Consider the following 461373-nt stretch of genomic DNA (forward strand, 5'->3'; position numbering starts at 1 on the left):
GCCGGTAACCTGCCGGGCGTGATTGCCGACGTCATCAATGGCGTGTCAGTGGGGACTCGCTTCCACGCCATGCAAACCCCGCTGGAGAACCGCAAACGCTGGATCTTCGGCGCGCCGCCTGCGGGTGAAATTACTATTGATGATGGCGCGGTTGCCGCCATGCTGGAGCGCGGCAGCTCGCTCCTGCCGAAGGGCATCCGTGAAGTGAAAGGCGATTTCTCGCGAGGGGAGGTGATCCGCATTCGCAATCTGACTGGTCGCGATTTGGCCCACGGGGTCACACGCTATAACAGCGACGCGATGCGCATGATTGCCGGTCACCACTCCCAGCAGATTAGCGAAATCCTCGGTTACGAGTATGGCCCGGTCGCCGTGCACCGTGACGATATGATTGTCAGTTAAGACTGATTTTTAAGGATATACCCATGTTAAACGCAATGGGCCAGGCCGCCAAACAGGCCTCTTATACGCTTTCTACACTGAGCACCGCGCAGAAGAACCACGCGCTGCAAGTCATTGCCGATATGCTGGAGGCCAATAGCCAGAGCATTATTCAGGCCAACGAATTAGACATGTCCGCCGCCCGTGCCAGCGGCATGAGCGAAGCCTTGCTCGACCGCCTGCTGCTGACCCCTGCGCGCCTGGCCGCCATCGCCAGCGATGTGCGCGACGTGTGCCGCCTGAGCGACCCGGTCGGCCAGATTATTGACGGCTCGACCCAAGACAGCGGCCTAAAGCTGGAGCGCCGCCGCGTGCCTTTGGGCGTGGTCGGAGTGATTTACGAAGCGCGTCCCAACGTCACCATTGACGTCGCCAGCCTGTGCCTGAAAACCGGCAACGCGGCGATTCTGCGCGGTGGCAAAGAGACGCATCACACCAATCAGGCGACGGTAAAAGTGATTCAGCAGGCGCTGGAGCAGTGTGGTCTGCCTCGCGCGGCGGTGCAGGCGATTGAAAGCCCGGATCGCCAGCTGGTCGCCGAGATGCTGCGTCTGGACAAATATATCGACATGCTGATCCCGCGCGGCGGCGCGGCGCTGCACAAGCTGTGCCGCGAGCAGTCGACCATTCCGGTGATCACCGGCGGTATCGGCGTGTGTCACACCTTTGTTGATGAGAGTGTGGATTTCGCCAAAGCGCTGACCCTGATTGAAAGCGCCAAAGTTCAGCGCCCAAGTGCCTGTAACAGCCTCGAGACCCTGCTGGTTCATCAGGCTATCGCCGCCCGTTTCCTGCCAGAGCTGAGTGCCAAAATGCATGCCGCTGGCGTCACGCTGCACGCCAGCGAATCGGCGCTGCCTTATCTGCAAAATGGCGCGGCGAAGGTAGTGGCAGTGACGGAAGAAGATTATCAGGATGAGTGGCTATCGCTGGATTTGAACGTCACGCTGGTGGCGGATATCGACGAGGCTATCGCCCATATCCGTAAATACGGCACCGAGCACTCCGACGCTATTCTGACGCGCTCTATCAGTCAGGCCGACCGTTTCGTCAATGAAGTGGACTCCTCGGCGGTTTACGTCAACGCCAGCACCCGCTTCACCGACGGCGGACAGTTTGGTTTAGGCGCCGAAGTGGCGGTCAGCACGCAAAAACTTCACGCCCGTGGCCCAATGGGCTTAGAAGCGCTGACCACCTACAAGTGGATTGGCTACGGCGACGATTTAGTGCGTCCATAAAAGCCAAAAAATAGCCCCGAATCACCGGGGCTATTAACAAAAACTATACAGAAATCATCATTTCCAAGCCTTCCATCACCCGCTCTGACGAGAAAAGCAGCAGTCGATTCTTTGCCTCTTGACTTGCGACTCGGATTTCAATAATTTGTCACCCCGAAGTAACCCGCAGTAAAAATGCCGACTTAGCTCAGTAGGTAGAGCAACTGACTTGTAATCAGTAGGTCACCAGTTCGATTCCGGTAGTCGGCACCATTTCAAAGCAAGCCCCCTCTAGATTTATCCTTATTTATTAATCACCACCGATTTGCGATGAGTAAACGCCAGATAGCTGTAATGCCCGTGATATTCACCCACGCCTGAGTTACCGATGCCGCCGAATGGCAGATACGGTGAGCTTGCCTGCTGCATGACGCCATTCACGATGGCATCGCCCGAAGGGATTTTGGACGTGATTTTACGGCCTTTCTCAATGTCATTGGTAAAGACATAAGCCGCCAGAGGTTTAGGGTGGTGCTGGTTCACGCCATCAATCGCCTGGTTAATATCCGTAAAGGTCATAACGGGCAAAACCGGGCCAAACAGCTCTTCACGCATTAATGCGTCATCCCAATCCACATTATCCACCACGGTCGCCTGCATATGGCGGGTTGCGACATTGGCCTCGCCGCCATAGATGACTTCCCCTTGGGTCTGCTCAAGCATGCCGGTCAATCTTTCAACCTGTTTGCTCGAAACCAGCTTACCGATTGAATCGACGTTAGGTATGGCGGTTTTGATACGCTCAACCAGTTTGGCGAGCAGGGCGTCTTTTACGCTTTCGTGGGCCAACACGTAGTCCGGTGCAACACAGGTTTGGCCGCTGTTGGAGAATCGGCCGAAGGTCAGCATATCCACTGCGCGATCTAAATTGGCATCTTCCAACACGATAAATGGCGATTTCCCGCCCAGTTCGAGGATCACCGGCGTCAGGTTTTTGGCTGCGGCGGTCATGACAATCTTCCCAACCGCAGGGCTGCCGGTGAAGAAGATGAAGTCAAACGGCAGGCTCAGTAGAAATTCATTCTCGTCACGGCCCCCTTGGATAACCCCAATGTACTCTTCATCAAATACAGACTGAATGATCTTCTGGATAACCCGCGCAGTTTCTGGAACGGATTCGGAAGGTTTGATGACGGCGGTATTGCCACCCGCAATCGCCCCCAGCAGTGGGCAAAACACCAGATTGATCGGGTAGTTGAACGGGCCAATGATGTAGCTGACCCCAAAGGCTTCGTGCTCAATAAAGGCTTCAGAGAAGGTGGTGCCAGGATAAGAAGGCACGGTTTCTGGCACTGCCCATTCGTCGAGATGCGCTAGGGTGAAATCCAGTTCTGAGATGACCCGGCCTATCTCGGTGCGATCAACCAGATCCTTGGATTTACCGAGGTCGCTATCCAACGCGGCATACAGGTCTGGGGTATGATCGACAATAGACTGCTTGAGCTTTTGCAGGCTTTCCTTTCTGAAGGCAACGCTTTTGGTTGCTTCAGTTTTGAAGAAATTCTTCTGCTTGGTGAAAACGGCTTGAATGGTCGAGTTATCAGTTTTTAACATGTCAGTTCTCCGGCACCTGGTTCAATGTTTACAATCAATCATAGACAGCGATGACTCTGGCGGCTCTAAAGCTAAGTGCACATCCATTTAGTCTACTTGGTGGTCGTGGCACTCTCCTAGGTTCCAATTGTTACCATCCGGCACGGCCGCCCATCCTCAGTGCACCCCCTGCCTTTTTTCCGTGCAGTGCTAGCAATCACCGCGATCCCTACGCTCAATTCCCTCTGTTCACCTCTCTGCTTCACGCCGCGAAAAGCTTGTATTCAAGTCAGTATCCATAAGCCCGCTAGCTATTTCTTACTCTCATTTTGTGAAGTCGATCAAATAGTGGCCTGCTTTATGCATTTCTCACCACATTGGATAGTCATGTGGGTTTGATAAGGCAGCGCGGCGATGAACGAGATCCTGAATTTTGATGCACACAAGCTGGCGCGGCTGATTCGCCAACGCGAACTGTCTGCGGTGGAAGTCACCACGGCGTCGCTTGAGCAGATGCAGCAGCTCGAGCCCACTCTGCACGCCTTCTGCACCCCAACGCCTGAGCTGGCGATGGCGCAGGCGAAAGCGATCGATCTCAAACTGGCGAAAGGTGAAACCGTCGGGCCACTGGCCGGGGTTCCTCTTGCAGTAAAAGACCTGATTAACACCGCCGGGGTGAAAACCACCTCCGGCTCTTTCGTCTATGAACACTTTATTCCCGACGAAGATGACATCGTGGTCGAACGCGTGCGTAACGCCGGGGCGGTTATCCTCGGCAAAACCACTGCGCCAGAATTTGGATACAGCGGCGTGGGCCACAACCCGTTGTTCGAATCGCCGCGCAACCCGTGGGATATCAGCAAAACCCCCGGTGGCTCCAGCGCGGGTTCCGGCGTGGCGTTGGCGGCACGCATGTGCCCGCTGGCGCTGGGCAGCGACGGCGGCGGCTCGGTGCGCATTCCGGCGGCCCACTGTGGCGTCTATGGCTTGAAAGCCTCAATGGGGCGAGTACCGCTCTATCCGGGGTGCCGCGACGAACGCTATCCGGGCGTCTCTAGCTGGGAATCCCTCGAGCACATTGGCCCGATGACCCGCAGCGTGGCCGACGCCGCGTTAATGATGTCAGTAATTGCTGGCCCTGACGCCCGCGACCGACACTCGATTCCAGCAGGCGATGTCGACTGGCTGGGCGCAACCCAACGCGACATCAAAGGCCTGCGCGTCGCCGTCAGCGCCGACTGGGGATATGCCGCCGTCGACCCTGAAGTGCGCGACGTCTTTGCTCAGGCGGTCAGCGTGTTTGAACGCGAGCTGGGCTGCGTGGTGGAGTACGCCCATCCCGGCTTTAGCGACCCGCGCCGGGCCTTTATGGCCCTGGTGGCGATGGACACCGACTTAGTCGGCATGCGCCGCCTGCTGCCGGAGTTCGGCGACAGGATGTCTCCGCACCTGGTGGATATGCTGACCCGCAACTGGACGGCGGAGGACTTCACCAACGCCATCACCGAGCGCAAAGCCGTGACCAACCAGATGTGGCGCTTTATGCAGCGTTACGACCTGCTGCTGACGCCAACGCTGGCCGTCGCGCCATTTCCTCTACACATGCAGGGGCCGGAAGTGATTGAAGGCCGCATGGTCGCCAATAACGAATGGCTGAGCCTCTGCTTCCCAATGAATTTAACCGGCCAGCCAGCGGCCTCTGTTCCTGCTGGTTTTACCCCGTCTGGATTGCCCGTCGGCTTACAGCTGGTGGGGCGGCATTTGGATGATGCCACTGTTCTTGCCGCCAGTGCGGCGTTTGAGCAAGCGCAGCCGTGGAACCACCTGCAACCCGGTGTTCTGTCGCGCTGATTTTTCATCTTATTGACCAGGAATCGCCACTATGAAAACTAACAACAAAAACGACGCAGCGGGAAAAGGGCTTGAGCAGGAGTTTGAGCACAGCCCGGTTCCGCTCACCCATCGCCACTCAACTCGCTCGGTGTCCGCCGTGTGGTTTGGCTTCCCGATGATCCTCACCAACGCGCTGTTCGGCGGCATCATCACCTGGCACCTCGGTTTTTGGCCCGCGATAGCCGCCATCCTGCTGGGTAACCTGGTGCTGTTTGGCTATGTCGGCGCGCTGAGCCACTTCGCCGGTTCAACCGGGCTGAACTTTGCTCTGCAAGCCAAAAAGACCTTTGGTACCAAGGGTTACGGCTGGGTGTCCGGTTTTCTCTCCACCGTGGTGATTGGCTGGTACGCCTTCCAGACGGGCTTAACCGGCACGGTTATTCATGAAACTTTTGGCTGGAATGAGCTGGGCGTCAGCGCCTTCGCCGCCGTGCTCTACATTGGCATCACCTTTCTCGGCGTGCGCGCGCTCTCCCTGCTGGGCATGATTGCCGCGCCGATGTACGTGATCCTCGGGCTGGTGGCGCTGTGGCTTATCTCCGGCACCCATGACTTAACGCAGATTGTGAACTGGCACGGTTCGGCGGCAGTGGCCGGTGGCATGACCATGGGCACGGCAGTGACGATGGTGGTGGCAGGCTTTGCTGACTCCGGCACCATGACCGCTGACTTCACCCGTTGGTCGAAGGACGGCAAGTCGGCGGTGATCGCCGCATTCTCGGCTTTCCCTGTGGCTAACGTGATTTCCTATCTGTTTGGCGTGGTGATTGTCGCGGCGGGCGCGGCTATCGATCCGCTGCAAAACGGCGGCAACTTCCTCTCTCTGTTAATGGGCCACGGCGCGCTGCTGGAAGTGCTGGCCTTCGTCTTCGTGTTCATCAACCTCGGCTCGGTCTGTACTCACTGCCTGTATAACGGCGCAATGGGCTTCAGCCACCTGTTCGGCAGCAAGATGCGTTTATGGACGGTGATTCTGGGCGCGATTGGCGGCGTGCTGGCGCTGATTGGCGTTTGGCACTACTTCCTGAACTGGCTGAGCCTGCTCGGCGTGGCCGTCCCGCCGTTTGGTGCGGTGATGATTGTTGACCTGATCCTGATGGGTGAAATCAGCCGCCTGCGCACCGAGCAGCGCGTCCGCGCCAGCGCCTTTGTGGCATGGGCCATCGGCACCTGCTGCGCCACCGTCGCACATATTTGGTTCCCGTCAGTGGGCGAGGCCATTGTTGGGCTGGTGGCCGGTGCTGTCTCTTATTACGCAATCACCATGCTGGCAATTAAATCGCCGTTCGTCGCGCTGGAGAAGAAATAAATGGCCGAATTTACTGTTAACGCTGACCCGTACCGCTGGCCGTTCGACGGCTCGCTGTCTGCCGCGAACACGGCGCTTATCGTCATCGATATGCAAACCGATTTTTGCGGCAAGGGCGGTTATGTCGACACCATGGGCTATGACATTGCCTTGACGCGCGCGCCGATTGCGCCGATTGCCTCGGTGCTGGCCGCGATGCGTGCGCAGGGCTTCACCATTATTCACACCCGCGAAGGGCATCGCCCGGATCTCAGCGATTTGCCCGCCAATAAACGCTGGCGCTCGAAGCAGATTGGCGCGGAGATTGGCTTTGCCGGGCCTTGCGGGCGCATCTTGGTGCGCGGCGAGCCGGGTTGGGAAATCATCCCCGAGCTGGCGCCTTTGGCTAATGAAATCATCATCGACAAGCCGGGCAAAGGCTCGTTTTACGCCACCGATCTAGAGCTGGTGCTGCACACGCGTGGCATCAAAAACCTGATCATTACCGGCATCACCACCGATGTTTGCGTGCACACCACGCTGCGCGAAGCCAACGATCGCGGTTTCGAATGCATGGTGCTGTCTGACTGCTGCGCGGCGACGGAGCAAAAGCATCACGAAGCGGCACTCAGCATGATCAAAATGCAGGGCGGGATCTTCGGCGCGGTGGCGGATTCCGCCACGCTGCTGGATGCCCTCGCCACGGCGTAACCTTTTCCTGACAGCTTCGGCCAAGAATTTTAAACCTCAAAGCGTGAGCGCTTCGTTTGAATATTTTTACAATATCGAACAGAGTTGATTGAAGCGCTCACGTGAGTGAGAAAGGCCAATGTTGTCATGGAGAAGAGTCGAATGAACGCAGTAGGCTATGTCAGTAGCGATGCCATTCGCGCCAATTTTTCGCGCGCGATGTCCGACATGTATAAGACGGAAGTTCCGCTCTATGGCACCTTGATGGGGCTGGTGGCCGACACCAATCAACAGGTAATGACGCAGTCGCCGGAGATAGCCAGCAGTCTGGCGCAGACCGGCGAGTTGCAGCGTCTGGATATGGAGCGGCATGGCGCGATCCGCGTCGGCACCGCCGAGGAGCTGGCGACCCTGCGGCGGTTGTTCGCCGTGATGGGCATGGAGCCGGTGGGCTATTACGATTTGAGTTCTGCCGGAGTGCCGGTTCATTCCACCGCCTTTCGCGCGGTCCACGAAGCCTCGCTGCAAGTCAGCCCGTTCCGCGTTTTTACTTCTCTACTCCGACTTGAACTTATCGAAGACCCGGCGCTGCGCGACTTTGCCAGCAAAGTGTTGGCGAAACGCAATATTTTCACCCCACGCGCCCTTGAGCTGATTGAGCAGCACGAGCGCGACGGCGGCCTCGGGCCGCAGCATGCCGACGAGTTTGTGCAGCAGGCGCTGGAAACTTTCCGCTGGCACCCTACTGCGACCGTCACGCTGGAGGAGTATCAGCAGCTTAATGGGCAGCATCGCCTGATTGCCGACGTGGTGGCTTTTCGCGGGCCGCACATTAACCACCTGACGCCGCGCACGCTGGATATCGATCACGTTCAGGCCGATATGCCCAAACGCGGCATTCCGCCGAAAGCGGTGATTGAAGGGCCGCCGCGCCGTCAATGCCCCATCTTGCTACGCCAGACCAGCTTCAAAGCGCTGGATGAAAAGATCACTTTTAAAGGTCAGGCGGCAGGGGAGTCCGGTAGCCACTCGGCGCGCTTTGGCGAGATAGAACAGCGCGGGGTGGCGCTGACCGCCAAGGGGCGGGCGCTTTACGACGAGCTGCTCAACCAAGCGCGAGAAGAGCTTGGGGCGTTTCCCAATGAGGCCAATGCGGCGCAGTACGTGGCGATTCTGGAGAAGGTGTTTGCCGCCTTCCCCGACAACTACGCCGAGCTGCGCCAGCAGGAGTTGGCTTATTTCCGTTACTTCGTCGGAGAAAAGTCCGAGCAAAGTTTTGACTCGCTGGAGCAGGCGATTCAGGCCGGGGCAGTCTCTTTCGAACCGCTGGTGTATGAAGATTTTCTTCCCGTCAGTGCGGCAGGGATTTTCCAATCAAATCTGGGAGATAGCGCCCGTTCTCACTACGTAGCCCACTCCAACAAGCATGAGTTCCATAAGGCGTTAGGGCGCGAAACCATAGATGAGCTGGCGCTTTATGCCGACACTCAGGGGCGCTCATTACAGGAGTGCGCGCGGGTGTTGAGGCTTTCGCTGTAACCTTCTCCCCACTCCGCGAGTGGGGAGAGTTCCACTGTTACTCGCGCACTTCATCCCACGTCAGGCCAAAACGAGCCAAATATTTACGCAGCCGGTCGGCGTCGTTCGGCTGCTTCTTCTGTTCACGCGACACGGCAAACAGCCGACGGCCCTGTTAGCAGCATCGGTACGTAAAGGTGTTATTGCGAGTCTCAAAGCCTGACTTCAGTAAAGAGATCGAACGCTGCTGCTCGTGCAGCCCCACCTCGGTGCGTGAATGATTTTTCATCGATGTTTTTCAATTGGTTGACGATAAATAATTAAGACAGAATGAATTTGCATGCTATTCGCGCCAGAGATAGCAACAAAACTAACAAAAAGAGCAGAAAAAATAGCGAACAAACTTGTTAGGGTTCACCAACTTATGATACGCACCACGGCACACGAAAGACAGCGATGTCATTGACGCCGAGTTTCGCAGGCTCTAGATGCTCTGTTATACCGCACAGTAATGGGTAGTGACGTCCGGCAGAATGTCGATTAAAAGGATCAATAAAATGATGGCATGGTTAGAGAAGATATTGGGTAATAGAAAGCAAACCAATCGGGAGTTGGTGATAGCCAAAATGAAAAAAATCCGACAAACATCATCCCCTGTAGGATGGGAAAAAATGGCTGGCCTAGCCGTCGGTGGCTTAACTGAGGTTGGGTTTTCTAAACAGACAAATTTACTGTTGGTGATCTCTTCATCTGGCAGAAGCGTGGTGGATTGTAATACCGGAGATAAAATTGCCAGAGATTATGAAGAATATGGCGATTGGTATGACTCAATCAATATGACATGTTTGGGTATTGGCCCGCTTTCTGACGAAGAAGTGACAATATCAGGCTTGTGTGGCGGTGGCCTACCCTTAGTCAACTATAGGGGAGAAACGATAGAGCGGATTGCCCCCGAATGGCCGGTAGAAGAATTGGTTTTTTGTCCGCCTGGAAAGTCTGCTTTTTGGGAGGAGCACCAGCAAGATTGCTGTCGATTTTATTCTAGCTTTTTGATTACCTGTGGTTTTTCGTGGGACGGGCAGTTCATGATTTGTGCGACTTCCAGCGATATTGATATTTGGAAGCGAACCAATGCGATTGCTTAGAAGCACATTAACGACTGGTTTACTGCCGGAGCCATTACATGTCTTATGACTTAAGCGTTTATTTAAAACGCAGCAATATGCCTTCTCCTGAGCAGTGGCGTCAGGCGATTCATGATGCGGGCTTTGCCGTCGATTTGGACGCGGATTTTGATATAAAGACGTTTGGTGGTTTTTTACCTTGCCCGGTAGACGGCAAGGTCTCGGGCTTTGAACTTACTTTTGCAGAGTGTGATCGTGAGGAAATCGAAGAGTCCGGTCTTCCCTCAGACCTCGATTTTACCGTGGTATTTTCCATTGGAAGTAACCCGCTCGAGATGATCTCTGCGTTAATTGCTTCAGGCGTGTTGGCACAACTTAGCGAAGGTTGGTTGGTCGACCCGCAGGCCGGTCAGTCGATTCCGGCTAACGAAGCCCTTGAGCAGGGGAGACTATTACTGGCAGAGTCTTGCTCTGCAAATGAAGAACAGCCAGCGAAGACTTCATCAAATAAGAAAGTCTGGTGGAAGTTCTGGTAAACCCTCCATCAACGCGCTCAAACCCAACCCAAAAAAAAGCCCGCACTGCTAGCGGGCCAAGTGTCCTTGCTTGAGATACGGCTCTTGGGTCGATGGGCTGCATTCTAAAGCGTCTGGGGAAAAACCAGCTATAACAGTGGATTAAAAAAACTAACGAACAGTGGCGGCAAATATTTGTTCACACTCGGCGGCTTCTTTTCGGCGCAATTAACGTTATCTTGATAAGAATTAGCACGCTTCGCCTTAGCAATATCAACCCCAGATGTAGCAACTAAAAGGATCATTATGTCTAAAATTTATCAGGCATTAGAAGACGCTGGCTGGGTTTTGCCGCCAGAGCTGGTTCCGCCTCCGGGCGTGGTTTTCCCGTTCAAAGCCGTGCGGATAGTGAATAACCGCGCCTACGTGTCGGGGCATGGGCCGCAAAATGCCGATGGCTCGCTGTATACCACGCTTGGCAAAGTCGGGCGGGAAGTGAGCGAGGAGCAGGCCTACAGGGCGGCGCAGCTCACCGCGCTATCGATTCTCGGTAGCCTGCACCGCGAACTTGGCTCACTGGACAGAATTGTGGCGTGGAATCGCCTGTTCGGCATGGTCAATGCCGCGCCGGGCTTCAACCGTCTGCCGCCGGTGATAAACGGCTGCTCCGACGTTATCCTGCGCGTCTTCGGCCCAGAGATTGGCGCTCACAGCCGCAGCGCCGTGGGGCTGGCGGAACTGCCGTTTGATATCCCGGTAGAAATCGAGGCGGAAGTCGAAATCCGTTAACCCTCAACTGGCCCGCGAGTTCTCCATTTTTACTACTCGATCCGCCCGGCGAAGGGTTGCCGGGCGATGGGCGATAAGAAGGACAGTACGCTGGTGGCGCAGGCCTTCAAGCGCCTGGTGGAAGGCCAGTTCATTAGGGTTGTCGAGGCTGGAAGAGGCTTCGTCGAGAATCAAAATCGGCGCTTCGGTCAGCAGCGCGCGGGCAATGGCAATGCGCTGCCGCTGGCCGCCGGAAAGCTGCTTGCCGCCTTCGCCGCACTGGCTTTTATAGCCCTGCGGCAAGGTGCGAATAAAGGCATCTGCCTGCGCTAATCTCGCGGCTTCCACTACCTGCGCCTGACTGGCCTGCGGGCAACCAAGGCGGATGTTTTCCTCAATCGTTCCGGCGAAAAGATAGACATCCTGCGGCACCCAGCAGACGAGTTGGCGCAGCGTCGCCAGTGGCAGAGTGCGAATGTCGCGATCGCCAATGAAAATCGCGCCGCTGTCCGGGTCCCAAAAACGCAACAGCAGGTGGGTTAAGGTGCTTTTGCCCGCGCCCGACGCGCCGCTCAGCGCGACGATTTCTCCGCTTTTCACTTCAAAACTTAGCTTATCCAGAACGGCCTTTTGATGGCGGTCATAGGCAAAGCTCACCTGCTCGACGCGCAGGGATTTCTCAACCGGGGCCGATGCCTTGCCTTCATCACGGACCTGCGCCGACTGCTGCATAATGGTTAAAATCCGGGCTGCGCCAGCGCGCAACTCCCCCCACTGGCTGGCGGTCTGGGTGACGTCGACGATAGGCAGCAAAGCGCCGACGCTGAGCACCAGCACCACCGGCAGCATCAGCGTTTCAAGCTGGCCCTGCGCCAATAAATGGCCGGCTGATAACACCGTCGCCACCAACGTCGAGGCACTCAGCAGGTCAATTGCCGCCTGCTCCAGACCACTGCGCGAGCCGTATCGGCGCTGGGCTTTGCTGAGATTCTGAGTGTCCCGCACCAGCCGCTGAACCACATTTTCACTTTGGCCGAAGACGGCCAATTCGCGCTGCCCGGCAATAAATTCGACCGTGTCGGCATTAAGCTGCCCGAGCTGGGACATCACTTGCTTTCCCTGATGCGCCGCGAGCCGAGATAGCCATAGTGGCACGCTCGCGATCAGCAGCAGGAAAGGGGAAACGACTAACGCCAGTTGCGGATGAATGCCATACAGCACAGCCAGCGCGGCGAGCGGGACGATGACCGCGCCGACATAATCTGCCAGCGTATGGGCATAAAAACGCTCCATTAGCTCGGCATCGTGAGTCGCAATCGAGGCCAGATCGCCAACGCGCTGCCCCAGCAGCCTGCCCGGCGCGGCGCGTTCTAGCCCGTCAAAAATCCCTATCTGTAGCTTCTCAATCAGGGCGAAAGCCAAATCATGGGACGACCAACTCTGCAGCCAGCGCGCCGCGGCGGTCAACAGCACCAGACCTAACATCCAGCCAATAATGGGGATTAAGCCGCTGACGGAGGGAGTAATGATGGCGCAGCCGGTGAGCCACGCCGCCAGCGCGATGCTCGCCAGCGTGCCGCTTTGTGCCACTATTCCCGCCAACAGGGTGAGCGCCAATAGGCCCTGTTGGCCTTTCATCAGGCGGACAAGTCCCCACATTTCGGTCTGCTTCGTGCTCATAACATCTCCTCCTGTGCGGCGAGCAGGCGGCCATAGCAGCCGCCGTTGGCGCTGAGTTGCGGATGCTGACCCTGTTCGACCAGTCGCCCCTTGTCGAACACCAGAATCAGATCCGCGTGTTGAATGCTTTCGAGCCGATGGGCAATAGCAATCACCGTGCGCCGCCCGCGAAACTGCGACAAGGCTTGGCGCAGCGCCCGTTCGCTGTCGCTATCAATGCTGGCGGTGGCTTCATCGAGCAGTAAAATCGGCGCATCTTTAAGCAATGCGCGGGCAATGGCTAACCGCTGGCGCTGGCCGCCGGAGAGCTGCGCCCCGCGCTCGCCAACCTGCGTCTGATAACCCTGCGGCAATTGTTCGATGAAATCGGCAATTTGCGCCGCTCGCGCCGCGGTGGCTAACTCCTCGTCGCTGGCATCGGGTTTGGCAATGCGCAGGTTGTCGGCAATCGAGCCGTGAAACAAAAACACCTCTTGCGATACTAAACTGATGCTTTGCCGCAGGGCCTGAAGCTCGAGTTGGCGGATATCCACGCCGCCGAGGCTAATAGCCCCCAGCTGCGGGTCGAAGCTGCGCAGCAGCAGAGCCATCAGGGTGGATTTACCGGCACCCGACGGCCCGACTATCGCCACGAACTGCTGTTCCTCAATGCGAAAAGAGACATCAGTCAGCGCGGGCTGGCCCTGCGGATAAGTAAATGACAGCTTATCGACGCTAAGTGAATAACTGTCGGCGCGCGCCTTAGGCTGGAGAGGATCAGCAACCGGCGGGCGGAGGGACAATAGCTCGGCAATAGGCCCCTGCGCGCCGCTGGCAGCCCATGCGGTATGAAAGGCGTTTTCCAGCTTACCCAGCGGGCGAAACGCCTCGCGGGCGAGAAACAGGGTGAGCAGTAACACCATCGGCGAGAGCTGCTGCCCGGCGACGCGCCAGGCATTGAATGCCAGCACCAGCGCAATGCCGCTAAGGGTGATTAAGCGCGTGATGCCGCCGCGCATTAGCGTGACGTTTAGCGTCGCCATCGACGCGCATCGCAGCTCGGCGGCGTCCTGCGCCAGCTTTGCCCGCCAGCGCGGCGATGCGCCAAAGGCTTTCAGCGTGGCTAGCCCTTGCAGGGCATCCAGCAGCCGGTTGCTAAAGACGCCCATTGCGGCAAAAACGCCGGTTGCCTGAGGCCTCTGCCAGCGCATCCATCCCCAGTCGAGCAGCGGGAAAGCCAGCACAAACAGCGCCAGCAGTAAGCCCGAGGGCCAATCAATCCAGACCATCACGCCAAGCGCCAGCCCGCAGCCGAGCAGGGCGGTCCAGGCGGCAGGCAGGTAGCGGCTGTAGTAGCTTTCTATGGCTTCAACGCCGCCAATCACCGTAGCCTGTAAGTCACCGACCTTATGTACTAAGCCAATTCCCGGCCCGAAGCGCGTTAATTGTTGCAGTAAGCGTCGGCGCAATACCGTTTTGCAGGTTGCCGCCACCCGCTGGGCCGCGATTTCACTTAGCCACAACAGCCCGGCGCGAAGGGCTATCACGCCCACCAACAGCATGAGGGGAGTGGCTATCCTGGCCGAACTTCCTGCCATCATTAACCTGTGTAGCAGCAGAGCCGTCAGCCCGGCCTGAGCGAGATAACAGGCGATCACCGCCACATTGATGGTGATCGCCTGCGCCAGTGGCGGCAGGAGTGAAGCTGTTAATCCCTTAACCGGTGCTCTCATTGGGCCGGGCCGCTCCAGAAAGTGCCTCGCAGCGGGAAGGCCAGAAAGCGCTGATTTATTTCATCCAGCGTCTGAGCAGGATCCAGCTCGGCAAAGGCGCTTGGGTGGAACATTTTTGCCATCTCTTCAACGCCCACAAAGAACAGCGGGTTGTCGAAGAAGAACAGCCAGATCCCCGCCGCGCGCTGATTGCGAATTGCCGACAGGCTGGCGAGGGTCGGCTGCTCAATGATGGCTTGCAGCGAGCGCGCACTCTGCTCCGGCGTGACGTCAGGGCCAACCAGCAGCCCTTTGCGGGTGACGGTGGATCCACCGCCGGCCAGATAAAAGTCCGGCTTTTTCGCCAGCACGTATTCCAGATTCAACTTACCAATGCCGCTGGTCAGCGCTTCTGCACCTAAATTACGCCCGCCCGCCGCCGCGATAAAATCGCTCATATTGCCAGTGCCGGAGGTAAAGCAGCAGTCATCGCCGCCGGGATTCAGATGGAAAAACACCAGCGGGCGCGGCAGGTTGGCCAGCCGTTGGGCGAGGTTATCCATGTGCTGCTGGTAGAGCTGGGCAAAGGCCTCGGCCTCCGGCTGGTGGTCAAGAAGCTTGCCAAGCATCAACATGCTCGGGACGGTGTTGACCAGCGGACGGCGGAAGAAGTCGACGAAAACATAGGGAATATGCGCCGCGTCGAGCTTATTCAGCCCCTCGGGGATGCGGCCATACAGGGTGAAAATCACCAGATCCGGCTTGGCGGCGATGGCCGCTTCCATCGAAAAGGTCCCACTGTTCAGATCACCGATTTCCGGCACCGTTGCTGCCTGTGGAAAACGCTGCTTCAGGGCGTCGAAGGTGGAAGGGGAGTAGCGTTGCAGGTCGGTACCCCACGCGACGATATTCTCCAGCGGGTCCTTTTCCAGCAAGGCCAAGGTGATGATATGGCGGCTTTCCGCCAGCACAATGCGCTTGGCGGGAGCAGGCAGCGTCACGCTGCGATTAAGCATATCCGTCACGGTGATGGGCGCGGCGGCGGCGGTAAAGCTGGCGATAAACAGCAGCGAGGCCGCCAGCGCCATGAGTGATTTCAATCGGGTCATTCTTCTGTTCCTTACCAGCGATAGCTGACGGTTGCGGTGAGCGTGCGGTCAAAGCCTTGACTACAGCTGGTGGTGCCGCAACCTGAGTAATAATCTTTGTTAAACAGGTTGTTAGCGTTAACCGCCAGTTTTACCCCGTGCAGCGAGCGGTCCAGTTCGCCAAGGTCATAGTGCAAGGCGGCATCAAACAGGGTGTAGTCCGGCACGCGAATGCTGTTGTTGGTATCTGCCCAGGTTTTGCCGACGTAGCGCACGCCCGCGCCGAAGCCGAGGCTGGTGAGCGGCCCCTGCTGAATGCTGTAATCAGCCCAAAGAGAAGCCATCTGCTCCGGCATGCCGGTCGGCGTCTTGCCCTGTGCGCCCGCCACCGTGCTTTTGGTGGTTTCCAAATCATTCCAGGTATAGCTGGCGATAACCTTCATGGCCGGAGTGAGATTGGCGGCGGCCGAGGCTTCAATCCCCTTCGACGTCACTTGCCCGGTCTGCACCGTATTCAGGTTGTTGTTAGGGTCAGTGGTGGAAACGTTATTTTGCTCGAGGTTGAACCACGCCAGCGTAAACAGCCCGTCAAAGCTGTCTGGCTGGTATTTCACGCCGGTTTCAATCTGCTTGCCGGTAGTAGGTTTGAAGGTTTCACCATAGAAATTGGTGCCAAGAACCGGCGCAAAAGAGGTGGTGTAACTGACATAGGGCGCGACGCCGCTGTCGGTGAGCCACGTCAGCCCGGCTCGCCACGTGAAGTGGTGGTCATCCTGACTGGTTGAGGTACTTTTCAGCCGATTATCGGTGCTGACCGAGGCCCAATCCTCGCGTGCCGACAGGTCGAGCATCAGGCGCTCGGCCAGCGCCAGCGTGTTGCCCAAATAGACGCCGGTTTCATCGGCTTTTTGATAGGTCGAGGTGAAAGGCGTCGCGGCGGAGAAATTACCCCCGTAGGTCGGGTGGTAAATGTCCACCGACGGCGCTGCGCCGTAATTCAGATAGTAATCCTCCCCGGTGCGGCGATAACCCACGCCGAGTACCGTGGTTCCGGTCACCGAACCCGCGTCCCAGTGCGCTTTCACATTATTGTCCGTGGCCCACACTTTGCCTTTAATACCAAACTCATAGGCTGCGCGGTTCAGGGTGCGCATGTCCGCCGCCAGTCGGGTACCCGACCAGGTTTGGGTCAGCAGGTCGTTAGAGGTGTAGCGGCTGGCGGAGTGGAATGACCAAACGTCGTCGAAGCGGTGATCAAACTCATAGCCGATGTTGGTTTGGTTCATATGATTGTCTAGCCCGCTGTTGTCGAGATAAACATCGCGCGGCAGCTTGCCGTTCGGGTTACTCAGCAGGGTGCCGTATATCGGCGTGAAGTTGCGCGGCGGGCCAAACTTGTCGCGGCTAAAGGAGGTCAGCAGCGTCAGCGTGGTATCGCGGTCGGGCTGCCAGGTCAGGGAAGGGGCTATGTATCCGGTGTCATCCGGCACGTTTTTAAACTGGGTGTTGCTGTCGCGACCTACGCCGACCAGCCGGTAGAGCAGGGTTTTGTCATCATTAACCGGCCCGGAGAAATCAAACTGCCCCTGATATCTGTCGTGGTTGCCCAGCTGTACGCCCACTTCGTGCAGCGGCTGCTCGGTCGGGTGCTTGCTGATGCCATTCACCACGCCGCCCGGCGAACCGACGCCGTAGAGAAAACCGGTCGGGCCGCGCAGCACGTCGATACTTTCTAGTCCATAGGGCTGATAGCGCACATAGGATTGCGCGGTGGTGGAGCGCAGGCCGTCGAGCAGCGCGCCGTTCAGCGTGGCGTCGAATCCGCGCAGGCTGAAGTAGTCAAACCTTGAGCTGACGGCGGAGGTCGAGGCGAACACGCCCGGCGTATAGCGCAGCGCCTCGGTGGTGGTTTGAACGTTGCGATCGGTCAGCTCATCGCGGCCAATCACGCTCAGCGACTGTGGGGTTGCCAGCACCGACGCGTTGGTTCGGCTGCCGGTTTTACTCTGTTTCGCCACATAGCCTTCGCCGTGCGCCGAACTGCCGTCGGCGGTGACGGTCAGCGTCTCTTCTTCCCCGCTATTTTGTGCCCATCCTGGTATAGAAACGGCCAGCGAGCTTGCGCCAACGCACGCGGCCAAAAGAGTCATTTTATGTTTTTTATGCTTTAACACCGGTTATCTCCAAGGCGAATGAGAATTATTTCAGCGCTGGCTATTCTCACCCTGAGGATTTTTCTGGCAATGGCGAAGGCTTTCGCTGGCGGAACTCTTTCTTTCGATAAATAGCCTTGGGAACCTTGCGTGTAGTGCCTTGACGCGCGATATCTGGAAGTGCAAGGCAAAGGCTGATAATGTGAGAATAAGAATTATTAGCAACAACTTGCGGCGGCGTCTCCCGCCCTTTTCAACAGGTCGTCAGATGAAAAACAGCAGCGGCGAAGTGGGGCAGTCGGCCAATGAGGCCATTTTTGAGGGTTCGATTGCCTTTAGCAGTGGTTCAATTTGCCCGCAGAACGGGGAATGGGAAACCGAACGTCTCCAGCAGGGGCTGAAAATCATTATTGTCGATCGCGGCGAATTGCTCTGTAAGTTGCCGGGCGCATCAGGCAGCCAGCGCATTAGCGGCCCCTGTCTTTGTGCGGTGTGGAACCAAGGTGAGAGTGAAGGGATGCAGCGCTTTGAGCCGGGGCGGGTGCTGGAGCATACCGCGATTTCGCTCTCGCCGTCGGCTATCGACAGCCGGCTGGCGGTTGAGGTGCAGCAGCAACTTCAGCACGCTTTCCAGCTGGAAACATTCACCGGCCCAAGGCTGATGGTGATGGAGTCCTCGCCGGCCATTAAGGCGCTGCGCGCTCAGGTCGCCAGCTGCCCGCTGCAGGGGATTTCGCGGGCGCTCTATCTGTCTGGCAAAGCGCTGGAGATCATCGCCTATACGCTGGACGCCTTTGCAGCCCCTCCCGCGCTGACGGAAAACGACCTGCTGCGCCTCTCTTCGGCGGATATCGACAAGCTAAATTGCGCCAAACAGCTGTTGAGTGAGCGGATGCTCAATCCGCCGACGCTCGCCGAGTTGGCACTCACCGTGGGGATGAACACCCGCAAGCTGACGGTCGGTTTTCGCCGCCTGTTTGGGGAAAGCGTGTTTGAATATCTGCAATCGCTGCGCCTGCAAACGGCATGGCAAATGTTAACGGCGGGGGACGTGAGCGTCTCCACCGCCGCTTATCAAGTGGGTTATAGCCCCGCGCATTTCTCCGTCGCGTTCCGCAAGAAGTTTGGCGTGTCGCCAAAATCGCTGAGGGGCTGAGTTAACCTCTAACTCACTTCTTATCCAGCGACCAGGTGGCGCTAGAGACATTCACTTTGACCGGCAGCAGGCCGATTTCACTGAATTTGTCGGCCAGAGCTTGCTGCTCTTTGAACACCTCCGGGGTCATGCGCTCGGCGCCAAACGGCATGCGGGCCACGGCTTTCGCCCAGATAGCTTTATCCAAACCGGTGGAAGTCGACAAAATATCCGCCGCGCCGTCCGGGTTTTTGTTGGCCCAGTCGCTCAGCTGTTTCAGCTCATCCACCACTTTCTCGGCGGTTTGCGGGTAGGTGTCGGCAAACTTACGGCTGGCGAGATAGAAGGTGTAGTGCGGCACCAACCCTTCGGCGTTTTTCACCAAACGCGCTTTCTCATGCGTTTCCACTTCGGCCAGATACGGATCCCAAATCACCCATGCATCCACCGCGCCGCGCTGAAATGCTGCGCGAGCATCGCTTGGCGGCAGGTAAACCGGGGTCACGTCTTTATATTTCAAACCGGCATTTTCCAGTGCGCTGACCAGCAGATAGTTGACGTCAGAACCCTTGTTCAGCGCCACGCGCTTGCCTTTCAAATCCGCCACGGTTTTGATCGGCGAATTCTCCGGCACCACGATAGCCTCGGTTTGCGGGTTGGCCGGTGAGTGCGCCAGATAGACTAAATCCGCTTTGGCGGCCTGAGCGAAGGTCGGCGGCGCGTCGCCCGTAGCGGCTAAGTCGATGCTGCCGACGTTCAGCCCTTCGAGCATCTGCGGGCCCGCCGGGAATTCCACCCAGCGCACGGTGATCCCCTGTTTGCTGAAGTCGCTGTCGAGGGTGCCGCGATACTTGAGTAAGGCGAAAATATTGGCTTTCTGATAGCCAATGTTGACGGTTTTCGGGGCATCTTCAGCCCATGCTGCATTGAAAGAGCCGAGCAGAATGGCGGCACTAAGGCCGCTGAGCAGTAATTTTTTCATGAGGTTTCTCTGGTAACCGGATTATGTCAGCGAACATAGCAAAGGCTGAAAAAAGTGCTTAATGAGAATAAAACCTAAGCTTTGCGAATTTTTTGCTTACCGCCGCGCTACTGGTTCCACACCGCGTCGCGCACTTTAATGGCGCGAGGCAGCAGCCCCAGCGCGTAGAAACGATCGGCGATGGCCTGCTGGTCGCGAATGATCCCCAAGTCCATGCGCTGGGTCTGGTGGCTGCGCCGCGCCAGCGCGTGCAGCAGCGAGCTGGTTTCCAGCCCCAGCTCGTCGGAGAGCAGGGCGGCGGCCTCTTCGCGGTTGGCGTCGATATAGCGCCCGGTCTGCTCCAGCGAGCGCATCAGGGTGTGCAGCAGGTCCGCCGAGCGAGCCGCAAACTCGCGGTGTGCCAGATAAAACTGGTGATTGTTGACCCGCCCACTGCCGTTGGCGATCACCCGCAGCTTGCCGCCGTGCTCGGCGTCGCTCAGCAGCGGGTCCCACATCATCCACGCGTCCACGGCGTGATGGTCGCTCGGCGTCAGCGGATATTTCGGCGGCGCGTAGACCACCCGCACGTCGTCAAGCGTCAGCCCGGCCTCATCCAAAATCTGCACTAACAGATAGTGCACATTGGAGCCTTTATTCACCGCGATGCGCTTACCGCGTAAATCTTCAATAGAAACAATCGGGCTGTCCTGCGCGACGAGCAGCGCCACGCTCTGCGGCGCGGCGGGTTCCCACGCCACGTAGGTCAGCATGCTGCCGTTGGCTTGGGCGAATACCGGCGGCACTTCGCCGGTGGTGCCGAAATCGATCTCGCGATTGTTCAGCGCGTGCAGCAGCTGCGGGCCAGCGGGGAACTCACTCCACAACACGCTGATATCGCGGTCGGCGAACTGCGCCTCCAGCGACTGGCGGGCTTTTAAAATGCCGAGATTGCCAAACTTCTGATAACCAATGCGCACTTCGCGCTCGTGCTGCGGGCGCTCGGTCACGCCGCGCGGGCCGAGGCCGGTGACGCTTCGCCGGGCCTTAATCAACCCGAGATGCCCGAGGTGGGTGCGCAGGGTATTGCGGCTGACGCCAAGCAGGGCGGCGGTTTGCAGCTGATTGCTGTTACTCAGCTCAAAGGCGTTGCGCACCAGCGCGTCAATCACGCGTTGGTACAGCGGGTTGTCGCTGTTCTGCTCCTGCTGGCGGGTAAGCTGCTGGCGCATAAACTCATCCAGCCCGTCTTGCCCCGTCGGCAAGTGGTCGCTGCCTACCGGCCCAAGCCTCAGCTGACGCGGGGTGATCAGCGGATCTTTACTCAGCAGGACGGCGTTGTGCAGGGTGTTTTCCAACTCGCGGACATTGCCGGGCCACGGGTATTCCATCAACTGGTCGAGGGTGTCGTCGGCCAGCCGCAGCTGTGGTCGCCCCAGACGGCGGGCGTAGAGGGTCAGAAAGTGCTCTGCCAGCAGCGGAATATCTTCTCGGCGCTGGCGCAGCGGCGGCAGGGTGACGGCCGCCACGTTGAGGCGGTAATAGAGATCTTCGCGAAAGCGCCGCTCGCGAATGGCGTGGGTTAAGTCGACGTGGGTGGCGGCAATCACCCGCACATTCACTTTGACCGGGCTGCGCGAGCCGACCCGCGTTACCTCGCGCTCCTGCAACACGCGCAGCAGTTTGACCTGCAGCGGCAGGCTCAGCTCGCCAATTTCATCCAGCAGCAGCGTGCCGCCCTCGGCCGCCTCGAACCAGCCCTGATGGCGCTCCGTCGCGCCGGTAAACGCCCCTTTCTCATGCCCGAACAGTTCTGACTCCGCCAGACTTTCGGTCAATGCCCCGCAGTTAACCGCCAAAAAAGGCTCACTACGCCGCAGGCTGTGATGATGCAGATAGCGCGCCACCACCTCTTTCCCGGTCCCCGTTTCACCGACGATCAGCACCGTGGCGTCAGTGGGCGCAAGGCGGTCAAGCACGCTTTGAAAGGCTATCGATGCGGGATCGACAAGGGTTGGGCCGTGGCTTTGCATCTGAATCACTCCTGCGGGGTAGGGGAAGAAAACCATACCGCTGTCCAAGGGCGTCGGCGAGGGGGTAAAACCGCCAGTTGTTGCAAATGCACCAGTTTGCGTTCAACGCCTGCTGCATTTGCAGCAAAGCTTCAAATAGTGAAAATATTTAACTTACTGATAATAAATAGGAAATTAAATTGTCACGATTGGCACACTTCCTGCTCATGGGGTTATAACCAAACAGTAACTTTCTATCAAATAAATTTAGATATCGTTATATAGGAAAGAGATAATGAGCGACGCAACGCAGGACAACATCAACGTATTCTGGTTTTTGCCCACTCACGGTGACGGCCGCTACCTTGGCACCACCGAAGGCGGGCGCGCAGTCGACTTGCCGTATTTACAGCAGGTTGCCATTGCTGCCGACAATCTGGGCTACTACGGCGTGTTGATCCCAACCGGCAAAAGCTGCGAAGACTCATGGCTGGTGGCCTCGGCGCTGGCCCCTATCACCAAGCGTTTACGCTATCTGGTGGCGGTTCGCCCCGGCCTCCAGCCGCCAAGCCTCGCCGCGCGCATGGCCGCCACGCTGGATCGCCTCTCCGAAGGCCGTCTGCTGATTAACGTCGTCACCGGCGGCGACCCGGTAGAAAACAAAGGCGACGGCATTTTCCTCAGCCACGCCGAGCGTTATCAGGTCACTCGCGAATTTCTTGACGTCTATTCCCGCCTGCTGAAAGGCGAAAAAGTTGATTTCAACGGCGAGCATATTCGCGTCGAAGGGGCCGAAGTGCTGTTCCCGCCGGTGCAGGAAAATGGCCCGCCGCTCTACTTTGGTGGCTCTTCCGAAGAGGCTATCGACGTGGCGGCCAACCAGATTGACACTTACCTGACGTGGGGCGAGCCGGTGGAGCAGGTGGCGGAAAAACTGGCCGTGGTGCGCCAGCGCGCTGAAGCGCAGGGCCGCAAACTGACCTTCGGCATTCGCCTGCACGTGATTGTGCGTGAAACCGAAGAAGAGGCGTGGGCCGCGGCTGACCGCCTGATCTCCCATCTTGATGACGACACCATTGCCGCCGCGCAGAAGATTTTCGCCCGTATGGACTCCACCGGGCAGGCTCGCATGAGCGCGCTGCACGGCGGTTCGCGTGAGGGCTTAGTGATTGGCCCGAACCTGTGGGCCGGCGTTGGCTTGGTGCGCGGCGGCGCAGGCACCGCGCTGGTCGGCAACCCGCAACAGGTGGCCGAGCGTATCCGCGAATATCAGGCGCTGGGCATCGAAAACTTCATCCTTTCAGGCTATCCGCATCTGGAAGAAGCCCACCAGTTCGCCGATTTAGTCATGCCTTTACTGCCGCTGGCCTCCAACGCGGAGAAGCGCCAGCGCACGGTAAACACTGGCCCGTTTGGCGAAACCATCGGCGGCGACCGTCGCCCGGTTAAGCATTCCAGCGCCAGTTAAGAGGAGCAAGATCATGGCTGAACGTCACATTGTGATTGTGGGCGGCGGGTTTACCGGCACCGCGTTAGCCATTCATCTGGCCCGCAAGGGCGCGGCCGGTTTGCAGGTGACGGTGATTGAGCCGCGCCCCGCGCTGGCTCGCGGCGTGGCCTATGGCACCCAAGACCCGGCGCATCGCATCAACGTTCCCGCCTCGCGAATGCAGCTTTCTGCCGCCGAAGAGGGCGAGTTTGACCGCTGGTATCGCGCCTCGCAGGCCTTTCCGACTGACCCCGACGCCCAGTGGCAGGATGGCAAAGTCTATCCGCAGCGCGGCCAGTTCGGGGCTTATATCGCCGAGCAGTTCGCCAAAGCCGCCGAGCATTCGGCTGTGAAGCTCAGCCACGTGCGCGACTATGCGGTGGCCCTGCGCCACGGCGGCGTGGTGACGGCGTCGGGGGAGGTTTATCAGGCTGATGAGGTGGTGCTGGCTATCAGCCATCCGCCACCGGCAGTGCCTAAGGCGATTGCCCGCGCACTGGGCGAACACCCGGCGCTGATTGCCAACCCGTGGCGCGCCGACGCGCTGGCGGCGGTGAAACCGCAGGACAGCGTGGCGATCATCGGCACCGGTTTGACCATGTCTGACGTGGTGGCCTCGCTTTACCGGCAGGGGCATCGCGGCAAGGTGCTGGCGTTCTCCCGCCGTGGGCAGCTGCCTCGGCCCAATCTGAGTGGCGATTTCCCGCTATGGACGCTGGACTATCAGCGCCCGCAGGCCGACACCGCCCGCGGCTGGCTGCACCGCGTTCGTCAGGAAGTGGCGCAGGCGGCGGCCTCCAACCTGCCGTGGCAACTGGTGTTGGACGATATTCGCGGCAACGGCCAGCACATCTGGCAGCGGCTGTCGCTGAAAGAGCAAAAACGTTTTCTGCGCCACCTGCGCCCGTGGTGGGACGTGCATCGCTATCGCATCGCGCCGCAGGTCAGCGCGGTGCTGGCCCAATCGCAGGCCGACGGGCGCTTACAGGTCTTGGCGGCAAGGCTGCAACAGGTCAGCGCCGAAGGGGAGCAGGTGCGGCTGACCCTGCAACCGCGCGGCGCGGCGGCGCAAAGCCTGCTGGTCGATAAAATCATCGTCACCACCGGCCCGGCCCACGGCGCGCTGCTGGAAAGCGACGCGCTGCTGCAACAGCTGGCGGCCGACGGCCTGATTCAGCCTGACCCGCTGGCGCTGGGCATTCTGGTCAACCGGCGCTCGCAAACGGTGAATCTGCATGGCGAGGCCAATCCGCATCTGCACGTGGTCGGCCCGGCGGCGCGCGGTCGCTTTGGCGAACTGATGGGGCTGCCGCAGGTGGCCGAACACGCCGAGTCGCTGGCGCACCAACTGCTTGAACCGCAATCACTTTCCGCCGACGGGCGATGTCCGGCTTCGCTTAAAACCTGCTGATTTATCGAATTTTCGAACTATCCCTTTAAACATATAAATGAGGACGCGGGCGGCTCGGCCGGACCACGTCTCCAATGGAGTAACGCTATGTCATCGCAACGTGAAATTCGCCTTAACGCATTTGATATGAACTGTGTCGGCCACCAGTCGCCGGGGCTTTGGGCCCATCCGCGCGACCGTTCATGGCAATACAAGGATCTGGAATATTGGACAGATCTGGCGCGTTTGCTGGAGCGCGGCAAGTTCGACGGCCTGTTTATCGCCGACGTGCTCGGGGTGTATGACGTCTACAACGGCAGCAATGACGCGGCGATTCGCCATGCGACACAGGTACCGGTCAATGACCCGCTGGCCTTGGTGACGCCGATGGCGCTGGTGACTGAGCACCTCGGTTTTGGCCTGACCGCCTCGCTATCGTTTGAGCACCCGTATCCTTTTGCACGCCGCCTTTCGACGCTGGATCACCTGACCAAAGGCCGCGTGGGCTGGAATATCGTCACTTCTTATCTGGAGAGCGGCGCGCGCAACATTGGCTACAAGGCGCAAACCGATCACGACGCGCGTTATGACTACGCCGACGAATACCTACAGGTGGTGTACAAACTGCTGGAAGGCAGCTGGGAAGAGGGCGCGATTCTGCGCGACCGCGAGCGCCGTATTTTCAGCGACCCGAGCAAAATCCACCCAATTAACCACGAAGGCACCTTCTTCCAGGTGCCCGGCATTCACCTGTGCGAACCTTCGCCGCAGCGCACGCCGGTGCTGTATCAGGCCGGGGCGTCGAGCCGGGGTAAGGACTTTGCCGCTGGTCACGCCGAGTGCGTATTTGTCGCTGCGCCGTCCAAAGTGCTGCTGAAAAAGCTGGTGGCAGATATCCGCCAGCGCGCCGCCGCGCTGGGCCGCGACCCTTACAGCATCAAGATCTTCAACCTGCAAACGGTGATCGTCGGCGAAACCGACAAAGCCGCGCAGGCCAAATGGAATGAGTACAAAAGCTGGGTGAGCTATGAAGGCGCGCTGACGCTGATCTCCGGCTGGACCGGCATCGACTTCAGCCAGTACCAGCCGGATCAGGTGCTCAAGCACATCCACACCAACGCCATTCAATCGGCGGTGGAAACCTTCTCCACCGCCGATCCCGATCGCCAGTGGACGGTGCAGGCACTGGCCGACTGGGTTGGCATTGGCGGCTTCGGCCCGCTACTGGTCGGCAGCCCGGAAACCGTGGCCGATGAGCTGCAAAGCTGGGTGGAAGAGACCGACGTCGATGGCTTCAATCTGGCCTACGCCGTGACTCACGAAAGCTTTACTGACGTGGTTGAACTGCTGATCCCCGAGCTGCAAAAGCGCGGCGTCTACAAGAAGGATTACCAGCCAGGCACCCTGCGCGAAAAACTGTTCGGCGCAGGCCCGCGCCTGGCGGCTCCGCATCCGGGCGCCAGCTACCGTCGCACCTCTAACAGCGAAATCCCGGTCGGGGGCGAGGTGGCGTCATGATTGAAATCGACAATCTGCATAAACAGTACGGCGCGCCGGGCGGCAAGGTGGTTGAGGTGCTGAAAGGCATTTCGCTCACCGTGCCCGACGCCTCAATCACGGCCGTGGTTGGCCCGAGCGGCGCGGGAAAGTCCACGCTGGCGAAGTGCATCAGCCTGCTGGAAAAGCCGACCTCCGGCAGCATTCGCGTCAATGGCGAAGATCTGTCGCGGCTGTCAGGGGAAACCCTGCGCCGCGAGCGTCGCGCCATCGGCACGGTGTTTCAGTCGTCGGCGCTGCTGCAACGCAAAACCGCGTGGGAAAACATCGCGCTGCCGCTGGAGTGGCTGGGCGTGGTGCCGGGCGACATCAAGCGCCACGTCGGCCAACTGCTGGACAGCGTCGGCCTGAGCGAAAAGGCGCACTACTACCCGTCGCAGCTCTCCGGCGGCCAGCGCCAGCGCGTCGGCATTGCCCGCGCCTTGGCGCTGAAACCCTCGGTGCTGCTGGCGGATGAGGCCACTTCGGGGCTGGATCCTGACGCCACTACCTCGATTCTGACCCTGCTCAAGCAACTGCGCGATCAGTTTGGTTTGTCGATCATTTTAATCACTCACGAGATGGACGTGGTGCGCCGCGCCGCCGACGCCGTGGCGGAAATTCGCGACGGCCAGCTGCTTCAACAAGGTTCACTGCGTGAACTGCTGGCGACGCCGGGTTCACGTATCGGCCAGCAGCTGTTTCCGTTGCAGCCGCTGGCGGCCAATGGCGACCTGCAATTGCAGCTGACCTACGGCGACCGGGCGATTGCCACCGACTGGATCAGTCAGGTCAGCCAGCAGCATCAGATTCAGGTGGACGTGCTGGCGGCGCACGTCGAGCAAGTGGGGGAGAGACTGGCGGGAAGAATGCGGGTTGGCGTGCGCTTCAACCAGCGTCCGGTTGGCTTGCAGGTGCTGATTCAGCAGCTTTACCAGCTGGGAATTAATGCCGAACTGATTGAAAGCCAAAGCGAATTCAAGGAGGCGGTATGAAGCCCGCGGTGGATGTAATGAGTCAGGACACGCCGTGGAGCCAGCTGCATACGCTGATGCTTCCGGCCTATTTGGAAACCTGGCTGATGGTCGGCATCGTGATGCTGTTTGTGGTCACCCTCGGCGGGCTGTTAGGTATTGTGCTGTTTAACACTTCGCGTCGCGGGCTGTTTCCGCGTCCGGGGATCAACCGCACCCTGAGCTGGATAGTCAATATGGGGCGATCGCTGCCGTTTCTGGTGCTGATGGCGGCGATCATTCCGTTCACCTTCTGGCTGACCGGCACCACCATCGGCATCCCGGCGGCGGTGATCCCCATGGTCGTGGCCGGGACGCCGTTTTTCGCCCGCCTGCTGGAAAACTCCCTGCGCGAACTGCCGTCTGAAGTCACGGCGGTCGGGCTGGTGTCCGGCGGCTCAACCTGGCAGATCATCGTCCACGCCCAGTTGAGTGAAGCCTTGCCCGCCATCGTGGCGGCCATCGTGCTCAATGTGATTTCAATGATCGAGTATTCGGCCATCGCCGGCACCATCGGCGCGGGCGGTATTGGCTATCTGGCGGTGGTGTACGGCTATCAGCGTTTCGACAACCACATCATGATCGCCACCATCGTGGTGCTGATCGCTACCATTCAACTGGTTCAATTTATTGGTGATCGTTTGGTCACCGCGTTGCAACACTCCAAGGGATCATACGCATCATGACACAGCACGATTTTGAAATTAAAAAGAAGAAAAGCTGGCCGTGGCCAGTGGCCGCTATCGCAGTGGTGGTGATTGCCGGATTGGGTTGGCACTTCGCGTCGCAGAAGAGCGGGGCCGTAACCTTCGGTACCACGCTGAAAGTGCATTTTGAACCGGCGATGGCCGGGGAAGAGCACATTATTCAGTACGTGGGTGAGCACATCGCGCCGGATTACGGCATCAAGCTGGAGGCCGTCGGCTTGCAGGACCCGGTGCAGTCTGACCGCGCGGTGGCGGAAGGGCAGTACGCCGCGACGGTGTATCAGCACCAGTGGTGGCTCAAGCAGGTGGTGGATGCTAACAAGTTCCAGCTGACCTCGGCTCTGCCGATTTTCCAGTGGGCCTTTGGCATCTACTCCGATCGCTACCGCTCGGTGTCTGACCTGCCAAACGGCGCGCTGATCGTGGTGCCGGACGACGGCGCCAACCAGGGGCAGGCGCTGTGGTTGCTGCAACGCATTGGCCTGATTGGGCTGGATCCGGCGGTCGAGCCGCGCACCGCCAAGCTGAAAGACATCAAGCAGAACCCGCACAACTTCAAGTTCAAAGAGCTGGACCTGCTGACCATGCCGCGCGTGCTGAACTCGGTGGACGCCGCCATTGGCTATGTCTCGGAATTCGACGCCGGTAAGGTGCCGCGCGACAAAGGCATTCTGTTCCCGCCCGCGCCGAAAACCTTCGCCTCACAGTTGGTTATCGGCACGCCTTATTTGAATGACGAGAATATCGTGAAGCTGAAAAAAGCCTTTGCCGACCCAAGGTTGCAACAGTGGTTGAAAGAGACCACTGACCCACTGGTGAAGGATGTGTTAGTGCCCGTTTCAGCCGAATAAATTCTGGATTTTACCTTTGCTCTCACCGGATTAGCCCTAGGTTAATCCGGCTTTTGTGTTTGTTGAAATTAACATTTAACTTATTGAATTTGTTAATTTTAATAGCCATTTTTGTTGTTTGTTTTCCGCCTTTATTCCCTCTATAAATCCTCGTATCACCTGCCAATAAAAAACAAGAGGGTATGATGAGCACGATAAATCTTGACGGCGACGTAACGTCTCCGCTGTCGCATTCAACACCCGTTCGTTCCGTCAGCGACGTGGCGAATTTGATCAATAGCAGTACCAGTAAAAACAGCTACGCGCGCTGGATTGTGTTTTTGGCGCTCGGCGGCGTGTTCCTTGATGCTTATGACCTGACCACCTTGTCCTATGGCATTGACGACGTGGTGAAAGACTTCGGCCTGACGCCCACGCTCACCGGCCTGGTGACCTCTTCCATCATGATTGGCACCATCGTTGGCAACCTGCTGGGCGGCTGGCTGACCGACAAATATGGCCGCTACTCGGTGTTTATGGCCGACATGCTGTTCTTCGTGGTGTCGGCGATTGCCGCCGGATTGGCGCCCAACGTCTGGGTGCTGATTGGCGCGCGCTTCCTGATGGGCGTTGGAGTTGGGATAGACCTGCCGGTGGCGATGGCCTATCTGGCGGAGTTTTCCAAATTCACTGGCAAGGGCAACAAAGCCGCGCGCTTAGCCGCCTGGTGCCCGATGTGGTACGCCGCCTCATCGGCCTGTTTCTTCATTATCTTCGCGCTCTATTTCCTGCTGCCAAAAGAGCATATCGACTGGCTGTGGCGCGCCTCGCTGCTATTTGGCGCGGTTCCGGCGCTGCTGATCATCGCCGTGCGCAGCAAGTTTATGAATGAGTCTCCGCTGTGGGCCGCCAACCAAGGCGACCTGACCGGCGCGGTGCGCATTCTGCGTGACTCTTACGGCATTCTGGCCCATGAGGCCAAACCGGAGCAACCGGAAGTCGAGAAGAAAGCGCCGCCAAAAGTCAGCTTCCGCGTGCTGTTCCAGAAGCCGTACCGCGAACGCACTATCGTCACCGGCGTGATGAACGTCTGCATCTCCTTTGAATACACCGCCATCGCCTTCTTCCTGCCGTCGATTCTGGCGCAGTTCCTCGGCGCGGGCGTGTTCGAAACCATTTCGGCCTCCCTCGGCCTGAACGCGCTGTTTGCCTTTACCGGCGGCCTGCTGGGTATGCGTCTGGCGTGGAAATACCCGTCGCGCCACGTGGCCATCGCCGGTTTTGCTTTGCAGTTTGTCGCGCTGGTGGCGCTGGCCTTGATTGGTCACCCGCAGGCGGCGCTCGGCGTGGTCTTCGCCATCGCCATGCTCGGCCTGTGGCTGTTTGCCGAAGGCTTTGGGCCGGGCGCGCAGTTGATGATCTACCCAGCACTCTCTTACCCAACCCACATTCGCGCCACCGGCGTCGGCTTTGGCCGCTCGCTGTCTGGCATTGGCAGCGCGGCGGCGCTGTTTATCCTGCCGATCCTGCAAGCCCGTTTCGGCACCAACATGTTCTGGATAGTTTCCCTGAGCGCCATCATTCCTATCGTCTTCCTGTTGGTTATTCGCTTTGAGCCAACCCGTCAGGATATTGATTCACAACCAGAAATTGGAGAACACCATGTCTGAATCCACCACCCCTGAATACCTCGCACTGGCGGAGCGTTTCCGCCCGGTTTTCGCCCGCATCGCCGAAGGGGTTGTTGAGCGCGAAAACAGCCGCACGCTGCCGCTGGAGCCGCTGCGCTGGCTGAAAGAGGCCGGTTTCGGCACCGTGCGCATTCCGGTGGCGGATGGCGGTTTAGGTGCCACCTTGCCCCAGCTGTTCCTGCTGCTCACCGAACTGGCCGAGGCGGATTCCAACCTGCCGCAGGCCCTGCGTGCCCACTTCGCGTTTATCGAAGACCGGCTGAATCAGCCCGACAGCGAGGAGCGTCGCGGCTGGTTCCGTCGCTTTGTCGACGGCGAACTGGTGGGTAGCGGCTGGACTGAAATCGGCAACCTGAAACTGGGCGAAGTACTGACCAAAGTCACGCCAGAGGAGAACGGCTGGACGCTCAACGGCGAGAAGTTCTACAGCACCGGCACGCTGTACGCCGACTGGATTGACGTCTACGCCCAGCGTTCCGACAACGGCCGCGACGTGATTGCACTGGTCAACACCCACCAGGACGGCGTCGAGCGCGACGACGACTGGGACGGTTTCGGCCAACGCCTGACCGGCAGCGGCAGCACCCGCTTCAAGCAGGCCAGGGTGGAAGCGCCGCACGTCTACGACTTCAGCGAGCGCTTCACCTACCAGACGGCCTACTACCAGCAAATCTTGCTGGTGACGTTGGCGGGTATTGCCCGAGCCATTACCCGCGACGCGGCGCAGGCCGTCGCCAGCCGCAAGCGCATTTATAGCCACGGCAACGCCAAGCAGGTGCGCCACGACGCGCAGGTGTTGCAGGTGGTGGGGCAGCTTTCTAGCTGGGCTTGGGCGGTCGACGCAGCGGTACAGCAGGCCAGCTATTCGCTGCAAAAAGCCTTTGAACTGCACACCAGCGGCGACCAAGCCTTGATCAAACAGGCCAATATCATTGCCGAGGTGGAGTCCGCCAAGGCGCAGGTGATCGCCACTGAATTGGTGCCGCGCGCGGCGACCGAGCTGTTTAACGCGCTGGGGGCTTCCGACACGCGCATCAGCAAGTCGCTGGACCGCCACTGGCGCAACGCGCGCACCATTTCGTCGCACAACCCGGTGATCTACAAAACGCGCAACGTCGGCGATTGGGAAGTTAACCGCGCCGAACCGACGTTTATCTGGCAGATCGGCAACGGCGAGTGATCAGCACTTTTCCTAGCAATGTCGGCGGGCCAATACCTGCCGACTTTTAAAACAACAACACCAATCAAGGTTAATCAAGATGATGGCAAAACAAAAAACCAATAAAAAATCATGGCTGCAACACGGGTTGAAAACCTCTGCGGCGCTGGTCGCCAGCGCCATGCTGCTGCTGACGCTCCCGGCCCATGCCGATGATCAAGACGTGCCGTCGCTGAAAGGCAAGCGCATCGGCATTACCGTGGCGGGCACCGACCACTACTGGGATTTAAAGGCTTATCAAGGGCAGGTGGATGAAGTCAAACGCCTCGGCGGTATTCCGATTGCGCTGGACGGCGGCCGCAAAGAAGCCCAGCAAATCTCACAAATTCAGACGCTGATCGCCCAAAAGCCGGACGCCATTATCGAAACGCTGGGCACGGCTTCCGTGCTTGAGCCGTGGCTGAAGAAGATCCGAGCCGCCGGGATCCCGCTGTTTACCGTGGACACCGCCAGTCCGTCGAGCATCAACGTCACCACCTCGGATAACTTCTACATCGGCGAACAGCTGGCGCTGAAGCTGGTGAACGACCTGCGCGGCGAAGGCAACATTTTGGTGTTCAACGGCTTCTACGGCGTGCCGGTGGTGGCGATGCGCTATGACCAGCTGAAAGCCGTGCTGAAATGGTATCCGAAAATCAAAATCATCGAGCCTGAGCTGCGCGACGTGATCCCGAACACCGTGCAGGATGCCTATGCGCAAATCAGCCAGCTGCTGAACAAATACCCGAAAGGCTCGGTGCAGGCGATTTGGGCCGCGTGGGACGTGCCGCAGATTGGCGCGACGCAGGCGGTAGACGCCGCAGGGCGCTCTGAAATCAAAACTTACGCCGTGGACGGCAGCCCGGACGTGGTTTCGCTGGTGAAAGATCCGAAATCCAGTGCCGCCGCCGTGGTGGCGCAGCAGCCTTACCTGATTGGTAAAACGGCGGTGCAGAACGCCGCGCGCTATCTGGCGGGTGACACCTCATTGCCGCCAGCCACCTACGTGCCTGCGCTGGTGGTGACCAAAGAAAACGCCGCCGAGGCGCAGAAAACCTTGGGCCAGACCGATGCAAAATGAGTCGCCACTGCTGGCGCTGACTAACATCAGCAAGGCGTTTGACGGCGTACCGGCACTGCGTGACGTCTCCCTCGAGCTGCGCTCGGGGGAGATCCACGGCCTGATTGGTCACAACGGTGCGGGCAAGTCGACGCTGATTAAAATTTTGGGTGGCCTACACCGCGCCGACCACGGGCAGATCTCGCTCGCCGGGCAGGCGGTGGGGATAGATTCCCCCCGCGTGGCGCAGGCGCACGGCATTGAAATCGTCCATCAGGAGCGGCTGCTCGCGCCAACCTTAACCGTCGCCGAAGCCCTGCTGCTGGGGGAAGAGACGGCGTTGCGCGGCTTGCCGCTGGTCAACCGTCGTCGCCTGCGGCGCATCGCCCGCGACGCCATCGAGCAGCACTTCGGCCTGCACATTAACCCCGACAGCCTGATTAGCGACCTCAGCGTGGCGGAGCAGCAGGTGGTGCAGATCACTCGTGCGCTGCGCCACTCGCCGCGCATTCTGGTGTTTGACGAGCCAACCGCCGCGCTGGCCCGCCATGAGGTGGCGTCGCTATTTCGCGCCATTAAAACCCTGCGCCAGCGCGGGTTGGCCATTCTCTACGTCTCCCATTATCTCGACGAAATCAGCGAGCTGTGCCAGCGCGTAACCGTGCTGCGCGACGGGCAGGACGTGGCGCGTCACGATGTCAGCCAAGTGACCACCCAGCGGCTGATCACCGACATGCTGGGCGACGAGCAAAAATCGCTGGTCGAGCGGCAGGCGCATCGCCGCGACGAGGTGCTGCTCAAGGTGACGAATTTGGCGGCGGCGGGGCGTTTTTCGGCGGTGAGCTTTGCGGCGCATCGCGGGGAGATCCTCGGCGTCACCGGCCTGCTAGGCTCCGGCGGCAAGGCGCTGGTGCGCTCGCTGTTTGGGCTGGAGAGCGGAATTAGCGGCAGGCTTGAGCTGGCGGGAGAGGACTTTTTGCCCCGTTCGCCACGTGACGCAGTTAAACGCGGCATTGCCTTTGTACCGGAGGATCGCCGCGCCAACGGCATCGCCCCGGAACTCAGCGTGCGGGAGAACATCGCCCTGACCAGCCTGAGTTCGCTGGTCAAAGGGCTGTTTGTCGACCGCGCCCGCGAGCAAAAACTGGTGGCGACCAATATTGCCGATTTAGGCATTCGCACGCCGGGGTCAGAAGCGCCGCTGCGTTCTCTGTCGGGCGGCAATCAGCAAAAGGTGGTGCTGGCCAAGTGGCTGAATACCGACGCGCAGGTCTACTTGCTGGATGAGCCGACGGTGGGGGTGGATATCGGCGCAAAAGCCGAAATCTATCAGGCGCTGCAACGGCTGGCGGCCAAAGGGGCGCTGGTGGTGATTTTCTCCACCGACCTGCTGGAGCTGCAATCGCTGTGCGACCGGGTGCTGGTGATGGCGCGCGGCAGGCTGGTGAAATCCTTGCAAGGGGCCGACACCGACCACCATGAAATTCTCGCCTGGGCCTCTGGCGCGGTGCAGGAAGACGCAGTTTTAGCCTCTGAAGGAGAGGTGATATGAGTGAATTAACGTCGCGCGAGACAGTGGCCGATGCCACGCCGCCTGCGCCGAAATTCGAGCGCAGCGCCCACTGGCTACAGGGCGGCGCGCTGCTGATTATCATCGCCGTGCTGGCGGTGTTTGTGTTTTTGTCGCCGATCTTCCTCACGGCGGGCAATTTGGGCAACGTGCTGCAACAGACGGTGGTCACCGGCACGCTGGCCTTCGGGCTGACGCTGGTACTGAGCGGTGGCGGTAGCCACTCGCTGACCGGCGGCATTGACCTGTCGGTGGCGGCGAACATGGGGCTGAGCGGCGCGGTGTTCGCTACCCAGCTGAGTCATGGCGCGCCCATCGGTTCCGCCATTCTGCTGGCCCTGCTTAGCGGCGGCGCGCTGGGGCTGCTTAACGCGCTGGCGGTGGTCTGGCTGCGCATCCTGCCGCTGCTGGCCACGCTGACCACCATGAATATCGCCATCGGGCTGGAAATGGTGCTCACCGAGAACGCCACGGTGCCGGTCAGCGGCCCGCTGTTTGACACTTTGATTGGCGCGGGCCCGCTAACGCTGCCGTGGCTGGCGTGGATTTTCGCCGGAGTGGCGCTGGTATTTATCGTGCTGGCGCACTTCACCTCATTTGGCCTGCGGCTACAGGCGGTGGGCAGCCACCCGATTGCCGCGCGGGCGCAGGGGCTGTCGGTGTCGCGCTACGTGGCGGCGAGTTACGTGCTTTGCGGGCTGGCGGCGGGGATTGCTTCTCTGGCTTCCGTAACTTTACTCAGCGGCAGTTCGCCGGGGGCCAATGACAGTTTATTGATGGTGATCGCCTCGGCGCTGCTCGGCGTGGTGTTCTCGCGGCGCTTGGTGCCAACCGTCGGCGGGACGCTGGTGAGCGCGCTGTTTCTTAGCCTGATTGCCAACGGTTTTCAGTTAATCAACATTTCAAGCTACTGGATAAACGGGGTCGAGGGTTTGCTGATCCTGCTGGTAGTGTCGCTGACCGCCGTGCTGCGCCAGCGCCAGCAAAGGAGAAAAGTCCGTGTCTGAGCTATCTGCAAACGTCGCCCATTCCGGCAACACCAAAGGGCGCGGCAACCTGCTGCGCACCTTATTGATTCTGACGTTTACCGCGCTGCTGCTGTTTTTCAGCCTGTTCGCGCCGGGCTTTTTCACTCTGAGCAATATCGAAAGCGTGCTGCTCAATAATGTCGCGCCGCTGGCGATTGCCGCGCTGGCGATGACGCTGGTCACCTCGATGGGCGCGGTGGATTTGTCGATTGGTACTTCTATCGACTTCGCCTGTCTGGTGCTGGTGACGCTGGTGCTGCATCAGGTGGCGCTGCCAATTGCGCTGTTCGCCGCGCTGCTGGCGGCCCTCGGCGTCGGGCTGTTTAACGCCTTTTTGGTGGCTATTCTCGGCGTCGAGCCTTTCCTCGCCACCCTCGGCACGCTGTTTATCGGTCAGAGCGTACAGCAGTTATCTTCCAACGGCGGCCAGCCTATCTATTTGTTGAGTCAGGTGTTGCCGGAGGGCTTCTCGGCTATCAGCCACGGCGCGCTGCTCGGCGTTCCACTGCCGCTGTGGTACGTGCTGGTGCTGGCGCTGGGGCTGCATTTATTGCTGCATCGCACCCGACACGGTCGGGCGTTGACCTTTATCGGCACGCAGGCCAGCGTCGCGCGCTACTCGGGGATTGGCGTCGGCCGCCTGACCGCCGTGGCCTTTGTGCTTGGCGCGGTGATTGCCGGGGTGGTCGGGCTGATGCTGGCTTCTAACGTTAAAGCTTGGGTGCCGCTGTCGGGGAATGCCTATCTGCTGAATGCCATCGGCGCGGCGTTTATCGGCACCACTTTCTCCAGCTCGCGCCGCGCCAACGTGCCGGGCACGCTGCTCGGGGTGATCCTGCTGAGCTTTGTCGCCAACGGGCTGCTGCTGATCGGCTGGAATTTCTACTGGCAGCAGGTGGCTTCCGGCGTGCTGATTTTCGTGGTGCTGGCGGCGGGCGCGCTCAGTGCTCGCCAGAAACATTGAGGAACAAGCCATGAGCAATCAAAGCGGCCAGCGGCCCTTTATTTTGTTTGGTTTTATGATGAATGTGGTGGGACATATTTCCGCCGGGCTGTGGCGGCACCCTGAGGATCAGGCGCATCGTTATACCGATATTCATTACTGGGTGGAAATCGCCAAACTGCTGGACGACGCGGGCTTTGACGCGTTGTTTATCGCCGACGCCCTCGGGCAGCTCGACGTCTACCAGCAGCAGCCGAACGCTGCTCTGCGCCATGCCGCGCAGATGCCAGTTAATGACCCGATGCTGCTGGTGTCAGCCATGGGGGCGGCTACTCGCCACTTGGGTTTCGGCATCACGGTCTCCACCACCTATGAGCAGCCTTACCTGCTGGCGCGCAAATTCACCACCCTCGACCATCTGACCAATGGCCGGGTGGCGTGGAATGTGGTGACGTCTATGCTGGATTCCGCCGCGCGCAATTTGGGGCTGACCCAGCAGCTTCCTCATGACGAAAGATATGACCGCGCTCAGGAGTTTCTCGACGTGGCGCGCAAGCTGTGGGAGTCGTCGTGGGAGGAGGGCGCGGTGCTGCGCGATAAAGCCGCCGGAGTCTATACCGACCCCGCCAAGGTGCACCCGATTCACCATCACGGGCGCTATTATCAGGTGCCGGACGCCCATCTGAGCGAGCCCAGCCCGCAGCGCACGCCGGTGCTGTTTCAGGCCGGGACCTCTTCGCGCGGCAGCCAATTTGCCGCCGCCAATGCCGAAGTGGTATTTATGGCCGGGCTGACGCCCGAGGCCATTCGCAAAGATATCGCCACCATTCGCACGCTGGCGACAGAGATGGGCCGCGACCCTAACTCGCTGCGGTTTATCGCCGCCGTAACCGTGGTGACGGGCGCGACGGATGAGCAGGCCGAGGCGCGGTATGAGGATTTTCAGCAGTACATCAGCGAAGAGGCGGCGTTGGCGCTGTTTTCCGCCTGGACCGGCGTTGACTGGTCGCAGTACGACCTCGACCGCCCACTGGAATATATTGAAACCGACGCCTGCCGCTCGGCGCTCGCTAGCTTGACGCGCATTGATGCCGGTCGCCAATGGACCCTACGCCAAGCCGCGCGCTACATCGGTATTGGCGGATTACATCCCACTTTGGTCGGCGGCTCAAGCTCCATTGCCGACCAGCTAGAGAGCTTCGCAAGCCAGTCCGGCGTCGACGGTTTCAACCTCGGTTACGCTATCAGTCCCGGCAGTTTCGAAGATTTCGTCCACTTCGTCATGCCAGAATTAACCGCCCGAGGCCGGGTGAAACCCCGACCCGCAGCGGCGGAGACATTGCGGAGGAGGTTGTTTGGGGGATTGGTTTAATCATTCCGCGTATCCTGCCCGCCAAAGATATTTTCCTGGCTGCTAGAGGAGCGGCCGTCGCTGTAGCGAATGTCTTGGCCGCCAAAGATATTGGCTTGACTGGTGGAGCTGCTGCCGTCGCTATTGCGGGTGTCTTGTCCGCCAAAAATATTCGACTGGCTGCTGGACGTGGTGCCATCGCTAAAGCGCGTATCTTGGCCACCGAAGATGTTGGCTTGGCTGCTAGAACTGCGCCCGTCGCTGTAACGGGTGTCTAATCCGCCAAAGATATTTTTCTGGCTGGTGGAGGTGGTGCCGTTGTCATAGGTGCAGTCGTAGCCGTCGAAAATGTTCTTCTGGCAGCTGTCGGCGAAGGCGGCATTGGCCACGCCCATGGTAAATAGGGTGGTTAGAAATATTGATTTGAAACGCATAGCTTCCCTCTGCTCAATGAGCCTCAACACACTGATTCAGATGCTATCTCTTTCTTTAAAATCTACGATGTCATGGAATCATCAAAGTATGTAAATCTCGGTATTGAAACACCAAGATGTTTAGAACTATGGAATTTCCGTCGAAAATAATCTGAGAGATTCGTCTTATTCCGAGTGCGCTGGTGAAGGATCTGGCGGAAGGCTTACAGCTGTATGACGTGCGCAGCCTGTCCGCTGACCCGAGCCTGAAGTATACCGATGGTTATCATCAGCCGACCTCTTTCGATGCCATGAGCAGCAGCCAGCTGGCGGGGAAAATGTCGGTAGTGCGCGAGTACAACCAAAAAGTCAGCAGCAATCCGGGGCTGTATGGCCGTTTTAAAGATGTCTAAACGCCGTTGATCGCAGCAAATGTGCCGCCACGCCCGTGGCGGCATTGTGCAAACTGCTTAGGCGCGCGGTTGGCGCGGGTAGTGGATCAGGATATGGCTATTGTCATCTTTGTTATTGAGTGAACAACCCACGGGGCCTTGGCTGCTGGCGAATGCCACGACAGGGCCGGGGCGCATATCTTTTGGGCCGTTTTCGACGCTATTCATGAAGTGCCCGGTGCCCCCCCAAATCAAGGTTTTTGACGCACCAATCGCGCGCTCCTCTCTCTCTGCTGCGGCGTTCCACGCAATATTCAAGGCTAAGCGCTTGTTCATATAGCTGATGGCTTCCATTGGGTTTTTCGGCGCGCCGCCCGCCATATGACGATCAATCCCAGCCACGGCAATCCCGGCGTTGTGCACTTCAGCGAGTGCGCTGGCGATGCTGTCGACCCAAGCCCCGCCCTGTGTTGGTGCCCAGGCATTGTAGATGAAGTTTTTGATGGCGTTTTTACCGCCAGCCAGTGCTTCGCGGAACGCCGCGTTGTCGCTATATTTAACGAATTCTATGGCCAGTAAATCGACCCCGGCCTGTTTCAGCTCTTTAGCCGATCTACCCACTAACTCAGGAATAAAACACTGGCCGTGGACATCACCCAAGTAGGTGACTTTGTTGTCTTTACACAGCGTCGCCAGCATTTTGACTGGGTCATTCACCGGTGGCCTGATTTTGATGAAGGGATGAATGCCACCGCGAACGATCTGCGGCGTGTACTGAATTCGGTTCGATTGACCGATGGAGGAAAACATAGTTCTTGCACCTGTAGGGGAGTGTCTTTGTTAGTGGCGGGTGAGGGATTTAGTTCCTTTTTTCGGCGCGAAGAAAGTGTAACCTGGGGCGAAATTGTTTCATTTTCTGAGTAAACCTGCCGATTTTCATTTATCGCATTCCTGACCCACGGCTTATGGCCGCAGTGTCATTATCTGCAACAAGGCTGTGGGAGTTTTTTGCCAGCCAAATGTTCAAATAATAATGTTTTATCAGCAGCTTACTTTGAACACTTTTGTCACAAATAGGCAGTAAGCTGGGGAGTGGCGCTGAAGCAGTCGATTGATATACTGCGGCGCAGGCATCCGCGATGCCTACCCTACCCATAATCAAAATTTCTAAGACCTATCACCTGAATCTGGAGAGTACCGTGTCAGACATCCTTGCCAAAATCATCGCCGTGAAGCGTGAAGAAGTCGCCGCAGCGAAAAAAGCGGTTTCCGTGGCGCAGCTTACGGAGCAGGCTGCCCAGCAAAATCACCGTGACTTTGTGGCGGCTCTGCGCAGTAAGCGCGACGCGGGCGTGGCGGGGGTGATTGCCGAGGTGAAAAAGGCCAGTCCCTCGAAAGGCTTGATTCGTCCGAATTTCATTCCAAAAGAGATCGCGACTTCTTACGAGAAGGGCGGCGCAGCCTGCCTGTCCGTGCTGACCGATGAGCAGTTCTTCCAAGGCAGCGCGGCTTATCTGGCCGAAGCCCGTGCCGCCTGTGGCCTGCCGGTGCTGCGCAAAGACTTTATGGTTGACCTTTATCAGGTGCTGGAAGCCCGTGCAATGGGCGCTGACTGTATCCTGCTGATTGTCTCCGCGCTGGAAGATGCTCAGATGCAGGAGCTGGAAGCGCAGGCCCACGAGCTGGGGATGTCGGTGCTGGTGGAAGTTCACGACGCCGAAGAGCTGGAGCGTTCGCTGAAGCTGACCACGCCGCTGATTGGCGTGAACAACCGCAATCTGCGCACTTTCGAAACCACCATTGAAACCACCATTAACCTGCTGACTCAGTTGCCGTCAGACCGCATGGTGGTCACCGAGTCAGGCATTGCGACCCGCGAACACGTGATCCGCCTGCGCGAAGCCAAGGTCAACAGCTTCCTGGTGGGCGAAGCCTTTATGCGTGCCGAAGATCCGGGCGCAGAACTGGCGAGAATGTTCTTCTGATGAAATAAATCATTGGGGAAATTGATTTTACAAGTCTATGGCTCCGCACTGCGCGGAGCCATTTTTTTATGCGGTTTTTAGGCCGCAGTAAATAATCGGTTTGGGTCTTAGCGTATGTCAGCCGGTGAACAGCCAAAACGCTGTTTAAAGCGCAGGGAAAAGCGTGAACTGGCGCGATAGCCACAGGCATCGGCGATTTGCGACAGGCTCCAGCGGGTGGTTTGCAGCAGGGTCATGGCGTGGTGCATGCGGATGTCCTGCAACAGGGTGCGGAAGCTGGTTTGCTCCTCCACCAAGCGCCGACGCAGCGTGGCTTCGCTCATCGCCAGCTGCTGACTGGCACTGGCCGCCGTCCAGGCAAATTCGGGAGCGGCGGACATCAGCGCGGTCAGTTTACTGCTCAGCGGTTCTGAGGATCGCGGCATAAACAGCACGCCGCGCTCGGCCAGCGCAATCAGAATCCCGGTCAGGCGATGCTGCTGCACGGTGGGGCTGGGCAGAGGCTGTTCGCCATGGCCGATGCCGCGCAGGCAGTGCTCTAAGGTGTCGCGCAGTTCATCATCCATTGGCACAGTTTTGAAGCCCGCCAGTGGCGCAAGGCTTGCGACCAGCTCCGAGTGATCGCGGTAAAACGCGGCGATCACGGTGGGAGAAAATCCCAGATAGAGGGAAGAGAAAAAGCCTTTTTCGGCATCGGGGCGCTTACTGACGTGGGTCAGCGTGTGCTGGGCAACCACTACAAGATGCTCAGCGTTATCCAGCTGGAGAAAAGCGTTTTGCTGATGGCGCAGGGTCAATTGCCCTGAACGCACCAGCAGGATCGACGGCTCGAAAAAGCGAAAATCGGCGATTTGGTGTGGGTGCTGCAAGTAGGGCTGAGCCATGGAAAATAGCCGGCTGTGGTCAGCCGGCCACTGAACGGGCAGGGGAGCGCTGCTATTTTCTTGATTTGAAGGCTGCATTCTCTCTCCTGCCTGAAGGCTTAGCGCACGTTCGGGTTCAGGCTGTAAGTGCCGGTCAGGCTGGCGGAGGCCAGAACGTGGCCTTCCAGCGCGGTCAGTGCGTCCGGGCCGTAGAACTTGGTTGGCAGTTCCAAATGTGGAATGTCCAGTGCGTAAAGGGTGAAAACGTAATCATGAACGATTTCATCATTCCACGGCGGGCAAGGGCCATCGTAGCCGTGGTAGTCGCCACCCATGTTTTCGTCATCGCCAAACCACGCGGTGTAGCCATTGATGCCGTGGCGCATTGCCGACTCAGCAGGCAGGGCCGGTTTGCCTTTTGGCGTGACGGCGTCGCTGTGACTGCCTGCGGCAATTTCACGTACGTCAGCAGGAATATTGACTAACACCCAGTGGAACAGGTCGGCGCGCGGCAGGGAGGCGGGCACCACTTTGCCTTCCTGATTCACATTGTCGAGGCTGGTCGGCACGTGCGGATCAACGCACACCAGCGCGAATGACTGGGTGTTGGCCGGTACGTCGCTCCAGGCCAGATGCGGGTTCTTATTGCTGGAAAGCGTCAGATGAGTAGCGGCATCCGGTACGGCAAAAGCAAATTGGCCGGGAATAGCGGCACCATTCTCAAAACTTTGGCTGGTCAATTTCATGGGTAAATCCTTTATAAGCCGGGGGCGAGACTTCCCCGACAGAGCGTGACTGTGAGCCATGAGTATAAAGAGAATGCCGCCGACGTGAGTCACTTAACCCGTCAGATTACTCACCGTTTCACTCAATATGACGGGAAAGGTGATTTTTCCCGGCTTATTCCAGAGATCTACGCCAAAGATAGAACGCCAGCGCCGCCGGTGGCAGGAAGATCAGCAGCATAATGGGTAACTCTTCGCCCACGCCGTAGCCCGCTTGCAGCACGCCGCCCAGCATGTTCGCCAGCGCCACGCCCAGCCACACCACAATAAATGTCCACAGCCCCCAGCCATTCAGGGCGGGAGTGCGGCGCGAAAATAATTTAACCACCAGATAAAACAGTGCCAGCAGCAGGTAGCCACTCAGCAAAAACAGCAGGGTGCGCATCGATAGTTTGACTCATTGTGAATTTGAATAATTCCGTTTGTAACTATATTGCCACTGAATGAAAAATACGGGAATGGGGCGCAACATCTTTCTTCGCTATCAGCGTGATAGAAGGGACGAATTCAAGTTAATCTGATTGCTGCCGTTATCTACTCTTTAGAGAGTGCTCACTTTATTTGGAATGATTATGAAATCTCACAGCCTTTTGGTGATTGCCGCCTGCCTGCTGGCGGGCTGTTCCAGCATTGATAAGCCAGTGGGCGCGTCGGTTTACCGGCCACTGAACGCCAGCGGCATCACCGGCGAAGCCAGTTACACCACGTCAATCCTGCCGCCGCTAGAGCGTAGCCGCCGACAGGACACCTTTAAGAAAATCCACGACTTCTGCGGCGGTAAGTACGACATCACCGGCGAAAGCAATGACGGCCACGACGTGCATCTGGCGTTCTTGTGTACCAATAAGGTCAGTTATCAGTAGGCCTCGGCAGCCTCTTTTTATGCAGTGCGTGATCGTCCTCATACGATTAATCTTAGGTCCATGCTTTTGTTTAAAAGTTTGTAATACTAAGAGCATCTTGAGGTTGAATATGCATTGCAGTGAAAAGGAAAAACCATGTCCGAACAAAACGTTAGCCACAGAGGCCACTGCCGCTGTGGCAAGGTGGAGCTGACCATCACCCACCCGCCAATCATGACCGCCGCCTGCCACTGCAACGGCTGCCAGCGTATGACCTCTAGCGCGTTTTCCATGGGAGCTTTAGTCCCCGCCGACGCCTTTGCCGTCACGCGCGGTGAGCCTGAGATTGGCGGCCTACACGGAGAGTCCAATCACTATCACTGCGGCCATTGCAAAAGTTGGCTGTTCAGCCGACCAACCGGCTTTGAAACCATTGTGATTGTCAAAACGGTGATGTTCGACGACCTGCGAGATTTGCCACCCTTTATGGAAACCTGGACCAGCGAGAAGCTGCCTTGGGCCAGCACGCCTGCCGCCCACAGCTACCAGCAATTCCCGCCGCCAGCCGACTTACCTAAGCTTATCCAGCAGTTTGCCAGCCGTTAATCGGCTGCGCTAAACGCGCCAAACAAAAAGGGCGCAGCCGGAATTGCCGACTGCGCCCTTGTTATTGCTGCTAAACACTTACATTACAGCACCGGATCATCCTGATAGCGCGAGGCGAACAGTTTCTTCAACTGAGCCAGCTTCGGCATATCGTTGATGGCGATATAAGGGTTGTCCGGGTTGAGCGTCATGTAGTTCTGGTGGTAATCCTCTGCCGGATAAAAGTGATTTTGGCTTTCGATTTTCGTCACCAGCGGCTTAGAAAACGCATGGCTGGCGTCTAACTGGGCGATGTACGCCTTGGCGACTTTCTCCTGCGATGCACTCAGTGGGAACAGCGCCGAGCGATACTGCGGTCCGCTGTCCGGCCCCTGACGGTTCAACTCGGTAGGGTTGTGCGCCACGGAGAAAAAAACCTGTAGCAGGTCGCCGTAGGAAACCTGCGTCGGGTCGAAGGTCACCTGCACCGACTCGGCATGCTCGGTTTTGCCACTGCTGACAGTTTCATAATCTGCCGTTAACGCCGTGCCGCCGGTGTAACCCGCCACCACGTTGGTCACGCCTTTCACATGCTGGAATACTCCTTCGACACCCCAGAAACAGCCACCGGCGAACAGCGCGGTTTCACTGTGCGAGGTGGTAGCAGGCGCTTCGTTTTGCACCGGCGGGGCAATGGCGACGGCTTCTTCCGCGCCGCCAAAGGACCAGGCAATGCTGCACCACATCAGCGCGGTGATGGCGATAAAGACGCCCCAGACACCGGATCGGCGCAGAGAAGAAAATTGTTTATGAGTCGTTTGCATTCGGGTTGCCTCGCAGGTTTTTAACCAAAGGTGAAGGCGTAAGCCGTCACGCCGCTGTCTAAGAATTCGATGGTGAAGCTGTGGTCGCCCTGATTATCCGACTGGCGGATCAGCTGATATAAACGCTGGTCAGTCACCACGCCGTCACCTTTAGGAGAGATATCCGTGCCGTGCATCGCGCCCGGCGCTTTGCCGTCGAGCAGCACTTTGAAATGCACCGGCTTGCCGTTTTTTCCCGGACCCAGCACCAAGTGCAGATCACGCGCATGGAACTGGTAGGAGATGCGCCCGGCCGGGCCATTCAGCTGAATGTTCTCGCCGCCGATGGTCCAGCGACCTGCCAGCCCCCACGAGTTCAAATCCAGATGCGTTGGCAGGGTGTAATCCGCCGGGGCGTCGCTCACCGCGCTCTCTGAGACAAAGTTCTCGGCGCGCATATAACCCAAATAGGTCTCTGGAGAGAGCGGGGCGCTGTTCTGGTCCGCCGCCTGTTCGACGCCTTGACCCTGCACCTGACTGAGGGTGGTGGTGACGTTTTTGGCTCCCGCTTCGCGCAATAGCTGTTGGATCACCTGCTCGGACTGGGCGTAATCCCCTTCACCGAAGTGGCTGTGGCGAATCTGCCCCTTGGCGTCGATAAAGTAGTGCGCAGGCCAATATTGGTTGTTGAAGGCGCGCCAGATGCTGTAGTTGTTGTCGATAGCAATCGGGTAGTCGATACCCAGCTTCTGCGCCTCTTTGGTGACATTATTGATGTCGCGCTCGAAGGCGAACTCCGGCGCGTGGACGCCAATCACCACCAGACCCTGATCGCGATATTTGTCTGCCCAAGCTTTAACGTAGGGCAGGGCGCGCAGGCAGTTGATGCAGGAATAGGTCCAAAAATCGACCAACACCACCTTGCCGCGCAGAGACTCCGCCGTCAGCGGCGGCGAGTTCAGCCACTGCACCGCGCCGTCGAGGGAAGGCATCGGGCCTTGGTTATCCAGCAGCGGTGCGCCGTTTTCAGTGCTGACCGAGGCGGTTTTCACCGGGCCATTGGCGCTGAATTTGTTGATTAAGCTCTGCTCGAAGCCCCCCGTAGAGGCGGTGGAAATACGCGCCAGCACGCCGGTATCCAGCCCGAGGGAGATTGCCACCACGCCGAGCAGCATTGCGGCACCCAAGCCCCGGCGGATCCACTCGCCTGCGCCCAAAGAGCGTTTCATGGCGCTAAACACTTTGCCGCCAATCAGCAGGGCCAGCGTCAATGACGTCACGGCCCCCGCCGCGTAGGCCAGCAGCAGCAAGGTTGAGCCAACGTTAGCCCCTTGCAGCGCCGCGCCGGTCAACACCAAGCCTAAAATCGGTCCCGCGCAGGGTGCCCACAGCAGGCCGGTGGCGATGCCGAGTAAAAATGATGTACCGACCTGCGGCTTCTTGCCGACGGTCAGAGCATTGGTCATGCGATTTCCTGCCGACACCAGCGGGTGCATCATGCGTTCGCCAATGCTTGGGAACAGCAGCGTGACGCCAAACACCGCCATCAGCACCAGCGCCAGCCAGCGGCCATATTGGTTAGCCTGCACCACCCAGCCGCCGCCCACTGCCGCCAGCGTCGCCACCAGCGTGAATGTCAGCGCCATCCCCGCCAATAAAGGCAGGCCGGTGCGGGCGAAAGATTGGTCTGAACGCGCAAACACGAAAGGCAGCACGGGTAAAATACAGGGGCTGGCGATGGTCAGCACGCCACCGAGGTAGGCAAGGATAAGGATCAGCATGGTGTTTCCTCACAGCAGGATTAGGGCACAAATTTTTATTGTTTTGGACGGTGACAACTTCGCACGCTGTTATCCTGCCAAACCAACAAGGGCCAATGAATGACGGCTGAATGACAAAAATGTCATAAACACCGCTCTGATTTTATTCTGCCTGCAATTGAGGTGCTAAAGGGGGGTGTCACGAAAAGTTTAAGGTTGTCACTGATGTATAAACGGTTGTTTTTGGAGTTGTTTGTGGCGCGAGGAGTGGGGCAGAGAGTGATCGAAGGAGAGGGAGGATTAAACAAAAAACGCATCCCAACATTGTCCAAAAATGGCTAATGTTGGGATGCGTTTACAATAACGCTGGGCTGCGCCCGCGATTAAAACACCGCGTCGTCAGGCGTAATGCCGACCACCAGTTCCAGCGCGTTGCGCAGGATGTCGAGCTGAACAACATCGTTGGTAGTTTCAAGCTGCATGATCAGATGCAGAATAATGTCTTTATTCGTCACTTTGCCGCGTTGGGCCAAGATGGCGCGGATGGCGCCGCCCAGCGCTTCAGTTTCGGAGGAGTACATATCTCCTGACTTGGCAAAATGTTGGTAAACATGGTGCTGTGTGACTTCATCGGAAATTGACCCCATGCCGCGCGTGGCGTTGGTGTCTTGGTGCTCAAGCATATCCAAATCGGTGGTGTTAGTGCTTTTTACGTTCATCGGATGGCCCTTCAGCATTAAAAAAGTGTCGCACGTTGTCCGTGCTGTAGATTTCGTAAGTGAACCGCCCCTGCTGGTCTTTCGCACCGTGGCGGATCTCGTTTATGACCTGTTCGCACATCCGTTTCCGTTGAGGGTCATTCTCGCGGCCAGCCATAAATTGCAGCTGGGTGAGAAGACGCTCAATGGAAATGGCGCTCTTAGACTTGAGCAGGGCGACGACGGCTTCGCCCAGAAGCAGGTCCGTCAGTTTTTCATCTTCACTTCTAAACATAGTAATGACCTCTAATGCCTTACCTGGACAAACGCATATCGGTGTCAGGCTCAGAGTTGCTCTCTAGCCCCTCTCCCTAAACGCACGTGCGTTAATGGGGAATGACGGTGCATCAAGAGGAAATACGGTCGTGCCAACATCTCAAAGTGGTTTGTTTCTAGGCGTCGCGCTCAAGTACCAGCTGCAGGCAGGCTAAATAGTGTTTTTCCTGCGCGCCAGACTTTGCGGTTTCAATTCGGTTTAACAGCTTATCGCACAGTGCTTTACGGTTAAGATTTCTGCCAGCCGTTAAAATCTCAACGACGATCTGTCCCATGGTTTCTTCTTCTGAAAACAGCACCTCGGTGGAGAAGTGTGCCGCATCCATTACAGACAGATTTTGCTTCGAATTTGATTGCTGCATATGTTCCCTCACCCTTCAAATATATGGCTAATAGTCACCTGCGTGACGACAAAGCTATACAAGAATCTAAAACCTGTACAGGCTTAGTCGCACTAAATGATCAAGAATCGCGCGAGGGCGGGAAGATTTGTAAGCAAAGTAACTATTGTATCTTTATGAAATTATTCATTTATTTTTGAAGGGTACAGAATAGTCTTAAAGCGGGGAACCGACGTGAGGGGCCTTCTCCTTTTTAGGGAGAAGGCTGAGATACGCTGAAATAGGGAAAGAGAATTACTCTGCCAACCAAACCTCCACCTGATGGTTTACGCCATCATCCCGCACGGGGATCATACCGTCAGATACAGGTTGCCCGTCCATCACCACCTGATAGCCATTTTCGCCGCGTTTCACCGTGATGTGGTACTGGCTGCTGCCCTGTTGATAGGTCAGGCTGACCTGCGGCCAGTCGGCGGGCAGGCGGGTATGGATGGAGATAAACTCGCCGTGGCGCTTAATGCCCAGCAGCGACTCGGTGATCAGGCGATAGGTCCAGCCCGCTGAGCCGGTGTACCAGCTCCAGCCGCCGCGCCCGTTGTGCGGATCGACGGTGTAGATGTCGGCGGTGATGACGTAAGGCTCGACCTTGTAACGGTCTACCCCTTCGGCATTCAGGCTGTGGTTGATCGGGTTGATGAGCGACATCAGCTGCCACGCCCGTTCAATATCGCCCATTTCGGCGAAGGCCATTACGGCCCAGATCGCGCCGTGGGTATACTGCCCGCCGTTCTCCCGCACGCCCGGCAAGTAGCCGCGAATGTAGCCGGGGTTTGGCCCGTCGCCGTTAAACGGCGGGGTGAGCAGGCGAATCAGCCCGGCCTGATCATCCACCAAACGGTTATCCAACTGTTTCATCGCCAGCTGGCTGCGTTCGGGGTCGCCCGCGCCGGAAAGTACCGACCAACTCTGGGCGATGGCGTCAATCTGGCACTCATTGTTGAGATGAGAACCCAAGGTTTCGCCGCTGTCGAAGTAGCCGCGCAGGTACCATTCGCCGTCCCACGCGTTATCGTGCAGGTTCTGTTTCAGCGTTGCCGCCTGCTGTTGGCACAGGGTGGCGATTTCGGCTTTGCCCAAGCGTTCGGCCAGCGCCGCAAAGCGCTGCAACACGTTGTAGAGGAAGAAGCCCAGCCAGACGCTCTCTCCCTGACCTTTGATGCCGACGTTGTTCATGCCGTCATTCCAGTCCCCCGCGCCCATCAGCGGCAGGCCGTTTTTGCCGAAGTTCAGGCCATGTTTGATGGCGCGCACCCCGTGTTCGAACAGTGATTCATTGAGGTTGCTGAGGGTCGGCTGCTCGTAGAAAGACTCCTCTTCCGGTGCCAGCAGCCGCGCTTCGATATAGCCCACCGGCTGGTCGGCAATCGCCACGTCCCCCGTCACTTCAATGTAGTGGCACATCGCCAGCGGCAGCCACAGATAGTCGTCAGAGCAGCGCGTGCGCACGCCGTTGCCTGACGGCGGATGCCACCAGTGCTGGACGTCACCCTCGGCGAACTGGCGGGACGCACAGAGCAGGATCTGTTCGCGCATCCGCTCCGGCGCGGCGTGGGTCAGAGAGAGGGTGTCCTGCAACTGGTCGCGGAAACCAAAAGCGCCGCCGGACTGGTAGTAGCCGCTGCGCGCCATAATGCGGCAGGCCAGCGTCTGGTAAATCAGCCAGCCGTTGGTCAGTAGGTTGACGGACGGCTCCGGCGTGTGGATCTGAATTTTATCCAGCACCTGATGCCAGTGGTGGTGAATGTTGTCCAGCTCGCGGCGGGCCGCATTTTCATCAAGGAACTGTCGGATCAGCTGTTCAGCGTCCTGCGCGTTTTGCCCAAGGCCGAGGGTGAAGACGAAGGTGCGCTGGTCGCCGTCAATCAGCGTGGTGGCCGACTGCACTGCGCCACAAGGGTCAAGCCCCGCGCCGGTTTTGCCGGACAGACGCTGAAACTGCATCGCCGCCGGGGCGCGCGGAGAGCCGTTGCGCCCCAAGAATTCGCGCCGGTCGCCACTCACCGAGCAGTGAACGCCGGTGACGGCGAAGAAGGCGGTACGCTCCGAGCCATTGCTGCCGTAGTAGTTGGTCGCTAACACGCCGCAGCCTTTGTCCACCGAGGCGCTGCGCGTCATCACGTGCATGGCGGATTTCGCCCGCAGATCGGCCATGATCCATTCGACATAGCCCGTAGCCGACAGCTTACGCGGACGGCCCGAGCTGTTGCTCAGAGTTAGAATAAACAGTTTCACCGGCGCGTGTTCCGCCACCAGCACGGTTAACTCGCTGTCGATGCCACTCTGGCGATGCTCAAAGCGGCAGTAACCAAAGCCGTGGCGGGTTAAATAGTCGCCGTCGCCGCGAACTGGCAGCGGCATGGGCGACCAAACTTCGCCACTCTCTTCGTCACGCAGGTAGAAAGCCTCGCCGGAGCCGTCGGTCACCGGGTCGTTTTCCCACGGCGTCAGGCGATATTCGTGGGCGTTTTCAAACCAGGTGTAAGCCTGCCCGCTTTCGGAGATCACCGTGCCGAAGTTGGCGTTGGCTATCACGTTGGACCAAGGGGCAGGGGTGTTTTTGCCCTCTGGCAGCAGGATTTGGTACTCGCGGCCATCCGGCGAGAAACCGCCCAGGCCGTTGAAGAAGCTCAGCGAGTGAGTGTCAAACTCGCGCGGCGCGTGCAGGTTCTTCGGCAGAATCGACATCGGTACCAGCAGCGGCTGAATGTTCTGCGGCTGCTGCATTTTTTGGTTGAACTGGTCAAGCAACCCGCCGTGGCGGTCGTCGAACCAAATGCTGGCGACGCTCATCAGCAGGGTGCGGTCTTCCGAGGTCATGTGCTCGCCTTTGCGCACGAAGATGCCGCCCGGCTTGTCCATCAGGCTCGACTCGGCACCGGCCGCCACGCGGCTCATGATCTCATTGTGCAACTCTTGCTGATAGCCGCCCTGATCGTTACTCAGGATCACCAAATCCACGCTCAGCCCTTTTAGACGCCAGTAGTTATGGGCACGAATCAAATGCGTGACCATCAGGATGTTCTCCGCACTGGTGATCGACAGCAGCACGATCGGCAAGTCGCCGGAGAGCGCGTGGCCCCACAGGCCGGACTGCCCGCGACGGTTCCGACCCAGGGTTTGGGCATCGGCGCGCAGTTCGGCGCTTGGGAACAGCACCGCGCTGGCCAGCCGATTGTAGAAGTTGGCGTCATCCTCATTGGCGTTTATCTGGCGCAATGTCACCTGACTGTGCGACCAGGCCAGCTCGAACACGCGGTCGGCGATGTTGTGGTCACGGTATTTCTCCATCATCGCCAGACTAAGGTGGCGCTCAGGGGTGATGCCGTAAACCATATCGATCACCAGCGGCACGCCGGGCTTGAGCACCACCCGCTGGCGGATAGCGACGATAGGATCCAGCACCGGCCCCGCGCTGTTGCCGAGCGGGCCGGGGTTGGCCAGCGCCTGTGGGTCAGCGGAAGTATGCCCACGGCCAATAAAGGCGGCGCGGTCAGTTTCAAACGAGGTTTCGCGGTCGGTCGGGCCATGAATAGCCAGCATGTGGAACAGCCACGGGCAGGCCTCGTTCTCCTCACGCGGGCGGCGGTGGCACAGAATGCCTTCGCGATCGGCCACCAGCTCGGTCTGGATAAACAGGTTGCTAAAGGCCGGGTGGGTGAGGTCATTGGCGGCCGGGGCCAGCACCACTTCCGCGTAAGTCGTTATCTCAATGACGCGCGGCTGGCGGCCTCGGTGAGTCAAGGTCATGCGGCGAAGTTCGACGTCATCTTCCGGCGATACCACGATTTTGGTGTGCATGATCAGCTGGCCTTCGGTGCGCTTAAACTCCACGCTGGCGTCGGTAAACACTGCCTGATAAAGACTGGCCTTTTGCCCCATCGGCTGCCACGCGTTGCTCCACACCTCGCCGGTCTGTGGGTCACTGATATAGCAGAAGGTGCCGCGCTGGTCGCGGGTGGCATCTTCGCGCCAGCGGGTCAGCGCGAGATTGTGCCAGGTGCTGTAGCCGCCGCCCGCCTGCGTCAGCATCAGGTGGTAATGGGTGTTTGATAGCAACTGCACTTCGGGAATAGGGCTGTCCACATTGTTGAATTCGCGAATATCCACATTCACCGCCTGTAGCGAACCCTCCACCGATTCAAACTGGCGGCGCGGGCTGTAGAGATCCACGGCGTCAGGCACGCGCTCTTGCAGCAGCAGGCGCGCCGACTGGAATGAGGTATTGGCGGCGAAGCGATCGACCATCGGCGCGTCGAGCAGCAAATGCGACAGCGCGAGGAAGCCCATACCCTGATGGTGCGCCATATAAGAGCGCACAATCACGTAGCTTTGCCCACGGTTGAGGCGCGACGGGGTGTGGTCCAGCGCCTCGTAGAAGCCATACTGGCCGCGCGCGCCCAGCGCCTCCAGTTCCAGCAGGTTGCCGCAGGCTTTTTGCGGCTCGACCACCAGCGCCATCAGCGTGGCATACGGGGCGATCACCATGTCTTCGCCCAAGCCGCGCTTCAGGCCCAGGCCCGGCACGCCGAACGCGTGATACTGGTAGTTATGGTTGGGGTCGAAGGAGGCGTAGGCCGATTCAGAAATCCCCCACGGCACGCCGTGCTCGTTACCCCAGTCAATCTGGCGTTTCACGGCGGCGCGGCACATCTGCACCAGCAGGGTGTCGGGATAGCCCGGCATCACCAGCTGCGGCATCAGATATTCAAACATCGAGCCGCTCCACGACATCAGCGACGGCTTTTTGTCTATCTGGGTAAACAGCCTGCCGAGGGCAAACCAGCTTTTCAGCGGCAGTTGGTTGGTGGCAATGGTGAAGTAGTTGGTGAGGCGAATCTCCGAAGGAAGCAGGTCGTAATGGCCGCTATCCAGCTTATTAATGTCGCAGTTATAGCCGACACTCAGCAGGCTAGTGGTGGTGTTGTAGAGGAATTTGAAGTCCATCCGCGCATGGTCGGCGAGGCGTTTTTCCAGTTCGCTAATCAGCACCAGCCGCTTGCGCGCCAGGGTGACGGTCAGCGCGATTTTGGCCCGGTTCAGCCCCGGCACTTTGCCTTCCAACTGAGACAACCAGACCAGCGAAGGCAGCACTTTGCCCCCCGGCTCTTGCTGCATCCAGCCATAAAGCAGCGCCCACTCTTGGCAAAATTCGCTTAGTTGTACCTTGAGCGCACTCAGCCAGCGCACGTCGCCATTGGGTTCTAGCAGCAGCGTCGAGGTCAGAGTCAGCATGGCATTTAGCTCATTGAACACCTGATGCTGCGGCAGTCCGCTGGCGTTAAGCCAGTGCTGACGCAGCGGCTTGAGGGTTTCCCGTTTGCCGGTCCCCGCGCCGCTTTCCACCAGATAGAGGGTGTCTTCGATCCCCGCCAGTACCTGTTTGATGTCAATCGCGGGCAGATGGCGCAAGGCCGCCAGCCCGGTGCTCAGAGTGAGCAAGTGCCCGGCCAGATTGCCGCTATCGACGCTGGAGATATAGCGCGGATTGAGCGGCGCGAGGGTGCGGGTGTCATACCAGTTATAGAGGTGGCCGCGATAGTGCTCGAGCTTGTCCAGCGTATCCAGCGTATTGGTGGTGCGCAGCAGCAGATCGCCCTGCGTGATATAGCCGAAGTCCATCGCCGTCATGTTGGCCAGCAGCGACAGGCCGATATTGGTCGGCGAGGTGCGGTGAGCAATCACCGGCTCCGGCACCTCCTGATAGTTATCCGGCGGCAGCCAGTTCTCGTCTTTATTCACGAAGGTGGCGAAGAAGGCCCAGGTTTCGCGGGCGGTCTGGCGCAGGAAGCGGCGCTGTTTCAGGTTGATATCCGCCTGAGGCTTGCCCGGCGTTTTGCTCATCCAGCTCAGCAGGCGCGGCGCGAAGAACCACAGTACGCCCAGCGGCACGGCGAGCGTCATATACAGCGGGTTGAAGTGCAGGGTCAGCAGCACAAACAGCACCCCGGCCAGCGGGTTAACCCACATGGCGCGGTAGAAGTTCTCCGGTGACAGCGAATAGCGGGTTTTACTGGCGTCGAAGCTGGCCCACTCATTGAGATGCTTATGGCTGATGGCCAGCCGCCACAGGGTGACGAGGATAGCCTTCAGGTTGTAATAGCTCTCGTGCGGCAGGGTACTGAGGGTCAGTAACAGGTGCGACAGGCGGGTCAGCGTCGAGGCCAACACGGTTTTGACATGCTGCAACAGCGGGCGTCGCGGACCTTTATTCAGCAGGTCTAACAGCAGCGCCACCGCCGTCGGGAATAGCAGCAGCGTGGCGATAAAGCCCAGCCAGTAGGCCGGATTGGGCACTATCGTGATAGTGCAAAACAGCATCACCAGCAGGCTTGGCGCCACCAGGCTGCGGCGCAGGTTGTCGAGCAGTTTCCAGCGCGACAGGGTACTTAGCGGGTTGGCGTGGCGCGTGCCATCGGCCCGCCGCACCCGCAGGCGCAGCCAGTTGAGCAACTGCCAGTCGCCGCGGATCCAGCGCGAACGGCGCGCCGCGTCCACCAGATAGTTGGCCGGATATTGCTCATACAGCACCACGTCGCTCAGCATGCCGGAACGGGCGTAGCAGCCTTCCAACAGGTCGTGGCTGAGCACCAGATTTTCCGGGCAGGTGTTGTGGGTGGCCTGAGTGAACATATCGACATCGTAGATGCCCTTGCCGACAAAAGATCCCTCGCCAAACAGGTCCTGATAGATGTCTGACGACATGGAGGAGTAAGGATCATTGCCCGGCTTACTGCTGCTCAGGGCGGCGTAGCGCCCCTGACCGTAGCGCGGGATCTCCTCAGCCAGTCGCGGTTGCAGGATGGCGTAGCCCTCGACCACTCGACCAAGTTCAGCGTCAAAAATCGGATGGTTGAGCGGGTGGGCCATGGCGGCAACCAGCTGATGGGCCGTGGCGCGGGGCAGCACGGTATCGCTGTCGAGGGTAATGACGTACTTCACCTTGGAGAGCTGTTGCTGAGTGGCACCAATCACGGTGGAGAAAGCGTTGCTCTGGCCACGCAGCCAGTGGTTAAGGGCGCTCAGCTTGCCGCGTTTGCGCTCATAGCCCATCCATACGCCTTGCGACGGGTTGAACTCACTTTCGCGATGCAGCAGGCTGAACAGTCCGTCGGGTGCCTGCGGATAGCGGCGATTGAGCAGCTCGATTTGCGCCGTGGCGTATTCCAGCAGGCGATCGTCGGCGTCGCGATAACGGGTGTTACTGTCGTGAAAATCGGCGATCAGGGCGAAATAGAGGTGAGCGCGGGTGTTGCCGAGATAACAGACTTCGAGGCTGTTGACCAAGGCGTCAATCCCCGCGCGGCTGCCGAGCAGGCAGGGAATGGCCACCAGCGTGCTGAAGCGTTCGGGGATCTCTTTGGAGAAATCCAGCCGTGGCAAAGGGTGCGGCGTGCGGCTGCGGGTGGTGGCTTCGCTCAGTAAACTCATCACAAACTGGCTACAGACAATCACAATCGGAATAGCCAGCAGCCACAGCGGCCAGGTCATGCCTCGATCGTGGGTGTGCAGCAGCAGATCGGCGGTGAGGGCGGTGATTAGCAGGCTCAGGCTGCCCAGCCATGAAAGCAAAGGGGTTTTGTTGAGCTGCTGGCGAAAACGGCTGAGGGCTGAATAGCGGATATCCAGATGCTTCTCGAGCGCGTCGCGGCCTTTATCCACCAGAAAATAGCCGACGTGGCGCATGCGGCTGTCCGGCGGCGCGGCTTGGGTCAGGGCAATCACCTGCCGGGCAACGCCGGCTTCATCATAAATACAGTGGCGCGCCAGCATCTCAATCACGTGGCGATAATTATCGCGGGTGTCGAAGTGCATGGTCGGATAAATGCCCGCCGGGTCCTGGTGCAAGATGCTCTCCACCAGACTCATGCTTTCGGCGAAGTCCGCCCAGTCCATCTCATTCAACTGGCGCAGGCCAATAATGCTGTTACTGACGGAGAGCTGGCTGACGGCTAACTGCTGGTTGAAACGGGCAATCAGCTCAGAGGTGGTCAGGCCGACCTCGGTCAGACGCTGCTCAATCCAGGTCAACGGCAGGGCCAGCATCGAGCCGTGGCCTTGCAGTCGGCGCACTAACTCGGCGACAAAGGCACTGGTGCGCGGCGGGTTGGTGCGCGCCATGTCGGCGATCACGATGATCAAACGCGCCGGGTCGTTTTCGGCGGTGTCCTGCATTTTGTTCACCCAGCGGTCGGCCAGATTGCGCTCTTGCTGGGCCTTCGCCACGTCGATACTCACTCGCCGCAGATTCTCAATCAGCGCCAGACGCAGCATGCCGGGCAGCGCCCACAGCTCGCCCAGTTTCAGCGGCGTGACTTTCTGGTAGGCGGTCATAAAACGCGTAAGGGTGGTGGCATCCCAGTGGCCGTCGCTGTGGGCGATAACCTCGGTAGCGATGTCATAGATGCGCGGGCAGTTGTGCGGCGCAGCCAGCGCGGGCAGGCCTTTACCGAAGTTTTTCGGCAACAGCTGACGCACCAGGCGAATCTGTTCTTCAATCAGATAAAAGTTATCGAGCAGCCACTCGCCAGCCGGGGCGATGCTTTTTTTGTCGCCCGTGCTGAGGATCTGACAGTTACGCGTCAGCATGGTTTCATTGGCATCCAGCCGTTTGAGCAGGTAATAAGGCGCTTTTTTGCTCGACAGCTTATGGGATTGCGCCAGTTTTCGGCCGTAGCGCTCCATCTGATCTACTGAGAATAACTCCGCTTGAATGGCGGACGTTTCCTGATTTTCTTTCGTACTACCGGCTGAAACCGGCTGATCTTTATGACTTTTAAACCAATCACTGAACGGGATTTTCACGCAAACATTCCTTATGCGTACGCAAAAGGACAGGCTTAGACACGACGATGTGGGTACGCAAATTGAGTGAAGAAATAGCGAGGAAGCTTCACGGATGAACGGTGTAGAAAATAACCGGTTGGTTTAAGCTTAGCAGTGTTCTTCGTGGTGCTGAGTTTATATTACAGAGTTGCGAATGGGCTTGGCTTTGCCTTTGACGATTTTCAGCGCTTTATCCGGGTCGCCCGCCACAAATTCAAAGGTCGGTGAATAGTAAAAAGGCAGCCAGCCGCCGTAGCCGCTTTCCCATTCCCAACGGACCGGGCAAGGCCACAGAATATCTTCATACATAATGTAGTAAGTCCATCGTCCGTGAGGGCGACGTGGTTTGGGTGTTTTCATAAATTGGCCGGGCGGAGTTCCTACAGGACACAGGTTATATTTTGAACCCCTGAGCCCTAGGTTTCAAGCCTTGTCCCGCGCGCGGCGTCAGACGATCGGACGCGTCCCTCGGGCTTAGCCCACCGCATCAGTGCCTGTGAGCTTCAGGGTAAGTCGAACAACGAGATCAGCCAAATCCTCAATCGCAGCCCGAAAACCACCAGTGCGCAGAAGAAAAGCGTGCTGCAAAAACTCAACGTAGGCAGCATTGCCGAACTGATTTCCGTCAGCGCTATTAATCAGCGGGTGAATCCGCTCTGAAGTTAAAAATGCTATCCTTATTGGACTCACTTAACCGCCAGTCTGATAGAGGAGGGCAAAACGATGCAGGGCGTACCGGAGCTTTTCCCCTACGACAAGGACTGCGCGCAGTTTAAGGCCTTGCCACAGCTGCCCGGCGTAGAGCTGTATCACGCGCACATTGATCGCTATGCTTTTGAGCCTCACTCCCACGAGGCTTTTGGCATTGGCGCCATTGAACAGGGCGCCGAGCGTTTTCGCTATCGCGGCGCTGACCATCTGGCGTCGGCGGGTTCGCTGGTGATGATGAACCCGGATGAGATTCACACCGGCCAGTCGGAAACCGAAGGCGGCTGGCTCTATCGCATGATTTACATCGAGCCGCAGGTGTTTGAAGAGTTGTCCGGCGAACGCGCTCGCTGGTTCACCGACGCCGTACGCCACGACCCGCGCGCTGCGCGCCAACTGTCGCAACTGCTCTCCGGGTTGTGGGAAACTAACGACGCGCTGACCCGCGACGGCCTGATGCTGGCGGTGACTGACCTGCTGCGCCCGCACACTCACGTCGGGCATCGGCTGCGTTCCGAGCCTGCGCACCGTTTTGACCGGGTGACTGATTACCTGCGGGAAAACTTCGCCAACAACATCACTTTGGATGAGCTGGCGTCGCTGGTCAGCCTCAGCCCGTACCACTTCCTGCGGAAATTCAAACAGCAGATGCACGTCACGCCGCACCAGATGCTGATGGCGATTCGCCTCAACGAAGCCAAGCGCATGCTGAGTTTTGGCATCCCTGCCGCGCAGGTGGCCTTCAGCGTTGGCTTGACCGATCAAGCGCACCTGACACGCGCCTTCTCCAACCGCTATGGCTCGACCCCGGTGCGTTATCAAAAGCAGGTCGCGTCCGGTAAATAACCCTCCAATGCGTTAACTCCTCGCTTTACCCTTCTTCGCCAAGTGCGCAATTTCCTACAATACAGCCCGGACGCCTCTCTTTACCCTGACGGCATGTAAATGTTTTCTAGAGGTTAAAAATGTTAAAAGGCGTCCTGTTCGCCCTGGCTTCGGGTTTAATGTGGGGACTGATTTTTGTTGGGCCGATGATTGTGCCGGACTATCCGGCGTCGATGCAGTCCACCGGCCGTTACGTGGCTTTTGGCGCGATTGCGCTGGTGGTGGCGTGGATCAAACGCGACGCGCTGCGCGAGCTGTCGCGCGCCGACTGGATTGAAGCGCTGAAGCAGACGGTGATCGGCAACCTGATCTATTACTTCTTCCTCGCCAGCGCCATTCAGCGCACCGGATCGCCGATTTCCACCATGATTATCGGCACGCTGCCGGTGGTTATCTCGGTTTCGGCCAACCTGTTTTATGGTCAGAAGGAGGGCAAGCTGTCGTGGCGTAAGCTCACGCCGGCTCTGCTGGTGATTGCGCTGGGTCTGGGGTTGGTCAACGTCGCCGAGCTGAAGGGCAATACCGAGCCGTTTGACCCATGGCGCTACGGCACGGGTATCGCCATGGCCTTAGCCGCGCTGGCCTGCTGGACTTGGTTCCCGTTGCGCAATGCCCGCTGGCTGCGCGAAAACCCGGACAAGTCGCCAATCACCTGGTCGGCGGCGCAGGGCCTCGTGACCCTGCCTCTGGCGACGGTCGCTTTCCTGCTGGTTTGCGCCCAGCTGTCGATCAGCCACTCCGGCATCGCGCTGCCGTTCGGCCCGCGCCCGTGGGTGTTTATCGGCCTGATGATCGCTATTGGCGTGTTCTGCTCATGGGTAGGTGCACTGTGCTGGAACGAAGCTAGCCAGCGCCTGCCGACCGTGCTGCTCGGGCCGCTGATAGTGTTCGAAATTCTGGCCGGTCTGGGCTACGCCTTCCTGCTGCGCCACCAGTGGCCGCCGCTGATGACCTTAGCCGGTATCGCCTGTCTGGTGATTGGGGTGATTGTTGCAATGCGCATCAAACCTGAGCCGGTGCAGCCACTGGCGCAAAAGAATCTGCATACACCATAATTAGGCGTCGGGGCTTCTAAGGCTATAAAGGACGAGATGTAGAATCCCTACCGGATTTGAAATTTTGCGAAAATAGCCACTTTTTCCACATTTCCTCCCTGCTTTTTTCCTCATTCTGCATAAACTGCTGACAGGGCAGTGAATTCAATGACGGGGGAGAGATGGCAGCAGAGAGCAAAGTCAAGATAGCGCGGTTCGCACGGGGGGACACCCCGGCGGTCGTCGCGCTTATTTTACCGATTCAGAATCAAGAGTTCGGCGTGGCGATCACTGCCGAGCAACAGCCCGATTTAAGCGACGTTCCCGGCTTTTACCAACAAGGTCACGGAGATTTCTGGGTAGCGAAAGTTGAAGATGAAGTGGTTGGCTGTATCAGTCTGAAGGATATTGGCGAGCAGCAGGCCGCGCTGAGAAAAATGTTTGTAGCCAAGCCGTGGCGCGGCAGCGAGTATGGGGTAGCAGGTCGCTTACTTGAGACTCTGCTGGACCACGCGCGAGCGCAGAAGCTGCAGGATATTTATCTCGGGACTACCGAAAAATTCCTCGCCGCACATCGTTTCTATGAGAAGAAAGGTTTTGTTGAAGTGGATGCGTCAGCACTTCCGGCGACTTTTCCCCGCATGTCCGTGGACGTGAAGTTTTATCATTTTTCAATTTGAGAATTGAGTGATGTTAAGTTGGCGAAGGATTCAGGTTAAAAAGGCCTTTGTGCTGTTGCTCGGGGCCATGATGTTGACGGGGTGCGTGGCCGATAGTCGCTTGTGGGGATTGATCCCTAACTCGTCGGATGTTTGCGCGCACGGCAAAGACAGTATTACCGGAAATTGTCGCGATTAATCGCGTAAAACGTCAGGCTAGCAGTAAAGCGGCCTGACGTTTTTTATGCGTCGCAATAGCTTAGGCTTTGGTGCCCGGCAGCAGGGATTGCGCACATTTGAACACGTCGTCGCGGAATTTCTTCGAGGCGTCGTCGAGATCTGGCGTGTTGGCCAGCTCGGCTTTGCCCGCGTCGATAGTCTCATTAACGGCGATGGTGAAGGCATTTTCACTCTCTTGGTTAATGACGCTGCCTGCGACGCCGAACAGAATGCGCATGGCAGAAATCTGAACCAGCAATTCGCGGTTTACGCGCTCAAGTTGGTCAATACGTTTTGACTGAATATCGTCGCTCATGGTGCTCTCCTTCAAAGTAGTGGCGCACACCTTAACAAAATTGCGCGGCCAAAAAAAACCGCCATGGGCTGCCAGACGCCGGTTGCGCGATTAATGCACCATTTTCTGCATTTCGCCGCTGAGCTGAATCAGGTCGGCATTCAGCGGGACAAGTTGCTGCTGAATGTCATTGTATTTGTCGAGCGTGGCCTGTTTATCGAATTGCAGCCGATTGCCAGAAATAGTGACATTTTTGCCCTGCGCCTTGATGAAATCTGCCTTGGCGACCACCAGAGTCAGCACTTTTGGCAATAAGGTGAAGGCCTGCTCGGCCACGGCGCTAGGCTGGACCACCACTTTTTCATAAGCCTGGTCATAGACCTTTTTCAAATCATCCGGCTGCTTCAACGCGGCGTGACGGGTGTCCGCCTGTTTGCGCAGCACCACCAATTTTTCCCGCCAGTTGCTGCTGCTCTCCGCCATTTTTTGCAGCTCATCGCGTTTTTCCAGCAGCTTGTTCACCGTCACGGTTTCATTCAGGCTGGCAAACACCGGCCCCAGCGACGCATTCATCTCTTCACTCATCTGGCGATGAAAATCAGTGATCAGCCCATAGTCATCACTGTATTTGCCGAAATCTTTACGCTCTTCTTCGGTCAATTGCGGCACGGCGACGGTTTGCACCGCCATAATCCGAGTCTGTAAGAAGTCGATAAAGGCTTTGCGCTGGGCGGGCTCTTTATCGCCACAGCCGATGAGGGCAAGCAGCAGGGCCAGCATAATGAAAGGCAGCAGCAGATAACGCAGGGCGATGCCCCGACTTGATGAAAAGGGCAAAGATGACGTGTGCATTGAAATTTTCTTCCTTATTTGAAACATTTCAACCTACAAACATAGACTATAACCTCTGCAACGCGTATTGCGTTGCGCATTCCTGCCAGTGGGCAAGGCTCTTCACCTGCTCTCGGCAGGATAACGTAATGATCAACAGGGAAACTATGATCCGACGTAAAAGTAAGTACTGGCTTTCACTCACGGCCTTGCTGGTTCTGGCAGGGTGTAGCACCAAGAAGCAGTCGGAGACGGCAGTCACTCGCCCGGCAGACACCAAAGCGCAGATAGTTCGATTGATGCCGGCTAGCGTGCCTGACCGTCAGGGCTGGGCGACGGATATCACGGCGGCTTTTAGCGCGCAGAACATTGCGCCGACTACCGAGAACATCTGCTCGGTGCTGGCGGTGGCGCAGCAAGAGTCAAACTTTAGCGTCGATGCGCCGGTGCCGGGGCTGGGGAAAATTGCCTGGAAAGAGATCGATAGGCGCGCCGACGCGGTGCATGTGCCTAATTTTCTGGTCCACACCGCGCTATTAATAAAGTCACCAAATGGCAAATCCTACAGCGAGCGACTGGACAAAGTGCGCAGCGAAAAAGAGCTGAGCGCGATTTTCGATGATTTCATCAGCATGGTGCCTATGGGGCAGAAGCTGTTTGGCAATCTCAACCCGGTACACACGGGTGGGCCAATGCAGGTGAGCATTGCCTTTGCCGAAGCCCACGCCAAGGGCTATCCGTATCCTATCGACGGGACCATTCGCCACGAAGTGTTTAGCCGCCGTGGGGGGATCTATTTCGGCACGCTGCACCTATTGGGCTATCCAGCCAATTACAGCCAGACGCTTTATCGCTTCGCGGACTTCAATGCCGGTTGGTACGCCAGCCGCAACGCCGCATTCCAAAGCGCGGTGAGCCGCACGTCCGGCATCCCACTGGCGCTCGATGGTGATGTCATCAATTACGGCACGGATAAGGCTGGCTCTACCGAGCTTGCCGTGCGGGTACTTGGCAAACGGCTGGGAATGAGTAATTCTGCTATTCGCCGCGCATTGGAAAAGGGTGACTTGCCGGAGTTTGAGCAAACCTCCCTCTATAAGCAGGTTTTCGCCTTAGCGGATAAAACGGCTGGTAAGCGCTTACCTCGCGAAATACTGCCGGGTATTCAGCTAGAAAGCCCGAAAATTACCCGTAAACTCACCACGGCGTGGTTTGCCAAACGGGTCGACGAGCGTCGTCAGAAATGCGTCGCCAGCGCAGGCTAAGGCGTAAATTTTATTCGGCTGGTTTTGTGACAGCGCAGAGCGATAGGTCCATGGGCGCCTGCATAATGATCGTGTTGGTTTGAACCTCAATCCTTAATCGAGAATTTTACATGAAGAATGTCGCCGCCCTGACGATATCCACGCTGTTCTTTTATGGATGTGATACGCAAGCCAGCCTCGAGCCGGTAAACCCAATTTTTGCCAGCTACTCCAATATCTTTGGCTTCGAGCCGATTCGCGGCAAAGTAAAAAGCTTCCTGCAACAGCAGCATGATGAGCAGGGCAAAGTCAGTTCCTTGTTTCAAGGCGCGCTATCGGCAACCGGCTGTTTTAATGAGTTAAAAGTGGTAGCACCCCTGATGGGGCTAGATGTCGATCTGCTCAAAGAGGGTAACTTCCTGGTGAATCGGGGAGATAAGCAGAAGCGTTATGCTTTGAAAGATAACTGCTTACCCGAACGGGATCTCACCGACGACACACGCTATGAAAGCAATGATAAAGGCTATGTCACGGCTGCTATCAACGAAAAAGATACGAGTAAAAACAGTTATTTTGAGTATGACGCCTCGGGATTCCCTTCGAAAATATCTCAACCGACGCCGACCGGGCCTTTTGTCGCCATCATTAAAGCGACAGAATCCGAAGAGAAAAAACGGAATAACACCATCGAAACCCGAGTTAAAGATGTCCTGCTTGGGGAAGTGATCACCCGCTGTGACTATGATGACCACTTCAACGCAACTCACTGTAAGATAACCAGTAAGTCAGCAGAAAAAGACAAACCTTTGCCGAAGAGACTCGATGATCCCGAGACAACTACGATAGAGTATTACTAAAAAGACGAGGGAGCAGAGGGGCATAAAAAGGCTTTCAACCTGCTTAATTTATTCTCTGTGATTAGCCGTCTGGCAGTATATATCGCTGTAGAATAAAAACCGGCTAACTAAAGTTAATCTGAAATAAAGCTTGCGTCTAAAAGTTATCTATGTGTAAATAGCGTCAACGGTTTGTCGTTAAGACCTATTTATGAAAGACATTTTAGTAAAGCAGTTCCTAGTTCAAGTGATATAGCAAATCTCTTCTCCGACGAATTTTCTTCTCTAGTGCCCCCATAAGTAACTCATAATAAAAACAGACCCTCATTGCCCTATGGCATCTAAAAAATAAAATTCAAGAAGGTATTTCTTATGTCTAATAAAATGACTGGTTTAGTAAAATGGTTTGATGCTGGTAAAGGTTTTGGTTTTATCAGCCCTGCAGACGGTAGCAAAGACGTGTTCGTTCACTTCTCTGCAATCCAGAGCAATGATTTCAAAACCCTGGATGAAGGCCAAAACGTTGAATTTACCATTGAAAATGGTATGAAAGGCCCTTCAGCTGGCAACGTAGTCGTACTGTAACAATCGTCTGTCATAATGGTTTTAACCTGCAATAGCGATGATGGGCCAGACCCGGAGCAGACAGGAAAATAATTAAGACAGCGTTACAACGATTCAAATAAACCTCGATGAAAATCGAGGTTTATTGCTCTCTGGAGCATGTAAAAATTTCCGAATATATTATTCACTGCTCGTTTAATAAAATTATCGTTTACCAACAGAAAAGACGATTTGCGAATTTTCCTAACGATTATCCATTTTTAAAAAATAGGGTTTTGGGAGATTGCCTGAAATAGGCGAAGTCGATTTTTCTGTTGTGAAACAGTTTTGCTCAGACTGCGCAATGTTGGAGTGTTCGATGGACGCTTGCGCCACAATATGACGGCCGGGAAAGTAACCGGCACTCATTTTTAACCTGAATACTTCATATTGCAGATGCGTTGGCTGGACGAACTTGTCGCCTTCCGTGCAACTCGATTTTTGGGTGAAATCAAAACCGCACTCTGTTGCGGTTTTTTTGTGCCCGAAAATCACCACCGGCTCTGAGATTGGCAAAAAAAAGATAAAAAAAAGCCCGCACGAAGCGGGCAAAATAACAGGGTTCTACAGGGGTTTTCTACACAGGGACATCACACAACATCTTGATGGCTCTAAGGTATCAAACGCTCTGTATGGTTTTGTCATCGCTCGGTAAGGTTAGGGCAGGAGTTGTAAAATCCAGCGTTACTCGAACGATTAACGCGATGCGTGATATGAACTAGAGCAATTCCATGAGCATGGCCATCACATAACCTATTGCCATCGAACCGCCAGCCATCGTCAGCCAGAATACTGTTGCTTTCATAACTCCCTCCATGAGACGGGGAAAGTGGCCCCGGTGTCTATCGAGCTTTGGCGCACGGCTCGTGCCAAAGTCCTACTGAACTCGCGAATTTATATTCATTTCGCAAATTCATGATAGCAAACCCATACTAAAAGCGGATGAATAGACGGCGTTTCTTTGACCTGTCCCGTGCTTTTAGCTTTAGGGGGCCGTTTTCGCCTTATTCACAGGAGGCTCAGTTCAGGTAATCAGTATGTGCTGACAACTTGTTGTAAGCGCTTGCTTCAACCGTTGTGCAGTGCGGGCGGCCGCCTTCTTTAGCCTTGCGGCTAAGCTCGGAGGCAACATCTTTAGCGTTGGTCGGCTGTGCTGCCGCGAGATTGAAGCTCAGGGTGCCAAGAAACAGGGAGAAGATAATCAGGGTGATGCGGTTCATGTAAAGCTGTCCGGTTAATGCGAGATCCTTAAAGGTGCAGCCAGCTTCTAGTCATAACAGTTGTAGTAATAAGAAACGGGAGCGATTTATGCTCCCGTTCATCATTTTAACTGCATGTAAGAACTGCGCTACACGTGCTGGAGCGCATTATGCCCTTGTTCGGCTTTGTTCGGAAGGCGAATTGTGGCAGAAAGCACCAAAGAGAGCACTAAAAGTACAGCGATGAAGGTGAAGGTCACGATGAAGCCGCCGAACAGGGAGGCGATAAGTGAACCCATGACGCTGCCGATGCCGAAGCCGAGATACAGCAAACCGTAGTTTTTGGTCAGGTTATTCAGCCCGAAGAAGTCACTCACCAGCGATGGATAGACGGTGATGGTACCGCCGAAGCTGAAGGCCACACAGGCTACGGAGATGAAGAACAGCGTCTCATTCATATTGGAAAACAGCAGAATGCTCATGCCGACCAGTGAGATGACCTGCGCCATGGAAATTACCCGGATGCGCGCCATTTTGTCTGACAGCACTCCTAGGATCAGTCGGCCGCTGAGGTTAGCAATGGCAATCACGGTGACGGCGTTGGCGGCGGTGACCGCGTTGAGATGCACCAGACCTTCGCCGATGTCCTTCGCCACGCCGATAACATACAGGCCGCTCATGCAAGAGGTGAGGAACATCATCGCCAGCATCCAGTACTGTGGCATGCGCACGGCTTCTGACAGCGTGAAGTCACGGCTGCTGGTCAGGTTGTCTTCATTACAGTTGATGGTCTGAGGAGCCTGCTTAGGCGCGTCTGTCATCATTAGGCCGCCGATGATAATCATGGTCATCGCCAGCAGACCCCAGATAATAAAGGTGCTTTCCAGAGAATAAATGCTGAGTAAGTGGCCGCAAATAAATTTAAAACCTAAGCTGCCGAGGCCGTAAGCGCCGATGGCACAGGCTGAAATTACCCCTTTACGCTCCGGGAACCACTTCACGCAGTTGGACAGTGTCATCAGATAGCCCGCGCCGTCTGCCAGCCCGACCAATACTCCCGCGCTGAGATACAGCATGATTAAATTGTTGGATTGGGAGGTGAGCGCAAAACCTATCGCCATCACCACGCCCGCCGCCATCGTGACTTTCTTAACCCCGAATCGGTCTTGCAGCTTGCCCGCGACAGAAGAAGCAATCGCCAGGCCCAGGCTCAGTAAGCCGAAGGAGAAGGCCACGCGGCTGATCGGTTCATCCAGCTTTTGGGACAGCTGTCCGTTAAACAAACTCCACGTATACACAGAGCCAAGAGCAAATTGGGTAATGATGGTGCCAAACAGCGTTAGCCAGCGTGTGCGGTTGTCGTTTTGCATTCCAGATTTGTCACTCATAGTGGGTTCTCCCGAGCGAAATAAAGTCAATTAAACTGTTTGTATGATAAATCTTTCGCCGCACAGCGATCGGTTTCGGGCATGAGATGCCTTGGTACAGGAATGAAATGCACAGGAGAGGGTATGAAACACATTTTTTGCTGAAAAATAGCCCATAAATTGCGCTTAAAACGCCTTTCCAGCCCAGTCTGGGCGCGGGTTTTGTTTGATCTGAGTCATGCTTTTAGCTTTTATTTTTTCGCCAGCCTAAGGATGCCCATAACAGAGGGTAGCCGCCGCCGACTCCCGCTACGCCATCAACTCTCCTGACATGGGGGGGAAATTGTATAGGGCGCATGCCTTTTACACCCCCTCATGAAGTTTTGATTAAACATAGATTAAGTAGTTGGGTTTTTCTTATTAGTCGTCTTCTTATTAAGATGGCGGAAATTATGTGACGTTTAAAAGAATACAGAGAATATATAATTATTTTTAAATCATTAGTCGATTCGAATAGGGAACATAATGCAATGAGAAGAAATATGGCACGTTTGTTAATACTTTTTCCGCTTCTTACCTTAATTGGGTGTACAACGCCGAAAGCAGGAATAAAAGGGAAAGTGGCAAATGCCAGTGAACAATCCTGCATTAACGAATTTAAAGCGCTAAAAAATATTGATCCTGCTTCCTACGAAATCTATCAGCAACAATTCTCCAAGGTAAACCAAGCCTATGAGGTTTACCGAACTAACAGTCTGAATATTAACAAGGATTCTAAAGATATCCTCGGTATGGAGTTGAGTAACAAGATTAAATTGATCTGCGCGCGGGTCAAAGATGCGTCATTTAAGAACATGGAAAAAAGATCACAGGAAATTAACAATCTATGATGAAGCGTACTCTTTGTATCTGCGTTTTTCTTGCTCTTGCTAGTATGAGAGGGGCAGTGGCGGAAGATAATACTAATAACCTCAATCTTCTAAATAAATTACGAGAGGAAAAATTAGTAAAACCGGCTCTTCAGCCAGTATTTAGTTCATCTGGCGTTAGCGAACAGGATTCGTCTGGGGAATTATCCAAGGATATTCCGAAAAAAAAAGATAACTCGCAGAATACTCCGCTAACTGCTCAATGGTATAAGCAGCAGCTTTCTGAACTCAATAATAAAAATAAGAAGCTTCAGTCTGAAATTATTACCATTAGAAAAAAGCTTGCGGCGATCAGCGGTGAGCCAGTACCTGAAACGCTCGAGGTGCAAGCCAAAGAGACCGCGCGGCAGCTGAGTGATGCACAGCAGGCATTGCTGAAGGCCAATGAAGATAACGCCCGACTGTCAGCATCGGCCAGACAGGCCGAGCAGGAGAAAGCCAAGCTGGATGCGCAGATTGCCAAACTGACTGCGCAGCGACAGCAGGATTCTTCCCAGTCGGCTAAGCAATTGGCAGATGCTCAGGCAGCAGGGAAAAAGGCCAGCGATGAAAACAGTCGTCTGCAGGCAGCCGTCAACCAGGCCGAGCAGGATAAAGCCAGGCTGGATAAGCAGATTTCCGAACTGACAGCACAGCAAAAGCAGGGGTCGTCGCAGTCGGCTAAGCAATTGGCAGATGTACAGGCGGCGGGGAAGAAGGCCAGCGATGAAAACGCTCGTCTACAGGCAGCAGTGAAACAAGCCGAGCAAGACAAAGCCAAGCTGGATAAACAGATTGCCGAACTGACTGCGCAGCAAACCCAAACAGCTGCGCATGCTGCTAAACATTTGGCAGAGGCACAGGCTGCGGCGAAAAAATCTGCAGATGAAAATCTTCGTCTACAGGCTGAAGCCAAACAGTCTGCGCAGGGCAAGGTTAAGCAGGATAATCAGATCGCCGCTCTTACCGCCCAGCAGTCTCAGATAACCAAACAGCTGGTGGAATCTCAGGCCGCAGAGAAGAAAGCCAGTAATGAAAATCTGCGCTTACAGGCGGTAGAGAAACAAGCCGCGCAGGATAAAACCAAGGTTGATGCGCAGATTGCTTCGCTCAACACAGAGAAAACTCAGCTTGCTGCCCAAGTTGCCAAACAACAGGCAGATGCACAGGCTGGCAGTAAAAAATGGGCCGATGAGCAAGCCGCGCTGGCGACTGAGTTGGCCAATGTGAAGAAACAACTGGCAGAGAAATCAGCGGCTAATGTGACCTCTGGCATACCAAGCAGTGAGCAGGTCAAAGCATCAATTACTGCCGATAGCAAAGCTGGAAGATTGGCGAAACGCGCCTATTCCTTGGGGTATTTCATCGGGCTGGAGTCTGAGCAGGAGTTGAGAAAGATCACCGCTTACACTGCCCCGGTGGATCAAAACATCGTCCTCAAAGGCTTGTTGGATCGTTTTAATCACACCCCGTTGCTGACTGATAAAGAGATCGAAGCTTCTCTGGCGGTAGTCGATAAGGAAATTAATGAGAATACGGCTGATAAAGGGAACAAAAACAGAGCTATAAATGAGCAGGTTATGGCCAAGGCTGCGAAAATGAAGAACGCCGTGAAAGCGAAAAGTAACTTCATTTATGTCATCACCAAGCCGGGTTCTGCGCTAAAAGTGAAACCGACTGACAGCGTCCGTATCAAAATTATCGAGAAATTAGGTGACGGTACGATCATTGCCAGCGAAAAAGACAACAATGTCATTGCTGCTGCCGTTAAAGATATTCCACTTACCTTGCAGGAGGTGATTGTGAAGATGGGGATTAATGGAGAAGCGACGCTCTATATCCCACCTAATTTAGCGTATGGAGAAAAGGGCATTGCGGGGAAAATCCCACCTAACTCATTGTCCATTATGACAATTAAGGTTCTTGGCATTAAAGAAGATTAATAACCATCCGCAGCAAAATGCTTAAGCAGGCTAAATTACCGGCCTGCTTAAGCTTGGGTGGTTTAATTACCGCCTTAATCCAAATAAGGCTGAGACTTAGGCTTTTTTTCTCAGACCTCTTCCTATAAAAAGCGCAAGTGATAGGATGTGCCGCAACTTTACAGGGTAGGACTATTCTCATGTTCAGGTTGGGTGCTTTCGTTGCAATTTTGCTGGCGTTGACTTCCTTTTCAGCGTCCGCCGTAACGGCCTATAAATGTGTGTTAACGCATAACGTACAAGCCGCGGATGGTACTGAAACCGCCGATGTGATTAATAAAGACGCGCACGTGTTTGACGCTGGCAATACTTTCACCTTCTCCCCAGACGGTACCAAAATGATCACCAGCCCGGAGCTGACGGATATCATTGGTCAGAATAACCAGCCTATGAAGGCCGGGGCGCAAGATAACCTGATGTATATTCACGTTAAAAACAACTTTGTGGTCGCGACAGAAACCGACGGTTATGTGTATGGCGACTGTGTAGAAATCGCAACGAAATAAGCCCTGCTGACTCATCCCTTCTTCTGCGAATCTGGCTTTTGATAGCGGGATTCGCATCTCAATTTGTTTTAACTGTTACTTTTTCCTCTTACATTTTCATAAATAGAAACATTACTGCCAGTTCATTAGCACACTTCTTATAGTCGGGGTATGCCTGAGCCGATAGACTTGCGGCCTTTTCACCATTCCGTTTCCGCCACTGCTTTATAAGCCGATTAGAAAGGGTTTTGCGCGCCTATGGCTCTACTTAATGACGAAATTCGCGACCATACCGCTGAGTCCGTCCTTTTTGTCCGCCGTGCCGTCATCGCCTTTGTGGTCGTGGTGCTGCTCTCTTCCGTACTGGTTTATAACCTGTATCGTTTACAGATTGGGATGCATGATTTTTACCAAACGCGTTCCAACCAAAATGACATCAAAATGTTGCCGATCGCCCCGAGCCGCGGGCTTATCATGGATCGCAATGGTGTGGTTCTGGCGCAGAATATCACCCTGTATCAGATAGAAATTATTCCCGGCAAGGTGGATGATCTTCAGGCCACGCTAAAAGCCTTGACCCCCATCGTGGATCTTACGCAGGACGATCTGGATAACTTCCACGATGCCATGATCCACGGCCGTAAGTTCGCTGAGATCCCGCTGAAGCTGGCGTTGACCGACGTCGAGGTGGCGCGCTTCTCAGTCAATCAATTCAATTTTCCCGGCGTGTCCATCAGCACCTACCAGCAGCGGCAGTACCCTTACGGGGCGGAGCTGGCGCACGTCGTCGGTTATGTGTCGAAAATCAATGACAAAGACGAAAAACGTCTCGAAAAAGAAGGAATTGCCGAAAACTATGCCGCTGACCATGACATAGGTAAGCAGGGCGTGGAGAAGTATTATGAAAATATTCTCCATGGGCATACCGGCTATCAGGAAGTCGAAGTGGATAACCACGGTCACGTGGTGCGCCTGCTGAGGGAAGTGCCTCCCCAGGCTGGGCAAAATATCTATCTGACGCTGGATTTAGGTCTACAGCAATATATTGAGAAAGTGCTGAAAGGCCAGCGCGCCGCGGTCGTCGTGATGGACCCGCGAGACGGCGGCATTAAGGCGATGGTTTCCAGCCCGAGCTACGATCCCAACCCCTTCGTCAACGGCATCTCCAGCAAACAGTACAGCGCGCTGCTGAAGAACCCTGACCTTCCGCTGATTAACCGCGTGACTCAGGGCCTTTACCCGCCGGCGTCCACGGTTAAGCCATTTATGGCCACATCGGCGCTGTTTGCCGGGGTTATCACGCCGCAAACAACTTTCTTCGGCGCGCCGACCTGGACACTGCCGGGCACGGAACGCCGCTACCGCGACTGGCTGAAAACCGGCCACGGTATGCTGAATGTGACTAAAGCTATCGAGGAGTCAGCGGATACCTTCTTCTATCAGGTGGCCTATGAGATGGGTATCGACCGTATTCACGAGTGGCTGAGTAAATTCGGCTATGGGCAATCGACCGGGATTGACCTCGACGAGCAGTACAACGGCGTGCTGCCAAGTCGCGAGTGGAAGCAGAAAGTCCATAAGAAGGGTTGGTATCAGGGGGATACTGTTTCCGTAGGTATCGGCCAGGGTTACTGGGTCGCGACGCCAATCCAGATGGTGCGAGCTCTAAGTGCCTTGGTGAATAACGGTAAATTGCAAACGCCGCACCTGCTTTACTCAAGCCAGAGTGGCAAAGTGATCACGCCATACGTGCAGCCGCCGACCACACAGATCGCTGATCCTAAATCACCTATCTGGGGAATTGTGCGCAACGGCATGTTCGGCATGGCGAACTTCCCTAACGGGACGGGCTACAAACTGTTCCATACCGCGCCTTATCAAATCGCTGCGAAATCAGGGACATCGCAGGTGTTCAGCCTGCGTGAAAACCAAATCTACAATGCCAAAATGACGCCAATCAGACTGCGTGACCACATCTTCTACACGGCCTTCGCGCCATATAAAAATCCCAAAGTCGTGATGGCGCTGATCCTCGAGAACGGCGGGGGAGACGGCGTGGTGGCCGGGCCGACGGCGCGCGCTATTCTCGACCATATCTTCTTGCCGCCGGAAGTGGTGGCGAAATGTGACCCGGCCAAGGTCGATAATCCGGCCAACTGTGAGCAAGATGTGCCTGCGCCCAATGCGCTGGGTTTTAGCGAACATTAATAATGCGCTGAGTGTCGGAAAACAGAGACAAATCCCTAAGAGTGGTGTCTCTAAAAAGAGACATTTAACTAATTGATATTGAATATCTTTATTCTTATGATTGTGAAGTGTTGTTTTTTAGCGACACTTTGTTGAATAAATGCACTTTCTTTTAAGGCAGCAGACAACGATTAAAAATAAAAGGAATTATTTTCCCTCTACTAATCAATCATTTATTTTTGAAGTTTAATTTGTGGCACGAAGCATGCATAATAAGCGCAGTTGCTCATTCAATTGATTATGATAGCCTGCGCTAATCCGCAAAATGTGCCCATAATGCCCGAATGACGCCAAAGCAAGGTGCCTATCGTTCACCAGACCGATAATCGTTGCGCAAGCACGTTATCAAACATCGAACGACACGTTGAGTGAGGCACCACCTATTCTGGATGACTGAACACCTTCGCCTTGAAGGGTGTTCAGTCCCCCTCCTAAAAGTGCTCTAACACTCCTTTTAATTTGACTCTTTTCTGGCTGTAAATCAGTTACTCAGTTAGCATTTAGACATCGGTTTACCAATGAGATAAATGCGTTGAAAAGAGGAAGAATATTTCCCGGCTCCCTGCGCCAACTCGTGTTGATGGCCTTCCTGTTCGTGCTTCTACCCCTGCTGGTATTGGCTTATCAGGCATATCAAAGTCTGGATCACCTCAGTTCTCAAGCCGCTGAAATCAATCGCACCACGCTAACCGATGCGCGTCGCAGTGAAGCGATGTCGAGCGTTGCCTTAGAAATGGAGCGCAGCTATCGGCAATATTGCGTGTTGGATGATCCTGCCTTGTCTCGTTTATACGACAGCCAGCGCAAGCGCTACGCGCAGATGCTCGACGCCCACGCCTCCGTGCTCCCCGACGTTCGCTATTACCAATCGCTGCGAGGCTTACTGACCCAACTCGCCCAATTAAAATGCCAAAATAACAGCCCGAACGCCGCCACCTCAGCGCAACTGGAAGACTTCGCCCGTTCGAATGCCGAAATGGTTCAGGCCACGCGTGAAGTGATTTTTACCCGCGGCCAGCAGTTGCAGCGCGCCATCGCCGAGCGCGGCCAGTTCTTTGGCTGGCAGGCGTTGGTGCTGTTCTTGCTTAGCGGGGCGCTGGTCTTGCTGTTTACACGGATGATTATCGGCCCGGTTAAGCGCGTAGAGCGGATGATTAACCGGCTGGGTGAGCGAGGCACGCTGGGCAATGCCGACAAGTTTAAAGGGCCACGAGAAATTCGCTCCCTGGCTCAGCGTATCGTCTGGCTCAGTGAGCGTCTGGCGTGGCTCGAGTCACAGCGCCACGAGTTTTTGCGCCATATTTCTCATGAGTTAAAAACTCCCTTGGCCAGTATGCGCGAAGGCACCGAGCTGTTGCAGGATGAAGTCGCAGGCCCTTTAACGGCCGATCAAAAAGAGGTGGTGGCGATCCTCGATGACAGCAGCCGCCACTTACAAACGCTGATCGAACAGCTGTTGGACTACAACCGCAAACTCGCCGATGCGCCAATGGAGAAGGAGCGCGTGGATTTAGCGGCCATGGTCGACAGTATCGTGGCATCCAACAGCCTTCCCGCCAGAGCCAAGCAAATTAGCACCGAGGTCAATATGGCGGCCCAATTCTGCTGGGCGGAACCGACTTTATTGATGCGCGTGCTGGATAATCTCTATTCCAATGCGGTGCACTATGGCGCTGAATCCGGTAACATTTGGGTCCGCAGTCGGCAGTCACAAAACCAAGTGATCATTGACGTTGCCAACACGGGAAATACCATCCCTGAGGCCGAAAAAACGATGATTTTCGAACCTTTTTATCAGGGAAGTCAGCAGCGCAAGGGTGCCGTAAAAGGCAGTGGTTTGGGGCTGAGCATTGCACAGGATTGCATCCGCAGAATGCGCGGAGAATTACGGTTGGTCACTATTGACCATGCCGACGTGTGTTTTCGTATCGAATTGCCATTAACTGCTGAGAAAAATGATTAAAAAACGCCAAATTAAGCATGACGGCCTGTTAAAAAGCGCCGCATCTTTTTTATTCCGTATTCAGCACGGGTTGAAAACCGCAGTATGCCGCGCCACTTTGGCGGTCATTGTTGCTCCAACCCTCCTCGCAGGCTGTACTTTGCACTCTTCCAGTGACAGCTATTATCGCCCGGTCGAGGATGTGATCCCGACCACCAAAGTGGTGGATTTCCGCCTCGCGCCTTGTGAAACCCTGTGGGCGCTGGATGATAGCGACGCCATAAATAACTCGCTTTTCTGGCTGCGGGCGATGGATTGCGCGGACCGAATGAATGACGCTCAGGCGCGCTATCAGGCTGAGCAAATCAAAGCTAACTCGTGGGATACCGTGTTCAAGCAGAGCATCCTGCGCGCCGGGGCCGATCCGGACCAGCAGCAGCGTCGCGCGCTGTTAGCTCGCGTTAATGAATACCGCGTCCAGATGCCCGGCTCCATTCGAACCTTGGTGCAACTGTGGCGCGAGCGGCAAACCCTGCAAGTGACGCTGGGGGATGAGAAAGCGCGTAATGCGCGGCAGGCCGCCGTGTCCGAAAGCAAAATAGAGCAGCTCACCGAGCAGCAAGTGGCATTGCAACAGAGCTTGACGGATACTCAGCGTAAGTTAAAAAACCTGACGGATATCGAGCGTCAGCTCTCTTCGCGCAAGCAGATGCAGAGTGATTTGCCGGACAACGATTCGGCCTCTGCAACGGTTAAGCCGGAAGAGACTTACCAGCCACCGATTAAAGGGCAGAAGAAACCATGACGTTACGCAAAGCCGCCAGCCTGTTGCTGGTCGATGACGACCCGAGCCTGCTGAAGCTGTTGGGTATGCGCCTGACCAGCGAGGGTTTCCGCGTCACTACCGCCGAAAGCGGAGCCGAGGCGCTACGTCTGCTTAATCGTGAACGTTTTGACTTAGTGATCAGCGACTTGCGCATGGATGAAATGGACGGCATGGCGCTGTTCGCCGAGATCCAACAGCATCAGCCGGGCATGCCGGTGATTATCCTCACCGCCCATGGTTCCATCCCCGACGCGGTTGCCGCCACCCAGCAGGGGGTGTTTAGCTTCCTTACCAAGCCCGTTGATCGCGACGCGCTGTATAAAGCGATTGACGCCGCGCTGTCTCTCTCCTCGCCGAGTGGTGATGAGAGCTGGCGTGAGGCGATTGTCACGCGCAATCCGGTGATGCTGCGGCTGCTGGAGCAGGCCAATATGGTGGCGCAGTCTGACGTCAGCGTGCTGATTAACGGCCAAAGCGGCACGGGGAAAGAGGTGTTGGCACAGGCGATCCACGCCGCCAGCCCGCGAGCCAAGAAGGCTTTCACGGCGATTAACTGTGGCGCGCTGCCCGAGCAGCTTCTGGAGTCTGAACTCTTTGGTCACGCCAAAGGGGCCTTTACCGGCGCGGTGAGTAGCCGGGAAGGACTATTTCAGGCGGCGACGGGGGGGACGCTGTTTTTAGATGAAATCGGTGACATGCCGCTTTCGCTTCAGGTCAAACTGCTGCGCGTGCTGCAAGAGCGCAAAGTGCGCCCGGTGGGCAGTAATCACGACATCGATGTGGATGTGCGAATTATCTCCGCGACCCACCGCAATTTGCCGAAAGCCATGGAGAAGGGCGAGTTTCGCGAAGATTTGTTCTATCGCCTGAATGTCGTTAGCTTAAAATTACCGGCATTAAATGAGCGTGCAGAAGATATTCCCTTGCTGGCGAACCACCTGCTGCGGGTCGCCGCGCAGCGACATAAACCTTTTGTACGCAGCTTCTCAACCGACGCCATGCGACGCCTGATGGCTGCCAGCTGGCCGGGCAATGTTCGCCAGCTGGTTAACGTGATTGAGCAGTGCGTGGCGCTGACCTCCGCGCCAGTGATTGGCGAAGCCTTGGTACAGCAGGCTTTGGAAGGGGAGAACACTGCGCTGCCGACCTTCGTCGAGGCGCGTAATCAGTTTGAACTCAATTACCTGCGCAAGCTGTTGCAGATAACCAAAGGCAACGTGACCAACGCGGCGCGTATCGCCGGGCGCAACCGAACCGAATTCTACAAGCTGCTTTCTCGTCACGAGTTGGAAGCGACCGACTTTAAAGAGTGAGCACGACGCTCTTTGACTATGTTACCTTTACCGTCTGCCTGTGCATTGCCGCTGGCAATCAGAATGTGAACCACGCTGCCGCTCAGGAAGGCGGAGAGCAAATGAATGATTATAAGGGTCCGCCATGAAGAAAATTGATGCGATTATTAAGCCGTTTAAACTCGATGATGTCCGTGAAGCCTTGGCCGAAGTGGGTATTACCGGCATGACCGTGACAGAGGTGAAGGGTTTTGGGCGTCAGAAAGGCCATACCGAACTCTACCGCGGCGCTGAGTATATGGTGGACTTCCTGCCTAAAGTGAAGATTGAGATCGTAGTGGCTGACGATATCGTTGATACCTGTGTCGAAACCATTATGACCACTGCCCAGACCGGCAAAATCGGCGATGGCAAAATCTTCGTGTTCGACGTGGCGCGCGTAGTACGTATTCGTACTGGCGAGCAGGATGAAGAAGCGATCTAATTGCCGTTTTCAGTCTTATGACCAGAAAACGCCAATAAAAAAGGCTGACGCGATGTCAGCCTTTTTTTATGCATCTGTTTTAATTACAGCACTTTATGCGGGCCGAAGCATTCGTAATGAATGTGGTCGACGGCAACCCCGAGCGCCACAAGCTGCTGGGCCGCGAACTGCATAAAGCCCACCGGGCCGCAGAGATAGAATTCGGTCGTCGGGTCGGCGAGCTGGCTTTTCAGCAGGCTAAGGTCCATCAGTCCCTGAGACTGATACTGCTCGCCCGGCAAATCTTCCGCCTGCGGCTGGTTATACCACACGTGGCTTTGCAGCTGCGGCAGGCAATTTCCCAAAGATTTCACTTCATCCGCGAAGGCGTGAACCCGGCCATTTTCAGCGGCGTGCAGCCAGTGAATAGGGGCCTGATGTTGATTGGCGGCCAGCACGTTGAGCATGCCGAGCATGGGCGTTTGGCCGACACCGGCGGAAATCAGCGCGACGGGCGTCTGAGGCGTCACCTCGAGGAAGAAATCACCGTGCGGCGCGGCCAGATGCACCACGTCCCCTTCCTGAGCCTGGTTATGCAGGAAATTCGATACCTGACCTTGCTCTTCGCGCTTCACCGCAATGCGATAGGTTTTGCCGTTTGGTGCCTGAGTCAGTGAATACTGGCGAATTTCCTGATTTTCTAACTGCTGGCTGCGAATATAGACCGCCAGATATTGCCCGGCGTTAAAATCTGCCACCGGCTGGCCGTCTACCGGCTCCAGCACAAAACTGGTGATTAAATCACTCTGCGGACGCTTCTCCTTGATGCGGAATTCGCGGGTGCCAGACCAGCCGCCTTTCTTCTCGGCGCTCTCTTTATAAATATCGGCCTCACGCTGAATAAACACCCCGGCCAACACGCCGTAAGCTTTGCCCCAGGCATCCAGCACTTCCTGACCCGGACTGAACATCTCATCCAGCGTCGCCAGCAGGTGAGTGCCGACAATGTTGTACTGCTCGGGTTGGATGGTGAAACTGGTGTGCTTTTGCGCGATGCGCTCAACGGCAGGCAGCAGCGCGGCGAGATTTTCGATGTTAGCGGCATAGGCACAGATGGCGTCAAACAGTGCCTGCCGCTGATCGCCGTTGCGCTGGTTGCTCATATTAAAAACGTCTTTCAGCTCAGGGTTATGCGCGAACATGCGATCATAAAAGTGGGCGGTTAATTTCGGTCCGGTGGCGGCGAGCAGGGGGATGGTGGACTTCACGGTGGCGATAGTTTGGCTGTCTAGCATGGTGTTAGCTCCCTGGGCTTAGGCCCGTATCTCAGCGATAAATTCTTAAACATGTATTTTTAATGCATCTTATAGCGAGGATTTATTGTTGTAAATAGCCATGCCGGAATCATGGGTTTCATAAAGCGTGCGGGCGGGGTCACAAAGCTGAAAAATATGCATGTTATGGTGAAGAAAACTCCCTTGATTACGCTAAGTCCCTAACGGATAGAAGCCTTGCCGTGTCTGAAGCCAATCGATTGCCTAAAAACATTAAACCGACTCTATCCGCAGGCGTCTTAAACATTTACACTGTTGCGCAGAACCCGGAAGGGGCATTTATTTTTTAGTTTGTTGAGTCAGGAGATGCGGATGTTAAAGCGTGAAATGAACATTGCCGATTATGATGCTGAGCTGTGGGCAGCAATGGAGAAGGAAGTTGTTCGTCAGGAAGAACATATCGAGCTGATTGCGTCAGAAAACTACACCAGCCCGCGCGTCATGCAGGCTCAGGGTTCGCAACTGACTAACAAATATGCCGAAGGTTATCCGGGCAAACGTTATTACGGCGGCTGCGAATACGTGGATATCGTTGAGCAACTGGCTATCGACCGCGCAAAAGAGCTGTTTGGCGCAGACTTCGCTAACGTGCAGCCACACTCTGGCTCACAGGCTAACTTCGCGGTTTACACCGCGCTGTTGCAGCCGGGCGACACCATTCTGGGGATGAACCTGGGCCACGGTGGTCACCTGACTCACGGCTCTCCGGTAAACCTGTCTGGTAAGCTTTATAACGTGGTGCCTTACGGCATCAACGAAGGCGGCGATATCGACTATGAAGACGTTAAGCGTCAGGCCGAAATCCACAAGCCAAAAATGATCATCGGCGGCTTCTCTGCATTCTCTGGCGTGGTTGACTGGGCCAAGATGCGTGAAATTGCTGACAGCGTTGGCGCCTACTTCTTCGTCGACATGGCACACGTTGCCGGTCTGATTGCAGCTGGCGTTTACCCGAACCCAGTGCCACACGCACACATCGTCACCACCACTACCCACAAAACGCTGGCGGGTCCTCGCGGTGGTTTGATTCTGGCGAAAGGCGGCAGCGAAGAGTTCTATAAAAAACTCAACTCAGCCGTATTCCCTGGTGGTCAGGGCGGCCCGCTGATGCACGTGATTGCCGGTAAAGCGGTAGCCCTGAAAGAAGCGATGGAGCCTGAGTTCAAAACTTACCAACAGCAAGTGGCTAAAAACGCACAGGCTATGGTGGCCGTGGTGATGGAACGTGGTTACAACGTGGTTTCTGGCGGTACACACAACCACCTGTTCCTGATGGACTTGGTTGATAAGAACCTGACCGGTAAAGAAGCCGACGCCGCGCTGGGCCGTGCTAACATCACCGTCAACAAAAACTCCGTGCCAAACGATCCGAAGTCTCCTTTCGTGACCTCTGGCGTGCGTATCGGTACTCCGGCTGTTACCCGTCGTGGTTTCAAAGAAGCCGAAGTTCGCGAACTGGCTGGCTGGATCTGTGACGTTCTGGACAACATCAACGACGAAGCCACTATCGAACGCGTTAAGAAAAACGTGTTGGATATCTGCGCACGCTTCCCGGTTTACGCGTAATGTCTGACCGAGTCTGAGTGTGATCACTCAGGACTTGCAGCGTTTTGATCTGAATAAATAAACCCGCCTCGGCGGGTTTTTTGTTAATAGCCAGCCATAACTGTGAGCCGCCTTACATTCCTCTCTTAACACCTTCACTGCTGATTGCTAGCTAGTGTGACCTCTGTCAAAGTATCGGCCATAAAAACCGGAGGAACTATGGTATTGCGTTCAACGTATTGGCTAGGGCTTAGCTATTTCACCTACTTTTTCAGCTACGGTATTTTTCTGCCTTTCTTTGGGGTTTGGCTAAAAGGCGAGGGTATCTCTTCTGAAAATATCGGGTTATTGCTGGGGGCCGGCTTAGTTTCACGTTTCCTCGGTACCTTAATCATTTCTCCTGCCATTAAAGATCCCGCCCATTTAATTACCGGCCTGCGCATTTTGGCACTGCTGACACTGGCCTTCGCGGTGGGCTACTGGTTTGGCAACGGCTGGGCGTGGTTGATGATCAACATCGCCGGGTTTAGCATCTTCTTCGGCCCGTTAGTGCCCCTGACCGATGCCCTTTCTGGCACGCTACAGCGCCAAATCACCATGGATTACGGCAAAGTCCGCGTCTGGGGATCAATAGCCTTTGTGATAGGTTCGGCGCTGACCGGCAAGCTGGTGTCGGTATATGGCCATAATGCGATTCTTTACACGCTGACGGTCGGCATCGCCGCCATGCTGCTGGGGATGCTGTTCCGCCCGAGCGTTAAGCCGGTGGGAGCCAAGCGCGAAAACAACGAGCCGGCCATTTCCTGGAAAGCCTTGCTGAGTGAAACGCCGGTCTGGCGCTTCTTACTCTGCGTCTCCTTGCTGCAAGGTGCCCACGCGGCCTATTACGGTTTTAGCGCGATTTACTGGCAGGACCAAGGCTATTCCGCCTCGGTGGTGGGGTATCTATGGTCGCTGGGCGTGGTGGCGGAAGTGCTGGTGTTCACCTTCAGCAATAAGCTGTTCCGCCGCTGGAGCGCGCGCGATTTGCTGCTGCTCTCCGCCTGCTGTGGCGTGGTGCGCTGGGCATTGATGGGGGCATTCATCGAGCTGCCTTGGCTTATCCTGATTCAAATCCTACACTGCGGCACTTTCACGGTTTGCCATCTGGCGGGGATGCGCTTTATTGCCTCGCGCCCTCGGGATCAGGTTATCCGCCTGCAATCGGTTTATTCGGCGTTAGCCATGGGCGGCGGCGTAGCGGTGATGACCATGATTTCCGGCTTCTTGTTTGAGCATCTGCACGCTGGGCTGTTCTTCGTGATGGCGCTGGTGGCGGCACCGGCCATTTTCCTGCGGCCGAAAGTGACGCCAGTCGCGATCGATTAATGAGCTTCGAGCAGCGAGCGAATGCGTTTTCGCTGCTCTTTTGCCAATGGCAGTTGGGTGTGAATGACCAGCGGGTCGGCGTCGGTGATCCGTGTTGCGTAAGGCGTGACAATCATGGCGACGCCGGCCGGTGCGCCGAGCTGCTGGAAATCCGCCAGCGTCTGATATTGAATATTAAGTGGCAGCAGGGTCGCCTCGCGGATCTGCTGTTCAACCGCCTCTTCCAACTGCGGGTTATTGTCGGTCAGCAGTAAAATCTGCTTTTCGTGCAGGGCGTTACCTTGCATCAGCCACGCGCCGAAGGTCACGGCGACTAAGCCCACTTCCTCCTCCGAAAGCCGAATCTGGTACTCCAGTTGGAAATCCTCCAGCGCCTCGCGAGTGGTACGCACCAGCCTTGGATACATACGCGTGACTTCATCTTGCAGCAGATTGTCGATACCAATCGCAAAATGGCAGCGTTCAATCGCCGGGCCAAGATGAGCAAAAAGCTGGCGAGCTAGCCCCTCATCGCTGCTGAACTTCATTCCGGCAACTTCTTGGAAATTGGCAATTAATCGCGCCACTTGCTGAGTGAGTTGCTCATCTTCCAACGAGCCGCTACTGCTGTACTGGTGGTTTTTCAGCAATCTCAGCAGCAGGGTGAAGAAGTCGCGTTCACCCTCGGCTAGCTGCCCGCCGCTGATGTGCTGAAGCTGAGTGAACAGGCGACTGGCGGCAGTAAACTCCGGTTTTTCGCGCAGCCACTGGCACTGTAAATCAGTCAGTTTGGCGGGCTCGAAGCTGTTATCCCCTTGAGACAGGTTTTGCCACAGGCAGTACTGTAGATAGACGCGCAGAAAAGTCTGGTCGCGCTCGCTAAACTCCCGGCTCAGCTGGGCGGCGCACTGGCTTATCAGCCGATTCAGCTCGTGCTCATAAAAATGGCTGTCGGCGAAGCGATAGGGGGCCAGCGCCTGATGTAGCCACGGTGAAAAATGCTGATTGATAAAGGCCGGAGAGGTGCGCAGGGCGCGGCGCAGGCCGTGAAACAGGCACAGCCGCAGGTCAAGCTGTTCGCCCTGTAACTGGCATGCAGACTCGCCAAACTCCAGAATATTCAATCGATGCAGGCGGTTTATATCTCGGTGGACATCGGCAAGATCCTGCCGAGTGGTGGGGAGGTCAGTGCCATTTATTTGGCTGATCGTCTCCAGTTGCATTGCCGGTAACGGCGCATACAGCATCAACAAAACATGGCAGCGCCGTTGTTGACCGGAGAGCTCAGGCACGGGGGCGGTGTCCAGGCTCATAAGACCTTCTATATACTTACGCGTGAAATTATATGCAAAGCATAGCAAACCACGGGTTGAGCGACGCGGCGAAGCTCACGGTTTTACACCGGCTTACAACTCTGATCACAGTTATTTTTCTCATCCGCTTAATTGCACCAGTAAAAACTGTTACTTTGTAACAATTAGCAGCAGGTATTCACTGACTTTACGGGCCTTAACCATGGAAAAGACCTTTATTCGCGCCAGGAACCGGCGTTCTTCCTGCCTGAAAATGAGCTTATTGGCGTGCAGTCTGTCACTGCCGTTGGCAGCTCAGGCGCATCCGCACAGTTTTATTGATATGCAAACCACGCTGGTGACCAAGGACCAGCAGCTTACCGGCCTGAAAATGGTCTGGACGATGGATGAAATCACCTCGGCGGATCTGCTTTATGACGCGCAGAAGGCCAAGTCAGATTCTACCGTGTGGAAAAAGCTGGCCGCCGAAGTGATGGCGCGGGTGCTGAGCCAGCACTACTTCACTGACTTTTACCGCGACGGCAAACCGATTAAATATCTCGATTTGCCGAGCGAATATCAGCTGTCGCGCAAAGGCGATCAGGCGGTGCTGGAGTTCGTCATGCCTTTGGCGGCCCCGCAGCCGCTGTCCGGCGCGCCGATGATCTTCTCCACTTTCGACCCAAGCTACTTTGTCGATATGACCTATAAAGATAAAACCGCACTGCACATGCCGCCGGAGCTGGCGCAGAGCTGTAGTTTGGCGCTCTTCACCCCGAAGCCGGACGCGTCGCTGCAAAGCTACGCGCTGTCGCTGGATAAGGCCGACGCGCCGCCGGAAGACATGGATTTGGGCCAGCAGTTTGCGCAGAAGGTAACTTTGCAATGTCATTGAATTTGATGGAAAACCGGAAGCGCCACTGGGCGTGGGATCTCTGGCCGCTGGCAGTATTCCTGCTGCTATTGGTCGTCGGCGCGGCCGCCCTGTGGCAATACTGGCCGCGCATTCTGCTCAACAGCATTATCTGGCAGCGAGCGTTGCATCAGGAGCTGGCCGGGCTTTTGCAGCAGGTGAAGGCCAATCCGCAAAAAGCCGGGCTGACATTAATGGGCTTCAGCCTGATTTACGGCATTGTTCACGCTATCGGGCCGGGCCACGGCAAAATCGTCATTACCACCTATTTGGCGACTCACCCCTCGCGGCTAAAAAACAGTTTAAAGCTGACCTTCGCCTCCGCCGTGGTGCAGGGCTTAGTGGCGGTTTTACTGGTGACGCTGATGCTCGGCGTGTTGCAGCTCTCCTCGCGGCAGCTGCATCAAAGCAGCTTCTGGCTGGAGCGGGGGAGTTTCATTCTGGTGATGCTGCTTGGGGTTTTACTCTGCTGGCGGGCAATTAAGCGTTGCTACTTCACCTTGAAAAGCTTGAAACCGCGACGAGGGTTGACCATTAACAGCCTGCGCCCGCTGGCTGATAACCACGTCCACGATGAGCACTGCGGCTGCGGGCATCAGCATCTGCCGACTGACCAGCAGCTTCAAGCCGGGAGCGACTGGCGCACTCAGGCGACAATTGTGCTGGCTATGGGACTGCGGCCTTGCTCCGGGGCTATCATGGTGCTGCTTTTTTCCAAGGTGATTGGTGTCTATCTGTGGGGCGTGCTGTCCGCGCTGGTGATGGCGCTCGGCACGTCGATTACCGTTTCGCTGATTGGCTTGCTGGTGTTTTACAGCAGGGCGATGGCGGTGAAGCTGAGTGCCAAACGCACACCTGCCGCGTGGCAGACCGTGGCGTGGTCGGCACTGGCCTTGGCGGGAGGATTAATTTTGCTGTTGGCTGGCGTCCTGCTCTACACCGCGGGCGGTGCTGCGCCAGATGGCGGTATCGGGCCATTTGGCCGTGGCTAACGGCGGAAAATAGGCATAAAAAAACGGACGCGTAGGGCGTCCGTTTTTCATGGCGAGGCGGAAGGAATTAACGCTTCAGGGCTTCGCTCAGTTCTTCACGCATGGTATTCAAAATACCTTTAACAACGCGCGGGTTGCCAGCAACTACGTTGCCTGACAGGTAGTGGTTGTGGCCGCCAACGAAGTCAGTCACCACGCCGCCAGCTTCACGAACCAGCAGTTCGCCACCGGCGAAATCCCAAGGTTTCAGGCCGATTTCGAAGAAACCGTCAACGCGGCCAGCTGCCACGTAAGCCAGGTCCAGCGCAGCAGAACCGGTGCGGCGGAAGTCAGCGCACTCGTTGAACAGCTTGCCCAGCACGTTGATGTAGCTGTTAGCGTGTTGCTTGGATTTGAACGGGAAACCGGTGGCCAGAATGGTGCCATCGAGATCTTTTGCATTGGTGCCGCGCAGGCGATAACCGTTGAGCTGTGCGCCCTGACCGCGAGTGGCGGTGAACAGTTCGTTACGCATTGGGTCGTAAACTACCGCAACTTCAGTGCGGCCTTTGATGCGCACGGCGATAGAAACAGCGAAGTGAGGGAGACGTTTAACGAAGTTGGTAGTGCCATCCAGTGGGTCGATAATCCATTGTACGTCTTTGTCTTCGCCAGCCAGTTCGCCACATTCTTCACCAATAATGGTGTGTTTTGGGTAGGATTTGCGAATAACGTCAATAATCAGATGCTCAGCATCGCGATCAACGTTGGTAACGAAATCGTTAGTGCCTTTCTGAGTGGTTTCGACAGAATCAGGCGTTTCATAATGTTTGGCAATTAAGTTACCGGCCTTGCGCGCAGCGCGCACGGCGATGGTTAGCATCGGATGCATGGATATCTTCCAACTAGGATGTTAAAGAACGGGAATACGGGAAACGGCGCGCAGTATAGCAGGGGTTCTGAAAATTGACTACCGTTGTGTTAAGCTGCTGTGATTTTCCGCTACGCTTAGAGTCTGTATGCTGCACAATATCCGCATCGTTTTAGTAGAAACGTCCCACACGGGCAATATGGGTTCCACTGCTCGTGCCATGAAAACCATGGGCTTATCGAATTTATATCTGGTAAATCCGTTAGTTAAGCCGGATTCCCAAGCCATTTCTTTAGCTGCAGGTGCCAGTGATGTCATTGGTAACGCCACCATCGTCGACACCCTCGACGAAGCACTGGCGGGTTGTAGTCTGGTGGTGGGAACCAGCGCCCGATCGCGAACCCTGCCTTGGCCGATGCTCGAACCGCGCGAGTGCGGCGAGAAAAGTGCCAAAACCGCAGAAACCGCGCCGGTAGCCTTGGTATTTGGCCGCGAGCGCGTCGGGTTGACCAACGAAGAGCTGCAAAAATGTAACTACCACGTCTGCATTCCCGCTAATCCTGAATACAGCTCGCTGAATTTGGCGATGGCGGTTCAAATTATCGCTTATGAAGTGCGCGTCGCTTATCTCGCTCTGCAAGAAGCTGGCAAACCTCAGGTCGAATATGAAGAGCCCCCTTATCCTTTGGTGGATGACCTCGAGCGTTTTTACCAACATTTGGAGCAAACCTTGCTGCAAACCGGGTTTATTCGCCAGTCGCATCCTGGTCAGGTTATGAGCAAATTGCGCCGATTATTTACCCGTGCGCGTCCTGAATCTCAGGAGCTAAACATCCTTCGTGGCATTTTGACCTCGATCGACAAGCAGCATAAAGACGCGGAATAAGCCTGAAATTAGCAAGGATTACTCATTTTAACCTATATAAATCAATGTATTGATTTTTCCTTACGGGCGGAAAAAAAGACGCGCTACCCGTAAGGAATAATACTTGAGTAAATTACTAGGTTAAATAGTTGACTGAAATACTCGGGAATGGCAGACTCGTTTGCATGTTCTACCCCCAACGTATTTTTTCAACAGGTAACCATGCTATGAGACTGACATCCAAAGGCCGTTATGCCGTAACCGCTATGCTTGATGTAGCACTGCATTCACAGGAAGGTCCGGTTCCTTTAGCCGACATTTCCGAACGCCAGGGCATCTCTCTTTCTTATCTGGAACAGCTGTTTTCGCGTTTGCGTAAAAACGGTCTGGTTGCCAGTGTGCGTGGTCCGGGCGGTGGTTATCTGCTGGGTAAAGACGCCAGTGAAATCGCAGTAGGCGCGGTGATCACGGCTGTTGACGAGTCAGTCGACGCCACCCGTTGTCAGGGTAAAGAAGGCTGCCAGAACGGCGAACGTTGCCTGACCCACACCCTGTGGCGCGACCTGAGCGAACGCATTAGCGGCTTCCTCAACAACATCACGCTGGGTGAATTGGTGAACAACCAAGAGATTCTGGAAGTGGCGGATCGCCAAAATGGTGAAACGCGTCGCCATCCTTCAGGCCGCATCCTGGAAACGATCAATGTGAATTTAAGAGCTTAAGCCCTGCACCAAATGGCTTGAGGTCGAAAATCGCTAAAGGGCTGCCATGGGCAGCCTTTTTTATTCCTGTAGAGAATGTCAGTAGGGCACTATTTTCCTTTTAAGATTCAGTGCAGCCGTTTTAAACTAGCCCTCGTTTTTAACTCTCTCGTTCGCTCTTGAACGTGCAGTACGGAGCATGCCCGCCATGAAATTACCTATTTATCTGGATTATTCAGCCACCACGCCTGTTGACCCGCGGGTAGCCGAGGCCATGATGAAGTGTCTGACTTTTGACGGTACTTTTGGTAATCCAGCATCCCGTTCCCACCGTTTTGGCTGGCAGGCGGAAGAGATTGTCGATGTCGCTCGCAACCAGATTGCCGAACTGATTAATGCCGATCCGCGCGAAGTGGTGTTCACTTCCGGCGCAACCGAGTCCGATAACCTCGCCATTAAAGGCGCGGCGCATGCCTATCGCGACAAGGGTAACCACATTATTACCAGCCAAACCGAACACAAAGCGGTGCTCGATACCTGCTTGCAGCTGGAAAAAGAGGGTTTCGACGTCACTTATCTGGCCCCGAATGCTCAAGGTGTGATCACCCCAGCGGCTATTGAATCCGCACTGCGCGAAGATACAATTTTGGTGTCAATCATGCATGTAAACAATGAGATAGGTGTGATTCAGGATATCGCGGCTATTGGCGAACTCTGCCGCAGTCGTGACATTATTTTCCACGTCGATGCCACCCAAAGCGTCGGCAAGCTGCCGGTAGACCTCAATGAGCTGGCGGTGGATCTTATGTCCTTCTCCGCCCATAAAATCTATGGCCCGAAAGGCATCGGCGGCCTGTATGTTCGCCGCAAACCCAAGGTGCGGATTGAAGCGCAGATCCACGGCGGCGGGCACGAGCGCGGTATGCGTTCCGGGACTCTACCTGTGCATCAAATTGTTGGCATGGGTGAAGCTTTCCGCATTGCTAAAGAGGAGCTGGCCGATGAGGCGCAGCGCCTGCATGCATTGCGTGACCGTCTGTGGCAAGGTATCCAGCAATTAGAGGGCGTGCAGATTAATGGCTCGCCTGAGCATAGCGCGCCAAACATTCTTAACGTCAGTTTCAGCGGCGTTGAGGGCGAGTCGCTGATTATGGCGTTGAAAGATTTGGCCGTTTCTTCTGGCTCTGCCTGTACTTCGGCAAGCCTCGAACCATCTTATGTTTTACGTGCACTGGGGTTAGGCGAGGATCTGGCTCACAGTTCTCTGCGTTTCTCCCTCGGACGTTACACCACGGCGGAAGAGATAGATTACGCTAGCAACCTGATTGTGAAATCAGTCCGTCGTTTACGCGAGCTACCGCCGGTATTCTCGTCTTAAGTGACACGATCACAGCAACAATGTATTAGAGAACATCAGGGCTAAACGCCTGTTATTGAAGATAATACTTTTCATTGAAAAATAAAAAAGCAGGAGTGCAGTTATGAGTTCCGAAGTCACCACCAATGAATCCATGCCGATTTTCTTGTCTTCTCAGCCTGCCGACGCACGCTGGGGCGAAAAAGCGACATTAAGCACGAATGCCGAAGGCATGACTATTCATCTGACCTCCGACAACCCGCTGGTGACCATTGCCCGCGCAGCTCGCCGTATCGACGGTCAGGGTGTGAAAAATGTAGCGCTGGCCGGTGAAGGCTGGGATCTGGAAAACAGCTGGGCGTTCTGGCAGGGCTTCCGCGGGCCAAAAGGCAGCCGCAACGTTGAGTGGGCTGAACTGTCAGCTGAAGACACTCAAACCCTGAATCAACGTCTGAAAATTATCGACTGGGTTCGCGACACCATCAACCTGCCAGCAGAAGAGTTGGGGCCAGAGCAGTTGGCGACTCGCGCGGTGGATTTGATGTGCGAATTCGGCAATGGCCATGTTAACTATCGCATTACGAAAGGCGACGACCTGCGCCAGCAAAACTACGCGGGTATCCACACCGTGGGCCGTGCTTCAGACCGCGCTCCGGCATTCCTGGCGCTGGATTACAACCCAAGTGGCAACGCCGATGAGCCGGTGTATGCGTGTCTGGTCGGCAAAGGTATCACCTTTGATACCGGCGGCTACAGCCTGAAACCAAGTGCAGGCATGGACTCGATGAAGTCCGACATGGGCGGCGCAGCGACGCTGACGGGTGCTCTGGCACTGGCTGCGGCTAATGGCCTGAACAAGCGCGTTAAGCTGTACCTGTGCTGCGCGGACAACATGGTCAGCGGCAACGCGATGAAGCTGGGCGATATCATTCGTTATCGCAATGGCAAAACTGTTGAAGTGATGAACACCGACGCCGAAGGCCGTTTGGTGCTGGCTGATGGCCTGATCGACGCTTCTGAACAGAATCCAGAGTTGTTGATTGATGCGGCAACTCTGACCGGTGCCGCCAAAATGGCGCTGGGCAACGATTACCACGCGCTGTTTAGCTTCGACGATGAGCTGGCCGCTGAGCTGCAAAACAGCGCGAAAGAAGAGTTTGAACCCTTCTGGCGTCTGCCTTTGGCTGAGTTCCACCGTTCATACCTGCCATCTAACTTCGCTGAATTGAACAACATGGGCAGCCCGTCACACACAGCCGGTGCCAGCAACGCAGCGGGCTTCCTGTCCCATTTCGTCAAGAACTACAAAAAAGGCTGGTTGCACATCGACTGTTCAGCCACTTACCGTAAAGGCGCCGTAGACGAATGGGCCGCTGGCGCTACCGGCATCGGGGTGCGTACCGTAGCTAACCTGCTGTTGGCTAAAGCAAAATAAATCAATCGGTAAGATAGAAAGACCCTAGCGGGGCACTGAGAAGTGCCCCGTTTTATCGGAGTGAAACAACATGAGTGTCCCGCACGATCACCTGCCAGCGGCAGCCGCGGCCAATAATGGCGAAAATGAACTTGAGCGTCTGCTGCGCCTTTCCGTGACAGAAGCGGCTTATCGCCCGGCGTTTTACCAGACTCTATTAGAAGCTACTGTCTACGTGCTGGGTGACGCGGGTCAGGAAGAAGAGGGCGCGGGAGAAGTCGCGATCCACGCGGGTAGCGAGTTGAACCTGCTGCATTGGGAAAAGCAGGATGGCACCTCCATCATTCCTCTGTTTTCCTCGCTGGAAGTGCTCGAGCGCGCCAGTGCGGGTGAAAGCCCCGACGAGCAGGCTTTTGTTGCCCTTCCTGCGCGGGTGTTGTTTGAAATGACCCAGGGCGAAGAGCTGTTCCTCAATCCGAAGTCAGAATACGGCAAAGAATTCACCCCAAGTGAAGTGACGCTGCTGCTGAATACCGGCGGTTTGACCGCACCGGCCGAGCTGGTGTTGGACAAAGAGAGCCAGCTGATGATTGGTCAGCCAGAAGAGTATCCCTCAGCGATGATTGATGCGCTGACCACCCTGTTCAGCCAGAAAAAACCGGTGCGCCGCGCCTTCTTGGCGCTAATTCACGATAAAGCGGTCGATGAGCTGCCAAACCTGTTGGTGGGCGTGGAAGCTGATGGTACTGACGCCGAAGTCGACGCGTTAATCCGCGAAGCGGGCAACGTGGCGAGCGAAACCTCGCCAGACGACCAACCGGTTGATTTCTGTATTGTTTCTGAGAAAGAACGCGGCATTAGCCACTATCTGATCAGCCACACTCAGCCTTTCTATCAGCGTAAGTGGGGCAGTTGGCTGCGTAACATTATTCCGTCTTCCGGCAAGGCGTAATGATCATGAAAGTGGGCTTTAGGTTACAGATGTAGTCTCAGCTCACTTTTTTTTAACGAAATGTTGTGATTCGGGTAGGCAAGCGTAACTTCGCCCCCTATAATCGGCGCCATTTTACGGCAGGTATAACATTAAATTAACCGGCCCTACCTATAAGAGTCAGCCAGAGGTTTTTCATGACTATCGAACGTACTTTTTCCATCATCAAGCCAAACTCAGTAGCTAACAACGACATCGGCGCAATCTACGCGCGTTTCGAACGTGCTGGTTTCACCATCATTGCTTCTAAAATGCTGAAACTGACCAAAGAGCAGGCTGAAGGCTTCTACGCAGAACACAAAGGTCGTCCTTTCTTCGACGGTCTGGTTGAGTTCATGACTTCTGGTCCAATCATGGTTCAGGTTCTGGAAGGTGAAAACGCCGTTCAGCGTAACCGTGACATCATGGGCGCAACTAACCCAGACAACGCACTGGCTGGCACTCTGCGTGCTGACTTCGCTGACAGCTTCACTGCTAACGCCGTTCACGGTTCTGATGCAGTTGAATCTGCACAGCGCGAAATCGCTTACTTCTTCACCGAAAGCGAAATCTGCCCGCGTTAAGATTTTCTGGCCGGGCTTTTTTGCCTCTGTTCACTCATATGTACAATAAATATGTGAGTGAGACGCAGCAAACATAGCAACCTCGCCTTAAAATTTGTACAATGTTGCGCCCCGAATGAGTCAGTCTCTTCGGGGCGCAAGTATTTTAAATACCAAATATTGAAATACACTACATTGCAGGTCGCCACTCAATGACTCTGCACTTCCCTGACGCCATAACGTGTAACAACGAGGCTAATTCGAATTATGTTTGAAACAAACACGCCTGAGCAAAACTTGTCTGATATGACTGCACAACCGACTCCACAGCCAGCCGATGCAGTGAATACTGTCAAGCCTGACGCTGCCAAAATTAACCTTCTTGACCTTAACCGTAAGCAAATGCGCGAGTTCTTCATCAACATGGGCGAAAAACCGTTCCGTGCTGATCAGGTCATGAAGTGGATGTACCACTATTGCAGCGATGATTTCGAGCAAATGACCGATATCAACAAAGCGCTGCGTGAGAAGTTGGCCCGCGTTGCTGAAATTCGCGCACCGGAAGTGGCTTCCGAACAACGCTCCACCGATGGCACCATCAAATGGGCCATTCAGGTTGGCGGGCAGTTGGTCGAAACCGTTTATATCCCTGATGGCGATCGCGCCACGCTCTGCGTTTCTTCCCAAGTAGGTTGTGCCCTTGAGTGTACTTTCTGCTCCACGGCTCAGCAGGGCTTCAACCGTAACCTGCGCGTGTCTGAAATCATCGGGCAAGTCTGGCGTGCGGCGAAAATCATTGGTGCCGCTAAGGTTGCCGGGACCCGCCCAATCACCAACGTGGTGATGATGGGGATGGGGGAGCCGCTGCTTAACCTGAACAACGTGGTTCCGGCAATGGAGATCATGCTGGACGATTTCGGTTTCGGTCTGTCAAAACGTCGCGTTACGCTGTCAACCTCAGGCGTCGTGCCTGCGCTGGACAAGCTGGGCGACATGATTGACGTCGCGCTGGCTATCTCTCTTCACGCGCCGAATGACACCATTCGCGATGAAATCGTACCGATTAACCGCAAATACAACATTGATACTTTCCTCGCCGCCGTTGAGCGTTACATTGGTAAATCCAATGCTAACCAAGGCCGCGTGACTATTGAGTACGTGATGCTTGACCATATTAACGATGGCACCGAGCACGCGCACGAATTGGCTGAACGCCTGAAGAACACCCCGTGCAAGATCAACCTGATCCCATGGAACCCGTTCCCGGGCGCGCCATATGGCCGCAGCTCTAACAGCCGTATCGATCGCTTCTCTAAAGTATTGATGGATTATGGATTTACCGTCATTGTGCGTAAGACCCGTGGTGATGATATCGATGCCGCTTGTGGTCAGTTGGCGGGCGATGTTATCGACCGTACTAAACGCACGCTGAAGAAGAAAATGGCCGGTGACGCTATCGCTATTAAAGCCGTCTAAATTCAGCAGTTTGTGGGTAAAGGCGAGTCATTTGTTGTGTTTTCTGGAGCCCGGTCAGCCAGTTCGCCGGGCTTAATCTGAACAGCATCTGCTGGAGCCAATAGGCTTCACCAAGATGAAACGTGGTCGGTGGCAGAATAAAGGGATTTAGCATGACGATTAAAACCAGATGGACCAAGGCAATTGCGCTAAGCTTTACAGTCTGCCTGTTGGCGAGCTGTTCCAGCTCTCCCAAGGAGTCTGAACTCGCCGCGCCGGGCAGTGCTTCACAGACCCGTTTGCAGTTGGGCATGGCCTATTTGTCTCAGGGCAATATGGCCAGTGCGAAGCAGAATCTACAGAAAGCAGTGGATAGTGCACCAAACGATTATCGCACCCAGTTAGGCATGGCGCTTTACGAGCAAAAAAACGGCGATAATGGCGCAGCAGAAAGCCGTTATCAGCAGGCATTGAAGCTGGCTCCGCAAAATGGAACTGTGCTTAATAATTACGGTGCGTTTTTGTGTGGTTTAGGGCAGTATGTACCGGCACAACAGCAGTTTAGCGCCGCTGCCAATGTCCCTGATTACGGTCAGGTGGCTGACAGTCTGGAAAACGCAGGCTACTGTTTTCTGAAGGCCAATCAGAATGAGGAAGCACGTGTGTTACTGAGTCGGGCATTGAAAATTGATCCTGATAAAGGTGCGCCTTTGCTCACTGAGGCAACCAAACAGTTTGGTGAAGGGAACCGCGCTCAGGCGCAAGTGTTGCTCGATGTCTACCAACATGTTCTGCCAGCCAGTGCTGAAAGCCTCATGTTACAAATTCGTTTCGCTGCGTTAGCAAGCAACCCGGTTAGCGTTCAACGCTACGGCAAGCAGCTGGCGCGAAGTTTTCCACAATCCCAACAGTACCAGCAGTTCTTAGCTAATGAATACTGAAGCCTCTCAAGAAAATAAAGCCACAATGACGACGGGCGAACGCCTGCGTCAAGCTCGTGAACAGCTGGGACTTAGTCATCAGGCCGTTGCAGAACGCCTATGCCTGAAAGTCTCGACTATTCGCCAAATTGAAGAAGAAACCACGCCGGCCGACCTCGCGCCGACTTTCCTGCGTGGCTATATTCGCTCGTACGCTAAATTAGTTCACGTTCCTGAAGAAGAGCTTTCAAGCATGATTGGCAAACAAGCGCCAATCAAAGTGCCGAAAGTTGCCTCGATGCAAGGGTTCGCACTCGGCAAATCTCGCAAGAAGCGCGATGGCTGGTTGATGGGCTTTACCTGGCTCGTGGTGTTCGTGGTGATTGGTTTGACTGGTGCGTGGTGGTGGCAAAATCATCAAGCCCAGCAGCAAGAAATCGCCACGATGGCTGACCAGTCAACGGCTCAGCTGAATCAGGACAACGGCCAGGGGCAGTCTATTGCTCTGAATACGGGTGATAACCCAAATTCAGCCCCGGTTGAAACCACGCCAACGCAGGGTACAGCACCTGCTGACGCCACGGCGGGCGCGGCTTCTTCACAGCCAGCTAATTCAGTTCCTTTAGATACGTCTACTGCAGCCAATGCACCGTCCAGCAATACTGAGCAAGCGCCTGCTGCCGTATCGCCAAGCCAGCCAGTGGCTCAAAACGGCCTGCCGACGGGAAATGCAGACTCTGCTACCCCAGCGGCCGACGCCGATGCTGTTGCGATGACCTTTAAGTCAGACTGCTGGTTGCAGATTGACGATGCCTCTGGCAAGACTTTGTTCAGCGGCATGAAGAAGGGCGGTGAAACCTTGAGCGTTAAAGGTACTGCGCCTTACAAATTAAAAATCGGGGCACCTGCTGCTGTTGAAATTCAGTATCAAGGTAAGCCGGTTGATTTAAGTCGTTTTATCAAGTCCAGCCGTGTTGCTCGTCTGACTTTGGCTGCCGAATAATCGGCAGCTGTTCAGATTCTTTGCAACTGTGGAGAGTAAGTAATGCATAACCAAGCACCCATCACCCGTCGGAAATCAACCCGGATTTACGTCGGCAAGGTGCCTATCGGTGATGGTGCGCCGATTGCTGTGCAATCAATGACCAACACCCGTACCACCGATGTCGCCGCAACCGTGGCACAGATCAAAGCTCTTGAACGTGTTGGCGTTGATATCGTCCGTGTTTCTGTTCCTACCATGGACGCCGCCGAAGCTTTCAAACTCATCAAGCAGCAGGTTAATGTCCCGCTGGTCGCTGATATCCATTTTGACTACCGTATCGCGCTGCAAGTTGCCGAGTACGGCGTTGACTGCTTGCGCATCAACCCGGGTAATATTGGTAATGAATCTCGCATTCGCTCGGTAGTCGATTGCGCGCGCGACAAAAATATCCCGATTCGTATCGGTGTTAACGGCGGCTCGCTCGAGAAAGACATTCAGGAAAAGTACGGCGAACCTACGCCGGAAGCCCTGCTTGAGTCAGCGATGCGCCACGTTGATATCCTTGATCGCCTGAATTTCGACCAGTTTAAAGTCAGCGTGAAAGCCTCGGACGTGTTCCTCGCCGTGCAGTCTTATCGCTTACTCGCCGCGCGCATTGATCAACCTCTGCACCTTGGGATCACCGAGGCGGGTGGCATGCGTAGTGGATCGGTTAAGTCAGCGATCGGCTTAGGTATGCTGCTTTCTGAAGGGATCGGCGACACGCTGCGTATCTCTCTGGCGGCGGATCCGGTGGAAGAAGTTAAAGTTGGCTTCGATATCTTGAAGTCACTGCGCATTCGTTCGCGCGGTATTAACTTTATTGCCTGCCCGACTTGCTCACGTCAGGAGTTTGACGTCATTGGTACCGTGAACGCCTTGGAACAGCGCCTTGAAGATCTGATCACGCCGATGGACGTGTCGATCATTGGCTGCGTGGTTAACGGCCCTGGCGAAGCGCTGGTGTCGACCATTGGTGTGACCGGCGGCCACAACAAGAGCGGTTTCTATGAAGATGGCGTGCGCCAGAAGGATCGTTTCGACAACGAGCAAATGATCGACCAGCTCGAAGCCAAGATCCGCGCCAAAGCAGCCATTATGGATGAGAGTAAACGTATCGTTATCAATCATCTTGAAAAGTAACATCGGTTGCAGGCGCCCATCCGCGCCTGCATTATATTGAACCCGACTATCGGGTTCATTTTTTATAAAAACGATAGAGAATTGACGTGGCAAAGAATATCCAGGCCATCCGTGGCATGAACGACTACCTGCCGGAAGATACCGCGCTGTGGCAACGTGTAGAAGGCATCCTTAAGCAGGTGCTGGGTAGTTACGGTTACAGCGAAATCCGTATGCCGATTGTAGAGCAGACCCCGTTATTCAAACGCGCCATCGGTGAAGTTACCGACGTGGTTGAAAAAGAGATGTATACCTTCGAAGACCGCAATGGTGAAAGCCTGACTTTGCGCCCGGAAGGGACTGCTGGCTGCGTGCGCGCCGGTATTGAACATGGTCTGCTGTACAATCAAGAACAACGCCTGTGGTACATCGGCCCGATGTTCCGCTACGAGCGTCCGCAAAAAGGCCGCTATCGTCAATTCTTCCAAATGGGTGTTGAAGTTTTTGGCCTGCAAGGCCCGGACGTTGACGCTGAACTGATCATGATGACCGCCCGCTGGTGGCGTGCGCTGGGTATCGCCGATCACGTTGCGCTGGAACTGAACTCTATTGGCTCTTTGGAAGCGCGTGCGAACTACCGTGAAGCACTGGTGGCTTTCCTGGAGCAGCATAAAGAGAAGCTGGACGAAGACTGCAAACGTCGTATGTACACCAACCCAATGCGCGTTTTGGACTCAAAAAATCCAGACGTTCAACTGTTGTTGAATGACGCGCCGGCGCTGGCGGATTATCTTGATGCGGAATCTAAAGAACACTTTGCTGGCTTGTGTGAACTTTTAGAGCAAGCAGGTATCCCATATACGGTTAACCAGCGTCTGGTTCGCGGCTTGGATTACTACAACCGCACCGTGTTCGAATGGGTAACGACTAGCCTCGGCTCACAGGGTACTGTGTGTGGCGGCGGCCGTTATGATGGTTTGGTCGAGCAACTGGGTGGTCGCGCAACGCCAGCCGTTGGTTTTGCGATGGGGCTTGAGCGTCTGATCTTGTTGATTCAGGCTGTTAACCCAGATTTTAAAGCACCTGCGACAGTAGATGCTTATGTGATTTCTGTCGGCGCTGGAACTCAGGGCGCGGCAATGCAATTAGCAGAGTCACTGCGTGACGAGCTTCCTGCATTAAGAGTGATGACTAACTACGGCGGCGGTAATTTCAAAAAGCAATTTGCCCGCGCTGATAAATGGGGAGCGCGCGTCGCTCTGGTATTAGGTGAAAACGAAGTCGCGGCCCGTCAGGTAGTGGTTAAAGACCTGCAAAGCGGTGAGCAAGAAACGCTGGCGCAAAGCGAACTCGCTGCGCGCTTGGCCTCGATGATAGGTTAAGGAGAAGGACCACGTGGAAGTCTATACCACTGAAAACGAACAAGTTGACGCTGTACGTCGTTTCTTTGCAGAAAACGGTAAAGCGCTGGCGATTGGCGTAGTACTCGGGATCGCCGCTTTAGGTGGTTGGCGTTATTGGCAGTCCCATGAGAGCTCGGCCATGGCTGACTCTTCTGTTGCTTTCCAGCAGGCCAATCAGGCCGTAACTGATAAGAAAGCGCAGGGCGTTGAAGATTTAGAGAAATTCGCGCAGAGCAATAAAAACAACTACGGCGTGTTCGCTTCGCTCCAGCTTGCTGATCATTTCGTGGAAGCGAAAGATTTCGCTAACGCGGAAAAGCAGCTGGTTGCTGCACAATCTCAGGCGAAAGAAGAGAATTTACTCTCTCTGGTCAGCCTGCGTTTGGCTCGCGTTCAATCGCAGCAAAAGAAATTTGATGACGCACTCAAAACGCTCGACGGCGTTAAGGGTGAGGGCTGGATTGCACTGCAACAAGATGTTCGCGGTGACGTTTTGCTGGCGAAAGGCGATGCCAAGGGCGCGCGTGAAGCCTTCAGCAAAGGCCTTGATTCTAAACCTTCTCAGACGCTACAGAACGTGTTGCGTATGAAATTGAACAACTTATCCAGCTAAGGGGAACCCCGATGCAATTGCGTAAAACACTCTTGGTAGGATGGGTTTCCGTTGCCCTGTTGAGTGGCTGTTCTTTGTTTAACAGCGAAGAAGACGTCGTTAAGATGTCCCCGTTGCCGAAAGTTGAAAATCAGTTCACACCAACCAAAGTGTGGAGCACGTCGGTGGGTGATGGCGTAGGCGATTTCTACTCTCATCTGCGTCCGGCCTGGCAGGACAATACTATCTTCGCCGCCGATCGTTTCGGTATTGTGAAATCTCTGGATGCTGACAGCGGCAAAGAAAACTGGAAAGTGGATCTGTCGGAAAAAACCGGCTTCTTCTCCAAAAATCGTCCTGCTCTGCTGTCTGGCGGCGTGACTGCTGCTGGCTCACACATCTACGTGGGCAGCGAAAAAGCGATCGTTTATGCACTGAACAGCGCTGACGGTACTGTGGCATGGCAGACCAAAGTGGCGGGTGAAGCACTCTCTCGCCCAGTGGTCAGCGACGGTCTGGTGATCATCCACACCGGCAACGGTATGCTGCAAGGCTTAAGCGAGACTGACGGGACTATCCAATGGACCGCCAACCTCGATATGCCAACGCTGTCACTGCGCGGTGAGTCAGCCCCTGCAACTGCCTTCGGTGCAGCCATTGTCGGTGGCGACAACGGACGCGTGAGCGCGGTGCTGATGAAAGAAGGCCAGCTGATCTGGCAGCAACGTATTTCTCAGCCAAGCGGCGCGACTGAAATCGATCGTCTGAGCGACGTGGACACCACGCCAGTTATCGTTGACGGCGTAGTTTACGCGCTGGCTTACAACGGCAATCTGGTGGCAATGGATCTGCGTTCTGGCCAAATCATGTGGAAACGTGACGTTGGCTCTATCAATGACTTCATCGTCGACGCCGGTCACATCTATATGGTTGACCAAGATGACCGCGTGATGGCGCTCGACACCCAAGGCGGCGTTAGCCTGTGGCGTCAAAGTGATTTGCTGCACCGTAACCTGACCGCGCCAGTGTTGTATAATGGTTATATTGTGGTTGGTGACTCGGAAGGCTACCTGCACTGGATCAACACCACTGATGGCCGTTTCGTGGCTCAGCAGAAAGTTGACAGCTCCGGCTTCTTGGCTGCGCCAATCGTGGCAAGCGACAAGCTGGTCGTGCAGGCGAAGGGCGGTGAGGTTTACTCCTTCACCCGCTGATCGTCGCAAATAGTCGCTCGTCGCGTCTGGCCCAGTCGGGCTTAAAAACGGCTCCTGAAAAAATCAGGGGCCGTTTCGTATTCTGAAATATGCGCAGGTGAATTTCACAGCTTGCGATGTAATGATTTGATTTATAGCGTTTTATGGCTTTATGCCGTGCTGTAACTCTTTGCGTTTTGCACTTAGTTTATAAAAACAGAGGCTTTAAAATGATACCTGTCGTCGCGCTTGTTGGGCGCCCGAATGTGGGTAAATCCACCTTATTTAACCGTTTAACCAAGACGCGTGACGCGCTGGTTGCGGATTTCCCGGGGCTAACGCGTGACCGCAAGTACGGTCGTGCTGAAATTGAGGGTAATGAGTTCATCATTGTTGATACCGGCGGTATCGACGGCACTGAAGATGGTGTCGAAACTCGCATGGCAGGCCAGTCTCTGTTAGCCATTGAAGAAGCCGACATCGTGTTGTTCATGGTGGATGCGCGCGCGGGCCTGATGCCTGCCGATCAGGGCATCGCCCAGCATCTGCGTAGCCGTGAAAAAGCCACCTTCCTGGTCGCTAACAAAACTGACGGTCTGGACCCAGACACCGCCACCGGCGATTTCTACTCGCTGGGCCTTGGTGATGTGTACGCCATTGCTGCCTCACATGGCCGTGGTGTAACTCAGCTTATCGAACACGTATTAGTGCCGTTCGTCGGCGAGAAGCCTGAAGAAGTTGAGTTGACTGAAGAAGAAGCCAACGCCGCGTACTGGGCTGAGTTGGAAGGCGGTCAGGACGACGATGAGATCCCAGCCGACGTTGAAGATGACTTCGACCCGCAATCTCTGCCAATCAAACTGGCTATTGTCGGCCGTCCGAACGTAGGTAAGTCCACACTGACTAACCGTATTCTCGGCGAAGAGCGGGTGGTGGTGTACGACATGCCGGGCACCACTCGCGACAGTATCTACATCCCGATGACCCGTGATGAGCGTGAATACGTTCTGATCGACACCGCAGGTGTGCGTAAGCGCGGAAAAGTCACTGAAATCGTTGAGAAGTTCTCAGTGATCAAGACCCTGCAAGCGATTGAAGATGCCAACGTGGTGATGCTGGTTATCGACGCCCGCGAAGGCATCTCTGACCAAGACCTCTCGCTGTTAGGCTTCATCCTCAATAGTGGGCGCTCACTGGTTATCGTGGTGAACAAATGGGATGGCATGAGCGAAGATGCCCGCGCTCAGGTGAAGGATCAGTTAGACCTGCGCCTCGGCTTTGTCGATTTCGCCCGTATCCACTTCATTTCTGCTCTGCACGGCAGCGGCGTAGGCAATCTGTTCGAATCCGTCATTGAAGCCTATACCTGTGCTACCACCCGTGTAAGCACTTCCTTACTGACGCGCATCATGCAGATGGCGGCTGACGACCATCAGCCACCGTTGGTGAATGGTCGCCGCGTGAAGCTGAAATATGCGCATGCCGGGGGTTATAACCCGCCTATCGTGGTTATCCACGGTAATCAGGTGAAAGATCTGGCCGATTCGTACAAACGTTATCTGATGAACTACTTCCGTCGTTCACTGAAAGTGATGGGTACGCCAATTCGTATTCAATTCAAAGAAGGCGAAAACCCGTACGAAGGCAAGAAGAACACGCTCTCTCCGCACCAGCAGCGTAAGCGTAAGCGCCTGTTGCAGCACCTGAAAAATAAATCTTAATCTGATGAGGTACATGAAAATGTACCTCGTTTTTTTTGGCCTCGACGGCAGGGAAGGAACGGATGTTTTGGGAAACCTGGAGTTTTGCGTTTGGCGTTACGGTTCCTAATTTATTGATATTAATTCTCGGCATGTGGTTGCGTCGTACCGGACTGATGGACGACAACTTCAATGAGAAAGCCAGTCGTCTGGTATTCAATATCGCGCTGCCCTGCCTGCTGTTTTTCAGCGTAGCGCAAGGGCACGACACCTCGGGTTCTAACCTGCCGCTGGCGGTCTATGGCGCAGTCGGTACTATCATTTCATTTCTGCTTCTAGAACTGGTCGCCATCAAGCTGGTGAAAGATCCGCGCGAGCGGGGCATCTTTGTGCAAGGCGGATTTCGCGCCAACACGGGGATTGCTGGGCTGGCCTATGCCTCGCTGGCTTTCGGCAATGACGGCATCGCGCTGGGGTCGATGTATCTGGCGGTCACGGTGATTTTGTTCAACGTGCTTTCGGTCATAACCTTAACCCGCAGTTTGCAGGGCGGCTCCGGCAAGCGCGTCGGGCTACGCCCGATTCTGCGCGGCATTGTCACTAACCCACTGATTATTGGATTGCTGCTCGGGCTGGCCTTCCAGTACAGCCACCTGCCGATGCCTGACACCATTGGCAAAACCGGCGAATTTATTTCAGGCATGGCGCTGCCGTTGGCGATGCTCTGTGCCGGAGCCAGTCTGGATTGGCGAACCATGTTCCGCAGCTCAAACGTGGCGGCCTGGTCCTCGGCGTCGCGGGTGATTTTTGTCCCGGCGTTGATGACTTTAGGCGGCTGGCTGCTCGGCTTTCGCGGCGCGGCGCTCGGGGTGATTTTCCTCTTCTCCTGTACGCCAACGGCGGCGGGCAGCTATGTTATGACGCGCGCGTTGGGCGGAAATGCTACGCTGGCTGCCAACATTATTGCTGTAACCACGCTAGGTTCATTTTTCACCACCGCGCTGGGGCTTTATCTGTTACGAGCCTTGGGCGTGATTTAACGGGAGCGAGAGAAGATGGAAGCACTTTGCCCGGTTTGCACTCAACCTATGAGTTGGGTGAGCAATCACTTTCACTGTGACAGCTGTAACGCCGACTATCAGCAGACGGCGCTCTGCCCGGATTGCCAGCAGCCGCTGCAAACCCTAAAAGCCTGCGGCGCGGTGGATTATTTCTGCCAAAACGGCCACGGCATGATCTCCAAAAAGCGGGTGCTGTTCAGCTACCAGCCCTACAGCGACTAGCCCTCGGGCAGGGCCGATTTCCACAATTCGATTAGCTCAGCGGGTGTCTGGGTCTCCGGAATAATCAGTACCAGACTGCCCGACTGCTGGGCAGTGGCATAAGAGATCTCCAGCCGGTAATAGCGCTGGTCGCCGCGCCCGGCCTGCTCCGGCGGCTCGGCGTAGGGCAGCGACTGATTGATTAATTGGCAGATCTGCTGGCGTTTGTCCTCACTCATCCCCGCCATAGCGACCCGGCGAGGCCCGTTGAGTTTAGGGATAAACGCCACGCCGCCTTCGCGATACATTTCGATGACGGCGCTGCTTTCCAGCGATTCCAGTGGTTTCATTAGATAACCCCAACTTGCCCCCACGCCTCTTTTACCGCCTGTGCTACGGCGGCGTCGAAGCGCTTCTCAGCATGTTCGATTGTTTTCTTGGCGAAAGTTGCAAAATCGGCATCCTGCGGCAGCGATTTATCACACACCGTGTCGTACCAGACGTAGCCCGCGCGCTCCCACGCAAAGCCGCCCAGCGCGGTGGCAGCCAGATAGAAGGCACGGTTAGGGATGCCGGAGTTGATGTGGACGCCGCCGTTGTCGTCGCGGGTGTTCACATAGCCTTTCATGTCGGCGGGCTGTGGGTCTTTGCCAAGCAGCGGGTCGTTGTAAGCTGTCCCCGGATGCGCCATCGAGCGCAGCCCCTTGCCTTTAATTCCCTTAGCTAACAGGCCTTCGCCGATGATCCAGTCGGCTTTATCCGCCGTCTGTTTTTTGCTGAACTGCTTGACCAGAGAGCCGAACACGTCGGACAGCGATTCATTCAACGCGCCAGACTGGCCGCTATAAACCAGCCCGGCCTCGCTCTCGGTCACGCCGTGCGACAGTTCGTGGCCAATGACGTCGATGGCGATGGTGAAACGGTTAAAAATCTCACCGTCCCCATCGCCAAATACCATCTGCTGGCCGTTCCAAAAGGCGTTTTGATACTCCTTGTCGTAATGCACCGAGCCAAGCAGCGCCAGCCCTTTATTGTCCAAAGAGTTGCGTTGGTACGCCTGCCAGAAGAAATCATAAGTCACGCCAAGATAGTCATAGGCTTCATCAACCGCCACGTCGTCATTGCTCGGCTGACCCTCTTTTCTTACTGACTTGCCGGGCAGGCGAGTGCCGTTTTGCGCATCATAAATATCCCGCTCGACCTGACCCGCCTTGGCGGTTTTCACCCCTTTAGGTTTGGCGTAAGCCTCGGCCATCAGGGTATTGACGTGAACCAGCGTCTGGCGCGCGCACTTCTTCTGCGGCTCTGAGCCGTGCTCAATAATGCGATTGAGGATATAGGGAGGAATAACGCCGAGGGGGGATCTCTGTTTGGTACCGTGACTCATAACAACTCTCCTTATCGATAAGTGAAGCTTAAAAGTGACAAGTATTCATTGATATTGAGTATAGTCCGGCTGCGCTCCCCGCCAGCGAAAGATGGGATTTATCTGTTCTCTACCGACTCTTGGTTATCATCATAAAGCTGATGATTGTGCGAGGTGACGGCAGGATGAAGCGCGCTGCCTCTGACCTTGCGCACGGAGTTGCGTGTCACCAGCTTGCCCTGTAGCAGCACGCTAGAACAGGGGGCTTCGGGGCGGAACAGGCGGCGCTGGAGCAGGGCGATTGCTTCCACACCCAGCTCGTCGCGCGGCACGTGCACGGCGGTGAGCGCCACATCGTGAATTTCTGCCAGATTAAAGCCGTCGGTGCTCATCACGCTGATGTCCGTCGGCACCGCAAACCCGCGTTTTACCAAGGCCGCCACGGCACCGGATGCCATAAAATCGCCTCCCGCCAGAATCGCCGTCGGCATGGGCTGGCCGCCGGGCAGGGTATCCAGATAATTCAGCATGGCCTGTTCAGCTTCCTGCGCGCCAAACCCCGAGGTCGTGACCAGATGCTGGCCGTCGTCAAAGGCCAGATTATGCCGCGAGAAGGCCTCTTTGATGCCCGCCAGGCGCAGCTCCATGGTGTGGCGGCGCAGACATTGCAGGGTCAGAATTCGGTGATGCCCCTGACTGAACAGATAATCGGTGGCGAAGTCGCCCATAGTTTGATGATCCGGCGACACGCTGTCGTGGCGCATCAGCCGATCGCGGCAGTTGATCAACACGCAGGGTTTAGCCAAGTCGGTCGCAAGCTGGTGGATATGCGGATCGTCAATGCCAACCAGCAGCGCGGCGTCGGTTTGGGCATCGGTCATTTTGGCGATAAACAGCGCCACGTCGGCGTCGCTCTCTTCCAACGCGCAGTAGCGAACCCGCACGTCGTGCTGGCTGACGGCGGCAACAATCCCCTGAATCACCTTGTAGTAGAAGATATCACTGCGAGCGTCGAAGGCGCGGGCCGGGGCGAAGACCACAATGTTATTCAGCATCAGCCGCCCGGTGGACAGGCCGCTGAGCACGCCCTGCGATTTTGCGTAGCTCAACACCTGCTCTCTGGCCCGCGCGCTGGTATTGCTTTTTCCAGCCAATACGCGGGAAACCGTGCTGATCGACAGCCCCGTATGGTCAGCAATTTGCTGGATTTTTAGCTTTCCGTTCAAATTGTGATCTCCTTCAAATTCGAAAATGAAAAAATTTTCATGAAGGATTTTGTGCGTAATCTTAGGCATTTTCAGGGCGAGGCTCGCAAATTTGTCTAGTCCATGAAAATTCTTGCAAAGAATCACGTTCCGCTCACAAATCAGCCTGCATACAGTCGTCTAGGGTACTCAAACAATAACCATCGCTGGCAGCTAGCCTGCTGACCAGGGAGGAGAAATAACAATGACGATTGAGATCAATACCGACGCCGTGACGTCAGGAAGACGCAAAATCAGAGCCTTACGCTGGTGGATGCTGGCCCTATTTCTACTTGGGGTGACGGTCAACTACATCACCCGCAACTCACTGGGTCTGCTGGCGGCTGAACTGAAAACCAGCCTGAATATGACCACCGAACAATACTCTTACATCGTGGCGGCATTTCAGGCGGCCTACACCATTTTCCAACCTCTGTGCGGCTGGCTGATTGACGTCATTGGCCTGAAACTCGGCTTTCTGATCTGTGCGTCCGTTTGGGCCGTGGTCTGTATGCTGCACGCCGGAGCCGGGGGCTGGATCCAACTGGCCATTCTACGTTTCTTCATGGGCAGCGCCGAGGCGGCCGCCACGCCCGCCAACGCCAAAGCCATCTCCGACTGGTTCCCGCGCAAAGAGCGGCCGGTGGCCGCAGGCTGGGCCGGGGTGGGCTTCTCCATTGGCGCCATGCTGGCACCGCCGATTATTCTGGTGGCTCACCTCTCTTTCGGCTGGCGCGGCGCTTTCCTGTTTTGCGGGATTTTGTCGATGCTGTGGGTGCTGCTGTGGTGGAAGTTCTACCACGCGCCGGAAAACCACCCGAACCTGAGCAAAGAAGAGCTGGCGCTGATTCGCCAGGACAATGAGCCTCAGCAGACCCGTTTACCTTTTATCAAATCGCTGAAAATCGTCTGCAAAAACAAGAAATTCTACGGCATTGCCATCCCGGCATTTCTGGCGGAACCCGCGTGGGCGGTGTTTAGCTTCTGGGTGCCGCTGTATCTGGCAAACGAGCGCGGCATGGACCTCAAGCACATTGTGATGTTCGCGTGGCTGCCGTTCTTGGCGGCGGATTTGGGCAGCGTCGCCAGTGGCTATCTCACCACGCTGTATCGCAAATTCTTCGGCTGCACCCGCATTAACTCGATTGTTGCCAGCTCGGTGACCGGGGCTTTCTTGATGCTGTCACTGGCGCTGGTGGCGCTCACCGAAAGCCCGTACGCCGCCATCGCGCTGATCTCCATCGGCGGATTCGGACATCAGGTGATCTCCTGCATGCTGAGCGCGGTGGTGGTGGAGTCATTCGATAAAAGTCAGGTGGCGACGGTTAACGGCATGCGCGGCTCCTCCGCGTGGATCGCCAGCTTCTTGTTTTCATTACTGATAGGTGCGGTAGCCGACAATATCGGCTTCAACCCGCTGTTTATCGCGATGGGATTTTTTGACCTGATTGGGGCGGTTTTCCTGATTGCCCTGATAGCAGAACGCCGCACACCGGCAGATAAAAGGAAAAGTGCATGAAGACGTTAAAGCATTGGGTGCTGGCAGCACAGGACGCCGCGGGCGTGGAGCTGCGGGTGGACGATCAACATCTGTTTTGCCTGCGGATACTGGAGCAGGGCCTATTCCGCGTGCTGATCAAACGCCGTGGCGAGCTGGCGCTGGACCGAACCTGGAGCATTGCGCCAACGGACGATGTGCCTTGGGAGGGGCGCGATCGTCTGAGCAATCAGGGATTTAGTCTGCCGGGCTACACGCTGGAGCAGTTTGAGGATCGGCTGGTGATCAGCAGCGAAAAGCTGCGGGTAACGGTTCACCAGCCTTTGTGGCTCGAATGGGAATATCGCCACACCGATGGCAGCTGGCTGCCGCTGGCCAGTGACCGTAAAACCGGGGCCTATATGCTGTCGGTGAAGGGGGACGGTTCGGCCCACTATCAGCGCCGTTATCCCGAAGAGCGCTATTACGGTCTGGGGGAAAAAGCCGGGGATCTCAATCGCGCCGGTCGCCGTTTTGAAATGCGCAATCTGGACGCCATGGGCTATAACGCCGCCAGCACCGATCCGCTCTACAAGCATATTCCTTTTACGTTAACGCGCCGGGGTGATGTCAGTTTTGGCCTGTTCTACGATAATCTCAGCAATGTCTGGCTTGATCTCGGCCAAGAGTTGGATAATTACCATTTGCCTTATCGCCGCTTTAACGCCGAAGCGGGGGATCTCGATTACTATATGTTCCTCGGCCCGACGGCCCTTGACGTGACAAAAGCCTTGGTGCGGCTGACCGGCAAAACTACCTTTGGCCCGAAATGGAGCCTCGGCTACAGCGGCTCGACCATGTACTACACCGACGCGTCAGACGCCCAGCAGCAGCTGATGAAGTTCATCAACCTGTGCCGCGAACAGGATATTGCCTGCGACTCGTTCCAGCTCTCTTCCGGCTACACCTCGATTGGCAATAAGCGTTACGTGTTCAACTGGAATTACGACAAAATCCCTGAGCCGAAAGCCATGTCGCAGGCCTTTCTCGACGCGGGGATCCGCCTGGCCGCCAACATCAAACCCTGTCTATTGCAGGACCACCCGCAATACGCTCTCGTCGCCCAGCAGGGGCTGTTTATTCGCGATTCGCAAGAGGATGTCCCTGAGCGCTCGGTATTTTGGGACGACGAAGGCTCCCATCTGGACTTCACCAATCTAGCGACCATTCGCTGGTGGCAGCACGGCGTTACCACGCAACTGCTGAAAAACCGCATTGGCTCAACGTGGAATGATAATAATGAATATGAAGTGTGGGACAGCAACGCGCGCTGCTTTGGCTTCGGAAAATCCATTGCTATCAAGCACATTCGTCCGGTGATGCCGCTGTTAATGATGCGCGCCTCCTTCGAGGCTCAGCAGGTATTTGCGCCCAACCTGCGGCCTTATCTCATCTCCCGCTCCGGCTGCGCCGGGATGCAGCGCTACGTGCAAACCTGGAGTGGCGATAACCGCACCTGCTGGCAAACGCTGCGCTACAACACGCGCATGGGGCTGGGCATGAGCCTCTCCGGCTTGTACAACGTGGGTCATGACGTCGGCGGCTTTGCCGGGGATCGCCCGGATGAAGAGCTGTTTGTGCGTTGGGTGCAGAATGGCGTGATGCACCCGCGCTTTACTATTCACTCGTGGAATGATGACGGCACGGTGAATGAGCCATGGATGTTTAGCCAGAGCACGGCGCTGATCCGCGACGCCATCAACCTGCGCTATCGCCTGCTGCCCTACTTCTACACCTTGCTGTGGCAGGCCCATGAGGATGACGAGCCGATGCTGCGCCCGACTTTCCTCGACCACGAGCACGACGCCAATACCTTCGCCGAAACCGACGATTTTATGCTGGGGAAAGACCTGCTGGTGGCAAGCGTAGTGGAGCAGGGCCAGCGCGAGCGCGAGGTGTATCTGCCCGCTAACGAGAGCGGCTGGTGCGATTTCTACAGCGGAAAATGGTTTGCCGGTGGTCAGTTTATCAAGCTGGACGCGCCGCTGGAGCGCCTGCCACTGCTGGTGCGAGCCGGTGCAGCACTGCCTATGTCTCAGCGCACGGCTTATGTTGATCAGCAGCAGGACAAGGTGCGCGAGCTGCACATTTTCCCAAGCCCGGCGGCGGCCACCTCTTGCGGTATGCTGTTTGAAGATGACGGCGAGAGCCACGGCTGGAAAGAGGGCAATGCGCTGTGGCTAAGCTGGGAGATTAAAACGGACGGCGAGAAAATCAGTATCGACTTTACTCAACGTGGCGATTTCAGACCGGCGTGGGACAGTTTGGGCATCGTGCTGCCAGCCGGAGAGACGCGCCCGCTGTGGATTAATGGCGTGAAGTCAGAGAGTTATAGGTTGTAAGCTTTTAGCGCCTCCCCCTAAAAAAGGGGGAGGCTGGGAAGGGGTATACAGCGACCGTTATTGCTTCGCAGCGGGCTTGCGCGTTTTCTTCGCAAGCGTCACGACTTTCACTTCGCTCTCAATCCAACCATCCGCCAGGCGGGTTTTCAGCGTGTCGCCCGGCGCGGTCTGCGTGGTTTTCTTCAGCAATTCACCCTTCGGCGTGGTGGTCACGCTATAACCGCGCGCCAGCGTGGCCAAAGGACTGACGGCTTCCAGCTGGGTACAGGCCGTGCCAAAACGCTGCCGGCTGTTGGACAGTTGCAGGACCAGCGCCTGTTGCAGACGGTACTGCAATTGCTGGACTCGCTGCTGGGCGCGATGAATGCGCGACTGCGGCTGCTGCTGGTTGAGGCGCTGCTGCAGGCGATCGATGCGACGCAGCATCTGGCGCAGCTGGTTTTGCATGGCCTCATCAAGCCGACGGCGCAGTTTGAACAGCGCGGTTTGCTGGCGAGCCAGGCGCAGGTGCGGGTGCTGTTGCTGCAAACGATGGTTCAGGCGGGTAAAACGCTGAGCCAGCTGGGCGAGGTAATAGTCCATCGCCATTTCCAAACGCTGCTGCTGAGATTGAATCTGGCGCAGCAGTTCCAGCTGATTGCGGCTAATTAACTCGGCGGCGGCAGACGGCGTCGGCGCGCGCAGGTCGGCCACAAAGTCGGCGATGGTGACGTCGGTTTCATGGCCGACGGCGCTGACAATCGGAATGGCGCTTTTGAAAATGGCCCGCGCCACGCGCTCATCGTTAAAGCTCCACAAATCTTCCAAAGAGCCACCGCCGCGCCCGACAATCAACACATCCACTTCCTGACGCGAGTTTGCCAGCTCAATGGCACGGACAATTTGCATCGGCGCGTCGACACCCTGCACGGCAGTCGGGTAGATGATGACCGGCAGTGACGGGTCACGGCGTTTCAGCACGTTTAATACGTCATGCAGCGCCGCGCCGCTCGACGAGGTGATCACCCCGACGCACTTGGCAGGCGAGGGCAGGGGCTGCTTGAATTGGGCATCAAAAAGCCCTTCGGCGGCCAGCTGCTGCTTCAACAGGTCAAATTTCTGCTGCAACAGCCCGTCACCGGCTTCCTGCATGCTTTCGGCAATCAGCTGATAGTCGCCGCGCGGTTCATACAACGTGATAGTGGCGCGAACCAACACCTGCTGGCCGTTTTGCGGGCGGAAGGTGGTGCGGCGATTGGTGTTGCGGAACATGGCACAGCGAACCTGCGCCCGGTCGTCTTTCAGGGTGAAATACCAGTGACCGGACGAAGGTTGAGAGAAGTTGGAGATCTCGCCTGAAAGCCAGACCTGGCCCATTTCGTTCTCCAGCAGCTGTCGAACCGTCTGATTCAGGCGGCTTACGGTAAAAATTGGCGGGGAAGAAGGTAGTGGCATGTGATCCAGATCAAATTCAAAAACAGAGACTTAATCGGTCGATACTACATGCCCAAACAAGGTAATCAAGAAGTTTCGTAAATAGTACTAGTCGCAATGGGCCCTCACCTGTATAATCCCGCTGCAATATTTTATCCTTTCCGCATCCACCTTGGTGAGATATTGCCCATGCTACGTATCGCAAAAGAAGCTCTAACGTTCGACGACGTCCTCCTTGTACCAGCTCACTCCACAGTTCTGCCTAATACTGCCGACCTAAGCACTCAACTGACCGCTAAAATCCGTCTCAATATTCCAATGCTGTCTGCAGCAATGGATACCGTGACTGAAGCGAATCTGGCGATTGCTCTGGCGCAAGAGGGCGGTCTGGGATTCATTCACAAGAACATGTCCATTGAACGTCAGGCCGAAGAAGTTCGCCGCGTTAAGAAGCATGAAAGCGGCGTGGTCGCCGACCCGAAAACGGTCACCCCTTCTACCACCCTGCGTCAAGTTAAAGAACTCACCGAAATCAACGGCTTTGCCGGTTATCCTGTCGTGACCGAAGGCAACGAACTGGTGGGTATTATTACCGGCCGTGACGTGCGCTTTGTGACCGACCTGGAACAGCCTGTCACCGCAGTGATGACCCCGAAAGAGCGTCTGGTGACGGTCAAAGAGGGCGAAGCACGCGAAGTTGTGTTGCAGAAAATGCACGAAAAACGCGTTGAGAAAGCGCTGGTTGTTGACGCGCAATTTCACCTGCTGGGTATGATCACTGTTAAAGACTTCCAAAAAGCGGAACGTAAACCTAACGCCTGTAAAGATGAGCAAGGCAGTCTGCGCGTTGGCGCGGCAGTTGGCGCTGGCGAAGGCAACGAAGAGCGTATCGACGCACTGGTTGCGGCGGGCGTTGACGTCCTGCTGATCGACTCCTCACACGGCCACTCCGAAGGCGTTCTGTCCCGCATTCGCGCCACTCGCGCTAAATATCCAGACTTAGAAATCATCGGTGGCAACGTGGCGACCGGCGCTGGCGCACTGGCGCTGGTGGAAGCTGGCGTGAGCGCGGTGAAAGTGGGTATCGGCCCTGGCTCAATCTGTACGACGCGTATCGTGACCGGCGTAGGTGTTCCACAAATCACCGCCGTGTCTGACGCGGTGGCTGCGCTGGAAGGCACCGGTATTCCGGTTATCGCTGACGGCGGGATCCGTTTCTCAGGTGACATCGCTAAAGCTATCGCCGCTGGCGCAAGCTGCGTGATGGTTGGCGGCATGCTGGCAGGTACTGAAGAGTCTCCGGGCGAAATCGAACTGTACCAAGGCCGCTCATTCAAATCTTACCGCGGTATGGGTTCTCTGGGCGCGATGTCCAAAGGCTCTTCTGACCGTTACTTCCAGACTGGCAACGCCGCTGACAAACTGGTGCCGGAAGGTATCGAAGGTCGCGTGGCGTATAAAGGCCGTCTGAAAGAGATCGTTCACCAGCAAATGGGTGGTTTGCGCTCATGTATGGGCCTGACCGGTTGTGCTACTATCCACGACCTGCGTACCAAGGCTGAATTTGTTCGCATCAGCGGTGCGGGGATTCAGGAGAGTCATGTTCACGATGTGACTATCACAAAAGAGTCCCCTAATTATAGAATGGGTTCTTAACCCTTAAGACAGCGAGCTACGTGCTCGCTGTCTGCTTTATTGAAGTAAGCTTTTATTGTTGTTGAAAGTTTAACTCGTTGTTTTAACGCTTTTTATTGCTTTCTGGAAAACGCCCCCTCATGAGCGAAAATATTCACAAGCACCGTATCCTGATCCTCGATTTCGGCTCCCAGTACACCCAACTTGTTGCACGCCGCGTGCGTGAACTGGGCGTGTACTGCGAACTCTGGGCTTGGGACGTAACCGAAGCCCAAATCCGCGAATTCAACCCGAACGGTATTATCCTGTCCGGTGGCCCGGAAAGTACCACCGCCACCGACAGCCCGCGCGCACCGGACTATGTGTTCGAAGCTGGCGTACCGGTTCTCGGCGTATGCTACGGCATGCAGACCATGGCAATGCAACTTGGCGGCCATGTTGAAGGTTCCAACGAGCGTGAGTTCGGCTATGCGCAGGTTGAAGTTCAGACCGAAAGCGCGCTGATCCGCGACATTCAGGACGCCCTGAGCGACAGCGCCAAGCCGCTGCTCGACGTATGGATGAGCCACGGCGACAAAGTCACCGCCATCCCATCTGACTTCGTGACCGTTGCCAGCACCGATACCTGCCCGTTTGCCATTATGGCTAACGAGGAAAAACGCTTCTACGGCGTACAGTTCCACCCAGAAGTAACGCACACCCGTCAGGGCCTGCGCATTCTGGAGCGTTTCGTGATGGACATTTGCCAGTGCGAAGCCCTGTGGACCCCGGCTAAAATCATCGAAGACGCCGTTGAACGCCTGCGCGAACAAGTCGGCAACGACCATGTGATCCTCGGCCTGTCCGGCGGCGTGGACTCTTCTGTTACTGCTATGCTGCTGCATCGCGCCATCGGCGACCGTCTGACCTGTGTGTTTGTCGACAACGGCCTGCTGCGTCTGAACGAAGCCGATCAGGTGCTGGAAATGTTCGGCGACCGTTTCGGTCTGAACATCGTTCACGTGGCTGCGGAAGATCGCTTCCTGTCTGCTCTGGCCGGCGTTGATGAGCCAGAGGCTAAGCGTAAAATCATTGGTCGCGTGTTCGTTGAAGTGTTCGACGAAGAAGCCTGCAAACAAGAAGAAGTGAAATGGCTGGCACAGGGCACCATCTACCCTGACGTGATTGAGTCTGCGGCTTCTGCCACCGGCAAAGCGCACGTCATCAAGTCACACCACAACGTGGGTGGCCTGCCGAAAGAGATGAAACTGGGTCTGGTTGAGCCGCTGAAAGAGCTGTTCAAAGACGAAGTGCGCAAAATCGGTCTGGAACTCGGCCTGCCGTACGACATGCTTTTCCGTCACCCGTTCCCGGGTCCAGGTTTAGGCGTTCGCGTATTGGGCGAAGTGAAGAAAGAGTACTGCGACCTGCTGCGTCGCGCCGATGCTATCTTCATCGAAGAGCTGCATAAAGCCGACCTGTACAACAAAGTCAGCCAGGCCTTCACCGTCTTCCTGCCGGTTCGCTCCGTCGGCGTGATGGGCGATGGCCGTAAATATGACTGGGTGGTTTCTCTGCGCGCAGTAGAAACCATCGACTTCATGACTGCTCACTGGGCGCACCTGCCGTACGATTTCCTCGGCCGCTGCTCCAACCGCATCATCAACGAAGTCGACGGCATCTCCCGCGTGGTTTACGACATCTCCGGTAAACCGCCAGCTACGATTGAGTGGGAATAACCCCCCAACCGCAGCCAGCCTGACGGCGTTCAAATAAAACTAAAGCCCGCAATCGCGGGCTTTTTTTTGTACTGAATTCAGCAAGCAGCCATCAACCATCAACAATCAGAGCTTTTCGCCGTTGGTGGCAATCACCTCTTTATACCAGTTAAAGGACTTCTTACGGCTGCGGTTCAGAGTGCCGTTGCCGTCATTGTCTTTATCGACGTAGATCAGGCCGTAGCGTTTTTTCATCTCGCCGGTACCGGCGGAGACCAAATCGATACATCCCCACGGCGTATAACCCATCAGCTCGACGCCGTCCTCGACCACGGCTTTCTTCATTTCGGCAATATGAGCGGACATATAGTCGATGCGGTACTGGTCATTGACCGTGCCGTCGCTCTCTTGCACGTCAATCGCGCCGAAGCCGTTTTCCACGATAAACAGCGGCAGTTGATAGTGATCCCAGAACCAGTTCAGCGAATAGCGCAGGCCGACGGGGTCAATCTGCCAGCCCCAGTCGGACTTCTGGACATAAGGGTTAGAGACCAGACTCTTGGTTTCGTCGTAATCCAGCTGCGGGTTGTCGTCAGTGGCTTTGGTAGCAAACGACATGTAGTAGCTAAAGCCGATATAGTCGACGCAGCCCTGTTTGAGTGCCGCCAGATCGTTCTCGGTGATATCTAGCTCGAAGCCCCGGCGTTCGAAATATTTCAGCAGGTGCTGAGGATATTCGCCGCGCACGTGAACATCGGTGAACCAGTAGCGGCGGTGCATCGCGGTCATCGCCATCATCATATCGCGCGGCGCACAGGTCAGCGGGTAGATAGGGCACATGGCTATCATGCAGCCAACCTGCAAATCAGGGTTAATGGCCTTGGCGGCGCTGACTGCCAGCGCACTGGCGACCAGCTCGTAATGGGCGGCCTGATACATCACCGGCTCGCGATCTTCCCCCGCGACATACTTCAACCCGGAGTTGGTGAAGGGGGCGAAATCTTCGTGATAGTTGGCCTGATTATTGATCTCGTTGAAGGTCATCCAGTACTTCACTTTGTGCTGGTAGCGCGTAAACACTACTTTGGAAAAGCGCACGAAGAAGTCGATCAGCTTGCGATTGCGCCAGCCGCCGTACTCGGCCACCAAGTGATAAGGCATCTCGAAGTGCGACAGGGTGATCACTGGCTCAATGCCGTGTTTCAGGCACTCGTCGAACAGGTCATCGTAAAATTGCAGGCCCGCCTCGTTTGGCTCTAACTCATCCCCCTGTGGGAAGATGCGCGTCCAGGCAATGGAGGTGCGGAAGCATTTAAACCCCAGCTCGGCGAACAGCCCGATATCTTCTTTATAGCGATGATAAAAATCGATGGCTTGGTGGTTAGGGTAATTTTTGCCCGGCAACACGCCATCGGTGATCACGCGCGGGACGCCGTGCGCGCCAGCGGTCATGACGTCAGCAACGCTGACCCCTTTGCCACCTTCTTTCCAACCTCCTTCCAGCTGGTGCGCGGCCACCGCGCCTCCCCACAGAAATCCTTCTTTGAATCCGGACATATTCTTCCTCTCAATTAGAGATCGCTTATCGGCGACCGATACTGTTGATTGAAATGGTAGACCGCGCCGATGAGTCCGGCGTCATTGCCGTGGCTGACAATATCGACATAATCATCAATCCCGAACCAGGCCAGATGTTGACGAAGTAACGCAAGAAATCCGGGGCGCTCAACAATGCCGCCGCCCACCAGAATGATTTGCGGATCAAACAAATTCACCAGGTTGTAGAGCCCGCTGCCGATATCATTCAAAAACTCGGACACTAAACGCTGGCAGACGACGTCCCCGGCCTCGTAGCAGTCGAAGATCTCCTCTCCGCTCACCTCATTGAGCGGCTTACCAACGTGTCCTGCGTAGTTCTGGCGCAGAGTGCGCAGGGTGCAATTGTCATTCATGGTGTACTGGCGAACATCGCGCGGGCCGGGGCGCTCGGTCAGCATGTAACCGAATTCTCCGGCGCGGAAACGGGCGCCGTGAACCAGCTGGTTATTGCAAAAAATAGCCCCGCCGATGCCCGTGCCGATGGTCAGCACCAAAAAGTTAGCCATCTCGGTGGCCTTGCCTTGCCAACGCTCGGCAAGTAGCGCGCAGTTGGCGTCATTTTCGATGGCGACGGGAAGCTGCGTTTGCTGCTCGAGCCACTCTTTCATGGCGAAATTATCAAAGCGGCGAATGGCTCCGCCCATTTCGATAAAGCCGGTATGAGGATTCACATAACCCGGCGCGCTGATGGCGATCCCTTCACAGTCAGGATGCGCCGCGACCCATTGCACCATCGCCTGTAAAATCTGTTCTCCGTCGCTGTCGTTAATGGGCTGGTTGGCCTTTTCTTGTACTTTTCCATCAGAGGTAAGGACGCCCATTTTTAACGCCGTGCCACCAATATCAAATGCGGCAATCTTCATGTGGTTAATTCCTTCTGAGTTTTTATTTCTGCACAGTGAAAGAATTCAATCTTATTTATTTTTAATTATTCGTTCTGAAAGCGAATAAAAGCTTAATCAATTGAAAGGAGGGTAGGCAATGTTGTGCCTCATCTTGAATTGCACCTCTTTTGCACTTCTTTAACATTAGGTTATACAAAGAGTTATGTCTTCTTTCAGAGGCTTAAAGATGGGAGGTGCATTTATTATCTGATTTGTGAACCACTTTTTTGAGCGGAACTGTGATCAATATGACGCTAGGGGACCAAACCCAAGCGTCGGATTTGGTCGATTAAATTAAATAACTTTTATTGAGCCATTAAGCTGGCTGGCGGGCCATCTTGCGCGGAAGGAAATACTTCACTTGGAATTCAAACACATTGGTATAGAGGATGGAAAAATCGATGGGCGCATGGTTGGCATCAACAGATTGGGTTTCCATTCTGATAATTGGATCCCGGACGCTGATATTGAGCATTTTGGCCACTTCGAGGGGAGGAAGCACGGGGTGGAGTGATTCATAGCAGCCGTGTATTTTGACGCCACACTCATGCTCGATATAGAAAAACTTGGATTTTTTCATATGGTTAATCGTCAAATCTGGGAAGCGATTAACCGAAAGCCACGTCTCCTCCAGTTGCATCGGAACATTGTCGATGTAACGCAGCCGCTTGGCATAATAAACCGGTTCGCCGATAGCTAAATGCAGACGGCTGGCAATGTCCTCTGAGGCCTGCTGCAATTCAAATCGCAATACCTGGCTAGTCGGTTTTTTCCCTTCGCTTTTGGCAATCTCGGTAAAACTGTCCAGGTGGGTGACCGAGGCTTGAAAATGTTTATTGCGCAGATAGGTGCCCGAGCCGTGCCTACGCTCAATAAGTTCCTCATCTTCAAGAACTTTCAGCGCCTTTCTCATGGTATTTCGCGACACATTATAAAGTTTAGCCAGCTCTATTTCCGCCGGAAAGATATCGCCAATATTGTATGTCGGACTACTAATTCTTTTTTTTAGTAAGTTCACAATATCTTTGTATACCACTTTTGAACCTCCTTAATTCTTTATAAAACAGTAAACTACAAGTTTCCGAGACAAAAAATTAATCACACGTTCATTTTTATCTATTTTTTTAAACAACTCCGCTCTTACTAACTGTGATCGCAATGGCAATTTCTTTCATTGAAATTCATTAAGTTACCCGACGGGTAGACCATCAACATATATTAATTGGGTGACAAATGAAGAATATTTTATTGGTATGCGCTGCTGGCATGTCCACCAGTATGCTGGTCAAGCGAATGAGAGAACACGCCGAGGCGGGAAACGTTGCTGTAAATATCGACGCTTTTTCCGTTCCTGAGGCCAAGGAAAAAATAAAAAGAAATGAGGCTGACGTTGTCCTATTAGGACCGCAGGTTCGCTTCCAAAAAAGTGAAATAGAAACTGCTGCTCAAGGGAAAATCCCCGTTGCGGTGATCGATATGAAACATTATGGGCAGATGGATGGTAAAGCCGTTTTAGAGAGTGCTTTAGCGCTTTTGTCAGGCAACTAAACTATTACGCTGTAGATAATTAAAAAATAAATTAAATTTCACCGAGGTGTATTTCGGTGATTGCTTATGGACACAATATAGTCAGGCGGCTTTTAAAAATATAATGCCTGATTTTATCAACTGATCAAAGTGCACGTTTAATAATTCATTCTACTATAAAAGGACTCATCATGAGTTTAATGAATGCCTTTGAACGCGGTATGGAGAAGATCCTTGTTCCAATCGCGATTAAATTAAATTCTCAGATACACGTCTCTGCTATTCGCGATGCGTTTATTTTGTCATTCCCCATCGTAATGGCAAGCTCCCTTATCGTGTTAATTAACTTTGCGATTCTCTCGCCGGAAGGCTTTATTGCTTCTATTCTGCATTTGGGGACGATATTCCCGAATTTAGCCGAAGCACAAAATATCTTTGCGCCGGTGATGAATGGCTCGGTGAATATCATGTCCATTATGATCACCTTTCTGGTAGCAAGAAATATCGCGATTAGCTATCAGCAGGATGACCTATTATGTGGTCTGACGGCCATCGGCGCTTTCTTTGTGGTTTATACCCCTTATCATATGGAAGGGGAGCAAGCCTATTTAACCACGCAATATCTGGGTCCACAGGGGCTATTTGTTGCCATTATAGTGGCGATGCTGACCAGCGAGATTTTCTGCCGTCTGGCGCGCAACCCTAAAATTACCATCACCATGCCGGACACGGTTCCGCCAGCCGTGGCGCGCTCCTTTAAAGTCCTTATCCCCATTTTCTTCGTGATGGTGTTTTTCTCGGTGGTTAACTACTGCCTGACGAAAATATCACCCAATGGCCTGAACGAGCTAATTTACAACTTCATTCAAGCCCCGCTGAAAAATATGGGCACCAATATCGTAACGGTTCTAATACTTGGCGTGGTGGCTAACTTCCTCTGGGTGCTGGGAATTCATGGCCCGAACACCGTAGCGGCGGTCCGTGAAACGATTTTCTCCGAAGCCAATCTAGAAAATCTCTCTTTCGCCGCCAACAACGGCACCACTTGGGGCGCACCATATCCCATCACCTGGGGCGGCATTAACGATGCCTTCGCCAACTATGGTGGTTCGGGCATGACGCTGGGTCTGGTGCTGGCGATTTTTATTGCCTCGCGCCGCGCTGATTATCGCGATATGGCAAAAATGGCCTTTGTGCCAGGGTTGTTTAATATCAATGAGCCGATTATTTTTGGCCTGCCCATCGTGCTTAACCCCATTCTTATTATTCCCTTTATTATGGCGCCGTTTGTTAACTCCATTGTTGGCTATTTCTTTGTGAGCTTGGAAATTATCCCGCCAATTGCTTATGCCGTCCCTTGGACAACGCCCGGACCGCTAATTGCATTCTTTGGGACAGGAGGGAACTGGATGGCGCTATTTGTCGGCATGCTCTGCCTGGCGATATCGACGTTAATTTATTTACCGTTCGTCATCGCTGCAAATAAGGTTAACGCCGCGCAGGCAGCACAATAATAGATCAAGGAGAAGCAAGATGTTTGCTGATGAAAGTACCGTTATGGAGTTACTTATCTACGCCGGTCAGGCGCGTTCCGATGCCATGGAGGCGATACGTGCCTCACGCCAAAAATTATGGGACGAGGCTGAACAGCTAATGGCCTCGTCGGAAGCGGCCTGTCGCGAGGCACACAAAATCCAAACAGCGCTTATTGGGCAGGATGAAGGTTGCGGAAAAATAAACGTCAACCTGATTCTGGTTCATGCTCAAGACCATTTAATGACCGCCATGCTGTGTCAGGATTTAGCAAAAGAGATTATTAGTTTACGAAAAGAAGTCTTTGCTTAATTTCACCCGCCTTTAGTCGTAAAGGCTAAAGGCAAAATAATAACTATATTTCTGGGATACTATAATGCATTCAAGTTCATTGAAAGTTAGATTATTGTATTTATCAATCCTTCTTGCTTTATCCTCTACTGATGCCACGGCTGCTAAATTAACCGTTGAACAGCGTCTTGAACTTCTAGAGAATCAATTATCAGAGAATAAATCAGAGCTTAAAAAAACGCAGGCAGAGCTGGCGGTTTATAAAGATAGAGTGGCGCTTTTACAAGGTGGCGCTCAAGGGAATAAACCAACAGTAGAATCTCCGACCACACAAACAGCACTTTCACCGGTGGCGGACAATATCAAAAATGAAAATAATGAGATTGGTACCGCGCCAGCGCGAACGCCGGTGAAAGGATCGCAGAGCGTCGCGGTAGTGAATAACGATGGCGGGAAAACCAGCGTTGAAAACGTCACCCTGACTGACATCAGTAAATTCGTTAAAGAGGATATCGGATTCAGCTACGAGGGTTATTTCCGCTCCGGCTGGGCGGCCTCTAATCGCGGATCGGCACAAACTTATGCCGCAGGCTCGCTGGGCCGTTTCGGCAACGAAATGAGCGGCTGGTTCGATTTAACCCTCAACCAGCGCGTCTATAATCAGGACGGAAAAACCGCCAACGCCATCGTCACCTATGATGGCAACGTCGGCGAGCAGTATAACGATGCCTGGTTTGGCGATACCAATAATGAAAATATCCTGCAATTCAGCGATATATTCCTGACCACCCGAGGATTCCTGCCATTTGCCCAAGAGGCTGATTTTTGGGTAGGCAAACATAAATTGCCGGAATACGAAATCCAAATGCTTGACTGGAAATCGTTAACTACCGACGTCGCCGCCGCCGTGGGGATTCAAAACTGGGACTTGGGGCCGGGCCAGTTAGACGCGTCACTGAGCCGTAATGACGTGGATGTTTATTCGCGGGATTTCAACCGCACCACGCAGATGAACACCAACTCAGTGGACTTACGCTATCGCAATATTCCGCTGTGGCAGGATGGCTCGCTGTCACTGATGGCGAAATATGCTTTCGCCAATAAAACTGACGAACAGAAGGACAACGAAGACAGTGGCGACTTCTTTAAGCTGAAAGACACCTGGATGACCACCGCCATCGTGCGCCAAGAGCTGCCTCGCGACGCATTCAACGAGTTCACGCTACAGGTGGCCAATAACTCCTATGCTAGCAGTTTCGCCAACTTCTCTGGGGCCAGCAACTCCATGGCGCAGGGGCGTTACTACTATGGCGACCAAACCAACGGCATTGCATGGCGCCTGATCTCGCAGGGGGAAATGTATCTCGCCGACAGAATCATCATGGCTAACGCGCTGGTCTGGTCGCACGGCAGTGATGTCTATAGCTATGAGAGCGGGGCGCACAGCGACTTCAACAGCTTCCGCGCTGCCGTTCGCCCGGCATGGATTTGGGATACCTGGAACCAAACCGGCGTCGAGTTAAGCTGGTTTACCCAGAAAAACAAAACCGAACAGGGTGAAGACCTGAAAGAGTCTGGCTATAAAACCACGCTCTACCACGCGCTGAAAGTCGGCCCAAGTCTGCTCGGCTCCCGCCCAGAAATCCGTTTCTACGGCACTTATCTCAGCATTTTGGACAACGAACTGTCGCAGTTCAGATTCAATGACAACAGCAAAAACGAGTTCATGGCCGGGGTGCAAGCCGAGGTGTGGTGGTGATGGTTTGGTAAACTGTTTAGCCCGCAAACGCGGGCTTTTTTATGCCTTCCCTCAAGCCAACTTCAATTAAAAAACGCCAGCTTAATCGCGAAGATAGCGAGGAACAGCCCGGCGGTTTTTTCCAGCAGGAAGATCATGCCGGGGCGGGCTTTGACCTTTTCGGCCAGTGATGAAGTCAGGGCAATCATAATGGTGCCGTAGATTAGCGTCAGTATGGCGGCGGTGCCCGCCAGCGTGGCGAAAGTTAGCAGGCCCTGGCTGTGAGCCGGGTCGATAAACAGTGGCAAGAACATTACGTAAAAAAGAATCGGTTTGGGATTGGTCAGGGTGATGACCACGCCTTGCAGGAAAGGCGTTCTCTTGCGCGTCACCGGCGGGGGAGGGGCGCTGATGCGCGACTTCATCAGCAGTTGTGCGCCGAGCCACAGCAGATAGGCCGCCCCCAGCCATTTGATAGCCTGAAACACATGGGGAGAGGATTCCAGCAGGGCTGCCACGCCTGCAATCGCCAGCCACAGCAGCACCTGATCGCCGAAAATGATTCCAAACAGGCTGAGCAATCCGTTGCGCGGCCCGCCTTTGCTGGTGCTGGTGATCAGTACTAGATTGCCCGGCCCTGGGATAATTAACATAAAAATGAATGACAGGACGAAGGTCCCGTAGTTGATGATGCCCGGCATGCTCAGATGTCCTTTAAAAACTTATTGCTTAAGGTGATTTCTTATTGGTTTGGTCTATCGGAGAGGGGAGTGACGTTCCCGCTCTGCCTACATCATGAAAATCCCTCCCATGACCGGCAACCGAAAATCGTGATATGTTTGGTTCTTCTATGAAGAAATTCGATTTGTCATGGCAACATGGCTCAGATAACTGACTGATAATATGTCTAAGATAAAGCTCAATCAGCTGGAAATGCTGATTGCGGTAGTGGAAAACAACGGTTTTAGCGCCGCCGCTGCGGTATTAGGCTGTACGCAGTCGCGCATCAGTCACGCCATTGCCGAGCTGGAGCAGCACCTCAAGACTCGACTATTACACCGTTCTCGCACAGGTTGTGTACCGACTCCGGCTTGTACTCGCATCCTGCAAGATGCGCAAAAAGTGATGCAACTGCTGGCGAGCATTGAGCAAGTCGCCGCAGAGATGCCGCAAATCGCTGGCCGACTGCGCGTCGCCTGCTTTCGCAGCGCGACGGCTTATATCCTGCCACCCTGTCTGGAAGCGTTGGCGAAGTCGTGGCCGGACATTCATCTGGACATTGATGATAGCGCCACCGAGTACCACCACATCGACGAAGCCGTGGCGTCGGGCCGCGCCGATATTGGTGTGACGATAAACGGTCAGTTGCCCGATATGCACAGCGTGCCCTATGTCAGCGACCCTTATGTGTTGATGATCCCGCGCTCGTTCCGGCTAAAACATCCGTTAAGCTGGCAGCAGCTGGAAACTCTGCCTTTCATCCAGCCCAGCGTGAATACATTGACCACGGTGATTGAACGATGTCGTGAAATGGGCCTGCGCAATGAGGCCACGCACAAACTTGCCAGCGATAGCGGCATTGTTGGGCTGGTAAATCAGGGGATTGGTTTTTCGGTTATGCCGTGGCTGTCGGTGCTGCCGGTGCCTGAAAATATCCGTATTCTGGAGTTGCCTCAGCCCTTGCGCCGCCACTCTTACATCATAACTCGCGCCGAAAATCGCCACGACCGGCTTATCTCAACCCTGATTAATTTCCTACGAGATAAATCCCTGATCCGCACCACCAGCGTCTGGCGCTCCGGGATGATGGCCTTGGATTATTGATAATGCCCTCGAGCAATGAGGGCCTTTCTCCTCAGGTCGAAGTTCATTACCCGCTAAAACTGTGTTCTCCCGACTAGTCATTTTATGCCTTTGGTGTCTTTTTAGCCGCTCCCCTCATTGTGTAACGCGTTACACCTAATCTAAGATGCCACGACAATGAAAGGTGAGCGCCGTTAAGTTTTGCGACTAAAACGCCATCGTGCCGCCTGCTGAGCATCCTCAACATTTGATGAATCCTATGAACTCAACTTCAACATCAACTGATTCACAGACTGCGATTTACCCTGCGTGGGGCGCGGTATTCGCTATGGCGATGGGCGTTTTCAGTCTGGTCACGGCGGAGTTTTTGCCTGCCAGTTTATTAACCCCGATGGCAATCGGATTGCATATGTCAGAAGGGTTGGCCGGGCAGGCCGTGACCACCACGGCGGCCGTGGCGTTGGTCACCAGCCTGCTGATTTCAGCCGCGACCAAGGGGATTGATCGTAAATACGTGCTGCTGGCTTTCTCATTACTGCTGGTGGTCGCTAACCTGTTCGTGGCGCTGGCGAATGGCTTTACTGCCGTGTTGATTGGCCGAGTGCTGTTGGGTGTCGCGCTGGGCGGTTTTTGGACCATGGCCGCGGCCACGACAATGCGACTGGTGCCTGAAGATAAAGTGCCAAGGGCGCTGTCGATTATCTTTAGCGGCGTGTCCGTTGCCACTATCGCGGCGGCGCCAATGGGTAGCTACTTTGGCAATCTGTTCGGCTGGCGCAGCGTGTTTTTTGCCGCCAGTGCGCTGGGCGCGGTGACTTTTGTCGCCCAGTTGCTGACCCTGCCATCACTGCCTGCTAAAGGCAGCGCCGGGTTGAAAACCATTATCGACGTGCTGCGCCGTCCCGCGGTCGGCATTGCTATGGTGGCGACCATTCTGGTCTTCACCGGCCACTTTATTTTCTTCACCTATATGCGAGCTGCTTTGGAGCAGGCGGCAGGCGTCGGCGTGAATACGCTGTCGGCGATTCTGTTGGGCTTTGGGGTAGCGAACTTTATCGGCACGGCGCTGGCTGGCCGAGTGCTTGAGCATCGGCTGCGTTTAATGCTGATTGCCATGCCCGCGCTGATGGCCGTTCTTGCGGCTCTGTTAGCGCTCTTCGGCTCATCTTCGGTGCTGGACTTCGTGCTGGTGGCGCTGTGGGGCATGGCCTTTGGTGGCGTTCCCGTTGCCTGGTCAACCTGGGTAACGCGCGCAGTGCCCGACGAAGCAGAAAGCGCCGGTGGTCTGATTGTGGCGGCGATTCAGTTGGCCATCAGCCTCGGTGCGGCCTTTGGTGGAGTGATGTTTGACCTCAACGGGGCCAACGGCATCTTCTCCTCTTCGGCGGTGATCTTACTGCTCGCCATGCTGCTGATTATGTACAGCGTACCCTCAAAAGCACCGGCACAGGGCGCCAAAGCCCAGAGTTTTCATTGAGTAAACTGCGAGAGGCGTGATCGTTTTTGCACCTGGAGACATGTTATCCTGCGACTGTTTCAAGACCTTTATCTCAAGAGAAGGCAACATGAGCAGGATAAACATACGGCAAGTGGCGAAGGCTGCGGGTGTTTCGACCGCGACTGTATCGCGGGTGATTAATGGCACCGGGCCGGTAAAGCCAGAAACTCGTGAAAAAGTCATGCGCGTCGTTGAGCAGGAAGGCTTTTATCCTAATCGTCTCGGTCAAAAGTTGAGGAATTCCCACAGCGGCATGCTGTTGGTAATGGTTTCAAGTATTGGCAATCCGTTCTGTGCGCTGGTGGTCTGCGGAATCGAGTCCGAGGCCGAGCGGCGCGGATATCACATCATTCTGTGCAATTCAGAATCCAGCCCGCAGCGGGAAGCCGCCTACCTGAAGTTGCTGCACGAGCGCACCGTGGACGGCGTGATCACCATGGATGCCACCACCCAAATTGATGCGCTGAAAGAGCATATTGGCCACCACCCTTGGGTGCAGTGTGGTGAGTACAAGCAGGGCGCTACGCCTTTTGTTTCTATCGATAGTTATTCCGCTGCCCGTGCCGCCGTCGACCATTTAGTTCAATCCGGCAAAAAGCGTATCGCGATGATCAGCGCCCGCGAAGGCTATAAGTACGCGCAAGAGCGTGAGCAGGGCTATCTCGACAGTCTCGCCGAGGCTGGGCTGTCATGGCATAAAATCGTGCATGCCCGCAATGTGATGAGCTTCGCCGAGGGGGCAACCGCCTATGAGGTACTCATGTCCGGCGAAGAGCCATGCGACGCGATTTTTGGTATTTCAGATATGCTGGCCTGTGGCGCACTTAACGCCGCGGTGAAAGCCGGAATAGCTATCCCCGATCAGCTGGCGCTGGTGGGTTTTGACGGCGTGCCCTGTTCTGAAATCACATTGCCAATGCTAACCACTATTCAGCAGCCGATGTTGGAGATGGGGTGTAGAAGCGCGGGATTGTTAATCGATCAGATTGAAGGGAAGGCGTTGACCAGCCACGAAAGCGAGCTTCTTCTCCCTTGGAATCTGGTTCCGAGGGATTCCACCTGATAAAGCCAGTGGTGTTTATGCCGCCATTCGTGACTGTTTATTCAGGCATTGATGTCAGATCAATGCCTCTTCAGGGAACCAATTTCTAGTTTTCGAGCTGATAGTCGAGGGTGATTTCGGCTTTCAGCAGCTTAGAAACCGGGCAACCGGCTTTGGCTTTCTGAATGATCTCGTCGAACTTCGCCTTATCAATCCCCGGCAGCTTCACTTTGCTTTGCAGCGCGACTTTGCTAATCGCGAATCCGCCGTCCACTTTATCTAACGAGACGTTAGCCTCGGTATCAATGCTCTTGGCAACATGCCCAGCTTCTGTGAGCATCAAAGAGAGCGCCATAGAGAAGCAAGCCGCGTGCGCCGCGCCAATCAGCTCTTCCGGGTTAGTGCCGGGTTTACCTTCAAAGCGAGTGTTGAAGCCATAGGGTTGTTTATCCAGAGCGCCACTCTCCGTGGAGATAGTCCCTTTACCTTCCTTAATGTTACCTTCCCAGTGAGCCTGTCCTTTCTTGTGAATGGTCATGTTAATCCTCCGGTTTGTGAACATTGAGGATAAGTATAGTCATGAACTCGGAGGTTGAAGGGCTGAAGGGGATTAAACAGATTTATCTGTGTGCATTGGGTCATACACCATGCGTGAGAGCATATCGTTAATCCATTGATTAACACTTTTGCCTGAAATCTCCGCGGCAACATTAATGGCTGAATGGACTTCAGGTGGGATGCGTAAACTGATTTTTCCGCTGGCTGGGCGCTGTGGTGACCTGCCTTGTTCAGCGCAATAGCTGAGATAGTCATCGACAGCTTCCTCAAAAGCATTTCGCAAATCAGTCACATTATCGGCATGAAAGCCTATGACGTCCCTAATGCCAGCGATATGCCCGATCAGGCATTGGTCTTCTTCGCTGTATTCAATTTTTGCCGCATAACCCTGATAAATCATGGTACTCATGGAATGACTCCTATTGTTTCAAGAAAGATTCTGGCACTTCTGACTTGATAAACTTTTGCCTCTTTCTCTGGATGGGGACGATGAAATGAGGCAACCACTCGCTGAATTTCAAACCTCACTCGCGATCCTTTCCCTTCTGTAACGAGTGCGCCAAGCGCAACAAATAAATTCTCGATCTTACGCCATTCCAGCGTGCGAGATGTTGGTGTGGAAAAGATGATATTCAATGTCTTTAGATGGTTAGCGTTCAACATGCTGGTGCCCTAAATCCTTTTAGTTGCAATGCGCCATGTTGGCTTAATGATATCATTTTTTGATATCGCCTGCGGCATTTGAGTTGAATTATTAATCAATAACAATATTCAAGGATTAGAGACCAATCTCGGCGCTACATAAAGTCATTGGCTTAATTTTCAAAAAATTACATGCTTATTTGCGAGACATTTTCCAACCATTTTCTGATTTTTTTCCAACACCCGTCCTAAAAACAAAAAAGCAGCCCGCAGGCTGCTTTTTCACTTCCACTCGAACACTTACTTTTGCGGGGCTGGGTTGAACTGCACGGCGTCGGTCGCCAGGCTGTCTACCACGCCTTTCAGGTCGTTCAGGGTCACTTTTTGGCTGTCGTTAGAGACTTGTTTACCCAGGCCTTTACGCACCACTTTCATCACGACTTTACCGGTGCTGGCGTCGATCAGCTCAGCTTCGAAATAGAGTTCGGTATCGCGGGTGCGGTGGCCACTGGCGGTTTCTGCGCCAGCAACAACTAACGCCACTGGGATCACTTCATAGAACTGCAAACCCTCTGCCGCAGTGCTCACCCCGGTGATGGCACCTTTAAAGATTAAGGTGCGAGGACCAGCGTGGTCGGTCAGCGGAAGACGCTGCGCGATAGACGATTTCAGACGGTTATTGGTGTAATCCAGCACGCCATCCAAGGTCTGTTTGTCGATTTGCGCATTTGGCTGAGGCTGCGGGTAGAAGGTGATTGGCTGGTAGAGAACATGTGAATAGTTAGAAGCGTTGAAGGACGGATCAACCCAGCGTAATACCGTTTTTCCGGACGGTGTTTTGGTCTCTTTTAAACCAGAATAATCGCCGAGGAAGCCAGAATATTTATCCGATTTAGTGATCTGACTTGTACACCCTGCAAGCAATACTGCACCGGCAATGAGCGCAGCTTGCAAAATCTTCGTTTTTTTCATTGGAGGAGCCTTAAGTGTGTAAGTGGCGTGTCAAATTATGTATAGCACTAAAAGCAAATTTCACCGTGCGATAATCATCAAAAACGGCGTGAAAGCAGAATAGCAAAATAAAAGTCTATGCTATCAACAACAACAAGATTTTTTGACGTAGAGGGGTAAAAAATTACGGTTGCCCTGAGACAGCTAAAAAATGCGCATCAAACAAGAAAAATTTGCTGATTTATTTCACGCTATAAAATAAATAAAAACAAATAACTACTTGTATTTATTGATTTAATTTTTTGTGTAAATCAATATTTAGCACGAAATGAACCACATCAACATATTATCCCTGCATATCGTGTTGTATCATGCCGACGTTTCTTTACATATCGGCTACTTTTATAACAATGATGCGCATAAAAAATAATCCTCTCCGCATCATACAAGCCGGTAGATAACACCGCGTACAACCATTGAATTGTGCACTTTACTCACCCGTTAGGGTGACAGCGCGTTGATGAAGGGCGCAGCCCACGGATGTCCGTTCATCCGCCATCCCGCTGTTTTTTAGGAGAAAATGCAATGTCTGATACCCCTTCGAAGACGCTTCGCGTCAGCGGCGTTTCACGTCGTCGCTTATTGGGTTATATCGGCGTCGGACTGGCCAGCAGCCTGATGATGCCCGTTCCGCTTAAAGCTTTTGCCGCTGACGGCGAACTTTCGCCAGTTGATGTCGACAAGTTCTTACGTATTTCCCGCGCGCTGACCGGCAAAAAGCACCTCAACCCGGTAATTGGCCAACGTCTGTATGCGGCGATTTTACAGCGCAAACCTGACATCGCCGCGCAGTTGGACTCACTGCAAACACTGCCTGCCGGGGCGCCGTCGAGCTGGGCTCAGCCACAGCAAGACGCCGCGCGCATTATCCTGCAAGGCTGGTATTTGGGGCAGGTGGGCGAAGGGCAAGACATTGCAGTCGTGACTTATGAAAAAGCGCTGATGTTTGAGGCGGTCTCCGATGTGCTGGTGATCCGCTCTTACTGTACCAATCGTCCTGGCTACTGGGCTGCCAAGCCCGATGTCGCGCTTTAATTAAGGAAAAAAGAACATGGCTGACACATTAAAAGCTGACGTCGTTGTCATTGGCTCAGGCGTTGCCGGTGGTCTGGTGGCAAACGAACTGGCGAAAGCCGGGAAAAACGTCTTAATTTTGGAAGCAGGCCCGCGCCTGTCTCGCTGGGAAATTGTCGAGAATTTCCGCAATCAGGCCGACAAGTCGGACAACATGAAGCCGTATCCGTCTACCGACTACGCGCCACATCCTGAAGCGAATCCAAGCAATAACTATCTGATTCAGAAGGGTGAGCACCCTTACGACGCGCAGTTTATCCGCGTGGTGGGTGGCACAACCTGGCACTGGGCGGCCTCCGCGTGGCGCTTCCTGCCGAACGACTTCAAGATTAAATCTCTCTACGGCGTTGGCCGCGACTGGCCGATGGAGTACGGCGAGTTGGAGAAATGGTACTTCCGCGCCGAGCAAGAGCTGGGCGTGTGGGGGCCGAACAATGAAGAGCTGGGTTCGCCGCGCAGTGCGCCATACCCAATGGAACCTCTGCCGCTCTCTTATAACGAACAGCGCCTGAAAACCGTGCTCAACAACAACGGTTACTACGTAGTGACCGAGCCTGTGGCGCGTAACAGCCGCCCTTACGATGGCCGCCCGACCTGCTGTGGTAACAACAACTGCATGCCGATTTGCCCGATTGGCGCGATGTACAACGGCATCACCCACGTTGAGAAAGCCGAGAAAAACGGCGCAGTTCTGCGTCCTGAATCCGTGGTGTACAAGCTGGAAGTCAATGACAAGCAGGAGATCACCGCCGCGCTGTTCAAAGACCCGCAGGGCAATGAGCATCGTGCTGAAGCGAAATACTTCGTGTTGGCGGCGAACGGCATCGAAATCCCTAAACTGATGCTGATGTCCACCAATGACAAGAACCCGAACGGCGTGGGTAACAGTTCTGACCAAGTGGGCCGCAACCTTATGGACCACCCGGGCGTCGGCGTTGAGTTTTACGCCAACGAGCCGCTGTGGCCGGGGCGCGGGCCGCAGGAGATGACCTCCATGGTGGGCTTCCGCGACGGTGACTTCCGCAAAGAGTACGCCGCGAAGAAAATCCACCTGTCGAACGTCTCCCGCACCGATCAGGAAGCAGGGCGTCTGCTGAGCCAAAAGGGCGAGCTGATCCTTGGGCCAGACCTCGACAAGCGTATTCGCGATCGTTCTTCGCGCTACGTGCGTTTCGACAGCTTCCACGAGATCCTGCCGCACGCGGAAAACCGCATCATTCCGAGTGCCACTGAGAAAGACAAACTGGGCATTCCGAAGCCGGAGTTCTACTACGCGATGGACGACTATGTGCGTAAAAGTGCTGAGCACACCTACAAAGTCTATGCCGATGCTGCGCGCCTGATGGGCGGCACCGACATCACTTACTTCAAGGACTTCGCCAACAATAACCACATTACCGGCACCACTATCATGGGCCACGACCCGAAAGACTCGGTGGTGGATACCGACTGTCGCACCCATGACCATAAGAACCTGTTTATCGCCAGCAGCGCGGTCATGCCGACCGTCGGCTCGGTAAACTGTACCTTGACCATTGCGGCGCTCTCGCTGCGGATTGCAGAAACATTAAAGGCGGAGGTGTAATGATGAAAAAGTTAACCCTTAGCCTGATGGCAGCTGTAGGTTTGTTCAGTCTGACAGCGCAGGCCGAAGAGTCTGGCGTGGACCTGATTAAACGCGGTGAATACCTGACGCAGGCCGCGGACTGTGTGGCCTGTCACACCACCAAAGACGGTAAACCTTTTGCCGGTGGCTTAGCCTTTAAAACCCCTATGGGTACCCTATATTCGCCAAATATCACGGCGGATAAAGAGACGGGCATCGGCACATGGAGCGACGAAGACTTCCTGCGCGCGGTCCACGAAGGTAAGAACAAAGAGGGGCAGCACCTGTATCCGGCCTTCCCGTACACCTCTTACACGCTGTTGAAAGATGACGACGTGAAAGCCATTAAGGCCTACTTGTTCAGCCTGCCGCCGGTGCATCAGCAAAATCGTGAAAACGAGATGCCGTTCCCGTTCAACCAGCGCTGGGGCATGTGGTTCTGGAATCTGGTGAACTTCGACAGCAAGCGTTTTGAGCCAGACACCGCGCAGTCTGCCGAGTGGAATCAGGGTAAATATCTGGTCGAAGGCTTAGGTCACTGCGGCGAGTGCCACACCCCGCGTAACATCACCATGGGGATGAAAGACGGCAAGCCTTACGCCGGAACCGAGGTTGACGGCTGGACCGCGTTCAACATCTCTTCCGACAAAAACGCCGGGATTGGTAGCTGGAGCAAAGGCGACATCGTGCAGTATCTACGTTCTGGTCACGTCAGTGGCAAAGCGCAGGCCGCAGGCCCGATGGCGGAAGTTATCGAGAACAGTACTCGTCATCTGACCGATGCCGACCTGAACGCGATGGCGACTTACATCCAGACGCTGAAGCCGCAGGCGGATTCATCCGTCACCAAGAGCCGTTCTGATTGGGGCCATGAGAGCACCAGCGTAGACAACCTGCGCGGCGTGCCATTCAAAGCCAGTCAGGAAACCGACGGCGCGCGCCTGTTCCTCGGCAACTGCGCAAGCTGCCACAGCTTCGGCGGTCAGGGCAGCCAAGACGGCTATTACCCATCGCTGATGAAAAACAGCGTAGTAGGTGCCCAGACGCCAAACAACTTGGTCAACGTTATCCTGCACGGCGTATCGCGCAAAACTAACGACGGCGACGTGTTTATGCCGGGCTTTGCTGACACCCTGAGTGACAAGCAGATCGCCACGCTGAGCACTTATATGTTTAAAGAGTTTGGTGCTCAGCCAGCGTTAAATGTGAAAGATAAAGATGTGAAGGATTTGCGCGGGGAGTGATCCCCGGCTGATCATCACTGCCCAGTGAAGGGGGGAGTGGGGTAAACGTTGCGGCGTTTAATCCCGCTTTCCCCTTTTTCTATTGCATCTTTAAATTCAAATTCAAATTCAAATTCAAGGTCGTGGGCGTCGGCCCACACCGACCAAGGGAGGCGTAAACGCGCCTCCCTTGGAACCCTGCGTTTTTTCTGTTGTGAGATCGAGGCTGCGCAGGGTTGGAATGAACGTGTTTCAGCAGCCATTGTGATCGTCGCGAAGTGCCGCCGCTTAGGCGGTTCCCGAATTTCAGGCTTCGAGCCTTTGGTCTCGAACCATTCATTCGGCGTCACTTCTGAACGCGACCTACTGGCATTTACACCGAACCTTCCCATCCCCCTTCACAAACTCGAATTTGCCTGAAACGGCACGGTAGAGAAGCCCCAAAACCGCAGTCAAAAATGGCGCTGAGCAAGAGGTTCAAGACCTGAGGCTTGAATCCCGCAGCGAAGGTACCGCCTAAGCGGCGACATTTTGCGGTGTATAACGGAAGTAGCTGAAACATGTTCGTTTCACGAGCGGAGCGCGCAGTAAAGAGCCGGGGATTCTCAAGGGGCGCGGCGATAGGCGCCCCTTGAGGCCGGTGTGGCGGCAGCGCACGGTTTTGAATTTGAATTTGAATTTAAAGATTTAGCCCGCCCGCCAAGGGCATTATTTCTTCAAGAAATGAAAAAGATAATAATCCCCTTTTGGACTCTCGCCCTCGGCGACAATCTCCCATCCCTTGGCGAGATAAAATCCGACGGAGTTTTTACTCTTGAGCAAACACTTCAGTGAACCAGTGCCGGTGAACATGGCTTCGCTGGCGTGGAGCAGGGCGCTGCCGACGCCGGTGCCTTTGTGGGCGGGGTCTACGAACAGGTTATGCAGGAAATTCTCTTGGGTGAAGATGGACGCAAAACCTAGCAACTTTCCTTGATGTTCGGCGACGATCACCGTTTCTCCAAGAATGGCGCGGTCGAAATCTTCGAGTTGAAAATCATCAGTGTCCATCCAAGTCCACGTATCCTTGCGTGACGCGAGGTACAGGGTGCGTAAAAAAGGGCGATCGGCTTCTTCATAAGGGCGTATCTGCAAGACATCTTCTCCATTGTTACCCGCTTCGACGATTCTAGGTTGATCTTCCAGACGTGCCAACCAATAATGGCTTTCGTTGACTCGGGGTGTCCTTCTTGTGAAAGAAAGGGCTGAGACCTTACCCGTATTACCTGATCTGGATTATGCCAGCGTAGGGAAGTCAGGTATCTCTCCCGATACCGCCTTCTTTAGCGCCGGTTGGGAGAAATATGAACACTCGACCTTCCGTTTTTTCCGGCAACTCTGCTGCCGCTGCCCTCGAAAACCTGCGTCACGCTAAGCCGCTGGTTCACTGTCTGACTAATGATGTTGTGCAATCCTTTACGGCCAATGTGCTGCTGGCGTTGAATGCCTCCCCCGCGATGGTGGTGGACCCAACCGAAGCCGCGCAGTTCAGCGCCATTGCTGATGCGGTGCTGATTAACGTCGGGACGCTGACTCAGCCTCATGCCGACGCCATGCTGGCGGCGGTTAACTCGGCTAATCAAGCTGGGAAGCCTTGGGTGCTGGACCCGGTGGCCGTCGGCGGGCTGGGTCTGCGCACTGAGTTTTGCCGCCAGTTAATCAAACTTCATCCTGCCGCGATTCGTGGAAACGCCTCTGAGATCCGTGCGTTAAGTGGCTTAACCTCTACCGGGCGCGGCGTGGATAGCGGCGACGACTCGCTCTCCGCGCTGCCCGCCGCCGAAGCCTTGGCTCGCGAAACCGGGGCTATCGTGGCGGTGACGGGGGAAGTTGATTATGTCACTGACGGCGCGCGTAGCCTTGCTGTGACAGGCGGCGACGCCCTGATGACCCGCATTGTCGGCACCGGCTGCGCGCTGTCGGCGGTGGTGGCGGCTTTTGTTTCCCTGCCCGGCGATCTGCTGGATAACGTCGCGGCGGCTTGCCGGGTGATGTCGTGCGCGGGCGAAAGAGCTTGCCACGAGGCGCGCGGGCCGGGCAGCTTTACCCCGGCCTTCCTCGACAACCTGTGGCTGCTGAATGGCGAGATGCTGACGTCGGGGGAAGCAGTATGAAGCGTATCAATGCTTTAACCATTGCCGGGACGGACCCGAGCGGCGGTGCGGGGATTCAGGCTGACCTGAAAACCTTCTCGGCGCTGGCGGCTTACGGCACCAGCGTTATCACCGCGCTGGTGGCGCAAAACACCCGTGGCGTGCAGTCGGTTTACAACATCGACCCGGCTTTTGTGGCGGCGCAGCTGGACTCGGTGCTCAGCGACGTGCGTATTGATACCGCCAAAATCGGCATGCTGGCTAACAGCGATATTGTCGACGCCGTGGCCGAGCGCCTTCGGCACTACCAGCCGCCGTTTGTGGTGCTGGACACCGTTATGCTGGCTAAAAGCGGCGATCCGCTGCTGTCGGCGGATTCGGTTGAGGCGTTGCGACGGCTGCTGTTGCCACAGGTGGCGATAATCACGCCGAACCTGCCGGAGGCGGCGGCGCTGCTGGAGTGCGACATGGCGCAGAATGAGCAAGAGATGCGTGAACAGGGCGAGGCGCTGTTGGCGATGGGCTGTGACGCGGTGCTGATGAAGGGCGGGCATTTAACGGATAGCGAAAGCCCGGACTGGCTGTTTATGCGCGGATCCCGCGAGCGCTTTACCGCGCCGCGGGTTGAGACTCGACACACCCATGGCACGGGCTGCACGCTGTCGGCGGCGTTGGCGGCTCTGCGCCCGCGCCACGATAACTGGCCGGACACGGTTCGCGGCGCAAAGGCTTATCTGCAACAGGCGCTGGTGCAGGCGGATTCGCTGGAGGTGGGGCAAGGTATCGGCCCGGTTCACCATTTTCACCAGTGGTGGTAACCGCGCGAACTCTGCCGTCAGGCTCGGATTTTGTTATGGCATAACTCAGGTTCTACCTGTTTGAACATCGACAGCGCCTGCTGCAAATGCTCGGCGTCGAACGGGTTCAACGGGTAGAACTTATCCTCTTTGCGCGGGCGCAGCGACAGCCGAATCTGGTTGGCGGTCACCCGTTCATAGAGGTAGCTGGCGATGTCATCATTCTCCTCGTCGCGCCAGGAAATCAGCAGCGCCGCGTGCTCGCCAGTGCGGCGGCCGAGGAAACGATTCTTGGTCCACATCCCTTCAAAATCGCCATCCTTTTGCAGTTTCTTACCGCTGAACAGATCGCTGTCAGCCAGATACCACAGGGCCTGCGGCGAGATCTCCCGCTGCACGCTGCGCCACATTGGCTGATTGTTTTCCATCTGCCAGCACGCCATGCCGAGGTAGTCATTAAGCTCGCGCCAGTCGTTTTCCAACTGTTGTTTCAAACTTTTGTCGGCCAGCGTGTGGAACTGCTGCAAGCCGGTAGCCTGTGCGCCAAGGCGGGTATAACCGACCACCGACATGGTGCGCGGCCTGCGGCGCAGCGTCATCCACAGCAGGAATTTCGGAATGCGGAACTTGATGGCCTGCACGCTGAGCTTGTAACGCTGGCCGCGTGACATCACCAAGCCGTTAGACGCGCCGCGTTTGTCTTGATAATTGCGTACCAGCACCACGCTGTTTTGCCCCATCCAGCCGGTGACGTAATGCTCTTTGTCGCTGGCTGAAATATCCAAATCACGGGCGATCTGCTCGATTTTCTCCACGTCCAATTGGCCGAGGGAGAGGCTTTGATCCGCGCTGTAATAGCTCTTCTTTAAAACGGAGGAGGTCGGGTGAGTGGCTAACGACATAACCGGGCTTCCAGCAAAATGACATTATTTATAGCGTAGCCTAAGTTGTCGGACATATTTATGTCAGTGCTAGCAAAAACCACAATTTTAATATCCCGCGCCCAAAATAAGGCGCGGGGGAAGGGCGTTACGTCAGACTGCCTTCAATACGCAGTTCGTGTTCATCGGGGATTTCATTGAAGGAGAGCACGTGCAGCCCCGGCGCGAATAAACGGGCATAGCGCGACAGCAGCGGGCGCAGTTGCGGCGGCACCAGCAGCACCGGCTCTTTACCAATGGCTTTCATCTGCTCTTTGACTTTTGGCAGCGTATTTTGGAACTGTGTCAGCAGGTTAGGGTCCAGCGGAATGCTGTCGAGCGGCGTTTTACCCGCCGTTTGCGTCTGATTAAAGGCGGTCATCAGCAGCGTTTCCAGCTCGTGATGCAGGGTGTAAACCGACAGCGCGCTGCCCTGAACCATGCCCGCCGTGATGCTGCGGCGTAGGGCATAACGCACGTCGGCCGCCAGCAGGAAGGCGTCTTTGGTGGTGGCTGCGCTTTCCAGCAGCGTAGTGCCGATCACCACGATATCGCGCAGCGACACCCCTTCTTGCAGCAGCATGCGATAGATGCGCAGCAGCTGGCTGTAATTGAGGGCGCCGTTGAGATCTTCCGCCAGTTTGGGGGACATCGACGCCAGCCGGTTGTGCAGCAGGGTGATGTCGTCATAGTTAAACAGGTCAGGAATATGCTGGCGCAGCACCTTGTTGACGTGAGTTGCCACTACGCTGGCGCAGTCCACCACCTGATAGCCCAGATTAAGCGCGTGCGGCTTCTGGTCCGGCGTTATCCAGGTCACCGGCATGCCGTAGGCCGGGTCATTATCCAGCTGGCCGTCCACCTCGCCATAGGTTTCGCTGGAGGGCAGCGCCATCAGTTTATCGGCGGGCAGCGTGCCGCTGGCCTGCTTGATGCCGTTGACCGTGATGATGTACTGGGTCGGCTTAAGGCGGAAGTTCTCGCGAATTCGCACCTCGGGCAGCAGCACGCCGTAGGTTTCCGACACCACCTGCCGCACCCCGCGTATTCGCTGAGTGAGGGGGCTGCCTTTAGATTTATCAACCAGCGTCACCAGCTTGTAGCCAAGGCTAATTGCCACCGGCTCAATCAGCGGAATGCTTTCCCAGCTAACGGTTTGCTCAATATCTTCGCTGATATTTTTCGAGATTTCCGCCAGTTGCTCGGCTTCATTGACTGCCGCCTTAGGCTGGCGGCTGATGCGCCACGCGGTGTAAGCCAGCATCGCGGTGAAAGAGAGGAAGGGCAGATGCGGCATGCCTGGCACCACCGCCAGCACAAACATCACGCCCGCCGCCGTGTAGAGCGTCATTGGCGAGGCCAGCAACTGACGCTTCATCTCCGTGGCCATATCGCCGCTGTCGTTGACGCGGGTAACAATAATTGCCGCCGCGGTAGAGAGCAGCAGGGACGGGATTTGCGCCACCAGACCATCACCAATGGTCAGTAACACGTACTGCTGGAAGGCGGCGCTGGCGCTCAGGTCATATTTAAAGATACCGATACAGATACCGCCGATCAGGTTGATCATTAAGATCATCATCCCGGCGATGGCGTCCCCACGGACAAACTTCGACGCCCCGTCCATTGCGCCGTAGAAATCCGCCTCGCTGGCGATCTCTTTGCGGCGGGTTCGCGCCTGCTCTTGGTTGATAAGCCCGGCATTCAGGTCGGCGTCGATCGCCATCTGTTTGCCCGGCATGGCGTCGAGGGTGAATCGCGCCGATACCTCGGAAATACGCTCGGCCCCCTTGGTCACCACCACGAAGTTGATGATCATCAAGATCACGAACACTACGAAGCCAACCACGAAGTTACCGCCGATCACCACCTGACCGAAGGATTCAATCACCTTACCGGCGGCGCCAACCCCTTCATGACCAAACAGCAGCACCACGCGGGTAGACGCCACGTTGAGCGACAGGCGCAACAGGGTGGTTATCAGCAAGACGGTGGGGAACAGCGCGAAATCGAGCGGGCGCTTGGTCGATACGCTGACCAGCAGCACCAGCACCGCCAGCACGATGTTGAAGGTGAACAGGACGTCGAGCACCATCGGTGGCAATGGCAAGATGATCATTGCCAAAATACTCAGCAGTACTAAAGGTACGCCAACGCTGCCTCCCCGGAAGACTTTAAAGAACCTGCTAGTGAATTTCTGCATCCTGTTTTAACACCTCTTTCGGGATCGTCATGAATCGGTTTAATTGCGGGCGCGAGCTGCTATTGCCCACGCGCCAGGATTTGAGCTGCAATACATAGGTCAGCACGTGCGCAATGGCGCGGTAGAGCTGAGAAGGGATCTGCTGATTAACCTGCGTGGTGTAATAAACCGCGCGGGCCAACTTAGGAAACTCGACGATTTCAATCTGGTTTTCCTTCGCGACCTGACGGATATAAAGCGCGGTTTCATCACTGCCTTTCGCCACCACGTAAGGGGCAGCGGCGCGGGAGTGGTCATACTTCAGCGCCACGGCAAAGTGCGTCGGGTTGGTGATAATCACGTCGGCTCCCGGCACGGTGCGGCGGATCTGCCCCATGGCGACCTGCCGCTGGAGCTGGCGAATGCGGGATTTCACCTCCGGCTTACCTTCGCTGTTCTTGTATTCGTCCTTCTGCTCTTGCTTGGTCATGCGCAGTTTTTTGTTGAACATGTACTTGGTGATCGGCAGATCCACGGCGGCAAAGAAGCCAACCAGCAACACGAAGTTGAACATCACATCGCCATACAGCGAGAGGCTGTGGAACACCGCCTCTTTGAAAAACAGTGACTGCATGGCGAGGTAATCCGGCAGGTAGCTGCTCACCATGTGGTAGAGCAGGGCCAGCATGATGATGCTTTTGAACATCATTTTGAGCGTTTCAACCAGATGCTGGGCGCTAAACAGGCGGCCAATTCCGGTGATAGGGTTCAGTTTGCCGAAGTTCGGCAGCAGCTTTTTCGGCGTGAATATCCAGCCGCCGGGGATCAGCGATACTGCCGACGCAGCCAACGGAATGGGGATCAGCGTGACAACAAATTTCAAAAATATCAGCATATTGTATTTAAGGAACTGAGCGATAATGCCCGGTTCGACAATGTGCTGGGAGTACTGATTGAGTGACACAAAGGCTTCACGCACGAAATCCCGGTAGTGGGGCATGCTGCTGCTCACCACAAAGAACGCCGCAAACAGGCTGCCCGCCAGCGAGATATCTTTTGAGCGAGCAATTTCGCCCTCTTCGCGCGCCTTGCGCTTTTTCTGCGCCGAGGCCTTCTCACTCTTTTCTCCTGCTGAATCATCCGCCATTGGAGACCCTCATGCTGTCGAGCATCGCCAATATTTGGTTGGTGAAATGCAGATAATGGTCCGGCAGGTTGTAGAACAGCGCGGCCAGACAGCCCAGGCCGAACAGCATATTAATAGGGAAGCCGAGCGAGAACAGGTTGAGGGTGGGCGCAATGCGGTTAAGCAGGCCAAACACGCCCTGAACCGTCAGCATAATAAAAGTTGTCGGCAGCGCCAGCAGCATGGCGGAGGAGAAAACCCAGCCCAGCGCCAGCGCCATCCCTTTAAAACTTTGCGGGTGCAGCGCGTTGCCAATCGGCCAATAGGTGAAGCCTTTGAACAAGATAGTCACCAGCAGCAGGTGGCCGTCCATCACGAAGAACAGCAGTCCGGCAAAGATATACACGGTTTGTGAAATCACGGTGGTGGACGCGCCGCTGTTGGGGTCATTCATGACGGCCATGCTCATGCCCATATTAAACGACAGGATTTGGCCGGCGGTCTGTAACGCCAGAAACACCAGTTGAAGCGTCATGCCAAACACCAACCCCCAGATAATCTGCTCGAAGGTCAGCAATATGCCGCGCATGGAGAGCAGGCTGACTTCGGCAACATTGGGAACCAGCGGGGCCATGATGATAGCCAGCGCCAAAGAAATAATAATGCGAATGCGGACGTTCAGCGCCTTGTTGTCCAGAATGGGGCAAAAATGGACAAACGACATGATGCGTACAAAGGGAAACCAGAGTGAGAACACCAGGGCGGTTAGCGCGTCAATCGGCATCATGATTCCTTAATGCACCAGCACGCTGGCTTGGGTAAAGATGGCGATGCAGAAGTCACTGAGCTGCACCATCATCCATTTCCCACAGATGATCAGTATCAACAGGGTGACAATCAGGCGCGGCAGAAAGCTCAGTGTCTGTTCATTAATTTGGGTGGCGGCCTGGAAAATACTGACGCATAGCCCAACTAGCAGGCTAGGAACGACCAGCACGCAGACCAGCGTGATCACCGTTTTGATGCCACCTGCGACGACATCCGCCGCGGTATCTATGGTTAACATGTTATTTCCTCGTAAGAGGCGGGAGCCTTAGCTCAGGCCAAGCCCTTGAATGCTGTGGGTGAGGGTGCCGACGGTCAGCGACCAGCCGTCTATCAGTACAAAGAGCATCAGTTTGAAGGGCAGCGAAACGATCAGCGGCGACAGCATCATCATCCCCATCGCCATCAGGACGCTGGCGACGATCAGGTCAATCACTAAGAACGGGATGTAAATCATGAAGCCAATCTGGAAGGCGGTTTTCAGCTCGCTCAGCACATAAGCGGGCACCACAATCGATAAGTCTTGCGCCTGCGGATCACCTTTCTCTCCGGCGATATCCATGATTTGCGCCATGGCCTTTTTGTCGGTCTGCGCCAGCATGAATCTCTTGAGTGGCACGGAGGCGGTGCTCAGCGTTTCTTGCAAGGTAATTTGGTCATTCTGATAAGGCACGATGGCGTGGTCATAGATATTCATCCACACCGGGCGCATCACCAATAGGGTCAAGGACAGGGCAATACCAATCAGGATCTTGTTCGGCGGGGTCTGCTGTAGCCCCATGGCCTGGCGCAAAATTGACAGCACGATGATGAACCGGGTGAAGCAGGTCATCATCAACACCATAGTCGGCAACAGGCCGAGCAGGGTCATCAGGATCAGCACCTGAATCTTGACGCTGTACTCTTGGCCGCCACCGGCCTGATTGATAACGTTCAAAAAGGCGATATCTCCACCCTTGGCGAGGACCAGGGGTGAAAACAGGCCGAGTGCGAGGCCGAGGAGGATCAGCCGTGATCTCTTCATAACGCTAATTCATCTATTTCTTTACTGTTAAATTCCAGCACGCGGATGCCGTATTTCTCGTTCAGCACCACCACTTCGGCTTTACCAAACAGAATACCGTTGACCTTAATGTCCAGTGGTTCACCGGCGAGCTTGTCCAGCTCGATCACCGAGTCGTCATCTATGCGCAGCAGCTCAGACAGGGCGATTTCTACCGACGCCACTTCCAGCGTCAGGGTGACGGGAATACGGCTGAGCAGTGAGGTGTGGCGACGGGCCAGCGCGTTCTGGGCGTCGGGCTGTGAGGCCGGCACCGACGGTGCGGCGTTGTCGGTTGAGTCATCGTCCAGGGAGAAGTTGAAATCGTCCATATCCGACGTTTCGATGGCGTCTTTTTTACTCATAAGGCTTTATCCTCGGTGATATTTTCTACGATCTCAGTTAAATACAAACGAGTTCGGTCTTCGACAATCAGCGCGTTGAAGAGCTGCTGTTTACCGACAAACACCGGAAATTTCTGCGCTAAAGAAACGGGCAAAATATCGCCGGGCTTAATGGCGGCGAGCTGCGCCACCATCATCTGTAATTGAGCGACGCGAGCGTTTAGCTCAAGCGGAAGGGTGTCGACCAGCAGCTTTATCGAGCGGGCGGCCTTGTTTTCTTCATGGGCAGTAGGCTGGCTGCGCGACATTTTGCGGCGAATTTCCGCCAGCAGCAGGTCAGCATGATGATGGTCGAGGTAAATATGAAACTGGCCTGACGGATAGCCGTTGAGGCTGAAACTCACTTTATATGACCACTGGCTGTTTACCGCCGACAGGTCGGGTTTCAACTCCAACTGGGTGCCCATCATGCCGGGATGAATAATGAGTCGCACGATATCCAGCGCCAGTTTCGATTTCAGGCGCTCTTCAGTGCGGCTGAGCGGGAAAAGGGCGGACTTTTCGCCATCTTGTGGTTCTTCGCCAATGTCTTCCGGGCGAGCCAAACCGTAATAATCATTTAATATGCAGGATAATAAGTCACGGTCAACATCAAAGCCGATCATGCCAAATTGCGAAATAATAATTTCCGCATGTTTTTCTTCTTTATCCATAGCAAAGTTAAAGGCACCGAGCGTGGCATTAACGCGGAACTTTCTGAGGAAATAAGTGTTCAGCTTGGCATCGGTAACATCAAAATGAAGCAGGAAAGCTTTTGGCAAACGATGATAAGGTCTGCCGAGCTTATTCCCTTCCAGTTTAAATATGTTTGGTGTCTGGCTGTATTTAACAACCTTTACCTTGCTACGTGGATTTCTCGCACTCATGGACTGGTCACTTACCCTGTTAGCGATGATGGATAATCAGTGGCGTCATTTATATTGAAAGTAATTTTCAATGCCTATTAAAGAAGCTTGCCGTTGAGGTCGCTTTGTTTCTGTATGCACCCAGACGTTGCTCTTTATTTTTGAATGGCTTCATTAAACATTGAGTGGGTGAATAAAACAATGCGAGTTGCCTTATTAAAAAGTTATTAAAAAATTATTAAATAAGGCGTTAAACCCGGAGTTGCTGCTGGGTTTAATGATATGTTGTTGTTTTAATTGGTTTAAGATCTAAATAATGTCTTATTAATAAATTTCTCATTAAATGTGTGTAATCATTTGCGCAGATTGATTGACGGGCACAATGTTTAACGTCAATAAGTGTTTCCTAAGTCAATCTGATTTCCTGATTTCCACATCGCAAAAGTGAGAAAATCCGATGACAAATAATGACGCCAATTTCGTAATAAACACGCCAGCCAGTGCTAATGTATTTTCTCTAGCCGAGCGCGTTGCCAGTTTTAATGTCCCGGTACTTATCTGCGGGGAAACAGGAACAGGTAAAGAGTGCGTGGCGAAATATATTCATCAGAATGCCTTTAATGAAGACCAGCATCCTTATATTGGGGTTAACTGTGCGGCTATTCCCGAAGCTATGCTGGAATCTACATTGTTTGGTTATGAGAAAGGCGCATTTACCGGCGCAATAAATAGCGTCGCAGGTAAGTTTGAAATGGCTAACGGCGGCACGCTGTTACTCGATGAAATCGGTGATATGCCGCTTTTATTACAAGCCAAGCTATTGCGTGTTTTACAAGAGCACGAGGTGGAACGCCTTGGCAGTAATAAACGCATCAAACTTAATTTCCGCCTGATTGCCTGCACCAATAAGAATTTACAGGAAGAAGTGGCCGCTGGTCGCTTTCGTGAAGACCTCTATTACCGCCTTTCCGTTGTGCCTATTAACATCCCACCGCTGCGTGAGCGCCGCGAAGACATCATGCCGTTGGCCTGGTCATTCATTACGAAATACTCCCGCGCTATCCGCGCCAACCTGACACTTTCCGAAGCGGCGAAAACGGCGCTACTTAACTACCTCTGGCCGGGCAACGTGCGCGAGCTGGAGAACGTAATTCAGCGCGGCATGATCATGAGCACCAGCGAGGTGATCACCACGCAGAATCTCGGTTTTGACGAGATGGAATTCGCCCGCCAGCGCGCTAACAGCATGCTGATTGAGCACCCCGGCGTGGACTGCGACGCCGAAGCTACGCTGCTGCGCACCGGCAAGCGTGCTCAGCATCTGCATATTGCTGACCTGATGAAGAAGTATCAGGGCAATAAATCGCAAATCGCCGCCTCGCTCGGCATTACCACTCGCGCACTGCGCTACCGTCTGGCCGCCATGCGTGAGTCCGGTATCGATACTGACGTCTATTTCTAATTTTCCGCCGGGCAGACCGGCCAAAGGTTTTCCGATGGAACAGATTAAATGGGCGGGTTTTGCACCTGTCCAACGGCAAATGATGCAAGAGATGCAGCGCATGAGCGGCGCGGCGAACACCTCCGCTGCGGATAGCATGGCGATAGCCCATAACGGCGAATCGTCGGATTTATCATTCAAACGGGTAATGTCGCAGGCATTGGGCACGGTTAACAACATTCAGCAAGAGGCTTCCGATAAGCAGACTGCGATGAACATGGGCACCAGTGATGATCTGGTGGGGACCATGCTCGCCAGCCAAAAAGCCAGCATCTCCTTCTCCGCACTGGTTCAGGTACGCAACAAAGTGGCCTCGGGCGTTGAAGAAATCATGGGCCTTTCCATCTAATCCGCCATAAGAGAGTTCAGCGTGTTTGAACGTTTAAAAGGCCGGATCCCGGCATTGAAGGGCACTCCCGGTGATAAAAAAAGTTTGCTGGTTCTGGCGCTGGTCGCGGTGCTTGCCACTGGCGGTATCGTCGCCTGGATGTGGATCGGTGGGCAAGATTACACCGCGCTGTTTGGCTCTCAGGAGAAGATCCCGGTAGCTAAAGCGCTGGAAGTGCTCGACGCAGAAAAAATCAGCTATCGCATTAGCCCCTCCGATGGCCGCATTTTGGTGCCCTCTTCCGATGTCTCCCGCGCGCGAATGACACTGTCGGCCAAAGGCGTGCAGTCGATTCAACCCGCCGGCTATGAGCTGATGGACAAAGACGAGCTGCTTGGTAGCAGCCAATTTGTGCAAAACGTTCGCTACAAACGCAGTCTGGAAGGGGAGTTGGAGCAAACCATCATGTCCCTCGACGGCGTGGAAGAAGCGCGGGTGCAGCTGGCTATCAACGAATCCAGCTCTTTTGTGGTCAATGCCGGGCCAGAAAATAGTGCCTCGATTATGGTCAAACTGCGCGCCGGAACCCAGCTTGCTGACGACCAAATTAACGCCATTGTGCATTTGGTGGCGACCAGCGTGCCGTCGCTAAAACCGGAGCATGTCAGTCTGGTCGATCAGGCGGGGAATCTGCTTTCCGACAGCGTGAGCGGCGTGGCAGCCACGGGCGGCAAGAAGCGTAACTCGATGCTCTCGACCTTGCAGGATCAGACGCATCAGGCCTTAGCCAACGTGCTGACGCCGCTGGTGGGCGAGAAAAATTACCGCATCAGCATCATGCCTGAGCTGGATATGAGTGACATCGAAGAGACGCGTGAGAATTACCAAGGCGATCCTAAGGTCACTAATGAGCATGTGCAGAGTGATGACACGCTGGACAGCGTGGCGATGGGTATTCCCGGCTCACTGAGCAACCGCCCACCGGCAGCCGCCGCGGCAAATACGCCAGCCGCGCCAGTCGACAAAAAAGACCAAAGCGCACGCAATAGCCACATGGATACTACCAAGGTCTATCACTACAACACGGTGATCAGCCACGTTAAGCATCCAGGTTTTGAAATCAAACGTCTCAGCGTCGCGGTGGTGCTTAACCAGAGCGCGGTGAAAGAGTGGAAAGATGACCAAAAAGCCCAATTGCAGGAGGTGTTGAAAAACGCCGCCGGAATTGATGCGCAGCGCGGCGACGTGCTCTCCCTCAGCATGATGCAGTTTATTGCTCCCGCCAAAGTCACGCCGCCGGCTCCGCTGAAATGGTGGCAAAACCCCGACTTGATGTCATGGGTGGAGCTGATTGGCAGCGGCCTGTTGGTGCTGTTAGCTCTGTTGCTGGTGGGTAAACCTCTCGCCAAGCGTCTGGCGACGGTCAACAGCAAACCTGTGGCGGTGGCGGTGCCAGACGATAGCCTCGACCAGCAGGTGCTTCAGGTGGATGCCAGCGGCGCCAGCGAAGAGCGCAAAGGTCTCGACCTGCCTTCCTTCCCCGGAGAGGACAACCTTCCGGCCATGAGTTCGGGCCTGGAAACCAAGATTGAATTCCTGCAAAAACTGGCCATCAGCGATACCGATCGCGTGGTGGATGTCTTCAAACAATGGATAGGCAGCAATGAGCGAAACCAGCCCAAATAACAAAAACAGCACGCCGAAAAACTACCTCGAGCAGGCCGCGATTCTGCTGCTGTGCATTGGTGAAGAAGCCGCCGCCACCGTGATGCAGAAACTGAGCCGCGAAGAGGTAGTGCGCCTGAGCGAAAACATGGCGCGACTCTCGGGGGTGCGTCTGGTGCAGGCCCGGCAGGTGATCAACAACTTCTTTAATGATTACCGCGAGCAGAGCGGGATCAACGGCGGGTCGCGCATGCTGCTGCAAAATATCCTCAACAAAGCCTTGGGCGGTGAGATAGCCAGCAGCGTGATCAACGGTATCTACGGCGATGAGATCCGCTATCGCATGGCGCGATTGCAATGGGTCGACCCTCGGCAGATTGCGGTGCTTATCTCCGAAGAGCATCTGCAGTTGCAGTCGGTGTTTCTGGCCTTCCTGCCCCCGGACATTGCTTCCACCGTGATGTCCTTTATGTCAGACGGCCAGCAGGACGAAATTCTCTATCGCATCGCCAAGCTCGATGACGTCAATCGCGATGTGGTTGACGAGCTGGAAAGGCTGATTGAACGCGGCCTTTCGGTGCTCTCCGAGCACGGCTCGAAGGTCAAAGGTATCAAGCAGGCGGCGGATATCGTCAACCGCTATCAGGGCAATCAGCAGCAGATTTTGGATCAGCTTCGCGCCCGCGATGAGACGGTACTCGAAGCCTTGCAGGACGAAATGTATGACTTCTTTATCATCAGCCGCCAGAGCGAAGAGGTTCGCGTCAAATTGCTGGATGCCGTGCCGCTTGACGACTGGGCGGTGGCGCTGAAAGGCACCGAGCCAGCGTTGCGCAAAGCTATCTTTGGCGTGATGCCGAAACGTCAGGCGCAGCAGCTTGAAGCCGCATCGGGTCGTCTGGGACCCGTTCCGATGAGCCGCATCGAACAGGTGCGTAAAGAGATCATGGGCGTGGCGCGTGAATTGGCTGATGCCGGTGAAATTCAGCTACAGCTGTTCTCTGAGCAGATGGCGGATTGATGATGAATAAAAATCAGGAGCCGCTGACGACACTAAAAGGCCGCTATCGGCTGCACCAGTTCCCGCCGCTGCGCAGCCGGGGTTTGCGCGGCGCCCAGTCGCCAAACAAAGACTATCAGCAACAGTTGATGGACGGTTTTAAAGAGGGCTTGGATAAAGGCTTCGCGCAGGGCATGGAGCAGGGCCGGGTGGAAGGTCTGGAAGAGGGGCGCGCTCAGGGCCATGACCAGGGTTATCGCGACGGTTTTGCCGAAGGTTCACTGACCGGGCAAGCCGAGGGGCGCCGCCAGTTTAGTCAAGCTAGCTCTCCTCTGGATGCCATTGCCCACGAGGCCAATGACTATCTGGCGCACTACCAAATTCGCCAGCGCGAAGAGTTATTGCAACTGGTGGAGAAAGTCACCCGTCAGGTGATTCGCTGCGAACTGGCGCTGCAACCCAGCCAGCTGCTGGCGTTAGTCGAAGAGGCGCTGGGGGGCATGGCGACACCGCCCACGTCCCTCAGCGTGTTCCTTAATCCTACGGAGTTCCAGCGAATTAAAGACGTCTCGCCCGAGAAAGTGGAGGAGTGGGGCTTGCAACCTATGGCCGAGCTGGAGATGGGCGAATGCCGCGTCGTGACAGAATTATCGGAAGTCGATGTTGGCTGTGAACATCGTCTCGATCAGTGCATTTCGGTACTTAAAGAGAGTTTATTACCGGCGGCGAAAGATGAGTGAACTGACTTCGCTGGATGAAGCGCTGCGCTCAATTGAGTCCATTAGTCTGGCTCGCGTTGCCGGGCGGCTGATCCGCGCCAACGGCATTTTGCTCGAGTGCGTCGGCTGCCAGCTGGCGACGGGCCAGCTGTGCCGAATCGAAGCCGGCGATCACCAGCTAATTGATGCACAAGTTGTGGGTTTCAATAGGGAAGTGACCTACCTAATGCCCTTTAAACCTTTAATCGGCCTAACAGCCGGTGCCCGTGTGTTCCCGGAGAATAAGCCGCGCGAAATCGTGATCGGCGAAGGTTGGCTTGGGCGGGTGGTAAATGGGCTGGGAGAGCCCATCGACGGGTTGGGGAAACTGAGCGGCACTCAGGTGCTCGATACCCAACCGCGCTCTATTAATCCCCTGACTCGCCAGTCGGTGAGCCAGCCGTTGGACGTCGGCGTCAAAGCCATCAATGGCCTGCTGACCATCGGCAAGGGCCAGCGCGTAGGGCTGATGGCGGGGAGCGGAGTCGGCAAAAGCGTGCTGCTCGGCATGATCACCCGCGAAACCGCCGCCGAAGTGGTAGTCGTGGGGCTGATTGGCGAACGCGGGCGCGAAGTGAAAGAGTTTATCGAACACTCCCTTGGCCCGGCCGGGCTGAAGAAATCCATTGTGGTGGCGGCCCCGGCAGACGAATCCCCCTTAATGCGTTTAAAGGCCACCGAGTTGTGCCACGCCATCGCGGCGTGGTATCGCGATCAGGGCAAAGACGTGCTGCTACTGGTGGATTCACTGACCCGTTACGCCATGGCTCAGCGCGAAATTGCGCTGTCACTGGGCGAACCTCCGGCCACCAAAGGCTATCCGCCTTCGGCCTTCGGCATCATTCCTAAATTAGTCGAAAGCGCGGGCAATAGCAGTAGCTCTGGCTCGATGACGGCGATTTATACCGTGCTGGCCGAAGGGGATGACCAGCAGGACCCGATAGTGGACTGCGCCCGTGCGGTGCTCGACGGCCACATTGTGCTGACCCGCAAGCTGGCGGAAGCCGGGCACTATCCGGCGATCGATATTTGCGCCTCCATCAGCCGCTGTATGACGCAGGTGACTCAGCCCGAGCATCAGCGGGCCGCGCGTTTTTTAAAGCAAAACTACGCCAGCTATATGGAAATCAAGCCCTTGATTCCGTTAGGGGGTTACGTGCTGGGTGCCGATCCCAACGCCGATCGCGCGGTGAAAATGTTCCCCTACATTGAAGGTTTTTTACGTCAGGAAGTGACCGAGCCCGCGCCTCTGGCTTTAACCATCAGCCGCCTGACTGAGATGAACCCGCCGGCTTAAAGCTGGCATTAAGGATGACATCGGATGAAAGAGATCATTGATACCCTCCAGCGTCTACGCCAGATCCGTCAACAGGGCGTGGACCAGCTGACCAGCCGTCTGGCGAGTCAGAAACAGCTCTGCCAACGCTACGAAACCAATATCAAAACCTTGAATCTTCTGACGCAGAAAATCAGCCTCAATCCCCAGCTCACCAGCCCCGAGGCGCTGAAAAACAAGGTGAGTTATAAGAAAAATATTCGCCGCGTTATCGACTGGCAAACCCAAGAGCAGGCTATGGCGGCGATCAAAGCCAAAAGCCTGCAACGGGAGCTGGTCGCTGAGGCATGTAAAGAGAAAACCCTGTCGCTGGTGATGGAGGAAAAGCAGAACCTCTGGCAGCAGGAACAGGATACCCGCCAGCAGAAAGAATTAGATGGCATCGCGACCCAGTGCTGGCTTCGCCAGCGACAGTCCAAATAGGAAGGACCATGAAAACCATTATTACCTTCGGCACTTTTGATGTGTTTCACGTCGGCCATTTAAGCATTATCACTCGCGCACGCGAGTTGGGTGACAAGCTGATCGTCGGAGTGTCTTCCGACATTATGAACATCAGTAAAAAAGGGCGGATGCCGGTTTACTCGCAACAGGAACGCATGGCGATCATCGGCGGTCTCAAGGCGGTAGACGGCGTGTTCCTCGAACAATCGCTGGCGCTTAAAGCCGAATACATCAGCAAATATGGCGCGAATGTTCTAGTGATGGGTGATGACTGGAAGGGGCATTTTGACTCTTTTTCCACGCTGTGTGAGGTGGTTTACCTGCCACGCACACCTTCAATTTCAACCACATCGATTATTGAGGTGGTTAAGTCGATGTGAATCTTCCTCGAGGGCGATCCGCCCCTCGTTATCATAAGAGTCTGAGTATGCAAAATTTTATTTCCCCTGAGCAGATTTCTGAAGCCGTTCATTCTCTTGAGTCGCTGTCGTGCCAAGTGCCAAAAAAACGCCGGGTGCTGTTTTTTGGTCGCGAAAGTTTTAGTGATAATAGTAAATATCTCTATTTGTATATGTTGGAGAACTGTCCGCATATTGAGGTGATCTGGTGCTCGGCGGAGAGGGGGGTGATTGATCTTTTGCAGCAAAACAAGTTGCCTTGCCATTATTTGGGAGAGGATTTTACCCAGAGTGCTGACCTGCTGCTGCACGCCGCGGTGGCGGTGTTTTGCGTCAATCCTTCACAGAGTTTACTGCGCAACTTGCCGCTGTTTGCCTGTCTGCACGGCGCGAAGCAGATCCAGCTTTGGCACGGCATTTCAGTTAAGCGGTTGCTAATGCAGTTGATTCCTCATTTGGGCGTGGCCGACGTCTCGCTGCGTATTCCCTTTTACTGTGCCACCCGCGCTAACGCGGTACTCAGCACTTCGCCAAAACTCGATGGTTTCTGGCAGCAGGTATTTGGCAATAAACAGATGCTGCGTGCCGGCTTCCCGCGCAATGAAGTCTTGCTGCGTAAAGCCCGCAGCCACGAGTTGATCGGCGCGGAGCTTAAAGGCGTGCTGGCCCAGGCGATTAATCGCAAGCGCCCGAAAGTGCTGATTGTCCCGACCTGGCAGCGTGGCAAAGCCACTCTGCTTTCGTCCCCTGAATTCTTGATAAAAATACTCAATTGGGCCGTGGCGAAGGACGTTGATTTATGGCTGAAACCGCACCCGCTGTATGTCTATCAAAATATCAATGATCAGCGGAAAATCCCCCATTTACATACGCTTCCGGCCGGGGTGGATATCTATCCGCATATGAAGAGATTTGATCTGTTGATCACGGATTACTCTTCGATCATGTTCGATTTCATGCTGACGGGAAAACCGGTAATGACGTTGGATCTTCAGCCTGGTGAGCATCAAAACTTCGAGCCAGATTACTCGTTATTGCCCGGCCAGCATGATTTCAGTTATCCCTTCACGCTGGAAACATTAGAAACCACCCTCAACACCGCGCTGCAAAAGGATCATAAACAAGCCGCCCGGCAGGCATTGCTGGAGGATATTTTCCCAACGCCTGTTCATGAAGCCTGTGCCACGTTGGCGGCGGGGATTGAAAGGGAGATGGCGTCAGTGAAGTGAAATAGGCCCGCCCTGAGGGCGGGTTTTGTCATTACGCGGCGAGGATGTGCTGGATAGCGAGAAACATCGGTACTGCGCCGAATGTGTTAGCCGGTTCATTGAGCGCAACGAAGCCGAGGCGGATATAAAAATTAACCGCTTCGGGTGCGGCATCTAGATACACCCCCTTTATCGGTAAAGCTTGATGGATGACCTTCACCTGCTCAAAGAAGGCCAGCAACAGATCTTGCCCATAGCCTTTGTTTTGCTCTTTGGCGGCGACACCCAACATAATCAGGCGAACTACGCCAATATCATTGGGGAGTGAACCGGCAATAACTCCCGTCACTTTACTTTTTTGCAGCGAGTAGGCGGAAAAAGTGCAAACGCCCAACAGCTCGCCGGTTTCAGCGTCAATCAGCGCCTTGGCCGCGCAGTTCCCTTCCTTGACGCTCTTCTTTAGCGAATTACGCACATAGGCGTTAATGACTGCGTTGCCGCAATCAAAAAGCTGATTGCCCGGATAGATAATATCCGCCTGATACCCACAAACTATGGCACTACTGGTTTCATTTTGCGCTTTGGCCATTGCTATTTTTTCTCCGCATCAAGGCTTGTAAGGCCAATGTTGGTGCTGCTGGTTCAGAAAGAAGCTGATTCACTTCTTGCCAACTTTGTGCGGAAAGTTGTCGACTTCTTTGGTTGTCGAGTACGGTTTCTGCGCGTTCCATGGCGGCATTTAAGATAAATGCGCTCAAATCCAAACCCGCCGCTGCTGCGGCTTCCCTGAGAAGATCTTTAATATCCGCGCTCGTTTTCAACTCAACCCGAGCATTTTTAACGCTACGAACTTCATTGGAGAGAGTAGCTGCTTTAGGCATAACGACCTCATTATCCCGCCCTTAACGGCGGGCAAATTAACATTCAATACGGCTAATGGCCGTATGCTTATAATTTAAGCGCGGCTGAACCTGATGTCAACGTGTACGGCTGACAGCCGTATGATTAAATCAACCAAACATCTTCTCCCGCAGGCTGCGCAGGAAATGGTTTTCTGCCAGCGCGGCGCCGACGGGTTCACTCATCAGGGTTTGCAGGCTGTGGGCGATGCGCTCTCCGGCCTGGCCGTCTTGAAAACTATCGCAGTAGTGGTGGCGAATGCGTTCAAGCCCCGTGTCGTGTTGGTGCCAATCAAAGTGGGGATCAAGGGCACGGCGCAGATCGCTGATGTCATCAGCGACCGGCAGCAACTGTTGGATCTGCTGCTCGGCGCTTTGCGAGTTTGACAGGGAATGCGGCTCTTGCAGCTTTTGAACCTGTGCCGGAGATCGCAGCAGCACAGTTTTTTTCCCAGCCTGAACGGCGTCGAAAATAAAACCGCTATTGTCGCTCAGCACATAATCCGCCCGATGAAGCAGGGGGAGGTTTAAATTGGCGTCACTGACGCATTTGCGGAACAGGGATTTTGCCTGCTTCAGCGCGGCGGCTTCCTCCTGTTTGCTACAGGTGCCGTGATGCAACTTCACTACCAGATTGAATTCTCTCTGTAAGCGGCTTAACGCTTCCGACCAGTGGGGAAGGGAACTCAGCGGACCAAAGGTTGGCGCATAGAGCAGGGTAGGTTTTTTGCCGTCGAGTTTAAGGAAGTTGAGGACCGAGGTGTCCACCCTGCCTTGATACCAGTCGTCGAAGCGCGGATTGCCGACGGTTTCACAGGTATTCAACAGGTTCAGGCGGCTGCGGGTGTGTTCGCCGTAACAGTAAATCCGGTCATAAAACACGTTCCACCAGGCATGTCCCCAGTTGTCTTTTGCCAGTCCGTAAATCATTCGCGCGTTGCGCAGGCCAAGTCCGGCAATCAGCGGCGTATGGTAAGGGCTGACCACGCAGCCATACTGTAGGCCGGATTTTCGCACCACAGAAACTAGACTGACGTTGACATCGGGCCGGGCCAGATTATCCAGAAACTGGGTCATCTCTTTGACGAAGGCGGGCTGGATGCTGTCGGCAATCATCAAATGACAGGGCTGGCCGCGAGCGACCAGTGCGTCGATCACCTTCTCATAAACCGAATAGTGGAAGGCCGTTTCCATATAGAAAGCGACAGTGTTCGCCAGCGGATCCTCACCCTGTGGCACATTGACGTGAAAATCGGGCTGGCTGGCGGGACGCATAATTTTGCTGAAATAGTGCGACACGCTGTCGGTTTCCTGACGGGCAATATCGCTATAGCCCGGCGCCTGCCAGGCAAAGCCCGGTGACAGCGCCAGCCATTTGCACTGCGCCATTTCGCCGTTCCAATAGTGGTCGAAAGTAAATCGTTCCACGTCGCCGGTGCGCGTCAGCCCCTCAAGGCTTTCGCTCAACAGGCGTTGAAAATCAGCAAAATAGGGCTGATTGACGGCGTACATGCAGGCTTCTTGCGCCTGATTGACCTTCCATACGCCTGGCAGACTGCCGAGCGGCGCGGCGGTGCGAATATGGCTGCCAAACAGCACCACTTCCCACGGCAGGCGCTGCATAGCGCCCATCAGACGATTAACGGCGTCCACGGTCAGCGCCTGTTTCACGCAGCGCACGTCGTCTTCCATCAGGACATAATTCTTCCAGCCATGCTGCTGGGCTAAAGTCAGCGCGGCGAGGTGCGACAGGCTCCGACCGCGCTGCCCGCAGGCATCGGGCGTGGCGTTGATACGGCGAATCTTCTCTGGGGGCACCTGCAGCGCGGCCAGCTCTTGCTGCATCGCCTGCCAGCGATCCGGGCGGCTATCAAGATTGATCACTAAAACCTGATCGATAGCTTGCCACTGCACCGGTTTACTGGCCGTGGCGTTGTGCAGGCTGAGAAAATGGTTGCGCAGCATTGGGTCGCTGACGATATCTTCCAGCTTGGCCGACACGGCTTCACTGCTCGGCAGAATAAAGTTTTTATCGAAGGTGTTATTACTGTGCGACACGCAGAGGATGGTTTTCTCTTCACTAAGTTGCAGCACCGGCACGCTGAAATTATTGAGGAAAGATGTCTCTTCTCCCATTTCGACTTCATCGTCATAACGATGGTTTTTCAGGTAGTTACGGTGATAACAGAAGGTGCCGTTCAGCAGATGCTTCTTGCCAAAGCTGTGAGATTTAAAAATGCGATTGAGATGGCTGTACCAGATATTAATGCGGTCCGAGCCGGAAATTAGCGCGCCGCACTGCTGCATGGCGGCGACGGTCCAAGAGATTTTATCCGGCGGATAATAGTCATCATCATCCATACACAGAATGTACTCACCCTGAGCTAATTCATTGAGCATATTACGTTTCTTGCCCAGCTTCAGGCGCTCTGGATGATGGATATAACGCACATTCGCCGAAGGATCGCGCGCCAGCAGGCTGTCGATCAGCGGCTGCTGGCTGATGGCGGAATCATCGAGAATAATCAGTTCGCGGCGATCGGCCGGGTGATCCTGATATTGAAACATATACAGCAAGTAAGGCAGAAACGCGCTGCGCTCCCACGTCGGGCAAATCACGCTAACAAAAGGAATCGGGCGCTTTACCCGCAGACCGGCAGTGGACTTCTCCATAATAACAACCTGCATCTATCAAATGTCGAACAGCTTTGGGGATCAATAAACCAGAAGGGCGAATGCGGCTAAGTCAGCTTCGACCGACGGACTGCGCAATGCCTGAATTTGTTGGCTGGTGATCGGGTTGCTCTGTCGCCACTGGTGATACAGGCTGAAAATGTCTACCACCAGTTGGTCATCTAACTCACTGCCGTCCAACATCCACAGACACAGCAGGCTACGCAGCAGGAAGTAATCGGCGACGAGATCAAAGTAAACCTCGGCCAGCGGCAGGGTTTCATGCTGCGGGAAGGTGTCGTGATACAGACGGTAAAGCAGGTAGTTGTTGAGCATCCAGCGGCGCTGATTGAAGAAAGGACGACCACGCTGGCGCCAGATGTCATGAATTTGTTCCAACAGGCGGCTTTCGCCAGCTTCACCCAGGTTTCCCATCAGCGCCAGTTGCAGCATAAAGGTCGCTTTGCGCGGCGACTCCGGCAACTTCTCCCACGGGATCTCCAGGCTGTTCAGTTCACGTAGAAAGTCGAGCTGCACGCTGGGGATGATCGGCAACTCTTCATATTGCTCTTGCAGGCGACGATCGCTGGCCAACTGAGCCAGCTCCTCCGGCAGACGGGAGATTTCCGCGCAATCTTTAGCCTCTTTGCCACTGCGTTTGCTGGCATAAGAGATCATCACGCCAATGCTGTAGAGCTTCTGCGCGCTGTCGAGCTCCGGCAGTGTGCCAAGGTTCAGTGCGGCTTGGTTTAGCGTCTGGATCCACGGGGAGAGGGCGGTGTGTTCATCATTGGCGGGATGCTGAGACTCTTCCAGCCATAGGGCGTCCGGCTGGCAGAGAATTGACTCGCAACAGGCGCGTTCGCCTAATAGCAGTGTTTGGCGGATCTCATGCTGCCAGTGAATCGACATCACATCACACAGCCCTTGCGGATGCTGCTCGATAAAATGGCGGACATAGTTGGGGCGGTAGCGACTTAACTGGGTCATACAAAATCCTTTAATCAGGCATAGATGCAGCGATGCGCGCATCGTTGAGGTTGCGCAGAGATTGCAATCGCTGTGCCAGAGTGGTTTAAGATTTATATTTCAATGGGTTGCGAGCGGATGTGGGGAGGAGAGCGGAAGTGTGATTTCCGCTATTTCCGCTTTAATTCTTCCGGGCTAAGCCGAAACTAGCGCGCCGTTTGGGCATCGTGATACAAAAAGTCGTCGGGAGTGCCGAGCAGTTTTTGCAGGATATTTTGCTGCATATTGAGCAGCACGCCGTTGCGCGCATTACGTTTTTTGCACACCCGAACTTGGCTTTCAAGGCGTTGCCACCACTGCGTTACTCGCGATTTCTCAGTAGCCGGCAGTTTGCTAATCAGATAGAGAATGGCTTTGTTGTTGGCCGGCAAGCCCAGCTCTTCGAGCAGGGTGCGGCGCTCACTGGCGTTGAAACTGATCAACCGGTGCAGTGACAGAATTTGACCATTGATGTCGTTTAGCTCTTGGCTGTTACGACGGATCATGCTGCTTGATTGCAATTCAAGCAGCGTACACAGCAGCTCGTAGTGGCGATTATCCTCGCGGATACCCAACAGGATGCGTTTGATTTGTGTCGCTTTGCTCATGACTTATCCTCGGAAGAAAGAGAGCATAGACCCGGCGATAGCGTCGCTGTCGAGGTTAAATTCGCCGGATTGCACGCTCGCCTGTAAGGCCGAAATTTGCTCGGCATCCGGCGCGCCGTCGGGTGTGACGGCCAGTTGGCTACGGGCGGCATCCATTTCGTCCTGCTGATCATCATGGCTCAGTGGCGCAACGGCGCTTTTATTCGGCGTCGTCGTTGGGCGTCGGCTGGTTAACGTGGCGGCCTGTGGCGCGGCAACATTAGGGTTAATTTTCATATCTGCCTCGTAAATGCTGGGACAAAAGTGCTGTTACCTGAGTAAAGCGGCACGAGGGCAGGGGATCTTTAAGTCTATTTCACCCTTGCTTTACAAATTAGCCACCGGCGCATTGATCGCGACTGAGCCGTCGGCCTGAATTTTGCCTTTTACCACCTGATTGCTGCTCTCATTGCGCACGCTAATCACCTCGTCCTGATGGCCATTTTTCATCGCTAATCCCTTAGTCCGCGCATCAATCCCCTCAATGCTAATGTCGATGATCACTTCGTCTCCGCGCTTCACCAGCAGAGGCATCTCAAGCTGTTGCGGCGTGACAGGCTTGGAGGCGCGCAGCTGCGAGCGAGTCTGTTTGCCAATCACCTGTGACAGATCGGTCATGAATTTCCCATTGCCGCTGCTGACGTTGTAGCGGCGCAAGGTCAGATTCGACTCGGTTAAGGTTTCGCCACGAGGAATATCCCCCTTGGTCATCACCACTGGCAGGGTGATGTCGGGGCGAACATTGACCGTCACCGACCAGCTGTCGCCACAGGCTACCTGATAGCGCTGATGATTGAGCTGGAACCCGGCATTATCCGGCGCGCTGACTTTCAAAGGCTGTGTGCAGAGGGGATAGGCGCTGACGGTTGGCGGAACGAACAGCGACAGTTTTATTTTCTCATCCTTCCAGCCCTGCTTATCCGCGTAGTCATGCAGCACTTTAATGGCGTGTTGAGTGACATCGCGGGTGATTTGCTGCTGCGCGCTGGTGGCAACAGGCGGTGCGGCAAGGCTGGCTTGAGCCGACGCTGCGAGTCCCAAAGCCGCGATGGCAGCACAGTGAATCGGGAAGGAAATTTGCCGACGTAAACGGAAAGAAAAGCGGAAACGCGGGTTCCGGTTTGGCTGAGGATTTTTCATAAATTCACCTTGAATCAATAAGTTAAAAAACTGGCACGCGACTTGCTCTACAAGCGCTACACGAGATTTTTTAATACCGTTTCAAGGTGAGGAAGATGGGAATTAATTTTCAGCAAGCACTGGGTCAAAGTCCACTGGCTGCAGAGTTACGTCTTGAGAGGACGGAGATACTTTCTGCAAATATGGCGAATGTCGATACGCCAAATTTCAAGGCCAAAGATATGGATTTTGCGCAGGAGATGCAACGTGCAAATGATAATTCTATGCCTCCTTGTGCTCCTCATCTGGAATTTCGTGTGCCTTATCAACCTTCTGAAGATGGAAATACCGTCGAACTGAATATTGAGCAGGCGGCGTTCTCCCAGAACACCATGAGTTTTCAGACCAGCCTGTCGTTTCTCAACATGAGTTTTCGCGGGCTTGAATCCGCCATTGAAGGGAAATAACTGATGTCATTTGCCGATATTTATAAGGTTTCAGGTTCGGGCATGACTGCCCAGACCCTGCGTCTCAATACCGTCGCCAGCAATTTGGCTAACGCTGAATCCCCGGCGGCCAGCGCCGACAGTGTCTATCAGGCACGCAGCCCGGTGTTTGCCGCTATCTACAATAACAGCGAGCACGAAGAGGGCGATCACCTCGCCAGTGCCAGCGTGCAGGTCGCGGATATCGTCAAGTCCGGCGGTTTTGTTCGCCGCTACGAGCCGAACCATCCGCTGGCCGATGCCGACGGGAATGTCTATTACCCCGACGTGAACGTGGTGGAGCAGATGGCCGACATGATGTCCGCGTCGCGCAACTTCGAAACCAACGTTGACGTGATGAACAATGTGAAAAGTATGCAGCAAAGCGTGCTCAAGCTGGGAGACGCCTGATGATCCAGGACACGTCAGCCAGCATGCAAAATGCTGCCATGTTGCTGGCTGCCAGCCAGCAAAGCGCGGTTAAAAAGCCAGTGGCGAAAGCCAAAACGGTCGGCGCGCAAGCCCCAGCGGCCAGCAATAATGTCGGAGCCAGTAGCAATGTCGGGGCCAGTAATAACGTCGGCAGCTCCGGCGGCGTGGGCGATGACAGTAGCGATGTGCCGCAGACCGATGAGCCGTCTATGGCAGACACCTTCCTGACCCTGTTTGTGGCAGAAATTGAGAATCAGGACCCGACCGAGCCGACCGATCCTACCGAATACATCACCCAGCTGGCCTCCATGGCGCAGGTAGTGATGGCGGAAGATCTCTCCAGCCAGATGTCCAACAACTCGATTTTGATGAGCAATCTACAAGTCATGATGCTGGGCAAAATGATTGGTGATGATGTGATGGTGCAGGCGTCAACCGTCACCGTCGCCGACGGCCAGAGCATCACCGGGCGCGTCACCATTACCGACGCCAGCACCACGGTCGATCTCAATTTCAAAGACTCTGCCGGCAACGAGTACACCGTGCCGCTGGGCGAGCAGTCTCCCGGCCCGGTTGATTTCAGCATCGATCCCGCCGACTACGGCATTCCGCCGGGAGATTACGACATCTCCGTGGTGACCAATACCGGCGAATCCAACATCCCTATTGAGGTCGAAGGCCGCGTCACTGACGTGCGCATTCCGCTGGATGGTAGCACGCCGGTCCTTAACGTTTCCGGCGTGGGTGAAGTGCCTTTCATCATGTTGACCGAATTTTTAACCCCTGTAACAGACGGTGACATCCCCGTTTCTTTCTCTTAATTTTGGAATCTCACTATGAGCGCAAGCATTGCAGCCTCCGGGCTTAACGCGGTCAATGACCAGCTAGACAGCATCAGTAACAACATTGCGAATGCGGGTACTGTTGGCTACAAATCCAGCACCACCCAGTTTTCTGCCGTCTACGCCGGGTCACAGGCGATGGGCGTGACCACTGCCGGTACTGCGCAAAGCATCACCCGCAGCGGCAGCATGATGAGCACTGGCAACGCGATGGATTTAGCCATCAGCGGCAACGGCTTCTTTATTACCCGCAGCCCGTCAGGGGACGTCAGCTATACCCGCGCGGGATATTTCGAGACAGATCTCAACGGCAAAATCGTCGATAACCAAGGCAATTTCGTGCAGGGCTATCCGGTCGATGCGAACGGCAATCTGCAAACCGGTACCGTGACTGACCTGAGCGTCTCGACCGGCAATATTCCGGCCAAGGCATCCAGCAAAGTGGATTTCACCGCCAACTTCGATGCTTCTTCTACCGTGCCGACGGTCACGCCTTTCGACTCAGCAAACAGCGCCAGTTACAACAATACCTATACCTCACAGGTGTATGACTCTCTCGGTCAGCAGCACACTCTTACCCAATACATGGTGAAAACCGGCGATAACACCTGGGAAATGCACTACGGCATGGATGGCAAGAATCTTGACCAAACCACCACGCTGACCTTCGACACCAACGGTGCCTTGGTGGCAACGCCGCCGACCGTTCTGACCGTGCCGGTGCCGGGCGCGGCTGACCTGAGTATCTCTCTGGATTACTCCTCCTGTACCCAATACGGCTCTGAATTCTCGGTGACGGCGAACAACGCGGACGGCTATGCCTCGGCGGAACGCACTGGCGTGGCGATTGATGATGACGGCGGCGTTTACGCCACCTACAGCAATGGCGAGCGGATGTTGCAGGGCCAAATCGTGTTGGCGAATTTTGCCAATCCGAATGGGCTGGTTGCGCAGGACGGCACCTCATGGACCGCAAGTTCAGAGTCCGGCGCGGCGGTGATTGGCACGCCAGGCACCGGCATGTACGGCTCGCTCGATTCCGGCATGTTGGAAAGTTCAAACGTGGATATCACCAGTGAGCTGGTGGAGCTGATGGGTGCCCAGCGCAACTATCAGGCCGATACCAAAGTGATCGCCACGGATGACGAGCTGATGCAGTCGCTGTTCCAGTCTATCTAACGGTATTTCATCGCTCTTTGACTGAAGGAGTTATAGGTCTATGGACCATCTTATTTTCACCGCCGTCAGTGGGGCATCTCACACCCTGATGGAGCAGCAGATCCGCGCTAATAATCTGGCGAATGCCAATACCGACGGCTTTCGTGCTGATTTGGATCAGGCGCGAAGCGAGGCGGTACCGGGCGAGGGTTACAGCAGCCGTTTTCTGGTGAAGCAGGAGGACGGCGGCGTCGATATGACACCCGGCGTCATCGTGCAAACCGGCCGACCGCTTGACGTCGCCATAAAAGGTCAGGGGCTGATTGCTCTGCAATCGCCGCAGGGTGAGGTTTATACCCGCAGCGGCAATATGCAGCAGGATGCCGACGGCGCACTGACCATCGGCGGACTGCCGGTGTTGGGTGACGGCGGGCCTATCGTGCTGCCGCCCAACGCGTTGGCCTCAGTGGGCACCGACGGCACCATCTCCGTGTTGCCAGATGACGGCGATGTGGCCGCGACGATGGAAGTCGACCGTATCAAGCTGGTCAACGTGCCGACCAACCAACTGAGCAAAAACGCCAGTGGGCAGATAGTTACCCGTACCGGCCTGCCCGCGGCGGTGGATGAGAACGTCGCGCTGGTGGACAACAGCCTCGAGAGCAGTAACGTCTCGGCGGTCACCGAAATGGTGTCGACTATCTCGCTGAACCGGCAGTTCGAAGCGCAGATCAAGATGATGAAAGCCGCCGAAGATCTCAGTGATGCAGGCAACCGCCTGCTGCGAGATTCGTGATCTCCTCTTTATTAAGGAAAACCCGCCATGAACCCGGCGTTATTTATCAGTAAAACCGGCCTGTCGGCTGAAGACGCGAAAATGAGCGCCATCGCCAACAACATTGCCAACGTTAACACCAACGGTTTTAAACGCGACCGCGTGGTATTCGAAGATTTGTTCTATCAGACCCACCGGGCGCCCGGCACCCAGATGGACCAGAACAATATGGCGCCCAACGGCATTCAGTTCGGCAGCGGTGTAAAGATTATCGGCACCCAGAAGCAGTTCAGCGAAGGTAATGTGCAAACCACGGAAGCCAAGATGGACGTTGCCATCATGGGGCAGGGCTTCTTTCAGGTACAAAACGCCAACGGCGACACCGCCTATACCCGCGACGGCCAGTTGAGCGTCAATGCTGACGGTCAGCTCACCAACGCGCAGGGCCTGCCGTTGCAGCCTGAAATCAGCGTGCCAGACGGCACGGCGGATTTGACCATTGGCGACGACGGTACGGTGACGGCCACCGACGGCAGCGGAAATCCGTCCGAACTGGGGCAGATCACGCTGGTGAACTTCGTCAATCCGGCCGGTCTTCAAGCCGAAGGCGGCAACCTCTATTTGGAAACCGCCGCCAGCGGGCAGGCCGTTGAGGGCACGCCCGGCGAGGATGCTTTTGGCACCTTAAAGCAGGGAGCATTGGAAGGCTCAAACGTCGATGTCGTGAACGAAATGGTCGATATGATCACCGTTCAACGCGCCTATGAAATGAACGCCAAGATGGTCTCGGCGGCGGATGACATGTTGCAGTACATCAGCCAGAACTTGTGATCATCGACTAACTAGCAGGTAACGTTTTGAATAAATTACTCCCGCTTTGCGCCGTGCTGCTGCTCTGCCTGACCGGCTGCGAATCGCAAACCATGACCGTCCATAAAGACGACGCGGAATATGCCCCGCCGCCGGTGGATACCCAAACGACGTCACAGGGCAAAGACGGGGGGCTTTATCAGAATGACTACAGCTGGTCACTGGTGGCAGACCGGCACCCGTACCGCGTCGGCGATATTCTGACCATTGTGCTTGATGAGTCCACGCAGTCGAGCAAGCAGGCAAAAACGGATTTCGATAAGAACTCCGACGCCACTATTGCGCCCGCCACCTTCGGCACTCATACCTACAACGGCGTGGTGGGCTCGACTTCCGCCAAACGTAACTTCAGCGGCGAGGGCACCACCGAGCAGCAAAATAGCCTGCACGGCTACATCACCGTTTCGGTTCATCACGTGATGCCTAACGGGGTGCTGGAAATTAAAGGCGAGAAGTGGCTGACGCTCAATCAGGGCGATGAGTACATCCGCCTCACCGGGCTGGTGCGCGTGGATGATATCAGCAATGACAACAGCATCTCTTCGCAGCGCATCGCCAACGCCCGCATCTCCTACGCGGGGCGCGGGGCGCTGAGCGATGCCAACTCCGCAGGCTGGTTAACTCGTCTGTTTAACCATCCGCTGTTCCCGGTTTAACACATGAGGTTAATCATGCAATACCACACATTTCGGCGGTTAGTGCTGTGCGCCGCCATGCTATTCGGCACTCTGCCTTTACAGGCTCTTTGCGACCAGCCGCTGGAGAACCTGGTGGACATTCAGGGCATTCGTGGCAACCAACTGGTGGGATATAGCCTGGTGGTCGGCCTTGATGGCACCGGCGATAAAAATCAGGTCAAGTTCACCAACCAGTCATTGGTCAACATGCTGCGCCAGTTTGGCGTACAGCTTCCGGCCAAGATTGACCCGAAAGTGAAAAATGTCGCGGCGGTGGCGGTCAACGCCACGCTGCCGCCGATGTACGCACGCGGGCAGAATATCGACGTCACGGTTTCTTCTATCGGTGATGCGAAAAGCCTGCGCGGCGGCACGCTGCTGCTGACCCAACTGCGCGGAGCCGACGGCGAAGTCTACGCGCTGGCGCAGGGCAATATCGTGATTGGCGGCGTCAGCGCCAGCGGCGCGAGTGGGTCGAGCGTCACGGTTAACACCCCGACCGCCGGACGCATCCCGGGCGGCGCCAGCGTCGAGCGCGAAATCCCTACCGACTTCGTGCAGAACCCGCTGGTGACGCTGAATCTCAAAACGCCCAGTTTCAAAGATGCTGGCAACATCGCCAGCGCCATCAACCGCTCCTTTGGAGGCGGTATTGCCACCGCGCAAAGCGCCACCAGCGTCAGCGTGCGGGCACCTGCCGACGCTGGTTCGAGGGTGGCTTTTATGTCGCAACTGGAAGATTTAACCATCAGTCCTGAAAAGGCCCGGCCGCGCGTGGTGTTCAACTCACGCACCGGTACGGTGGTGATCGGCGAGGGCGTGGTGGTGCACGCGGCGGCGGTGGCTCACGGCAATTTGACCGTGACGATCAAAGAGAGCAAAGGGGTTAGCCAGCCAAACGCCTTAGCTGGCGGGCGGACGGTAACGACGCCGGAAAGTGATATCCAGATAAGCCAGGGGCACGGCCATCTGGTGCGCCTGCCGGGCAGCACCAAGCTGCAAACGATAGTCGATACGCTGAACGGATTAGGCGCGTCACCGGACGACATCATGTCGATTCTGCAAGCCTTGCATGAAGCCGGCGCGCTTGATGCCGAATTTGTTGTGATTTAACGGAGCCAAAGCATGCCACTGCATTCCAGCGCGGGGATCTCCGCACCGACCATCGCCGGGGATTTGTCCGGCGATATGAAACCAGATTCGATCAAAAAAGCCGCCGAACAGTTTGAGGGCGTGTTTCTGCGCGACATGTTGAAAGAGATGCGTAAAGCCACCGACGTGCTGGACGACAAGAACGATCCGTTCAACAGCAAAGAGCAAAAAATGATGCGCGATTACTACGACGACATTCTCAGCAGCACGCTTTCCAAACAGCATGCTATCGGTATCGCCGACATGCTGGTGAAACAGCTGAGTCCGAAGGGCAAGGCCTGAGCGGATAAAGTTCCCGGCACGGCGTGCCGCTTTATATCTTTTAATCAGGCTGTTTTGCATCGCTAGCATAACCAACCGAGTGTGGAAATTTTATGGACATGATGTATATCGGCGCCTCGGGTGCCAGTGCCGCGCAGACCCAATTAAACGTCACCGCGCAAAATACGGCTAACGCCTACACCGAGGGTTATACCCGCCAGCGGGCTGAAACCAGCGCGGTTGGCCCAAGCTGGGGCAACAGCAGTAGCGCTGGCAATGGGGTGCAAGTTGACAGCATCGTGCGCGTATCGGACCAGTGTCTGGTCAGCCAAATCTGGAGCGCCTCCTCAGACAATGGCTATTACAGCACCACCCAGCAATATCTCGGGGCGCTGGAAAGCGTACTGAGTTCGCCTGACAGCAGCCTGAGCGCGGGTTTCGATAACTTCTTCGCGGCGCTGAATGAGGCCACTACCGAACCGGACTCTGACTCGCTGCGCGCGCAGGTGATCAGCGAATCCAACGCCTTCTGCCTGCGTCTGGATAACACCGACAAATATATCGACTCGCAGCGCTCTCAGGCTCAGGACCAGTGCCAGGCGGCGGTGGAGCAGGTCAATACCCTGACCGACGGCATTGCTGATTATAACCAGCAAATTGCCGAAACCGAGGCCAATGGCGGTAATGCGTCAGCGCTGTACGATGCCCGCGATCAGCTGACTAATGAGCTGAGTTCGCTAGTGGACGTACAGGTCACGGTGGACGACAAAGGGGCGTATAACGTGGCGCTGCCTGACGGACAGCCGTTGGTCAGCGGTGATACCTCCTCAACGCTGGGCCTGAAAACCAATGAAGACGGCAGCCAGAGTTTGGAAATGAACTTTGCCGGCACCACTTACGATTTGGACACCAGCACTGGCGGTACTTTGGGTGCGCTGTTTGACTATCAAGATCAGATACTTGACCCCTTGGATGACGCGGTGAACGGCATCGCCAGCGCCTTTGCCACGGCGGTGAATGACCAACTTGCTCAGGGCTACGATCTCAACGGCAATCCCGGCAAGCCGCTGTTTGTGTATGACGAAACGGACCCAGACGGCCCGCTGACGGTAAACCCGGATATTGACCCTGACGAGCTGGCCTTCTCCAGTGACCCCGATGCACCAGCCAACGGCGATAACCTGACGGCGCTGATTGGCTTAGCTAACGAACCTATTGATATTCCCGACATGGGGGAAATGAGCGTAAATGACGCCTGTTCCACCATCATCAGCCAAATCGGTATCGCCAGCCGCCAAAATCAAACCGAAGAGACTGCCGCCAGCAACGTGCTGTACGAAGCACAAAGCCAGCAGGCCAGCGTCAGCGGCGTAAATATGGATGAAGAGGCGGTCAATTTGATCACCTATACCCAGTCGTATCAGGCGAATTTGAAGGTGATTTCAACTAGCGCCGAGATATTCGATGACGTTCTCCAAATGTTCTAACCCGCTTCGCCTTTCGCGCCGTGGGGGTGTTAGCTGCGTTCGCTCACCCGAATCACATACTTTTGTATGCTCATCGGGATTCGTTCGCTTGCCGCCTACCCACGGCGCGAAAGGCTTTGCGGGAGGTGCGGGGTGTTGGCTGCGTTCGTTCACCCGAATCACATACTTTATGTATGCTCATCGGGATTCACTTACTTGCCGCCTTCCTGCCTCAAGAATGGCTTTGCGGGGAGCTTGGATGGCCTCAAACACAAGGCAAAAGGCTTTTAGGGCTGAGCAGTGCTAACTAATTTAATGATTTAAGGAATTTATATGCGTGTCAGTAGTTCACAGACGTCGAGCATTATGTTGCAGAGCATCGATCATTCGTCGCAGCAGATGGGTAAGTTGATGACTGAGATGGCGAGCGGCAAGCGCGTGTTGGTGCCGTCGGATGATCCGATTGCCAGTACGCGAGTGACTCAGCTGAATCAGGAAGAGTCGGCTATTGACCAGTATCAGGAGAATATCACTACTGCCTCGGGCAGTATGGCGCAGCAGGAAACGGTGCTAGGGACGGTAAGTGACTCCTTGCTGGCCGTACGTGATGATCTGGTGCAGGCGGGAAATGGTACGAACGATGCCGAAGCCTTGAACAGTTTCGGCAGTGAAATTGAATCACTGACGGAGTCGATGGTGGCCGCCCTGAATTACGCTGACGGCGACGGTCATTACATGTTCTCCGGCACCGCCAGCGATCAGCAAGCCATCACGCAGGATGCTGACGGTAACTATGTTTACAACGGCAATGAAGAGCATCGCACCGCCACGGTGTCGAACGGTGTGGAAATCGATACCAATGTTAGCGCCGGAGAGATGTTTTTCAGCGGCAGCGAGGGCTCGGATATTTTCAACACCCTCAATGACTTAGCGACCATGCTGCAAGACCCGGATATCGACCCGACGGATCCCGACGTGCAGGCCAGCATTTCCAGCGCGATTGATAGCGTTGATCAGGCTATCGACCAGGTTTCCGGTGGCATTTCCCAGCTGGGTGAAAACCAGAACACGCTAGAGATGATATCTAATGCGCAGACCGGCATTTCGACCACTAACCAGACCGTTATTGGCTCGATGACCAATTTGGATTACGCCACCGCCGCGACAGAGCTTGATGGCCTGATGGTGTCGGTTCAGGCCACTCAGGCCACTTACGCCAAAATCAGTCAGCTGAGTCTGTTCAGCGTAATTTAACGTTTCCCCAGAGGCTTTTATGCAGGTCGGCTTACGTACTTCCACATCCACCGCACTGGCATCGCCGCTTAATCGCGGCGTGATTGGCGCCACCAGCGTCACTCACGCGCCTAAAATGAATAACGGAGATTTTCCTGCGTCGCCGGTGATTGCCACCCGTCCGCAGCGTTATAGCGTCCAGCTGAACGATCAGCTCACCCGTTTACAGCAGGCCGATGCTTATTTGGCGAATGTCGAAAACGCCACGCTGAACTACCGCCACAGTTTAAACGGCGGCCATACTAAGCAGCCTGACGCCCTGGCGCACGATAGCCAACAGTTGCAAAGTCTGCTTAACAAGCGCAGTCAGCTTTCCGGCGGCACGGTGGATAGCCAGCTCAACAGCGTGGTGCAGGGGAACGCGCAGGTCGATTTTGGCCTGCCGGAAGTGGATAGCTGGCTGACTTCGCCCCCTGAGGCGACGTTGCTGTTTAGCCGCGACGGCAGCCAGAAGAAGGTGATGACGGCGATAAACCTGCCGCAAGAGGCGAGTTCGGCCCAGCGTTTGCAAGCCCTGAACCACAGCCTGCGCCGTATCGGCGTACGGGCGCAGACCGGCGAACAGCCGGGGCAGTATCGCTACAGCTGTAATGAAAGTCAGTGGGCATCGGTGAAAAGCAGTTTGAGCGTGTCGATTAACGGCGATGGAAAGTTGGCGCGGGCCGATAAGAAACTCCAAATGATCGAACCGCAAAGTATCAGCAGCCAATTGAGCGATTTGCCGCAAATGGACAATCGCAGCGCGCAGTCGGTGCTGCAAAGTACGCTGGATAAAATCAGCAGTCAGCGGCAATCGCTGGCCCGTCAGCAGGAACAGGCCCGTTCGGCAATCAGTAATATGGCTGACTATGGTAATGATGACTCCGCCAGCCGCGCGGCTGAAGGGCTTTCCAGCCTGTTATCTGGCGTAAATCAGCACTATCAAACGCTGGCTGAGGCCGTCAATGGTCAGGCAAATCTGCCTGCTGCGACAGTAAGAACCTTACTGGGCGAGCAAGAGTATTAAATTTTTATCTACTTATCGCCGTTGCAGTTTTGTGACGGCAGCGGGGATAAGTCCTCGCCAAGCATCATGATCAATTTTAAACCACTACCTACCAGCACCTGTTGGCTGCCCTCCGCCGTATAGAGCCACATTGGCAATGGGCGGTTACTGAGGTAGCTATTTTGAATATCGCCTATACGCGGCTTTGAATCAGGCTGAAAGAACATTGGCTTAAGCATATAGACACGTTGGTTTTCGGATGGGGTACCCGGGTAGGCGCAGCGAATGATCGCCGCGCGGTAGCGAAAGTCGTTATCCCCAGACATGTTGATTTCTAACTGCTTTTTATCCTGCGAAGCGACCAACGAAATCTGATAAATCTCTTTTGAATCATCACGAAGATTGTAATAACCATATTCGGTGCGCTGAAAGGTGCTGGCATGAACGGCAAAGCCAAGGCACACCAGCAGGCCGACGCATAACTTATGGGCAATTCGGCAGGTCATTGAGCGTTCTCACTGATTCGTTGTAAATAAGCATGGGCAGTTTTTCGGAATATTGAGCCCAGTTGTGAATATCCATCAGCAGCTGCGAATGGATATTACAGCGGTTGGTAAGGCTTAGGTTGAGTGACATGACATTGACCCCGAGGTGATACCGCATCTGCATCTTGGCCTGCCGTTTTTCCAGCTCGGTATCCAGTCGAGTGAGCTGATTTTGCAGGTCGCTGGAGATAGGTTTGGTGCCGATATCCTGTGAGACGTCGCCCGGCATCTGCAAAGCAAAGATCTGAGTATGCTTGGCGTTAAATCGCATGTCGGGCAGCTCTTTGACTTGCAGCTCGCTGGAGGAGACGTCGATTTTCTTCGCGTACCATCCCCAGGCCGCCGCAACCACCACAACCGCAACCAGTGCGCCAAGCGTGATGGCCCATCGCCGATGTTTATTCCGCGCTTGGACAGGGAGGGAGGGGGCAACCGGCGCGGGAATATAAGCTGACGGCGGTTTCTCTGGCTCGCTGTTGAGCACCTGCTCTTTATTCTCACTTCCATTCTCAATCTCAACCTCGCTCTGACCCCTATCCTCTGCCAGCAGGGGGGCAGGGGGAGCGGGCGGTTGATTTTGCGTATCGGGAGACAGGAAGCTGCCGTCTAACAGATAGCCTTTTTTAGGAACGGTTTTGATGATCTGCTGCTGCTTACCGTCATCCCCCAGCGCGTTACGCAGGGCGTGAATAGCATTCGGCAGGCTGTTATGACCTACCACTCGCGTTTTCCACGCATGCTGGGTTAACACTTCACGAGTGAGCACCTGATTGGGATGCTCAAGCAGCAGAGACAACAGCGCAAATTGATATTCGCCCAGACGTTTGGTTTCAGCAGTATCGGCATGGGTTATGCCATTTAAAGAACTATCTAAACGCCAGCCGTTGATAAGAAAAGACATAATAGGGTTCGCATCACTCTGAATTAATTAATTCTATTATAGGAAGATGAGTATTGTGGGGCGTTTTTGCCGACTCTCGCAGAAATCTATCGTGAATATGATTTATCTCAATTATCCCTGTAGAGCTGCCGTACTCCTCGCCGATTTTAGTGATTTTGGCACTTAATCCTAGAAAGGACAGTTTTTGAATTGGTAAAAAATGCCAATCTTTCAGATGGTTGCAGATAAATCATATGTTAATAGGATGATCTTTATAAAAAGCCAATAATATTCAAAGGCTTGAGGCTGCTTTTTGCTGGGAAAATTTTTTTCGATCTATTTTTAGTTTGCGACTTCATTTTTGTCTCCGCTGTACCGTTTTATCTCAGTGTAACGTTCATTAGGACGCTTTTAATTTAATACGCTAAGGAGATTTAAAATGGGCTTATCAATTTATACCAATGCTGCTTCAATGGCCGCTAATAACGCACTGCAGAAAAGTAACAATAGCCTGGCTACTTCAATGGAACGTCTGGGTACCGGTAAGCGCATTAACTCCGCGTCTGACGATGCGGCCGGTTTGCAAATCGCTACCCGTCTGCAATCTCAGTCAAACGGTATGGATGTTGCGATGCGTAACGTCTCTGACGCGACTTCCATGTTGCAGACTGCCGAAGGCAGCTTCGACGAAATGACCAACGTGCTTTACCGCATGAAAGACCTGGCAACGCAAGCAGCTAACGGCACGAACTCACAGGATGACCTGGATGCGATGCAGGCTGAATATGACCAGTTAGGTCAAGAAATGAACAGCATGATGAACAACACCACTTACGGCGGCCAAAGCCTGCTGGGTGTTTCCGGTACTCTGGGTAAATCTGGCGGCGTAACCTTCCAGATTGGCGCACAAAGCTCAGATACCATGACCGTTAACCTGAGCAGCCAAATGGGTAAACTCGATACCCAGTTGAAATCCGTCAGCGCGGCTTACACTAACCCATCTAAAGCAGCTAATGCTTCTGGTGTACAGGGTAATGAGTTGACCAACGCCAGCAGCGCTAACGCCATGATTGACCAGCTCGACAGCGCGCTGTCAGCCGTCGGTTCCGTGCAGTCAGCGCTGGGTGCGTCTATCAACCGTATGGGCCACACTTCCGCTAACCTGCAAAATATGAAGGACAACACTGACGTGGCTATCGGTAACATTATGGATACCGACTACGCGGCAGAAGCCTCCAACATGACGCGAGACCAAGTGCTAGAACAGACCAGTATGACCATGTTGAAACAGTCCAACTCCATGTCCAGCATGGTGATGTCACTGCTGCAATAAGTGATGCTAAAACCCTCGAGCAAAAAAGAACACTGCCCTCGGGCGGTGTTTTTTTTCGCCGAATATTTCCTTTCTGCCCGCCAAAAGGACCGGAAAATTTCCGCCAAAGCGGAAGTGATTTTTCCGTGTGAATTTTAAAATTCCTTATAAATCAGTTAATTAATAATTGGCACGCCGATTGCTATTACAAGCTATATCCGCAGGCGATAGCAACTCAATGGCGAAGGAGCCCAAAGTCATGATTAACCCGCAACAGTTGGCGACTCAGTTCGCCACGCTCGACGTACAGACTCAGGTCGACCAGCTGAATCGCCAGCAAAGTACCCTTAACAGCGAATCTACGGCGCTAACCACATTACAGACCGCACTGACTGACTTTCAGACCGCGATTGATGTCTTGAACGATACCGAGTCCGGTGCCTTAGTTAACGCGGCCACGGTAAGCAATGACGCCGCGGCGACGGTCAGCGCCGACTCTACCGCGCAGCCGGGCAACTACTCGTTTTATGTCGAATCACTGGCCAGCGCCCAGCAGTTTGCCTATCAGGGCATCGCTGAAAATGACGTCCCAACCAAGGGGGTGGTGTCGATTTCTCTCGGTGATTCCGAGGACGTTATCTCCATCGACCTCTCCACTATTGATGAAGACGGGGATGGGTTGAACTCCGTGAATGAATTTGCCGACGCCATTAATGACAGCCCGGACAATCCCGGCGTCACCGCCTCGCTGGTGAAATCTAATGGGCAGACTTCCTTGTTGCTGACCAGCGACGACACCGGTGCGGCTAACACCCTGCATGTCGAAATGACCGGCGTGCCGGACAGCACCTTCTCAAAATCGCTTTTGGCCCCGCAGCAGCTCTCCCCGGCGAGTGATGCGGTGGTGTATCTCGGCGGTGACTCGACTTCGGGCCTGAAGATGACCAACAGCAGCAATACTTTTGACGACCTGATTGAAGGGGTGTCGATCACTTTCAACGAGGTCAATGCGCCAAACAGCGCGCCGGTGAAAGTCAGTATCAGCACCGATGAGAGCGCCTCACAGGCTCAGGTGCAAACCTTCGTCGATGCTTATAACGCCCTGGTTGACTCACTTGACTCCCTAACCGCCTCCGGCGGCGGGGACGATAACGCCACGCGCGGCGCGATGGCGGGGGATGCTGGCATCACTTCACTGGAAAGCCAGATGCGCAATTACATCCGTCAGGACTACGACGGCGTATCGCTGATGGACTACGGCGTTTCAGCCGATACCGACGGCCATTTGGAAATTGATGGCACCGAGTTCGACGACATGATGAAAACCAATCCTGAAGGATTGAACAGCATTTTTGTCGGCGACGACAGTCTGGTCGGCAAGCTCGATGCTTCCCTCGATACCTTCCTCGACGACGATAACGGAGTGATCAAAATGCGCCAGGACGCCATTGATGACTCGCAAGAGAGGCTCGATACCAGCGCCGACTCCTTACAGCAGCGCTATGACAGTGCTTATAACCGTTACCTGACCGAGTACACCAATCTGATGGTTACGATGACAGAAATGGAAAACACCATGGCCGCGTTTCAAGCGTAGTGCACCACATTAAAGAGAACCCAAGTATGAACCCCTCATTGGAAGGTTATTCGCAGTATCAGGAACTTGATTTGGCTTCAAAAACGGCCAGCGCTTCCCCCCATCAACTAGTGCTGGTGCTGTATGCCGGATTAATGGATGAGCTGGTGCGAGCTAAAAGCCACATCGAAGCCAAACGTTATGAACGCAAAGCGAAAAGCATCAATAAATGCATCGATATTCTCAATGCATTAACCAGCGCGCTGGAGTTCGATACCGGCGGCGACGTGGTGCTCAATCTGGCCCGTCTGTATGACTACTGCGTTTATCGCCTGTACGAAGCCAGTGAAGCCATGTCGGTGAGCAAAATCGATGAAGTGCTGCATATTCTCGGCAATTTGCGAGAAGGCTGGGAAGGTCTGGCACAGAAATTAGGATAAGCCATGAAAGAAGAAAAGCTAAAAATCCAACAGCTTGCTGCCCTGATGACACGCGCGGTGCGCGAACATCGTTGGTTAAAACTGCGCGCGCTGAATGTTGAAATGACGCTGCTCTTACAGCATTGCAACGACAGCGGCGCGGCGGACGACGAGTTCCGCGCGCTGGAGGCCAGAGTCCATCGCCATTATCAACAGATGATGGCGCAGTGCCAGCAGGATAGCGCCGCGCTTCAGGTCAAAATGACTCGCCATCGCGAAAACAGCGAAGGCATGAATGCCTACGGTCAGCTGGCTCTGGTTACGGGGGCGAAATGAAAGCTGCCACTGCATTGATCGGTAAATTGATGTCCAACCCCACCATGCAGGGGAAAGGTGAAAAAGCCATTGCCAATATCAAACAAAATCCCCAGCCGACGGCGAAATCTGACGGGCAGGGGTTTGATTTCAGCAATCTGATGCAAAACAAACCGGCGCTGAAAGCATTGGCCGAGCGTTTTGCGACTCAGGCTAAACCGAGTCAACAAGACGCCGACAGCAGCACGGTTGTAGCGGGTGATGATACCCAGCAGGCCCAGCAGTGGTTGGCGCAGCTATTGGCCGCTACCCAAAGCCAGCCGTTGCCTACTCAGGCACTGTTTGGCGGGCAGTCGCCTGACGCGCAGAGTGGGGCCGTTGCGCTGCCCGCTAGCTTATTACCCGGCTTGATGAAGCAGGCCCAGCAGGCGGGCGGAGCCGATTCGCAAAAATTATTGCAGCAGATGATGCAAGTGCAGGGCGGCAACCAGCCGACGCAGAACCCGCTTTCCGGCGCGGATAAAAACGCGCTGGTGGCGATGATGCAGACGTTAATGCAGCAGCAGTCGCCAACCGCCACCGCACTGCCGGATACCGCCACGCCTCTTCAGCAGGTACAAGCCACGCTGGCGAGCGCGCTCAATATCAACGGCCTGCAGGGCAGTGCGCCGAAAGGTGTACGCCAGCCAGAGTTGCGTCAGAGCGATCGGCCGGTATTAGAGGCGATAACGCGCGGCAAAGTGCTGAATGCCACCCCCGTCAACGACGGCCCGTCGCTGCCGGTTACCCAGTTGATGAGTGGGGCACAGGTCGACGATCGCGCGGCGAACGCCACTTTGCCGACTCTCACCGCCACGCTGGATCCGCAGCGTGAAGACTGGGACCAGCAGCTGTTCTCTCTGCTGAAAGATCGCATTCAGGTGCAGATGGACGGCCTACATCAGACCGCCACCATCCGTCTTGATCCGCCTTCGCAGGGGAAAATTGATATTTCGATTCAGTTCGAAGCGGGCAAGTTGCTGGTCAATATCAATGCCGGTCAGGCCGATGTCTATCGAGCACTACAACAGCTCAGTGAGTCACTCCGCCACCAACTGACGGCACAGAATTTTGTGCAAGTTCAGGTGCAGGTGTCGACCGGCGATTCGTCCCAGCAGCAACAGCATCAGCGAAATACTGCCCGAGAGCAGGAAAATGGCGTCAGCCAGGCACAAGAGATCACTTCGAAGGATAGCGAAGGGCCGGTTGACAGTACCCTTATAACCAAAGTGTGAGATGAGGATTATGGTTAAGAAAATACTCGGTGGCCTACTGTGTTTGATTTTATTAGTGGTCACCGTGGCCGGTGTCAATATTGGTACGCATTTCTATTTTAAAAAGGCTGATGAAAAAGCCGCGACGGTGAAACATGGTGCGGATGACGTAATTGTCGAAGATCCGAAAGCGCCTGAGCCAATATTTGTTTCGCTTCCTGAAGTGGTTATTACCCTGCAAGGGCCTAATGAGCACTACATGCTGACTGAAATTGTTCTTGAGGCAAAAGATATTAAAGCGCAAGAGCGTTTGAACTCCATGCTGCCTTTATTACAGAGCATTACGGTGAATAGTCTCTCCAATGAGGATTATGAGCATTTGCGTCAGAAAAAAATAAGTGATTTACGCATTGAGTTGGATAACGCCTTTAAGCAGGAGTTTAAAAGCCGAAAAATGAACGTGCCTTATAAAACCTTGCTGCTGAAGCGTGTGATATTCCAATAAAACAGCCATTTATTAGGGCCCTATTATGCAAGCTGACTATTCAACGGCTGAGTCACCCCTATCCGGATTTCAGGATGTGCCGCTATTAACGCCGCAGCAGGAGAGCCTCTACCTGCAAAATTATCTGCCGCTGGTGAAGCGCGTCGTTAGGCAGCTCAGCCCTCAGTGTAGTGCGGTACTCGACAAGCAGGATATGGAGCAAATCGCGCTGATGGGGCTACTGGACGCGCTGCGCCGCTACGGTCAGCCAGACCACGGCTTCGGCGGCTATGCGGTGTTTCGCATTCGCGGATCGATTCTTGATGCCCTGCGTGAAATGGACTGGCGGCCGCGCCGTCTGCGCCAGCAGGTGCATCAAACCCATGATGACATTAAGGCGCTGGAGAAGAGTCTGGGACGTGAACCAACCTTCAGTGATATCTCGAGCGCGCTGCATCTAAGCGCAGAGGAATATCATGAATATCTGCAATTGGAGAGCGCGCGAACGCTAGCGAGTCTGGATGAGTTACTGGACAACGGACAGGAAGACATTGGCTCCAGAAGCAGAAAACTGGAAGAGGAATTTGTCACTCAGGAAACGCTACGCGAGGCGATAAATAAGCTTGAGCCTCGCGAGCAAACTATTCTGGCGCTCTATTACCAGAAAGAGTTAAGTCTTAAAGAGATCTCCGTCGTGCTGAATATTTCAGAAGGCCGAGTTTGTCAGATTAATAAAATTATCGCCGAAAAAATAAAACAGCATTTTTGCGGCGACTCATGCGTTTAAATGCATCTCATTCTTAATGGTTAAAGCAGGAAAAAAATAATGCAAAAGCTCATCGGTGGACTCATCGTTTTACTCTGTGTTTTTGGTGGATATATGTCCGCAGGTGGCGAAATTATTGCAATATGGCAGCCTGCCGAAATCGTCATTATTCTCGGAGCCGGTTTAGGGGCCATGGTTATCGCTAACCCGGTCCATGTATTAAAAGATATTTGGCATCAATTAAAAGCCGTATTTGGTAAACGCGATACCGGAGAAGAGTTTCAGCGTCAGTTATTAATTACACTGTATGAGCTGCTGGAAATGGTGCAAAACGGCGGTCTTCGCGTGCTGGATCAGCATATTGAAAACCCAGCTGAGAGTGAGCTATTTCTTAAATACCCAATGATCCTCAAACAGTCTCGCTTGGTGGGCTTTATCTCGGATAACTTCCGCCTAATGGCCATGGGTAAAATCAACGAGCACGAGCTGGAAGGGATTCTGGAGCAGGAGCTGGCGGCCATTGAAGAAGAGATGCTGGCCCCGTCGAAAGCCCTTCAGCGTATCGGCGAAGCGATGCCGGGCTTTGGTATTTGCGCGGCGGTGCTGGGTATCATCATCACCATGTCCTCTATTGACGGCTCTATCGCCATGATTGGTCTACACGTGGCGGCGGCGCTGGTGGGGACCTTCCTCGGCGTCTTCTTCAGCTACTGCTTTATGGATCCCCTCGCCAGCGCGATGGATTCACAGGCCAAGTCTGAACTCTCAATGCTGGAGTGCGTGCGTACCGTGCTGGTAGCGCATGCAGCAGGCAAACCCACCCTGCTGGCAGTGGATGCCGGGCGTAAGTTGCTGCATCTGGCCTCTAAACCGACGTTCGCCAATCTGGATGCTTGGGTGAATGCGATGGTGGAGCAGGAAGAATAATGAAAAAGTCCGGACGCCCTACGGTCCACACCACCATCATCAAACGCTCCGGTAAGAAGCACCACGGCGGGCATCACGGCGGCGCGTGGAAAGTGGCTTTTGCCGACTTTACCCTGGCGATGATGGCCCTGTTTATGGTGTTGTGGATTGTCAGCTCAGTTAACCAAAAAGAGCGCGAAGAGATTGTCGCCGCGCTGCATGACCAGTCGATTTTCAAAGGCAATGTGTTTGCCCCCCTTAGCTCGATTGGCAAGAACAATTCTGTTATCGCCAAGCCGCTGCCGGTGACCTATAAAGAGCCGCAAAAAACGCCGCCGGTCATTGAGAAACCTAAGCCGACGCCGCCAAAACCGGAAGAAAAGCCGCCGGTGAATGTGCGCCAGCAAGAGGTGAACGCCGCCGACAAGATGGACGCGCTAAGCAGCAAAAAATCGGCCCGCGAGCTGAGTGAACTGGCGGCCAATATCAACACCATCGCCAAGAAAAACCATATGGAAGCCAATTTGGAGATTGAAGTGATCCCGCAGGGCTTGCGAGTACTGATTCAGGACGGCCATGATCGCGATATGTTCCAGCGCGGCAGCGCCAGCCTGACGCCGTTCTTCCGCACCTTGCTGACCGAATTGGCGCCGACCTTCAACAACATTGATAACAAAATCATTATCAGCGGCCACACGGACGCGGTGATGTACAAAAACCAGGCGATGTACAACAACTGGAATCTGTCCGGTGACCGCGCACTGGTGGCACGTCGCGTGCTAGAGCAGGCCGGCCTTGCCAAAGGCAAAGTGCTACAGGTTAACGCTATGTCCGATCAGATGCTGCTGGACCCGAAAAATCCAGAAAGCGCTCGCAATCGCCGGATAGAAATCATGGTGCTAACCAAAACCGCGTCAGATTCGCTGTATGAATTCTTTGGCGATCGCGGCGATAAAGTGGTCGAGCCGCTGACGCAAAAAATAGAGAAGCGGGAGGGGCTGTCGACATCGACTCCGACGTCCGCAGAGTAATTGTGATGAATATCTTCAGCCTGATATGTGAACCTTCGGTGCTCTTGCCGACGCTGCATGAGCCGGGGGCCTCAACGGCGCGTCGCCTGCTGGCTGCTTTTGTGATGAGCGGCTGTCTGCTGCTGGCGATGACGCCGCTGCGCGCCATCGCCGCGCCGACCCAGCGTAGTCAGGTGGTGAAGAAGAAGGTGCACAAAGTCAGCAGTAAACCCAAGATAACCAGTAACAAGAAAACCCCTGCGCCGACGGTGAAGCTAAGCTTCGCCGCCCAGCAGCGGGCCAAAAATCGTGAGCTGCTGATGCACCATCCGGTCAAGGTGGTAGCGACCAGCTACGGCGATAAGCCGCTGAAAACGGCCAGCACCTCAAACCTGCACAGCTCGGCGGCGCAGCGGCAGGCTAATCGCCAACTTATCGCCCAACATCCCGACTGGTTTAGCCATCAGAAACGGGAAAGCGTAGCTCCCGAGGCGCTAGGCAGCGACAGCATTGCGCTGGCTTATCGCGACCATCTGCAACAGACCACGCAAAAAGCCATGTCGACCCTGATGAAACAGTTGGGGAAACCCTATGTCTGGGGAGGAACCTCGCCGAGAATTGGCTTTGATTGCAGCGGATTGGTCTACTTCGCCTACCATGGCCTGCTGACGGAAGGGATGCCGCGCACCGCCAACGGCATGTATCGCCGAGCCAGAGGCAAGACCATTACTCAGAGCCAGTTAAGGCGCGGAGATCTGATCTTCTTCCACATCCATACCCAGCAAAACGCCGACCATGTGGGCGTTTATCTCGGCGACGGCAAATTTATTGAATCGCCGAGAACCGGCGAGGATATTCGCATTAGCACTCTGAATGAGCCTTTCTGGCAGGATCACTATCTCGGTGCCAAACGGGTGCTGACACCGGAAACCATTATCTAAACCGCCGTTTACTCCGCATCAAACCAATCGTGGTTCTGCTCGGCAATCGGCGTGATGGTGGAAATCATCTCTTGCAGGTGAATACGCATCGCGCGCTCGGCAGCGTCAGGATTGCGGGCTTTCAGCGCGCTAAGAATGTTGTCGTGCTGCTCAATCAGGCTCTCCGGCGGCGAGACTTTGCTCAGCGTCAGGAAGCGTACGCGGTCCATAGTCGCCTTAATATGCTCCACCGTTTCCCATGCCAGGCGGCAATCAATGATCTGCGCGATTGAGCGATGAAACTCATCATCTAACAGCAAGAACTCCTGCGTTTGTTGGCTCTTCGCCGCCAGCCGCTGGCGCTGCAAATTGTGCTCCAGTATCAACAGGTCATTGTCAGTGGCGACACTCGCCGCGCGGCGCACCACGGCGGTTTCCACGGCTTCGCGAATAAAACGGCCATCGGCGACGCGCTTGGCTGAAATCTTCATCACAAAGGTGCCGCGCTGCGGCAACACCTGCACCAAGCCTGCTTCCGCCAGCTTAATAAAGGCTTCGCGCACCGGCTGGCGCGACACGTTGAACCGCGACGAAATCTCTTTCTCCGATAACAGGGCGCCGGGGGGGATCGCGCAAGTGACAATATCCTGACGCAGGGTGCGGTAGATCTGCTGGTTAACCGGCACATTATTGAGAAATTCGTAAGTTTCAGTCATGGGCACATTGATGTTGTAGCGGCTGGAATAGGCCGAATAGTACCATGACTTTTCACAGGATTTTGCGAATGCATTAGAAGGGCGTGAACCAAGGGGCAAAAACAACAGATAAAAAAATCCCGCTCAAGGTGGGCGGGATGTCGTAATGCTTTACGAGGGGATAGTCCAATGAGATGCAACGTCTTATAGGGGAATAAGTGCTTGCAGACTCATAATAACGTTCGGTATTAGCGCTTCAAGATGAAACTGGTAAATTTCACTTAAGTTTGGTCATTCAGGATTTATCCTAGCGCCCGGCGTGGATCCCGTATGCCTGTCGCGGGCAGGGTCAAAACCAAAGCCGCTGGTTATGTGCGCCATTAAAGCCTACTCTCTAAAGGTAAGAAATGGGTACTTTGAAGTTAAGCGATTGTAAGTATTAAGGATTAATATGAGCGAAGTCGAAAGTTCGATCAGTGTAGGCGATATTATTACTGTTAAGAACGGCTCTACCCACGAGGTAACAGGCTTTGTTAAAAAAGGGGAAAGGATTTACCCGACGATCAAAACCGATCATGGCAATACTAATTACAGCCAGATCAAAGAAATTGTCTCAGTGAGTAAAAGCTGATTTTAATTAGCTGAGCGCGACCACGGCCTGCTGCATCTGTGATGCTGGCGGGCTGTGTAAAACAGCCACCTTTGCCTTATCTCTACTCCTCCCGCCATGGCGATATATTCTCTTCCGACCTTTATCTCATTATAAATTAAAACTATTTATCCTCCGTGGCGAATCTCTTTATAGTAAGAATGCTGCACTGCGGCTTGAGATTCCTTCTATTTATGATGGGTCGTTCCTCATCGATTAATTGATTTCAGGGTAGGGAAGAATGAATAAAATTTTGCACGGAGTAATAGGGCTGACGCTGGCCTGTGGCGTTTTCACCACCTTGCCGGTGGCGGCGGCGGTCAAGAGCTGTATTGAGAATCGTGCCGGGATAGATATGGGGTCCGGCAGCACCAAGATTCAGGTGACGCAGGTGGATGTGTGCCAGCATCGGCTGGGTAAGGTGCTGTATGAAGATCAGCGCCCGGTGGGTTTTAACGCCGATTTGGCGAAATCGACCAATAACCAGCTGAGCGAGGCGATCCAGCAGCAGGGCGTCGCCGCGCTGTCTGAGATGGTGAAGAAGGCCGAAAGCTTCAGGCCAACCCGCGTGACCGGCGTAGCGACGGCGGTATTCCGCACGGCGTCTAACGGCCAGCAGGTGATTGATCGCTTCAACCAGCAGGCACATGTGAATTTGAAGATTATCACTCAGCAGCGGGAAGCCGAGCTGGGATTCCAGTCTGCCAAGGCCGCGCTGAATGAGCCAAATGTCAAAGATGAGGATCTGCTGGTGTGGGATATTGGCGGGGGATCGATGCAGATGACCTCCTACCACGAGCAGGCGGGCAAACCCTCAGTGGAGGTTTATCAGGGCAAGCTGGCCTCGGTCACGCTGAAAGACTTCATCACTAATGTGCTACAGAACAAAGATTTAGCGGCTGATAGCACGCCAAACCCCATTGGCTCGCTGCGCAATACCGTGCTGCGTTATGTCAATTTCTATGCTCGCACCCATGTCAGCGCGCAGATGAAAAAGGATGCCCAGACCAAACGGGTGATTGGCATTGGCGGCGTGCACGGCTTCTCTATCAAGAGTCAGGTGCATTTGCACAACAACAGCTATGGCCTTGCTGACCTCGAGCAGGCGTCGAAAAATAACGTCTGGAAAGGGGATTCTGAGTTAAAAGGTGACTACCGCGCGACCGACGTCAGCAACCTGTTGCTGGTAGAAGGTTACATGCAGGCGCTGAATATCCCTCAGGTTACCGTGGTGAAAGCCAGTCTAATTCAGGGTATTTTGTTGCAGTAAGCCATTAAACCTAAGGCAGCAGGCTGAACGCTTAACTTTCAATTTTGCAGGAGCAAAGATTATGACAGTAGGAAAAAAAGAGTTAGTCGCAGTTCAAGATCAGGATGATTTTATCTGGCTGGAGGGCATTCGCGACCAGCCTGCGCTGGAGTGGGCAGAGCAGCAAAACCCGAAAACCACCGCGCAGTTCGCCACTGGCGAAGATTTCGAGCGCATTCGCCAGCAGGTGCTGACCGGCCTGAACTCCCCGGCGCAGATCCCCGGGATCACTAAGCATGGCGAGCACTGGTACAACTTCTGGCAGGATGAGAAAAACCCGCGCGGTCTGCTGCGCCGCACCACCCTTGAGGAGTACCGCAAGGCCGAGCCTACGTGGGAAACCGTGCTGGACATCGACGCGCTGGGCGCAGCCGAAGGGCAGGACTGGGTGTACCACGGCATGTTGCACCTCAAACCCGACTATCGCCGGGCGCTGTTAGTGCTTTCCCCAGACGGCGGCGATGCTTCGGCAGTGCGCGAGTTTGATCTGCAAACCCTCAGTTTTGTCGAGGACGGCTTTAATCTGCCGGTGGCGAAAAGCCTTATCTCGTGGATTGATCACGACCACCTGTTTGTCGCCACCGATTTTGGCGAAGACTCGATGACCACCTCGGGCTACCCGCGCACGGTGAAAATCTGGCAGCGCGGCACGCCGCTCAGTGCCGCTGTCACCCAGTTTAGCGCACAGAAAAGTGACATGATGGCGTTGGGGTATCACGCCGATAGCACGGGCTTTGAGCAGGACTTTATCATTCGGGTGATCGACTTCTATCGTCGTGAAGCCTTTTTGATTGATGCCGAGCAGGGGCTGGTGGCCGTCGATTTACCCGCCGACGCCAAATTCAGCCTGTGGCGCGAGTGGATGATTGTCGAGCCGTCGAGTGAGTGGCAGGTTGGGGGCGAAACCTATCCGTCTGGCTCGCTGTTGGCGATTGATTTCGCAGACTTTATGGCCGGAAAGCGCCAGATGACCAGACTGTTTGTGCCGGGGGAAACCACGGCGCTTAGCGGCTACTCCTCGACCCGCGACCACTTTATTATTAGCGTGACCCAAGACGTGGTGAACCAGCTGGAAGTGTTGACCCCGCGCGAAGGGGAGTGGCTGCGCGAAAGCATTGGCGACGCGCCTGATCTGAGCGAAATCCAGATTTATGGCATCGACGAAGAGACGAACGACTACTTCATGACGGTCAGCGGCTTCTTGCAGCCGACCACGCTGTACATCGGTAGTCTGGACGATAGCCAGTCGCCACCGGAGGTTCTCAAGCAGGACCCGGCGCACTTCGACGCCTCGGGGTATCAGGTGAGCCAGCACTTCGCCCAGTCTGACGATGGCACCCGCGTGCCGTACTTCGTGGTGTCGAGCAAAGAGGTGGTGTACGACGGTAAAAATCCGACGCTGCTGTATGGCTACGGCGGTTTTGAAATCTCGCTCACGCCTTATTATCTCGGCACCAGCGGCCTGTCGTGGCTCAATCGCGGCGGCGTGTATGTGTTAGCGAATATTCGCGGCGGCGGCGAATACGGCCCGCGCTGGCACCAGGCCGCGCTCAAAGAGAATCGCCTGCGCGCCTATGAAGATTTTTCCTCAGTGGCCAAGGCGCTAATCGCCAGTAACATCACGTCGGCCAAGCATCTGGCGGCGGAGGGCGGCAGCAACGGCGGCCTGCTGGTGGGCAATATGCTGACACTTTACCCTGAACTCTTTGGCGCGATTGTTTGTGAAGTGGCCCTGCTCGATATGCAGCGCTACACGCAGATCTCCGCCGGGGCATCGTGGATTGCCGAGTACGGCGACCCTGCAATCCCGGAAGAGTGGGCGTTTATTCGGCAATTCTCGCCTTACCACAATCTGGATGCCGGCAAAAAGTACCCGCCAATCCTGATAACCACCGCCACCAGCGACGACCGCGTTGGCCCCGGCCACGCGCGTAAAATGGCCGCAAAAATGCAGCAGTTAGGCATTCCTGACGTCTGGTTCTTTGAAAACACCGAAGGCGGCCACAGCGCGGCGGCAGACAAAGCCCAGTCCGCCTTCAAGGGCGCTATGGTCAGTGAGTTCTTACTGCACTATATCGGCCGCGACGCGCACTAACCCGCGTGTTATGACGAGCAACCCGCCCGGCTATCCTTGCCGGGCGGGGTATCTCTGCATTCCCTCTTTTCTCCCCCGCAATTTACATTTCGACATGTTTTATCAACCTGTTAGCAACAAAAAAAGTTTCCCTGCTAATTAGTGTTTGTTTATGATTTGGGCATTATTTGATAATGGTTATCAAAATCAATTTTATTCCATTCTCATCTCAGGTTTTTTTCAAGCTCATTTCAAAGGAACAAACATGCTCAAGAATACTGTCCGCACGCTTTCTGTTGCCGGCCTGCTCGCTACCTCCTTTGCCAGTTTCGCTACTACTTATCCGTTGAATGTGACTGACCTTGATGGTCAAAAGCTCACTTTTGAAAAAGCGCCGCAGCGTATTATTTTGCAGGATGGTCGCGATATTCTCTCTCTGGCGGTGTTGGATAAATCCAATCCGTTCCAGCACGTGGTGGCGTGGAATAACCTGCTGAAGAAAACCGATATCGGCACCTGGGACATGCTGAAAAGCAAATGGCCGAGCGCGGACAAGATCCTCGACATGGGCTTTAGCGACAAAGGTCAGGTGGATCTCGAGACGGTGATTGCTCAGAAGCCTGACCTGATGATTGCCCAGCTGCGTGCCAAAGCGTCTCTGCAACAGGCGGGCGTGCTGGATAAACTCAAGTCCCTGAATATCCCGGTGCTGTTTGTTGATTATGAGCTGGACCCGGCCAAGGACACCGCGCCAAGCATCGACCTGCTGGGTAAAGTGCTGAACCAAGAGAAAAACGCCAAAGCCTATTCTGATTTCTACACCCAGCACTACCAGCATCTCCAACAGGTGGTGGCGGCGGTGAATCCAAAACCTAAAGTCTTTGTGGAAGCCATTGCGGGCCGCTCCGACTCTTGCTGCTTTACCCACGGCGACGCGGGCTGGGGCAAGTTGGTGAAAGCCGTGGGGGCGACCAATATCGGCACCGAACTGCTGCCGGGCGCGTCTGGCGATGTGTCGCTGGAGAAGGTGATCAGCATGAAGCCTGATGCCTACATCATGACCGGCTCATCACGCCCAAGTAACGGCAGCGTGTCGCACATCCTGCCGCTGGGCTACGGCGCAGAGCAGGCCAGCGTGGATAAAGAAGCCAAGGCGCTGCTGGCGCGCAACGGCATTTCGCAGATTTCTGCCGTGACCGACAATCGCGCCTATGGCATCTATCACCAGTTCTACAACCATCCGTACAACATCGTCGGCATGGAATATCTGGCGAAATTTATCTATCCGCAGCAGTTTAAAGATCTCGACCCAGCGAAGACTTACCGCGATCTGGTGCGCAACTACACCGACCTGCCGGACACCGGCTTTATCTTCGGTTGGTCGCAAGCCAAGTAATCCCCTCTATCCCTTCCAAGCCGGCAAGCTTGCCGGCTTTTGTATGCCGCCAGACCAGGCATACGGCCTATCTTTACGTGGATCACATTTGTTGACACTCGGTTAATTCATCCCTGAAACTAATTGTATTAGTGTGACTGATAGACTCCTGCTATTGGTGAACGCTTTGCCATCGCAAAGCTCAAGGGCGGAGTAATACCTAAAGAGAAGGTGAATTTATGCAATCTGAAGAACAGCGTTTAATCGAAGGGCTTTTTAGTCGTCTGCAACAGGCTGAGTCCGCAACGGCACCGCGTGATGCCGAGGCAGAGCGCGTGATTCAGGCCTGCGTCAGCAAGCAGCCCGCTGCGCCTTACTACATGGCGCAGGCGATGATTATTCAAGAAGCGGCGTTGACTAAGCTGAATCAGCAGATTCAGGCGCAACAGCAGCAGATAGCGCAACTGCAAGAGCAGGCGAAGAACGCCCGCCCACAGAGCACCGGTTTCTTGGCCGGGCTGTTTGGCGGCGGCGCGGCGTCACAGGCGCAGCCTCAGGCCGCACCGCAGAGCAACTCAGGCAGCCAGCCGATCCCAGGCACCAGCGGTTGGGACAACCGTGGGCAGCAGCAGGGCTACCAGCAGCAACAGCCCTACCAGCAGGCGACTCCACAGCAGGCCGCGCCTCAACAGCCGGGCTTTTTGGGCAGCGCGCTGCGTACCGCCGCGGGCGTGGCGGGTGGGGTGGTGTTAGCTGAGATGCTGACCGGCATGTTCCATCAGAGCCAGCCACAGGAGATTGTGAATATTATCGAAGAGCCGCCGGTGCAGAATCTGAACGACACTGACAACGGTTTCCTCGGCAATAATGACGTCCAGCAGTCTGATTTCCAGCAGCAGGATTTCAACAGCGGGCAGCCTTCATGGCAGGACGCCTCCCTGCGTGATGATAATTCAGACTTAGGATTTGGCTCGGACAGCTTTGACTCTTCCGATTACAGTAATGATGACGACGACTCCTTCTTTTGAATGTTTTGCATTTAAGAGTGCGGTTTGCCAGTAGGAATTGTCGTACAAAGTCTAAGAGTGAGAGGTTTATCGCTTATTGCTTTGCACATTCTGGACAAAACCTGAATCTGCTGCTGTACTCTACTTGACACACATTTTGTGTCTTACATTCACGTAAAGGTAAGTTTGATGTCAAAGATTAAAGGTAGCGTTAAGTGGTTCAATGAATCTAAAGGTTTTGGTTTCATTACCCCTGAAGATGGCAGCAAAGATGTTTTCGTGCACTTCTCTGCTATTTCCAGCAACGGTTTCAAAACCCTCGCTGAAGGCCAACGTGTAGAGTTCGAAATCACACAGGGCGCCAAAGGCCCATCGGCTGCTGACGTTAAACCTATCTAACTCTAGCCAAATTTTGAAAAACCCGCTGATGCGGGTTTTTTTTGGTCTTTTGTTAGCTGACGCTCTTGTTACGCCGTCCGTGGTTTACGCACCAGCGTGGTAAACAGCAGGATGGCAATGGCGAAGCAGCCCATAATAGTGAAGCCCATCGACAGCGCCGAGGTGCCACCCAGGCCACTGATCGGCACGCTAATTGAACCCAGCGCGAACATACACACCCCAATCAGCGCTGACGCGCTACCGGCGTTTTTCCCCTGAGTTTGCATCGCCAGCGATGAGGCGTTCGGGCCGACAATCCCGATGGTGATCACCGAGAAGAATAGCGGCACCAGCAGCGTCACTAGCGGCGCGTGCAGGCTGGCGGCGATAACCAGTGAAATCGAGCCGAGCGCCGCAATGGTCAGCCCAGCCTTGACCAGCGCCAGTTCGCCAAACTTGCCACTCAGGCGGGTAGAAATTTGCGCCGCCAGCACCAGACCCACGCCATTAATCGCAAAGCACAGGCTAAACATTTGCGGGCTGAGGCCATAAATCTGCTGTAAGACGAAAGGCGACGCGCCGATATAGGCAAACATCCCCGCCATGGTGAAGCCCTGCGCCAGACACAGCCCCATAAACTGGCGATCTTTAAGCAGCCCGCCGATGGCGCGCACCATCGCCATCACGCCGCCCTGAGAGCGCCTTTCGGCAGGCAGGGTTTCATGCAGCTTGAGCAGCGACGAGGCGAACAGCAGCACGGAAATCACCCCCAGCGCGCCAAAAATCCCGCGCCAGTTCATGAAATTCAGCAGCCCGCCGCCGAGTACCGGCGCAATAATCGGCGCCAGCCCGTTAACTAGCATCAGCAGTGCAAAGAACTTGGTCAGCTCGTGGCCGTTATACATATCGCGGGCCACCGCGCGTGAAAGTACCGCGCCGCCGGCTCCGGCGATGCCCTGAAGCAGACGCGCGGCGATCAGCTGTTCAATGCTAGGCGCCACGGCGCACCAAACGGACGCGGCAAACAGCAGGGCCAGCGACCAGAGCAGCGGGCGCATGCGGCCATATTTATCGCTCAGCGGGCCAAAGATAAGCTGGCCCAGGCCTAGCCCAAGCAGGCCGGTGGTCAGGCTGAGCTGGCTGGTGGCGGTGTTGGTGTTGAGTTCATGGGCCATTTGCGGCAAGGCCGGGAGATATAAGTCAGTGCATAGCGGGCCAAGTGCGGCAAGTGACCCTAAGACCAAGATATAGCCCAAGCGTTTTTCTGTCAGGTGAGCGCTCATTAATTTTCCGTTTCCCGGTTATTTTATGGTGGTTAAAACGATGTGTGTGACATTAGGATTGGCCCGGCGATGGCGGGTTAAACAGTTGACCAAACAATTGGTTGTAGAGCTTTTCTAGCGCCTGAGCGTTGGCATGTTGGGTGGTGAGATGGCGGAAGGCGGTGCCTTCGCAGATAACCGCCACCACTTCGACGCGGTTATTTAGCTCTTCGTCGCTCCAGTGCGGGTAGGCTTTGCACATGGTGGCTTTGGCCTGATTGAACAAATCGCACTCGGAGTCGCGCCAGATCTTCTCCACCAGCGGATTGCGCGTCGCTTCGGCGGCCACTTCCAGCATCAGTGCGTGGTCGATTTCCGTCTGCTCGTCCGGGGTTTCTTGCTCGCCCGCGCGCGGCTCGGTGAGGTGGAACTCGCCGATGCGGCGATTGGCGAGATTCTCCGCCATTTGCAGCAGGTTGTGGGCATTGCCGGTGATCAGCGCAATCTTCTTCGCCACCATGCGGCGCACTATCTCTTCGATAATGGCCTCTTTATTGGCGAAATAGCGATAAATCTGCCCCACGCTAAGCTGCGATAATTTGGCGATCTCGGCCATTCCCGCGCCGTGAAAACCGTGCTTACGAAAGCAGATCCGCGCGGCGGCAATGATCTGATCGCGTCGGGCGCAGATGCGTTTTTCCTTGGTGTCCTGTGGAGGCAACATAGAAGTCCTGATGGCAAGAGCTGGCAAAATAAAAATGAGTATGAACGTTCATTCTCAATTATAAGCAGACATGGCTAGCAGGTAAATATCAAAACAAACGGCGCAGCGTGTTAAGCGCTGCGCCGTTGGCGAAATGAGGTAAACGAGGGGACTTAGGCGGCGAAATAGGCCTGCAAAAAGGCGGCGACGATCAGCACGCACAGTGAAGTCACCATAATTTCAGATAACGTTTTAGGGGTAGTAAACATAATCACTCCAGATGGCATCATTAAAATGAATCAATGGAGACGATTGTGCAGATTTAAGATGAAGGAAACATTAAGACGCGCTTAAAAGGTGAAAAAATGTTCGGCGCCAGCGAGAAGGAAATCATTGAAGATTCACGATGCCTTTGTCATAAAAAAGGCATCGTTGAGGGATAGAATCAGTGCGCGTTGTACCAGCTGACCACCATAAAGCCCAGCAGGGTAAGGGCGAGGGAGCCAAACAGGTTCAGGGAGATGTTCAGCACTGCATCACCGAAACGCCCGGCTTGCAGCATGTAAACCACTTCCAGAGAGAAGGTGGAGAAAGTGGTGAAGCCGCCGCAAAAGCCGGTGGTGATCACGGCTTTGAGTACTGGGTCGACATTGCTCATGCGGCCAAAAATCGCGATGGCGAAGCCAATGACAAAGGCACCAATCAGGTTAACGGCCAGCGTGCCAAGAGGAATGGTCGGCGAAATGCTGTTCATCTTCAAACCGAGATACCAGCGCGCTGCGCTGCCGACACCGCCTGCAATGAGGACTGCAAGAAAAGTAGTAAACATGGAAAACCTTTATAAACAGGTGGAATTCAGAAAGGTCCGGGCACGACGCTACGAACCTCTCGCGAGATTGCGTAGACATCATTAGCCCGTAAAGGCGGTTTCGGAGGAATGTCATCTCCATCATTTTGCCGCGCAATTTTACACCGCAGACCAAAATTTTGTAGTGCTTTGTGAAAAGCCGCTGAGAATAAAAAGGAAACACAATGTTAATACGCGACGCGCTTGCCGCCGATGCTCCTATTATCACCCAGCTATTGGCCGATCTGGATTACCCCAATGATCCACAGGACGTGGCGGCGAGAATCGTCAACATGGCGAGCAACCCGGACAGCCGCCTGCTGCTAGCGGAAGAGCAGGGCGCAGTGGTCGGCTTTATCTCATTGCACTTTATCCCGCAAATTGCGCTGGCCGGGGAGTTTTGCCGCATCAGCTATCTGTGCGTCAGTGGTGAAAGCCGCGGTGGCGGTATCGGGCAGAAGCTGGTGGACGAGGCCGAACGCCTGTCCATCGAGCGCGGCTGTGATCGGATGGAAGTACATAGCCACAGCCGCCGCGTGCGGGCACATCAGTTTTATGCCCGCGCCGAATATGAAGAATCGCCGAAGTATTTAATCAAAAAGTTTTAATTCCGCTGTTAACCCAGCGCCAGCACAATGGCGTCGGCAATGACATCCACCTGCTCCGCTTTTAGCTGAGAGGTGCTGATGCGGATAAACTGCCCCGGCCCGATGCGGCTGCGCTCGCCGGGCAGTACCGCAATTCCCCGCGCTGCCAGCGTTACTAAAGCAAACTGCTCTGAAGGGACGGGGATCCACATCGCCAGCCCGTCGCGGTGTGGAATATGCACGCCGCGCAGTTGCAGCGCGTCGGACATCGCTCTTCGCCGCTGGGCGTAAACCGCTTTGGCGTAGGCAATCCCCTGCTGGGTTTTCTCATCCTTAATCAGATAGGCCAGAGCCTGCTGCAAAATGCGGCTTGACCAGCCTGCGCCGAAATTACGGAATGAAATCACTTGTTTGATCAGCTCCCGCGAGCCGGAGAGCACCGCCAGGCGCAGATCCGGCCCGTAGGCTTTGGAGTAAGAGCGCACGTGCACCGTGCGTTTGGGTAGCACGCTGCCCATGCTCAGAGGCGCGGTGTGGGAGAGCTGGCCGATGCCATCATCTTCAACAATCAGCGCATTGCTCTCGGCCAATAGCGCCGCCAGTTCGGCGAAACGCTCGGCGTTCATCACGTGGCCGCAGTGCGAATGGGTGCTTGGCTGATAGATAAAGGCTGACGGATTTTTGGCGAGCGCCGCCTGAAGCGACTCGGGGATCGGCCCGAACTCATCGCATTTTACCGGCAGAACCTGCGCATTAAGGTTATCGAGCATATCCAGCAGGCGGCTGGCGGTCGGGTCTTCAATGGCCACCACCGAGCCTTGCATCAGCAGGGTTTGCAGCGTCAGGTTCATGGCGTCAAAGCCGCCGTCGGTCGCCATAAAAGCTTCGGCGGCATAAGGCCAGTCGGATTGAACCGCCGCCAGCAGGGCCGGGGAGATGGCTTCGCGGTGATAACTATTGAGATTTTCCGCCGCCATGCCCGACAGCAGGGCGTCGCGCAGGTCGGGCAGTAATTGCGGGTCTGGCGCTGACAGCGTCAGGTCGGCGCTGATGTGCTCGCCAAAGTTGCCGATTTTTTCAAAACGCGCCGGGCGAGGGGAGAGAGTATCACCACAGACCCAGACGCCGTTGCGTCCGCGCCCGGCAATCACTTTCTGCCGACGCAGCTGGCCCCATGCGGCGGAAACCGTCGCCGGGCTGACGCCTAATGACTGCGCCAGTTCACGGACTGCGGGCAAATGGGTGCCGATTTCAATCACGCCGGAACGAATCATCGCCGCCGTCTCCAGCGCAATGCCGCGCATCGACCTGTCCTGCAAATGCCCTGCGAACCACTCTGCATCCAGCGCTTTTACCAACGGATTATCAGCCATTTTTTGCCTTTTGTTCAGTAACAAAGATTCTATTGTACATATTTATTTATGCTATTAGTATCAAACTTAGCCAGTTGAGGCGATAAAAACAGCACTTTGTTGGCAATGTGTTCGCCATTGGTCAAAAGAACTTAGCAAACCGAATTTTGCACACCTATAAGGGGAATCTCGTGGCGTTGACCATCAGACTGGCTGTTCGTGACTGGGATTATTTTACGCCGCTGGCTTTGGGCGATATCAAACCAGAAGGTTTTAACCTAGAAATTGACCGCGTGGGCACGCTGGTGGATGACTTAGCCACCAGCGCCGACTACCAGGCCGGAGAAGTCTCCTTTAGCCGTTACGCCCAAGGGCGCGCGCGCGGCGAGCAGGATCTGCTGGGCATTCCACACTTCCTGATGCGCGGATTCCGCCAGCGCTGCATTATTACGCGTCAGGACAGCCCGCTGACTGAACTCTCCCAGTTAAAGGGTAAGCGCATCGGCCTGACGGGTTGGCAAGATTCCGGGAATACTTGGACGCGCACGGTTTTGGCGCTGGAAGGGGTGCAGATTGAAGATGCGCGCTGGTACGTGGGCCGCCTGACCGAGCAGCACCCGATTGTTGACCGTCTGGCGGGCTTTGGTCAGCCGGGGCGGATTGAAGCTGTCCCCGAAGAGCGCCCGATGATGGAGTTGCTGCAAGAGGGCTGGCTCGACGCGGTGTTTACGCCATTTATGCCTGAAGGCTTCTTCAAACCGGATTCCGGCTTCCGCCAGTTCCAGCCTGACTTTCGTCAGGCCGAGTTGGATTATTTTAATCGAGTGGGTTACGTGCCGGGCATTCACCTGCTGGCGATTAAACCGGCGCTGGCCGCCGAACACCCTTGGCTGCCGCAGGCGCTGAGCGACATTATTGAGCGTTCTTACCAAGTGTGGATGGAGAAGCGCGCCAAATATGCCGATACCACACCGTGGCTGCTGGATGACCTGCGCCGCACTGTGGTGGACTTGCCCGCTGACTGGAACGCCAACGGTTACGCCGCCAATGAGCAGATGATTAATGATTTTGGCGCAGAGCTGCATCGGCAGAATTTGACCGCGCAGCGCCTGACCGCCGCCGATCTTTTCCCGCATTTTGCCGGTTAATCAAGATTAAGGAGTGATGATGAAAGTTGCATTAGGCCAGTTCGCCGTCGCCAAAGAGTGGCAGGCTAACGTTGAAACCTGTCTGTCACTGATGAAGAAGTCAGAGCAGGCCGGTGTGGATCTGCTGGTGCTGCCAGAGGGCATTCTCGCCCGCGACATCACTGACCCCGATTTAGTGCTGAAAGCCGCGCAGCCGCTGGACGGGCCATTTGTCAGCCAACTGCTGGCCGCCAGCGTCGGTAGCCAAATGACCACCATGATGAGCGTGCACACCCCGACGCCAGATGGCCGGGCGTGGAACGTGCTCATCTCTCTTCGCGACGGCAAGATCATTTCTGAATACCGCAAGCTGCACCTGTATGACGCCTTTTCAACCCAAGAGTCGAAGAACGTCACGCCGGGCAAAGATATTCCGCCATTAGTTGACGTCGCGGGCTTTAAAGTTGGCCTGATGACCTGCTACGACGTGCGTTTCCCTGAGCTGGCCCGCCGTTTGGTACTCGACGGCGCGGACGCGCTGGTTCTGCCCGCCGCGTGGGTAAAAGGGCCACTGAAAGAGATGCATTGGGAAGTGTTGGTCACCGCCCGCGCGCTGGAGAACACCACTTACGTGGTGGCGGTGGGCGAGTGCGGCGAGCGAAATATCGGCAACAGCATGGTGGTTGACCCCCTTGGCGTGGCGATTGCCCGCGCCGCCGAAGCTCCGGCCCTGGTCTTTGCCGAGCTGGATAAAGCCCGTTTAGCGCACGCCCGTAAAGTGCTGCCGGTGCTGGATAACCGCCGTTTTGATGTTCCACAGCTACGTACTGACAAGTTCTAAAACCCGTTATTTAAGAGTCAGGCAGTACCCCTCGCGGCAGCCACGGTCCTCAACGTGCGCCGCAGGGCCAACAAGCGCGAACCACACCAGGGAGCGCCGCATTACCCTTGCTCGGTCAGCGCCTGACCCAGTGAGAAATAAAAAATATCCTTACGGCGTTATCAACACCAGGGAAGGTGTTAACAATAAATCACTGATTTTGAAATTAATTGCACAACATTCACCACAACTTTTCGACAGAGGGCATTGCAATGATGGCAAGAAAATTACGTCCGGCTACCGCACTGACGGCTGCATTACTTTCAATACTTTCGACCACCGCGTTTGCTGCTGAAAGCGTCGCTATCCCTGCGCAAACGGTAGATGCCGCGCTGCATGCCAAATTGCCAGCGGACATCCAAAAATCCGGGGTGATGACGTCGGTCAACAACGGCTCCTTCCCTCCTTATGAAATTGTGACTGGCAATAATACCCTCGACGGCGCGAGTTCAGACTTGGCTGACGCGCTGGCTGGCGTGCTAGGGGTGAAAATCGAACACGCCTCGGTCAGCGGCATGTCTGGCATTCTAAGCGGCATGGCCGCCGGGCGCTACCAGTTGGCGATGGGGCCGATTGGTGATTACCCGGACCGTCAGGCCAAAAATGATTTCATCGATTTCGTCAAAGAGTACGTGGTGTTTGCGGTGCATAAAGGCAACCCGCAGAATATTAATTCGCTGGACGACACCTGCGGCAAACGCATTGCCGTGATGGCGGGCGGCTCGGCGGAGCAGGTGATCCGCAAGCAGTCCGACGTCTGCGTGAAAGCCGGTAAACCGGCGGTGACTATCCAGTCGTTTAGCGACCAGCCAACCTCGATTCTGGCCGTGCGCTCTAACCGTTCTGACGCCTTCTTCTCCTCGCAGGCGCCGTTGACCTATTTCGTCGACAAAGCCAGTGGCCAGTTGGAATTGGCGGGCAAAGGCAAATCTAACGGCTTTGGCGACATCTATCAGGGCACCTTAGTGCCAAAAGATTCGGCCATTCGTGACGTGATTTTGGCGGGCTACCAGAAGCTGTTCGACAACGGCACTTACGCCATCATCATGAAAAAATGGGGTCTGGAAGACAACATGGTTGCAGCGCCAGGGATCAACTTGGCTAAGGCGCAACCTTAATGACGGAAAATACCTTTCGAGTTAAACCGCCGGATAGCCATGAAGCCGACAACCCGCGCCGCAACGTGGAGCTTGCTCATGCGCCGCGCAACTATGGCCGCTGGATCTCATGGATTATTGTCACGCTGATCGCCATTGACGTGGTGTGGAACGTGGCGCGCAATCCTAATTTCGAATGGCACGTGGTGGGTCAGTGGTTTACTGAAGGTACGGTGGTGAAGGGGCTGGGCGTGACGCTTGGCCTTACCGTGGTTTCAATGCTGCTTGGCGTGTTTCTGGGCCTGATGTTGGCGATTGCTCGCCTGTCGCAAAGCCAGTTGCTGCGCCGCCTCTCCGGGCTGTATATCTGGTTTTTCCGTGGTACGCCGCTGCTGGTGCAACTGCTGTTCTGGTACAACATGTCGACGCTGTTCCCACGGGTGGTGCTCGGTATTCCCTTTGGCCCGGAGTACATGAGTTGGAACACCAATGACCTGATCACCCCGCTGACGGCGGCGATTGCCGGTTTGGCGCTAAACGAAGCGGCCTATATGGCGGAAATTATTCGTGCTGGGCTGCTGTCGGTGGACAACGGGCAGGGGGAAACGGCACAGGCTTTTGGCATGAGCCGTGGCCGCGCCCTGCGCCGCATTATTATCCCGCAGGCGATGCGCTCGATTATCCCTCCCACCGGCAACCAGCTGATTAGCATGATTAAAGCTACCTCGCTGGTCAGCGTTATTGCCATGGGCGATCTGCTGTACTCGGTTCAAACCATTTATAATCGCACCTTTGAAGTGGTGCCGATGCTGATGGTGGCGGTGATTTGGTACTTGCTGATCACCTCGATACTCAACGTCGGTCAGTCGGCCATTGAGCGCTATTACGCCCGCGGTACCAGCCGCTCCGGCTCGGCCACCAAGCGGCGTCAGGTGTCTGGCGAAGAGAAAACCATTCCTATCGTCAATGCACCAAGCCAGACCCACGAGGAGGAGCGATGAGTCAGCCCACTTTAGAGAGCCAATCGCCGCTGGTTGTGGCGCGCAACGTGCATAAAAGCTATGGCGATAATGAAGTGCTGAAAGGCATTGATCTGGAAGTGAAACCGAGCGAAGTGGTGGTGATCCTTGGCCCGTCAGGCTCGGGGAAATCCACTTTCCTGCGTTGTATCAACCATTTGGAAGATATCGATCGCGGCGCGATTATGGTCGGCGGCGAGCAGATTGGCTATGAGCTGCGTGGCGACAAGCTGCACAAGTTGCCGGAAAAGGCCATTGCGCGCCAGCGTCGTGATATCGGCATGGTGTTCCAGCAGTTCAACCTCTATCCGCACATGACGGTGTTGCAGAATATCGTTGAAGCGCCCATCGGCGTGCATAAGGAGAGCCGACAGGACGCCGAGAAGTACGCCCGCGAGCTGCTGCAAAAGGTGGGGCTGAGTGACAAAGCCGATGCCTACCCGCGCCATCTCTCCGGCGGCCAGCAGCAGCGGGTGGCGATTGCTCGCGCTTTGGCGGTGAAACCCAAGCTGATGCTGTTCGACGAGCCGACCTCGGCGCTGGACCCGGAGCTGGTGGGCGAAGTGCTTTCCACCATGCGCGATCTTGCCCAGCAGGGGTTAACCATGATTGTGGTGACGCACGAAATTGGCTTTGCTAAAGAGGCGGCGGATCGGGTGGTGTTTATGGATCGCGGCTACGTGGTGGAGCAGGGGTCTGCGCAGGAGGTGCTGGTCAATCCTCAGCATCCGCGCACTCAGGCGTTTCTCAGCCGATTTATTTAGTCCGCCCGTTGGCTCATCGACCACAGAGAGTCGATTTCTGTCTGAGCATTTCTGTTACATTTTTAGGTTGTATTTACACCCAGATTATTCGTAAATAACCTTAAATTGTTTGGGCTGTTCTGTCAGTTAAAAGCGCAACTAAACAGTTCAGATAAACAGTTTCGCAAACCGTGAAAAGAAGGTGTGTATGGAAGGTTTAAGCATTACTAAATTGTTAGTTGTGGGTGTTCTGATCGTTCTGCTGTTCGGTACCAGCAAACTGCGCTCTTTGGGCGGAGATCTGGGCGCTGCGCTGCGTGGCTTCAAGAAAGCCATGAATGATGATCCAGCTCCTGCTGCCAAAACTGACGCACAGCCTGCTGAGCGCGTAGAACACAAAGACTGATTTGTGTGCGGGTTAACGCCCGCCGTTCTGCTGTTGTAGCCAGACACTTCGCGGCGGTTTTGGTCGCCGCAAATAAAAAACGGCTGCTCGTGTGAGCAACCGTTTTTTGTCGTTTCTATTGGCTGAAAAGTAACAAAGTGTGACAGCCTCTACCTTCAAGACTTAAGCTTGCGGCGCGTTAACTCAGGTCGCGGCGCCGCGATAAGGCTTATTTTACTTCGATGCCTTTGGCCTGCAGATCAGCATGGTAAGAAGAACGCACGAAAGGACCACAAGCCGCGTGGGTGAAGCCCATTTTCAGCGCTTCTTCTTTCATGTAATCGAACTCTTCCGGGCTGACATAACGCTGTACCGGCAAGTGGTGACGGCTTGGCTGCAAGTACTGGCCGAGGGTCAACATAGTCACGCCGTGACGACGCAGGTCGCGCATCACTTCTATGATCTCTTCATTGGTTTCGCCCAGACCGACCATCAAACCAGACTTGGTTGGGATATCAGGATGAGCTTCTTTGAAGCGTTGCAGCAGGGTCAGTGACCACTCGTAGTTAGCACCAGGGCGCACTTGACGGTAAACGCGCGGCACGTTTTCCAGGTTGTGGTTGAACACGTCTGGTGGCGTGGCGTTGAGGATATCCAACGCGCGATCCATACGGCCACGGAAGTCCGGCACCAGTGTTTCAATCTTAATGGTTGGATTCTTCTCGCGAATAGCGGCGATACAGTCGGCAAAGTGCTGAGCACCGCCATCGCGCAGGTCATCGCGGTCAACCGAGGTGATAACCACGTAGCGCAGGCCCATATCGGCGATAGTCTGTGCCAGCTTCTGCGGCTCATTGGTATCTGGCGCGGTTGGGCGGCCGTGGGCAACATCACAGAATGGGCAACGGCGGGTACAAATCGCGCCGAGGATCATAAAGGTAGCCGTACCGTGGTTGAAGCATTCGGAGAGGTTAGGACAAGCGGCCTCTTCACAAACGGAGTGTAATCCGTTTTTACGCAAGGCGGCTTTGATGCCCTGAATGCGGCTCGAATCAGCCGGCAATTTGATTTTCATCCAAGCCGGCTTACGTAACATTTCCTGCCGGTCAGTGGCCACGGTTTTCACCGGGATTAACGCCATCTTATCTGCATCGCGGTATTTAACGCCGCGTTCCATCTGAATCGGTTTACTCATAAGCTTGCAGGTTCCAGGTTTGTCACTCGTTACTCGAGTTTTGTCAGGACATTCAATGAACTGGATGATTCATTAAAAAAAATCTGAATAATTGCAGAAATTATAACACTTATGCCGCTCACTATTCAGCCCCAGAAGTGCTCATAAGCAACAAAGTCTACATTTCTTTAACATTAATAGTCTTCGGCCTGCCATGGCAGATAATCCACTTGCTGGTAATTCAGTAAGTTATTGAAAGATTTCACCAGCACCGGCATGACGTCATCGACCGTCAGCCCCGGTTTTTCACGACTGACCTGCGTCATTTCCAACCCGGCATAGCCACAGGGATTGATGCGCAGGAAAGGCTCGAGATCCATATTAATATTCAGCGACAGGCCGTGCAGCGAGCAGCCTTTGCGGATACGCAGACCCAGCGAACAGATTTTTTTGCGATCCACATAGACGCCGGGGGCATCGGCACGCGGGTAAGCATCAATTGAGAAGTGGGCGAGGGTATCCACCACGGTTTGCTCAATGGCGGTCACCAGCTGGCGTACGCCCAACTTTTTGCGCTTCAAATCCACCATCACGTACATCACTTGTTGGCCGGGGCCGTGATAGGTGACCTGCCCGCCGCGATCGCTCTGAATGACGGGAATATCGCCCGGCAGCAGCACGTGCTCTGCCTTACCCGCCTGACCCTGAGTGAAGACCTTGTGGTGCTCGACCAGCCAAATTTCATCTTGGGTTTCAGGGGTACGGTTGTCAGTGAACAGATGCATCGCGCGGGACACTGGTTCGTAAGGCTGTAGACCCAGCTGACGTAACACAATGCGTTGTTGCAGTTTATCTTGTTGCACAGCAGCTATCGCCATTTAAAAAGAGGGGCACAGAAAAAGCAATGCAGCACCGATTAGGGCGCTGCATTAGGCAATTCACAAGAAGGGATCACAATACCATGCGGACAATTTCGAGATTACCCAGCTCGTCGTACAGGGTTTCGACCTGATCGATATGCTGCGCGTTGATCGTAATTGATACGGAGTGGTAATTCCCTTTACTGCTCGGTTTTACCTGAGGATTGTAGTCGCCAGGCGCATGGCGTTGCACGACTTCCACAACCTGATCAACCAACTCGGGCTGTGCCAGACCCATTACTTTATAAGTAAAGGGACATGGGAATTCGAGCAGTTCGTTAAGTTTGGTTTTCATGTGCACTCCAGCGTGTTTACAGCAGACGGATTATTGTTATTAAAATTACACTCCCGCCGAAGCGGGAGTGTGATCAATATCACAATAGTAATAGTAACTATGTGGGGGGTAAAGGCGGCTTTTCAAGCCCGCGCTTAGCCGAACCAGTGGTGGAACATCAGTTTGATATAATCCACGATGCGGCCGAAGAAGCCCCCTTCTTTGACTTCATTCAGCACCACCAGAGGGCGCTCGTCAATGGTTTTACCATCAAGCTGGAAGTTGATAGAGCCAACTACCTGATTTTTCTGCAATGGTGCGTGCAGCTCAGGGTTGGTCAACACGTAGCTGGCTTTCAAATCTTTCATGCGGCCGCGTGGAATGGTCAGGTAAGCGTCTTTATCAACGCCCAGCGCGACGCGGTCGGTGTCGCCAAACCAGACTGGCTCAGAGGCAAATTCTTTACCGGCTTTCAGTGGAGAGACGGTTTCGAAGAAACGGAAGCCCCAGGTCAGCAGTTTTTTACTTTCAACTTCACGGCCTTTATAGGTGTGACCCCCCATCACGGCGGAGATCAGGCGCATCTGGCCTTCAGTTGCCGAAGCCACCAGGTTGTAGCCCGCGGACTCAGTGTGACCGGTTTTGATGCCGTCAACGTTCAGGCTGGTGTCCCACAACAGGCCATTACGGTTGGTCTGGCGGATGTTGTTGAAGGTGAACTCTTTCTCTTTGTAGGTCGCGTACTCTTCCGGCACGTCACGGATAAGCGCCTGACCGATCAGCGCCATGTCGCGCGCCGAGCTGAACTGCCCTGCGGCGTCCAGACCGTGAACCGTGCCAAAGTGGGTGTTTTTCAGACCCAGCGCGTTCACGTAGTTATTCATCAAGCCAACAAATGCGTCTTGGCTGCCCGCGACGTAGTCGGCCATCGCCACACAGGCATCGTTGCCGGATTGCAAAATGATGCCACGGTTCAGCTCAGAAACCGCGACGCGATCGCCCGGCTTGAGGAACATCAGGGAGGAGCCTTTGAATACCGGGTTGCCGGTCGCCCACGCGTCCTGACCCACGGTAACCATATCGTTTGGCGTGATTTTGCCCGCTTTGATGGATTGACCGATAACATAACTGGTCATCATTTTGGTCAAACTGGCAGGGTCACGGCGTGCGTCAGCATTCATTTCAGCCAGCACTTTGCCTGAGTTGTAATCGATCAGGATATAGGCTTCAGCATCAATTTGCGGGACGCCGGGGATCATCGTCTTTAAATTAACATCGTCGGCATAGGCGGACGCTGCACAAAGGCTCAGAGCTGTGCCAAAAGCCAAGCTTTTGACGAGAAGTGGGGTAGTTACAAGTTTCATGATAGGGACAGCAACATCCGTAGAAGTAAGTTAAAAACGTGCCACACTATAGCAGAAGCGACATATTCAGACATCTGCGATTACAGCGGCTTGAAAGTGTTTACCCTTTTTTACCAATTTCACATTGGTGGAAAAAACGGGGCCGTAGCCCCGTTAAGGAAATGCATCTCGTCTCGCGATGATTTAGCGCATCACAGGGCTGAGACAACAAACGACTGCTGCTGGGCTTCGCTAGCCAGACGTTGTTTAAGCTGTTCTGCCTGCTGGCGGCTCATCGGACCCAGCTGAACACGGTACATACTGCCATTAGGTTGAACTTTGCCCGGCACGGAGAACTTCTGGCTCAGGCTTTTTTGCCATAGCGCGGCGTTTTGCGGATTGCTCAGCGCGCCGACCTGCACCATGTAGTTGCCGCCCGCCGCGTGGTTTGATGATGTCGCACGAGGAGCCGATGCGGCTGCCACGGCGGCAGGCGCAGCTACTGCGGCCATTGCCGGAGCAGGGCTTGGAGAAGCGACGGGGACTGGATCATCATGTTCCAAAATACCCTGTGGCACAGGTTTTGGTGATTGCAGGAAGCCACCACCGCCGTTGCCGCCATTCCCCGCCACGCCGGTAGTAGCGACGGTATCGGTATCTTCGGCGTTGGTCAGGGTGCTGTTATCAATGGGGCGAACTGCCGCACCTGTGTCAGTCGGCGCACTTTGCACCGGCGTACCGATACCGCTAGCACCCAATTCCGGGCGCGCTGGCAGAGCATAAGACTGTTTGGCGACGGTAGTACCAATGGTGCCTGGGCCAGACAGCGTGCCGTCTGGAGCAACATTGATGAAGTCGATTCTGACTTTGGTGCTGTTAGTCAGGTTCAGACGCTCGGCGGCGGCCTGGGATAAATCAATAATGCGGCCCGGCGTATAAGGGCCACGGTCGTTAACGCGAACCACCAACATGCGGCCGTTGGCGACGTTGGTCACGCGAACATAGCTTGGGATCGGCAAAGTAGGGTGCGCGGCGGTCAGGGCGTTCGGGTCAAACTCTTCGCCAATAGCCGTGGTGTTGCTGCCGTTTTCTTGCCCATACCAAGAGGCTAAGCCGACCTGAGAGAAGTTAGACGGGTCTTTGACAATTTTGTAGGTTTTGCCATTGACTGAATAATCCTGACTGGTGCCCGGATTATAAGGTTCGTAACGCGGATCAGCGCCGCCGATTTCAACCACGGGACCGTTATAGGTCTGCGGTGGGGCCGGTTGTTGTTGCTGTGTGTCTTCGGTACTACAGGCGCTCAATAACAACCCGATAATGACGGCTCCAAGCCACTGCTTACGCATCGCCCACCTCTTATAAGTTTTTTGATAACATTTTTCGATGAGTATGTATCGACATGACGATACCAAACCCTGCCATCAGCACGATGAGCGCTGAGCCACCATAGCTGACCAGTGGCAAAGGTACCCCAACCACTGGGACAATACCACTGACCATGCCGATGTTAACGAACACATAAACGAATAAAATTAACATCAGCCCACCGGACATCACTCGTCCAAATGTGGTTTGCGCGCGAGCCGCAATCACCAGCCCGCGCATAATCAAGCATAGATAGAGCGCGAGCAGCACCAAAACCCCCACCAGTCCTAGCTCTTCGGCCAATACGGCAAAGATAAAGTCGGTATGGCGTTCGGGCAGGAATTCGAGCTGTGACTGGGTGCCGTGCAGCCAGCCTTTGCCGGAAAGGCCGCCAGAACCAATGGCGATTTTCGACTGAATAATGTGGTAGCCCGCGCCCAGTGGGTCGCTCTCAGGGTCCAGCAGCATCATCACGCGGTCACGCTGGTAATCATGCATCAGGAAGAACCACAGGATAGGGATGAAGGCGGCAACCAGCAGGGCGGCGACGGCGATAAGCTTCCAACTCATGCCCGATAAGAACAGGACAAACAGGCCAGAGGCGGCGATAAGAATAGACGTCCCGAGGTCGGGCTGCGCGGCAACCAGTAGGGTGGGAATGAAAATCAGCGCCAGCGCGATGGCGGTATTCTTCAATGATGGCGGGCAGACGTCGCGGTTGATAAAGCGCGCCACCATCAGCGGCACGGCGATTTTCGCCAATTCCGACGGCTGGAAGCGTACCACCCCGAGATCAAGCCAGCGCTGCGCCCCTTTACTGATGGTGCCGAAGGCATCCACCAGCACCAGCAACAGCACGCAGACAATATAGAGATAGGGTGCCCAGCTTTCATAGACGCGTGGCGGGATCTGCGCCATGACCAGCATGATGATAAGCCCCATCACAATCTGACCAATTTTGCGCTCCATCATGCCGATATCCTGGCCGCTGGCGCTCCACATCACGAAGGCGCTATAGGCCAGCAGGGCAAGCACAATCAGCAGCAGGGTGAGGTCGATATGCATTTTCGACCACAGCGACCCTTTTTGTTGGTTTTCAGTCATGTTCGGTTAATCACCTTCGATTCCCGGCGGAGCTGGCGCTTCAGCCGGTAGTTGTGTCGTATTGTCGCCCAACAAAATATGGTCGAGTATCTGGCGGGTAATGGTACCCACGGCCGGACCGGCGCCACCGTTTTCAAGGATCACCGCGACGGCTACCGTCGGGTTATTGAATGGCGCAAAGGCGGTCATTAATTTATGGTCGCGAAGATGTTCGGATATCTTATTCGCATTATAGATTTCATTGGCTTTCAAACCGTAAACTTGTGCTGTACCGGATTTGGCGGCGGCTTTATAAGGCGCGTCGGCGAAGCTCTTACGCGCGGTGCCGTTCGGGCGGTTAGCCACGCCGTACATCCCGTCTTTGGCGATTTCCCAATAGCCTGAATGCACATCACCGATCTGCGTGGTTTCCTGCTGCTGGTAGGGAACCAGCTTGCCGTCGACTTTGGTGCTTAGCAGCAAGTGCGGGGTTTTCACCGTCCCGTCATTGATGAGCGTGGTCATGGCTTTCATTATCTGGATTGGCGTTGCCGTCCAGTAGCCTTGGCCGATGCCGACCGGAATGGTGTCACCCTGATACCAAGGTTTTTTGAAGCGTTTGAATTTCCAGTCCCGGCTCGGCATGTTGCCGTTGCGCTCTTCGGACAAGTCGATACCGGAATACTGGCCATAGCCGAATTTGCCCATCCACTCCGACAGGCGGTCTATGCCCATGTCGTAAGCCACTTGGTAGAAGAAGGTATCCGCCGACTCTTCCAGCGATTTAGTGACGTTTAGGCGGCCGTGGCCCCAGTGTTTCCAGTCGCGATAGCGTTTGTCAGAGCCTGGAAGCTGCCACCAGCCTGGGTCAAACAGCGAGGTCGCCTTGGTGATCACTCCGGCGGTCAGCGCCGAGACGGCAATATAAGGTTTCACCGTCGACGCCGGAGGGTAAACCCCCTGCGTCGCGCGGTTTATCAGCGGCTTGTTCGGGTCATTCAACAGGCCGCTGTAGTCCTTGCTCGAGATACCGTCGACGAACAGGTTGGGGTCATAGCTCGGGTTGGAAACCAGTGCGCGGATGCTGCCGTCGCGCGGGTCGGACACCACCACGGCGGAACGGCTGCCGGTCAGCAACTCTTCAATATAGGTTTGCAGGGCGAGATCTATGGTCAGGTAGATGTCTTTACCAGCCTGCGGCGGCTCTTCGTGCAGCTGGCGAATAACCCGCCCGCGGTTGTTTACTTCGACTTCTTCATAGCCCGTTTTGCCATGCAGCGTGTCTTCGTAATAACGCTCGATGCCCAGCTTGCCAATGTCGTGCGTCGCGGCGTAGTTAGCCAAAATGCCGTCTTTATCCAGACGCTCTACGTCACGGTCGTTGATCTTCGAGACATAGCCAATCACGTGGGTGAGGGCTGAGCCGTAAGGGTAATAGCGGCGCTGATAGCCTTTGACTTCAACGCCGGGGAAATTGAATTGGTTAACAGCAAAGCGCGCCACCTGGACTTCGGTCAGGGCGGTTTTTACGGGAATAGAAGTGAAGCGGCGCGAACGTTTGCGCTCTTTTTGAAAGTTTTCAATATCTTCGGGAGTCAAATCGACAATAGGCTTCAAACCTTCGAGGATGGCCGCGAGGTTGTCGACTTTTTCTGGTACCAGTTCGAGCTGGTAAATCGTGCGGTTTAGCGCCAGAGGCGTGCCGTTGCGGTCATAAATGATGCCACGGCTCGGCGCTATTGGGACCAGTTTGATGCGGTTATCGTTGGAGCGGGTTTGGTAATCCTGAAAGCGAACAATCTGTAAGTTGTACAGATTGAATGCCAGCACACCGCTGAGTAGCAGAATACCTGTGAACGCCACCAGTGCACGGCGCACAAAGAGGGCTGATTCAGCCGTATAGTCGCGAAAAGGGTTACGATCTATTTTCATCCCACTACTTAATTCATGTTGCTGACATTCACCAACCGATTATTCCCGGTGGTATGGATGATTTGTGGTGATACTCCATGCACGATAAAGGCTTTCCGCCACCAACACCCGAACTAACGGATGGGGCAGGGTCAGCGGAGAGAGCGACCAGCTCTGCTCGGCTGCGGCTTTACACGCAGGTGCTAGCCCTTCAGGGCCGCCAATCAACAGGCTGACGTTGCGGCCATCCTGCTTCCAGCGCTCCAGTTGTTGGGCAAGCGTTGGGGTTTCCCAGGGCGTACCTGGAATATCCAGCGTCACAATCCTGTTGCCTTTCCCGACCGCAGCCAGCATCTGCTCGCCTTCTTTTTCAAGAATGCGTTTGATATCGGCATTTTTGCCCCGTTTCCCAGCCGGGACTTCGACCAGTTCAAAAGGCATATCTTTTGGGAAACGGTTGAGATAATCGTTAAAACCGGTCTGAACCCAGTCGGGCATTTTGGTTCCGACAGCGACGAGTTGCAGTTTCACGAATTAAGCCCAGAGTTTCTCAAGCTCATACAGCTGGCGGCTCTCTTCCTGCATGACGTGAACAATCACTTCACCCAGGTCGACAACAACCCAATCCGCCTCATTGATGCCTTTAACGCCCATGGCGTCTAAGCCAGCGGCTTTCACTTCTTCTACCAGATGCCCTGCAATAGACATCACGTGACGGCTGGAAGTGCCGGTACAGATGATCATGCAGTCAGTAATGCTGGATTTACCGATAACATCAATGGCAATGATGTCTTGTGCTTTCAGGTCATCGACTTTATCGATAACAAAATCTTGGAGCGCTTTACCTTGCAAAGGTTCCCCCTGGGGATGTTGAAACGGGTTAGCTTGATGAAAACCTTCTGCTGCATGAGCGCAAACGCTGCGTGCAGGAGAGGGCTTTCAAAAAAGAGTGTACGTCGAAATACGGAGTTAATGCCGAAAAAACACGATGAATCAAATGATTACGTTCGTTATCGCCACAGCTATACCGCAAGCCGAAATTAAGCGGCGCAGTATACCACGCGTTACCCACGGGTGATATAAACCCACCTTACTGTGACTCAAATCATTTAGTGTAAAGACTATTTGACTCAATATAGCGCTCAACGGCGTCCGGCACTAAATCGGCGAAACTTTTCCCCTCGTGCCGACGCTGGCGAATTTCAGTCGCCGAAATATCCAGCAGTGGGGTATTCGCCTGATAAATGTATCCGTGCGGGCGTTGCTTGAGTTTTGCCGCATCCTCGACGTGGTGTTGGTCATACCAACGTTGCAGCTCAGGCGTATCCAGACGTTCCGCGTAACCCGGTCTTGCCATCACCAGCAGATGACACACTCCCAGTAAATCTTCCCAGCGATGCCATTTATGCAGGGTTAGCAGCGAATCCTGGCCGATGATAAACGCCAGCGGGCGGTCAGCGCCATACTCTTTACGTAACGTTTCAAGTGTCACGATGCTGTAGGAGGGCGTATCCACTTTCAGTTCACGATCGTCGACCGAAAACAGCGAATTTCCCTGCACCGCCAGCCCAACCATTTTTAGCCGCTGCTGGGGCGAAGCCTCTGGCTGCGGGCGATGTGGCGGAACATTGTTGGGAAGTAACACCACGCGATCCAGATGGGCTTCTTTCGCCAATTGCTCAACCGGCTTGAGATGGCCGTAATGAATAGGATCAAAGGTGCCGCCAAACAGCGCCAACAGGGAGTCGCGAGATGAGGTGTCGTGGGTCATCAAAATACCTTCCTGGTTGATCACTGGCCGAGGTCGATAAAGCTCTCTGGTAATGGCTTGCCGCAGATCAGCATCGATAGGCTTTCAAGTTCAGGCCAGATGGATTGACCGTAGTCCTGTTTTAACGTGATTTCCATTTTTGTCAGCAAGTGAACCGCCTGTTGCAGCTGGCGCAAAGAGAGTCTTTGCAGGGCCTGCGTCACCAAGGTGCGGCGGTTTTGCCACACTTTATATTGGTCGAACAGGGCGCGCAGCGGCGTGGTGTCCATCTTTCTTTTCAGCGTCAGCAGCATCAGCAGTTCACGCTGCAAGGTGCGTAGCAGGATAACCGGCTCGCTATCTTCTTGCTGAAGCTGGCGCAGGATGTGCCACGCGCGTTTGCTTTTACCGGCCAACAGCGCATCCAGCCAATGGAAAGGGGTGAAGTGCGCGGCGTCGTAAACCGCTTCTTCTACTCGCAGCAGGGTCAGTTTGCCGTCGGGGTAGAGCAGGGAGAGGCGCTCAAGAGACTGGGCCAGCGCCAGCAGATTCCCTTCGTAGCAATAGCAGAGCAGCTGGTTGGCTGGCTCATCAAGCTCGAGGGATAACTCTTTGGCGCGCTTTGCCACCCAGCGCGGCAGCTGTGCCTGTTCTGGCGTCTGGCAACTGACAAATACGCCGCGATCGCTCAGGGCTTTAAACCATGCGCTGTTTTCTTGGGCTTTGGTGAGTTTTGTCCCGCGCAGCACCAGCAGAATATCGTCGTGCAGCAGCTGGGTGAGTTTCACCAGTTGCTCACCCATCGGCGCGGGTGGGCCATTTTCTGGCAAGATAAGCAGCAGGGTTTGGCGTGAAGCGAACAGACTTAATGCCTGACAGATGCTGAAGATAGCATCCCACTCGGTATGGGCATCAAGGGTAAAGGTGTAGTGTTCTTCGAAAGCCGCCGCTTGGGCCGCTTTGCGGATGCTGTCCTGACTTTCCTGGAGCAGCAGCGGATCGTTTCCACATAATAAATAACAAGCGCGCAGCCCCTCTCGGAGCTGCGCGGCAAGTTGTTCAGGATAGAGTCGAATCATGGAGCCGTAGAACTGACCGGCTTAGGCGCGAACATGTCTCGGCCTGCTGCATTTTCCGCATCCTGCTTTTTCATCTCTTCTGCCGCAGATTGGGTTGTGATAACCACCGGCTCTGCATCCTTAACGGTTTCTGCCTGCTTCTCTTTTTCAGAAGCGTGGACGGTCAACAGTTTACGGATCAGCTGCTGGGAAGCCTGCGTACGCATTTCGCTGATAATGATGTCTTGCTCGTTATCCTTCGCCAGCGCCGTCAACGGGTTGTCGAAGAACGAACGGAATACGGTCACATGGATAGGATAGAGATCCTTTCCTGGCAACAGCACCTGTGCATTAACCGTCATCTGCATTTGGTACTCAGCGGTACGGCCATCCTGGAAGATGGAGGCAGTGGCCTGATTGACAAGCTCACCCTGTAGGCGCAGAGAGGGAATATCTTTACGCTTTGAATCTTCCACAATGGTGACATTATTCAAACGCAGCTGTGTACGCACCTCACGCGCCAGTGGTCCATATGGGTCCCCACTGTCGAGTGTGATAGTTTTCATCTCATCCGGCACGTCGGTAGTACCGCGCAGGTGGAAACCACAACCCGACGTCACCAGAACTACAGCACCCAATAACAGCATCAGTATACGATGTCGCACAACCCCTCCTTGACTCAACCTACAACCAGGTTAAGCAGTTTGCCTGGAACGTAGATGACTTTACGCACAGTCACGCCATCCAGATATTTAGCGACCAGATGTTCTTGTGCAGCACGCTCGCGTACTTGCTCTTCGGTAGCATCCGCAGCAACGGTAATCTTGCCACGTACTTTGCCGTTAACTTGCACAACCACCAGTTTAGAGTCTTCAACCATAGCTTGCTCATCAGCTTGTGGCCAAGGTGCAGTATCAACGTCGCCCTCACCGCCCAGTGTCTGCCAAAGGCTGAAGCACACGTGTGGAGTGAATGGATACAGCATACGCACCACGGCCAGCAGCGCTTCTTGCAACAGCGCACGGTCTTGTTCGCTGTCTTGCGGCGCACGACCCAGCTTGTTCATCAGCTCCATCACAGCAGCAATCGCAGTGTTGAAGGTCTGACGGCGGCCGATATCATCGGTCACTTTGGCGATGGTTTTGTGCAGGTCGCGGCGTAAATCTTTCTGCGCTTCAGTCAGTGAAGCAGCGTCCAGAGCCACGGTTGCGCCTTTCTGCGTGTGTTCGAAGGCCAGCTTCCAGACACGTTTCAGGAAGCGGTTTGCCCCTTCAACGCCGGATTCTTGCCATTCCAGCGTCATTTCTGCCGGAGAAGCAAACATCATGAACAGACGAACGGTGTCCGCACCGTATTTCTCAACCATAACCTGAGGGTCGATGCCGTTGTTCTTAGACTTGGACATCTTGCTCATGCCAGCATAAACCAGCTCGCGACCTTCTGGGTCAGTGGCTTTAACAATGCGGCCTTTCTCGTCACGTTCAACAGTAGCATCTACCGGAGAAACCCAAACGCGCTCGCCGCTGTTGCCGGTGTAGTAGAAGGCGTCAGCCAGCACCATGCCTTGGCACAGCAGGCGTTTAGCCGGTTCGTCAGAGTTGACCAGACCCGCGTCGCGCATCAGTTTGTGGAAGAAGCGGAAGTACATCAGGTGCATGATGGCGTGTTCGATACCACCTACATATTGGTCCACTGGCAGCCAATAGTTAGCTGCCGCCGGGTCCAACATGCCTTGGTCGTACTGCGGGCAAGTGTAGCGCGCGTAGTACCAGGAAGACTCCATAAAGGTGTCGAAGGTGTCGGTTTCACGCAGGCCAGGCACGCCGTTGACCGTGGTTTTTGCCCACTCTGGATCAGCTTTGATTGGGCTGGTGATGCCGTCCATGACCACGTCCTCCGGCAGGATAACCGGCAGTTGGTCTTCTGGCGTTGGGATCACTGTGCCATCTTCCAGCGTGATCATTGGGATTGGTGCACCCCAGTAGCGCTGGCGTGAAACACCCCAGTCACGCAGGCGGTAGTTCACTTTGCGCTCGCCCACGCCTAAAGCAACCAGCTTATCGGCGATGGCATTGAAGCCCGCTTCGTGGCTCAGACCGTCAAATTCACCAGAATTATACAGGGTGCCTTTTTCGGTCAGCGCTGCGGCAGACACGTCTGGCTCAGTGCCGTCAGCGTTCAGAATGACCGGAACGATTGGCAGGTTATATTTAGTGGCGAACTCCCAGTCACGCTGGTCGTGGCCTGGAACCGCCATTACTGCGCCGGTGCCGTATTCCATCAAGACGAAGTTAGCGACCCAGATTGCCACTTTCTTGCCCGTCAGCGGGTGAATAGCAAACAGGCCGGTATCCATGCCGCGTTTTTCCATGGTCGCCATTTCTGCTTCGGCAACTTTGGTGTTACGGCATTCGTCGATGAAATCAGCCAGGGCCGGTTGAGTTGCCGCAGCTTGTAAAGAGAGGGGGTGACCTGCTGCAACGGCAACGTAGGTGGCGCCCAGGAAGGTGTCAGGGCGCGTGGTGTACACGGTGACTTTCTCTTCACTGTTTTCGACGTCGAAGGTGATTTCTACGCCTTCAGAGCGGCCAATCCAGTTACGCTGCATGGTTTTGACCTGCTCAGGCCAGCTTTCCAGCGTATCCAAATCGTTAAGCAGTTGATCGGCATAGGCAGTGATTTTAATGAACCACTGTGGAATTTCTTTGCGTTCCACCTTGGTATCACAGCGCCAGCAGCAGCCGTCGATAACCTGTTCGTTAGCTAAAACGGTCAGGTCATGCGGGCACCAGTTAACGGCAGAAGTCTTCTTATAAACCAAACCTTTTTCATACAGCTTGGTGAAGAACCACTGTTCCCAACGGTAGTAGTCAGGCTGGCAGGTCGCCAGTTCGCGATCCCAATCATAGCCGAAGCCCAGCAGTTTAAGCTGGTTCTTCATGTATTCGATGTTTTCGTAGGTCCACGGAGCCGGTGCAGTATTGTTTTTTACCGCAGCGCCTTCCGCCGGTAGCCCAAATGCGTCCCAGCCGATTGGCTGTAGAACGTTTTTACCCAGCATACGCTGGTAGCGGGAGATCACGTCACCGATGGTGTAGTTACGCACGTGGCCCATATGTAGGCGGCCGGACGGGTATGGCAACATGGAGAGACAGTAGTACTTCTCTTTACCAGGCTGCTCGGTAACTTTAAAGGTCTGCTTCTCTTGCCAGTGAAGCTGAACGTGTGACTCTATTTCTTCTGGGCGGTATTGCTCTTGCATGGCGGCCGGTGGTCCTGTGAGTGAAAACAGCTACGCCTGTAGCTCAAATAGTTTTAATCAAAAGATCCGCATAGCATAGCTGATAAGCGCCTGAGGCAACAACACCAAGCGCGTCGTCAGTGGGGATTTCTGCATGTTGCAGAGGGAATATTCTCAAAGTGCGAGGCATCTCGGGATATTGTCCGTACCGGATCAGTGATTTACGACTAAAATAAGTCCCATGGCTCATGACTGAATGTTCGTTCACGTCGCTTTGACTTAGGGGAAATTATGAACAATGTCGCACAGTATTATCGCCAGTTGGTCAGCTCGTTAACCGAGCGTTTGCAAAACGGCGAAAGGGATGTGGATGCCTTGGTTCAGGATGCTCGCGAAACGTTGCAAAGAGAAGGCAAGCTAACGGATTTGCAAATTGAGCAATTAACTTACTCCGTTCGTCGCGATTTGCGCGAATTTGCCCGCAGCTATACGGAAAATAGGCAGGCCGCCACTGTCGAAGATACGGAAGAAGACAGCGTCTTTATGCGCATCATTAAAGAGAGCCTGTGGAAAGAGCTGGCGGATATGACCGACAAAACCCAGCTTGAATGGAAAGAGGTGTTTAAGGACGTCAACCACCACGGGGTGTATCACAGTGGGGAAGTGGTCGGATTGGGCAATCTGGTGTGCGAAAACTGTCACTTTACGCTGGCGGTTTACACCCCGGAAGTGTTAAGCAAATGCCCTAAATGCAACGGCACCGAGTTTACCCGCAAGGCCTTTGAGCCTTAATCCCCGGCCTGTAAAACAAAAACCGCCAGCACGGGCTGGCGGTTTATTAATAGCTAAAAGCCGAGCGGATTAGTGCAGGATCTTCGCTAAGAAGTCACGAGCGCGGTCAGATTCTGGATTGTTGAAGAAATCGTCTTTATTGCGGTCTTCAACGATTTTGCCTTCATCCATGAAAATCACGCGGTTTGCCACTTTGCGGGCAAAGCCCATTTCGTGAGTCACCACCATCATGGTCATGCCTTCGTTCGCCAGTTCAACCATGACGTCCAGCACTTCGTTGATCATTTCCGGATCAAGGGCCGAGGTTGGCTCATCAAACAGCATGGCAATCGGGTCCATACACAGCGCACGGGCGATAGCCACGCGCTGCTGCTGGCCGCCAGAAAGCTGGCCGGGGAATTTATTGGCGTGAGCCGATAACCCGACGCGATCCAGCAATTTCAGGCCTTTATCTTTTGCTGCGGCTTTATCACGCTTCAAGACTTTGACCTGCGCCAGAGTCAGGTTGTCGATAATAGACAGGTGAGGGAACAGCTCAAAATGCTGGAACACCATGCCAACTTTGGCACGCAGCTGCGCCAGATTGGTTTTCTTGTCATTAACCGGCGTGCCGTTAACCAGAATGTCACCTTTCTGCACTGGCTCAAGCCCATTCACGGTTTTGATAAGCGTTGACTTACCTGACCCCGAAGGACCGCAAACCACCACAACTTCACCTTTTTTAACCTCGGTGCTGCAGTCGGTCAGCACCTGGAAGTGACCATACCATTTAGAAACATTCTTCAGTGAAATCATGAAACTGTCCTTTTCTTCAAATAACGCACCAGCAAGGAAGCGGAAAGGCTGATAACAAAATAGATAGCTCCGGCGAACAGAACCATTTCGACGAGTGTGCCGTCACGGTCGCCGATGTTAGAGGCGCTGCGGAAGAAGTCCGCCAGACCAAGCACGTACACCAGCGAGGTGTCCTGGAACAAAACAATCGCCTGAGTCAGTAGCAGGGGCACCATCGCACGGAACGCCTGCGGCAGAATAACCAGTTTCATGGCTTGCCATTGAGTCATCCCCAGCGCCAGCGCGGCTGAGGATTGGCCGCGAGCAATACTGATTATCCCGGCACGAATAATTTCAGAATAATAGGCCGCTTCGAACAGGGCGAAAGCCACCATCGCTGAAATTAAACGAATGTCGGTTTTTGGTGACAGGCCAAGTACTTTTTGCAGGAAACTTGGCACGATCAGATAGAACCACAGCAGCACCATAACCAATGGAATGGCACGGAAAATATTCACATAGGCCGTGGCGAACCAGCTGATGGGCTTGAATGATGATAGGCGCATTACCGCCAACAGCGTGCCCCAGAGGATACCCACGACGATAGCAATCGCGGTGATTTCCAGCGTGATCAGCATGCCTTGCCATAAATAGGGCAGGCCAGGGCCAATAGAACTCCAGTCGAAATCATGCATGATTATTTACCTCCCATGTTGCCCGGCAGGCGGACTTTGCGTTCTACAAAATGCATCAGCAACATGATCACTGCATTGATGAGCACGTAGGCAACAGTAATGGCAGTAAATGATTCATAGGCGTGAGCAGAGTAATCCAGCAGTTTTCCGGCCTGTGCTGCCATGTCGACCAGGCCAATGGTGGAGGCGATCGCGGAGTTCTTCACCAGGTTGACCATTTCAGAGGTCATTGGCGGAACAATCACGCGATAAGCATTCGGCAACAGCACGTAGCGATAGGTTTGCGGCAGAGTCAGGCCCATCGCTAAACCGGCGTTACGCTGGCCGCGAGGCAGTGACTGGATTGCGGCACGAACCTGCTCACAGACACGCGCTGCGGTGAACAACCCGAGGCAGATAACCGATGAGGAGAAGAACTGCACGTTTGGCGGAAGTTCTGATTTAAACCACATGCCAATGCTTTCCGGCAGCAGTTCAGGAACCACCAGATACCAGGTAAAGAATTGGACGATCAGGGGTACGTTACGAAACAGCTCAACGTAGCAAGTGCCGATACCCGAGAGGAAACGGTTGGGGACGGTACGCAAGATACCGAACAGAGAGCCGACAAAGAAAGCGATAACCCAGGCACACAGTGACAGTGCGACGGTGACCTGAAATCCATTCCAAATCCACCCAAGATAAGTGGTATTCCCGAAGGGGGCTTGTTGCAGAAAAATGCCCCAGTTCCAATCTATAGACATAAAAACTCCATAATGCGCGCGAACGCAACCCTACTGAGTGATGACGAACCAATCCCATGCTGAGTGACGCAAAAAATGCGAGGTGGGGAACGACCACCCCGCATTCCGGTCTTGCTGCCTTTTCAGGCTGTCATCACAAGGCTGGTGGGCCAGCCCTTTATTTCCCCGCGGCAATTGGTAAATCACGTTGGGGCCTTCCCGTCTGTCTTATTATCTGACTACGAAACTTACAGCGCTTTGTCGTTAGGCGCTTTGAACAGAGCTTGCATGTCGTCTGACAGTTCGAAGTTCATGTTCAGGTTCTTTGGAGGAATAGGCTGCTTGAACCATTTATCAAACCACTTGGCGGCTTCGCCCGAGGTCTGGGTTTTAGCGATGGTGTCATCGACCAGCGTTTTAAAGCCGGCGTCATCTTTACGCAGCATACAGCCGTAAGCTTCTTTGGATTGAGGCGTGCCGACGATGGTCCAGTCATCAGGCTTTTTAGCTTTAGCACGTTCGCCAGCCAGCAGAGCATCGTCCATCATGAACGCCACTGCGCGGCCGGTTTCCAGCGTACGGAAGGAGTCCCCGTGGTCTTTTGCGCTGATGATGCGCATGCCCAGTTTCTTCTCTTCGTTCAGCTTGTTGAGCAGGATTTCAGAGGTAGTCCCTGAAGTCACCACCACGGTTTTGCCTTTCAGGTCATCGAAATCTTTAATGTCAGACCCTTTTTTCACCAGCAGGCGGGTGCCGATGATGAAGATAGTGTCAGAGAAAGCCGCTTGTTGCTGGCGTTCTACGTTGTTAGTGGTTGAGCCACACTCAAAATCGTAGGTGCCGTTTTGCAGCAAAGGAATACGGTTTTGCGAGGTGATTGGCATCAATTTGACTTGCAGATTAGGCAAGTTCAGCTTTTTCTTCACCGCCTCAACGATAGCGTTGGAGTAGTCCTGAGAGTAACCCACCACTTTTTGATTATTGTCGTAATAAGAAAATGGCACAGAAGACTCACGGTGACCGACGACAATAACGCCGTTATCTTTGATTTTCTTCAGGGTACCGTTCAGGTCTTCTGCATGGGCTACGCTACTTGCTGCCAGGCCTGCCAGCAGTACCGATAACGCCAATTTGCGCATTTGCATTGTCCAACTCCTTTGCTGTCGTTAAAGATCCACACCGAGGGATCAGGAAGCACTTATGAATCGTAAAGCTCATAGCCAATTCGAACTTACTCAGCATCGAAAATAGCTGAATGTGAAGATAATGAAACCACAATGTTTCTTTTTTGAGACGAGACACGCACCAAATCAATGCAAGAAAACATTCATGCACCGCGTATGAGTATGTTTTTTAAACGTTTGGTTCCACTATGGTGCACCGTCTTAGTAAAAATAAGTAAAAGCATAGCTTTCATAGAGATAAAGCAATAAACGTGCCAGTGGGGTATTGATTAGGAGAATTTATGGCAAAAAAAACGGGCGCCGTTTGGCACCCGTAGAGGAGGTATTGCGAAGCTTATTGGCGTTTATGTCGCTGATTCAAGAACAGCGAGATGCCCGCCAGCAGCAGCGTGAGGATCCACGTCGGCCACCAGCCAAAGCGTGCATAAGGCGTGATGCCGGTGGTTGGCGTCACTTCCACATTCAGCACCTGACGAGTAAATTGCGGTAATTCAGCAATCATATCGCCATTGGCGTCTACCGCCGCCGTCACGCCATTGTTGGTGCTACGCAGCAGAGGGCGGCCCAATTCCAAGGCGCGCATGCGGGCCATTTGGAAGTGCTGCCACGGACCGATTGAGTGACCGAACCAGGCATCATTAGAGATCGTCAGCAGGAAATCAGTATCAGGCTGGAAGTTATCCCGCACTTGCTCGCCGAAGACGATTTCATAACAGATGGCGGTGGTCAGATTCATCCCGCTAACCATCAGCGGCTTCTGCACATAGGCGCCGCTGCTCAGACCGGACATTGGCAGGTCAAAGAACGGGGCTAACGGGCGCAGAATGGCCTCCAGCGGAACAAATTCGCCGAAAGGCACCAGATGGTGTTTATCAAAACGGTTGCTGTCCGGGTAGCGATAAGGCTTATCGCCGCCAAGTACAATGGCGCTGTTATACACGTGCATATCCTGACTGGTGCGACGCGCGTCAATGATGCCGGTCACCAGCTGGGAGCCATGCGAACGGTACAGGTCATCCATCATGGTCAGGAACTGCTGCTGGTCAGATTCAATGTCCGAAATCGCTGATTCCGGCCAGATAATCATCTTCGCTTTACCCAAATAAGGCCGGCTAAGGTCCATATAGGTTTGCAGCGCGCTGACTAAGGCTTTCGGGTCCCATTTCATGGACTGCGGGATGTTGCCCTGCACCAGCGCCACGTCGACTTTCTTCTGCTCTTGCGGTTGATACCAATGCACGCCGCGCAACGACAGAGGCAATAGCAGCAAGGCGAAAGCCACCACTGCCGCAATAATCTTGCGCTGATAGACCGCGTAAACCAGCAGGCCACTGATGGAGGTGAGCAGCAGGGTAATGCTGTCGACCCCGGCAATAGGGGCCAGGCCTTTCAGCGGGCCATCAATTTGGCTGTAGCCAAACTGCAGCCATGGGAAGCCAGTGAGCACCCAACCGCGCAGAAACTCGGTGATTTGCCACAGGGCAGGGGCGGCCAGAGCCAGCTTCCACCAGGTGGTTTTCGGCCACAGTCGCGCCAGCAAGCCGGCGAACAGCATAGTATAGAGCGACAGGTAGCACGCCAGCAGCACCACTAAAAAGAGGTTGATGGCTTCCGGCATGCCGCCAAAGGTGGCGATGCTGACGTACACCCAGTTTACTCCGCTGCCGAACAGACCCATCCCCCAGAAGAAGCCTATCCACGCAGCCTGAGCCGGACGGCGATCCAGCGTTAGCGCGAATAAACCAAACAGGGAGACCAGTGCCGCGGGCCAGTGATCGTAAGGGGAGAAGGCCAGGGTGCCACAGGCACCGAATAAGAGCGCCAGCAGGATGCGAACCCGCTGGCGTTGGTATAAAGAGGCAATTGCCATGGAGTAATTATTCTTCCAATATCGGTTGCGGCGCGTCGTCCGGTATTTTTACGTGAACCTGAATAATACGTCGGCTGTCGGCCATGGCAACTTTGAACAGGTAACCGTCAATTTCAATGGTTTCGCCACGTGCTGGCAAATGACCAAACGACTGCATCACCAGGCCACCAATGGTATCGACTTCATCGTCGCTGTAGTTGGTCTGGAAGACTTCATTGAAGTCCTCGATAGGCGCCAGCGCACGGACGGTATAGGTGTGGCGGCTGAGCTGGCGGATATCTAAGTCTTCCGCTTCGTCATACTCGTCATCGATTTCACCCACGATAAGTTCGAGGATGTCTTCGATAGTGACCAGACCAGATACGCCGCCGAACTCATCGACCACGATAGCCATATGGTAACGCTGTGAGCGGAACTCCTTCAGCATGCGGTCAACGCGCTTGCTTTCCGGCACCACCACGGCGGTTCTCAAAACTTTATCAATGCTGAAGGGTTCGGATTCTGTGCGCATGAACGGCAACAGGTCCTTGGCCATCAGGATGCCTTCAATGTGGTCCTTATCTTCGCTGATCACCGGGAAGCGTGAATGCGCTGACTCAATGATGACGTCAAGACACTCTTCCAGCGGCTGGTTGCGTTTAAGCGTGATCATTTGCGAACGCGGGATCATGATGTCACGTACACGCTGCTCGGCGATATCCATCACGCCTTCCAGCATGTCACGGGTATCGGGATCGATCAGGTCGTTTTGTTCGGAATCACGGATCAGCTCGACCAGATCGCCACGGTTTTTTGGTTCACCGTGAAATAACTGGCTGAGAATAAGGGAAAAGAAGCCCTTCTTGGGACTGGGGCTATCACTATTTTGTGAATGGTCATCGCTCATGGCGTTTGGTTAAATTTACTCATATAAAGGGAAATAATAACTAACAGAAACGGAAGTCCCCCAAGGCTTGTGGCGATGGGGGAGGCGTTAACGCTAGTCTCGAATGTCGTCTTTCTCGTCATCTTCAATGAAAATATACGGGTCCGGATAACCCAGACTCTGCATAATTTCTATCTCGATGGACTCCATTTCTTCGGCTTCTTCATCGACGATGTGGTCATACCCTAGCAGATGCAGACTGCCGTGAACAACCATATGCGCCCAATGCGCCAGCAGTTCTTTTTGCTGCTCCTGAGCTTCTTTTTCAACTACCTGACGGCAGATGACCAGATCACCCAGCAGCGGCAATTCCATACCCGGCGGAGCCTCGAACGGGAAGGATAACACGTTGGTCGATTTGTCTTTACCACGATAAGTCATATTCAGCTCGTGACTTTCCGCTTCATCAACCAGACGGATGGTCACTTCTGACTCTTTCTGAAACTGTGGCAGGACGACGTCCAGCCATTTTTGGAAATCACTTTCCGTGGGTAAACCCTCGCTGTTTTCACATGCGATTTGCAAATCGAGAATAACCTGAGTCATTGATTAACCTGTTGTGACGGCGGCTGATGAGATTCCTGACGACGTTGTTCAGCAATAGCATCGCGACGTTTTTGATCTTCTTCTTCCCAAGCCTCATAGGCTACCACGATACGGGCTACCACGGGATGACGAACCACGTCTTCGCTATGGAAGAAGTTGAAACTAAGTTCATCAACCGACGAAAGCACCTCGATAGCATGGCGCAGGCCAGACTTCTGGTGGCGCGGCAGGTCAATCTGGGTAACGTCGCCGGTGATCACGGCTTTGGAGTTGAAACCAATGCGCGTCAGGAACATTTTCATCTGTTCAATCGAGGTGTTCTGACTTTCATCCAAAATGATAAAGGCGTCGTTGAGCGTACGGCCGCGCATGTAGGCCAGCGGGGCGACTTCAATCACGTTGCGCTCAATCAGCTTTTCCACTTTCTCAAAGCCGAGCATTTCGAACAGCGCGTCATACAGCGGGCGCAAATAAGGGTCAACTTTCTGGCTGAGGTCGCCCGGCAGGAAGCCCAGTTTCTCACCGGCTTCAACCGCTGGTCGAGTCAGCAGGATACGTCGCACGTCCTGACGCTCAAGGGCATCGACGGCCGCCGCCACGGCGAGATAGGTCTTACCCGTACCCGCAGGCCCGATACCAAAGGTGATATCGTGGTCGAGGATGTTGGCGATGTACTGCGCCTGATTTGGCGTGCGTGGCTTCACCATGCCGCGCTTGGTTTTGATGATCACCGCTTTGCCATAGTCAGGCACGCTCTCGGCGGTCTGTTCCAGCACGCGGCTCTCTTTAATGGCCAGATGGATTTGCTCAGGATCGATATCCTGAGTTTCTCCCCGCAGCGGCGCGGTATCCACGTATAAATCACGCAGAATATTGACCGCGGCGGTCACAGGCAGACTTTTTCCTACCAGTTTAAAGGCGTTATCACGACGGTTGATTTCGACGCCCAACCGACGTTCCAGTTGTTTGATGTTGTCATCAAACGGCCCGCACAGGCTCAGCAAACGCTGATTGTCTTCGGGCTCTAGCAAAATCTCTTGTGTTACAACGTTCAAACTTTTCCTCTGGGCCACGAAGGACCTGTTGATGTGTCTGACTTTTGTCGTCTTAGCTGGCGTTGCTCACACCAATAAAACTCACAATACCTTGGTTAATAATACATGCCCTTGGCAAAATATGCCTTGTTAGCCACGGGATGGCGTACACCTTAGTGACAATATGCGGCCTGTCTCGAAAAATTAAACCTTATCACTGTTCTGATAGGGGAGTTTTCGACTAAAAACTGTAAAAACAAACAGGACGCCGAAGCGTCCTGTTGCGGGATCTAAGCCTTTATGGGCTGCCAGATTATGGCTGGTAGAGACTCACGCCAATCTCATTCTCTTTGCGAGTACGGGCAATGACCGACTGTGGCGATTCGTGCAGACGCAGCGCCATCTGGTCTTCCGTACGCACCACGACGCCGCGCAGCGAGTTGGCATAAACATCAACGATTTCAACGTCGACGAACTTGCCAATCATGTCCGGCGTGCCTTCGAAGTTCACCACGCGGTTGCATTCGGTACGCCCGGTCAGCTCCATAATGCTCTTGCGCGACGTGCCTTCCACCAAGATGCGTTGCACCGTACCCAGCGTTGCGCGGCTAAAGCGCACCACCTGCTGAGTGATACGGTCTTGCAGGATTTGCAGACGCTGTTTCTTCTCTTCGAGGCTGACGTCATCCACCATGTCCGCCGCAGGCGTACCGGGGCGAGGGGAGTAGATGAAGCTGAAACTGACGTCGTAATTTACTTCGGCAATCAGCTTCATGGTCTTCTCGAAATCGTCGTTGGTTTCACCGGGGAAGCCAATGATGAAGTCGGAACTCATATGAATATCAGGGCGCACCGCGCGCAGTTTGCGGATAATAGCCTTGTACTCCAGCACGGTGTGCGGGCGCTTCATCATGGTCAGAATGCGGTCGGAGCCACTCTGGATAGGCAAATGCAGGAAGCTCACCAGCTCCGGGGTGTCTTTGTACACCTCGATGATATCGTCGGTGAACTCGACCGGATGGCTGGTGGTGAAGCGGATGCGGTCGATGCCGTCGATTGCCGCCACCAGGCGCAGTAACTCTGCGAAGCTGCAAACGCCGCCGTCATAGGTCGCGCCGCGATAGGCGTTGACGTTCTGGCCGAGCAGGTTGACTTCGCGCACGCCCTGAGCGGCTAATTGGGCGATTTCGAACAGCACGTCGTCGCTTGGGCGGCTGACCTCTTCACCACGGGTGTAGGGCACCACGCAGAAGCTACAGTACTTGTTGCAGCCTTCCATAATGGAGACGAACGCCGTTGGGCCTTCGGCACGCGGCTCTGGCAGGCGGTCGAATTTTTCGATTTCAGGGAAGCTGATATCGACGATGGGGCTTTTGGTGCCGCGCACGTGGTTAATCATTTCCGGCAGGCGGTGCAGGGTCTGCGGGCCGAAGACCACGTCGACGCAAGGCGCACGCTGGCGCAGCATTTCGCCCTCTTGTGACGCCACGCAGCCACCCACGCCAATAATGAGGTCAGGGTTCTTCTTCTTGAGTAATTTCCAGTGGCCCAGCAGGCTGAACACTTTTTCCTGAGCCTTTTCCCGAATAGAACAGGTGTTCAGCAACAGAATATCTGCTTCTTCAGCGACGTCGGTCAGCTGATAACCGTGTGTACTTTCGAGCAGGTCGGCCATTTTAGATGAATCATATTCATTCATCTGGCAGCCCCAGGTCTTTATGTGCAGTTTTTTAATCATCGACTTGTCATTACTCAATGCGGGTAGAAAAGCGTTATATCTGTGTCCGTGCTGAAGAGCAGAACCACGGGCTCGGGCGACGGTGACGTCCAGGGGCGTATTGTAAACCCTCGCTCCAGTGGTGACCAGTGCAGTTAAACAGCTTAGGTTCTGATACCAACATAAAAATCCGGTATCATTCAGGGAATGAATTCCATTATCAAGCTGGATGAAAATGAACCCTTCTGAAAAATCCTTTGATGCGGTCGTCGTCGGTGGTGGCATGGTGGGAGCCGCGGCGGCGCTAGGGCTGGCCCAACAGGGCCTTCGCGTGGCCCTGATTGAAAACCAGCGCCCGGCTGAGTTCGACGCTCTCGCGGCAATTGATCTGCGTATTTCGGCCATTGGCTGCGCCTCGGTGCGTTTCCTGCAAAGCCTTGGCGCGTGGACTGCTATCGAAAGCATGAGATTGACGCCTTATCGTCGTCTGGAAACTTGGGAAAACGAGGGTTCTGAAGTGCGTTTCGACGCCTCCTCGCTCGGTTTGTCAGAGCTGGGCTTTATGGTTGAGAACCGCGTCTTGCAGCTCGGCCTGTGGCAGCAGTTTGATGCGTTGCTGAACCTGACTCTGTTTTGCCCGTCCAAGCTTCGCCACCTGTTGCAGCACGATGATAAAAGCTGGTCGTTGCAGCTCACCACGGGAGAAGTCCTGAAAACCCAACTGGTGGTTGCTGCCGATGGTGCGAACTCGCTGGTGCGTCAGTTGGCGGGGATTGGCGTCGATGGCTGGCAGTATCGCCAAAACTGCATGCTCATTAATGTGGAAACGGCGTCAGCAGATCAAGACACCACTTGGCAGCAGTTTTACCCTTCAGGCCCGAGAGCCTTCTTGCCGCTGTCTGGCAATAACGCCTCGTTAGTGTGGTATGACAGCCCGCAGCGTATTCGCTATCTGCAGACGCTGAACATGAAGCAGCTAACGGATGAGGTCAGCCGTGCCTTCCCGAGTCGCTTAGGGCCTGTTAAGGCGCTCTCCTCGGGTTCATTCCCGCTGGTTCGCCGCCACGCGCAGCGCTACGTGTTGCCAGGTCTGGTATTGGTCGGAGATGCCGCGCATACCATCAATCCGCTGGCCGGGCAGGGCGTTAATCTGGGCTATCGCGACGTAGAGGCTTTGCTCGACGTGGTGAAGAAAGCGCGCGAAAGCGAAGAGAAGTGGTTTGAAGAGCGCGTGTTGTTGAGGTATCAGCGCCAGCGCCGTCTGGATAATTTACTGATGCAGAGCGGCATGGACCTGTTCTACACCGCCTTCAGCAATGACTTACCGCCGGTGAAGATCTTGCGCAATCTGGCCCTGATGACCGCCCAACGCGCAGGCGCACTCAAAACCAAAGCGCTGAAATATGCGTTAGGGATTTAACAGCAAGAAGCAACAGCCCGATGAGCTTACATCAGTAAGTGATTCGGGTACCCGAGCGCAGCCAACGCATCTGCAGCTCGAAGTATGAAGGGGATGCAATACAAAGCAAAAAGCCCGCCTAAGCGAGCTTTTCTAAATATGGCTGGGGTGCCAGGATTCGAACCTGGGTATGCTGGTATCAGAAACCAGAGCCTTACCGCTTGGCGACACCCCAAAAGAACTGCTTTACTAAAACACTCATGCAGACAATAAAATGGTGGCTACGACGGGATTTGAACCTGTGACCCCATCATTATGAGTGATGTGCTCTAACCAGCTGAGCTACGTAGCCAAATTTTACTGACTTAACTCTAAAACTCAAGCGCTGATTTGATTAACTTAATAATAAATTTCAATCGCTTGCCAATAAGAAGTATGGCTGGGGTACCTGGATTCGAACCAGGGTATGCTGGTATCAAAAACCAGTGCCTTACCGCTTGGCGATACCCCAATAAAACTACTTCAAATTGTATTTTTTCATGCAATATCAAAGATAAAACAAGAAAAAATGGCTGGGGTACCAGGATTCGAACCTGGGAATGCTGGTATCAAAAACCAGTGCCTTACCGCTTGGCGATACCCCAACTGTGCTTACCGATATCAGGAAATGGTGCGGGAGGCGAGACTTGAACTCGCACACCTTGCGGCGCTAGAACCTAAATCTAGTGCGTCTACCAATTTCGCCACTCCCGCATGAAAAAAGTTTGGTGGCTACGACGGGATTCGAACCTGTGACCCCATCATTATGAGTGATGTGCTCTAACCAACTGAGCTACGTAGCCATCTTTTTTCTTGCAACCTTCATCGGCGTTGCGGGGCGCATTATGCGTAGTTGGCCGTTTTGCGTCAACCACTTTTTTGACGAAAAATGTCTTAGAGCAATCATTTGTCTGGCTTATAACCAGTGTGGCGATAAATTCAGCAAAACACGTTATTTTTATTGGCTTTTGTGACGAAAAAACGGGCCATAGCAGGCCCGTTAATCGAAAATAAAACCCGGTTATTTCTGCAAATTAGTAGGCGGACTGGTGAACGCCTACAGCACGACCGGACGGATCGTTCATGTTTTTGAAGGATTCATCCCACTCAATCGCCTTAGCAGAAGAACAGGCTACCGACGGGCCACCCGGAACGCACTCTGCTGCACTTGGTACTGGGAACAGCTCTTCAAAAATGGTGCGGTACAGATACGCTTCTTTGGAGCCCGGCGTGTTATACGGGAAGCGGAAATGTGCAGTTTCGAGCTGTTGGTCAGTAATTTGCTGCCCAGCGACCTCTTTTAAGGTATCAATCCAGCTATAACCTACGCCGTCAGAGAACTGTTCTTTCTGGCGCCATGCCACGCTGTGTGGCAGGTAAGACTCAAAACACTCGCGCAGGATATGTTTTTCCATCTTGCCGTTGCCGCACATCTTGTCTTTCGGGTTGATGCGCATCGCCACGTCGAGGAATTTCTTGTCGAGGAATGGCACACGAGCCTCGACGCCCCATGCGGACATCGCTTTGTTGGCGCGAGCACAGTCATACATGTGCAGGGCCAGCAGCTTACGCACGGTTTCTTCGTGGAACTCTTTGGCGTTTGGCGCTTTATGGAAGTAAAGGTAGCCGCCCAACACTTCATCTGCGCCTTCACCGGACAGCACCATCTTGATGCCCATCGCTTTGATTTTACGCGACATCAGGTACATCGGGGTCGACGCGCGGATAGTAGTCACGTCATAGGTTTCGATGTGATAAATCACGTCACGAATGGCGTCCAGACCTTCCTGCACGGTGAAGTGAATTTCATGGTGCACGGTGCCCAAATGGTTAGCCACGGCCTGTGCGGCGCGCAGGTCAGGAGAACCTTCAAGGCCGACGGCGAAGGAGTGCAGCTGTGGCCACCAGGCTTCGCTTTGGTCTTTATCTTCGATACGGCGACCGGCGAATTTCTTAGTAATGGCGGAAATCACCGAGGAATCCAAACCGCCGGATAGCAACACGCCGTAAGGCACATCGGACATCAGATGGCTTTTCACTGACTCTTCCAGCGCGTCGCGCAGCGCGGCCGCGTCCGTTGGGTTGTCTTTAACGTTGTCGTAATCGAACCAGTCGCGGCGGTAGTATTCGCGAATTTGGCCCTCTTTGCTCCACAGGAAGCTGCCCGCAGGGAATTCCTGAATGGTGCGGCACACCGGCACCAGCGACTTCATTTCAGAAGCAACGAACAGGTTGCCGTGCTCATCGTGACCATAATAAAGAGGGATGATGCCCAAATGGTCGCGACCAATCAGGTAGGCGTCTTTTTCTGTGTCATACAGAATGAAGGCGAACATGCCTTGCAGCTCGTCGAGAAACTCTGGCCCTTTCTCCTGATAAAGCGCGAGGATCACTTCACAGTCAGATTCGGTCTGGAACTCGTAACGGTGGCCTAACTCAGCGCGCAGTGCCTGATGGTTGTAGATCTCACCGTTAACGGCCAATACGTGGGTGTGCGCGGCGTTGTACAGCGGCTGTGCGCCGTTGTTCACGTCGACAATCGACAGACGCTCGTGGCAAAGAATGGCTTTATCGCTAGCGAAAACGCCAGACCAATCCGGGCCGCGATGGCGCATCAGACGGGATAACTCCAACGCTTTCTTACGCAACTCAGCGGAGTCGGTCTTGATATCGAGCACACCGAAAATTGAACACATATCTGTTTCTCCTGACCACTTATAAACGATTATTTTGTTGTGTTTGCTTTACGCTTTGCCGATTTCTCATTAAAGGTTCGGCTTTACTGCGCGGTTGATTAAGAAAATGCGACAAAACCCCTCATCTGTGCAAGTGGTTTAGCATTCTTCTGAAAAATAGTTGTTGAGGTAGGTCAGATCTTTGATGGATTTTCAGTTTAGGGCTATTTAAATTGCGGAATATGCAATTTTTCTCGCTGATTTGAGCTGTGGGCAAAAATGGGGAATGAAAAGAAAATAGCGACAAGTGGTAGAAGTCCGTCTGGTCGAATGACCAGACGTGAGAAAGCAGGGGAAGCGGGTGAAACTAGATAATGTCGATATCAGCGACAGAAGGGTAGATCCAGGTTGGGCGGAATGGCATCTCTTCCACATCATTCAAGGTCGACACGCCTGACAGCACCAGAATGGTATCCAGACCTGCTTGGAAGCCCGCCAGAATGTCGGTGCGCAGGTTATCGCCGACAATCACCGTTTCTTCCGAGTGTGCTTGCATTTTGTTCAGTGCAGAGCGAATGATCCACGGGCTTGGCTTACCGACATAGAAAGGTTTGCGGCCGGTGATTTTTTCAATCGGGGCGCACAGCGCGCCGCAGGCTGGCGAGAAGCCGTGACCATGACTATCCGGGTTGGTGGCAATAAATCTCGCACCGTTGGCGACGAAGAAGGCGGCTTTATGGATCATATCCCAGTTATACGAGCGGGTTTCGCCGACGATAACAAAGTCAGGATTGATATCAGTGATGGTAAAGCCTGCTTTATAAAGCTCGTGAATTAATGCGCCTTCGCCCACGACATAGGCTTTCTTGCCTTCCTGCCGTTTGAGAAAGTCAGCCGTTGCCATGGCGGAGGTGTAAAAAGCACTTTCAGGGACGTCCAGACCTGCGGCGGTAAAGCGATTCGCTAAATCCTGCGCGGTCTGGGAAGGGTAGTTGGTCAGCACAACCAGCGGCATGCCCTGTTCCTGGATGCGTGCGAGGAAAAGATCTGCACCCGGGACCGGCGTATTGTCGTGGAGCAGTACGCCGTCGATATCACAAATTACGTTTTTTAAAGTCATAGGTCCCTAATCCAATCCATTCTGGCAATCCCGAACTATAGCACAGCTTAATTTTCCATCAGACGCTGCAACAGCACGCCATTGAGCATAGCCCGCTTGACCAGCGCGAAGGCGCCGATAGCAGACTGATGGTTTAACTCTGATTTCACCACCGGCAGGTTACGGCGGAAATCCTTCAACACCTGCGTGTTAATGCAGCTTTGAATCGCTGGCAATAGGACTTTTTCTGCCTCGGTAATTTCCCCGGCTATCACCACTTTCTGTGGGTTGAACAGGTTTATCGCGATGGCAACGCCTTTGCCTAACTGGCGTCCGACGTGCTCGATCACTTCACAGGCCAGGCCGTCGCTGCGATTCGCTGCTTTGCAAATCGCGGTTATAGAACAGTCTTCGAGACTTAATTTGCTCGGATAACCTTGAGTGAGCAGGGCACGCACCCGATTTTCAATGGCTGAGTTGGCGGCGACGGTTTCTAAGCAGCCGAAGTTGCCACAGTGGCAGCGTTCGCCCAGCGGGTCTATCTGGATATGGCCGATTTCGCCGACGTTGCCGTTGCTGCCGAGGAAAATTTGCCCATTGACGATGATCCCTGCACCGGTACCGCGGTGTAAACGAACCAAAATGGAGTCCTGACAGTCGCGGGTTGCCCCAAAATAGTGCTCCGCTAAAGCCAAACTGCGAATATCGTGGCCGACAAAGCTGGTGACTTTGAACATTTCTTCCAGCGCATCGACCAATTTCCAGTTGCCCACGCTGATGTGCGGCATGTAGCGCACTATACCTTTATTAGGGTCGACCAGGCCGGGCAGGATGACGGAGATAGCAATCAGCTCGCGGATTTTACGTTGATTAAGCTCCATAAATTCCTTAATGGCTTTAATCAACGTGTTCTCGAGCGTCTCTTGGGTGCGTTCCGGCAGGGCGTAGTGGTGTTCGGCGATAGATTTCGCGCTGAGATCGTACAGCGTGATGGTGGCATCGTTGCGTCCAAGGCGGACGGCAATAGTATGAAAAGGGCGGGTTTCGGTGATAATCGAAATAGCGCGGCGGCCCCCGGTGGAAGCCTGTTGATCCACTTCTTTGATCAACCCGCGCTCTAACAGCTGGCGAGTAATTTTGGTGACGCTGGCGGGAGCCAACTGGCTGTGATCTGCAATCTGAATGCGAGATATTGGCCCTTGCTGATCAATCAGGCGGTAAACCGCCGCGCCGTTTAACTGCTTTACCAGATCAACGTTGCCGATTTGTGCCTGTCCGTCAGTCGTCATCAATACTTTTATCCGCTCAATTAAACTTCGTCACCATTAACGATAGTTTTCGTGATTTTGAAATCATGGGTGAAGGCGGTGAGGTTGGCGACTTTACCGGCTTCAATACTGCCCAGTTGCGCATCCACGCCAATCGCACGTGCGGCATACAGAGTTGCCATGCGCAGTGCTTCGTCCAGAGCTATACCAACATGCTCAACGCTGTTTTGTACAGCTTCGATCATGGTTAGCGCTGAACCACTCAGTACACCGTTTTCATCAACACAGAGTCCATCACGATAGTATATTGTTTTACCTGCGAAAATGAACTCTTGAATGTCGGCACCGGCTGGCGCAGTGGCGTCAGTCACCAGAACCAGTTTGTCACCTTTGAGTTTTTTCGCGTTACGCACGTTCGCCCAGGCGACGTGGTGGCCGTCAACGATAATGCCGGTATAGACTTCTGGCGTATCAAAAATCGCGCTGACTAAGCCCGGCTGGCGGCCAGTAATGGCTGGCATGGCGTTGAACAGGTGAGTGGTGAAGGTGATACCCGCCGCAAAGCCTTTGCGCGCTTCTTCATAAGTGGCATTGGAGTGTCCACCAGAAACGATGATGCCCGCGTCGCGCAGTTGGCGAATATACTTATCTTCGGCCATTTCTGGTGCCAGCGTCACCTTAGTGATGACATCCGCATTGGCGCACAGATAATCAATCATCGCGCTGTCAGGTTTGCGAATAAACGCCGGATTATGGGTGCCTTTCTTAAGCGGGCTGAGGTACGGCCCTTCAAGATGCAGGCCCAGCGCCTGATGCGGATACTTTTTCAAGTAGTCGCGCATCACGTTGATCCCGTGCTTCATGTAGTCATCGCTACAGGTGATCAGCGTCGGTAAATAGCTAGTACAGCCGGACTTCTCGTTGGCTTTCTGCATGATTTCTAACGTCTTAACTGAAATTGCTTCCAGAGAATCGTTAAATTGCACGCCGCCACAGCCGTTCAGCTGTAAATCGATAAATCCGGGGGCAAGGCTGGCGCCATCCAGATCGCGAGTTTCCATATTCGCCGGCAGTTTAGCTGCCAGACAGACACGTTCGATCTTGCCGTCGGCAATGACGACCGCGTGGTTATCCAGAACGTCGTGGCCAGTATAAATGCGGCCATTAATCAAAGCGTACATCATGCCCCCTAGTACGTTTGCCCTTCTCCAGTCACGCTGCTGCTGCGTTGGCTGCCTCACTCCCTCCAGTCACTTACTTCAGTAAGCTCCCGGAGAGTCGATTCGTTGCCGCCTTGCTTCAGCGCGACTGGCTTTGGGCATAATTTTAAAGATCAGAGATTCTTCATATTTTCCGCTTCTAACTCGCGGAAATATTTAACAGTTTTAACTTTAAGTTCCATGGTGGACGGTTCGTCACAAACTACCACGGATTTCGCGTGAAGCTGTAAGCAGCTGATGGTCCACATGTGGTTGATGTTGCCTTCAACCGCGGCAGCCAGCGCCTGTGCTTTAGCATGGCCGGTAACCAGAATCATCACTTCCTCGGCATCCAGCAGGGTGCCCACGCCAACGGTCAGTGCGAATTTAGGCACTAAAGAGACGTCGTTGTTGAAGAAGCGTGAGTTGGCGATGCGAGTATCGTGAGTCAGGGTCTTGATACGCGTGCGTGAAGCCAGAGAAGAAGCCGGTTCGTTGAACGCGATGTGACCATCGTTGCCCACGCCGCCCATGAACAGGTTAATTTTGCCGTAGGACTTAATTTTCTCTTCGTACTGACGGCACTCTTCGTTGACGTCTGGTGCGTTGCCGTTAAGCAGGTTGATGTTTTCACGTGGAATATCAACATGGTCGAAGAAATTACGGTACATGAATGTGTGATAGCTTTCTGGATGTTCCTGCGGCAGACCAACATATTCATCCATATTGAAGGTAACCACATTCTTAAAGCTTACTTGGCCCGCTTTATGCATAGCGATAAGATGTTTATAAGCTTCGAGAGGGGTACCACCAGTAGGTAAGCCAAGTACGAAAGGACGGTCAGCGGTAGGTTTGAAAGCGTTGATACGTTCGACGATATGACGAGCTGCCCACTTACCGACTTCAGTAGTGTCATTTAAAGGAATTAATCTCATTACACACCTCTTAGTTTTCAGAACTTGAATATACTTGAATTGGATTTGAAAGCTGTGTTTAAAAGTCCGTCATTGTAAGCGTAACCCAACGATGACATGCGGGAGAGGCACAATGCCGTCTAGATTTTTTTAATGATAAAATAAGTTTTGCAAATTGCCTAGGGTTGTGGCCTGTTAATAGTGTTTTTTGGTGATAATTATCACAAAAATCGAGGTTTTAATTTGCGATACGAAATATTTTTTTTACACTCCGCAGTGCAGTTGGTTGAATGAGATTTTAAAGGTAGTAACCATACTTATTAAACTACTTAGGTGATTCGCTCACAGGGCGAATTAGGGGGAAATGTGAATATTCTTGGATTCTTTCAACGGTTAGGCAGAGCGCTTCAGCTGCCAATCGCTGTGTTGCCAGTCGCGGCACTTTTGCTGCGCTTTGGACAACCAGATCTGCTCAATATGCCGTTTATTGCGCAAGCTGGTGGGGGTATCTTCGATAACCTCGCTCTTATCTTTGCCATTGGTGTGGCGTCTAGCTGGTCAAAAGACAACGCGGGTGCGGCTGCTTTAGCAGGCGGTATCGGCTATTTCATTTTGACCAAAGCAATGATCACCATTAACCCAGCAGTCAATATGGGTGTCTTGGCGGGTATCATCACTGGCCTGGTCGGCGGTATGGTTTACAACCGCTGGTCTGATATCAAACTTCCAGACTTCCTGAGCTTCTTCGGTGGGAAACGTTTCGTTCCTATCGCAACGGGCTTCTTCTGTCTGATCCTTGCTGCTCTGTTCGGTTACGTTTGGCCTCCTGTTCAGGATGCTATCCGCGCCGGCGGTGAGTGGATCGTGGGCGCTGGCGCATTCGGTGCGGGCATCTTCGGTTTCGTAAACCGTTTGCTGATCCCAACGGGTCTGCATCAGGTTCTGAACACCATCGCATGGTTCCAGATTGGTGACTTTACCAACGCAGCAGGTACCGTGTTCCACGGTGACATCAACCGCTTCTACGCGGGCGATACCACTGCGGGTATGTTCATGTCCGGCTTCTTCCCAATCATGATGTTCGGCCTGCCAGGTGCAGCCTTCGCCATGTATTTCGCCGCGCCGAAAGAACGTCGTGCATTAGTTGGCGGTATGTTGGTGTCTGTAGCAGTAACAGCATTCCTGACCGGTGTTACCGAGCCGCTGGAATTCCTGTTCATGTTCTTGGCTCCGCTGCTGTACTTAGTCCACGCGATTTTGACCGGTATCAGCCTGTACATCGCCACCGCGCTGGGTATCCACGCTGGCTTCTCCTTCTCTGCGGGCGCCATCGACTATGCGTTGATGTACAACCTGCCAGCGGCCAGTAAGAACGTCTGGATGCTGTTGGTGATGGGCGTTATCTTCTTCATCATCTACTTCGTGCTGTTCAGCGTGATCATTCGTATGTTCAACCTGAAAACCCCAGGTCGCGAAGATCCAAGCGAAGCCGTGACGGAACCAGAAGCTAATAGCAATACTGAAGAAGGCTTGAACCAGCTGGCGCTGAGCTACATCGGTGCACTGGGCGGTTCAGACAACTTCAAAGGTATTGATGCTTGTATCACTCGTCTGCGTCTGACTGTTAAAGATGCCGGTGTGGTGAATGATGCAGCCTGTAAACGTTTGGGCGCGTCAGGTATCGTCCGTCTGAACAAACAAAGTATTCAGGTTATCGTTGGTGCTAAAGCCGAATCACTGGCTGATGCGATGAAAAAACAGATTGCTCGCGGTCCAATCCCGGCATCAGCGGCCACTGTAGCTCCGGCTGCGGCAGCGGTAGCGCCCGTGGCTCAGGCTGTACCTAATGTTGCGAAGAAAACCGTAGAAACGCTGGTTTCTCCAGTTACGGGTGACATCGTGGCGCTGGAACAGGTTCCTGACGAAGCGTTCGCCAGCAAAGCGGTAGGTGACGGTGTGGCAATTCGCCCAACCGACAAAACCGTGGTTTCTCCGGCGAGTGGTACCGTGGTGAAAATCTTCAACACTAACCACGCATTCTGCTTAGAAACGGATACCGGCGCTGAGATCGTGGTGCACATGGGTATTGATACCGTGGCCCTCGAAGGCAAAGGCTTTACTCGTCTGGTTGAAGAGGGCGCGACAGTCACTGCTGGTCAGCCTGTGCTTGAACTGGATCTGGAATTCCTGAACGCCAACGCACGCTCAATGATTAGCCCGGTTGTTGTCAGCAACATCGACGATTACTCAGGCGTTGTTGCAGTAGCCAGCGGCTCAGTCGTTGCGGGTCAAACTAAACTGTTCGAGATTCAGTCCAAGTAATCCCCCACTGAACTCGCAGTGATGCAGTAAATAAGACGGGAAGAGAGCAATCTCTTCCCGTTTTTTTGTTTCAAACCCAGATAACCTCTATTTTATGTAACTAACGGTTGTTTCCCGACGTGGCTTGTTGGAACATATGCGGTTAGTCATTCGAGCCAATGTCGCGTAGAGGAATTGCACAATGAGTGAGGCTGAAGCCCGCCCAACAAATTTTATCCGTCAGATTATTGATGAAGATCTGGCGTCCGGGAAACACAACACGGTTCACACCCGTTTCCCGCCTGAGCCTAATGGCTATTTGCATATCGGTCATGCCAAATCAATTTGCCTGAACTTCGGTATTGCTCAAGATTACCAGGGCCAATGCAACCTGCGCTTTGACGATACCAACCCAGCGAAAGAAGATATCGAGTTCGTTGAGTCCATTAAGCACGACGTTAAGTGGCTGGGCTTCGAGTGGAGCGGGGAGATTCAATACTCTTCTAACTACTTCGACCAATTGCACGACTACGCCGTTGAGCTTATCAACAAAGGCTTGGCCTACGTTGACGAACTCTCTCCAGAGCAGATCCGCGAATACCGTGGAACCCTGACTGCGCCGGGTAAAAACAGCCCATACCGCGATCGTACGCCGGAAGAGAACCTCGCGCTGTTCGCGAAAATGCGCAACGGTGAGTTCGCTGAAGGTAAGGCGTGTCTGCGTGCCAAAATCGATATGGCTTCGCCATTTATCGTGATGCGTGACCCGGTGATTTACCGTATCAAGTTCGCGCATCATCACCAGACTGCTGACAAATGGTGCATCTACCCGATGTACGATTTCACCCACTGCATCTCCGATGCGCTGGAAGGGATCACGCATTCGCTGTGTACGCTGGAGTTCCAGGACAACCGCCGTCTGTACGACTGGGTGCTGGATAACATCACCATTCCTTGCCATCCGCGTCAGTATGAGTTCTCTCGCCTGAATCTCGAATACGCCATCATGTCTAAGCGTAAGCTGCAGCTGTTGGTGTCTGAGAAGATTGTAGAAGGCTGGGATGACCCTCGCATGCCAACGGTGTCAGGCCTGCGTCGCCGTGGCTACACTGCGGCTTCTATCCGTGAATTCTGCCGCCGCATCGGCGTCACCAAGCAAGATAACAACGTTGAAATGATGGCGCTGGAATCCTGTATCCGTGATGACCTGAATGAAAACGCGCCGCGCGCGATGGCGGTGATCAATCCGGTTAAAGTGGTGATTGAAAACTTCACCGGTGAAGATGTGCAGTTGGTGACCATGCCAAACCATCCGAACAAGCCAGAAATGGGCAGCCGCGAAGTGCCGTTTACTCGCGAGATCTACATCGATCAGGCTGACTTCCGCGAAGAAGCGAACAAGCAGTACAAGCGTCTGGTGCTGGGCAAAGAAGTGCGCTTGCGCAATGCTTACGTGATCAAAGCTGAGCGTATTGAGAAAGATGCAGAAGGTAATATCACCACCATCTTCTGTAGCTATGATGTTGATACACTGAGCAAAGATCCTGCCGATGGCCGCAAAGTGAAAGGCGTCATTCACTGGGTTTCTGCAACAGAAGGCAAACCGGCCGAGTTCCGCCTGTATGACCGCCTGTTCAACGTGCCAAACCCGGCGCAAGCTGAAGACTTCCTGACCACCATTAACCCTGAGTCACTGGTGATTGCACAAGGTTTTGTCGAGCCAAGCCTCGGTGCCGCGCAGCCAGAAGTGAGCCTGCAGTTTGAACGTGAAGGTTACTTCTGTGCCGACAGCCGCTACTCCAGTGCAGAACATTTAGTGTTCAACCGTACTGTTGGCCTGCGTGATACGTGGGAAAGCAAACCGGCTGTTTAATCGCGCGAGTGATTAACCCTGTTAAAAACGCAGCCTTGGCTGCGTTTTTTTATGTCCAAAATTTCCCTTCAGTCACATTCATTCCCTTCTTTATTTTATTTATCCAAAACGCTAAGCATAAAAACGATCAAAATTTTATTTCTTAACACGAATTAATGCTTGCCGATAAATATGTGATCGCTGATGCATTTTCATGAATTATCACTGAAACATTACACTGCCAGAGCTTTGTTTTTATTTAATTTGTTGATTTAAATGGTTTATTTTTAATAATGAAATTAAATTCAACCTTTTCATCCTTTTGTAACATAAATACATATTTATGTGCACTTTGTCATGTTTCTGATATTTGTATTTAATTACTGATTGATAATTCGCGCCGCGAAAAATAGTCTAAACCTTGTTTACAGTGCTGGTTTGCTATTAGCGACTGGCCTATTACCCGTTTGGGTTTGCGTTAACTTTCAAGTCAAAAAGAGGATTTCCCATGTTGAGTCAATTTAACAGGGGCAGGGCCGCGGCTGGCCTTAACCCAAGAGCAAGAATGAAACCGATTTCTCTGGCGCTCGCTGGAACCTTGTTAGGCGGTGGCTTGATGAGTATGCCGGACGCCCAAGCGGCAGGCTTTATTGATGATTCATCGCTCACCGGCGGCATCTATTACTGGCAGCGTGAACGTGACCGTAAAGATCTGAATAAAACCAAAGAAGAAACCCGTCCTGACGGCAGCAAAGTGACGGTAAACAACCCCGATTATAATAAATACGCCACCAACCTTTCTCACTCCACGGCCAACTTAAACCTCGATTTCTCCTCCGGTTATGCCTGGGACATGTTCGGTATTGATCTGGCAGCCTTCACCGCCGTTGAGCTTGCCGAAGCCAGTGACAGCGGCCACCCGAACGAAATCGCGTTCTCCTCCAGCAACCATGCTTATGACGAAGATTACTCTGGCGATAAAGGCGGGGTCAGCCTGTATAAAGCAGCGGGTAAATTTAAATATGGCGGCTTCTGGGGCCATGCAGGTTATATCCAACCCACCGGCCAGACGCTGATTGCACCGCACTGGAGCTTTATGCCGGGCACTTATCGCGGCGCCGAAGCGGGCTATAAACATGACTTTGGCGACCCGGGCGAACTGAGCTTCTCCTACATGTGGGCCGACGAGTACAAATCCCCGTGGCACCTTGAGATGGATGATTTCCGCCGTGCTGACCGCACTACTGGCGTCTCTTACATTCATTCACTGGGCGCCAAATACGACTTCAAAAATGACTTCGTGCTGGAAGCGGCTTTTGGCCAAGCCGAGAACTACGTTGACCAATACTTTGGAAAGGCCTCTTATAAACTTGAGCTGGCGGGTAACCCACTGACCACCAGCTATCAGTTCTACGGCTCGAAAGACAAAATTGGTGACAGCAGCGATCCAAACAGTCTGTACGACGGCATGGCTTGGTTGCAGGCGCTGACCTTCGGCTACACCACCGGGCAATTTAACTGGCGCCTCGAAGGCACCATGGTTAAGGCGGATGGCAACCAAGGTTATTTCCTGCAACGCATGACCCCTACGTATTCTTCTTCTAACGGCCGTCTTGACGTGTGGTGGGACAACCGTTCCGACTTCAACGCCAACGGCGAGAAAGCTGTGTATGCGGGCGTGCTGTATGACTTAGCGAAATGGGATCTTCCGGGCTTCGCGGTGGGCGGTTCTTATGTCTACGCATGGGATGCAAAACCAAGCTCCAACCCGATTTATGACCAGAGCCAGCGTTTGAAAGAGAGTGCGTGGAGCCTCGACGCGCTGTACACCGTGCAGGGCGGCCGTGCCAAAGGCACCTTGTTCAAGCTTCACTATACCCAGTATGACAACCATTCCGACATCCCAAGCTGGGGCGGTGGCTACGGCAACATCTTCCAGGATGAGAAAGACGTGAAGTTCATTGTTATTGCGCCATTCACTATTTTCTAATATCGGACTCTGGGTAAAAAATAATGAAAATGAAATCGATTAAAAATGTGTTGTTGGTGGTGGCTTCTGTCGCTTTGCTGGGCGCCTGTTCTGACCCGAGTGCCAGTAAGGCCGACCAGCTTCGTCACTCTTACACCAACTGTATCAATACCTCGAATGGCGAAGCCGATAAGCTAGCGACCTGCCAGACCATTCTGGAATCGCTGCAGAAAGAGAAAGCCCATGAGGCGTTTGCAAAGAAAGAAACCGTGCGGGTTATTGACTACCAGAAATGCCTGACGGCGCGTAAAACCGGCGATGGTCAAAGCTATGCCGAGGATTGCGGTAAAATCTGGCAGGAGATCAAAGCCAACAACTCGCCGAGCGCCATGAAGTAAGGTGAGTTGACGGGCGCAAGCGGCAGGGCAGTCAGCCTCGCCGCCAGCCACAATGAAGAACCCCGATTTCTGATGCAGAGATCGGGGTTTTTTAATGTCTGAAGCGAGCGGGGAGGAAATTAGGCATAAAAAAAACCGCTTTTCAGCGGCTAATTTTAGTTCTGCTCCATCTCAGGCAGAACATAACGCATGACTACAGAACTGCAATTACAGTGCTGGTTTATCGTTATGCAGGCTGTCATCTTCACGGCAGTCACCCAGTTCGCAGTGGCCGTACAGATAGAGGCTGTGGTTAGTCAGTTTAATGCCATGTTTCTTCGCAATCTCACGCTGACGCGCTTCGATTGACTCATCGCGGAATTCAATAACGCGGCCGCAATCAAGGCAAATCAGGTGGTCGTGGTGATGCTGTTGGGTCAGTTCGAAAACAGATTTGCCGCCTTCGAAATTATGACGGGTAACGATACCTGCGTCATCAAATTGGTTCAGAACGCGGTAAACCGTCGCCAGACCAATCTCTTCACCCATATCAATTAATTGTTTGTACAAATCTTCCGCGCTGACGTGATGACCTTCCGGCGCTTGCAGCACTTCCAGGATCTTAAGTCGCGGAAGCGTGACTTTTAAGCCAGCTTTCTTCAGTGCGGTATTATTGTCAGTCATGCGGATTCAGTCCTGTTACTATGCTTGTCACGTTGAGGCATGAAGCCTGTGGTATCAGTTCATGGTGAATAGGGGGATCTGTTAACGAAGATCACACTTTTCACGACTGTCGCGATCAGATCGCAACGGCTTGATCAATAGAATAAACCAAGATCTAAGTGTACCTTGATACCGCTGAAAGTTACAATTTTGTAGCGGTTAAATTGTTAATTTCAGTAATAGATTGGCCCTTTCGACGTGTAATCAACGACTCAGGGCCTTTCTTGCTATCAGCTAATGATCAGCCAATGATTTCAGCTAAACTTAATTCTTCGGTGATCTGTTTCACCCATGCATCCACGCGCTCATTGGTCAGTTCTGGTTGACGGTCTTCGTCAATCGCCAGACCGATGAAGTGAGTGTCATCCGCCATACCTTTTGAGGCTTCGTAGTGATAACCGGCTGTTGGCCAGTGTCCTACAATAACCGCGCCGCGTGGCTCGATGATGTCACGCACGGTGCCCATCGCATCACAGAAGTATTCGGCATAATCTTCCTGATCGCCACAGCCAAACAGGGCAACCAGCTTACCTTCGAAATCTATCTCTTCCAGCGATGGGAAAAAGTCGTCCCAGTCACACTGTGCTTCGCCGTAATACCAGGTTGGAATGCCGATCAGCAAAATATCGAATTTTTCCAAATCCTCTTTGCTGCTTTTCGCAATGTCATGTACCTCGGCAACATCTTTACCCAACTGCTTTTGGATCATTTTTGCGATGTTTTCGGTGTTACCTGTATCGGATCCAAAGAAGATTCCTACTACGGCCATAAGATTTCTAACCTCTTGTTCTCAATGAAAAGCCTGATCCTAACTATCCGTTGCGTCGGCCATTTGATTGGCGGAGTGGGGATAGCGGAAATATACCCTAGGCAATAATGCCGCAAATAATAACAAACTCATCACGCAGAGAACATGCCTCTACGCAGCTTGCAGTTAACTAACAAGTTTATCGAGCATTGCCGGCGAGCGTTATCGCCTTTGTGTGTTTTGTGTGGCTATTCGGCTCATACAAAGTGCGCACTCCCTAAGCAAAACTGAAAGAATTTCACGTTGCTCCTAAATTTTACCCACCCAGCGCCGATAGATGAAGCGAGAGGAAACTCGTCAGTACAAGCAATCGATGCCCGGAGAGGTGTTCACCATGTCCCGCGGCCTATGCCTTCCGGCGACCTGTCTTGATTCTCCGCATCCCCGTTAATACACATAAAAAGAAACAGAGCTGTTTCACGAGAGGCACATCGTGCAGTTTTTGAAAAATATTACCATCAGGACCGCAATGCTAGTCATTCTCGGTACATTTAGCGTCATGTGGGCGGGCGTGGCTATCTATACCGTAACTTCACTCAACTCTCTGACCAGAAATGCCGAGATTAACGTGGCATTAGTCAACGATCTCACCTTGATTCATAAAGGAAGCGATCAATATTTTAGAACCCAAACGCGTTTGACTCGTGCGATGTCAGCGTTACAAAACGACCCTAACCAGAAACCGGAGTTATTCGATGGTGCGAAACTGGCACTGACCAATATGACTGACGCACTGGCTGCGTTTAAAAAATCCCCGCATCCGGGACTGGATGACGCCGTGGTGCAGCAGCTGATCACCGACTGGACTAATCTGGCGGAGCAGGGCGCTACGCCGCTGTTCAACGCCGCGAGCAGCAAGAACGCCGAGGCTTATAAGCAGATTTCTACCGTCAACGTTGTGCCGTACAGCGTCAAGTTTGGCGCCTCGGTTGAGAAAGCCAACGCATTGATTGCGGAAGCATTAAAGCGCACTGAAGCCCAATCAGCCTATTTGACTCAAATGAGCAAAATCATTCTGCTGGTGGCTTTCGCGCTGGGCATGGTGATTCTGTTTATCACCGATCGCTATCTGGTGTGGGGATTAGTCAAACCGCTGAATAAAATCCGTGACCAGTTTGCGGTGATTGCGCGCGGCGACCTGACCCACAACCTGGAAGAGTTTGGTAAAAACTGCGCCGGGAAGCTGATTCCATTGCTCAACGTGATGCAAAACAGCCTGATCAACACCGTGCAAACCATTCGCAACTGCACCAATAGCATCTATCAGGGCGCTTCTGAAATTTCTGCCGGTAACAATGACCTCTCCTCGCGCACCGAGCAGCAGGCCTCGGCGCTGGAAGAGACGGCCGCCAGCATGGAGCAGCTGACCGCGACGGTGAAACACAACGCCGACAATGCTCATCACGCCAGCCAGCTGGTGGTGGAAGCCTCTGCCACGGCGCGCAAGGGCGGCACCATTGTCGCTGACGTGGTTAGCACCATGAAGGACATCTCCGGCAGCTCGAAAAAGATTGCTGAGATAACGGCGGTGATCAACAGCATTGCTTTCCAGACCAATATTTTGGCGCTGAATGCGGCGGTTGAGGCAGCGCGCGCGGGCGAGCAGGGGCGCGGTTTTGCCGTGGTTGCCAGCGAAGTGCGTAATCTAGCCCAGCGCAGCGCGCAGGCGGCGAAGGAGATTGAACAGCTGATCAGCGAGTCCGTCTCCCGCGTGGATAATGGTTCGAAATTGGTGGAGCAGGCGGGTAACACCATGGATGACGTGGTGCGCTCGATAACTCACGTCACCGACATCATGGCGGAAATTGCCTCGGCGTCGGATGAGCAGAGCAAAGGGATTAGCCAGGTGGCCGTGGCGGTGACGCAGATGGATAGCGTGACGCAGCAAAACGCCGCGCTGGTGGAAGAGGCGTCGCAGGCCGCGGTATCTCTGGAAGAGCAGGCGGCATTGCTGAACAACGCCGTGGCGACCTTCAAACTGCGCGACAGCGTGACGCGCGTGGGACAGCATCAGGTTGCATCTCAGCGCGCACCTTTACTGCGCCCGGACTTGGGGGCATCTGCCGCCAAAAGCAGTGAAAATTGGGAAACGTTTTAACTAAGGCTGGCGGGTTGCAAGCAACCTAAAATGAGCGGGTAGCCAGAACTGGCTGCCCGCTGAGGTTCAGCTTTCGTGATGATTCAGATGCGCCAATAGCATCTCTTCAATCAACTCACTACGACTGATATTGCGTTCTTCGGCAAGCTTGTTGAGCGTATCAACAGCTTCTGCATTAATTTTTAGCTCGACGCGTCGCAAACCGCTCGCTTTATCGCGACGAAGTTGATTGCGCTTATTAATCCTAAGCTGCTCATCTCGTGAAAGCGGATTTGTTTTCGGACGCCCCGGACGGCGATCATCTGCGAACAGATCAAGCGTCGTGCGATCCAGTTGTTCTTTTGCCATAGGTAGCGGTAAAACCAGGAAAGTTACATCGGAAAACGGCACGCCGTTTCTGACGATTGCCTTACATATTTCGGGCTAATCACCCAACCCAACTTCGAGACGCCCCGCACAACTTATACCCAGTTTGGGGCGGCAAAATTTTAGCGCGCAATCATACCCTAGCCGCGCCGCGATTCACAACGGTTAAAAGCCCAAATTTATAGCTAAATGATTAAGTTATGCAGGCTTTTTGCACAATTTATCCCCAGCTTATTAAACATCAAGCCTCATCGATGAAACGGTGTACAGCACGAAGCACCGCGTCAGGTTTTTCTGCATGAACCCAATGGCCGGTTCCGGCGACCACGTGGGCGCGCGCCTGAGGGAATTGGCTGGCAATGGCGTCGCGATACTTATCTTGCACATAAGGCGACAGGCCGCCGCGAATAAAGAGCGCAGGGTGGTTCCACGCGGGAATGTTTTCCCAGCCGATGATTTTCGCGTACTCGGCCATCAGCACAGGCACGTTGAAACGCCACTCGCCCTGCTGGAAGGATTTCAGCAAAAACTGAATCACGCCTTCTTCTTCTATATATTGACGCATGCACTCGGCAGCGGACTGGCGGTCGCCAGCCTTGGTGTCGCTCACGGCGTTAACCGCGGCAAAAATTTCGTCGTGGCGGCGAGTGTCATAATCCACCGGCGCGATATCAATCGCCACCAGCTTTTCAATCCGCTCGGGGGCCAGCGCGGTCATCGCCATGGCGGCTTTGCCACCCATCGAGTGGCCAATCACTAAGGCTTTTTCGAAGCCGACGTCATCCATGGTATCCAATAAGTCCTGCGCCATGGCGGCATAAGACATGTCATCCGAACGCCCCGACTGGCCATGGTTACGCATATCTACCTGCAGCACCTGATGCTGCTGTTTCAAGTCGCGCGCCAATACCCCGAGATTATCCAGCGTGCCAAACAGGCCGTGGATCAGCAAAACGGGCAGGGTTTGATTCTCGGGCTGGGCAGATTCTTGCAGACGATAATGTAATTTCATGGTGAAGTTCATGCAGATAAACAATCTCATTAGGTTATCATGAGTTGCTGAAAATTTTTAAACCGGAAAGTTTTAGTCAGATACCTGATTGGGATTTCGCGCTGCGAAGCCGTTTGCAGCAGGCGTGAGCAGAAAGCGGGGATAAATCTGCTTTTTGTGTTGCGGCCTGTTCGTTAACGCGCAGAAGTTTGTATAATCCTTTTCGAACGAATTAAGTAGAAAAAACAGTACTGGAAAAAGATGAAAACTATTGAGGTTGACGAAGAACTCTACCGTTATATTGCCAGCCATACGCAGCATATCGGTGAAAGTGCGTCGGATATTTTGCGCCGTATGCTGAAGTTTTCTGCCGGGCAGGAAGCGAAAACCCCTCCTGCCAATGCGGGCGCGCAGGTTGCTGCCGCCACTGCCGCAGAGAAAACGCCTGTCGTTGCTGCTAACACCGCGCGTGATAAAGTCCGCGCCGTGCGCGAACTGCTGCTTTCTGATGACTATGCAGAACAGACCAAGGCAGTGAACCGTTTCATGCTGATCCTGACTACATTGTACTGTCTGAATCCTAAAGAATTTGCTGCGGCGACGGACTCTCTGCACGGCCGTACGCGCACCTATTTCGCCGGCGACCAGCAGACATTGCTGCAAAACGGTAACCATACTAAGCCTAAACACGTTCCTGGAACGCCGTATTGGGTTATCACGAATACCAACACAGATCGCAAACGCAGCATGATTGAACACATCATGCAGTTGATGCAGTTCCCACAAGAACTGACCGACAAAGTCTGCGGTACCCTCTAATTTCAGCGTAAGGGAGATGCACACGTGGCTAAAAACCCTCGTGCAGGACAACCTGCTCAGCAAAGCGATTTGATCAATGTGGCGCAGTTGACGTCACAATATTACGTTCTGCAACCGGACCCGACGAACACTGCCCACGCGGTGAAGTTTGGGACTTCCGGCCATCGCGGTAGCGCGTTGCGTCATAGCTTCAACGAAAACCACATTCTGGCGATTGCTCAGGCAATTGCTGAAGTGCGCAAAGAGCAGGGCACTACTGGTCCTTGCTACGTGGGCAAAGATACCCATGCGCTGTCCGAACCGGCCTTTATTTCCGTGCTGGAAGTGCTGACGGCCAACGGCGTTGACGTGATTGTGCAGGAAGATAATGGCTACACGCCAACCCCTGCGGTGTCTCACGCTATCCTGACCCACAATCGCAAAGGCGGCATTTTGGCTGATGGCATCGTCATCACCCCATCGCACAACCCGCCAGAAGACGGTGGCATCAAGTACAACCCAACCAACGGCGGCCCGGCCGATACTGACCTGACGTCAGTTATTGAAAAACGTGCCAATGCGCTGTTGGCGGCCAAGCTGGCTGGCGTTCAGCGTCAGTCTCTCGACGCGGCGTGGAAAAGTGGCCACCTGCAAGCCGTAGATTTGGTTCAGCCTTATGTCGAAAGCCTTGGCGAAATCGTCGACATGAAGGCGATTCAAAAAGCGGGCTTGAAGCTGGGCGTTGACCCACTCGGCGGTTCCGGTATCGAATACTGGAAGCGTATTGCTAAGCATTACGAATTAGATTTGACGCTGGTGAACGACTCAGTCGATCAGACTTTCCGCTTTATGCATCTCGACCACGACGGCGTGATCCGCATGGACTGCTCGTCTGAATCCGCGATGGCGGGCCTGCTGGCGCTGCGCGACAAGTTCGATTTGGCCTTCGCCAATGACCCGGATTACGACCGCCACGGCATCGTCACCCCGGCCGGTTTGATGAACCCGAACCACTATCTGGCGGTGGCGATTCAATACCTGTTCCAGCACCGTCCGCAGTGGGGCAAAGAGGTCGCCGTCGGCAAAACCCTGGTCTCCAGCGCGATGATTGACCGCGTGGTCGAAGATCTGGGCCGCAAGCTGGTGGAAGTGCCAGTGGGCTTCAAATGGTTCGTAGACGGCCTGTTTGACGGCAGCTTCGGCTTCGGCGGCGAAGAGAGCGCCGGGGCGTCCTTCTTGCGTTTCGACGGCACGCCTTGGTCCACCGACAAAGACGGCATCATCATGTGCCTGCTGGCGGCTGAGATCACCGCCGTCACCGGCAAGAATCCGCAAGAGCACTACAATGCGCTGGCGGCTCGCTTTGGTGCGCCAAGCTACAACCGTATTCAGGCGCCTGCGACACACGCGCAGAAAGCCGCGCTGTCCAAGCTTTCTCCTGAGCAGGTGAAAGCTGACACGCTGGCCGGTGACCCAATCACCGCCCGCCTGACCAACGCGCCGGGCAACGGGGCTTCCATCGGCGGTCTGAAAGTGATGACCAAAAATGGCTGGTTCGCCGCGCGTCCGTCCGGTACTGAAGAAGCTTACAAAATCTATTGTGAAAGCTTCCTGGGCGCCGAGCACCGCGAAAAAATCGAAAAAGAAGCCGTGGATATCGTCAGCAAAGTGCTCGCCGACGCCAAGTAATCCCGACCTCTGCTCCAAAACAAAGCGCTGAATCTTCAGCGCTTTTTTGCTTTCTGCACCTTCTGAAATTCCCCCCGTCATAAAAAAGATATATCGAAATTGCATTTTCGACTTGCTGACGGCTGAAATTCGATCTAGTTTAGATATATCGAAAACACTTCGATATATCTAAATAACCCTATTTTTAAGGATTGAATCTATGTTTAGCAAACTGTTCGAAGGCCGCCATCGCGGCCACGGATGCCGCGAAGAGGGGCACCACCGTCACGGTCATCGCGATATGCGTCGCGGCGGGCGTCATCATTTTGGCGATCGCGATGAGCGCGGCGAAGGCCGTCGCGGTGGTCGTGGGGAAGGCCGCCACGGCGAGCGCGTACAGCGCCTGTTTGAGCACGGCGACCTGCGCCGCGTGCTGCTGGCGCTGGTGGCGAAAAAACCAAGCCACGGCTATGAGCTTATCAAAGCGATTGAAGAAGCCTCGTCTGGCCTCTACGTGCCAAGCCCTGGAGTGATTTACCCGACGCTGACCCTGCTGGAAGAGCAAGACTTTCTGGAAGCCGTCGCTACCGGCAATGGCCGCAAAAGCTACCAAATTACCGAAGCCGGTAAAGTCGAGTTGGCGCAGCATCAGGAAGTGGTCGACATCATCTTCGCCCGTCTGGCCGGGGCAACGCGTCCGCGCGGCGGCAACTTGGCGGAAGGCATTTCCGACGCCATGCATCGCCTGAAACGCGTGCTGCGCGGCAACATGATGCGCGGCGACTTGAGCGCCGAGCAGGTGGCCCGCGTTAATGCCACGCTGGTCAAAGCGGTAGAAAGTATTGAAGCCGAATTCGCCGCCATCGACGCCGAGCTGGCCGCTGCGTCTTCTAAAAATACTCATTCTGAGGAGAAAAAATAATGCCGGGTTACCGTTATCGCATCACCGTTGAACCATTAAGTGACAAGCGCGGCGAGCCGCTGGAAGCCGAAACGCTGGTGTTTGAAGCTGAGAACCACGATGAGATTTTGGGCATTGTGAAGCGTTTGCAGGCGCGAGAAGATTTGGGCTTTGGCGAAGAGAAAACGGCGGCTTTTGCCGTGGGCTTGAAGCTGTTCTCAGAAACCATGATGGAGAACCGCAAGCATCCGCTGTTCGACCCTCTGCGCACCGCCTTTAAAGATTTTATGATGCTGCTGAAAACCGGCAAAGTGCGCGAGCGGGAAGAGTAAAGCAGGTTAGGGCAGGAATCGGTAGCCGACGCCCGTTTCAGTCAACAGATGGCGTGGACGGGTGGCATCGACTTCCAGCTTCTGCCGCAAATGGCCCATATAGATGCGCAGATAGTGGCTGTGCTCGACGTAGTTTGGCCCCCAGACGTGGCTCAATAATTGCCGCTGGGTGATCACTTTCCCGCTGTTAGCCAGCAGCTCCGCCAGCAGGCGAAACTCAATCGGCGTCAGGTGTAAATCTTCGCCATTACGCTGCACGCGCCGATTGACCAAATCCACGCTGACATCAGAGAAACTCACCAGCGGGCTTTCCTGATGGCTTCCGGCATGGCGTCGCAACGCCACGCGCACGCGCGCCAACAGCTCGCCAACGCCAAACGGCTTGGTCAGGAAGTCATCGGCACCCGCGTCCAGCGCGGCAATTTTATCTTCTTCACTGGTTCTGGCTGAAAGCACAATCACCGGGATACTGCTCCAATGGCGCAAATCGCGGATATAATCCAGCCCGTCGCCATCCGGCAAACCGAGATCAAGAATAATCAGGTCAGGCTTGCGCGTACCGGCCTCAATCAGCCCGCGTTGCAGCGTATCGCTCTCGAAAACGCGCAAACCTTCCCCCTCCAGCGCGGTTCGAACAAAGCGCCGGATCTCTTTCTCATCTTCAACAATCAAAATATTAATGGGAGATGAAGTCACATTTCCTCAATTATGTCAGTGTCCATTTCTGGCAGTGATTCCAAAGGTAAGCGGAAGCGGAAGCGTGCGCCGCCGTTAGGGCCATTTTCTGCCCAGATCTCGCCGTCGTGTACCTCAATAATGGCACGACAAATGGCTAATCCCAAGCCCACGCCGGGGATTGCTGACTCTTTATTACCGCGAGAGAATTTGTCGAAGATGGCGCGCTCGCCGCCGGACATAATTCCCGGCCCGTTATCCCACACTTCCATCTCCAGCCACTCCTGCTGCGGCGTGGCGCGAATGCCAATGGTTGCCCCCGAACCGGCGTATTTATGAGCATTTTCCAGCAGGTTGATAAACACTCGCTCAATCAGGCTGCCGTCGCAATTGACCAGCAATAGCTCTTCCGGCAGCTCGATTTTGATTTCGTGGCTGCTGAGCACGGTTTCCAACATGCGCAGCGCGCTGCCGATGATCTCTTCCACCGACTGCCACTCTTTGCGCAGGTTAAAGCCGCCGGACTGAATGCGCGCCATATCCAGCAAATTGTTCACCAGCCGGGTGGTGCTGAGGACTTGTTGGCGAATCTGATTAGCCTGCGGCGCGTGTTTCGAGCCTTCTGACGCTAAATCTAACGTCAGGATTTCTGCCTGACCGAACAGCACGGTGAGCGGCGTGCGCAGGTCGTGGGAGAGGGCGGAGAGCAGCGAGTTGCGCAGCTGTTCGCGCTCGGCGTCCAGCCGCGCGCTTTCGGCGCTGGCGGCTAAATCTAAACGCTCGAGGGCGTTGGCGACCAGCACGGTGAAGGTTTGCAGCAGTCGCTGCTGCTCCGGCACCATCAGTTGTCGGGCGTTGGTCGGCTCAACCGCCAGCAGGCCGCGCGACTGGCCTGAGGCCACCAGAGGCAGCAGTTGGTAAGGCACGCCCGCCAGCGTGTCGGTGCCTGCTCCGGCGGGCATCTGCTTGTCAAAACTCCAGCGCGCAATGGCGTCATCCACCACGATGCTGGCGCCTTCATCGCTGGCCGCCGGAGCCAGACCGCCATTTTCCTGCGGCAGTAAAACCGCGGTTTTGGCGTGCAGGCTGGAAGAGATAAAGTGGCGGCTGGTTTGGGCAATGGCGTCTGGCGTCAGTGCCTGACTTAAACCTTTCGACATTTCATACAGATGCTGGGCGCGCTGTTCGCGGTGACGGGCAATGCGCGCCTGATAGCGCACCCCAGCGGTGAGATTGCCAATCAGGATGCCGACAATCAGCATCACCGCGAAAGTCACCAGATACTGCGCGTCGGTGACCGCCAGCGAGCCTCGGGGCTGCACAAAGAACAGGTCGAAGCTGGCGACGTTAATCACCGCGGCCAGCGCCGACGGCCAGCGGCCATAAAATAGCGCGACGATCACCACACCGAGCAGGTAAACCATCACCAGGTTGGCCTGATCGAAGGCCGGGATCAGCCACTGTGAGAATAGGGTGATCAGCGTACAGAGCGCCACGGCCACGGCGCAGCCCTGAAGCTGGCGGCGGAATTTCTCGGCGAAGGTGCGGGCGTCGTGCTCTTTGCGGCTCGGGATCGCCGGAGCATCTTCCAGCCCGATGATCATCAAATCTAAATCTGGCCCGATGCGCGCCAGGCGGTCGGCGAAGCTGCCGCCAAGCTTCCAGCGCTGCTCTTTGCGCCGCCCCATCAGCACTTTGCCCAGGCGGTGCTCGCGGGCATAGCGCAGAATGGCTTTCTCTTCCTGCGGGTCGGAGAGGGTGGCGGTTTCGGCTCCCAGCTCCTGCGCAAGTTTTAACGAGCGCAAAATCGCCCGCCGCTGGCCTTCTGGCAGACGATGCAGGCGCGGGGTTTCGACATACACCGCGTGCCAGATGCAGCCCAGACGCGCCGCCAGCCGCGAGGCGACGCGCACTAATTTCTCATTGCCGCCGCCGTGACCAATGCACAGCAGCAGGGCGTCGCGAGTGTGCCAGACGCGGTGGACGCCCTGATCATCGCGGTATTCGCGCATCTGGTCATCAACCCGGTCGGCGGTGCGGCGCAGGGCTAATTCGCGCAGCGCAATCAGATTGCCTTTGCGGAAGAAATGCTCGATGGCGCGCTCGGCCTGACCGGGAATATAGACTTTGCCCTCTTTCAGACGCTGGCGCAGCGAGTCCGGCGGCAGGTCCACCAGCACCACTTCGGTGGCGTCATCAAATAGCCGGTCAGGGACAGTTTCGCGAATAATAATCCCGGTAACGCCGCTGACCACGTCGTTCAAACTCTCCAGATGCTGCACGTTGACGGTGGTAAACACGTCGATTCCGGCATCTAAAAGCTCATCAATATCTTGCCAGCGCTTCGGATGGCGCGAGCCGGTGGCGTTGCTGTGCGCCAGTTCATCCATCAGGATCAGGGCAGGGTGGCGGGCGAGGGCGGCGTCGAGATCAAACTCCTGCACCAGACGACCACGGTGCTGAATGCGTTTCGGCGGCAGCAGGCTCAGGCCGGGCAGCAGGGCCTCAGTCTCTTTACGCCCGTGGGTTTCCACCACGCCGACCAAAACATCGAGGCCCGTGGCGCGTAAACGCTGGGCCTCTTGTAACATGGCAAAGGTTTTTCCAACGCCCGCACAGGCACCGAAAAAGACTTTTAATTGACCGCGCGGCTTCTCATTAGCGAGCGCCAGAAGACTATCGGGGTCGGGGCGTTGTGATTCTTCCACCATGTGTTTTCCCATCATAATTTAGAAAGCCGAACGGGCGCAGCATGTTGCATTTTCCGAGGGGGAATCTCGAAAGGTGCAGCGTGTTGCGCCCTAATCACTGATCCTCTTTATCTAGAGGACATCTTTATTCGAACCCTTACTGCGCTTTCAGGTTGTCCAGCGCATGGTTTAATTCAAGCACGTTGACCACGGTTGGGCCGATAAAGCTCGCCAGCGGCGACGAGGTATTATCATCAATCAGTTTATTGACTTGCGCCAGCGTTAAGCCACGCGCCGTTGCCACGCGCTGGGCCTGCCACTGTGCGGCTTCCACCGAAATTTGTGGGTCAAGGCCGCTGCCCGATGCGGTGACTAAATCCACCGGAACCTGTGGCGAACTTTGTGGGTTCGCTTTACGCAGTGCCGCCACGCGATCCGCCACGGCTTTGTCCAGCGCCGGATTGCTCGCCGCCATGTTGCTGCCGCCGGACGCCATTGGATTATAGGGGGTATCGGACGTCGCCGACGGACGCCCCCAGAAATAGTTGTCGCGAGTGAAGTTCTGGCCAATCAGCTCAGAACCGACAATCACGCCATTGTCACGGATCAGCGAACCTTCAGCGCGGTAGTTGAATACCGCGGTGGAGATCCCGGTGGTGACGAACGGGTAGACCACCCCGGTCGCCAGCGTCAGCAGCACCGTCATCACAATCGCAGGGCGTAGGTAGCTCATGCGGGTTGGCGCTGGAGCTTGGTTAGCAGACTGAGCACGTAAAACAGACATAGTCTTTATCCCTTAACTTAAGTGTAAAACGGTGAGGATCACGTCGATAATCTTGATACCGATAAACGGCACCACCAGACCACCCACGCCATAAATCCACAGGTTGCGACGCAGCAGCGACGCGGCGCTCATGGCTTTATAACTCACACCGCGTAACGCCAGTGGGATCAGGAACACAATCACCAAGGCGTTGAAAATCACTGCTGACATAATCGCCGAAGCAGGGGAGGTCAGGTGCATCACGTTCAGCGCGTTCAGCTGCGGATAGGTCGCCGCGAACGCCGCCGGGATAATGGCGAAATACTTCGCCACGTCGTTGGCGATACTGAAGGTGGTCAGCGAGCCGCGCGTCATCAGCATCTGCTTACCGATATGCACCACTTCAATCAGCTTGGTCGGGTTGGAATCCAGGTCCACCATGTTGCCGGCTTCTTTCGCCGCTTGGGTACCTGAGTTCATCGCCACCGCCACGTCAGCCTGTGCCAGAGCAGGGGCGTCGTTGGTACCGTCGCCGGTCATCGCCACCAGACGGCCTTCTGACTGGTATTGGCGAATCAGCGCCAGCTTGGCTTCCGGCGTGGCTTCGGACAGGAAGTCATCCACCCCGGCTTCGGCCGCGATAGCCGCAGCGGTCAGACGGTTGTCACCGGTGATCATCACCGTTTTGATCCCCATCTTACGCAGCTCGGCAAAGCGCTCTTTGATGCCACCTTTGACGATGTCCTTCAGCTCAACCACGCCCAGAACGCGCGCACCTTCAGCCACGACCAGCGGCGTACCGCCTTTACGAGCCACGTTTTCCACCAGGCCTTCGATAGCCTGCGGGAAGCTGCCGCCGTTGGTTTCCACGTGGCGACGAATGGCGTCCACCGAGCCTTTACGAATGCTGCGGTCACCGATGTTCACGCCGCTCATGCGGGTTTGCGCAGAGAACGGAACAAAGGTGGCGTTCAGCGAATGAATATCGCGTTCGCGCAGGTTAAAGCGCTGTTTTGCCAGCACCACGATGCTGCGGCCTTCCGGCGTTTCGTCCGCCAGTGAGGATAACTGTGCGGCATCGGCCAGTTCCTGTTCCGTCACCTGAGGTGCGGGAAGGAACTGCGATGCCTGACGGTTACCCAGCGTAATGGTCCCGGTCTTGTCGAGCAGCAGCACGTCAACGTCACCCGCCGCTTCTACAGCACGGCCGCTGGTGGCAATCACGTTAGCTTCCAGCATGCGGCTCATACCCGCCACGCCGATGGCCGACAGCAGGCCGCCGATGGTGGTAGGGATCAGACAGACTAACAGCGCGACCAGTACGGTGACGGTGACTGGAACGCCCATGTGGCTGGCGTCAACGCTAAACAGCGAGAACGGATAGAGCGTGGCGGTGGCTAGAACGAACACCAGCGTCAGCGCAACCAGCAGAATAGTCAGAGCCACTTCGTTTGGCGTTTTGCGACGTTTTGCGCCTTCCACCATGGCGATCATCCGGTCAAGGAAGGTGTCGCCTGGGTTCGCCGTACACTCAACAATCAGCCAGTCAGACAGCACGCGAGTACCGCCGGTGACGGAGGAGAAGTCACCGCCTGACTCACGAATCACCGGTGCGGATTCACCAGTAATGGCGCTTTCATCCACTGACGCTCCGCCGACCAGCACTTCACCGTCGCACGGCACGGTATCACCGGCTTCGATCAGCACCATGTCGCCTTTACGCAGGCTGTCGGCGGCCACTTTAACCACCGGAGATTCCGGACGCGGTTCGTAGATTTTCTTCGCCCAGCTGGTCTTCTGCACGCCTTTCAGGCTCTGTGCCTGCGCCTTGCTGCGGCCTTCTGCCAACGCTTCGGCAAAGTTGGCGAACAGCACGGTGAACCACAGCCACAGCGACACGCTGCCGGTGAAGGCGGCGCTGCCGTCAGTCTGTTTGAACAGAATAGCCAGCCAAATAATGGTGGTCAGAATACTGCCCAGATACACCACGAACATCACCGGGTTACGCCACTGGACGCGCGGGTCCAGTTTCTTCACCGAGTCGAGCAGTGCGGTGCGGATCAGGCGCGGTTCAAACAGCGCACGTTGTTTACGAGTCATTTTCTTAATCTCACTCATTATCAGTTCAACGGGTTACGCGGCATTAATGGCCGGACCACACCTGCAAATGTTCTGCTACCGGACCGAGGGCCAGGGCCGGAACGAAGGTCAGCGCACCAACCAGCAGAACCGTACCGACCAGCAGGCCGATAAACAGTGGGCCGGAGGTAGGCAGCGTACCGTTGCCCGCTTTCTGACGTTTTTTCGCTACCAGTGAACCAGCGATAGCCAGCACCGGCAGAATCACCCCAAAGCGACCGAAGAACATACATACCGACAACAGCACGTTATAGAACGGGGTGTTGACGCTTAAACCACCGAAGGCGCTACCGTTGTTGTTGGCGGCAGAGGAGACGGCATACAGCACTTCGCTAAAACCGTGGGCGCCCGGGTTGGAGATACCGGCACGGCCTGCGTCAGTCACCAGTGCCAGCGCGGTACCCAGCAACACCAGCGTTGGTGTCACCAGAATCGCCAGCGCGGTCATCTTCATGTCGTAAACATCAATCTTCTTACCAAGGTATTCCGGCGTGCGGCCAATCATCAGGCCAGCGATAAACACCGTCAGCAGCACGAACAGCAGCATGCCGTACAGGCCAGAGCCGACGCCGCCGAACACCACTTCACCAATCTGCATCAGCCACATTGGCACCAGACCACCAAGGGCGGTGAAGGAGTCATGCATGGCGTTCACCGCACCGCAGGAGGCGGCGGTAGTGACGGCAGCAAAGAAGCTAGAAGCTAAGATGCCGAAGCGACTCTCCTTACCTTCCATATTGATATTGCTGGTCGCACCGAGCTGCGTGAAGTGCGGGTTACCCTGCAATTCGGCGTACATAATGACCACCACCGACACCACGAAAATCACTGACATCGCCCACACCAGCGCGTGGCCCTGACGGTTATCACCGACCACGCGACCGAACGCAAAGCACAGTGCGCAAGGGATCAGGAAAATCGACAGCATCTGCACCATGTTGGTCATGGCGGTTGGGTTTTCGAACGGGTGCGCTGAGTTAGCGCCGAAGAAGCCACCGCCGTTAGTCCCGAGCATTTTTATCGCTTCTTGAGAGGCGACTGGGCCCATTGGCAACAGCTGCTGCGCGCCTTCCAGCGTGGTCACGTGCTGATAAGCTTCGAAGTTCTGAATCACTCCTTGGCTGACGAAGTAGAGCGCTATCAACAGAGAAATTGGCAGCAGCAGATAAATCGTGATGCGCCACAGGTCTGCCCAGGCGTTACCAATGGTGTGAGCCGAAGGGCGCGCGAAAGCGCGGATCAGCGCAAAGGCCACGGCAATACCGGTGGCGGCGGACAGGAAGTTCTGCACCGTCAAACCAATCATCTGGCTGAAGTAGCTCAGCGTGCTTTCGCCGCTGTACGCCTGCCAGTTGGTGTTACTCACAAAGCTGACTGCTGTGTTGAAAGCCAGATCCCAAGACAAACCGCCGAAGTTCTGCGGGTTCATTGGCAACCAGCCTTGCGCCAACAGCATCACCATCAAAACGACGATGCCTAAAATGTTGAACACCATGATGGCGAGGGCGTACTGCCACCAGTTCATTTCTGTTTCGGAACTACCTGCTGTGCGAAATACCCCACGATCAAAACGTTGTAACAACCCTACAGGCTGACCTTCAATCAGCTGAGCAATGAAATTCCCCAGTGGTTTTGAGAGCAGCAATAACACCAACATAAAGCTGGCGATCATTAAAAAGCCCGAAGCTGCCATTTTTAAAACTCCTCCGCATTAAGCAGGGCATAAACCAAGTAGCCGAGTAACAACAGAACCAGCAGTGCGCCGCAGATTACGCCAACAGTCACAGTCCACCTCCACAGGTGTTTTTTTATGTTGCAGCGAGGATAGGGAATCGCAGGCAAAGATCCTGAAAAGAAAGCAGTCTTCAGTATAAAAATTATATAAAAATCCCGGCGCACTTTGAGTTGTCTCGGCGTTGGCTGCCCTCACTCACCCCAGTCACTTACTTATGTAAGCTCCTGGGATTCATTCAGTTGCCGCCTTGATACAACTCAAATGGCTTGGGATTTGGCTCTGTGCCACAGGGACTCACTACAGCGCCAATGGCTGGGATTTGGGCTGGGAGAGTAAAAATCTGATAGGTGATCGAGTTGTTATGAAAATGAAATGTAAAAAGTGTTTTTATTTAACTTTTCTGTAACTCAATTACATCGATAGGCAAAATTTGGTGTTTTTTTACACTTTAAGTGGTCAGATGAGTAGTAAACTTTCAGCCATTGCGGTAAAATTTTGTTCAATTTACAGATTCCATTAATTCTTAAACATTTCCGAAAGGAGCAACGCTATGTCTGATTACACGCCGTATACGCTGACCCGTATTCTTGTTCGCCGCGCTCTGGTGCTTGCCGCAGGCGTGCTGGCATTACCGGTGATGCTGTTCCGCCAGGACCGCGCCCGTTTTTATAGTTATTTACACCGCGTCTGGCTGAAAACCAGCGATAAGCCTGTTTGGCTGTCGCATGCCGAACTCGCTTCGCAAGATTTTTATTGATCTTTGCTCCTTCCCTTCCTGATAAGGAAAGAAGCTAAAAACCCCGACTGAAAAGCCGGGGTTTTTTATTACCTCAATCTAAAGTTGTACAACATTATTTTGTTGTATAACTTATACTGATTCATAACGAGGGCAGATAGCTCTTTTCCTAAGTGCCATGGCCAACATCATCAGGGAGTTGCTAATGAGTGAACACATTCCGATCGGCATCAGTGCCTGCCTGCTGGGGGAGAACGTGCGTTTTGACGGCGGCCACAAGCGGCTGGCTTTCGCCGTTGAGCAACTTGCGCCCTATGTACGCTTCGAAGCAATTTGCCCTGAGATGGCAATTGGCCTGCCGACGCCGCGTCCAGCCTTGCGTTTGGTTCGTCAGGATGACGGCGTGGCGATGCGTTTCAGTAATGATGAATCCATTGATGTGACAGAGAAAATGCAGAGTTATGCCGAGGAGCGCATTGAGCCTTTGGGGCATCTGTGTGGCTATATTCTCTGCGCCAAGTCGCCGAGCTGTGGCATGGAAAGAGTGCGGGTCTACAGCGCCAACGGCAAAGACGGCAAGAAATGCGGCGTGGGCATTTATGCCGCCGCGTTGATGAAACGCTACCCGTGGCTGCCAGTGGAAGAGGATGGGCGGCTCAATGACCCGGTACTGCGTGAGAACTTTGTCGAGCGCGTGTTTGCCTTATATGAGCTTAACCAGCTGCGGGCCAGCGGCCTGTCGCGCGGCAAGCTGATGGCTTTCCACAGCCGTTACAAACTTTCGCTTTTGGCACACTCCCAGCCACAATATCGCGAGTTAGGCCGATTCGTCGCGGGCATGGCCGAGTGGACTTCTCTGGAAGAGTACTTCGTCGAATATCGCCAGCGGCTGATGAATCTGTTGCAGCACAAGGCCACGCGCCGCAATCACACCAACGTATTGATGCACGTTCAGGGCTATTTCCGCCGCCAGCTTAATGCTCACCAGCGCCAAGAACTGACCCAGCTTATCGACCGCTATCGTCAGGGCGTTCAGCCTCTGCTGGCACCCATCACCTTGCTTAAACACTATATGGCTGAGTATCCGGACGCTTATCTGGCGGATCAGCGGTATTTTGAGCCGTATCCAGAGGCTCTGCGGTTACGCTACGGCCATTAATGAAGGATCTTTATGACTACCCATCTCGTCTGGTTCCGCAACGACCTGCGTATCACCGATAACCGCGCGCTGCACGCCGCCTGCGAGGACCCGCAGGCTAAGGTGCTCGCGCTATTTATCGCCACGCCGAAACAGTGGCAACAGCACGTCATGGCGCCGCGTCAGGCGGCCTTTATTTACCAGCACGTTCAGGCTTTGCAGGCTTCCCTGGCCGAGCGTGGCATTCCGCTGTTCTACCAGCAGTGCGATGACTTCGCCGCCAGCAATGTCTGGCTGAAGGATTTCTGCGCCGAGCATAACGTGGATGCGTTGTTCTACAACCGCCAGTATGAAATCAACGAGTTAGAGCGCGACGCCGCCCTCGAAAAAAGCCTCTCCGGCGAGGTCATTTGTCGCAGTTTTGATGACAGCCTGCTGTTACCCCCCGGCTCGGTAACTACCGGCGAAGGCAGCATGTACAAGGTCTACACGCCGTTTCGCCGCGCCTTTCTTGAGCGCCTGACCGAGTCAGACAGCCGCTCGCTGCCTGCGCCGCAGGCGCGTGAAAACGGCGAGGAGGTCAAACTGCACGCGCTGACTCCCTTCGACTATCCGCAGCAGGAGATTGGCGATGACTTCCCGGTCGGCGAAGAGGCGGCGCGTGACCGTTTACGCCGTTTTTGCCGCGAGCAGGTGCAGGATTATCTCGAGCAGCGCGACCTGCCCGCCGTCGACGGCACCAGCTCGCTTTCCCCTTATTTAGCCATCGGCGTGCTGTCGCCACGCCAGTGCTTTAACCGCCTGCGCACCGAATGCCCGGACGTGCTCGAGCGCCGCGACGGCGGGGCCTTTGGCTGGCTGAACGAGCTGGTGTGGCGCGAGTTTTACCGTCATTTGTTGGTGGCCTGGCCGATGCTGTGTAAACACCGGCCTTTCATCGACTGGACCGATAATGTCCGCTGGCGGCACGCGCCGGAAGATCTTCAGGCGTGGAAAGAGGGTAAAACTGGCTATCCGATTGTCGACGCGGCCATGCGCCAGTTGAACGCCACCGGCTGGATGCACAACCGCCTGCGGATGATTGTCGCCAGTTTCTTGGTCAAAGATCTGCTGATCGACTGGCGCGAGGGCGAACGCTATTTTATGTCGCAACTGCTGGATGGCGATTTGGCGGCCAACAATGGCGGCTGGCAGTGGGGCGCGTCCACCGGCACCGACGCCGCGCCGTACTTCCGCATTTTCAACCCCACCACGCAGGGCGAGCGTTTTGACAAAGCCGGGCGATTTATCAAAGCTTGGGTGCCGGAGTTGACCGATGTCCCAGAAAAAGGAATTCACCAGCCACATCAATGGGCTGAGAAAACCCAGCGCGTGCTAGACTATCCTCAGCCGGTTATCGATCACTCCACCGCCCGTAAAGACACACTGGCGGCGTTCGAGGCGGCGAAACGAGGGAATCAGCCACAGGGCTGAGAACCAACAGAAATCTTCACCACACACGGAGCGATGTGATGAGAAACAAAATGTTGGCGCTGATCCTGGCGTGTTCCGCGAGTCAGGCATTCGCAGGTTTTGACGTGGTGGCGCTTGGCGTTCACGGCGGCGTTGAGGAGGGCAACCTGACCTCCTATCTGATTCGCAGCGATGACCAAAAAGTTTATCTCGGGCTGGATGCCGGTTCGGTTCTGCCCGGGATCAGTAAGGCGCTGGAAAAGGGCGCCTTTCCTCAGGTGACGCCAGAAAATGCCGCGCCTTACACCCCGCAGGGCGCGGTTTTCCGCAATCTGATTGGCGGCTACTTCATCAGCCACGGCCATCTAGACCACCTTGCCGGGCTTATCATCAGCTCTCCCGAAGACAGTAAAAAACCGATTTACGGCACCGCCGATACCATCGGCACCCTGCGCCAGCACTACTTCAACGGCAAAGTGTGGCCGAACTTCACGGATACCGGCAGCGGCCTGCGCATTGGCACCTATCGCCTGAATGCGCCGCGCCCGGCCCAGCGTTTTTCCGTCGGGCTTACCGGGCTTGATGGCGTGATTTACCCCCTCAGCCACGGCGGTACGCCGTCGAGCATGATCCTGCTCAGCCGCAATAAAGAGTCTTTTGCCTACTTTGGCGATACCGGCCCGGACGCGGTGGAGAAGTCGAACAATCTGGCGGCGGTGTGGCAGGTGCTGGGTGCTGAGGTGAAAGCCAAGCGGCTCAAGGGCATCATCATCGAAACCTCTTATCCCGACGACGTGGCCGACGGCAAGCTGTTTGGTCATCTGACCCCTGAATGGCTGCTCAAAGAGCTGAAAGTCTTGGAAACCGCCAGCGGCGGCAAAGGCTCTCTCGACGGCCTGAGTGTGATCATCAGCCACATCAAGCCCAGCCTGAAAGCCGGTGAAAATCCAGAAACCGCAATCATGCAGCAGTTGGAGAAAGGCAATGACCTTGGGGTGAAGTTTATCAGGATGCAGCAGGGCGACCACTTAACCTTATAGCCAGCCGTGTTGAAGGTTGGGTGTTAGCGGCTTGTCAGTTATCATCACCCTAAATATTCAGACCCAATGAGAGACCGATATGATCACCAACCTTCAGCTTGAATCCTTGATTAATCAGAAACTTGATGTCAGTAGCTTCCATGACTATGCGCCGAACGGCTTACAGGTGGAAGGGCGCAAGGAGATCAACCGCGTCGTGACCGGCGTGACGGCTTCTCAGGCTTTACTGGACGCGGCGGTGGAGCACAAGGCCGACGCTATCCTGGTTCACCACGGCTATTTCTGGAAAAACGAGCCAGCCGTGGTGCGCGGCATGAAGCGCAACCGGTTGAAAACTCTGCTACTTAACGACATCAACCTTTACGGCTACCACTTGCCCCTTGACGCCCACCCGGAGTTGGGCAACAACGCGCAGCTGGCCAAAATGTTTGGCATTGAGGTGCTGGGTGAAGTGATGCCGCTAGTGCCTTTCGGCGAGCTGAAAACGCCACTCAGCGGCGAAGCTTTGCGCCAGCGCATTGAAGTGCTGCTGGACCGTAAGGTGCTGCACAGCGGCCAGGGCGGCCCGGCTGAGATTCGTCGCGTGGCCTGGTGCTCCGGCGGCGGTCAGGGCTTTATCCAGCAGGCGGCGGAGTTTGGCGTTGATGCCTTTATCAGCGGCGAAGTCTCCGAGCAGACCATCCACATTGCCCGCGAGATGGGCCTGCACTTCTACGCCGCAGGCCACCACGCCACCGAGCGCTATGGCGTGAAAGCGCTGGGGGAGTGGCTGGAGAAAGAACACAAATTAGAAGTCACATTTATAGATATCGATAACCCAGCTTAAAGGCTATTTTTAGACATTAAAGCACGCGCCGCTCTTTCTCTTCGGGCGGCTCTTCCGGCGCGCTATCTTCCAGCAGGGTGAAGGCGCGCTGTAAGCCGGTATCGGCGTCGGGGTCTGCCCCCTGTGGCGCGAAGGCGCTCGGCTCCTCCTCTTCTTCCTTCTCAATATCATCATTGGCGGCCGCGTCTTCATTGGCCATTTCCGGTGCGGGCATGGTTTCCTGAATCAGCTGCTCATCAAAGGCTGGGTTCAAGGCTGGCGACAGCGGCGAACTGCTCAAGCTGTCCGGCATGGCGATATGCGGCAGTGGCGCATCCACCGCCATCACCGTCTCTTCCTCTTTGGCCGAAGTTCGGCTCAGGGCCACAATCCCGCCGCCGCACAGGGCAAAGAAGGCATACAGAATGTTGCCGCCCAGAGGTTCAATCAGCGCACCCACCGCCAGCGGGCCTATACAGGCACCTACGCCAAAGGCCATCAACAGACAGGCGGAAAGGGAAACGCGCCGCTCCGGCTCAATCATATCATTCGCTAACGCCACCACCAGTGGATAGAGGGTGAACTGCATCAGGCTGACCACAAAGCCGACGCCCAGTAGCACCGGGAAAGAGATATGGGTGAAGATCGCCAGCGGCAGCGCGGTTACCGCCAGCAGCACGGCGTTAATGCGCATCAGCATGTTGCGGTTGTAGTGGTCCGACAGCCAGCTCAGCGGGAACTGCGCCAGCAGCCCGGCGAAAATCGCCAGCGCCATAAACAGGCCGGTTTGCTGAGTGGTTAGCTCTTGCTGGCTGGTGTAAATGGGCGCCAAACCGTAGAACGACCCGACCACCATGCCAATCAGCAGGGTAGTGGCGAGCACCTTAGGAATAGCGCCAATAAAGAACTTCAGCTCCATCGGCGCGGGGGACATATGGCTGACATTGGTGCGGGTGGTTAGAGCAATCGGCACCAGACAGAGGGCGAAGCAGAGCGCGATGATAATCAGCGTGCTGACCCCCAGCCCGTCGTTAATCATCAGCACCACCTGCCCCAGCGCCATGCCGAGATAAGAGGCGACCATATAGAAGCCAAACACCACGCCGCGCTGGGCGGCTTCCGCCTGATCGTTCAGCCAGCTTTCCAGTACCATGTATTGGCACATCATGCACAGGCCGATGATTAAACGCAGCACCACCCAAATCGGGATCATCTCAGTCAGACCGTGGCCTAGCACGGCGGCGGTGATGATCCCCGAGCAGGAGACATAGGCGCGAATATGGCCGACGCGGGCGATAAGGATATGGCCGATTTTACCGCCAATCACCAGCCCGATGTAGTTGGCGGCGATGATGGCACCAATCATTGCGCCGCTGACGTGGATAGCCGACAGCCGCAGAGAGATGTAAGTGGTGAGCAGGCCCGAGCCGAGCAGCATCAGCAGGGTGGTGGTGTAAAGCGGAAAGAATAATGCCAGCGGCTTTTTCAAATCATCTCCCTTGGTGTTTCTAAAAAGGCTTTATCCGAAAGCACAAAAATAAAGCAATAGATTGAGAGTAGCAGTAGAACACGGGAGGCGAAACCTGAAAGGGGTCCGAAACTGGCGGTTGTTGAGTTGACATCCTCCGTCCGTTTCACGCATAACTGTTTCCAGTCTAACGATTTTCTTTCTGCAGTTTATTTAACAGCTGCTTTTGCGGCTGCATCAACAACGGCTTTTTTGAGGAGTGTTTGAGTGCAACGAGCACGGTGTTACCTGTTGGGCGAACGCGCGGTGGTTCTGGAGCTTGAACCGCCAGTTTCATTAGCCAGCCAGCAACGCATTTGGGGACTTGCCCAGCGTTTGCAGGACTATCCCGGCGTGCGGGAAGTGATCCCCGGCATGAATAATCTCACAGTATTACTGACCGACCCGGAAAGCTTTGTGCTGGACGCCATTGAGCGTTTACAGCAGTGGTGGGAAGAGAGTGAGTCGGTGGAGCTTGAGTCGCGAGTGGTTGAAATCCCAGTGATTTACGGCGGCAAGCACGGTCCCGACTTGGAATTTGTTGCCCAGCACACTGGCATGAAACCGCGCAAAGTGGTGGAGTGCCACGCCAGCGCCGAGTACATCGTCTACTTCCTCGGCTTCCAGCCCGGTTTTCCTTATCTCGGCGGCATGCCGGAGAAGCTTAATACCCCGCGCCACGCGGAGCCTCGGCTGGCGGTACCTGCCGGCTCTGTGGGCATTGGCGGCAGCCAAACCGGCATTTACCCACTCATCACCCCCGGCGGCTGGCAAATTATTGGCCATACGCCGCTGGCGATGTTTGACGCGCGCCAGTCCCCGCCAAGCTTGTTGCGTCCCGGAGATAAAGTGCGCTTTGTGCCGCAAAAGGAGGGGGTATGTTAAGCATTATTCGCGCAGGTATTTTTACCACGGTGCAGGATTTAGGCCGCAGCGGCTACCGCCAACTGGGCGTCAGCCAGACCGGCGCGCTGGACGCTCCCGCGCTGCGCATCGCCAACCTGCTGGTGGGCAATGACCAAAACGCCGCCGGGCTGGAAATCACCCTCGGGCAGTTCAGCGCCGAATTTAAACGCGCGGGCTGGATAGCCCTGACTGGTGCAGGCTGCCACGCCGAGCTGGACGGCAAAGTGCTGTGGACCGGCTGGCGTTATCCGGTAAAAGCCGGGCAGGTCATCACCCTCAAAACCCCCGCGCGCGGCATGCGCAGCTATCTGGCGGTGTCCGGCGGTATCGACGTGCCGGAGGTGCTCGGCTCGCGCAGCACCGACCTTAAAACGGCCTTTGGTGGCTTAGAGGGCCGCCCGCTGCGCGACGGCGATAAGCTACCGATCGGCAAGAAAGGCCAGACTCCGCAGCAGTCGACTGGCATCAAACAGCTGCTGTTCGGTAATCGCATTCGCGCGCTGCCGGGGCCGGAATATCTGGAATTTAGCGAAGAGGCGCGCGAGGCGTTTTGGCGCACCTCTTGGCAGCTTAGCCCGCAGAGCAATCGCATGGGGTATCGCCTGCACGGCCATAGTCTGAAACGGGAAAGCAATCGCGAAATGTTGTCCCACGGCCTGATCCCAGGCGTGGTGCAGGTGCCGCACGGCGGCCAGCCCATCGTGCTGATGGCTGACGCGCAGACCACCGGCGGCTATCCGCGCATCGCCTGCGTGATTGAAGCTGACCTCTACAACTTGGCGCAAATCCGCCTCGGCGAGCCGGTGCATTTCGTCAAATGCTCGCTGGAAGAGGCGCAGCTGGCGTCGAAAGAGCAGGAACGCTTTATCGAACAGATTAAGTGGGGGCTGCATGGCCGCTGATCTCAGGGTGGATTTAAACGCCGATCTCGGCGAAGGCTGCGACAACGATCAGGCCCTGCTGCAGTTGGTGAGTTCGGCCAATATTGCCTGCGGCTTCCACGCCGGTGACGCCCAAACCATGCTGCAATCGGTGCGCTGGGCGCTGCAATACGGCGTGGCGATTGGCGCGCACCCAAGCTTCCCGGATCGCGAAAACTTTGGCCGCACGGCGATGCAGCTGCCGCCGGAAACGGTCTATGCGCAGGTGGTGTATCAGCTTGGGGCGCTGGCGGCGATTGCCCGCGCCGAGGGCGGCAAGATGGTGCACGTCAAGCCGCACGGCATGCTTTACAACCAGGCGGCGACTGACCCGGCCTTGGCCGACGCCATTGCCCGCGCGGTGCACAGTGTAGATCCTGCTTTGAAGCTGGTGGGGCTGGCGGGCAGCGAGCTGATTCGCGCCGGATCGCGTTTGGGGCTGGCGACGTCGCAAGAGGTGTTTGCCGATCGCCGCTATCAAAGCAGTGGCAATTTGGTGCCGCGCAGCCAGCCGGATGCGCTGATTGAAAGTGACGAGTTGGCGCTGCAACAGACCCTGATGATGGTTCAACAGCAAAAAGTGGTCAGCCGCGAGGGGGTCGCAGTGCCGGTGCAGGCCGATACTGTCTGCCTGCACGGCGACGGCGAGCACGCTCTGGCCTTCGCCCGCCGTCTGCGCGAGGCGTTTCGTCAGCAGAATATTCAGGTTTCAGCCTGAAACAATAAAAGGATCTCTTATGCGTAAAGTTCTGGTAACCGGTTTTGAGCCCTTTGACGGGGAGCGCCTTAATCCTTCGTGGGAAGTGGTGAAGAAGTTAGAAGATCTGGAGATCTCCGGCGCGCGCATTGTGATTCGCCAACTGCCTTGCGTGTTCGGCAAAGCCATTGACGCGCTGAATGCCGCGATTGATGAAGTGGATCCGGCGATGGTGATCGCGGTGGGGCAGGCGGGCGGTCGGGCTGACTTTAGCGTCGAACGTGTGGCTATCAACGTCGATGATGCAAGAATTCCCGACAATGACGGCAACCAGCCGGTTGACCTGCCTATCGTCGCCGACGGCCCGGCGGCCTACTTCTCACTGCTGCCAATCAAGGCGATTGTCAGCGGGTTGCGCGAGGCGGGCATTCCGGCCTCGGTGTCGCAGACGGCGGGCACTTACGTCTGTAACCACATCATGTACGGCCTGCTGCATCGTCTGGCGCAGCCGGGCTGCAAGGTGGTGAAGGGCGGCTTTATTCATATCCCATATTTGCCCGAACAAGCGGCAAAACATCCCGGCCAGCCGAGTATGTCGGTGAAAACCGTGCTTGAAGCGCTCGAGCTGACCATCGCTATTGCCCTGCATACTGAGGAAGATTTGAGGGTGGCGGGAGGCGCGACGCACTGATGCCTGAAGGTCCTGAAATTCGCCGCGCCGCTGACCAGTTAGTGCGCGCGGTGGTCAATAAACCGCTGACCGACGTCTGGTTTGCCTTTCCCGAGTTACAGCCCTACCAGTCGGCGCTGATTGGCACGCAGATTACGGCGATTGAAACGCGCGGTAAGGCGCTGCTGACGCATTTCTCCAATGGCTTAACCCTCTACAGCCATAATCAGCTGTACGGCGTCTGGCGGGTGGTTGAGGCGGGGCAGCAGCCGAAGGAGAGCAAGCGTTCGCTGCGGGTGAAGCTGCAAAGCACCGACGGTACCATTCTGCTCTACAGCGCGTCTGAGATTGAGATGTGGTCGAGCGATGAGATAGAAAATCATCCGTTCTTGCAGCGTATTGGCCCCGACGTGCTGGATGAGACGCTGACCGTGGAGCAAGTGCGCGAGCGGCTACTCTCTGCCAAATTCCGCAATCGCCAGCTGGGCGGCATGCTGCTCGATCAGGCATTCTTGGCTGGGCTAGGCAACTATTTGCGGGCGGAAATTCTCTGGCAGGCCAAGCTGCTTCCCACGCATAAACCCAAAGACTTGAATGAACAGCAGCTAGATGACTTGGCTGACGCCTGTCTGTCCATTGCACGCTTGTCTTATGCTACGCGCGGGCAGGTGCAGGAGAACAAACATCACGGCGCGCTGTTCAGCTTTCGGGTATTTGGTCGGGCAGGCAAGCCGTGCAAACGCTGTGGCGACACCATTGTGAAAACCTCGGTATCAACCCGACCCTTTTTCTGGTGCCCGGGCTGTCAGCACTAGGTTCTGAGCAATAAAAAAGGCACTCATTGAGTGCCTTTTTCTCGTCTGCTGACAGACTTATTTCTTTTTCACCTGAGAGCTGAAATCACGTTTGTCATAGCCGGTGTACAGCTGACGTGGACGAGCGATTTTGATGCCGTCCTGGTGCATTTCGTTCCAGTGTGCAATCCAGCCCACGGTACGCGCCATCGCGAAGATAACGGTAAACATGGAAGAAGGAATACCCATGGCTTTCAAGATGATGCCTGAGTAGAAGTCTACGTTCGGGTAGAGTTTCTTCTCGATGAAGTACGGGTCGTTCAGCGCGATGTGCTCAAGCTCCATCGCCACTTCCAGCAGGTTGTCTTTCAGATCCAGCTCTTTCAGCACTTCGTGGCAAGTGTCACGCATTACGGTGGCACGAGGGTCATAGTTTTTGTAAACACGGTGACCGAAGCCCATCAGACGGAACGAATCGTTTTTGTCTTTCGCACGTTTGATGAATTCTGGGATGTGATCGACGCTGCTGATCTCTTCAAGCATTTTCAATGCAGCTTCGTTGGCGCCGCCGTGAGCCGGTCCCCAAAGAGATGCGATACCCGCCGCGATACAGGCAAATGGGTTAGCGCCAGAAGAGCCTGCGGTACGCACGGTAGAGGTTGATGCGTTCTGTTCGTGGTCAGCGTGCAGGATAAGAATTCGGTCCATTGCGCGTTCCAGCACTGGGTTCACCACATACTCTTCGCAAGGGGTTGCGAACATCATGTGCAGGAAGTTGCCAGCGTAGGAGAGGTCATTGCGCGGATAAACGAACGGTTGGCCAATGGAATACTTGTAACACATGGCGGCAACGGTCGGCATTTTGGACAGCAGACGGTAAGCAGCGATTTCGCGGTGACGCTCGTTTTCCACGTCGATAGAGTCGTGGTAGAACGCCGCCAGAGCACCGGTCACGCCGCACAGCACGGCCATTGGGTGCGAGTCACGGCGGAAGCCGTGGAACAGGCGAGTGATCTGCTCGTGAACCATGGTGTGGCGTTCAACGATTTTTTTGAAATCTTCGTATTGAGCCTGAGTTGGCGCTTCGCCGTACAGCAGCAAATAGCTCACTTCCAGGAAGGTTGACTCTTTCGCCAACTGATCAATCGGGAAACCGCGGTGTAACAGAACGCCTTCGTCACCGTCGATGTAAGTAATTTTGGATTCGCAAGATGCGGTAGAGGTAAAGCCGGGGTCAAAGGTGAACAAGCCTTTGGAGCCGAGGGTACGAATGTCAATTTCGTCCTGACCCAAGGTGCCGGATAGCACGTCGAGTTCAATTGGGTCTTGACCTTGTAGGGTAAGTGTCGCTTTCTTATCAGCCATTTACAGTCTCCTTAGCGCCTTTATTTTAAAAATCGTCAACAACTGAACAGCCTAAAATATCACCTCAATCCCCGTCATTATTATTTCGGCGGACTCTGCGATCGATTTTAGAAAGGGAACGTAGAGCCAATCGGCTGTGACCTTGGATCACGATTTGACGGACAGGCGACACTTCATCGTTGTTAAAGATTCGATAGATCTTACAATTCTGTTACTCAGCTTTCGGTGGATCAGTACTTACGACAAGGTTATGGATATAACACAATCCCCACTTTTGCATAACTTGGCGTAACAGGGAAGGGTGGATGTGTCTGTCGTAGTCATCACGGATGTGAGCGAATGGCTAATATGTAATGGAAATGTTGATCCAATGTCAAACTACATAATTTATTTTGTTTGGATTGTGAAAAATGGGAGCCTAATCACTGTTTCGCAGAAATGTGACCAAAGCGTTTGTAGGGGAATTGTAATAGGAATGTGATCAACCTATACTTTGCGCCAGGTCTCCGGGTAACCCGAAGTAGGAGCACCCAGCATCACCTTCTTTTGTCTTTCAGGTTAATGGAAAAGCACTGAAGGAATTCATTTTTGCGCCGTTTAAGCACATCGGATGTCGTTGTTTGAGCGCGGGAAATGTGGAGCTTAAGCTCTAATATATCCAAGTAATTGGAATTGTGGGAAGGCGGCAATTGAGCGAGTCACGATGAGCTTACGTCGGTAAGTGATTCGTGCGAGTGAAAGCGGCCAACGCATCCACAATTTCAAGAACGCAGGATAGATGCTGTCTGAACACCGCCAAGGCCGGAGGAAGGAAAATAATAAGACCTTCGTCATCAACGCGATTGCCGCGATCACGAAAAGGTTCTATGAGGTGTGTGGGCAAAACCGTGAAAAAACAAAGACCTGTCAATCTGGATCTGCAAACGATCCGGTTTCCCGTAACTGCAATAGCGTCCATCTTACACCGTGTCTCCGGCGTCATTACCTTCGTCGCTGTCGGTATCCTCCTCTGGCTGCTCGGCATGTCACTCTCTTCGCCTGAAGGGTTTGCACACGCAGCTGAAATCATGAATGGCTTCATTGTGAAATTCATCTTCTGGGGAATACTCACCGCACTGGCCTATCACGTCTGCGGTGGCATTCGTCACTTGCTGATGGATTTCGGCTATATCGAAGAGAGTTTAGCTGTCGGTACCCGTTCAGCCCAAGTGGTGATCGGCCTTACCGTCGTGCTGTCAATTCTGGCTGGAGTCTTCGTATGGTAAACAATGTTTCGGCATTAGGACGCAATGGTGTCCACGACTGGCTGCTGCTGCGCGCATCGGCGATCGTTATCACGCTGTATATCCTTTATATTCTGGGCTTCGTTGTGATGGCTCAGGACATTACTTTTGATGTCTGGCAAGGCTTCTTTGCTTCCTCCATTACCAAAGTATTTACCCTGCTGACGCTGCTTTCGATTCTGATCCACGCGTGGATTGGCATGTGGCAGGTGTTAACGGACTACGTCAAGCCTCTGGCTGTGCGACTGGTGCTGCAACTGGCTATCGTCGTGACGTTAGTGGTTTATCTACTTTATGGAACAATTGTTGTTTGGGGAGCGTAGTCAATGAGTCTGCCAGTCAGAGAGTTTGATGCTGTCGTTATCGGTGCAGGTGGCGCCGGTATGCGTGCCGCATTACAGATTTCACAAACGGGCCAAACTTGCGCCCTGATTTCTAAAGTATTCCCAACCCGCTCCCATACGGTGTCAGCGCAGGGCGGTATCACCGTAGCCCTCGGTAACACCCATGAGGATGACTGGGAATGGCATATGTACGATACCGTGAAAGGCTCCGACTACATCGGTGACCAGGACGCGATTGAATATATGTGTAAAACCGGCCCGGAAGCGATTCTCGAGCTGGAACATATGGGTCTGCCTTTCTCCCGTCTTGACGACGGCCGAATTTATCAGCGTCCGTTTGGTGGCCAGTCGAAGAACTTCGGCGGCGAGCAGGCGGCACGTACTGCGGCAGCGGCTGACCGTACAGGTCACGCCCTGTTGCACACCCTTTATCAGCAGAACCTGAAAAACGGCACCACTATCTTCTCCGAATGGTATTCACTGGATTTAGTGAAAAACCAAGACGGCGCGGTAGTCGGTTGTACTGCCATCTGTATTGAAACCGGCGAAGTTGTTTACTTCAAAGCAAAAGCCACCGTGCTGGCGACCGGCGGTGCAGGCCGTATTTATCAATCCACCACTAACGCACATATCAACACCGGCGACGGCGTAGGTATGGCACTGCGTGCAGGCGTTCCAGTGCAGGATATGGAAATGTGGCAGTTCCACCCGACGGGTATTGCGGGCGCGGGCGTGCTGGTGACCGAAGGTTGCCGTGGTGAAGGTGGTTACCTGCTGAACAAAGACGGCGAGCGCTTCATGGAGCGTTACGCACCTAATGCTAAAGACCTGGCGGGTCGTGACGTGGTGGCGCGTTCCATCATGATCGAAATCCGCGAAGGCCGTGGCTGTGACGGTCCTTGGGGCCCACACGCCAAGCTGAAACTTGACCACTTGGGCAAAGACGTTCTGGAATCACGCCTGCCGGGCATCCTTGAGCTGTCTCGTACCTTTGCTCACGTTGACCCAGTCAAAGAGCCAATCCCGGTTATCCCAACCTGTCACTACATGATGGGCGGCATTCCGACCAAGGTGACCGGTCAGGCGCTGCGCGTGAATGAGAAAGGCGAAGACGTGGTGATCCCAGGTCTGTTCGCAGTAGGCGAAATTGCCTGCGTATCCGTTCACGGTGCTAACCGTCTCGGGGGGAACTCACTGCTCGACCTGGTGGTCTTCGGCCGCGCGGCGGGTCTGCATCTGCAAGAATCCATCAACGAGCAGGGCGACAGCCGCGATGCATCGCAAGATGATATCGACCACGCCCTTGAGCGTCTGAACCGTTGGAACAACACCCGTTCCGGTGAAGATCCGGTGGCGATTCGTAAAGACCTGCAATCCTGTATGCAGCACAACTTCTCGGTATTCCGCGAAGGCGATGCGATGGCGAAAGGTCTGCAAGAGCTGAAAGAGATCCGTGAGCGTCTGAAAAATGCCCGTCTGGATGACACTTCAACAGAATTCAACACCCAGCGCGTTGAATGTCTGGAGCTGGATAACCTGATGGAAACCGCATTCTCCACCGCCGTTTCTGCGAACTACCGTACTGAAAGCCGTGGCGCGCACAGCCGCTTCGACTTCCCAGATCGTGATGATGCTAACTGGCTCTGCCACACGCTTTATCAACCGGAAACTGAGAGCATGACTCGCCGTGAGGTGAACATGCAGCCTAAGCTTCGCGCGGCGTTCCCGCCGAAAGCGCGTACTTACTAGGGCGTTGCGGAGACAGATTATGAAACTCGAATTTTCGATTTATCGCTATAACCCAGATGTTGACGACGCGCCGTACATGAAAGATTACGTACTGGAAGCGGAAGAAGGGCGCGACATGATGGTGCTGGACGCGTTAATCCAGCTGAAAGAGCAGGATCCAACCCTCTCTTTCCGTCGCTCCTGCCGTGAGGGCGTGTGTGGCTCAGACGGCATCAACATGAACGGTAAAAACGGTCTGGCTTGTATCACGCCAGTCTCGGCTTTACAGAAAGGCAGTAAGAAGATTGTTATCCGTCCTCTGCCGGGTCTGCCAGTGGTGCGTGACTTGGTTGTGGACATGGGGCAGTTCTATAAGCAGTATGAGAAAATCAAACCTTACCTGTTGAATGATGGGAAGAATCCTCCGGCGCGCGAGCACTTGCAGATGCCGGAAGAGCGCGAAAAGCTGGACGGATTGTACGAATGTATTCTCTGCGCCTGCTGCTCGACGTCTTGCCCGTCGTTCTGGTGGAACCCGGACAAATTCGTTGGTCCGGCCGGTTTGCTGGCGGCTTATCGCTTCCTGATCGACAGCCGTGACACAGAAACGCAATCTCGTCTGGATAATCTGGACGACGCTTTCAGTGTATTCCGGTGCCACAGCATCATGAACTGTGTCAGCGTGTGTCCTAAAGGCCTTAACCCTACCAAGGCTATCGGTCACATCAAATCGATGCTGCTTCAGCGCGGTGCCTGAGTCAGTAAGATGATGTTCAATAGCGGGAACTCAGGTTCCCGCTAACATTAAGTGAGTTATTGGTAACATATTCGCAACAAGGTGCAACAAAGTTGCCCCCGATTGGAGTAGTATAAGAACAGGAGAAAATAATAAGGTCGGATAACGCAGGGTAGCGCCAAAAGCCAACATGCAACACGAGGCAGCAAGTTGATTTTTGGAGGTTCCTTGACAGAGCCGCAGGCTCCAGACCAATGAACTGAATATGTATGGAAAACCGTCTTACCACGGTGTATCACGGTCAATATTATTAACCACGGCGAAAACTAAAGCTTCAATGCTTAAGGGATCACGATGCAGAACGGCGCAATGAAGGCCTGGCTGGATTCCTCCTATCTGGCGGGTGCAAACCAGTCTTACATAGAACAACTCTATGAAGACTACTTAACCGATCCTGGTTCCGTTGACGATAGCTGGCGTTCAATTTTTAAACAGCTTCCGACAGTGGGTGTCAAACCAGAGCAACTCCATTCTCAAACACGCGATTATTTCCGACGTCTGGCAAAAGACGCTTCTCGCTATAACTCCGCTATCAGCGATCCGGAAACGGATGCCAAGCAAGTTAAAGTGTTGCAGCTGATTAACGCCTTCCGCTTCCGCGGCCACCAGAATGCAAATCTTGATCCTCTCGGCTTGTGGAAACTTGACGACGTGCCTGATTTGGATCCGGCTTTCCACAATCTGACTGAAGCTGATTTCCAGGAAACCTTCAATGTAGGTTCTTTTGCCATTGGTAAAGAAACCATGCAGCTCGGCGAGCTGTACAAAGCACTGAAGCAAACCTATTGCGGCTCTATCGGCGCTGAGTACATGCACATCACTAACACTGAAGAGAAACGCTGGATCCAACAGCGTATCGAATCCGTGGTAGGGCGCGCTAACTTCAGCGATTCAGAGAAAAAAACCTTCCTGAAAGAGCTGACCTCTGCTGAAGGTCTCGAACGTTACCTCGGCGCTAAATTCCCGGGAGCAAAACGCTTCTCGCTGGAAGGTGGCGACGCGCTGGTGCCGATGCTGAAAGAGATGATTCGTCACGCCGGTAAAAACGGTACGCGTGAAGTGGTGCTGGGTATGGCACACCGCGGTCGTTTGAACGTGCTGATCAACGTGCTGGGTAAAAAACCTCAGGACCTGTTCGACGAGTTTGCTGGTAAGCATAAAGAACATCTGGGCACCGGTGACGTTAAGTACCACATGGGCTTCTCCTCCGACGTGGAAACCGAAGGCGGCATGGTTCATCTGGCGCTGGCGTTTAACCCGTCGCATCTGGAAATCGTTAGCCCGGTGGTTATTGGTTCTGTTCGAGCCCGTCGTGACCGTCTGGACGAAGCGCGCAGTAACATGGTTCTGCCAATCACCATTCACGGTGACGCTGCTATCACTGGCCAAGGCGTCGTTCAGGAAACCCTGAACATGTCACTGGCTCGCGGTTATGAAGTGGGCGGTACCGTGCGTATCGTTATCAACAACCAAGTTGGTTTCACCACCTCTAACCCGAAAGACGCGCGTTCTACTGATTACTGTACTGACATCGCGAAAATGGTGCAGGCACCTATTTTCCACGTCAACGCAGATGACCCGGAAGCCGTGGCTTTTGTTACGCGTTTGGCACTGGATTTCCGCAACACCTTTAAACGTGATGTGATGATCGACCTCGTTTGTTATCGCCGTCATGGCCACAACGAAGCCGATGAGCCAAGTGCAACTCAGCCGCTGATGTACCAGAAAATCAAAAAACATCCTACGCCGCGCAAACTGTATGCCGATATTCTGGCTGAGCAGAATGTCGCCAGTGCGGAAGATGCGACCGAAATGGTTAATCTCTACCGTGACGCGCTGGACGCGGGCGACTGTGTAGTGGAAGAGTGGCGTCAAAATGACATGCACACTTTCACCTGGTCTCCGTACCTGAACCACGAGTGGGATGAAGAGTACCCGAGCAAGGTTGATCCTAAGCGTCTGCAAGAACTTGCTCGCCGCGTCAGCCATGTTCCAGAAGCGATTGAAATGCAGGCTCGCGTGGCGAAAATCTACGCCGACCGTATTGAAATGGCCGAAGGCAACAAGAAGTTTGACTGGGGCGGCGCCGAGAACCTGGCTTACGCAACATTGGTCGACGAAGGTATTCCTATCCGTATTTCCGGTGAAGATACCGGCCGTGGCACCTTCTTCCACCGCCATGCCGTCGTTCACAACCAGAAAAACGGTTCTGTCTACGTGCCGCTGTCTAACATTCATAACAGCCAGGGCGAGTTCAACGTCTGGGACTCCGTGCTGTCTGAAGAAGCGGTTCTGGCATTCGAATATGGCTACGCCACGGCTGAGCCGCGCACCCTGACTATCTGGGAAGCGCAGTTCGGTGACTTCGCCAACGGTGCTCAGGTGGTTATCGACCAGTTCATCAGTTCCGGTGAGCAGAAGTGGGGCCGCATGTGTGGTCTGGTGATGCTGCTGCCACACGGCTACGAAGGGCAGGGTCCCGAGCACTCATCCGCACGTCTGGAGCGTTATCTGCAACTCTGCGCTGAGCAGAACATGCAGGTTTGTATCCCGTCGACCCCGGCGCAGGTTTACCACATGATCCGCCGTCAGGCGCTGCGCGGTATGCGCCGTCCGCTGGTGGTGATGTCGCCTAAATCTCTGCTGCGTCATCCTCTGGCCGTTTCGACCATGGATGAGCTGGCAAACGGTAGCTTCCTGCCGGCAATCGGTGAGATTGACGAGCTGGATCCGAAGCAAGTTAAGCGCGTCGTGATGTGTTCCGGTAAGGTCTACTATGACCTGTTGGAGCAACGTCGTAAGAACGAGCAAACTGATGTCGCCATCGTTCGTATCGAGCAGCTGTATCCATTCCCGCACAAAGCAATTCAGGAAGTGCTTGAGAAATTCTCACACGTTCATGATTTCGTTTGGTGTCAGGAAGAGCCGCTGAACCAGGGTGCCTGGTACTGCAGCCAACACAATTTCCGTGAAGTGATTCCTTTCGGGGCTTCTTTACGTTACGCAGGACGTCCGGCGTCTGCCTCTCCGGCAGTTGGCTATATGTCCGTTCACCAGAAGCAGCAACAAGATCTGGTCAATGACGCGTTAAACGTTAATTAACGAATTTTAGAAGGATTGAGAATGAGTAGCGTAGATATTTTGGTCCCTGACCTCCCTGAATCCGTAGCAGACGCCACGGTTGCCACCTGGCACAAAAAGCCGGGCGACAGTGTAGAACGTGATGAAGTTCTGGTTGAAATCGAAACTGACAAAGTGGTTCTGGAAGTGCCTGCAAGTGAAGCCGGTATTCTGGACAGCATCCTCGAAGACGAAGGTGCAACCGTGGTTTCTAAGCAGATTTTGGCGCGCCTGCGTCCGGGCAACAGCACCGGCAAACCAAGCCAAGAGAAAGCGTCTGATAAAGAATCCACGCCTTCACAGCGCCACACTGCGGCACTGGATGACGAAAGCAGCGATGCACTCAGCCCGGCTATCCGCCGCCTGATTGCAGAGCACTCCCTTGACGCCAGCGCTATCAAAGGCAGCGGTGTGGGTGGTCGTCTGACCCGTGAAGATATCGAAGCGCACTTGGCTAAGTCTGGCAAAGACGCTAAGTCTGACGCGGCACCGGCGAAAGCGGAAACTGCGGCTGCTCCGGCTATCGGCGCGCGTAGCGAAAAACGCGTTCCTATGACTCGTCTGCGCAAACGCGTTGCCGAGCGTCTGCTGGAAGCGAAAAACAGCACCGCCATGTTGACGACGTTCAACGAAATCAACATGAAGCCAATCATGGACATGCGTAAGCAGTACGGCGAAGCGTTCGAGAAACGTCACGGCGTGCGTCTGGGCTTCATGTCCTTCTACCTGAAAGCCGTGGTTGAAGCCCTGAAACGCTTCCCAGAAGTTAACGCTTCTATCGATGGCGATGACGTGGTTTACCACAACTACTTCGACGTAAGCATTGCCGTTTCAACTCCACGCGGTCTGGTAACGCCAGTGCTACGCGACGTTGACACGCTGGGTATGGCTGACATCGAGAAGCAAATCAAAGAGCTGGCCATCAAAGGTCGCGACGGTAAGCTGAAAGTAGAAGAACTGACCGGCGGTAACTTCACAGTGACCAACGGCGGCGTATTCGGCTCGCTGATGTCTACACCAATCATCAACCCACCGCAGAGCGCGATCCTTGGCATGCACGCCATTAAAGATCGCCCAATGGCGGTGAATGGTCAGGTTGTTATTCAGCCAATGATGTATCTGGCGCTGTCCTATGACCACCGTCTGGTTGACGGCCGTGAGTCAGTAGGCTTCCTGGTGACCATCAAAGAAATGCTGGAAGATCCGGCTCGTCTGCTGCTGGACGTCTAGTCCAAGCGGGTCAAGAAAAGAGATCGAAAAGTCTATGGCGCGGTGCGCCGTGCCATAGAGATGCCTTACTACTGAATGGATAGAACATCATGAATTTACACGAGTATCAGGCGAAACAGCTGTTCCTACGCTACGGCCTGCCAGCACCATCAGGCTTCGCCTGTTCCACTCCGCGCGAAGCGGAAGAAGCAGCATCAAAAATCGGTGCTGGCCCGTGGGTAGTTAAATGCCAGGTTCACGCTGGCGGCCGCGGTAAAGCGGGCGGCGTGAAAGTGGTTAAAAGCAAAGAAGAGATCCGCGCTTTTGCTGAAAACTGGCTGGGCAAACGCCTGGTTACTTACCAGACAGACGCACAGGGTCAGCCGGTAAACCAGATTCTGGTTGAAGCAGCGACTGATATCGACAAAGAGCTGTATCTCGGCGCAGTAGTAGACCGTAGCTCCCGTCGCGTGGTGTTCATGGCTTCTACCGAAGGCGGCGTGGAAATCGAGAAAGTGGCAGAAGAAACGCCACACTTGATCCACAAAGTTGCTCTGGATCCACTGGCAGGTCCACAGCCTTACCAAGGCCGTGAACTGGCGTTCAAACTGGGTCTGACCGGTAAGCAAGTTCAGCAGTTCACTAAGATCTTCATGGGTCTGGCGACTATCTTCCTTGAGCGCGACCTGGCGCTGATCGAAATCAACCCACTGGTTGTGACCACTGCTGGTGACCTGATCTGCCTCGACGGCAAGCTGGGCGCAGACGGCAACGCACTGTTCCGTCAGCCAGAATTGCGTGAAATGCGCGACCACAGCCAAGAAGATGCCCGTGAATCTCAGGCTGCTCAGTGGGAACTGAACTACGTTGCTCTCGACGGCAACATCGGTTGCATGGTTAACGGCGCGGGTCTGGCGATGGGGACTATGGACATCGTTAAACTGCACGGCGGCGAGCCAGCTAACTTCCTCGACGTAGGCGGCGGCGCAACCAAAGAGCGCGTAACTGAAGCGTTCAAAATCATCTTGTCTGATGAAAAAGTTAAAGCGGTATTCGTTAACATCTTCGGCGGCATCGTGCGCTGTGACCTGATTGCCGACGGTATCATCGGCGCAGTCGCAGAAGTGGGCGTCAACGTGCCAGTGGTGGTACGTCTTGAAGGTAACAATGCCGAGCTGGGTGCTAAGAAATTGGCGGACAGCGGTTTGAACATCATTGCAGCGACCAGCCTGACCAATGCGGCTCAACAAGTCGTCGCGGCAGTGGAGGGGAAATAATGTCGATTTTAATCAACAAGAACACCAAAGTTATCTGCCAAGGCTTCACCGGCAGCCAGGGTACTTTCCACTCTGAACAAGCGGTTGCTTACGGCACCAAAATGGTTGGCGGCGTAACGCCAGGCAAAGGCGGCACCGAGCATCTGGGTCTGCCAGTGTTCAACACCGTGCGCGAAGCCGTGGAATCTACAGGCGCTACGGCTTCTGTGATCTACGTTCCAGCTCCTTTCTGCAAAGATTCCATCCTGGAAGCTATCGATGCAGGCATTAAGCTCATCATCTGTATCACTGAAGGCATCCCAACGCTGGATATGCTGATTGTGAAAGCTAAGCTCGAGCAAACTGACGTGGTAATGATCGGGCCAAACTGTCCGGGCGTTATCACACCGGGCGAATGCAAAATCGGCATCATGCCGGGCCACATTCACAAGCCGGGCAAAGTGGGCATCGTTTCCCGCTCTGGTACCCTGACTTATGAAGCCGTTAAGCAGACCACTGACAACGGCTACGGCCAGTCAAGCTGCGTGGGTATCGGCGGTGACCCGATCCCAGGCTCTAACTTCATCGATATCCTGAAACTGTTCCAGGAAGATCCACAGACTGAAGTTATCGTGATGATCGGTGAGATCGGTGGTAACGCAGAAGAAGAAGCAGCTGCTTACATCAAAGATCACGTGACCAAGCCAGTTGTTGGCTACATCGCGGGCGTGACGGCACCTAAAGGCAAACGCATGGGCCACGCAGGCGCCATCATTGCCGGTGGTAAAGGTACTGCTGACGATAAATTTGCTGCATTGGAAGCCGCTGGCGTGAAGACTGTTCGCAGCCTGGCTGACATCGGCGACGCAGTAAAAGCGGTTCTGCCAAACTAAATAACTTCGCGTTATTATTTAAATTAAGGCCACTTTCGAGTGGCCTTTTTTATTGCTGCTATAATATTTAACAATTATCCATTTAGATGATTATTTTTAACAATTAAGCGTTGGGTTAATTCGAAAATAAATAGGCGTAATTGAATTTATAATGTGGCGGAAATGATATTTGTTTCACCATAAATTCACAAATAATTAACCCATTGGCTTTCAATAAAACCGAATGAAACCAATAATTAACAATGTCTAAGATTTTTTGTAGAAAGCCTAAGAACAATATAGAAATAAATAGCCAGATAGGCTTAAATTGTTGCAGATCAATATCAGGGGATCCTGATGTTTCAGCCATTAATTGACCTGTAAATGGAAATACGATTTAGCTCACGCAAAAACCTATTTATTGTGTGGGATTAGTGGCGTAACATTGTCAACCTGTAGCATCAGTACCCAAGAACAGATCTAGGTTGCTAACTTTTCCAATCTTCACATCCCTTAGCGCTGCGGCCTTTTTTACAGAGTTTTTGCCTACGCATGCGGTGAGATTGGGCGTCAAACGCTACTGTTATCAGTGGTGTATTTGACAGTTTTACTTGTTTGGCAGGTTTTGAAATTGGAAGTCATGAGGCGTTCCGGCAATCGGTTCGTCAGAGAGTCGCAAGTTGGAGTCTTCCTCCGAGGAGCAAGGGGTCAAGATGTTTGATATCGTTGAACTGTCGCGTTTACAGTTTGCTTTAACTGCCATGTACCATTTCTTATTTGTCCCATTAACGCTAGGTATGGCGTTTTTACTGGCAATTATGGAAACGGTATATGTACTTTCCGGCAAACAAATCTATAAAGATATGACCAAATTCTGGGGCAAGTTATTTGCAGTTAACTTTGCTCTGGGTGTGGCCACGGGTTTGACCATGGAATTCCAGTTCGGAACCAACTGGTCATATTTCTCACATTACGTCGGTGATATCTTTGGGGCCCCGCTGGCCATCGAAGGTTTAATGGCGTTCTTCCTTGAATCCACGTTAGTCGGGTTATTCTTCTTCGGCTGGGACCGTTTATCGAAAGTCCAGCACATGACGGTAACCTGGTTTGTCGCGCTCGGCTCAAACTTATCCGCACTCTGGATCCTGGTTGCCAACGGCTGGATGCAAAACCCGATTGCCTCGGACTTCAACTACGAAACCATGCGCATGGAAATGGTCAGCTTCTCCGAGCTGGTCTTAAACCCGGTTGCACAGGTTAAATTCGTTCACACCGTGGCGGCAGGTTATGTCACAGGTGCGATGTTCATTCTGGCTATCAGCTCTTACTACCTGTTGAAAGGCCGCGACGTTGGCTTCGCTAAGCGTTCATTCGCGATCGCAGCAAGCTTCGGTCTGGCTGCTACGCTCTCCGTTATCGTGCTGGGTGATGAATCCGGTTACGAAATGGGTGACGTGCAGAAAACCAAGCTGGCGGCTATCGAAGCAGAGTGGGACACCCAACCTGCACCGGCCAACTTCACGCTGATTGGCCTGCCAAATCAGGACAAGATGGAAAACGAATACTCCATCCAAATTCCTTACCTGCTCGGCCTGATTGCCACGCGCTCCGTCGATACGCCAGTGACGGGTCTGAAAGACCTGATGGCGCAGCATGAAGTGCGCATTCGCAATGGTATGAAGGCGTACACGCTGCTGGAAGAGTTGCGCTCAGGCAATACCGACCCAACCGTGCGTAGCGACTTCGAGAGAACCAAGCAGGATCTCGGCTACGGCATGCTGCTAAAACGCTATACGCCGAACGTGGCGGATGCCACCGAAGCGCAAATCCAGCAGGCGACCAAAGATTCCATTCCTCGCGTTCTGCCACTGTACTTCGCATTCCGTATCATGGTGGCCTGTGGCTTCCTGATGCTGGCCATCATCGGTCTGTCGTTCTTCATGGTACTTCGCGGCAAGATTGGTCAGAAGCGTTGGCTGCACCGCGCGGCGCTGTGGGGCTTACCGCTGCCATGGATCGCCGTCGAAGCAGGGTGGTTTGTTGCCGAATATGGCCGCCAGCCTTGGGCTATCGGTGAGGTCTTGCCGACGGCTATCGCTAACTCTTCGCTGACTCGCGCTGACGTGCTGATGTCGATGGGGCTGATTTGCGGTCTGTACACCTTGTTCCTTATCGCTGAGATGTTCCTGATGTTCAAATTCGCCCGTTTGGGGCCAAGTAGCCTGAAAACTGGCCGCTACCACTTTGAACAACCTTCAGCACCGCTTGAACAAGCTCGGTAATAGGGAGTCTAGCTATGTTTGATTATGAAGTATTACGATTCATCTGGTGGGCATTGATCGGCGTGCTGTTCATTGGCTTCGCCGTGACCGACGGTTTCGACATGGGCGTGGGCATCTTGCTGCGCATCATTGGCAAAACCGACACTGACCGCCGCGTGATGATCAACTCCATTGCTCCGCACTGGGACGGCAACCAAGTCTGGCTGATCACGGCGGGCGGTGCGCTGTTCGCCGCATGGCCAATGGTCTATGCCGCCGCCTTCTCCGGCTTCTATGGCGCGATGATCCTGGTGCTCTGCGCCTTGTTCTTCCGCCCATTAGGTTTCGACTACCGTTCGAAGCTGGAAAACGCGCGCTGGCGTGGCATGTGGGACTGGGGCATCTTCATCGGTAGCTTCGTGCCTGCATTGGTGTTCGGCGTGGCGTTCGGCAACCTGCTGTTGGGCGTGCCATTCCACATCGACAATGACTTGCGCCTGTTCTACACCGGCAGCCTGTTCGAGTTGCTGAATCCGTTTGGCCTGTTGGCGGGTATCGTGAGCCTGACCATGCTCATCACTCAGGGCGCGACCTACCTGCAAATGCGTACCACCGGCGAGCTGCATTTACGCACTCGCACGGCATCGCAGATCTCAGCCTTGGTGATGATGGTGTGCTTCCTGTTAGCGGGCGTGTGGCTGGTGAAAGGGATTGATGGCTATCTGGTGACGTCGACGCTGGATCACGCAGGTCCATCGAACCCACTGCATAAAACCGTCGCACATCAGGCTGGTGCATGGTTGGTGAACTTCAACAATATGCCGAGCCTGTGGGCTATTCCGGCACTGGGCGTTATCTTGCCACTGTTCACCATCCTGTTCTCACGCATTAATAAAGGCGCACTGGCTTTCGTCAGTAACTCACTGACCATCGCTTGCGTTATTTTGACTGCTGGGATCACCATGTTCCCGTTCGTCATGCCGTCGATCACTAACCCTGACGCCAGCCTGACCATGTGGGATGCAACCTCGACATTGCTGACCTTGAAAGTGATGACCGTGGTGGCCTGTATCTTCGTGCCGATCATTCTGATCTACACCAGTTGGGCGTATTACAAGATGTTTGGTCGTCTCGACAAAACTTACATCGAAAACAACAAACACTCTTTGTATTAATCGTTCAACTGAACGGGAGATAACACTATGTGGTATTTTGCGTGGATCCTCGGGACTCTGTTAGCGTGCTCATTCGGCATTATTACCGCACTGGCTTTCGAGCACAGTGAAGAGAATAAAGCCGCTGCGGCGAAAGAGCGCGAATAATGAGCGCGCTCGCGGATAGAGTTTATGCCGTGACTGACAAGGGCCCCTTGCGGGCCCTTTCATTAGTGATGGCGCTCGTATTAGCTGGATGCGTATTTTGGCAACCGGGTGAATTCGCTTCTTCCACCAGTCAGCTGGAAGTCTGGCATGGGATCATTCTGATTTGGGCCGTTTGCACAGGCCTAATTCACGGCTTTGGATTCCGTCCCCATCGCTCTGTATGGAAAGCGTTCTTTTCACCACTCCCGGCGATGATTATTCTGCTGGCGGGGCTGGTTTACTTTTTTAGCTAGTTTGTTTATCTAATATTGATAGATATTTACACTACTTTTCCTATGGGCCATTCAGGCCCATAATTATTTTCGTTCCTGACTTGCAACCCATTCCCATCAAGAAATCTCTTGCGTATAGTAGGCCCGTCAAATTGCATTACGGGATGTAGAGTGAGTAATTCGTTGTTCCGATGGCCGGTCCGTGTTTATTACGAAGACACAGACGCTGGTGGGGTGGTCTATCACGCCCAGTACATCGCCTTTTATGAAAGGGCTCGCACAGAAATGTTGCGCCAACGCAATATTCACCAGCAACAGTTGTTGGATGAACACGTCGCTTTTGCTGTCCGCCGCATGACGGTCGAATACTTGGCTCCTGCTTGTCTTGACGACTTGCTGGATGTCCAAAGTGAGATAACGTCTATTCGGGGGGCCTCACTTACCTTTGCACAACGAATTCTTGATGCACGTGGCAACCTTCTGAGTACTGCAGAAGTGTTGATTGCATGTATCGATCCACACCAAAAGAAGCCAAGAGCGCTTCCTAAGTCTTTTGTCGCGGAGTTTAAGCAGTGACTGACATGAACATTCTTGATTTATTTTTAAAGGCCAGCATCCTGGTTAAGCTGATCATGCTTATTCTGGTGTGCTTCTCTGTCGCGTCTTGGGCAATCATCATTCAGCGCACCAAAGTGTTGAATGCTGCTACGCGTGAGGCAGAAGCGTTTGAAGATAAATTCTGGTCCGGTATCGAGCTTTCACGCCTTTACCAGGAAAGCCAGGGCCGTCGTGAGACTCTCACTGGCGCCGAACAAATTTTCCATTCAGGTTTCAAAGAGTTCGCTCGTTTGCACCGTGCAAACAGCCATGCGCCAGAGTCGGTCATCGACGGCTCCTCTCGCGCCATGCGTATCTCCTTCAACCGTGAAATGGAAACCCTCGAAACCCACATTCCTTTCCTCGGCACCGTTGGTTCTATCAGCCCATACATTGGTCTGTTCGGTACTGTTTGGGGGATCATGCATGCGTTCATCGGTTTGGGTTCTGTTAAGCAGGCCACCTTACAGATGGTTGCGCCGGGTATCGCCGAAGCCTTGATCGCGACAGCAATCGGTCTTTTCGCTGCAATTCCAGCAGTTATGGCTTACAACCGATTGAACCAGCGCGTGAACAAGCTCGAGCAAAACTACGACAACTTTATGGAAGAATTTACGGCTATCCTGCACCGTCAGGCTTTCTCTCGCGAAACAAGCAGTAACTAAAGGGGGATAGCATGGCTCGAGTACGTGGTCGCCATCGTCGCGAATTAAAGTCAGAGATTAACATTGTTCCGCTGCTCGACGTGCTGTTGGTACTGCTGCTGATATTTATGGCTACAGCGCCAATCATCACGCAAAGCGTGGAAGTTGATCTTCCTGATGCGACAGATTCTAAAACGGTATCTACTGATGATAACCCACCGGTCATTGTTGAAGTTTCCGGTGTTGGTCAATACACCATCGTGGTGGATCATCAGCGTATGGAGCAGTTGCCGGAACAGCAGGTTATTGCGGAAGCAACCAGCCGTATCCAAGCCAATCCGAAGACAGTCTTCCTGATCGGCGGTGCAAAAGATGTTCCTTATGATGAAATCATCAAGGCGCTGAACATGCTCCATCAGGCAGGTGTGAAATCTGTCGGACTTATGACACAGCCTATTTAACGATAGGTAATTTGTAACACTTATTGGAAACCCGGCTTTTCTTGGCCTGATAAAACAGTTGTCTGCAAAGCGATAACTGGTGCAGAAGAAATTCGGGTTTTTGGCAATCCTGTGTTGGGAAATCTATTTTGGTAAAGGCAACTGCAACTGAACAAAACGATAAGCTCAAACGCGCCGTTATTGTTTCGGTCGTTCTGCATATCATCATAATTGCCCTGCTTATCTGGGGATCGCTGGACGAAGATACCAGCATGAGTGGCGGTGGCGGCGGGAGTGACATCTCAGCCGTTATGGTTGATCCAAGCGCGGTGGTTGATCAGTACAATCGCCAGCAGCAGCAACAAGCCGATGCTCAACGCGCTGCACAATCCCGTCAGAAAAAGTCCGAGCAGCAGGCTGAGGAACTTCAGCAGAAGCAGGCAGCAGAGCAGCAGCGACTGAAAGAATTAGAGAAAGAGCGTTTGCAAGCACAGGAAGATGCTAAGCAGGCGCAGGAAGATGCCAAAGAGCAGCAAAAACAGGCTGCTGAACAACAAAAGCAAGCTGCTGCAGAGCAACAGAAAGAAGCTCAGGAGCAGGCGCAGAAGGCCGCTGCAGATGCTGCAGCCAAGGCGAAAGCCGAAGCCGCGAAGCAACAGGCTGATGCCGCTGCCAAAGCGAAAGCCGAAGCTGACAAAGTCGCCAAAGCTCAGGCTGACGCACAGAAGAAAGCCGCCGCTGAAGCGAAGAAACAGGCTGAAGCCGAAGCCGCTGCCACTGCGGCAGCTGCCAAGAAGCAAGCAGAAGCAGACGCCAAAAAACAGGCCGAAGCTGACGCGAAGAAACAAGCTGCTGCTGAGGCAAAAGCCGCCGCAGCCGCAGAAGCGAAAGAAAAAGCAGAGGCTGCTGCTCAGGCCAAGGCCGATGCTGCGGCAAAAGCGAAAGCTGATGCCGCCGCTGAGAAGAAAGCCGAAGCTGCCGCTGCTGCTAAAAAAGCGGCTGCTGACAAGAAAGCTGCTGCCGCCGCCGCGGCGAAAGAGTCTGAGTCTGTTGATGACCTATTTGGTGGTTTGGCTAACTCTAAAAACGCGCCGAAAGGCGGTGGTGGAGCCAGTGCGCCAGCAGGGCAGGGCAAGAATAAGGCGGCCGGTGCTTCTGGTGCAGATATCGCTAACTATGGCAGCCAGATTAAGGCAGCCATCGAAAGCCGGTTCTATGATGCTTCCTCGTATGCAGGCAAAACCTGTACTCTGCGGGTGAAAATGGCGCCAGATGGATTGTTAATTGATGTGAAAGCGGAAGGCGGCGATCCGGCACTTTGTCAGGCGGCTCTTGCAGCAGCTCGACAGGCCAAATTCCCGAAACCACCGTCACAAGCTGTTTACGAAGTATTTAAAAATGCGCCATTGGACTTCAAACCATAGTAATAGTCGAAAGTTATCGTTTTTCGGATTATTACGAAGGTAAATGTGGTCGACTTATAGTTTTGTGTGCGTTGGTTTGTTAAAATTCTGCTAATTTATCGCGGGCAGATCGGTCCAGATAAGGGAGATACAATGAAGCAGGCATTTCGAGTAGCGTTTGGCCTTTTGATACTGTGGGCGTCTGTGTTACACGCAGAAGTTCGCATTGAAATTACCCAAGGGGTCGACACCGCGCGCCCAATTGGCGTGGTGCCTTTTAAATGGGCTGGTCCTGGTAATCCACCGGAAGATATCGGTGCTATTGTTGCTGCTGACTTACGTAACAGCGGTAAATTTAATCCAATTGATGCATCACGCATGCCTCAACAACCGACAAGCGCATCAGAAGTCACCCCTGCTGCCTGGACGGCGCTGGGTATTGATGCCGTAGTGGTTGGTCAGGTTCAGCCAAGTGCTGACGGCAAGTATTTGGTTTCTTATCAGCTGGTTGATACCTCTGGTTCACCAGGTACTGTTCTGGCACAAAACCAATACCAAATCACTAAGCAGTGGCTGCGTTATTCCGCACACACCGCCAGTGACGAAGTGTTTGAAAAATTAACCGGCATTAAGGGTGCTTTCCGTACTCGTATTGCTTACATCGTGCAGACCAACGGCGGTAAATTCCCGTACGAATTACGCGTTGCTGACTACGATGGCTACAACCAGTTCGTGGTTCACCGTTCACCAGAGCCTTTGATGTCTCCGGCTTGGTCTCCAGACGGTAGCAAACTGGCCTACGTAACATTCGAAAGTGGGCGTTCTGCTCTGGTTGTACAGACTCTGGCTAATGGCGCAATCAAACAGATCGCCTCATTCCCGCGTCACAACGGTGCTCCAGCGTTCTCTCCAGACGGCAGCAAACTGGCCTTCGCCTTGTCTAAAGGCGGCAGTCTGAACGTTTATGTAATGAATCTTGGCTCGGGTCAAATTACCCAAGTTACTGATGGACGTAGCAACAACACCGAACCAACCTGGTTCCCAGATAGCCAGACTCTGGCTTTCACCTCGGATCAGGGCGGTCGTCCACAGCTTTATAAAGTCGGTATTAATGGCGGTGCGCCTCAGCGTCTGACCTGGGAAGGTTCTCAGAATCAGGACTCTGATATCAGCTCGGATGGTAAGTTCCTGGTTATGGTGAGCAGCAACAATGGCTCGCAGCACATCGCTAAACAAGATCTAGTAACGGGAGCCGTTCAAACATTGACGGACACGTTCCTGGATGAAACGCCTAGTATCGCCCCAAATGGCACCATGGTGATTTACAGCGCCTCTCAAGGTCTGGGTTCCGTGTTGCAGTTGGTCTCGACTGATGGGCGTTTCAAAGCGCGTCTTCCGGCAACTGATGGACAGGTAAAATTCCCTGCCTGGTCGCCGTACCTGTGATGCATATAAAACTATGTATGGCAAAAATTATAAAAGGATCAACGAGATGCAACTGAACAAAGTGCTTAAAGGGCTGCTGCTGGCTGTGCCTGTACTGGCAATCGCCGCGTGTAGTTCTCACAAAAGCGCAGACAATGGCCAATCTGGTATGGGCGCTGGCGCTGGCACTGGTGCAGAGAGCGGCAACATGTCTTCTGAAGAGCAAGCGCGTCTGCAGATGCAAGAGCTGCAAAAGAACAATATCGTTTACTTCGGTCTGGACAAGTACGATATCGCTTCTGACTTCGCTCAAATGCTGGATGCGCATGCTGCATTCCTGCGCAGCAACCCTTCATACAAAGTGACTGTTGAAGGTCATGCGGATGAACGTGGTACTCCGGAATACAACATCGCTCTGGGTGAGCGTCGTGCTACTGCAGTTAAAATGTACCTGCAAGGCAAAGGCGTTTCTGCTGACCAGATCTCTATCGTTTCTTACGGTAAAGAGAAGCCAGCTGTACTGGGCCACGACGAAGCGGCTTACGCTAAAAACCGTCGTGCCGTACTGGTATACTAAGAGAGTCGCATGAGCAGTAACTTCAGACATCACTTGTTGGGTCTGTCGTTACTGGTTGGCGTAGCGGTCCCATGGGCCGCTACTGCCCAAGCGCCAATCAGTAATGTCGGCTCAGGCTCGATAGACGATCGAGTCACCTCTCTGGAGCGTATTTCTAACGCTCACAGCCAACTATTAACTCAACTTCAGCAACAACTCTCTGACTCCCAACGCGATATTGATTCTCTCCGTGGTCAAATTCAGGAAAACCAATATCAGTTAAGCCAGATTGTTGATCGCCAAAAGCAAATTTATCAGCAGATGGACAGTCTTAGCAGCCAGAGTTCTGGTAATGCGAATGCTGCCGCTTCAGGCGCTGCTGCTGGAGCTGCTGCCGGCGCAGCCACTGATTCATCCACTCCTGCCCCTACGCAGGCTCCTGCGAGCACGGGTGATGAAAATACTGACTACAATGCTGCCGTTGCACTTGCCCTGGAAAAGAAACAGTACGATCAGGCTATTTCAGCTTTCCAGGCGTTCATCAAGCAATACCCGAAATCGACTTACCTGCCTAACGCCAACTATTGGTTAGGTCAGTTGTATTACAACAAAGGTAAGAAAGATGACGCGGCTTATTTCTACGCCGTGGTGGTTAAAAGCTATCCAAAATCTCCAAAAAGTTCGGACGCGATGTACAAGGTTGGGGTGATCATGCAAGAGAAAGGGCAGGCTGATAAAGCCAAGGCTGTCTTCTCGCAGGTCGTAAAACAGTACCCAAATACCGATGCGGCCAAACAAGCTCAAAAACGCTTGTCTTCACAGTAATTCGTTATTCAGGCCCAGAAAACATCCATTTCGATGGTTTTCTGGGCTTGAATGCGTGAAGAACAAGCAGTCAGAGTTTTTTCTTCAATTAAACGTTGCACTGAAAAGTTATATAAGTAATATATGCCGCCGTTGCCTAGGCAACTGTAACGCGTTAAAGCAGCGAGAGATTTAGTGTTTGAGCGGGCCGTTAGCTCAGTTGGTAGAGCAGTTGACTTTTAATCAATTGGTCGCTGGTTCGAATCCAGCACGGCCCACCACTTTCGAAGTGGAACTCAGAGTAAAGCAGTGCAGGATGAGAACCTTTGGTTCGAGCCGAGCGAAGCGAGACGACAACGCAATAGCGTTGCCCGTAGGGTGAGCTCGTAGAGCGAATCAATCCAGCACGGCCCACCACTAAACCTTAAGTGATTTAACGTTGAGTATTTAGAAGTAGACCGTGGGCCGTTAGCTCAGTTGGTAGAGCAGTTGACTTTTAATCAATTGGTCGCTGGTTCGAATCCAGCACGGCCCACCACTTCTTAGTCACTCGATAGATATTTGTAGTACCGCAACACAGCGCGGGCCGTTAGCTCAGTTGGTAGAGCAGTTGACTTTTAATCAATTGGTCGCTGGTTCGAATCCAGCACGGCCCACCACTTTTAAAGTGGAACTCGTAGTGAAGCAGTGCAGGATGAGAACCACTGGTTCGAGCCGAGCCGAGCCGAGCGAAGCGAGACGACAACGCGAACGCGTTGCCCGTAGGGTGAGCTCGCAGAGCGAATCAATCCAGCACGGCCCACCACTTTTAGATAAGTGGCAGCATAGGGAGTGATTCGTTTTCAACGAATTGCGCAGCAGTAAGAAGTATCGCGACATACCGCGGGCCGTTAGCTCAGTTGGTAGAGCAGTTGACTTTTAATCAATTGGTCGCTGGTTCGAATCCAGCACGGCCCACCACTTTCTAAGTGGGACTCAGAGTAAAGCAGTGCAGGATGAGAACCACTGGTTCTAGCCGAGCGAAGCGAGACGACAACGCGAACGCGTTGCCCTCAGGGTGAGGTCGAAGACCGAATCAATCCAGCACGGCCCACCACTTCTCTGACAAGAACCTGTTAAGAGAAGCAGACTAAAACGCCTCAAGGCGTTTTTTTCGTTTCTAGCCCTCCTAAACCTCCAATCTCGTCACCTTTTTTAAGTCCCTTAAACACTTTTATCTTAAAGCACAAAATACAAGCGACTTTTCTCCACATCTGCGCTATTTTGTTTAGCATACAAAACAAATGGGTGTTTTATCCCATTATTGGTGCCTTTGTCAGACTGAGCCCCTGACGACAAGAGATGATGAGCGATGAGCGAGACTTTAGATCTGAACGCCGCGGTGTATCCATTTCCTCCCAAGCCTGTGCCTTTAAGCCAGGATGAAAAAGCCTTCTATAAAGCCAAGATTAAAACTCTGCTGAAGCAGCGCAATGCGGTGATGGTTGCGCACTACTACACTGATCCTGAGATTCAGCAGCTAGCTGAGGAGACGGGCGGCTGTGTGGCAGACTCGCTGGAGATGGCGCGCTTCGGCAGCCAACATCCGGCTTCAACCTTGTTGGTTGCAGGCGTGCGCTTTATGGGCGAGACGGCGAAGATCCTCAGCCCGGAGAAAACCGTGCTGATGCCAACTCTGAATGCCGAGTGTTCTTTAGATCTTGGCTGCCCTGAGCAGGCGTTTTCTGATTTTTGCGACAGTCACCCGGATCGCACCGTGGTGGTTTACGCCAATACCTCGGCGGCAGTAAAAGCCCGTGCAGACTGGGTGGTGACCTCCAGTATCGCGGTGGAGTTAATCGAGCATCTCGACAGTCTGGGTGAGAAAATCATCTGGGCTCCTGACCGCCACCTCGGTAACTATGTGCGCAAGCAGACGGGCGCCGACGTGCTGTGCTGGCAGGGCGCCTGCATCGTGCATGACGAGTTTAAGACGCAGGCATTGTCGCGCATGAAGGCGCTGTATCCTGACGCGGCGGTGCTGGTGCATCCTGAATCTCCGCAGGCGATTGTCGATATGGCCGATGCGGTGGGCTCCACCAGTCAGCTGATTCAGGCAGCCAAGAGTTTGCCGAATAACAAACTCATCGTGGCCACCGATCGCGGTATTTTTTACAAAATGCAGCAGGCGGTGCCGGATAAAGAGTTGTTCGAAGCGCCAACTGCCGGTGAAGGTGCCAGTTGCAGAACCTGCGCCCACTGCCCGTGGATGGCGATGAACGGCCTGAAAGCCATTGCCGAAGGATTAGAACTGGGCGGTGCCCAGCACGCGATTGAAGTGGATGAAGCCCTTCGCGTGAAGTCATTGATTCCACTGAACCGCATGCTGGACTTCGCCGCGCAGCTTAAGCTGCGAGTGCAGGGTAACGCTTAAACATTTTCAATAACGAACGCTACAGAAGGGAATCGCGATGGATTTTTTCAGCACCAGCAATATTCTGGTTCATATCCCGCTCGGTAAAGGCGGCTATGACCTGTCGTGGATTGAAGCTATCGGTACGCTGTTTGGTCTGCTGTGCATCTGGTTTGCCAGCAAAGAGAAGATCATTAACTACCCGTTTGGGCTGATTAACGTCACGCTGTTCGCGGTGATCTTCTTCCAGATCCAGCTTTATGCCAGCCTGCTGCTACAGATATTCTTCTTCGCCGCCAACATTTATGGCTGGTACGCGTGGAGTCGTCAGACTGAAGATAAGCAAGCCGAGCTGCAAATCCGCTGGCTGCCCCGCGGTAAAGCGTTGGTATGGGGCGCGGTCTGCGTGGTGGGCATTCTGTTTATGACTTTCAATATCGACCGCGTTTTTGCGGCACTCAGTCTGCTAGCCGTTAATCTGATGCAAGGGCTGGGGCTGAATGTGCATATGCCTGAACTGCAACCCGACGCCTTCCCGTTCTGGGACTCATCAATGATGGTGCTGTCGATCATCGCCATGCTGCTGATGACACGCAAATATGTGGAAAACTGGCTGGTGTGGGTGGTTATCGACGTGATTAGCGTGGCGATTTTTGCTTATCAGGGCGTGTATGCCATGGCGCTGGAATACGTGCTGTTGACGCTGATTGCCCTGAATGGCTCGTGGCTTTGGATTAAGAGCGCCGCTCAGAATGACTCTAAGCCGCTACAGCGCGTTTAAACAGTAAGTTAATACGATTTACTCAAGAGCCTCCCTGTGGGAGGCTCTTGGCGTTTGAGGCGGGATTAATGATGGTGATGCGCGTGGCTGTGACCAAGATGGCTGTGGCCTTCTTCCGCCACACTGTCGCTGATCACACAGTCTGGCGTGCTGCAGGTACCATATTCCATCTGAATCGTGGCGTGGCCGATGCGGTATTTATCCAGCAAGTAAGCCTGAATCCGGCCTAACAGCGCGTCGTGGTCGTGAGGTGGCACAACCTGCACGTGCAGCGTCATCAGGCGTTTCTCGCCAATTTGCCAGACGTGAACGTGATGAACGCTGCGCACTTCGGGAATAGTGACCGACAAGTCTTTGCGCAGTTTCTCAATATCAATTTCCTGCGGCGTGCCTTCCAGCAGTTCGTGGAAACTCTCCTTCATCAAGCGCCACGCATTGCTTAGCACCAGACAGGAAACCAGAACCGACAGAATCGGGTCAATAGGCGTCCAGCCGGTTTTCATGATGATAATGGCTGCCGCCACGGCACCAATCGAGCCGAGCAGATCACCCAGCACGTGGAGCGCCGCGGCGCGCACGTTAATATTGGCTTTCTCCTCGCCCTGGTGCAGTAACCAGAATGAGAACAGATTGGCAATCAGGCCGGCAATACCAATCGCCAGCATGGTGCCGCCCATCACGGGCTGTGGGTTGGCGAAGCGGACGATGGCCTCCCACACTATCAGGATGACGATAACCAGCAGGGCGGCGGCGTTGACGAAGGCCGCCATGGTGGTCAGGCGCAGGTAGCCAAAGGTGTGGCTGGCGCTCGGTTTGCGTTTCGCGAAATGCACCGCCAAGAGCGCGATGAGCAGGGCCGCGGCGTCGGTCAGCATATGGCCAGCATCGGCGATCAGGGCCAGCGAGCCGGAGATCAGGCCGCCAATGACTTCGACAACCATGAAAACGACGGTAACCAGAAAGGCTAACAATAACCGACGGCTATTTTTATCCTGAGGTAAAAATGACATAGCTTTCCTTAAGTAATGATTTGCCGGTTTTCAGCAGCCGGATTGACTTGTCTATCAAGCTGCTGAAGCAAATCCTGCAACAGTTGATGCATTGTAGTATAGGCTTCGGGCGCAGTCTTGCCTTGCTGGCAGGCGTTGATCACCGCCTGAAATGCCTCTGCGGGCTGCGAATAGCCCAGAATCAGCAGGCTGCCCTTCATTCTATGGGCCGCATCTTTCAGAGTTTCCCTATCTTCCACGGCGTAAGCCTGAGCCGCGCGCTGCTGGTCGACCCGCAGAGTACGAAGCAGCGTCTCGCGCAACTTCTCAATCAGCCTCGGGTCGTGATTGCCCGTCAGGGCCAAACGCTCGCCAATATCTTGAAATAGCGAGCTATTGCTGGGAAGCAGTTGGCGGATATCCTCCAGTAAAATCGGCTTGGTCAGGCAGTGCGGGACTTTAAGCTGTTGTAGAGGCAGGGGGGTGAACTCCTGCACATCCGCCGAGCAGAGCACGATTTGGCTGGCAGCAAGCTGTGGATGCTGGCGCTCGCGGCGGCGGATCAGCTTGGTCAGCAGCACGCCGTCGGGGCGGGGCATGTTGTAGTCAATAAACAGCAGTTCAAATGGGCGCTCGACGTGCGCCCGCAACAGCGCACGGCCATCATCAAACAGGGTCGCGGTGATGCCCAATGCCGAGAGCTGGCGCTGCATCAGTAGCAGATTGGTCGGGTGGTCATCAATCACCGCCACGCGAAGCTGGCTCAGGCTGGGAGCCGAAGGCGCGGGCGGCGGGGCGAGAATTGGCTCGTGGGTTTCTGCCGCCGGAAGCATCAACCGCACCTCAGTTCCCGCATCCGCACGCGAGAGCAGTTCAATCTTGCCGGACATCTTATCGACAATCTCTTTGCACACCGACAGGCCCAGCCCGCTGCCCTGAACCGAGAAGCACTGGGCACCTTTGGCGCGGTAATAGGGATGGAAAAGCAGTTCGGCCTCGTCGGGATCTATGCCGCAGCCGGTATCCATCACGCGAATATCCAGCTCATCCTGCTGCCAGCGCACCTCAACCCGGATTTCCCCTTCCGCCGTAAATTTGATCGCATTGCCAATCAGGTTATTCATCACCTGCATCAATCGGTCGGGATCAATAAGCCATCTGGCGGGCAGAGAGGAGAGGGCGATGACCTGAAAATCGACCCGTTTCTTACCCATTAGCGGCGGATAAAGGCGGCTGAGCTGGGCAATCCACTCAGTAGGCGACATCGGCTTGGGTGCCAGCGTCAGAATGCCGCTGTCGAGGCGGGCGTGGTCCTGAAGGTCATTCAGCAGGTTCATCAGCGACGACGCGGAGCTGTAAATCACCGGCAGATTTTCGCTGGTGGCGGGCTGGCGCTGAAGTTCCAGTTCGAGCAGGCCGAGAATGGCGTGCATCGGCGTGCGCAGTTCGTGGCTCAGCGTGGCGAGGAATTGGCTCTTGCTGCGGTTTGCCTCCTCCGCCTGCTGGCGCGCCAGTTCAATCATCTGCCTTTCCTGTTGCTCTTTGCGCTGCTCGCGGCGCTGTAGCCACTGGCGGCGCGCGAGGATCACCAGCAGCACCGCGACGACGCTGGCAAGCAGGCCGAGGAGCCACGTAGTTTGCGGCGGCATGCGATTGTCATTGACCGCATCAATCACATTGCGGCGATCGCTGGTCCAGTCATCACGCAGCGATTGCAGCGTCTGCGGCGGGATCTGCTGTAGGCTTTTGTCCAAAATTGACAGCAGCAGCGGAGAGGCCGCGTCGACGCCAAAGGAGATGGGGTAGGAGATATTATTGGCGGCGAAAGCCAGCTTTATCTGGCCGGAATAGCGCGAAAGCGAGATGAAGTTGGCCGAAACAATATTATCGATCAGCGCGTCGATTTGCCCATTAGCCAGAGCGTCATACAGGGTTTGGGTATCGTCGAAGGCGATTTGCTGGACGTCCGCGGGAAGCAGAGACGCGGCGAGATCCCCGCGCATGACGCCAATCCTTTTACCAGCCAGATTCTGCCACGTGGAGACACCTTCGCTGCTTTGGCGGACATACACGCCCCACAGCGAGCGATGGAAAGGCATGCTGCTGAGGTAGTTCTCGCGCGAATTCGCCGACAGTGGCAGCACCGCGCGGAACAGCGCCTGCCCCTGACGCACCTGAGCATCGGCGCGCTGCGGGTTGCTTCCCCAAACTGGTTCGAACTTCAGCCCGGTGTTTTGCGCGATGATGTTGAGAATATCCACCACGTAGCCGTGCGGCAGCCCGTCGGATCCGCGATAAACGAAGGGATAATTGTTCTCCGTCGCGGCATAGTTGACCTGCGGATGTTGATGAACCCACTCTTGTTCCATCGCCGTCAGCGAGGCATTTCCGGCGTCCAAATAGCTAGGGATCGGCTTATTCCAGCGGCCTTGCAGGGTGTTCATCACCTCCATCGGCGTGGTGGTGATGGTCTGGTTGAGCACCTCGAGCAGGGCCGGGTTTCTACTGACGAAAACAAAGGAGAGGTTGCCAAAATCCAGCGCGCTTTCAATGCGATAGATTTGGCCGAGTTGCAGCTGATCCAAAATGAAACTGGCGCTGGCCTCATCGGCAATCAGGTAATCACTTTTGCCATTAAGCAGGGAGTAAATAGCCTGCAGGTTGTTGTCGAACAGGTGGACGTCAGGGGTTAATTTTCTAATACGATCAAAAGCCTGCATGCCGGTCATCTTACTAATGGCGATTTGGGCGTCGTGGGAATTGACCATGACCTGACGGCCGTTTTGCCGGTTGCGCAGGACACGCAGCGGGCTGACGTAATAAGGTTTTGACGCCCACATCCCCGAAGGCAGGGCGTTTAGCGGGATGCCATAAAACAGGTCGATCTCCCCCTGAGCCAGCGCGCTCTGCAAAGCGGGCAGGGAAGGGTAGCCGCGCAGGTCCAGTGTGATACCTAATGCCTGCTGGACATAGCTCAGATAGTCGGCGTTTAGCCCATAAAAATCATTGTTGATCAAAATGTTGTAGGGGCTTGTATTGTCGCTGAGAATGCCAATGCGCAGCGTTTTTCCGCGCCACGGATTGTTGACCCCGTTGAGTAAAACGTCGGTGGGCAGGCTGAGATTATTCATTAAGTGCAGGGTGGTCGGCGCAGCCTGAAGGGGAGAAGTCAGCAGCAAAAACAGCGTCAGCCACATGCCGTGAAGAGCCTTTCTCACTGCTGTAACTCTTTATAAACGGCTGCCAGCTCGAACAGGTTCTTGGCGCCGGTTTTACGCAGAATAGTATTTTTATGGGTGCTGACGGTTTTATTGCTGATGTTGAGCATGTCGGCAATTTGCACGTTCGACAGCCCCTGCGACAGCAATCCGATGACCTGCAACTCTTTCGGCGTCAACGCCAGCGTCTCTTCCACCTCTTCTTGCAGGCAAGGGTTGATGAAGTCGGGGAAACTGCGCTCGCCCTGACTCAGCGCGTCAATGGCGGCGATAAGCTGCGGCATCGGCTGGCCCTTGCTGACAAATCCGCAGGCACCGGCGTTAAAGGCCAGGCGAGCGTAAACCTCTTCCTCCTGAGCAGTGTAAATCAGCACGGTGAGGTCGGGATAATGGCGCAGCATGCGGCGCATAAGCTGTAAACCGTCCACCTGCGGCAAGCCAATATCCAGCACCACGAGGGCAAATTGCTCCTCCGCCAGAGACGCCATCGCCTGAACGTCGTCCGAGACGCTGGTCATCTGCCATGAAAAATTCGATTTTTGCAGGGCAGCTTCCAGGGCAACCTGAACTAAGGGATGATCGTCAACGAGGAGCAAGGCTGGCATAAAATACGTTCACTGCATGTGGCCAAAAGGACTTTCAGCATAACCGAAGCCGGATCGCTTGCAAACGCCGATAAAAAAGGGAGCCGAGGCTCCCTTTGGGCGGTTAACGAGGTAATTGACTGACGGAATCTTTGCTTTCCGTCATAACACCTTAGTTACCGGTCGCTTTAGATTGGTTGGTACCCGGAACTTGGTCTGGGCAGCGGCCGTCTTTACACATGGCCTTTTTGTGATCTACCGTTTTCTTATGTGCTTCGCTGTGTTTCTTGGTGGTGTTCTTGTGCGTTTTGTCTTTATGCACTTCGTTCACTGGCTGGTCAGTGTTGTTGATTTTGCTGTTATCTACATTGTTCGGGGCAATTTTCTGGATTGAACCCGGATCGTTCGCCTGATTCGCTGCGCCATTGCCTGAACCTGAATCATCTGCAAAGGCTGCACCCGTACCCATCGCCATTGAAGCAGCAAATACCATCATAATGATCTTCTTCATACCTGACTCTCCATCTCATGGTTGTGAATATTCATTTGTCGTAGGGCTGTACAAAAAACGCCATATCTAAAGATTAGCTTAAGTTAGACAGGTCGAAGGATTATTGAGACTAATCGCAATAGCCATACTGGCTTAAAGTGCATTTACACCAGCTGACATTGCAGCTAGATTGGATGCGTTCAGCATTCTGCTACGCCTTTATTTTGAAATACCCATTGGAACAGCTATGACCTATCAAAACGACGACTTACGCATCAAAGACATTAAGGAACTTTTGCCGCCTGTAGCCCTGTTAGAGAAATTTCCCGCTACCGATAAAGCCGCAAAAACGGTATCTCAGGCACGTAATGCCATTCATAAGATACTGAAAGGGAACGATGATCGTTTACTCGTCGTTATTGGTCCTTGTTCGATTAACGATCCCAAAGCCGCGAAAGAATATGCTGCACGTTTACTCAGCCTGCGCGAAGAACTGCACGGTGACCTGGAAATCGTGATGCGCGTTTACTTCGAAAAACCGCGTACCACCGTGGGCTGGAAGGGCTTAATCAACGATCCACACATGAACAACAGCTTCCAGATTAATGATGGTTTACGCATAGCGCGTAAATTGTTGCTGGATATTAATGACACTGGCCTGCCGGCTGCTGGTGAGTTCCTCGATATGATCACGCCGCAATATTTAGCGGATTTGATGAGTTGGGGTGCAATTGGCGCGCGTACCACTGAATCTCAGGTACACCGCGAGCTGGCGTCTGGCCTGTCTTGCCCGGTGGGCTTCAAAAATGGCACCGACGGCACCATCAAAGTGGCCATCGACGCTATCAACGCGGCGGGCGCGCCACACTGCTTCCTGTCGGTCACCAAGTGGGGCCACTCGGCGATTGTCAGCACTAGCGGCAACAACGACTGTCATATCATCCTGCGCGGCGGCAAAGAGCCAAACTATAGCGCTGACGATGTGAAAGCCGTGAAAGAAGGCCTGAAAAAAGGCGGCCTGCCAGCCCAAATCATGATCGACTTCAGCCACGCCAACAGCAGCAAACAGTATAAAAAGCAGATGGAAGTCTGTACTGACGTTTGCGGCCAGCTGGCAAAGGGCGAGCAGTCGATTATTGGCGTGATGGTTGAAAGCCACTTGGTGGAAGGCAATCAGAGCCTCGACAGCGGCGAACCACTGGTTTACGGCAAAAGCGTCACCGACGGCTGCATTGGTTGGGAAGACACTGAAGTGCTGCTGCGCCAACTGGCGGATGCGGTGAAAGCGCGTCGCGGTTAAGTTTTAACACGCTGCTCGCTGAAAAGCAGACATAAAAAACGGGGCCGATTGGCCCCGTTTTGCTATCTGAAGTTTAGCCGAGGCTAATTACTTCGCTTTACCTTGGTTAGCAACGGCCGCGGCTTTCGCTGCGATTTCGTCTGCATCACCTAAGTAGTAGCGTTTGATAGGTTTGAAGTTTTCGTCGAATTCGTAAACCAATGGAACACCGGTAGGGATGTTCAGTTCCAGAATTTCGTCTTCGCTCAGGTCATCAAGATATTTAACCAGCGCACGCAGGGAGTTACCGTGAGCCGCAACGATCACGCGCTCGCCGCTTTCAATGCGTGGTTTGATAACGTCAGTCCAGTAAGGGATAACGCGATCGATGGTCAGAGCCAGACTTTCAGTGGTTGGCAGCTCTTCAGGGCGCAGTTTTGCGTAACGCGGGTCGTGCCCTGGGAAACGCTCATCGCTCTTGTCTAATTCTGGTGGGGTTACCGCGAAGCCGCGACGCCACTGTTTAACTTGCTCGTCGCCATATTTAGCGGCGGTTTCAGCTTTATCCAGGCCCTGCAACGCGCCGTAGTGACGTTCGTTCAGTTTCCATGATTTCTCAACCGGCAGCCAAGGCTGGTCCAGTTGATCTAATACGTTCCACAGCGTGTGGATAGCGCGCTTCAGCACGGAGGTGTAGGCGAAATCGAACTGGAAGCCTTCGTCTTTCAGCAGTTTACCCGCAGCTTTAGCTTCTTTCTGCCCTTTCTCGGACAGGTCAACGTCGTACCAACCGGTAAAGCGGTTTTCTTGGTTCCACTGGCTTTCGCCGTGTCTTACCAGAACCAGCTTGGTTACAGCCATAGCTAAACTCCTCAATTAACTGAATATTCAATGATAACTGTTATCATTATAGGGTCTGTGCGCCGCAGACGGCAATCTGATTGTTGCATCTCATGCTGCCTGCGGCGCGCATTGGTCACTCACCATAGCGAATTTAAGAGTTCAGTTCAGCCGCTTAGCCTGCTTTTTTCAGGCACGTGCTCATGAACGTCTTACGAGCATCACCTTTCAGCTCTTTTTTGGCTGCGTCGGCATTACAGGTTTTCATCTTGTTTTGTTGATCGGTCAACTTTTGATCCGGCTTGGTTTCAGCCTTCAAACAGTGGCTCATAAAGGTCTTACGCTCATCGCCTTTCAGCGACTGCGTGGTGGCCTGTTGATTACAATCAGTCATTTTCTGACGTTGTGCCGTCTGTGCGGCGGAAGGGGCTTTTACAGCATCAGCGGCCAGCGCAGAGCCGCCAATTAACAGCGTAGTAAGCAGAGGTAAAACCACAGATAAACGCATAACGGATTCCTTTTCAGACGTCCCCCTAACGGGACACTCCCTAAGCGTAGATCGGCCTTTGCGCTTTAGCATTAAAAAAGCGTAACAGCTGGCGCAGAAAGTGATGAAAAGGGGAGAGAGCGCAAAGAAAACAGGGCCTTGCGGCCCTGAGTGTGGAATCAATCTGGCGGTTTATAATGCAAAAAATTGATAAACCGTCTGCGAACGGTAGCCCTGGCCGGGTTTTATCCAGCAGCTAGGCTGCGGCCATTCAGGGTGATTCGGACTGTCGGGGAGAAACTCGGTTTCCAGCGCCACGCCCTGATAGTTTTCATATTCCCCGCCAGAGCGATTCGGCGTACCGCGCAGGAAATTGCCGGTGTAGACCTGTAGCGCCGGGGCTGAGGTAAACAGGCTCATTTTAACCTTGCCGTCGGCTGACCATAGGTGCGCCGCCGGATGCTCCGCGCTGTTACAGGTGCGATTGAGCAACCACGCGTGGTCATAGCCTTTCACTCGCTGCTGCTCGCGGTCGCGCAGGAAATCCTCGGCCAGCGTTTTGGGCGCGCGGAAATCCAGCCCGGTGTGCTCGACAGGGGTCAGATCAGCACTGGGAATGCCGTCACTGTCGACCGGCAAGAAACGCTCGGCGAACAGTTGCAGCTTCTGTTTGCGCGCATCGTGACCTTCGCCATCCAGATTGAAATAGGCGTGGTTGGTGAGGTTAATCGGGCAGAGTTTGTCGACCGTCGCCTGATAGCGAATTTCCAGACGATGATCGTCAGTAAGGCGATAGTGAACCTCCGCCGTCATATTGCCCGGATAACCCTGATCGCCATCGGCGGAGAGCAGTTGGAAGCTCACCGCCTGCGCGCTGCGTGACAGTAGCGTCCAGCGCCGCGCGTGGAAGCCCTCAGGGCCGCCGTGCAGCTGGTTTTCACCCTGATTTGGCACCAGCGCATAAGTTTGCCCGTCAATCGTCAGCTGCGATTTGGCGATGCGATTAGCGTAGCGGCCAACGGTGGCACCCAGATAGGCACTTTGATTGACATAGCCCTGCGGCGATTCGCAGCCCAGCAGCAGCTCGCGCTTGCTGCCATCGGCGAGAGGGAATTCCAGCGAAAGCCAAGTCGCGCCCCAATCCATGAACGTGGCGGTGGTGCCCGCCGCATTCTGCAGGGTGATCAGCTCGAACGGGTCGCCGTCCGGTGCCAACGGGGTGTTTTCCGGTTTTAGCATACGCCCGCTCCCTGAGAAGCGGTGCAGACGTAAAACGTCTCTTTCAGCCCGGTTTGCTCAGGGTATTCACGGGCCACCGCGCTGCGCACGTCGTCAACCAAAGATTCAGGGATAAGCGCCACGATACAGCCGCCGAAGCCGCCGCCGGTCATGCGCACGCCGCCCTGATCGCCAATCACGTTTTTCACGATGTCGACCAACTTATCGATTGGCGGAACGGTAATTTCGAAGTCGTCACGCATGGAGGCGTGGGACTCGGCCATCAGCTGGCCCATTTTCTTCAAATCACCGGCGGCCAGGGCATCTGCCGCCGCCAAGGTGCGAGCGTTTTCGGAAATCACATGGCGCGCGCGGCGGGAAACCAGCGGATCCAGCTCGTTAGCCACCACGTCAAACTGCTCTTGTGTCACGTCGCGCAGGGCTTTCACACCAAAGAAGCGGGCGGCGGTTTCGCACTGCTCGCGACGCTGGTTGTATTCGCTATCCACCAGGCCGCGTTTCACATTAGAGTTGATGATCACCACGGCGGCGTTTTTCGGCATCGACACCGCGCGGGTTTCCAGCGAACGGCAGTCAATCAGCAGCGAGTGATCCTGCTTGCCGAGGGCGGAAATCAGCTGATCCATGATCCCGCAGTTACAGCCGACGAACTGGTTCTCGGCTTCCTGACCATTGAGCGCCAGCGCCACGCCGTCCAGCGGCAGGTCATACAGTGATTTCAGCGCCTGACCGACCGCCACTTCCAGCGAGGCCGACGAGCTAAGGCCCGCGCCCTGCGGCACGTTGCCGCTGATCACCATGTCCGCGCCTGAGAAATCTTTGTTGCGTTGCAGCAGGTGTTTCACCACGCCGCGCACATAGTTGGCCCACGGCAGGGTTTTGCTGCTAAGGATTGGATCGTCGAGGGAGAACAGGTCTTCCTGATTGTCGTAATCTGCCGCCACCACGCGGATCTGGCGGTCATTGCGCTGGGCGCAGGCGATCACCGTTTCATAATCAATGGCGCAAGGCAGCACAAAGCCGTCGTTGTAATCGGTGTGCTCGCCAATCAGGTTAACGCGGCCCGGTGCTTTAATGGTGATCGTCGCCGGATAACCGAATTTCTGTTCAAAGATTTCTAAGGTTTTATTTTTCAGTTTCATCATTTCACTCCGGCTTCACGATAGTGCACATCACTGACGGCGCGCAGGCGCTCGGCGGCTTGCTCGGCGGTCAGGTCGCGTTGGGTTTCGGCCAGCATTTCGTAGCCAACCATAAATTTACGAACCGACGCCGAACGAAGCAGCGGCGGATAGAAGTGGGCGTGTAGCTGCCAGTGTGCCTGGTCGCCTGCGGTGAACGGCGCACCGTGCCAGCCCATGGAGTAGGGGAAGGAGCACTGGAACAGGTTGTCGTAGCGGCTGGTGAGCTTTTTCAGCGCCAGCGCCAGATCACTGCGCTGGGCGTCGCTCAGCTCAGTGATGCGCTGCACGTGGGCCTTCGGCAGCAGTAAGGTTTCGAACGGCCACGCCGCCCAGTAAGGCACCACCGCCAGCCAGTGTTCGGTTTCTACCACGGTGCGGCTGCCATCGGCCTGCTCGCGCTTGGCGTAATCGAGCAACATCGGCGAATCCTGCTGCTCCAGATAGGCGCGCTGCAAACGGTCTTCACGCTCGGCTTCGTTCGGCAGGAAGCTGTTGGCCCAAATTTGGCCGTGCGGATGGGGGTTAGAGCAGCCCATGGCCGCGCCTTTATTCTCAAACACTTGCACCCACGGGTAGGTTTTACCCAAGTCCGCGCTCTGTTCCTGCCAGGTTTTAACCACTTCTTCTAACGCGCTGAGCGACAGCTGCGGCAGGGTTTTACTGTGATCTGGCGAGAAACAGATAACGCGACTGGTGCCGCGCGCGCTCTGGATGCGCATTAGCGGATCGTCGCTTTCTGGTGCGAACGGCGTGTCGGGCATCAGGGCGGCAAAGTCGTTCGTAAACACGTGGGTGCCGTGGTAATCCGGGTTCACATCGCCCGTCACGCGGGTATTGCCCGGACAAAGGAAGCAGTCAGGATCATGCTGTGGCAGCGTCTCCTGCGACGGCGTTTCCTGCTGGCCCTGCCACGGACGTTTCGCCCGGTGCGGGCTGACCAAAATCCATTGGTCAGTCAACGGGTTATAGCGTCGATGTGGATGATCTATCGGGTTGAATTCTGACATGTTAATTCCTTTATTCGGGCATTGGCGCGATTAGTCTGGATAACCCTGCGGGTTTTTGGACTGCCATAACCAGGTATCGTTAGCCATATCTTCCAGCGTGCGGGTGACGCGCCAGTTCAGTTCATTGGCGGCTTTGTTTGGGTCAGCCCAGTAGGCTGGCAGGTCGCCGTCGCGACGCGGGGCGAAGTGGTACTTCACCGGCTTGCCGCAGGCTTTGCTGAAAGCATTAACCACTTCCAGCACGCTGTGGCCAAAGCCCGCGCCGAGGTTATAAATGTGCACGCCAGCGCGGTTATGCAGGGTTTTCATCGCGGCAATGTGGCCGTCGGCCAGGTCCACTACGTGGATGTAGTCGCGCACGCCGGTGCCGTCTTTGGTCGGGTAATCATTGCCGAAAATCGACAGGGATTCGCGGCGGCCCACGGCGACCTGCGCGATAAACGGCATCAGGTTGTTCGGGATGCCCTGTGGGTCTTCGCCCATCAAACCTGACGGATGCGCACCCACCGGGTTGAAGTAACGCAGTAGGGTGATGCTCCAGTCCGGCTCAGCGCGCTGCACGTCTTGCAGAATTTGTTCCACCATCAGCTTGCTGCGGCCATACGGGCTAGAAGGGTTGCCGGTCGGGAAGTCTTCCACATAAGGCGTCTTCGGCTGGTCGCCGTAAACCGTCGCGGAAGAGCTGAAAATCAGGTTCTTAACGCCCGCGTCGCGCATGGCTTCCACCAACACCAGCGTGCCACTCACGTTATTGTCGTAATAGGCCAGCGGCTTGGCGACGGATTCTCCCACGGCTTTCCAGCCTGCAAAGTGAATTACCGAATGCACGGCGTGCTCGCTGAAAATCTTATCGAGGATGGTGCGATCGCGGATATCGCCCTGATAGAACAGCGGCGTTTTGCCACTCAGCGTAGTGATACGCTCGAGCACGCTGGCTTTGCTGTTATGCAGGTTATCTAAAATGATTGGCGTGTAGCCCGCTGCAATCAATTGCACACAGGTATGACTACCAATGTAACCGCTACCACCCGTAACTAAGACGTACATAATTGCTCCCTGAGAGTCATGTTGAGCTTAAGATACCATGCAGCGAGGCTGAAAAAGGTGATCTATGCTCAAGTTCATGGAATCGCTTACATCACAGTCTAGCACCAGTATCCGCCTTAATACAGCGAGGCGCACAGGCGGGGACAAATCAGGAAGGAAGCACAGAGGGATTGGAGTGTAATCGTTTACACTAGAAAAATTCCCCAAATATCACGACGACTATTTGGGGATTTAGGGCGTTTTTACTTCAAGGCATCGAGCTGGTAGCGGTAGATATTGCCATCCGGCACGAAGGAGAGACGGTGAGTAATGCACTCCGGCGCGTCTTCCGCGTGGTGCGAGACAAACAGCAGTTGGGTGTCGCCCTCGCTAATCAGCACGTCGACAAAACGCCGCACCAGCTGGCGGTTAATCGGGTCCAGCCCCTGTAGCGGCTCGTCGAGGATTAACAGCGCCGGGTGCTTGACCAATCCGCGAGCTATCAGCGCCAGACGCTGCTGCCCCCACGACAGGCTATGGAATGGCGTGTCGCCCTTGCTGCCGACCAAGCCCATCAGCTCCAGCCACTGGTTGGTGAGGAACAGCTGGCGGTCTGAGACGGCCTGATAAATGCCGATTGAGTCGAAGAAGCCTGAGGTGATGACGTTGCGCACGCTGGAGCTGACGCGGTAATCCAGATGCAAGCTGCTGCTAACATAGCCGATGTGGCGTTTGATGTCCCAGATGGTTTCGCCAGAGCCGCGACGCCGGCCAAATAGCGTCAGGTCATTGCTGTAGCCCTGCGGGTGGTCGCCGGTGATCAGGCTCAGCAGGGTGGATTTGCCCGCGCCGTTCTCGCCGACGATTTGCCAGTGCTGGCCTTGATCCACCTGCCAGCTCAGGCCGTGCAGGATAGGGCGGTCATCATATTCCACCACGCCGTTGCGCAGAATGATCAGCGGGCCGTCGGCCGGGCGGGCGCGCTGTGCCGGGTCTTCCGGCTCAGGCAGCGCTATGCCTTGCAGGTTTTCACTGTGCGCCAACTGGGCCACCAGCGCGTCCGCCATGACTTTCTCGCGCGGGCCAATGGTCGCTAGCGTGCAATCCGCCAGAACGCCCACGTGCTGAACAAAGGCGGGGATGTCGTCAAAACGGTTGAGCACCAGCACCAAGGTCTGCCCCTGTTGGGCAAGCCCGGCCAGTAGCTCGGCTAACTGCGCACGGGCATTGACGTCCAGCCCGTCGAAAGGCTCGTCCAGCACCAGCAAATCGGGCTGCTGCATCAACACCTGACAGAGCAACGTCTTGCGGGTTTCCCCCGTGGAGAGGTATTTGAAGCGGCGATCGAGCAGCTTGGTAATGCCAAACTGCGCGGCCAAACTGGCGCAGCGCTGCGGGTCTTTCACCTGCTCTTGGATTATCTCGGCGGCGGTGCGGCCAGTGTCGTCTTCGTCCGGGCTGAGCAGGTCGGTGTTATTGCGCTGCCACTCTTCTTCCACCAGCTTCTGTAGTTGTTCGAATGACAGGCGCACGATGTTGTTGAAATCGCTTTGGCTTTCACCTTGCAGCTGGACCAGTTCGCTCGCCAGAGCACGCGCCAGCGCCGATTTCCCACTGCCGTTGGAGCCAACAAAGGCCCAGCTTTCGCCTTGTTGAATGCGTAAATCAGAAAGAGTAAGGGTGCGGGTGTCGCTCAGGCGAAAAACGCCCTGCGAGATATGCAACGAAGCCATGTCTCATCCATAAATTGCAGTGATATTCTTTTCCTAGGGATAATCCCGGAACAAATTGAAGTCAATTGACGATTCTGCAAACTATCAAATCTTATTGTGCAAGATGATGATAAATAAACTCTTTCTAGCATAGGGTGGCTATGATTGCTTTGTCGTCGTCGAATTCAGCAAACACATTCTGGCCCTCGACTAATGACAGTTGTGTAACAGCGGCATTGGGCACCGTGGCGCAGAGAATGTCACCACCGGCCAGGCGTAGCAGCACTTCGCTGCTCTCTTTCCCCTGTTGAATGCTCTGTATCTCGCCGGAGAGAGAGTTATCGGCGTGGGTAGCTTCAGGACTCAGGTTGACCCAAGGCGCTTTTATCAGCACCAACACCTCTTTGCCCGGTGTCAGGGCCAGTCGGTCGGCACTTTGCTCGGTCAGCGCGACGCGAATCCGGGTATTTTCATCATTGAGCAGCACTTCAATATGCTGCTGGACGGAGAGATGGTCGCGCTCAACCACTTTGCCGAAGAACTGGTTGCGGGCGCTGGTTTGCAGGGAGAAGCGTGAAATGGCGGCCAGCAGGCTGTCGAGAGGCAGGGAGTCATCCTTCAGCACGTCAAAGGCTTTTTGCTGGATTTGTGCCAGCAGATCATAGAGTTGCAATAGCCGCTCACCGTAGCGGGTGATCAGCGCGCCGCCGCCGCCTTTGCCGCCGGTGCTGCGTTCTACCAGCACCTCGTCGGCCAGTTGGTTCATTTCGTTAATCGCATCCCAGGCGCTTTTATAGCTAATGCCCGCCAGCTTCGCCCCCTGACTGATCGAACCCGTCACCTTGATCTGCTTTAAGAGTTCAATTCGACGCGGATCGGCGAACAGCTTCTGCTGTAATTTCAGGGTTAATAAGATTTCAGCTTGCATATGGGGTTCCTTTGAATGCGTTTCAGCTATTGTCGCCTATCCTCTAACTGACATATAGCAGTGTGAAGGCTTTTTGCGGGGCTAAGTTGGTTAAAAGCTAAAGTATTCTGCTGTTATGGCTGCTATTATCGACAACAGTAATGCTTTTAACACCGCCACTTGGGCGCGTGTCAGCCAGTTAAGTGAGGCTATCATGTTAGAACTTTTAGGAAGTTTGGTTTTCGCCGTGGTCATGGTGCCTATCTTTATTGCCTTGATTCTTGGGTTGATTTGGGGATTGGGCGAAGTGTTCAACGTGCTTTCCAATATCGGTCACTCTAAAGAGAGCCGTAATCAGCAGCAACAAGAGCAACAGCATCGTTAAGCTGGTGGCAAGATTCTCTAAAGAACCCGATTTTAACATCGGGTTTTTTTATTCCTTATGTAAACCACACACCCTTCTGCACCCTTTCTTTCTGTCCCAGATCAAAAACCTTTAAGTTCCTCAAAGCCCTGCCGATAAATCGAATGACAAGACTGTTTTCCACGCTATATTAACGCCTATATAACGATGCGTTCTATCAACGAGGAAACATAAAATGAGTACTTCTTGGGGTAAATTAATCGCCTGTTCCGTGCTGGTGGCGGGCCTGGCAGCTCAGGCCCAGGCTGCGGATAAAATCACCGTGTTTGCCGCCGCTTCGCTGACCAACGCGATGCAGGACATTGCCGCCCAGTATCAGAAAGAGAAGGGCGTGCAGGTCGTCTCTTCCTTTGCTTCCTCCTCGACGCTGGCTCGCCAGATTGAGCAGGGCGCGCCGGCAGACCTGTTTATTTCTGCCGACCAGCAGTGGATGGATTACAGCATCAGCAAGCAGCAAATTGTTGAAAATACTCGCTATACTCTGCTGGGTAACGAGCTGGTGCTGGTGGCAGCTAAAATCAGTAAAATCGACAACGTCGAGATTGATGACAAAACCCAGTGGACCAAGTTGCTGGGCGATAGCCGTCTGGCGGTGGGCGACCCTGACCACGTTCCGGCGGGCATTTATGCCAAAGAAGCCCTGCAAAAGCTGGGTGCCTGGAGCACCCTTGAGCCGAAACTGGCGCGCGCCAGCGATGTTCGCGGCGCACTGGCCTTGGTCGAACGTGAAGAAGCCCCGCTGGGGATTGTTTATGGCTCAGACGCCATTGCCAGTAAAAAAGTCAAAGTGGTGGGTACCTTCCCGGCATCCAGCCACAAGCCGGTCGAATACCCAATGGCCATTGTTAAAGATCACGAAAAGCCTGAAGTTCGCGCGTTTTATGACTATCTGAAAACGCCGGCGGCCTCAGCCATTTTCAAACAATATGGATTTGCGCCCAAAGAATGATGTTGAGTGAATATGAGTGGCAGGCGGTACTTTTAAGTCTGAAGGTGTCCAGTCTGGCCGTAGTGTGCAGCTTGCCGCTTGGTATTCTGATGGCGTGGGTGTTGGTCCGCTGCCGTTTTCCCGGCAAATCCCTGCTCGACAGTATTATCCATTTGCCGCTGGTGCTGCCGCCGGTGGTGATTGGCTATTTGCTGCTGGTGGTGATGGGGCGGCGCGGCGTGGTGGGCGAGTGGCTCTACCACTGGTTTGGCTTCAGCTTTAGCTTTAGTTGGCATGGCGCGGTATTGGCCTCGGCGGTGGTGGCCTTTCCGCTGATGGTGCGCGCTATCCGGCTGGCGCTGGAGGCGGTGGACACCAAGCTGGAGCTGGCCGCCCGCACCCTCGGCGCGTCGCCGTGGCGCGTCTTCTTCACCATCACGCTGCCTCTCTCGGTGCCGGGGATCATCGTCGGCATCGTGCTGGCCTTCGCCCGCTCCCTCGGCGAGTTTGGCGCCACCATCACTTTTGTCTCCAATATTCCCGGCGAAACCCGCACCATCCCACTGGCGATGTACACCCTGATTGAAACCCCCGGCGCAGAAGGCGCGGCGGCGCGGCTCTGCGTATTGGCGATTATTCTGTCACTGGCTTCCTTAATGATTTCCGACTGGCTGGCGAAACGCAGCCGCATTCGGCTGGGGGGCTGATGCTAGAACTCGACTTCAGCCAGCAGCTTGGCGACCTGACCCTTCAGGTGACGCAAAACCTGCCTGCGCAGGGGATCACGGCGATTTTTGGCCTGTCCGGCGCGGGGAAAACCTCACTGATTAACGCCATCGGCGGGCTGACAAAGCCTGAAACCGGCCGCATCGCGCTAAACAATCGGCCACTGTTCGATGCCGAAAAAGGTCTCTGCCTGCCGCCGGAAAAGCGCCGCATTGGCTATGTATTTCAGGACGCGCGCCTGTTCCCGCACTATCGGGTGCAGGGCAATTTGCAGTATGGCATGGCGACCTCGATGCGCGGGCAGTTCGACAGCATTGTGGCGCTGCTCGGCATTGGGCATTTGCTCAACCGTTTCCCGCTGACGCTGTCTGGTGGCGAAAAACAGCGAGTGGCGATTGGCCGTGCTCTGCTCACCGCCCCTGAAATCTTGTTGATGGACGAGCCGCTGGCCGCGCTGGATTTACCGCGTAAACGCGAGCTGATGCCTTATCTGGAGAGGCTGGCGAAAGAGGTCAATATCCCGATTCTCTATGTCACTCACAGTCTGGATGAGATCCTGCGTCTGGCCGAGAAAGTGCTGGTGCTGGACAACGGCAGCGTGCTGGCGATGGGCGATTTGGAAGAGGTGTGGGCCAGCAATATCATGCGCCCGTGGCTGCCGCGCGAGGAGCAGAGCAGCGTGCTCAACGTCAGCGTGCTGGAGCACCATCCGCGCTATGACATGACCGCCTTGGCTATCGGCGATCAGCGCCTGTGGATCGGCAAAGTTGACGCCGCCGAGGGTACATCAATGCGCGTGCGGGTGAACGCCGCCGACGTCTCGCTGGTGCTGCAACCCACCGCCAACAACAGCAGTATTCGCAACATTCTGCCCGCCAAGGTGCTGGAGTGTCTGGAGATTGGTTCACAGGTGGAAGTGAAGCTGGCCATGGCCGATCATATCATCTGGGCGCGCATCACCCCGTGGGCCAGAGACGAGCTGATGATCCGCCCCGGCCAGTGGCTCTACGCGCAGATCAAGAGTGTGTCGCTGAGTCGATAAAACCCAGATTGCTTGCAAATTGAGCCAAAGCAGAACATCATTCATCTCAATAATTCAATTTTTTGAGGTGAAAGATGAAGGTCAAACGTCCTCCAGCGCTGCTCGCCGTGGGTCAAATACCCGGCGATGCGCTTACCGCCACCTTTCCCTTCGTCTCTGTAGTCAATGAAAAGGGCCAATATCTACATTGGGATGCCCTAAGGCATCGCATTCCTGCTGGGATTAACCCGCAAATCTTCTGGTCACTCACCACCATTGTGCGTCGCGCCAACGGGCGTTTGCTGACCCTTAATGGTTACGATTTCAACCAGTTGGCTTTCCTCAATATCACGCCGCAAATGCAGCAGACTATCTCGATGGTCGATAGGCTGGCGACGTCGGGCGGCGAGAGCGAACTGCTGGAGCCCCTGTTCGCCTCGCGCCACTTGCTTGAGGAGCTGCGTGCTGAAGAGTCGATTTCATCCAGCCAGTTAGAAGGGGCGGCCACCACCAGCCGCGTCGCGCTAGAGATGATTAAAGTCAATCGCGCGCCGCGAGATGAGAGCGAAAAAATGATCATGGGGAATTTCCACATGATGGAATACGTCAATGCCCATTGTTCAGAAGATCTCAGTTTGGCAAATTTTAAGGAGTTACACGCCATCGCCGTGGGGGAGATTAATGACCAAAAATATCGCCCGGGGGAGTTTCGCCATTCAGACGACGTGGTGGTGGCGGATATTCAAAATGAAATCATTCATAACCCGCCGACCTATACCGAGGTCGAACTCAGGCTGTCGCTATTATTCAAATGGGCTAACCAGCCCCACGAGCGGCAGGAGGGGAAAGAGTACCTTCATCCGTTAATCAAAGCCTGCATCCTGCATTTCATGATTGGGTTTATTCATCCGTTTAATGATGGCAATGGCCGCGCGGCAAGGGCGCTGTTCTATTGGTACATGCTGCGCTGCGGCTATTCGGCCTTTCGCCATATCTCAATCAGCAAGCTGCTGAAAAATGCCTCAACGGCCTACGCAAAGTCCTATTGTTATTCCGAGACGGATGACATGGATTTGACCTATTTCGTTGATTATCAATGCAGCATTGTTGGGCGGGCTTTGAATGAGTACGTGGATTACATTCACCACATGGTGAAGGTGCGGGATGAGCTGAATAGGTTTTTGTATGAGTCAGAAATTGGCGCAACATTAAACGAACGCCAGAAAAACCTGCTCAACGTGGCTTTTGCCCGGCCGGAAAATATCTTTACCGTGGCGGAAGTCAGGGAGCGGCTGGGCGTGTCCGACAACACGGCGAGGAAGGATTTAACTGTCTTGGCTGAGCTGGGTTTATTGCGAACCCATAAAGACGGTAAAGAGACGGTTTACGTTTCGCCAAAAAGTCCGCCGCAGGTCAGTCAGTGGAAAAATCAGGCACGGCCCAAAGGCAGTGCCTGGTAATAGTCTGGAGCGGGATTAACCCAACACCTTCGTGCGAATCACCTCGGCGATGCCCGGCTGTTCGTTGTCGGCGATGACCAGACCGGCACGCTGTTTGATAGCGTCGTCGGCGTTGCCCATGGCGACGCCGAGGCCGACATTTTCTAGCATGCTCAGGTCATTGTAGTTGTCGCCGAAGGCGATGACGTCGGCCATGCTCATACCTTGCGACTCCACCCACTCCTGCAAGCGGCGGCCTTTGCTGTTGCCCTGTTTCGCGACGTCTACCTGATCGTGCCACGACCATTCGCAGGCCAGACCTAAATCATCTTCTACCTGCTTGGCGAAGGCGCGCAGGGCGTCGAGATCTTCATGGGAGGTGGCGAATTTCCACACCGAGTTAGCCTGATCGGCGGCGTCACGCAGGCTGTCGACTTTGACGATATTCGGCCGCTGGCCCTGCGGCAGCGCTTCACCCCAAACGATAGAGCGGCTGACGTGGCCGTTTAAATGCTGATACAGCATGGCATCGTCCACGTAGAGCAGGCCGTGGATGCCGTGATGCTCGAGCAGATCCACCACTTTTTTGGCTTTGATTTTATCCATTGGGTCAGAGGTGATGACTTTGCGCGCGTGGTAATCGTACAGGTAAGTGCCGTTACAGCAGATGGCCGGAGTATCGAGCTGCAAGGCCTGATAGAACGGGTGGATCGCCACGTGATGGCGGCCGGTGACCACAATCACTTTCACACCCTGTGAGCGGGCTTCGGCCAGCACGGCCAGAGATTCAGGGAGAATACGTTTTTGACGGTCCAGCAGGGTGCCGTCTAAATCAAGCGCAATTACGCGATAGGTCATAGTTAGCTCGTAAGGTTTTCAGAGAATTGAAGAAATTTCACCCATGTTACACCTTAAAAACCGCTGATAAAACCTTGGAGAAGAGCATAAAGGCCACCTCCACAGGCTGGGTTATCGTGGTAACCTGAGCTACGCTTGAATGACTTAACGTATGCCCGAATAAAAATTAATCCGGTGTTAATAAGGAGATGTAATGAAGCAAGTTGTCTACGTTGCCAGCCCTGAGAGCCAGCAAATTCACGTATTTCGTCTGAGCGAAAACGGCGAGCTGAGCCCGCTGCAAATCGTTGACGTGCCTGGTCAGGTTCAGCCAATGGTTATTCATCCTGATGGTCATCGTTTATATGTCGGCGTGCGCCCAGAGTTTGGCATTCTGACCTACCGCATTGACCACGAAGGCAAGCTGGAACAGGCAGGCATGGCGCCGCTGCCGGGCAGCCCGACCCACGTCGGCACTGACCTACAGGGCCGCTTCTTGTTCTCGGCGTCTTACAGCTTCAACAATGTCAGCATTCATCCCATCAATGAAGAAGGCATCGTCACCGCGCCAATTCACGTGCTGGAAGATATTCAGGCGCCGCACTCGGCCAATATCGACCCGACCAACCAGTTGCTGATGATCCCGGCGCTGAAAGAAGACCGCATCCGCCTGTTTGATTTCAGCCTGCAAGGCGCGGCGACGCCGCACCACGTGGAAGCGCTGAAAACCAAGACCGGCGCGGGCCCGCGTCATATGGCTTTCCACCCGAATCAGCACTTTGCGTACTGCATTAACGAGCTGGACAGCAGCGTCGATGTCTATCAGAAAGACGTGACCAGCGGCGAATACCACAATGTTCAGTCACTGAACATCATGCCGGCTGATTTCAAAGACACGCGTTGGGCGGCGGACATTCACATCACGCCAAACGGCAAATTCCTCTACGCCTGCGACCGTACCGCCAGCCTGATCTCCGTGCTCAGCGTGTCCGAAGATGGCAGCGTGCTGGAGCTGTTGGGGCATCACGCCACCCAGACTCAGCCGCGCGGCTTCAACATTGACCATCAGGGCCAGTTTGTTATCACGGCAGGTCAAAAATCTAACGGCATCGAAGTGGCGAAGATTGACCAAACCAGCGGTGCGCTGACCACGCTGAAAGAGTACCCGGTGGGCAAAGGCCCAATGTGGGTGAGCATTCTTGACCTGAGAAATTAAGCCGGCTTATGAGTCGCCATTTTTTCGGCGAACTCAAGTGCTGCAAAAAACTGCCCCGACCCTGACAAGTCGGGGTTTTTTATTACTTTTTTGTTAAAAATACACTTCGTGCCATTGATTAGAATTATTTTCATCTCCCTCTAAACATTGTGGCCTCCTTGTCGATAACTCTCCCCGTTACCAACACCGAATGTTCCCATCATATTTCGTGTCACAGGATAGGTTGGGCGCAAACAGTTATTTATTAACAATAATAAACAGGGAGAGCAGGATGAGTTTATTTTCAGGGATCACCCGCATTTTCAATAACGCCAACATCGCTACCAAGCTAGCCGCAGGATTCACGCTGGTTCTGCTGCTCGGTTCCTCGATTGCCGCCTCAGGCATTTACCATCTCACCAGCATTAGCGAGCGAGCCGAAAAGGCCACGCTGCTCAAGAAAGTGAATGATTTACTGGCCGAAGCCAAATACACCCGGCTTTCGTATATGGCGAATCATGACCAGAAGTTTGTCGAGCAAAACCGTCAGGCGCTCGACAAGTTAGAAGTGCGACTGGCAGAAGTGGCAACCTACCACTGGCAGCCGGTCGATCAGGCGCAGGTTGACGCCATGCCGGAGAATATCCGCCGTTACCGTGAAAACTGGCAGCACACGCTGAACCCGCCAGCGGGCAGCGATCCGCAGCAAATCAGCGACAGCCTGGCGGCGGCCGGACTGGCCCTGACCTCGGCGTCGGACCAGCTTCTCAACCACGAAATGGCCTACACCCAAGAGGAAGTCAGCCGCACCATCAAAGAGATGCTGATCATCATCACTATTGCCATTCTGACCGGGGCACTGCTGTCGTGGCGCATGACGCGCCAAATCACCGTGCCGCTGCGCCACACGCTGGACGTGGCCCAGCGCATCGCGGCGGGCGACTTAACCGCGCACATTCGCAGCCAAAGCAATGACGAAGTGGGGCAGCTCACCCGCGCCGTGGAGGGGATGAACCAGAACCTGCGCGGCATCATTGGGGATATCCGCAATGGCGTGACCCAAGTGACCCGCGCCTCGAGTGAAATCGCGGCGGGCAACATTGACCTTTCTGCCAGAACGGAGCAGCAGGCGTCGGCGCTGGGGCAGACGGCAGCCAGCATGGAAGAGCTGACCGCGACGGTGAAGCAAAACGCCGATAACGCCAGTCAGGCCAGCAAACTGGCTTCTTCTGCCGCCGACACGGCAGGGCGCGGCGGCAAGCTGGTTAGCGACGTGGTGGGGGTGATGAAAGACATCGCCGTCAGCTCGAAGCAGATTTCTGAAATCACCTCGGTCATCAACAGCATCGCCTTCCAGACCAATATTCTGGCGCTGAATGCCGCGGTTGAAGCCGCGCGCGCCGGAGAGCAGGGGCGCGGTTTTGCCGTGGTGGCCAGCGAAGTGCGCAATCTGGCACAGCGCAGCGGGCAGGCGGCAAAAGAGATTGAAACCCTGATTGGCCTGTCGGTGAGCAAAGTCAACAGCGGCTCGGCGCTGGTGGGCAAGGCCGGGGACACCATGGAAGAGATTGTCCAGTCGGTGAGCCACGTGACCAGCATCATTCATGAGATTGCCTCGGCGTCGGAAGAGCAGAGCCGCGGCATCGGCCAGATAGCGCTGGCGGTGGCGGAAATGGACACCGTGACCCAGCAGAACTCGGCGCTGGTGCAGCAGTCGGCCAACGCCGCCGCGTCGCTGGACGAGCAGGCGGTAAATCTCGAAGAGACGGTGGCTATTTTCCGCCTCGGCAATGAGCCGGTCGCGCAAGCCTAATTTGTTCTGAATTCTTGCCAATAAAAAAGCCGCTGAGCATCTACTCAGCGGCTTTTTTCGATCCTAGCAGGCTTATTTAGCCGGCGCGGTGATCACGTTGTTGAACTGCCACAGACGGTTGAAGTTCACGTCATTCAGGTCACGCGCCTGCTTCTCATCTTTCGGCACGTTACCGGCGAAGGCGCGGCCAGACACGGCTGCATCGCCCCACGGGTTGACTTGGTTGTAGCCGCTGTCGATTTGGCTATCGCGGATAACAACCTGGCTGTTTGGCGTGGTGCCCGGCACATAACCGCCGTTTTCAGCGCCTTGATCCCATGCACGTCCCAGCTGGGCTTTCGCCGCCTGACCTTCAAAACCGCGATCAGAGGTCAGGGTGCTGTTGGTCACCAGGAAGCCGTAAGGCACGTTGGCCGGGGTGTTTGGAGAGAAGATGGAGGCTTGCTTCACGCCACGGCTGCTCACGGTGTGGAACTCAACGCGATCGAATACCGCGCTTGAGCGACCAATCACGTAATCCACGTCACCTTCAATCAGGCTGTTATGCACGTAAGCACGGCTATAACGGCTGTTGTTCGGCTGGTTTTTGATGTTCGCGGTGGTCAGCATCAGGGTGTTCTGGCGGCCAATAATATGTACGTTATCCAGCACGATGTTGTCGCCGTCGGTGCGCAGAGCCACCGCCGGATGGTCACCCGCGTCTACTGTATCCAACAGGCTGTTGGTCACGGTCAGGTTCTGCAATTGCAGGCTGCTGCTCTGTGCCCAGACGGTGGCCGTACAGCCCGCGCCAATGGTTTCAGACTGCTGATCGCTACAATCTTTGAACATGTATTCGCTGCGGTTGCCCGGAATGAACTGGCCATTCGGGTTGACCGTCGCGCGGTACACCGCAGGGGTAGCCGATGCTTCCAGACCTTGCTGGATCACCACGTCGCCCGCGCTGTTGCCAGCACCGAACAGGGTGATTGGCGGTGAGCCAGCCGGGATGTAAACCGCGCCGGTGTAGGTGCCTGGCAGGATTTTGATGAACACGCGCTCGCCGTGGTTACGCACGCGCAGGGCGGCTTCAACGGCTTGCTGAATGCTGGTGTAAGCTGCGCCGTCGGCGCCCATCTGGGTACCTACCACGAAGTTAGTTTTCGCGGCAGAAATATCGCTGACAGAAGGGAACCAGCCTTGCTGCTGAACCTGAAGAGAGCGCCCGCCGAAGGCCAGATAGTTTTTGGCGGTAAAGTTCGCCGCTTCGTCTGGGCTAAGAATTGGGTTGGCGGCTGTGCCCGGAGCAACTTGGGTTGAAACACCTTCGTGACTGCTGCTACAAGCGGCCAGAACCAGGCTGGCTGACAAAATAGCGCAGGCGCGCGACAGGGTAGTTAATTTCACTGGGTCTGACTCCTTGATAAAAGTTACTCATATTTTCTACCCGTCAACCTTCAAACTGCCTGATGCAACTCGAGTGATTCTGGGCAACAGCGCAATGTACCATAATTCAGCTATATAACACCGTCAGAGAAGATTTGCCTATTGTATGGAAGTGTATATTGAAGCCGAGATAGGCGCCGCTGGCGTTTTCGTCCACTTCCAGCGAGTCGACGTCTAAGGCATAAATCGTGAACTGATAACGATGGCTCTCGCCCTGCGGAGGTGCCGCGCCGCCGTAGCCCGCTTTGCCGAAGTCAGTGCGGGTTTGCACCGCGCGGTGAGGCAATTCCGCTTTGCCGGAACCCGCGCCTTGCGCCAGTTCGCTGACGTCGGCGGGGATGTTCGCCACGCCCCAGTGCCACCAGCCGGAGCCGGTAGGAGCGTCCGGGTCATAACAGGTGATGGCGAAGCTTTTGGTGCCTTCCGGTGCGCCGCTCCACGCCAAGTGTGGCGAGATGTTTTGTCCCTGATAACCCATGCCGTTGAACACCTGAGCTTCCGGCATTTTCTCGCCATCTTTCAGGTCGTTACTGGTTAGAGTAAAGGTCATACGTTCCTCCCGTTCTTGATGATAAAAAGCCTAAAAATGGCATGAACCGGCCTTGGCTCATTTAGCGATTTCGCCACCCAGCAGCTTCAATAGCGCCTGCGCGACACTGGCCGAGGAGGCCGGATTTTGCCCGGTGATCAGATTGCCGTCAGTCACCACGTAAGGCCGCCAGTCGGCCGCTTTGCTGTAATCGCCGCCGTTTTTCTTCAATTCATCTTCGACCAAAAACGGCACGATGTCAGTGAGGCCAACCGCGTCTTCTTCACTATTACTGAAACCGGTGACGCGTTTGTCTTTCACCAGCGGCAGCCCGTGCTGGTCTTTTACATCACGCAGCACGCCGGGCGCGTGGCACACGCTGGCAACGGGCTTGCCCGCCGCCCAAAAAGACTCAATCAGCTTCACGGAATCAGCATCTTCAGCCAGATCCCACAGCGGGCCGTGGCCGCCGGGATAAAATACTGCGTCAAAATCATCGGCTTTCACCGTGGATAATTTCACCGTATTACCCAGCGCGCGCTGGGCTGATTTATCCTGACGAAAACGGTCGGTGGTTTCTGTCTGCGCATCCGGCTCATCGCTTTTTGGGTCTAGCGGCGGCTGACCGCCCTTAGGTGACGCCAGCGTCAGCTCGGCCCCTGCATCCAGAAACTGGTAGTAGGGGGCGGTGAACTCTTCCAGCCAAAAGCCGGTTTTCTTGCCGGTATCGCCGAGCCTGTCGTGTGACGTTAATACAATCAGTAATTTCATGTTACCTCCTGCGGGTCCGGTCACGCCGTGGCCCGGCTATGGTCATTAATTCGCTATCACGCTTTATCTTTCGCGACGCGAACCACGAGTTTGCCGAAGTTTTTACCTTCCAGCAGGCCGATAAACGCCTGAGGCGCATTCTCTAAGCCATCCACCACGTCTTCGCGGAATTTCACTTTTCCGGCTTCAAACCATTCGCCCATTTGCTTGGCAAATTCTGGGTAACGATGGCCATAGTCATCAAAGATGATGAAGCCCTGCATGCGAATACGCTTTCTTAAAATCGTGCTGGCGAGCAGTGAAACGCGGTCTTTGCCATCAGGCAGCTCCGTCGCATTGTATTGGGAAACCAGCCCGCAGACTGGAATGCGCGCTTTGGTGTTGAGCAGGGGCAGTACGGCGTCGAAGACCGCGCCACCGACGTTTTCGAAATAGACGTCGATACCGTCCGGGCAGGCGGCTTTCAGGCGTTTATCCAGATCCGGTGCGCGATGATCGAGGCACTCATCAAAGCCAAAATGCTCGACCGCGTAGCGACATTTATCCTCGCCACCGGCGATACCAATCACTTTACAACCCTTAATTTTAGCAATCTGGCCCACCAGTGAACCCACAGGCCCGGTGGCGGCCGCGACGACCACGGTTTCGCCGGACTGAGGTTGGCCAATGTCCAGTAACCCCATAAATGCCGTAAAGCCTGGCATACCCAGAACGCCCAGTGCCAGAGAAGGGTGCTTCTCTGCCGGGCCTTCGAGCTTTTTCACCTCTTTGGCTTTGACCACCGGATGGTCTTGCCAGCCGGTGCTGCCCAAAACGATATCGCCAGGTTTAAAGTCAGGACTTTTCGAGCTGACAACCTCAGATACCGCGCCGCCGGTCATTACCGCATCGATTTGTACCGGCGCGGCGTAAGAGGGGGCGTCGCTCATGCGGCCGCGCATATAGGGATCGAGAGAGAGGTAGAGGGTGCGCAGGACCAGCTCGCCTTCTTTGGCCTCAGGTACGGGTTGCTCTTCCAGACGGAAGTTCTCTGGCGTCGGGGCACCTTTCGGACGCGAAGCCAGCACAAAGCGGCGGTTTACTGCTGAATTCTGAGACATACAAACTCCTATTCAGATGATTGTTTGGTGAAAACCACTACCAAATGGCAACAGATCATGAGGAATAAGTATAGGCAGCTAACTGAACCTTAGGCTGAGCGGTTTATGCTTTGTTAAAATGTGCTGTCACAAAACCGTCACAATGCCCTTCCGCTCTTGGCTTTTCACGCGTATGTTTTGAGGCGATGTTATCGCGATAACTTACCGATAAATAAGCATAAAAGGAAAATAAGATGCAGAAGATTAAATTGGCACTAGGGGCGGTTTGCGTACTGCTGAGTCTGAACCAGAGCGCGCTGGCGAAAGAGTCCACCCCCGCGCCGCTCTATCCGGGCGTCAATGTCGCGCAGCTGGCGCAGCAGTCGCCGGTACACTGGGTATCAGTGGCGCAGATTGAGAACAGCCTGGTGGGTCGCCCGCCAATTGCCGTGGGTTTCGATATTGATGACACCGTGCTTTTCTCAAGCCCTGGCTTCTACCGTGGGCAGAAAGAGTTCTCTCCGGGCAAACAGGATTACCTGAAAAATCCGCAGTTCTGGGAAAAGATGAACAACGGCTGGGATGATTTTAGTATGCCGAAAGAAGTGGCGAAGCAGCTGATTGATATGCATCTCAAACGCGGCGACAGCATCTACTTCGTCACCGGGCGCAGCGAGACTAAAACCGAGACCGTCACCAAGACCTTGCAGGGCGATTTCCAAATCCCACAAGACAAAGTTAACCCAGTGATTTTCGCCGGTGACCAGCCGGGTCAGAACACCAAAACCCAGTGGCTGAAAGATAAGCAGATTAAGATTTTCTACGGTGATTCCGACGGTGATATTACCGCCGCGCAGGCCGTGAGCGCCCGTGGTATCCGCGTTCTTCGCGCCTCTAACTCCAGCTACAAGCCATTGCCGCAGGCCGGGGCATTTGGTGAAGAGGTGGTGGTTAATTCGGAGTATTGATTAGTGTGAGTTTTAGCTCCTAGACCGATTATGGGTTTGCTCCTCCCCCTGACAAGGGGGAGGTTGGGAGGGGGTATTGCAGAAAACTCAATGGTTTATGTGAGAATTATACCCCACCCCAGCCCTCCCCTTATCAGGGGAGGGAGCAAAGACAAAACCAAAGAAAATCTTACTTCACCGTCACATCGATATCGCCGAAATACTTCTTCGCCAGCTGCTGAATCACGCCTTCTTGCTTAATCTTGGCGATGGCGGCGTCCAGCTTCTGCTTATTGGCGGTGTCGCCTTTGCGCAGGCCGAAAGCGATGCCGCTGCCGAGAATTTTGTCATCGCGCACGGCGTCACCGGCGAAGGCGAAATCTTTACCGTCCGGGCGGTCAAGGAAGCCGGTTTGCCCAGCCGGAGCCAGCACCAGCGTGCCGTCGAGGCGGCCGGAAGAGAGGTCCAGATAGACCTGATTCTGATCCTGATAAGAGACCACATCGACCCCTTTCGGTGCCCAGTGCGCCTGCGCGTAGCTCTCCTGAATCGAACCTTGCAGTACGCCAACGTGTTTGCCTTTCAGCGACTCAACCGTCGGCAGCAGGCCGGAGGACTTCTTGGCAATCAGCTGGCTCGGTACGCGGTAGATAACGTCTGTGAAATCAATGGCCTGACGGCGCTTCTCGGTAACGTTCATCGCCGAGTTAATGGCATCGAATTTACGCGCTTGCAGCGCCGGGATCAGGCCGTCAAAGGCGGTATCAAACCACTCACACTTCAGCTTGGCGGCGGCACAGACCGCGTTGCCGACGTCGATATCAAAACCCTGCAACTCGCCGCTGGCGCTTTTGGATTCGAACGGCGGGTATTGCGCTTCCAGACCAAATTTAAACGCGGTGCCCTCTGCCAGTGTTGAGAAAGAGGCCAGTGCGCAACCCAACAGTAATGCGATCTTCATTTTTTTCATGTCATTTCCTCGGAGAGATTAAACCCGGCTCAGGCGGCGGGCACCTTCGTACAGTGTGTCATCGTCTTTGGCAAAGCTCAGGCGAATAAGCCCGGTCGGCTGGTTGTGGCTGTAAAACGCCGACAGCGGGATGGTGGCGACCTGATAATCACGGATCAAACTCAGTACAAACTCATCATCGGTCAGCGGGCTAAAGTGGCTAAAGCGCGCCAACATAAAGAAGCTGCCACGGCTTGGCAGCAGCTCAAAACGCGAGCCGCTCAGGGCATCGGCCAGCAGGTCGCGTTTGTGTTGGTAGAAGTCTGCCAGCCCCAGATAGCTTTGCGGATCGGCCATGGCTTCGGCGAAAGCCACCTGCATCGGGGTATCGGCGGAGAACATCATAAACTGATGTACCTTGCGGATTTCATTCATTAATTCTGCCGGAGCCAGACTGTAGCCCACGCGCCAGCCGGTGACGTGGTAGGTCTTACCGAAGGAGGAGACAATCACGCTGCGCTCGGCCAACTGCGGGTGGCAGGCCATGCTGTGGTGGCGCTCGCCGTCGAACACCACGTGCTCATAGACCTCATCGGACAAAATCACGATATCGGTATCGCGTGTGAGGGCGGTCAGGCGCTCAATGTCCACGTCGCTGAAAATCGCGCCGGTAGGGTTGTGCGGGCTATTAATGATGATCATCCGCGTTTTGCTGTTAATGGCGCTGGCGACCTGATCCCAGTCGATGCTGAAATCTTCCAGCGAAAGGCTAATGGCGACCGGCGTCGCGCCCTGCAAACGGACAATCGGCGCGTAGCTGTCAAACGACGGCTCGAAATAGATCACTTCATCGCCCGGATGTACCAGCGCGCTGATGGCCGAGTACAGGCCTTCGCTGGCGCTGGCGGTAACCGTCACTTCTTCATTGGCGTCATAGTGGCAGCCATACAGCGCCTCGACCTTGGCCGACAGCGCGTGGCGCAGCGCGGCGACGCCGCTCATTGGCGCATATTGGTTATGACCATCGCGCATGGCTTTGGTTACGGCGTCAATCAGCGAAGGCTGGCAGGAGAAGTTAGGGGCGCCCTGAGATAAATTCAGCGCGTTATGCTCAGCACTTAACTGGCCAATGACGGTGAAAATCGTGGTGCCGACATCAGGCAATTTGGATTGAGTCGATAAAGGGCTTTTCATGCATCACCTCGGGAGGGCATAAATATTTATATATTATGAATGATTAAGCAGTAGTTTATTTGTGCAGACAATGGATAATTTGTCATACTCGCCATGATCTAGATGCATGGCTGGCAGCAATTCCAAGAGGTGATCATGGCAACTCCCCCAGACCTTTCCTATCTGACGGCGCTCAATCTTCCTTCGCTTAACCTGTTGAAAACCTTCAGCGTGGTGGCGAAAACCCTTAACTTGACCCACGCGGCGGAGCTGTTGCACATCACCCAGGGTGCGGTGAGTCGGCAGATCACCGGGTTGGAGAATACGCTGGGCTACCCGCTGTTTTTGCGTCAGGCGCGAGGGCTAACCCTGACCCCACGCGGCGCGCAGTTGCTGCCGCCAATTCAACAGGCGCTGGAGCAGATGGGCGAAGCGATGAAGCGCGTCGGCTCGCACCCCGATACCTTGCGCATCAAGTGCCCGACCTGCTCCATGCGCTGGCTGCTGCCACGGGTAATTCAGTTGCAGAATGATCGCCCGGAGCTGCGCATCGAGCTGACCGCCTCCATTGCTCACGGCGTGGATTTCAGCACCGAGCACTTCGACGCCGCCGTGGTGTTTGGCCGCGCGCCGGACTCGCCGCGCCGGGCGCATCATCTGTTTGATGAGATCTTAACGCCCATCTGCACACCGGACTTCTTCGGCAAGAGCGCGGAGAGCACCACGCTTGAGGATCTGGCGGAGAAAACCCTGCTGCACCCGACGCGCGACCGCCGCGACTGGCTGCTGTGGCTGCGGGAATCCGGCGTCAAAGGGCTACCGTCGGCCAAGTCTCAGCACTTCGACACGCTGGATCTGGCCATCAATTCGGCCTTGCAGGGGTATGGCATCGCGATTGGGGATTTGACGCTAATAGAAGATGACCTACAGGCCAAGCGCGTCATGGCGCCGTTCCCACTCTGCGTGGCGAGCGGCGCGTCTTACACCTTGCTCTACCCGGATAACCCGACTCCTGCGCTACAGGTCGCTATCGACTATCTGAACGAGCAGGCCAGAATCAGCCGGAAGAAGCTGAGCACGCTGCTTTCCACCTCCCACCGGCTGGTGACCAGCAATTAATCGCAGAGATTAATAGAGGGACTCGAGCGCGCTGGCAATCGCGCCGGTCAGTTGGCTGAGCTGGGCAGGGGAGATAACGTAAGGCGGCATCAGGTAAATCAGCTTGCCGAAGGGCCGTATCCACACGCCCTGATTGACGAAGTGCTTTTGCAACGCCGCCATGTTTACCGGCTCGCGCATCTCCACCACGCCAATCGCGCCCAGCACCCGCACGTCGGCCACTGCGGAGTGCGCCGCCAGCGGGGTAAGCTCGTTTTGCAACTGGCGCTCAATGCCCGCCACCTGTTGCTGCCAGCGATTTTCCGCCAGTAAACTCAGGCTGGCGTTAGCCACCGCGCAGGCCAGCGGATTGCCCATAAAGGTCGGGCCGTGCATAAAGCAGCCCGCCTCACCGTCGCTGATCACCTCGGCGACGTGGCGGGTGGTGAGGGTGGCCGAGAGGGTCATGTAGCCGCCGGTCAGGGCTTTGCCAAGGCACATAATATCTGGCGAGATCCCCGCGTGGTCGCAGGCGAACGGCTTGCCGGTGCGGCCAAAGCCGGTGGCAATTTCATCGGCAATCAGCAGCACGCCGTACTGGTCGCAAAGCTGCCGCACGCGTTGCAAATAGGTCGGGTGATAGATGCGCATTCCCCCCGCGCCTTGCACCACCGGCTCGAGAATGACGGCGGCAATGGCCGATTGATGCTGCTCCAGCAGGGCGGAAAACGGCGCGATATCTTCTTCATTCCACGCCTCGCCGAAGCGCGACTGCGGCGCATCGGCAAACAGGTGCTGCGGCAAATAGCCCTGATACAGACTGTGCATCGAGTTTTGCGGATCGCACACCGACATCGCGCCGAAGGTGTCACCGTGATAGCCGTTGCGCAGCGTCAACAGGGTCTGGCGCTTCTCGCCGCGCGCCTGCCAGTACTGCATCGCCATCTTCAGCGCCACTTCCACCGCCACCGAACCCGAGTCGGCCAGAAATACGCACTCCAGCCCGGCGGGCGTCATCTCGACTAAACGCCGCGACAGCGCCACCGCCGACGGATGGGTTATGCCGCCAAACATCACGTGGGACATCTTGCCAATCTGATCAATCGCCGCCTGATTCAGCACCGGATGGTTGTAGCCGTGGATCGCCGCCCACCATGACGACATGCCGTCGATAAGCTGCCGCCCGTCTGCCAGTTGTAGCTCCACGCCCTGGGCTGATTCCACGGGATAGCACGGCAGCGGGTGAGTCATAGAGGTGTAAGGGTGCCAGATGTGGCGCTGGTCGAAATCGAGATCGGCAGGGGTCATTGCGATATCCTGAAAGCTAACTTGTAAACCAAAAAATAATTTTAACGTTGACGGTAAACCAAAACAAATGAAAAATGGTTTACAGAATAGGTAAAAAACAAAACTCAGAATATTTTGGAGATGGCAACGATGTCGACCCGCACCCACTGGACGCTGGAAAAAACCCAAGCTTTGTTCGATAAACCCTTCCTCGAGCTGATGTTCGAAGCCCAGCAGGTCCACCGCCAACACTTCGATCCGCGTCAGGTTCAGGTCAGCACCTTGCTGTCGATCAAAACCGGTGCTTGCCCGGAAGACTGTAAATACTGCCCGCAAAGCTCGCGTTACAAAACCGGGCTGGAAACCGAACGCCTGATGGAAGTGAAGCAGGTGCTGGAGTCTGCCCGTCAGGCCAAGGCCGCCGGTTCCACTCGCTTCTGCATGGGCGCGGCGTGGAAAAACCCGCACGAGCGCGACATGCCTTACCTTGAGCAGATGGTGCAGGGCGTGAAAGAGCTGGGAATGGAAACCTGCATGACGCTCGGCACGCTGGACACCTCGCAGGCGCAGCGACTGGCGACGGCGGGTCTGGATTTCTACAACCATAACCTCGACACCTCGCCAGAATTCTACGGCAGCATCATCACCACCCGAAGCTATCAAGAGCGTCTGGATACCCTGTCAGAAGTGCGCAACGCGGGGATTAAAGTCTGCTCCGGCGGCATCGTGGGTCTGGGCGAAACGGTCAAAGACCGCGCCGGATTGCTGATGCAATTAGCCAACCTGCCGGTCGCGCCGGAGAGCGTACCGATCAACATGCTGGTCAAAGTGAAAGGCACGCCGCTGGCTAACAACGACGACGTCGATCCTTTCGATTTTATTCGCACCATCGCCGTGGCGCGCATCATGATGCCAAGCTCCTATGTGCGCCTGTCTGCCGGTCGCGAGCAGATGAGCGAGCAGACACAGGCGATGTGCTTTATGGCCGGTGCTAACTCGATTTTCTACGGCTGCAAGCTGTTGACCACGCCAAACCCGGCGGAAGACAAAGACCTGATCCTGTTCGGCAAGCTGGGCCTCAACCCACAAGTTTTCGAAACCGAAATGGGCGACAACCAGCAGCAAGAGGCGCTGGCCGAGCAGTTGGTTCACGCCGACACCGACCAGTTCTACAACGCAGCCGTCTAAACCATGAGCTGGGAAAGCCGAATTCAGGACGCCCTTCAGGCACGGCGCGAGGCGGCGGCGTTTCGCGTGCGCCTGCCGAACGCCGGAGGCAGCGCCCGCTGGCTGATACAGGGCGAGCGCCGCTGGCTGAATTTCTCCGGCAATGACTATCTTGGGCTGAGCCAGCACGAGGAGATTGTGGCCGCTTGGCGGCAGGGCGCGTCGCGGTTTGGCGTCGGCAGCGGCGGCTCGGGGCATGTTACGGGCTATAGCGATGTCCACGCCGAGTTCGAGCAGCATCTGGCGCAGTGGCAGGGCTACCCGCGCGCGCTGCTGTTTATCTCCGGTTTTGCGGCCAATCAGGCGATTTTGGCCGCGCTGCTGCAAAAAGACGACCGCGCGCTGGCAGACAAGCTGAGCCACGCGTCGCTGCTTGAGGCGGCGACTCAGTCTCCGGCCCAGTTGCGACGCTTCGCTCATAATCAGCCGGACTCTCTGCAACGCCTGCTGCAATCCTCATGCGACGGCGAAACTCTGGTGGTGACTGAAGGGGTGTTCAGTATGGATGGCGATGCCGCGCCTCTGGCTGAGATCCACCAACAGGCTCGCGATAACCACGCGTGGCTGCTGGTGGACGATGCCCACGGCGTCGGGGTGATTGGCGAGCAGGGGCGGGGCAGTTGCTGGCTGCAAGGGGTTCGCCCCGAGCTGTTGGTGGTCACTTTCGGTAAGGCGTTTGGCTGTAGCGGTGCTGCCGTGCTGTGCGACGACGACACGGCGGACTACCTGTTGCAGTTCGCCCGTCATCTGATTTATAGCACCGCCATGCCCGCCGCGCAGGTCTGCGCCCTTCAGGCCAGCCTGCGCTGTATTCAACAAGGCGATGCGCTGCGTGATAAACTGACGGCCAATATTGCCCGTTTTCGCGCTGGCGCGGCAGATTTGCCTTATCGGCTTACCTCCTCCGCGACCGCCATTCAGCCGCTGATTGTCGGTGAAAACCAGCCGACGCTCGACTTAGCTCAGCGTCTGCGCGAGCGCGGCCTGTGGGTGAGCGCCATTCGCCCGCCGACCGTACCGCCGGGCAGCGCAAGACTGCGCATTACCCTCACGGCTGCTCATCAGCCGGAAGATATCGATTTTTTGCTGGAGTCCCTTCATGGGTGCAGTCACTGAATTAGTGAACAAACAAGCCGTAGCCGACGCCTTTAGCCGCGCTGCCGGTCATTACGAAAACGCCGCACAGTTACAGCGTGACGTGGGCGAACACCTGCTCAGCATGGTGGCAGAGCAGCATCAAAGCGCCGGTAACCGCGTACTCGACGCGGGCTGCGGCACCGGCTATTTCAGCCGCCGCTGGCGCGATATGGGCAAACAGGTGACGGCGCTGGATTTGTCGCAAGGCATGCTGGACGTGGCCAGCGCGCTGAATTCCGCCGAAAGCTATATTCCCGGCGACATTGAACGCCTGCCGCTGGCGGATCAGTCAGTAGACATCTGCTACAGCAATCTGGCGGTGCAGTGGTGCAACGCGCTGCCGCGCGCGCTGGAAGAGATGCACCGCGTGACGCGCATTGGCGGGCTGGTGGTGTTTTCCACGCTGGCCGAAGGCTCGCTCGGCGAGTTGGCTGCGGCATGGATGAAGGTCGACGGGCGTCGCCACGTCAATCAGTTCCTCACCCCGGACAAAATCGCCGAAGCCTGCGCGCCTTATCGCCACGACGTGCAGTTCAGCCAGCAAACCCTGCTGTTTCCCGACGTCATGAGCCTGATGCGTTCACTGAAAGGCATCGGCGCGACCCACATCAAAAACGGTCGCCTTGGCGGTCTGGGCGGGCGCGAACGCCTCGCCAAGCTGGAAAAGCACTACGCCCGTCAAGACGGCATGCTGCCGCTGACCTATAAGTTGGTGTATGGAGTGCTTCAGGTCGAAGAATTAATCCCACGCTAAAATCCGTCGTCCTTGACGCTGTCTCTGCGTTGGCTGCGCGTGCTCACCCGAATCACTGACCTATGTCAGCTCATCGGGCTGAACCCGCTTGCCGCCTTGATACAGCGCCAATGACTTTGGATTTCGATTTTGTTCGAGAAAGACATTGGCTATCTAAAAATGAAAAAAACATTCTTCATTACCGGCACGGACACTGAAGTCGGTAAAACCGTGGCGACCACGGCTTTTTTGCAAGCTGCGGCGCAGGCTGGGTTTTCTACGGCGGGCTATAAACCGGTGGCGTCAGGCAGTGAAATGACCGCCGAGGGTGCGCGAAATAGCGACGCGCTGGCCTTGCAGGCCAATAGCTCGGTGGCCCTGAGTTATGACGAGGTGAATCCGTGCACCTTCCTTGAGCCGACTTCGCCACACATCGTCAGCCAACTGGAACAGCGACCTATCGCGCTGGAAACTCTGTCGGCGGGGTTACGCCATCTACAGCCGAAAGCTGACTGGACGGTGGTTGAAGGGGCGGGGGGCTGGTTTACGCCGCTCAGCGAGCAGCACACCTTTGCCGACTGGGTGGTGCGCGAACAGCTGCCGGTGGTTCTGGTGGTGGGAATGCGTCTGGGCTGCATCAACCATGCGCTGCTCACCGCGCAGGCGGTGGCGCAAAGCGGCCTAAAATTGGTGGGGTGGATTGCCAATGACGTACAGGAAACGGGGAAGCATCATCAGGCCTATCTTGCCACGCTCGCGCGTATGCTGCCTGCGCCCATGCTGGGCGAGATCCCGTTCCTTGATAACACCAGCGACGCCAATTTGGGGCAGTATCTCGACCTTTCGCCTCTCACACGCTGAGATAGTCTTTCACTAAATCGTCGTTAAGCTGGGCCAGCGTGCCCTGTGCCACGTTGCGGCCGCTATCGAGCAGGCAGAAGCGGTCCGCCACGCTGCGAATAAAGGGTAGGCGGTGACCGACCAGCAGCAGCGTCAGGCCTAAATCGCGGTTGAGGCGGTGAATGATATTGCCCATGTTGGCCGCCATCGCCGGGCTGGTGTGCTCGGTTGGCTCATCAAGGATCAATAACTCCGGCTCCAGCACCAGCGCGCGGCTGATCGCCAGCTGCTGCTGCTCGCTTTCATCCAGCTCTCCGGCCTTGTGTGACCCCATCTCCTTCAATGCAGGGAAAAGTTCGTAGACCTGCTCGGGGATGCGGCGATTCTTGTTGCGCCCGGCCATCATGGCAATTTGCAGGTTTTCATCCACACTCATTTGCGAAAAAATCTGCCGACCTTCAGGCACATAGCCAATGCCGACCATTGCGCGGCCCTCGACGGGCAAATCCAGCAGATTCTGTGGCTCAGCATTCGCCGACTGCCAGGAGATGCTGCCGCTCTTCACTGGCAGGTGTCCCATGATGCAGTTAATCAGCGTGGTTTTGCCGACGCCGTTGCGGCCAATCAGGAAAGTGCACTGGCCGCGATACAGCTCCAGATTGATATCCCACAGAATATGCTTCTGGCCGTAATACTGATTTACCGACTTTATACTCAACATCAGACCTCCCTAAACTCCTGCCGCTGGCTGGCCTCATGGCTTTAGCTTGGCGGAGTCACTGTTTAACTGACCGTCACTGTCATATTTCTGACATTTATGTTTCGCAATTTCCGTAATTTCACAGAATTTTATGCGGCAGGTTAGCAAGTTTGTTAACAGCATCAATTGGCAATAAATAGCCTTTAGCCAGTGATAAAAGGCTGAAACGGCGGTTTCTTACGGCTTAAGCTAGCGAGAGCGACCCAAAAATAGCGTTTTTGTAAAAGCTGCGTTTTTAGGGCGATGCGCTGTAAACAACCGATATGAATAATATTGCAACTCTTAGGCCAAGTTTGGCGGGATAACTCCTAAAGAGGTTGTAACCAGACTGTTAATGGTTTGAAAGAGTGCCAAAGAGGAAAAATCATTAAATTGGGCAATCAGTGTGACGGGGAAGTGGCGAAATAGTGCACTTTACCAGTGCTGAACAGAGAGTTTGTGGTGCAATACTGATGTGTGGATAAGACAAATCCGACTGCCGATATACAAATTTTTTCATTTTGCAATATCTATGGCACAGCATATCTAGGCAAAATCGGCATATATAAAGAAGTAAAAAAGGCAAAAAATAACTAAAAACCTTAGCCCGAAACCCATCGCGGGTGAAACTGCCTTTTTTGACAGGTCGCGCTGCGTGGGGCGTGCTGTGAGTTATCCACCATTCCTGTGGATAACCATGTGCATGAGAGTAAGAAAAGTTGCTACAAGCGAGTCTGGACGCGGCCTGCGCTCGGTTTGTCGTTAATCCCACCTTTTTAATCATAATGATATTTTTCAATGAGTTATGATAAATCAAGCGTTGTCAAATTGTGATCTGGCGCTTGTGTCAATTTTCGTCAGTCTGTGGTCAAAAAGTTAATTCGTAAAAATAATTGGGGATAAATGTTCTCTCATGGGGAAAAGTGGGTTAATGGAATAACCTAAAAAAGTGCAGCTTTCTTCGCATCTTAGAAACCACGCTATGGCCTGCGAACAAATCAACAGCACATCGCCATTGGAAGCTGGTTTTATATCCAGTACTATATAGCTGGCAAAATTCATGGAGTCTTCCATACTGAGTCTCCGCAGCCCGTGTTATGCGATTCTTCTCTTCTGTCAGGTAGCCCGTTCATGAGCAAAGTATTCAAACTGCATTCCGACTTTAAACCGTCAGGCGATCAGCCTGAGGCCATACGCGCTTTGGAAGAAGGGCTGGAGAATGGTCTGGCGCACCAAACGCTGCTGGGGGTGACCGGCTCGGGGAAAACCTTTACCGTCGCCAACGTGATTGCCGACCTGAATCGCCCAACCATGGTGCTGGCGCCCAACAAGACGCTGGCTGCCCAGTTGTATGGCGAGATGAAAGAGTTTTTCCCGGAAAACGCCGTCGAATATTTTGTCTCTTACTACGACTACTATCAGCCTGAAGCCTATGTACCCAGCTCTGATACCTTTATCGAAAAAGACGCCTCGGTGAATGAACACATCGAGCAGATGCGTCTTTCCGCCACCAAAGCCCTGCTTGAACGCCGCGACGTGGTGGTGGTGGCTTCGGTTTCGGCAATCTATGGTCTGGGTGACCCAGATCTCTATCTGAAGATGATGCTGCACCTGACCAAAGGGATGATCATCGACCAGCGCGCTATCCTACGCCGACTGGCCGAACTGCAATATGCCCGCAACGATCAGGCCTTCCAGCGCAGTACCTTCCGCGTGCGCGGCGAGGTGATCGACGTGTTCCCGGCTGAGTCCGACGACATGGCGCTGCGCATCGAACTGTTTGACCAAGAAGTGGAGCGCCTGTCGCTGTTTGACCCGCTGACCGGGCAAATTCAGCAAGAGGTTCCGCGCTTCACCATCTACCCGAAAACCCACTACGTGACGCCACGCGAGCGAATCGTGCAGGCGATGGAAGAGATCAAAGTCGAGCTGGCGGATCGTCGCAAAAACCTGCTCGACAACAACAAACTGCTGGAAGAGCAGCGCATCAGCCAGCGCACCCAGTTTGATCTGGAGATGATGAATGAGCTGGGCTACTGCTCGGGGATCGAAAACTACTCGCGCTACCTGTCAGGGCGCGGGCCGGGCGAGCCGCCACCGACGCTGTTCGACTATTTACCCGCCGATGGCCTGCTGATTGTCGACGAATCCCACGTCACCATCCCGCAAATCGGCGGCATGTACAAAGGCGACCGTTCGCGCAAAGAGACGCTGGTGGAGTATGGTTTCCGCCTGCCCTCCGCGCTGGATAACCGACCAATGCGTTTCGAAGAGTTTGAAGCCGCCGCGCCGCAAAGCATCTATGTGTCCGCCACGCCGGGCACCTATGAAATGGAAAAATCTGGCGGCGACGTAGTGGAGCAAGTAGTGCGCCCAACGGGCCTGCTTGATCCATTGATTGAAGTGCGCCCGGTGGCGACCCAGGTCGATGACCTGCTGTCGGAAATCCGCAAACGCGTGGAGATTAACGAGCGCGTGCTGGTGACCACGCTGACCAAGCGCATGGCCGAGGACTTGACCGAGTATCTGGAAGAGCACGGCGAGCGCGTGCGTTATCTCCACTCTGACATCGACACCGTCGAGCGCGTCGAAATCATTCGTGATTTGCGCTTAGGCGAGTTTGACGTGCTGGTGGGCATCAACTTACTGCGAGAAGGTTTGGACATGCCTGAAGTGTCGCTGGTGGCGATTCTGGACGCCGACAAAGAGGGCTTCCTGCGCTCCGAGCGTTCACTGATCCAGACCATCGGCCGCGCGGCCCGTAACCTCAACGGCAAAGCCATTCTTTACGGCGACAAAATCACTAACTCGATGCGTAGGGCTATCGACGAAACCGAGCGCCGTCGCGCCAAGCAAGAGGCTTACAACACTGAGCACGGCATTACGCCGATGGGCCTGAATAAGAAAATCTCTGACATTCTTCAACTGGGCCAGCCTAAGACCAAGAAGAACAAAGACAAGCGCGATGCCGAAGCCTTCGAAACCGCCAAGCTGCTTACGCCAAAAGCGCTGGAGCAGCGTATTCGCGAGCTAGAAAGCAAGATGTACACCCACGCGCAGAATCTGGAGTTTGAAGACGCGGCGAGAACCCGTGATGAGTTGCAGTCTCTGCGAGATCAATTTATCGCCTTGTCCTAATCCTTCCCGCCCATCCAACATGGTCGCGCGCAGTGAAAAGATGCTAGACTGCGCGCCCTGTAAAATCGACTTGCGAGCGAACCATGACTGACACACCTTCACCGAAACCCGCTGCGGCGAAAGATCCTCTGCACGGCGTGACGCTGGAAGCACTGCTGACTAAGCTGGTGGACAGTTTTGGCTGGCCGGCGCTGGCGGCGCAGGTGAACATCAACTGCTTCAAAAGTGACCCGAGCATCAAGTCCAGTTTGAAGTTTTTGCGTCGGACGCCGTGGGCGAGAAAGGAAGTGGAAACGCTGTATCTGGATTTCGTGGAAGGGCATTTGCGTCCTGACATGACACGGAGCAAACGCCGCACGCCACTGTCTGCCGAGAAGCCGCAAAAGCCGAAAGTCAGCACCGCCAAACCGGCAGCGGACAGCCCGTGGAACAACCATCCGCTGGTGAACAAAAAACCTTAAATCATTTTTTGCAGGGCTTCTTCCAGCGCTTTGCGCAGTAATTCGCGGTCGTGGCGATAAGGAATGTCGCTGGCTTCGAGCTGGGTTTGAATGATCAACCGCTCGCTGGCATCGTCGATATTCACCTTCGGCCCGACAATCGCCGCATCCACCGCGCGGCGGCCAATCTGGTTTTCAATTAGCGAAAGCTTGTCATGCAGGGTCAGCGATGCCGCCGCCACGCTAAGCTCTTTGCCCAAATTACCAATGTAGACGATGTGCGCGCGGCTGCGGCGCAGCGCCTGAGTTAAGTCTTTCATCAACAGGAGAGGCATCAGGCTGGTGTAAAAGCTGCCCGGGCCAATCAGCACTAAATCCGCTTCTTTAATCGCCAGAATGGCTTCGCGCGTGGCACTCACCTCGGGTTGCAGCATCAGCTCGCGAGGGATTTGCGTCAGCTTGTCGACATTCACTTCGCCATGAACCCACTCGCCATTGGCATCCAGCGCCGCCAAATCCACAGGATGCTCTGACATCGGGATCAGCTCGGCGTCTACTTTCAGCAGGCTGCGCACCAAGTTGATTGCTTCGAGAGGGCGCACGCTCAGGTGATCCAGCGCGCGCAGCATCAAGTTGCCGAGGTTATGCCCGGCCAGCTCGCCTTGCCCACCAAAGCGGAATTCGAACATGGCAGACGCCACGCTTGGCTCAGTGATCAGCTGATTGAGACAGTTACGCATATCGCCCCAGGCAATACCGCCCTCGGCGCTGCGAATGCGCCCGGTGGAGCCGCCGTTGTCGGTGGTGGTGACAATGCCGGTCAAACGCGATCCAAGGGAGGAGAGGGATGACATAACGCGGCCCAGGCCGTGTCCGCCCCCCAGTGCTACTACGCGGTCGAGATCGGCTAACGTGCGATTGCGCATAAAGATCCTTGAAGCTGTCCAGAGAAAATTAAACCTGCCACTCGCGCGGCAGCAAATTAGGGTTTTGATGTCATTTCTTCGGTTGATTTTACCCAATTTTGCAACAAGGTGTTATTCAACTTATGTCTGAAATGCGAGGTAAACCCGCAGCATTGATGAGGTTTCTTGTCGTTATCGTGCTGAGAATTGCCTTTAAAATCCGCTATATATATAAATACATAGCGAAAACCGCCTTGGAGTTCCTTCCCGCGCGGCGTTACAATAGCCCTCGTAACCACGTTTTTTCCCCTGCGCTTGCAGCTGAAAAAATCAAACTCCTAGCCTTGCCGCCTAAGTTATCTGCCCGAATTGGTGAACTTTCTCACTGATTTTGCACAATAATACGGCGTCCTGGCCGTGGCTCAGCCACCAGGGTGCAAGGTAGAAATGCCTGCATCTCCCGTATTTGGAAAGGTGTTAAGGTGCTTCAACTTACCGATGCTTTTGCTCGCAAGTTTTATTACTTGCGGCTATCAATTACTGACGTGTGCAATTTCCGTTGCACCTATTGCCTGCCCGACGGCTATAAGCCGCAGGGACACAGCAATAAAAGTTTTCTGTCGCTGGACGAAATCCGTCGTGTCAGCCGCGCTTTTGCCCATCTAGGGACTGAAAAAGTGCGCCTGACCGGGGGCGAGCCGTCCCTGCGCCGCGACTTCTGCGACATCATTGCCGCCGTGCGCGAAAACCCCACCATTAAAACGCTGGCCGTCACCACCAATGGATATCGCATGGCGCGTGACGCCAAACAGTGGCGCGACGCGGGCCTGACCGCGATTAACGTCAGCGTCGACAGCCTCGACGCTCGCCAATTCCACGCCATTACCGGGCAGGACAAATTCAACGACGTGATGCGCGGCATCGACGCCGCGTTTGAGGCCGGTTTCAGCAAGGTGAAAGTCAACGCCGTGCTAATGCGCGACGTCAACCACGCCAGCCTGAATACTTTCCTCAACTGGATCAAACATCGCCCAATCCAACTACGCTTTATTGAGCTGATGGAGACCGGCGACGGCAGCGAGCTATTTCGCAAACACCACGTCTCAGGCGAAGTCCTACGCGAACAGCTGGTGCAGCAGGGCTGGCAGCTACAAATCCGTGCGCGCAGCGACGGCCCGGCGCAGGTGTTCAGTCACCCGAATTATGTCGGCGAAATCGGCCTGATCATGCCTTATGAGAAAGACTTCTGCGCCAGCTGCAACCGCCTGCGGGTATCTGCCATCGGCAACCTGCACCTGTGCCTGTTCGGCGAGCAGGGCATTCCGCTGCGTGATTTGCTGGCGGACGATATGCAGCAAGATGACTTAATGGATAGAATTCAAGGCGGCCTGCGGCAGAAAAAGCAGACCCATTTCTTGCATCAGGGCAACACGGGTATTACCCAGAACCTGTCGTTTATTGGTGGTTGAAGTCATTCAAGGAGCAACAAGATGAGCAAGGCCAGCAAAGATTTCCTTCCCCTTTCTTTGGCAATTCTGACCGTTTCTGACCATCGTACCGAGGCAGAAAACACCTCCGGGCACTATCTGAAAGAGGTGGCCGAAGAGGCAGGGCACCGCGTTGCGGCGCAAACCATCGTCAAAGATAACCTGTATAAAATTCGCGCGGTGGTCTCGCAATGGATTGCCGATGAGCAGATCCAAGTCATTTTGATCAACGGCGGCACGGGCTTCACGCAGGGCGACAATACGCCGGAAGCACTCAAACCGCTGTTTGACCGCGAAATCGAAGGCTTCGGCGAGCTGTTCCGTATGGTGTCTTTTGAAGAGATTGGCACTTCGACCATTCAGTCCCGCGCCTTAGCCGGCATGGCGAACCAGACCGTAATTTTTGCCGTGCCTGGCTCGACCAGCGCCTGCCGCACCGCGTGGGAACACGTTATCGAGGCCCAGTTAGACGCGCGCAACGGCCCGTGTAACTTCACGCCTCACGTCAAGAAATAAGCCCATTATGACCACTTTCACTCACATTAACGCCTCCGGCGACGCCCATATGGTGGATGTCTCCGCCAAAGCCGAAACCGTGCGCGAAGCCCGCGCCGAATCCTTTGTCACCATGGCCGCCGAGACGCTGGCGATGATTGTTAACGGCAATCACCACAAGGGCGACGTGTTCGCCACGGCGCGTATCGCGGGGATTCAGGCGGCGAAAAAAACCTGGGATTTGATCCCCCTTTGCCATCCGCTGCTGCTCACCAAGGTTGAAGTCAATCTGGAAGCCCAGCCGGAGCACAATCGCGTGCGCATTGAGTCGCGCTGTCGCCTGAGCGGCAAAACCGGCGTTGAAATGGAAGCCCTGACGGCGGCGTCCGTCGCTGCTTTGACCATTTACGACATGTGCAAAGCGGTGCAGAAAGATATGGTGATCGGCCCGATTCGCCTGCTGGAGAAAACCGGCGGCAAGTCCGGTGATTTCAAGGTGGCGCCATGATCGATATTCTGTTCTTCGCGCAGGTGCGTGAAATCATCGGCGTCGGTTCGCTGCAACTGCCTGCCGAATTCATCAATGTTGAAGCGCTGCGCCAGTCATTGTGCCAGCGCGGCGATCGCTGGGCGCTGGCGTTAGAGTCCGGCAAGCTGTTGGTGGCGGTGAATCAAACTCTGGTCGACATCGACCATCCGGTGAAGGCCGGGGACGAAGTGGCCTTCTTCCCACCGGTGACAGGAGGCTGATATGGAAAACACGCGGATCGTGGTCGACAGCGCGGCGTTTAGCGTTGGCGACGAATACCAGTGGCTGGCCCAGTCAGACGCCGACGGCGCGGTGGTGACTTTCACTGGCAAGGTGCGCAATCACAATTTGGGCGACAACGTCAGTGCGTTGACCCTCGAACACTATCCGGGCATGACCGAAAAAGCGCTAGCGGAAATTGTCGCCGACGCCCGCCAGCGCTGGCCGCTGCAACGGGTGTCGGTTTATCACCGCGTCGGGGCGATGTATCCCGGCGATGAAATTGTGTTCGTTGGCGTGACCAGCGCCCATCGTGGCATGGCCTTTGAAGCCACCGAATTTATTATGGATTATCTCAAAACCCGCGCCCCGTTTTGGAAGCGTGAAGCCACCGAGCAGGGCGACCGCTGGGTGGATGCCCGCGACAGCGACAAAGAAGCCGCCATGCGCTGGTAAACTGCAACTAAACCTTACGCTTAGCAACCGCGCAAAGCCGTGGTTTTGTGATACTGTTATCCCACAGGCGGGCTGTGTTTACGGCCTAAATTTTGTCCTCCATGCAAGAGGTAATCATCATGGATCGATATCCACGCAGTAACGGCTCGATTGTTGAACGCGCTAACTCCGGCATTCAAGCCTACATGGCGCAGGTCTATGGTTGGATGACCTGTGGTCTGCTATTAACCGCATTTGTCGCCTGGTACGCATCTCGCTCACCAGCCATTCTCGGTTTTATTTTCTCCAGCCAAATAACCTTCTTTGGTCTGATCATTGCCCAGCTGGCGCTGGTCTTCGTAATTTCCGGCATGGTGAATCGTCTGAGCGGCACCGTCGCTACCGGCTTGTTCATGCTGTATTCGGCCCTAACCGGGCTGACGCTCTCCAGTATTTTCATCGTCTACACCGGCTCTTCTATTGCCAGCACCTTCGTGGTTGCCGGGGGGATGTTCGGGGCGATGAGCGTATTTGGTTATACCACCAAGCGCGACCTAAGCCGTATGGGCAGCCTGCTGTTCATGGGGTTGATTGGTATCGTGCTGGCGTCGCTGGTCAATATCTGGCTGAAAAGCCCGGCATTGATGTGGGCGGTGACCTACATCGGCGTGGTTATCTTCGTTGGCCTGACAGCTTATGACACCCAGAAGTTGAAAAACATGGGTGAGCAGCTGGACGTTAACGATAAAGACAGCTTCCGCAAGTACTCTATCGTGGGCGCGCTGACGCTGTATTTGGATTTCATCAACCTGTTCTTGATGCTGTTACGCATTTTTGGCAACCGCCGGTAGGGTTTTTGATTTCAAATTGAGGGGGCCGAAAGGCCCCTTTTTTGTTTTTGGGCGGCAGCCCAATCCCGCTGACACCTTGGGCTGCCGCCCAAACCTGCTTTTAAATTCAAACTCAAGGTCGTGGGCGTCGGCCCACACCGACCAAGGGAGGCGTAAACGCGCCTCCCTTGGAACCCTGCGTTTTTTCTTGCTGGAAGATCGAGGCTGCGCAGGGTTGGAATGGACATGTTTCAGGCGCTTTAGTGATTGTCGCGAAGTGCCGCCGCTTAGGCGGTTCCCTCACTGCGGGATTCCAACCCGCGTAAAATAACACGCGGTTTTCCACCTCTTGCTCGGCGTCACTTCTGAACGCGACTTACTGGCTTTTCAACCGTGCCGTTTCAGTGGGGTTTGTTTGGGTTTTGGGTTTGCTCCTCCCGCTGGTAAGGGGGAGGCTGAGAGGGGGTATTGCAGCAAACTCAGTGGCTTATGTGAGAAATACCCCACCCCAACCCTCCCCTAAATAGGGGAGGGAGCAAGACAAACCCATCTGAAACGGCTCGGTTGAAATGCCTCAAAACCGCAGTCAAAAATGGCGCTGAGCGAATGGTTCGAGACCAAAGGCTCGAAGCCTGAAGCGAAGGTACCGCCTAAGCGGCGACATTTTGCGGTGGAGAACAGGTGTACCTGAAACACGTCCGCCTCACGAGCGAAGCGCGCAGTATAGAGCCGGGGAGTCTTGAGGGGCGCGGCGATAGGCGCCCCTCAAGGCCGGTGTGGCGGCAGCGCACGACCTTGACCTTGAATTTGAATTTAAAATCTCGTCTGGCGCGCCGGCACACGCCTAAAACTCCACGCTACCTGTATTAAGTTGAACAACACCAAAATCGCCGTCACGAGGAACACCCACCGGAAGCCCATTAACGCCGAGACGCTGGAGCCGAGCAGGGGGCCGATGACGTTGCCGAGATACATAAACGATTGGTTGTAACCGAAGATGCGGCCGGTGGTTTGGTCGCTGCTGTATTTCACCAATAGCGCCTGAATCGCGGGCATTAGCGCGCCGTCGCAGAAACCGAGCATAAAGCGCAGGATGCCGAGCTGGGTGGGTGAGCTGATGGTCGACATCAGACAGAACAGCACGAAGCACAGCACCAGCGCGGCGATAAGGATACGGTGCGCGCCGATTCGGTCGCCCAGCTTGCCCAGCTTAGGCGCGGACATTAGCGCGGAAACCCCCGGCACGGCGGCAATCACCCCGCTGATAAAGGCGATATTGCTGGTGTCGGAAGAGAGATCGCGGATGAACAGCGTCAAGATGGGGCTGATCGAACCGTTGGCCAATTGCACCATTAGGGTGGTGACGAACAGGCTGACAATCAGCCACGGGTAGGGCAGCGCGGTGAAGACCGCTTTGCCGCTGAGGCGATCGGCCTTGGCGACCGGCACCACGCGCTCTTTGATTAAGAATAGAGTGATGAGGAAACTGGTAAACAACATGCCGCCAGTGACGAAGAACACCGTGCGCAGGCCGAGGTGGTCGGCCATAAAACCGCCGAGCAGCGGGCCGATAATCACGCCAGCCACTTGCCCGGTAGACAGCGTGCCGAGCGCCCAGCCGCTTTTATCGCGCGGAACCTGTGAGGCCACTAAAGCCATGGCATTGGGGATATAGCCTGAGGTTAAACCCATCAGCGTGCGCAGGATAAACAGCTGCCAGACGTTGGTGGCGAAACCCTGTAACACCATCACAATCGCCATACCCAGCGCGGCGCGCAGCAGCATCAACTTACGGCCTTTGCGGTCGGCGAGACTCCCCCATAGTGGAGCCACAATGGCGGAAACCAAAAAGGTGCCGCTGAAGACTAAACCAGACCATAAACTCAGAGATGCGTGGGACGTGACGCCAAGCTGTTCAATATAAAGTGGCAGGAAAGGCAGGATTTGGCTCATCGCCATTCCGGTGAAAAAACACCCAAGCCAGACGGAGATTAAATTGAGTTTCCAAGTTTCCATTATGCTGCGGGTTTACCTTACCATGAGTGTGTTGACTGCATAAAGCATAGCAACTCAGGGCGTTAAGGTGACGGCAAAAAGTGGGAAGGTATTCATCAAATCAATAATTGATGCTCTGTATTAGCCTTTTTACCTAAGTCCACACAATCTGTCGTCAGCGTTGAAAACTCGACAGTTAATGTGCTTTTCATGCTCTTATTACACCTGCTTACACCGATGGATGGCAGATAATTTAACGCCTTGACGCGTCTTGTGTTAAAATCTCGCTAACTGGCGCACTGCAGTTTGTGCCGAATCCTCGTGGTAATGCCTCATTTGCCTCGTCTGATCATCCACTCTTGAAACTGCACCGAACCCCGTTCGGGTTAGAGTGGACTGGAGCTTTTCCCTATATGTCATTTGATACTCTCGGCTTAAGTGCCGAAATTTTGCGTGCTGTTGAAGAACAGGGCTATCGTGAACCTACGCCTATTCAGCGTCAGGCTATTCCTGTTGTGATGCAAGGCCGTGACTTAATGGCAAGTGCGCAGACTGGTACCGGTAAAACCGCTGGTTTTACTCTGCCGCTGCTGAACATGCTGAGCCACTCCAACCCGCAATTCAAAGGACGTCGCCCGGTCCGCGCGCTGATCCTGACTCCGACCCGTGAGCTGGCAGCACAGATCGGTGAGAACGTGCAGTCTTACAGCAAATATTTGACCCTGCGCTCGCTGGTGGTTTTCGGCGGCGTGAGCATTAACCCGCAGATGATGAAACTGCGCGCCGGTGTTGACGTGCTGGTTGCCACCCCAGGCCGCCTGCTGGACTTAGAACATCAGAACGCGGTGGATTTATCCAAAGTAGAAATTCTGGTGCTGGACGAAGCTGACCGCATGCTGGACATGGGCTTCATCCACGACATCCGTCGCGTACTGGCCAAGCTGCCCGCTAAACGCCAGAACCTGCTGTTCTCCGCGACCTTCTCTGACGAAATCAAAGCGCTGGCTAGCAAATTGCTGACCAACCCTGCGTCGGTTGAAGTGGCGCGTCGTAACACGGCGTCCGAGCAAATCGAACAGAGCGTTCATTTCGTTGATAAGAAACGTAAAAGAGAACTGCTGTCACAGATGATCGGCGAAGGCGACTGGAAACAGGTGCTGGTGTTCACCCGTACTAAACACGGCGCGAACCATTTGGCCGAGCAGCTGAATAAAGACGGCATCACCGCCGCCGCTATTCACGGTAACAAGAGTCAGGGCGCCCGTACTCGCGCACTGGCGGATTTCAAAGACGGCGGCATTCGCGTGCTAGTGGCCACTGACATCGCGGCGCGCGGTCTGGACATCGACCAACTGCCTCACGTCGTTAACTACGAGCTGCCAAACGTGCCGGAAGACTATGTTCACCGTATTGGCCGTACAGGCCGTGCGGAATCCACCGGCGAAGCAATTTCTCTGGTGTGCGTGGATGAACACAAGCTGTTGCGTGACATCGAGCGCCTGCTTAAGCGTGAAATCCCACGCTTCGCACTGGAAGGCTATGAGCCAGACCCAAGCATTAAAGCCGAGCCGATCATCAATGGTCGTCAGGGCAGCGGCGGTCGCGGTGCTCCACGTCAGGGCGGTCAGCGTTCTGGTTCAGGCGCACCTCGCTCAAGCGCTCCGCGTTCTGGTGCAGCACCGCGCACCGGCGGCAATGGTCAACGTAGCGGCAACGGCGGCGGCGAAAGCCGTGGCGCAGGCGCGGGTGAAGGGCGTCCAGCACGTCCGGCGCGCGCAGCCAATGCGGGCCAACGTCGTTCAAACCCGGCTAACGCAGGACGTCGTAAACCGTCAGGCGAATAATCGCTCCGGTTGAATAAACAAAAACCGCCTCCTCGCAGGCGGTTTTTTTATGTCTATTATTCAGGAAATTCTACAGCCAGATGCGATAGGCGCAGCGCCGCGCGCCTTGCAAAATGTGCTCGGTACGTTCAACATTCGCCTCCAGCGTGGCGCTAAACACTTCCCGTTCGGCGCGACAGAAGCCCTGACAGGCGGTGGCGGCGGCGCAGATAGGGCAGTGGTTCTCAATCAGTAGATAACTGCCATCTTCTTCCTGCTGCCAGTCCGCCATATAGCCTTCGCGGGTGCGGATGGCGGTGAGCCTTTGCAGGCGCTCTTCCAGCGTTTCTGCCCCTTCCATCGCCAGATGATAGGCATTGCGAGTGAGTTCTTCACGGCTGGTGATCAGCTGTTCCAGCGCATTTTCACCCAGCGAGCTGCGGATAAGTGTCAGCAGTTGTACGGTGAGATCGGCGTGGGCGTCGGGGAAACGGGCATGGCCCTGTGCCGTCAACTGCCAGAACTGCGACGGGCGGCCTACGCCCTGCGAAACGGATTTCGGCTCCACCAGACCTTCTTTCGCCAGCTTAACAAACTGCTGGCGCGCGGCTTCGCCCGTGGTACCTAAAATGTGGCCCGCGTCGCTGGCCTGCAATTCTCCACGAGTTTTAAGCAGCATGAGCAGGCGTTCGGCGACGCTTTGCTTAACCTCAGACGTATTTTCCAAGTGTTTGCTTGACATATTGCCTCGTCAGATCTTAGATTACGGAACCGTTAAGTATTCCAAGTTAATTCTTGTTTAATCTTATCACAACCTTAATAGACTTTAAAAACAAAAGGGATATACCGATGTCGGACAACGAAACAGGCTGGGGCGGCTTATTCAGTACGGAAAATCGCGGTAGCGCCATTGCCCTCAGCGCGGGTGTGGCGCTGTATGCGACCAACAGCTATATCGTCATCACCATTCTGCCTTCCGTGGTACAGGATATCGGCGGGCTGGCGTGGTACGCGTGGAACATGACGCTGTTCGTGGTCTTCTCGATTCTCGGCTCGGCGCTGTCTGCCCGGCTGATGCGCAAAGCCGGACCGCGCGGCAGCTATCTCACCGCGACCGGCATCTTCATGGCCGGTGCCGCCATCTGCGCCATGGCACCTAGCATGCCGGTACTGCTGCTGGGCCGCGCCATTCAGGGGCTGGGCGGCGGTTTCCTCTTCGCGCTCTCCTACGCCATGATCAACTTGGTGTTTAAAGAATCCCTTTGGCCACGCGCTATGGCGCTGATTTCCGCTATGTGGGGGATCGCCACGCTGATCGGTCCGGCGGTGGGCGGAATTTTTGCCGAGCTGCACGCCTGGCGCTGGGCCTTCGGCCTGCTGGTGCCGGTCACGTTGCTGTTTGGCCTGCTGGTTTGGCGAACGCTGCCCGCCCAGCAAAAGGAAAAACGCGCCGTCGAGCCTCTGCCTCTCTATCAACTTCTGCTGCTTACCGGCTCCGTGCTGGTGGTATCGGCGGGAAGCTTGTCATCCCTCGGCTGGGTTAACTTCGCCGGGATTGTGCTGGCGGTGCTGATGGTGATTGCCCTGCGCCAGCGCGAGTTCAGCTCTAACGTGCGCCTGTTGCCGCGCAACTCGCTGTCGCTCTCTTCGCCGATTTGCTGGCTGTACATGACCATGGCAACCCTGATGATTGCGATGGGCTGCGAAATCTATGTGCCTTATATGTTGCAACACTTGCACGGCCAGACGCCTTTGGCCGCGGGTTATATCACGGCGGCAGCGGCGGCGGGCTGGACCCTGAGCGAAATGGTCAGCGCCAGCTGGACCGGGCGTCTTGCCAACCGGGCGATCATCTCTGGCCCACTGGTGTTAGGCGCGGGCTTACTGCTGTTGCTGATTTCCGTGCCGGTGGTGTTTGCTCTGCACGCGCTGAATATTAGCGGCATCGTGCTTGGTCTGACGCTGGCGGGCTTTGGTATCGGGCTGGGCTGGCCGCACATTTTGACCCGCGTTCTACAGCAGGCGGATGAAGCGGAGAAAGAGACCGCCGGGGCTTCGATTACCGTGGTGCAATCCTTCTCGGCGGCGCTGGGCGCGGCGCTATCGGGGACGATAGCCAATCTGGCCGGGATGAACACCGGGCCGGAAAATGCCAGCAACGTGGCTTTCTGGCTGTTCGTATTCTTCTTAATTCCCGTCGGTCTGGCCGTGTTAACCGCCATCCGTTCGGTACGAAAACGGCGACTGTCGCACCCAGAAACCTTGGTCTGTAAGGGATAACGGCATTGCCTTGACGCATCGTTCAACCTTATCATTGCCCGTCATTTTTTAAGGGTTGAACCACATGCGTGTATTACTGGCTCCGATGGAAGGCGTACTGGACCCTTTGGTCAGAGAACTGCTGACTGAAGTGAACGATTACGACTTATGCATCACCGAGTTTTTGCGCGTGGTAGATCAACTGCTTCCCGCCAAATCCTTCTATCGACTCTGCCCTGAATTACTCAATCAAAGCCGCACGCCGTCGGGCACGCGGGTGCGCGTCCAGCTGCTGGGGCAGTATCCGCAGTGGCTGGCCGAAAACGCCGCGCTGGCGGTGCAACTTGGCTCTTACGGGGTGGATCTCAACTGCGGCTGTCCGTCGAAAACGGTCAACGGCAGCGGCGGCGGGGCGACGCTGCTCAAAGACCCTGAGCTGATTTATCAGGGAGCCAAGGCGATGCGCGAAGCCGTGCCCGCCGAGCTGCCGGTGACGGTGAAAGTGCGGCTGGGCTGGGATTCGCTGGCGCAAAGTTTTGAAATTGCCGACGCGGTTCAGCAGGCCGGAGCCACCGAACTGACGGTGCACGGGCGCACCAAGGAAGACGGGTATAAGGCCGAGCGCATTAACTGGCAGGCGATTGGCGAGATCCGCCAGCGGCTGACCATTCCGGTGATCGCCAATGGCGAAATCTGGGACTACGCCAGTGCCCAAGCCTGTATGCAAACCACCGGCTGCGACGCGGTAATGATTGGGCGCGGCGCGCTCAACGTGCCAAACCTCAGTCGGGTGGTGAAGTACAACGAGCCGCGCATGCCGTGGTCTGGCGTGATGACGCTGTTGCAGAAATACACTCATCTGGAGAAGCAGGGCGACACCGGGCTGTATCACGTCGCGCGCATCAAACAGTGGCTGGGGTATTTACGCAAAGAGTACGACGAAGCGACCGAGTTATTTAGTGAAGTGCGCGTGTTGCAAACATCGAAAGAGATCGCCGAACGCATTAACCGCTGATCGTTTTCCCTGATTTCTCCACGCGCTGCTTCAAGCACAAAAGCAAAATGGAGAAATATCATGGATAACAAAGATAAAGGTCTGACCCACATCGCTTTTTCCGTCAAAGATCTTGATGCCAGCATCGCCTTCTATGAAAAATTTGCGGATATGCAGGTGATCCACCGGCGCGGAGAGCGCGGGACAGACGCCCGACCCGTGGCCTGGATGAGTGATATGACGCGGCCTTTTGCTATCGTGCTGGCGGAAGATCCTGACTCTACCGACACCAAGCTTGGCCCTTTCGGCCACCTCGGCGTGGCCTGTCAAAGTAAAGAGGAGATGGACGCCAGGCTGGCTCTGGCTCGCGCCGACGGCGTGTTGCGCACCGAGCCAAAAGAGAGTGGGGCGCCGGTCGGCTACTGGGCATTTCTCGATGACCCGGACGGCAACACCTTTGAGCTATCTTACGGCCAAGAAATCCGTTACCTGATTGAAAATACCTAACGTTCGCCTGTCTTTCTGAGACAAGTTTACTCAGCCACGGCATACTCCGTGGCTGATGTTGGTCACTCCCATCTCGCAGCACCCCTCTCTTTCTCAGCCTTTCGCGCAAGTGTTCACTTACTCGTCAGCCCCTGTCATCAAAGGCGTTGTGACAGACTTTGTGACAAATAGGGAGGAAAAATCCGAGTGCCAAGCCCATCAGCCTAACTTATAATTCGCCGGCAGTTTTGATGCTCCATTGATGACAACCTTCTTAAATACAGAGCAATGCATGTGAAAATTCGTCTTTTGGTTGTGAGCCTGTTGGCTCTTAATGCAGGCATGATGTCTGCCACTTCCGCCGTAGCTGGCGAAAAACATGCGCCGGTTGTCGCGCCTATCGTGCAAATTGCCTCCGGCAGCGCGATGGTGGTTGATCTTAAATCTCATGAAGTGATTTATTCCCGAAATCCAGACCAAGTGCGGCCCATTGCATCACTGACCAAATTAATGACAGCGATGGTGACGCTCGATGCGAAGCAGCCCCTGGACGAAGTGATTTCGGTTGATATTCATAACACTAAAGAGATGCGCGGCGTGTTTTCCCGCGTGAAGGTGAACAGTGAAATTAATCGTCGCCAGATGATCCAACTGGCGCTGATGTCTTCCGAAAACCGCGCCGCCGCTAGTCTGGCCGCGCACTATCCGGGCGGCTATGAAGCCTTTATCCGCGCGATGAATGCTAAAGCCAAACAGCTGGGAATGACCCACACCCGCTACGTTGAGCCGACCGGCCTGTCGCCGCAAAACGTCTCTACGGCGCGCGATTTAACCCGCCTGCTGCTGGCTTCGCAGAAATATCCGCTGATTGGCGAGCTGAGTACCACGCAGGAGAAAACCGCGGTGTTCAGCAGCCCGGCCTACGCCTTGCCGTTCCGCAACACCAATCATCTGGTCATGAACCCGAGCTGGAGCATTCAGCTAACCAAAACCGGCTATACCGATTTGGCGGGCCACTGTCTGGCGATGCGCACCACCATTAATGGTAAGCCTGTGACGCTGGTGGTGATGGACGCGTTCGGTAAATACACTGCCTTTGCGGATGCCAACCGCCTGCGCACATGGATGGAAACCGGCAAGAGCGTGCCGGTGCCGCAGATCGCCAAAACTTACCGTAAAGCCAAGGACCAGCAGCGCACCCAGCCGAGCGTTGAAGAGGCCGACGACTAAGGTTGCCGAAGCCCGATTAGCCATAAAAAAAAGCGGCGTTGCCATCCAGCAACGCCGCTTTTTTGTTATCAATGTCTAGCAGAACTGACGATCAGAAAATCAGTTTAAATACGCCAGTTAGGGTCAATAAGCCGACGATAAAGATAATGGCGATGATCCACAGAATAATTTTCATGCGCAGTCCCTCAAAAAAATAATGAATGTAAAGAAATCTCTAAACCGCTGATATCTTTCATTCAGTATAGACAGGATTATGAATTTTGCTCTGTTTGCGCGGTGCGTAAAAACTGAATTGCGTCACGCAACGCGCAAATTGGGCTGGAAAGCGGCGCGCCGAGTTGAGTCAGATTCCCCGCGCCAGCCATGGAAGCCTGCGCCAACGCCACGCGCTCCACGCCCTGTTGAAAGGCCAGATCGGCCTGTGCCGCAATGCGTTGCAAATACCCGGCAATATTTCCCGCTAAAAAGATTTCCCACGCACCTTTCACCTGTTGGAATTCCACTTCGGCCTGCGGATGACGCTCCACCTGTTCGAACAGGCGCTGGGTTGGCTCGAGGGTAGTTGGCGCGGCATACAGCACCCGGGTTTTGCCCGGTGCAGTCATGGATTGCTCTGCCAAGGCGCGATCAACGCGCCAGACGGGAATCTCGAGCAACGTATTGGCCTCGGTGGCGGCTGGCCCCAGCGTCGAGCAGGTGAGCAGGATCAGGTCGGCGCCCTCCGCCAAACTCAGCAGCATCTCGCGGGTTTGCTGCTGAATCTCTGGCGTCAGCCCACCGGCTTGTCCGGCGGCGGCCAGCAGGTCAGGGCGCGCGTGGTGTGAGAGTTGGTCGGGTGAGATCCCCAGCGCGTCGGCGGCGGCATCAAAAATAGCGATATTACTTTCGGCAGTGTGTAAGCAGGCGATACGCAATTGAGGCTCCGGGGTAGGCAATAAAAGGAGAAACCCCACCCGCGGCAAGCCACGGAGCGGGGCAGTGGGGCTTATTTATCGGACGAGGCTTGCCACAGATTCAGCTCGCCATCGGCCACATGCTTATCAATAGCGGCGAGCTCCTCGGCGGTGAAGTGCAGGTTGCCGAGCGCCGCCACGTTCTCTTCCAACTGCTCTGGTCGGCTAGCGCCTATCAGCACCGAGGTCACGCGGTCGTCTTTCAGCAGCCAGCTCAGCGCCATCTGCGCCATGCTTTGGCCGCGTTTTTGCGCCATGTCGTTGAGCAGGCGCAGGCTATTGAGGTTCTCCTCGGTCAGCATTTTCTCTGACAGGCCGCGCGCCTTTTTGCCTTCGGTCTGCATCCGCGATCCGTCCGGGATGCCGTTAAGGTATTTGCCAGTCAGCAGCCCCTGTGCCAGCGGGGTGAAGGCGATGCAGCCAGTACCGTTCTCTTCCAGCACGTCGAGCAGCCCGCTTTTATCTACCCAGCGGTTGAGCAGATTGTAAGAAGGCTGATGGATGAGCAGCGGGATTTTCCACTCGCGCAGTAGTTCGGTCATTTTCTGCGTGCGTTCTGGCGAGTAAGAGGAGATGCCGACATACAGCGCCTTGCCGCTCTGCACCGCGTGGGCCAGGGCCGACGCCGTCTCTTCCATCGGGGTTTTTTCATCAACGCGGTGGGAGTAGAAGATGTCGACATACTCCAGGCCCATGCGTTGCAGGCTTTGGTCGAGGCTGGACAACAGATATTTACGCGAGCCGCCGGAGCCGTACGGGCCAGGCCACATGTCATAACCGGCCTTGGTGGAGATGATCAATTCGTCGCGATAGGGGGCGAAATCCTCACGCAGCAGACGGCCAAAGTTCTCTTCCGCAGACCCCGGAGGCGGGCCGTAGTTGTTGGCTAAGTCGAAGTGGGTGATACCTAAATCAAAGGCTTTGCGCAGCAGGTCGCGTTGGGACTCCAGCGCGCTGATATGCCCGAAGTTGTGCCACAGGCCGAGTGACAGCGCGGGCAGTTGCAGCCCGCTGCGGCCGCAGAAGCGATATTGCATGTTCTCGTAACGGGAAGGGCTTGCCTGATACGGCATGATGTCTCCTTATCCTGATAGGTTTTTTGTAGGGTAGATTTGAAACATTGTTCCTATCTTAACGCTCATCAAGACAACGGCAACCTGAGGACGTGATATTTCTGCCTTATCTTGTTACGGATTTGTAAAAGGATTTGTTTAACCAGCAGGCAGAAAAAACAGGGCGAACTATAATTAACTCAGGCCGCCACCTTCTTAATGCGTGTGACACGCCCTGTGACGCTGCATCCCGGAAGGTCATTATCACCCGCGCCGTTGGCGGTTTCCGGCGTTTATGGGGGTGTACCATGGTCAATCATGTCTGGGGACTGATGTCCCGTCCCGGTCCAGAATTGCAACAAATCCAGCGCGAGCGGGAAACCGTCTCACACGTCTATTTTCATCACGTATTGCTTATGGCGCTGATCCCGGTGGTGTGCTCCTTTATCGGGACCACCCAGTTGGGATGGAACTTTGGCGACGGTCAGCGACTGATTGTTTCCCTGTTTACCGCCTCTTATATTGCCGTGATTTTCTATGTATTGATGCTTGGCGCGGTGGCCCTAATGGGGCGGATCATCTACTGGATGGCTCGCCGTTATGACAGCCGACCTTCGCTCAATAGCTGTATCGTCTTCGCCGGTTATGTGGCGACGCCGATGTTCCTCAGCGGCGTGGTGGCGCTCTATCCCATGGTGTGGCTGTGCCTGTTCGTCGGGCTGATTGGCCTGTGCTACAGCGGCTATCTGCTGTATCTCGGCATCCCTAACTTCCTCAATATTGACCACCGCGAAGGCTTCCTGTTCTCCAGCTCGACGCTGGCGATGGGCGTGCTGGTGCTAGAGCTGCTGCTGGCCCTGACCGTATTGATGTGGGGTTATGGCGCGAAACTGTTCTGACCTGAGTTAACGCGTTGAGGCAGGGAGAGGCGAATCCTCATCCCTGCCTTTTTTATGCCTGCGAAATGACTACTCCCGCCAGCCTTTCAGCTTGCTGGTTTTACCAATGCCGGGGTTGAAGCTATTGGTCGGGTCGGCTTGCTGATAGAAGGCTTTCAGATGCGGCTTGGCGATATACAGATGCCCGACGTTGTGCTCGGCGGGGTACTCAGCGCCTTTCGCGTCGAGGATTTCCAGCATCTGGTGCTTGAGCTTCTTGCTGTCCGCCCCTTTCTTGACGATGTAATCCTGATGAAAAACGTGACACATAAAGTGGCCGTAGTAGAGCTTGGCGACTAACTGATTGTCGATTTCAGCAGGCAGCGTTTCGAACCAGTCGCGGTCGTTGCGGCGCAGGGCGATGTCCAGTGCCAAAATGTCTTCCACTTCCTTCTCGTGCACCGCGTGATAGCGCACGGCGGCCCCGGCGGCGGCGAAGCGATGCAGAAATGCCTTCTTGCCCTCTTCGTCAGTACAGACAAAGAAGTCGCCTTCATGCTGTTTAAAGAACTCGGTGAGGAAGCTTTGCGCCTCGGCGATGCCGTCGCCGGACATTTTTAACAGCAGGTGATGCTCGTAGCGGTCGCGGAATTTTTTCATGCGCGGCGGCAGATGGTTCGGCAGCGCTTTGCTGATGCACTGCATCACGCGGTCGCTAAAGTTCTTCGGCAGGAAAGGCACCTTGCTGGCGTGGGCGTCAAACTTGCCCTTGGCGCTGAACATGTCCGGCATTTTGTCGGTGCCAAGCTTGTCGATCATCATGAAGGTATCTTTGCCGTAGACTTCGGTGATATCAAAAATGTCGCGGTGCATGTACTCACCGGCCACCGGCAGGTTTTTGAAATCACCCAGAATCTGGCGACGCAGCTCGGTCAACACCGCCGTGCTGTTGGTGCCGATATAGAAAACTTGCTGCTGGCTTTCCGCCGGGAAGGTGTCCAGACGCACGGCAAACACCGCCAGCTTGCCCGCGCAGCCGGAGGCTTCGAACAGGCGGCGCTGGTCGGCGTTGAAGCGAGAAGGGGTGTCGGCATCCACGTCGCGCACGCGCTCGGCGTAGTCATGGTCAGAGGCCAAACGCTGGTCGTGATGCACTTCGCTGGCGGTGAAATTGCCTTTCTCCAGCCGGGTGAGGATCTGCTCTGGCGTGTCGCCTAGCTCAATCCCCAAGTGGTTAATCAGCTGCAACTCTCCCTGTTCGTCAATCTGCGCGTAGAGCGCCATTTCGGTGTAAGCCGGGCCGCGTTTGACCAGCGATCCGCCGGAGTTATTGCAGATACCGCCGACCACCGACGCGCCAATACAGGAGGAGCCAATCACCGAATGCGGCTCGCGGCCGTAAGGTTTGAGGATCTTTTCCAGCTTATATAAGGTGCTGCCGGGAAAGCCAATCACCTGATTGCCGCCGTCGAGCAGTTCAATATGGTCGAGCTTGAGGGTGCTGAAGATGACGATATCGCGGTCATAATCATCGCCGCTCGGCGTCGAGCCTTCGGTCAGTCCGGTGTTGGCCGCCTGCATAATGACAATCTTGTCAGCCTCGACGCAGGCCTTGAGCAGTTGCCACTGCTGGAGCAGGGTCTGCGGAAACACTACCGCTAAGGCTTTACCACCGCCGGAGCGAAAACCCTTGCGGTAGCGCTCGGTGTTGCTGTCGCCGGTGAGTACATGGCGGTAGCCGACGATCTCTTTCAGACGTGTGATCAGCGTCTGATTATCCTGATGAATGCTCATGTCCTATTCCTCACTTATTACCCAGAGGGCCAAAATCGCTGCCCTGAATAATCATAGGCTTAAATGATATTAAAGGAAGGGTTCATATTTGAGCGTCATGGGATGGTTATTAAAGCATCATCAATGTGTCACAAAACTCCCGCTTAATGATTGCCAGAATCTGTAGGCAACCGAGAGAACGCACCATGGCGCAAGCTCAACTTAAGCTGGCACAGGCCGAATATCCACAGGCCCGCACGCTGCAACAGAACAAAGTCTTAGACGTTAAAGGATTGGTGAAATCCTACAAATCAGGACAGCGCGTTCTGAATGACATCAATTTTGATCTGCACGCCGGTGAGTTCGTGGCGGTGATTGGTCGCTCTGGTGCCGGTAAATCAACCTTACTGCACGTGCTGAACGGCACCATCCCTCTGTCTGACGGTAGCGTTGTCTGCCATTACGAAAATGGCGAACAGCAGCAGTTAGCAGGTTTGACTGGCAAGGCGCTGCGCCGCTGGCGTTCAGGCTGTGGCATGATTTTTCAGGATTTCTGTCTGGTACCTCGTCTAGACGTCTTGACCAACGTACTCTTGGGCCGCCTCAGTCAGACTTCTACTTTCAAATCTTTCTTTAACCAATTCGACGACGAAGACCGCGCCCGCGCTATCTCCTTGCTGGAGTGGTTGCATATGTTGCCGCACGCCTTGCAGCGCGCGGAGAACCTCTCTGGTGGACAGATGCAGCGCGTTGCTATCTGTCGCGCATTAATGCAAAACCCCAAAATTCTGCTGGCCGATGAGCCGGTGGCCTCGCTGGACCCAAAAAACACGCTGCGCATTATGAACGCGTTGAAAAAGGTCAGCGAAGAGAATATCGCCGTGATGGTCAACCTGCACTCGGTTGAGCTGGTAAAAGACTTCTGCACCCGCGTGATTGGTATTGCCAAAGGGCAGATTATTTTCGACGGGCATCCTGATGATTTAAATGATTCGATTCTTCATCAACTTTATGGTGAAGACGGCGAATCATCTCATTGATCTTATTTATTCGTCACAATAAGTAGTTTGTAATATTCATTGTTTTTATTTATTTCAACTTTCTCTCCATCTACACAAGGTCATTATTACATGAAGAAGTTATTACGTCTGGCGGTATTGGTGGCAGGTACTTTTACCGCAATGCACAGCATGGCAGCAGATGCGCCAAAAGAATTAAATCTGGGTATTCTGGGTGGCCAGAATGCCACTCAACAGATTGGCGATAATCAGTGTGTGAAAGATTTCTTTGATAAAGAATTAAATGTAGATACTAAACTGCGTAACTCTTCTGACTATTCAGGGGTTATTCAGGGCTTATTAGGCGGGAAAGTTGACATGGTATTAAGCATGTCACCTTCATCTTACGCATCGGTTTATTTAAATAACCCGAAAGCCGTCGATTTGGTAGGTATTACTATTGATGACACCGACAAATCTCGCGGTTACCACTCTATCGTGGTGGTAAAAGCCGACAGCCCGTACAAAAAATTGTCTGACCTGAAAGGCACGGCTTTTGGCTTCGCTGACCCAGATTCTACCTCGGGTTATTTGATCCCTAACCAAGCCTTCAAGAAAGAGTTTGGCGGCAACACGGATAACAAATACAACAACTTCTTCTCTAGCGTCACCTTCTCCGGCGGCCACGAGCAGGACATTCTGGGCGTGCTGAACGGCCAATTCGCTGGCGCAGTGACTTGGGCTTCCATGATTGGCGACCGCGAAACAGGCTACACCTCTGGCGCGTTCAACCGCATGATCCGTATGGATCACCCGGACCTGATGAAGAAAATCCGTATTATTTGGGAATCTCCGTTAATTCCAAACGGCCCAATCTTAGTGCGTAGCGACCTGCCAGCTGATTTCAAAGCCAAACTGGTTTCCGCTATTAAGAAATTGGACACCAGCGATCACGCCTGCTTCGTTAAAGCAGTGGGCGGCACGATGCATATTGGTGAAACGTCACTGGCTGAATATCAACAGATTATCGACATGAAGCGTGAATTGACTAAGGGTTCTCGCTAACAGGCTATTTTACTTGCCACTTTGAATGCGGGCAGTGCTCGGATTCCTCACGTACTTTATGTACGCTGCGGATCCTGCGCGCTGGCCGCATCCAAATTGCCTGCGACAATAACGCCTGCATATATTTTACTCTTTAATATCGATAGAAATACGGAATCATTATTTTGAATAAAGACTTCAATCGTTATTATCAGCAAATTCGCGGCAAACAAAAACGTGAAGCGCTGGTATGGTCGGGAATAATGCTGCTGCTCTATTTATGGTCAGGCAATGTTTCTGAACTCAATCTGAAAACCGTATTTTTCTCTGCTCCACACTTCTTCGATTATATTGGCGAAACCGTGCCGGTATTGCACTGGTCAAAACTGTTTGCTGATGGTCACACTGAAGGTTCGCTGGCTTATTGGGGATACCGTCTGAATATTCAGCTGCCGCTGATTTGGGAAACCATTCAACTCGCGCTCTCATCGACGATTTTATCCACCGCGCTCGCCACCTTGCTGGCTTTTATGGCAGCCAGTAACACCGACTCGCCGAAATGGCTCAAATTTAGTATCCGCACTTTTGTGGCTTTCCTGCGCACCATGCCCGAGCTGGCGTGGGCGGTAATGTGCGTCATGGCGTTCGGCGTCGGGGCTATTCCGGGCTTTATCGCCCTGACCCTGCACACCGTGGGCAGCCTGACCAAACTGTTTTATGAGTCGATTGAAACCGCCTCTGACAAGCCGGTTCGCGGCTTGAAGTCTTGCGGAGCCGGGCGTTTGCAGCGCATGCGCTTTGCCCTCTGGCCGCAGGTCAAACCGATTTTCCTCTCCTACAGCTTTATGCGTCTGGAGATTAACTTCCGCCAGTCAACCATTCTGGGGCTGGTCGGGGCAGGGGGTATTGGCCAAGAGCTGATGACGTCCATCAAACTTGACCGTTACGACCAAGTCAGTATGACGCTGCTGTTAATTATTCTGGTGGTTTCCATCATGGACTTTTTATCCGGCAAGCTGCGTAAACTCGCGGTAGAGGGCACGTTCTGATGCTAACTGAAGCTCTGGCACCATCGGCTATCGCCAATATCAAGCGCGATAACCCAACACTGTTTTCCGCCCAGCGTCGCTATCTGCGCTACCTCGGCACCTTCGCCGTGCTGATCACGCTGTATTACATCTACTTTTTCACCTTCTACGGCATTCCGTGGACCGCCGTGGTGCACGGCTCATCGGAGATTGGTCGTTATTTCCTGCGCATGTTTGTGTGGCATAACTTCTCCGAATGGCCGCTGATGTATTACTTCGAGCAAATTGTGATGACGCTGGCGATTGTCTTCGCCGGGACCATAACCGCCTCCTTCCTCGCACTGCCGCTGTCGTTTTTGGCGGCGCGAAATGTGATGTCCACGCCGGTGCTGCGGCCGATTTCGCTGGTGGTGCGCCGCATTCTGGACGTCCTGCGCGGTTTGGACATGGCTATCTGGGGGCTGATTTTTGTCCGCGCCGTCGGCATGGGCCCGCTGGCCGGGGTACTGGCGATTATTCTGCAAGATCTTGGCCTGCTCGGTAAGCTTTACGCCGAAGGGCACGAAGCCGTGGAACGCTCGCCAAGTCGCGGTTTACGGGCCTTGGGCGCGAATCCGCTGCAAACCCATCGCTTTGGTATTTTCACCCAGTCATTCCCGACCTTCCTCGCGCTGTCGCTGTACCAGATTGAGTCCAACACCCGTTCTGCGGCGGTATTGGGTTTTGTTGGGGCAGGGGGGATTGGTCTGGTGTATGCCGAAAACATGCGTTTATGGAACTGGGACGTGGTGATGTTTATCACCCTGATTTTGGTGGTGATCGTGATGACGATGGATAAGATTTCCTCCATCCTGCGCGCGAAATATATTCATGGCGAAGATATCGATTTGTTCGAAGCGCCGCCGAAGCCTAAGCCGCCAATTGAGCTGTACAAACCTTAATAAAAGCCACGTCATCAAGGTCTTAAGCATAAAAAAAGCCCCTTCTCCGCGCGGAGAAAGGGCTTTTTTACTGACTACTAAACTAGGATTTTGCAGCCAGTACTACCAGTTTCTGGTTCACAAACTCTTTGATCCCCAAATCTGATAACTCGCGGCCGAAGCCCGAGCGTTTCACCCCACCAAACGGCAATTCTGGCGCGGTGTTGGACGGTGAATTGACATACAGCATGCCGGTTTCGATTTGCGTCGCCAGCTTACGGGCGCGTTTCATGTCTTTGGTAAACAGGGAACCGCCAAGGCCGTAGTTGGAGTCATTCGCCAATTTCACTAACTCTTCATCGTTTTTCACCACGTAAATCTGCGCCACCGGGCCGAAGAACTCTTCGAAATAGGCCGGATTGTCGCGGGTGATGTGAGTCAGAATGGTCGCTTCATAGAAGTTACCCGGATTGTTAGCCACGGCTTTACCGCCGACGTGGACTTTCGCACCGTTTTTCACCGCTTGATCCACCTGCTTGGTCAGGGTTTTCAGCGCGTCGGCTGAAGAGAGCGGGCCAAGGGTGGTGCTGCTGTCGAGCGGGTCACCGATCTTCAGCGCCTTGAAGTGTTCGGTGAATTTCTTCAGGAACTCATCGGCGACTTTCTCATGGATAATAAAGCGCTTAGCGGCGGTACACACCTGCCCGGCATTGGCCACGCGGGCCTGCGCACCGGCTTCGGCGGCATGGTCGATATCGGCATCTTCCAGTACGGCGAAGACGTCATTACCGCCCAGCTCCAAGGTCGATTTCTTCAGCTTGCTAGCCGCTTTGGCGGCTACCACGGCACCGGCTTTTTCCGAGCCGGTCAAGGCAACGCCCTGCACGCGGTCATCTTCAATGATATCGGCCACCTGATCCTGAGAAATAAACAGGTTGGTGTAAGCACCTTTTGGTGCCCCGGCTTCGCTGACCAATTTCTCAAAGGTTTCGGCACAGTGCGGAACAATACCGGCATGCTTGACGATGACGCTGTTACCGGCGGCCAGGTTCGGCGCCAACACGCGCATCAGCTGGTAGAATGGGAAGTTCCACGGCTCAACCGCCATGATAACCCCAATCGGGCTATGCTCGACCCAAGCTTCGCCCAGGCTGGACTTGTAGGGAACGGGCTTGAGGAACTCTTCGGCGTTGTCGGCGTAATACTTGGCAATCTCCGCGCAGAGCTTCACTTCATCGCGGCTTTGCTCAATCAGTTTACCCATCTCAACGCTGACGATTTTCGCCAGCTCTTCCACTCGGGAAGACATAATATCGGATAATTTATGCAGCACTTTCAGGCGTTGCTGCATATCCCCTTGACCCCATTCGGACTTATACAGGTCATGGGCTGCACTCAGCGTTTGTTCAACCTGCTGATCATTATGTGTTTGATATTCTTTGATAAGCTTGTTGTTGAAAGGATTAATCGTTTGATAAGGCATAAATAGCTCCTTGTTTATAACGCTTTTGCGAACGTAACTTAAGCCTAGTCGATAAAAACGCGTTTTGGGACGGGAGTCACCTTTGGCAACACTCTAGAATCGGCGGTTTTTGCGCCAAGCCCCACAGCCCGCGCCATGCCCGCCCTGAGGGCTGTCCTTCGGATAATTCGGCTTTACTTAACTTTGCAGCCACGGCATTGATAGACGCCATGAACTCTTTTTCAGCTCATATTCATCCCGCCAATCAACATTGATTGATAAAAACCGCGCTCACTTTTATGCTGGATTTCCTTTTTGATCTGACAGATAGCGAGAAGTCGATGAAGCTTGCTGCAATTCCGTTTTGCACCACCGACTGGAGCCAGATAGAGCCAACCGAGCACGCGGGAGAAACCGGCGTAGCCCTGTGGCGCACCCAGCATTTCGGCGATATTCGCGTGAGGATCGTCGAGTATTCGGCGGGCTATTTGGCGGACCACTGGTGTAGCAAGGGGCACGTGCTGTTTTGTCTCGAGGGCGAATTACAGACTCGTCTCGACGACGGCCGCACCTTCACCCTAACACCCGGCATGAGCTATCAGGTGGCGGATAACGCAGAGGCGCACCAATCCTCGACCGCGTTGGGCGCAAAGCTGTTTGTGGTTGACTGATTTTTCAGTCCTAACAACCCTTTAGATACTGTTTTTGAGGAGCTGTGGTGAGTAAATTACGCGTAGGCATCATTTTTGGCGGGAAATCGGCAGAGCACGAAGTCTCGTTGCAGTCGGCAAAGAATATTGTGGATGCCATAGATAAGCAGCGTTTTGACGTCACGCTGTTAGGCATTGATAAAACAGGCGAATGGCACATTAACGACGCCAGTAACTACTTGATCAATGCTGAAAATCCGTCACTGATTGCGCTGAATAAGTCCAACAATCAGGTGGCTCTGATCCCCGGCCAGACTGAAAACCAGCTGATTGAAACCCGCAGCGCCAGCGTGCTTTCCCAGCTGGATGTCATTTTCCCGATTGTGCACGGCACCTTGGGTGAAGATGGCTCGCTGCAAGGGCTGCTGCGCATGGCGAATATTCCCTTTGTCGGCTCTGGCGTGCTGGGGTCGGCGGTCAGTATGGACAAGGATGTGACCAAGCGCCTGCTGCGCGACGCGGGCCTCAATGTGGCACCTTTTGTCACCGTGACGCGCAGTAACCGCGCCAAGCAGACCTTTGAGAAAGTGGCGCAAGAGCTGGGGCTGCCGCTGTTCATCAAGCCTGCTAACCAAGGCTCTTCGGTAGGCGTCAGCAAGGTCAGCGATCAGGCTGGATATGCCCGCGCATTGGACTTGGCCTTTGATTTCGACCATAAAGTGCTGGTGGAGTCGGCCATTGTCGGGCGTGAAATCGAGTGTGCCGTGCTGGGTAACGCGCAGCCGCAGGCCAGCGTCTGTGGCGAAGTTATCCTGCACGATGAGTTCTACTCTTACGACACCAAATACATCAACGAGCAAGGCGCCTCGGTGGCGGTTCCGGCGGATTTATCCCCTGAAATCAATGATCGAATTCGCGCCATCGCCTTGCAGGCGTTTGAAGTCTTAGAGTGTCGCGGTATGGCGCGCGTGGACGTGTTCCTCACCCAGCAGGGCGAGGTGGTGATTAACGAAATCAACACATTGCCGGGATTCACCAATATCAGCATGTATCCAAAACTCTGGGCCGCCAGCGGCTTGGGCTATAGTGATTTGATCACCAAATTGCTGGAACTGGCTCTAGAACAGCACCAGCAAGACAGCCAGTTGAAAAGCTCCGCCAACTGATTGCGCTGTTAAACCTCCCCTGATGACCGGGGAGGTTTGCCCGACTTAGCGGCGATACTTCCACAAAATGCCAATCGCGGTGCCCAACCCCACCAGTGACATTACCTTTAGCGCCAAGATTGCTCCGCCATAATGAGTCAGCGCCGCCACCATCAGCGACGCCACGCCCGCCGCCACGAGCTGCCAGCGCCATGCCATGGCACTCGCCGAGGCCACGGTTTGCGCGTCAAACTCCCGCAAAATGCCGAAAGTCGCCAGCGCGAACACCACGTTGGAAGCAATGTGCGCGATAAAAATCATCGCCAAAGGCGCTAAAGTCCACGCGGACATGGGCGGGATCAGCAGATAGCTGGCGAGGAAAATCAGCAGGCAGGTCGCCAGCAGTCCGTTGTTCCCAGCGTATTGCCGCATTCGATTTGCCGGAAGCAGTAACGGGCCGCATAGCTGGCCCAGACTGCGGGCGAACAATAGCGGCAGCGCGAAACCGGTAGCTTCATCGGGCTTAATCTGCTGGGCCAGCGCGGGCAGCAGAGACATCGCTGGCGTGCCGACGGTAGCCAGCATCGGCAGCATTAGCAGGCTGCGCCGTTGCAGCGGCGAGAGCGCCCGCCAGCTGACTTTCCCCGTGGCGCTTGTTGAGGCATCGGCCTCAGTTTCATCAGACGTCGGCACAAAGCGCCGCGCAGCCAGCAGAAGCAGGACCGCCGAGGCGATAAAGCTCAGGGCGTCGAGCAGCAACATCCCTCCGGCATTGATCAGCGGGAAAATCAGCACCCCCACGCCAACGCCTAGCAGCACCTGTGCCGCGAAGATCAGCGTCTCCATGCAGGTGGCGGCGGGTAATTCTTCACTTTTCAACCCGCGTTTAAATACCAGCGACAGGGCCGGAAAGGTGACGCCGCTAATCACTGCGCTACAGGCCTGCACCGCCAGCAGCCCGACCGAATGTTGCGCCAGCAGGCTATACAGCGGAAAGACCAAGGAGAGCAGCCCCAGCGCTTCGGCCAGCAGCAGCATGGCAAAAGGTGAGTAGCGTTGGCAGAGGCGTTCACCCAGCAGACTGCCTAAAAATCCGGGCAGGGTGGCGAGCACGTAGGCAAAAATCAGGGTGGTGGCAGAGGCGCGCCATTGTAAAAGCTGGCCGAAAACCACCACTTGGGTCAGGCCGTTGCCGAGAGAGGAAAGAATAAAGGCGTAGCCGAGCAGTCTCAGCCACGAATGGCGGCGCAGCGCGCTCACCAGGGCACTCAGTAGAGTCGTCATGTAAAAGCATTCTCATAAGAAACAGGTTATGCGCGCGGCCTAAAAGGCAGCACGAAGAAAAAAGCTGTTAGTTATGAGGCTGTTCTACATTGGCGGAACCCGTAAAGGAGAGGAGGGAATAAATATAGTAGCAGAAAGCAAAAAGGCAGAAATCAGATTCTGCCTTTTCCATTTTTACCGCCGGTCTTAGCCATACTTTCTGGCAAAATCTTCATCCGACATGCAGAGATAAATAATAAATTCTACAAATGCGACGATCGAAGGAATAAAGGTCCAGCAGAAGAGTAAGTACAGGAAACCTTGCCCGATTTTACCCAAATAGAACTTATGTACCCCAAAGGCACCGAGGAAAAAGGCCAGCAAGGCCGCCGCGATGCGGTTCTTCGAACCCGGCACGCTGTTGGTTGCGCCACAGTGAGGGCAGTTTCTGGCAGTTTCGTGGATCTCTTTGCCGCAGCCTCTACAAAAAACCATATTAGACATCGTTATTTCATCCCATGAAAATTCTTATAAATTGTGCAGCAGCATTATAGAGGCTGTTGATAGCGGCGATATAGCCTTTCTCTAAACGAGGGATGAAAATAATTACTTTAGCGGGGGATGGGCGAGAGGCAGGCATGAAAAAGGCGGCCAAAGCCGCCTCTTCTTCATATTTCTACTGCTTAACGCTTACTTGTACAACTCAGCCGTGCCGTAAGTGTGGTTATCGCCGTCACCGGAAGTGAAGATGATGCGATAAGCACTTGCCCCGCGGGCCTGGGCTTCATTAGCGAGTTCACTCTTCAGGCCAGATAAGTCGGTACCAGCCTGTGCGCTAATCACCCCGATGGACTGCGAGTTAGCGGGTGCAGATTGCACCTGAGTCGCCGCCAGCGTGGTAAAAGAGGCCGTTGCCAGTGCGATGGCTGCCAGAGTCTTTGTCAGGTTTTTCATGATGTCTTGCCCTCAGTCGTCGTATAGCTGCGACGATTATTTGTACAGCTCAGCAGTCCCGTACAGGCGGTTGTCGCCGGATGCGGAGATGATGCGATAAGAGGTAGCACCATTAGCTTCTGCTTTGGCGGCCAGTTTATTTTCCAGACTAGACAGGTTAGTGCCGGCCTGTGCGCTGATCACGCCGATTGGCTGTGAGTTAGCAGGAGCAGACTGAACCTGGGTGGCGGCCATGGTGGTGAAAGAAGCCGTTGCCAGTGCGATGGCTGCGAGGGTCATTGTCAGGTTTTTCATAATATATTGTCCTATTGATTCGTCGTTTATCAGACTTTGTTAGCTGGGCGCTCTTCGCGCGCTCTTTCTGGGCAACAAAGCCACTCTTCTGTCCGTTCGGTACCCTTTAAAACTCAATACTTCAGGACTTATTTGTACAGCTCGGCAGTCCCGTACAGGCGGTTGTCGCCGGAAGCGGAGATGATGCGATAAGAGGTTGCACCATTAGCTTCTGCTTTAGCGGCCAGCTGGTGTTCCAGGCTAGACAAGTTGGTACCGGCCTGCGCGCTAACTACGCCGATTGACTGGGCGTTAGTTGGAGCAGACTGAACCTGAGTCGCAGCCAGAGTGGAGAAAGAAGCCGTGGCCAGTGCGATGGCAGCAAGAGTCATTGTTACGTTTTTCATGATAAGTACCTTTAATTATGAATCATTATTATTAATCGTTAACTAATTTAGTGCGATAACGCTTTAAAAGCGGCTCGCTGTTATTTGTACAGCTCGGCAGTACCGTGCAGGTAGTTGTCACCAGAAGCACCGATGATGCGGTAAGAGCTGGCACCTGCTTCAGTGGCTTTGGCATTCAGTTCACGCTGCAAGCTAGACAGGTCATTGCTTGAGTTCGCGCTGATCACGCCAATTTTTTCTTGGTTAGCCGGAGCTGAATCAACCAGCGTTGCCGCCATGGAAGAGAAAGATACGGTAGCCAGAGCCAGTGCTGCGATAGTCATTTTTACGTTTTTCATGATGTTAGTTCCTTATCTCTATTTGTTTATCGTGCTGTCGAAAGTCTTTATGATTTGGTCAACGTTATTAATTAACGTTCGATAATTAAATGTTAGTCGTTGACAGAATCTTGTGCAACTTATTTTTTTAATAATCGTTAACTAAAAGTGCTGTGAGCCAGATCACGTTAACAAGAGGGATATGTATCTCAATTGTTAAATCTTCACGGCAAGTTAATTAATTAACGGTCGATAACTAAATGCTAGTGGGTTTTTATGACACAAGCAAGAATTATTTAATGAGTGATAACTTAATGGTTGGAGTGAAGGGCGAAGGATGGTAAAACCGTTGGGTGGTTTTCAGAAGTCTCGCTCTGCTGAGAATCAGAAAGGCGACCTTTATGTCGCCTTTCTATTACATCCCCTTTCTGCGTTGGCGTCTAAAGCGACGGTGCAATAAGGGGTCAGGTGATCACCTAGTAATAAACGGGAGGGTGATTGCCTGAGCCCGCTGGGGCAGGTGGCATGGTTGGAGAAGTTGGAATGCGCTGTTGTGACGATTTGCCGTTGACGAAGCGGGCAGGGTGACAAAAGTTACTGTCCCCAGTCACATTGACCATGGCAACTTCCTGACTCTGTGTTGGCATCATGATAACCTGCTGTGCGGCGACATTGGCAACCGGGGCAGCGGTTAAAGCCATAACGGCAAGAAGGATTTTTAAAGCACGCATGATGGTTTGTCCTGAGATTCTAGATGCTAAGAGTGATTTACTTATCGCTCGATAATTAAATAATAATCTCTGCTGGACTTGTGCGCAACTATTTTTAATAATGATCGTTAAATTATTCTGATAACCAGAACCAATAAGGTGATGGAAGGAGGGTGTATGAGCACTGAACACACGGCTTTGGTCCGGAAAAGTCGCGGTCGCCCAAAACAGTTCGATCGTGGAACTGCTCTGAGCAAGGCCCTGAATTTATTCTGGCGTCATGGCTACGAGGCCACTTCTTTAGCGGACTTGGTCGAAGCCACGGGTGCGAAAGCTCCTACCTTATATGCCGAGTTCGGCAATAAAGAGGGGTTATTCCGCGCGGCCGTTGAACACTATCTGGCAACCTTTTACGAAAAGAGTTTCTGTCTGCTGAGCAGAACAGATTTGTCCGTTGAACAGGCTATCGAACAGTATCTGCGCACCACGGCAGAGATGTTCACCGACTGCGATACGCCGAGCGGCTGCTTTATGGTTAGCGCCTCATCCGGCATGTCTTCCTCTTCGCAAGACATCGCGGAAATGCTGCGCAACCGCCACTTGTCGCAGGAACGCACTTTGTTTGAGTACTTCGAAAAGAAAAAACTCAGCAACGAGCTTCCACAAACGACTGACAGCGCGCTGTTGGCGAAATATCTGGCATGTACCGTTCAGGGGATGTCAGTACAGGCCCGCGATGGGGCCAGCACCGAGCAGCTTAATCGCTTGATTGATATGGTCATTCATCTGTGGCCAGAGCTGAATAAAGCCACGGCGGCGAAACCTCTGGCTCACTAAGCTCGATAGCCACGCCGTTATGCTATAAACCAACACGCCAGACGCCGAGATTCGGGTCTGGCGTTATTTTTTCCCGCTGGTTGCCTGCTGTTTACTCAATTTCGCCTCTGTTTTCCCCGCTATCACAAGGATTTTTGGGACTTTTGCCCGTTATCCTCACTTGCTAATCGTTCTACACTGACTGGAAAGCGACTCAGACGCTTCAAATCCTATTGAGGCCCACCGTTGAGGTTTTATGCGCCAGTCAGACATTCTCGTCGAAGTCAGTAACGACAAACAAACCCTGACCGCGCTGGTCGAGCAGGATGACCGCGTGGCTTATCTCTATATTTACGCCCGCGAAGATTTACGCGATCGCTTCCCGCGCATGCGCGCCTGCTGGATCCGCAATCTTTCTCCCGCCCCGCAGCACGACGACCATGCCGCCATGGAGAGCGGGAAGGCGCCGATGCTCGCCGCGCAGTATTGCCGCAGCCTGGAGGCAGAAGCACCGCTGGATCCGGCACAAATTCAAATTTTATGGAATGAAAGCGACGACGGCGCGGCCCTCTGGTATCAAGGGTTGCTGCTGGCGGTGATCCCCGGCTGGAGCCTGTATATCGACCATTCGGTCTGCTATTCGGCGGGCTGTATCAAGCAAAACCCGCTGACTTTCCCATTGGGATCGGCGTCGACCAATACGCAATATGAGTTGGCCGACAAGACGCGCCAATTCTGGCGCGACTGGCAGCAGGAAGAGCACAACCCGTGGCCGAAAATTCAGCGTAAATTCCTCGCCAGCTATGAGGAGCGCTTCGGGCCATCGGTGAAATATTACGGCATTGATCAGGGCAACTGGCCGCCAATGGCCATTTCCCAGCACGAGGATGAGGAGAATTACTACTTCTTCACGCTGGGCATGAGCATCCGCCCAATGCCGCAAATCGACATTATTTTCAATGACGAAGCCCGCGAACACCGGCGCATCGAGCTGGCTTTCGCCGTCGGCAAAGAGTACGTCACGGAAGAGAACGCGGTGCAGATGGCCAGCGCGCTTTCTGGCTATGCGCAACTGCCTTGGACCACGCTGAGCTGGCTGGGTGAAGGGCACACGCTGATTTCGCCGATGGCACCGCTGGGCTACGAGGGGCACGTGGTCTCTTCCGCGCTCTGTTCGCCTTCCAGCAAAATGACCCTGCCAGATAACTATGGTGACCCGGTAAACCAGTTCTGGATCAGCCCGATTTTCACCGCCGAACGGGAGTTTGCGCTTTCCCGCCCCAATGGCGGATACGATTTGGTGGCGGCGATGATTGAGCAGGGGGCGCGTCACGTCTTTGCACCGCGTTCACCGGTGATGGGATAAATAATTAAATCTATCTAGCTGTTTTATATCGTTTAAATTTTGATGCTGTTGTGCCATCGGTGCTACTACCCTGATCGAATGCATCAAAAAAGGTTGTAGGAGAAGATGACTTTGCCGCCGGAGAAGGCCCCGGCGTAAACGTTCTTACCTACATAAAAAAGGATATAAAACATGGCTACTTTATATACCCCTTATATTGATGTGTCCCTGAATGCGCTGTGGAGTGACTGGCAGAATTACCCTAACGGTCGCCCAAACCCGCTTTACTCTCAACAGGCTATTTCTTACGGCGTTGACGGTCTGGTGCTGGGCTTCCTGACACTTTCCCCGTCGAATAAAGCCTGCTGGGCCGCCTCCGACGCCATGCCGCTGGAATGGGCGCTGCCGCTGGCAAACGACCTGAACGCGGCAAACCGTCAGGTAATTGTCTCCTTCGGCGGCGCGTCCAACGCCGATATCTCCACCAAGTTCACTGTTGACCAACTGGTACAGACTTACACCGACGTGGTACAGAAGTTTAAAGCCAAACAGCTGGACTTCGACTTGGAAAACGGTCAATACGACTACGGTAAAATCAGCTCAGCCCTGGCGATTTTCCAGAAGAGCAACCCATCGGTTCGCATCAGCTTTACACTGCCAACCATGCCAGCAGGTTTGGTGACTGAAGGTCTGAACATCATTCAGAGCGCCAAAAATGCCGGTGTGAAGTTCAGCGTAAACGGTATGGCGATGGACTATAACGACGGCGTTTCCAGCCAAGATATGGGTAAAGCAGCGACCAACGCGGCAACCAGCATCAAAACTCAGCTGGGCAAACTCTATCCGGGCCAGACTGACGCGCAGCTCTACCCACTGGTAGCCATCACCCCGATGATCGGTCTAAACGACGACACCACCGAGATGTTCAAACTGCCAGACGCGACCACGGTTGCCGCTTTCGCCAAGCAGAAGAACATGGCGTTTATCGGTAGCTGGTCGTTTAACCGCGACAACCCATCGAGCTACACCTACGTTGATTTGCAGACCAGCAGTAACCCGGCGCAGAAAGCCTCAGGTGATTATGCGAAGACGTTCTTAGCGGGTATTCGCTAAGGGGAAATAGTGGGCAGGGAGGCCCACAGCTCCTGTTTAGAACTTCAACTTCAAGGTCAAAACCGTGGGCTCGCCGCCCACATTTAGGTCTTTAAATTCAAAACCGTGGGCTCGCCGCCCACACTGGCCCAAAGGGTTTTAAACGAAACCCTTTGGAATCCTGCGTTTTTTTGCTGTTGTAAGATCGAGGCTTCGCAGGGTTGGGATGGACATGTTCCAGCCGCTTCTGTGTTCGCCACGAAATGCCGCCGCTTAGGCGGTGCCCTCACTGCGGGATTCCAACCCGCGTAAAAACACACGCGGTTTTCCACCTCTTGCTCGGCGTCATTTCTGAACTTGGCCTACTGGCATTTACCCCGTGCCGTTTCAGTGGAGTGCTGTCTTGCTCCTCCCCCTGAAAAGGGGAGGGATAAAACTAAAAGCTGCCCCCTAAAAATCTTCTGCATCAACATCATACCCTGAGGGTTCCCAGCGAATCGCCGTCAACACGATAAGCCCTGCCAGCGGCGCTAATGCGATCACCCAGAATACGCCGGTGCCGAGGGCGGCGGCTAATACTGGGAACAGGAACAGCGAAACCGTTGAGCTGCCGCGCATTAACGTTTGGTTGAAGCCTACGCCCATGCCGCGTAGCGAGGTCGGGTAGCTCAGGGAGGCGAAGGTCATGGTGTGGGAGCCGGGGCCGAAACCTTGGCCGAACAGGAATAGCGCCAACATGCCGATGGAAATCGCGGCTTCTGCGCCGTCGGTTGGGCGACCAATGGCGGCGAGGACCACCAGAGCGATCAGCTGACAGGCATATCCGGCGACGGTCATCTTCCATGCGCCGAACTTCGACACATAGCGCACCGCAATCAGCCCGCCGACAAAGGCAAACAGCAGATTAAGCGCCAGCGACACCAGGATGGTGCTGATCATCGACTGAGCCAAAAACGTCGATAGGATCACCGGCAGGCCGAAGGCCACGGCGTTATAGGCGAAGGAGGAGGCCACGGCGGTCACCGTCGCCAGCACGGTGCGGCGCAGATAAACCCCTTGCAGCAGCGTGCCGTAGTTGCGCCACGCGGCTTTGCGCACTTTTACCGCCGGTTTCAGATCGGCCTCGTCGGCCACCACGGCATTAATATTGTATGACTTACGCAAAATCGCGGCGGCACCTTGCAGGTCGCCCTGATTGGCGGCCCACACCGGCGACTCATTCATATAACGATGGCGGATGGCGATGATCAGCAGAGCCGGAACCGCGCCGAAGCCGAGGATTAAACGCCACAGCCAGTCGGTGTGCGTGGCAGGCAATACCGCGTAAAGCAGCAGTACGAGCAGATAGGAGATGCTGATGGCGGCGTACCACGTCGGGCACCACATCGCCACGCGCGAGGCTTTATTGCCGCGCCCGGACAGCTTGGAGAACTCAGCTAAAAACGCCATCGCCACCGGCAAATCAATGCCGACCCCAAGTCCCATCACAAAGCGTGACCCGCCCAGCACCCACTCGTTTGGGGCAAATGCACAGGCCAGCGCGGCAAAGACGAAGAAGAACATGTCGGCCATAAACACCCGGTAACGGCCAATTTTGTCGGTGAGATAGCCGCCGAACAGCGCGCCGATGATCGCCCCGAAGGTGATTGCGGAAGCCACCATGCCGGTACCCGACGGCGTCAGGCTAAATTCGCGCGTGATGTCTTTAATGCCGAAGGCCAGCGCGCCGAGGTCATAGGCGTCGAGGAAAACGCCGCCGAGTGCGATAGCAATCACGATGCGTGCGTCGCTGAGCTTCGCGGCCCCACGGTTGACGAGCTGGGTGATATCGGCGGCGGAGCGGATTAAAACCGGCGCGTCGCTGGAGGATGAACTGACTGAACCTGTATTCCCTGAACCGGCGGGAGCCGCCGCAAATGAATCTGACATAATTATTTTTACGCTTTTAGACAAAAAATCAGCATAGAAGGGGGGTGACCTCAGTCACAACTGATTTTTATTCATGAGGTAAATGAAATAGTTATAACTTAAAACATTTTCATCTGAGAGGAGGGGCGCGTCGGCTAGGCTAGCCCTGTTACTTTAGGCGCTGAGTGGCAAAGCTTTTCGCAAATAAGCATTTTACTCAAAAATCCAGCCTTGGTGTGATGACCCGCCATTTTGTCCGAATTGGCAAAATTGAACTATTCTTTATCACACCGTATGTGTATACGAATTAATGTTGTTGGTGATATCAAAGCCTTAACATAAAAGTAACCCGATAAGAGGAAATAAGATGGCTTTCATGACAGGACGTGGGCGAGTGCGGGCAATAGCGGCAGCAGCGACGTTGGCAATGGTTTCTACTTTTAGTCTTTCTGCGCAAGCCGCAGACAGCGTGCGCGTCGGCTCGAAAATCGATACCGAAGGCTCGCTGCTGGGCAATCTGATTGTGCAGGTGCTGGAAGCCCACGGCATCAAGACCACCAATAAACTGCAGCTGGGGACCACCAAAGTGGTGCGCGGCGCGATCACCGCCGGCGAAATCGATATCTACCCTGAGTACACCGGCAACGGCGCTTTCTTCTTCTCTGATGAGAAAGACCCGGCGTGGAAAGATGCCAAGGCCGGTTTCGAGAAAGTGAAAAAGCTCGACTATGACCAGAACAAAATCGTCTGGCTGGATGCTTCCCCTGCCAACAACACCTGGACTATCGCGGTGCGTGACGACCTCGCCAGTGCGCATAACCTGAAAAGCCTTGAAGATTTGGGCAAGTGGATTAAAAGCGGCGGCGACTTCAAACTGGCGGCCTCTGCCGAGTTCATCGAGCGCCCGGATGCTTTACCGGCGTTTGAAAATGCTTACGACTTTAAGCTGAAACAGAACCAGCTGCTTTCGCTGGCGGGCGGGGATACCGCAGTGACCATCAAGGCGGCGGCGGAAAAAACCTCTGGCGTGAACGCGGCGATGGCGTACGGCACCGACGGCCCGGTTGCGGCATTGGGTCTGGTAACGCTGACTGACCCGAAAGGGGTGCAACCGATTTACGCTCCGGCACCGATCATTCGTGAATCCGTGCTGAAGGCGCATCCCAACATTCCAGAACTGTTGAAGCCGGTCTTCGCCTCCCTCGATGGCCCGACGCTGCAAAAGCTGAATGCCAAAATCGCGGTTGACGGTCAAGATGCCAAAAAAGTGGCCGCGAAATACCTGCAAGACAAAGGTTTCGTCAAAAAATGATCCTTGCCATATCGGTGAGGAGATAACTCAAGCCCGCCCGGTTCGCCGCGCGGGCTGAACTTTTTAGATTTAGGTGACTTTTTTGACCCGGGACTTCGTTAAAAATCGCGTACTACTGACGCTGGTTATTCTGATTGTTGCCGCCGGAAGCGGCCTGGCCTTTCTGAGCCATGCCCCGAACCGACTGGTGTCTGGCAAAGGGATCTCCCTCGCCAGCCTGCTCGACGGGCAGAGCCTGTGGCTGCTGCTGCCGGTGCTGCTCCTGCTACTGCTCTCCTTCTTTACCCCTTCGCGCCGCAACATGATTGTGGTGATGCTGCTGGCGGAAATCTTGCTGTTTGGCCTGACGGCGTTGACCGGCCACGCGGCTATTGCGCTGACCGGCGGAGATGAAGATAGCGTGGCGAGAACCTCGCTCGGCGGGGCATTCTGGGCCAGCGCGGCGCTCTCACTGCTCATCGCCTCTGATGCCATTTCCCGCATTACCAAGAGTCCGACGTGGCGCATCCTGCTCAACGTGCAGGTGGTTATTCCGGTGATTGCGCTGATTGTCACCGGCCAGCTGAGCGAACTGTCGCTGCTCAAAGAGTATGACAATCGCTCCGACGTGTTCAATGACGCGCTGTGGCAGCATCTCGGTATTCTGTTTGGCACGCTGGTTCCGGCCATTTTGCTCGGCCTGCCGCTGGGTATTATTTGCCATCGCTCGGCTCGCTGGCAGACGCCGATCCTCTCGGTGCTCAACATCATTCAAACGGTGCCTTCGATTGCGCTGTTTGGCCTGCTGCTGGCGCCCCTTGCCGGGCTGGCGAAGGCGCTGCCGTGGCTGGCGGAGCACGGTATCAGCGGCATCGGGCTGGCTCCGGCGATTATCGCGCTGGTGCTTTATTCGCTATTGCCGCTGGTGCGTAGCGTGATTGCCGGATTGGATTCGGTCTCTTCGGGCGTGATTGAGTCGGCACGCGGCATGGGGATGAACCGGCTACAGGTGTTTTACAAAGTACAAATTCCTATCGCGCTGCCGGTAATCCTGACCGGCATTCGCATCGTCGCGGTGCAAACCGTCGGCATGGCGGTGGTGGCCGCGCTGATTGGCGCAGGCGGCTTCGGCGCCATTATGTTCCAGGGGCTGCTGAGCAGCGCGCTGGACTTGGTGCTGCTCGGGGTGATCCCAGTGGTTCTAATGGCAGTCATCGTCGATGGCATCTTTAAATTCTTAGTCTCAATGTTGGAAACCTCACGCAGATGATTCATTTCAATCAGGTAAGCAAACACTTCGCCGGAAAAGCGGTGGTTCGGGATCTGACGCTGGAGATGTCCAAGGGCGAGTTTACGGTGCTGATTGGCACCTCCGGCTCGGGCAAATCCACGACACTGAAGATGATTAACCGTCTGGTGGAGCACGATCAGGGACAGATCACCTTTGCTGGTGAGCCTATCAGCCAGTTCCGCGCGCAGGATCTGCGCCGCCGTATGGGTTACGCCATTCAGTCAATCGGCCTGTTCCCGCACTGGACGGTGGAAGAGAATATCGCCACCGTGCCGCAACTGCTCAAATGGCCGAAGGCCAAAATTCGCGACCGCGTGACCGAGCTGATGGAGCTGCTGCATCTCGACCCAAACCAGTTCCGCCATCGCTACCCGCACCAGCTTTCTGGCGGCCAGCAGCAGCGCGTGGGCGTGGCTCGCGCACTGGCCTCTGACCCCGAAGTGCTGTTAATGGACGAACCTTTTGGCGCCCTTGACCCAGTCACTCGCGCCACTTTGCAGCAAGAAGTGGCGCGAATTCATCAGCTTACTAATCGCACCATTGTGCTGGTGACGCATGATATTGATGAAGCGCTGAGCCTGGCGGACCGCATTGTGTTGCTCAATGAAGGGCAGGTGATTCAGCAGGGCACGCCGCTGGAAATGCTCACCAAGCCCGCCACGCCGTTTGTGCGTGACTTCTTCGGGCGCAGCGACATGGGCATCAAGCTGCTCTCTTTAGGGCTGGTGGGCGAGCGCACCCGTCGCGGCGAAACCTTGCCAACTTCCCTTGAGCCGATTGCCGCCTCCATGACGCTGCGTGAAGCGCTGTCGGTCTTTGTCGCCCGCCACGTCGAGCAGCTGCCGGTGATTGATGACGCCGGGCAGCCGCTGGGCGTGCTGCACTTTGGCGATTTGGTGGCCGAAAGGAGTGAAGCATGACCTTGCGTTGGCTGAAAGATCCGCTGCCATGGGTGATCCTGCTGCTGGTCGCGCTGGTGTTCGGCATGACCTCGCTCGGCGGCTTATTCCACTGGATGTTTCCAGCGCTAGACCGCCCGGTGTATCTGCAAGAGAGCTTTGCCTCGCTGGTGCGTGCGCACTTGCTGCTGGTGGGCATCTCTAGCCTGATTGCCGTGGTGATTGGCGTGGCGGCGGGGATTGGCGTTACGCGCCACGCGGGTAAGGAGTTTCGCTCGCTGGTGGAAACCATTGTGGCGATGGGTCAGACGTTTCCGCCGGTTGCAGTATTAGCCGTGGCGGTGCCGGTGATGGGCTTTAGTGAGAAACCGGCGATTATCGCGCTGGTGCTGTACGGGCTGCTGCCTATCCTGCAAGGGACCATTGCCGGGATTGAGTCAGTCCCGGCTTCGGCGCGGGAAATCGCGCAGGGCGTCGGCATGAGCCGCTGGCAAATTCTGCGCAAGGTGGAGATCCCACTGGCGGCGCCGGTGATTGTCTCCGGTATTCGCACCTCGGTGATCATCAACATCGGCACCGCGGCGATTGCCTCAAGCGTCGGTACCCAGAGTCTCGGCTCGCCGATCGTGATTGGCCTGAGTGGGTTTAACACGGCCTATGTGTTGCAGGGGGCGATCATTGTCGCCTTGCTGGCGATCATTGTGGATATGGCTTTCGAACGCTGGAGCCGTCGCCTGCAATGCTGGCAGGTGACTCCGCCGCAGGAATAGCGCGGCAGAAAAGCGGGGGAGTTTTGAATCGAAACGCGTCTTAGGACGCGTTTTGTGTAGCTGGTGCAGGAACCACGGAAGGAGCGGAGCTGGTATCTGGCGCTTTATCTTCCTGAATCACCACTGCGTAACCTGCCACCATCACGCCGCCGATTGCGCCAATAGCCATCAGGCCGAACAGGGCGATAAGACATTTTTTGCCGAACGTATTCATTTGCGAACCTCTTAAATAATTGCCCGGAATTATAAGTCGTTTGCCCCCTCCTGCAACAGTCTATTGATGCGCTTGTTACCTCGCGGAGAGGTTTTCGGTGCAAACCGCGTGCTAAAGAAACTTTTTCGTAACATCTGGACGTAATAGCACATATTTACTTGCCGCTCTGCTGAGCAATAGCGTTAACTGTTCGCCTTCTAACTAATTCTAAAAAAGTACTTACCATGACCCGAACAGCCTTTCGCTCCCTGCTGCCTTTAATCGGTGCACTTTTCGCGTTGTATTTTATCTGGGGTTCGACCTATTTTGTCATTCGCATCGGCGTAGAGAGCTGGCCGCCGCTGATGATGGCCGGCCTGCGCTTTTTCATCGCGGGCTGCGTGATGTTCACCTTTTTGCTACTGCGCGGCTATAAGTTCCCGACGCTGAAACAGTGGCTGTCGGCGGGGGCCATCGGCATTCTGCTGCTGGCGGTGGGCAATGGCCTGGTGACCGTCGCCGAGCATTTGGACGTGCCCTCCGGCATTGCCGCCGTGATGGTCGCCACCGTGCCGCTTTTTACTTTATGTTTCAGCCGCCTGTGGGGGATGCCGAACAGCCGACTGGAGTGGACCGGCGTCGCCATCGGCCTGTTTGGCATTGTGTTGTTGAATACCGGCAGCAGCCTCGGCGGAAATCCCTGGGGCGCGGTACTGATTTTGATCGCCTCCATCAGCTGGGCTTTTGGCTCGGTATGGAGTTCACGCCTGACCTTGCCAACTGGCCTGATGGCCGGTGCCGCCGAGATGATTGTCGCGGGCGTCGTGCTGCTGGCCGCCAGCTATTTGAATGGCGAAAAGCTCGCTGCCACGCCGTCGCTGAGTGGTTTTCTGGCGCTTGGCTACCTGATGGTGTTCGGCTCGATGATTGCCATTAGCGCCTATATGTTCCTGCTGAAAACCGTCCGCCCGGCCATCGCCACCAGCTACGCCTACGTCAACCCCATCGTCGCCGTGCTGATAGGCATAAGCTTCGGCGGCGAATGGTTATCCCCAGTAGAGTGGGTCGCGCTGGTAGTGATTTTGTGCGCGGTGCTGTTGGTGACCCTTGGCAAGTTTGTGTTTGGGAGGAAACCGGCGGTGATTCATGAGGTTAAGACTAACCGGTGAGTCTTTAAATCTTCAAATTCTAGTTCAAAACCGTGGGCTCGCCGCCCACACTGGCCCAAAGGGTTTTAAACGAAACCCTTTGGAATCCTACGTTCTTTGCTGTTGGAAGATCGAGGCTGCGCAGGGTTGGAATGGACGTGTTTCAGCGGCCACGGTGATCGTCGCGAAGTGCCGCCGCTTAGGCGGTTCCCGAATTTCAGGCTTCGAGCCTTTGGTCTCGAACCGTTCATTCGGCGTCACTTCTGAACGCGACCTACTGGCATTTCAACCGTGCCGTTTCAGTGGGAGGCTGGGAGGGAGCAAGGCAAAACTAACTGAAACGGCTCGGTTTAGATGCCTCAAAACCGCGCTCAAAAATGGCGCTGAGCGAATGGTTCGAGACCAAAGGCTCGAGCCGAGCGAAGCGAGACAGCGTTGCGTAGCAACGACCCGAAGGGCGAGGCCAGAGGCCGAGTAATCCCGCAGCGAAGGCACCGCCTAAGCGGCGACATTTTGCGGTGGATAATTGAAGTACCTGAAACACGTCCGCCCAACGAGCGGAGCGCGCAGTAAAGAGCCGGGGAGTCTTGAGGGGCGCGGCGATAGGCGCCCCTCAAGGCCGGTGTGGCGGCAGCGCACGGTTTTGACTTTAAAAACGGTGTGGGCCGACGCCCACGACTTTGACCTTAAAGATGCAATTGAAAAGAAAGCGCACATGAGTCGCTCAACTCATTATTTCTTCTCAAAGAACAATGTCACCTTCGCCACTTCCACCCCAAACTTCTTCAGTGAAGTCACATTAAACAGATGCTTATCATCCTGCTGGAAAATCCAGTCGTCGAAGGTCAGGCGATAGGTGCTGCCGCTGGCTTTCACATCCATGACGTATTTCCAGTTGAAGGCGTTGCCTGCCGCGTGGCCGGTGGCGGTGCCGATGATATCGCCCGCGGTGCCGCTGTAGCTGCCATCGTCCAGTTTGCGGATATGCCAGACGCGGGTCTGCTTCTCGCCGTCGTCATAGACGAAATCTTCATGCAATGTCAGGGTAGGGCCGACCACGTCGCCGTGAATCTTCACCGAAAAGCGCCGAGTCTGCTTGTTGGTGTAGTCCTGCACCATCCCGTAAGCCACGCTGTCGCCCTGGAAATAGCTAAAGATATCCAGCTTGGGCTGGGCCTGCTGGTAATCCTTGATATCGGCGCTACAGCCGGCGAGAAAAATCAGGGTGAGCAGCATCAATCCTTTCAGAGCATTGCTTAATCTGAGCATGATAAATCCTCAAGGTTATGGCGTGGTGTCGCCAATCAGGTCTTTGCGTAAATCGGGATATTGCGTAGCGGGCGACAACCAAATGGCGAGAAAGGCGTCGCGAAAATCTGCGCTGAAATGCTCGCCAAGAGGCTCGGTCAACACGCTGTCGGGGGCGCGATAGTAAAACTGTCCGCCATCGGCATCCGCCAGAAAGGTGATTTGGCTGCCTTCGCTGACGTCAGGCCAGGTTTTTGCCACCTGTTCAGACCAGCCGTTGTGCTGCGCCCTGGGCAATAACCCGAGTTTTTCCCACTGCTCGCCCGTCGCTTTTACCAACTCTTCCCGACTTATGCTGCGCAGATATTCAATGCTCAGCGCCTGCGGCCACTGCGCCGCCTGATAATGGCCATTCGGCGTGCGCAGCTGCGAGTGATAAACGTCAAACGGCCCCCAGGTCAGGGTGGCGTGACCCACCTCCGGCCATGAGCTCCATGCAGGCGTGGCCTGCGCGGCGAACGCCATCAGCGACAGTAAACAGGCAAAAATCAGCTTCATGCGTGATCCTTTGAGAGGAGTAAAATCAAATCCACACTGAAAGCAGTCCTGCTCCCTCCCCTATTTAGGGGAGGGTTGGGGTGGGGTATTTCTCACATAAGCCACTGAGTTTTCTGCAATACCCCCTCCCAGCCTCCCCCTTTTCAGGGGGAGGAGCGAAAAAGATAATTATCGCCTCTCAACCGTCATCTGTACCGTGCTAATGGTCCTCGCCCTGAACCCCGCCTCGCAGTAGCAGAGATAAAACAGCCACAGGCGGCGGAAGCGATCGTCGCTGTCGGGGACGGTTTGGCCATTCCAATAATTGACCACCCGCTCGCGCCATTCGTGCAGGGTGCGGGCGTAGTCGGAGCCAATATCGAACAGATCGCGAACCACTAAGCCGGTGTGGCGCGTCATGGCCTCGCTCATGGCGGTGATCGACGGCAGGAAGCCGCCGGGGAAAACGTAGCGCTGGATAAAATCGACGTTGCGGCTGTAATACTTGTAGCGCTGGTCGGCGATGGTGATGGCCTGCAAGGCCATGCGACCCTGAGGTTTCAGCAGCTCGTTACAGCGTTTGAAGAAGGTTGGCAGGTAGCGTTTGCCAACGGCCTCGATCATTTCGATGGAAACCAGCTTGTCGTACTGCCCGCGCAGGGCGCGATAGTCCTCGAACAGCACGGTGACGCGGTCGCTCAATCCGGCCTGTTCAATGCGTTTCACCGCAAAATCGAACTGCTCGCGGGAAATGGTGGTAGTAGTAACCCGGCAGCCGTACTCGCGGGCGGCGAATTCGGCCATCGCCCCCCAGCCAGTGCCGATCTCCAATAAATGGTCTTCGGCACGCAGCTGTAATTGCTCACACAGGCGGCGCATTTTGGCCTGCTGCGCCTGTTCCAGCGTCATCTGCGGGTCTTGAAACCACGCCGACGAGTAGAGCATTTGGCTATCAAGGAAGCCCTGGTAGAACTCATTCCCCAAGTCGTAATGGGCCGAAATGTTCTTACGCGCCTGCTTGCGGCTGTTACTGCGCAGCAGGTGAATCAGGCCGTTGACCGGCGTACTTAACCAACTCAGGCGGGCTTCGATTTTATCCACCAGACCCAAGTTCTCAGCCAAGAGTTGCAAAACGGCAGTCAGGTTGGGCGTCGTCCAGTCGCCGTCGATAAAGCTCTCACCCGCCGCAATGCTGCCACCGAGCAAAACGCGGCGATAGGCGCGCAGCCGTTGCACTTCAATCACCCCTTGTAACGGCGAGTGCTCCTCGCCAAAGAACAGCGTCTGGCCGCCCGGCTCCTGAATAGTCAGGCCCGCGCCGCGTAGCTGTTTCAGCACGCTGAGGATCAAACCCCGCGCCGCTCGACTACGACGACTGTCTGCGCCCTCACGGGCAAGCTGCACATCTGGATGGCTCATGGGTCAGTCCTTATCAGCAGGAGGGTGAGCGTAAATAGGGGCGCGTTTCAGCCACAGTTTCAGGGCCTGCCAGTAAATGGTGACGGCGGTTTTCATCGTCATCAGCGGTAACTGCCATAGCTGTTTACGCAGAGTTTGTCGGGTCAGCGGCTGTGCCCTGAGAGTCAGGGTGGCGTCGAATTCCCGGGTTTTGCGATGGTTCTCAATATGCACCAACAACTGCTTGCCCGGCGGGGTTAGCCGCCAGTGGTACACCATGTCCATCGGGTTGAAAGGCGAAACGTGAAAGGCTTTCGCCACGGGCTGGCTGCCATCGGGTAGCACGGCGTAGGTATGGCGCTCGTTCCACGGCGTGTTGCGCACTTCGGCCAGCATCCAGCGCAGTTCACCCAGATGGTCATACAGGTAATAAAAGTTGACCGGATTAAAGTACAGGCCGAAGTAGCGCAGCTGGCAGAGCAGCATCACGCGGCCCGTCAGGCGTTCACCGGTCAGTTCGGCAATGCGTTCCTGCGCTTTGGTTTTGATGTCGCCGCCGCCCAGATAGTCGCTGCGCTTAAAGGTCGCGGAGGAGAACTTCTCCAGCCGAATCCCTGCCTGGTGTAGCTCATCCAGCTCATCAAGATCGATAAGCGGCATAAAGATCCCATAGTTGAATGCGTGATCGACCGGCGTAAACCGGCGATGACGCACATTGCCAACATACAGGGTGCTGTTCATGATGCGGCTCGCTCGGCGCGAGGTTGCAGCAGCGCAGGATGGGTTTTCAGCATCTCTTCCACCACGTCTTTGGCGCTGTTGACCCCATCTTCATGGAAGCCGTTGTACCAATACGCGCCGCAGAACCAGCTGCGATGGTGGCCGTTAATCCAGCCGCGTTGCAGCTGGGCGCAGTGGCTAGCGAGGTTCAGCACCGGGTGCATATAGTGGGCGCGGAACAGGATTTTGCTTTCGTCTACTGGCGTCGTCGGGTTGAGCGACACGCAGAAGGTGTGCGGCGCGTCCAGCCCTTGCAGAATGTTCATGTTGTAGGTGACGCTGGCGCGGCGGGTGTTAGCGTCCGGGAATTCAACTGGCAATTGATAATTCCAACTGGCCCAGGCGCGTTGCTGTTTCGGCAGATGGCGGCGGTCAGTGTGCAGAATCACCTCATTTGACTGATAAGGCAGCGCGCCCAGAATGTCTTTTTCATCCTCGGTGGCATTTTCCCCCAGCAGTCTCAGGGTTTGGTCGGCGTGACAGGCGAAAATCACCTGATCAAAATGCTCGGCCCCGCGCGAGGTTTGCAGGGTGACGCCCGCCCCGTGGCGCACCACGCTGTGAACCGGCGTGGAGGTCAGTAGCTCGACGCTGGCGGGTAACTTTTGCTGCATGCGGCGGATATATTCCCGCGAGCCGCCCGGCACCACCATCCACTGCGGGCGGTTGGTGACGTCCAGCAGGCCGTGATTCTCGAAGAAGCGCAAGAACAGCGACAGCGGGAATTTGGACATGTCGTCCAGCGACGATGACCAGATCGCCGCGCCCATCGGCAGAATGTAGTGCAGGGCAAAAAAGTCGGAAAACTGGTTTTGGTCCAGCAAATCGCCGAGTGTCACTTCATCATTGGCCGGGTTATTCAGGCGCATTTTGCACAGCTTGTTGAAGCGCAGAATTTCCCGCAAGAAGCGCCAGAACTTAGGCTTAAACAGATTGCGCCGCTGGGCAAACAGGGTGTTCAGAGTGTGGCCGTTGTACTCCAGCCCGCTGGCCGGGTTATGCACCGAAAAGCTCATTTCAGTTGGCTGGCCCTGAATGCCCAATTCGCGCAGCAGCGCGATGAAATTCGGATAGGTGCGGGTGTTGTACACGATAAAGCCGGTATCAATGGCGTAATCGCGCCCGTCGAGAGACACGTCCACCGTGGCGGTGTGCCCGCCCAGCGTGTCGGCGGCTTCAAACAGGGTGATATCACAGTTTTGGGACTGTTTGGACAGCATCCACGCGCAGCTAAGCCCGGAAATTCCGCTGCCGATAATGGCGACTTTCATCGGTTTTCTACCTCACCAGTCGTTGAGTCAGGCGCTTTTGCAGCGCCAGTGGCAGCAATGCGATAGTTTTGAGCAGCAGTGACAGGCGGGGAGGAAAAGCGATTTCACTCGCGCCTTTCGCCAGCCCTTTACGGATATAGGCCGAAGCTTGTTCAACGGTAATCATCATCGGCATTGGGAAATCATTGCGATCGGTGAGCGGCGTTTTCACAAAGCCCGGCAAAATCGTGGAAACGTGAATATTGCGCGGCCCTAAATCCAAAGCCAGCGAGCGGGAGAAGTAGGCCAGTGCGGCTTTCGACGCGCCATAGGCTTCGGCGCGAGGCAAGGGCACCAGCGAGGCGGTTGAGCCGACCAGCGCCACGCGGCTGCCCGCTGCCATGCCTGGCAAAATCGCATCCAGGCAGTTAACCGGGCCGATAAGATTAGTGTTAATAACCCGCGTCACGCTTTCGGCATCCACCACCCCGTTATCAAGATATTCGCAGGTCCCGGCATTCAGAATCACTAAATCGGCCTGCACCCATGCCATCGCCTGACGGGTGAGCGCCAGATCGGTCATATCAAAGCTCAGGGTTTCGATGTTGCTGTGCAAGCGCGTCAGGGCTTCCAGCTTTTGCGGGTCGCGCCCGCAGGCGGTGACTTTCCAGCCGTCGGCGGCGTAGTCCAGCGCAAGTTGTTTGCCAATGCCTGAACTGGCACCGGTTATCAGAACATGATTCATGCTTTTAACCTCGCCTTCAGCGCCTTAATGGCTCGCCCCAGAAGTGGCACGTGCTCATAGAGCATGGCCCCCAAATCGTAATAATCTCGCTGATAAATCACCTGATCTTCAGCCAGTTTTAAATGGCTAATGCCATCTAGATAGAGCGTCTCACCCTTTTTTAACGAGGGATGAGAGTAGGCCATACACCACACCAGCGTGGCTTCATCGCCACTCACTAAGGTTTGCTGAATATCGAAACGGCAGTCGTTAACGCTTTTTAGCAATTGGCGAAAGTAGCCCTCGAGGGCGGCAATGCCGTCGTGCTGGCCCACCGGGTCAATAAATATCACCTGCGGGTGGTAGATTTGCGCCAGTTGGGGCAGCGAGCTTTGGTCGAGCTGGCGATAAACTTCCGCCAACTGCGCTAGCGTTTTCTGTACCGATTCAGACTCAGTGACCTTCAGTGTCATGGGATTCTTCTGCCTCGTTCAATAGCACGCTGCTGCCGAGAAGTTGCACCGGGATCCCCTGTGCATGCCACTGGGCCAGCTTGTTTTTCTGCACGCGCGTCAGGCGGCCTTCCGACCACATTAAAATCTGATGCACGTTCAGGTTTTCCAGATAAGGCTCGTCCACCGGCTGCGGCAGCAGGTCTATCTGCACGCCTTCTTCGCTACGAATAATGGCTTCGAGCCACAGTTCGGTGCTGTCCATCTCGCCCCAGCCCATCAGCACTACGCGCACGCCGGGCTTTTTGCGCGCGGCGTTGAGGCACATTACCGCGTGCTCGATCAGCATGCCGTCGAGCAAATGGCGCAGCAGGTGCAGAGAAGGGCCGCCAGAGCCGAGGCGTTTTCTCAATGGGCGAATGACGTTGTTGATGAGCGCCATTGCCGGATATTCACGGCCCAGTTCGGCCAGCAGTTGGCGCACCTTATGCATGCTGCTCTCTTGCAGGGCGGTGAGCAGGCGCTGTTCCGACTGAGCCCAGCCGCTCGGCAGCGGCGCGACAGTGCCTTCGAGCAGCGCTCTGACTTGCCCGACCGGCACGCCGCGGTTAATCCAAGACAAAATGGTGCGAATGGTGTCGATGTCGTTATCGTCGAACAACCGATGACCACCTTCGCTGCGCTGTGGCTTGAGCAGCCCGTAGCGCCGTTGCCACGCCCGCAGCGTGACAGGGTTGATACCGCAGATACGCGCCACTTCCCCTATGCTGTACAGAGACATAGATCCCTCCTGAATATTCGTACTTCTTCTCTTAACTCTAGCCGTTATGGGGAAAGTTGTACAAGTTTATTATTGTTGTACAAGTTGAGGGCGGCTGCCCACACAAAACCTTGCGTTGCCACGCAAACTGGCCCAGAAGGCGCGAAAGCGCGCGCCCTCTGGACTCCCGCGCTTTTTATCGCTGCGTGTTCGAGGCTTCGCAGGGTCGGAATGGACATGTTTCAGCAACTCCAGTGATCGTCGCGAAGTGCCGTCGCTTAGGCGATTCCCTCAGTTCGGGCTTACTCGGCCTCTGGCCTCGCCCTTCGGGTCGTTGCTATGCAACGCTGTCTCGCTTCGCTCGGCTCGAGCCTCAGGTCTCGAACCACTCCCTCGGCGTCACTTCTGAATGCGACTTACTGGCTTTTCAACCGTGCCGTTTCAGGGGAGGATTTTTGCTTTATCCATATTGCTTAACTCCCATATATGGAATAAGTTCTCGATATTGAGAATTTAAGGTGCGTGGCGATGGACGATGAAAACCTAAATGATGATATGCGGTTGGCGGAGCGATTGGCTTGGCTAAGGGTGAATCAGGGCTGGTCGCTGGAGGTGCTGGCAGCGCAAACGGGGATCAGCCGCGCGACGCTCTCGCGCATCGAGCGGGGCGAGACCAGCCCAACGGCGTCGCTGTTGGGTAAGTTGAGCGCGGCTTATGGCTTGACCACTTCGCGGCTGTTAATGGCGTTGGAGGATAACCCGCCGGAGCTGATTCGCCACGGGCAGCAGTCGGTGTGGCGCGACACGGCGACCGGGTTTGAGCGGCGTTCGGTGTCGCCACCGGCCCATGGCTATCGTGTTGAACTGATGACCGGCAAGTTGCAGGCCGGCGCCACTATCTCCTATGACTCGCCACCGGTGGCGGGCCTTGAGCAACATATTTGGGTGCTGGAGGGCGTGCTGGAACTGACGCTCGACCAGCGCCAGTTCAGGCTTGAGAAGGGGGATAGCATGCGATTCCTGCTGTTCGGCACCTCGGCTTTCCACGTGCCCGGCCCTGATGACGCCCATTACCTGATCGCTATTTCCCGGCCTTAACCTTTAAACCATCCTGAGGAGGAAGCTCTGTATGTCGAAAATTCACCAAGTGGCAGTGACGGAAGTGTTTGATGGCGCATTGAGTGAAACGGACCTCGACCAATTGGCGGAAACCCTGAATTTGGCGGTAGAGCAGGGGGCGAGCATTGGTTTTGTTCCGCCGTTCGCACATCCGCAGGCTGTGGCGTTTTGGCACAAACTCATTCCGGCATTCATCTCCGGCGAGCGTCGGCTGCTGGTGGCCCGGCTGAACGGCAGGATTGTCGGCACGGTACAACTGGCGGTGAGCCAACCCGCCAATGGCGCACATCGGGCAGAGATCAATAAGCTGATGGTGCATCCCGCAGCCCGTCGTTTGGGGATTGCGCGTTCGCTGATGGTGGCGATTGAAGAAGTGGCACGCAGCGCGGGTAAGCAACTGCTGGTGCTGGATACCATCACCGACGGAGCCGCCGAGGGGCTTTATCGCTCGTTAGGGTATGAGGTGGCGGGGCAGATCCCACAGTATGCAATGTCAACGCAAGGACAACTTGAGCCGACCACGGTGATGTTTAAGGTATTGGGGTGAAAGAATTAACGAATGGTAGAGAACAAGCCTAAATCCAAAAGCCCACTGAAACTGCACGGCTGTAACAAGGGTGCCTGAAACACGTCCATCCCAACCCTGCGCAGCCTCGATCTACCAGCAAGAAAAAACGCAGGGTTCCAAGGGAGGCGCGTTTACGCCTCCCTTGGTCGGTGTGGGCCGACGCCCACGACCTTGAACTTGACCTTAAGGTAAACCTAAAAGGTTATTTCCCGTTCCACACCTTCAAGTTTGTATCACGCACTTTCAGCTTCTGTTCTGGCGTCAGCTTGTTATATTCCGCAGCCAGGCCGCTTTCCCAGTCGCCGTACAGTGGGTTTGGCAACACGATGAACTGGGTGCCGAACTGCTTGTAGTTCTGGTTTACGAAGGCGCGACGCTGGGTGTTGTCTTTGTGATAGGTCGCGGCACCGAAGTCGTTCAGGTTGTCACCGGCGTAAATCACGATGTTATAACCCGCGGCTTTGATGGAGTCGAAACGCGCCTGTTTGTTCGAAGTGTCGCTGCTCAGTAACAGGGTTTTCTCGTTCACGCCGGTGAAGCCCAGACGGTTCAGTTTTTCCAGCGTGGCGGCGTATTCGCTGGTTTTACGGTTTGACACATAGAACATGGTGCCGCCGTGGGAGTTAACATAGTTGGCGAAATTCACCGCGCCCGGCACGGCGGTTGCCTGCTTGGCGGCGGTCCATTCAGACCAGGTTTTGCTGTCGAATGGCTTGTTGGCTTTAACCTGCCACGCGCTGTAGGCGCTGTTATCAATCATGGTTTCGTCGAGATCGACTACCACGGCTTTAGGCTTGCCATCCAAAGGCTTAGCATTGTCAAAGGCGACGGTTGCTGCGTTGAAAGCCTGATAAGTCAGCGCCTGATATTCACCAGACTGTTGGAACCAGTTGAGGGCCATCACCGATTGGTCGTTCAGCTTCTGTTGGTCTTGGGCAGCTTTTGGCGCACAGCCCGTCAGAGCCAGCATAACCAGCGCAGCGGTGGCGCACAGCGTCATCTTTTTCATTCACTATCACCTTTGATTTTTAGTATTAGTAAGAAAATCCTCCAAAACTGTAGCAGATTCATAGGATTAAGGAAGAGTGAAAAGTCAGTTACGGGAGACAGGCAATAAAAAAGCCGGGGGATGAGCCCGGCGAAGTGTTCACAGAGAATTTATGACAATGAGGTCTTATTTGATGAAGGTTACTTCTTACTACAAGTTAGAACTGGTAAACCAGGCCTAACGCAACAACATCGTCGTTGTTCAGTTTCAGTGTATTATTATCGTTCAGCTGGTTGATTTTATAATCAACAAAGGCTGACATGTTTTTGTTGAAATAATAATAGGTCGCTACGTCGATATATTTCGCCAAATCTGCATCGCCAATGCCTTCAATATCCTTAGCTTTGGTCTGAACATAACCCAATGATGGACGCAGACCCCAGTCGAATTGATATTGCGCAACGGTTTCGAAGGTCTGAGTTTTATTTGCGAAGCCGCTCACTGATGCAGGAGTACCAGCCAGGCTGCCCGGTACGGAAATAGCGTACAGGTTGCGAGTTTCAGCATAAATAGCTGCTAAATAAACGCTGTTATTGTCATATTTCAGACCGCCAGTCCACGCGTCAGCTTTATCGCCTTTACCGTAACGAACCGCACTTTGTGCTGAAGTACGGTCAGAAGAAGAGTAGGCACCGCCGACGCTCACGCCTGAATCACCGAAGGCGTAAGTGGTAGACAGCGCGTAGCCGTCGCCGTTAGCCGTGTTCAGAGAACGGCCGTCGTTTTCGTTCTTACCTTGGTACTGAACGGCGACGTTCAGACCATCAACCAGGCCGAAGAAGCCGCGGTTACGGTAGGTTGCCACGCCGTTAGCACGGCCTGTCAGGAAGCGGTCTGCCTTGGTGTAACCGTCGCCACCGAACTCTGGGAACATATCGGTCCAGGCTTCTACATCGTACAGCGCGCCGTAGTTACGGCCGTAGTCGAATGAGCCATATTGAGCGAATTTCAGACCGGCAAAGCCCAGACGCGTTTTGGTGTCTTGGGTGCCTTGAGCTTCTGAATGGTTTGCAGCGACTTGATATTCCCACTGGCCATAACCGGTCAGAATATCGTTAATTTGTGTCTGGCCTTTAAAGCCGAAACGAACATAAGTCTGGTCGCCATCAACACCGGCATTATCAGAAATATAATGTTCGGCTTTAACTTTTCCGTACAGGTCCAGTTTGTTACCGTCTTTATTATAAACTTCGGCTGCGTGTGCCCCGGATGCAATCAGTAAACCAGGAATTAATAATGCCAGAATCTTATGTTTCATTTTATATACCCTGCTTTCCCATTATCTCTATTGATATAAAAAGAGACTAAAAGGGTTTTATTTAAAGGACGCGAGTCATCTCATGTACTGTGCTTTCAATGTGTGCCTGAAATTTTCACAGCGAGGATTTTTTACCTTATGTTTGTGATCGATTTATGACAGAAAAAAATGAACTTTCTTTTTGTTTTACAAATGCACCTAGATTTACATCTTCCGAAACAGGATTTGCAGGCTGATCCGCAGGCCGGTCTGTGGGACAATGGGTAGCAGAATTTCTCGATAACTCAATTTTATAAGGGATGAATGGCGCTTTCCCCCGCAGTAAAAAATCAGATAAGCCAGTGGTACAAAGCCCTGCAACAACAAATTCCGGATTTTATCTCCCGAGCGCCACAGCGACAGATGATCGCTGAGGTTGCCAAGGCGTTTTCTGGCGATGCTGCACGTCATTTGGCGATTGAAGCGCCCACCGGCGTGGGCAAAACCCTGTCCTATCTGATCCCCGGCATTGCTGTAAGCCGTGAGGAGGAGAAGCCGTTAATCGTCAGCACCGCTAATGTGGCGTTGCAGGATCAGATCTACAGCAAAGACCTGCCGCTGCTGAAAAAGATTATTCCTGACCTCAAGTTCACCGGTGCCTTTGGCCGCCGACGTTACGTCTGCCCGCGCAACCTGTCGATGATGAGCAACGAGAATGCGCAGGGCGATTTAGGGCTGTTCCTCGGCGACGAGCTGGCACCTTCAAACTCAGAAGAGCAGAAGTTTTCCAAGACGCTGGAAACCGCGCTGGCGCGCTACCAGTGGGATGGCCTGCGCGACCACTATCAGCAGATGATTCAGGACTCCTTGTGGGAAAAAATCAGTACCGACAAGGCTAACTGCCTGAACCGCAACTGCCATTACTATAAAGAGTGCCCCTATTTTGTGGCGCGAAAAGAGATTGAAACCGCCGACGTGGTGGTGACCAACCACGCGTTGGTGATGGCCGCGCTGGAGTCAGACATGGTGCTGCCCCCGGCCAAAGACCTGCTGTTAGTGCTCGACGAAGGCCACCACCTGCCCGACGTCGCCCGCGACGCCCTGGAGGTCGAGGCCAATATCTCGGCGGTGTGGAACCATCTGCAACTCGATAACTTTGTTCGCCAGATTGAGCAGTGCCTTGGGTTATTCACCCCGAAAAACCCGCCGCCGCTGACCAACGCCGAGCGGCTGCACAACCACTGCGCCGAGATGCGCGAGCTGTTGTTGTCGATTGAGCAGCAGATTAGCCAATATCTGCCGCCCGACGCGCCGGAGGCCGAGCACCGTTTCGAGATGGGCGCGCTCTCTCCTGAGCTGACCGAGCAGTGCGCGCGGCTGTTTAAACTGACCGACGCGCTGCGCGGTTTGGCCGAGTTCATGCTCAATGATCTCAGCGAAAAGACTGGCAAACACGACATTGGCCGTCTGCATCGGGCGATTTTGCACATGAGCCGCATGCTGGGTTATCTCGAAACCATGAGCAAGCTCTGGCGGCTGGCGGCGATGGAAAAAGCCTCCAACGCGCCAATCAGCAAATGGGTGACGCGGGAGTTTTTCGACAATCAAAGCCATCTGATGCTGCACTGCGTGGGCATTCGCGTCAGCGAACAGTTGGAAAAACTGCTTTGGCGCAAGGTGCCTCACGTGGTGATCACCTCCGCCACGCTGCGCTCGCTGAACAGCTTCTCCCGCCTGCAAGAGATGACCGGTTTGAATGAAAAGGCGGGCGATCGCTTCGTCAGTCTGGATTCGCCGTTTAACCATATTGAGCAGGGCAAGCTGGTAATTCCGCAGATGAAAAACGAGCCGATGATGGCCAATGAGGCGGCTCATTTGGAAGAGATGGCCGACTTCTTCCGCGCCGAGTTAGCCAAAGGTGAACACAAAGGCCAACTGGTGCTGTTTGCCAGCAATCGGGCGTTGCAGCAGTTTGTCAGCCTGATGCCCGACCTGAGACTAATGCTGCTGGTGCAGGGCGATCAGCCACGCTACCGCCTGGTAGAAGAGCACCGTCGGCGGGTCGAGGCGGGCACCACGAGCGTGCTGATTGGTCTGCAATCCTTTGCCGAAGGCTTGGATCTCAAAGGGGATCTGCTCACTCAGGTGCACATCCATAAAATTGCCTTTCCGCCAATCGACAGCCCGGTGATTTTGACCGAGGGCGAGTGGCTGAAAACCCTGAAACGCTATCCGTTTGAAGTACAGAGCCTGCCGAGCGCGTCATTCAACCTGATTCAGCAGGTGGGGCGTCTGATCCGCAGCCACGAATGCCGCGGCGAAATCGTGATTTACGACCGTCGGCTGATCAGTAAAAACTACGGCTCAAGGCTGCTGGCGGCGCTGCCGATTTTCCCTATCGAGCAGCGAGAAATGCCCGCGCCCGGCTCGGTTAAACGCCCGGACCGACTAAAAAGCACCACTAAAATGGTCAAACGCCGCCGCAAAGCGCGCTAACCAAGCTGTACCACGCCTTTTCCGCAAAACTGTGTCTTTACTGTTCTCTTAATCGTCGTTATCAATAGATTCATAACTGACGGTTAAGAGACTTCATCAATGTATTTACCCGCTGCATTTAAACAACAAGACGTTCAGGCTCAGGCGGAGCTTATCCGCCAGTATCCACTGGGACTGTTGATTTCCAACGGGCCTGAGGGTTTTGAAGCCAACCCGATCCCTTTTTTGGTGGATGTCGACGCCGACGGCCAGCTGACGCTGCGCGCCCACCTTTCGCGCGGCAATGCCCAGTGGAAGTCGCTGGCCGAAAACGGACATTGCATGGTGGTGTTTCAGGGCGTTGAGGGCTATGTCTCGCCGTCCTGGTATCCTTCGAAGCAGCAAAACGGCGGAAAAACGGTGCCCACCTGGAACTACGCCACGGTGCAGGTCAGCGGCGAAGCCAAGATTATCGACAGTCCCGGCTGGTTGCTAACCCTACTCAAAGCACTGACCACCCAGCATGAAGCGGGGCAGCGAGAGCCGTGGGCGGTGAGTGACGCCCCTGATAACTTCATCGCCGCGCAGTTGAAAGGCATCGTGGGCTTTGAGCTGGTGGCGCGCAAAGTCGAGGGGAAATGGAAGCTGAGCCAGAACCGTAGCGCCGAAGACGTTAATGGCGTAATCGATGGCCTGAAAGAGCTGCAAGGCGACGCCAGCCCGCTGGCGCAGGCGATGGTCAACGCCAAATCCGACAAATGACCGGCGCGTTGCCGTTTTCCCTGATTGCTGGCTGAGTTATGCTGGCCTTATTCGATTTTCATCACATGGCAGACCAATGGATTACACCAAACTGATTAAAGAAGTGGGCCGTGGAAAGAACCACGCCCGTGACTTGGACCGCGAGCAGTCGCTGGCGCTGTATCGCGAGATGCTGGCGGGCGAAGTGCCTGATTTACAGCTCGGCGGCCTGCTGATTGCTTTGCGCATCAAGGGCGAGTCGGAAGAGGAGATGCTCGGTTTCTATCAGGCGATGGAAGAGCAGGTGATGCAGCTGCAAGCCCCTGCCGACAGGCCGATGCCGATTGTGATCCCCACTTATAACGGTGCGCGCAAGCAGGCCAACCTGACGCCATTGTTGGCGATGCTGCTAAGCAAGCTGGGCTTCCCGGTGCTGGTTCACGGCGTCGATGAAGACCCGACGCGCATCACCAGCGCGGAGATTTTCCACCAGCTCGGTGTCGAGCCCGCGCAGGACCAGCAGCAGGCGCAGCAGCAGTTGGATGCAGGCCAGCAGCCGGTTTTCGTGCCGGTTTCCGTGCTCTGCCCGCCAATGGACAAGCAGCTGGCACTGCGCTGGCAGATGGGCGTTCGCAACAGCGCTCACACCCTAGCCAAGTTGATCACGCCTTTCGGCAAGCAAGATGTGCTGCGGCTGTCGAGCGTGTCGCACCCGGAATATATTCAGAAAGTTTCATCGTTTTTCCGCCAGGTGGAAGGGCGCGCGCTGCTGTCGCAAGGCACCGAAGGCGAGGTGTACGCCAACCCGCAGCGCTGTCCGGCCATCTATCTTCTCGCTAACGGCGAGCAGCAGGTGCTGGCCGACAAGCAGGAGTTCACCGATGTCGATCTGCCTGACAGTAAAGACGTCGCCACCACCGTCGCCTTCACTAACGCGTGTTTGCGAGGGGAGCGTGCTATCCCGCAGGCATTGCTCAATCAGCTTATCTGTTGTCTGGTCGGGGCGGGGGTCTCGGCAGATATGGCGGAGGCCAAGATGATTATTGAACAGGTGTTTTAGGGGGCTTTTCTCCTCCCCTAATTAGGGGAGGAGCAGAACAGCTTTCGACTTAGATTTTGCGTTTCTGCCCATAAATCTACCCATCTCCATCCTGAAAAGGTAAAATACTCGTTATTAATCATTTCCCTTATGATTTTACTCATTTTTTTAAAAATAATTTAACGAGATAAATACATGGAAAAGTTACCCAATTGCCCGGCTTGTAGTTCTGAATTCACATGGCAGGACGGCGCGATGCTCAATTGCCCTGAATGTGGACATGTTTGGTCTTTGGAAGGGGATGCCGATGCTCAGGACGACGCGCTGGTGGTAGTTGATGCCAACGGTAACACGCTGGTGGACGGCGACTCGGTGACCGTCATTAAAGATCTCAAAGTAAAAGGCAGCTCGTCGATGCTCAAGATTGGCACCAAAGTGAAAAGCATCCGTTTGTGCGAAGGTGACCACAATATTGACTGCAAAATTGACGGATTTGGTCAGATGAAACTCAAATCTGAGTTCGTGAAGAAAAACTAAGCTTTCCTGCCTCACATCCTCGTAACAACCGCGGTTCTCTCATGTCGACAGAACCGCCGTCTAAACATACACTCAATGCATAATCTCGTTACCTATCAATAGAGAAGACTGCATGAAAAAGGCTCAAGACTATTTTAATGCCCTAAATCACGATTATCTGCAGGTGCACAAGGCCAAAGAAGAACTTTTCTGGCAGAACTACATGGGAACTGGCGATGAAAACGTGTCGGCAGACTTCGCGGCAGCAGAGACTGCCCACAAGCGTTTTATCTCTGAATCCCGCCGGTTGGGCGAATTGCGCGAGCATATTGCCTCGCTGGAAAAACTGACTCTCGACGAAGAGGGCAAGGCGCTGCTGCACGGCCTGCAGGGCTGGTATCGCTTCTTTGACTGCAACACTATTGAAGACCCACAGGCGCAGGCGCTGCTGGATGAAATCATTCAGGCCGAATCCGCGCTGTTCGCCAAGCGCAAGGCGCACCGCCTGACCCATATCAATGCCAAAGGCGAGCGGGTGAATGCTTCTCTCGGCGAGCTGTTAACCAATCAGGCTAACAACGAAAATGAGGCTTACCGCCGCAGTTCCCAGACCGCGCTGCGCGAGTTGGAAGAGTGGCTGCTGCACAACGGCTTCCCAGAGCTGGTTGGCCTGCGTAACCGTTTTGCCCGCCAGTTGGGCTACCGCAACTATTTCGATTATAAGGTGAACAAAACCGAGCGTATGACGCCGGAACAGCTGTTCGCCATTCTGGATCGCTTCGAAGAGCAGACCCGCGAAGGCAACGTGCGCAGCCTGAATGAGCTGGTCGCGCGTAAGGGCGATGGCGCCCTGCTGCCGTGGAACATTCGTTTTGCCAGCGCCGGAGACGTCACTCGCCAGCTTGACCCTTATTTCCCGTTTGCCGACTCGCTGCGCCGCTGGATTGATAGCTTTAAACGCCTGCATATCGACTTCCAGGGTGCCGAAATGCAGCTCGACCTGCTGGTGCGCGAAGGCAAGTATGAAAATGGCTTTATGCACAGCCCGGTGCCAACCTTCTATGACAACGGCGACTGGGTTTCTGGCGTGATCAACTTCACCAGCCTCGCCAAGCCAGACCAAGTGGGAAGCGGCAGCAGCGGCCTGAACACGCTGTTCCACGAGGGCGGCCACGCGGCGCATTTCGCTAATATTCGCCAGAACGCGCCGTGCTTCTCGCAGGAGTTCCCGCCGACCTCCATGGCCTACGCCGAAACCCAGTCTATGTTCTGCGACAGCCTGCTGGAAGATGCCGACTGGCTAAAGCGTTACGCGAAGAATGCTCAGGGCGAGTCGGTGCCGGATACCCTCATCCACGACAGCATCGCGGCCCGCCAGCCAATGCGCGCCTTTAATGAGCGTCACATTCTGCTGGTGCCCTATTTTGAATGGCAGCTCTACCAGTGGCCGGACGAAAAGCGCACGCCGGAAGCCATTCTGGCGCTGGCGCGCGATGTCGAAACTCACATTTTGGGTGTCACCGGCAGCCCGCGGCCTACCATGGCTATTCCTCACTTGTTATCGATGGAATCTGCCTGTTCCTATCAGGGCTACCTGTTGGCGCTGATGGCCGTCGAGCAAACCCGCGCCTTCTTCCTTAAACGCGATGGCTATCTGACGGATAATCCGGCCATCGGCCCGGATTTAGCCAAGCATTACTGGACGCCGGGCAACAGCATTAGCCATGACGAAACCCTGCGTAATCTCACCGGCGAGGGTTTCAACCCTGATTATCTGGCGGAAGCTTGCAACCAAACCGTGGCAGCGGCGTGGGAAGAGGCGCAGCAGACCATGAAAGCCGCGGCGCAGCGCGAACAGCCGGCGGCGGATTTCGATCTGAATGCGCATATTCGCGTAGTGGACGGCAAACGCGTGTTAGCTGACAGCGCCGACGGCGACGAAGCCATGTGCCAGGACTTTGCCGATTTCGTGCAACAGACCTATTTTCATAAGTAAGGCTTCGCGATAGACAACCGCTATCGGTCGCTCGGCTGATGGCGGTTTTTTTACGTCCGGCAGAGAGGGGCAGTTTGTGGTATCTTACGCGCCAGAAATTTTTAATCCTTTGTGAAAGCCATTCGTTTTCAGAAATAGTTCGTTTATCAAACAATACCGGAGAGTCATTCAGGTGGAACAAAAGAAAATCTTCCCGCAGGAAAAAAGCGGCCTGCACCCGCGTAACCGCCACCGTAGCCGCTATGACTTCCCGGCCCTGATTGCCAGCAGCCCGGAGCTTGGCCCGTTCGTTTCTGAAAACAAATGGGGCGATTTGTCAGTAGACTTCGCCGATCCGCAGGCAGTCAAAGCGCTCAACCGCGCGCTGCTGCGTCACTTCTATCAGATTGAAAACTGGGATATCCCTGCTGATTATCTCTGCCCGCCAATCCCAGGCCGCGCGGATTACATTCACCATTTGGCTGATTTGCTGGCAAGCAGCAACAATGGCGAGATCCCGAAAGGCAAGGATCTGGCGATTTTGGATATCGGCGTGGGTGCCAACTGCATCTACCCAATCATTGGTTTGCGCGAATACGGATGGCGCTTTACTGCCAGTGAGATTGACGCCACTTCCATGGCCGCCGCCAAGAAGATTGTTGCTACCAACCCGCAGCTGACCAATCAGGTGCGTTTCCGCCTGCAGTCTAAGCCGCAGCGCATTTTCGATACCATTATTCGTCACGACGAGCGCTACGACGCGGTGCTGTGCAATCCGCCATTCCACGGTTCTGCCGAGGAAGCCGCAGGTAGCAGCCAGCGTAAACGCCAAAATCTTGGCCTCGATCGCCGCGCCGGAAACAAAGCTGAACTGAACTTCGGCGGCCAGCACAACGAGCTGTGGTGCGAAGGGGGCGAAGAAGCTTTCGTGGTGCGCATGGCGGAAGAGAGCGCCGAGAAGCGCACTAACTGCCTGTGGTTCACGGTCTTAGTGTCGAAGAAAACCACCTTGCCACTGCTGTATGAAGCTTTGGAAGAGCTGGAAGCGACGGACGTTCGCACCATAGAAATGACTCAGGGGAATAAAATCAGCCGCTTCGTGGCCTGGACTTTCCTCACCCCTTGGCAGCAAAAAAGCTGGGCAGGAAAGCGTTGGGGCTAATCTAACGCCTTGTTTCTTCCCCGCATTTAATTAGCCTGATACGGATTAATGTGTCAGGCTAAAAAAAATCCTAGCGACCCCTTCCTTTTTTAGTAGTTTAAATTATGATTAATTCATAATAAGAACAGTTCACTTTGTCACCAGTGAAATTATTCATCGCGTTAGGTTTTTACTTTTATCTTTTTTTCTAGCAGCCTCCCAATACACCGACCCAGGGCGAAGCTAAATGTAAATTTACAATCTTTGTAGATTTTAACGTTCAGCGCACGTGTTATTTCCTTATTCACGTAATCAGCCACAGGGTCTCTGCACTATGCAACTTTTCACTCATCAATTCAGCACGGCATGGCGTGATAAATTCTCTGCACTCTCGCAAGCCGTTCCCATGATCGTCTTCACCCCGCAGGGTATTGTTACCGAGGCAAATAGCCTATTTCTCAACACCATAGGTTATACCCGTGATGAGGTGGTTGGGCAGCCCCACAAGATATTCTGCACCCCGGAGTTCGTTGCCAGTGATGCTTATCGGCTGCACTGGCAAGGGCTACAGCAGGGCAAGTCTGTCAGCGGCAATATTAAACGCCTGCATAAAAACGGCTCTCTTATTTGGTTAGAAGCGACGTACGTCCCCGTTTTAAATAAACAAGGGAAGGTGGTTGAGATAATTAAAATAGCCAGTGATGTGACTGATCGTATTAACGAATCGCACGATCATCATGGCTTATTAGAAGCAATCGACCGCTCCATGGCTTTGATAACCTTTACCCCTGAAGGCAATATTCTTTCCGCCAATGCCAACTTTATAAAAGTCATGGGATATTCACTGAACCATATTCAGGGAAAATCCCACGCGATGTTTTGCCTGCCCGATTGGCGAGACTCCAACGATTACCGTTCACACTGGCAGCGCCTGAAAAAAGGTGAGTTTATCCTCGGCCGTTTCGAGCGAGTGAATAGCCGTGGGCAGAGCGTATGGCTGGAAGCCAGCTACAACCCGGTGATGGACGATGAAGGCAAAGTGGTGAAAGTGGTAAAAATCGCCCAAGACATCACGGTGCAAATGAACCAGCAGCGCCAGCAGGAAAATATGATGACTCACGTCCACGAGTTGTCGCTAAATACCGATAAAACGGCCGCGCAGGGCGTGACTATCGTGCAAAAAGCGGTAGAGGATATGCAGGAAGTTGAAGCACTTGCCAAGCGCACGGCGGACATTATCAGCCAGCTGGGTCAAACCTCTGAACGCATTGGTGAGATGGTCGATACCATACGCCGAATCTCTTCACAGACCAATTTATTGGCGATTAACGCCACTATCGAAGCTGCCCACGCCGGGGAACAGGGCCGCGGATTCGCCGTGGTAGCAGGCGAAGTCCGTTCGCTTGCCGACCAATCACGCAAAGCCGCCGTTGAAATTGATCAACTCACGCAAAGCATCCGCGACGGCGTGATGGCCGCCATCGACGGCATGGGGAACTGCGTGAGTCGCGCAGGTGGCGGAGTAACGCTAAGCCGCAACGCCGGTGAGGTCATCAATCAGGTGAATCTCGGCATGCAGGATTTGGTAAGGATGATGGCGGGAGTGGGGGCAAGCCCCAAAGCCCACTAATACCTCGTGTTGCCACACGATCTCAAGGTCAAAACCGTGGGCGTCGGCCAACACCTGCTTCTTAAATTCAAATTCAAAACCGTGGGCACCGGCCCACACCGGCAAGGGGGCGGCCAGTCGCCGCCGCCCCCTTGACCCCCGGGCTTTTCAACTGCGCGCTCCGCTCGCTGGGCGGACGTGTTTCAGGGATTTCTGTTATCCACCGCAAAATGTCGCCGCTTAGGCGGTGCCTTCGCTTCAGGCTTCGAGCCTTGGGTCTCGAACCGTTCGCTCAGCGCCATTTTTGACTGCGGTTTTGAGAAATCTCAACCGTACCGTTTCAGTGGAGTGCTGTTCTGCTCCTCCCCCTGGCAAGGGGGAGGCAGGGAGGGGGTATTGCCGAAAAAATCAGTGGTTTATGTGAGAAATGCCCCACCCCAACCATCCCCTAAATAGGGGAGGGAGCAAGGCAAAATAACTGAAATGGTACGGTCGAAATGCCAGCAGGTCGCGTTCAGAAGTGACGCCGAATGAATGGTTCGAGACCCAAGGCTCGAAGCCTGAAATTCGGGAACCGCCTAAGCGGCGGCACTTCGCGACGATCACTGAGGTAGCTGAAACACGTCCATCCCAACCCTGCGAAGCCTCGATCTACCAGCAACAAAAAAACGCAGGATTCCAAAGGGTTTCGTTTAAAACCCTTTGGGCCAGTTTGCGTGGCAACGCAAGGTTTTGGCGGTGTGGCGGCAGCGCACGGAAAAGTTTCTATGGCTTTTCAAAGCCATCCCCCACAGCTTTAGGAGGCTCCTCCGTAAACACCCTCATTGCTTGCTTCGGCATGCTAATCCCCGCCTTCTGGAAGTGGATCTTCACCAGCCGGTCAAGCGCATACTGCACGTTCCACTGCTCCAGCGCTTTAGTGCGGATCAGCACGCGGACGCTGAAGGACTGGTCGCCTAGCTCGACTACGCCCTGATAGATTGGCTCGCCGAGCAGGGAGCCTTTAACACTCTCATCCTGCTTCAAGGCTTCTACGGCTTCGGCCAGTACGGCATTGACCTGGTCGACATCTTCATCGCGGCCTACGCGGTAGCTGGCGCGGTATACGCCGAACTCGCGCTCGTAGTTCGACAGCGTGGTTATCGAAGAGTAAGGGACAATGTGGTACACGCCATAAATGTCGCGCAGGCCGATGGAGCGAATGGTCATGCGCTCCACCGTGCCGCTAATCCCCATTACCGTGACGTATTCCCCAGTATTCATCCCATTCTCGAACTGAATGAATACGCCGGTGATCACGTCTTTCACCAATGTCTGGGCACCGAAGCTGATGGCTAAGCCGAGTGCCCCAGCACCGGCAAGCAGGGGCGCGATGTTTAACCCTATTTGCGACAGCATGATCATAATGGTGATGGTGCAAATTACGATGGCCAGCACGTTGCGGAACAGCGTCAGCAGGGTGCGTTCGCGGGCGCTTGGGCGTGAGCCGTTACTCAGCTCCAGCGCCAGGCGGTGCTCGATAATACTGGCGAGCAGGGTCCATGACACGATGGCGAAGAACAGAATAAACAGAATATGGGTCACGCCACCCACCACTTGTTGCCCGCCCTCGGTGGCCAGCCAGTGGTGAAGATTGAATATCTGCCACGCATCCAGTAGGGAGAGGGTGACGGACAGTACCACCAGAACGCGGAGGATTTTCAGCCCGCTGGGAATATAGGAGTTGATGCGCTTTTGCAGCATCGGGTAGCGGCGGTTGATGTCATCGGGCAGGGTGATACGTTTTAAAATCCAGCGCGACAGCAGGCCGGAGATTAAGGCACCCAGCGCGATGATAATCAGGCTCTTCACCGTGGCGGCCATCATAAAGGTCAGGCTGCCAGCGAAGTCGAACTGCGACAGGAAGAACAGCACCAAAAAGTAGCTGACGGCCAAAATATGCCAAATATGGCCCAGCGTTCTCAAGATCACGCTGAAAAAGGCCATCGAGCGTTCGGCCAGCAGGTTGAATTCCTGATGAATATTTTTGCGATTGTGCAGAATCAGCCAGCTGGCGTAGAGAGTTAGAGCCAGCATCACGACAAAGTTCACCACGGCGGCGGCCGGGTAGTTAATCTGCGTGGCAACAATCGGCACGGCCACCATCAGAGCGTAACCAATCAGGCCGCTGACCCACGCCAGGCGGGTGTTCCAATAGCTGGCAGTCTTGTCGCGCAGCGGGAAGGGGCGCAGATAGTCGAAGTTGGGCGCGAAGAGTAAACGCAGTACCGCCTTGAAGAATTCAATTACCGCGAAGGCGCTGAGGAACAGCGCCTGCTGGCGAGCAATCAGCGCGCTGCCGCCATTCACATATTGAGTGAACAGGTTTCCGGCGGCCACGGTGAGCAGCAAAATGGCAATATCTATCGCAAAGGCACTCAGAATACTGGCAGGCAGTTGATACCAGTGCGCCTCTTTCAGACGAGCGTGGTGCCCCCATCGCCCCAGCCTTTTATACAGCGGGCTAACCAGAAAACGGATTAAGTGGAACAGGGCGAAGGTCACCACCACGGTCATCAGGAAATAGGAGAGCGCGTGAATAAAACGTTCGGCGTTGAAGGTGCGCTTTGGCCCGGAATCGATGGTTTCTTTGAGCTGCTCCACGCGCTGCATCACCTGTGAGGCATAGCGCTGGCTGGTGTCCACCAGACCATCAACCAGCGACACTTGCTCGGATTTTGGCTCGGCGGCGGGCTGTTGCTGCTCGCCAGACTGAGGCTTGGCGGCGTCGCGCAGGTGAGCAATCAGCTCGGCGCGAGATTTATCATCTTGCAAAATATCCGCCAGCGCAGCATAGGAGGCTTTCTGTTTATCAGCATCGCTGTTGGCAGCAGGCTGCGGGGCGGCGGCTTGTGTGGCGCTGCTGAACAGCGTCAACATCAGCATTAAGAAGGGCAAGACAAGCAATAAAGGGTTTTTATGTCTCTTGGATAATGGTCGTTGCGATAACGCGTTCCAGTCGTTATTCGGCATTGTTCCTCACTTTTAAAGCTGCGGTTTATCGATGGATCTCATACAAGGAGCCGTTGGTGTTACAACAGTGTAGGGAATTTATGTCGCAGAGGGGGAGAAAGGGGGTAAAAAAAACGGATATCCGAGGATATCCGTTTATTCATTGAGCTTTGGTTGAATCAGGAAACGTGCTGCAGGAACTCGCGCAGACGTTCGCTTGGCGGATTGTTCACCAAGTCAGCAGGTTTGCCATCTTCAGCAATGCGCCCTTTGTCGATGAAGATCAGGCGTGATGCCACTTTCTCGGCAAACCCAACTTCGTGGGTCACGATAACCATGGTCATGCCTTCGTCCGCAAGCTGCTTCATGACGGTCAGAACTTCATGACGCAGCTCTGGGTCCAGCGCCGAGGTTGGTTCATCAAACAGCATCAGCTTAGGTTTGACCGCCAGCGCACGGGCGATAGCCACGCGCTGTTGCTGACCACCGGAAAGCTCGGAAGGGTAGTGATGGGCGCGCTCGGACAGGCCGACCTTCGCCAGCAGCTCTTTTGCCAACTTGTTAGCTTCTTCCTTCTTCGCACCACGCACGCGGATCGGGCCAAAGGCCACGTTTTCCAGCGCGGTCATGTGCGGGAACAGGTAGAACTGTTGGAACACCATGCCCGCTTCTTGGCGGATCAGGCGCTCGTCGACTTTCGGATCATTGACCTTCAGGCCGTCGACAATCAGGTCGCCGGAGGTGATCTCTTCAAGCTTATTGATGCAGCGCAGCAGGGTAGATTTACCGGAGCCTGACGGCCCGATGATCACGACCACTTCACCCTGAGAAATCTGCAGATCGATGTCGTGGAGCACTTGGGTTTTACCAAAGTGTTTTGAGACGTTCTTAAATTCAATCATATAATTTTCAGTTTGCGTTCGAGGCGGCGCAGAACAAAGCTCAGAGCCAGCGTGATAATCAGATAAATAATGGCAACCGCACTCCAGATTTCCATCGCGCGGAAGTTACCGGCAATGATCTCCTGGCCCTGACGGGTCAGCTCGGCCACGCCGATAACGATGAACAGTGAGGTGTCCTTGATGCTGACGATCCACTGGTTGCCCAGCGGTGGCAGCATGCGACGCAGTGCCAGAGGCATGATGATGTAACGCAGCGTGTCACGACGCGAAAGACCCAGCGCCAGACCTGCTTCGCGAAAGCCGTTGTGAATCGACAACACGGCGCCACGAGTAATTTCAGCGATGTACGCACCGGAGTTGATGATGATAGTCACCACCGCGGCGGTAAAAGGATCGATACGTAAATCAGGAACCATCATTGGCAGGGCGAAGTAAATAAACATTACCTGCACGACAATCGGGGTACCGCGAATAAGCTCAATAAATACCAGTGCAATGTGGCTGCTGAACCAGCCGCCAAACGCGCGAGCAAAGCCCGCAATCACACCGATAATCAGACCGCCAACCAGACCGAGGACCGAGATCCACAGGGTCATCTTGGCGCCTTCGAGCAGGATTGGCAGAGCGGGCCAAATAACGCTCCAATCAAACTGCATGTAATCTCTCCAGATAAATCTATTACTTTTAACGCCTGCTCAGCCTGTTGTGCTGGCAGGCGTTAACTTCTCAATCACTTAACGTCTGTTGCGCGCAACAGATATTATTTTGGCTCGGTATCAAACCATTTTTTGTAGATTTTCGCGTAGGTGCCGTTCTCTTTAATGGTTTTCAGAGCGGCGTTGGCTTTTTCACGCAGGTCGCTGCCCTGTGGGAAAGCGATACCGTATTGCTGGCCAGCCAGCGAGTCACCCACGGCTTTGAACTGGCCGTTACCGGCAGTTTTGATGAAGTACAGGATGTTTGGCGTGTCGTGCATGACCGCGTCAGCGCGGCCAGTGCCCAGCTCCATGTAGGCGCTGTCGATGTTCGGGAACTGGCGCAGATCTTTGGTCTGTACGTTGGCTTTCATGTAGTCAACGGAGCTGGTGCCGCTCTTCACTGCCACAGTTTTCCCTTTCAGGTCAGCGACGCTTTTGATGCTGTCGTTGTCTTTCTTAACCATTACCATCAGGCCGCTGTTGTAGTAGCCGTCAGAGAAGTCGATCGCTTTCTTACGCTCAGGGGTGATGGTGATACCCGCCAGCGCCAGATCGATGTTGTGAGTTTGCAGAGCAGGAATGATACCGCCAAAGTCCATTGGTTTCAGTTCGTAGGAGACTTTCATCTCTTTGGCGACGGCGTCCCACAGGTCAATATCGAAACCGACATATTTATCGCCTTGTTTGAATTCAAAAGGAACGAATGCGGTGTCAGTAGCAACGATTAATTTTTTGTCTGCAGCGTGGGAGCTAACGGCAAAGGCCAGCGTCATCGCGGCCAGGGAAACTTTCAACAGTGACTTCATCAGTTAATTTCCTTTATACGTATTATGGGAACGGCATTTGTTGCGTCGATTTTAATGCAATTAGCGTGCCACAGAGCAAGTCGTATAGAATTCAGTGGGTTAATATCTTGCTGAACCGTTAAGGCTTGCTTAATAACTCAGATCGCACTTTTTTGGTGCGTCGTTACAAATTGACATGGATCGTTATGGTGCAACGGTTCATCATTAACCAATTGGCGGCTGTTAAACAATCGCTAATTAACAGTTACGCTGCGTTATTGCTATCAAACTCTAACTTTTACAACTAAGTTCTGAAACAGTTGCCTAATAATGAAGCAATCGGTTGCTTGCTGGGGGGTAAATATGGCGGAGAAAAGGGGCGGGGTGTGCCAATTTGGTGCAATGCAATTGTGAGGCGATATATAAGATATTACCGCAGCTGGCTATCTTTACTCCCGCGACGGTTATAACCCGCACTGGCCTGATGTTTTTTGTCGAGCGCTGTCTGGCAGGCAATGCAATATTGCACTCCAGGCAGGGCTTTGCGACGCGCCTCGGGAATAGGTTCGCCACATTCGTGACAGAATTCTGCACTTTCGCCGTGGCCCAGTGCCTGACGCGCGCGGTTTACAGCGTCTTCGACGGTTGAGTCAATTTGATCTTGAACGGCGCCGTCTTGTGCCCATCCACTTGCCATAAATCCTCCAAATCAATAGAAAACGGGCCAATGATTTTCACCATTGGCCCGTTACGTTCTTAAAGGCTAGAAGTTGATTAAGTCGAAAGCTGGACCCTGGCGTTATTCAATATTGGATTCAATGAACCACAGGAACTTATCCAGATCTCGTGATGCCGCAGTCAGAATATCTGCAGTATCTTCATCTTCTACTTTGGTTGCCGCTTTGCGTGTGTCGTTGGCAACTTGCCCATAACGATCGGCCAAGGCTTTAAGATGCTCTTGAACGGTGTGAATGTTAGTTGGGTAGCTTTTCAGCGGAGTTTTGTCATTAACCACTTGCACTGTACCCAGTGCTACACCACCTAATTGCACCACGCGTTCTGCGATGTTGTCTTGATGCTCAGTGATGGCAGTGCGGAAACCGTCCAACATTTCGTGAACTGCGATAAAGTTCGCGCCGCGCATGTTCCAGTGAGCTTGCTTAGTGATCAGCGACAGGTCGATGTATTCAGCTACCAAAGGGTTCAGCACTTTGATGGTGTCCAGCTTCACGCCTTCTTCAACATCATTACGTGTGTAGAGAAGCTCAGAAGATTTCGTTTTTACCAATTTAGCGGTACTCATAATAGATATCCTCTTTAGTTATCTTTAGTTTAAGCGTTATACGAATTCGGTATGGGAATAAGTATAGCAACCTTTTTACATTCTGCCTTAAATCATCAGCTATCAATGAAATCGTTAAAATCTAATGGTGATAGCCAGCGTTTTAATATTTTTTTCTCTGTGTGTGCCTCATGCTTTTTACATGACCAGATATACACAAAGATAATTAACGTCGCATTGTCTCGTTGCTGTTAAATACACTAGGGGCGAGCAGGGGTGATTTCAACCCTAAAATTTTATTTAAATCACAACTTATTGTTTTAAATGGATTTTAATGGTGATTATTTGCGATGTAGCAAACTGATAATATTTATCATTTACATTTCCATTGCAGTTTTATGAGATTTTTTAAGAGCTATCTTAATTATCCATTCAGTTTTACTTATCAGTGATAATAACCCCTAGTGACAGTTCGCCATTAGCCGGTGAATGGCGGAAAAGGAATTGGTAATATTTTATTTCACGGCTGAGTGAATATATTCTCAGCCGTGAAAGGAAAGGAGTGAAAAATTAATGGCGCGCGCTTTTACGGGCGATTAAAAATAGCCGTGGGAAGGCCAGAAGCACGCTGCGGTCGGCGCGTGGCAGGTAGACCTTCTCCAGCTCTTGCAGGTAGCTGGCGAGAAAAGCTTCTTGCTGGGTTTCATCCAGCGGAGCCAGGAAAGGCCGCAGCCCGGTGGCACTTAGCCAGTCGACAATCGCCTTGGCCGAAGGCATCACGTGGTAATAGGTGGTGCGCCAGATATCCACCAACGCCCCCTGACTTGCCAGCAAATCATAATATTGTTCGGTGGTGAGCAGCTGCTTGCGCGAGTTATCCACCCCGGCAATCGCATTCCTCCACTCCGGCTGGTCGGCCACCTTTTGCATTAACTGGTGCGAGGGCTGGGACAGGTTGTCCGGCATCTGCACGGCAAATACGCCTTCGGGCGCGAGCTGCTGCATCAGATGGGGGATCAGCTCGTCGTGCCCTGTCACCCACTGTAGTGAAGCATTGCCATAGATAATGTCTTGTGGCTGGGTCGGCTTCCATTCGCGAATATCCACCTTTTCAAAGCGGCAGGAAGGCAGGCGTTCGCGCGCTTTTTCTAGCATGGCTTGAGAAGTATCGAGGCCGGTAAGCAGGGCTTGAGGGTAGGCGTGTTGCAGCAGTTCGGTGCTATTCCCCGGCCCGCAGCCCAAGTCGGTGATGAATTTGGCGTTAGGATGCAGTACACGGGCAAGGAGTTCAGCGGCGGGGCGTGTGCGTTCGGCTTCGAATTGGCGGTAGAGATCAGGATTCCAGTCTTTCATGGCGGTTCCTTAACAGCGTAGTCGGGGTGTTGCCCATAATCCTAGACCGAGTTGATGACGCTGGCGAGTCAGAGCGCAAAGATAAAAAAACGCCGGGCAAGCCAAGCCGCCCGGCGAAAAATGATGAAGACTTCTTTTCAAGCTAGAGGGTACTGATTAAAGCGCAATCGCGCCGCTGTAGAGAACAGCGCCGGTCGGTTGCCCGGTTGGGGAGCCGCCCTGAGGTTCAAGGCTGATAGCCAGCGTCGAGCCGGGGTCAGGCATTCTTGCCGCCAGTGAAAGCTGGGTTGGCGACGCCACATTTAACAATCCGAGCGAGCGCGGTTTGCCGTCCGCCGGAATGGTCCACAATTCCAAGCTTCGGTCCTTGGCTATCTCCTGCAAATGCAGCGGAGTGAGGGTCAACCGGTTGGCGTCTTTATCTACGCTGACCACCCATTGTCCGCTTCCAGCGCTGCTGTTAGCCAAAATGGCCACTGGCGTGATAGGCGAAGGCTGCACCAGCAGCTTAGGTACCAGCAGTAATGCAGCCAGCCCCGCCGCCAGCGCCCAGCCAAGATAGCCGCGCCACGGCATTTTGCTTGGTGTTGGAGCGTTGTCGGTATGCTCCGCTGCCTGAGGCACAGGCCCCAGTTGCAGCTGAATGCGTTTCCACACTGATGACGGCGGGCTGACCGGCGTGAGCCTGTTGTCGAGCTGGGTAAAGGCTTCCTGCCAGCGAGCCACTTCGGCCTGCAGCGCCGAATCATTTTGCATGGCTATCTCAAACTGGCGGCGCGCCGCACCGCGTAAGGTCCCCAGCGCATATTCCGCCGACAGAGCGGCATGGTATTCCCGTCTGTTTTTCATAGGCCCACGCAGCTCTTTAAATGCTCAAGGGCGCGACGGATCCAGCTTTTGATCGTGCCAAGAGGTTGTTGTAAATGGTCTGAGACTTCGCCATGCGAAAGTCCCTGATAGTATGCCAGCACCAAACTTTGCCGCTGTTCATTCGGCAGGTGCGCCATGCAGTCGGCAAGCACTTTGGCCTCGGCGTTGTGCTGCAAATGGCGCAGCGGCTCGTCATTATCCTCGGACAGGCTCTGTTGCAGGCTGTCGTCCAGTTCATCAAGTTGGTTGTCGCTGCCGCGCATCCAGTCAATGGCGCGGTTACGCACGATATGGGTCAGCCAGGTCATCGGGGAACTGAGTGCGGCATTATAAGACGCAGCGCGATTCCACGCGGTGATAAAGCTGTCATGCAGTACCTCTTCGGCCCACGCGTGGCGTCGCAGCATGCGAAGCGCGACGGCAAACAGGCGCGGCGAAGTTAAACGGTACAGTTTTTCGAAGGCCTGACGATCCCCGCCAGCCATGGCGTGCATCAGGTCGCGCAGGGGATCCTCGGACGGATCCGGCATCGTTTTTATTGTTAAATTCTCATGCATTCGCCAGCCCCAAAACCGAAAGTGTGCAGTGGGATTTTTCGCCACTGCACCCAGTATAGACGGTTTTATTTCGGCATCAGCACGGTATCAATCACGTCGATCACGCCATTTTTCTGCTGCACATCATAGGTACTGATGTTGGCCACGTCGCCCTTGGCATCTTTCAACTGAATATTGTGCGGACCATTGCCAATCAGCCACAGCGCCTGACCATTCACGGTTTTCAGCTCGGCTTTACCGCCACCTTTTTTGATCAATTTCTCCAGATCTTTCATCTCATATTTCCCGGCCACCACGTGGTAGGTGAGGATGCTGGTCAGCGTGGCCTTGTTCTCCGGTTTTACCAGATTAGCCACAGTACCTGCTGGAAGCTTGTTAAAGGCGGCATCGGTGGGAGCAAACACGGTAAACGGCCCTTTGCTTTGCAGAGTATCTACCAGACCTGCGGCTTTCACTGCCGCCACCAACGTGGTGTGGTCTTTAGAGTTCACGGCGTTCTCGACGATATTTTTCGACGGGTACATGGCCGCGCCGCCCACCATGGTGGTGTCGGACATCATTGCTGCCATTGACGCGCTGCTGAAAAGAATCGAAGCACAGATTGCGGTACGAATAAGCGTTTTCATGATGTGGTCCTTTTAGGGTAAGTAGACAAGGTCTTGTCTCACATCTGTACATACGAACCAGGGCGGGATTTGGATGCAGAAAAATCAAAATAAAATGCAGATATTTTTAACTGGCTGAATTTAGGTATAAAAAAACCACGCTCGGCGGCGTGGTTTTAATGTGAAAGGGTCAGGAAGTCACTTCCCCGAGGGATTATTGCCCGGCACTTCTACCTTCTCCAGCTTGGTTTTGCGCTGAATAGTCAGCGTGGAGCCTGCCGATGCGGCAATAATCGCCGCCAGCGCCAACCACTGTGTGCCGGTGAGGAACTCGCCGAGGAAGATAATGCCGGACAGCGCGGCCATCGCCGGCTCCATGCTCATCAGCGTGCCGAAGGTTTTGGCGGGAAGCTTGGTCATGGCGACCATTTCCAGCGAATACGGCACGGCAGAGGTTAGCAGGGCAATCAACAGGCCCAACGGCAGGATGGACAGCGAGAAGATTGAGCTATGAGCCTGAAACGCGCCAATCGGAAAGAAGATCAGGGCGCCAATCAATGAACCTAGCGCCGCCGTGCCGGGGCCGTAGCTGCTTCCAGCGCGCTGGCCCGCCAGAATATAGATGGCCCAGCAGGTGCCGGCAAACAGCGCCAGACAGGCCCCTTTCAGGTCGATGCTGTCAGTCGATTGTCCGAGCGGCAACAGGAACCACAGGCCGATCACCGCCAGAATCACCCAGACAAAGTCCACCGGGCGGCGCGAAGAGAACATCGCCACGGCCAGCGGCCCGGTGAATTCTAGCGCCACGCCGACGCCCAGCGGGATAGTTTGGATAGCCAGATAGAAGCTGTAGTTCATGCTGCCAAGCGCCAGCCCGTAAATCAGCAAGGCTTTCAGGTTGCCGCCGCGCATTTTAATCCGCCACGGCCGGAACCACGCCAGCAGGATCAAAGAGCCGATACCCAGACGCAGCGCGGTGACGCCCTGCGGGCCAACCACCGGAAATAAGGTTTTCGCCAGCGACGCGCCACCCTGTAACGAGAGCATGGCAATTAACAGCAGCAGTACAGCAACGAGTGGCGAAGCTGACTTAGCAATCGCGGGCAGGGCAGGTGCCGGGTCTGCAGAAATATGATGAGATGCGGTGTTTCCGTCCGCAGGTGAATTTTTATCTGACTCGGTCATCCTTCGCGCCTTAAATGTGATCCCGATTCCGCGGAATTCTTGTTTTATCACTAAAAACTGTGAGCGATGTGTTGTTGTGGGTTCAGTGTAGAGGGAAAAGAGGGGCGAAAAAATCCAAAAAAAATAATTTTTCGGGTCAGCTTTCGGAAAATCCTGCACTTTTTTGATTGAAAAGTGCACAAAACTTTAGGAATTTTCTGCTAATCAGAAAAAGTTCAATAAGTTTCACTTATACTTTTATGGTCAAAAAATCATTAATAATCATTAGGATATGTCGTGCTGGAAACTTCTTGTTACACCATATGATGCTTTGGACATCTTATATCAGGCAGAGTTTCACACTGCTTTTTGTTATATTTTCGTGGTGAAGGTTACTTTTGTTTCCCATTTGAGGTGGTTGTTATGAAAAAAATTGCATGTCTTTCCGCATTAGCTTGCGTAGTAGCACTGGGCGCTTCTAGCGCATTCGCAGACACCAGCACCGTAACTGCAGGTTACGCGCAGGGTGATATGCAAGGCGTTGCTAACAAAGCAAACGGCTTCAACCTGAAATACCGTTTCGAGCAAGATAGCAACCCACTGGGCGTTATCGGCTCTTTCACTTACATCGAGAAAAACAGCTACCCAAGCGCTGACAACTACAACAAAGGTCAGTACTACGGTGTGACTGCAGGTCCAGCTTTCCGTCTGAACGACTGGGCTTCCATCTACGGTGTAGTGGGTGTGGGTTACGGTAAATTCGAAGGCACCAACGGTGTTAGCACTGTTGATCGTCAGAAATCTGACACTAGCGACTACGGTGTTTCTTACGGCGCTGGTATGCAGTTCAACCCAATGGAAAACGTTGCAATTGACGTTTCTTACGAACAGTCCCGTATCCGCAGTGTTGACGTTGGCACCTGGATCGCTGGCGTGGGTTACCGCTTCTAATTATTCGAAAAAGTTAGCGTTCAATCGCTACACGGTTTCGAAAATAAAAACCGCCTCTCGGGGCGGTTTTTTTATGCCTGCTTTTTAGCCATTCCTCGTCAAATCCCGCTATACCAGTTGTAACCCTGATCTTCCCAATATCCCCCCGGATATTCATTGGTGACGAATATCGCCCCGATGTGCTTGGCGTTCTTGAAACCGAGCTTGGTAGGCATGCGCAGACGCAGCGGATAGCCAAAGTCAGGGGGCAGGGGCTTACCGCTGAAATCCAGCGCCAGGATGGTCTGCGGGTGCAGCGCCGTGGCCATGTCGATGCTCGAGTAGTAACGGTCGTCGCACTTAAAGCCGACATATTTGGCTGTCAGATCCGCGCCGACGTGCTGCAAGAAGACTTTCAGCGGCACGCCGCTCCACTGGCCAATGGCGCTCCAGCCTTCGATACAGATCAGCCGGGTGATTTGGCTCTCCTGCGGCAGGCGCTGCAGTTGCTCTAACGTCCAAGGCGCTTTCTTCTGCACTAAGCCCGAGACTTCCAGCCGATAGTTGGGAATGTCGATTTCCGGCACATTGTATTCAGGATAATAGGCATTGAAGCGGAACGGCGTGGTAATTTGGTCCGCGCGATAGGTCTGCGCCAGCTTCTGCCCGCCAAACAGCCAACCCTGCACGCGGTCATTCCAGCGCGACATGGCCCACAGCACCTTGTCCACATTGTCGCCATCCTGCAAATTGCAGCCGGTAAGCATCGACACCGCGCCAAGGGTCAGACCCGAGCGTAACAGCAGGCGGCGCTGGATATTCACCAGCTGCTTGCGCTGATCCGGCTCAAGGATAATTTTCGGTTTGTCAGCGTTGTCACTCATCGGCGTGCTCCTTAAAGGCCGTTTTTTTGCCGCCGGTGACCATGGCGACAAAGGTTTTAGGCACCAGAAGCACCATCAAAACGTGGATCACCACAAACAGCATCACGCCGCTCATGGCAAAGAAATGCACATAACGGGCGATGTCGAAACCGCCGAACAGCCAGACCAGCCCGCTAAACTGCACCGGCTTCCAGATAGACAGCCCTGAGAGCACCAGCAGCGCGCCGAGCAGCAGCACCCCGACATACATCACTTTCTGCACCGCGTTATATTCACCCAGCTTATGAGGCAGCTTGAAGGTGATGGCTTTGACGATGTCACGCCAGATGGAAGCTGGCGTAAAAGGGAAAAAGTCGTGCTTGAAGTGTCCGCTAAAGGCGCCCCAAAGCAGATAAATCAGCGCATTGACGGCCAGCAGCCACATCACCGCCAGATGCCAGGCAATATTGCCACCCAGCCAGCCTCCCAGCGTGCTTTGCTGCGGGAAGGTAAGAAATTCGAACAGGGGGTCGGCGTTGTAGATACCCCAGCCGCTCATCACCATGCCAATCATCGCCAGCAGATTAATCCAGTGGCAGAGGCGCACAGGCCAAGGGTGGATTTTTCGTGGCTTAGGTTGGGCTGACGAGAGAGGTTTCAGCGAAGGTTGATGGCTCACAAGAAAGCTCCTGTGCTATCAAGCAGAGTGAAAAAGAGTGAGGCCAAACGGCGCGAAAAGAGGGGGTTTCGCACCGCCTGGCCTCTTAGTATGGCGTTATCGTCAGTAAAAAGTTAGACACAGGAGACTGACGAAATCGCCGTTACATTGGTGGCGCGACGCCGTCTTTGCCAGCGGCGATACCACGCGCAACCAGGTTGCCTTTATCGTCTTTGGCGGCGAACAGCACGATTTTCACGCCTGGTTTCAGCAAGCTGCGGTCGCCCGGCGCTAACAGCACCACGGGTACATCATCTGGCACCACTACGGTTTTCTGTGCGTCGTGGTACTTCACGGTCAGCGTGCGGCCATTGCTGTTGACCAGCTTGCCGACGGTGCCGTTGGTCATGGTGTTGATTTTGCCATCGGCAGATTCAAACGGGTTGAAGCCTTCGCCGCTGCCGCGCAGGCTTGGTGCGAAGACGTGAACTTCCAGCGCTTTCAGCGTGCCGTCGGCCTGTGGAACGGCGGCGGTACCGATAAAGCTGTCAGCTTTAATATCGGAAATCTGGCCTTTAGACACGCTGTTAACTTTGGTTTGGTCATTGATTTGCACATCAAGCTTGTCACCTTGACGGGTGGTGATTTGCATGGATGAATCATTCACCGAGTCGATGGTTCCGCGCGTCGGTTTAATCACGTTATCTGCTGCGAATGCGCCGGTACACATCAGAAGCGAGCTGAGGACTAAGCCCGCCAGGCGTGTTGAAGTCGTCATGTTAACTCTCCATATTTTTGCAGGTTGATCAAAGTGATAGTGTTATTGCTATAGGGTATAGCTTAGTTAAGAGTGGACGATAAACCCGAACAGTGAGATGACAAGTTGATGACAAAATTGTCATCAAACATGACAAACAAAACTGCTAAAGTATTCGCCCAAGAGTCTCTCATTGATAGGTAGCCCGCATGCGTATACTGGTAATTGAAGATGACGTCAGCACCGGCGACTACCTGAAAAAGGGGCTGGGCGAGGCGGGATATCGCGTCGATTTAGCCCGCAACGGCGCTGACGGCCTGTTTCTGGCGCTGGAAGAAGAGTATGACGCGGTGATCCTCGACGTGATGCTGCCGGGGCTGAATGGCTGGCAGGTGATGGAAGTGCTGCGTAAGAAAAGCGACGTGCCGGTGCTGTTTCTCACCGCCCGCGATGAAGTGCAGGATCGCATTCACGGGCTGGAACTGGGCGCCGACGACTACCTAATTAAACCTTTCTCTTTCACCGAGCTGGTGCTGCGCATTCGCACCCTGCTGCGCCGCCCGTCGGCCCGCGAGGCGGACACCTATTCGCTGGCAGATTTGCATCTCGACGTGCTGCGCCGCCGGGTCACTCGCCAAGAGCAGGTCATCCCGCTAACTAATAAAGAGTTCATGCTGCTGCATTTATTGATGCGCCGCGAAGGCGAAGTGCTGTCGCGCAGCATGATCGCCTCCCAGGTGTGGGATATGAATTTCGACAGCGACACCAATGTGGTCGACGTGGCGGTAAAACGGCTGCGGGCCAAAGTCGATCGCACCTTCGATCTCAAGCTGATCCACACCGTACGCGGCATCGGCTATGTGTGCGAAGCACGTCCATGAATTTGAAAACTAATGCCAAAAGGCCGAAACGCCCGACCTCGCTAACCCTGCGCGCCACTCTGCTGTTTGGCCTGATTGCCGCGCTGGTGGTCAGCGCGGTGGGGTTCTACCTCTATTATTCGATTGAAAAAGAGCTGATTCGCCGCGCGGATTATCAAGTCAGCGGTCGCGTTCAGTATTTTCGCCAGCTGCTGGCGACAGACTTCCCACTGACCCAGCTCAGCCATAGCCCGCAATTGTTTGAAAACATGCTCGGCAATGAGCAGGACGTGCTGCAATTCCGCCTGCAAAATAGCGCGCCGATCATCAACGTCAATCCGTCCCATCTGGCGCTTCCTGACACACCGCCGGTGGCCGACGGCACCCAGCTGACGCTGGCTGATATTCAGCGACTCACGGCGGCCGATGGCACGCCGGTGCGCTACATCTCGGCGGCGGTGCGCATGCAGGACGGTCGAACCGTCATCATCTCTGCGGCGCATTTTATGGATGCCGAATCGCAGATGCTGGCGGCGTTTCGCCTCGAAATCATGGGGGCGGTGCTGCTGGCTTACCTGCTGATTGCCGCCTTGGGTTATAGCGTGATCCGCCGGGGCCTGCGGCCGCTGCGTAAGATGGCGCAGGAGGCGGCCAGCATCCATCCGACCAGCCTGGGCACCCGTCTGAGTCGAGAGGGCGCGCCGCAAGAGCTACAGCCGCTGATCCTGTCGTTCAACGCCATGCTAGACCGTCTGGCTGACGGCTATGAGCGCCTGACCCAATTCTCCGCCGATTTGGCTCATGAAATCCGCACCCCGGTGGGCGCGGTGATGGGGCATTGTCAGGTGGCGCTGTACCAGCCGCGCAGCACCGAAGAGTATGAAACCCTGCTGGCCAATAACATGGAGGAGCTGGAGCGCATCTCGCGCATGGTAGAAAACATTCTGTTTTTGGCCCGCGCTTCTCATGCCCATTCCGTCCTCAACATTACGCCGCTGGCGCTCTCCTCCGAGACGGAGCGAGTGGCGGATTATTTCGAAGGTTTGGCCGAAGAGCGCGACATGCGGCTGGTGTGTCAGGGCGGGGGCACGCTCTACGCCGACGCTATCCTGTTCCAGCGCGCCTTAAGCAATCTGGTGGCGAACGCCATTCGCTATGGCGACGAAGGCACGGAGATCCGCGTGCAGGTGGAGCAGGTGGCGGCCAATACCCTAATCCACGTCGATAGCCAGGGGGAGCCGATCCCCGCCGAAAAACGCAGCAAGCTGTTTGACAGGTTTTATCGCGCCGATGCGTCGCGCAGCGAAGGGGGAAGTTCCAACGGGTTAGGGCTGTCTATCGTGCAAGCCATTATGGCGTTGCATGAGGGAAGTGTGTCAGTCAGCAGTATGGCCCAGGGCAAAACGCGGTTTACACTGCAATTTCCGACGGAATATCAGGAGAAAAAAGCACCACTTTCTCAATAATTCCTCAATAAGGTGAAAAAAATACGAAAAATATTTCTTTTCATCTTATTGAAATACATGGATTTCACTAATATTGTTACGTTATTACATTCACTGAAATGATTGAATCTGAACTAAAAGCATTTTTTGCCGGTCAGATTTAGTTATCGAAGTGCACTCTAACGCGTCATTTTTACTCTTCACTTCGGCACGCGCGGGCAGCATACGCATTTGATTATCTAAAAAGAGCTTCACAGACTGATGCAAAAACTACGTTCTCTTTCGCAACAGAAAATTTCACTGTTTATTGCGCTATACCTGGGGATACTACTTAACCTTCCTATTTTCTTCCGACGCTTTGGCCAACTCCATTACGACAATGTGCTATCCATTGCCGTCGAAATGGTGGCGTGTTTCGCGCTGGTTTACTTCCTGACTCAATTGCTCTCCTTTACAGGTAAAACCGTATTCCGCGTGCTGCTCAGCGTGATTGTGGTGTCGTCCGTCGCCGCCAGTTATTACATGATCCTGTTTAATGTCGATATTGGTTACGGCATTTTGGCGGCCGCGCTGGCGTCTGATTCCATCGACCTGTCGAAAGAGTCGATTGGTACCCATTTCGCTGGTTGGGTGGTGCTGTTCAGCCTGCTGCCGCTGGTACTGCTGTGGGCGAGCAAGATGCCGGGATCGGCTCTCAAAGAGACTCGCCCTAAAGGCGTGTTGAAGAAGGTCGTGCTGCTGATTGCGGCGGGATTAATGTGTTATCTGCCGCTGCGCCTGATGGGTAAAGTGCAGGACAAGCATGATGTGATGAACAACCGCATGATGGCAAGTTATGGCGGCGTAGTGGCCGGTACTTACTCGCCGTCAAACTGGCTGTCGGCCTTTGGGCTGTTTGTTTATAGCTCTTACAGCCAGGCCGAAGACACCAAAAACCTGTTCGACCCCGCCAAGCATTTCACCTATACGCCGCCAAAAGATGTCAAAGACCTGTACGTGGTGTTTGTGATTGGTGAAAGCGCCCGCCGCGACCACATGGGCGTCTATGGCTATGACCGTGACAACACGCCGAATCTGAGCAAAGAGAAGAACCTTGCCGTGCTTCAGGGCTACTCGTGCGATACCGCCACCAAACTCTCGCTGCGCTGCATGTTTGTGCGCGAAGGCGGGGCGTCCGAAGCGCCGCAGCGTACGCTGAAAGAGGCCAACGTCTTCTCCGTGCTGAAGAGCAATGGTTGGAGTTCTGAGCTTTACTCTATGCAGAGTGAGGCGTGGTTCTACAACAAGACCCGCGTCAACGACTACTCGCTGCGTGAAAACATTGCCTCTGAAAAGCGCAACGCCGGTAAGCCTGTGGACGACATGCTGCTGGTGGATGAGATGAAGGACTCGATGGACCATTATCCGCAGGGCCAGCATCTGATCATTCTGCACACCAAAGGTTCGCATTATCTCTATTCCGACCGTTACCCGCGCTCTTTCGCCAAATATCAGCCTGAGTGTATGGGCATTGATGACTCCTGCTCGACGCAAGAGATGATTAACGCTTACGATAACTCGCTGTTGTATACCGACTACTTCCTCGAGCAGGTGTTTAATCAACTGCGAGACAAGAACGCCATCGTGTTTTATGCTTCTGACCACGGCGAATCTATTTCAAAAAGCATGCATTTCCACGGTACACCGCGTGACCACGCGCCAATAGAGCAACGTACGGTGCCGATTATGGTGTGGGCTTCTGACAAGTTCCTGTCTGATGACCACAACCGTGCCGGTTTCGACCAGCTGCAAAAGCTGGCGGCAGATAAAACGCCGGTGTTCCATGAAAAGCTGTTTGATTCGATTTTAGGCTGTATCGGCTACACCTCGCCAAATGGCGGGATTGTCGAGCAGCGCAACTGGTGTCATGTGGCAGACGGGAAGGGCTAAGCATCAATGGATTCACTGCGAATTATCGTCAGCGTGCTGACCGTTATTATGGCACTGCTGACGTTACTGCCGTTGTCGAAGAATCAACGCTGGTGGGTGAGAGTTTGGGACTTCCCGCGACTGCAAATGGCAACCTTGTCATTGCTGTTTTTACTCACCGAACTGTGGGTTTTGCCATTTGGGGGCCCACTCGCCACGCTCATTATCCTGCTGTCGCTGGCCTGTATGGTTTATCAGGCATGGTGGATATTGCCTTACACCCGGCTCTATCCGGTGCAGGTGAAGAAAACCGTGCCGAATGGCCATCCGCGCATCAAAATCATTAACTGTAATGTGTTAATGACCAACCGCAACAGCGCCAAACTATTGGAAATAGTCGAGAAAAACCGCCCGGACATTCTGGTGCTGTTGGAAACCGACCTGTGGTGGGAACAGCAGATGTCGCCGCTGGAAGGTGACTATCCGCACAGCATCAAATGCCCGCTGGATAACCTCTACGGCATGCACGTCTATTCTCGCTTGCCGTTGTTTGACGCGAAAATTCAGTATTTAGTGGCTGAAGGTATCCCTTCCATGCATTTTCGCGCGGAATTAACCTCTGGTCATCAGGTGGTGCTGCACTGTCTGCACCCGATGCCGCCAAGCCCGACGGAAGACGATGAGTCCACCAATCGCGATGCCGAACTGGTGGCCGTGGGGCACACGGCTTCGCGCGCCAACTACCCGACTATCGTGACCGGTGACCTGAACGACGTGGCGTGGTCGCGCACCACGCGCCTGTTTATGAAGGTCAGCGGCTTGCTTGACCCCCGTCGCGGGCGCGGCATGTACAACACCTTTCATGCTAGCTATCCCTTCCTGCGCTGGCCGCTGGACCACGTTTTCCACAGTAAAGAGTTCACCCTGATTGACCTTCAACGCCTCGAGGCGATGGGTTCCGACCACTTCCCGATTATGGTGGAACTGGCATTAACGCCGGAGCAGGGGAAAGATCAGGAGAAGCTGCAAATCGACAGCGGCGACATTCAGGAAGCGCGCGAAAAAATGGATAACGCCGGTGTTAAAAGCCGCGATGTCCACCACGCCGAGCACCTTAATGGGCAGCCTCAGCCTGATTTTTGGCTCTCCTCGTGACCAGCGAACGCGACAGATTGCCTTTGGCGGAAGACCTGCGGGTCTTTCTGGCGGTAGTGAATAAGCAGAGCTTTGCCGCCGCCGCCACCGAGCTAGGCCAGTCTCCCGCCTACGTCAGTAAGCGAATCCAGATCCTTGAAGAGGCGCTGAGTGCCCGTCTGTTGCATCGATCTACACGCGGCATTCGCCTGACCGAGGAAGGGGAGCGCGCCCAGCGCTGGGCACTGCAAATCCTGGATAACTTCGACCAGTTTATCGGCGATCTGTCCGACTCCCGCACCGAGCCGCGTGGCAATGTGCATATTTGCAGCTCTTTTGGCTTTGGCCGCTGCCACGTCGCGCCCGCCGTGGCGGAGCTGGCGGAACGCTATCCGCAGCTTAATTTGCGCCTCGACCTGTACGATCGGGTGATTGATCTGGTGGCCGAAGGCGTGGATCTGGAAATTCTGGTGGGGGATGACATCCCCGAGCAGCACATTGGCAAAAAGTTAGCCCAGCATCAGCGCATTCTTTGCGCCTCGCCTGACTATCTCCAGGCCCACGGCGTGCCGGAGTCGTTGGAGGATTTAACCGAACATCAGTGTCTGGTGCTCAAAGAGCGGGATAACCCCTTTGGCATCTGGTCAGTGACGGCAGAGGGCGAAGAGCAGCGCATTCGCGTTAAAGGGGCGCTCTCGTCGAACAGTGGCGAAGTGGTGCTGCAATGGGCGTTGAAACACCACGGTATCATTCTGCGCTCGCAGTGGGACGTCCAGCCCTACCTCGACAGTGGCGAGCTGGTGCAGGTTTTACCGGCTTACTCGCAGCCTGCCAGCGTGTGGGCGGTCTATCCGACGCGTTTGGCGGAGTCCGCCAAGCTGCGAGTTTGTGTCGAATTCTTCCAGCAAAGATTCAGTCAGCTGCTCGGCTAGCGCCGCGATCGTCACGGCGCAAATCACCTGCTTCATTCAACATTCAACATTAAGAACTTAATACTCACCGAGAGTGCTTCACGCCAACCACGGATTGTTTTGCAAATGCCTCTGCTGGAACTGGCGAATGTCGTCGCTGTAGCGAAGGGTATTGCCGATAGCATCGAGACCGTTGAGCAGTGACAGTTTACTCAGCTCATCAATAGTGAAATCAATCAGCTCGCCGTTGCTCAGGCTAATTTTCTGCTCAGGCAGGTCAACGGTGATCTCATTGGTCTGCGGCTGTGCGACCCGTTCCGCGATTTTGGACCACTGCTCGGGCGAAAGTTGCACGGTCAGCACGCCGTTACGCTGGCAGTTGTCGAAGAAGATCCCGGCGAAGGTGGTGCCAATCAGCGCCCGAATGCCCAGCTGTTTCAGCCCCCACACCGCGTGCTCGCGGCTTGAGCCACAGCCAAAGTTTGGCCCAACTACCAGAAACTTGGCCGACTGCCACTCCGGCTGATTGAGAATAAACGCCGGGTCCGGCGCGCCGTCGGTCAAAAAGCGCAAATCAAAGAACACGCCTTTATCCAGGCCATTGCGGTCAATGCCCTTTAGAAACTGCTTTGGCATGATCACGTCAGTATCGACGTTGGCCGCAGTTAGCGGGGCGGCAACGGCGGTTAATACGTTAAAAGCTTGCATGGTTCTCTCCTCACTGGTCGCGAACGTCGGTTAGATGGCCGCGAATGGCGGCGGCGGCGACCATCGCCGGGCTCATCAGATGGGTACGGGCTCCGGCACCCTGACGACCTTCAAAGTTACGGTTGGTGCTCGACGCGCAGCGATCGCCCGGTGACAGCACGTCGTCGTTCATCGCCAGACACATTGAGCAGCCTGACTGGCGCCACTCGAAACCGGCCTGAATAAAGATCTCGGCCAAGCCTTCTGCTTCGGCCTGCGCCCGCACTTGGCTAGAGCCGGGGACAATCATTGCCCGCACTGTCGCTGCCACGCTTTTACCGCGAACCACCTCCGCCGCCGCGCGCAAATCTTCAATACGCGCATTGGTACAGGAGCCTATAAAGGCGTGGCTGATATTGATGCTATTGAGCGGCTGACCTGCGCGCAGGCCCATGTAGTTCAGGGCACGCTGCAAATCTTTGCGGCGAGAAGCATCCGGCTCGGCTGACGGGTCCGGCACTTGGCCGTTAATCGCCAGAGCCTGATCCGGGCTGGTTCCCCAGCTCACCATCGGGGCAATCTCAGCGGCGCTGAGTTCCACTTCGCGGTCAAACACGGCGTCGGTGTCGCTGTGTAACTCTTTCTTCCACAGGGCAACGGCGTCGAGCCACTGCTGGCCTTTCGGCGCGCGCGGTTTGTCTTTCAAATACTCGAAGACCTTTTCGTCTGGTGCCATAAATGCGCCACGCGCACCGGCCTCGACCGCCATATTGCAGATGGTCATCCGCCCCTCGACGCTGAGCATGTCGATGCCTTCGCCGCAGAACTCAATGGCGTAGCCGGTCGCACCCGCCGCGCCGATTTTCGCCACCAGCGCCATCACCACGTCTTTGGCGGTAATGCCGTTTGCCAGCCTGCCGTTCACCGTCACGCGCAGGGTTTTCAGCTTTTTGTACACTAAGGTTTGGGTCGCCAGCAGGTGTTCAATTTCGGATGTGCCGATGCCGAAACCAAACGCGCCCAGCGCGCCGTAGGTGGTGGTGTGGCTGTCTCCGGCGGCGATAACCATACCCGGCAAGATAAAGCCTTGTTCAGGGGCCACCACGTGCTCAATGCCCTGACGTTTGTCTAAAATATCAAACAGCTCAATGCCAAACTCTTGGCAGTTTTCCGCCAGATAGGAAACCTGCCGCGCTCCGCCCGCGTCCGGCATTTGGCGGGTACGCACTGGCGCAGTTGGGTTGACGTGGTCAACTACCGCGAGAGACGTCTCAGGCCGCCACACGCGGCGTCCGGCGTCGCGCAGCCCGCTAAAGGCCTGCGGGCTGGTGTACTCGTTAATTACCTGACGGTCGATGTAAAGCAGCACGTGGCCTTTGTCATCCAGCGTGCGCACGCTGTGACTGTCGATATGCTTTTCATATAGCGTTCTTGGTTTCATTTTATTGTCCTGAGAAACTATTATTGCCCTGAGAAACTCAGTGGATAACCCAGCGTCGCAACTTCCAGGTGTCCGAGCAATGGCCTAAGCGTGGTGCTTCAAAACACGATCCGTGAATAGCCGATCTCCAGTTGTGAGCTTGTTGCCAACGGGGCAAAGACTAAGATGGGTAAAAAAGGAGAAAACCCATGCTTGAACATTTTACCCAAGGTCGGATTGCCGTTAATGGAACTGACATTGCCTATCGAATAGCCGGTCAAGGCGAACCCTTGCTACTGCTGCACGGACACCCGCAAACGCAGGCCATTTGGCATAAAATCGCGCCGTACCTGACTTCACAATACACAGTGGTACTAGCCGATTTACGCGGCTACGGCGACAGTGGCAAACCTGAGCCGGACGCCGACCATTATCTCTACAGCAAGCGCGAAATGGCGCAGGACCAGTACGAGCTGATGCTAGCGCTGGGCTTCAAGCAATTTAGCGTGATAGCCCATGACCGCGGCGCTCGCGTGGCGCACCGTCTGGCCCTCGACCACCCGCAGGCCGTAAAACGCATGGTGCTGATGGATATCGCGCCGACGCTATCCATGTACCAGCAAACCAATGAAGAATTTGCTCGCGCCTACTGGCATTGGTTCTTCCTGATTCGCCCCGCGCCGCTCCCTGAAGCCTTAATCTCTCATGATGCTGACCTGTACCTGCGCAGCGTAATGGGTAGCCGCAGCGCCGGTATGCAGCCCTTCACCGACGAAGCATACGCAGATTATTTGCGCTGTCTGCAACTTGATGGCACGGCGCGCGGAATTTGCGAGGACTATCGAGCCTCGGCGTCGATTGACCTGCAACACGACCAGATTGATCTCGAGGCGTCTCGCAAAGTGCAATGTCCGCTGTTGATCCTGTGGGGCGAGCAGGGCACCGTCGGCAAATGTTTTAAGCCGCTGGAGGAATGGGCGAAGGTGGCTGAACAGGTAACAGGCGAGGCGCTGCCCTGTGGACACTACATTGCAGAAGAACAGCCGGAGCTTCTGCTGGAGAAGGTTTTGCCTTTCTTGCGCCAATAAACGGAGCAGGTTTTTGGATAGCCAACAAAAAACCCGCCGAGGCGGGTTTTTATTATCGTACTAACTGAGCGATTGAGGATTAAATCGTCTGCTCAGGGAAGGTCAGGGTGTTGCCCGGCGCTTCGCGATTAATGTGCAGGAAGTTCAGATGACGTTCGTACTGATCCAGAATGTCATTGATCACCTGATGCTTGGTGAAGTCCATCAGGTCATTACCCTGCGTACCTTCCAGCAGGAAGGTTTCCAGACGGTAGTAGTGCGATTTACCCGCACGAGCGCGATAGGTAAACGCCGGAACGGCATAGCGCACAGGCCAGATCTGATAGACAAAGTTCTGCTCTTCGCCCAGCGCCACGATAAGCTCGAGATGGTTGATTTTCTCATCGTCCTCCGGCTCATGCTCGCTGAACTCGACTTTGGCACCGCGCAGCTCCAGCTCTTGAGCCACGTCCAGCATTGCCGGACGGCAGACGTTATCCATCATTTTCTGCGTATGGGTGGTACCCGGATAGTTCATCACGCGTGATAAACGCTGTTTCCAGTTAAGCACCGCGTCGCCGCCGCTGACCGCAATCGGGGCCAGAGACTGCTGGGTACTGGCGCGGCGATAATCTTCCAGCCGCAGCGATTTATACAAACCGGCCATGATGAAGAAGATAACGAAGCTAAACGGCAAACCCATGATAACCGTGGCGTTTTGCAGCGCTGAGACGCCGTCGGTCATCAACATGCCCAGCGTTAACACGCCGATGGTGACTGACCAGAAAATGCGTAACCAGTTCGGGGCATCGTTGTTGATGTCCGCCAGCTTCGAGGTGAAGTTACCCAGCACCAGAGAGCCGGAATCCGCCGACGTCACGTAGAACAGCAGGCCGGTAATGGTGGCAACCGAAGCACTCAGGGTAAAGCCCGGATACTGCGCCAGCAGGCTGTAAACGCCGCGCTCAGGGTGGGCGATCACTTCATTGGCGAAGCCCAGATTACCGTGAATGATTTGGTACAGCGCGCTGTTACCGAAAATCGACAACCACAGCAGGGTAAACACAAACGGAATGATCAAGGTACCCAGCACGAACTCACGGATAGTACGGCCGCGTGAGATACGCGCCAGGAACAGGCCAACAAACGGCGACCAGGCAACCCACCATGCCCAGAAGAACAGCGTCCAGCTATTCATCCACTGGGTTGGACGGTCAAAGGCAAAGGTGTTGAGGGTCATGCCCATAAAGCGATTGATGTAATCGCCAATGTTGAGTACCAGCGCGTTGAGCAAGAATTCGGTATTACCGAAGAACAACAGGAACAGGATTAGACCCAGCGCCAGCAGCACGTTCAGCTCGGAAAGAATTCGAATACCTTTGTTCACGCCAGAGGTCACAGAGACTGTCGCCATAATCACCGACAGCAGGATAAGCGAGGCCTGCACCGTCAGGTTTTCCGGGATTTTGAACAGCACGTTGAGGCCGTAGTTCAGCTGCACCACGCCGATACCCAGCGTGGTGGCGATACCAAAGATGGTGCCGACCACCGCCGCGATATCCACGCTGTGGCCGATGGGACCATTAATGCGCTTGCCGAAGATTGGATATAGCGCAGAACGAATGGTCAGCGGCAGGTTGTAGCGATAACTAAAGTAAGCCAGCGCGATGCCCATCAGCGCGTACATTGACCAGCCGGTCAGGCCGTAGTGGAACAGCGTCCAGGTCATCGCCTGACGCGCAGCTTCCAGCGTCTGGCCCTGACCTTCCGGCGGCAACATATATTGCGTTACCGGCTCGGCCACGGAGAAGAACATCAGGTCGATGCCTATCCCGGCGGCGAACAGCATCGCAGCCCAACTCATCATGCTGAATTCGGGTTTGGATTGTTCAGGGCCGAGTTTAATCGAGCCGAAGCGCGAGCAGGCAATGAACACTACAAACACGATGTACAGCGTAGCAGCCAACATGTAATACCAGCCGAAAGTTGCTGATACCCAATTCAGTGCACTACTGAGCCATTTCCCCGACAATTCGGTATAAAAAATAGACATCAGCGTGAAGGCTAAAATTAAACCGGCGGACGTAAAAAACACCACGCCGTTCAATTTATCCCGTGGTTTCTCGGACAGTTTATCCGTCGTATCGACAGCAGCCATCGTTTCCCCTGTTAGGTTATTAATGAACTTATTTTCAGATAGTTAGCAGGTTACTTCATCCATTTATAATGCATTTCTCATACAAATTACTAACGTATTGGTAATAAAATATATGCATTTTTGATTGAACGTTCAATCAAAAAAAAGTTAAATAGAGTCAGCAACAAGGTTAAGAACGTCCGAAATCATGGTTAAAAAATAGGTTTCGGAAGACCGATTTTTCAGGAGTTGTACCCATGCCCAAAGTAGGAATGCAGCCAATTAGACGGCAGCAATTGATTGAGGCAACGCTGGCAGCAGTGAACGAAGTGGGGATGCATGAAGCATCGATTTCGCAAATTGCCCGCCGCGCTGGAGTGTCCAACGGCATCATCAGTCACTATTTCCGTGACAAGAATGGTCTGCTGGAAGCCACCATGCGTTATTTGCTCAGTCATTTGGGGGAAGGGGTGCAGGCGCGACTGGCGCAGCTGGACGACGACGCACCAACGGCACGTTTGCACGCAATTGCTCAGGCCAACTTCGACGACAGCCAGACCAATGGCGCGGCGATGAAAACCTGGCTGGCTTTTTGGGCCAGTAGCATGCATCACCCTCAGTTGCACCGCCTACAGCAAGTGAACAGTCGCCGACTCTATTCAAATTTATGTTCTGAGTTTAGGCGGTTTTTACCGAAAGACGCGGCGCGCGTTGCCGCGAAAGGTATGGCCGGATTAATCGACGGCCTGTGGTTGAGGTCAGCCCTGAGTGGCAAGCCATTTAACCGCGAAGAAGCGCTACAAATTACTTATCGCTTCATTGAATCACAAATTTCGGCCCCCGCGCCGAAGGCCTAAATTCAGACCGCACTGACCGAGGAGAAGTTAATTATGTCCCGCTACGGCACACAAAAACTGTATATCGATGGACGCTATCAGGAAAGCACCGGCAACGAGACGTTTGACGCCATCAACCCGGCCAATGGCGAAGTCATTGCCACCTTGCCAAACGCGACTGCCGAAGACGTTGATCTGGCAGTTAACGCGGCGATTAAAGGCCAGAAAGAGTGGGCAGCAATGACCGCGATGCAGCGTTCGCGCATTTTACGTCGTGCAGTGGATATTCTGCGCGAGCGGAATGACGAGCTGGCTGCTATCGAAACCGCAGACACCGGTAAGCCGCTGTCTGAAACCACCGCCGTGGATATCGTCACCGGCGCTGACGTGCTGGAATATTACGCCGGGCTTATCCCTGCGCTCGAAGGCCAGCAGATCCCACTGCGCGACTCTTCCTTCGTCTACACCCGCCGCGAGCCGCTGGGCGTAGTGGCAGGCATTGGCGCATGGAACTACCCGATTCAAATCGCACTGTGGAAGTCTGCTCCGGCGCTGGCTGCGGGTAACGCGATGATTTTCAAACCGAGCGAAGTGACTTCGCTCACCGCGCTGAAACTGGCTGAAATCTTCACCGAAGCGGGCGTGCCGAATGGCGTGTTTAACGTGGTAACCGGCAGCGGCGCGAGCGTCGGCCAGGCCCTGACCGACCATCCGCACATCGCGAAAGTATCCTTCACCGGCGGCGTAGCGACCGGCAAGAAAGTGATGGCCAGCGCATCGGCCTCCACGCTGAAAGACGTGACCATGGAGCTGGGTGGTAAATCTCCGCTGATCATCTTCCCAGACGCTGATCTCGATAAAGCCGCAGATATCGCCATGATGGCGAACTTCTACAGCTCAGGTCAGGTCTGCACCAACGGCACCCGCGTGTTTGTGCCCGCAACCCGCAAAGCTGAGTTCGAAGCCAAAATTCTGGAGCGCGTTCAGCGTATTCGCCTCGGCGACCCGACTGACGAAAACGTCAACTTCGGGCCACTGGTCAGCTTCGCACACATGGAATCCGTGCTGCGCTACATCGAAAGCGGCAAAAGCGAAGGCGCGCGTCTGTTAGCGGGCGGCGAGCGCATCATCATCGGCGATTACGCCAAGGGCGCTTACGTCGCACCGACGGTATTCACCGACTGTAAAGACGACATGAAAATCGTCCGCGAAGAGATCTTCGGGCCGGTAATGAGCATCCTGTCTTACGAGAGCGAAGAAGAAGTGGTGCGCCGCGCCAACGATACCGAATACGGTCTGGCGGCGGGCCTGGTGACACAGGACCTGAACACCGCACACCGCGTTATCCACCAGTTGGAAGCCGGTATCTGCTGGATCAACACCTGGGGCGAGTCTGACGCTGCCATGCCAGTGGGGGGCTACAAGCACTCTGGCGTAGGCCGCGAAAACGGCGTGAGCACCCTTGAGCATTACACTCAGATTAAATCCGTGCAGGTTGAGCTGGGCGAATACAGTTCGGTCTTTTAATCCGCCACCGCATAGGAGAATTGAATGGATTACGATTACATCATCATTGGTGCCGGTTCAGCCGGCAACGTATTAGCGACCCGTTTAACCGAAGACAGCAGCGTCAACGTGCTGCTGCTGGAGGCGGGCGGCCCAGATTATCGTCTGGATTTCCGCACGCAGATGCCTGCGGCGCTGGCTTTCCCGCTACAGGGGAAGCGTTACAACTGGGCCTACGAAACTGACCCAGAGCCATTTATGAACAACCGCCGCATGGAGTGTGGCCGTGGTAAAGGGCTGGGCGGCTCGTCGCTGATTAACGGTATGTGCTACATCCGTGGTAACGCGATGGACTTCGACAACTGGGCGAAAGCGCCGGGTCTGGAAGACTGGAGCTACCTCGACTGCCTGCCGTACTTCCGCAAAGCTGAAACTCGCGACATCGGGCCGAACGATTTCCACGGCGGCGATGGTCCGGTGAGCGTTGCGACGCCGAAGAATGGCAATAATCCGCTGTTCCACGCCATGATTGAAGCAGGCGTGCAGGCCGGTTATCCGCGCACCGACGACTTGAACGGCCACCAGCAGGAAGGCTTCGGCCCGATGGATCGCACAGTGACGCCAAAAGGCCGCCGCGCCAGTACCGCGCGGGGTTATTTGGATCAGGCGAAATCGCGCGCTAACCTGACGATTGTCACTCATGCGATGACCGACAAGATCCTATTTGAAGGCAAGCGCGCCGTGGGCGTGAGCTACTTCAAAGGCGACGAGTACAATGCCAAAACGGCGAAAGCCAAACGCGAAGTGCTGCTGTGCGGCGGGGCGATTGCTTCTCCACAGATTCTGCAACGCTCCGGCGTCGGCCCGTCCGAACTGTTAAATAGTCTGGATATTCCCGTGGTGCATGACTTGCCGGGCGTTGGCGAGAACTTGCAGGACCATCTGGAAATGTACTTGCAGTACAGCTGTACTCAGCCGGTGTCACTCTATCCGGCGCTACAATGGTTCAACCAGCCGAAAATCGGTGCCGAGTGGCTGTTCAACGGCACTGGCGTGGGTGCCAGCAACCAGTTCGAGGCCGGCGGCTTTATCCGCAGCCGCGAAGAGTTTGAGTGGCCGAACATTCAGTATCACTTCCTGCCGGTTGCCATTAACTACAACGGCAGCAACGCGGTGAACGAGCACGGCTTCCAGGCTCACGTTGGCTCAATGCGCTCGCCAAGTCGCGGCCGCGTGCAGGTGAAGTCGAAAGATCCGCGCCAGCACCCGAGCATTCTGTTCAACTACATGTCGAGCGAGCAGGATTGGCACGAGTTCCGCGATGCGATCCGTATCACCCGTGAGATCATGGCCCAGCCAGCGCTGGACCCGTACCGTGGCCGAGAAATCAGTCCGGGCGCAGATGTTCAGACCGACGAGCAGCTCGACGCCTTTATCCGTGAACATGCCGAGACGGCGTTCCACCCGTCTTGTTCATGCAAAATGGGTAGCGACGAGATGGCCGTGGTAGACGGGCAGGGGCGCGTGCACGGTATGCAAGGCCTGCGCGTGGTGGATGCGTCAATCATGCCGCAAATCATCACTGGTAACCTGAATGCGACCACCATCATGATCGCCGAGAAAATCGCTGATAAGATCCGTGGACGCGAAGCCTTGCCGAAGAGCACGGCGGATTATTATCAGGCCAACGGCGCGCCGGTAAGAAAAGAAGCGGCTAAACCATTACTCTGATAAATAGCTAGACTGTCTTTATCGTCTGGACATGATAAAAAGAGATAATCTTCGGGTTATCTCTTTTTTTTGGCTACGGCACTGTGCGGCAGGAGCGGGAATTTTATGACGGATTCAAACAAGGACATTCTTTGGCAGGATGTACACCACAGTAAACTCAATGTCGCCCAGCTTTACGCCATTCTGGCCCTGCGCAGCGACGTGTTTGTGGTGGAGCAAAACTGTATTTATCAGGATATTGATGGCCGCGATTTGGTGGGCGAAAACCGCCACATCATTGGCTGGCAAAACGGCCAGCCGGTGGCATATCTGCGCATCCTCGACCTGGACGGCGAAGTGGCGATTGGCCGCGTGATCATCGCCCCCGCCGCCCGAGGCCTGAAGCTCGGTTATCAGCTAATGGAAAGGGCACTGCAATCTTGTAAAAAGCACTGGCCCGACGCCGACGTTATCCTTTCCGCACAGGCCCATTTGCAGAAATTCTACGGCAGTTTCGGGTTTGTGGCTTACACGGATATTTATGATGAAGATGGGATCCCGCATATAAGTATGAGGTTAAAGGGGGGCGGCCTGAGCGGTGAACTTTAAAGTCAAGGTCAAAACCGTGGGCTCGCCGCCCACACTGGCCCAAAGGGTTTTAAACGAAACCCTTTGGAATCCTGCGTTTTTTGCCACTGGAAGATCGAGGCTGCGCAGAGTTGGAATGGACATGTTTCAGCAGCCATCGTGTTCGTCGCGAAGTGCCGCCGCTTAGGCGGTATCCTCGCTGCGGGATTCCAACCCGCGTAAAAAACACGCGGTTTTCCACCTCTTGCTCGGCGTCACTTCTGAACGCGACTTACTGGCATTTAGACCGTGCCGTTTCAGGGGAGTGATGTTCTGCTCCTCCCCCAGAAAAGGGGGAGGGAGCAAGACAAAAAACCACTGAAACGGCTCGGTTGAAATGCCTCAAAACCGCAGTCAAAAATGGCGCTGAGCGAATGGTTCGAGACCTAGGGCTCGAGCCGAGCGAAGCGAGACAGCGTTGCAAAGCAACGACCCGAAGGGCGAGGCCAGAGGCCGAGTAAGCCTGAAGCGAAGGTACCGCCTAAGCGGCGACATTTTGCGGTGGATAACGGAAGTAGCTGAAACATGTCCGCTCAGCGAGCGGCAGCGTGGAGTAAAGAGCCGGGGATTCTCAAGGGGCGCGGCGATAGGCGCCCCTTGAGGCCGGTGTGGCGGCAGCGCACGGTGTTGACCTTAAGGCCCGTTTGCGTGGCAACGCAAGGTTTTGCCGGTGTGGCGGCAGCGCACGGTGTTGACCTTAAGGCCAGTTTGCGTGGCAACGCAAGGTCTTGAACTTGAACTTGAAGTTGAATTTAAAAAGGCCCAGTAATTCCTCAATTACCCCCCTCCCAATAAGGCTTCTCCCCATATTTCTCTACCAGAAAATCAATCACCGCCCGAACCTTCAGCGACAGCCGTTTCCCCTGTGGGTAGAGCGCGGAGATGGTTGGAGTTTCAAGCTGGGTTGAGACTTGATACTCCTCTAGCACGCTGACCAGTCGACCGTCGTGCAGTGCCTCACCAATGAGCCATGTAGGGAACACCACCAGCCCCATGCCGTTGATGGCTGACTGAGTCAGGGTCTCGGCGTTGTTGCCCGTGAGTACCCCGCGCAGGCTGTAGGCTTGCCATTCTGTAGACGAGCGTGCTGAAGAGGACTTAGGGCGGAAGAACCAGCGCTGGGAGCCTACGTAGCCTTTAAAAACCAAACAGCTGTGTTGCAGAAGATCTTCAGGCGAGGTGGGCATCCCGGCTTTTGCCAGATAGTCGGGGCTGGCGGCGAGACAGTATCGCTGCACGGCCAAGGTCCGGGCTTGCAGCGAGGAGTCAGCCATCACGCCAATGCGGATCAGCAAGTCCGTGGCGTCATGCAGTGGGTCGATAAAATCATCGGTCTGCATCAGCTCAATCTGCAACTTGGGGTAACGGGCGCACAGCTCGTGCAGCCAAGGGGCGATGTGGCGCTGGCCGAAGACAATCGGCGCGTTAATCTTAACCAGGCCGCTCGGCTCCAGATCTTGCTCCTGCAAACCGCGCTCGGCTTGGGCAATTTGGTCCAACACCTGTCGAGCATGGTGGCCTAACAACTTGCCCGACTCGGTGGGGCTAACGGCCCGGGTATTGCGATAGAGCAGTTGGGTTTGCAGGGCTTGCTCCATCTGCTGGATAACCCGCGATACGCTTGATGGCGAGAGGGCTTCGCGTCGCGCTACTTCTGAAAAACTCCCTAAATCCAATACGGCGACAAACAGCTTTAGAGATTTGAAATTGATCTGATTAAAACCTTCCATCTGTGCGTTTCTCGCAAAGGTATTTTCGAGATTGTCCTGTTTTTTGCAATGAAATGCCACGCTATAGTCCGCATCTTTGCCAATTGATTAACAGGAAAACCATGAATCTGTTGTTAATACCGCTGGTAGTGCTGGCGGGAATGGGGTTGTCGATGGAGGCGGGGCTGATTGGTCCGCTGGGGACAGAGGTGGGGCACCTATGGGCCACGCTGAGCATCTTTGGTGTCGGCACTGTGCTGACCGGCTTGTTGGTGCTGTTCTTCGGCCCGCGCAACGCGGTGTCCTACAACCAGCTGCCGGGCTGGCAAATGCTCGGCAGCGCGCTAGGGCCGGTTTACGTCATCGTGCTGACGCTGGCGACGCCGGTGATTGGTATCGGCTTAACCATGATTGCCGTGCTTTCTGGGCAGGTGGCGAAAAGCCTGTTGATTGATCATTTTGGCTGGTTCGGCACCACGGCCAAGAAGGTTGGCGGTGAGCGCCTGCTGGCGCTGGTGTTTATTGTCGCCGCGCTAATTCTGATTGCCTGGAGCTGAAGATGACTGAATTGATTATGATTGTGTTGGCGGTGATCGCCGGTGCTGCGCTGAGCATGCAGGCGGCGGTTAATGGCAAGTTAGGTGAGCAGGTTGGAGTATTAAAAAGCGCCTTTCTGACCTTCGGCGTGGGTGCCGCCATTACCGCGTTGCTGGTGCTGTTTTTGCAAACTCCGCAATCCGCCACGCTGCTGACCGTGCCGAAGTGGCAGCTTATGGGGGCGCTATTTGGCGTGCCTTACATCATCATCATGGTGATTGCCGTTCCGCGCATCGGCACCGCCGCCGCGACGGTGGCGGTGATCCTCGGCCAGCTGGCGATGGGGATGATGATTGATAACTTTGGCTGGCTGCACAACCCCACCATTGGGCTTTCATGGCATCGTCTTGCGGCGATCCCTTGTCTGGCTATCGCGCTGTGGCTGATTTATCGCAGCGACCGTTCGCGTTAAAACCGTTTGGGTCAAATCAGGCGCGGATCGAAGGCCATCGGCTGCTTCTCAACACTCGCCAGCAGTGGCGCAAAATCAGGGTGCAGCGGATTCACAATGACGTTGAATTCGCTGGGCACGATCACCGACGGCACGCGCAAACCCACGCTGCTGGCGGACTGAAGCCACGCTTCGCCGAGGCTCTGAGTGCTGTCCGGTGGCGAGGGATCTTTCCAGTCTTCGCTCAGGTTGTCGAGATTCAGCTGCTCCAGTTTTTCATCAGGAATATCAATGCTCAGCAGGGTGTAAGACTGAAGTAACAGGCTGCTTTGCAGATGGACCATGATCTCAAGGATCGCCAGTGAGATGCTGGTGGCGAGATAGACCACCGGCTTGCCGGGAGGGTTCCAGCGCCCGCCGTAAAGTTGGGCGCCGGTTCCTGACCAGGCGGTGGAGAGGTGTTTGGTCTTGACGATGCGGTACAGCCTCACCCAAAGACCCCGTATTCCAGACGGCCAATCAGGCGGTTGACTTCTAACGCACCGGCTTCTGAAGCCAGCATCTCTACCGGCGGCACGCCGCCGAGTGCGGGAGCAGGGCGACGTATCCAATCAAGGGCGGCGCTGCGGTCGCCTTCGAAGAGATCGGTTGCTGCGTCAACGATGCGTATCAGGCGGGCTACGCGCTCACTTTCATCCGTTTTCAACAGCCCATTTTCGGCTTTACGACGAGCAAAACTGCGCTCGTTGATCCCCATTATTTCCAGTAGTGCCATTTTTGACCATCCCAGTTCGGCATTCAGACGGTTGATACTATCAACTGAAAAACCTTTCTGTATGGCGTTAATCAAACTGATTCCTCCACTTGCGGGAAGCCCCGCAGATTGCCACAAACGCATTGCAGGAAGTGGGGCGTTTTTGGAATGCAGCTCTGAAATTTTACTCTCCATAACAGACTCCTTTTATCATTCGGCTAATTGTCATTACTATAGCACGACAAATGGCAGGTGTACGTATTTGGCACAATTTGCGAAGCTTTCTTTGCACTCCCTTATCATCCATTTATGAACTTTGTGTGACGGCAATCACACAAAGTGTGTATGAAGATGAAACAGAAATTGACAAACATTGACCAAATCTATTTATTAGCTAACAAAATTTGAACCTGAACTGTGGCGACTGGAAATTTCAGCGCCTTTGTATTAAAGGCTCGCAATCGGTTGCGGATCACAGTTTTGAATTCTTTTTTATGCGTAGTGATGTGGCACGCCAATTACGGTTTTAAACATTTAGTCAGATATAGCAGGACAATAACCTGTAAATCCGACCTGACTGTTTCGTAAAAATTGTCTCCTTCTGGCAAAAGGAGTTGCTCTCTAACCGCTCCCTGGTAAATCAATGAACAATAAAATAATTGCAGCTGGCGCACTTTTAGCTTTGTCTTACAGCGCGACCGTACTGGCTGACGACACACAAGGCGAATTCGTTTCTGACTGGTGGCATCAAAGCGTTAACGTGGTGGGCAGCGCGGATACGCGTTTCGGACCAACCATCCGTAACGACGTCTACCTCGAATATGAAGCTTTTGCACACAAAGACTGGTTCGATTTCTACGGCTATATCGATATTCCTAAGACTTTCGGCGCGGGTAACGGTAACGACACCGGTATCTGGGATAAGAACGGTTCTCCACTGTTTATGGAAATCGAACCTCGCTTCTCTATCGACAAGCTGACCGGCACTGACCTGAGCTTCGGTCCGTTCAAAGAGTGGTACTTCGCGAACAACTATATCTACGATATGGGCCCGAACAGCGATAACCGCCAGAACACCTGGTTCATGGGTCTGGGTACCGATATCGATACTCACCTGCCAATGAGCCTGTCCCTGAACGTGTATGCGAAATACCAGTGGGAAAACTACGGTGCGGCGAACGAAAACAGCTGGGACGGCTACCGTTTCAAAGTGAAATACTTCGTTCCATTGACCCCACTGTGGGGCGGTAACCTGAGCTACATCGGGTTCACCAACTTCGACTGGGGTTCAGATTTAGGTGACAACGACTTCGCAGACGTGAACGGCCGTAAAGCGCGTTCAAGCAACTCTGTCGCGTCAAGCCACATTCTTTCTCTGAACTACACCCACTGGCACTACTCTTTCGTGGCGCGTTACTTCCACAACGGCGGCCAGTGGCAAGATGGCGCAGAGCTGAACTTCGGCAACGGCAACTTCGACGTGAAGTCTACCGGCTGGGGTTACTACGCGGTTATCGGTTACAACTTCTAATCAGATGCCTCGCGCACATTGTTAAAAACCCGGCCTTGCAGCCGGGTTTTTTTATGGGCTTATTTCTTGGCAGCAATCGCCACCACCACCTGATTGCCGTTCTCCGGCTTCAGGCTGAAATCCACCTCTTCTCCTTCTTTAATATTGTTCAGCAGCGCCGGATCGGCGACTTTAAAGCCCATGGTCATGGCTGGCCACTGGATGGCCGGGATCGGACCGTGCTGCAAGGTCACCATGCCGTTAGCGGTGTCGATTTTCTTCACCACACCGCTGGCGTTGGCGACATCACTTTTGGCGCTATTGCCCGACATATCCATTCCGGCCATGTCGCCCGACATGCTGGTAGCAGAAGCAAACTGCGGCGCAGCGGCGAAAATGACGGCAGAGAGTGCGAGGGTTTTGATGAGTTTAGACATGTTATTTCCTTCCTTCTTTGTGTTGAATGATTGAGGTGTTTTCAGTTGGGGTGGTGCGTGCAAAGCGGCGCGCGGCAAGCAGGCGCCAGAGTGCGGGGATAATAAACATCGACAGCAGCGGGGCAGTTATCATGCCGCCGACCATCGGCGCGGCAATTCTGCTCATCACTTCAGAACCCGTGCCGCCGCTCCAAAGAATCGGTAGCAGGCCTGCAAGAATAACCGCCACGGTCATGGCTTTCGGCCTGACGCGCAGGGTCGCGCCTTCGCGGATAACTTCATCCATTTCTCGCGCTGAGATTGGCAAGTTGTTCGGGTTGTGGGCCTGCATTGCTTGGCGCAAATAAACCAGCATGATCACCCCAAACTCCGCCGAAACCCCCGCCAGCGCGATAAAGCCAATGCCGGAGGCAATCGACAAGTTATAGCCGAGCAGGTAGAGCAGCCAGATACCGCCGACCATGGCGAACGGCAGGGTGAACATCAGCAGCAGGGCCTCTTCGACCCGGCGGAAAATCAGATACAGCAGCAGGAAGATGATGGCTAAGGTGGCTGGAACCACCAGTTTCAGCCGATGCACCGCGTGTTGCAGGTATTCGAATTGCCCGGCGTACTCAACGCTGACCCCCGGCGGCAGGTGCAGTTGCTGGTCCACCGCGTGGCGCAGTTTTTCGACCACCGAAGTCACGTCGCGGCTATTCGCGTCGATATATACCAGCCCCGACAGGCGGGCATTTTCAGTTTTCACCATGGTTGGGCCAGAGCTAATGCCCAGCGCGGCGACCGTGCCGAGGGTGATTTGCTGGCCGGACGGCGTGTAAATCGGCAACTCGCGCAGCCCGTTGAGCGAATCGCGGATCTCGCGCGGATAGCGCAGGTTGATGGGGTAACGCGCCAGCCCTTCGACGGTTTCGCCAATGTTCGCGCCGCCAATCGCCGAGGAGACAATCGCCTGCACGTCGGCAATGTTCAGCCCGTAGCGGCTGGCCTCGGCGCGGTTGATGTTCACGTCGATGTAGTGGCCGCCGTTCAGGCGTTCCGCCAGTGCCGAGTTCACCCCCGGCACGCTTTTCGCCAGCTTTTCGATGGCCTGCGCGGTGTGGTCGATGGCCTCCAGCGAAGGCCCCAAAATACGCACGCCGATCGGGCTTTTAATTCCGGTCGCCAGCATATCGATGCGGTTACGAATTGGCGGCACCCAGATGTTTGCCAGCCCCGGCACCTTCACCACGCGGTCCAGCTCTTGCACCAGTTTGTCCGGCGTCATGCCTTTACGCCACTGGTCGCGCGGCTTGAACTGAATGGTGGTTTCGAACATTTCCACCGGCGCGGGGTCGGTGGCACTTTCGGCGCGCCCGGCTTTGCCGAATACGCTTTGCACTTCCGGCACGGTTTTAATCAGCCGGTCGGTCTGTTGCAGCAGTTGCGAAGCCTTGGACACCGACAGCCCCGGCAGCGCCGACGGCATATACAGCAGGTCGCCCTCGTCAATGGCTGGCAAAAACTCCGAGCCAATCTTGTCTAGCGGCCATACCACGGTAAACAGCGTCAGCGCCGCCAGCAGCAGCGTCAGCTTAGGCCAGCGCAGCACCCAGTCGAGCATTGGCCGGTAGACCCGGGTCAGGCCGCGGTTAATCGGGTTGCGGGTTTCATCGGGAATTCGGCCACGGATCCAAAAGCCCATCAGTACCGGCACTAGCGTGATGGAGAGCAGAGCAGCCCCGGCCATGGCGTAGGTTTTGGTGAAGGCTAGCGGGCCGAACAGCTTGCCCTCCTGCGACTCCAGCGTGAAGACCGGAATAAACGACAGGGTGATCACCAGCAGGCTGAAGAATAGCGCCGGGCCGACTTCCGTCGCCGCGTCGCTAATCACCTGCCAGTGCGCCTGACCTTCCAGCTTCTCGCCGGGATGCTCGGCGCGCCAGTGCTCAATCTTCTTATGGGCATTTTCAATCATCACGATGGCGGCATCGACCATCGCGCCAATGGCAATCGCAATGCCCGCCAGCGACATCATGTTGGCGTTGATGCCCTGAATGCGCATCAGCAAAAAGGCAAGCATAATGCCAAGCGGCAGGGAGATGATCGCCACCAGCGCCGAGCGGAAGTGCCACAGGAACAGCGCGCAGACCAGCGTCACCACCACAAATTCCTCAATTAATTTATGCGTGAGGTTGTCGATGGAGCGATCAATCAGCTTGCTGCGGTCATACACCGGCACCACTTCCACGCCGTCCGGCAGGCTGCGCTGCAACTCGTGCAGTTTCTGCTTCACGCTGGCAATGGTCGCCCGGGCATTTTCGCCGGAACGCAGCACGATCACGCCGCCGACGCTCTCTCCCTGACCATTAAGATCAGCCACGCCTTGGCGCAGCTCCGGCCCCACTTGCACCGTCGCCACGTCGCCCAGCGTAATTGGAATGCCGTTCTCAACGCTGAGCGGGATTTTCCTGAAGTCGTCGAGGGTCTTCAGGTAGCCCGAAGCCCGCACGATATAGTCGGTTTCCGCCAGCTCCAGCACGGAACCCCCGGCTTCCTGATTGGCCTGCTGCACGGCGTTAACCAGGGTTTGCTGAGGAATACGGTAGGCCGCCATTTTCACCGGATCGAGCACAATCTGGTACTGCTTGACCATGCCGCCGATGCTGGCAACCTCCGCCACGTTCGGCAGGCTTTTCAGCTCGAAGCGCAGGAACCAGTCCTGTATGCCGCGCAGCTGGCTGAGGTCGTGCTTGCCGCTTTTATCCACCAGCGCGTACTCATACACCCAGCCAACCCCGGTGGCGTCTGGCCCGAGAGCCGGTTTCGCCCCCGCCGGTAAGCGTGACTGTACCTGGCTGAGATACTCCAGCACCCGCGAACGCGCCCAGTAGAGGTCAGTGCCTTCCTTGAAAATCACGTAGACGAAGGAGTCGCCGAAAAACGAATAGCCGCGCACCGTCTGCGCGCCGGGCACCGACAGCATGGTGGTGGTCATTGGGTAGGTGACCTGATTCTCGACGATTTGCGGCGCTTGCCCCGGATAGCTGGTGCGCACGATCACCTGCACGTCGGAGAGGTCCGGCAGGGCGTCGACCGGCGTGGTATTAATGGCCCAGATCCCGGCGGCGGCGATAAACAGCGTCGCCATTAACACCAGAAAACGGTTGGCGATAGACCAGCGGATCAGCAGAGCGATCATGGCTGCGTCCCTCCGTTTTGTGCCGTGTCCATCTTGTCCAGAACGCCCTGCAGGCTGGCTTCTGAATCAATCAGGAATTGGCCGGAAGCCACCACCTGCTGGCCCGCTTGCAGGCCGGAGAGCACCTGAGTGCGGCCTGCGGATTCAGCTCCAAGCTGGACTTCTACCGGCGCGAAGTGGTGGTTAGCCTCGCTGACAATCACCACGTTGCGCAGGCCGGTGCGAATAATCGCCTCGCTCGGCACTGACAGGCTGTCAGCCTGAGTGCTGCTTTGCAGGCTAACCTGCGCAAACATCCCCGGCCTGATCAGTTGCTGCGGGTTGGCAACTTCAATCCTGACGTTTAGGGTCCGGCTCGCCGCGTCGGCCACCGGGAGAATGGCGCTGACTTTGCCGCTAAAGGTTTTTCCGGGATAAGCCGGGAAGCTGATTTGCGCCATTTGCCCGTTTTGCACCTGTGCGGCCTGCGCCTCGGGAACCGCCACTTGCAGCCAGACGCTGGAGATGCCGTTGAGCTGCAACAGCGTGCTGCCGTTGGCGACCGTCATACCTTGGCGAATGTCGAGTGACTGGATCACGCCGCTGATGGGCGCGGTGAGGGTGTAGACCGGCTGGGCCTTGCCGCTGCGCGTGACCTGATTAATCAGCGAGGCGGGCATGCCGAGCAGCACCAGACGCTGTCTGGCTGCGGCGCGCAGTGCGCTGTCACCGCCGTGCAGCAGGGCCAGATACTCCCCCTGAGCGCCCGCCCAGTCTGGCATCAGTAAATCCACCAGTGGTGCACCGGCGGCCACTACGTCACCCGCCGCCAACGGGTAGCTGCGCTGCACAAAGCCGTTGCTGCGCGCCTGCACAATTGCCACGTCGCGGTCATTGAGCACCACGTTAGCCACGGCGCGAATGCTGGAGGTGATTGGCCCTTGGGCCACCGGCGCTAAACGAATCGCTAAGTTCTGCACCATGCCGCCGTCAATTTTCACGCCGCTGTCCGCAGTGGTTGCGTCTGCCGCGTCGGCGTATTTCGGCACCAGCTGCATGTCCATAAATGGCGACTTACCCGGCTTGTCGAAATGCTGGGCTGGAGCCATTGGGTCATACCAATAGAGGGCTTTCGGCTCGGCCGCCGTGGCGGTTTTGGCCGGATCTTGTTGCGCCGCCGAAGCTTGGCTTTTCGCCAGCCAATAGCCCGATGCGCCGCCAGCCGCGATGCAAAGCAGTGCCAGAGCCGCCAGCTTGAAGGATTTACTTGTCATCATTGAACTCCAGCAAAGGTGTAATAGAGGGCGGCGGCCAGCTGGTCGCGCTGGCTTTGCAAACCGGCTTTTCTCAGCTGCTGCTCAAGCACCGCGCTGCGGGCATTAATCAGGGCCGCGCCGTCGCTTGTGCCGCGCGAATAACCGGCGGTGAGCAGAGAGACTTTTTGCCGGGCGAGGGGCAGCCACTGCTGGTCGATGCGCGCGATCTGCCGTCCGAGGGTGGCGTAGTCGGCGAGATCGTTGTCCAACTGGTTGGTTAATTGGCGAATGGCGGCGTCGCGCAGTTCGCCGACTTGGGTGAGGTCGAGGGTTTTGGCGGCGATGATCGGGTCTTGGCGGCTGGCGGCAAACAGCGGCAGGCCGACGGTAAACTGCACCGACACCATGTTGCCGTACATCGGGTCGCGGCGCTGGTAATCCAACTCCACGCTCCAGTCCGGCTTTTTCTCCGCTTCGGCGGCGCGCAGCTCGGCTTTAGCCTTGGCGGTATCGCTGTTGAAAGCCTGAATTTTGGCGGTTTTTTGCAAGGACTTGAGGTAGCTCGCGCCATCCACCGGCAGGTCCGGGGCGTGGCCGACCAGCGGCTGCTCGGCATCCTGCCCGATATAGCGGCTGAGGGTGGCGGTGGCAACGCGCAGTTCGCGGCGCAGCTGGTCTTCGCGATCCGCCAAGTCTGCCCGTTTTTCATCGGCATTCAGCGAGTCGGCAAGGCCCGTGCGCCCAGAAACCACCTGAGCCTGTAGGGCTTTGCCCAGCGCGTCATTTTCATGCTCAAGCTGCTGCAATAGCCCGAGCTGTTCTTCGAGGTAATAGCGGGTTATCCATGCCACGGCCGCGCCCTGTGCCACGTCGACTTGCAACACATGGTGTTGTGATCCGGCTTGCTGGATTTGCACGCTGGCGACATCTTCCCGCGCGTCGCGCTTGGCGGCGTTGGGGAAATCCTGCATCACGCCGAGCTTCTCCATGGTCATGGACTCTTCGGTGAAGGAGTTGGCGGCCGGGCCGGAGATGGGAAAGTTGTCGATGCCGGTCACCAGTTTCGGGTCAGGCAAGGCACCGGCCGGAATAGCCGAGGACTGCGCCGAGCGCACGGCGGTTTGGCTGGCAGAGAGTTCAGGTGATTGCTGTAACGCGCTGCTCACCGCATAGCTGAAGGTCAGCGGCGCGGCGTGAGCCAAGGGCGCAAGTCCCACCAGCAAAAGCTGGGCAGGAAGATAGAACGATTTGAAGGACATCGTGGTGATCCCATGAAAGTAACGGCACGCGCGATGGCATACCTATTCCGCCAAGCCACAGGCTGGACGGCGTTAACAGTCGTTAAGAATCACGCAAGCCGAGGAGGGCGCCACTGGCCTTCAAGAGGAGGAGAAAAGGGAGTTTCCGGGGTAGGTTGAGCCTCTGCGTGGTAAGGCGCAGATAAATTCAGCGGAACAAAGGAGGTCAAAATGGTGTTGAGGTTGCAGTTAGAGCCAAACTTACAGTTTTGGCCGCTCTGCTGTTTGCCGTGCGAAGAGGACAGGGCGTTTTTGCTCGCCATGCAGTCATCAGGCATCCCATCCATGCCGCTCATGCCCGCCATGGTGGGGATAGTCGCAGCGCTGGACGAGGTTTCCGTCATCAGATTACATTGCGCCATCAAGTTCATCGACGCCAGCCCCAGAGAGGGCAGCGTAATGGACAAAATCAGCAAAATAAGCAGACGGATCTTTTTCATGAACCGGAGTGTAAGTTAAGTGTTTGAAATTTGCATCTGCTGATAATTAACAAAACGTGACAGCAGCTTCCAAACTAGATCTTCCAGTTTTTCACTTTACTCATCAACGAATTATCCTGCTTTAACATCTGGGAGATCTCCGGGTTTTTATAGCGTTTTGCCACGTCGCGGGCCGTCTCACCCTGTCGATTCTTTACATTCAAATTGATATTCGGGTGGCTGAGTAGCAGGGCGATGCCTTGGGTGTTGCCGGATTTGGCGCAGATGTGCAGCGCCGTGTCGCCCTTGTGATTGTCCTGCAAATTGACGTCAACGTCGGGGCGCGACAGCAGCAGTTTCATGGGTTTCATATCGGGCTGGGACAGGGTTTTCACATACTGATTGTGCATAAAAGTCACGCCGCTGAACCGGCTGCGCATATGCAGCGGCGACTGGCCGCTGGCGTTCTTCTGGTTGGGGTCGAGGCGTCGGTCGTTGAGCAGGCTCTCGGTCATGCTGCGGCTCGGCAAGTCCTTACTCAGCACAATATGCAGCGGCGTGTTGCCTTGGCGGTCGCCTTTGTTGACATCAATGTTGGGTGAGTTGAGCAGCGCGCTGACGCTCTGCTTGTCCCCGCGCTGAATCGCCCGGCTCAGCGGTGGCGTCTGGTTGCTATCCGCCAGCGTATTATTGATATCCACCCCGGCGTGTTGGATGAGCGACGAAATGAGCTCATGCTTCATCTGCCCAATCGCCGAGTTGAGCAAGCCGGTGCCTTCCTTCTGTAACAGGTTCGGGTTGGCGCTCAGGGCTTTGTTCAGCATGATGGGGAATAGGGATGAGTCATAATGCAGCAAAGCCTGACGCAGATTCTCCGCCGTCGGCACCGCGCCGGGGTAGGACGCCAGCATGTTGACGATCTCTTTCCGCGAGCCAGAGACCGCGCAGGCCCAGGCATTATGCGAGCCGTGCTGGAAATGCGTCGGCTTATTAATCAAGTCAGGATTAATGCGGCTGGAAAGAATAAAACGCACGGTTTTTTCATCCCGCCCCAGCACGGCTTTAAGCAACTGTTGCTGCTTCTCGCCCTCGGGGAAGGTGCTGAAGGTGTAGAGCGCATTGGCGCGGCTGTGCTTGTCCGTCTCTGACATCGCCGCCAGCGACTTTGCATCATCTTTCAGGTTTGAAAAAACGTTGTGCAGCAGCTCGCTCGGCAGATGTCCGTGTTTTTGAACTTCCATGACGTCTCGCTTAGTTGACCAGTTAATGCCAATAGAACCCCGCCTGTCAGCAGGGGATTTCCCAATAAGTGGTCTTGAAACGGCTTCGGTTCCGAAAATAACGCAAATTAGCGCCGCGTCATGCCCTTCCTCGGACAAATACCTACCACCTGCCTGAAAAATGACCACGCCAGGAGGCGATCTCCTTGTGGCGTTGTGGCATAATGCGCGCCAAATCACATTCCTAATTAAGAGCGAGCGTTGTGTTAAGTACTTACAACATCACCATGCAATTCGGCAGCAAGCCGTTATTTGAAAATATTTCCGTGAAATTTGGCGGCGGCAACCGTTATGGCCTGATCGGCGCGAACGGCTGTGGTAAATCCACTTTCATGAAGATCCTCGGCGGCGACTTAGTGCCTTCCGGGGGTAACGTCGTGCTCGACCCGAACGAACGTCTGGGTAAGCTGCGTCAGGACCAATTTGCGTTCGAGAAATTCTCCGTTCTCGACACCGTTATCATGGGCCACACCGAGCTGTGGGCCGTGAAAGAAGAGCGTGACCGTATTTACGCCTTGCCAGAAATGAGCGAAGAAGACGGCTATAAAGTGGCCGATCTGGAAGTGGCTTACGGCGAAATGGATGGCTACAGCGCGGAATCTCGCGCCGGTGAGCTGCTGCTCGGCGTGGGTATTCCGGTTGAGCAACATTATGGCCCGATGAGCGAAATCGCGCCGGGCTTTAAACTGCGCGTATTGCTGGCTCAGGCGCTGTTCTCCGACCCAGAAATTCTGCTGCTCGACGAACCGACGAACAACCTGGACATCGATACCATTCGCTGGCTGGAGCAGGTGCTGAACGAGCGTAACAGCACCATGATCATCATTTCGCATGACCGTCACTTCCTGAACATGGTCTGTACTCATATGGCGGATCTGGACTACGGTGAACTGCGCGTTTATCCGGGCAATTACGACGAGTACATGACAGCGGCCACTCAGGCTCGTGAGCGCCTGACTGCCGACAACGCCAAGAAGAAAGCGCAAATCGCTGAGCTGCAATCTTTCGTGAGCCGCTTTAGTGCCAACGCCTCTAAATCTAAACAGGCGACCTCGCGTGCCCGTCAGATTGATAAAATTCAGCTCGACGAAATCAAAGCGTCCAGCCGCCAAAACCCCTTCATCCGTTTCGAGCAGGATAAGAAGCTGTTCCGTAACGCGCTGGAAGTGGAAAAACTCACCAAAGGTTTTGATAACGGCCCGCTGTTTAAAAACTTGGGTTTGATGCTGGAAGTGGGCGAGAAGGTCGCCATTCTCGGTGCCAACGGTATCGGTAAATCGACCTTGCTAAAAACGCTGGTAGGCGACCTTGAGCCAGACAGCGGCAGCGTGAAATGGTCCGAAAACGCCAAAATCGGTTACTACGCGCAGGATCACGAATATGAATTCGATGAGACGCTGAACGTATTCGACTGGATGAGCCAGTGGAAATCCGAAAAGGATGACGAGCAGGCAGTTCGCGGCATCTTAGGCCGTTTGCTGTTTGGTCAGGACGATATCAAGAAGAAAGTAAAAGTGCTGTCTGGTGGTGAGAAAGGCCGCATGCTTTTCGGCAAACTGATGATGCATCGTCCAAACATCCTGATTATGGATGAGCCAACCAACCACATGGATATGGAGTCCATCGAATCACTGAACATGGCGCTGGAGATGTACGAAGGCACGCTGATCTTCGTTTCCCATGACCGCGAGTTCGTGAGTTCCTTGGCAACGCGCATCATCGAGATCACGCCGAACAAGATTGTCGATTTCTCAGGTACGTACGAAGATTATCTGCGTAGCAAGGGCATCGATAACTAAATCCTCTGCATCCTTCGCGCTGCCTCGGCGTTGGCTGCCCGCGCTCGCCCCGGTCACATACTGATGTATGCTCCCGGGGTCTCGCTTAGTTGCCGCCTAGATGCAGCACGAATGATTTTGAGGATTAGAGTGATGTCCTTAGCGCTTCCTCGGCGTTGGCTGCCCGCGCTCGCCTTGATGCAGCACGAATGATTTTGAGGATTGCCAGTTAAATGCTCCACAAAAAACCGCCCCGAGAGGCGGTTTTTTTATGCGTGAAATTAGCGTTTAAGGATTGCCGCAAACTTCGCATCCGGCGTGTTTGGTCAGTTTCATCTCTCTGAACTGCATGGTCATGGCGTCAAACATCAGTAATCGGCTGCGCAGGGTTTGGCCGAAGTGGGTGAGCAGTTTGATGGCTTCCATGGCTTGCAGGCTGCCAATGGTGCCGACCAGCGGGGCCATAACGCCGGCTTCGACGCAGGTCAGGGCGTTTTCGCCAAACAGTCGGCTGAGGCAGCGATAGCAAGGCTCGTCCGGCTGATAGGTAAACACGCTCAGCTGGCCTTCCATGCGGATGGCGGCCCCTGATACCAAAGGCGTTTTGAGCTGGAAACAGGCGCGGTTTAGCTGGTCGCGAATGGCCACGTTGTCGGTGCAATCCAGCACTAAATCACAGCGAGCGATGACGTCCTGCAACTCGCTTTCGTCCAACTGGTGGTCAATCTGCGTCAGCGCCACGTGCGGGTTAATTGCCGCCAGAGCCTCGGCAGCAGAGGCTACTTTAGGCATGCCGATGCGCGCGTCGGTGTGCAGAATCTGCCGTTGCAGGTTGGAGAGCGACACGGTGTCGAAGTCCAACAGCGTCATTGAACCTACGCCCGCCGCCGCCAAATATTGCGCGGCGGCACAGCCTAAACCGCCCAGCCCAACTACCAGCACCTGGCTGGCTTTCAGCTTCTCCTGCCCGTCGAAATCAAAGCCCTTCAGCACTATTTGGCGGTTGTAGCGCAGGGTTTCGGCGTCAGTCAGTTCAGGCAGTGTATTCATCGTTAGCCTCTCAGCAGGGCGTTAAAAGGTTCGACATCCACCCATTCGCCAGCGGCTACGCGGCCACGTTCGCGCTCCAATACCACAAAACAGTTGGCTTGGCTGAAGGAGCTAAATACGTGCGAACCTTGATGCCCCGTGCTGCGCACCTCTAATTCACCCGTGGCGCTGGTGGTGAAAATTCCGCGCTGGAAATCCAAACGCCCCGGCGATTTGCCAAACGGCGTCACGGCTTTGGCTTTAAAGCGCGGAGGCAGCGACCAACTGCTGTAACCACTTAGCCCGGCGATAAACGGCTGCACCATTTGGTAGAAGGTGAGGGCGGCGGAGACCGGATTGCCCGGCAGGCCGCAGAACCAGGCATTTTTCAGTTTGCCGAAAGCGAAAGGCTTGCCCGGCTTAATCGCCAGTTTCCAGAAGCCAATCTCGCCCAGCTCGTCGAGCATCTTTTTGGTGTAATCGGCTTCGCCCACCGAGACGCCGCCGCTGGAAATCACCAGATCCGCATAGTCATCGGCCTGCTCAAACGCGTGGCGCAGCGCCTGCGGGTCATCGCGAATAATGCCTAAATCCAGCACCGCGCAGCCCATTTGCTCCAGCATCAGGCGAACCGCAAAACGGTTGGTGTCATAGATTTGGCCTTCCTGTAAAGGCGTGCCGACGGGCTGTAGCTCATCGCCGGTGGAGAAAATCGCCACTTTCAGCGGCTTGAATACCTCGACTTGCTCAATGCCCAGCGAGGCCAGCAGCGGCAGCTCCGCCGCGCCGAGACGCACGCCTTTGGCTAAGACGCTATCGCCCTGTTTGATGTCGTCACCAATCAGGCGGATGTTCTGGCCCGGCTGAACGTCGGCGGTGAAGCGCACGCCCGCATCGCTCACTTCGGCCTGCTCCTGCATGATGACGGCGTCCGCGCCTTGCGGCACCGGCGCGCCGGTCATGATGCGAATGCAGCTTCCCGCAGGCCAGTCGCCGTTAAAAGGCGCGCCAGCGAAGGCTTTGCCCGCCACCGGCAGCACCGCGTCATCGTGCAGGTCGGCGCAGCGCACGGCGTAACCGTCCATCGCCGAGTTATCAAAGGGCGGCACGAAGACCGGGGAGCGCACCGGCGCGGCGGTAATGCGGCCCGCGGCGGCGGTCAGTGGCACGGATTCAGCGTCTGGCGGGGCCTTCGAGGCGATGTGCCCCTGCATTTTGTCCAGTGCGTCTTGCAGCGAAATAAGACCTGCGGTGTTGAATTCCATCATAAATTCCTTGTGTGCCTGCCGACGTGTTGACGGCTGAGTGGGGCAAAAGCATGGGATCATTATGTCAGACTACGCAAAGGAAGAGAAAATGGCGGGCAAAAAATCGATAGTTAGCGTGAATAACTTTTACAGAAAAATTGAGATCGATCCCGAAATTAATATGAAAACCTAGGTATTATTACCGACAGTTTTGTGACGTAACGCACAAATAAATGTCTATTGCCGTCGGGAGTTGCATTGTGATGAAAAAAAACCGCCATCAAGCGATCCTTCGGTTGGTGGACGAACATGAGGTAGTTCAAGTCAGCGAATTGGCCGAATGGCTGAATGTCAGCTTAGAAACTATTCGCCGCGACCTCAGTGAAATGCAGGATCAGGGGCTAATCTTGCGCCGCCACGGCCGCGCTCGCCGTCTGATCCAGCAGCCGACCACCGGCTGGGTAAACAGCCTGCAACAGGCGCCGCGGCTTTAACGCGAAAACCAAATCTGTTGCGCAGAATGCAAAAAGGGAAGACATCGCAGTCTTCCCTTTTTTTATGCTTCATCCACGGTTAGCGGGCGATCAGTGCGCCGACGCGTTGTGGTGAATCTTTTCCGCTTTGCTCTTAATCCCGGCAATCACCACCGCAATCACCAGCAGCACGTAGGAGATGCTGGCAATATTCAGCGCCCAGAACAGGCCGAATTCGCGGTGAATAAAGGAGGAGAAAGAGGCGAAGATCAAGGTGCCGACTGACGCCGTGGTCAGCAGCGCCGAGGTCAGCGTAGGTGGCGATTTCTTCACTTGCAGGCTGCCGTAGCTCATCAGGCCAGAGAACATGCCGGAGTTACAGAAGCCGAAGACGCCCACGCCAATCATCACCAGCGTAGTAGATTCGCTGTGCGTCACCACGCTCAGGCTAATCAGGCCAACAATGGCGGAGATCAGCAGGAAGGTGCGCAGCTTGACGAAACGCACGGTGAACTGGTTGAGGAACAGGCCAATCGCCTTAACTGTCCAGTAAATAGTGATGTAAAACGCCGAGCGGTCAGCATCCAGATGGAAGTGCTCGAGCAGCCAGCTTGGCATCCACAGGGTAAATACCAGCTCGCTGAAGACAAACGCGAACAGCGCGAAGCACAGCACGTAGGCCGCGATGCCCCAAGGCTCTTTCGCCACATCTTGGTTAGAAACGCTTTTTTCCGGCTGCGGAACGGACGGGAATTTCTGCCCAACGCACAGCAAAATCATCAATAGGCTCAGCGTCCCCATGATGCCGTACATCGCCAGCCAGCTCGCGCCATGCTTGAACAGGAAACCGAGCAGCAGGGAGAGGGTCATACCGGAGAGGGCGAAGAAGAAGTCGGTGAAAATTAGGTTGGCAGAGCGCTTTTTCGGGTCGTCATTGATACGCACTACCAGATAGCTGCCAATCGACATCATCAGGCCCGCGGTGGAGCCAATCAGGAACACGCCAATGCCGAACAGAGTAATAGAAGGCATCAGGAATAGGGCGATACAGGTCAGCACGGAAATCACCGAGCCGGTGATCAGCTGCTTGCCCAAATCGAATTTACGCATCAGCAGGCCGCTGACCATAATCGGCAGGAACAGGCCGATGTTCATCAGGGAGAACATCAAACCAATAAACGCCGGATCTTTATTGAACGCGGTCGCGACCGGCCCGATAACAATACCTAGCGTAGAAACCAGTCCGCCGGTAAAAAAGTAACTCAGCCACGAGATAACGTTAATCCGGCGGCGGTTGTACACAGTATCCATAACCTATTTCCTAAGAGTACTCTTCATCCTTCGCTGTCCGGCGGGTTGCCATCCTACGAAAACTTGAGCATTTGAGTATGTAAAAGCCGTTTTAAGAGAGTGGGAAGCCTTGCCAGAGACACCTTGCACCACGAAATCCCCTCTATGCTACGCATCAGCGGGGCATTTGGCACCCAGCCGTAACGTAAATTATTTTGGGGATAGGACGTTTATTATTCCTGTTATTTAGACGTTTGTCTCGCCTGTTTATACGATCCCATTATTTAATTTTCCTAAATATTCTAAGCAATTAGCTTATTAATTCTGGTTATACATTTCTGCTTTACATACTGTAGCGGGCTAAATATAGTCAAAAAAAGCTCGATCTAACCTTTTATTAACACAGGGTACAGCGCGAATGAGTTCTACGACTCCTGCTCCTGATGCTTCTATTTTGGACAAAAAGCGTCCGGTTATTGCGATACATGGTGGTGCCGGGGCTATTACCCGATCTGCCATGAGTGCTGAAAAAGAGCAGCGCTATCTTCAGGCGCTGGAGAGCATTCTCGCCAGCGGACAGCAGATTTTGGCGGCGGGCGGCAGCGCTTTAGATGCCGTGACCGAAGCCGTGCGCCTGCTCGAAGAGTGCCCGTTATTCAACGCCGGAACCGGCGCGGTGTTTACTCATCAAGGCACCCACGAGCTGGACGCCAGCATTATGGATGGCCGCACTTTGGACGCGGGTGCCATTAGCTGCGTTAACCATATTCGTAACCCCATTCTTACCGCCCGCAAAATCCTCGAAGTCAGCCCGCACGTGATGTTCACCGGCGAAGGTGCCGAGCGTTTTGCGCGTAATCACGGGCAGGAAATGGTGGCCGCCGACTTCTTTTCGACTCAAGACCGCTATGACCAACTGACTCGCGCCATTGCCAGCGAAAGCGGCGTGGTGCTCGATCATGACGGCGCGGCGGCGGGATCTGACGATCCTCTCGATGCCGATCGCAAATTCGGCACGGTAGGTGCCGTGGCCCTCGACGCTCAGGGTAATCTGGCTGCCGCGACCTCGACCGGCGGCATGACCAACAAGCAGGCCGGGCGCGTGGGCGACTCGCCGATTATCGGCGCGGGCTGCTATGCCAATAACCAGACGGCGGCGGTGTCCTGTACCGGCACGGGTGAAGTCTTTATGCGCTGCGTTGCGGCTTATGACGTGGCGGCGTTAATGGATTACGCGGGGCTAACTTTGCAGCAAGCGACAGACAAAGTGGTGATGGAAAAGCTGGTGGCCCTCGACGGCTCCGGCGGCCTGATTGCCGTGGATAGCTTGGGCAACGTAGCCTTGCCGTTTAATAGCGAAGGCATGTATCGCGGCGTGGCTTACGTGGGAGAGCGGCCAAATGCAGCCATCTACCAATAAGCCGCTGATCCTGCCGGACAATCAGGTGCTGGCCGCGCGCGACCTTAGCGTGCGTTTTCACCATGAAGGTCAGGCGATTGAAGCCGTGCGCAATCTCAGTTTTGACGTGCATCGCGGCGAAACGCTGGCGATTGTCGGTGAGTCCGGCTCGGGGAAATCCGTCACCTCTCTGGCGCTGATGCGTCTGGTGGAGCAGGGCGGCGGGCAGATCACTCAGGGGCAGGTGCTGTTTCGGCGGCGCAATGGCGAAGTGGTGGACACCACGGCGGCGTCGCAGTCGGCGATGCGCTCGCTGCGCGGTGCCGATATCGCGATGATTTTTCAGGAACCGATGACCTCCCTCAATCCGGTGTTCCCGGTGGGCGAGCAAATTGCCGAATCTATCCGTTTGCATCAGGGGAAAGATCACCGTACCGCGCGCGCCGAAGCCCTGCGCATGCTGGATTTAGTGCGTATTCCCGAAGCGAAAAACATTCTCGACAGCTACCCGCACCAGCTCTCCGGCGGGATGCGCCAGCGGGTGATGATTGCCATGGCGCTGTCGTGCAAACCGGCGCTGCTGGTGGCCGATGAGCCAACCACGGCGCTGGATGTGACCATTCAGGCGCAAATTTTGCAGCTGGTCCGCGTGTTGCAAAAAGAGATGAATATGGGAGTGATTTTTATCACTCATGACATGGGCGTGGTGGCGGAAATTGCCGACCGCGTGCTGGTGATGTATCGCGGTAATAAGGTGGAAGTTGGGGATGTCAGCACGGTTTTCCGCGCGCCCCAGCATCCTTATACTAAGGCGCTGCTCTCCGCCGTGCCTAAGCTGGGGGCGATGACCGGCAAAAACCTGCCGGCCCGTTTCCCGCTGCTGGTTCACGACGAGGCGGCTGGCGAATCGCCGGCGAATTTAACCCAAGACACGTTGAAGCCGGGCGCGCAGCCCGTTTTGCAAGTTCGCGACTTAGTCACCCGTTTCAACCTGCGTGGCGGCATCCTCAACCGCGTCACGCGTCAGGTTCACGCGGTGGAAAAAGTCAGTTTTGACCTCTATCCGGGCGAAACGCTGGCGCTGGTGGGCGAGTCCGGCTGTGGCAAATCCACCACCGGGCGCTCTCTGCTGCGGCTGGTGGAAAGTCAGGGTGGCAGCATCACCTTCAACGGCCAGACCATTACCGACCTGAAAGGCCCGGCGCTGCAACATTTGCGCCGTGATATACAATTTATCTTTCAGGACCCTTATGCCTCGCTCGACCCGCGCCTGACCGTCGGCTACTCCATTATGGAGCCGCTGCTGGTGCACAACGTAGCGCGCGGCAAAGAGGCCGAGGCGCGAGTGGCGTGGTTGCTGGAGAAAGTGGGGCTGCTGCCGGAGCACGCGCAGCGTTACCCGCACGAGTTTTCTGGCGGCCAGCGGCAGCGTATTTGCATTGCCCGCGCCCTGGCGCTGAACCCGAAAGTGGTGATTGCCGATGAGTCCGTCTCGGCGCTGGATGTGTCGATTCAGGCGCAGATCGTCAATCTGCTGATGGATTTACAGCGCGAGTTTGGTATCGCTTTCCTGTTTATTTCCCATGACATGGCGGTGGTGGAGCGCATTAGCCACCGCGTGGCGGTGATGTATCTTGGGCAAATTGTTGAAATTGGCCCAAGACGCGCGGTGTTTGAGAATCCTCAACATGCTTACACCCGCAAGCTGATGGCGGCCGTGCCGGTCGCCGATCCTGCCCACCGCAGCAAAGAACACGCGTTGCTGGTGGATGATATTCCAAGCCCGATCCGCGCACTGCATGATGAGCCTGTGGTTTCGCCATTAGTGCGAGTCGCAGAAGGGCATTATGTTGCAAGGCACGCCGTTGGCGGCCTGTACTGATTCTGGTGTAGTCATAAAGATAAGTCACTTTGACAGCAATTATAAAAAGGAAAATTGGATGCAAACATTGAAGGGTAAGGCAGGGCTTCGCAAAGCCATCCTCGCGGTCGCCGTGGTTGGCGGACTGGCTTCCGGCTCTGCATGGGCAGCAAAAGACGTCACTATCGCCGTTGGGTCGAACTTCACTTCTCTTGACCCGTATGATGCTAACGACACCTTGTCGCAGGCAGTGGCAAAATCGTTCTATCAGGGCCTGTTCGGCTTTGATAAAAACCTGAAACTGGTCAACGTGCTGGCTGAAAGCTACACCGTGAGCAAAGACGGTCTGGTTTACACCATCAAACTGCATCCGGGGATCAAGTTCCAGGACGGCACCGACTTCAACGCCGAAGCAGTAAAAGTTAACCTTGATCGCGCCAGCAATCCTGACAGCCACCTCAAGCGTTACAACCTGTTCAAAAACATCGATAAGACCGAAGTCGTTGACGCCAACACGGTGAAAATCACCCTGAAAACGCCATTCTCGGCTTTCATCAACAACCTGGCGCACCCGTCTGCGGTGATCATCTCCCCGGCGGCGCTGACCAAGTACGGCAAAGACATCGGCTTCCACCCGGTGGGTACTGGCCCGTACGTGCTGGACCAGTGGAACCAGACTGATTTCGTGAAAGTGAAGAAATTCGACGGTTACTGGAAGAAAGGTGAGCCGAAGCTCGACTCCATTACCTTCCGCCCGGTGGTGGATAACAACACCCGCGCCGCGATGCTGCAAACCGGTGAAGCTGATTTCGCCTTCCCGGTGCCTTACGAGCAAACCGCGCTGCTGGAGAAAAACACCAAGCTTGATGTCGTGACCGCGCCGTCAATCCTGCACCGCTACATCAGCTTTAACGTGACCCAGAAGCCGTTTGATAACCTGAAAGTTCGTCAGGCGATCAACTACGCCATCAACAAAGACGCGCTGATTAAAGTCGCCTTTGCCGGTTACGCCGTGCCGTCTGAAGGCCCGCTGCCGCAGGGCATCGAGTATGCTGCCAAATTCAAACCTTGGCCTTACGACCCGGCTAAGGCTAAAGAGCTGCTGAAAGAAGCGGGCTACCCGAACGGTTTCACCACCACTTTGTGGTCTTCGCACAACAGCAGCACCGCGCAGAAAGTGATTCAGTTTGCTCAACAGCAGCTGGCTCAGGTGGGTATCAAAGTGACCGTGACCGCGTTTGACGCCGCGCAGCGTGCCGCTCAGGTGGAAAACGTCGGCCAGAAAGATGCGGGTGTTCGCCTGTTCTACACCGGCTGGTCAGCCTCTACGGGGGAAGCAGACTGGGCATTGACGCCGCTGTTCGCCACTCAGTCAGCACCGCCTAAGCAGTTCAACACCGCGTTCTATAGCAACCCAGCGGTGGATAAAGACTTGGCCGATGCCCTGAAAACTACGGATAAAACCGAGAAAGCCAAGCTGTATCAAGATGCGCAGACCAAAATTTGGGATGACGCACCTTGGGCCTTCCTGGTCACCGAGCGTCTGGTTTCTGCTCAGAACAAACGCCTGAGCGGCTTCTACGTGATGCCGGATACCTCATTCAACTTTGACGATGCGGACGTGAAGTAATCACTTTCGACTAGCTCAGTTCATTAGGGGAAGCAGGAAGTGGGGTGCTCAAATGGGGCCTCACGACAGGCTTCCCCGTGAATTTGTTTCTTGCTAACGTCTCAGAGGTTTTTTTAATGAGCGCAGTTACTCTGTCATGCTGAATTACTTCCTAAAACGATTACTCGGATTGATACCAACCCTGCTCATTGTGGCGGTGTTGGTTTTTCTGTTTGTGCATTTGCTACCAGGCGACCCGGCGAGATTGGCTGCGGGACAGGATGCTGACCAGAGCGTTGTTGAGCTGGTTCGCAAAGATCTGGGCCTCGATAAGCCGCTTTACCAGCAATTTTTCACCTTCTTCAGCCACGCTCTGCGCGGCGACTTCGGCCACTCAATGGTGTCGAAGCGCCCGGTGATTGATGAGATTGGCTCGCGATTCCTGCCCACCCTGTGGCTGACGCTCACCAGCATGGTCTGGTCGGTGATTTTTGGGCTGGTGATTGGCGTGGTGTCTGCCGTTTGGCGCAATCGTTGGCCTGACCGCGTGGGCATGGCGCTGGCGGTCTCCGGCATCTCCTTCCCAGCCTTCGCTCTCGGCATGCTGCTAATGCAGGTGTTCTCGGTGGAGCTTGGCTGGCTGCCGACTATCGGTGCAGACGGCTGGCAGCACTACATTCTGCCTTCCATCACGCTGGGCGCGGCGGTGGCGGCAATTATGGCCCGCTTCACTCGCGCCTCTTTTGTCGAAGTGATGCAAGAGGACTACATGCGCACCGCGCGTGCCAAAGGCGTGCGCGAAACGCTGGTGGTGGTGAAACACGGCCTGCGCAACGCGATGATCCCGGTGGTGACCATGATGGGTCTCCAGTTCGGCTTCCTGCTCGGCGGTTCTATCGTGGTGGAGAAAGTCTTCAACTGGCCGGGGCTAGGGCGTCTGCTGATTGATTCGGTAGAAATGCGCGATTACCCGGTGATTCAAGCCGAAGTGCTGCTGTTCTCACTGGAGTTCATCCTGATCAACCTGTTGGTCGACATGCTTTATGCAGTCATCAACCCTTCAATTCGTTACAAGTGAGCATGCGCATGAAAAACTGGCGGCGTAATGCCGTGCTGGCCTCGATGCCGGTGATAACCGCGGAGTCGGTGCAAAAGCAGCAGGTGCGCACACCCTGGAAGGCGTTCTGGCGGCGTTTTCGCCAACAGCACATTGCCTTGGCGGCGGGTGTCTTCATTTTATTGATGATTGCGGTGGCTGCGCTGGCCCCGTGGATTGTGCCATTTGATGCTGAAAACTATTTTGACTACGACCGCCTGAATGAAGGTCCTTCACTGATTCACTGGCTGGGCGTTGACTCTCTCGGGCGGGATATTTTCAGCCGTATTTTGATGGGTGCCCGTATTTCTCTGGCGGCGGGCGTGCTGTCGGTGGTGCTGGGCGGCATTATCGGCACGGTATTTGGGCTGCTGGCGGGCTACTACGAAGGCTGGTGGGATCGCATCACCATGCGCGTCTGCGACGTGCTGTTTGCTTTCCCCGGTATTCTGCTGGCGATTGCCGTGGTAGCCGTAATGGGCAACGGCATGTCGAACGTGATCATCGCGGTGGCGATTTTCAGCATCCCGGCCTTTGCCCGTCTGGTGCGCGGCAATACGCTGGTGCTGAAACGCCAGACCTATATTGAGTCGGCGCGCAGCATTGGCGCTTCTGACTTCACCATCCTGTTCCGCCACATTCTGCCCGGCACGCTGTCAGCCATTGTGGTCTATTTCACCATGCGCATCGGCACCTCAATCATCACCGCCGCCAGCCTGTCGTTCCTCGGCATGGGCGCCCAGCCCCCGACGCCAGAGTGGGGCGCGATGCTCAACGAAGCCCGCGCTGACATGGTTATGGCACCGCACGTGGCGATTTTCCCCAGCCTGGCGATATTCCTGACGGTGCTGGCGTTTAACCTGTTAGGGGATGGGTTGAGGGACGCGTTAGATCCGAAATTAAAAGGGTAAGAAGGGAGGGCTTTTGGAAAAGCCCTTCAAAACCGTGGGCGCCGGCCCACACCGGGCAAAGGGGGCGTAAACGCGCCCCCTTGTGCAATCCCGCGTTTTTTCTGTTGGGAGATCGAGGCTGCGCAGGGTCGGAATGGACATGTTTCAGTAGCCACAGTGTTTGTCGCGAAGTGTCGCCGCTTAGGCGGTTCCCTCAGTTCGGGTTTCGAGCCATAGGTCTCGAACCACTCCCTCGGCGTCACTTCTGAACGCGACCTACTGGCTTCTCAACCGTGCCTTTTCAGTGGGTTTTGGTTTGTTTTGCTCCTCCCCCTGAAAAGGGCTGGGAGGAGGTATTGCAGAAAATTCAGCGGCTTATGTGAGAAATACCCCACCCCAACCCTCCTCTAAATAGGGGAGGGAGCAAAGCAAAATCTATTGAAACGGTACGGTCGAAATGCCTCAAAACCGCAGTCAAAAATGGCGCTGAGCAAGAGGTTCAAGACCTGAGGCTTGAATCCCGCAGCGAAGGCACCGCCTAAGCGGCGACATTTTGCGGTGGAGAACAGGTGTAACTGAAACACGTTCGCCCCACGAGCGGAGCGCGTAGTAAAGAGCCGGGGATTCTCAAGGGGCGCGGCGATAGGCGCCCCTTGAGGCCGGTGTGGCGGCAGCGCACGGTTTTGACCTTAAAACGGTGTGGGCCGACGCCCACGGTTTTGAAGTTGAATTGGAATTTAAAAGGCGAATATGGGTCGCCCAACCCATTAACCCATCAACTAATAGGTTTGCCGCCTGTTACCCCTATCACTTCGCCAGTAATGTAACTCGACTCCTGCGAGGCAAGGAAAACGTAGCTTGAGGCCAGTTCGGCGGGCTGCCCGGCGCGTTTAAGTGGGGTGTCTGAGCCAAAGTCGGGAATGTTCTCCTGAAGCTGTCCGCCGCTGACTTGCAGCACTGACCAGATTGGGCCGGGAGCAACGACGTTGACGCGGATACCTTTCTCGGCGACCTGCTTCGCCAAGCCTTGGCTGTAAGTGATGATGGCGCCTTTAGTCGACGCGTAGTCGAGCAGGAACTCACTCGGCTGATAGGCCTGAATTGACGACGTGGTGATGATCGTCGAGCCAGCGGGCAGGTGCGGGATAGCCGCTTTGGTTATCCAGAACATGGCGAAAACGTTGGTTTCGAAGGTCTTTCTGAACTGCTCGGTGGTTAATTCCGTCACGTCAGTGACCGCCACCTGCTTGCCCGCGACCAGTGCTAACACATCTAAACCGCCCAGCTCGGAACGGGCTTTCTCCACCAGACGTTTACAGAAATCTTCATTGCTGATATCGCCCGGGATCAGCACGGCTTTACGGCCAGCCTCAATAATGTATTTCGCCACCTCTTCGGCATCCACCTGCTCTTCGGGCAGATAGGAGAGGGCGACGTCGGCCCCTTCACGGGCATAGGCAATGGCGGCGGCGCGGCCAATGCCGGAGTCGGCACCGGTGACCAAGGCTTTACGCCCTTCAAGTCGCCCTGAGCCACGATAAGTCTCTTCGCCATGATCGGGTTTTGGCTGCATTTTGGCATCAAGCCCTGGCGCGGGTTGCTTCTGCTTAGGGAAGCCATCGCTGCTGTACTGCGTCACAGGGTTTTGCATGGTGTATTGATCGCGCTTACTCATATTCGTCCTCTCTTCACCGGTTGATGCATTAAACGTGCATGAACCATTAAGGCTAGTTGAGTGAGAGGGGATCACAACGTGGATTCGTCTGATTCAAACCTGAGGTGGGATCGACAGTGTAATAACGAAAGAATAGGGGCGAATGTGGCGAATTTACCGCCGGTTACAATGCGGGATCTTTAATCAATGTTTACCACTTGATCCAAAAATAACCCTCTCCTTATATAGTTGCGGGGCGTTATCTCTTGCCTCACTCTGCGGCGTAAAACGCCAGCTGAAATCAATGAAAAATAATTGAGGTATAGAGCAGCTTATGGGGCCTTTCTTACCGAATTCCATCCAGCGTTTTTCTCTGACATGGCTTCCCGCCGCGGCGCTTTCTCTGGCGCTGGGCGGCTGTTCAATGGCCAAGGCCGGGCAGAGCAGCGCCGAACCGCCACTCGACGCGCGGCTTAATGAGCAGGTGGTGATGCTTGCCGCGCATCTTGGCGATCGCACGGTTGAGCTGCAAACCACTATTTTCAAACCTTCGGGGCCGGGACCTTTCCCGATGGTGGTGCTCAACCACGGTAAAAACCCCGGCAAGGCCCGAGATCAAAAACGCTCGAGACATCTGCGAGTGGCGGCAGCTTTGGTGGAGCGCGGCTATGTTGTCGCCATCCCCATGCGCGAAGGCTTTGCGGGTTCAGGAGGGCGCTATCCAGATGATCACTGCGATACCTACAAGCATGGCTTAGACGAGGCGCGAGACGTTGCGGCGGCGATTAATGAATTGGTGAAACTGCCTTATGTCGACAGAAAACGCATGGTGATTGCAGGGCAGTCAGATGGCGGCTTGACCACTATCGCGCTCGGCACCCAGCAGATCCCCGGCGTGCTGGGCTTGGTGAACTTCTCCGGCGGGCTGCGGATGCGCACCTGCAGCGATTGGCCGCAAAGGCTGGTCGCCACCTACGCGGCCTACGGCAAACAGGCCCGCTATCCGTCACTGTGGTTCTATGGCGACAACGATCAAAACTGGCCGCAGCCTATGCCACAGCAGATGTTCTCGGCTTATTACAGCCACACGATAGGCGCCGCGCATGAAGCGAAGATGGTGGATATCGGCGTGTTCGGTAAAAACTCCCACGTATTCTTCGACACTAAAGACGGCGTGAAACTCTGGCTGCCGCAAGCCACGGTATTCTTCCACTCTCTAGGCCTGCCGTTTGAGCCTGTGAAGCGAGGTACGGTTTAGCGCCCTCTCCTTTTTAAGGAGAGGGCTGGGGTGAAGTTTACTTTAGCTCCCTCCCTTGGCAAGGGGAGGGTTGGGGTGGGGTATTTATCACCTAACTTACTGAGTTTTTTGCAATACCCCCTCCCAGCCTCCCCCTTATCAGGGGGAGGAGCTGAAGGTTAAACCCTTATCGAAGTAGGAATAAAATCAAAACTCAACCGTGTAACCACTGCGCGTGGAACCTCAGATGCTCCTCGATAAAAGTCGCAATCGTGAAGTAGCTGTGGTCGTAGCCCGGCTGAATGCGGATCTGCAACGGCCAGCCTTGCTGACGCGCCAGCTCAACCAACTTGGATGGCTGGAGCTGATCGGCAAGGAACTGATCGTCGTCGCCCTGATCGATCAAGATCGGGAAGGGTTTCTGATCCTTGGGCAGCGTATTCAGCAAGTGGCAGCTGTCGTACTGCAACCATTGGTTCTCGTCATCGCCTAAATAGGCGCTGAAAGCTTTACGCCCCCAAGGCACCTGACAAGGGTTAACGATGGGCGCGAAAGCTGATACTGAGCGAAAACGCTGCGGATTGCGCAAGGCTAACACCAATGCTCCGTGGCCGCCCATGGAGTGGCCGCAGATTGACTGTTTATCACTGACGGAGAAGTGCCCGGCGATGATTTGCGGCAGCTCGTCGATAATATAGTCATACATACGGAAGTGGGCATCCCACGGCGCGCGGGTGGCGTTGAGGTAGAACCCCGCACCCTGACCCAAATCGTAATTTTCGTCATTGGGCACATCGTCGCCCCGTGGGCTGGTGTCTGGCATCACCAGCACCAGTCCCAATTCGGCGGCAATGCGCTGCGCCCCGGCTTTCATCGTGAAGTTTTCATCATTGCAGGTTAAACCTGACAGCCAATAGAGCACCGGCGGCGGATTATCATCACGCGGCGGCGGCAGATAAATGCTGAATGTCATGCTGCAATTTAAACTGCTGGAGGTGTGGCGGTAGCGCTGTTGCCAACCGCCAAACATTCGGTGTTCTTCGAGTAGTTCTATCGAGCTGCTCACCGTTAGGCTCCCTTATTTATTAAAGTGGATAACGGAACGAATGGACTTCCCATCGTGCATCAAATCAAAGGCTTCGTTAATGTCGTCCAGACCCATGGTGTGGGTGATGAAGTCATTCAAGGCAAACTCGCCGTCGAGATAACGCTGCACAATGCCCGGCAGCTGGGTGCGGCCTTTGACGCCACCGAAGGCAGAGCCACGCCATACGCGGCCTGTGACCAGTTGGAAGGGACGAGTTGAAATCTCTTCACCCGCGCCTGCGACGCCGATAATTACCGATTCACCCCAGCCTTTGTGGCAGCACTCAAGCGCAGAGCGCATTACATTGACGTTGCCGATGCATTCGAACGAGAAGTCCACGCCGCCGTCGGTCATTTCAACAATCACGTCCTGAATCGGCTTATCAAAATCTTTTGGATTGATAAGATCGGTTGCACCCAGTTTGCGCGCCAGGTCGAATTTGCTGGTGTTGAGATCGATACCGATGATGCGACCCGCGCCCGCCATCACGGCCCCAATAATTGCCGAAAGGCCGATACCACCGAGGCCGAAGATAGCAACGGTGTCGCCTTTCTTCACTTTGGCCGTATTCATCACCGCGCCCATGCCGGTGGTGACGCCACAGCCCAGCAGGCAGACTTCTTCCAGCGGCGCTTCTTTGTTGATTTTGGCGAGGGAGATTTCAGGCACCACGGTATATTCAGAGAAGGTGGAAGTGCCCATGTAATGGAAGATTGGCTTGCCGTCTTTGAAGAAACGGGTGGTGCCGTCTGGCATCAAACCTTTACCCTGCGTGGTGCGAATCGCCTGACACAGGTTGGTTTTGCCAGATTTACAGAACTTACACTCGCCACATTCTGGGGTGTACAGCGGAATGACGTGATCGCCTACCGCGACGCTGGTGACACCTTCGCCCACGGCTTCGACTACGCCGCCGCCTTCATGGCCCAAAATCGCCGGGAATACCCCTTCAGGATCCTTGCCGGACAGGGTGTAAGCATCGGTATGGCACACGCCAGTAGCGACGATGCGCACCAGAACTTCACCTTTTTGTGGCGGCATTAAATCCACTTCTTCAATGGAAAGTGGCTGGTTAGGGCCCCATGCAACGGCTGCGCGAGTTTTGATCATTTCCATGGTATTGCTCCTGTTTTATAAATTGTCGCCCTTGATACAGCTTCAATGACTGTGGGCTCATATTGCTGGTTGTTCTAACTCGCCAGCAATGGGGTGTTTGAGTAACGGCACGACGCCGCCGTTTTGCGCGATGATCAGCTCTTTAAGCGCCCGCACGTTAGGGGTGAAAGCGTCACGCCGCCAGATAAGCCACGTCGCGGTATCGGCGAAACTGTCTTCGATTTCATGGGCTTGCACCCGTTCATTGCCCGGCAGCTGATCCAGCACGCTGCGCGGTACCATGGCAATGCCCGCCCCGCTGGCGACGCAGGCCACCATCGAATGATAGGACTGAATTTCCATAATATTGCTGACAGCCAGCCCGGTGTGTTTAATCCACGACTGCAGGCGCGTGCGATAAGAGCAGGTGGCGCGGAAAGCAAAAACCGTATGGCCGCTGCGCCCTGGCGGAGTGTCAAAAGGGGATTCCCCCTGCGGCGAGATAATCACCAGACGTTCGCGAAAGGCGATACAGCCGTTGATGTCGTCATAATCAATCGGCCCATCGACCAGCGCGGCGGCCAGTTTGCCATCGCGCACGCCATCAATGGTTTCTCCCGACGTAGCGGTATTGAGTGATAACGACACCTGAGGGTAATGCTGATGATAAGCCGCCAGCAGGCTGGGTAGACGGGTCGCCGCCGTGCTCTCCATTGAGCCGAGCGCAAAACCCCCGGCAGGCTCACCGGCGTGGGTGATACTCATGGCTTCATCGCTCAGTGCCAGAATGCGCTGGGCGTAATTAAGAAAATTGTGGCCCATCGCCGACAGGCGAATTCTCTGCTTCTCGCGAATAAATAAGTCGCAGCCTAACTCGATTTCAAGCTGGCGCAGGCGCGTGGTCAGGTTGGAGGGCACGCGATGCAGCTGCTCGGCAGCGCGCGCCAGCGAGCCGGTTTCCGCTACGCTGCAAAACATACGCAATTGTGTCAGGTCCATCGCCACCCTCTTGATGATGAAATGCCGAGATTGCCTTCTGAGTGAATTCTCTAAGAAGAAACAACTTGGTCATTATTATTCACTTTTCGTGATTGTATCCGCAAGGCATGATGATCCACAACTTAGTTTTAACACCTATGCACAAAAGAGGGTGTTTAGTCGTTACACTTTCTCTATGTTTGTTAGATGTTGCGAAATTGTAAAAAACAATAAAACAGGGCGGAACATTATGGCATTTCGTGTAGCACTCAGCGGTTTTCTGGCATTTGTCGTCGCCATGGGGATAGGCCGTTTTGCCTTTACGCCTCAGGTGCCATTAATGATAGCTGAACATCAGTTCACGCTAACGGGCGCGGGCTTGGTCGCGGCATTCAATTATTTGGGCTACCTGTGCGGCGCTTATGACGCCATGAAGGCGAGTCGGCATCTTGAGCGCCGCCTGTGGCTTGGGCTGTGGGGCGCGGTGGCGCTGACGCTTATTTCGGCGGCGGTCACTGGTGAAGTCTTCCACAGCGTGATTCGCTTTATGATTGGCTGGACCAGCGGCTGGGCGATGGTGTTGGTGTCCGCGTGGTGCAATGAGCGTCTGCACCACTTTGGCCGTCCGGCGCTGGGCGCGGCGGTCTTCGCCGGGCCGGGGGCGGGTATCTTCCTCAGTGGGATTCTGGCCGTGGTGATTCATAGCTTGCAGCTCAGCTCGGCCGAGGCCTGGGCGGTGTATGGCGTTCTGGCCTTTGTGTTTATTGCGTTGATCAGCGTCAACTTGCCGCGAACCGGCGAGTTGCACCGGACCCACGTGGCGACTGAGCCGTTGAAAATGACGCCGACCCTGAAGCGTCTAGTGTGGAGCTACAGTCTGGCCGGATTCGGCTATATTCTACCCGCCACCTTCCTGTCGCAGATGGCCAGCGCGCGTTTCCCCGAAAGCCTGTTTGCCCAGTTCGTCTGGCCGGTGTTCGGCGGAGCGGCGGTGATTGGGATTATCATCGGCATTCTGACCCGTCACTGCCTGACCACCCATACTCGTCTGGCACTCACCCTGTGGGCACAGGGGTTAGGGATTCTCTCTGCCGAAGTGATCCCAGGCGTCAGCGGACTGGTGATAGGTGCGGTGCTGGTGGGCGGCGGCTTCCTGAGCGTGGTGCAGCTGAGCCTGCAATATGGCCGCGAATTGGCGCCAGACCACAGCCGTTATCTGGCAGGGCTGTTAACCACCGGCTACGCGGTGGGGCAGCTGTGCGGGCCGATTCTTTCTGCTATTTCGACTGCGATGACTCACCGTCTTGAACCTGCGCTGTATGTCGCGCTGGTAGGCTTTATTATTGCTGGTGCATTAGTGGTCGGGCGTCCGGGGCAACGCGTTGCCAGCGCCAAAGCATAATATATATTAGGGGAATGTTTATTTATTAAATATTCCCCGTAATTATATAATTAGCTTTATCAGTAATAATTTATAAATCAAAGATAAATGATTGAGTAAAAATATACTAAGAATATATTTAGGTTTGAGTTTGGTTGTTCTTATTTTTGAGTTTTAATAAGCGAATAGTCTAAGGTATTACCCCGGTAAATACTTTCTCGAAATAATTATCTACACATCCTCTTTTTTGTGGTTTTTCCCACACAGAAGAATCTTGGCTACTGGCTATTGAGTTGTGCCTTGGTGCCGATATAGTGATTAAAAGCCGCAAGGTTTTTAACAACGGGATATCACTATTTAGATGAATTAATAACGCGTTTGTTCATTTAATCTAATGCAAGGAGCAACAATGAAAAAGGCCACTTATTATACAGCTTGTGTTCTGTCTATGACTGCCGCCCCCTCTTTGGTGCTGGCAGAAACCGACCCTTCTTGGTTTACCCCGGAGAAGGTCACTGTTGGGCTTTCATTAGGCCAGCTACAAGGGGAAGCCAAAGAGCGGGTGTATGATCCAGAAGAGGGGGGACGCAAAGTGAGCCAACTGAATTGGAAATATAATAATGCCGGCATTGTTAAAGGGGATTTTGCGTGGGACTTCTCGCCATGGGCCTCTCTCGGCTTTAACGGCTGCACCACGCTGGCCTCTTCCGGCGCGTCAATGGATGACTATGATTGGCTGGATACCTCTAAATCACAGTGGACCGACTGGTCAAGCCACTCGAATACCAAGCTTAATTATGCCAACGAATTTGATATCAATATTAAAGGTTGGTTGTTAAATGAAGAGCAATATCGGCTGGGGCTGCTGGCGGGTTATCAACAAAGCGCATTTAGCTGGCTGGCGAAAGGCGGCAGTTACAATTACAACAGTGGTAAGGACATCGGCAATTGGCCTCGTGGAGAGCTCTCTATTGGTTACAAGCAGAAGTTTAAACTGCCTTATATCGGGCTGGTGGGCCGGTACCAATATGAGAAATTCGAAACTAACCTGGTGTTTAAATACAGCAATTGGGTCAGTGCCAATGCCAATGACGAACATTATTCAAGAAATACAACATTCAAAGATGATGTCAATAATGCGCGCTATTACGCCGTCGTGGCAGATGTCGGCTATTACGTCACGCCACAGGCAAAGGTTTATCTGGAAGGAAGCTGGAATCAGTATCAAGAGAAGCGCGGCTCCGTGAATTCCCACGATCGCTCTGACGGGACCTACACGACATATAAAGATTCAGGCAGTATGGAAAACGAGTTTTATACTGTGACTCTGGGAGTAAAATACAGCTTCTGAGTTCCCAGTCCGTCCGGCTTCCCCTCTGGGTGCCGGACGGAATGCCTCGTCCTGCCCCCCGTTTGTGCAATATTGATAAGTTGCAGCTATTTCACTCATCATGAATCACAATTACTGGATTATGAATCCGCACTCCACTACAGTAAGCCACCTCATTTTGGTGTGATCTGCGTCAACTTGACGACACTTGCGGGACCTGCTGGAGAATAACTATGTCAACTTTGAGTAAAGAAGCCATTCTGGTACACGAGGCATTGCTGGCCCGTGGACTGGAAACCCCCCTGCGTGAGCCTCTGCCAATCGATAATGAAACGCGTAAACAGCGAATCAAAGAGCATATGACCGGCATCATGCAGCTGCTCAATCTTGACCTTGCAGACGACAGTTTGGCGGAAACGCCGCACCGCATCGCCAAAATGTATGTCGATGAGATCTTCTCCGGCCTGGATTACGCCAACTTCCCCAAAATCACCGTCATCGAAAATAAGATGAAAGTGGATGAAATGGTGACTGTGCGTGATATCACCCTGACCAGCACCTGTGAGCACCACTTTGTGACCATCGACGGCAAAGCCACCGTGGCTTATATCCCGAAAGATAAAGTGATCGGTTTGTCGAAAATCAACCGCATCGTGCAGTTCTTCTCCCAGCGTCCGCAGGTTCAAGAGCGTCTGACCCAGCAGGTGTTGTTAGCCCTGCAAACCCTGCTTGGCACCAACAACGTGGCGGTGTCGATTGATGCCGTGCACTACTGCGTTAAAGCGCGCGGTATCCGTGATGCGACCAGCGCCACTACCACCACGTCACTCGGCGGCCTGTTTAAGTCGAGCCAGAACACGCGTCAAGAATTCCTGCGCACCGTGAGACACGCGAGCTAATCGCGTTTTTACTCATTCGAAAGACGGTCGAAAGACAGTTGAAAGCTTTAAGTTGCGGCACCTTTTAGGTGCCGCTAGTCTATCTGGCATACTCATTTTCTGATGTCATCCACTTTGCAGCCAACTTTCATGACAAAACCTTCAGGAATCCGCCCGCGCATTGCCACCCTCGATTTTGCCCGTGGCATCGCCATCCTTGGCATTTTACTACTCAATATCAGCGCGTTTGGGCTGCCGAAGGCGGCTTATCTCAATCCGGCCTTTAACGGCCAGCCGTCGAGCAGCGACGCATGGACCTGGGCGGTATTGGATCTGCTGGCGCAGGGCAAATTCCTCATGATGTTCGCCATCCTGTTTGGCGGCGGTCTTTACTTGCTGCTGCCTCGCGGCAAACATTGGATTCAGGCGCGGTTGTCACTGTTGCTGCTTTGCGGCCTGTTACACGCGGCGTTCTTTTGGGATGGCGACATCCTGCTCTCCTACGGATTGATTGGTCTGGTGTGCTGGCGTCTGGTCAGAGAAGGGCGCAGTAGCCAGTCGCTGATTAATACTGGCATTATGCTCTATTTGATTGGCGTCGCGGTGCTGCTGATGCTGGGGTTTATCAGCAATCCACAGCCTGGCAGCTTCTGGTTGCCCGGACCGGCGCAGCTGCAATATGAGCAATATTGGAAGTTAAAAGGCGGGATGGAAGCTATCACTAATCGCCTCGACCTGTTGTCATCAAGCCTGATCGCCATTGCCGTACAGTACGGCTGGGAGCTGGCAGGTGCTATGCTGCTAGGAGCAGGACTGATGCGCAGCGGCTGGCTGCGCGGAGCCTATAGCCTGCGTCACTACCGCCACCTTGCGGCGCTACTGTTACCGTTTTCATGGCTGATTCAAATCCCGGCCATCACCATGCAGTGGCAGTTGCAATGGGACTACCGCTGGAGCGGCTTTTTGCTACAAGCCCCGCGCGAAGTGGGCAGCCTGATACAGGCGGTGGGCTATTTATCACTTTGTTACGGCTTCTGGCCGATGCTGTCTCGCTTGCGCCTGGCGCACTGGATTTCACAAATTGGCCGCATGGCGCTCACCAACTACCTGCTACAAACTCTGATCTGCACCACTTTCTTCAACGTATTTGGCTTCTACCAGCACTTCGACCGCCTACAGCTGGTGGCGCTGGTGCCTGCCGTGTGGGCCATTAACCTGCTAGTGACCTTAGCCTGGCTGCGGTATTTCAAGCAGGGACCGATAGAGTGGATCTGGCGCAAACTGACGTCTCGCGCCTCCGGTGTTGAGGAGAACAGCCTGAGTTGATATTCACACAAATTATAAATATGAGAGAAACGTTGCAAAATTGTATGTAAACGTTTTCTTTCCTGTGACGAGATTCACGCAGGTGTTTTCACAAAATGTTTAGGATATCGCTCGTGCAGCGTTAGCCGATAAAAACAGGAAACACCATGATCACTGTACTGCTGTCTGTTTTCACCTCTTTGTTCTCCACCTGGGCACGAACTTTTTCATTTCCTCCTTATTCTTTTCAATCAGTTAGCTTAATTAATCTGCCCACGCAGGCGCAGCCATTATTGCCACAATCTGGAGCGACCCATGGTCACCATTCGTGATGTGGCGAAGCTGGCCGGTGTGTCAGTGGCGACCGTTTCCCGCGTGTTAAACAACCCCGCGATCGCCAGTAAAGAGGCGCGTGAGTTGGTATTACAGGCCGTGGCTGCGTTGGGTTACAGGCCGAATGCCAATGCGCAGGCGCTGGCAACTCAGAGCAGCGACACTATCGGCGTGGTGGTGATGGACGTCTCCGATCCTTTCTTCGGCGCGCTGGTTAAGGCCGTCGATACCGTGGCGCAGCGCCACCAAAAATATGTGCTGATTGGTAACAGCTATCACGAGGCGGAGAAAGAGCGCCACGCGATAGAAGTGCTGATCCGCCAACGCTGTAATGCTCTGGTTGTGCACGCGAAAGCGCTGGGTGACGACGAGCTGTCCCACTTTCTCAATCAGGTGCCGGGCATGGTGCTGATTAATCGGGTGATCCCCGGCTATGAGCACCGCTGCGTGTCGCTCAACAATGTCACCGGTGCTGAAATGGCCACGCGATTACTGCTATCGCAGGGGCATAAGCGCATCGGTTACATCGGTTCCAACCATGGGATTGAAGATGATTTGCAGCGCCAGCAGGGTTATTTGACGGCGATGATGCAGGGCACGTCAGCCGTCTTGACGCAGACACGTCAACCGCCGCCGGAAAGCTGGCGTGCGCAGGGCTCACCTGACCTGCAGGGCGGTGAAGCTGCCATGGTGGAGCTGCTGGGGCGCAACCTACAGCTGAGCGCGGTGTTTGCTTATAACGACTCCATGGCCGCAGGCGCGCTGGCGGTGCTGAAAGAGAACGGCATCAGCGTTCCGCAAGATTTCTCATTGGTCGGCTTCGACGATATTCCCATTGCGCGCTACACCAGCCCAAAACTCACCACGGTGCGCTATCCCATTGTTTCCATGGCGACATTGGCCACTGAGCTGGCCTTAAAAGGGGCAGCCAACCAGCTTGAAACCGGCGTGTCGCACTGTTTTATGCCGACGCTGGTCCGGCGCCATTCGGTGGCACCTTGGCAAAATGTGGCACCGGTCACTTATTGACTAATTAGCGCTGTGTAACCGTTTTCAATCTGTGAGAACTTTCACAGATTATTAACATTGACGCCATTATGATTCATTCGTTTTCGACATGATTCATTTTGTGTCCTTGCTACAGGACAGGTTTTCACAGCGAGTCAGGAAGTCATACGTCAAGGAAGGCAGGCACCGTTTCATTGTTGAGGCGCGGACGCACTGCTCCCGCAGGATTGCCGGTGCCACACTCTGTACCACCCTACACAAAACCGGAGATATAAATGAATAAGAAGGTCTTCACCCTGGCTACTCTGGCTGCAAGCATGATGTTTGGCGCTGCTGCTCATGCTGCTGATACCCGTATCGGTGTCACCGTTTATAAATATGATGACAACTTCATGTCCGAAGTTCGCAAAGCCATTCAGGAAGATGCGAAGAAAGCGCCAAACGTACAGTTGCTGATGAATGACTCACAAAACAGTCAATCCACGCAAAACGATCAGGTTGACGTCATGGTAGCAAAAGGCGTGAAAGCGCTGGCTATCAACTTGGTTGACCCAGCCGCGGCTCCGGTGATCATTGCTAAAGCCAAAGGTGCTGGCATCCCGGTGGTGTTCTACAACAAAGAGCCATCACGTAAAGATTTGGACAGCTACGACAAAGCCTATTATGTCGGTACTGACTCTAAAGAGTCTGGCGTGATTCAGGGCGAGTTGATTGCTAAACACTGGAAAGCGACTCCAGCTTGGGACCTGAACAAAGACGGCGTGATCCAATACGTGCTGCTGAAAGGCGAGCCGGGCCACCCGGATGCAGAAGCTCGTACTAAGTATGTAGTGAGCACGCTGAATGACAAAGAAGGTCTAAAAACTCAGCAATTGCAGCTCGACACGGCCATGTGGGATACCGCTCAGGCTAAAGACAAAATGGACGCGTGGTTATCTGGCCCAAACGCTAACAAAATCGAAGTGGTTATCGCCAACAACGATGCAATGGCAATGGGTGCTGTAGAAGCGCTGAAAGCTCATAACAAAACCAGCATTCCTGTATTCGGCGTTGACGCCTTGCCAGAAGCTCTGGCTTTGGTGAAATCAGGCGCAATGGCCGGTACCGTGCTGAACGATGCTAAGAATCAGGCTCAGGCGACATTCGATCTGGCGAAGAACTTGGCTGACGGCAAACCAGCCGCCGACGGCACTAAATGGAAAGTTGAAAACAAAGTGGTACGTATTCCTTACGTAGCCGTAGACCAATCTAACTTGGCTGACTTTACTAAATAATCCAAAGATTACGGACAGACGAGTAAATAGCTAAATATATAGCTAAGCAGTGGCATTAATTAGCAGTGAAGTAATATCACGTTAATACCTGCATAACAGGAAGTGATGTCTTTATACCGCCGGTCTATTACTGACCGGCGGTATTCATGACGTCAGGTATTAATATAATCAGTTTCTCTTAATATTTAGCCAGGTATAATTATGGCCGATATTCCAAAGCCTGACATCACGCAGACTGACGCCGTGGCTCCCCAGCCGCGTGAGTTTCTGCTGGAAATGAGCAATGTTAATAAATCATTTCCCGGCGTTAAGGCATTAGATAATGTGAATTTGAAAGTTCGACCGCACTCTATTCACGCGCTGATGGGCGAGAATGGGGCGGGTAAATCCACCTTATTGAAATGTCTTTTTGGCATCTACAGCAAAGATTCCGGCACCATTCTTTTCCAAGGTCAGGAAGTTAATTTTAAAAGTTCTAAAGAGGCACTTGAGCAGGGCGTGTCGATGGTTCACCAAGAGTTAAACCTGGTGTTGCAGCGCACGGTCATGGACAACATGTGGCTGGGGCGTTACCCAACTAAAGGTTTCTTCGTTGACCAGGACAAAATGCTCAAAGACACGCAGGCTATTTTCGATGAGCTAGATATTGATATCGACCCGCGTGAGAAAGTCGCCAAGCTTTCTGTGTCCCAGATGCAGATGATTGAGATTGCTAAGGCTTTCTCCTATAACGCGAAAATCGTGATTATGGATGAGCCAACCTCGTCTCTGACTGAGAAAGAGGTGAACCATCTCTTCACCATTATCCGCAAGCTGAAAGATCGCGGTTGCGGCATTGTTTACATCTCTCACAAGATGGAAGAGATTTTCCAGCTATGTGACGAAATAACCATTTTGCGCGACGGCCAGTGGATCATGACCCAGTCACTGGAAGGTCTCGACATGGATAAAATCATTTCCATGATGGTAGGGCGTTCACTGAGTCAACGTTTCCCAGACCGTCAGAATGTGCCGGGAGAGGTCATTCTGGAAGTCCGCAACCTGACCTCGCTGCGCCAGCCTTCAATCCGCGATATCTCCTTTGATTTGCACAAAGGTGAGATTCTGGGCATTGCCGGTCTGGTGGGGGCGAAGCGTACTGATATCGTCGAAACCCTGTTTGGTATTCGCGAAAAAGTCGCCGGAACCATCAAGCTGCATGGTAAGAAAATTAATAATCACAGCGCCAACGAAGCCATTAATCACGGTTTTGCTTTGGTGACTGAAGAGCGCCGTTCCACCGGTATTTATGCTTATCTCGATATCGGTTTTAACTCACTGATTTCAAATATTCGTAATTACAAAAACAAGATTGGCCTGTTGGACGTCAACCGGATGAAAAGCGATACCCAGTGGGTTATCGACTCCATGCGGGTGAAAACGCCGGGGCATCGCACCAGTATTGGTTCGCTGTCCGGGGGCAATCAGCAGAAAGTCATTATTGGGCGCTGGTTATTAACACAGCCGGAAATATTAATGCTTGATGAACCTACGCGCGGTATTGACGTCGGGGCCAAGTTTGAAATTTACCAGTTAATTACCGAGCTGGCGAAAAAAGAGAAGGGGATCATTATTATCTCCTCTGAAATGCCAGAGCTGTTGGGAATTACAGACAGAATATTAGTTATGAGCAATGGGCAGGTTGCGGGTATTGTTGAAACAAAAAATACTTCGCAGAATGAAATTTTACGCCTTGCATCCTTGCACCTCTAATTTTTAAGGGTTCTTATTATGAAAGCATTAAATAAGAAAAGTATGCTCACTTATTTAAAAGAGGGCGGGATTTACGTTGTGTTGCTGGTGTTACTGGCAATTATCATTATTCAGGACCCGACCTTCCTCAGCCTGGTCAACTTGAGTAATATTTTAACTCAGTCTTCAGTACGCGTAATTATCGCCCTCGGCGTGGCGGGGCTGATTGTGACTCAGGGCACAGACTTGTCAGCGGGTCGTCAGGTCGGCTTGGCGGCGGTGGTTGCAGCCACCCTGTTGCAGGCGATGGATAACGTTAACAAGGTGTTCCCGCATCTTGAAGTCGTCCCTATTCCAGTGGTTATTCTGACCGTGTGCGTGATTGGCGCGCTGATTGGCTTGGTGAACGGTATTATCATCGCCTACCTCAACGTGACGCCATTTATCACCACCTTAGGCACCATGATTATCGTTTACGGTATTAACTCACTGTATTACGACTACGTTGGCTCCTCGCCGGTGGCAGGGTTTGACCCAGGATTCTCCAGCTTTGCGCAGGGCTTTATTCAGCTGGGCGGCCTGAAGATCTCCTACATCACCTTCTACGCGTTGATTGCCATTGGCTTTGTTTGGATCCTGTGGAACAAAACTCGCTTCGGTAAAAACATCTTTGCTATCGGCGGCAACCCAGAAGCAGCCAAGGTTTCCGGCGTAAACGTGCCGTTAAACCTGATTATGATTTACGCGCTGTCCGGCGTGTTCTACGCCTTCGGCGGCTTGCTGGAAGCCGGGCGTATCGGCAGTGCTACCAACAACCTCGGCTTTATGTATGAGCTGGATGCCATCGCGGCCTGCGTGGTGGGCGGGGTATCCTTCGCCGGTGGTGTAGGGTCAGTGGCGGGCGTGGTGACGGGGGTGCTTATCTTCACCGTGATCAACTACGGCCTGACCTACATCGGGGTGAACCCGTACTGGCAGTACATTATCAAAGGTTCGATTATTATCTTCGCGGTGGCGCTGGATTCACTGAAGTACGCCAAGAAGAAATAAGAGTGGGGAGCAGGAAGAACCAACAACTAAAAAATCAGCAGTAAATAAATCAATAGTACTAACAAGGGCGCTTCGGCGCCCTTGTTGTTTTATAGTCAATGAGATTCCCGCGACTGCGAGAACGGGTTGCGGCCCGGCACCATTGGCCGCGAAGGCGGTGGTGGAGGTGCGTCACCATCCACACTCTGTTCCTCGGTGTCGTTAGCTTCTTGCTCGGCTTTGAGTCTGGCGGCTTCATCGGCCGCCGCTTTGTCCGCCGCGGCTTTCTCTGCGGCTGCTTTAAGCTGGGCGGCTTTCTCTTCCGCCGCTTTCTTCTCATCGGCCAATTTCTGTTGCAGTACCAGCAGCTGCTCAGGCGTTACGGCCGGGTAGCCCTGCGCGTCATCCGGGATGTGATGGACGGCGGGGATCGGGATCAGCGGGCCAAGGAAGCGCGGCTCGCGTTTAAGGATATACAGGTCAGTCAGCGCACCAAGGCGGGCGAAGATTTCACGCACGCGAACGGTCATGATGTCTTTCGGCGACGGCACGGCGAAGCACTGGGCCTGAATCCCCATGTGCAGCGCAATATACAGGGCGCGCTCGCAGTGGAAACGCTGGGTGATTATCAGGAAATCATTGGTGTCGAACACCTTGCGGGTGCGCACGATAGAGTCCAGCGTGCGGAAACCGGCGTAGTCGAGCACGATATCGCTGGCCGGAATGCCCGCTGCCATCAGGTCACGGCGCATGGTCATTGGCTCGTTATAGCTTTGCTGGGCATTGTCGCCGCTCAACAGCAGGTATTTTACTTTGCCGCTGTTATAGGCATTGATGGCACCCTGAATGCGGTAGAGATAGTACTGATTGGGGACGCCGGTGCGGTAATACTTGGCCGTGCCGAGCACCACGCCGACCTGACGATGCGGCAACTCTTGCACTTCGTCATAGACATAATCTTTGGTTTTCCAGCTGATCCACCGGTCAAGCCCAATAGCGACAACCAACATCAATACTATGATGCTGATGAAGCCTACTATCAGTCGCTTAATCATAAACTCGTCATCCTTCAGGTTGCAGCGGCCTTAGCGGCTAACGCTATGCTCTCTCGCTTCCCTGAGTCGCTGCTGGAAATCAGGAATTCAAGGCTACTTGACCTATCGAAACCATGCAATAAGCACGGCTCCGTATCTCGGGGCTTCGCGGAATATTTCAGCAACAATGGGGTAATTACTTCGTGCTGTGGAAGCTGTATTCCAATTTTGGTGTAAAACAGCATAAAAAAGGGCCAGTGCAGAAGCTGCCTGGCCCGATGATCTCTAGCGTGAGTCCGCGAAGATTAGAACGACGTGCGTTTGTAATCGCGGTACTGCGGTGACCAGAAGTTATGCTCAATGGCTTTTGACAGCGCATCTTCAGAGGTCACCATCGCCACACCTTGCAACTGCGCGGCTTTACCCACTTCCATGGCGATGCACTTAGACACGCCCTGAATGTCATTGACGTCTGGCAGCAGGGAGCCCACGCCATCCGTCGCCAGCGGCGAACACTCTGCCAGCGCGCGGCTGGCGGCCATCAGCAT

Annotated in this window: 430 protein-coding genes, 11 tRNA genes, 6 other RNA genes, 1 pseudogene and 3 riboswitches (2 of these 451 cut by a window edge); of the genes and pseudogenes, 255 read left to right on the forward strand and 193 right to left on the reverse strand. The window is 54.8% G+C overall.

Features of this window, described 5'->3' with window-relative positions:
* The 3 genes from proB to V2154_RS04115 form a co-directional block, all read left to right on the forward strand.
* Window positions 1-402, forward strand: the final stretch of a protein-coding gene (gene proB / locus V2154_RS04105) for a glutamate 5-kinase (RefSeq protein WP_353501166.1). Its footprint begins 702 nt before the window's first position; only the last 402 of its 1104 coding nucleotides appear in the window; its start codon lies off the left edge, out of view; it ends in the stop codon at window positions 400-402.
* A gap of 23 nt (window positions 403-425) precedes the next feature.
* Window positions 426-1679 (forward strand): glutamate-5-semialdehyde dehydrogenase, encoded by a 1254-nt coding sequence (gene proA / locus V2154_RS04110; protein ID WP_353501167.1) that lies wholly within the window; start codon window positions 426-428, stop codon window positions 1677-1679.
* 176 nt (window positions 1680-1855) lie between these two features.
* Window positions 1856-1931, forward strand: a tRNA-Thr gene (locus V2154_RS04115).
* Window positions 1932-1961: 30 nt separating this feature from the next.
* On the opposite strand, the gene mdlD is transcribed toward V2154_RS04115, so the two are convergent.
* Window positions 1962-3272 carry an NAD(P)-dependent benzaldehyde dehydrogenase MdlD gene (gene mdlD, locus V2154_RS04120; protein ID WP_353501168.1) on the reverse strand — a complete coding sequence of 437 codons (1311 nt, stop codon included), beginning with the start codon at window positions 3270-3272 and terminating at the stop codon, window positions 1962-1964.
* A 393-nt stretch (window positions 3273-3665) separates the two neighbouring features.
* Between mdlD and V2154_RS04125 the strand changes: the two genes are divergently transcribed.
* From V2154_RS04125 to hglS, 4 genes are all read left to right on the forward strand, one after another.
* Window positions 3666-5102: an amidase gene (locus tag V2154_RS04125; protein WP_353501169.1), complete on the forward strand. Its 1437-nt coding sequence runs from the start codon at window positions 3666-3668 to the stop codon at window positions 5100-5102.
* Between the two features lie 31 nt (window positions 5103-5133).
* Window positions 5134-6453, forward strand: a complete 1320-nt coding sequence (locus V2154_RS04130) for a purine-cytosine permease family protein (RefSeq protein WP_353501170.1) — start codon at window positions 5134-5136, stop codon at window positions 6451-6453.
* Window positions 6454-7143, forward strand: a complete 690-nt coding sequence (gene biuH, locus V2154_RS04135; RefSeq protein ID WP_353501171.1) for a biuret amidohydrolase — start codon at window positions 6454-6456, stop codon at window positions 7141-7143.
* Window positions 7144-7284: 141 nt separating this feature from the next.
* The gene (hglS, locus tag V2154_RS04140; protein WP_353501172.1) at window positions 7285-8661 is read left to right on the forward strand and encodes a 2-oxoadipate dioxygenase/decarboxylase HglS; all 1377 of its coding nucleotides are present in this window, start codon (window positions 7285-7287) and stop codon (window positions 8659-8661) included.
* Between the two features lie 37 nt (window positions 8662-8698).
* Here hglS and V2154_RS24930 read toward each other — a convergent pair.
* A pseudogene (locus tag V2154_RS24930) lies at window positions 8699-8812 on the reverse strand (hypothetical protein); the annotation flags it as partial.
* Window positions 8813-9197: 385 nt separating this feature from the next.
* Here V2154_RS24930 and V2154_RS04145 point away from each other — a divergent pair.
* From V2154_RS04145 to V2154_RS04155, 3 genes are all read left to right on the forward strand, one after another.
* Entirely contained in the window at window positions 9198-9785 is a 588-nt protein-coding gene (locus V2154_RS04145; protein WP_353501173.1) for a hypothetical protein, read from the forward strand.
* A 38-nt stretch (window positions 9786-9823) separates the two neighbouring features.
* A complete protein-coding gene (locus V2154_RS04150) occupies window positions 9824-10300 on the forward strand; it encodes a hypothetical protein (protein WP_353501174.1) in 477 nt (158 codons plus the stop codon).
* A 285-nt stretch (window positions 10301-10585) separates the two neighbouring features.
* A complete protein-coding gene (locus tag V2154_RS04155) occupies window positions 10586-11068 on the forward strand; it encodes a RidA family protein (RefSeq protein ID WP_353501175.1) in 483 nt (160 codons plus the stop codon).
* A 3-nt stretch (window positions 11069-11071) separates the two neighbouring features.
* Here the strand turns inward: V2154_RS04155 and V2154_RS04160 are convergent, their stop codons facing one another.
* The 4 genes from V2154_RS04160 to V2154_RS04175 are packed head-to-tail and all read right to left on the reverse strand — an operon-like array spanning window position 11072 to window position 17656.
* Window positions 11072-12727: an ABC transporter ATP-binding protein gene (locus V2154_RS04160; RefSeq protein ID WP_353501176.1), complete on the reverse strand. Its 1656-nt coding sequence runs from the start codon at window positions 12725-12727 to the stop codon at window positions 11072-11074.
* Entirely contained in the window at window positions 12724-14439 is a 1716-nt protein-coding gene (locus V2154_RS04165; RefSeq protein ID WP_353501177.1) for an ABC transporter ATP-binding protein/permease, read from the reverse strand. The genes V2154_RS04160 and V2154_RS04165 overlap by 4 nt, the downstream gene beginning before the upstream one ends.
* Window positions 14436-15527: an ABC transporter substrate-binding protein gene (locus tag V2154_RS04170; RefSeq protein WP_353501178.1), complete on the reverse strand. Its 1092-nt coding sequence runs from the start codon at window positions 15525-15527 to the stop codon at window positions 14436-14438. Before V2154_RS04170 ends, V2154_RS04165 begins: the two co-directional genes overlap by 4 nt.
* 11 nt (window positions 15528-15538) lie before the next feature.
* Window positions 15539-17656, reverse strand: a complete 2118-nt coding sequence (locus V2154_RS04175; RefSeq protein ID WP_353501179.1) for a TonB-dependent siderophore receptor — start codon at window positions 17654-17656, stop codon at window positions 15539-15541.
* Window positions 17657-17927: 271 nt separating this feature from the next.
* On the opposite strand from V2154_RS04175, the gene V2154_RS04180 reads away from it, so the two are divergent.
* Window positions 17928-18815, forward strand: a complete 888-nt coding sequence (locus V2154_RS04180) for a helix-turn-helix domain-containing protein (RefSeq protein WP_353501180.1) — start codon at window positions 17928-17930, stop codon at window positions 18813-18815.
* A 13-nt stretch (window positions 18816-18828) separates the two neighbouring features.
* Here the strand turns inward: V2154_RS04180 and V2154_RS04185 are convergent, their stop codons facing one another.
* Together V2154_RS04185 and V2154_RS04190 are read right to left on the reverse strand one after the other, a co-directional pair.
* Window positions 18829-19776, reverse strand: a complete 948-nt coding sequence (locus V2154_RS04185) for a sulfonate ABC transporter substrate-binding protein (protein WP_100937870.1) — start codon at window positions 19774-19776, stop codon at window positions 18829-18831.
* Between the two features lie 107 nt (window positions 19777-19883).
* Window positions 19884-21788 (reverse strand): sigma-54-dependent Fis family transcriptional regulator, encoded by a 1905-nt coding sequence (locus V2154_RS04190; RefSeq protein WP_353501181.1) that lies wholly within the window; start codon window positions 21786-21788, stop codon window positions 19884-19886.
* Between the two features lie 274 nt (window positions 21789-22062).
* Here V2154_RS04190 and ssuD point away from each other — a divergent pair, with 274 nt between their 5' ends.
* From ssuD to V2154_RS04255, 13 genes are all read left to right on the forward strand, one after another.
* On the forward strand, window positions 22063-23235 hold the full coding sequence (gene ssuD, locus V2154_RS04195) for an FMNH2-dependent alkanesulfonate monooxygenase (protein WP_353501182.1): 1173 nt from the start codon (window positions 22063-22065) through the stop codon (window positions 23233-23235).
* Window positions 23236-23248: 13 nt separating this feature from the next.
* On the forward strand, window positions 23249-24667 hold the full coding sequence (locus V2154_RS04200; RefSeq protein ID WP_353501183.1) for an FAD/NAD(P)-binding protein: 1419 nt from the start codon (window positions 23249-23251) through the stop codon (window positions 24665-24667).
* Window positions 24668-24754: 87 nt separating this feature from the next.
* A complete protein-coding gene (locus tag V2154_RS04205; RefSeq protein ID WP_100937868.1) occupies window positions 24755-26164 on the forward strand; it encodes an LLM class flavin-dependent oxidoreductase in 1410 nt (469 codons plus the stop codon).
* Complete coding sequence (locus V2154_RS04210) at window positions 26161-27177, forward strand: methionine ABC transporter ATP-binding protein (protein WP_100937867.1); 1017 nt, start codon at window positions 26161-26163, stop codon at window positions 27175-27177. Before V2154_RS04205 ends, V2154_RS04210 begins: the two co-directional genes overlap by 4 nt.
* Window positions 27174-27881, forward strand: coding sequence for a methionine ABC transporter permease (locus tag V2154_RS04215; protein ID WP_353501184.1), 708 nt, complete (start codon window positions 27174-27176; stop codon window positions 27879-27881). Before V2154_RS04210 ends, V2154_RS04215 begins: the two co-directional genes overlap by 4 nt.
* Window positions 27878-28753: a MetQ/NlpA family ABC transporter substrate-binding protein gene (locus V2154_RS04220; RefSeq protein WP_353501185.1), complete on the forward strand. Its 876-nt coding sequence runs from the start codon at window positions 27878-27880 to the stop codon at window positions 28751-28753. Before V2154_RS04215 ends, V2154_RS04220 begins: the two co-directional genes overlap by 4 nt.
* Window positions 28754-28938: 185 nt before the next feature.
* Entirely contained in the window at window positions 28939-30402 is a 1464-nt protein-coding gene (locus V2154_RS04225; RefSeq protein ID WP_353503911.1) for an MFS transporter, read from the forward strand.
* Window positions 30395-31603 (forward strand): acyl-CoA dehydrogenase family protein, encoded by a 1209-nt coding sequence (locus V2154_RS04230; RefSeq protein ID WP_353501186.1) that lies wholly within the window; start codon window positions 30395-30397, stop codon window positions 31601-31603. The genes V2154_RS04225 and V2154_RS04230 overlap by 8 nt, the downstream gene beginning before the upstream one ends.
* A gap of 79 nt (window positions 31604-31682) precedes the next feature.
* Window positions 31683-32702 (forward strand): sugar ABC transporter substrate-binding protein, encoded by a 1020-nt coding sequence (locus tag V2154_RS04235; protein WP_353501187.1) that lies wholly within the window; start codon window positions 31683-31685, stop codon window positions 32700-32702.
* Complete coding sequence (locus tag V2154_RS04240) at window positions 32692-34233, forward strand: sugar ABC transporter ATP-binding protein (RefSeq protein WP_353501188.1); 1542 nt, start codon at window positions 32692-32694, stop codon at window positions 34231-34233. Before V2154_RS04235 ends, V2154_RS04240 begins: the two co-directional genes overlap by 11 nt.
* Window positions 34230-35258 carry an ABC transporter permease gene (locus tag V2154_RS04245; protein ID WP_353501189.1) on the forward strand — a complete coding sequence of 343 codons (1029 nt, stop codon included), beginning with the start codon at window positions 34230-34232 and terminating at the stop codon, window positions 35256-35258. The genes V2154_RS04240 and V2154_RS04245 overlap by 4 nt, the downstream gene beginning before the upstream one ends.
* Window positions 35251-36243: an ABC transporter permease gene (locus V2154_RS04250; protein WP_353501190.1), complete on the forward strand. Its 993-nt coding sequence runs from the start codon at window positions 35251-35253 to the stop codon at window positions 36241-36243. The genes V2154_RS04245 and V2154_RS04250 overlap by 8 nt, the downstream gene beginning before the upstream one ends.
* Before the next feature lie 10 nt (window positions 36244-36253).
* Window positions 36254-37594, forward strand: a complete 1341-nt coding sequence (locus V2154_RS04255) for an LLM class flavin-dependent oxidoreductase (protein ID WP_353501191.1) — start codon at window positions 36254-36256, stop codon at window positions 37592-37594.
* Here the strand turns inward: V2154_RS04255 and V2154_RS04260 are convergent.
* Window positions 37591-38007, reverse strand: a complete 417-nt coding sequence (locus tag V2154_RS04260) for a hypothetical protein (RefSeq protein WP_353501192.1) — start codon at window positions 38005-38007, stop codon at window positions 37591-37593. The genes V2154_RS04255 and V2154_RS04260 overlap by 4 nt on opposite strands.
* Window positions 38008-38189: 182 nt before the next feature.
* Between V2154_RS04260 and V2154_RS04265 the strand changes: the two genes are divergently transcribed.
* Entirely contained in the window at window positions 38190-38399 is a 210-nt protein-coding gene (locus V2154_RS04265) for a hypothetical protein (RefSeq protein ID WP_353501193.1), read from the forward strand.
* A 57-nt stretch (window positions 38400-38456) separates the two neighbouring features.
* Here V2154_RS04265 and V2154_RS04270 read toward each other — a convergent pair whose 3' ends face one another.
* A complete protein-coding gene (locus tag V2154_RS04270; RefSeq protein ID WP_353501194.1) occupies window positions 38457-39188 on the reverse strand; it encodes a Type III secretion system effector HopBA1 in 732 nt (243 codons plus the stop codon).
* Window positions 39189-39577: 389 nt separating this feature from the next.
* On the opposite strand from V2154_RS04270, the gene trpC reads away from it, so the two are divergent.
* Window positions 39578-40363, forward strand: coding sequence for an indole-3-glycerol phosphate synthase TrpC (gene trpC, locus V2154_RS04275; RefSeq protein WP_353501195.1), 786 nt, complete (start codon window positions 39578-39580; stop codon window positions 40361-40363).
* Window positions 40364-40470: 107 nt separating this feature from the next.
* On the opposite strand, the gene V2154_RS04280 is transcribed toward trpC, so the two are convergent.
* The 3 genes from V2154_RS04280 to V2154_RS04290 all read right to left on the reverse strand — a co-directional run bounded on the left by V2154_RS04280 (window position 40471) and on the right by V2154_RS04290 (window position 42396).
* Window positions 40471-41325, reverse strand: coding sequence for a helix-turn-helix transcriptional regulator (locus V2154_RS04280; RefSeq protein WP_353501196.1), 855 nt, complete (start codon window positions 41323-41325; stop codon window positions 40471-40473).
* Window positions 41326-41345: 20 nt separating this feature from the next.
* Window positions 41346-41972, reverse strand: a complete 627-nt coding sequence (locus V2154_RS04285) for a YbhB/YbcL family Raf kinase inhibitor-like protein (RefSeq protein WP_353501197.1) — start codon at window positions 41970-41972, stop codon at window positions 41346-41348.
* 154 nt (window positions 41973-42126) lie between these two features.
* Entirely contained in the window at window positions 42127-42396 is a 270-nt protein-coding gene (locus V2154_RS04290) for a hypothetical protein (protein WP_154146284.1), read from the reverse strand.
* 187 nt (window positions 42397-42583) lie between these two features.
* Here V2154_RS04290 and V2154_RS04295 point away from each other — a divergent pair, with 187 nt between their 5' ends.
* Together V2154_RS04295 and V2154_RS04300 are read left to right on the forward strand one after the other, a co-directional pair.
* Window positions 42584-42874, forward strand: coding sequence for a hypothetical protein (locus tag V2154_RS04295; RefSeq protein WP_353501198.1), 291 nt, complete (start codon window positions 42584-42586; stop codon window positions 42872-42874).
* Window positions 42875-43009: 135 nt separating this feature from the next.
* Window positions 43010-43459 carry a GFA family protein gene (locus tag V2154_RS04300; RefSeq protein WP_353501199.1) on the forward strand — a complete coding sequence of 150 codons (450 nt, stop codon included), beginning with the start codon at window positions 43010-43012 and terminating at the stop codon, window positions 43457-43459.
* 83 nt (window positions 43460-43542) lie between these two features.
* Here the strand turns inward: V2154_RS04300 and msrA are convergent, their stop codons facing one another.
* The 7 genes from msrA to V2154_RS04335 form a co-directional block, all read right to left on the reverse strand.
* Window positions 43543-44262 (reverse strand): peptide-methionine (S)-S-oxide reductase MsrA, encoded by a 720-nt coding sequence (gene msrA, locus V2154_RS04305; RefSeq protein WP_353501200.1) that lies wholly within the window; start codon window positions 44260-44262, stop codon window positions 43543-43545.
* Window positions 44263-44282: 20 nt separating this feature from the next.
* A complete protein-coding gene (locus V2154_RS04310; RefSeq protein WP_353501201.1) occupies window positions 44283-46022 on the reverse strand; it encodes a cytochrome c biogenesis protein DipZ in 1740 nt (579 codons plus the stop codon).
* Between the two features lie 362 nt (window positions 46023-46384).
* Window positions 46385-46720, reverse strand: a complete 336-nt coding sequence (locus V2154_RS04315; protein ID WP_353501202.1) for a biofilm/acid-resistance regulator YmgB/AriR — start codon at window positions 46718-46720, stop codon at window positions 46385-46387.
* On the reverse strand, window positions 46701-46994 hold the full coding sequence (locus V2154_RS04320) for a hypothetical protein (RefSeq protein ID WP_353501203.1): 294 nt from the start codon (window positions 46992-46994) through the stop codon (window positions 46701-46703). Before V2154_RS04320 ends, V2154_RS04315 begins: the two co-directional genes overlap by 20 nt.
* Window positions 46995-47151: 157 nt before the next feature.
* Window positions 47152-47397 (reverse strand): regulatory protein YcgZ, encoded by a 246-nt coding sequence (gene ycgZ / locus V2154_RS04325; protein WP_353501204.1) that lies wholly within the window; start codon window positions 47395-47397, stop codon window positions 47152-47154.
* 273 nt (window positions 47398-47670) lie between these two features.
* Window positions 47671-56238, reverse strand: a complete 8568-nt coding sequence (locus tag V2154_RS04330; RefSeq protein WP_437341990.1) for a GH36-type glycosyl hydrolase domain-containing protein — start codon at window positions 56236-56238, stop codon at window positions 47671-47673.
* 156 nt (window positions 56239-56394) lie between these two features.
* On the reverse strand, window positions 56395-56619 hold the full coding sequence (locus V2154_RS04335; RefSeq protein WP_353501205.1) for a hypothetical protein: 225 nt from the start codon (window positions 56617-56619) through the stop codon (window positions 56395-56397).
* Between the two features lie 126 nt (window positions 56620-56745).
* On the opposite strand from V2154_RS04335, the gene V2154_RS04340 reads away from it, so the two are divergent.
* The 4 genes from V2154_RS04340 (at window position 56746) to V2154_RS04355 (ending at window position 59566) form a co-directional block, all read left to right on the forward strand.
* The gene (locus tag V2154_RS04340) at window positions 56746-56919 is read left to right on the forward strand and encodes a helix-turn-helix domain-containing protein (protein ID WP_353503913.1); all 174 of its coding nucleotides are present in this window, start codon (window positions 56746-56748) and stop codon (window positions 56917-56919) included.
* A 63-nt stretch (window positions 56920-56982) separates the two neighbouring features.
* Complete coding sequence (locus tag V2154_RS04345; RefSeq protein ID WP_353501206.1) at window positions 56983-57813, forward strand: AraC family transcriptional regulator; 831 nt, start codon at window positions 56983-56985, stop codon at window positions 57811-57813.
* Between the two features lie 119 nt (window positions 57814-57932).
* Window positions 57933-58907, forward strand: coding sequence for a DMT family transporter (locus tag V2154_RS04350; RefSeq protein ID WP_353501207.1), 975 nt, complete (start codon window positions 57933-57935; stop codon window positions 58905-58907).
* A 161-nt stretch (window positions 58908-59068) separates the two neighbouring features.
* Window positions 59069-59566: a GNAT family N-acetyltransferase gene (locus tag V2154_RS04355; protein ID WP_353501208.1), complete on the forward strand. Its 498-nt coding sequence runs from the start codon at window positions 59069-59071 to the stop codon at window positions 59564-59566.
* Window positions 59567-59804: 238 nt separating this feature from the next.
* Here V2154_RS04355 and V2154_RS04360 read toward each other — a convergent pair whose 3' ends face one another.
* A complete protein-coding gene (locus V2154_RS04360) occupies window positions 59805-60080 on the reverse strand; it encodes a hypothetical protein (RefSeq protein WP_051899391.1) in 276 nt (91 codons plus the stop codon).
* A 90-nt stretch (window positions 60081-60170) separates the two neighbouring features.
* Entirely contained in the window at window positions 60171-60911 is a 741-nt protein-coding gene (locus V2154_RS04365) for a DUF3053 domain-containing protein (RefSeq protein ID WP_353501209.1), read from the reverse strand.
* A gap of 146 nt (window positions 60912-61057) precedes the next feature.
* On the opposite strand from V2154_RS04365, the gene V2154_RS04370 reads away from it, so the two are divergent.
* The 3 genes from V2154_RS04370 (at window position 61058) to cspE (V2154_RS04380) (ending at window position 63555) form a co-directional block, all read left to right on the forward strand.
* Window positions 61058-62155, forward strand: coding sequence for a DUF1615 domain-containing protein (locus V2154_RS04370; protein ID WP_353501210.1), 1098 nt, complete (start codon window positions 61058-61060; stop codon window positions 62153-62155).
* Window positions 62156-62265: 110 nt separating this feature from the next.
* On the forward strand, window positions 62266-62991 hold the full coding sequence (locus V2154_RS04375) for a YnfC family lipoprotein (RefSeq protein WP_353501211.1): 726 nt from the start codon (window positions 62266-62268) through the stop codon (window positions 62989-62991).
* 351 nt (window positions 62992-63342) lie between these two features.
* The gene (gene cspE, locus V2154_RS04380; protein WP_034788110.1) at window positions 63343-63555 is read left to right on the forward strand and encodes a transcription antiterminator/RNA stability regulator CspE; all 213 of its coding nucleotides are present in this window, start codon (window positions 63343-63345) and stop codon (window positions 63553-63555) included.
* A 222-nt stretch (window positions 63556-63777) separates the two neighbouring features.
* Here the strand turns inward: cspE (V2154_RS04380) and V2154_RS04385 are convergent, their stop codons facing one another.
* From V2154_RS04385 to V2154_RS04395, 3 genes are all read right to left on the reverse strand, one after another.
* The gene (locus V2154_RS04385) at window positions 63778-64125 is read right to left on the reverse strand and encodes a hypothetical protein (protein WP_353501212.1); all 348 of its coding nucleotides are present in this window, start codon (window positions 64123-64125) and stop codon (window positions 63778-63780) included.
* Window positions 64126-64592: 467 nt separating this feature from the next.
* On the reverse strand, window positions 64593-64793 hold the full coding sequence (locus V2154_RS04390; RefSeq protein ID WP_353501213.1) for a hypothetical protein: 201 nt from the start codon (window positions 64791-64793) through the stop codon (window positions 64593-64595).
* Window positions 64794-64921: 128 nt separating this feature from the next.
* On the reverse strand, window positions 64922-66160 hold the full coding sequence (locus tag V2154_RS04395; RefSeq protein ID WP_353501214.1) for an L-lactate MFS transporter: 1239 nt from the start codon (window positions 66158-66160) through the stop codon (window positions 64922-64924).
* A 521-nt stretch (window positions 66161-66681) separates the two neighbouring features.
* On the opposite strand from V2154_RS04395, the gene V2154_RS04400 reads away from it, so the two are divergent.
* From V2154_RS04400 to glnB, 8 genes are all read left to right on the forward strand, one after another.
* On the forward strand, window positions 66682-67029 hold the full coding sequence (locus V2154_RS04400; protein WP_353501215.1) for a YuaE family lipoprotein: 348 nt from the start codon (window positions 66682-66684) through the stop codon (window positions 67027-67029).
* Window positions 67026-68990: an FKBP-type peptidyl-prolyl cis-trans isomerase N-terminal domain-containing protein gene (locus V2154_RS04405; RefSeq protein WP_353501216.1), complete on the forward strand. Its 1965-nt coding sequence runs from the start codon at window positions 67026-67028 to the stop codon at window positions 68988-68990. The genes V2154_RS04400 and V2154_RS04405 overlap by 4 nt, the downstream gene beginning before the upstream one ends.
* Window positions 68991-69250: 260 nt before the next feature.
* Window positions 69251-69535, forward strand: a complete 285-nt coding sequence (locus V2154_RS04410) for a hypothetical protein (RefSeq protein ID WP_353501217.1) — start codon at window positions 69251-69253, stop codon at window positions 69533-69535.
* Between the two features lie 237 nt (window positions 69536-69772).
* Complete coding sequence (gene mrdA / locus V2154_RS04415) at window positions 69773-71722, forward strand: peptidoglycan DD-transpeptidase MrdA (RefSeq protein WP_353501218.1); 1950 nt, start codon at window positions 69773-69775, stop codon at window positions 71720-71722.
* Between the two features lie 562 nt (window positions 71723-72284).
* Window positions 72285-73724 (forward strand): sensor histidine kinase, encoded by a 1440-nt coding sequence (locus tag V2154_RS04420; RefSeq protein WP_353503914.1) that lies wholly within the window; start codon window positions 72285-72287, stop codon window positions 73722-73724.
* Window positions 73717-74508, forward strand: a complete 792-nt coding sequence (gene qseG, locus V2154_RS04425) for a two-component system QseEF-associated lipoprotein QseG (RefSeq protein WP_353501219.1) — start codon at window positions 73717-73719, stop codon at window positions 74506-74508. The genes V2154_RS04420 and qseG overlap by 8 nt, the downstream gene beginning before the upstream one ends.
* Window positions 74505-75842, forward strand: coding sequence for a two-component system response regulator GlrR (glrR, locus tag V2154_RS04430; RefSeq protein WP_353501220.1), 1338 nt, complete (start codon window positions 74505-74507; stop codon window positions 75840-75842). The genes qseG and glrR overlap by 4 nt, the downstream gene beginning before the upstream one ends.
* Window positions 75843-75966: 124 nt before the next feature.
* On the forward strand, window positions 75967-76305 hold the full coding sequence (gene glnB, locus V2154_RS04435; RefSeq protein ID WP_013574351.1) for a nitrogen regulatory protein P-II: 339 nt from the start codon (window positions 75967-75969) through the stop codon (window positions 76303-76305).
* Between the two features lie 83 nt (window positions 76306-76388).
* Here the strand turns inward: glnB and hmpA are convergent, their stop codons facing one another.
* Complete coding sequence (hmpA, locus tag V2154_RS04440; RefSeq protein ID WP_353501221.1) at window positions 76389-77579, reverse strand: NO-inducible flavohemoprotein; 1191 nt, start codon at window positions 77577-77579, stop codon at window positions 76389-76391.
* Window positions 77580-77930: 351 nt separating this feature from the next.
* Between hmpA and glyA the strand changes: the two genes are divergently transcribed.
* A complete protein-coding gene (gene glyA, locus V2154_RS04445) occupies window positions 77931-79184 on the forward strand; it encodes a serine hydroxymethyltransferase (RefSeq protein WP_353501222.1) in 1254 nt (417 codons plus the stop codon).
* Between the two features lie 198 nt (window positions 79185-79382).
* On the forward strand, window positions 79383-80531 hold the full coding sequence (locus V2154_RS04450; RefSeq protein WP_353501223.1) for a 3-phenylpropionate MFS transporter: 1149 nt from the start codon (window positions 79383-79385) through the stop codon (window positions 80529-80531).
* Here V2154_RS04450 and csiE read toward each other — a convergent pair.
* Window positions 80528-81823: a stationary phase inducible protein CsiE gene (gene csiE / locus V2154_RS04455; protein WP_353501224.1), complete on the reverse strand. Its 1296-nt coding sequence runs from the start codon at window positions 81821-81823 to the stop codon at window positions 80528-80530. The genes V2154_RS04450 and csiE overlap by 4 nt on opposite strands.
* Window positions 81824-82076: 253 nt before the next feature.
* Between csiE and V2154_RS04460 the strand changes: the two genes are divergently transcribed.
* Both V2154_RS04460 and V2154_RS04465 read left to right on the forward strand, forming a co-directional pair.
* Window positions 82077-82697, forward strand: coding sequence for a DUF1007 family protein (locus tag V2154_RS04460; RefSeq protein ID WP_353503915.1), 621 nt, complete (start codon window positions 82077-82079; stop codon window positions 82695-82697).
* Window positions 82688-83707, forward strand: coding sequence for a nickel/cobalt transporter (locus V2154_RS04465; RefSeq protein ID WP_353501225.1), 1020 nt, complete (start codon window positions 82688-82690; stop codon window positions 83705-83707). The genes V2154_RS04460 and V2154_RS04465 overlap by 10 nt, the downstream gene beginning before the upstream one ends.
* A gap of 67 nt (window positions 83708-83774) precedes the next feature.
* On the opposite strand, the gene suhB is transcribed toward V2154_RS04465, so the two are convergent.
* Window positions 83775-84578 carry an inositol-1-monophosphatase gene (gene suhB, locus V2154_RS04470; RefSeq protein ID WP_034788147.1) on the reverse strand — a complete coding sequence of 268 codons (804 nt, stop codon included), beginning with the start codon at window positions 84576-84578 and terminating at the stop codon, window positions 83775-83777.
* Between the two features lie 127 nt (window positions 84579-84705).
* Between suhB and trmJ the strand changes: the two genes are divergently transcribed.
* The 16 genes from trmJ (at window position 84706) to V2154_RS04550 (ending at window position 101119) form a co-directional block, all read left to right on the forward strand.
* Window positions 84706-85443, forward strand: coding sequence for a tRNA (cytosine(32)/uridine(32)-2'-O)-methyltransferase TrmJ (gene trmJ, locus V2154_RS04475; protein ID WP_353501226.1), 738 nt, complete (start codon window positions 84706-84708; stop codon window positions 85441-85443).
* A gap of 206 nt (window positions 85444-85649) precedes the next feature.
* Entirely contained in the window at window positions 85650-86144 is a 495-nt protein-coding gene (iscR, locus tag V2154_RS04480) for a Fe-S cluster assembly transcriptional regulator IscR (protein WP_353501227.1), read from the forward strand.
* A gap of 187 nt (window positions 86145-86331) precedes the next feature.
* The gene (locus V2154_RS04485; RefSeq protein WP_353501228.1) at window positions 86332-87501 is read left to right on the forward strand and encodes an IscS subfamily cysteine desulfurase; all 1170 of its coding nucleotides are present in this window, start codon (window positions 86332-86334) and stop codon (window positions 87499-87501) included.
* A gap of 103 nt (window positions 87502-87604) precedes the next feature.
* Window positions 87605-88915, forward strand: coding sequence for an aminopeptidase PepB (pepB, locus tag V2154_RS04490; RefSeq protein ID WP_353501229.1), 1311 nt, complete (start codon window positions 87605-87607; stop codon window positions 88913-88915).
* Between the two features lie 70 nt (window positions 88916-88985).
* Entirely contained in the window at window positions 88986-89846 is an 861-nt protein-coding gene (gene sseB / locus V2154_RS04495) for an enhanced serine sensitivity protein SseB (RefSeq protein WP_353501230.1), read from the forward strand.
* A gap of 176 nt (window positions 89847-90022) precedes the next feature.
* Entirely contained in the window at window positions 90023-90448 is a 426-nt protein-coding gene (ndk, locus tag V2154_RS04500) for a nucleoside-diphosphate kinase (protein ID WP_013574367.1), read from the forward strand.
* 285 nt (window positions 90449-90733) lie between these two features.
* Window positions 90734-91903, forward strand: a complete 1170-nt coding sequence (gene rlmN, locus V2154_RS04505) for a dual-specificity RNA methyltransferase RlmN (protein WP_100937954.1) — start codon at window positions 90734-90736, stop codon at window positions 91901-91903.
* Window positions 91904-92055: 152 nt separating this feature from the next.
* A complete protein-coding gene (pilW, locus tag V2154_RS04510) occupies window positions 92056-92823 on the forward strand; it encodes a type IV pilus biogenesis/stability protein PilW (RefSeq protein ID WP_353501231.1) in 768 nt (255 codons plus the stop codon).
* Complete coding sequence (gene rodZ / locus V2154_RS04515; protein ID WP_353501232.1) at window positions 92813-93805, forward strand: cytoskeleton protein RodZ; 993 nt, start codon at window positions 92813-92815, stop codon at window positions 93803-93805. The genes pilW and rodZ overlap by 11 nt, the downstream gene beginning before the upstream one ends.
* A 42-nt stretch (window positions 93806-93847) precedes the next feature.
* Complete coding sequence (gene ispG, locus V2154_RS04520) at window positions 93848-94969, forward strand: flavodoxin-dependent (E)-4-hydroxy-3-methylbut-2-enyl-diphosphate synthase (RefSeq protein WP_353501233.1); 1122 nt, start codon at window positions 93848-93850, stop codon at window positions 94967-94969.
* Window positions 94970-95055: 86 nt separating this feature from the next.
* The gene (gene hisS, locus V2154_RS04525; RefSeq protein WP_353501234.1) at window positions 95056-96330 is read left to right on the forward strand and encodes a histidine--tRNA ligase; all 1275 of its coding nucleotides are present in this window, start codon (window positions 95056-95058) and stop codon (window positions 96328-96330) included.
* Window positions 96331-96343: 13 nt separating this feature from the next.
* Window positions 96344-96964: a YfgM family protein gene (locus V2154_RS04530; protein ID WP_353501235.1), complete on the forward strand. Its 621-nt coding sequence runs from the start codon at window positions 96344-96346 to the stop codon at window positions 96962-96964.
* 11 nt (window positions 96965-96975) lie between these two features.
* A complete protein-coding gene (gene bamB / locus V2154_RS04535) occupies window positions 96976-98157 on the forward strand; it encodes an outer membrane protein assembly factor BamB (RefSeq protein ID WP_353501236.1) in 1182 nt (393 codons plus the stop codon).
* 209 nt (window positions 98158-98366) lie between these two features.
* Complete coding sequence (gene der, locus V2154_RS04540) at window positions 98367-99857, forward strand: ribosome biogenesis GTPase Der (protein WP_353501237.1); 1491 nt, start codon at window positions 98367-98369, stop codon at window positions 99855-99857.
* 62 nt (window positions 99858-99919) lie between these two features.
* Entirely contained in the window at window positions 99920-100876 is a 957-nt protein-coding gene (locus V2154_RS04545; RefSeq protein ID WP_353501238.1) for an AEC family transporter, read from the forward strand.
* Between the two features lie 15 nt (window positions 100877-100891).
* Window positions 100892-101119, forward strand: coding sequence for a zinc ribbon domain-containing protein (locus tag V2154_RS04550; RefSeq protein WP_353501239.1), 228 nt, complete (start codon window positions 100892-100894; stop codon window positions 101117-101119).
* On the opposite strand, the gene V2154_RS04555 is transcribed toward V2154_RS04550, so the two are convergent.
* The 3 genes from V2154_RS04555 to V2154_RS04565 all read right to left on the reverse strand — a co-directional run bounded on the left by V2154_RS04555 (window position 101116) and on the right by V2154_RS04565 (window position 103690).
* Window positions 101116-101448 (reverse strand): protealysin inhibitor emfourin, encoded by a 333-nt coding sequence (locus V2154_RS04555; RefSeq protein WP_353501240.1) that lies wholly within the window; start codon window positions 101446-101448, stop codon window positions 101116-101118. The genes V2154_RS04550 and V2154_RS04555 overlap by 4 nt on opposite strands.
* Window positions 101448-102485, reverse strand: coding sequence for a M4 family metallopeptidase (locus tag V2154_RS04560; protein ID WP_353501241.1), 1038 nt, complete (start codon window positions 102483-102485; stop codon window positions 101448-101450). Before V2154_RS04560 ends, V2154_RS04555 begins: the two co-directional genes overlap by 1 nt.
* Window positions 102486-102583: 98 nt before the next feature.
* Entirely contained in the window at window positions 102584-103690 is a 1107-nt protein-coding gene (locus V2154_RS04565; protein ID WP_353501242.1) for a LacI family DNA-binding transcriptional regulator, read from the reverse strand.
* 223 nt (window positions 103691-103913) lie between these two features.
* On the opposite strand from V2154_RS04565, the gene V2154_RS04570 reads away from it, so the two are divergent.
* Together V2154_RS04570 and V2154_RS04575 are read left to right on the forward strand one after the other, a co-directional pair.
* Window positions 103914-105227 (forward strand): MFS transporter, encoded by a 1314-nt coding sequence (locus V2154_RS04570; protein WP_353501243.1) that lies wholly within the window; start codon window positions 103914-103916, stop codon window positions 105225-105227.
* Window positions 105224-107587, forward strand: a complete 2364-nt coding sequence (locus tag V2154_RS04575) for a glycoside hydrolase family 31 protein (protein ID WP_353501244.1) — start codon at window positions 105224-105226, stop codon at window positions 107585-107587. The genes V2154_RS04570 and V2154_RS04575 overlap by 4 nt, the downstream gene beginning before the upstream one ends.
* 57 nt (window positions 107588-107644) lie before the next feature.
* Here the strand turns inward: V2154_RS04575 and xseA are convergent, their stop codons facing one another.
* Window positions 107645-109021 (reverse strand): exodeoxyribonuclease VII large subunit, encoded by a 1377-nt coding sequence (gene xseA, locus V2154_RS04580; RefSeq protein ID WP_353501245.1) that lies wholly within the window; start codon window positions 109019-109021, stop codon window positions 107645-107647.
* A gap of 168 nt (window positions 109022-109189) precedes the next feature.
* Here xseA and guaB point away from each other — a divergent pair, with 168 nt between their 5' ends.
* Together guaB and guaA are read left to right on the forward strand one after the other, a co-directional pair.
* Window positions 109190-110656, forward strand: a complete 1467-nt coding sequence (gene guaB / locus V2154_RS04585; protein ID WP_353501246.1) for an IMP dehydrogenase — start codon at window positions 109190-109192, stop codon at window positions 110654-110656.
* 119 nt (window positions 110657-110775) lie between these two features.
* On the forward strand, window positions 110776-112353 hold the full coding sequence (gene guaA / locus V2154_RS04590; RefSeq protein ID WP_353501247.1) for a glutamine-hydrolyzing GMP synthase: 1578 nt from the start codon (window positions 110776-110778) through the stop codon (window positions 112351-112353).
* A gap of 105 nt (window positions 112354-112458) precedes the next feature.
* On the opposite strand, the gene V2154_RS04595 is transcribed toward guaA, so the two are convergent.
* The 3 genes from V2154_RS04595 to V2154_RS04605 form a co-directional block, all read right to left on the reverse strand.
* A complete protein-coding gene (locus V2154_RS04595) occupies window positions 112459-113889 on the reverse strand; it encodes a 6-phospho-beta-glucosidase (RefSeq protein ID WP_353501248.1) in 1431 nt (476 codons plus the stop codon).
* Window positions 113890-113903: 14 nt separating this feature from the next.
* Window positions 113904-114794: a beta-glucoside kinase BglK gene (gene bglK, locus V2154_RS04600; RefSeq protein WP_353501249.1), complete on the reverse strand. Its 891-nt coding sequence runs from the start codon at window positions 114792-114794 to the stop codon at window positions 113904-113906.
* Between the two features lie 337 nt (window positions 114795-115131).
* Window positions 115132-115851 (reverse strand): GntR family transcriptional regulator, encoded by a 720-nt coding sequence (locus V2154_RS04605; RefSeq protein ID WP_034788239.1) that lies wholly within the window; start codon window positions 115849-115851, stop codon window positions 115132-115134.
* Window positions 115852-116048: 197 nt separating this feature from the next.
* On the opposite strand from V2154_RS04605, the gene V2154_RS04610 reads away from it, so the two are divergent.
* The 4 genes from V2154_RS04610 (at window position 116049) to V2154_RS04625 (ending at window position 119925) form a co-directional block, all read left to right on the forward strand.
* The gene (locus tag V2154_RS04610) at window positions 116049-116363 is read left to right on the forward strand and encodes a PTS sugar transporter subunit IIB (RefSeq protein ID WP_353501250.1); all 315 of its coding nucleotides are present in this window, start codon (window positions 116049-116051) and stop codon (window positions 116361-116363) included.
* 170 nt (window positions 116364-116533) lie between these two features.
* Window positions 116534-117856 (forward strand): PTS sugar transporter subunit IIC, encoded by a 1323-nt coding sequence (locus V2154_RS04615; protein ID WP_353501251.1) that lies wholly within the window; start codon window positions 116534-116536, stop codon window positions 117854-117856.
* Between the two features lie 19 nt (window positions 117857-117875).
* Window positions 117876-118187, forward strand: a complete 312-nt coding sequence (locus V2154_RS04620) for a PTS lactose/cellobiose transporter subunit IIA (RefSeq protein WP_353501252.1) — start codon at window positions 117876-117878, stop codon at window positions 118185-118187.
* 64 nt (window positions 118188-118251) lie between these two features.
* Complete coding sequence (locus tag V2154_RS04625) at window positions 118252-119925, forward strand: carbohydrate porin (RefSeq protein WP_353501253.1); 1674 nt, start codon at window positions 118252-118254, stop codon at window positions 119923-119925.
* A 62-nt stretch (window positions 119926-119987) separates the two neighbouring features.
* Here the strand turns inward: V2154_RS04625 and V2154_RS04630 are convergent, their stop codons facing one another.
* On the reverse strand, window positions 119988-120605 hold the full coding sequence (locus V2154_RS04630; protein ID WP_353501254.1) for a LysE family translocator: 618 nt from the start codon (window positions 120603-120605) through the stop codon (window positions 119988-119990).
* 202 nt (window positions 120606-120807) lie between these two features.
* Here V2154_RS04630 and V2154_RS04635 point away from each other — a divergent pair, with 202 nt between their 5' ends.
* From V2154_RS04635 to V2154_RS04645, 3 genes are all read left to right on the forward strand, one after another.
* Window positions 120808-121728: a LysR family transcriptional regulator gene (locus tag V2154_RS04635; RefSeq protein WP_353501255.1), complete on the forward strand. Its 921-nt coding sequence runs from the start codon at window positions 120808-120810 to the stop codon at window positions 121726-121728.
* Between the two features lie 238 nt (window positions 121729-121966).
* On the forward strand, window positions 121967-123184 hold the full coding sequence (locus V2154_RS04640) for an MFS transporter (protein ID WP_353501256.1): 1218 nt from the start codon (window positions 121967-121969) through the stop codon (window positions 123182-123184).
* Window positions 123185-123272: 88 nt separating this feature from the next.
* Window positions 123273-124268 carry a LacI family DNA-binding transcriptional regulator gene (locus tag V2154_RS04645; RefSeq protein ID WP_353501257.1) on the forward strand — a complete coding sequence of 332 codons (996 nt, stop codon included), beginning with the start codon at window positions 123273-123275 and terminating at the stop codon, window positions 124266-124268.
* Window positions 124269-124353: 85 nt separating this feature from the next.
* On the opposite strand, the gene V2154_RS04650 is transcribed toward V2154_RS04645, so the two are convergent.
* The 4 genes from V2154_RS04650 to V2154_RS04665 form a co-directional block, all read right to left on the reverse strand.
* The gene (locus tag V2154_RS04650) at window positions 124354-124785 is read right to left on the reverse strand and encodes an OsmC family protein (protein WP_034788271.1); all 432 of its coding nucleotides are present in this window, start codon (window positions 124783-124785) and stop codon (window positions 124354-124356) included.
* 72 nt (window positions 124786-124857) lie between these two features.
* On the reverse strand, window positions 124858-125214 hold the full coding sequence (locus V2154_RS04655) for a type II toxin-antitoxin system HicB family antitoxin (protein ID WP_353501258.1): 357 nt from the start codon (window positions 125212-125214) through the stop codon (window positions 124858-124860).
* Window positions 125211-125468 (reverse strand): type II toxin-antitoxin system HicA family toxin, encoded by a 258-nt coding sequence (locus V2154_RS04660; RefSeq protein WP_154146338.1) that lies wholly within the window; start codon window positions 125466-125468, stop codon window positions 125211-125213. The genes V2154_RS04655 and V2154_RS04660 overlap by 4 nt, the downstream gene beginning before the upstream one ends.
* A 279-nt stretch (window positions 125469-125747) precedes the next feature.
* Complete coding sequence (locus V2154_RS04665; protein WP_353501259.1) at window positions 125748-126419, reverse strand: DUF3313 domain-containing protein; 672 nt, start codon at window positions 126417-126419, stop codon at window positions 125748-125750.
* Window positions 126420-126983: 564 nt separating this feature from the next.
* Between V2154_RS04665 and V2154_RS04670 the strand changes: the two genes are divergently transcribed.
* The 3 genes from V2154_RS04670 to V2154_RS04680 are packed head-to-tail and all read left to right on the forward strand — an operon-like array spanning window position 126984 to window position 130382.
* The gene (locus tag V2154_RS04670; RefSeq protein ID WP_353501260.1) at window positions 126984-127493 is read left to right on the forward strand and encodes a sugar dehydrogenase complex small subunit; all 510 of its coding nucleotides are present in this window, start codon (window positions 126984-126986) and stop codon (window positions 127491-127493) included.
* 16 nt (window positions 127494-127509) lie between these two features.
* Window positions 127510-129117, forward strand: coding sequence for a GMC family oxidoreductase (locus V2154_RS04675; protein WP_353501261.1), 1608 nt, complete (start codon window positions 127510-127512; stop codon window positions 129115-129117).
* Window positions 129118-129119: 2 nt separating this feature from the next.
* On the forward strand, window positions 129120-130382 hold the full coding sequence (locus V2154_RS04680) for a c-type cytochrome (protein ID WP_437342020.1): 1263 nt from the start codon (window positions 129120-129122) through the stop codon (window positions 130380-130382).
* Window positions 130383-130396: 14 nt separating this feature from the next.
* On the opposite strand, the gene V2154_RS04685 is transcribed toward V2154_RS04680, so the two are convergent.
* Window positions 130397-130711 carry a hypothetical protein gene (locus V2154_RS04685; RefSeq protein ID WP_353501262.1) on the reverse strand — a complete coding sequence of 105 codons (315 nt, stop codon included), beginning with the start codon at window positions 130709-130711 and terminating at the stop codon, window positions 130397-130399.
* 358 nt (window positions 130712-131069) lie between these two features.
* Window positions 131070-131495 carry a GNAT family N-acetyltransferase gene (locus V2154_RS04690; RefSeq protein WP_353503917.1) on the reverse strand — a complete coding sequence of 142 codons (426 nt, stop codon included), beginning with the start codon at window positions 131493-131495 and terminating at the stop codon, window positions 131070-131072.
* A gap of 72 nt (window positions 131496-131567) precedes the next feature.
* Window positions 131568-131670: riboswitch (TPP riboswitch) on the forward strand.
* Between the two features lie 34 nt (window positions 131671-131704).
* On the opposite strand from V2154_RS04690, the gene thiM reads away from it, so the two are divergent.
* On the forward strand, window positions 131705-132514 hold the full coding sequence (gene thiM / locus V2154_RS04695) for a hydroxyethylthiazole kinase (RefSeq protein ID WP_353501263.1): 810 nt from the start codon (window positions 131705-131707) through the stop codon (window positions 132512-132514).
* A complete protein-coding gene (gene thiD / locus V2154_RS04700; protein ID WP_353501264.1) occupies window positions 132511-133311 on the forward strand; it encodes a bifunctional hydroxymethylpyrimidine kinase/phosphomethylpyrimidine kinase in 801 nt (266 codons plus the stop codon). Before thiM ends, thiD begins: the two co-directional genes overlap by 4 nt.
* Before the next feature lie 17 nt (window positions 133312-133328).
* Here thiD and V2154_RS04705 read toward each other — a convergent pair whose 3' ends face one another.
* From V2154_RS04705 to V2154_RS04740, 8 genes are all read right to left on the reverse strand, one after another.
* The gene (locus tag V2154_RS04705; RefSeq protein WP_353501265.1) at window positions 133329-134192 is read right to left on the reverse strand and encodes a hypothetical protein; all 864 of its coding nucleotides are present in this window, start codon (window positions 134190-134192) and stop codon (window positions 133329-133331) included.
* A gap of 127 nt (window positions 134193-134319) precedes the next feature.
* The gene (flhA, locus tag V2154_RS04710; protein ID WP_353501266.1) at window positions 134320-136413 is read right to left on the reverse strand and encodes a flagellar biosynthesis protein FlhA; all 2094 of its coding nucleotides are present in this window, start codon (window positions 136411-136413) and stop codon (window positions 134320-134322) included.
* Window positions 136397-137539 (reverse strand): flagellar type III secretion system protein FlhB, encoded by a 1143-nt coding sequence (gene flhB / locus V2154_RS04715; protein ID WP_353501267.1) that lies wholly within the window; start codon window positions 137537-137539, stop codon window positions 136397-136399. The genes flhA and flhB overlap by 17 nt, the downstream gene beginning before the upstream one ends.
* The gene (fliR, locus tag V2154_RS04720; RefSeq protein WP_353503918.1) at window positions 137529-138302 is read right to left on the reverse strand and encodes a flagellar biosynthetic protein FliR; all 774 of its coding nucleotides are present in this window, start codon (window positions 138300-138302) and stop codon (window positions 137529-137531) included. Before fliR ends, flhB begins: the two co-directional genes overlap by 11 nt.
* 9 nt (window positions 138303-138311) lie before the next feature.
* Window positions 138312-138584 (reverse strand): flagellar biosynthesis protein FliQ, encoded by a 273-nt coding sequence (gene fliQ / locus V2154_RS04725; RefSeq protein WP_353501268.1) that lies wholly within the window; start codon window positions 138582-138584, stop codon window positions 138312-138314.
* A 27-nt stretch (window positions 138585-138611) separates the two neighbouring features.
* A complete protein-coding gene (fliP, locus tag V2154_RS04730; RefSeq protein ID WP_353501269.1) occupies window positions 138612-139367 on the reverse strand; it encodes a flagellar type III secretion system pore protein FliP in 756 nt (251 codons plus the stop codon).
* A complete protein-coding gene (gene fliN / locus V2154_RS04735) occupies window positions 139364-139717 on the reverse strand; it encodes a flagellar motor switch protein FliN (protein WP_437342021.1) in 354 nt (117 codons plus the stop codon). Before fliN ends, fliP begins: the two co-directional genes overlap by 4 nt.
* Before the next feature lie 29 nt (window positions 139718-139746).
* Window positions 139747-140655, reverse strand: coding sequence for a FliM/FliN family flagellar motor switch protein (locus V2154_RS04740; RefSeq protein WP_353501271.1), 909 nt, complete (start codon window positions 140653-140655; stop codon window positions 139747-139749).
* 436 nt (window positions 140656-141091) lie between these two features.
* On the opposite strand from V2154_RS04740, the gene V2154_RS04745 reads away from it, so the two are divergent.
* From V2154_RS04745 to V2154_RS04785, 9 genes are read left to right on the forward strand one after another with little or no spacing between them, the layout of a single operon-like run.
* Entirely contained in the window at window positions 141092-142096 is a 1005-nt protein-coding gene (locus V2154_RS04745) for a sigma-54 interaction domain-containing protein (protein WP_353501272.1), read from the forward strand.
* Window positions 142097-142130: 34 nt separating this feature from the next.
* Window positions 142131-142484, forward strand: coding sequence for a flagellar hook-basal body complex protein FliE (fliE, locus tag V2154_RS04750; protein ID WP_353501273.1), 354 nt, complete (start codon window positions 142131-142133; stop codon window positions 142482-142484).
* A gap of 21 nt (window positions 142485-142505) precedes the next feature.
* Window positions 142506-144149 carry a flagellar basal-body MS-ring/collar protein FliF gene (fliF, locus tag V2154_RS04755; protein ID WP_353501274.1) on the forward strand — a complete coding sequence of 548 codons (1644 nt, stop codon included), beginning with the start codon at window positions 142506-142508 and terminating at the stop codon, window positions 144147-144149.
* Window positions 144127-145149 (forward strand): flagellar motor switch protein FliG, encoded by a 1023-nt coding sequence (locus V2154_RS04760; RefSeq protein WP_353501275.1) that lies wholly within the window; start codon window positions 144127-144129, stop codon window positions 145147-145149. Before fliF ends, V2154_RS04760 begins: the two co-directional genes overlap by 23 nt.
* Complete coding sequence (gene fliH / locus V2154_RS04765; protein ID WP_353501276.1) at window positions 145149-145868, forward strand: flagellar assembly protein FliH; 720 nt, start codon at window positions 145149-145151, stop codon at window positions 145866-145868. Before V2154_RS04760 ends, fliH begins: the two co-directional genes overlap by 1 nt.
* Window positions 145861-147183, forward strand: coding sequence for a flagellar protein export ATPase FliI (gene fliI / locus V2154_RS04770; protein ID WP_353501277.1), 1323 nt, complete (start codon window positions 145861-145863; stop codon window positions 147181-147183). The genes fliH and fliI overlap by 8 nt, the downstream gene beginning before the upstream one ends.
* A 24-nt stretch (window positions 147184-147207) precedes the next feature.
* Window positions 147208-147645, forward strand: a complete 438-nt coding sequence (fliJ, locus tag V2154_RS04775; RefSeq protein ID WP_353501278.1) for a flagellar export protein FliJ — start codon at window positions 147208-147210, stop codon at window positions 147643-147645.
* Window positions 147646-147653: 8 nt separating this feature from the next.
* On the forward strand, window positions 147654-148046 hold the full coding sequence (locus V2154_RS04780; protein ID WP_353501279.1) for an FAD synthase family protein: 393 nt from the start codon (window positions 147654-147656) through the stop codon (window positions 148044-148046).
* A gap of 47 nt (window positions 148047-148093) precedes the next feature.
* On the forward strand, window positions 148094-149293 hold the full coding sequence (locus V2154_RS04785; protein WP_353501280.1) for a CDP-glycerol glycerophosphotransferase family protein: 1200 nt from the start codon (window positions 148094-148096) through the stop codon (window positions 149291-149293).
* Between the two features lie 31 nt (window positions 149294-149324).
* Here V2154_RS04785 and V2154_RS04790 read toward each other — a convergent pair whose 3' ends face one another.
* From V2154_RS04790 to flgA, 7 genes are all read right to left on the reverse strand, one after another.
* Window positions 149325-149861 carry a GNAT family N-acetyltransferase gene (locus V2154_RS04790; RefSeq protein WP_353501281.1) on the reverse strand — a complete coding sequence of 179 codons (537 nt, stop codon included), beginning with the start codon at window positions 149859-149861 and terminating at the stop codon, window positions 149325-149327.
* Window positions 149842-150153, reverse strand: coding sequence for a type II toxin-antitoxin system TacA family antitoxin (locus V2154_RS04795; RefSeq protein WP_353501282.1), 312 nt, complete (start codon window positions 150151-150153; stop codon window positions 149842-149844). The genes V2154_RS04790 and V2154_RS04795 overlap by 20 nt, the downstream gene beginning before the upstream one ends.
* Window positions 150154-150282: 129 nt before the next feature.
* Complete coding sequence (locus tag V2154_RS04800; protein WP_353501283.1) at window positions 150283-152844, reverse strand: glycosyltransferase; 2562 nt, start codon at window positions 152842-152844, stop codon at window positions 150283-150285.
* A 42-nt stretch (window positions 152845-152886) separates the two neighbouring features.
* A complete protein-coding gene (locus tag V2154_RS04805) occupies window positions 152887-153834 on the reverse strand; it encodes a hypothetical protein (RefSeq protein ID WP_353501284.1) in 948 nt (315 codons plus the stop codon).
* A 185-nt stretch (window positions 153835-154019) separates the two neighbouring features.
* Window positions 154020-154460 (reverse strand): flagellar export chaperone FlgN, encoded by a 441-nt coding sequence (gene flgN / locus V2154_RS04810; protein WP_353501285.1) that lies wholly within the window; start codon window positions 154458-154460, stop codon window positions 154020-154022.
* Window positions 154461-154463: 3 nt separating this feature from the next.
* Window positions 154464-154736, reverse strand: coding sequence for a flagellar biosynthesis anti-sigma factor FlgM (locus V2154_RS04815; RefSeq protein WP_353501286.1), 273 nt, complete (start codon window positions 154734-154736; stop codon window positions 154464-154466).
* Between the two features lie 90 nt (window positions 154737-154826).
* Window positions 154827-155639 (reverse strand): flagellar basal body P-ring formation chaperone FlgA, encoded by an 813-nt coding sequence (flgA, locus tag V2154_RS04820; RefSeq protein WP_353501287.1) that lies wholly within the window; start codon window positions 155637-155639, stop codon window positions 154827-154829.
* A gap of 95 nt (window positions 155640-155734) precedes the next feature.
* On the opposite strand from flgA, the gene V2154_RS04825 reads away from it, so the two are divergent.
* The 12 genes from V2154_RS04825 (at window position 155735) to V2154_RS04880 (ending at window position 166035) form a co-directional block, all read left to right on the forward strand.
* On the forward strand, window positions 155735-156085 hold the full coding sequence (locus V2154_RS04825; protein WP_353501288.1) for a flagellar basal body protein: 351 nt from the start codon (window positions 155735-155737) through the stop codon (window positions 156083-156085).
* Between the two features lie 3 nt (window positions 156086-156088).
* Entirely contained in the window at window positions 156089-156514 is a 426-nt protein-coding gene (gene flgC / locus V2154_RS04830) for a flagellar basal body rod protein FlgC (protein WP_353501289.1), read from the forward strand.
* On the forward strand, window positions 156514-157356 hold the full coding sequence (locus tag V2154_RS04835; RefSeq protein WP_353501290.1) for a flagellar hook capping FlgD N-terminal domain-containing protein: 843 nt from the start codon (window positions 156514-156516) through the stop codon (window positions 157354-157356). Before flgC ends, V2154_RS04835 begins: the two co-directional genes overlap by 1 nt.
* 15 nt (window positions 157357-157371) lie before the next feature.
* On the forward strand, window positions 157372-158556 hold the full coding sequence (gene flgE, locus V2154_RS04840) for a flagellar hook protein FlgE (RefSeq protein ID WP_353501291.1): 1185 nt from the start codon (window positions 157372-157374) through the stop codon (window positions 158554-158556).
* A 40-nt stretch (window positions 158557-158596) separates the two neighbouring features.
* A complete protein-coding gene (locus tag V2154_RS04845; protein WP_353501292.1) occupies window positions 158597-159331 on the forward strand; it encodes a flagellar basal body rod protein FlgF in 735 nt (244 codons plus the stop codon).
* A gap of 27 nt (window positions 159332-159358) precedes the next feature.
* On the forward strand, window positions 159359-160141 hold the full coding sequence (flgG, locus tag V2154_RS04850) for a flagellar basal-body rod protein FlgG (RefSeq protein ID WP_353501293.1): 783 nt from the start codon (window positions 159359-159361) through the stop codon (window positions 160139-160141).
* A 92-nt stretch (window positions 160142-160233) separates the two neighbouring features.
* A complete protein-coding gene (gene flgH / locus V2154_RS04855) occupies window positions 160234-160836 on the forward strand; it encodes a flagellar basal body L-ring protein FlgH (protein WP_437342022.1) in 603 nt (200 codons plus the stop codon).
* Between the two features lie 57 nt (window positions 160837-160893).
* Window positions 160894-161970, forward strand: coding sequence for a flagellar basal body P-ring protein FlgI (locus tag V2154_RS04860; protein WP_353503919.1), 1077 nt, complete (start codon window positions 160894-160896; stop codon window positions 161968-161970).
* Between the two features lie 12 nt (window positions 161971-161982).
* A complete protein-coding gene (locus V2154_RS04865; protein WP_353501295.1) occupies window positions 161983-162291 on the forward strand; it encodes a rod-binding protein in 309 nt (102 codons plus the stop codon).
* Window positions 162292-162383: 92 nt separating this feature from the next.
* Window positions 162384-163757 carry a flagellar hook-associated protein FlgK gene (gene flgK, locus V2154_RS04870; protein WP_353501296.1) on the forward strand — a complete coding sequence of 458 codons (1374 nt, stop codon included), beginning with the start codon at window positions 162384-162386 and terminating at the stop codon, window positions 163755-163757.
* A gap of 312 nt (window positions 163758-164069) precedes the next feature.
* Window positions 164070-164990 (forward strand): flagellar hook-associated protein FlgL, encoded by a 921-nt coding sequence (flgL, locus tag V2154_RS04875; protein ID WP_353501297.1) that lies wholly within the window; start codon window positions 164070-164072, stop codon window positions 164988-164990.
* Between the two features lie 19 nt (window positions 164991-165009).
* The gene (locus tag V2154_RS04880; RefSeq protein WP_353501298.1) at window positions 165010-166035 is read left to right on the forward strand and encodes a flagellar hook-associated protein; all 1026 of its coding nucleotides are present in this window, start codon (window positions 165010-165012) and stop codon (window positions 166033-166035) included.
* Between the two features lie 8 nt (window positions 166036-166043).
* Here the strand turns inward: V2154_RS04880 and V2154_RS04885 are convergent, their stop codons facing one another.
* Together V2154_RS04885 and V2154_RS04890 are read right to left on the reverse strand one after the other, a co-directional pair.
* The gene (locus tag V2154_RS04885) at window positions 166044-166520 is read right to left on the reverse strand and encodes a hypothetical protein (RefSeq protein ID WP_353501299.1); all 477 of its coding nucleotides are present in this window, start codon (window positions 166518-166520) and stop codon (window positions 166044-166046) included.
* Window positions 166498-167460, reverse strand: coding sequence for a winged helix-turn-helix domain-containing protein (locus tag V2154_RS04890; protein ID WP_353501300.1), 963 nt, complete (start codon window positions 167458-167460; stop codon window positions 166498-166500). Before V2154_RS04890 ends, V2154_RS04885 begins: the two co-directional genes overlap by 23 nt.
* Window positions 167461-167878: 418 nt before the next feature.
* On the opposite strand from V2154_RS04890, the gene V2154_RS04895 reads away from it, so the two are divergent.
* The 10 genes from V2154_RS04895 to V2154_RS04940 all read left to right on the forward strand — a co-directional run bounded on the left by V2154_RS04895 (window position 167879) and on the right by V2154_RS04940 (window position 176421).
* Entirely contained in the window at window positions 167879-168772 is an 894-nt protein-coding gene (locus V2154_RS04895) for a flagellin N-terminal helical domain-containing protein (protein ID WP_353501301.1), read from the forward strand.
* A 238-nt stretch (window positions 168773-169010) separates the two neighbouring features.
* Window positions 169011-170348 (forward strand): flagellar filament capping protein FliD, encoded by a 1338-nt coding sequence (gene fliD / locus V2154_RS04900; RefSeq protein ID WP_353501302.1) that lies wholly within the window; start codon window positions 169011-169013, stop codon window positions 170346-170348.
* A gap of 26 nt (window positions 170349-170374) precedes the next feature.
* Window positions 170375-170767, forward strand: coding sequence for a flagellar export chaperone FliS (fliS, locus tag V2154_RS04905; RefSeq protein ID WP_353501303.1), 393 nt, complete (start codon window positions 170375-170377; stop codon window positions 170765-170767).
* 3 nt (window positions 170768-170770) lie between these two features.
* The gene (locus V2154_RS04910; protein ID WP_353501304.1) at window positions 170771-171082 is read left to right on the forward strand and encodes a hypothetical protein; all 312 of its coding nucleotides are present in this window, start codon (window positions 170771-170773) and stop codon (window positions 171080-171082) included.
* Complete coding sequence (locus V2154_RS04915; protein ID WP_353501305.1) at window positions 171079-172335, forward strand: flagellar hook-length control protein FliK; 1257 nt, start codon at window positions 171079-171081, stop codon at window positions 172333-172335. The genes V2154_RS04910 and V2154_RS04915 overlap by 4 nt, the downstream gene beginning before the upstream one ends.
* Before the next feature lie 10 nt (window positions 172336-172345).
* Window positions 172346-172819, forward strand: a complete 474-nt coding sequence (locus tag V2154_RS04920) for a flagellar basal body-associated FliL family protein (RefSeq protein ID WP_353501306.1) — start codon at window positions 172346-172348, stop codon at window positions 172817-172819.
* 25 nt (window positions 172820-172844) lie between these two features.
* Window positions 172845-173585: a FliA/WhiG family RNA polymerase sigma factor gene (locus V2154_RS04925; protein ID WP_353501307.1), complete on the forward strand. Its 741-nt coding sequence runs from the start codon at window positions 172845-172847 to the stop codon at window positions 173583-173585.
* 39 nt (window positions 173586-173624) lie between these two features.
* Entirely contained in the window at window positions 173625-174491 is an 867-nt protein-coding gene (motA, locus tag V2154_RS04930; protein WP_353501308.1) for a flagellar motor stator protein MotA, read from the forward strand.
* The gene (gene lafU, locus V2154_RS04935; protein WP_353501309.1) at window positions 174491-175501 is read left to right on the forward strand and encodes a putative lateral flagellar export/assembly protein LafU; all 1011 of its coding nucleotides are present in this window, start codon (window positions 174491-174493) and stop codon (window positions 175499-175501) included. Before motA ends, lafU begins: the two co-directional genes overlap by 1 nt.
* A gap of 5 nt (window positions 175502-175506) precedes the next feature.
* Entirely contained in the window at window positions 175507-176421 is a 915-nt protein-coding gene (locus tag V2154_RS04940) for a C40 family peptidase (protein WP_353503920.1), read from the forward strand.
* A gap of 8 nt (window positions 176422-176429) precedes the next feature.
* Here V2154_RS04940 and V2154_RS04945 read toward each other — a convergent pair whose 3' ends face one another.
* Window positions 176430-177116 carry a GntR family transcriptional regulator gene (locus tag V2154_RS04945; protein ID WP_353501310.1) on the reverse strand — a complete coding sequence of 229 codons (687 nt, stop codon included), beginning with the start codon at window positions 177114-177116 and terminating at the stop codon, window positions 176430-176432.
* Between the two features lie 430 nt (window positions 177117-177546).
* Here V2154_RS04945 and V2154_RS04950 point away from each other — a divergent pair, with 430 nt between their 5' ends.
* From V2154_RS04950 to cspE (V2154_RS04975), 6 genes are all read left to right on the forward strand, one after another.
* Window positions 177547-177726, forward strand: a complete 180-nt coding sequence (locus V2154_RS04950) for a hypothetical protein (RefSeq protein WP_185688334.1) — start codon at window positions 177547-177549, stop codon at window positions 177724-177726.
* Window positions 177727-177985: 259 nt separating this feature from the next.
* Window positions 177986-179014, forward strand: coding sequence for a Ppx/GppA phosphatase family protein (locus V2154_RS04955; protein WP_353501311.1), 1029 nt, complete (start codon window positions 177986-177988; stop codon window positions 179012-179014).
* A gap of 61 nt (window positions 179015-179075) precedes the next feature.
* The gene (locus V2154_RS04960; RefSeq protein ID WP_353501312.1) at window positions 179076-181148 is read left to right on the forward strand and encodes a prolyl oligopeptidase family serine peptidase; all 2073 of its coding nucleotides are present in this window, start codon (window positions 179076-179078) and stop codon (window positions 181146-181148) included.
* 244 nt (window positions 181149-181392) lie between these two features.
* Window positions 181393-182523 (forward strand): ABC transporter substrate-binding protein, encoded by a 1131-nt coding sequence (locus tag V2154_RS04965; RefSeq protein ID WP_353501313.1) that lies wholly within the window; start codon window positions 181393-181395, stop codon window positions 182521-182523.
* 218 nt (window positions 182524-182741) lie between these two features.
* The gene (locus V2154_RS04970; protein ID WP_353501314.1) at window positions 182742-183530 is read left to right on the forward strand and encodes a DUF2076 domain-containing protein; all 789 of its coding nucleotides are present in this window, start codon (window positions 182742-182744) and stop codon (window positions 183528-183530) included.
* Window positions 183531-183698: 168 nt separating this feature from the next.
* On the forward strand, window positions 183699-183908 hold the full coding sequence (gene cspE / locus V2154_RS04975) for a transcription antiterminator/RNA stability regulator CspE (protein WP_353501315.1): 210 nt from the start codon (window positions 183699-183701) through the stop codon (window positions 183906-183908).
* 68 nt (window positions 183909-183976) lie between these two features.
* On the opposite strand, the gene V2154_RS04980 is transcribed toward cspE (V2154_RS04975), so the two are convergent.
* The 3 genes from V2154_RS04980 to crcB form a co-directional block, all read right to left on the reverse strand.
* Window positions 183977-185170: a multidrug effflux MFS transporter gene (locus V2154_RS04980; protein ID WP_353501316.1), complete on the reverse strand. Its 1194-nt coding sequence runs from the start codon at window positions 185168-185170 to the stop codon at window positions 183977-183979.
* A gap of 52 nt (window positions 185171-185222) precedes the next feature.
* The gene (locus V2154_RS04985) at window positions 185223-185873 is read right to left on the reverse strand and encodes a TetR family transcriptional regulator (RefSeq protein ID WP_353501317.1); all 651 of its coding nucleotides are present in this window, start codon (window positions 185871-185873) and stop codon (window positions 185223-185225) included.
* Window positions 185874-186297: 424 nt separating this feature from the next.
* Window positions 186298-186681, reverse strand: a complete 384-nt coding sequence (gene crcB, locus V2154_RS04990; RefSeq protein ID WP_353501318.1) for a fluoride efflux transporter CrcB — start codon at window positions 186679-186681, stop codon at window positions 186298-186300.
* Between the two features lie 65 nt (window positions 186682-186746).
* Window positions 186747-186809: riboswitch (Fluoride riboswitch) on the reverse strand.
* A gap of 75 nt (window positions 186810-186884) precedes the next feature.
* Between crcB and V2154_RS04995 the strand changes: the two genes are divergently transcribed.
* Window positions 186885-187307 carry a GNAT family N-acetyltransferase gene (locus tag V2154_RS04995; protein WP_353501319.1) on the forward strand — a complete coding sequence of 141 codons (423 nt, stop codon included), beginning with the start codon at window positions 186885-186887 and terminating at the stop codon, window positions 187305-187307.
* Between the two features lie 8 nt (window positions 187308-187315).
* On the opposite strand, the gene V2154_RS05000 is transcribed toward V2154_RS04995, so the two are convergent.
* Window positions 187316-188659 carry an aminotransferase-like domain-containing protein gene (locus V2154_RS05000; protein ID WP_353501320.1) on the reverse strand — a complete coding sequence of 448 codons (1344 nt, stop codon included), beginning with the start codon at window positions 188657-188659 and terminating at the stop codon, window positions 187316-187318.
* 170 nt (window positions 188660-188829) lie between these two features.
* Here V2154_RS05000 and V2154_RS05005 point away from each other — a divergent pair, with 170 nt between their 5' ends.
* The 6 genes from V2154_RS05005 (at window position 188830) to tatA (ending at window position 193910) form a co-directional block, all read left to right on the forward strand.
* Entirely contained in the window at window positions 188830-189786 is a 957-nt protein-coding gene (locus V2154_RS05005; protein ID WP_353501321.1) for a substrate-binding domain-containing protein, read from the forward strand.
* A gap of 19 nt (window positions 189787-189805) precedes the next feature.
* Window positions 189806-190606, forward strand: a complete 801-nt coding sequence (locus tag V2154_RS05010; protein WP_353503921.1) for a deaminated glutathione amidase — start codon at window positions 189806-189808, stop codon at window positions 190604-190606.
* Window positions 190607-190857: 251 nt separating this feature from the next.
* Window positions 190858-191763 carry an ABC transporter substrate-binding protein gene (locus V2154_RS05015; protein WP_353501322.1) on the forward strand — a complete coding sequence of 302 codons (906 nt, stop codon included), beginning with the start codon at window positions 190858-190860 and terminating at the stop codon, window positions 191761-191763.
* On the forward strand, window positions 191763-192743 hold the full coding sequence (locus V2154_RS05020) for an amino acid ABC transporter permease (protein ID WP_353501323.1): 981 nt from the start codon (window positions 191763-191765) through the stop codon (window positions 192741-192743). Before V2154_RS05015 ends, V2154_RS05020 begins: the two co-directional genes overlap by 1 nt.
* The gene (locus V2154_RS05025) at window positions 192740-193525 is read left to right on the forward strand and encodes an amino acid ABC transporter ATP-binding protein (RefSeq protein ID WP_353501324.1); all 786 of its coding nucleotides are present in this window, start codon (window positions 192740-192742) and stop codon (window positions 193523-193525) included. Before V2154_RS05020 ends, V2154_RS05025 begins: the two co-directional genes overlap by 4 nt.
* A 187-nt stretch (window positions 193526-193712) precedes the next feature.
* The gene (gene tatA, locus V2154_RS05030) at window positions 193713-193910 is read left to right on the forward strand and encodes a Sec-independent protein translocase subunit TatA (protein ID WP_034788352.1); all 198 of its coding nucleotides are present in this window, start codon (window positions 193713-193715) and stop codon (window positions 193908-193910) included.
* A gap of 208 nt (window positions 193911-194118) precedes the next feature.
* Here tatA and lipA read toward each other — a convergent pair whose 3' ends face one another.
* The 13 genes from lipA to leuS all read right to left on the reverse strand — a co-directional run bounded on the left by lipA (window position 194119) and on the right by leuS (window position 208032).
* Window positions 194119-195084 (reverse strand): lipoyl synthase, encoded by a 966-nt coding sequence (lipA, locus tag V2154_RS05035; RefSeq protein ID WP_034788353.1) that lies wholly within the window; start codon window positions 195082-195084, stop codon window positions 194119-194121.
* 173 nt (window positions 195085-195257) lie between these two features.
* A complete protein-coding gene (gene lipB, locus V2154_RS05040) occupies window positions 195258-195941 on the reverse strand; it encodes a lipoyl(octanoyl) transferase LipB (protein WP_437341991.1) in 684 nt (227 codons plus the stop codon).
* A 73-nt stretch (window positions 195942-196014) separates the two neighbouring features.
* Window positions 196015-196278 carry a DUF493 family protein YbeD gene (gene ybeD / locus V2154_RS05045; RefSeq protein ID WP_353501326.1) on the reverse strand — a complete coding sequence of 88 codons (264 nt, stop codon included), beginning with the start codon at window positions 196276-196278 and terminating at the stop codon, window positions 196015-196017.
* Between the two features lie 134 nt (window positions 196279-196412).
* The gene (gene dacA / locus V2154_RS05050) at window positions 196413-197621 is read right to left on the reverse strand and encodes a D-alanyl-D-alanine carboxypeptidase DacA (RefSeq protein WP_353501327.1); all 1209 of its coding nucleotides are present in this window, start codon (window positions 197619-197621) and stop codon (window positions 196413-196415) included.
* Between the two features lie 191 nt (window positions 197622-197812).
* Entirely contained in the window at window positions 197813-198949 is a 1137-nt protein-coding gene (gene rlpA, locus V2154_RS05055; protein WP_353501328.1) for an endolytic peptidoglycan transglycosylase RlpA, read from the reverse strand.
* Between the two features lie 10 nt (window positions 198950-198959).
* Window positions 198960-200072 (reverse strand): peptidoglycan glycosyltransferase MrdB, encoded by a 1113-nt coding sequence (mrdB, locus tag V2154_RS05060; protein ID WP_034788358.1) that lies wholly within the window; start codon window positions 200070-200072, stop codon window positions 198960-198962.
* Between the two features lie 6 nt (window positions 200073-200078).
* Window positions 200079-201983 carry a peptidoglycan DD-transpeptidase MrdA gene (mrdA, locus tag V2154_RS05065; protein ID WP_353501329.1) on the reverse strand — a complete coding sequence of 635 codons (1905 nt, stop codon included), beginning with the start codon at window positions 201981-201983 and terminating at the stop codon, window positions 200079-200081.
* 39 nt (window positions 201984-202022) lie between these two features.
* The gene (rlmH, locus tag V2154_RS05070) at window positions 202023-202493 is read right to left on the reverse strand and encodes a 23S rRNA (pseudouridine(1915)-N(3))-methyltransferase RlmH (RefSeq protein ID WP_034788360.1); all 471 of its coding nucleotides are present in this window, start codon (window positions 202491-202493) and stop codon (window positions 202023-202025) included.
* Window positions 202494-202496: 3 nt separating this feature from the next.
* The gene (gene rsfS / locus V2154_RS05075) at window positions 202497-202814 is read right to left on the reverse strand and encodes a ribosome silencing factor (protein ID WP_100937776.1); all 318 of its coding nucleotides are present in this window, start codon (window positions 202812-202814) and stop codon (window positions 202497-202499) included.
* A gap of 253 nt (window positions 202815-203067) precedes the next feature.
* Window positions 203068-203733 carry a nicotinate-nucleotide adenylyltransferase gene (gene nadD, locus V2154_RS05080; RefSeq protein WP_353501330.1) on the reverse strand — a complete coding sequence of 222 codons (666 nt, stop codon included), beginning with the start codon at window positions 203731-203733 and terminating at the stop codon, window positions 203068-203070.
* Window positions 203734-203753: 20 nt separating this feature from the next.
* Window positions 203754-204791: a DNA polymerase III subunit delta gene (holA, locus tag V2154_RS05085; RefSeq protein ID WP_353501331.1), complete on the reverse strand. Its 1038-nt coding sequence runs from the start codon at window positions 204789-204791 to the stop codon at window positions 203754-203756.
* A complete protein-coding gene (gene lptE / locus V2154_RS05090) occupies window positions 204788-205435 on the reverse strand; it encodes an LPS assembly lipoprotein LptE (RefSeq protein ID WP_353501332.1) in 648 nt (215 codons plus the stop codon). The genes holA and lptE overlap by 4 nt, the downstream gene beginning before the upstream one ends.
* A gap of 14 nt (window positions 205436-205449) precedes the next feature.
* The gene (gene leuS / locus V2154_RS05095) at window positions 205450-208032 is read right to left on the reverse strand and encodes a leucine--tRNA ligase (RefSeq protein ID WP_353501333.1); all 2583 of its coding nucleotides are present in this window, start codon (window positions 208030-208032) and stop codon (window positions 205450-205452) included.
* 267 nt (window positions 208033-208299) lie between these two features.
* Here leuS and V2154_RS05100 point away from each other — a divergent pair, with 267 nt between their 5' ends.
* Window positions 208300-208803 carry a zinc ribbon-containing protein gene (locus V2154_RS05100; protein WP_236942800.1) on the forward strand — a complete coding sequence of 168 codons (504 nt, stop codon included), beginning with the start codon at window positions 208300-208302 and terminating at the stop codon, window positions 208801-208803.
* A 69-nt stretch (window positions 208804-208872) separates the two neighbouring features.
* Here the strand turns inward: V2154_RS05100 and V2154_RS05105 are convergent, their stop codons facing one another.
* From V2154_RS05105 to miaB, 9 genes are all read right to left on the reverse strand, one after another.
* On the reverse strand, window positions 208873-209598 hold the full coding sequence (locus tag V2154_RS05105) for an amino acid ABC transporter ATP-binding protein (RefSeq protein ID WP_353501334.1): 726 nt from the start codon (window positions 209596-209598) through the stop codon (window positions 208873-208875).
* Window positions 209595-210272 carry a glutamate/aspartate ABC transporter permease GltK gene (gltK, locus tag V2154_RS05110; protein WP_353501335.1) on the reverse strand — a complete coding sequence of 226 codons (678 nt, stop codon included), beginning with the start codon at window positions 210270-210272 and terminating at the stop codon, window positions 209595-209597. The genes V2154_RS05105 and gltK overlap by 4 nt, the downstream gene beginning before the upstream one ends.
* 2 nt (window positions 210273-210274) lie before the next feature.
* Entirely contained in the window at window positions 210275-211015 is a 741-nt protein-coding gene (locus tag V2154_RS05115) for an amino acid ABC transporter permease (protein WP_353501336.1), read from the reverse strand.
* A 227-nt stretch (window positions 211016-211242) separates the two neighbouring features.
* A complete protein-coding gene (locus tag V2154_RS05120) occupies window positions 211243-212139 on the reverse strand; it encodes an amino acid ABC transporter substrate-binding protein (RefSeq protein ID WP_353501337.1) in 897 nt (298 codons plus the stop codon).
* Between the two features lie 373 nt (window positions 212140-212512).
* On the reverse strand, window positions 212513-214048 hold the full coding sequence (lnt, locus tag V2154_RS05125; protein ID WP_353501338.1) for an apolipoprotein N-acyltransferase: 1536 nt from the start codon (window positions 214046-214048) through the stop codon (window positions 212513-212515).
* Between the two features lie 7 nt (window positions 214049-214055).
* Window positions 214056-214934 carry a CNNM family magnesium/cobalt transport protein CorC gene (gene corC / locus V2154_RS05130; RefSeq protein WP_353501339.1) on the reverse strand — a complete coding sequence of 293 codons (879 nt, stop codon included), beginning with the start codon at window positions 214932-214934 and terminating at the stop codon, window positions 214056-214058.
* A gap of 93 nt (window positions 214935-215027) precedes the next feature.
* Entirely contained in the window at window positions 215028-215519 is a 492-nt protein-coding gene (gene ybeY / locus V2154_RS05135; RefSeq protein ID WP_353501340.1) for an rRNA maturation RNase YbeY, read from the reverse strand.
* Window positions 215516-216592, reverse strand: a complete 1077-nt coding sequence (locus tag V2154_RS05140; RefSeq protein WP_353501341.1) for a PhoH family protein — start codon at window positions 216590-216592, stop codon at window positions 215516-215518. The genes ybeY and V2154_RS05140 overlap by 4 nt, the downstream gene beginning before the upstream one ends.
* A 274-nt stretch (window positions 216593-216866) precedes the next feature.
* On the reverse strand, window positions 216867-218291 hold the full coding sequence (gene miaB, locus V2154_RS05145; RefSeq protein ID WP_353501342.1) for a tRNA (N6-isopentenyl adenosine(37)-C2)-methylthiotransferase MiaB: 1425 nt from the start codon (window positions 218289-218291) through the stop codon (window positions 216867-216869).
* A gap of 214 nt (window positions 218292-218505) precedes the next feature.
* On the opposite strand from miaB, the gene ubiF reads away from it, so the two are divergent.
* On the forward strand, window positions 218506-219690 hold the full coding sequence (gene ubiF / locus V2154_RS05150; protein ID WP_353501343.1) for a 3-demethoxyubiquinol 3-hydroxylase: 1185 nt from the start codon (window positions 218506-218508) through the stop codon (window positions 219688-219690).
* Between the two features lie 139 nt (window positions 219691-219829).
* On the opposite strand, the gene V2154_RS05155 is transcribed toward ubiF, so the two are convergent.
* From V2154_RS05155 to nagB, 11 genes are all read right to left on the reverse strand, one after another.
* Window positions 219830-219904, reverse strand: a tRNA-Gln gene (locus V2154_RS05155).
* A 40-nt stretch (window positions 219905-219944) separates the two neighbouring features.
* A tRNA-Met gene (locus tag V2154_RS05160) sits at window positions 219945-220021 on the reverse strand.
* A gap of 84 nt (window positions 220022-220105) precedes the next feature.
* A tRNA-Gln gene (locus tag V2154_RS05165) sits at window positions 220106-220180 on the reverse strand.
* Between the two features lie 58 nt (window positions 220181-220238).
* Window positions 220239-220313: transfer RNA gene (locus tag V2154_RS05170), tRNA-Gln, on the reverse strand.
* 24 nt (window positions 220314-220337) lie between these two features.
* A tRNA-Leu gene (locus tag V2154_RS05175) sits at window positions 220338-220422 on the reverse strand.
* A 12-nt stretch (window positions 220423-220434) separates the two neighbouring features.
* Window positions 220435-220511, reverse strand: a tRNA-Met gene (locus V2154_RS05180).
* A gap of 231 nt (window positions 220512-220742) precedes the next feature.
* Entirely contained in the window at window positions 220743-222404 is a 1662-nt protein-coding gene (asnB, locus tag V2154_RS05185) for an asparagine synthase B (protein WP_034788380.1), read from the reverse strand.
* 346 nt (window positions 222405-222750) lie between these two features.
* Complete coding sequence (locus V2154_RS05190; RefSeq protein WP_185688304.1) at window positions 222751-223503, reverse strand: HAD-IIA family hydrolase; 753 nt, start codon at window positions 223501-223503, stop codon at window positions 222751-222753.
* Window positions 223504-223550: 47 nt separating this feature from the next.
* Window positions 223551-224771, reverse strand: coding sequence for a DNA-binding transcriptional regulator NagC (gene nagC / locus V2154_RS05195; protein ID WP_353501344.1), 1221 nt, complete (start codon window positions 224769-224771; stop codon window positions 223551-223553).
* Window positions 224772-224791: 20 nt separating this feature from the next.
* Window positions 224792-225931 carry an N-acetylglucosamine-6-phosphate deacetylase gene (gene nagA / locus V2154_RS05200; protein WP_353503922.1) on the reverse strand — a complete coding sequence of 380 codons (1140 nt, stop codon included), beginning with the start codon at window positions 225929-225931 and terminating at the stop codon, window positions 224792-224794.
* 152 nt (window positions 225932-226083) lie between these two features.
* Window positions 226084-226884 (reverse strand): glucosamine-6-phosphate deaminase, encoded by an 801-nt coding sequence (gene nagB / locus V2154_RS05205; protein ID WP_353501345.1) that lies wholly within the window; start codon window positions 226882-226884, stop codon window positions 226084-226086.
* 345 nt (window positions 226885-227229) lie between these two features.
* Between nagB and nagE the strand changes: the two genes are divergently transcribed.
* From nagE to chiQ, 4 genes are all read left to right on the forward strand, one after another.
* Window positions 227230-229185 (forward strand): PTS N-acetyl glucosamine transporter subunit IIABC, encoded by a 1956-nt coding sequence (gene nagE, locus V2154_RS05210; protein WP_353501346.1) that lies wholly within the window; start codon window positions 227230-227232, stop codon window positions 229183-229185.
* A gap of 181 nt (window positions 229186-229366) precedes the next feature.
* Window positions 229367-231037: a glutamine--tRNA ligase gene (gene glnS, locus V2154_RS05215; RefSeq protein WP_353501347.1), complete on the forward strand. Its 1671-nt coding sequence runs from the start codon at window positions 229367-229369 to the stop codon at window positions 231035-231037.
* A 544-nt stretch (window positions 231038-231581) separates the two neighbouring features.
* Window positions 231582-233006, forward strand: coding sequence for a chitoporin ChiP (chiP, locus tag V2154_RS05220; protein ID WP_278883101.1), 1425 nt, complete (start codon window positions 231582-231584; stop codon window positions 233004-233006).
* A gap of 38 nt (window positions 233007-233044) precedes the next feature.
* A complete protein-coding gene (gene chiQ / locus V2154_RS05225; RefSeq protein WP_437342023.1) occupies window positions 233045-233383 on the forward strand; it encodes a ChiQ/YbfN family lipoprotein in 339 nt (112 codons plus the stop codon).
* A gap of 207 nt (window positions 233384-233590) precedes the next feature.
* On the opposite strand, the gene fur is transcribed toward chiQ, so the two are convergent.
* Both fur and fldA read right to left on the reverse strand, forming a co-directional pair.
* Window positions 233591-234046, reverse strand: a complete 456-nt coding sequence (gene fur, locus V2154_RS05230; RefSeq protein WP_034788397.1) for a ferric iron uptake transcriptional regulator — start codon at window positions 234044-234046, stop codon at window positions 233591-233593.
* A 280-nt stretch (window positions 234047-234326) separates the two neighbouring features.
* A complete protein-coding gene (gene fldA, locus V2154_RS05235; protein ID WP_034788400.1) occupies window positions 234327-234854 on the reverse strand; it encodes a flavodoxin FldA in 528 nt (175 codons plus the stop codon).
* Window positions 234855-235326: 472 nt separating this feature from the next.
* On the opposite strand from fldA, the gene V2154_RS05240 reads away from it, so the two are divergent.
* Window positions 235327-236991 carry a methyl-accepting chemotaxis protein gene (locus V2154_RS05240; RefSeq protein ID WP_353501349.1) on the forward strand — a complete coding sequence of 555 codons (1665 nt, stop codon included), beginning with the start codon at window positions 235327-235329 and terminating at the stop codon, window positions 236989-236991.
* A 66-nt stretch (window positions 236992-237057) separates the two neighbouring features.
* Here V2154_RS05240 and ybfE read toward each other — a convergent pair whose 3' ends face one another.
* Both ybfE and ybfF read right to left on the reverse strand, forming a co-directional pair.
* Complete coding sequence (ybfE, locus tag V2154_RS05245; protein WP_034788646.1) at window positions 237058-237339, reverse strand: LexA regulated protein; 282 nt, start codon at window positions 237337-237339, stop codon at window positions 237058-237060.
* Window positions 237340-237598: 259 nt separating this feature from the next.
* Window positions 237599-238381, reverse strand: coding sequence for an esterase (gene ybfF / locus V2154_RS05250; RefSeq protein ID WP_353503923.1), 783 nt, complete (start codon window positions 238379-238381; stop codon window positions 237599-237601).
* Between the two features lie 228 nt (window positions 238382-238609).
* Between ybfF and seqA the strand changes: the two genes are divergently transcribed.
* The 4 genes from seqA (at window position 238610) to V2154_RS05270 (ending at window position 242047) form a co-directional block, all read left to right on the forward strand.
* Window positions 238610-239167, forward strand: coding sequence for a replication initiation negative regulator SeqA (gene seqA / locus V2154_RS05255; RefSeq protein ID WP_353501350.1), 558 nt, complete (start codon window positions 238610-238612; stop codon window positions 239165-239167).
* Window positions 239168-239191: 24 nt separating this feature from the next.
* Entirely contained in the window at window positions 239192-240835 is a 1644-nt protein-coding gene (gene pgm / locus V2154_RS05260) for a phosphoglucomutase (alpha-D-glucose-1,6-bisphosphate-dependent) (RefSeq protein ID WP_353501351.1), read from the forward strand.
* A 199-nt stretch (window positions 240836-241034) separates the two neighbouring features.
* Window positions 241035-241736 (forward strand): PadR family transcriptional regulator, encoded by a 702-nt coding sequence (locus V2154_RS05265; RefSeq protein ID WP_353501352.1) that lies wholly within the window; start codon window positions 241035-241037, stop codon window positions 241734-241736.
* Window positions 241736-242047 carry a DUF3861 domain-containing protein gene (locus V2154_RS05270; RefSeq protein ID WP_353501353.1) on the forward strand — a complete coding sequence of 104 codons (312 nt, stop codon included), beginning with the start codon at window positions 241736-241738 and terminating at the stop codon, window positions 242045-242047. Before V2154_RS05265 ends, V2154_RS05270 begins: the two co-directional genes overlap by 1 nt.
* 6 nt (window positions 242048-242053) lie before the next feature.
* On the opposite strand, the gene kdpE is transcribed toward V2154_RS05270, so the two are convergent.
* From kdpE to V2154_RS05300, 6 genes are all read right to left on the reverse strand, one after another.
* Window positions 242054-242743, reverse strand: a complete 690-nt coding sequence (gene kdpE / locus V2154_RS05275; protein WP_034788424.1) for a two-component system response regulator KdpE — start codon at window positions 242741-242743, stop codon at window positions 242054-242056.
* Window positions 242740-245433, reverse strand: a complete 2694-nt coding sequence (gene kdpD / locus V2154_RS05280; protein WP_353501354.1) for a two-component system sensor histidine kinase KdpD — start codon at window positions 245431-245433, stop codon at window positions 242740-242742. Before kdpD ends, kdpE begins: the two co-directional genes overlap by 4 nt.
* Window positions 245434-245569: 136 nt before the next feature.
* The gene (gene kdpC, locus V2154_RS05285; protein ID WP_353503924.1) at window positions 245570-246145 is read right to left on the reverse strand and encodes a potassium-transporting ATPase subunit KdpC; all 576 of its coding nucleotides are present in this window, start codon (window positions 246143-246145) and stop codon (window positions 245570-245572) included.
* Between the two features lie 63 nt (window positions 246146-246208).
* Complete coding sequence (kdpB, locus tag V2154_RS05290; protein ID WP_353501355.1) at window positions 246209-248275, reverse strand: potassium-transporting ATPase subunit KdpB; 2067 nt, start codon at window positions 248273-248275, stop codon at window positions 246209-246211.
* Between the two features lie 43 nt (window positions 248276-248318).
* Window positions 248319-250007, reverse strand: a complete 1689-nt coding sequence (kdpA, locus tag V2154_RS05295; RefSeq protein ID WP_353501356.1) for a potassium-transporting ATPase subunit KdpA — start codon at window positions 250005-250007, stop codon at window positions 248319-248321.
* A 2-nt stretch (window positions 250008-250009) separates the two neighbouring features.
* Window positions 250010-250099, reverse strand: a complete 90-nt coding sequence (locus tag V2154_RS05300; RefSeq protein ID WP_100937756.1) for a K(+)-transporting ATPase subunit F — start codon at window positions 250097-250099, stop codon at window positions 250010-250012.
* 500 nt (window positions 250100-250599) lie between these two features.
* Here V2154_RS05300 and V2154_RS05305 point away from each other — a divergent pair, with 500 nt between their 5' ends.
* The 5 genes from V2154_RS05305 to V2154_RS05325 all read left to right on the forward strand — a co-directional run bounded on the left by V2154_RS05305 (window position 250600) and on the right by V2154_RS05325 (window position 255241).
* Window positions 250600-250806, forward strand: coding sequence for a YbfA family protein (locus V2154_RS05305; protein ID WP_100937755.1), 207 nt, complete (start codon window positions 250600-250602; stop codon window positions 250804-250806).
* Between the two features lie 184 nt (window positions 250807-250990).
* Window positions 250991-251944, forward strand: coding sequence for a YbgA family protein (locus V2154_RS05310; protein ID WP_353501357.1), 954 nt, complete (start codon window positions 250991-250993; stop codon window positions 251942-251944).
* Window positions 251945-251956: 12 nt separating this feature from the next.
* A complete protein-coding gene (gene phrB / locus V2154_RS05315) occupies window positions 251957-253396 on the forward strand; it encodes a deoxyribodipyrimidine photo-lyase (RefSeq protein ID WP_353501358.1) in 1440 nt (479 codons plus the stop codon).
* A 38-nt stretch (window positions 253397-253434) separates the two neighbouring features.
* Entirely contained in the window at window positions 253435-254415 is a 981-nt protein-coding gene (locus V2154_RS05320; RefSeq protein ID WP_353501359.1) for an MBL fold metallo-hydrolase, read from the forward strand.
* Window positions 254416-254494: 79 nt separating this feature from the next.
* Window positions 254495-255241: a type 2 GTP cyclohydrolase I gene (locus V2154_RS05325; RefSeq protein ID WP_437341992.1), complete on the forward strand. Its 747-nt coding sequence runs from the start codon at window positions 254495-254497 to the stop codon at window positions 255239-255241.
* A gap of 16 nt (window positions 255242-255257) precedes the next feature.
* Here the strand turns inward: V2154_RS05325 and V2154_RS05330 are convergent, their stop codons facing one another.
* Window positions 255258-256709: an MFS transporter gene (locus V2154_RS05330; protein WP_353501360.1), complete on the reverse strand. Its 1452-nt coding sequence runs from the start codon at window positions 256707-256709 to the stop codon at window positions 255258-255260.
* A gap of 246 nt (window positions 256710-256955) precedes the next feature.
* On the opposite strand from V2154_RS05330, the gene pxpB reads away from it, so the two are divergent.
* From pxpB to nei, 5 genes are read left to right on the forward strand one after another with little or no spacing between them, the layout of a single operon-like run.
* A complete protein-coding gene (gene pxpB / locus V2154_RS05335; RefSeq protein ID WP_353501361.1) occupies window positions 256956-257612 on the forward strand; it encodes a 5-oxoprolinase subunit PxpB in 657 nt (218 codons plus the stop codon).
* Window positions 257606-258535: a 5-oxoprolinase subunit PxpC gene (gene pxpC / locus V2154_RS05340; RefSeq protein ID WP_353501362.1), complete on the forward strand. Its 930-nt coding sequence runs from the start codon at window positions 257606-257608 to the stop codon at window positions 258533-258535. The genes pxpB and pxpC overlap by 7 nt, the downstream gene beginning before the upstream one ends.
* Entirely contained in the window at window positions 258525-259271 is a 747-nt protein-coding gene (pxpA, locus tag V2154_RS05345; protein WP_353501363.1) for a 5-oxoprolinase subunit PxpA, read from the forward strand. Before pxpC ends, pxpA begins: the two co-directional genes overlap by 11 nt.
* 19 nt (window positions 259272-259290) lie before the next feature.
* Entirely contained in the window at window positions 259291-259941 is a 651-nt protein-coding gene (gene pcp / locus V2154_RS05350) for a pyroglutamyl-peptidase I (RefSeq protein ID WP_353501364.1), read from the forward strand.
* Complete coding sequence (gene nei, locus V2154_RS05355; RefSeq protein WP_353501365.1) at window positions 259941-260735, forward strand: endonuclease VIII; 795 nt, start codon at window positions 259941-259943, stop codon at window positions 260733-260735. Before pcp ends, nei begins: the two co-directional genes overlap by 1 nt.
* A 57-nt stretch (window positions 260736-260792) precedes the next feature.
* Here nei and V2154_RS05360 read toward each other — a convergent pair whose 3' ends face one another.
* On the reverse strand, window positions 260793-262079 hold the full coding sequence (locus tag V2154_RS05360; protein WP_353501366.1) for a citrate synthase: 1287 nt from the start codon (window positions 262077-262079) through the stop codon (window positions 260793-260795).
* Window positions 262080-262954: 875 nt separating this feature from the next.
* Here V2154_RS05360 and sdhC point away from each other — a divergent pair.
* The 28 genes from sdhC to pnuC all read left to right on the forward strand — a co-directional run bounded on the left by sdhC (window position 262955) and on the right by pnuC (window position 285584).
* A complete protein-coding gene (gene sdhC, locus V2154_RS05365) occupies window positions 262955-263344 on the forward strand; it encodes a succinate dehydrogenase cytochrome b556 subunit (protein WP_034788669.1) in 390 nt (129 codons plus the stop codon).
* Window positions 263338-263685 (forward strand): succinate dehydrogenase membrane anchor subunit, encoded by a 348-nt coding sequence (gene sdhD, locus V2154_RS05370; RefSeq protein ID WP_034788463.1) that lies wholly within the window; start codon window positions 263338-263340, stop codon window positions 263683-263685. The genes sdhC and sdhD overlap by 7 nt, the downstream gene beginning before the upstream one ends.
* A gap of 3 nt (window positions 263686-263688) precedes the next feature.
* On the forward strand, window positions 263689-265455 hold the full coding sequence (gene sdhA, locus V2154_RS05375; RefSeq protein WP_034788466.1) for a succinate dehydrogenase flavoprotein subunit: 1767 nt from the start codon (window positions 263689-263691) through the stop codon (window positions 265453-265455).
* Between the two features lie 19 nt (window positions 265456-265474).
* Window positions 265475-266191: a succinate dehydrogenase iron-sulfur subunit gene (locus tag V2154_RS05380; RefSeq protein WP_034788470.1), complete on the forward strand. Its 717-nt coding sequence runs from the start codon at window positions 265475-265477 to the stop codon at window positions 266189-266191.
* A 333-nt stretch (window positions 266192-266524) separates the two neighbouring features.
* Complete coding sequence (sucA, locus tag V2154_RS05385) at window positions 266525-269332, forward strand: 2-oxoglutarate dehydrogenase E1 component (protein WP_353501367.1); 2808 nt, start codon at window positions 266525-266527, stop codon at window positions 269330-269332.
* Between the two features lie 21 nt (window positions 269333-269353).
* The gene (gene odhB, locus V2154_RS05390) at window positions 269354-270580 is read left to right on the forward strand and encodes a 2-oxoglutarate dehydrogenase complex dihydrolipoyllysine-residue succinyltransferase (RefSeq protein ID WP_034788475.1); all 1227 of its coding nucleotides are present in this window, start codon (window positions 269354-269356) and stop codon (window positions 270578-270580) included.
* Window positions 270581-270669: 89 nt separating this feature from the next.
* On the forward strand, window positions 270670-271836 hold the full coding sequence (sucC, locus tag V2154_RS05395; RefSeq protein ID WP_034788478.1) for an ADP-forming succinate--CoA ligase subunit beta: 1167 nt from the start codon (window positions 270670-270672) through the stop codon (window positions 271834-271836).
* Window positions 271836-272708: a succinate--CoA ligase subunit alpha gene (sucD, locus tag V2154_RS05400; RefSeq protein ID WP_034788481.1), complete on the forward strand. Its 873-nt coding sequence runs from the start codon at window positions 271836-271838 to the stop codon at window positions 272706-272708. The genes sucC and sucD overlap by 1 nt, the downstream gene beginning before the upstream one ends.
* Window positions 272709-273400: 692 nt before the next feature.
* Complete coding sequence (gene cydA / locus V2154_RS05405) at window positions 273401-274969, forward strand: cytochrome ubiquinol oxidase subunit I (RefSeq protein ID WP_100937741.1); 1569 nt, start codon at window positions 273401-273403, stop codon at window positions 274967-274969.
* Window positions 274970-274983: 14 nt separating this feature from the next.
* Window positions 274984-276123, forward strand: coding sequence for a cytochrome d ubiquinol oxidase subunit II (gene cydB, locus V2154_RS05410; protein WP_353501368.1), 1140 nt, complete (start codon window positions 274984-274986; stop codon window positions 276121-276123).
* Window positions 276124-276150: 27 nt separating this feature from the next.
* On the forward strand, window positions 276151-276270 hold the full coding sequence (gene cydX / locus V2154_RS05415; RefSeq protein WP_072009860.1) for a cytochrome bd-I oxidase subunit CydX: 120 nt from the start codon (window positions 276151-276153) through the stop codon (window positions 276268-276270).
* Window positions 276270-276563 carry a cyd operon protein YbgE gene (ybgE, locus tag V2154_RS05420; RefSeq protein ID WP_353501369.1) on the forward strand — a complete coding sequence of 98 codons (294 nt, stop codon included), beginning with the start codon at window positions 276270-276272 and terminating at the stop codon, window positions 276561-276563. The genes cydX and ybgE overlap by 1 nt, the downstream gene beginning before the upstream one ends.
* Window positions 276564-276713: 150 nt before the next feature.
* Window positions 276714-277118, forward strand: coding sequence for a tol-pal system-associated acyl-CoA thioesterase (gene ybgC, locus V2154_RS05425; RefSeq protein WP_034788497.1), 405 nt, complete (start codon window positions 276714-276716; stop codon window positions 277116-277118).
* On the forward strand, window positions 277115-277804 hold the full coding sequence (tolQ, locus tag V2154_RS05430) for a Tol-Pal system protein TolQ (RefSeq protein ID WP_034788502.1): 690 nt from the start codon (window positions 277115-277117) through the stop codon (window positions 277802-277804). The genes ybgC and tolQ overlap by 4 nt, the downstream gene beginning before the upstream one ends.
* 11 nt (window positions 277805-277815) lie before the next feature.
* On the forward strand, window positions 277816-278244 hold the full coding sequence (gene tolR / locus V2154_RS05435) for a colicin uptake protein TolR (protein ID WP_034788505.1): 429 nt from the start codon (window positions 277816-277818) through the stop codon (window positions 278242-278244).
* Between the two features lie 128 nt (window positions 278245-278372).
* Window positions 278373-279647, forward strand: a complete 1275-nt coding sequence (gene tolA / locus V2154_RS05440) for a cell envelope integrity protein TolA (protein WP_353501370.1) — start codon at window positions 278373-278375, stop codon at window positions 279645-279647.
* 132 nt (window positions 279648-279779) lie between these two features.
* The gene (gene tolB / locus V2154_RS05445; protein ID WP_353501371.1) at window positions 279780-281072 is read left to right on the forward strand and encodes a Tol-Pal system beta propeller repeat protein TolB; all 1293 of its coding nucleotides are present in this window, start codon (window positions 279780-279782) and stop codon (window positions 281070-281072) included.
* A gap of 46 nt (window positions 281073-281118) precedes the next feature.
* Window positions 281119-281628 carry a peptidoglycan-associated lipoprotein Pal gene (gene pal, locus V2154_RS05450; RefSeq protein ID WP_140470458.1) on the forward strand — a complete coding sequence of 170 codons (510 nt, stop codon included), beginning with the start codon at window positions 281119-281121 and terminating at the stop codon, window positions 281626-281628.
* Window positions 281629-281637: 9 nt separating this feature from the next.
* The gene (gene cpoB, locus V2154_RS05455) at window positions 281638-282432 is read left to right on the forward strand and encodes a cell division protein CpoB (protein ID WP_353501372.1); all 795 of its coding nucleotides are present in this window, start codon (window positions 281638-281640) and stop codon (window positions 282430-282432) included.
* Window positions 282433-282616: 184 nt separating this feature from the next.
* A tRNA-Lys gene (locus V2154_RS05460) sits at window positions 282617-282692 on the forward strand.
* Between the two features lie 14 nt (window positions 282693-282706).
* A non-coding RNA gene (locus V2154_RS05465) (RtT sRNA) lies at window positions 282707-282828 on the forward strand.
* Window positions 282829-282873: 45 nt separating this feature from the next.
* Window positions 282874-282949, forward strand: a tRNA-Lys gene (locus tag V2154_RS05470).
* Window positions 282950-282994: 45 nt separating this feature from the next.
* Window positions 282995-283070, forward strand: a tRNA-Lys gene (locus V2154_RS05475).
* A 14-nt stretch (window positions 283071-283084) separates the two neighbouring features.
* Window positions 283085-283216, forward strand: a non-coding RNA gene (locus V2154_RS05480) — RtT sRNA.
* Window positions 283217-283295: 79 nt separating this feature from the next.
* Window positions 283296-283371 (forward strand) — tRNA-Lys (locus V2154_RS05485).
* Between the two features lie 14 nt (window positions 283372-283385).
* Window positions 283386-283507, forward strand: a non-coding RNA gene (locus tag V2154_RS05490) — RtT sRNA.
* Window positions 283508-283762: 255 nt separating this feature from the next.
* The gene (gene nadA / locus V2154_RS05495; protein ID WP_353501373.1) at window positions 283763-284824 is read left to right on the forward strand and encodes a quinolinate synthase NadA; all 1062 of its coding nucleotides are present in this window, start codon (window positions 283763-283765) and stop codon (window positions 284822-284824) included.
* 37 nt (window positions 284825-284861) lie between these two features.
* Window positions 284862-285584 (forward strand): nicotinamide riboside transporter PnuC, encoded by a 723-nt coding sequence (gene pnuC / locus V2154_RS05500; RefSeq protein ID WP_353501374.1) that lies wholly within the window; start codon window positions 284862-284864, stop codon window positions 285582-285584.
* 65 nt (window positions 285585-285649) lie between these two features.
* Here pnuC and zitB read toward each other — a convergent pair whose 3' ends face one another.
* From zitB to V2154_RS05520, 4 genes are all read right to left on the reverse strand, one after another.
* The gene (zitB, locus tag V2154_RS05505; RefSeq protein ID WP_353501375.1) at window positions 285650-286594 is read right to left on the reverse strand and encodes a CDF family zinc transporter ZitB; all 945 of its coding nucleotides are present in this window, start codon (window positions 286592-286594) and stop codon (window positions 285650-285652) included.
* A gap of 8 nt (window positions 286595-286602) precedes the next feature.
* Entirely contained in the window at window positions 286603-289770 is a 3168-nt protein-coding gene (locus V2154_RS05510) for an ATP-binding protein (RefSeq protein WP_437342024.1), read from the reverse strand.
* 17 nt (window positions 289771-289787) lie between these two features.
* Complete coding sequence (locus V2154_RS05515; RefSeq protein WP_353501377.1) at window positions 289788-290396, reverse strand: response regulator; 609 nt, start codon at window positions 290394-290396, stop codon at window positions 289788-289790.
* A gap of 151 nt (window positions 290397-290547) precedes the next feature.
* A complete protein-coding gene (locus V2154_RS05520; protein ID WP_353501378.1) occupies window positions 290548-290886 on the reverse strand; it encodes a protein YbgS in 339 nt (112 codons plus the stop codon).
* 226 nt (window positions 290887-291112) lie between these two features.
* On the opposite strand from V2154_RS05520, the gene aroG reads away from it, so the two are divergent.
* Window positions 291113-292165, forward strand: coding sequence for a 3-deoxy-7-phosphoheptulonate synthase AroG (gene aroG, locus V2154_RS05525; protein ID WP_353501379.1), 1053 nt, complete (start codon window positions 291113-291115; stop codon window positions 292163-292165).
* Between the two features lie 87 nt (window positions 292166-292252).
* On the opposite strand, the gene gpmA is transcribed toward aroG, so the two are convergent.
* From gpmA to modE, 8 genes are all read right to left on the reverse strand, one after another.
* Complete coding sequence (gpmA, locus tag V2154_RS05530) at window positions 292253-293005, reverse strand: 2,3-diphosphoglycerate-dependent phosphoglycerate mutase (RefSeq protein WP_185688281.1); 753 nt, start codon at window positions 293003-293005, stop codon at window positions 292253-292255.
* A gap of 154 nt (window positions 293006-293159) precedes the next feature.
* Window positions 293160-293492 (reverse strand): PsiF family protein, encoded by a 333-nt coding sequence (locus V2154_RS05535; RefSeq protein ID WP_353501380.1) that lies wholly within the window; start codon window positions 293490-293492, stop codon window positions 293160-293162.
* Between the two features lie 171 nt (window positions 293493-293663).
* The gene (gene galM, locus V2154_RS05540) at window positions 293664-294710 is read right to left on the reverse strand and encodes a galactose-1-epimerase (RefSeq protein ID WP_353501381.1); all 1047 of its coding nucleotides are present in this window, start codon (window positions 294708-294710) and stop codon (window positions 293664-293666) included.
* Window positions 294704-295852: a galactokinase gene (galK, locus tag V2154_RS05545; protein ID WP_353503926.1), complete on the reverse strand. Its 1149-nt coding sequence runs from the start codon at window positions 295850-295852 to the stop codon at window positions 294704-294706. The genes galM and galK overlap by 7 nt, the downstream gene beginning before the upstream one ends.
* Window positions 295852-296901, reverse strand: coding sequence for a galactose-1-phosphate uridylyltransferase (galT, locus tag V2154_RS05550; RefSeq protein WP_185688278.1), 1050 nt, complete (start codon window positions 296899-296901; stop codon window positions 295852-295854). The genes galK and galT overlap by 1 nt, the downstream gene beginning before the upstream one ends.
* 30 nt (window positions 296902-296931) lie before the next feature.
* Window positions 296932-297948 (reverse strand): UDP-glucose 4-epimerase GalE, encoded by a 1017-nt coding sequence (gene galE, locus V2154_RS05555; protein WP_353501382.1) that lies wholly within the window; start codon window positions 297946-297948, stop codon window positions 296932-296934.
* 242 nt (window positions 297949-298190) lie between these two features.
* Window positions 298191-299660 carry a molybdate ABC transporter ATP-binding protein ModF gene (gene modF, locus V2154_RS05560; RefSeq protein ID WP_353501383.1) on the reverse strand — a complete coding sequence of 490 codons (1470 nt, stop codon included), beginning with the start codon at window positions 299658-299660 and terminating at the stop codon, window positions 298191-298193.
* Between the two features lie 124 nt (window positions 299661-299784).
* Entirely contained in the window at window positions 299785-300567 is a 783-nt protein-coding gene (gene modE, locus V2154_RS05565) for a molybdenum-dependent transcriptional regulator (RefSeq protein ID WP_353501384.1), read from the reverse strand.
* Window positions 300568-300760: 193 nt separating this feature from the next.
* Between modE and V2154_RS05570 the strand changes: the two genes are divergently transcribed.
* From V2154_RS05570 to V2154_RS05590, 5 genes are all read left to right on the forward strand, one after another.
* The gene (locus tag V2154_RS05570; protein ID WP_353503927.1) at window positions 300761-300931 is read left to right on the forward strand and encodes an AcrZ family multidrug efflux pump-associated protein; all 171 of its coding nucleotides are present in this window, start codon (window positions 300761-300763) and stop codon (window positions 300929-300931) included.
* Window positions 300932-301145: 214 nt separating this feature from the next.
* A complete protein-coding gene (modA, locus tag V2154_RS05575; RefSeq protein WP_353501385.1) occupies window positions 301146-301919 on the forward strand; it encodes a molybdate ABC transporter substrate-binding protein in 774 nt (257 codons plus the stop codon).
* Entirely contained in the window at window positions 301916-302605 is a 690-nt protein-coding gene (gene modB / locus V2154_RS05580; protein WP_034788571.1) for a molybdate ABC transporter permease subunit, read from the forward strand. Before modA ends, modB begins: the two co-directional genes overlap by 4 nt.
* Complete coding sequence (gene modC, locus V2154_RS05585) at window positions 302605-303666, forward strand: molybdenum ABC transporter ATP-binding protein ModC (RefSeq protein WP_353501386.1); 1062 nt, start codon at window positions 302605-302607, stop codon at window positions 303664-303666. The genes modB and modC overlap by 1 nt, the downstream gene beginning before the upstream one ends.
* Window positions 303667-303740: 74 nt before the next feature.
* Window positions 303741-305105 carry a Fic family protein gene (locus V2154_RS05590; RefSeq protein WP_353501387.1) on the forward strand — a complete coding sequence of 455 codons (1365 nt, stop codon included), beginning with the start codon at window positions 303741-303743 and terminating at the stop codon, window positions 305103-305105.
* Window positions 305106-305120: 15 nt separating this feature from the next.
* On the opposite strand, the gene V2154_RS05595 is transcribed toward V2154_RS05590, so the two are convergent.
* Window positions 305121-305942 carry a pyridoxal phosphatase gene (locus V2154_RS05595; RefSeq protein ID WP_353501388.1) on the reverse strand — a complete coding sequence of 274 codons (822 nt, stop codon included), beginning with the start codon at window positions 305940-305942 and terminating at the stop codon, window positions 305121-305123.
* Window positions 305943-306135: 193 nt separating this feature from the next.
* Between V2154_RS05595 and pgl the strand changes: the two genes are divergently transcribed.
* Window positions 306136-307137: a 6-phosphogluconolactonase gene (gene pgl / locus V2154_RS05600; protein WP_353501389.1), complete on the forward strand. Its 1002-nt coding sequence runs from the start codon at window positions 306136-306138 to the stop codon at window positions 307135-307137.
* A gap of 271 nt (window positions 307138-307408) precedes the next feature.
* Window positions 307409-308929, forward strand: coding sequence for a methyl-accepting chemotaxis protein (locus V2154_RS05605; protein WP_353501390.1), 1521 nt, complete (start codon window positions 307409-307411; stop codon window positions 308927-308929).
* A 72-nt stretch (window positions 308930-309001) separates the two neighbouring features.
* On the opposite strand, the gene V2154_RS05610 is transcribed toward V2154_RS05605, so the two are convergent.
* From V2154_RS05610 to curA, 4 genes are all read right to left on the reverse strand, one after another.
* Window positions 309002-310315, reverse strand: coding sequence for a putative acyl-CoA thioester hydrolase (locus V2154_RS05610; RefSeq protein WP_353501391.1), 1314 nt, complete (start codon window positions 310313-310315; stop codon window positions 309002-309004).
* 106 nt (window positions 310316-310421) lie between these two features.
* Window positions 310422-310904, reverse strand: a complete 483-nt coding sequence (locus V2154_RS05615; protein ID WP_353501392.1) for a kinase inhibitor — start codon at window positions 310902-310904, stop codon at window positions 310422-310424.
* 57 nt (window positions 310905-310961) lie between these two features.
* Complete coding sequence (locus tag V2154_RS05620; protein ID WP_353501393.1) at window positions 310962-311654, reverse strand: type 1 glutamine amidotransferase domain-containing protein; 693 nt, start codon at window positions 311652-311654, stop codon at window positions 310962-310964.
* Window positions 311655-311710: 56 nt separating this feature from the next.
* Window positions 311711-312754: an NADPH-dependent curcumin/dihydrocurcumin reductase gene (curA, locus tag V2154_RS05625; RefSeq protein ID WP_353501394.1), complete on the reverse strand. Its 1044-nt coding sequence runs from the start codon at window positions 312752-312754 to the stop codon at window positions 311711-311713.
* A 233-nt stretch (window positions 312755-312987) separates the two neighbouring features.
* Between curA and aphA the strand changes: the two genes are divergently transcribed.
* Window positions 312988-313701, forward strand: a complete 714-nt coding sequence (gene aphA, locus V2154_RS05630) for an acid phosphatase AphA (RefSeq protein WP_353501395.1) — start codon at window positions 312988-312990, stop codon at window positions 313699-313701.
* A 169-nt stretch (window positions 313702-313870) separates the two neighbouring features.
* Here the strand turns inward: aphA and V2154_RS05635 are convergent, their stop codons facing one another.
* Window positions 313871-314650, reverse strand: coding sequence for an ABC transporter substrate-binding protein (locus V2154_RS05635; RefSeq protein ID WP_353501396.1), 780 nt, complete (start codon window positions 314648-314650; stop codon window positions 313871-313873).
* 18 nt (window positions 314651-314668) lie between these two features.
* Complete coding sequence (locus V2154_RS05640) at window positions 314669-315823, reverse strand: methionine aminotransferase (RefSeq protein ID WP_353501397.1); 1155 nt, start codon at window positions 315821-315823, stop codon at window positions 314669-314671.
* Window positions 315824-315958: 135 nt separating this feature from the next.
* On the opposite strand from V2154_RS05640, the gene V2154_RS05645 reads away from it, so the two are divergent.
* The gene (locus V2154_RS05645; RefSeq protein ID WP_353501398.1) at window positions 315959-316921 is read left to right on the forward strand and encodes a LysR substrate-binding domain-containing protein; all 963 of its coding nucleotides are present in this window, start codon (window positions 315959-315961) and stop codon (window positions 316919-316921) included.
* A gap of 9 nt (window positions 316922-316930) precedes the next feature.
* On the opposite strand, the gene bioA is transcribed toward V2154_RS05645, so the two are convergent.
* Window positions 316931-318208: an adenosylmethionine--8-amino-7-oxononanoate transaminase gene (gene bioA, locus V2154_RS05650; protein WP_353501399.1), complete on the reverse strand. Its 1278-nt coding sequence runs from the start codon at window positions 318206-318208 to the stop codon at window positions 316931-316933.
* Window positions 318209-318337: 129 nt separating this feature from the next.
* On the opposite strand from bioA, the gene bioB reads away from it, so the two are divergent.
* The 4 genes from bioB to bioD all read left to right on the forward strand — a co-directional run bounded on the left by bioB (window position 318338) and on the right by bioD (window position 322145).
* Window positions 318338-319375 carry a biotin synthase BioB gene (gene bioB / locus V2154_RS05655; protein WP_185690230.1) on the forward strand — a complete coding sequence of 346 codons (1038 nt, stop codon included), beginning with the start codon at window positions 318338-318340 and terminating at the stop codon, window positions 319373-319375.
* A 3-nt stretch (window positions 319376-319378) separates the two neighbouring features.
* On the forward strand, window positions 319379-320530 hold the full coding sequence (gene bioF, locus V2154_RS05660) for an 8-amino-7-oxononanoate synthase (RefSeq protein WP_353501400.1): 1152 nt from the start codon (window positions 319379-319381) through the stop codon (window positions 320528-320530).
* Window positions 320514-321305 (forward strand): malonyl-ACP O-methyltransferase BioC, encoded by a 792-nt coding sequence (bioC, locus tag V2154_RS05665; protein WP_353501401.1) that lies wholly within the window; start codon window positions 320514-320516, stop codon window positions 321303-321305. Before bioF ends, bioC begins: the two co-directional genes overlap by 17 nt.
* Window positions 321306-321464: 159 nt before the next feature.
* A complete protein-coding gene (gene bioD, locus V2154_RS05670; protein ID WP_353501402.1) occupies window positions 321465-322145 on the forward strand; it encodes a dethiobiotin synthase in 681 nt (226 codons plus the stop codon).
* Here bioD and V2154_RS05675 read toward each other — a convergent pair.
* The gene (locus V2154_RS05675; RefSeq protein WP_353501403.1) at window positions 322135-322845 is read right to left on the reverse strand and encodes an ABC transporter ATP-binding protein; all 711 of its coding nucleotides are present in this window, start codon (window positions 322843-322845) and stop codon (window positions 322135-322137) included. The genes bioD and V2154_RS05675 overlap by 11 nt on opposite strands.
* A gap of 1149 nt (window positions 322846-323994) precedes the next feature.
* On the opposite strand from V2154_RS05675, the gene uvrB reads away from it, so the two are divergent.
* Together uvrB and V2154_RS05685 are read left to right on the forward strand one after the other, a co-directional pair.
* Entirely contained in the window at window positions 323995-326001 is a 2007-nt protein-coding gene (uvrB, locus tag V2154_RS05680; RefSeq protein WP_353501404.1) for an excinuclease ABC subunit UvrB, read from the forward strand.
* Window positions 326002-326084: 83 nt separating this feature from the next.
* The gene (locus V2154_RS05685) at window positions 326085-326462 is read left to right on the forward strand and encodes a VF530 family protein (protein ID WP_353501405.1); all 378 of its coding nucleotides are present in this window, start codon (window positions 326085-326087) and stop codon (window positions 326460-326462) included.
* Here the strand turns inward: V2154_RS05685 and yvcK are convergent.
* Complete coding sequence (yvcK, locus tag V2154_RS05690) at window positions 326459-327367, reverse strand: uridine diphosphate-N-acetylglucosamine-binding protein YvcK (protein ID WP_353501406.1); 909 nt, start codon at window positions 327365-327367, stop codon at window positions 326459-326461. The genes V2154_RS05685 and yvcK overlap by 4 nt on opposite strands.
* Window positions 327368-327669: 302 nt before the next feature.
* A riboswitch (molybdenum cofactor riboswitch) is annotated at window positions 327670-327839 on the forward strand.
* On the opposite strand from yvcK, the gene moaA reads away from it, so the two are divergent.
* The 6 genes from moaA (at window position 327829) to V2154_RS05720 (ending at window position 331362) form a co-directional block, all read left to right on the forward strand.
* Window positions 327829-328815 (forward strand): GTP 3',8-cyclase MoaA, encoded by a 987-nt coding sequence (gene moaA, locus V2154_RS05695; protein WP_353501407.1) that lies wholly within the window; start codon window positions 327829-327831, stop codon window positions 328813-328815. (Overlaps the previous riboswitch by 11 nt.)
* Before the next feature lie 21 nt (window positions 328816-328836).
* Window positions 328837-329349: a molybdenum cofactor biosynthesis protein B gene (gene moaB, locus V2154_RS05700; protein ID WP_353501408.1), complete on the forward strand. Its 513-nt coding sequence runs from the start codon at window positions 328837-328839 to the stop codon at window positions 329347-329349.
* Between the two features lie 7 nt (window positions 329350-329356).
* Window positions 329357-329836 carry a cyclic pyranopterin monophosphate synthase MoaC gene (gene moaC, locus V2154_RS05705; protein WP_353501409.1) on the forward strand — a complete coding sequence of 160 codons (480 nt, stop codon included), beginning with the start codon at window positions 329357-329359 and terminating at the stop codon, window positions 329834-329836.
* Window positions 329833-330078 carry a molybdopterin synthase sulfur carrier subunit gene (gene moaD / locus V2154_RS05710; protein WP_353501410.1) on the forward strand — a complete coding sequence of 82 codons (246 nt, stop codon included), beginning with the start codon at window positions 329833-329835 and terminating at the stop codon, window positions 330076-330078. Before moaC ends, moaD begins: the two co-directional genes overlap by 4 nt.
* 1 nt (window position 330079) lies before the next feature.
* Complete coding sequence (gene moaE, locus V2154_RS05715; RefSeq protein WP_353501411.1) at window positions 330080-330532, forward strand: molybdopterin synthase catalytic subunit MoaE; 453 nt, start codon at window positions 330080-330082, stop codon at window positions 330530-330532.
* A gap of 119 nt (window positions 330533-330651) precedes the next feature.
* Window positions 330652-331362: a Bax inhibitor-1/YccA family protein gene (locus V2154_RS05720; protein ID WP_353501412.1), complete on the forward strand. Its 711-nt coding sequence runs from the start codon at window positions 330652-330654 to the stop codon at window positions 331360-331362.
* 792 nt (window positions 331363-332154) lie between these two features.
* Here the strand turns inward: V2154_RS05720 and V2154_RS05725 are convergent.
* Window positions 332155-333357, reverse strand: coding sequence for a multidrug efflux MFS transporter (locus tag V2154_RS05725; RefSeq protein ID WP_353501413.1), 1203 nt, complete (start codon window positions 333355-333357; stop codon window positions 332155-332157).
* Between the two features lie 392 nt (window positions 333358-333749).
* Here V2154_RS05725 and rhlE point away from each other — a divergent pair, with 392 nt between their 5' ends.
* Window positions 333750-335180, forward strand: a complete 1431-nt coding sequence (gene rhlE, locus V2154_RS05730) for an ATP-dependent RNA helicase RhlE (RefSeq protein WP_353501414.1) — start codon at window positions 333750-333752, stop codon at window positions 335178-335180.
* 70 nt (window positions 335181-335250) lie between these two features.
* Here rhlE and V2154_RS05735 read toward each other — a convergent pair whose 3' ends face one another.
* Window positions 335251-335901 (reverse strand): helix-turn-helix transcriptional regulator, encoded by a 651-nt coding sequence (locus V2154_RS05735; protein ID WP_353501415.1) that lies wholly within the window; start codon window positions 335899-335901, stop codon window positions 335251-335253.
* Window positions 335902-336008: 107 nt separating this feature from the next.
* Between V2154_RS05735 and V2154_RS05740 the strand changes: the two genes are divergently transcribed.
* From V2154_RS05740 to pbpG, 4 genes are all read left to right on the forward strand, one after another.
* Window positions 336009-337439 (forward strand): MFS transporter, encoded by a 1431-nt coding sequence (locus V2154_RS05740; protein WP_353501416.1) that lies wholly within the window; start codon window positions 336009-336011, stop codon window positions 337437-337439.
* A 64-nt stretch (window positions 337440-337503) separates the two neighbouring features.
* The gene (dusC, locus tag V2154_RS05745) at window positions 337504-338433 is read left to right on the forward strand and encodes a tRNA dihydrouridine(16) synthase DusC (RefSeq protein WP_034788633.1); all 930 of its coding nucleotides are present in this window, start codon (window positions 337504-337506) and stop codon (window positions 338431-338433) included.
* A 60-nt stretch (window positions 338434-338493) separates the two neighbouring features.
* Window positions 338494-338919, forward strand: coding sequence for a VOC family protein (locus V2154_RS05750; protein WP_353501417.1), 426 nt, complete (start codon window positions 338494-338496; stop codon window positions 338917-338919).
* A 267-nt stretch (window positions 338920-339186) separates the two neighbouring features.
* A complete protein-coding gene (gene pbpG / locus V2154_RS05755) occupies window positions 339187-340128 on the forward strand; it encodes a D-alanyl-D-alanine endopeptidase (RefSeq protein ID WP_353501418.1) in 942 nt (313 codons plus the stop codon).
* A 91-nt stretch (window positions 340129-340219) separates the two neighbouring features.
* Here pbpG and V2154_RS24935 read toward each other — a convergent pair whose 3' ends face one another.
* The 3 genes from V2154_RS24935 to V2154_RS05765 all read right to left on the reverse strand — a co-directional run bounded on the left by V2154_RS24935 (window position 340220) and on the right by V2154_RS05765 (window position 342154).
* The gene (locus V2154_RS24935; protein ID WP_019105993.1) at window positions 340220-340303 is read right to left on the reverse strand and encodes a small membrane protein YohP; all 84 of its coding nucleotides are present in this window, start codon (window positions 340301-340303) and stop codon (window positions 340220-340222) included.
* 76 nt (window positions 340304-340379) lie between these two features.
* Complete coding sequence (locus tag V2154_RS05760; RefSeq protein ID WP_353501419.1) at window positions 340380-341042, reverse strand: aspartate/glutamate racemase family protein; 663 nt, start codon at window positions 341040-341042, stop codon at window positions 340380-340382.
* Window positions 341043-341113: 71 nt separating this feature from the next.
* Entirely contained in the window at window positions 341114-342154 is a 1041-nt protein-coding gene (locus V2154_RS05765) for an aldo/keto reductase (protein ID WP_353501420.1), read from the reverse strand.
* Between the two features lie 287 nt (window positions 342155-342441).
* On the opposite strand from V2154_RS05765, the gene V2154_RS05770 reads away from it, so the two are divergent.
* Window positions 342442-343032: a Yip1 family protein gene (locus tag V2154_RS05770; RefSeq protein ID WP_353501421.1), complete on the forward strand. Its 591-nt coding sequence runs from the start codon at window positions 342442-342444 to the stop codon at window positions 343030-343032.
* A gap of 69 nt (window positions 343033-343101) precedes the next feature.
* On the opposite strand, the gene dld is transcribed toward V2154_RS05770, so the two are convergent.
* The gene (gene dld, locus V2154_RS05775) at window positions 343102-344805 is read right to left on the reverse strand and encodes a D-lactate dehydrogenase (RefSeq protein ID WP_353501422.1); all 1704 of its coding nucleotides are present in this window, start codon (window positions 344803-344805) and stop codon (window positions 343102-343104) included.
* A gap of 185 nt (window positions 344806-344990) precedes the next feature.
* Between dld and phnC the strand changes: the two genes are divergently transcribed.
* From phnC to phnE (V2154_RS05795), 4 genes are all read left to right on the forward strand, one after another.
* Entirely contained in the window at window positions 344991-345824 is an 834-nt protein-coding gene (gene phnC / locus V2154_RS05780; RefSeq protein WP_034788717.1) for a phosphonate ABC transporter ATP-binding protein, read from the forward strand.
* Between the two features lie 90 nt (window positions 345825-345914).
* On the forward strand, window positions 345915-346847 hold the full coding sequence (gene phnD / locus V2154_RS05785; protein WP_353501423.1) for a phosphonate ABC transporter substrate-binding protein: 933 nt from the start codon (window positions 345915-345917) through the stop codon (window positions 346845-346847).
* 164 nt (window positions 346848-347011) lie between these two features.
* Window positions 347012-347875: a phosphonate ABC transporter, permease protein PhnE gene (gene phnE / locus V2154_RS05790; protein WP_100937705.1), complete on the forward strand. Its 864-nt coding sequence runs from the start codon at window positions 347012-347014 to the stop codon at window positions 347873-347875.
* On the forward strand, window positions 347875-348795 hold the full coding sequence (gene phnE / locus V2154_RS05795; protein ID WP_353501424.1) for a phosphonate ABC transporter, permease protein PhnE: 921 nt from the start codon (window positions 347875-347877) through the stop codon (window positions 348793-348795). The genes phnE (V2154_RS05790) and phnE (V2154_RS05795) overlap by 1 nt, the downstream gene beginning before the upstream one ends.
* Before the next feature lie 82 nt (window positions 348796-348877).
* Here the strand turns inward: phnE (V2154_RS05795) and V2154_RS05800 are convergent, their stop codons facing one another.
* Window positions 348878-350257, reverse strand: a complete 1380-nt coding sequence (locus tag V2154_RS05800) for an NAD-dependent succinate-semialdehyde dehydrogenase (protein ID WP_353501425.1) — start codon at window positions 350255-350257, stop codon at window positions 348878-348880.
* Window positions 350258-350577: 320 nt separating this feature from the next.
* Between V2154_RS05800 and V2154_RS05805 the strand changes: the two genes are divergently transcribed.
* Both V2154_RS05805 and ddlA read left to right on the forward strand, forming a co-directional pair.
* The gene (locus tag V2154_RS05805) at window positions 350578-350907 is read left to right on the forward strand and encodes a DHCW motif cupin fold protein (protein ID WP_100937941.1); all 330 of its coding nucleotides are present in this window, start codon (window positions 350578-350580) and stop codon (window positions 350905-350907) included.
* 47 nt (window positions 350908-350954) lie between these two features.
* A complete protein-coding gene (ddlA, locus tag V2154_RS05810) occupies window positions 350955-352052 on the forward strand; it encodes a D-alanine--D-alanine ligase (RefSeq protein ID WP_353501426.1) in 1098 nt (365 codons plus the stop codon).
* A gap of 45 nt (window positions 352053-352097) precedes the next feature.
* Here the strand turns inward: ddlA and V2154_RS05815 are convergent, their stop codons facing one another.
* The 7 genes from V2154_RS05815 to V2154_RS05845 form a co-directional block, all read right to left on the reverse strand.
* On the reverse strand, window positions 352098-353315 hold the full coding sequence (locus tag V2154_RS05815) for an MFS transporter (RefSeq protein WP_353501427.1): 1218 nt from the start codon (window positions 353313-353315) through the stop codon (window positions 352098-352100).
* Window positions 353316-353501: 186 nt separating this feature from the next.
* Window positions 353502-353798: a TM2 domain-containing protein gene (locus tag V2154_RS05820; RefSeq protein ID WP_353501428.1), complete on the reverse strand. Its 297-nt coding sequence runs from the start codon at window positions 353796-353798 to the stop codon at window positions 353502-353504.
* 186 nt (window positions 353799-353984) lie between these two features.
* Window positions 353985-354248, reverse strand: coding sequence for a multiple stress resistance protein BhsA (gene bhsA / locus V2154_RS05825; RefSeq protein WP_353501429.1), 264 nt, complete (start codon window positions 354246-354248; stop codon window positions 353985-353987).
* A 36-nt stretch (window positions 354249-354284) separates the two neighbouring features.
* Window positions 354285-354542 carry a multiple stress resistance protein BhsA gene (bhsA, locus tag V2154_RS05830; RefSeq protein WP_353501430.1) on the reverse strand — a complete coding sequence of 86 codons (258 nt, stop codon included), beginning with the start codon at window positions 354540-354542 and terminating at the stop codon, window positions 354285-354287.
* Window positions 354543-354670: 128 nt separating this feature from the next.
* Entirely contained in the window at window positions 354671-354928 is a 258-nt protein-coding gene (gene bhsA / locus V2154_RS05835) for a multiple stress resistance protein BhsA (protein ID WP_353501431.1), read from the reverse strand.
* A gap of 80 nt (window positions 354929-355008) precedes the next feature.
* On the reverse strand, window positions 355009-355266 hold the full coding sequence (gene bhsA / locus V2154_RS05840) for a multiple stress resistance protein BhsA (RefSeq protein ID WP_353501432.1): 258 nt from the start codon (window positions 355264-355266) through the stop codon (window positions 355009-355011).
* Between the two features lie 455 nt (window positions 355267-355721).
* Complete coding sequence (locus V2154_RS05845) at window positions 355722-355976, reverse strand: hypothetical protein (protein WP_353501433.1); 255 nt, start codon at window positions 355974-355976, stop codon at window positions 355722-355724.
* Between the two features lie 156 nt (window positions 355977-356132).
* On the opposite strand from V2154_RS05845, the gene V2154_RS05850 reads away from it, so the two are divergent.
* The 3 genes from V2154_RS05850 (at window position 356133) to V2154_RS05860 (ending at window position 359229) form a co-directional block, all read left to right on the forward strand.
* Window positions 356133-356792, forward strand: coding sequence for a TetR/AcrR family transcriptional regulator (locus V2154_RS05850; protein ID WP_353501434.1), 660 nt, complete (start codon window positions 356133-356135; stop codon window positions 356790-356792).
* A gap of 235 nt (window positions 356793-357027) precedes the next feature.
* Window positions 357028-358137, forward strand: a complete 1110-nt coding sequence (locus V2154_RS05855; protein ID WP_353501435.1) for a suppressor of fused domain protein — start codon at window positions 357028-357030, stop codon at window positions 358135-358137.
* 171 nt (window positions 358138-358308) lie between these two features.
* Window positions 358309-359229 (forward strand): chitinase, encoded by a 921-nt coding sequence (locus tag V2154_RS05860; RefSeq protein ID WP_353501436.1) that lies wholly within the window; start codon window positions 358309-358311, stop codon window positions 359227-359229.
* A 429-nt stretch (window positions 359230-359658) separates the two neighbouring features.
* Here the strand turns inward: V2154_RS05860 and V2154_RS05865 are convergent, their stop codons facing one another.
* Window positions 359659-361137, reverse strand: coding sequence for an MFS transporter (locus tag V2154_RS05865; RefSeq protein WP_353501437.1), 1479 nt, complete (start codon window positions 361135-361137; stop codon window positions 359659-359661).
* A 346-nt stretch (window positions 361138-361483) separates the two neighbouring features.
* Here V2154_RS05865 and osmF point away from each other — a divergent pair, with 346 nt between their 5' ends.
* The 4 genes from osmF to V2154_RS05885 all read left to right on the forward strand — a co-directional run bounded on the left by osmF (window position 361484) and on the right by V2154_RS05885 (window position 365367).
* Window positions 361484-362428: a glycine betaine ABC transporter substrate-binding protein OsmF gene (gene osmF, locus V2154_RS05870; protein ID WP_353501438.1), complete on the forward strand. Its 945-nt coding sequence runs from the start codon at window positions 361484-361486 to the stop codon at window positions 362426-362428.
* Window positions 362429-362510: 82 nt separating this feature from the next.
* Window positions 362511-363677 carry an ABC transporter permease gene (locus tag V2154_RS05875; RefSeq protein WP_353501439.1) on the forward strand — a complete coding sequence of 389 codons (1167 nt, stop codon included), beginning with the start codon at window positions 362511-362513 and terminating at the stop codon, window positions 363675-363677.
* Entirely contained in the window at window positions 363674-364618 is a 945-nt protein-coding gene (locus V2154_RS05880) for an ABC transporter ATP-binding protein (protein ID WP_353501440.1), read from the forward strand. Before V2154_RS05875 ends, V2154_RS05880 begins: the two co-directional genes overlap by 4 nt.
* The gene (locus V2154_RS05885; RefSeq protein WP_353501441.1) at window positions 364615-365367 is read left to right on the forward strand and encodes an ABC transporter permease; all 753 of its coding nucleotides are present in this window, start codon (window positions 364615-364617) and stop codon (window positions 365365-365367) included. The genes V2154_RS05880 and V2154_RS05885 overlap by 4 nt, the downstream gene beginning before the upstream one ends.
* A gap of 40 nt (window positions 365368-365407) precedes the next feature.
* On the opposite strand, the gene V2154_RS24905 is transcribed toward V2154_RS05885, so the two are convergent.
* On the reverse strand, window positions 365408-365581 hold the full coding sequence (locus V2154_RS24905) for a YohO family small membrane protein (RefSeq protein WP_185688239.1): 174 nt from the start codon (window positions 365579-365581) through the stop codon (window positions 365408-365410).
* A gap of 224 nt (window positions 365582-365805) precedes the next feature.
* On the opposite strand from V2154_RS24905, the gene yedA reads away from it, so the two are divergent.
* A complete protein-coding gene (yedA, locus tag V2154_RS05895) occupies window positions 365806-366729 on the forward strand; it encodes a drug/metabolite exporter YedA (protein ID WP_353501442.1) in 924 nt (307 codons plus the stop codon).
* 347 nt (window positions 366730-367076) lie between these two features.
* Window positions 367077-367197: non-coding RNA, RtT sRNA (locus V2154_RS05900), on the forward strand.
* Between the two features lie 243 nt (window positions 367198-367440).
* Here the strand turns inward: V2154_RS05900 and V2154_RS05905 are convergent.
* The 9 genes from V2154_RS05905 to V2154_RS05945 form a co-directional block, all read right to left on the reverse strand.
* Window positions 367441-367977, reverse strand: a complete 537-nt coding sequence (locus V2154_RS05905; protein WP_353501443.1) for a DUF3833 domain-containing protein — start codon at window positions 367975-367977, stop codon at window positions 367441-367443.
* Window positions 367978-367992: 15 nt separating this feature from the next.
* Window positions 367993-368514 (reverse strand): chalcone isomerase family protein, encoded by a 522-nt coding sequence (locus V2154_RS05910; protein WP_353501444.1) that lies wholly within the window; start codon window positions 368512-368514, stop codon window positions 367993-367995.
* A 168-nt stretch (window positions 368515-368682) separates the two neighbouring features.
* A complete protein-coding gene (locus V2154_RS05915) occupies window positions 368683-369912 on the reverse strand; it encodes a class I SAM-dependent methyltransferase (RefSeq protein WP_353501445.1) in 1230 nt (409 codons plus the stop codon).
* Between the two features lie 3 nt (window positions 369913-369915).
* Window positions 369916-370632: a DUF1365 domain-containing protein gene (locus V2154_RS05920; protein WP_353501446.1), complete on the reverse strand. Its 717-nt coding sequence runs from the start codon at window positions 370630-370632 to the stop codon at window positions 369916-369918.
* Window positions 370629-371942, reverse strand: a complete 1314-nt coding sequence (locus V2154_RS05925) for an NAD(P)/FAD-dependent oxidoreductase (RefSeq protein WP_353501447.1) — start codon at window positions 371940-371942, stop codon at window positions 370629-370631. Before V2154_RS05925 ends, V2154_RS05920 begins: the two co-directional genes overlap by 4 nt.
* Before the next feature lie 7 nt (window positions 371943-371949).
* Entirely contained in the window at window positions 371950-372666 is a 717-nt protein-coding gene (locus V2154_RS05930) for an SDR family NAD(P)-dependent oxidoreductase (protein WP_353501448.1), read from the reverse strand.
* Window positions 372663-373118 carry a nuclear transport factor 2 family protein gene (locus tag V2154_RS05935; protein WP_353501449.1) on the reverse strand — a complete coding sequence of 152 codons (456 nt, stop codon included), beginning with the start codon at window positions 373116-373118 and terminating at the stop codon, window positions 372663-372665. The genes V2154_RS05930 and V2154_RS05935 overlap by 4 nt, the downstream gene beginning before the upstream one ends.
* Entirely contained in the window at window positions 373099-373878 is a 780-nt protein-coding gene (locus V2154_RS05940; protein WP_353501450.1) for a MerR family transcriptional regulator, read from the reverse strand. Before V2154_RS05940 ends, V2154_RS05935 begins: the two co-directional genes overlap by 20 nt.
* 282 nt (window positions 373879-374160) lie before the next feature.
* A non-coding RNA gene (locus tag V2154_RS05945) (RtT sRNA) lies at window positions 374161-374242 on the reverse strand.
* Window positions 374243-374385: 143 nt separating this feature from the next.
* Between V2154_RS05945 and V2154_RS05950 the strand changes: the two genes are divergently transcribed.
* Both V2154_RS05950 and V2154_RS05955 read left to right on the forward strand, forming a co-directional pair.
* Window positions 374386-374955 carry a helix-turn-helix domain-containing protein gene (locus tag V2154_RS05950; RefSeq protein ID WP_353501451.1) on the forward strand — a complete coding sequence of 190 codons (570 nt, stop codon included), beginning with the start codon at window positions 374386-374388 and terminating at the stop codon, window positions 374953-374955.
* 31 nt (window positions 374956-374986) lie between these two features.
* Entirely contained in the window at window positions 374987-375523 is a 537-nt protein-coding gene (locus V2154_RS05955) for a GNAT family N-acetyltransferase (protein WP_353501452.1), read from the forward strand.
* A gap of 223 nt (window positions 375524-375746) precedes the next feature.
* Here the strand turns inward: V2154_RS05955 and V2154_RS05960 are convergent, their stop codons facing one another.
* Together V2154_RS05960 and ompC are read right to left on the reverse strand one after the other, a co-directional pair.
* The gene (locus V2154_RS05960) at window positions 375747-376553 is read right to left on the reverse strand and encodes a 5'-nucleotidase, lipoprotein e(P4) family (protein ID WP_353501453.1); all 807 of its coding nucleotides are present in this window, start codon (window positions 376551-376553) and stop codon (window positions 375747-375749) included.
* A 196-nt stretch (window positions 376554-376749) separates the two neighbouring features.
* A complete protein-coding gene (ompC, locus tag V2154_RS05965; RefSeq protein ID WP_353501454.1) occupies window positions 376750-377850 on the reverse strand; it encodes a porin OmpC in 1101 nt (366 codons plus the stop codon).
* 303 nt (window positions 377851-378153) lie between these two features.
* On the opposite strand from ompC, the gene dinG reads away from it, so the two are divergent.
* The 7 genes from dinG (at window position 378154) to V2154_RS06000 (ending at window position 387346) form a co-directional block, all read left to right on the forward strand.
* Window positions 378154-380325 (forward strand): ATP-dependent DNA helicase DinG, encoded by a 2172-nt coding sequence (gene dinG / locus V2154_RS05970; RefSeq protein WP_353501455.1) that lies wholly within the window; start codon window positions 378154-378156, stop codon window positions 380323-380325.
* A 99-nt stretch (window positions 380326-380424) separates the two neighbouring features.
* Window positions 380425-381066: an FMN-binding negative transcriptional regulator gene (locus V2154_RS05975; RefSeq protein WP_353501456.1), complete on the forward strand. Its 642-nt coding sequence runs from the start codon at window positions 380425-380427 to the stop codon at window positions 381064-381066.
* A 76-nt stretch (window positions 381067-381142) separates the two neighbouring features.
* Entirely contained in the window at window positions 381143-382105 is a 963-nt protein-coding gene (gene ybiB, locus V2154_RS05980) for a DNA-binding protein YbiB (protein WP_353501457.1), read from the forward strand.
* Between the two features lie 174 nt (window positions 382106-382279).
* On the forward strand, window positions 382280-382621 hold the full coding sequence (locus tag V2154_RS05985) for a zinc ribbon domain-containing protein YjdM (protein WP_353501458.1): 342 nt from the start codon (window positions 382280-382282) through the stop codon (window positions 382619-382621).
* A 112-nt stretch (window positions 382622-382733) separates the two neighbouring features.
* Window positions 382734-384596, forward strand: a complete 1863-nt coding sequence (locus tag V2154_RS05990) for a M3 family metallopeptidase (RefSeq protein ID WP_353501459.1) — start codon at window positions 382734-382736, stop codon at window positions 384594-384596.
* A gap of 172 nt (window positions 384597-384768) precedes the next feature.
* Window positions 384769-385737, forward strand: coding sequence for a 23S rRNA (adenine(1618)-N(6))-methyltransferase RlmF (rlmF, locus tag V2154_RS05995; RefSeq protein ID WP_353501460.1), 969 nt, complete (start codon window positions 384769-384771; stop codon window positions 385735-385737).
* 313 nt (window positions 385738-386050) lie between these two features.
* Window positions 386051-387346, forward strand: a complete 1296-nt coding sequence (locus tag V2154_RS06000) for a methyl-accepting chemotaxis protein (protein WP_353501461.1) — start codon at window positions 386051-386053, stop codon at window positions 387344-387346.
* Window positions 387347-388090: 744 nt separating this feature from the next.
* On the opposite strand, the gene ybiO is transcribed toward V2154_RS06000, so the two are convergent.
* The 11 genes from ybiO to rhtA form a co-directional block, all read right to left on the reverse strand.
* Window positions 388091-390250, reverse strand: coding sequence for a mechanosensitive channel protein (gene ybiO, locus V2154_RS06005; RefSeq protein ID WP_353501462.1), 2160 nt, complete (start codon window positions 390248-390250; stop codon window positions 388091-388093).
* A 245-nt stretch (window positions 390251-390495) separates the two neighbouring features.
* Window positions 390496-391218, reverse strand: coding sequence for a glutamine ABC transporter ATP-binding protein GlnQ (gene glnQ, locus V2154_RS06010; protein WP_353501463.1), 723 nt, complete (start codon window positions 391216-391218; stop codon window positions 390496-390498).
* The gene (gene glnP / locus V2154_RS06015) at window positions 391215-391874 is read right to left on the reverse strand and encodes a glutamine ABC transporter permease GlnP (RefSeq protein ID WP_353501464.1); all 660 of its coding nucleotides are present in this window, start codon (window positions 391872-391874) and stop codon (window positions 391215-391217) included. The genes glnQ and glnP overlap by 4 nt, the downstream gene beginning before the upstream one ends.
* A gap of 104 nt (window positions 391875-391978) precedes the next feature.
* Complete coding sequence (glnH, locus tag V2154_RS06020) at window positions 391979-392722, reverse strand: glutamine ABC transporter substrate-binding protein GlnH (RefSeq protein ID WP_034788847.1); 744 nt, start codon at window positions 392720-392722, stop codon at window positions 391979-391981.
* Window positions 392723-393131: 409 nt separating this feature from the next.
* Window positions 393132-393398 carry a DksA/TraR family C4-type zinc finger protein gene (locus V2154_RS06025; RefSeq protein WP_353501465.1) on the reverse strand — a complete coding sequence of 89 codons (267 nt, stop codon included), beginning with the start codon at window positions 393396-393398 and terminating at the stop codon, window positions 393132-393134.
* Window positions 393399-393500: 102 nt separating this feature from the next.
* Window positions 393501-394004 carry a DNA starvation/stationary phase protection protein Dps gene (dps, locus tag V2154_RS06030; protein WP_034788867.1) on the reverse strand — a complete coding sequence of 168 codons (504 nt, stop codon included), beginning with the start codon at window positions 394002-394004 and terminating at the stop codon, window positions 393501-393503.
* A gap of 549 nt (window positions 394005-394553) precedes the next feature.
* On the reverse strand, window positions 394554-395336 hold the full coding sequence (tam, locus tag V2154_RS06035) for a trans-aconitate 2-methyltransferase (protein ID WP_353501466.1): 783 nt from the start codon (window positions 395334-395336) through the stop codon (window positions 394554-394556).
* 156 nt (window positions 395337-395492) lie between these two features.
* On the reverse strand, window positions 395493-396185 hold the full coding sequence (locus V2154_RS06040) for an anti-sigma factor (RefSeq protein WP_353501467.1): 693 nt from the start codon (window positions 396183-396185) through the stop codon (window positions 395493-395495).
* The gene (locus tag V2154_RS06045) at window positions 396182-396763 is read right to left on the reverse strand and encodes a sigma-70 family RNA polymerase sigma factor (RefSeq protein WP_353501468.1); all 582 of its coding nucleotides are present in this window, start codon (window positions 396761-396763) and stop codon (window positions 396182-396184) included. The genes V2154_RS06040 and V2154_RS06045 overlap by 4 nt, the downstream gene beginning before the upstream one ends.
* Window positions 396764-396828: 65 nt before the next feature.
* A complete protein-coding gene (locus tag V2154_RS06050; RefSeq protein ID WP_353501469.1) occupies window positions 396829-397389 on the reverse strand; it encodes a fasciclin domain-containing protein in 561 nt (186 codons plus the stop codon).
* 177 nt (window positions 397390-397566) lie between these two features.
* Window positions 397567-398553 (reverse strand): threonine/homoserine exporter RhtA, encoded by a 987-nt coding sequence (rhtA, locus tag V2154_RS06055; protein ID WP_353501470.1) that lies wholly within the window; start codon window positions 398551-398553, stop codon window positions 397567-397569.
* A 402-nt stretch (window positions 398554-398955) separates the two neighbouring features.
* Between rhtA and ompX the strand changes: the two genes are divergently transcribed.
* Window positions 398956-399483 (forward strand): outer membrane protein OmpX, encoded by a 528-nt coding sequence (gene ompX, locus V2154_RS06060; protein ID WP_353501471.1) that lies wholly within the window; start codon window positions 398956-398958, stop codon window positions 399481-399483.
* A gap of 98 nt (window positions 399484-399581) precedes the next feature.
* Here ompX and V2154_RS06065 read toward each other — a convergent pair whose 3' ends face one another.
* The 3 genes from V2154_RS06065 to V2154_RS06075 form a co-directional block, all read right to left on the reverse strand.
* Window positions 399582-400346 carry a molybdopterin-dependent oxidoreductase gene (locus V2154_RS06065; RefSeq protein ID WP_353501472.1) on the reverse strand — a complete coding sequence of 255 codons (765 nt, stop codon included), beginning with the start codon at window positions 400344-400346 and terminating at the stop codon, window positions 399582-399584.
* The gene (locus tag V2154_RS06070) at window positions 400339-400986 is read right to left on the reverse strand and encodes a cytochrome b/b6 domain-containing protein (protein ID WP_353503928.1); all 648 of its coding nucleotides are present in this window, start codon (window positions 400984-400986) and stop codon (window positions 400339-400341) included. Before V2154_RS06070 ends, V2154_RS06065 begins: the two co-directional genes overlap by 8 nt.
* Window positions 400987-401146: 160 nt before the next feature.
* The gene (locus V2154_RS06075) at window positions 401147-401761 is read right to left on the reverse strand and encodes a hypothetical protein (protein WP_353501473.1); all 615 of its coding nucleotides are present in this window, start codon (window positions 401759-401761) and stop codon (window positions 401147-401149) included.
* Between the two features lie 188 nt (window positions 401762-401949).
* Here V2154_RS06075 and V2154_RS06080 point away from each other — a divergent pair, with 188 nt between their 5' ends.
* The 5 genes from V2154_RS06080 to V2154_RS06100 all read left to right on the forward strand — a co-directional run bounded on the left by V2154_RS06080 (window position 401950) and on the right by V2154_RS06100 (window position 408019).
* Window positions 401950-402621 (forward strand): heavy metal response regulator transcription factor, encoded by a 672-nt coding sequence (locus V2154_RS06080; protein WP_353501474.1) that lies wholly within the window; start codon window positions 401950-401952, stop codon window positions 402619-402621.
* A complete protein-coding gene (locus tag V2154_RS06085; RefSeq protein WP_353501475.1) occupies window positions 402618-404066 on the forward strand; it encodes a heavy metal sensor histidine kinase in 1449 nt (482 codons plus the stop codon). Before V2154_RS06080 ends, V2154_RS06085 begins: the two co-directional genes overlap by 4 nt.
* A 240-nt stretch (window positions 404067-404306) precedes the next feature.
* The gene (gene eptB, locus V2154_RS06090; protein WP_353501476.1) at window positions 404307-405974 is read left to right on the forward strand and encodes a kdo(2)-lipid A phosphoethanolamine 7''-transferase; all 1668 of its coding nucleotides are present in this window, start codon (window positions 404307-404309) and stop codon (window positions 405972-405974) included.
* Window positions 405975-405980: 6 nt separating this feature from the next.
* On the forward strand, window positions 405981-407108 hold the full coding sequence (locus tag V2154_RS06095; protein WP_353501477.1) for an endonuclease/exonuclease/phosphatase family protein: 1128 nt from the start codon (window positions 405981-405983) through the stop codon (window positions 407106-407108).
* On the forward strand, window positions 407105-408019 hold the full coding sequence (locus tag V2154_RS06100) for a LysR substrate-binding domain-containing protein (protein WP_353501478.1): 915 nt from the start codon (window positions 407105-407107) through the stop codon (window positions 408017-408019). Before V2154_RS06095 ends, V2154_RS06100 begins: the two co-directional genes overlap by 4 nt.
* Before the next feature lie 78 nt (window positions 408020-408097).
* Here V2154_RS06100 and leuD read toward each other — a convergent pair whose 3' ends face one another.
* Both leuD and leuC read right to left on the reverse strand, forming a co-directional pair.
* The gene (leuD, locus tag V2154_RS06105; protein WP_353501479.1) at window positions 408098-408706 is read right to left on the reverse strand and encodes a 3-isopropylmalate dehydratase small subunit; all 609 of its coding nucleotides are present in this window, start codon (window positions 408704-408706) and stop codon (window positions 408098-408100) included.
* 10 nt (window positions 408707-408716) lie between these two features.
* Window positions 408717-410126 carry a 3-isopropylmalate dehydratase large subunit gene (gene leuC, locus V2154_RS06110; RefSeq protein WP_353501480.1) on the reverse strand — a complete coding sequence of 470 codons (1410 nt, stop codon included), beginning with the start codon at window positions 410124-410126 and terminating at the stop codon, window positions 408717-408719.
* 188 nt (window positions 410127-410314) lie between these two features.
* Here leuC and V2154_RS06115 point away from each other — a divergent pair, with 188 nt between their 5' ends.
* Window positions 410315-411193, forward strand: a complete 879-nt coding sequence (locus V2154_RS06115) for an alpha/beta fold hydrolase (protein WP_353501481.1) — start codon at window positions 410315-410317, stop codon at window positions 411191-411193.
* A 79-nt stretch (window positions 411194-411272) separates the two neighbouring features.
* On the opposite strand, the gene V2154_RS06120 is transcribed toward V2154_RS06115, so the two are convergent.
* The gene (locus V2154_RS06120) at window positions 411273-413330 is read right to left on the reverse strand and encodes a choline transporter (protein WP_353501482.1); all 2058 of its coding nucleotides are present in this window, start codon (window positions 413328-413330) and stop codon (window positions 411273-411275) included.
* 236 nt (window positions 413331-413566) lie between these two features.
* On the opposite strand from V2154_RS06120, the gene betI reads away from it, so the two are divergent.
* From betI to V2154_RS06145, 5 genes are all read left to right on the forward strand, one after another.
* Window positions 413567-414166, forward strand: coding sequence for a transcriptional regulator BetI (betI, locus tag V2154_RS06125; protein WP_353501483.1), 600 nt, complete (start codon window positions 413567-413569; stop codon window positions 414164-414166).
* Window positions 414167-414199: 33 nt separating this feature from the next.
* Window positions 414200-415672 (forward strand): betaine-aldehyde dehydrogenase, encoded by a 1473-nt coding sequence (gene betB, locus V2154_RS06130; protein ID WP_353501484.1) that lies wholly within the window; start codon window positions 414200-414202, stop codon window positions 415670-415672.
* A gap of 24 nt (window positions 415673-415696) precedes the next feature.
* The gene (betA, locus tag V2154_RS06135; protein WP_353501485.1) at window positions 415697-417382 is read left to right on the forward strand and encodes a choline dehydrogenase; all 1686 of its coding nucleotides are present in this window, start codon (window positions 415697-415699) and stop codon (window positions 417380-417382) included.
* Window positions 417383-417487: 105 nt separating this feature from the next.
* Window positions 417488-417970, forward strand: coding sequence for a GNAT family N-acetyltransferase (locus V2154_RS06140; RefSeq protein ID WP_353501486.1), 483 nt, complete (start codon window positions 417488-417490; stop codon window positions 417968-417970).
* A gap of 396 nt (window positions 417971-418366) precedes the next feature.
* A non-coding RNA gene (locus V2154_RS06145) (RtT sRNA) lies at window positions 418367-418448 on the forward strand.
* Window positions 418449-418761: 313 nt separating this feature from the next.
* Here V2154_RS06145 and V2154_RS06150 read toward each other — a convergent pair.
* The gene (locus V2154_RS06150; RefSeq protein WP_353501487.1) at window positions 418762-419718 is read right to left on the reverse strand and encodes a LysR family transcriptional regulator; all 957 of its coding nucleotides are present in this window, start codon (window positions 419716-419718) and stop codon (window positions 418762-418764) included.
* Window positions 419719-419819: 101 nt separating this feature from the next.
* Here V2154_RS06150 and V2154_RS06155 point away from each other — a divergent pair, with 101 nt between their 5' ends.
* A complete protein-coding gene (locus tag V2154_RS06155; RefSeq protein ID WP_034788958.1) occupies window positions 419820-420254 on the forward strand; it encodes a DMT family transporter in 435 nt (144 codons plus the stop codon).
* Window positions 420255-420256: 2 nt separating this feature from the next.
* Complete coding sequence (locus V2154_RS06160) at window positions 420257-420706, forward strand: DMT family transporter (RefSeq protein WP_353501488.1); 450 nt, start codon at window positions 420257-420259, stop codon at window positions 420704-420706.
* 11 nt (window positions 420707-420717) lie between these two features.
* Here the strand turns inward: V2154_RS06160 and V2154_RS06165 are convergent, their stop codons facing one another.
* Together V2154_RS06165 and V2154_RS06170 are read right to left on the reverse strand one after the other, a co-directional pair.
* Window positions 420718-421176: an RES family NAD+ phosphorylase gene (locus V2154_RS06165; protein WP_353501489.1), complete on the reverse strand. Its 459-nt coding sequence runs from the start codon at window positions 421174-421176 to the stop codon at window positions 420718-420720.
* The gene (locus V2154_RS06170) at window positions 421173-421634 is read right to left on the reverse strand and encodes an Xre family toxin-antitoxin system antitoxin (protein ID WP_353501490.1); all 462 of its coding nucleotides are present in this window, start codon (window positions 421632-421634) and stop codon (window positions 421173-421175) included. Before V2154_RS06170 ends, V2154_RS06165 begins: the two co-directional genes overlap by 4 nt.
* A 448-nt stretch (window positions 421635-422082) precedes the next feature.
* Here V2154_RS06170 and V2154_RS06175 point away from each other — a divergent pair, with 448 nt between their 5' ends.
* Window positions 422083-422970, forward strand: a complete 888-nt coding sequence (locus tag V2154_RS06175) for a nucleoside-specific channel-forming protein Tsx (protein ID WP_353501491.1) — start codon at window positions 422083-422085, stop codon at window positions 422968-422970.
* 59 nt (window positions 422971-423029) lie between these two features.
* Here the strand turns inward: V2154_RS06175 and V2154_RS06180 are convergent, their stop codons facing one another.
* The 6 genes from V2154_RS06180 to V2154_RS06205 form a co-directional block, all read right to left on the reverse strand.
* On the reverse strand, window positions 423030-423386 hold the full coding sequence (locus V2154_RS06180; RefSeq protein WP_353501492.1) for a copper-binding protein: 357 nt from the start codon (window positions 423384-423386) through the stop codon (window positions 423030-423032).
* Window position 423387: 1 nt separating this feature from the next.
* A complete protein-coding gene (locus V2154_RS06185; protein WP_353501493.1) occupies window positions 423388-426567 on the reverse strand; it encodes an efflux RND transporter permease subunit in 3180 nt (1059 codons plus the stop codon).
* A complete protein-coding gene (locus tag V2154_RS06190) occupies window positions 426564-427823 on the reverse strand; it encodes an efflux RND transporter periplasmic adaptor subunit (protein WP_353501494.1) in 1260 nt (419 codons plus the stop codon). Before V2154_RS06190 ends, V2154_RS06185 begins: the two co-directional genes overlap by 4 nt.
* On the reverse strand, window positions 427820-429061 hold the full coding sequence (locus tag V2154_RS06195; protein ID WP_353501495.1) for a TolC family protein: 1242 nt from the start codon (window positions 429059-429061) through the stop codon (window positions 427820-427822). The genes V2154_RS06190 and V2154_RS06195 overlap by 4 nt, the downstream gene beginning before the upstream one ends.
* An 89-nt stretch (window positions 429062-429150) precedes the next feature.
* Window positions 429151-429540, reverse strand: a complete 390-nt coding sequence (locus tag V2154_RS06200) for a hypothetical protein (protein WP_353501496.1) — start codon at window positions 429538-429540, stop codon at window positions 429151-429153.
* 74 nt (window positions 429541-429614) lie between these two features.
* Complete coding sequence (locus V2154_RS06205) at window positions 429615-430760, reverse strand: ankyrin repeat domain-containing protein (protein ID WP_353501497.1); 1146 nt, start codon at window positions 430758-430760, stop codon at window positions 429615-429617.
* 242 nt (window positions 430761-431002) lie between these two features.
* Between V2154_RS06205 and V2154_RS06210 the strand changes: the two genes are divergently transcribed.
* Window positions 431003-432598, forward strand: coding sequence for an ABC-F family ATPase (locus V2154_RS06210; protein WP_072009864.1), 1596 nt, complete (start codon window positions 431003-431005; stop codon window positions 432596-432598).
* Window positions 432599-432865: 267 nt separating this feature from the next.
* On the opposite strand, the gene moeB is transcribed toward V2154_RS06210, so the two are convergent.
* Both moeB and moeA read right to left on the reverse strand, forming a co-directional pair.
* Window positions 432866-433627 (reverse strand): molybdopterin-synthase adenylyltransferase MoeB, encoded by a 762-nt coding sequence (moeB, locus tag V2154_RS06215; protein ID WP_353501498.1) that lies wholly within the window; start codon window positions 433625-433627, stop codon window positions 432866-432868.
* 2 nt (window positions 433628-433629) lie between these two features.
* On the reverse strand, window positions 433630-434874 hold the full coding sequence (gene moeA / locus V2154_RS06220; RefSeq protein WP_353501499.1) for a molybdopterin molybdotransferase MoeA: 1245 nt from the start codon (window positions 434872-434874) through the stop codon (window positions 433630-433632).
* 242 nt (window positions 434875-435116) lie between these two features.
* Between moeA and V2154_RS06225 the strand changes: the two genes are divergently transcribed.
* Window positions 435117-435347 (forward strand): DeoR family transcriptional regulator, encoded by a 231-nt coding sequence (locus V2154_RS06225; RefSeq protein ID WP_353503929.1) that lies wholly within the window; start codon window positions 435117-435119, stop codon window positions 435345-435347.
* A gap of 90 nt (window positions 435348-435437) precedes the next feature.
* Here V2154_RS06225 and tsgA read toward each other — a convergent pair whose 3' ends face one another.
* Window positions 435438-436637, reverse strand: coding sequence for an MFS transporter TsgA (tsgA, locus tag V2154_RS06230; RefSeq protein ID WP_154147479.1), 1200 nt, complete (start codon window positions 436635-436637; stop codon window positions 435438-435440).
* Window positions 436638-437034: 397 nt separating this feature from the next.
* On the opposite strand from tsgA, the gene V2154_RS06235 reads away from it, so the two are divergent.
* The 5 genes from V2154_RS06235 (at window position 437035) to gsiD (ending at window position 443492) form a co-directional block, all read left to right on the forward strand.
* Window positions 437035-438036, forward strand: a complete 1002-nt coding sequence (locus V2154_RS06235) for an isoaspartyl peptidase/L-asparaginase family protein (RefSeq protein ID WP_353501500.1) — start codon at window positions 437035-437037, stop codon at window positions 438034-438036.
* Complete coding sequence (gene gsiA / locus V2154_RS06240; protein ID WP_353501501.1) at window positions 438017-439897, forward strand: glutathione ABC transporter ATP-binding protein GsiA; 1881 nt, start codon at window positions 438017-438019, stop codon at window positions 439895-439897. The genes V2154_RS06235 and gsiA overlap by 20 nt, the downstream gene beginning before the upstream one ends.
* 58 nt (window positions 439898-439955) lie before the next feature.
* Entirely contained in the window at window positions 439956-441506 is a 1551-nt protein-coding gene (gsiB, locus tag V2154_RS06245) for a glutathione ABC transporter substrate-binding protein GsiB (protein ID WP_353501502.1), read from the forward strand.
* Between the two features lie 136 nt (window positions 441507-441642).
* Window positions 441643-442563: a glutathione ABC transporter permease GsiC gene (gene gsiC, locus V2154_RS06250; protein WP_185688176.1), complete on the forward strand. Its 921-nt coding sequence runs from the start codon at window positions 441643-441645 to the stop codon at window positions 442561-442563.
* Window positions 442564-442565: 2 nt separating this feature from the next.
* A complete protein-coding gene (gene gsiD / locus V2154_RS06255) occupies window positions 442566-443492 on the forward strand; it encodes a glutathione ABC transporter permease GsiD (protein WP_353501503.1) in 927 nt (308 codons plus the stop codon).
* 754 nt (window positions 443493-444246) lie between these two features.
* Here the strand turns inward: gsiD and V2154_RS06260 are convergent.
* Window positions 444247-445146, reverse strand: coding sequence for an SDR family oxidoreductase (locus V2154_RS06260; protein ID WP_353501504.1), 900 nt, complete (start codon window positions 445144-445146; stop codon window positions 444247-444249).
* Window positions 445147-445459: 313 nt separating this feature from the next.
* Here V2154_RS06260 and V2154_RS06265 point away from each other — a divergent pair, with 313 nt between their 5' ends.
* Window positions 445460-446383, forward strand: coding sequence for a dienelactone hydrolase family protein (locus V2154_RS06265; protein ID WP_353501505.1), 924 nt, complete (start codon window positions 445460-445462; stop codon window positions 446381-446383).
* A gap of 193 nt (window positions 446384-446576) precedes the next feature.
* Here V2154_RS06265 and fghA read toward each other — a convergent pair whose 3' ends face one another.
* The 3 genes from fghA to ptrR are packed head-to-tail and all read right to left on the reverse strand — an operon-like array spanning window position 446577 to window position 449543.
* A complete protein-coding gene (fghA, locus tag V2154_RS06270; RefSeq protein WP_353501506.1) occupies window positions 446577-447428 on the reverse strand; it encodes an S-formylglutathione hydrolase in 852 nt (283 codons plus the stop codon).
* Between the two features lie 12 nt (window positions 447429-447440).
* Entirely contained in the window at window positions 447441-448565 is a 1125-nt protein-coding gene (locus V2154_RS06275) for an S-(hydroxymethyl)glutathione dehydrogenase/class III alcohol dehydrogenase (protein ID WP_353501507.1), read from the reverse strand.
* A 57-nt stretch (window positions 448566-448622) separates the two neighbouring features.
* On the reverse strand, window positions 448623-449543 hold the full coding sequence (gene ptrR / locus V2154_RS06280) for a putrescine utilization regulator PtrR (protein ID WP_353501508.1): 921 nt from the start codon (window positions 449541-449543) through the stop codon (window positions 448623-448625).
* A gap of 229 nt (window positions 449544-449772) precedes the next feature.
* Here ptrR and V2154_RS06285 point away from each other — a divergent pair, with 229 nt between their 5' ends.
* From V2154_RS06285 to mglC, 8 genes are all read left to right on the forward strand, one after another.
* Window positions 449773-450924: a YbfB/YjiJ family MFS transporter gene (locus tag V2154_RS06285; RefSeq protein ID WP_353501509.1), complete on the forward strand. Its 1152-nt coding sequence runs from the start codon at window positions 449773-449775 to the stop codon at window positions 450922-450924.
* A 427-nt stretch (window positions 450925-451351) separates the two neighbouring features.
* Window positions 451352-452254, forward strand: a complete 903-nt coding sequence (locus tag V2154_RS06290; RefSeq protein ID WP_437342025.1) for an omptin family outer membrane protease — start codon at window positions 451352-451354, stop codon at window positions 452252-452254.
* Window positions 452255-452466: 212 nt separating this feature from the next.
* The gene (gene folE, locus V2154_RS06295) at window positions 452467-453132 is read left to right on the forward strand and encodes a GTP cyclohydrolase I FolE (RefSeq protein WP_034789049.1); all 666 of its coding nucleotides are present in this window, start codon (window positions 452467-452469) and stop codon (window positions 453130-453132) included.
* A gap of 129 nt (window positions 453133-453261) precedes the next feature.
* On the forward strand, window positions 453262-454437 hold the full coding sequence (gene yeiB / locus V2154_RS06300) for a DUF418 domain-containing protein YeiB (protein WP_353501511.1): 1176 nt from the start codon (window positions 453262-453264) through the stop codon (window positions 454435-454437).
* A 294-nt stretch (window positions 454438-454731) separates the two neighbouring features.
* On the forward strand, window positions 454732-455778 hold the full coding sequence (galS, locus tag V2154_RS06305; RefSeq protein ID WP_353501512.1) for an HTH-type transcriptional regulator GalS: 1047 nt from the start codon (window positions 454732-454734) through the stop codon (window positions 455776-455778).
* 254 nt (window positions 455779-456032) lie between these two features.
* Complete coding sequence (gene mglB, locus V2154_RS06310; RefSeq protein WP_353501513.1) at window positions 456033-457031, forward strand: galactose/glucose ABC transporter substrate-binding protein MglB; 999 nt, start codon at window positions 456033-456035, stop codon at window positions 457029-457031.
* Between the two features lie 201 nt (window positions 457032-457232).
* Window positions 457233-458783, forward strand: a complete 1551-nt coding sequence (mglA, locus tag V2154_RS06315; RefSeq protein ID WP_353501514.1) for a galactose/methyl galactoside ABC transporter ATP-binding protein MglA — start codon at window positions 457233-457235, stop codon at window positions 458781-458783.
* Window positions 458784-458801: 18 nt separating this feature from the next.
* Entirely contained in the window at window positions 458802-459812 is a 1011-nt protein-coding gene (gene mglC, locus V2154_RS06320; RefSeq protein WP_034789056.1) for a galactose/methyl galactoside ABC transporter permease MglC, read from the forward strand.
* A gap of 95 nt (window positions 459813-459907) precedes the next feature.
* Here mglC and sanA read toward each other — a convergent pair whose 3' ends face one another.
* Window positions 459908-460846 carry an outer membrane permeability protein SanA gene (gene sanA, locus V2154_RS06325; RefSeq protein ID WP_353501515.1) on the reverse strand — a complete coding sequence of 313 codons (939 nt, stop codon included), beginning with the start codon at window positions 460844-460846 and terminating at the stop codon, window positions 459908-459910.
* A gap of 284 nt (window positions 460847-461130) precedes the next feature.
* Window positions 461131-461373, reverse strand: partial view of an NAD-dependent malic enzyme gene (locus V2154_RS06330; protein ID WP_353501516.1) — the final stretch only. 1455 nt of this gene lie beyond the right edge of the window; 243 of the gene's 1698 nt are visible here — the last part of the coding sequence; the start codon falls outside the window, past its right edge; its stop codon occupies window positions 461131-461133.

Origin of the sequence: Ewingella sp. CoE-038-23 (assembly GCF_040419245.1) — a bacterium.
Lineage (GTDB): Bacteria > Pseudomonadota > Gammaproteobacteria > Enterobacterales > Enterobacteriaceae > Ewingella > Ewingella allii.

Excerpts from the sequence above, each read along its gene's own strand:
- proA (WP_353501167.1), top strand. The coding sequence starts at position 426 with ATGTTAAACGCAATGGGCCAGGCCGCCAAACAGGCCTCTTATACGCTT.
- mdlD (WP_353501168.1), bottom strand. The coding sequence starts at position 3,272 with ATGTTAAAAACTGATAACTCGACCATTCAAGCCGTTTTCACCAAGCAG.
- V2154_RS04125 (WP_353501169.1), top strand. The coding sequence starts at position 3,666 with ATGAACGAGATCCTGAATTTTGATGCACACAAGCTGGCGCGGCTGATT.
- V2154_RS04130 (WP_353501170.1), top strand. The coding sequence starts at position 5,134 with ATGAAAACTAACAACAAAAACGACGCAGCGGGAAAAGGGCTTGAGCAG.
- biuH (WP_353501171.1), top strand. The coding sequence starts at position 6,454 with ATGGCCGAATTTACTGTTAACGCTGACCCGTACCGCTGGCCGTTCGAC.
- hglS (WP_353501172.1), top strand. The coding sequence starts at position 7,285 with ATGAACGCAGTAGGCTATGTCAGTAGCGATGCCATTCGCGCCAATTTT.
- V2154_RS04145 (WP_353501173.1), top strand. The coding sequence starts at position 9,198 with ATGATGGCATGGTTAGAGAAGATATTGGGTAATAGAAAGCAAACCAAT.
- V2154_RS04150 (WP_353501174.1), top strand. The coding sequence starts at position 9,824 with ATGTCTTATGACTTAAGCGTTTATTTAAAACGCAGCAATATGCCTTCT.
- V2154_RS04155 (WP_353501175.1), top strand. The coding sequence starts at position 10,586 with ATGTCTAAAATTTATCAGGCATTAGAAGACGCTGGCTGGGTTTTGCCG.
- V2154_RS04160 (WP_353501176.1), bottom strand. The coding sequence starts at position 12,727 with ATGAGCACGAAGCAGACCGAAATGTGGGGACTTGTCCGCCTGATGAAA.
- V2154_RS04165 (WP_353501177.1), bottom strand. The coding sequence starts at position 14,439 with ATGAGAGCACCGGTTAAGGGATTAACAGCTTCACTCCTGCCGCCACTG.
- V2154_RS04170 (WP_353501178.1), bottom strand. The coding sequence starts at position 15,527 with ATGACCCGATTGAAATCACTCATGGCGCTGGCGGCCTCGCTGCTGTTT.
- V2154_RS04175 (WP_353501179.1), bottom strand. The coding sequence starts at position 17,656 with ATGACTCTTTTGGCCGCGTGCGTTGGCGCAAGCTCGCTGGCCGTTTCT.
- V2154_RS04180 (WP_353501180.1), top strand. The coding sequence starts at position 17,928 with ATGAAAAACAGCAGCGGCGAAGTGGGGCAGTCGGCCAATGAGGCCATT.
- V2154_RS04185 (WP_100937870.1), bottom strand. The coding sequence starts at position 19,776 with ATGAAAAAATTACTGCTCAGCGGCCTTAGTGCCGCCATTCTGCTCGGC.
- V2154_RS04190 (WP_353501181.1), bottom strand. The coding sequence starts at position 21,788 with ATGCAAAGCCACGGCCCAACCCTTGTCGATCCCGCATCGATAGCCTTT.
- ssuD (WP_353501182.1), top strand. The coding sequence starts at position 22,063 with ATGAGCGACGCAACGCAGGACAACATCAACGTATTCTGGTTTTTGCCC.
- V2154_RS04200 (WP_353501183.1), top strand. The coding sequence starts at position 23,249 with ATGGCTGAACGTCACATTGTGATTGTGGGCGGCGGGTTTACCGGCACC.
- V2154_RS04205 (WP_100937868.1), top strand. The coding sequence starts at position 24,755 with ATGTCATCGCAACGTGAAATTCGCCTTAACGCATTTGATATGAACTGT.
- V2154_RS04210 (WP_100937867.1), top strand. The coding sequence starts at position 26,161 with ATGATTGAAATCGACAATCTGCATAAACAGTACGGCGCGCCGGGCGGC.
- V2154_RS04215 (WP_353501184.1), top strand. The coding sequence starts at position 27,174 with ATGAAGCCCGCGGTGGATGTAATGAGTCAGGACACGCCGTGGAGCCAG.
- V2154_RS04220 (WP_353501185.1), top strand. The coding sequence starts at position 27,878 with ATGACACAGCACGATTTTGAAATTAAAAAGAAGAAAAGCTGGCCGTGG.
- V2154_RS04225 (WP_353503911.1), top strand. The coding sequence starts at position 28,939 with ATGAGCACGATAAATCTTGACGGCGACGTAACGTCTCCGCTGTCGCAT.
- V2154_RS04230 (WP_353501186.1), top strand. The coding sequence starts at position 30,395 with ATGTCTGAATCCACCACCCCTGAATACCTCGCACTGGCGGAGCGTTTC.
- V2154_RS04235 (WP_353501187.1), top strand. The coding sequence starts at position 31,683 with ATGATGGCAAAACAAAAAACCAATAAAAAATCATGGCTGCAACACGGG.
- V2154_RS04240 (WP_353501188.1), top strand. The coding sequence starts at position 32,692 with ATGCAAAATGAGTCGCCACTGCTGGCGCTGACTAACATCAGCAAGGCG.
- V2154_RS04245 (WP_353501189.1), top strand. The coding sequence starts at position 34,230 with ATGAGTGAATTAACGTCGCGCGAGACAGTGGCCGATGCCACGCCGCCT.
- V2154_RS04255 (WP_353501191.1), top strand. The coding sequence starts at position 36,254 with ATGAGCAATCAAAGCGGCCAGCGGCCCTTTATTTTGTTTGGTTTTATG.
- V2154_RS04260 (WP_353501192.1), bottom strand. The coding sequence starts at position 38,007 with ATGCGTTTCAAATCAATATTTCTAACCACCCTATTTACCATGGGCGTG.
- V2154_RS04270 (WP_353501194.1), bottom strand. The coding sequence starts at position 39,188 with ATGTTTTCCTCCATCGGTCAATCGAACCGAATTCAGTACACGCCGCAG.
- V2154_RS04280 (WP_353501196.1), bottom strand. The coding sequence starts at position 41,325 with ATGCAGCCTTCAAATCAAGAAAATAGCAGCGCTCCCCTGCCCGTTCAG.
- V2154_RS04285 (WP_353501197.1), bottom strand. The coding sequence starts at position 41,972 with ATGAAATTGACCAGCCAAAGTTTTGAGAATGGTGCCGCTATTCCCGGC.
- V2154_RS04290 (WP_154146284.1), bottom strand. The coding sequence starts at position 42,396 with ATGCGCACCCTGCTGTTTTTGCTGAGTGGCTACCTGCTGCTGGCACTG.
- V2154_RS04295 (WP_353501198.1), top strand. The coding sequence starts at position 42,584 with ATGAAATCTCACAGCCTTTTGGTGATTGCCGCCTGCCTGCTGGCGGGC.
- V2154_RS04300 (WP_353501199.1), top strand. The coding sequence starts at position 43,010 with ATGTCCGAACAAAACGTTAGCCACAGAGGCCACTGCCGCTGTGGCAAG.
- msrA (WP_353501200.1), bottom strand. The coding sequence starts at position 44,262 with ATGCAAACGACTCATAAACAATTTTCTTCTCTGCGCCGATCCGGTGTC.
- V2154_RS04310 (WP_353501201.1), bottom strand. The coding sequence starts at position 46,022 with ATGCTGATCCTTATCCTTGCCTACCTCGGTGGCGTGCTGACCATCGCC.
- V2154_RS04315 (WP_353501202.1), bottom strand. The coding sequence starts at position 46,720 with ATGAACGTAAAAAGCACTAACACCACCGATTTGGATATGCTTGAGCAC.
- V2154_RS04320 (WP_353501203.1), bottom strand. The coding sequence starts at position 46,994 with ATGTTTAGAAGTGAAGATGAAAAACTGACGGACCTGCTTCTGGGCGAA.
- ycgZ (WP_353501204.1), bottom strand. The coding sequence starts at position 47,397 with ATGCAGCAATCAAATTCGAAGCAAAATCTGTCTGTAATGGATGCGGCA.
- V2154_RS04335 (WP_353501205.1), bottom strand. The coding sequence starts at position 56,619 with ATGAAAACACCCAAACCACGTCGCCCTCACGGACGATGGACTTACTAC.
- V2154_RS04345 (WP_353501206.1), top strand. The coding sequence starts at position 56,983 with ATGCAGGGCGTACCGGAGCTTTTCCCCTACGACAAGGACTGCGCGCAG.
- V2154_RS04350 (WP_353501207.1), top strand. The coding sequence starts at position 57,933 with ATGTTAAAAGGCGTCCTGTTCGCCCTGGCTTCGGGTTTAATGTGGGGA.
- V2154_RS04355 (WP_353501208.1), top strand. The coding sequence starts at position 59,069 with ATGGCAGCAGAGAGCAAAGTCAAGATAGCGCGGTTCGCACGGGGGGAC.
- V2154_RS04360 (WP_051899391.1), bottom strand. The coding sequence starts at position 60,080 with ATGAGCGACGATATTCAGTCAAAACGTATTGACCAACTTGAGCGCGTA.
- V2154_RS04365 (WP_353501209.1), bottom strand. The coding sequence starts at position 60,911 with ATGCACACGTCATCTTTGCCCTTTTCATCAAGTCGGGGCATCGCCCTG.
- V2154_RS04370 (WP_353501210.1), top strand. The coding sequence starts at position 61,058 with ATGATCCGACGTAAAAGTAAGTACTGGCTTTCACTCACGGCCTTGCTG.
- V2154_RS04375 (WP_353501211.1), top strand. The coding sequence starts at position 62,266 with ATGAAGAATGTCGCCGCCCTGACGATATCCACGCTGTTCTTTTATGGA.
- cspE (WP_034788110.1), top strand. The coding sequence starts at position 63,343 with ATGTCTAATAAAATGACTGGTTTAGTAAAATGGTTTGATGCTGGTAAA.
- V2154_RS04390 (WP_353501213.1), bottom strand. The coding sequence starts at position 64,793 with ATGAACCGCATCACCCTGATTATCTTCTCCCTGTTTCTTGGCACCCTG.
- V2154_RS04395 (WP_353501214.1), bottom strand. The coding sequence starts at position 66,160 with ATGAGTGACAAATCTGGAATGCAAAACGACAACCGCACACGCTGGCTA.
- V2154_RS04400 (WP_353501215.1), top strand. The coding sequence starts at position 66,682 with ATGGCACGTTTGTTAATACTTTTTCCGCTTCTTACCTTAATTGGGTGT.
- V2154_RS04405 (WP_353501216.1), top strand. The coding sequence starts at position 67,026 with ATGATGAAGCGTACTCTTTGTATCTGCGTTTTTCTTGCTCTTGCTAGT.
- mrdA (WP_353501218.1), top strand. The coding sequence starts at position 69,773 with ATGGCTCTACTTAATGACGAAATTCGCGACCATACCGCTGAGTCCGTC.
- qseG (WP_353501219.1), top strand. The coding sequence starts at position 73,717 with ATGATTAAAAAACGCCAAATTAAGCATGACGGCCTGTTAAAAAGCGCC.
- glrR (WP_353501220.1), top strand. The coding sequence starts at position 74,505 with ATGACGTTACGCAAAGCCGCCAGCCTGTTGCTGGTCGATGACGACCCG.
- glnB (WP_013574351.1), top strand. The coding sequence starts at position 75,967 with ATGAAGAAAATTGATGCGATTATTAAGCCGTTTAAACTCGATGATGTC.
- hmpA (WP_353501221.1), bottom strand. The coding sequence starts at position 77,579 with ATGCTAGACAGCCAAACTATCGCCACCGTGAAGTCCACCATCCCCCTG.
- glyA (WP_353501222.1), top strand. The coding sequence starts at position 77,931 with ATGTTAAAGCGTGAAATGAACATTGCCGATTATGATGCTGAGCTGTGG.
- V2154_RS04450 (WP_353501223.1), top strand. The coding sequence starts at position 79,383 with ATGGTATTGCGTTCAACGTATTGGCTAGGGCTTAGCTATTTCACCTAC.
- csiE (WP_353501224.1), bottom strand. The coding sequence starts at position 81,823 with ATGAGCCTGGACACCGCCCCCGTGCCTGAGCTCTCCGGTCAACAACGG.
- V2154_RS04460 (WP_353503915.1), top strand. The coding sequence starts at position 82,077 with ATGAGCTTATTGGCGTGCAGTCTGTCACTGCCGTTGGCAGCTCAGGCG.
- V2154_RS04465 (WP_353501225.1), top strand. The coding sequence starts at position 82,688 with ATGTCATTGAATTTGATGGAAAACCGGAAGCGCCACTGGGCGTGGGAT.
- suhB (WP_034788147.1), bottom strand. The coding sequence starts at position 84,578 with ATGCATCCGATGCTAACCATCGCCGTGCGCGCTGCGCGCAAGGCCGGT.
- trmJ (WP_353501226.1), top strand. The coding sequence starts at position 84,706 with ATGCTGCACAATATCCGCATCGTTTTAGTAGAAACGTCCCACACGGGC.
- iscR (WP_353501227.1), top strand. The coding sequence starts at position 85,650 with ATGAGACTGACATCCAAAGGCCGTTATGCCGTAACCGCTATGCTTGAT.
- V2154_RS04485 (WP_353501228.1), top strand. The coding sequence starts at position 86,332 with ATGAAATTACCTATTTATCTGGATTATTCAGCCACCACGCCTGTTGAC.
- pepB (WP_353501229.1), top strand. The coding sequence starts at position 87,605 with ATGAGTTCCGAAGTCACCACCAATGAATCCATGCCGATTTTCTTGTCT.
- sseB (WP_353501230.1), top strand. The coding sequence starts at position 88,986 with ATGAGTGTCCCGCACGATCACCTGCCAGCGGCAGCCGCGGCCAATAAT.
- ndk (WP_013574367.1), top strand. The coding sequence starts at position 90,023 with ATGACTATCGAACGTACTTTTTCCATCATCAAGCCAAACTCAGTAGCT.
- rlmN (WP_100937954.1), top strand. The coding sequence starts at position 90,734 with ATGACTGCACAACCGACTCCACAGCCAGCCGATGCAGTGAATACTGTC.
- pilW (WP_353501231.1), top strand. The coding sequence starts at position 92,056 with ATGACGATTAAAACCAGATGGACCAAGGCAATTGCGCTAAGCTTTACA.
- rodZ (WP_353501232.1), top strand. The coding sequence starts at position 92,813 with ATGAATACTGAAGCCTCTCAAGAAAATAAAGCCACAATGACGACGGGC.
- ispG (WP_353501233.1), top strand. The coding sequence starts at position 93,848 with ATGCATAACCAAGCACCCATCACCCGTCGGAAATCAACCCGGATTTAC.
- bamB (WP_353501236.1), top strand. The coding sequence starts at position 96,976 with ATGCAATTGCGTAAAACACTCTTGGTAGGATGGGTTTCCGTTGCCCTG.
- der (WP_353501237.1), top strand. The coding sequence starts at position 98,367 with ATGATACCTGTCGTCGCGCTTGTTGGGCGCCCGAATGTGGGTAAATCC.
- V2154_RS04545 (WP_353501238.1), top strand. The coding sequence starts at position 99,920 with ATGTTTTGGGAAACCTGGAGTTTTGCGTTTGGCGTTACGGTTCCTAAT.
- V2154_RS04550 (WP_353501239.1), top strand. The coding sequence starts at position 100,892 with ATGGAAGCACTTTGCCCGGTTTGCACTCAACCTATGAGTTGGGTGAGC.
- V2154_RS04555 (WP_353501240.1), bottom strand. The coding sequence starts at position 101,448 with ATGAAACCACTGGAATCGCTGGAAAGCAGCGCCGTCATCGAAATGTAT.
- V2154_RS04560 (WP_353501241.1), bottom strand. The coding sequence starts at position 102,485 with ATGAGTCACGGTACCAAACAGAGATCCCCCCTCGGCGTTATTCCTCCC.
- V2154_RS04570 (WP_353501243.1), top strand. The coding sequence starts at position 103,914 with ATGACGATTGAGATCAATACCGACGCCGTGACGTCAGGAAGACGCAAA.
- V2154_RS04575 (WP_353501244.1), top strand. The coding sequence starts at position 105,224 with ATGAAGACGTTAAAGCATTGGGTGCTGGCAGCACAGGACGCCGCGGGC.
- xseA (WP_353501245.1), bottom strand. The coding sequence starts at position 109,021 with ATGCCACTACCTTCTTCCCCGCCAATTTTTACCGTAAGCCGCCTGAAT.
- guaB (WP_353501246.1), top strand. The coding sequence starts at position 109,190 with ATGCTACGTATCGCAAAAGAAGCTCTAACGTTCGACGACGTCCTCCTT.
- guaA (WP_353501247.1), top strand. The coding sequence starts at position 110,776 with ATGAGCGAAAATATTCACAAGCACCGTATCCTGATCCTCGATTTCGGC.
- V2154_RS04595 (WP_353501248.1), bottom strand. The coding sequence starts at position 113,889 with ATGTCCGGATTCAAAGAAGGATTTCTGTGGGGAGGCGCGGTGGCCGCG.
- bglK (WP_353501249.1), bottom strand. The coding sequence starts at position 114,794 with ATGAAGATTGCCGCATTTGATATTGGTGGCACGGCGTTAAAAATGGGC.
- V2154_RS04610 (WP_353501250.1), top strand. The coding sequence starts at position 116,049 with ATGAAGAATATTTTATTGGTATGCGCTGCTGGCATGTCCACCAGTATG.
- V2154_RS04615 (WP_353501251.1), top strand. The coding sequence starts at position 116,534 with ATGAGTTTAATGAATGCCTTTGAACGCGGTATGGAGAAGATCCTTGTT.
- V2154_RS04620 (WP_353501252.1), top strand. The coding sequence starts at position 117,876 with ATGTTTGCTGATGAAAGTACCGTTATGGAGTTACTTATCTACGCCGGT.
- V2154_RS04625 (WP_353501253.1), top strand. The coding sequence starts at position 118,252 with ATGCATTCAAGTTCATTGAAAGTTAGATTATTGTATTTATCAATCCTT.
- V2154_RS04630 (WP_353501254.1), bottom strand. The coding sequence starts at position 120,605 with ATGCCGGGCATCATCAACTACGGGACCTTCGTCCTGTCATTCATTTTT.
- V2154_RS04635 (WP_353501255.1), top strand. The coding sequence starts at position 120,808 with ATGTCTAAGATAAAGCTCAATCAGCTGGAAATGCTGATTGCGGTAGTG.
- V2154_RS04640 (WP_353501256.1), top strand. The coding sequence starts at position 121,967 with ATGAACTCAACTTCAACATCAACTGATTCACAGACTGCGATTTACCCT.
- V2154_RS04645 (WP_353501257.1), top strand. The coding sequence starts at position 123,273 with ATGAGCAGGATAAACATACGGCAAGTGGCGAAGGCTGCGGGTGTTTCG.
- V2154_RS04650 (WP_034788271.1), bottom strand. The coding sequence starts at position 124,785 with ATGACCATTCACAAGAAAGGACAGGCTCACTGGGAAGGTAACATTAAG.
- V2154_RS04655 (WP_353501258.1), bottom strand. The coding sequence starts at position 125,214 with ATGAGTACCATGATTTATCAGGGTTATGCGGCAAAAATTGAATACAGC.
- V2154_RS04660 (WP_154146338.1), bottom strand. The coding sequence starts at position 125,468 with ATGTTGAACGCTAACCATCTAAAGACATTGAATATCATCTTTTCCACA.
- V2154_RS04665 (WP_353501259.1), bottom strand. The coding sequence starts at position 126,419 with ATGAAAAAAACGAAGATTTTGCAAGCTGCGCTCATTGCCGGTGCAGTA.
- V2154_RS04670 (WP_353501260.1), top strand. The coding sequence starts at position 126,984 with ATGTCTGATACCCCTTCGAAGACGCTTCGCGTCAGCGGCGTTTCACGT.
- V2154_RS04675 (WP_353501261.1), top strand. The coding sequence starts at position 127,510 with ATGGCTGACACATTAAAAGCTGACGTCGTTGTCATTGGCTCAGGCGTT.
- V2154_RS04680 (WP_437342020.1), top strand. The coding sequence starts at position 129,120 with ATGAAAAAGTTAACCCTTAGCCTGATGGCAGCTGTAGGTTTGTTCAGT.
- thiM (WP_353501263.1), top strand. The coding sequence starts at position 131,705 with ATGAACACTCGACCTTCCGTTTTTTCCGGCAACTCTGCTGCCGCTGCC.
- thiD (WP_353501264.1), top strand. The coding sequence starts at position 132,511 with ATGAAGCGTATCAATGCTTTAACCATTGCCGGGACGGACCCGAGCGGC.
- V2154_RS04705 (WP_353501265.1), bottom strand. The coding sequence starts at position 134,192 with ATGTCGTTAGCCACTCACCCGACCTCCTCCGTTTTAAAGAAGAGCTAT.
- flhA (WP_353501266.1), bottom strand. The coding sequence starts at position 136,413 with ATGCAGAAATTCACTAGCAGGTTCTTTAAAGTCTTCCGGGGAGGCAGC.
- flhB (WP_353501267.1), bottom strand. The coding sequence starts at position 137,539 with ATGGCGGATGATTCAGCAGGAGAAAAGAGTGAGAAGGCCTCGGCGCAG.
- fliR (WP_353503918.1), bottom strand. The coding sequence starts at position 138,302 with ATGCCGATTGACGCGCTAACCGCCCTGGTGTTCTCACTCTGGTTTCCC.
- fliQ (WP_353501268.1), bottom strand. The coding sequence starts at position 138,584 with ATGTTAACCATAGATACCGCGGCGGATGTCGTCGCAGGTGGCATCAAA.
- fliP (WP_353501269.1), bottom strand. The coding sequence starts at position 139,367 with ATGAAGAGATCACGGCTGATCCTCCTCGGCCTCGCACTCGGCCTGTTT.
- fliN (WP_437342021.1), bottom strand. The coding sequence starts at position 139,717 with ATGGACGATTTCAACTTCTCCCTGGACGATGACTCAACCGACAACGCC.
- V2154_RS04740 (WP_353501271.1), bottom strand. The coding sequence starts at position 140,655 with ATGAGTGCGAGAAATCCACGTAGCAAGGTAAAGGTTGTTAAATACAGC.
- V2154_RS04745 (WP_353501272.1), top strand. The coding sequence starts at position 141,092 with ATGACAAATAATGACGCCAATTTCGTAATAAACACGCCAGCCAGTGCT.
- fliE (WP_353501273.1), top strand. The coding sequence starts at position 142,131 with ATGGAACAGATTAAATGGGCGGGTTTTGCACCTGTCCAACGGCAAATG.
- V2154_RS04760 (WP_353501275.1), top strand. The coding sequence starts at position 144,127 with ATGAGCGAAACCAGCCCAAATAACAAAAACAGCACGCCGAAAAACTAC.
- fliH (WP_353501276.1), top strand. The coding sequence starts at position 145,149 with ATGATGAATAAAAATCAGGAGCCGCTGACGACACTAAAAGGCCGCTAT.
- fliI (WP_353501277.1), top strand. The coding sequence starts at position 145,861 with ATGAGTGAACTGACTTCGCTGGATGAAGCGCTGCGCTCAATTGAGTCC.
- fliJ (WP_353501278.1), top strand. The coding sequence starts at position 147,208 with ATGAAAGAGATCATTGATACCCTCCAGCGTCTACGCCAGATCCGTCAA.
- V2154_RS04780 (WP_353501279.1), top strand. The coding sequence starts at position 147,654 with ATGAAAACCATTATTACCTTCGGCACTTTTGATGTGTTTCACGTCGGC.
- V2154_RS04785 (WP_353501280.1), top strand. The coding sequence starts at position 148,094 with ATGCAAAATTTTATTTCCCCTGAGCAGATTTCTGAAGCCGTTCATTCT.
- V2154_RS04790 (WP_353501281.1), bottom strand. The coding sequence starts at position 149,861 with ATGGCCAAAGCGCAAAATGAAACCAGTAGTGCCATAGTTTGTGGGTAT.
- V2154_RS04795 (WP_353501282.1), bottom strand. The coding sequence starts at position 150,153 with ATGCCTAAAGCAGCTACTCTCTCCAATGAAGTTCGTAGCGTTAAAAAT.
- V2154_RS04800 (WP_353501283.1), bottom strand. The coding sequence starts at position 152,844 with ATGGAGAAGTCCACTGCCGGTCTGCGGGTAAAGCGCCCGATTCCTTTT.
- V2154_RS04805 (WP_353501284.1), bottom strand. The coding sequence starts at position 153,834 with ATGACCCAGTTAAGTCGCTACCGCCCCAACTATGTCCGCCATTTTATC.
- flgN (WP_353501285.1), bottom strand. The coding sequence starts at position 154,460 with ATGAGCAAAGCGACACAAATCAAACGCATCCTGTTGGGTATCCGCGAG.
- V2154_RS04815 (WP_353501286.1), bottom strand. The coding sequence starts at position 154,736 with ATGAAAATTAACCCTAATGTTGCCGCGCCACAGGCCGCCACGTTAACC.
- flgA (WP_353501287.1), bottom strand. The coding sequence starts at position 155,639 with ATGAAAAATCCTCAGCCAAACCGGAACCCGCGTTTCCGCTTTTCTTTC.
- V2154_RS04825 (WP_353501288.1), top strand. The coding sequence starts at position 155,735 with ATGGGAATTAATTTTCAGCAAGCACTGGGTCAAAGTCCACTGGCTGCA.
- flgC (WP_353501289.1), top strand. The coding sequence starts at position 156,089 with ATGTCATTTGCCGATATTTATAAGGTTTCAGGTTCGGGCATGACTGCC.
- V2154_RS04835 (WP_353501290.1), top strand. The coding sequence starts at position 156,514 with ATGATCCAGGACACGTCAGCCAGCATGCAAAATGCTGCCATGTTGCTG.
- flgE (WP_353501291.1), top strand. The coding sequence starts at position 157,372 with ATGAGCGCAAGCATTGCAGCCTCCGGGCTTAACGCGGTCAATGACCAG.
- V2154_RS04845 (WP_353501292.1), top strand. The coding sequence starts at position 158,597 with ATGGACCATCTTATTTTCACCGCCGTCAGTGGGGCATCTCACACCCTG.
- flgG (WP_353501293.1), top strand. The coding sequence starts at position 159,359 with ATGAACCCGGCGTTATTTATCAGTAAAACCGGCCTGTCGGCTGAAGAC.
- flgH (WP_437342022.1), top strand. The coding sequence starts at position 160,234 with ATGACCGTCCATAAAGACGACGCGGAATATGCCCCGCCGCCGGTGGAT.
- V2154_RS04860 (WP_353503919.1), top strand. The coding sequence starts at position 160,894 with ATGCTATTCGGCACTCTGCCTTTACAGGCTCTTTGCGACCAGCCGCTG.
- V2154_RS04865 (WP_353501295.1), top strand. The coding sequence starts at position 161,983 with ATGCCACTGCATTCCAGCGCGGGGATCTCCGCACCGACCATCGCCGGG.
- flgK (WP_353501296.1), top strand. The coding sequence starts at position 162,384 with ATGGACATGATGTATATCGGCGCCTCGGGTGCCAGTGCCGCGCAGACC.
- flgL (WP_353501297.1), top strand. The coding sequence starts at position 164,070 with ATGCGTGTCAGTAGTTCACAGACGTCGAGCATTATGTTGCAGAGCATC.
- V2154_RS04880 (WP_353501298.1), top strand. The coding sequence starts at position 165,010 with ATGCAGGTCGGCTTACGTACTTCCACATCCACCGCACTGGCATCGCCG.
- V2154_RS04885 (WP_353501299.1), bottom strand. The coding sequence starts at position 166,520 with ATGACCTGCCGAATTGCCCATAAGTTATGCGTCGGCCTGCTGGTGTGC.
- V2154_RS04890 (WP_353501300.1), bottom strand. The coding sequence starts at position 167,460 with ATGTCTTTTCTTATCAACGGCTGGCGTTTAGATAGTTCTTTAAATGGC.
- V2154_RS04895 (WP_353501301.1), top strand. The coding sequence starts at position 167,879 with ATGGGCTTATCAATTTATACCAATGCTGCTTCAATGGCCGCTAATAAC.
- fliD (WP_353501302.1), top strand. The coding sequence starts at position 169,011 with ATGATTAACCCGCAACAGTTGGCGACTCAGTTCGCCACGCTCGACGTA.
- fliS (WP_353501303.1), top strand. The coding sequence starts at position 170,375 with ATGAACCCCTCATTGGAAGGTTATTCGCAGTATCAGGAACTTGATTTG.
- V2154_RS04910 (WP_353501304.1), top strand. The coding sequence starts at position 170,771 with ATGAAAGAAGAAAAGCTAAAAATCCAACAGCTTGCTGCCCTGATGACA.
- V2154_RS04915 (WP_353501305.1), top strand. The coding sequence starts at position 171,079 with ATGAAAGCTGCCACTGCATTGATCGGTAAATTGATGTCCAACCCCACC.
- V2154_RS04920 (WP_353501306.1), top strand. The coding sequence starts at position 172,346 with ATGGTTAAGAAAATACTCGGTGGCCTACTGTGTTTGATTTTATTAGTG.
- V2154_RS04925 (WP_353501307.1), top strand. The coding sequence starts at position 172,845 with ATGCAAGCTGACTATTCAACGGCTGAGTCACCCCTATCCGGATTTCAG.
- motA (WP_353501308.1), top strand. The coding sequence starts at position 173,625 with ATGCAAAAGCTCATCGGTGGACTCATCGTTTTACTCTGTGTTTTTGGT.
- lafU (WP_353501309.1), top strand. The coding sequence starts at position 174,491 with ATGAAAAAGTCCGGACGCCCTACGGTCCACACCACCATCATCAAACGC.
- V2154_RS04940 (WP_353503920.1), top strand. The coding sequence starts at position 175,507 with ATGAATATCTTCAGCCTGATATGTGAACCTTCGGTGCTCTTGCCGACG.
- V2154_RS04945 (WP_353501310.1), bottom strand. The coding sequence starts at position 177,116 with ATGACTGAAACTTACGAATTTCTCAATAATGTGCCGGTTAACCAGCAG.
- V2154_RS04950 (WP_185688334.1), top strand. The coding sequence starts at position 177,547 with ATGAGCGAAGTCGAAAGTTCGATCAGTGTAGGCGATATTATTACTGTT.
- V2154_RS04955 (WP_353501311.1), top strand. The coding sequence starts at position 177,986 with ATGAATAAAATTTTGCACGGAGTAATAGGGCTGACGCTGGCCTGTGGC.
- V2154_RS04960 (WP_353501312.1), top strand. The coding sequence starts at position 179,076 with ATGACAGTAGGAAAAAAAGAGTTAGTCGCAGTTCAAGATCAGGATGAT.
- V2154_RS04965 (WP_353501313.1), top strand. The coding sequence starts at position 181,393 with ATGCTCAAGAATACTGTCCGCACGCTTTCTGTTGCCGGCCTGCTCGCT.
- V2154_RS04970 (WP_353501314.1), top strand. The coding sequence starts at position 182,742 with ATGCAATCTGAAGAACAGCGTTTAATCGAAGGGCTTTTTAGTCGTCTG.
- cspE (WP_353501315.1), top strand. The coding sequence starts at position 183,699 with ATGTCAAAGATTAAAGGTAGCGTTAAGTGGTTCAATGAATCTAAAGGT.
- V2154_RS04980 (WP_353501316.1), bottom strand. The coding sequence starts at position 185,170 with ATGAGCGCTCACCTGACAGAAAAACGCTTGGGCTATATCTTGGTCTTA.
- V2154_RS04985 (WP_353501317.1), bottom strand. The coding sequence starts at position 185,873 with ATGTTGCCTCCACAGGACACCAAGGAAAAACGCATCTGCGCCCGACGC.
- crcB (WP_353501318.1), bottom strand. The coding sequence starts at position 186,681 with ATGTTTACTACTTTTCTTGCAGTCCTCATTGCAGGCGGTGTCGGCAGC.
- V2154_RS04995 (WP_353501319.1), top strand. The coding sequence starts at position 186,885 with ATGTTAATACGCGACGCGCTTGCCGCCGATGCTCCTATTATCACCCAG.
- V2154_RS05000 (WP_353501320.1), bottom strand. The coding sequence starts at position 188,659 with ATGGCTGATAATCCGTTGGTAAAAGCGCTGGATGCAGAGTGGTTCGCA.
- V2154_RS05010 (WP_353503921.1), top strand. The coding sequence starts at position 189,806 with ATGAAAGTTGCATTAGGCCAGTTCGCCGTCGCCAAAGAGTGGCAGGCT.
- V2154_RS05015 (WP_353501322.1), top strand. The coding sequence starts at position 190,858 with ATGATGGCAAGAAAATTACGTCCGGCTACCGCACTGACGGCTGCATTA.
- V2154_RS05020 (WP_353501323.1), top strand. The coding sequence starts at position 191,763 with ATGACGGAAAATACCTTTCGAGTTAAACCGCCGGATAGCCATGAAGCC.
- V2154_RS05025 (WP_353501324.1), top strand. The coding sequence starts at position 192,740 with ATGAGTCAGCCCACTTTAGAGAGCCAATCGCCGCTGGTTGTGGCGCGC.
- tatA (WP_034788352.1), top strand. The coding sequence starts at position 193,713 with ATGGAAGGTTTAAGCATTACTAAATTGTTAGTTGTGGGTGTTCTGATC.
- lipA (WP_034788353.1), bottom strand. The coding sequence starts at position 195,084 with ATGAGTAAACCGATTCAGATGGAACGCGGCGTTAAATACCGCGATGCA.
- lipB (WP_437341991.1), bottom strand. The coding sequence starts at position 195,941 with ATGGCGATAGCTGCTGTGCAACAAGATAAACTGCAACAACGCATTGTG.
- ybeD (WP_353501326.1), bottom strand. The coding sequence starts at position 196,278 with ATGAAAACCAAACTTAACGAACTGCTCGAATTCCCATGTCCCTTTACT.
- dacA (WP_353501327.1), bottom strand. The coding sequence starts at position 197,621 with ATGAAACTTGTAACTACCCCACTTCTCGTCAAAAGCTTGGCTTTTGGC.
- rlpA (WP_353501328.1), bottom strand. The coding sequence starts at position 198,949 with ATGCGTAAGCAGTGGCTTGGAGCCGTCATTATCGGGTTGTTATTGAGC.
- mrdB (WP_034788358.1), bottom strand. The coding sequence starts at position 200,072 with ATGACTGAAAACCAACAAAAAGGGTCGCTGTGGTCGAAAATGCATATC.
- mrdA (WP_353501329.1), bottom strand. The coding sequence starts at position 201,983 with ATGAAAATAGATCGTAACCCTTTTCGCGACTATACGGCTGAATCAGCC.
- nadD (WP_353501330.1), bottom strand. The coding sequence starts at position 203,733 with ATGACCCACGACACCTCATCTCGCGACTCCCTGTTGGCGCTGTTTGGC.
- holA (WP_353501331.1), bottom strand. The coding sequence starts at position 204,791 with ATGATTCGACTCTATCCTGAACAACTTGCCGCGCAGCTCCGAGAGGGG.
- leuS (WP_353501333.1), bottom strand. The coding sequence starts at position 208,032 with ATGCAAGAGCAATACCGCCCAGAAGAAATAGAGTCACACGTTCAGCTT.
- V2154_RS05105 (WP_353501334.1), bottom strand. The coding sequence starts at position 209,598 with ATGATTTCACTGAAGAATGTTTCTAAATGGTATGGTCACTTCCAGGTG.
- gltK (WP_353501335.1), bottom strand. The coding sequence starts at position 210,272 with ATGCATGATTTCGACTGGAGTTCTATTGGCCCTGGCCTGCCCTATTTA.
- V2154_RS05115 (WP_353501336.1), bottom strand. The coding sequence starts at position 211,015 with ATGTCTATAGATTGGAACTGGGGCATTTTTCTGCAACAAGCCCCCTTC.
- V2154_RS05120 (WP_353501337.1), bottom strand. The coding sequence starts at position 212,139 with ATGCAAATGCGCAAATTGGCGTTATCGGTACTGCTGGCAGGCCTGGCA.
- lnt (WP_353501338.1), bottom strand. The coding sequence starts at position 214,048 with ATGGCAATTGCCTCTTTATACCAACGCCAGCGGGTTCGCATCCTGCTG.
- corC (WP_353501339.1), bottom strand. The coding sequence starts at position 214,934 with ATGAGCGATGACCATTCACAAAATAGTGATAGCCCCAGTCCCAAGAAG.
- ybeY (WP_353501340.1), bottom strand. The coding sequence starts at position 215,519 with ATGACTCAGGTTATTCTCGATTTGCAAATCGCATGTGAAAACAGCGAG.
- miaB (WP_353501342.1), bottom strand. The coding sequence starts at position 218,291 with ATGATTAAAAAACTGCACATAAAGACCTGGGGCTGCCAGATGAATGAA.
- ubiF (WP_353501343.1), top strand. The coding sequence starts at position 218,506 with ATGAACCCTTCTGAAAAATCCTTTGATGCGGTCGTCGTCGGTGGTGGC.
- asnB (WP_034788380.1), bottom strand. The coding sequence starts at position 222,404 with ATGTGTTCAATTTTCGGTGTGCTCGATATCAAGACCGACTCCGCTGAG.
- V2154_RS05190 (WP_185688304.1), bottom strand. The coding sequence starts at position 223,503 with ATGACTTTAAAAAACGTAATTTGTGATATCGACGGCGTACTGCTCCAC.
- nagC (WP_353501344.1), bottom strand. The coding sequence starts at position 224,771 with ATGACGACTGACGGACAGGCACAAATCGGCAACGTTGATCTGGTAAAG.
- nagA (WP_353503922.1), bottom strand. The coding sequence starts at position 225,931 with ATGTACGCTTTGATTAATGGCCGCATTTATACTGGCCACGACGTTCTG.
- nagB (WP_353501345.1), bottom strand. The coding sequence starts at position 226,884 with ATGAGATTAATTCCTTTAAATGACACTACTGAAGTCGGTAAGTGGGCA.
- glnS (WP_353501347.1), top strand. The coding sequence starts at position 229,367 with ATGAGTGAGGCTGAAGCCCGCCCAACAAATTTTATCCGTCAGATTATT.
- chiP (WP_278883101.1), top strand. The coding sequence starts at position 231,582 with ATGAAACCGATTTCTCTGGCGCTCGCTGGAACCTTGTTAGGCGGTGGC.
- fur (WP_034788397.1), bottom strand. The coding sequence starts at position 234,046 with ATGACTGACAATAATACCGCACTGAAGAAAGCTGGCTTAAAAGTCACG.
- fldA (WP_034788400.1), bottom strand. The coding sequence starts at position 234,854 with ATGGCCGTAGTAGGAATCTTCTTTGGATCCGATACAGGTAACACCGAA.
- ybfE (WP_034788646.1), bottom strand. The coding sequence starts at position 237,339 with ATGGCAAAAGAACAACTGGATCGCACGACGCTTGATCTGTTCGCAGAT.
- ybfF (WP_353503923.1), bottom strand. The coding sequence starts at position 238,381 with ATGAACTTCACCATGAAATTACATTATCGTCTGCAAGAATCTGCCCAG.
- seqA (WP_353501350.1), top strand. The coding sequence starts at position 238,610 with ATGAAAACTATTGAGGTTGACGAAGAACTCTACCGTTATATTGCCAGC.
- V2154_RS05265 (WP_353501352.1), top strand. The coding sequence starts at position 241,035 with ATGTTTAGCAAACTGTTCGAAGGCCGCCATCGCGGCCACGGATGCCGC.
- V2154_RS05270 (WP_353501353.1), top strand. The coding sequence starts at position 241,736 with ATGCCGGGTTACCGTTATCGCATCACCGTTGAACCATTAAGTGACAAG.
- kdpD (WP_353501354.1), bottom strand. The coding sequence starts at position 245,433 with ATGGTGGAAGAATCACAACGCCCCGACCCCGATAGTCTTCTGGCGCTC.
- kdpC (WP_353503924.1), bottom strand. The coding sequence starts at position 246,145 with ATGAGCTACCTACGCCCTGCGATTGTGATGACGGTGCTGCTGACGCTG.
- kdpB (WP_353501355.1), bottom strand. The coding sequence starts at position 248,275 with ATGACTCGTAAACAACGTGCGCTGTTTGAACCGCGCCTGATCCGCACC.
- kdpA (WP_353501356.1), bottom strand. The coding sequence starts at position 250,007 with ATGGCAGCTTCGGGCTTTTTAATGATCGCCAGCTTTATGTTGGTGTTA.
- V2154_RS05305 (WP_100937755.1), top strand. The coding sequence starts at position 250,600 with ATGTCTGATTACACGCCGTATACGCTGACCCGTATTCTTGTTCGCCGC.
- V2154_RS05310 (WP_353501357.1), top strand. The coding sequence starts at position 250,991 with ATGAGTGAACACATTCCGATCGGCATCAGTGCCTGCCTGCTGGGGGAG.
- phrB (WP_353501358.1), top strand. The coding sequence starts at position 251,957 with ATGACTACCCATCTCGTCTGGTTCCGCAACGACCTGCGTATCACCGAT.
- V2154_RS05320 (WP_353501359.1), top strand. The coding sequence starts at position 253,435 with ATGAGAAACAAAATGTTGGCGCTGATCCTGGCGTGTTCCGCGAGTCAG.
- V2154_RS05325 (WP_437341992.1), top strand. The coding sequence starts at position 254,495 with ATGATCACCAACCTTCAGCTTGAATCCTTGATTAATCAGAAACTTGAT.
- pxpC (WP_353501362.1), top strand. The coding sequence starts at position 257,606 with ATGTTAAGCATTATTCGCGCAGGTATTTTTACCACGGTGCAGGATTTA.
- pxpA (WP_353501363.1), top strand. The coding sequence starts at position 258,525 with ATGGCCGCTGATCTCAGGGTGGATTTAAACGCCGATCTCGGCGAAGGC.
- pcp (WP_353501364.1), top strand. The coding sequence starts at position 259,291 with ATGCGTAAAGTTCTGGTAACCGGTTTTGAGCCCTTTGACGGGGAGCGC.
- nei (WP_353501365.1), top strand. The coding sequence starts at position 259,941 with ATGCCTGAAGGTCCTGAAATTCGCCGCGCCGCTGACCAGTTAGTGCGC.
- V2154_RS05360 (WP_353501366.1), bottom strand. The coding sequence starts at position 262,079 with ATGGCTGATAAGAAAGCGACACTTACCCTACAAGGTCAAGACCCAATT.
- sdhD (WP_034788463.1), top strand. The coding sequence starts at position 263,338 with ATGGTAAACAATGTTTCGGCATTAGGACGCAATGGTGTCCACGACTGG.
- sdhA (WP_034788466.1), top strand. The coding sequence starts at position 263,689 with ATGAGTCTGCCAGTCAGAGAGTTTGATGCTGTCGTTATCGGTGCAGGT.
- V2154_RS05380 (WP_034788470.1), top strand. The coding sequence starts at position 265,475 with ATGAAACTCGAATTTTCGATTTATCGCTATAACCCAGATGTTGACGAC.
- sucA (WP_353501367.1), top strand. The coding sequence starts at position 266,525 with ATGCAGAACGGCGCAATGAAGGCCTGGCTGGATTCCTCCTATCTGGCG.
- odhB (WP_034788475.1), top strand. The coding sequence starts at position 269,354 with ATGAGTAGCGTAGATATTTTGGTCCCTGACCTCCCTGAATCCGTAGCA.
- sucC (WP_034788478.1), top strand. The coding sequence starts at position 270,670 with ATGAATTTACACGAGTATCAGGCGAAACAGCTGTTCCTACGCTACGGC.
- sucD (WP_034788481.1), top strand. The coding sequence starts at position 271,836 with ATGTCGATTTTAATCAACAAGAACACCAAAGTTATCTGCCAAGGCTTC.
- cydA (WP_100937741.1), top strand. The coding sequence starts at position 273,401 with ATGTTTGATATCGTTGAACTGTCGCGTTTACAGTTTGCTTTAACTGCC.
- cydB (WP_353501368.1), top strand. The coding sequence starts at position 274,984 with ATGTTTGATTATGAAGTATTACGATTCATCTGGTGGGCATTGATCGGC.
- cydX (WP_072009860.1), top strand. The coding sequence starts at position 276,151 with ATGTGGTATTTTGCGTGGATCCTCGGGACTCTGTTAGCGTGCTCATTC.
- ybgE (WP_353501369.1), top strand. The coding sequence starts at position 276,270 with ATGAGCGCGCTCGCGGATAGAGTTTATGCCGTGACTGACAAGGGCCCC.
- tolR (WP_034788505.1), top strand. The coding sequence starts at position 277,816 with ATGGCTCGAGTACGTGGTCGCCATCGTCGCGAATTAAAGTCAGAGATT.
- tolB (WP_353501371.1), top strand. The coding sequence starts at position 279,780 with ATGAAGCAGGCATTTCGAGTAGCGTTTGGCCTTTTGATACTGTGGGCG.
- pal (WP_140470458.1), top strand. The coding sequence starts at position 281,119 with ATGCAACTGAACAAAGTGCTTAAAGGGCTGCTGCTGGCTGTGCCTGTA.
- cpoB (WP_353501372.1), top strand. The coding sequence starts at position 281,638 with ATGAGCAGTAACTTCAGACATCACTTGTTGGGTCTGTCGTTACTGGTT.
- nadA (WP_353501373.1), top strand. The coding sequence starts at position 283,763 with ATGAGCGAGACTTTAGATCTGAACGCCGCGGTGTATCCATTTCCTCCC.
- pnuC (WP_353501374.1), top strand. The coding sequence starts at position 284,862 with ATGGATTTTTTCAGCACCAGCAATATTCTGGTTCATATCCCGCTCGGT.
- zitB (WP_353501375.1), bottom strand. The coding sequence starts at position 286,594 with ATGTCATTTTTACCTCAGGATAAAAATAGCCGTCGGTTATTGTTAGCC.
- V2154_RS05510 (WP_437342024.1), bottom strand. The coding sequence starts at position 289,770 with ATGTGGCTGACGCTGTTTTTGCTGCTGACTTCTCCCCTTCAGGCTGCG.
- V2154_RS05515 (WP_353501377.1), bottom strand. The coding sequence starts at position 290,396 with ATGCCAGCCTTGCTCCTCGTTGACGATCATCCCTTAGTTCAGGTTGCC.
- V2154_RS05520 (WP_353501378.1), bottom strand. The coding sequence starts at position 290,886 with ATGAAGAAGATCATTATGATGGTATTTGCTGCTTCAATGGCGATGGGT.
- aroG (WP_353501379.1), top strand. The coding sequence starts at position 291,113 with ATGACCTATCAAAACGACGACTTACGCATCAAAGACATTAAGGAACTT.
- gpmA (WP_185688281.1), bottom strand. The coding sequence starts at position 293,005 with ATGGCTGTAACCAAGCTGGTTCTGGTAAGACACGGCGAAAGCCAGTGG.
- V2154_RS05535 (WP_353501380.1), bottom strand. The coding sequence starts at position 293,492 with ATGCGTTTATCTGTGGTTTTACCTCTGCTTACTACGCTGTTAATTGGC.
- galM (WP_353501381.1), bottom strand. The coding sequence starts at position 294,710 with ATGCTAAAACCGGAAAACACCCCGTTGGCACCGGACGGCGACCCGTTC.
- galK (WP_353503926.1), bottom strand. The coding sequence starts at position 295,852 with ATGAAACTGAAAAATAAAACCTTAGAAATCTTTGAACAGAAATTCGGT.
- galT (WP_185688278.1), bottom strand. The coding sequence starts at position 296,901 with ATGTCAGAATTCAACCCGATAGATCATCCACATCGACGCTATAACCCG.
- galE (WP_353501382.1), bottom strand. The coding sequence starts at position 297,948 with ATGTACGTCTTAGTTACGGGTGGTAGCGGTTACATTGGTAGTCATACC.
- modF (WP_353501383.1), bottom strand. The coding sequence starts at position 299,660 with ATGGCTTCGTTGCATATCTCGCAGGGCGTTTTTCGCCTGAGCGACACC.
- modE (WP_353501384.1), bottom strand. The coding sequence starts at position 300,567 with ATGCAAGCTGAAATCTTATTAACCCTGAAATTACAGCAGAAGCTGTTC.
- V2154_RS05570 (WP_353503927.1), top strand. The coding sequence starts at position 300,761 with ATGTTAGAACTTTTAGGAAGTTTGGTTTTCGCCGTGGTCATGGTGCCT.
- modA (WP_353501385.1), top strand. The coding sequence starts at position 301,146 with ATGAGTACTTCTTGGGGTAAATTAATCGCCTGTTCCGTGCTGGTGGCG.
- modB (WP_034788571.1), top strand. The coding sequence starts at position 301,916 with ATGATGTTGAGTGAATATGAGTGGCAGGCGGTACTTTTAAGTCTGAAG.
- modC (WP_353501386.1), top strand. The coding sequence starts at position 302,605 with ATGCTAGAACTCGACTTCAGCCAGCAGCTTGGCGACCTGACCCTTCAG.
- V2154_RS05590 (WP_353501387.1), top strand. The coding sequence starts at position 303,741 with ATGAAGGTCAAACGTCCTCCAGCGCTGCTCGCCGTGGGTCAAATACCC.
- V2154_RS05595 (WP_353501388.1), bottom strand. The coding sequence starts at position 305,942 with ATGACCTATCGCGTAATTGCGCTTGATTTAGACGGCACCCTGCTGGAC.
- pgl (WP_353501389.1), top strand. The coding sequence starts at position 306,136 with ATGAAGCAAGTTGTCTACGTTGCCAGCCCTGAGAGCCAGCAAATTCAC.
- V2154_RS05605 (WP_353501390.1), top strand. The coding sequence starts at position 307,409 with ATGAGTTTATTTTCAGGGATCACCCGCATTTTCAATAACGCCAACATC.
- V2154_RS05615 (WP_353501392.1), bottom strand. The coding sequence starts at position 310,904 with ATGACCTTTACTCTAACCAGTAACGACCTGAAAGATGGCGAGAAAATG.
- V2154_RS05620 (WP_353501393.1), bottom strand. The coding sequence starts at position 311,654 with ATGAAATTACTGATTGTATTAACGTCACACGACAGGCTCGGCGATACC.
- curA (WP_353501394.1), bottom strand. The coding sequence starts at position 312,754 with ATGTCTCAGAATTCAGCAGTAAACCGCCGCTTTGTGCTGGCTTCGCGT.
- aphA (WP_353501395.1), top strand. The coding sequence starts at position 312,988 with ATGCAGAAGATTAAATTGGCACTAGGGGCGGTTTGCGTACTGCTGAGT.
- V2154_RS05635 (WP_353501396.1), bottom strand. The coding sequence starts at position 314,650 with ATGAAAAAAATGAAGATCGCATTACTGTTGGGTTGCGCACTGGCCTCT.
- V2154_RS05640 (WP_353501397.1), bottom strand. The coding sequence starts at position 315,823 with ATGAAAAGCCCTTTATCGACTCAATCCAAATTGCCTGATGTCGGCACC.
- V2154_RS05645 (WP_353501398.1), top strand. The coding sequence starts at position 315,959 with ATGGCAACTCCCCCAGACCTTTCCTATCTGACGGCGCTCAATCTTCCT.
- bioA (WP_353501399.1), bottom strand. The coding sequence starts at position 318,208 with ATGACCCCTGCCGATCTCGATTTCGACCAGCGCCACATCTGGCACCCT.
- bioB (WP_185690230.1), top strand. The coding sequence starts at position 318,338 with ATGTCGACCCGCACCCACTGGACGCTGGAAAAAACCCAAGCTTTGTTC.
- bioF (WP_353501400.1), top strand. The coding sequence starts at position 319,379 with ATGAGCTGGGAAAGCCGAATTCAGGACGCCCTTCAGGCACGGCGCGAG.
- bioC (WP_353501401.1), top strand. The coding sequence starts at position 320,514 with ATGGGTGCAGTCACTGAATTAGTGAACAAACAAGCCGTAGCCGACGCC.
- bioD (WP_353501402.1), top strand. The coding sequence starts at position 321,465 with ATGAAAAAAACATTCTTCATTACCGGCACGGACACTGAAGTCGGTAAA.
- V2154_RS05675 (WP_353501403.1), bottom strand. The coding sequence starts at position 322,845 with ATGTTGAGTATAAAGTCGGTAAATCAGTATTACGGCCAGAAGCATATT.
- uvrB (WP_353501404.1), top strand. The coding sequence starts at position 323,995 with ATGAGCAAAGTATTCAAACTGCATTCCGACTTTAAACCGTCAGGCGAT.
- V2154_RS05685 (WP_353501405.1), top strand. The coding sequence starts at position 326,085 with ATGACTGACACACCTTCACCGAAACCCGCTGCGGCGAAAGATCCTCTG.
- yvcK (WP_353501406.1), bottom strand. The coding sequence starts at position 327,367 with ATGCGCAATCGCACGTTAGCCGATCTCGACCGCGTAGTAGCACTGGGG.
- moaB (WP_353501408.1), top strand. The coding sequence starts at position 328,837 with ATGAGCAAGGCCAGCAAAGATTTCCTTCCCCTTTCTTTGGCAATTCTG.
- moaC (WP_353501409.1), top strand. The coding sequence starts at position 329,357 with ATGACCACTTTCACTCACATTAACGCCTCCGGCGACGCCCATATGGTG.
- moaD (WP_353501410.1), top strand. The coding sequence starts at position 329,833 with ATGATCGATATTCTGTTCTTCGCGCAGGTGCGTGAAATCATCGGCGTC.
- moaE (WP_353501411.1), top strand. The coding sequence starts at position 330,080 with ATGGAAAACACGCGGATCGTGGTCGACAGCGCGGCGTTTAGCGTTGGC.
- V2154_RS05720 (WP_353501412.1), top strand. The coding sequence starts at position 330,652 with ATGGATCGATATCCACGCAGTAACGGCTCGATTGTTGAACGCGCTAAC.
- V2154_RS05725 (WP_353501413.1), bottom strand. The coding sequence starts at position 333,357 with ATGGAAACTTGGAAACTCAATTTAATCTCCGTCTGGCTTGGGTGTTTT.
- rhlE (WP_353501414.1), top strand. The coding sequence starts at position 333,750 with ATGTCATTTGATACTCTCGGCTTAAGTGCCGAAATTTTGCGTGCTGTT.
- V2154_RS05735 (WP_353501415.1), bottom strand. The coding sequence starts at position 335,901 with ATGTCAAGCAAACACTTGGAAAATACGTCTGAGGTTAAGCAAAGCGTC.
- V2154_RS05740 (WP_353501416.1), top strand. The coding sequence starts at position 336,009 with ATGTCGGACAACGAAACAGGCTGGGGCGGCTTATTCAGTACGGAAAAT.
- dusC (WP_034788633.1), top strand. The coding sequence starts at position 337,504 with ATGCGTGTATTACTGGCTCCGATGGAAGGCGTACTGGACCCTTTGGTC.
- V2154_RS05750 (WP_353501417.1), top strand. The coding sequence starts at position 338,494 with ATGGATAACAAAGATAAAGGTCTGACCCACATCGCTTTTTCCGTCAAA.
- pbpG (WP_353501418.1), top strand. The coding sequence starts at position 339,187 with ATGCATGTGAAAATTCGTCTTTTGGTTGTGAGCCTGTTGGCTCTTAAT.
- V2154_RS24935 (WP_019105993.1), bottom strand. The coding sequence starts at position 340,303 with ATGAAAATTATTCTGTGGATCATCGCCATTATCTTTATCGTCGGCTTA.
- V2154_RS05765 (WP_353501420.1), bottom strand. The coding sequence starts at position 342,154 with ATGCCGTATCAGGCAAGCCCTTCCCGTTACGAGAACATGCAATATCGC.
- V2154_RS05770 (WP_353501421.1), top strand. The coding sequence starts at position 342,442 with ATGGTCAATCATGTCTGGGGACTGATGTCCCGTCCCGGTCCAGAATTG.
- dld (WP_353501422.1), bottom strand. The coding sequence starts at position 344,805 with ATGAGCATTCATCAGGATAATCAGACGCTGATCACACGTCTGAAAGAG.
- phnC (WP_034788717.1), top strand. The coding sequence starts at position 344,991 with ATGGCGCAAGCTCAACTTAAGCTGGCACAGGCCGAATATCCACAGGCC.
- phnD (WP_353501423.1), top strand. The coding sequence starts at position 345,915 with ATGAAGAAGTTATTACGTCTGGCGGTATTGGTGGCAGGTACTTTTACC.
- phnE (WP_353501424.1), top strand. The coding sequence starts at position 347,875 with ATGCTAACTGAAGCTCTGGCACCATCGGCTATCGCCAATATCAAGCGC.
- V2154_RS05800 (WP_353501425.1), bottom strand. The coding sequence starts at position 350,257 with ATGCCTTATCAAACGATTAATCCTTTCAACAACAAGCTTATCAAAGAA.
- V2154_RS05805 (WP_100937941.1), top strand. The coding sequence starts at position 350,578 with ATGAAGCTTGCTGCAATTCCGTTTTGCACCACCGACTGGAGCCAGATA.
- V2154_RS05815 (WP_353501427.1), bottom strand. The coding sequence starts at position 353,315 with ATGACGACTCTACTGAGTGCCCTGGTGAGCGCGCTGCGCCGCCATTCG.
- V2154_RS05820 (WP_353501428.1), bottom strand. The coding sequence starts at position 353,798 with ATGTCTAATATGGTTTTTTGTAGAGGCTGCGGCAAAGAGATCCACGAA.
- bhsA (WP_353501429.1), bottom strand. The coding sequence starts at position 354,248 with ATGAAAAACCTGACAAAGACTCTGGCAGCCATCGCACTGGCAACGGCC.
- bhsA (WP_353501430.1), bottom strand. The coding sequence starts at position 354,542 with ATGAAAAACCTGACAATGACCCTCGCAGCCATCGCACTGGCAACGGCT.
- bhsA (WP_353501431.1), bottom strand. The coding sequence starts at position 354,928 with ATGAAAAACGTAACAATGACTCTTGCTGCCATCGCACTGGCCACGGCT.
- bhsA (WP_353501432.1), bottom strand. The coding sequence starts at position 355,266 with ATGAAAAACGTAAAAATGACTATCGCAGCACTGGCTCTGGCTACCGTA.
- V2154_RS05845 (WP_353501433.1), bottom strand. The coding sequence starts at position 355,976 with ATGCGTGCTTTAAAAATCCTTCTTGCCGTTATGGCTTTAACCGCTGCC.
- V2154_RS05850 (WP_353501434.1), top strand. The coding sequence starts at position 356,133 with ATGAGCACTGAACACACGGCTTTGGTCCGGAAAAGTCGCGGTCGCCCA.
- V2154_RS05855 (WP_353501435.1), top strand. The coding sequence starts at position 357,028 with ATGCGCCAGTCAGACATTCTCGTCGAAGTCAGTAACGACAAACAAACC.
- V2154_RS05860 (WP_353501436.1), top strand. The coding sequence starts at position 358,309 with ATGGCTACTTTATATACCCCTTATATTGATGTGTCCCTGAATGCGCTG.
- V2154_RS05865 (WP_353501437.1), bottom strand. The coding sequence starts at position 361,137 with ATGTCAGATTCATTTGCGGCGGCTCCCGCCGGTTCAGGGAATACAGGT.
- osmF (WP_353501438.1), top strand. The coding sequence starts at position 361,484 with ATGGCTTTCATGACAGGACGTGGGCGAGTGCGGGCAATAGCGGCAGCA.
- V2154_RS05880 (WP_353501440.1), top strand. The coding sequence starts at position 363,674 with ATGATTCATTTCAATCAGGTAAGCAAACACTTCGCCGGAAAAGCGGTG.
- V2154_RS05885 (WP_353501441.1), top strand. The coding sequence starts at position 364,615 with ATGACCTTGCGTTGGCTGAAAGATCCGCTGCCATGGGTGATCCTGCTG.
- V2154_RS24905 (WP_185688239.1), bottom strand. The coding sequence starts at position 365,581 with ATGAATACGTTCGGCAAAAAATGTCTTATCGCCCTGTTCGGCCTGATG.
- yedA (WP_353501442.1), top strand. The coding sequence starts at position 365,806 with ATGACCCGAACAGCCTTTCGCTCCCTGCTGCCTTTAATCGGTGCACTT.
- V2154_RS05905 (WP_353501443.1), bottom strand. The coding sequence starts at position 367,977 with ATGCTCAGATTAAGCAATGCTCTGAAAGGATTGATGCTGCTCACCCTG.
- V2154_RS05910 (WP_353501444.1), bottom strand. The coding sequence starts at position 368,514 with ATGAAGCTGATTTTTGCCTGTTTACTGTCGCTGATGGCGTTCGCCGCG.
- V2154_RS05915 (WP_353501445.1), bottom strand. The coding sequence starts at position 369,912 with ATGAGCCATCCAGATGTGCAGCTTGCCCGTGAGGGCGCAGACAGTCGT.
- V2154_RS05920 (WP_353501446.1), bottom strand. The coding sequence starts at position 370,632 with ATGAACAGCACCCTGTATGTTGGCAATGTGCGTCATCGCCGGTTTACG.
- V2154_RS05925 (WP_353501447.1), bottom strand. The coding sequence starts at position 371,942 with ATGAAAGTCGCCATTATCGGCAGCGGAATTTCCGGGCTTAGCTGCGCG.
- V2154_RS05930 (WP_353501448.1), bottom strand. The coding sequence starts at position 372,666 with ATGAATCATGTTCTGATAACCGGTGCCAGTTCAGGCATTGGCAAACAA.
- V2154_RS05935 (WP_353501449.1), bottom strand. The coding sequence starts at position 373,118 with ATGACACTGAAGGTCACTGAGTCTGAATCGGTACAGAAAACGCTAGCG.
- V2154_RS05940 (WP_353501450.1), bottom strand. The coding sequence starts at position 373,878 with ATGTCTCTGTACAGCATAGGGGAAGTGGCGCGTATCTGCGGTATCAAC.
- V2154_RS05950 (WP_353501451.1), top strand. The coding sequence starts at position 374,386 with ATGGACGATGAAAACCTAAATGATGATATGCGGTTGGCGGAGCGATTG.
- V2154_RS05955 (WP_353501452.1), top strand. The coding sequence starts at position 374,987 with ATGTCGAAAATTCACCAAGTGGCAGTGACGGAAGTGTTTGATGGCGCA.
- V2154_RS05960 (WP_353501453.1), bottom strand. The coding sequence starts at position 376,553 with ATGAAAAAGATGACGCTGTGCGCCACCGCTGCGCTGGTTATGCTGGCT.
- ompC (WP_353501454.1), bottom strand. The coding sequence starts at position 377,850 with ATGAAACATAAGATTCTGGCATTATTAATTCCTGGTTTACTGATTGCA.
- dinG (WP_353501455.1), top strand. The coding sequence starts at position 378,154 with ATGGCGCTTTCCCCCGCAGTAAAAAATCAGATAAGCCAGTGGTACAAA.
- V2154_RS05975 (WP_353501456.1), top strand. The coding sequence starts at position 380,425 with ATGTATTTACCCGCTGCATTTAAACAACAAGACGTTCAGGCTCAGGCG.
- ybiB (WP_353501457.1), top strand. The coding sequence starts at position 381,143 with ATGGATTACACCAAACTGATTAAAGAAGTGGGCCGTGGAAAGAACCAC.
- V2154_RS05985 (WP_353501458.1), top strand. The coding sequence starts at position 382,280 with ATGGAAAAGTTACCCAATTGCCCGGCTTGTAGTTCTGAATTCACATGG.
- V2154_RS05990 (WP_353501459.1), top strand. The coding sequence starts at position 382,734 with ATGAAAAAGGCTCAAGACTATTTTAATGCCCTAAATCACGATTATCTG.
- V2154_RS06000 (WP_353501461.1), top strand. The coding sequence starts at position 386,051 with ATGCAACTTTTCACTCATCAATTCAGCACGGCATGGCGTGATAAATTC.
- ybiO (WP_353501462.1), bottom strand. The coding sequence starts at position 390,250 with ATGCTGATGTTGACGCTGTTCAGCAGCGCCACACAAGCCGCCGCCCCG.
- glnQ (WP_353501463.1), bottom strand. The coding sequence starts at position 391,218 with ATGATTGAATTTAAGAACGTCTCAAAACACTTTGGTAAAACCCAAGTG.
- glnP (WP_353501464.1), bottom strand. The coding sequence starts at position 391,874 with ATGCAGTTTGATTGGAGCGTTATTTGGCCCGCTCTGCCAATCCTGCTC.
- glnH (WP_034788847.1), bottom strand. The coding sequence starts at position 392,722 with ATGAAGTCACTGTTGAAAGTTTCCCTGGCCGCGATGACGCTGGCCTTT.
- V2154_RS06025 (WP_353501465.1), bottom strand. The coding sequence starts at position 393,398 with ATGGCAAGTGGATGGGCACAAGACGGCGCCGTTCAAGATCAAATTGAC.
- dps (WP_034788867.1), bottom strand. The coding sequence starts at position 394,004 with ATGAGTACCGCTAAATTGGTAAAAACGAAATCTTCTGAGCTTCTCTAC.
- tam (WP_353501466.1), bottom strand. The coding sequence starts at position 395,336 with ATGAAAGACTGGAATCCTGATCTCTACCGCCAATTCGAAGCCGAACGC.
- V2154_RS06040 (WP_353501467.1), bottom strand. The coding sequence starts at position 396,185 with ATGAAAAACAGACGGGAATACCATGCCGCTCTGTCGGCGGAATATGCG.
- V2154_RS06045 (WP_353501468.1), bottom strand. The coding sequence starts at position 396,763 with ATGCATGAGAATTTAACAATAAAAACGATGCCGGATCCGTCCGAGGAT.
- V2154_RS06050 (WP_353501469.1), bottom strand. The coding sequence starts at position 397,389 with ATGAAAACGCTTATTCGTACCGCAATCTGTGCTTCGATTCTTTTCAGC.
- rhtA (WP_353501470.1), bottom strand. The coding sequence starts at position 398,553 with ATGACCGAGTCAGATAAAAATTCACCTGCGGACGGAAACACCGCATCT.
- ompX (WP_353501471.1), top strand. The coding sequence starts at position 398,956 with ATGAAAAAAATTGCATGTCTTTCCGCATTAGCTTGCGTAGTAGCACTG.
- V2154_RS06065 (WP_353501472.1), bottom strand. The coding sequence starts at position 400,346 with ATGAGTGACAACGCTGACAAACCGAAAATTATCCTTGAGCCGGATCAG.
- V2154_RS06075 (WP_353501473.1), bottom strand. The coding sequence starts at position 401,761 with ATGACGACTTCAACACGCCTGGCGGGCTTAGTCCTCAGCTCGCTTCTG.
- V2154_RS06080 (WP_353501474.1), top strand. The coding sequence starts at position 401,950 with ATGCGTATACTGGTAATTGAAGATGACGTCAGCACCGGCGACTACCTG.
- V2154_RS06085 (WP_353501475.1), top strand. The coding sequence starts at position 402,618 with ATGAATTTGAAAACTAATGCCAAAAGGCCGAAACGCCCGACCTCGCTA.
- eptB (WP_353501476.1), top strand. The coding sequence starts at position 404,307 with ATGCAAAAACTACGTTCTCTTTCGCAACAGAAAATTTCACTGTTTATT.
- V2154_RS06095 (WP_353501477.1), top strand. The coding sequence starts at position 405,981 with ATGGATTCACTGCGAATTATCGTCAGCGTGCTGACCGTTATTATGGCA.
- leuD (WP_353501479.1), bottom strand. The coding sequence starts at position 408,706 with ATGCAAGCTTTTAACGTATTAACCGCCGTTGCCGCCCCGCTAACTGCG.
- leuC (WP_353501480.1), bottom strand. The coding sequence starts at position 410,126 with ATGAAACCAAGAACGCTATATGAAAAGCATATCGACAGTCACAGCGTG.
- V2154_RS06115 (WP_353501481.1), top strand. The coding sequence starts at position 410,315 with ATGCTTGAACATTTTACCCAAGGTCGGATTGCCGTTAATGGAACTGAC.
- V2154_RS06120 (WP_353501482.1), bottom strand. The coding sequence starts at position 413,330 with ATGGCTGCTGTCGATACGACGGATAAACTGTCCGAGAAACCACGGGAT.
- betI (WP_353501483.1), top strand. The coding sequence starts at position 413,567 with ATGCCCAAAGTAGGAATGCAGCCAATTAGACGGCAGCAATTGATTGAG.
- betB (WP_353501484.1), top strand. The coding sequence starts at position 414,200 with ATGTCCCGCTACGGCACACAAAAACTGTATATCGATGGACGCTATCAG.
- betA (WP_353501485.1), top strand. The coding sequence starts at position 415,697 with ATGGATTACGATTACATCATCATTGGTGCCGGTTCAGCCGGCAACGTA.
- V2154_RS06140 (WP_353501486.1), top strand. The coding sequence starts at position 417,488 with ATGACGGATTCAAACAAGGACATTCTTTGGCAGGATGTACACCACAGT.
- V2154_RS06150 (WP_353501487.1), bottom strand. The coding sequence starts at position 419,718 with ATGGAAGGTTTTAATCAGATCAATTTCAAATCTCTAAAGCTGTTTGTC.
- V2154_RS06155 (WP_034788958.1), top strand. The coding sequence starts at position 419,820 with ATGAATCTGTTGTTAATACCGCTGGTAGTGCTGGCGGGAATGGGGTTG.
- V2154_RS06160 (WP_353501488.1), top strand. The coding sequence starts at position 420,257 with ATGACTGAATTGATTATGATTGTGTTGGCGGTGATCGCCGGTGCTGCG.
- V2154_RS06170 (WP_353501490.1), bottom strand. The coding sequence starts at position 421,634 with ATGGAGAGTAAAATTTCAGAGCTGCATTCCAAAAACGCCCCACTTCCT.
- V2154_RS06175 (WP_353501491.1), top strand. The coding sequence starts at position 422,083 with ATGAACAATAAAATAATTGCAGCTGGCGCACTTTTAGCTTTGTCTTAC.
- V2154_RS06180 (WP_353501492.1), bottom strand. The coding sequence starts at position 423,386 with ATGTCTAAACTCATCAAAACCCTCGCACTCTCTGCCGTCATTTTCGCC.
- V2154_RS06185 (WP_353501493.1), bottom strand. The coding sequence starts at position 426,567 with ATGATCGCTCTGCTGATCCGCTGGTCTATCGCCAACCGTTTTCTGGTG.
- V2154_RS06190 (WP_353501494.1), bottom strand. The coding sequence starts at position 427,823 with ATGATGACAAGTAAATCCTTCAAGCTGGCGGCTCTGGCACTGCTTTGC.
- V2154_RS06195 (WP_353501495.1), bottom strand. The coding sequence starts at position 429,061 with ATGTCCTTCAAATCGTTCTATCTTCCTGCCCAGCTTTTGCTGGTGGGA.
- V2154_RS06200 (WP_353501496.1), bottom strand. The coding sequence starts at position 429,540 with ATGAAAAAGATCCGTCTGCTTATTTTGCTGATTTTGTCCATTACGCTG.
- V2154_RS06205 (WP_353501497.1), bottom strand. The coding sequence starts at position 430,760 with ATGGAAGTTCAAAAACACGGACATCTGCCGAGCGAGCTGCTGCACAAC.
- moeB (WP_353501498.1), bottom strand. The coding sequence starts at position 433,627 with ATGAATACACTGCCTGAACTGACTGACGCCGAAACCCTGCGCTACAAC.
- moeA (WP_353501499.1), bottom strand. The coding sequence starts at position 434,874 with ATGATGGAATTCAACACCGCAGGTCTTATTTCGCTGCAAGACGCACTG.
- V2154_RS06225 (WP_353503929.1), top strand. The coding sequence starts at position 435,117 with ATGAAAAAAAACCGCCATCAAGCGATCCTTCGGTTGGTGGACGAACAT.
- tsgA (WP_154147479.1), bottom strand. The coding sequence starts at position 436,637 with ATGGATACTGTGTACAACCGCCGCCGGATTAACGTTATCTCGTGGCTG.
- V2154_RS06235 (WP_353501500.1), top strand. The coding sequence starts at position 437,035 with ATGAGTTCTACGACTCCTGCTCCTGATGCTTCTATTTTGGACAAAAAG.
- gsiA (WP_353501501.1), top strand. The coding sequence starts at position 438,017 with ATGCAGCCATCTACCAATAAGCCGCTGATCCTGCCGGACAATCAGGTG.
- gsiB (WP_353501502.1), top strand. The coding sequence starts at position 439,956 with ATGCAAACATTGAAGGGTAAGGCAGGGCTTCGCAAAGCCATCCTCGCG.
- gsiC (WP_185688176.1), top strand. The coding sequence starts at position 441,643 with ATGCTGAATTACTTCCTAAAACGATTACTCGGATTGATACCAACCCTG.
- gsiD (WP_353501503.1), top strand. The coding sequence starts at position 442,566 with ATGCGCATGAAAAACTGGCGGCGTAATGCCGTGCTGGCCTCGATGCCG.
- V2154_RS06260 (WP_353501504.1), bottom strand. The coding sequence starts at position 445,146 with ATGAGTAAGCGCGATCAATACACCATGCAAAACCCTGTGACGCAGTAC.
- V2154_RS06265 (WP_353501505.1), top strand. The coding sequence starts at position 445,460 with ATGGGGCCTTTCTTACCGAATTCCATCCAGCGTTTTTCTCTGACATGG.
- V2154_RS06275 (WP_353501507.1), bottom strand. The coding sequence starts at position 448,565 with ATGGAAATGATCAAAACTCGCGCAGCCGTTGCATGGGGCCCTAACCAG.
- ptrR (WP_353501508.1), bottom strand. The coding sequence starts at position 449,543 with ATGGACCTGACACAATTGCGTATGTTTTGCAGCGTAGCGGAAACCGGC.
- V2154_RS06285 (WP_353501509.1), top strand. The coding sequence starts at position 449,773 with ATGGCATTTCGTGTAGCACTCAGCGGTTTTCTGGCATTTGTCGTCGCC.
- V2154_RS06290 (WP_437342025.1), top strand. The coding sequence starts at position 451,352 with ATGACTGCCGCCCCCTCTTTGGTGCTGGCAGAAACCGACCCTTCTTGG.
- folE (WP_034789049.1), top strand. The coding sequence starts at position 452,467 with ATGTCAACTTTGAGTAAAGAAGCCATTCTGGTACACGAGGCATTGCTG.
- yeiB (WP_353501511.1), top strand. The coding sequence starts at position 453,262 with ATGACAAAACCTTCAGGAATCCGCCCGCGCATTGCCACCCTCGATTTT.
- galS (WP_353501512.1), top strand. The coding sequence starts at position 454,732 with ATGGTCACCATTCGTGATGTGGCGAAGCTGGCCGGTGTGTCAGTGGCG.
- mglB (WP_353501513.1), top strand. The coding sequence starts at position 456,033 with ATGAATAAGAAGGTCTTCACCCTGGCTACTCTGGCTGCAAGCATGATG.
- mglA (WP_353501514.1), top strand. The coding sequence starts at position 457,233 with ATGGCCGATATTCCAAAGCCTGACATCACGCAGACTGACGCCGTGGCT.
- mglC (WP_034789056.1), top strand. The coding sequence starts at position 458,802 with ATGAAAGCATTAAATAAGAAAAGTATGCTCACTTATTTAAAAGAGGGC.
- sanA (WP_353501515.1), bottom strand. The coding sequence starts at position 460,846 with ATGATTAAGCGACTGATAGTAGGCTTCATCAGCATCATAGTATTGATG.